Source organism: Psychrobacter aestuarii (assembly GCF_904846035.1).
GTDB lineage: Bacteria > Pseudomonadota > Gammaproteobacteria > Pseudomonadales > Moraxellaceae > Psychrobacter > Psychrobacter aestuarii.
Window position 1 is genome coordinate 1,038,087 of sequence record NZ_CAJGYT010000001.1, and the last position, 461,373, is coordinate 1,499,459.

Genomic DNA, 461,373 nt, shown 5'->3' on the forward strand with positions numbered 1-461,373 from the left:
AGATGGCGACTCAACCCCATGCACAATAGCGTTACGCAGCAATTGGATGCTGATTTCTTTTACCGCTTTGTTCAGGTGCTGCGGAATACGGATATTTTTTAGGCTTTCGCTGCTAAGCTTGATTTGCTTGCCTTGACGCGCCGCAATTTCACGCGCGAAATCTTGATAATAAGCGTATAGGTGGTCTTGACCATCGTCATTCAAATCAATGCTTTCATTGATCGTTTCATGCACAGGCGCCGCACTTGTACTCGCCGCTGTTGCCGCCGCTGCGGTAGTGGCTGTCGCAGCCGCCGCTGGGGCTGAATGGTTGATACGATGACCCAAGCTTTCAATGGTGTTTGATAGGCTGAGCAACTCATCGAGCTGTACGGTCAATGGCAAGAAGTCATTACCCGACAGTTTGCCCTGATTTTGTAGTGCGTACAGTTTGTCTTCTGCTTCTGAGGCAATCTTAGTAAAGCTGTGCAGCTTAAGTGCTGAGGCTTCACCTTTTAGACTGTGCATTTCGCGATAAATCGCTTTGAGTTTGTTCTCAAGCTCATACTGCGAGCTGCCTGGGTTTTTTAGGATGTTGTTGATTTTTTCGATGTTGATCTTGGTGTTGCTGATAAACTCGTTAATCACTTTTGGATTTACGTTCAAGATGGTGGTCAACATCTCAATCTGCATGTCGTTCTGCGCACGTTCTTTTTCTAGGCGCTGCTCAAGCAATACCGCGTCAGAGACGTCACTTACGTTGACCAAGATACGCTCAATGTCTTTGCCTTCATAAACCCGCGAGAACTTAAAGTCCAAGAAGCGGCTGTCTGAGCTTTGCTCACCTGAGGTGTTGTGTAGCATGACCTTGTGTAGCGGGTTTAGTGAGTCAACCAGCTTTTCTTTCACACGTGGGTTGTACAGCTGCTCAATGAACTGACGGGTGGTCGACAGGTCTTTGTCTGAGATGCGTCCACGCAGTACCTGCGCAAAGTTTTCGCCAGCCAATTTTTTGGTACCGATAATACCTTCAAGCGCGCGCGAGTGCTGCTGACCGATGTTCAGGTCTTTGTCCAATAGGAACAGACCCGTGTTTACGGTCTCTAGAATCTCTTCGGTTTCGCGACGGGCTTCGAGTACTTCGGCATCACTTTCACGCAGACGACGTACGAAGAAGAAGATGAAGATTAGGAAGTAGCCCAAGATGGCCGCAACACCCAAAATCTGAATCAAACGAATGGTACGTGCTTGACGCTCGGCATCAAGGAAAACGTCATTCGTCAAACCTTCAAGTGATTCGTTCATCAAAAGACTTGAGGTCTTTGCCTGCTCAACTGCCTGAGTCAGTTCATCCGCAGAGCTGACCATGACGTTATCAGCGTCCTTTAAGTATGCCTGAATACGTGGCTCTAACAGTTTCCACTGCTCATCAGCAGCTTGCAAGTTTTGCTGCGCCTCACCACTAATAGTTGGCAAGGTATAATTACTGCCATCAACCGTAATCGTACCGCCCGTACCGATTTGACCGATAGATTGGTTAATCAAATTGGTATTTTCTTCCAAACGCTCAAGTACGCGTTGAATGTGCGGTGAGTTAGTATCTTCACCATAGCTGCTTTCTAAATCGAACAAATCCTTAATTACCGATTGCGCGCTGTTGGCAACTTGGTTGGTTTGGTCAATCAAAACCGTATTACGCTCAAGCAAGCTTGAAGTATAAAAGGTGAATGCCAAAAGCGCTGCAATTAGCGATAAAAACAGCGCAATCGAGATAATCAGACCACGGTAACGACCGTTATTTACAGTATTTATCGCCATGATTACGCTCCTTCTTTACTGGTTGGCGTAGCATTTTTAGAGGCTGCCGCGTCTTGATCACCAAGCCACCGTTCACCAATTTTTGCAAATGTTCCATCTGCTTTTAGTTTGGTAATACCGTTATTGACTTTATTAATCAGTTCATCATTGCCTTTTGCCATAAGAATGACCTGCTGCGCGGCAGGATTGTCCGCACCTTCATAAGCAACGATGTTTACTTTATGTTCAGGATGGTTTTTGGCAGTGTATTGAAGAATTGGTAAGTCATGTAAGATAGCATCCGTTTTGCCTTGCACTAAATCTTCATACAATAAAAAGGCTGTTGGCTGACTGTTTAGCGTCTTATAACCACCCATTTGTTCTACATGGTTATAAGATTTAGACTGCGCCATTGCTGTGACATTTTTACCCTGTAGATCCGCCAAGCTGTTAATAGCTAAATTGTCTTTAGCGTACATAATAGCAGCAGGGTTAAAGTAATACGGTTCAGACAAGCCGTATTTTGTCGCACGCTCATCGTTGTAAGAAATGCCTGCAATTCCTATATCACGCTCGCCCGACTCTACACTATCAAACATGTCTTGCCATGCTTCTTTGTAGAACTCGACCTTGAAACCTTCTTTTTCGCCAATGGCACGTATTGAATCAATGTCAATACCTTGCATATTGCCGTAATCATCCTGAAACGAAAATGGCGGCGTTGTACCTGTGGTTGCAACTTTCAATACAGGAGCGTCTGCTGGCAAGCTGCTAACAAAGGTATCCTGACCTTTTTCTTGAGTACCTTTATCAGCGGCGGTTTCTGGTTGGTTGGTATTGCTACATCCAACCATACCAACGCTTAGCACAAGTGGGAGTATTCGGTAAAGCTGTTTCATGGCACATCCTTGCTACTTCGTGAAATTCTTTAAATATCATCTACAAATAGCTTTTTACAAAGCTGTAAGATTAAATGACAAATAAAAGGCGTACTTATTACATACAGTTACACCGAATAATACTGAAGCAATCTAAGAAATGCAATTGTTATCTAATGCTTCATTCATGACTGCATAGACATTACAAATGAATAGTATTGATTATCAACAACTTATAGAACTATTGTTTGTTTAAAACAACTTTATCTCTTTTTAGAATCAATTATTTGCATTTTCACAGACTTATGTTTCTTTAATAATCTATAATCCCTTATTTTATTTATGGTTATTTTTATAGACATTATTTGGTATCGTTCGGATTCAAGGTTTTGTCGACACGAACCAAACGGCAATTCACCGATACAAACATCGGGATGCATAGCTTTAATACAAAAGTGATATTAAATAGAGCTAAGGACAAGTCACCGAATATACCGACAGGGCGCATAAGCCAACCTTTTAGCATACTTGCCAATCTATACGGCGCTTTAAAGTACGTCGTATACTGAGTTGACGCTCATTTGATTTGTACATGATAGAGGAGGCGCTAGAAAAGTCAGGCATGCAAGGTAATATCTACAGCTATATACAAATATGGTAAGGATAAAAAATCATGGACTGTGACTTTACTAAGTCACGCAAGAGCTAAAAGCAGTGATGCCATAATGATGTTTACCTACTATATTAGACCTCTTACTCAATCAATAAAAAAGCACTATCAGGTCGGCGATTTTGCAAGAGGTCTGCTATATGGTACGGACGTGTCAGTCGTATTTTAATTTGCTTGTTCAGTGGCTTTAGGCGTACTGTCGAGTGGTTGTGATGCACTACCAATCCAGCGCTCTTCACTTTTCTGAATAGCGTCCGTATTTTTTATGTTGGCAATACCTTGATTGATAGTATTGATCAATTGCTCATTGTCTTTAGCCATCAATATCACTGATTGCGAGGTTGGTTCAGACGCTTTTTCGTATGGCACTACAGTCAATTTATATTCTGGGTGGTTTTTGGCCGTATATTGTAAGATTGGCGCATCGAGCAGCGCGGCATCGATGTTGTCTTGTACTAGGTTCTCATACAGTAAGAACCCTGTTGCATATCCAGTTATACTCTCTTGCCCACCAACAGCTTCCATCTGAGCTGCCTGCTTAGCGCCTTCTAGAACACCGACACGCAATCCCTTTAAATCACTTAATGTATTGAGTTGATGCTCGCCTGATTTGTACATAATAGCGGAAGGGTTAAAATAGTACGGCATAGATAGGCCATACTTTTCATTACGCTCGTCATTGTAAGAAATACCAGAAATAGCCAAATCTCGCTCACCCGAGGCAACACTATCAAACAGCTCCTGCCACGTCTCTTTATAAAACTCGACTTTAAAGCCTTGATCTTCGCCAATAGCGCGAATGATATCAATATCGATACCTTGCATATTGCCGTAATCATCTTGCATTGAGTAAGGTGCTAGGTTACCTGTCGTGGCAACTTTGAGTACAGGGGCATCATCAGGCAGACTGCTGACGAATGTATCTTTGGCTTGTTCTTGAGAACTGTCATTAGCCGTAGTTTCTGGCTGGTTGGCATTGTTACAGCCTACCATACCAACGCCCAATACAAGTGGGAGTATCCGGTAAAGTTGCTTCATAATCCATCCTTGGAAAGTAATGTTAGTATGCAGTGCAAAAATAATGACTTAGTAAGATAAAGCAATATTTTCGCAAGACTTGTTTACATAAAGCTAAAGTAAATAATACGTGTCAAACTTTTGTATTGCAATACCTTTGTTAGCACATCATTGATACGATATTGATGCATGGAGAGCAAAGTTTTCATTTTCTTCTAAAAAATTGAGTCTGACATTAGAGAAACCGAAACGAGAGGAGTTATCTTTGAGTTTCAATCTGCTCCAGCCCTCTTGCAACATGGTAATATGTACAACGAACATGCACTTCTGCTTTGAAAAATCAAGTGATGACTAGACACTAGACATAAAAAAGCCCTTTATGAAATAGGGCTTTTAACAACTGAGTCGGAGCTATTCAGCATCGTCTAAATTTAAATTTTTGTCTATTCTCCACACCAGCAGACAGCCAAGCCCCATCAAGGCAAACATGGTAATGCCCAGCTTTAAGACAGGATTGACGGCAAACAGATTCAACAACAATCCACCAAAAATACCGACAGAAAACATCAGCGAGCCTTGCAGCGCACTGGCCATACCCGCACGGCGCTTTTGAAACGCCAGTGCGATGGCTGACGCGTTCGGCTGCGTCAGTCCCAGTCCTGCAATACAAAAGAAGATACACACCAAGACCAAAGGCAGCCATGCACCGCTACCAAAGACAACGCCCAGTACGAGCAATCCTGCTGAGGCAACCACCTGTACCATAGCGCCAAAACGCAGTAAGCTCAGAATACGAAAACGATTGGTCAACCATTGGTTCAGCTGTGTTAAAGCGATGAATCCAGCGGCATTGACCCCAAACACCCAGCTGAACTGCTGCGCTGAGATGCCATAGCCATCCATCAGCAGCTCTGAGGCGGCGCTGATGTAGACGAACATCGCGCCCATCAACAGACCACCACCGATGGCAGGATAGTTAAAGGTAGGGTCTTTTAACAAGTCCCAATATTGACTCAGCACTTCTTTGGCAGGGCGTACGTTGCGATTCTCAGGCGCCAGGGTTTCTTTAAAGAAAAACTTGGTCAGCAGTAAGTTTAATACCCCAAACCCTGTCAAAAACCAGAAGATAGAATGCCAACTAAAAAATTCCAAAAACTGCGCGCCAAGCAGCGGTGCCAAGATAGGCGCAAGACCCATCACCAAAATCATAATCGAAAAGGCTTTTGCCGTCTGGCGTGCGCTTAAACGGTCACGGATAGCCGCGCGCGTAACCACAGCGCCAACGCAAGCGCCCAAGGCCTGTACCGTACGACCTACGAATAAGATATATTCATTGTTGGTGGTAGCACAGACCAATGAGGCGACCACATACAAGCTCATGCCAATGTATAACGGCTTTACGCGCCCAACACGGTCGCTAAATGGACCATAAAACAGCTGACCGAATACCAAGCCTAAAAAGTACGCGGGTACCGAGTTGGCAATAAATGCGGTGGGTACATCAAAGCTTTCGGCCATCGCGGGCAGCGCGGGCAGATACATATCTATCGATAACGGACCAATAGCAACCATAAGACCAAGCATCATAATCCATGCAACGGGCAGCTCAGAAGAACGCACGCGGTCAGCGGGGTTTGGCGGGGTGGGTTTTGAAGCAGACATAGGTACAACCGTAGATTTTGTGAGTATTAAAATAAAAAACAAGCCGCCCAGCGCGCACCTTTTAGGCACGCGACAAATGGTTATTGTATGGCGGTTATGCGCGTACCCATCCGTCATTAAAAGATGAGCGCGCTTTATGTATAGGGTGCTAAAGGCGAGATTTGGCAATCAATGAGACGTGGTGTCCCTCAAGATAATCTTGTGCTACCACTGGCGCGGCGCAAAGCTCACGCTACTGTCTTTGACTTTTTTCTGCGCGCGCGGGCGATTGCGTCCCAGCAGCAATTTAAGCTGCCACAGCTTTTCGCGATATAGAGTGACCCCTGAAGCAGGATACATTCCATTCATCAGCACCTTGCTCGCCTGCACCGCATCTGGTGAGCGGTTCGCGATAGCAGCGGCCAAGTCATTTGCGGCATCTAAAGGGTCGGCGCTAATGTAAGTTATCAACCCACAATCTAGCGCAGCATGTGCGTCACAGATATCCGCACTCATGGCAAGCGCCTTGAGCGCATCCAAACGCACTGTACCGATGGCGGTTCGGCTCAGTCCCATATCCGCAACCAAGCCCCACTTGCCTTCCATAATGGCAAACTTTGCCTCTGGATGGGCAAAACGCACATCGCACGCAAGCGCCAGCTGTAGTCCTGCACCTAAGCAGTGCCCAGAGAGCGCCGCCAATACTGGCATGGGCAGCTCTCGCCAGACCAAACACACCGCCTGAAACAAGCTGCGTGTCGGTTTTATCAGCTGCCACGCTATCCATGCTTGGCGTTTGGGTTGGTTCAAATCCCCAAGGTCGATGCCTGAGCAAAAGCTGTCTTTTGTCCCCGTTAAGATGACCGCGCGCAGCGTTCTGTCTTTGCGCAGGTGCTCCGCTACTTGGAGCAGCTCGTTCATCATTTCAATGCTCATCGCATTTTTTTTGTCAGGACGATACAAAGTAACGGTGACAATATCTGCGTGGATATGCAGCTGTAGGGTTTTATATCGATAGGTTGCGACTGGATGCAGATGCATATTCTTCCCTTATAATAATGACCCAAACCCCAAGCAAATAAAGCGCTGCCTTTGGCGACACGCTTAGCGTTTGCGATAGGCCAAAAAAGGGAGGATGTATGATGGCGCACTGACACCTATTGTGGCGCGGATGTATAAACGTGTACTAGTAGTGAATGGTAACAAGATATAGAAAGTCATCAAATCATCTTCCACGTCATCTCATGCTCGCTCAAGCGATGCGAAGACAGGCGCTGAATGGCTACCAAATCAACTGCTTTTAGGTTATCGAGCGCTTGCTGCAAGGCGTCATAATAAGGGGCAAGCATGGCAAACTGTACCGCTGTGGTGTGCTGCGTGTTCAGCAAGCACTTATCCTCTAAGTTTTGACTGGCAAAGCGCAGCTCAGGCACGCCAGTGTAACGACTGGCGCCCAAAATGCGGTGCGCGATTTGCCCCAGTTGCGCGCGGTCATGCGTTTGCCACGCACGGGCGAGCGCTTCTTTTTCATCGTCCACACTCTCAATCATCATGGTCAAAAGCTTACTGGCCAAGTCAGGCTTGTTCGCCGAGCGCATCAGCGCGTCTTCCCAGTCCAAGATGGCCAAGCTTTGCTGTTGAGGCGCAGCGCTCGTGTCGGCAGCAGTCTGTTCTGTGTTTGCTTGGTCAGCGGTGTTTTGCGGCGTTTTGCTGCCTTGTACGTAGTCATCACGGATTTTTTTTAGTGATGAGGGGCGCGCAAGTTTGGTTTCAGTGACGTGCTGCGCCATCGGGGCAGCGGCATTGATGGCCGACTCGCTTGAAGCACCGTGTTCAAAGCTGTTCGTGCGTCCCAGCCATTTTTGTAGCACTTGCAGTAGCTGCGGCTGACTGATGGGCTTGCCCACATAATCATCGATACCACTGGTCATCAGCTTGTCGCGCTCATCAGACAGACCGTGCGCGGTCAAGGCAATGATGGGTATGCGCTGCTCGCCGCTTTCGATATTGCGAATTTGCGCCGCCGCCTCACGCCCTGACATGCGCGGCATCTGAATGTCCATAAAGATTAGGTCAATGCCATCACTTGGCACACGTATCGCGTCGATGCTACCCGCTGCACGGTCTTGCTGGCGCAGCTCGGCTTTGGGCAAAGCCGTTTTTTGCTTGCCATTTGCCTGCGGCGTGCCTTGCTGATGCTCGATATAGGCTTTACTAACGATTTCAATCGCCTCAAAGCCACTGTTGGCGGTGATGACTTGAATACCGAGTTCACTTAACAGCGCATCCAGTACCAACAGATTGGGCAGGTGGTCATCGACCGCCAATACCGTCACCCCTTCCCAGCGCGGCGTACTTGGTGCCACACTTTTACTGCGTGCTGTATCTAGCATGGCGTACAGCTGGCGCTTATCGAGTGGCTCATAGAGCATCTTGGCATGATAGCGCCCAAGCAGGCTTTGATTGGCGCTGACTTGATAGCCAAACACGCCGAGCTTTCCTTGATAATGCAGGCGAATTTGCTTAAGCAGCGCCATCATGTCATCTTGGGTATCGGTATCGACAATCACCCAATCCCAGTCGTTGCCCTGCTCTTTGAGCGACTGCAACATCCCTGGCAGGGAATTGGCTTGCGTGATACGGATAGGCAGGCTTTGCAGGCTGGCACCCAGCACTTGGCGCGAGGCATTGTGATTGATCCACACCAACATATTAAAGGTATCACTACTGTGTGCTAGCGGCGCTAAGACAGGCGGCGGAATGCTGGCACCTGTTGCGACATCCAAGACTTCCACATGCGCGGGCATACGAAACCAAAACGTCGCCCCTTGTTTGGCAATGTTTTCTTGCGCATTGTCATAAAAGCCAATGTCCCCGCCCATCAAGCGCACCAGCTGCTTGGAGATGACCAGACCCAATCCCGTGCCGCCATATTGACGCGTGATTGACGGGTCGCCTTGGCTAAAGCTGCGAAACAGGCTGTTTTGGTCGGCAGGTGAGATGCCTTTGCCGCTGTCTTGCACACTGATCATCAGGCAGTTGTCTTGATGGTCATCGAGGCTCACACGCACCACCACCTCGCCTGTGTCCGTAAACTTAATCGCATTACCGACGATGTTGGTGAGGATTTGTTTGAGGCGCAGCGCATCGCCCACGATTTGCATCGGCACATCGTTATAAAACATCACCGCCATGCGCAGCCCTTTTTCTGCCGCCACAGGCGAGAGCATATCGACCACATCATAAATGGTGTCATACAAATCAAACTCATGCTGATCCAGCACCAGCTTGCCTGCCTCAATTTTTGAAAAATCCAGCACATCATTCACGAGTGCCAACAGATGAGCCGAGGATTTGCGAATGGTCTGCACATACAAATCCTGCTCAGGATTCAGCTCGCCATGGCGCGCCAAAAGGTTAATAAAACCATCAATACTGTTTAGTGGCGTGCGCAGCTCATGGCTGATGTTGGTCAAAAATGCCGATTTGGCTTGGCTGGTTGAGATGGCCGCATCGCGCGCGTTACGGATAGAGATGTTTTGCATTTCCATCTCATCGAACGCCAGACGCAAGTCGTCTTCGGTTTGTTCAGCATGGCTTTTGAGCTCTTGAAAGCTACTGTGTAAGCGGCGCAGCGTCTTGACCAAGTCTTGTTGTAATAAGTTCAGCTCGCCATCGGACTCAACAGGAATGGGCTTGTATAGATTGTCCACATTGGTGCGCTGCAACTGCAATCGCAGCTCATAAATAGGCGCAATCCAGCGCTTGGCATAGATATTTAGACTTAATAATAAAATTAAGATAGTAAACAGACCCGTCACCATCAGCGCCATGGCGATGCGGTAACGCGCGATATACAGCGGCTCATTGTCCATATCAATCAGTAGCCATAGCCGCTGACCCTCAAACTCGCCCAAAAAACTGCCATACGCTGTGCCAATGGGCGTGCTTCTTTGCGACAAAAAGTGGGTACTGGTGTCAATCATTGGCCACGTTTCATTGATGCCGTAGCCGACCGTCGCCAGTACTTGATTGTTTTCACGGATGATGGCGATTCGCTGCACATGCTGCTCGGACTGCATGCGGCTCAGTTTGTCACGTATCATCACCAGCTTGCCAATCGCACCTGTCGGCGGGTTGTCCGTATCCGCGCGCCCATCGCTGCTGTCGGCGCTCGCCATATTTTGCGGCACGGGCGCGACGATGTTGCCAAGGTTGGGCGCACTGCTCACCATATAGCCCAAGCTGTTGCTGTAATATTCTGTGGGCTGATTGGAGAGTAGGATTTGGGTGTCTTTTAGGCTGCTGCCTTGAGTGGGCTGCGAGCTGCGCTTGTCAACGATGTCCTCGACCGTGCCTTGGTTGTCTTGACGCTGCTGACGCTCTTGCTCCAATAACGTCGGTATCAGCTCGGTGGCCATTGGCTTGTAGCGAATCAATACCGCCTCAGCAAGCGCTTGCTGCTCGGAGTCACTGGCGCGCATGGTCTCATGAAATACCAACAGCCCGCCCACCATTGCGAGCACACAGATGGGTAAAAACACCAATAAAATCAACTGTCCGTACGCCGTACTGGTATCAAAGCGCTTTTTGTAAGCCATGCATATCACCGATGTGCCGATGGCGACCGTGCGGCTTGCCATCGAAGAGTAAGAATAAAACCTTGAGCCATTTTAACAGTAAAGCGGCATATCGCCCATGTACAGATACGCGCAGCCAGCCACAAAATGCTATAATACCGCCATTTTGTACCCTATTTTCCCATTCACACAAAGACAGCGGGCGCGGCACTCATTTTGGCGCGGCGGCTTGGTTTTTGTCTATGAAAACAATCAAGGATGCGTTATGTCGTCTCATGTCACCACCAGTGCCAACTTTATTACCCAAACCACAGCGCTTGCTGATTGTGTGGGACAAACACCACTGGTCAGACTTCGCCGACTGCCCGAAGAAGAAAACATCAGCCCCAACACACAGCTATTGGCCAAGCTCGAGGGCAACAACCCAGCTGGCTCAGTCAAAGACCGCGCCGCTTTTAATATGATTTATCAAGCCGAAAAACGCGGCGATATTAAGCCAGGCGACACCTTGATTGAGGCCACCAGTGGCAATACAGGCATCGCCCTTGCCATGGTCGCAGCCATGCGCGGCTACCCCATCACCCTATTGATGCCGACCAACTCCACCCAAGAGCGCAAAGACGCTATGAAGGCTTACGGCGCAATCTTGATTGAGGTCGATGAAGGTATGGAAGCGGCGCGCGATCAGGCGCTACAAATGCAAGCGGACGGCTTGGGTATCGTGCTCGATCAGTTTAACAATGATGACAATAAAGAAGCGCATTACCTGACTACAGGTCCTGAGCTGTGGCAACAGACCGAAGGACGCATCACCCATTTTATCAGCTCCATGGGCACCACAGGGACGATTTCAGGGGTCGCGCGCTACTTAAAAGAGCAAAACCCTGATGTGAAAATCATTGGTCTTCAGCCTGATGAAGACGCCTCTATCGCAGGTATCCGCCGCTGGCCTGCCGCGTATATGCCTGGTATTTTTGATGCCGAGCTGGTCGATGAAGTGATGGACGTCAACCAAAGCGTTGCCGAACGCTACATGCGTAAGCTGGCGCGTAGCGAAGGCATCTTTGCTGGCGTCTCCTCGGGTGCTGCGGCGTGGGCGGCGATGCAAATCGGTACTGCCAATCCTGATGCGGTGATTGCCTTTATCGTCTGTGACCGCGGCGATCGCTACTTGTCAACGGGACTGTTTGGCATCGAGGATTGATGGATTTTTTGCTGGTTTTCGTAGATTTTAGGAGGCTTTGATGAGCCACAATTTGCCTTATGATCCCGTGCTGGTCTTTGATATTGAGACCATTGCCGATATTGATGCCGCAAAACGCATTTATCCTGAGCTTGCCGCGTTAAACGACGAGGATGCGCTGAGTGCTTTACAGTCCTTACGCGTACAAGAAGCTGGTCACGACTTTATGCGTACGCCTTTGCAGCGTATCGTCTGCATCTCGGCGCTGTATGTCAAAAATGGCGATATTAAGCTGTTTTCACTCAGCGCCGAGCACCTCTCAGAGCGCGAGATACTGCGTAAGTTTTTCCGCGCTTTTGAATCGTTTGGCGAGCTGCCGCAATTGGTCAGCTGGAATGGCTCAGGCTTTGACATGCCTGTGTTGATGTACCGCGCCATGCTCTACGATTTGAGCGTGCCTTTGTTGTTTGAAGAAGGCGACACCGTGCGCGACATGCGCTTTAACAATTATGTCAATCGTTACCACAGTCGGCACTTGGATTTGATGGATCGTTTTAGCCAATTTGGTGCCAGTCCCCGCCAATCTATGGACGTGGTGGCCAGTCTGTATGGTCTGCCAGGCAAAACAGATGTTGACGGAAGCATGGTGGGCGCGCTGGTCGCCGCTGGTGATTGGCAAACCTTGACCACGTATTGTGAAAGCGATGTGCTAAACACATGGCTGATTTACTTGCGTTGGCAGCGCTTGACCGCGCACATATCGACCGAGGCGCACCAGCAATGGCAGCAGCACACCGAAGATTATCTTAACAGTTTGGTCGATGACGAGGGCAATCACCGCCATCAGTCTTTTATCACGCCATAAGCCGTTTCTAACGCTTTTTATAAAGTCAGGGAGTGTCTACCGCTTATCCTGACTTTTGTTCATTTTGAGCATAAACATATATATATTTATATAAATATCTTACCATCCACTTGTTTTCGTATTGTTTTTATTCCATAATCCGCCAAGAGATGCTGGTTTTTTTGATGCATGGAAGCAAAACGGTCATCTTATTTAATGCTTCTATGAGTATATTTCTTCTGAATATACCAGTCACCTCACTGCATATCTTATTTATAGATAAAGCACACATCGTCTTTTACTATCATTGATGTTTGCTTGCTGTGTTCGTGTTACCAGCGCCCTGATTTACAACACGATATCTCACAGATGCATGCCTTTTGGGCGCTGATGCGACTTAACGAGTAATGTCAGACATTATTTGAAGTTGGCATATCCATTTTCTTATTGTAGCGTGATTAACACACAAGGAGTGTAGTGTGAAAAAACTATCTTATCTGGCGCTCAGCCTATCTGTACTTTCCCTAACTGCGTGTAACAACGCCAGCAACACCAATGAGACCGCTGGAGATGCCAGTGCAAGTGCTGATCAAAGCGCTTTTGAAGGTCCTTCTCGCCCTGAATGTATCGCACCTGCCAAGCCAGGCGGCGGCTTTGATTTGACCTGTAAGCTTGCACAAAGTGGTTTGAAAGACACAGGTATTATCAAAAGTCCAATGCGTGTTACCTATATGCCAGGTGGCGTTGGTGCTGTGGCGTACAACAAAATCGTTGCTAACGACCGCGCGAATGAAGATGCCATTGTCGCCTTCTCTACTGGTTCAATCTTGAACTTGTCTCAAGGCAAATTTGGTCAGTTCACTGAAAAAGACGTACGCTGGCTTGCAGGCGTAGGTACGGATTATGGTGCCGTTGCCGTTAACGTCGATTCACCCATGAAAAACCTCGATGATTTGGTCGCAGCGCTCAAAAAAGATCCAAAATCTATCAGCTTTGGGGCAGGTGGTAGCGTGGGTGGTCAAGATTGGCTACAAACCGCCATTTTAGCAAAAGCCGCTGGCATTGATCCAAAAGACATGACCTATGTCGCGATGGAAGGCGGCGGTGAAGCGATGACTGCGGTTATGGGTAATCACGTCACAGTCGTCAGCTCGGGTATTGCTGAGCTGATGCCACAAGTTAACGCAGGCAAACTGCGCGTACTTGCGGTATTCGCGGATGAGCGTTTAGAAGGCAGTCTTGGCGAATTGCCAACCGCAAAAGAGCAAGGTTATGACGTGGTTTGGCCAGTTATCCGTGGCTACTACATGGGTCCAGACGTCAGCGACAGTGCTTACAACTGGTGGAAGCAAAGCTTTGACACCATGCTTGCTGATCCTAAATTCGCTGAGCTACGTGAGCAACAAGAGCTACTCCCTTTCTCTATGACTGGCGAAGAGCTTGAGCAGTATGTGTACAAGCGTACTGGCGAGCTGCGTGAGTTGTCTGCTGAATACGGTCTGACTGGGGCTGCAACTGAAGCCAAATAACTACTCTATTAAGGTTTAATACCCTTATTTATTAAATCTTAGATGTGTTTGGTATTTCTAAAGGCTGGCAGAATACCTATCTGTCAGCCTTTTTTCCCCATAATTCAAGGAGCGCTCCTTATGACAATGGAACGTGTATTTTCTGGGCTGATGGCGCTAGTAAGTTTATTCCTAGTCTATTTAGCCATTGGGTATGTTGCACCCATTGCTTATGATCCAATTGGTCCTCGTCCTTATCCTATTTTAATCTTTGGCTTGTTGGCGTTTTTGGCTTTAGTCGTCGCTTTTCGTCCAGCACGATTTACTAAGCCGATTGATTTGGGATTAAGCAAACCCATCATCAAAAACTTGCTGCTTTGTACCCTTGCCTTATTGGTTTACAGCCTTATTTTTGAGCCATTAGGTTTTATTGTTGCGACCATTTTGATGTTTTTTGCAGTCGGCTTACTTTTTGCAGGCCCTCCACTTAAAACCCTTATTTTTTCAGTTGTGGTCAGTGTTGCCTTATATGCTCTATTTGACTTAGGTCTAGATGTCATTTTGCCACTCGGAATATTATCAGGGATTATAGGATAGCCAACATGGATACTTTTAATTTTTTAATGCATGGTTTCGCTGTCGCATCCACCCCACAAAACTTACTGATTGCTCTTATCGGCGCTTTTATTGGTACAATCGTGGGTATGTTGCCGGGTCTTGGCCCTATCAACGGTGTGGCAATATTATTACCTTTCGCGTTTGCTCTTGGTTTACCCCCTGAGAGTGCGCTGATTTTGCTGGCTGCGGTTTATTTGGGTTGTGAATACGGTGGACGTATTTCTGCCATTCTTATCAACGTACCTGGCGATGCTGCGGCCATTATGACGACGCTTGATGGCTATCCCTTGGCAAAGCAAGGAAAAGCTGGTATTGCGCTGTCTTTATCTGCGTTTAGTTCTTTTATTGGTGCCACTATCGCGACAGTCGGTGTGGTATTGTTCGCCCCCCTATTGGCAAAATGGGCCATTTCTTTTGGACCTGCAGAATACTTCGTATTGATGGTATTTGCCATCACCTGCTTAGGCGGCTTGGTCGGCGATCAACCTGTTAAAACAGGCATTGCAGCTTTGATTGGTTTGGGTCTTGCGACCGTTGGTGTTGATGCGGTGACGGGTATTTACCGTTTTACTTTCGACTCTGTCAACCTATCAGACGGTATTCAGTTTACCACCATTGTTATTGGTTTCTTTAGTGTCAGTGAGATTCTCATCCTGCTTGAGAGAACAACAACTGGACATAAAGTGATCGAGCAAGGTAAACGTAGCTTAGTAAACTTTAAAGAGTTTATGTTCAGCTTAGGTGCTATGTTACGAAGTGGCGCGATGGGCTTTGTTATTGGTATTTTGCCTGGTGCAGGCGCAACCATTGCCAGTGCAATGACCTATGCCAGTGAGCGTAAAATCGCTGGTGAAACCGGTACCTTCGGTGACGGTGATTTACGCGGTGTTGCCTCACCAGAATCAGCAAACAACGCCTCAGCGTGTGGCTCGTTCGTACCGATGTTGACGCTAGGGGTTCCAGGTTCTGGTACCACAGCAGTTATGATGGGTGCATTGACCTTGTACAACATCACACCAGGTCCGCAGCTATTTACTGAGCAGCCTGATATTGTTTGGGGTTTGATTGCATCACTATTCATCTGTAACGTTATTTTGTTGGTGATGAACATTCCATTGGTCGGCTTATTTGCAAAGCTGCTTGATGTACCAAACTATGTTTTGATACCAGGGATTGCCGCAGTCAGCTTTGTTGGTGTGTATTCAATTCACAGCACAACGTTTGACTTGGTATTCATGGTAGCACTTGGTGTATTCGGTTATCTTTTACGTAAGCTAAACTTCCCACTATCAGCGCTAATCTTAGGCTACGTTTTGGGTGAGCTTATGGAATCGAACCTACGCCGTGCGCTCTCTATCTCGCAAGGTGAGCTGTCTATCCTATGGAGCAGCCCTATCACTGTCGTTTTATGGATGCTTGCAATTTTGATGGTCTTCCTACCAATCATCCGCAGCATTTATCGCAAACGCTTTAAAAAGGCAGCGTAATTGGTTTAAAGCGTTGACGTAAAAAACGAAAATAAATAGCGACCCATTGCGGTCGCTATTTTTATGCGCAAAGATACATCACTCAAGACGATTAGTGCCCAAACCGCGCGGACAAATTAGTTCGTAATCGGGCATACAGCTGCCGCTGTCCTTGGCATTCTATGCTAAAATTGTGCCTATTCATTTTGAACCCATTTGTACTGTCCTTCTTGGGCAGTTGACCATATAGGCAGGTTTATGCAGCCCACCGATTCAAAACGCGCCGCCAAGGCAAACGCCATCATCACACCACCGAGTAAGAAAAAATCTAAGCCTTCATCCAAGGTGCGTCGCCGTTTAAAAGAAGCGCCGCCAGTACCTTTTGTGATTGACAGTCTGTCGCACGACGGACGCGGTGTGGCGGTTTATGGAAATGGCTATAGCGAGCATGAAAGCCACATTACTGACAAGCACGGCAAAAAAGTCTTTGTCAGCTTTGCGTTGCCTGGTGAGCATGTCGATGTGCAGCTGACCAACAGCCGCAACAGCTTTGAAGAAGGCGATGCCGTGCGCGTTTTGGACAACCCAAACCCTGAGCGCACCACCCCACCCTGTCCGCATTTTGGCGTGTGCGGCGGCTGTAACCTGCAGCACTGGCAGCCAGATGGGCAGATTCATTTTAAGCAATCGGTACTCGCCGAGCTGCTCGCGCACCAAGCCGACATCCAGCCTGACAATTGGCTGCCGCCGATCGTGGGTGACCGTTTGGGTTACCGTACCAAAGCGCGTTTGGGCGTGCGCTATGTCGCTAAAAAAGACACCGCCCTTGTGGGCTTTCGTGAGCGCGCCAGCAACTTTTTGGCCGAGCTTAACGAATGTCATATCCTAGATGAGCGCATTGGTTTTGAGATTGAAAATCTAAAGGCGCTGGTCAGCTCATTAGAGGGTCGCAGCACCATTGCTCAATTAGAGCTGGCGATGGGTGAAGCATTGCCCGAGCTGCCCGACGGCAATCAACCTGTCGCGCTTATCGTGCGTCACCTTGAGCCGTTGTCAGAGGGCGATATTGATAAACTAAAAGCCTTTTTTGCTGCGCGTAATTGGCAGCTGTATTTGCAGCCAAAAGGCGTGGACAGCATTACCCGCGTAGCGCTACATGCAGATGATGACACTAGCCGTCAGTTTGGACGCTTGTATTATCAGCTGCCTGAGTATGACTTGACCTACGAGTTTATTCCAACCGACTTTACGCAGGTGAACCTTTCGGTCAACCGTCAGATGACCAAGCTGGCATGCGAGCTTTTAGACTTACAAGCGGGTGAGCGTGTGTTGGACTTGTTCAGCGGACTTGGCAACTTTAGCTTGCCGCTTGCGCGCCTTGTCGGCGAGACGGGCACAGTGATTGGTGTTGAGGGCAGCGATGCGATGACGGAGCGCGCGGCACACAACGCGGCGCGTAATGGCATCCATCATGCTGAATTTTATACCCAAGACTTGACCCAAGACTGCTCCAATGAATCGTGGGCGAATCAAGGCTTTGATGCGCTACTTATCGACCCGCCTCGCTCTGGCGCTTGGGAGATTATGCAATATTTGCCTAACTTTAACGCCAAACGTATTGTGTATGTTTCTTGCAATCCTGCTACCCTTGCCCGCGATACCAAAGCCTTGTTAGACAATGGCTATCGTCTGACGCATGCAGGCGTGATGGATATGTTCTGTCATACAGGGCATGTGGAATCTATCGCGCGCTTTGAGAAAATCACAGACTAATTTTTTTATCCCTTGCCTTACGCCTGTCATGATTGTACGTTAGCCTGTGTGGCTTTATAATCCGATAAAAGTTTATAAAGCTACGCAGTGCTGTGTTACGCTTTATGGCAGGATGATTACAGTTTGCCGCTTGAATTGTAACTTTGAAGTGACATAATAGCGTTTATAGCGACCAAGGACTGGCTGCTTTTATACCATGTGTACTTGATAATTGTGACATGTTTTATCCCCTACATAGGATATATCGTCTGTCGTAATGACGGTCGATTCATGACCGCCATTACTGCGATTGAACATTTTCACCAACCACACTTTTGCTACCAGATACGTTGTTGCCGCCGTGACCAAAAGGCATTTTTGGTCATAAAGACACGTCCTATCTGCGATTTTAATTTGTGTGCGTCACAGTACGTTTCATGGGTTACTTATTGAATACCTGCAACATCATTGATAATAACGAGACAAACTATTGTCCCTAAATAGCTAAGAGGAGTCGGCTATGGTAAAGATTAGAGAAGGGCTACCGTTGGTAGATGGACAAACAACTGAGGCAGACAGCGCCACTTCAGCAGCTCAGCTGGTTGCCAACCAACGCTCTCAACAATCTGCCAATAGCTACGCTCAAGTCCCTTTTGACATCAAAAAACAGCTCAGTACCCACAAGCTGCACACCACCTTTGACCGCTCAGAGCGCTATGGTAATTTAGAAGACATCATATTCGACGAAGACGCGCTGACCTTTGATGATCTTGCTACCATTGCCAATGATGATGTGGACCAAGCCAACATCGACGTGCCTGCGTGGCTGGACAATGTCGCCAAACGCATCGGACAAGAGACCGTCCCTGACTTGGCATTCGCCTGCGAGTTTATTCGTAGCCGCATGAATACCAGCAAGTCCGAGCGCTCAGGCGCTTATGTGACGGGCATCGGCATGACCGATATCTTGACCTACCTCTATCAAGATGAAGATGCGCTTGTCGCTGCGATGCTCTACCGTAGCACACGCAAAAAGCTCATCAGCATGGCCGATATTGAAGAGCGTTTTGGCGCGCAGGTGTGCACCTTGGTCAAAGACACACTTGCCATGGGCAAGCTTTCTGAGATTATCGAGAGCAACAAGCGCCTCGAAGATCATTTTGTGAATAATCAGCGCGACCAGCTGTCCAACATCTATAGCATGCTCATCTCTGTGACCAACGATGTGCGCGTGGTATTGATCAAACTTGCTGAACGCACCTTTGCAATGCGAGAGCTGTCGTTTTCTAACCCCGAGCGTCAGCGCCGTGTGGCACGCGAGGTCATGACCATCTATGCCCCACTCGCTCACCGTCTGGGTATCGCCCAGCTTAAGTGGGAGTTAGAAGACTTGGCATTTCGCTACCTTGCGCCCGAACGCTATAAAGAAATCGCCAAGCTGCTCTCAGAAAAGCGCAGTGAGCGCGAGGCGTATATTCAGCGCGTAGAAGACCAGCTGAGCGACGCACTAAAAGGCGCAGGCATTGCAGGAGAGGTGTCAGGACGGGTCAAGCACATCTACTCCATTTATCGCAAAATGAAGTTAAAGGGACTGTCCTTTGACCAGCTGTATGACATTCGCGCGTTACGGGTGTTGGTGGACAATCCATCAGATTGCTACCACGTTTTGGGTCTGGTGCACGGCTTATGGCGCTATATTCCTGAGCAGTTCGACGACTACATCACCAACCCCAAGCCCAATGGCTACCGCTCGCTACATACGGCGGTGATTGCTGAAAACAAATCTTTAGAGGTACAGATTCGTACCCACGAGATGCACTTTGAAGCCGAGCTTGGCATGTGCGCGCACGTCAATTACAAAGAAGGGCTAAAAAACAAAAAAGACAATTACCTCAATCAAAAAATCAGCTCGTTGCGTCAGCTGCTGTCCATCAATAACGAAACCCGCAATCAGCAAGGCAAATCAGGCAGTACAGACGACCAGCTCGACCTTGAGGATGACGAACAAACCGTTGATTTTGATGAGCTTGAGCGCATCTATATCTTCAGTCGTGACGGTGACATTACCGAGCTGCCTAAAGGCGCGACCGTACTCGACTTTGCCTATTACGTGCATACCCAAGTCGGTAACCGTGCCCAAGCCGCCCGCGTCAACCAGCGCTATGTGCCGCTCACCTACTTGTTAAAAACAGGCGAGCAGGTCGAGATTATCACCAAATCGTCACGCGAGCCCAACCGTGATTGGCTTGTGGCATCGCTAGGCTACATCCACACCAACCGCGCCCGCTCCAAGCTGCGCCAGTGGTTCAACCGCCAAGACCGTGATAAGAATATCGAGATTGGACGGCAGATGCTCAGTAAAGAGCTTGAGCGACTGTCCGTACATCCTAACAGCATCGATTTGAACGATTATTTGCAATATTTTAACGTTAATACCACCGATGACATCATCGTCGGCTTAGTAACGGGCGATATTGGCATGAATCAGCTGACCAGCCACATCTCGCGTCAGCTGCACCTTGAGCCTGAAAAAGAAGACGACGACTATACGCCAAGCGTCGACCCAAAAGCGACTGGCAAATTAGATGCGTACAAAATCTGTATCGATGGTCTCGACAATATTGATATCAGTTTGGCTGGCTGCTGTCACCCTGTACACGGCGAGCCGATTTCAGGCTATATCACCCAGTCACGCGGCGTCAGTATTCATAACCGCGGCTGCCCTGAATATATGCGCTTAGTAGAGCGCGACCCTGAGCGCCAAATCAACGCGGCGTGGAAGTCAAAATCAGGACGCTATCAGCCTGTCGATATTCATATTGAAGCCTATGACCGCCGAGGGCTGCTGCGTGATTTGACGCAAGTGATTGATAAAGAAAACGTCAATATTCGTCAAGTACAGACATTAAGCAACGATGACAATATTGCCTTCCTAAAATTTCATGTTGAAGTCTCAGGATTGGCGCACTTGTCCAAACTGCTTGCCAAGTTAGAGCAGCAGCCTGGTATTTTGCATGCCAGACGGGCAATTGCTTGATTACCCAGCTATACATATTGGTCGCCTGACTCAAACAACATGATGGTTTTGCTGCACAATATGTCGCAGTAAAACCGTACCGCTCGTTTACCTTATACCGTTTTTTGCTTGTACCACTGAGAACCTATGCCTGAACTTCCCGAAGTCGAAACCACAAAGACCAGTTTAAACCCACTGCTCGGACAGATCGTGACAGACGTACAGGTCTTTCAGCCAAAGCTGCGCTGGATGATACCACCTGACTTGGACAAGCTGCTTGGCTACCACTTGCAGAAGGTCGAGCGCCGTGCCAAATATCTGATTTTGACCTTTACTAAAGATGCCGTACCACCGATAAAACTTATCATTCATTTGGGCATGTCAGGCAGTTTGCAACAGCACTCTGCTGGTAGTGATAAGCGCAAACATGACCACCTGATTATAACCTTTAGCAATGCAGATGGCGTGATAAGCCAGCTGCATTACCATGACCCGAGACGGTTTGGCGCGGTGCTTTGGTATGATGAGTATCAGCACAAACTGTTTGCCCACTTGGGTAAAGAGCCGCTCGATGACAGTTTTAATGCAGTGCATCTATACGGCTTGATTCAGCGTACGGAATCGAATAAAAAGCTGCGGCCCATCAACAAGCCTATCAAGGCAGTGATTATGGAGCAGCAAAACGTGGTGGGTGTGGGCAATATTTACGCCACCGAAAGTCTGTTTTTATCAGGCATTCATCCTGCATCTCCTGCATCTGCGCTGAGCTATGCTCATATCGAAACCTTGACCGCGCATATTAAAACCATCTTAGCGCGCGCGATTGAACTTGGCGGCTCGACCTTGCGCGACTTTACCGTTGCGAGTGGGCAGACAGGTTACTTTCAGCAAACCTTGCTCGTCTATGGTCAAGAAGGTGCGCCCTGCCCAACCTGCGCCACGCCTTTGAGTAACCAGAGAATTGCAGGACGCGCGAGCATCTATTGCCCAAAATGTCAGCCACTCATCACGGCAGGATAAAATATCGCAAAACAATGTATTTTTGTTGCTTATTAACAGGCATCTTGCTTTAATAGAAACGTATAGCACGCCCAATATGGCAACGCGCCTGTCTGCTCTTGGGCAGCACTTTTATTTATTTATCAGTTCTAGGACAGTATCATGATAAACAATGCTTCACGTGCGCCAAAACAGCAGCGCAAGACTCGTGCGCTCAGCCTGATGGCAAGCGCCGCACTTTTATGCGCTACCCTACAGCCTGCCAATGCCGCGATTGAAATTGATGAAAGTGACTTTGGTCCCTCGTATGAAACCATGGTGGTCGATACCGTAGTAGGCAAGCCTTTGGGACTGGTGGCTGCGGTCGCAGGCACAGCGGCATATGTCGTGAGTCTGCCTTTTTCACTTATTGGTGGTAATGCCGCACAAGCGCAAGAAAAGCTGGTGGTCGAGCCATGGAATGCCATGAGTCGCTGCCTAGGCTGTACCGTCGCTGAAGACAACTACTACAAGTCACAAACAGCGAATGATAACGTGGTACGTATCGTGGTTGACCGTCCCTCTGAGGTTTTAATCAGCACCAATGACAACGTGGTCATTACCCCGCAGTAATTCAATCATGACTGGATGAGCACAGTTGGTGCTTTTTTGGCACTGCTTACCACGCTGCAATTTATAAAAAGTATAAAACCAGACATAAAAAAAGGCTAACCGAGGTTAGCCTTTTTTGTGCATGCCTATACAGACAATCAATTACTTCTTACGACCGTGACGCTTACGCTCACTTTCAGTCAAGAAGCGCTTACGCATACGGATAGACTGCGGCGTTACTTCTACCAACTCGTCATCTTCGATGTATTCAAGCGCTTGCTCTAGCGTGAATTTTACCGCTGGGGTTAGCGTCAATGCTTCGTCCGTACCACTGGCACGTACGTTGGTCAACTGCTTACCTGTGGTTGGGTTCACCACCATGTCATCACTACGTGAGTTCTGACCAACAATCATACCTTCGTACACTTCAAGCTGTGGCTCAGCGAATAGCTTACCGCGTTTTTGTAGGTTAAATAGAGCAAAACCTAGGCAAGTACCATTGGTCATTGATACCAATACGCCGTTACTACGACCACCAACATCACCGACCTTTTGTGGGCCGTAATGTGAGAAGCTTGAGGTCATGATGCCTGAACCTGAGGTTAGGGTCAAAAACTCAGAACGGAAACCGATCAAACCACGCGCTGGCATGGTCGCTTCGATACGCATACGACCTTTACCGTCCAGCTCCATGTTGGTCATCTCGCCTTTACGCAGACCAACCTGCTCCATGATTGCGCCTTGATGCTCTTCTTCAACATCAAATACAACGTTTTCATACGGTTCTTGTAGTTTGCCGTCAATTTCTTTAACGATAACTTCAGGACGTGACACACCCAGCTCAAAGCCTTCGCGGCGCATGTTCTCAATCAATACTGAAAGATGCAATTCACCACGACCTGATACTTTGAACTTCTCCGCAGATTCGGTGTCTTCAACACGTAGTGCTACGTTGTGGATCAACTCACGCTCTAAACGCTCACGGATGTTACGTGAGGTCACAAACTTACCTTCGCGACCTGCGAATGGTGAGTTGTTGACCTGGAACGTCATTGAAACGGTTGGTTGGTCAACGGTCAATGGTGGCAAAGCTTCAACGTGGTTAGGATCACAGATGGTGTCAGAGATGTTTAGCGCATCAATACCAGTGATACAAACGATGTCGCCTGCTTGTGCATCTTCAACATCCACACGCTCAAGACCATGGTAGCCCATGATTTTTAGAATACGGCCGTTACGGGTGTTGCCCGCTTTGTCGATGACCGTCACTTGCGTGTTGGTGCTGACTTTACCGCGCTGGATACGGCCAATACCGATAACCCCAACAAACGTATTGTAATCAAGGCTTGAGATTTGCATACGGAAAGGCGCATCTGCCTCTACTTGTGGCGGTTCAACCACATCAACGATGGTCTCAAACAATGGCGTCATATCATCCGCCAAGTTGTCTGCTTCAAGACCAGCAATACCGTTTAGTGCTGAGGCGTAAACGACTGGGAAGTCAAGCTGCTCATCGGTTGCACCAAGGTTGTCAAACAAATCAAAAATCTGATCCATCACCCAATCAGGACGTGAGCCTGGACGGTCGATTTTGTTAATAACAACGATAGGTTTTAGACCCTGCTCAAAAGCTTTTTGGGTAACAAAGCGGGTCTGCGGCATAGGACCGTCAACGGCATCAACCACCAACAATACGCAGTCTACCATAGACATAACACGCTCAACCTCACCACCAAAGTCGGCGTGACCTGGGGTGTCAACGATGTTGATGCGGTATTCCGTATCGGTCTTTTTGTTTTGCCATTTGATAGCGGTGTTCTTTGCAAGAATCGTAATACCGCGCTCTTGCTCAATATCCCCTGAATCCATCGCACGCTCAGCAACGTTTGCACGGTCGCCAAAGGTACCTGATTGATGCAGCAATTTGTCAACTAGGGTGGTTTTGCCATGGTCAACGTGGGCAATGATTGCAATGTTACGCAGGTATTTAATGTCGTTCGCCATATAAAATGCTCGTTTCGTCTTAATAAAATGCAGTAGCAGTAAGCGCCGCTGGATAAACTGTTATGATTAATCAGCCAGATAATTTACTGTGCTTATCTCTATACACAAATACAGCACCACAGTAAAAGCAAAACATCCACACCGATACATCCATCGTACCGTCAGCCATGCTTGAGACACTTCGCTTAGCTACAAAGTGTTTGGGCGGCTAGTATAACATCATTGTTCGTTATATTTATGAAATTACGCAATTATCTGTCCACATAACCAAAAAAAAGCCGCCATAATGGCAGCTTTTTTTGTAAACTAAACGGTTTTCCTAATACTCATAAGAGTAGATTATTGGATAACCATGTCTTTAGTTTGGTCAACAGTCATGGTTTTGTCACCAGTGATGATGGCGTATACACGACGGTTCATTGCACGACCTTCTTCAGTATCGTTTGGTGCGATTGGGCGGTCATAGCCGTAACCGATAGTTGATAGACGGTTTGGTGCAACACCAAATTCGTTAGTCAACATTGATTTCACAGCCATTGCACGCGCTTCTGATAGACGCTGGTTGTAACGTGCTGATGGGCCAGTTTTTGAAGCGTGACCTTCGATACGCGCTGTAGAGTTTGGATACTCACGCATCTTCTCTGCTACTTTAGCGATTTCAGGCTGGTACTGGCTCTTGATGACTGATTTGTCATTGTCAAAGAATACGCGCAGTTCCATTTTTAGCTCGTCAGTAACGTCGACAGTGATTGGGCAGCCGCGCTCGTCAACAACCTTGTTCATTGGGGTGTTCGGGCATTGATCCATGCTGTCGTATACGCCGTCGCCGTCAGAATCCATGTCTTCGTCGATTGGGTCAACGTCGATAACTGGCGTTTCAACTACTTCTGGCTCTTCCATTGGTGGTACAGCAACGGTAGGTGCTAAGTGACCACCTAGTACAACTTCTAGACCTGCTAGAGCCATACCTTCCCACCAGTTTTGGTCGAAGTTGTGAATTGCACGCGCTTCACCACGTAGGCTTAGTGCGTCGTTGATGCGGTACATAGCACCTAGACCTAGGTTACCGATAGTGTCGGTAGATTCAGATACTAGAGTACCTGCTGGCACTACTTGACCTTGCTGGTTGGCTTCAGTGGTGTTGGTAATAGGAAGTGCGTCTTGGTTTTCGATTTCAATCTTAGAGCGACCAGCACCAACCAATACATATGGTTTTAGTGCGCTGTCAGTGTAGCCTGTGAACTCTTCAGTACCGATCAAGAAGTTACCAGAGATGGTTTCTTGCTCAACGTCAAATTCCATATCAGTGTTTTCGCTGACGCCGTCAGTATTTGACACGCCGTATTCAACTTGGAACTGAGTTGATGGAGTTAGCTCAACACCTAGCGCTGCGCCAGTGTATAGGCCGTTTTCTTTATAGATACCGTCGTTACGCGCTTCGCCTGGGGCAGAAGTGTCGTAGCCGCTTTTGAACAAGTCATTTTGCTCGTCGTCAGCGCCTTCGCTGTAATGATAGCCAAGTAATAGTGGGCTGATGGTTACGCCAGCATTTGCTGATAGTGGTGCAGCTGCAACAGCCAATAAGGCGATAGCAATTTTGTTAAGTTTCATGAAACTTCCTCCAAAGGATGATTTAAGTAATGCGTCAGAAAAGACTACATTCTAAATGACATAATTAAACATTTTTTATCAATGTGTAATCGTACAACAAAACCAATTAGAAAGTAGCTTATCGACTATCAATTCAGTTTACAACTTTTTTTGTAAGGCAGCTACACAATATTACACGACAGCGTTAGAAGCAGAACGTATTGATATACATTTGTGAATGGTTGTTAACAACCCTTGCACGCTTGTACATTTCTTGCTTTACGCTGCAATAAACCGTAAGCACGACTTACTCTTGTTTTGCTGATTCTAATACAGAAGCATTTTTTTCTCTATCCTTTACAAGCCAAATTCACCAATTAAAACATTTTTTGACATTCGTGCTATATTTCGTTTATATTCACATAGCAAACATTATTTTACTAAAAAAATTTAGTGTATCTACATAACAAATTTTCTTTTTGTAGCCTAATTTCAATATCAGAGCTATAAACCGGTAAAAATGTGTTGTTTATTGACTATTTATCTTTAAATTTTTATATCTGTGATACTTGCCATGTCATCGCTATCAAAATATTTACGCTTGTTTTTCATATCAATAGAATACTTTTGCCGTCTATTTTATGCAGCACGAGCAAAAAAATTGCTTATTCGTAGAAACATTCAGTTGCATCGAATTGCTTCGTTACAATCTGGATTCACACTTATTGAGATGTTAGTGACAGTGAGCGTGTTCACGATACTCGCTGTCATAGCCACTCCTTTTGTAACAGATATGTTCGCGGCGCAAGAGGGTAAGGGCGTACGTAAAACGATTGAAAACAGCATAAAAGAGGCAAAAATTGAGAGCTTGTCTTTACGCCATGACGTTTTGCTGTGTTTGGCTGATGCCTCAGGCAGCTGTCACAAAGATGGCTCAGAGAAGCTTTTACTATTTATTGATAATAACGATGACGAAAACTACAGCGTGGCCAGTGACACACTGGTCAGAGAATACAGCCTGCTGCCAAAATATGGCACCATGCATTTGCGCGCGGCCAATCGACATTACGTTCTGTTTCAAGCGGACAGCGGCACGCCTCGCGGATATATGGGGCACATCAAATACTGCCCGCTTGCCAACTACCGCCAGCAAAAATACAAAGTCTCTTTTAATATGGTAGGTATTGCCACGTATAAACCTGATTCGGTAGCAGAGCCGACAGACTGTACATGACCTATACAACGTGGCTGCCTCATTTGCCGCCAGTCACGTTGTATATATCTGTCAGCCATGCACATCTCAACAAAAAGACCGCTGCTCGTAGGTATACCAGCAGCGGTCTTTGGCATTAAGAATACAGTTACTGCTGCATGGCGGCTTTCATTAAAGCAACTGCACGAGGCAGGCCGACAAACACCGCATCAGCAATCAAGGCGTGACCGATATTTAACTCGTAAATCCCGTCAATGCGTGCAATTGCAGCCACATTGTCTTGGGTCAACCCATGCCCTGCATTAACAATCAGTTCTGGCGCTTGGGCTTTTGCAAAACTCACGGCGTGACGGATACGCTCAAGCTCGGCAGCTTCGGAATCCTTATCTTTTGCGAGGCCAAACTCTGCATACGCACCAGTATGCAGCTCAATCGCGTGCGCGCCGCAATCAATCGCCGCCTGAATTTGTGTCTCATCAGGGTCGATGAATAACGACACTTTGATACCCGATTGCGCCAGCTTGTCGATATAGGGTGTCAGCCATGCCACTTGACCTGCGACATTTAGACCGCCTTCTGTGGTCAGCTCCTCGCGCTTTTCAGGGACGAGGCACACCCAATATGGGCGCACTTCTAAAGCGATGCCCAGCATCTCTTCGGTAGCAGCCATCTCTAGATTCAGGCGTGTGGTGAGCTGCTCAGCAATAGCATACACGTCCGCATCTTGAATATGGCGGCGGTCTTCACGCAAGTGAATGGTGATACCATCCGCGCCCGCTTCTTCACACAGTAAGGCGGCAGCAAGTGGGCTTGGGTAAGCCACCCCGCGCGCTTGGCGCAATGTCGCCACGTGGTCAATATTCACCCCAAGTAAAGGTCTGGATGCCTCTGTACTCATGATATTCTCCTTATTGTTCTTGTCTTATCCATCGCATCAGTCATGCGTCTGCTGATAGCGCTGCTGCTGCTGCCACAGTAGGCGGCTTTGTAGCGGTTGATGCTCAAGCAAATGATCAATCAGCAATCGATACAGCCGCGACCATGCACCAACGGTACTGGCAGCAATACCTGTCGCCGCCATATCTAAAATGGTCTGCCCCAAAAACACGTCCTGACGACTCAAAAACTCAGACTCGCTATCAGCAGGCACAGACTGCCAGCCAATATCTGCGATAAACTGATAGTATTTTTGACCTTCAATCACCGCTTGGGTATGGTCTTGTTGAAGCGAAAGCGCAAAGCCCAAATGCATAAACAGCGCTTGCTCAAAACGGCGTAGGAGACATTTGAGCGAGACCGCATCTACTGGATGGGCAAGCTGCTGTAGGCTGTCTTGATAGGCGTGCCATAACTCAGGCATTGGGTCTTCGACGGGCAGCAAGCGCCACAGTATCTCGTTAAGATACAGCGCGGCGTATTGCTGCTGACCTTGGATACTTTGATATCTGGCGGGCGTTTCTAAGGTAGGGGCAATATTGATTTGAGAGAAGGTTTTAAGCTCACGCTTGCCTGTGGCAAACAGCTGCAATCCTGTAAATAACGGTGCACCTTTTTTACCCACCCCATGCACTACGCCATGTTCTTTAGAAAACAGACAGTATAGGGCGCGCTTTTCTTGATAAGAGCGCTGATGCAATAAGTATCCAGTCAGTGATTCGTTACGCATAGCGACTCTTTTATAATAATGGGCAGTTAAACCATAGCTGCGCCTATGTAAGCGCAGCCCAGTCAGTCTATGCCCTAAGCATTAATAGCCCAAACTGGTCAATGCGCGCTCATCATCTGACCAGCCGCGTTTGACCTTCACCCACAGGGTCAGCATGACTTTTTTGTCAAACAGCTGCTCCATATCTTTACGCGCATCCATGCCCACTTGTTTGATACGCTGTCCTTTTTCGCCGATGACGATGGCTTTTTGCCCACTGCGCTCGACATAGATGGTCGCATCGATAAAGGTACATGCTTTGCGGCGGCGACCAGTTTTTGGGTCGGTGTGCGCCGCTTCGTCTTTAAACTCATCAATCTGTACGGTCAAATCATACGGCACTTCATCGCCTGCACTGCGCATGATTTTTTCACGGATGATTTCACTGGCTAAGAAACGCTCTGAGCGGTCGGTGATTTGCTCAGTATCATAAATCGGCGCGGCCAATGGCAGATGTGAGGCGATGACCTGCTGCAGGCGCTCAAGGTTTTGGTTTTTCAGCGCAGAAACGGGCACGATATCAGCAAAATCAAAGCTGTCATTAAAGGTTTCAATAAGCGGCAAAATGCTGCCTTTGTCTTTGATGGTATCGGCTTTGTTAATCACGAGCACCACGGTCAAATTGGTCTCGCCCAGCTTTTGCAAAGTCAATAAATCATCGTCGCGCCACTGATCAGAATCGACCACGAACAACACCAAATCCACATCAACAAGCGCTGATACCGCAGCCTTGTTCATACGCTCATTAATTGCGCGCACTTCGTTGTGGTGAATCCCTGGGGTGTCGACAAACACCGCCTGCATCTCATCATTAGACAAAATGCCATGAATGCGGTGGCGCGTGGTTTGTGGTTTGCGTGAGGTGATAGACAGTTTTTGCCCAAGCAGGTGGTTCATAAGGGTCGATTTGCCCACATTGGGACGACCAACAATCGCGACATAGCCTGCTTTAAAATCTTCTGCCAAGGCCTTTTTACCACTGGGCGCAAAAAAAGCATCAATGGCGTTGTCTGTATCTGTATCAGTGTCGATGGTAGCGTCAGACACTGGCGCATTATCCGTTGACATCTCTAGCGCGTCGGTCGCGTGGGTATCAGCAGATGGGTCGTTTTGGTTGCTCATGGGTCAATCCTATGGCGGTATGCAAGCAGCGCGATGCTTAATCTAAGGGGGTCAGCGCTGTCTAAAACCTATAAAAATAGCGAAAAATAAAGGGTGGCGATATATAAAGTATAAAGACGGCTTAGGGGCGCTTTTTGTTGGCGCTTGGCAGCTTATGCAATTGATTGATCATCAGTTCAGCGGCTTTTTGCTCAGCAATACGGCGGCTCTCCCCCGACTCAACGATATCAGGACAACCTTTAATGTTCACCTGACAGCGTACCACAAAAATTTGGTGCGGCGCGTTGCCTTGCGTCTCGACCAGCTCATAGTTCGGCAAATCAAACTGCTTGGACTGTAGCCATTCTTGCAAGCGACTTTTGGCGTCTTTGAGCATTTTTTGGTTGTTGACATTGTCGATTAAGTCGCCATACCAAGACAGCACGCAGCTGCGCGTCACTTCAATGTCTTGACTGTCTAAATAAATAGCGCCAAGCAAAGACTCGACCGCATCGGCCAAGATAGAGGCACGATTACGCCCGCCGCCTTTGCGTTCACCCACACCCAAAATCAGATGGTTAGACAATTCAAGCTTTTGTGCGATGGTCACTAGCGACTCTTGGCGTACCAAGGTCGCGCGCATCCGCGTTAGGCGACCTTCATTCTGAGTGGGGTAACGATGGTATAAGGCCTCACCGACAATCATGCCGAGCAGCGCATCACCTAAGAACTCTAAACGCTCGTAGTTTTTTTTGCTGTCAAAGGAGCGGTGGGTCAATGCCAATCGTGGCAAACTTGGGTCTTTAAAGACATAACCCAATTTGCGCGTCAACACCGCCAGACGCTGTAAAAAATCAGCGCTGACAGGCACTACCTCGGTAGCAAGATCATGTTTGTTGGTAGCGGACGTCGCTTTGTATTGGGGTACAGTTGGTTTCATGCGTTGCTTTTTGGCTATCCTATATGGTTCGCAGTAGGTAATGGTCGTCTATGGCCGGCAGTCACTATCTGCATCGCTACAGATAATGGCACAAATGCTTTTGCGATGTATCAATGAATTGTTGCGTCCCTTTTGCAGATTTGCTACGCCATCAAAGGCATAAACAAACAGCATATAGGCGCGGTACGTGTGCTGCGTGTGGTGTGCGATTGCCGTACGGTAGTCAGTTTTGTGTATTATTCTGCAGGTTTGGGGGTGATGTCGCCTTCAAAACGGTTCACAATGTCCACATTACCAAAAAAGTTGTGTGTCACTTCGTATTTTTTATGAATGGCAAGCTGCCCTGCTTTTTTATCCGTAAATGTAAATAATTCTTCAGCCTCAGTGTCATAGTCGGCATTGATGCTCAGCTGTTTGTTGAGCTTGTCCACAAACGCTTTATCACTCAGACGTGCTTGGTTCGCGTCATGCAGCTCCGTCTCTAACAGCTTTGTGGTCTGATAATCGCCGATTTGCGCAGGCAAAATCGCCGCCAGCAACTTACCTGCCACCACCAGTCCAATGACTAAAAATATCACACCCGTAACGCTGGCACCGCGCTGTGCTGATAGGCTGGTGGATAGATGGTTCATGACAGCTCCTCGTCATTCAATCACAAGCGCGTCTTGATAGACGGCGTTTCAGTTATGCTTAATATAACGTCTCTTTTGCGTAAAGTACAAGCAGACCGTATGAAAAACACGGCATCAGTTAATGGTACCATTGCGGCTAAAGGTCGGTAGCGTCAAGCCTGCAGGTTTGTGCATCCAGACATACACCGCTTTACCCGCCAAATTCTCATCGGGTACAAAGCCCCAAAAACGCCCATCAGCACTGCGGTCGCGGTTGTCACCCATCATAAAGTACTCGCCTTCAGGCACCGTGATTTGCCACTGCTTGCCCTGTGAGCTGACCACTTCAGGCGACTGCGACTGCAAGAATGGTCCGTATTGTGAGCTGTTCATGCCCGCGATATAGCGCACCAAATGCTGATGCTCGCCTTGGGTCTCTTGCAGATACTGGGCATCCACTTCTTCTGACTCGCCCATTTCTTTGGCTTGCTGCTCATCAAACACTTGCCCTGGTGCCACTTCGCCTGGCGCGTACAGCTGAGACGTCAGCTCAGGGTCTGGGGTAAAGTTTGCTACTTCTGTAGGTACAGGCGTGCCGTTGATAGACAGTTGACCATTGTCAAAGCTGACCGTATCGCCAGGCAAACCTATCAAACGCTTGATATAATAAATGTTGGGGTTTTCAGGGTAGCGAAACACCACCACATCGCCGCGTTCAGGGCTGCCTGTGTCGATGACTTTATTATACGTCAGCGGCAAGCGCACGCCATAGGCGTATTTGTTCACAGCGATAAAGTCGCCCGTGTACAAGGTCGGTACCATAGACGATGAGGGGATATTAAACGGCTCAATCAAAAAAGAGCGTACGATTAACACCACCGCCAATACGGGAAAAAAGTCATAAGCCCAGCGTATGAAAATGCTCTCTTGACCGCGTCCGCGTGTTTTACGCTGCTTGAGCGCCACTTTATCAATCAGCCAGATAACCCCCAATACCAAGGTCAAGGGCACCAAAATCAAGTTAAAATCGAAATCCATACTCAGCTACCTATCCGCGCACGTCGCATTGCGGCTTGTTTGCAAATGACAATCGATCAATTGTCGACCTGTAATACGGCAAGGAAGGCCTCTTGTGGAATCTCCACGCTACCCACTTGCTTCATGCGCTTTTTGCCTTCTTTTTGCTTAGACAGCAGCTTTTTCTTACGTGAGACGTCACCGCCATAACATTTTGCCAATACGTCTTTACGCATGGCTTTAACGGTGCTGCGACCAATGATTTGGCTACCAATCGCCGCCTGAATCGCCACATCAAACATCTGACGTGGAATCAGCTCTTTCATCTTCGTGACCAGCTGATTGCCGCGATAGCGCGCTTGCTCTTGGTGACAAATCATCGCGAGCGCATCGACTTTTTCGCCATTAATCAACACGTCAACCTTGACCAACTTGTCAGTCTGGTAACGCTCAAAATTATAATCGAGCGACGCAAAACCGCGAGATACCGATTTTAGACGGTCAAAGAAGTCCATGACCACCTCGCCCATCGGAATATCAAAAATCAGCTGCACTTGCTTGCCCATAAAGCGCATGTCCACCTGTACGCCGCGGCGCTCGATGCACAGCGTCATCACGTTGCCCAAATAGTCTTGTGGCACAAGGATATGACAGCGGGCAATCGGCTCGCGGAAGGCTTCGATATTGTTTGGCTCAGGCAGCTTTGAGGGGTTATCGATATACAGCGTCTCGCCGCTTTTCTTTTCAATCTCGTAAATGACGGATGGCGCGGTGGTGATTAGATCCAAGTTGTATTCGCGCTCTAGACGCTCTTGGATAATCTCCATGTGCAGCATTCCAAGGAAGCCGCAGCGGAAACCAAAGCCTAGGGCGTCTGAGGTGTCTGGCTCAAAGAATAGCGCCGCGTCGTTGATTTGCAATTTTTGCAGCGCTTCACGGAACTTTTCAAAGTCGTTTGAATCTACAGGGAACATACCTGCATAGACCTGCGGCGTGATTTGTTTAAATCCTGGAATGCGCTCAACGTCTGGGGTCTTAGCATGGGTGATGGTATCGCCCACAGGTGCGCCAGCAATGTCTTTGATACCTGCGATAATAAAGCCGACTTCGCCCGCTTCTAAAATACCCGTGTCTAGCGGCTTGGGGGTAAACACACCGATGGCGCTGACAGGGTGCGCTTCTTTGGTCGATTTGATATAAATCTTGTCGCCTTGCTTGACGGTTCCTTCACGCACACGTACCAAGGACACCACGCCCAAATAGTTGTCAAACCATGAGTCGATAATCAATGCTTGTAGCGGCGCATCACGGTCGCCTTCTGGGGCTGGGATATACTCCACCAATGCCTCAAGCAGCTTATCCACGCCAAGACCTGACTTTGCCGATACGCGCGGCGCGTCTACCGCTTCAATACCGATGATGTCTTCAATCTCTTGAATCACGCGCTCAGGCTCAACTTGTGGCAAGTCGATTTTGTTCAAAACCGCCATCACCTCAAGACCTTGGTCCACCGCAGTATAGCAGTTGGCAACCGATTGCGCCTCAACGCCTTGCGCGGCGTCAACGACCAACAACGCGCCTTCACACGCTGCCAGTGAGCGCGAGACTTCGTATGAGAAATCCACGTGTCCTGGGGTGTCAATAAAGTTGAGCTGATAGCGCTCGCCGTTTGGGTGGTCGTAATACAGCGTGACCGATTGCGCCTTGATGGTAATACCGCGCTCGCGCTCAATATCCATCGAGTCGAGCACCTGCGCTTGCATCTCGCGGTCTTGCAGCGCACCACACATTTGAATAAAACGGTCAGCCAAGGTCGACTTGCCGTGGTCAATATGGGCAATGATAGAAAAGTTACGAATGTTAGCTAGTGCAGTCACAAAGCGCCTACTAAATCATGGTGATTAAAGAATCATCGTGGAAAATAAAATATCAGTCGTGTTGTATCGCCCAAAACACCGATTTGGCCGCTGTTTGCCTGCCCAAGACGGTGCGTCTGTTGTGGCGGCAGCGATGAGAAACACGTGACCGTATTCTAGCAGCTTTCGGCTATAAAGTAAGGCGAATTTATCAAGGCGCTATATATTGCCTGCAAAAGGGGCGCACGCTGGCTGGTCTGCTGCGCAGGAGACAAACCTGCCCTAAAAGACGCGGCAGCTTTGCTTCTCATAAAGAGAACCCGCCACCTTGATAACGGCTGTGCCTGATTGTTGGACAAAAAAAAACCAATCTCGAAGGATTGGCTCTTTTTAGCACGAAAGTGCGGAATATGGTGGCGATGGAGAGACTTGAACTCTCGACCTCACGATTATGAGTCGTGCGCTCTAACCAGCTGAGCTACATCGCCATTTGAGGCTCAGTATTATGCCCAAGCAGTGACCTATCGTCAACCCCTGAGCCATACTTTTTTTACACCTTTTTTAAAAAAAGGTCATTTTTTTTCATGACCTGCTATATCCATGCCCAAAGGACAAGGCGACAGCAAAAATAATCTTGGTAAACCGATAAGCCGGGTTCTGTCGTGGGCAATCATTCATCTAGGCGTATCGTCGCCAATACGCTCAAGCAACCTACCCGCATCGAACGCGGGCCGCGCCATGCCGATGCCTATTTGGTCTTGCTACGCGTGGAGTTTACCCTGCCGTGAACTGTTACCAGACACGCGGTGCGCTCTTACCGCACCCTTTCACCCTTACCGATGATGCCAAAGGCAATCACAGGCGGTCTGCTCTCTGCTGCACTGGTCGTCAAGTTACCCTGCCCAGCCGTTAGCTGGCACGCTGCCCTATGTAGCCCGGACTTTCCTCCTCCACTTGTCTGTTGCCAGCAAGTAGCGGCGATTGCCTAGTCTACCAAGCGCGCTAGTATAGCAAACCCTAATGGCTGTGGGAACCGCCTTTTTGGCTTATTTTTACGCCTTGTATCAGCGTGATAAAAAGTCTTGCGGCAGTGCTGGCAGCAGGTATTCAGACGCGGCAGAGTCAGGCGATTGTGCCTTATCCGCAGACAGAGCGAGCCAATGCGTGCTAGGGTAATGCGTCTTTAGGTAATGCTGTAGATAGTCGATGCTGCTGGCAGCAATCTGCGCGTCGTCATCGTGGATGTGATTGTAAATCACGCTGTGTACGACAAGACCGCGCTGTTTTATTGCCTCAAGGCTAAGCAGCGTATGGTTGATGCTGCCCAGCCGTCCTGAGGTCACGAGTACCACAGGATAGCCTTGCTCGGCGATATAGTCTAGGCTCAGTAAGTCTTCGGTAATCGGCACCAGCAGCCCGCCTGCGCCCTCTAATAAGATAACCTCGTAGTCCTTCGCCAGCTTATCGGTCGCCTCGCTGACAAGGCGCATGTCTGGCGTCTGCCCTGATAAGGCGGCGGCCAGATGCGGGGAGGCAGGCTTGGTATAACGGTAAGGACAGGTGGTGTGGTCTGTATCGCAAGGCTGCACCTCTATACCCATCAACTGGCGGTGAGTCAGAATATCCTCAGCAATCGCCGCTTGCTCAACGCCCGTTTGTATCAGCTTTTGCGTGATGACCTTGACGCCTTGGTCTTGAAGGGCGCGGGCAAGCATGCCTGTGGCGTAGGTTTTACCGATTTCGGTATCGATGCCTGAGATGAATAAAACGCGCATAAGGCTCCTATGCTCTAATCGGTTGGACAAAGGGGGTTGGCGGGTCATGCACTACCAGCAGCAGTGCATGCTTGTAGTTCCGCGCCCGTCATTATTCAGATGTCAGATAATGTTGCAGCACTGTCAGTAGCGCGCTACACAGTGTCTTTAGCTCATCATCGCTGATGACATAGGGCGGCATGATATACACCAGTCGACCGAATGGACGCACCCAAATGCCCGCTTCAAGCAGCAATGCCTGAAACGTCGGCATATCGACCGCATCTACCAGCTCAATCACTGCCACGGCACCCAAGCAGCGCACTTCTTTTACCCCTACCAAGTCCTTAGCAGGCGCAAGCATATCCGCCATCAGCTGCTGCATGTGGGCAGTGCGGGTCGGGATGTCATACGAGACAATCAAATCCACCGAGGCGCACGCCACCGCGCACGCTAAAGGATTGCCCATAAAGGTCGGACCGTGCATCAAGGCAGGATAGTCGCTCTGTCCAATGGTATCCGCTACGTGACGCGTACAAAGGGTCGCGGCAAAGCTCATATAGCCGCCCGTCAGCGCCTTGCCAATGGTCATAATATCAGGGCAAATATCGGCATGCTCACAGGCAAACAGCTTGCCACTGCGACCAAAGCCTGTGGCAATCTCATCAGCAATCAGTAGCACGCCGTAGTCATCGCACAGCTGGCGCACAAGCTGCAAATACTTAGGGCTATAAAAGCGCATCCCGCCAGCGCCCTGAATAATCGGCTCAATAATAAACGCTGCTAAATCAGCCCCCTGCTCGGCAAAAAACGCCGTGACTTGCTCGCGCTCCGCCGTCTCTAACGGACGCGAAAAGCCGAGCGGCGGCGCATCAATAAAATGCTGCATCGGCAGCTGACGACCGTATAGGCTGTGCATGCCCGTTACAGGGTCGCAGACGCTCATCGCGTGCCACGTATCACCGTAATAGCCTGAGCGCGTGGAGGCAAATTGTTTTTTGTGCCCATAGCCTCTGGCAATTTGGTATTGCAATGCCATCTTCAGCGCCACTTCAACGGCGATGCTGCCACTATCGGCATAAAAAATTGCATCAAGTCCAGCGGGCACAATGTCCAATAATTTTTTGCCCAAATCAATCGCAGGCTGATGCGTCAGACCGCCAAACATCACATGCGCCATCTTATCGAGCTGCGCGCGTATCGCAGCATTAAGCACAGGATGATTGTAGCCATGCACGCTCGCCCACCACGACGACATACCATCAATCAGGCGCGTGCCGTCTTGGGTGATGATATACACCCCTTCGGCGCGGTCAATCACCAAATTAGGATAGGCAGGCGGCAAGCTGGCATACGGATGCCATAGATGCTGTTGGTCAAAGTCGTCGGTATTGTTTAGCAGTGGTTGCTCAGATGGGAATGAGGACATAACAGGTTCCTATCAGGCGCCCTTATTTTTGATGCATACAGATAAGAGACAACGCTGTATAGAGGATAAAAAAGAGGTGCAGGTAGCGGCATCATCAACAACACCGCCCTTTTTGCTTGGTATCAAACAGTTTTAAAAAACGTATTACTGCCCCGTCAAGCGCTTGTATTTTGCCAATAAATCGCCTTCGCTCTCGACGTGATTGGGGTCTTTGGGGATACAATCGACAGGGCAAATCACCACGCACTGCGGCTCATCAAAATGCCCGACGCATTCGGTACACAAATCAGGATTGATGACATAGATGTCTTCGCCCTCTGAGATGGCCTCATTGGGGCAGGCAGGCTCGCAGACATCGCAGTTGATGCACTCATCGGTAATCAATAGTGCCATGACAGCTCCTTAGGATAAAATGCTAGCCCAGCTTGTGGGCAAAGGCGCGCGACACACACGGCGGCACAAACTTGGTGACATCGCCGCCCAATTTGGCAATCTCGCGAATCATGGTCGAGGAGATAAAGGAATAGTTTTGTGAGGGCGTCAAAAACACCGCCTCAAAATGCTCATCCAGCTCGCGATTCATGTTTGCCAATTGAAACTCATATTCAAAATCCGACATCGCCCGCAGTCCACGCAGCACCGCTGTGGCGTTTTTTTCGCGCATAAAGTCCACAAGTAAGCCCTCAAAACCGACGACGGAGACTTGCGGTAAATCAGCAAACACCGTCTCGACCAGCGCCACGCGCTCTTCAAAATTAAACAGCGGCTTTTTGTGGTGCCCAAGCGCCACCGCAATCACCACCTCGTCGAACAGCTTACACGCGCGCGTCACCAAATCCACATGACCATTGGTAATGGGGTCAAAGGTGCCAGGATACAAAACTTTGGTAGGCTGCGGGGTCGTTGGGGTCATAAGCGGCTGTCAGGTCGGTGGATATCAGTGCGTATGCTAGCAAATTTTAGCCACTTTTAATACTCATCCGCTACATTTGTGCCCCCTATCGTCATACACAATGGGCGCAGGCTTTGTTACAATGCGGGTTCGACTTATTCACGTGCGCGCCTTGTGTCATCAAGGCTCAGCACTGACTAAGGATAGGCAACAACGAGGACACCATGTCAAAAAAATCTAAAAAACCAGACAATCAAATCTGCGCCAATAAAAAAGCGCGGCACGAATACTTTATCGAAGAGACCTTTGAAGCGGGCATTTCCTTGCAAGGTTGGGAAGTCAAAGCCATCCGCGCAGGCAAAATGAGCATCACGGAGGCTTATATCATCTTGCGTGATGGCGAGGCGTTTTTGTTCGGCTCGCACATTCAGCCGCTGCTCTCAAGCTCGACGCACATCAGCCCTGACAACATCCGCACACGCAAGCTACTCCTTAACCGCCGCGAGATTGACACTCTATACGGTGCGGTCAATCAAAAAGGCTACGCCTGCGTGCCGCTGTCCTGCTACTGGAAGCGCTCGCTGGTCAAGTGCCAAATCGCGCTTGCCAAAGGTAAAAAACTGCACGACAAACGCAAAACTACCAAAGACCGCGACTGGGAACGTGACAAAGAGCGCGGCTTTAAACAGCATATGGACTAATTGTCCGCTATGGATTGTTGATATACAAAAAAGCGGCGGCGCTACGCTCAGCACCGCCGCTTTTTTATTTGATATTTTTTGCTTAATTTTTTTATTTAAGACTGTTTTACTCAAGACAGCTTAAAACAGCTGCTCAACCACCGCGTTGGGGTGCTCCGCCTTGGCTGCCTCTGCCACTTGATAAAACATATCGTCCGCTGCCACAGGACCTTCGACATCGCACAAACACACATAAGCGAGCTGTACGATGTTGTTTAACAGATGCGCGTCGTTCGGCACGGTCGGGCATCTATTGTCTAAAAACGCCGTTATCTCTATATGATGCCCTCTAAAGGTGCGCTCTTTTGCTACCGTTTGGTGCAGTATGGCAAACAGCTGCTCAGCGCTTGTGTCATCAAGCTGCGCACGCAAACTGAGCATCACACTATAAAACGCCTTGACCAAAGCACTGACGCTCGCCTGCTGATTTGTGAGAGCTGACGCGCTTGACCCTTCCTCATCGTGTGAGGCTTCTGTATGCAAGGTCGCGGTCCAAAATGCCTTACGGATATCGGACTTGTAGCGCTTGAGCTTGGGATACTGCGTGGTGGTGTCCATGACGCATTGCTGAATCATCTTAACAGAGACTGTCGAATGCTGCTGCCATGCGGCGGTAAGCTGCGCAATCTCTTCGCGCTCAAGGTACGGTTTGAGTACCGAAGCCATTGACGATACGGTCTGTTTTACCGATGGTGTAGTGCCACTCATGCCCTCTCTCCTATAGATGACGCTCACTCAAGCCTTTGGCATCGAACAGCTGCTTTTGAAACTCAGGATAGCCAAGCTCGGCATGTTCGGTGTAATCCAGCCCGCGCTGCTCGTGCAGTCGGCTGGCTTTTAGCCCAAAGGTCACGTCAATCAGTTTGTACATCAGCAGACCCAAGCCCAGTCCCCAGACCAGCCCTGCGCCCGCGCCCATTGCCTGCACGCCCAAACGACTTAGGTTAAATAAGTCCCCTGAATAGAACAGCCCTGCCGCAAGCGTACCCCACACCCCGCCAAAACCATGTACGGCAACGGCGGAGACCACATCGTCAATCTGAAGCTTTAAAAGTAATTGCTTGCTGATGATATACACCCCAGACGCGACCATACCAATAATAATGGCAAACAGCGGTGTGGTCGTGGCGCAGCCTGCGGTAATCGCCACCAAGCCAATCAAACTCGCATTGATACTGTCGCTGAGCAAAATCGCTTTTTTCATTGAAAAACAAATCAGCGTATAGCACACCACCGCACTGACCGCCGCCATAAAGGTGTTCAGCGCAATCAGCCCAATATTGCCCGTGATAGACAGCGTCGAGCCTGCGTTAAAACCAAACCAACCGAACCATAAAATAAAGCCGCCGAGCGCGAGTAACGTCATATTGTGCCCCGCAATCAAGCGCGGCGTGCCATCAGGGGCAAACCGTCCCAAGCGTGGACCAATCACGATGATGCCCGCCAGCGCCAGCCAGCCGCCAATCGAATGCACCACCGTAGAGCCAGCAAAATCGACAAAACCGCGCTCAGCAAGCCAGCCTGCGCCGCCAAAATAACCGCCCCACGCCCAGCTGGCAAACACAGGATAAATAAACAAGCAAATCACGCAGGCGGCAATGGCATAGCCGACAAAGGACACCCGCTCCGCCATCGCGCCGCTGGCAATGGTGACCGCCGTCGCCGCAAACATCATCTGAAAGAACAAAATCGCCCACTCAAGATTAGACAGATTGGTCGGCATAAAGTGGTCGCTGCCAAAAAATCCCGTGTCGTTGTTGCCCATGAGTAGCCCAAAGCCCAGCAGATAAAAGCACAAGCCGCCGATACACATGTCGGTGTAGTTTTTCATCATCACATTAACCGCGTTTTTGGCGCGCACCGAGCCACTCTCTAATAAGGCAAAGCCCGCCTGCATAAAAAACACCAGCACCGCCGCCCAAATAATCCACGCAATATTTTGATACTCCAGCAGCTCAGTCACGCTCAGCACCGCTTCTGCCGCCTGCGCCTGCCCTATACCTACCAAGAGCAGCCCGCCCACGAGCATTGCCTTGATACCTGCGCCCATCGCGGTGCTTTGCTGTGTACTTGCTGCGCCGACACGCAATGAGGCTGGCAAAACACGACGGCAGTTACGCCCAAAAAAAGTTTGTTTCATTCCATTTACTCCAAACAATGCTGTTATCCAAAAATCCCCAAAATGGTGCGACGGAGGGTGTGTTGCCACCGCTATTGGTCGCGGGTCTATCAAAGCAAAACGTATGCCAAGCGGTGTTTTTATCCGTGCATGCGGCAGCGCATTGGCTAAAAAACGAATCAGTCACCCGAGCGCTTGGAGACAAAATCAGCGACCATAGGCAATACCCACCACAAAATATAACGAGGCGGACACTAGCAAAACACCCGCAAAACCAGCTAACATACCAACGAAAGTTTATCTTTCATTGTCCCTTGTGCTTATTGATGGAAACCGCCATGTCTCAATTATTAACGCGTCCGACCTACAAAACCCTACTCGCCACAGCCGCACTCGCGACTATGCTTGTCAGCTCAGGCTGTGCCACCAGCAGCGTGCTCAATAAAGGCGCGTCTTATACCGATACGCAAAAAGTAGTGCTGTCTACCGACCAAATCGTCGCCTTTGGTAAACCTGCCGAAATGCTGCCACGCACGCCCAACGCGTCGATGGTCATCATCGGTGAGAAAAAAAGCTATGTGCTGACCGAAGGCGGCACGGAGATGATTAACCTGCTCAGCAACCTTGACCCCAGATACATCACGGTCAAAAACGCCATGGAATTTGAAGTGCCGAACAACGACGGCTACTTTGAAGGTGACATGCGCCTGTCTTATGCCAAGCTCAAAGAAGAGTTTAGCAAGCGCGATTATCAGTACTTTTTACAAAACGATGGCAAGGACTGCACCACCGACAGCGACAATCGTATCAACGCGCAGCGCTTTTGTTTTGACGTGCCTGTACGCGGCGCGATTTATCCTGCGGTCAGTAATCTAAACGTCATCCGTGCCAACTACCGCCCGCTCAGCAAGCCATACACCGTCTCGTTTTATACCAACAAACAAGACGTACGTAACAACTCAAAAACCACCGCAGACAAGCTGATTTTGCTGCCCTTTGCCCTTGCCTTTGACGTGGTGACCCTGCCGCTACAAATCCTTGAAAAAGCCGCAGATTAATAAGCAATAACAAAACGTAAAACACAAAAAAGCCGCCCCCACGTTATTAAGTGAGGACGGCTTTTTTATTTACTTTAAGACAGTTTCAGTTTAAGCAGACAGCGCATTTTTTGCCTGCTGCGGACGGCGCATCTGCCGCGCGCCATGCACGAGCAAACACATAATCCCCAGCCAAATCAAGCCATAGCTATAAAGCATCGCCGTCTCTAGCGGATTGCCCAGCACCGTCACCGCGAGCACAAACAAAATCGCGGGCTCAACGTAGCTCAGCATGCCATAGACATTGAGCGGCAACAGCTGACTGGCATCAATATTGGTCTTCATCGCCAAGACACTAATTACGCCAAGCCCCGCGAGCATTAAAATAATCAATCCCGAGCTGCCGACAATCGCAAGGCTGCTACTGTCAATCCACCACAGATACGCCAAGATAAACGGCAAGGCAACGGTCAAATCAAACAGCAGTCCCGTCACCGCGCTGATGCCCTGCACGCGGCGCACGACAAAATATATCGGATAGGTGCTGCACACCCACAAGGTCGCCCAAGACACGCTGTGCGTGCGCCAAATCTCCGCGCTCACGCCCAAGACGGCTAAGCCAACCGCGAGCCACTGTAACGGGCTTAAACGCTCCTTAAATACCACGCAGCCTGAAAGCACCATCGTCAACGGCAATAAAAAATAGCCCATCGCGGTTTGGATGCTCTGACCGTTGACAGGCGCCCACATAAACAGCCAAAACTGACTCAAAAAAATCGGCGTCGGCAGCAGCAATAACGCCCACGCGCGCCATGTACGCAAACCGCGCACAATCGCCACATGCTCGCCCAAGCGACCACTGACCATAAGCACCGACACCAGCGCCGTCCACATCGCAACGATACGCCATAAAAACACCTGCGTGCCTGATAACGGCGCTAAAAAATTGCTATACAAATACAGCACGCCAAACAGCACGCTAGAAAATAATAGCAGCGCAATGCCTGACATCAACACGCGCTCGCTCGCTGACAGGCTGTGCCAGTAGTTGCCGAAGCCAAAGGCTGGCAATCTTGATTTTAAAGTTACAGTAGATAGCATCGCAGACACCATACGTCATTATTGTGATAAGAGGTGATATAGCGCACAGTGTAAAGGCCGTCAGTGATAACGCTTCTCTAAATTTGCGTATTTATGAATATATTTTTCTAAATAAAGCTATTTTTCTTACTTTTTTATCGTTTTTAATAATTTTATGAAATTTATGTTCATTTACGCGTTATTTTGGGCACAATACAGACATGTCTTTTTTAAAACCAATGCGGCGAGATTCAATGATGTTTTTCGCAGCATCAAAAGACGCAGTCACAGCAAGCAAGAAAAATATCGTTTAATCTCGCGTGTTTATCAGGACATGTTTTTCTATTGGCATTTGACGGCAAGTATTTTTTATAGCGCAAGATAGGAGGAACCATGCAACACGAGCTCGACGCCATTGACAAGGCAATTTTGAACTTATTACAAGACGATGCGACCTTGCCCCTAAAACGCATCGCAGAAGTGGTACACGTGTCTACCGCAACCGCGCAGCGCCGTATCCAAGCGCTAACCGATACAGGCGTGATTACCAAACAAGTCGCCATCGTCAATCCCAACAAGGTTGGCTACGGCTTAACCGCCGTGGTAATGATAGAGATGCAGCGCTCCAACACACTGATGCAAAGCCGATTTGAGCGGTTGATGACGCAGCAGCCTGAGGTGATGAGCTGCTATGAAGTCTCAGGCGATGTGGATTTTTTATTGGTGGTCAATGCCAAAAACATGAGCGACTATCACCGCTTTACCCGCAGTGTGCTGACCGATGAAAACAACGTGCGCCATTTTAAAAGTCAGTTTGTGATGAACTTCACCAAAAGTGGAACCAAGATTGCGCTGGATTAAAATTTGCGCTGGATAAGGCACAAAGCACGCGCTATTTATCGACATTTTTTCTTAAACTATCAATAACTTATCTGTTGATAATTTCGCAGTTATTTGGGCAGTTTTACACAACCTGAGATGGATTCATGATAAGATGAGCCGTTTTTTAAACGGTGCGCCGTCACCGTTTTACGCCACTTATGCCAATCAGCCAAAGGGTCGCCCATGTCTGCCGATACCATCGCCCGCACCGCCTTTAAACAAGGCACCAAGCCACTTTATGACTACGACAAACATTGGGCAAGCTGCTACGAGCCTGCGCCCTATCTGCCGATGAGCCGTGCGGAGATGGACGCGCTCGGCTGGGACGCGTGCGATGTGATTATCGTGACGGGCGATGCCTATGTCGACCACCCGAGCTTTGGCATGGCGATTATCGGACGCTTGCTTGAGGCGCAAGGCTTTCGCGTGGGCATCATCGCCCAGCCTGATTGGACGAGCAAAGACGCGTTTATGGAACTGGGCAAGCCTGTATACGCGTATGGCGTGACGGCGGGCAACATGGACAGCATGATTAACCGCTATACCGCCGACCGCAAAATCCGCAGCGATGACGCCTACTCGCCTGGCAATGTCGCGGACAAGCGCCCCGACCGCGCCGCCATCGTCTATAGCCAGCGCTGCCGCGAAGCCTACCCCGATGTGCCGATTATCCTAGGCGGTATCGAGGGCAGCTTGCGCCGTATCGCGCATTACGACTACTGGTCGGACAAGGTACGCCGCAGTATCTTGCTGGATGCGCGCGCCGATGTCTTATTGTATGGCAATGCCGAACGCGCCATCGTCGATGTGGTGCATGGTCTGTCAAAAGGCTATAGCTTTGAGCAAATGAGCAAACTGCGCGGCGCGGCGTACCTATTGACGCCCTCGCGCCGTCACTGGCAAACGGACATGACCGAAATCGCCAGTAATGATGTCGATACCGTCGGGCGCGTTGACCCAATCATCAATCCTTACGTGATGACCGAAGACGTTGACCAATGCAAGATTGAGCAAGAAAAGCCGAGCGACTCACCTGTCGGACAAGCCATGCCGTCATCGATGGCGTCGCAGTATCAAGGCTTTGTCGCCGAGCCTGTCGCCAATAAAATCATCAACGCCGAGCAAGTCGATACCGACACCCAAGTGGTGCAGCTACGCGGCTTTGATAACGCATTTGACAAGCCAAAAACCGCACGTAAGCACAAACTAAAGCTGCCGCCACGCGAGCAGACGGTAATTCGCCTGCCCGACTATGAGCACGTCAAATCTGACCCAGTACTCTACGCGCATGCCAGCCGTATCCTGCATATGGAAACCAACCCTGGTAACGCCCGCGCCCTTGTGCAGCGTCACAGCATGGGCGGTAACGCGCAGACCGCGATTGATGTCTGGCTGAACCCGCCACCTGTGCCGCTATCGACCGAAGAGATGGATTATATCTTTGACTTGCCATACGCTCGCCTGCCGCACCCAAGCTATGGCAATGCGCGTATCCCTGCCTTTGATATGATTAAATTTTCGGTCAATATCATGCGCGGCTGTTTTGGCGGCTGTACCTTTTGTTCCATCACTGAGCACGAAGGGCGCATTATCCAAAACCGCTCAGAAGAATCTATCTTGCGCGAAGTCGAAGCCATCCGCGATACCGCGCCGAACTTTACGGGCGTCATCTCGGACCTTGGCGGTCCAACAGCGAATATGTATCGCTTAAGCTGTAAAGATGAGACCATCGAGAAAAACTGCCGCAAGCCCTCGTGCGTCTATCCTGACGTGTGCGAAAACCTACTCACCGACCACAGCAACCTAACCCAGCTGTACCGCAAAGCGCGCGACATCAAAGGCGTGAAAAAAATCCTCATCGCCTCAGGTCTGCGCTATGACTTGGCGGTCAAAGACCCTGAGTACGTCAAAGAGCTGGTCACGCACCACGTCGGCGGCTATCTAAAAATCGCCCCTGAACACTCAGAAGACAACGTACTGTCAAAAATGATGAAGCCTGGCATGGGCAGCTATGACGAGTTCAAAGCCATGTTCGAGCGCTTTAGTGCCGAGGCAGGCAAAGAGCAGTACCTCATCCCTTACTTTATCGCCGCGCACCCTGGCACCACCGATGAAGACATGATGAACCTTGCACTGTGGCTCAAACGCAACGGCTTTCGCGCGGATCAAGTACAGGCGTTTTACCCAAGTCCGATGGCGACTGCGACCACCATGTACCACACGCACAAAGACCCGCTGCATAAAATCAACCGCACCAAAGGCGATATGACCATCGTCAAATCGGGCAAACAGCGCAAATTGCACAAGGCATTCCTGCGCTACCATGACCCCAAAAACTGGGCGCTATTGCGTGATGCCCTAAAAGCCATGGGGCGCAGTGACTTGATTGGTAAGAGTCGCGCTTGTCTTATCCCGCCATTTAATGCAAGCCTAGAGGGACGCGACGCGGGGCAAGACAGCTATCAATCGGCACGTAAAAAGAACAGCCGTCTGGGTAACGACTCTGTGAAACGCCGCGGCAAACAAGACGGTAATGGCAGCCAAAGCAGCAAGCAAAACGCCTCAGGCAAGCCGCCTGCGCGCAAACGCGTGCAAAAAGGCAACTTCCAAACCCAGCACACAGGGCTGCCACCACGCAAACAAAAATAAGACCCAAAGTATCCCTTGCGTGCGTACTTTCTATACGCACGCAGGCGGCGCGCTCTGCTACACTAGAGCACCGTCCAGATTACGCATGTTTATTGGAGCGACGTATGACATTATCTAAAACGCTAACCCTCATCCCCGCCATCGCCTTGCTAAGCGCCTGTGCCACCACCATGCCCAAAGCCCCTGTCAGCAAAGGCGCAAGCCAAACCCCAAGCGCCGCCTATGACCGCATGGCATCGCCGCGCTATCAGTGCAACGATGATGCCGTCATCACCGCCAAGCAATCGATCAATAAACAACAAGTCATGATCAACGCCACCGTGCCGACTATCGGCTGGAAAGAGCAACTGATCATCATGAATGGCAGCGTCCAAGGCGACAGCGCAAGCTACATCAATGACGCGCACGACGACATCATCTACGCATGGCACATGAAGCCAGGCGCAGGCTTGCTCGCCATGAAATGGACCAACGGCAAGACCTACCACGTCACCTGCAAACGCGTATAACTACCTGCCTCAACCGTATCGATAAGGAAACCGTGACCCATGCGTCTGACCTCTCTTGCCAGTATCACGGCGCTTAGCGCGCTGCTCCTCATCGCCTGCACGCCCAATAATGAAACGAACAGCAATGAGACAAGTAGCGCGGACAATGCGAGTACAGACACGGCAGCCGCAGCAAGTGGCGCAGAACAGGCAGACAGCAGCGCGACGGACACAGCCGACACGCAAAACGCAGACAGCGCACAAGGCGCTATCGACTGGACTAAGCTGGACACAGGCGTTACCAAAGTCGCGCCCAGTGACTACGACTACTCCTTTGCGCCCGACAGCCAGCCCGTACGCGCCTATGTCGACTACTTTGGGGTAGATACCGCCACCGCGCAATACAACCTAACCGTCAGCATGGCGAGCAATGAAGCACTGTCCAAACTGCTCGACCAGCTGAGCACCGACTATGTGTCGCACGAAATCATTGACGGTAATGACTTAAAACTGCTCGTGCACACCACCGACGCCGTCCCCGCTGCCACGTATGACTATGTGATTGCGGGCGACTTTGGCAAAGGCTTGGTGCTGCCGATTGAGATTGTCCCTGATGGGGTAAAAGACGCGTCCGCCACTGATAAGATGAGTGAAGCGCACGCGGGGTCGTAACTTACCGCGTTGCGCTATATATCAGAGGCAAGACGGTAGAAAGAAGTGCTTGCGCTAAAATAAAACCGTCACATTTTGGGCAACCATCACCACGCCACTGACGACCATCAAAATAATGAGCAGCACTCGAAACTGTTTGATGCTCATACCTGCCAAAAAGCGCTTACCAATAACATTACCCACCACCGCACCCAGCCCAAGCGCCAAGCCATAAATCCAAAGCTGCATGCTAAGCACGCCAAAAAAAGCATAACTGCCAATCTGCGCCAGCCCAACAAAAAAAGAATTGGCGGTTTTGGTAGCGACGAGGTCTTCTTTTTTAAGTCCCGTATTCATATAAAAAGGGTTGAGCACAGGACCCAAACCACCGACCAGCGTACTGATAAATGCGGTGATAAAGCCTAAAGGCACAAAGCCTAATTTTGGCATATCAAACGACTTGTCTACTTTGCCAAAGCGATATTGAAAGACCGTGGATATCAAAAACACACCCACCAACAGCTGAATCCAGCCGCCCTCAAGTCGGCTAAATAACAATGCCGCAAGCCATGCGCCAATAATTGCGCTGGGGACGTAATACTTGATCAGCGACCAGTCGATATCGTGCCAAAACAAATAAAGGCGTGAGGGACGGCTAATAAAAGTCCCCAAGTTAATGACAGGCGGCGCAGCGGACGTGCCAATCAGCGCCGAGGTGACAGGAATCAACAGCAATGCGCCGCCACCCCCTGAAATGGTCGAGACAACAAACGCAATCACCCCTGTCACAAACAGCCCGATAAGATGCCAAACAGGAATGGCTTGTATCATCTCGAACACTGTGACACCCCCGTATTGGCAAAGAAGGGAAAAGTTTTAAGGGTTTATTCTAGCGAAAGTCATGCATAAGATGCCATGTCTACGCCCTAATCAGCGCCTAAAGTTCTTTGTTGCTCATGACTTAAAAACTAAACTTTTTGGATTTATTGAGCGTTGAGTCTGTTTTTTAACTTTAAATTGTTCCCTAATTTTGGCGTGGAGTTTGCCGATTAGGATTAAGCATGGCAAGGCGAAAAACACGTCTTTAAGCTATGAGATAAATGCGGCGGATATAGGTGCTTAGATGTGCGATATTCTCACTAATAATACTTAATACTGGATTATTGTCATTAAGATACAATATACTTAACAGGCAAATGTAAGATAAAATCATAAGAGAGCTTGTAAAGCATGGAGAATCCAGTATGAATGAAGATATAGTTAGACTATTAGAGCAAGAAGAGTCACCCATATTAGAGTTTAAAAGACAGTGGTACTGGGATGATAGTACACCTAGTGAAAATATGTCAGTTAAATGGGGAGAGTTCCTAAAAGATATAATTTCGCTTGCTAACGCTTATCATAGCTATGTAGGTCAGAATAGATATCTAGTATTCGGGTTTTGCGAAAATCAAAAAAAACTATATAACATAGAATTCTCCAATATCAGACAGCTTAAGAATATCAGCAACTTCAAGAAAGATTTAATCCAAAAACTGGAAAGACATACACGGCCAGCACTTATAAATTTTAATATAAGTAGAATAAATTACAGTGGTTTCGATCTATTAATTTTTGAAATACCCTCACCGATTTTTATAACTGAAACAAAAAAGGAATTGCAGACTAAAACTAGATCGCTAGATGAAGGAGTTGTTCTAGTTAGAAAAGGTCAAAAATCAGATGAAGTAAGAACTGCTAGCATGGTGGAAATGGAAGAATTAAAGCAAGAATTTGAAGAATACAGAAAAGAATTTTTAAAGAATAAAAATAGCGAAGATGAAAATACAAAAAAACCTGAAAGATCTATAGAAAAAACAATTCAGCTATACATAGATAAAAACTCGAGTTTTTCTTTAGCAGAAAACTTTCCAGTTAAAGTAAAGAAATGGAAAGATAACATTATATATGAAGTATACAAGTTAATCGATAGATTTTCAGACTCGAAAGAATTTATTTATTTACATGAGAATACAAATCAAGGAAAAACCTTAGGAGAAATAAAAAGAAATAACTTAGTTTCAGATTTTAGCAGAACTATAATATTAATAGATAAACCTAACATTAAGGACGTAGATAGAAGAAAAGAAAACATCAGAAGGCTTTTTGGTACTAATCATGTTTTCTTCATAGACGAGTTTGGATACGAACATTTATACAAGGACTGTATACTTCCATACGAAAAATTTAACCTTCCTGTCTATGTTAACGGGTTGTATGATAATGATAATAATACCAACCTAGACTTATCTGCTATTGAGAGACTTAAAGAATGGTTTAATACTGAGAATGAGCCTTTATTTGTTGTCAGTGGTCATGGTGGTATCGGAAAAACCACGCTTGCGAAACAGTTTCTAGACTATGTCCATGATGAAATTAATAGTTTAGGGATACTATTTATTGATTCTAAAAAAATAATTAGTGAACTTTCAAGAAACTATAGTCAAGATAATAAAATTAGTGATGTTTTTGATTTTTATAATGCATTGATGGAAGTTGAAAGTTTAGAGTGCTCAAAGTTTAGTAAAGACCTTTTAAAGCTATCGATTGATAATGGCAGTTTAGTGATTGTGTTAGATGGAATAGATGAGGTTATAGCTAAGCTTGGCGACAAATTTGATATAGAAACTTTCATAAATTCAATATTTGAAGAGTATTCATCAGGTCTTCACAGAACAAAAATCCTGATTACTTGTAGAGACCACTTTTGGAATGAGGTTGGTAAGAAAATTTTACTTCCTGAAATAACGCTAAAAGCTTTTAATAGTGATTTAGCAACAGAATTCTTTTCAAAAAAATTATTCCAAGAAAAGAAAATAAATAAAGCTATGGCTTTAGCCAATAAATTAGCAATTGAAACAAAAGAAAGTGAGTCTACTCCTTATCAAACAACTTACATCCCTTTTCTTTTAGATATGATTGGTTATCTCATTGAGTCAGATAATGATGATATAGATACAGATAACAAAATAAATAGTCAATATTTAGATAGAAAGAACCATTTAGATGTACTAGTTGCTCAAATATGTGCTAGAGAGATTGTAAAACTAGATAGTTTAAGCATAGACCATCAGATAAAACTATTCATCAGTATGGCTTCCAGTAAAAAAAATAGCGTAAGCATTACAGATATCAAGCAAGTATTAAAAAACAAAAACGTAGACATCGAAATTGATAATTCATATATTGATAAAATCAAAGGTCATCCTTTGATACTTTATAAGGAAGAAAAGTTTTATTTCCGATACGACGTTTTTGATATATATTTCAAATCACTTCTAGTATCAGAATTCTTTAATACTAAAGATCTACCTGAAATAGAAGAGAATATCTTTAGAATTATTAGTGGCTATTTAAAATTTGACACTAGCTTCTCGAAATCTATTTCAGAAAAGGTAATTCTTGATGACGATTTAATAATATTTTGTTTGGATTTAATAGACAATATAAATACCGAAAGCTTAAACGATAAAAACTTATTCATTTCTGCAATAGTAACTCTTCTGCTGACTCTTTTAGAAAAAGGTAATAATCAATCTAATATTAATACTAGAACTGATATTATCGAGAAGATATTTGAAGTTAATGGTTGCATACAAGGCCTATGCTTAATCGATATTTTTGGAAAATCATCTAGCAAGCCAACATTTGACTTTCGAGGTAAAGTACTTAAAGACTGTATTTTTATCAACTATGAATATTTCTGGGAATGTACTTTTGATGACTCAACTAGATTCCACGACTCATACTTTAAAGACATTGATCCACGGGAAGGTATATCGACAAATATTCCCGAAAAACTTTTCAGTCCTAGCTGTGATTTAATAGAAATACAGCACTTAATAAGTCAAACCCGAGAAGATAAAAAAGATCAAAAGCAAGATATCTCAGCAGATTTAATAAAGGTATTTAAGCTTTTTTATGAAAGGGGTAATTTCTATCCTAGAAAGCAAGAACAGGTTAGAAAAAAACTATCTACTGTTAATTTGCTTGGGACTTTGATAGAAAAAGGTGTGGTGAAAAATTATAGAGATCCAAAAAAGCCAACTATGAAGCAATATAGAATAAGTGATGAATATCGAGAAATAATATACTTATTAGATCAAAACACTCCGTCTGTTAAATTTAATAGATTAGTTAAAGACCTGATGTAAAAAAATAATGATCATGTAAATTAACTTTAGAAACCAGAATGAGAGTTTAGCAACAACAATACTAAACTCTCATTTTAATTGCTATATCAATTTTAAAAACTCATCTTCACTCACCACTTTTACGCCCAGCTTTTCGGCTTTGGTCAGTTTTGAGCCTGCTTTTTCGCCTGCCAGCAGGGCGCTGGTTTTGGCGGAGATGCTGCCTGAGACTTTGGCGCCCATCGCTTGCAGCTTGGCTTTGGCTTCGTCACGCGGCATGGCGTGCAGCGTGCCTGTGATGACCCACGTCTGCCCATCCAGCGGCAAGCCATCTGCCGAGACCGCCTCGACCGCGTCCCAATGCACGCCCGCTGCCTGTAGCGCGTCGATCACCTCGATATTGTGCGGGGCGCGGAAAAACTCATGCACCAGCTCGGCGGTAATCGCGCCCACGTCGGGGGTCTGTAGTAGCGCGTCGATGTCCGCCTGCATCAAAGGGGCAAGCTCGCCGAATTGCTGCGCGAGGTTTTGCGCGGTGCTCTCGCCCACGCCGCGAATGCCGAGCGCATAGATAAAGCGCGCAAGGGTGGTGTGTTTGCTCGCTTCAATGGCGGCAAGGATGTTATTGACCGACTTTTCGCCCAGCTTTTCAAAGTTAATCAAATCATCGGTGTGCTCGTGCAGCTGATAGATATCGGCGACGGTCTTGATGAGCCCATGCTCAAAAAAGCTGATCAGCCAGCGCTCGCCCAAGCCATCAATGTCCATGGCGCGGCGCGAGACGAAGTGAATCAGCGCCTCTTGCTGCTGCGCTGGGCAATACAGTCCGCCTGTGCAGCGGGCTAAGGCTTCGCCCTCGGGCAAGATGACGGGCGAATGACAGACAGGGCACGCGCTGGGCAAGGTGACAGGCACGCTGTATGCGGGACGCTGGTCTGCCCAGACGCGGGTGACTTTGGGTATCACATCGCCTGCGCGGTGGACGCTGACCATGTCGCCTGCGCGCACATCAAGGCGCTGAATTTCACCAAAGTTGTGCAAGGTGACATTGCTGACGGTGACGCCGCCGACTTTGACAGGCTCAAGCTTGCCCACAGGGGTAATCTGCCCTGTGCGCCCGACCTGCCATTCAATCGCTTGCAGACGCGTCATAACAGTCTCGGCAGGGAATTTGTAGGCAGTCGCCCAGCGCGGCTCACGCGATAAAAAGCCCAGCTGCTGCTGGAGCGCAAGGCTATTGACCTTGATGACCATGCCGTCAATCTCGTAGGGCAAGTCGGCACGCTCCTCAATCATCGATTCGTAATATGCTTGCGCGCTTTTTAAATCAGGCAGCACGCGCACGGCACTGACGGTAAAGCCCAAGTCCACCAGCCACGCGAGCGCGCCCGATTGGGTGTCGATGCTGTCGGGCAAACCTTGATTGACCGAATAGGCATAAAACGCCAGCGGACGACTGGCGGCAATGCTGGGGTCGAGCTGGCGCAAGCTGCCTGCGGCGGCGTTGCGCGGATTGGCAAAGACTTTATCACCCTTTTCACTGGCGATACGGTTCAGGCGTTCAAAGCCTGCCTTGGGCATTAGCACTTCGCCGCGCACTTCTAATAGGTCAATGTCTGAGGCTTCGGGCAGCCACTGCGGTAGGTTGCGGATGGTTTTGGCGTTTTGAGTGATGTCCTCGCCCGTCTGTCCATCGCCGCGCGTCACCGCTTGCACGAGTTTGCCGTTTTGGTATTTGAGCGATACCGCCAAGCCGTCCAGCTTTAGCTCCATCTCGTATTCAGGATTTTGCTGAGCAGCGCTTAAGCGGTCATTGACGCGGCGCATAAAGTCGCGCAAATCGTCCATCTCAAATACATTACCGAGCGAGAGCATGGGCACATCATGGGTGACTTGGGTAAAGGCGGATAACGGCTGGTCGCCGACACTGTTAATCGGGCTGTCTGGCTGTATCAGGTCAGGATAGGCGTCTTCTAGCTCAATCAGCTGGCGGCGCAGTTGGTCGTATTCGCTGTCTTCGAGCGTTGGGGCATCAAGGACATAATAGGCGTAGTTGTTCTTTTTGAGCGCGTCAATCAGCTGGCGCATGTGCGCTTGGATGTCGGTATTGTCAGTGTTGTCAGTGGCGGTCGTTGTTGGTTTTGTAGTCGTCATAGTCGGCATCTGGCTAATAAAAGATGCCGATATCATAACAAATTTTGCGGACAGTTTTGGGCGGGGCGCACGCTTATCACGACAGGGGTCAAAGTGATAAGCGCGGGGCATAGGTTTGGCTTAGATGCCGTATTCGCGCACTTGGTTGCGCAGTACTTGCTTGTATTCTGAGCTGATGGGGTCGTTGTTTTCATCCAGCACTTCGGCGTTTAAGTCGCTCGCCATCATATAGGCGATGCTCATCATCCCATCAAAGCCCATAAGCGCTTGCGGATGCGGCAAGGATAAGAACAACACCACGCCATTATAGGTGCTGGTGGCGACATTGTGCGGGTCAAATGGTGCAATGCCATTGTCGGTCACGCCCATCATGCTAAACCACAAGATGCCTGTGCCGTCTTTGTTTTCGTAGCGGTGGAACATGTTCATCGCGCCAAAACGCAAGCCGTATTTGTCCACCAATGCCAAGAGGTCACGTCCGCGAATGATGTTCGCTGGGCGGTCGCGGTACTGGTGCGGCATGATGGTGATGTTGAGGTTGTCTTCAGCATAGATTAGCGGTGCGTTTTGCGCGTCATCTGCCGACTCAATCAAATGGCGATCGAGTATCGGGCTGTTTTCGGTAAAGTCAGGCTCGTCCGCCGTTTCAATCGGCGGCATGATGTGGTCGGTCGCGGAGACAAGGCTTGAGAACGCATCGTCTTCATCGTCCTCGACCGTGCGCGGCGCATAATCGTCATCGCTTGACGCATTGTTTGCAAGCATCGCATCCAGCTGCTGGGTATCCGCGCTGTTGTTGCTGTTGCCAAAGTCGTTGTCGTTGTCGTTTGCCACGACGTTTTTTGGCTTGTAGGTTTTTGGCTTATGGCTGGTGTGCTCTTTGACGCGGCTGCTCGCGACTTCGGCAGACGGCGTTTGTGCCGCCTGGCTGTCGTCCGCTTCGTCTTCGTCGTCCATATCCTCATCCACCATGTCTGGCAAATTGCGCTCGTGACGCGGAATGATGGGAATGCCGTTTTTATCGTAGTTGACCACCGCCTGCTCGACATCTTGACGCTGCTTGAGACTTCGCATGACCATAAACAGCCCTGCCAAGACGATTAATGCGGCAATGACAATCAATATAAACTGAATAGCAGTCATGAGAAACACATCCTGATGCAAAAAAATAAAGGAAAGAAAAAGCAAAAATCGCCAACCATAACGGCGCAAGCGCACGACCCGCAAAGACGGTATAAACGGCAACAGTCTAGCACGCTACGCCCTACCCGTCATCACATTGTCGCGTGCGCAGCATCGCAAGCTGTGCCTATATTCTGTATCTCTGGCGCACTTTGTCAAGCGCCGATGTATATCTATAGCATCCACAGGGCGCGGTCTCGCGCCGCCATCAGCTCTCGATATATTGCGCCGCCTCATCGAGCGACACACTGACCAAGGTCGAGATGCCCGCCGTCGGCATGGTGATGCCTTTTAACTCATCGGCAATTTGCATTGCCAACTTATTATGACTGATAAAGACAAACTGCACCTCGTCCGCCAGCTCATGAATCAGGCTGGTAAAGCGCGTCACGTTGGCATCATCGAGCGGCGCATCGACCTCATCGAGCACACAAAATGGCGCGGGATGCTGCTTAAAAATCGCAAAAATCAGACTGAGCGCGGTCAAGGTTTTCTCTCCGCCTGAGAGTACCGCAAGGCGACTGTTGCGCTTGCCTTTGGGCTGCGCCATTAGGGTCAGACCTGCGCGCCAGTGCTCGGCTTTTGGCGTGCCAGCGGGCAGCTCGTCAATGTTGAGGCTCAGGCTTGCTTTGCCGCCACCGAATACTTTGGCAAACAGACGCTCAAGCTCGGCATTAACCGCGCTCAAGGTCTGCATAAACAGACTTTTGGTGGTCTCATCAATCGCGCTGATGGCGCTGCTAAGCGTCTCGATACTTTGGCGAATGTCGGTGGTCTGCGCTGCTAACGGCTCAAGGCGCGCCTCCACATCGGCAAGCTCGGCGGCGGCAGCAAGGTTGACCGCACCGATACGCGACAGCTTGCGCGTCACCGCGTCATAGTGGGCGGTCAGCTCGGCGGTCTTGTCTTCGCTTAGGCGGTGCGGATGGGCAATAAAATCACTGAGCAGTGAGCCAACGTGTTGGGACTGGCTGCTACCGCTATGCTTTTGATAAGCAGCAATGGCGGCTTCGGTATGCGCGCGCGCGTCTTCTAGGCGCTGATTGCTGAGCGCTAATGCGGTGGCGGCTTCGGCGGCGGCGTGCTGTTTTGCTTGTAGCAGCTCGCTTGCCGCATCGAGGGCGGCTTGGCGGGTGCTGTAGTCGGCTTTTAGCGTGCTTAATTCTTGCTCACGCTCGGCGAGCAGCACGCTTTTGGCGTCTTTTGCGCTTTGGGTGCGCTCGCAATTGGCAGTCAGCTCGGGCAGCTGCTGCTGATAGCGTTTTTGCCGCGTAAGTAGCGTTTGCGCTTTGCGCCCTGCTTGGTAGTGGCGCTCTTTGGCTTGCACTAGACTGCTGCTGCTGTGCTCGTGGCGGATTTCTTGCTGCTGGATGTTTAGCTGTAACCCTTGATAGGCGTCGTCATCGGCGCGGCGCGCTTGGCTCATGGCTTGGCGCTCGGCTTGATGACTGTCGCAGGCGGCGCGCGCGGCGTGCAGCTTGGGTGTCAGCGCGTTGATGCTCGCTTGTAATGTGCCGAGGCTATCGGTAATCGCTTGGCGCTCGTCATCCAGCTCTTTTTTTTCATTATCGAGCAGCGCCTTGTCCGCATCCAAGCGCTGGGCGGCGCTTTGGTTGCGCTCAAAGGCAGCACTGCGCGCGCTGTAGGCTTGCTCGGCGCGATGAATGTCTTGGGTCAGGCGCTGGCTTTGGGCTTGCAATTCTTCGAGGTTAATTTTGATGGCGTCATGGTCGCGGGTCTGCGCCTTGATGGTTTTACTGCGCGTGTCCATCGCCGCCTCAAGCGTATCGAGCGCGTCTTCAAGTTCAGTCAAGCGATTACGCTGGGCAAGGCGCTCACTTAAAAAGGCGCTGCTGGTGTCGGTGTTGCCCATTAGCTTGCGCAGATGCCATGTGCCGTGCGTACTGACCAGCCACCCATCGGTAGTGAGCAGTAAGGCGTGCGGCGGCAACTTTGCCAAGATATTGCTTAGCGTACGGCTGTCGCTATCGTCAGCAGGCGCATACAGATAACAATGCTGAAAAATAGACAAGGCAGGCGCTTTGATTAACTCGCGGACGGCGAACACATCAGGCGGCAGGTTTTCGGTAGCGGTGGTTGCCTGTTGTGCGGGCAGCCATAAGCCAATATGGGCGGCGCTTTTCTTATCCTGAGCGCTGTTTTTATTATGCTTACTATTATTGTCGCTGCTGTCTGTCTCAACGCCTTGCTGATACTGCCATAGTAATGCGCTTAATGACGCATCAGCGCTCAAAGCTTTGCTGTCCAAGACATGGGTGTCCAGTAACATCGCAAGCCACGTATCCAAGGTGGCGGCGTGCGCTTGTCCCGCTGCGGTCAGCTCGATGTGCTCGCGTAGGGTCTGAATATACGCCTCGACCGCGTATGGCGTGACGCTATTGGTAGTACTGTTCGCTTGGCTGGGCGCGTTTTTGGTTGGTGCAGGGTGCAGAATTCGGTGCAGCGCGTCATATTCGCCCGCTAAGGTGGCATGGCGCTTTTCGTCATTGCTGTGCGCGCGGGTAAGCTCATCAAGTGCGGCTTGCAATTTGGCAGCTTGCGGCTCGGCGTCTTGGATTTGCTCTTGTAGCGCTTGCTGCTGCGCGTTTAAGGTGTCGATATGCGCGCGGCTGTCTTTTAAGCTTTTAGCGCTGTCTTCAGTATGTTGCCCCTCACTTTGCGCTTGGTGCTGCGCGAAGCGGTTTTGCCAGCTCTCTTGCTGCTGCGTCCATTTGTGCTCGCTGCGCTCAAGGCGCTTTTGTGCTTCGCGCTCGATGGCGCGCTGCTGCTCAAGGGTACGCAGGCGCTCCTCTAGCTGGTGCAGGGTTTGTTTTGCCTCATCCCACGCCGCTTGTAGTGGCGCGCTAGAAGATTCATAGCGGGCGCGCTTTTCGGTAATCTCAGTCAGTTGAGGGCGCAGCTCGCTAAGGCTTTGCGCTTGCGCCCCAGTCTCTGCCTCTAGGCGCTCGATGTCGGCATCGAGACGCTCGCGCTGACGCTCGATTTGGGTAATTTGCTCGTCAATTTGCGATAGCTGCGCGGCAAGCTCATTGCGCTGGTGCTCACTTTGTTGGTGCGCGAGCTTTTCTTCATAAAAGCTCGACTGCGCCTCGTCTTTGAGCCATTGCGCCTCATTAATGCGCGCGCTTATGGTGTCTTGTTTTTGTTTGAGTAAGGTAAAAGCCTGCTGCTGTTCGCTCGCGGCAGCTTCACTTTGGCTCTTTTGCGCCTTTTGCGTCATTTGCGTTTGTTTAGCGCGGTAGAGCGCTTGGATGCTGAGCGCTTGTGCCAATTCGCTTTGTTCTAAGGTTAAGGCGGCGTGCGTTTTGGCGCTTTCGGCTTGTTTGCCGAGGCGTTTTTGTTGCTGAGTCAGCTCGCTTTGGATGTCGTGTAGGCGCGCCAGATTGTCGCGGGTTTGCTCGAGTTTTTTGTAGGTTTCTTCGCGTCTGACCTGATAGCGCGACACACCTGCCGCCTCTTCGATAAACTCGCGCAGCTGCAACGGGCTAGAATCAACAATACGCCCAATCATACCCTGCTCAATCACCGCATAGCTGCGTGCGCCCAAGCCTGTGCCCAAAAAGATGTCCACCACATCGCGGCGGCGACAGCGCGTGCCATTGATAAAATAATCCGAGCGTCCCTCTTTATTGACTTGGCGGCGTACCGACAGCTCGTGATACAGGTTCAGCTCGTGGCGGATGCCCGTGTGCTCGTCTTGGGTGTGCTCAAAGGTCAGCTCGACACTAGCGACGCTTTTGGCGACGCGGGACTCTGTCCCTGCAAAAATCACATCACTCATCGCCCCGCCGCGCAGCTGCTTTGCTGAGGTCTCGCCCAGCACCCAGCGAATGGCGTCAATCACATTGGACTTGCCGCAGCCATTAGGACCGACGATGGCGGTGATGCCTTTGGGAAAATTGAACGTCGTGACATTGGCAAAAGACTTAAAGCCTGCCAATTTTAAGGATTTTAGGCGCATGGCGTGTCAATTCATCTACAAAAAAAACCAAGCGCCATTTTAACGTAAATCGCGCTTGGTTTTTAGGGTTTCTCGACTCAAGATATCGGGAATAGTAAGCGTCTAAAACACCCCAAGCCCACTTAATAACAACTGACCGCCTGCAATCAGCAGCAAAATACCAAAGGCGCGCTTTAAGGTTGCTGCGGGCAGTTGATGCGCCCACTTTGCGCCGAATTTTGCCATGATAAAGCTGGCAATGGAGATAAAGAAAAAGCCCGTCACATGCACAAAGCCGACCGCGCCATCAGGCAGGTTTTGCACGTCTTGACCGAACCACGCAAAGCCGAGCGCGCCCGCCACTGCAATCGGCAACCCGCACGCCGCTGAAGTGCCAACCGATTGCCGCATGGGCAGTCCCGCCCAGTTTAAAAACGGTACGGTCAAGCTGCCGCCGCCAATACCAAAGATTGAGGACGCCAGCCCAATGCCTGTGCCCGCGCCAAATTGGATGCTTTTGGGGGGTAAGGGTTTGCCCAATTGTTCTTTATTGGGGACGAACAGCATTTTAAAGGCGACGAGTAATGCGCCCGCGCCGATGATGGCTTGTAGCGCGTCGCCGTCGATTTTATCGGCAACGCCTGCACCGACGATACTGCCGATGACCAAGCCGCCTGCCATGTAGCGCCAGATGTCCCAGCGCACGCCGCCGCGCTTGTGATGCGCGCTTAGCGAGCTGATGGAAGTGACGACAATCGTTGCCAGTGACGTGCCGACTGCCATATGGGTGATGACATCGGGCGGCATCTGATAGGCGGTAAAAATCCACATCAGCGCAGGCACGATAATCATACCGCCGCCCACGCCAAACAGTCCCGCACAGACGCCCGCAAATGCCCCTGCGATAACAAACCACATATATAACATTATCGCTTCAACCTTTCATCGCACAAAATTTTGTATCATAATAGCCAACTTGCTCGGCAAACGCACGCACCAAGGGTGACTGCTCCGCCTGTCACACCGCGCACCCTCTGCCCCTCTTACCGCCAAAAATAAGCGAGTACGCCATGTCCGCTGCCCACACGCCGCCCCTGTTTCATCGCCATGTGGCACAAAGTGTCTCGACCAACAGCGAGCTGATTGCCGCGCTGCAAGCGGGCGAATTGGACTGCACGCAGCGCCATTTATTGACCGCAGACACGCAGTCAGGCGGGCGCGGACAGCATGGGCGCTCGTGGCAATCGCCCAAGGGTAATGTGTATCTGTCACTGTATCACCCGCTGTCTGTACCGCTCAGCGGTATACTGTCACTGATTATCGGCAGCAAGCTTGCAGCAATGCCGATTATTCAAACGCTAAATGACGCACGGGCTGATAATGCACCCGCAATCGGCGTAAAATGGGCAAACGATTTGGGCTTTTATCAAGACATAGCGGATACGGCAACAGGGCTGCATTATTTTCAAAAATTGGCAGGTATTTTAATTGAGCCTGTGTGGTATGCGCGCAAGCTGGTCGGCATCGTCATCGGCGTCGGCGTCAATGTGCAGACCACGCCGCAGCTGACCACCCGCACCGCTGAGGGTATGAGCTATCACGCGATTAGCGTGCAAGACATCATCAATGACTTGCCAGCGCCCATCGCCGCGCCTGCGCTGCCTGACTTATACACACAACTCAGCAATGCTTTAACCCAAGCAGTCGCGCAATTTATCGCCCTCTCAGGCGATGACACCGATGCAACCGAACACGCCATATTGCGCGAGTTCGCCGCCGCTGATGTGTTGCGCGGCAAGATGCTACGTATCAGCGAATCAGGGCAGCTGGCAGACGGTACGATAACAGGGCGCGCCGACGGCATTGATGCACACGGCTGCTTGCGTCTGATATTGGCGGATGGCGAGGTCATTTCATTATTCACAGGTCGCATTGATGTCATCGACCCTCACGCAAACAAGGATGCGCATGCTCTGGCTTGATTTGGGAAACACGCGGTTAAAATACTGGCTGACCGATGATATCGGGCAGATTGTCGCGCACGATGCCAAGCAGCATTTGCAGTCCCCTGCTGAGCTGTTGATGGGCTTGACCGACCGCTTTGAGCGCTATGCGCCTGATTTTATCGGTATATCGTCAGTGCTGGGTGCGGCGATTAATACCCGCGTGGCAGAGACGTTGAGCCGCTTGGACATTCCCTTTGAGTTTGTGCATGTCGATGCCAATCATGCGCTGCTCTCAAGCCGCTACGACGCCAATCAGTTGGGCGTTGATAGATGGCTACAGATGCTCGGCGCGGTGGACAAAAAAAAGCGCCAGTGCGTGATTGGCTGCGGTACGGCGGTGACCATTGATTTAATTGACCATGCGGAGCATTTGGGCGGCTATATCTTTCCCAATATTTATTTGCAGCGTGAGGCATTATTTTCGGGCACCAAGCAAATCAGCATTTCAAACGGCACTTTTGACAGCATTGACCAAGGCATCCATACCCAAGACGCGGTGCATCGCGGGATTTTGCTGTCCATTGTCGGCGCGGTCAACGAAATCCACCGCCGCCACCCGAACTTTGAGCTGATTATGACAGGCGGTGATGCCAGCATTATTGCTCAGCATATCTCTCGCCCTGTGCATCTGCGCGACAATCTGCTGCTGGGCGGTCTGGCACGCTATTTTGAGCACAGACGTCAGCCTGTGGATGAGTAGGATACTCAGACCCCACGATAGTAATGGGCAAGGTGACTCTGCCTCGTACCGCGACGCCATTTCTCATAAAGGGCTGAAGTCTCGCCCTTTTTAGTTTTGCTGTGATTTGTCTATGATTGCTTGCACCCAATCTGTCTTTACCAATAATTGATATGTCATTTATGCGCCCTGTGGTATCAACTAAAAATGTCACCGAAACTTCAATATCCCCACCTGACTCATTAATAAAAACACCAGAGAGGTTGGGCGGGCTAATCCAGTGCGCATCCGAGGCATGAAGCTGCACCACCGTTTTTGAATCCTCAATCAATTCGGCATGGCTGGGTATTGCCGCCACCATTGCGCCCAATAATAGTGCTGCCGCTACGCTACTTTTTATGACACCAGCTCGCAAATAAACAGACATAAAACCAGTAAATTCCTTATTAGAATAAGTTAAGAAGTATCAAGGCTAATAAACATCAGCACTCTTACGCCGCATACTATAGCATCATTTATTCTAAAATTTACTTTTGTTTATCAATTTGTTAATAAGATAAGAAAAAACCGCGCCAGCTTATGCCAGCGCGGTTTTTTACAAATACGGTCAAATTTTTACAACACTGGCTTGGCAAAGATTAAACGGTATTTTTCGTAGCATCAAAAGACGAAGCTACAGCAAGCAAGAAAAATACCGTTTAATCAAGTGCCTTTGTCTCAGCATATCGCTTTCTTTTGAACCTAACTGTTTTTTGCTAATAAATTAAGCCGTCGGCGATTTAATGGTCACGGTTGCGATGACGTTGCCCGCTTCATCAAGACGCTCCATCACCAGCTCGTCTTCGGTTTCGGTGGTGGTCTGCCAGTTGCCTGAGACGTGCGGCGTGCCTGTCGCCATAACCGAGATGGCTTTGTTTTTTAGGCGAATCATCGGCGGCTTGTGCGCGTAGCCTGCGTGCTCAGCGCCCAAGATATCATCGGCGATGGTCGCTGCCTGCGCCCGTAGCGGCGCGACATAACGGCAGGGCACACCATCAATCGACATACAGTCGCCAATGGCGTAAATATGGTCGGCATCAGTACGCAGGGTGCTGGCGTCTACGGTGATGCCCGTGCGGCGGTCAAAGCCCACGCCCGCCGCCGTTGGCAACGCCTCATCGACCATCAAGCCTGTGCTGGCGATGACGTGGTCGACTTCGATTGAGGTGCTGTTGCCCGTCCCATCATTGTGATGATAGTCTACTTGTAGCGCGCCATTCTCCAGACGGCTGACGTTATTGACTTGGGTATTGCCCAAAAAGCGAATGCCTTGCGAGTCAATCGCCTTGGCAATACGCGCCGTGGCGGTCGCTGGCAGCATCTGTGATAGTGGCGCGTCGTTGAGGTCAATCAAAGTGACCTCATGCCCTGCTTTGAGCAAATCTTCGGCAATCTCGGTGCCTACCATGCCCGCACCGACAATCGCCACACGCTGACTGCCATTTGCCAGCTCGTCTTGCAAGCGCCCAAACTGCTCGATATGATTGACGTGCCACACCACATTGCGCGGCAAGCTCGGTGGAAAAATTGGATGCGCGCCCATCGCGAGCACCAGCTTGTCATAGCCGATGGTCTCGCTGTCATCGCCGTCTGTATCCGCAGGCTTGATGCTGATAGTTTGCTTGTCTGCATGGATGTCGGTCACAACGGTATGGGCAAGCAAATTCACATTGCTCGCGCTCGCCGCGTCTGCCCCACTGGCGCGCACAAGGTCGGCGGCGCGTTTGTTTTGGCTGATTGCCATCGTCAGCATTGGCTTGTGATAGCGGTCGGCATTGTCGGCGGTAATGAGCGTAATCGGCACGTCTTTGTCTTTGCTGCGAATGGCATCAATCACATGCCAGCCCGCCAGACCTGCGCCAATCACCACCACGCCTTGATTATTTGCTTGCTCTGCACTCATAACGACTCCCTTACGGATAGGTTTTTTCATTGCTTTTAGATATGTGGCTGCCAGATGCGCTTGCGGCAGCATGACTGGCGCTATTGTAGCAGCTATCGCCACCCAGCTCACCTCTCACGCACACGGACAATCTATTGATAAATGCGCGCGCGTCCCCATAAAGTTAGCAACTTCTCAACCGTATATGATCCTTATGACTCAAGACACTACCGACCGCCAAATCCCAGCTGCCGACGCCTATCACAACGACATTCGCCAGCGCTTTTTTATCGAAAACTCGCCCGTCCGTGGTGACGTGGTGCGCCTATCGCGCAGCTATGCGAGCATCATTGCGCAAAAAGCCTATCCTGAAGCCATCAAGCGTTTGCTTGGGGAAATGCTGACCGCTGCCAGCCTGTTGATTGGTACGCTCAAGGTCAACGGTCGCCTGTCGATTCAGTTGCAGTCGTCTGATGAAAACAGCCTGCTCAACTGGGCAATGGCAGAGTGTGACCACGACGGCGTGATTCGTGCGCTTGCCAGCTGGAAAGCCGACACCGAAGCGCAAGTGCAAGCATGGGACAACAAAACCCTTGCCAAAGAAGCCTTTGCAGAACTGGGCGCTGTGGGCGAAGGCGTGCTGTTTATTAATATCCACCCTGAGGGCAGCGAAGCCTATCAAGGCATCGTTGAGCGCAGTCACGAGACGCTCGCTGAGTGCCTCGCGCACTATCAAAAGCAATCGGCACAGATTCCGACCTTGATTAGCCTTGCCTCAGACGGCTTGCAAGCGGGCGGTATCCTAGTGCAGTTATTGCCGCGCCGCGATGATGAAGAGCAAGAAAAAGTCGATAGCGACCTATGGCCACGTCTATCGATGCTGACGCGCACCATCAAGCCTGAAGAGCTGACCAGCCTGCCTGCGACTGAGCTTTTGTACCGCTTGTACAATGAAGAAGAAGTGGTGTTGCCTGAAGCGGCAGCGCTGAGCTTTGGTTGCACCTGCTCAAAAGAAAAATGCGCGATGGCGATTGAGCAGATTGGCGAAAGCGAAGCCTTAGACATCGTTGAAGAGCACGGCGGCGCACTTGAGATGGATTGCGGTTTTTGCGGCGCGGTATATCGCTTTGATGCTGCCGATGTGCAAGAGATTTTTGAAGAATAAAGCATAAGCACTTTTACGTAAAAAGTAATAAAAAACACCGCGTCATTCTATGCAATGCGCGGTGTTTTTTTTGCTTTATTGCGATAAGGGATTAAGCCTTTATTGTCGTTATGACAGCTAGCGTTACCACAACAGCTCAAAGCGGTCGGGGTAAGAATGAATGCGGCTGCGCAAGGCAAAGTCATCATCGAGTACGTGTTTGCCATTGTCCGCCAGCCAGCTGAGTACCTGCTGATGCACGCGCTCGTTGTACAGCAAGTTATAATGACTGACGCCATAAAATACCGCCTTGTGCGCCTCGGGCACGAAGAGCACGTGCTCATCGTCCTCCGCCTCGCCCAGCGCTGAGGCAACCGTGACCAGCCCATCGCCCAAAAAACTGCTGGCGCGGGTATCGTAATGCTCTTCCATCAGCGTGCCCGCCACAAAATAACTGTGAATATCGAGCGGCAGCTCAGCGGGGTGCAAAAATTCTTGCGGCAACACGTCACGCCCTTCAAGCGACTGCCAGTCTTCTTCGCGGATACTACCATAACGCAAATCAATAATGCCCGCGCTGCGCAAATCACCGAGCTTGGCAAACGAGCCTGCAAACGGCAGACGCGCCCACAAGTCATGGATATAGTAGCCGATGCGCTCAAGGCTGGCGCCATGATGCGGTGAGCCAAGGGTCATCAGGTTGCCCACGCGCTGCGTCCAGCGGTTGCCTTGCAGCTTGCCATAAAACAAGGCACTGCGTGACACCAGCCCGCCCATGCTGTGACCGATGATGTCCAGCTGGGTGATGTCGGGGTGCTCGTGTATCAGGCGCTCAAGCTCGGCGGCAAGGGCGCAGCCGTTCTCCGAGATGCGCCGTCCTGTATTGTAATCAAGGTACAGCACTTGGGTATTGGGCAGCTCCCGCTGAATAAGCGCGCCCAAATTGTCGCCGTAGCTGTTCTCCCAGCTAAGATGACTCATACACAGCCCATGGCACAGTATCACCACCCGCCCCGATAGCGACGCTTGTGGGCGGTTGCCTTGGGCATCGTATAGGCTCATGCTGACGGCAAGGGGGTTTTTTAGGCGTACCAGATGGTCACCCATCACGCCATTTAACACATTAATCAAGCGCTTAATGCGGGTGGAGACGGGTTTGTTACGCGGCGGGCGCAGCTGATTGTACCAGCGCATGCCCGTGGTCATGTTGTCTCCGACAAACATGGTCACGTTACGCACGCCGCCATAGATGCGCCCGATAACGCCTTTTGGCCACTTGTTGATGTTTTTTTCATTCAAGCGCCCAAGCGGACGCAAAATAATCTCGCGATGCAGCGCTTCGGTAATCTCGGTCGCCCCGACCACGCCCACAGTCACCAGCTGCGTCAGCCCTTCGACCACGTCTGCCAAAGACTGCGGCGTGCCTTTGCGCGCATCATCGGATTGGCGCTCAGACAACAGCGGCGCAATGTCCGTCATGTCTATCGATTCGAGCTGCGCGTACAGCTCGGCATCGAACATGCTGTCGTGGGCGCGCCTCGCTCTGGCAATGCGCTTCGCACGTTGGCGGCGTTTGAAATCCAAAAGGTTATTACTCATACAGGCTCAATACAATTGGGTTGTCACATATTTACTAGGTGCTCATACTAGCGGCTCGGTATCTGCTGCGCCAAGGGCGGATTTGTATCCCATGTATAGGCGTTGTTAGACCGCTAAAGGTGTTGCCGCGATGACCTAGGCATTTTTCGCGGGGTGTTATGGCTATTTATGGGCGCGCACAACAAAAAACCACCCAAGCCTCTGCACTGGGTGGTCATGTTCGCGTGACAGCATCATTTAGGCGCACGGCATCTGAGCAGCGCCGTCAGTATTAAACGTCGTCAGCATCAAGCGCTGGCAGCGGGCGCAGCAAACGACTCTGCCAAAATCACGCCGCCATCTGGACGGGTAATCATCACCGTCGCTGAACGCGGGGTTGCGCCGCCTGCGACCGCGCCCCATGTGTTGCCAGGGTGCTGAATGTTAATAAACAGCGTCTTAAAATCAGGGGTCATGGTGATGCCCGTCACTTCACAGCCTTCTGGACCAACAAAGAAGCGTTTGATGTTGCTCTCGTTCGCCTGCATACCAAGGCGCGTCTCTTGTCCTGCTGCGGTGGTCACCACCATGCCATCATTGACTTGACCGAGCAGCGCCGCGAGCAGCATACAGTTGGTGGTGTCGGTGTACGCGCCGTCATCGGTCTGAATCCACAACACGCCGCGCGGGTCGAAGTACAGACCATCTGGCGAGGATAAGTCGTTGTTGTTGTCTAGCCCCGAGAGGTTCTGTGCCGCAAGGTCACTTGGCGCGGCGAACAGGTAAATGTCCCAGCTAAAGCTCGTTGCTGCATGGTCGCTGCCTGCTTCTGCCCAGCGGATGATGTGCCCGTGGTCGTTGCCTTTGCCGTTATAGCTGCGCGGGTTGGCGCCATCGACAGGCTGGTCAGCGCGCTCGCCGCGGTATTTATTGTTGGTTAAGGTCACATACACGTCACCAGTAATGGGACTGACAGACACCCACTCAGGGCGGTCCATCTTGGTGGCACCTAGCGCGTCGGCGGCGGCGCGTGCAAAGACCAAGACCTCATCTTGCCCTGCAAATGAAAAAGGCGCATAGCTGCTGTCTAAGCCATTTTGACCATAGACCAAAGGCTGCCATACACCGCTGCCATCGTCATTAAACACCGCCACATAGAGCGTGCCGTCGTTCATGTATTTGTCACCCGCCGCCAAGCCTCCGCCGATGTCGCTGTCTGACCACAGCGCGGTGGACACAAACTTATAGATATACTCGCCGCGTGAGTCATCCCCCATATAAAACACCACGGGCTTGCCCGTTTTGACGGGTGCAAACGCGCAGTTTTCGTGGGCGAAGCGACCAAGCGCAGTACGTTTGCGCGGGGCGGCAGTCGGCGCAAAGGGGTCAATCTCGGTGATAAAACCAAAGGTATTAAAGGTATTGCGGTGGTCATCGGTCGCGCTCGCGCCTGAGGCGGTCATGTCCCAGCGTGCAAACTCATCAGTAAAGATGGCATCGCTCGCAGGCGGCGTGTGCCACAGATAGTCCCAACCTGGGAAATTTTCACTCGCACCGTAACGGGTGCGACCGTAGTTTTCTTTACTGCTTAATTGACTGGCGTCCGCACCGCGCGCGAACACCCCCAAAAAGTTCTCTTCCGTGGTCAGATACGTGCCCCACGGCGACATGCCAGCGCCGCAGTTGTTGTTGATGCCGCGCGTCTTATAGCCTGTCGGGTCAAACTTGGTCTGTACCCATGTTGAGCCTGCCACAGGACCTGTCAGCGTGGCTTCGGTGCTGCTGGTGATGCGGCGGTTGTAGTTAGATACGGGCACCATCTCATAGCCGATGCCACTGGCGCGGCGCTGCATCTCGACCACGGAGACGCCGTGACAGTTGACCTCGCGGCGCACGTCCGACGCCAGACGAAACTCTTGATAAATTGGCGCAGCGTTTTTGTCTTCTTGCACATAATACCCAAAGGGGCTCAGCTCAGCGCTGTTAACGTACTCGTGATTCATGACCAAAAGACCACGGTCTGCGGTTTTTGGGTCGTAGTTGTTGCCTTTTTTGCCAAAGAACCACATGCCGTCATGGTTGTCGCCCATGCGCTGCTCAAACGACTCGGCAGACTGCTCGCGGTTGTCTTTCCAATCGGCAAGCCCTGGCATCAATGGCGTGCCAAGCGGCAAAATCATCTCCGCCTGATAGCCCTCTGCCACGCTCATTTCAGCAGCGGTTGAATGCGCCACCGCGCTGAACTGTAGTGAGGTTGGGCGCGCCAAATCACCCGACGCAGGCACAGCGGCATTGTCCCCTGCACCGACCACAGGGCGGCTGCCGTTACTGTCATCGCTACAGCCAACGAGTGGCAACGCACCAAAGAATGCCGCAGCCGTCAGCCCCGTACCGCCTTTTAGCACATTGCGGCGGCTCAAACGGCGACTGATGATGCTACTCATCTCAGGGTTGTTGGTTGGGTTTGAGTCTTCCACCACTTCATGGGCGAGGTTTTGTTTGTTTAGGGCATTGGGCGGGGTTACGCGAGTCATGAGTCAGTCACCTTATTGTATTTTGGGTCGTGTTTATAAGCGCTTATTAGTGGTCAAAAACGGCAAGCAAAGCGATAAATCACGGCTGAGTGTACGTGCGCTAGATGACAGAACGTTGAAGGTTAGATGACGGTTTGATGACAGCGGCGCGTAAACACACCAAAGCCCTATGAAAGTAAAAATAAAACAAAAAAAGTCCCAAACACCGTAGCGTTTGGGACATTGGGGCGTGATACCCAGTCAAATCAGCCGTGTATTAAATGAAGTATGAAAGCTATCAGTGTTTAAGCAGTGCCCTACTTTACCACGGCGTGCCACCCATGCTCGCCCAGCGTCAGGCGCAGATTATCGCCCGCATGCAGCACACCAACGCCGCTTGGTGTACCCGTCATCACCACATCGCCCGCCTTGAGCGAAAACGCGTGGCTGATGTCCGCGAGCAGCTCATAGACCGAAAACAGCATCAGGCTGGTGTCGCCATCTTGCGCCAAAGCGTCATTGATATGCAGCTGATAATGAACCGCGCGCAAATCGCCAAATGCCTCAGGCGCGACCCAATCGGCGAGTACGCACGCGCCATCAAAGCACTTGGCACGCTCCCACGGATAGCCTTTGTCTTTGAGTGCGCTTTGTAGCTCGCGCAAGGTCAAATCCAGCCCCAGAGTCACCGCGCCTACCGCGTGCGCTGCTTCACTGACATCGGCGCGGCACAAGTCTTTTGCCAATCGCACACACAGCTCAGCCTCGTAATGCGTCTCGCCATAGGTCGCCGCATCAGGACGGACAACCACATTGTCATCCGCATCACGGTGGATATAGGCGATGCTGGACGCAGGCTTCATAAACAGCATGGGCGTGCTTGGGACACTGTTGCCCAGCTCTTCGGCGTGCGCGGCGTAGTTGCGCCCGACACAGACCACTTTTCCGACAGCCTGCTTGTGCGCAGCTGTTTCAGACGATTCTGGGTTGCCTGCGGCAATGGCATTTGCTAATGACTGATGTGGCGACTGACTCATGACGATACCTCACAATAATGACAACAAATAAACGGATGACGCAGCAGGCGCGACTTAAGGAATCGTACGCGTCACCACATCAGGTGGCACATAGCTCATATAGCGGTTGAGCTTTTTCTCAAGCAATCTAAAGCTGAACAAAATCACCCACGACAGCAGCAAGTACACGACACCTGCGGCAAAAAACAGCTCCATCAAGGTATAGGTACGCGCGCTGATGGTACGCGCCACGCCCGTGATGTCCATCAATGCGATGGTTGAGGCAAGCGCACTGCCCTTTAGCATAAAGATGACTTCGTTACTGTACGCAGGAATCACAATACCAAAGGCGCGCGGCAAAGTAATGCGCGTCAGTTTTTGCCATTTTGACATACCAATGGCATCCGCCGCCTCAAGCTCGCCTACAGGGATGGTCTGAATCGCCCCGCGAATAATCTCCGCCAAATAGGCGCTGGTATTCATCGTAAAGGCAATGATGGCGCACCAATAGGCTTGGCTCAGCACAGGCTCCCATAGGAACGAATTACGCACTGCCTCAAACTGCCCCAACCCATAATAAATCAAAAAGATTTGTACCAAAAGCGGCGTGCCGCGAAAAAAGAAAATATAGGCAAACGGCAATGCCTGTACCGCCCAGTTTTTGGACAGTCGCAGCTGCGCTAAAATCAAACCAAAAAACAGACCGACAATCCCTGAGATGGCCACCAGCTGCGCCGTTAATACCGCGCCGCCAAGCAAATCGGGAATGTGCTCAAAAATAACCTGCCAATTCCAATCCATGAGTATCTCTCCTCTACCCTGCGCTCGATTGACGGGTCAGTTTTTTAGCGTAGCGTGCCGCTGGGTTGGCGCGCCATTCCAGCCACATCATAAAACCGGTAATCAAAATCGTCAGTCCCAAATAAATAATAGCGGCCGCCATATAAAAGGTAAACGGCTGCTGCGTGGACTGCGCCGCACGTGACGATTGATACATGATGTCTTTGAGCCCCACGACCGACACCAGTGCCGTGTCCTTGAGCAGCACCAAAAACAAATTGCCCAAACCAGGTAGAGCAATCTGCCAGACCTGCGGCAACGTAATGCGCGAAAAAATCTTTAGCGGACGCATGCCAATCGCCTGCGCCGCCTCACGCTGCCCGACAGGAATCTCCTGAATCGCCATCCGAAAAATCTCAGTGGCATACGCGCCAAAAGCGATAGACAAGGCCATGACCCCGCCCCAAAACGCGCTAATCTCGATATAGTCGTTATAGCCGAATTTTTTGAGGATGCTCATCAGCAGCATCGAGCCGCCATAATAAATGAACAATACGAGCAGCAGCTCGGGAATACCGCGCATCGTTGCGGTGTATACCGTCGCAAGTTTACGCAGCAGCCACACATTCGACAGCTTGGCAGTTGCACCCAATAGCCCAAGCACCATACCAATGGCGAGGCTGGTCAAGGCAAGCTTAATCGTGACGGTTGCGCCGCTCAGTAATAGCGCGCCGAATCCTTGTAAGTCAAACACAGTTGTCCACTCACTCTCTTTATCTAAGCGGTTAAAAAAAAGGGTTAAAAATCTGTCTTGCTCGCCTTATCGCGTGCAGCCTCAGCGGGCTTGCCGCCCTGCTACGCTTACCCATCATCTGTCCGATAATTCGCCGATGGAATAAAGCTATCGCAAAATAACGCGTGATTTTAGCATATCCACTGCCCGCGATGTTACCGCACGCAGGCAAAAGCGCCGCGCAAACTTGACCTTATGGTCGTAAAACAACTGGCACGAGCGTAGAACAAAGCCTGCACCGCGCCGTTGTCGCGCTCTTTAAGCCTTTGCATAACAAATATCGACCGCGTATCTGTATAAAAAAAGGACATCACCTAAGCGGTCATGTCCTTTCATATTTAGCATCCGCATCAAGATTACTGCGCGGGGGCGCTGTCTGCGCTGGCGTCAGCCGTTGGCGCGGCGGCGGCATCAGTAGGCGCAGCCGTCTGCTGTGCTGCTGCCGTAGATTTGGTGCCAAAATAGCTGCCTGTGATTTTATCGTACGTACCATTGTCTTTAATGGCCGCAAGCGCGGTATTGAACTTAGCGACTAAAGGGTCACCTTTACGAAAGGCAATGCCCATCGCGTCATCACCGCTACTGATTTCATCACCTTTGATTTCATAGCCCTGACCTGCGTCCGTCGTCAGCCAGTTGAGCGCGGTGACTTCATCCGACATCATGGCGCGGGCGCGACCTGAGGTCAAATCGAGATAGGCGTTGTCTTGGGTGTCATACAGCTTGATGTCGGCTTCTGGATGGTCGTCTTGTAGGTATTGCGACGAGACAGACGCGCGCAGTACAGCCACTGGTTGACCTTTTAGGCTATCGACGGTGATGTCATCGCCTTTTTTACCGATAAGGACGATACCGCTGTAGTAGTACGGGTCACTGAATTCAACCACTTCTTGACGCTCAGGGGTGATGGACATGCCTGCGATGGCGGCATCAAACTTCTGCGCGTTGAGCCCTGGAATCAAGCCGTCCCAATCTTGCGAGATGACTTCGCAGTTGGCTTTCATTTCGGCGCACAGCGCATCAACAAGCTCAATCTCATAGCCGACCAGCTTGCCATTGGCATCGGTATAGCTAAAGGGTTTGTAGCTTGATTCGGTCGCGATTTTCACTGTGGTGGCGGCGCTGTCACTGGCGTCATCAGCAGCACCGCTCTCGGCGGTATCGCCACTGCCGCTACAGGCAGCGAGCAGCAGCATGGCAGCACTTAAAGGCGCAAGCCACAAGGCTTTGGCAGGATATGATATAGACATAACTGTATTTCCTATAATGGGTGGGGCATCACACGATAAAGACCAGCACGCGGTGCGCGTCTATTGACCAAAATTCGCCTGTTCCAGACGCGTCAGCTCGCCGTTACTACGGATTTCGCTCATCGCTTTGTCCAGTTCGCCTTTGAGTGGGTCGCCTTTTCGTACCGCGATGGCAATATTGTCATCATTGTCAATCTCATCGCCAACGATGCCAAAACCTTCAGGATTGTCTTTGAGCCACGCGGTCGCTGAGACTTTTTCAGCAAGTACCGCATCGCTACGCCCTGATTTTAAGTCCAAATAGGCATTGTCATAGTTGTCATACAGACGCACGGTGTTGCCGTTTTTGCCGTCATAGTTGTCCTGCAAATACGCGCCAGGCGTGGTCGAGCGCTGACCACCTAGGGTCAAGTTGCTAATCGCACTCGGGTCAAAGCCGCTTTTGGTATCGGTCAGCCATACCATGGTGTTGGCAAAGTACGGCTCGGTAAAGTCGACCTTTTCTTGACGCTCAGGGGTGATGGACATGCCTGCCACGACCGCATCATACTTTTGCGCGAGCAGTCCTGGAATGATGCCGTCCCAATCTTGGGCAACGACTTCACACTTGGCTTGCATTTGCTCACACAAGGCATTGGCAACATCGACATCAAAGCCAGCAAGCGTGCCGTCCGCCTTGGTGTAGTTGAATGGAGGGTATGCGCCTTCGGTGGCGATACGGATCGTCTTGCCTGCGGCACTGTCGCCAGCATCGGCACTGGTGTTGGCCTCATCATTAGCAGATTGGCTACACGCGCTGAGGCCGAGGGTGACTGCGAGGGTTAGTGACGACCACAATAGACGAGAGTCAGGCATCGTTGGTTCCTTAGTCTTTGAGAGTATCATCAGGTACAGCACTGACTTCCATGCCAGCGCGCGCCTGAATCAAGATTGACGGTATATAAACTTTCGATAATACCTCAGTCACTTATCAAAAACAAACGATTTGCATACGCACTGTCATTGTGGTGTAACGATTTTTGGATATATAACCCACTAAAAATAAAGACATTTTTTAGGGGTGCTAATGGCTCGCTGTCGTTATCGAAAGCGCGCCTGAACACTGATACAACGGGCGCTTACGCTTGACGGTGCGATGCCATAAAGTCTTTGACGCGCTCTGAGGTGGGGTTGTCAAACACCTGCTCAGGCGTGCCCATCTCTTCGATGACGCCTTGGTGCAAAAACACCACTTTGTTGGACACTTCGCGGGCAAAGCGCATTTCGTGAGTGACAATCAGCATGGTACGTCCCTCTTCAGCAAGCTCACGCATCACCGCCAGCACTTCATTGACCAGCTCAGGGTCGAGCGCGGAGGTCGGCTCATCGAACAACAGCACACGCGGCTGCATGGCAAGGGCGCGCGCGATGGCGACACGTTGGCGCTGACCGCCTGACAGATTGTCAGGATAAGCGTCTTTTTTGTCGAGCAGACCGACCTTATCGAGCAGCTTTTCGGCATCACTGATGGCTTGGTCTTTTTTGATGTTTAAGACTTGGGTTGGCCCTTCGATGATGTTTTGCAAAATTGTTTTGTGCGGCCACAGGTTAAAGTTTTGAAAAACAAAACCCACGCGCGCGCGCAAGCTCTCCAGCTGCTGATTACTGACCGCTTGCAGCTCACCTGACTTGTTGGGCTTGAGTTTGAGTATCTCACTGCCAATGATGATGTTGCCTTGGGTTGGCTTTTCTAGCAGATTGATGCAGCGCAGCAAGGTGGACTTTCCTGAGCCTGATGAGCCTAGGATAGAAATCACGTCGCCATCGTATGCGGTGAGCGATACCCCTTTGAGTACCGCCAATGAGCCGTAGCTCTTATGGATATCTTGTAAATCTAAGGCAATCGGGCGGGTCGAGTTTGGGGCAGTCTCAGGCATGGGTGTGCAGATTTCCAATAAATATGAATAAAAAGCGCCGCAGCGATGTGACGTGTGGTCACTTGTGCGCGTGCTGCGCCACATTGTCGCTCAAAACACCGCCACAAGGCAACCACTATGCCTGTCTAATCAGTGACTTGACACAAAAATGGCTCAGACGCATACGCCGAGCCATGGGTTCAATCAAATCATTATCGCCTGTTGGCTTAGTAAGTCGAGACGTGCTCTTCAGACTCTGTACCGTCGAGCACTGCCGTGTCATCGGCGCTTGCGACCGCCACATCATCCGTACCTGTACCGTCCGCCGTGGCGACCGCAGTGTCATCGGTAGCGACTGCCATATTGTTGTCTTGCGCTTCAGCCATCTCTGCCGATTGCTCGGCTGGCGCATCTGCGGTGGCTTCAGTGGCTTCTTCGGCATTGTTACTACACGCGCTCAAAAACAGCGCACTGGCAGCAAAAGTCGTTAGTAAGGTTTTTTTAAAAATCATGGTCGTACCTCATGGTATCTAATAGGGTCAAATGGAGGTTCATACTGTCAGGTTGTCAAAGCGCAAAGCGCGCTGTATTGGTATTTACTATACTGACTATCCACGTAACCTCTGTTGATGCTTCAAGCACTGTCTGTGCAAGATACGTAACGCCAGATACACAGCACGTATAAAGCGGCTATTATCCGATACCGAATGCTTTAAAATTATTCATAAAAATCATTTATAAACGCTTAATCACCAATGACAGACAGCCGACATAGGCGTGAGGACGTAGGCGATTTGTAGGGGTTTTGCTGAGCTATGGTAGGCAAATGGCGCGATTGGCGCAAATCAACTTTACTATTGCCCCGCTATCCTCTATGTTAAAAGGACAGTGCTGCTCAGGCAGACACAATGCTGCAGCGACAACGCTTTTTGTCGTAGGCAGCCTTTGTGCGTGACAGACCGTAAGAATAAATACGGTCAGTTCAGTACACAACGAGGGTGACGGTTCTATTGATGGACTCTCGCCCTTTTGTTTGAGCCGCCAAACCGCATTTTTAACGTTATTTTTCATTAATGAACATAAGGACAGTGTTTTATGAGTCAAGACAACACGACTGACATCACCACCTATATGCACAGCGTAGGCAAACAAGCCCGCGCCGCCTCACGCACCTTAGCTGCTGCCAACACAGGCAAAAAAAACGACGCCCTAATAGCGATTCATGATGCGCTCGTCGCTGCCAAAGACGATATTTTAAGCGCCAATAAAAAAGACATGGACAAGGGTCAAAGTAACGACCTTGACGCCGCCCTCCTCGACCGCCTTGAGCTGACCGATGCCCGCTTTGATGGCATGCTCCAAGGGCTAAAAGACGTCGCCGCCCTACCTGACCCTATCGGTGAAGTGACCGACATGACCTATCGCCCATCGGGTATCCATCTGGGCAAGATGCGCGTGCCGCTTGGCGTGGTCGGTATGATTTATGAGTCGCGTCCGAACGTCACTTTAGAAGCCGCATCTCTCGCGCTAAAATCAGGCAACGCCATTATTTTGCGCGGCGGCTCAGAAGCCTTTGAATCCAATCAAGCGATTGCCAAATGCATCTATCAAGGGCTAAAACAAGTAGAATTGTCTGAGCACAGCGTACAGGTACTACAGACCACCGACCGCGCTGCTGTGGGCGAGCTGATTACCATGACCGACTATGTGGACGTGATTGTCCCGCGCGGTGGCAAAGGTCTCATTGAGCGTATCAGCCGTGATGCGCGCGTGCCTGTGATTAAGCATTTGGACGGCAACTGCCATACCTTTATCGACCGTGATGCCGATGCGGATATCGCAGTCAGCGTCAGCGTCAATGCAAAAACGCACCGCTACGGCACCTGTAATACCATGGAGACCCTGCTGGTCGATGCGCCTGTCGCTAAAGAGCTGCTGCCTAAGATTGCCACCGCGATTGTCGAGGCGGATGATGCGATGCAGCTGCGCGTGGACGACACCGCCCAAGACATCTTGGCCGATGTGGCGGCGCTGGACGGGCATCTGTCTGCCGCGACCGATGAAGACTGGGACACCGAATATTTAGCGCCCATTCTTGCCATCAAAGTGATTGACGGTATTGACGCGGCGATTGCGCACATCAATACCCACGGCAGCCACCATACCGACGTGATTATCACCGACAACTACAGCAAGTCGCAGCGCTTTATCCGCGAGGTGGATTCCGCTAGCGTGATGATTAATGCCTCAAGCCGCTTTGCCGATGGCTTTGAATATGGACTTGGCGCAGAGATTGGTATCTCAACCGACAAAATCCACGCCCGTGGTCCTGTCGGTCTTGAGGGCTTGACCTCGCAAAAATGGATCGTCTACGGTCATGGCGAAACCCGCGCCTAACTGCCCCTTACGACGATAGACCACATACCAGCCTCAGCGCTGGTATTTTTTTATCTTGAGTAAGCATCATGCGCACGTTGTCTTTACGCGCGGTTTAACGCAATCCTTACGCAGTCCATACGCGAATCATGGGCACGCGCCTTTACAATGCCTGTTTGTCGCGTGAATAAACCGTTAGTAACCTGTAGCAAAGGACGCGTTATGCTCGTATTTGCCGTGATTTTGGTGGTCTCAGGGGCGCTGATTATCGGTGCACTGTGGGGCTTGTACGGCTATATGCCCGATTGGCTGCAAGGCAACTTACTGGCGCTGGCTGGTGGGGCGCTGATGATTTCGGTAGTCATTGAGCTGGTGCAGCCTGCCGTTCATGACAGTGGCTTATTAACCACTGCTGCCTTTACTTTGCTCGGCGCGGTGATATTCACCAGTGTGGATTATCTGATTGATGAAAAGATGCACAATAAAGGCGGCGCAGGTCTGCTTGCGGCGATTACCTTGGACGGCGTGCCTGAAAACTTAGCGCTTGGCGTGGCTTTGATTGGCAGTGATGCCATGCAAGTGGCGGCGCTGGCAGGCTCAATTTTATTGTCCAACTTGCCTGAAGCCGCTGGCGGCGCAAAGCAAATGGAGGAGGACGGCAACAGCCACAAGCGTATTTTAATGCTGTGGCTTGGGGCAGCGGTTTTACTGTCGCTCTCCGCCATCGCAGGCAAAACGCTGCTCAAAGACGTGTCGGATGACGTGATTAGTATCATTAATTGTCTTGCTGCAGGTGCGGTGATTGCCTCGCTTGCGACCGAGGTTTTTCCCACCGCCTTTAAGCGCGGCAACCACTGGGCGGGTATCAGTACCGCCATCGGTTTGATGATGGCACTTGGACTGCATCAGCTGGGCTGATAGACTACCGCCTGCGCATTTTTTATACAATTTTTTAGACAGTGCTTGCAACAAACGGATTTTTTATAAGTAATTTCTAAACGCCAGCTTATAGACTGGCGTTTTCTATTGGTGTCTGGTCAACGTGAGGCGTTGGGCGCGGCAGTATGGCAGCGCACACAGCGCGGTGTGACCGACAAGTCTGTTGCCGATAGTCATCCTATTTTAATTGACTATCGCCAGCAGTACGTTGATTCATAAACAAAGGATAGTGATATGGAAGTGACCTTAAACGGTTATTACACCTTGATTTTGGCGACTTTGGTGCTTCTGCTGGGACGCTTTTTGATTAAAAATGTCAAATTTTTAGAAAACTTTAACATTCCAGAGCCTGTGGCGGGCGGCTTGGTGGCGGCGATTGTGGTTTACGCACTGAACTTTTTTTGGGGTTACAGCTTTGATTTTCATCAAGGCTTACAGACCGCCTGTATGCTGATGTTTTTTGCCTCCATCGGTTTGAGCGCCGATTTTAGCCGCTTAAAAGCAGGCGGCTCACCGCTTCTTATTTTTACGGTGGTGGTGTCGGTGTTTATCATTCTTCAAGACACGGTCGGCGTCGTGATGGCAAAGGCCATCGGTCTTGACCCGTTATTGGGCTTAGTGACGGGCTCTATCGCCTTGACGGGCGGACATGGTACGGCAGGCGCTTGGGGCATCACGCTTGAAGAGCAATACGGCGTGGCGGGTGCAACGACGCTCGGCATTGCGGTGGCAACGTATGGCTTGGTCGCAGGTGGCATCATTGGTGGTCCTGTCGCGCGCAAGCTGATTAATGGCATGGGCATCAAGCCAAGCGAAGACAACCCCAACCCCAGCGAAGTCGAAAAACTCGCCAGCGAGCAGTCGCTGTACAGCACCAAGCACAACGAAGACGAGGCGCACGAGTCTCGCGATATGTTCTCAAAGCCTGATAACATCCGCTTGATTACCGCTTCTTCAACCATCGAGTCGTTGGCGCTGTTCGCAGGGGCGCTGGCGTTTGCGGAGCTGATGACGATGGTTGCCGAGGGCACATGGTTTGAGATGCCGACCTTCGTATGGGCGCTGGCAGGCGGCGTGATTTTGCGTAATACCTTGACGATGGTGTTTAACTTTGAGATGTTTGACCGCGCCATTGACGTGATTGGTAATGCATCGCTCAGTCTGTTTTTGGCGATGGCGCTACTGTCCTTGCAGCTGTGGCAGCTCACTGACCTTGCGCTGCCCGTGCTCGGGATTTTGCTGGTGCAGACCTTGGTCATGGTCATCTATGTGTACTTGGTGACTTTTAGAATCATGGGCAAAGACTATGACGCAGCAGTGCTGGCGGCGGGTCATTGCGGCTTTGGTATGGGCGCAACCCCGACCGCGATTGCCAATATGCAGGCGGTGACTGACCGCTATCTGCCATCGCGTAAGGCATTTTTGATTGTGCCGATGGTCGGCGCGTTCTTTGTCGATATCGTCAATGCCACGGTGCTGCAAATCTTTACGCAGTTGCCGTTTATGTAGGATTCGCTTTTATATAATAGTAAGCATAAAAAAACCGCCCTATCACAGGCGGTTTTTTTTGTTGGGCGCGGTGACATAAGCCACCCTCCCTACCGTTATGCGTTAATCAGTGCTTACTGATTTTTGGCATATACTGGCTTTTTCGCGCAGATGGCTTTTACTTTTTCGCGCGTTTCAGCGATGACGGTTTCGTCGCCGCGGCTGTCTAGCACGTCACACATCCAGCCTGCCAATTCTTTTACGTCGTCTTCATTGAAGCCGCGTGTGGTAATCGCTGGTGTACCGATACGGATACCAGAGGTTACGAATGGTGATTTTGGATCGTTTGGTACGGCGTTTTTGTTGACGGTGATGTACGCATCGCCAAGCCACTTGTCCGCTTCTTTACCCGTCATTTCTTGCTTGATTAGGCTGATCAGCATCAGATGGTTTTCAGTACCGCCTGAGACGATGTCATAGCCGCGCGCTTGGATGACTTCTGCCATTGCCTTAGCGTTTTTGACCACTTGCTGCTGGTAGGTTTTGAAGTTGTCTTCTAGCGCTTCTTTAAAGCAAATCGCTTTTGCGGCGATGACGTGCACCAGTGGGCCGCCTTGGTTGCCTGGGAATACCGCTGAGTTTAGCTTTTTGGCAAGCGCTTCATCACGTGAGATGATCAGACCTGAACGTGGACCGCGTAGGGTTTTGTGCGTGGTGGTGGTTGCCACGTCTGCAAATGGTACTGGGCTTGGGTATACGCCGCCTGCAACCAGACCTGCCACGTGTGCCATATCGACCATGAGGTAAGCGCCTACTTCGTCCGCGATGTCGCGGAAACGCTGCCAGTCAACCACTTGTGAGTATGCTGAGAAGCCCGCGATAATCATTTTTGGCTTGTGCTCACGCGCCAGACGTTCTACTTCTTCGTAGTCAATCTCGCCTGTCTCATCACTTAGACCATACTGGACGGCTTTGTAGTTGATGCCTGAAAAGTTCACGTGCGCGCCATGTGTTAGGTGACCACCCGCGTCTAGGCTCATGCCAAGTACGGTGTCGTTTGGCTCAAGTAGCGCTAAAAATACGGCTGAGTTGGCTTGGCTGCCTGAGTGCGGCTGTACGTTGGCGTACGCTGCGCCGAACAACTCTTTTGCACGGTCAATCGCCAACTGCTCAATCACGTCCACATGCTCACAACCACCATAGTAACGCTTGCCCGGATAGCCTTCTGCGTATTTGTTGGTCAAATCGGTACCTTGCGCTTCCATCACTGCTTGTGAGCAGTAGTTTTCTGAAGCAATCAGCTCGATGTGGCTTTCTTGACGCGCGCTTTCGGCTGCCATAGCTTCGGCAAGTGCTGGGTCAAACTCTTGGATAGAAATATCTTTAAACATATCGATGTCCTATGTAGTGACGATTAGCAAAAGGATAGTGTTGCGTGGACGATTCGCTGCCAAAAACGCAATAAAAAAAGCCTGCGCTTTGGCAGAAATTAAGTTAGGCAAGTGTAACATGAAACGCGGGGCTAAAAATGCAAAATACTGCCCGCTTTTTGCAGATACGACAAGAAAGCCATTTATCGGACAGTTTTGCGTAGCATTTGGGCATTTTCGCTGCTTATGTGCCCCTTTTTATGACAAAGGCGCTCAGTAAACGCAGTCAAAAAGGTCTCGCTAATCAGCAGCTTTCGCCCGTACCAATCGTAGCGCGTTTGCCGCTGCCAGCCTAAATCGGTCAGACAAATATTGCGCTGATTGGGCAGCTCGCGCTTGTTTTTGAATAAGACATAACCAATCGGTACGCCTTTTAAATGCTGCAGGCGCTTGGCGTCACCTTGTAAGCTAGGTAATGGAAAAATACTTTTTGCTGCGACCCACGGCGTGTCGGTATCGCCATACAGATAGGTCTCACGTACCCACGCCAGCTGCGGCTTGCCCCACAGCCCTTCTGGACACAGTTGCTGCTTTTCAGCGAGGCTAAGCGAACGATAGCCCTCAAAGCGGCGCTCAACACGTAGCGGCTGCCCTGATAAGGTCTCTATCATCGCAGTCAGCGAGCCATCTGTAGTCAGCCACGGCAACAGATAATCGGGGGGCGCCAACGCAGCGCGCGAAGTAAAAAGTAACGACATGTAAGCAATCCAAAACGGACAAAACCAAAAAAATTAACAACCGTGGTCAATGCCACTTTTTATAAATGGTACAAACGCGCCTAAAGCGTGTTGCTATTTTAAAAACACAGACAGCGACGTGCTACGCCAACTCGTCAAAGGGCGGCGTATGATGGATATTAAACGGCAATGCCGCGTGCGCCTCGCGCCGATAGGACTGCATATGCGCGCGGTCTTTGGCACAAAATTGCGCCAGCGCAGGCACAAAGCGCGCGTCATACATACGGTGCAAGGAATGCGTGCGCGTCGGCACAAAGCCGCGTATCAGCTTGTGCTCGCCTTGCGTGCCTGGGTCAAACGACTGTAGCCCGCGCTCAATGGCGAACTCAATGCCTTGATAATAGCACAGCTCAAAATGCAGGCTGTCATAATGCGCCAGTGACCCCCAATAGCGCCCGTATAGGCTGGACACCTCGCCCGCCATCTCAGGGGTATCATAGAGAAACAGACTGCTCGCCACCACCTGCCCTGCCGCATCAACCGCTTGCGCGAGCATCAGATGCGCGCTCATATCCGCCGCCAGCTGCATAAAAAACGCTTGGCTCAGATACGGACGCTGACCGCGCTCGGCATAGGTCATCACATAGCATTGATAAAAAATCTGCCAGTCATCGTGCGTGATGTCCGCGCCGCATTTACGCACGCAGGTGATGCCTACATTCGCCACTTTTCGGCGTTCCGCGCGGATGGTTTTGCGCTTTTTGGCAGTCAAAGTCTGCAAAAAGTCGTCGAAATCGCTAAAAGGCTGCTCGGTATCCTGCTGATAATTGTGCCACAAAAACTGACAGCCTTGGCGCTCAAGTATCGGCAGATTGGCGTCAATATGCGCAAACTTAATATTGGGCGCAGCGGCGCTGATGTCTGTATAGCTAAATAATTGACCTGCCAGTATGGCAAGCTCTTGACGCACGAACAGACCATGCCAGCCTGATGCGCCCGTTTGCCGTGCGATATCGTCTATCGCTGCCACCGCCGCCATGACCAAATCGGCACCCAGCGTCACGCCCTCACGCAGCCAAAAGCGCATACCCGTAATCGGCGTATAGGGCACGGAGGTCACGAGGCGCGGATAATAGTCCAAGCCATAATGCGCGTAAGCCTCCGCCCACTGATAATCAAACACAAACTCACCGTGATGGTGCCCTTTAATAAACACTGGCAGCACCGCAAGCAGCATCTTGTCCACATCGCTTGCATCATCTGTGACGTCATTTGTCTCATACAGCGCAATATAAATCGGCAACCAGCCTGCCTCTTCGCCGATAGCGCCTGTATCTTCAAGCGCTTGCCAAAAGGCAAACGACATAAACGGCGTGTCGGGCGCTTGCCACTCGGTTTCGGTGTGCCAATCGGTATCGTTTCGTAACGCGTATTGTATGCTCATAATGCTCACAGCTTGCTTGTAGGTATGACGGTTTATCGTTTATCTTAGCCTAACCAAAACACAACGCCCATGCTGTCACAATTTGCAAATACGCGCGCCGCTTATTTTTGTCACAGTGCCTCTATCACCTCTGTACCGCGACCGTGCTTTGCTTTATTATTTTTGTGCCAACTGCGGCTGTAATGGTGAGCTGTATCTGACTTGAGTGTTTGTGCTTTGATGTAGACATATATATGACTATTCAGGTATAGACAGCGCTTATTTCCATTATATGCTTATTGATATAGTGGCTTATATTGGGCGAATTTTTAGCATTATCAGTCGTCTATGGCTACTTTTGCCATGATTTGCCTTGATGCTGGCGGATGATATTTGTGTCAATGGCTGCTAAAATAATCGCGCATTTTGCAAAACAGAATTCCGGCATGCTCAAGGCAGCTGCCGATAGTGAAAGACAACTTACAAACAAGGAAGAGCTTTATATGTCCAAGATTATTTATACAAAAACCGACGAAGCTCCAGCGCTGGCTACTTTATCATTTTTACCGATTGTCAAAGCCTTTACGCATACTGCGGGCATCGACGTCGAGACTTCCGATATTTCAGTGGCCGCACGCGTTTTGGCAGCCTTCCCCGACTATCTAGAAGAAGACCAGCGCGTCCCTGACAATCTGGCAGAACTGGGTCGTCTGACCCAAGACCCCAACGCCAACATCATCAAACTGCCAAACATCAGTGCCTCAGTCCAGCAGTTAAAGGCGTGTATCAAAGAGCTACAAAGCAAAGGCTACGCCATTCCGAACTTCCCAGAAGACCCACAAACCGAAGAAGAAAAAGAGATTCGTCAGCGCTATGGTAAGGCGCTGGGTAGTGCGGTCAACCCTGTACTGCGTGAAGGCAACTCAGACCGCCGTGCACCAAAAGCGGTCAAAAACTTCGCCAAAAAACACCCACACTCTATGGGTGAGTGGAAGCAGTGGTCAAGCACCCACGTCTCACATATGCATGAAGGCGACTTTTACAGCGGCGAGCAGTCAATGACGCTTGATAAAGCGCGTACCGTACGTATGGAGCTGGTCACTGACGCAGGCGAAACCAAGGTCTTAAAGCCTGAGCTAAAACTGCAAGACAAAGAAGTCATCGATTTGATGTTCATGAGCAAAAAATCACTGATTGAGTTTTATGAGCGTGAGATGGAAGACTGCCGCGAAGCAGGTATCTTGTTCTCATTGCACGTCAAAGCGACGATGATGAAAGTCTCGCACCCTATCGTCTTTGGTCACGCAGTCAGAACCTACTACAAAGACGCGTTTGCCAAGCACGGCGCGACCCTGGATGAGCTGGGCGTCAACGTCAATAACGGCATGGCTGACCTATACGACAAAATCAACACGCTACCAACCTCACAGCGCGAAGAGATTATCGAAGACTTGCACGCCTGCCAAGAGCATCGCCCACGTATTGCGATGGTCGATTCAGCCAAAGGCATCACCAACTTCCACTCACCAAGCGACGTTATCGTTGATGCGTCTATGCCAGCGATGATTCGTAACGGCGGCAAAATGTGGGATTCAGACGGCAAATTGGCAGACTGTAAAGCGGTCATGCCTGAGTCTACCTTTGCGCGTATTTACCAAGAGATGATTAACTTTTGCAAATGGCATGGCAACTTTGACCCAACCACTATGGGTACGGTGCCAAACGTCGGTTTGATGGCGCAAAAAGCAGAAGAGTACGGCTCACACGACAAGACTTTTGAATCAAGTGATGCGGGCATGGCGCGTATCGTAGATAACGAGACTGACGAAGTCTTGCTTGAGCAACACGTCGAAAAAGGCGACATCTGGCGCATGTGTCAGACCAAAGACGCGCCGATTCAAGACTGGGTCAAGCTGGCTGTCCGCCGTGCGCGCGAGTCTGAGACCCCTGTTATCTTCTGGCTCGACCCATACCGTCCGCATGAGAACGAGCTGATTAAAAAGGTCAAAATGTACCTAAAAGACCACGACACCGCAGGTCTACACATTGAGATTATGTCGCAAGTACGCGCCATGCGTTACACACTAGAGCGCGTTGCTCGCGGTCTGGACACCATCTCAGCGACGGGTAACATCTTGCGCGATTACTTAACCGACTTGTTCCCTATCCTTGAGCTTGGCACCAGTGCCAAGATGCTGTCGGTTGTACCACTCATGAAAGGCGGCGGCTTGTTCGAGACGGGCGCAGGCGGCTCTGCACCGAAGCACGTACAGCAGTTGGTCGAAGAAAACCACTTGCGCTGGGATTCACTCGGTGAGTTCTTGGCATTGACCGTCTCGCTTGAGCATTTGGCGAACAATGACAACAACCCCAAAGCAAAAGTACTTGCCGATACCCTAGACGATGCCACTGAGCAGCTATTGCTCAACGACAAGTCACCCTCACGCAAAACAGGTGAGATTGACAACCGTGGCAGCCACTTCTACTTGGCACTGTACTGGGCAGAAGCACTTGCGGCGCAGAACGAAGACAGCGAGCTCAAAGAACTGTTCACACCATTTGCTAAGCAGCTGCGTGACAACGAAGAGGCCATCATCAAAGAGATGAACAACGCACAAGGCAACTCGGTTGACATTCAAGGCTACTACTATGCCAATGAAGAAGAAGCGACCAAAGTCATGCGCCCAAGCAGCCTGTTCAATGACGCCATCGCCTCATTAAACGCTGCGTAATTTCAGCCCAAATTCATTATCGTCATAACACAACACCCCAAGCGCTATAGCGGTTGGGGTGTTTTTTATGGCTAATAACCGTCTTTAAAAGCATGCAAACCAAAGCCTTTGGCGGGTCAGCCAAGCCTTACGCATCCATATGCTTAATAATGGCTTTACCAAATTCTGATGTGCTGAGCAATATCGCGTCAGGCATCAAACGCTCAAAATCATAAGTCACTGTCTTATTGGCAATCGCGCCTTGAATACCACTGATAATCAAATCTGCCGCCGCCGTCCAGCCCATATCGCGCAGCATCATCTCCGCTGAAAGAATGAGCGAGCCAGGATTGACCTTGTTTTGCCCTGCATATTTGGGCGCGGTACCGTGCGTGGCTTCATAGACCGCAACCGAGCCGCCTTTATTGGCACCAGGGGCGATACCGATACCGCCGACCTCTGCTGCCAGCGCATCTGAGATATAATCGCCGTTAAGATTCAGCGTGGCAATCACCGAATAATCGGCAGGACGCATCAAAATCTGCTGCAAGAACGCATCGGCAATCACGTCTTTAATGATAATCTCATTGCCCGTCTTTGGGTTGTTTAGCGTCATCCACGGGCCGCCGTCGAGCAGCGTTGCACCAAAGCGCTCAGCCGCCAGCTCGTAGCCCCACTCTTTAAACGCGCCTTCAGTAAACTTCATGATATTGCCTTTGTGTACGAGCGTAACACTTGGCAAGTCATGGTCGATGGCATGTTGGATGGCTTTACGCACGAGGCGCTGCGTGCCTTCTTTGGACACAGGCTTGATACCGATGCCGCACTCTTCAGGAAAGCGAATCTGGGTCACGCCCATCTCATTTTGCAAAAAGTCGATGACTTTTTTTGCCTCCGCGCTGCCCGCTTTCCACTCAATGCCTGAGTAGATGTCCTCCGAGTTTTCGCGAAAGATGACCATATCGGTCAGCTCAGGGTGATTGACGGGGCTGGGCACACCCTCAAACCAGCGTACAGGACGCTGACAGACGTATAGGTCGAGCTGCTGACGCAAGGCGACATTGAGCGAGCGAAAGCCGCCGCCCACAGGCGTGGTCAAAGGTCCTTTGATGCTCACCACGTACTCACGCAGCACCTCGAGCGTCTCATCAGGCAGATACTCACCATCATAGATGGTCGCCGCCTTTTCGCCGCAGTACGCCTCCATCCAGACCACTGATTTTTTGCCGTGATAGGCTTTATCGACCGCCGCATCGACGACGGCCTTCATGACAGGCGTGATGTCCACCCCGATGCCATCGCCTTCAATAAAAGGAATGATGGGATGATTGGGGACGTTTAAAGACAAATCGCCATTGACGGTGATTTTTTGTCCATCGCTGGGGACGCTGACTTTTTGATACGTTGACATAAATACGCTTCCTTGTTGATTTATTTTCTATGTTTGACTGTCTGTTTTGTCGTGCCTGCTCACAGGGTGTCGTTATCGTTATTTATCTGTATGACGACCAAAGCACAAAATTTATTGTAACAAACCCTATGACCGCCCTTGTGTTGTGATATGTGTTCACTGTGTACGCCGCCTTTATGCACTTTTATGTAAAATTTAAGAAAAACAGGGATAAGTCAAGACAGCGCAGGCAAGACTGTTATAATGACGCCGCCAGTACCACTCGGGGATACCTTTGCTATGCCAACCGCCAGCCTGATTTTGTTTAATAAGCCTTACGGGGTACAAAGCCAGTTTCGTAACGATGGCAACAATGACCATGCGACGCTTGCGCCGTACTTTACGGACAAGTCGTTGCGCGTGGTTGGGCGCTTGGATGCCACCACCGAGGGGCTGCTGCTGCTCACCAGTGATGGCAGACTAAACCGCGCCATCACCCAGCCTGCACGCGGCGGACGGCAAAAGGCGCACGGCAAAACCTATCTGGTACAAGTCGAGGGGCTGGTGAGTGACGCGCAGCTGAGCGCCTTGCGCCAAGGCGTGCTGCTCAAAGACGGCATGACCTTGCCCGCACAGGCAGAAGTGGTGACAGAAGACGCACTACCGATGCCGCTATGGCCGCGCAATCCGCCCATCCGCGAGCGCAAAAACGTGCCCACCACGTGGCTGATGCTGACCATTTTTGAGGGCAAAAACCGTCAAGTTAGACGCATGACCGCGCAAGTTGGCTTGCCGTGTTTGCGCCTGATACGCTGGTCGGTGGCAGGTTTTGAGCTGGGGTCATTGGCGGTCGGTCAATTTGTGCGCGTGCATGTGAACAGCACACGTTATGCTGAGCTGACCGCGCCGATATTATAAAGTCTGGCTTAAAGCCATTATCGCTATCATCAATAATCTATCGGCAAAATTGGGTCAAGATAATTACGAATATCTCTATACTGCGTCTCGAATTAGCAAGATTTATCTGATAATATTCAATATCTTACTTATGCCGCTCTTGTTGCGTATGTGGATAAGGATGGCTTCCTTGTTCATTTGCATTTTATGCCCCTCAGTTGAGTGAAGGACACCTAGCATCATGATCACATCTTTTCGTTTTTCTTACCTCGTGCTTTGTTTGGCTGCCGTTGGTACGCTTACGGCGTGTCAGCCTGCCGAGGATGCAAAAACGACCGCACCAGAGACGATCAGCACCGATACCGAAGACACCAGCGCAGCGCCCGACGCTGCCCCTGCTGAGGAGACGCCGCCTGTCGAAGCACCTGCCGATACGGCGCTCGATACCGATGTGTATAAAGACTATGTCCGCTCAATGGACAAGATGCACGAAGAGATGATGATTGCAGCGGACTACAAAGACCCTGATGTTGCCTTTGCCAAAGGTATGCTGGGGCATCATCGCGGTGCGATTGACATGGCAAAATTGCAGCTCAAATACGGCAGCAACAGCGAGCTGACCGCCCTTGCCCAGCAAGTGATTGACACCCAGCAAGGCGAGATTGATATCCTCAAAAAATGGCTCGCCAGCCACTTGGACGCGGTCAATCCTAAGCCTAATACTGAAGCGATGCAGCAAGACTACGCCGAGAGCATGCGCATCATGCACTACAGTATGGAACAAGGCATGAGCGACCCGATTCCTGATTTGGCGTTTGCCCGCAGTATGCTCGCGCACCATATCGGCGCGATTGAAATGGCAAAATCAGAGCTGCAATACGGTACAGACGATGAGATGCGAGCCTTGGCACAAGACATCATCGACGCGCAGTTAAAAGAAGTCGCCGACATGCTGTATCTGGTGGCGAAGATTGAATCCGCCTCGCCTGTGGTTGCCGCCGATAATGTTGACCCCAATACCCAAGTTACCAGCGACGATATGCCTATGGACGAGCACGCCGCACATATGGCAGCAGATGCGGACAGCGACAAGCCCGCAACCGCGCAATAAGTAATGCGTATTGGCAGCCATAAAACAAAGCGTATTGGCAGCCATAAAATCGTAGATGATAGCAACCATAAAAAGGCGCAGTGTCATTCTAAACACGGTGCCTTTTTTTGCGTTCTAAAGACATATTACCGTTATTTTTCTACAGCTTTTGGCGTGTTGTTTAGCGCGCCCAGCCACGTTTTCCACGGCTTTTCTGCCTTGTCGTTGTCATTATTGTTGTCGCTATCGTGGTGCAAGCTGACATGTTGCCAGACGTTGTCTGTATTGGCGTCCTGCTCGTCTTTTGCGCTACTCGGCAACATATCTACGGTTAAGAGCACATCACGGCGGAACAGATGACAGCGAATCGGCGTGTCTCGTTTTGCGGCAGCAAGTTTGCCAAGCGCCTTGCCATCGGCTTTGATGCCATCGACCGCAATCAATACGTCTTTTGCTGAGATGCCCGCTTTTGCGGCGGCGCTGGCGCGTAATACACGATTGATGCTCAAGCCCGCTTGCCCCGCGCTGTAGCGCATGCCAAATGGCGCATCGCTGTGCTGCTTGCTGTTATCAAGGCGCAGCTCAATGCCCTGTTCGCTGAGCAGTTCGGCTAAGGGCAATTCTTCCACGCCATTGACATAACGGCGCTCAAAGTCGTCCCACACACGGCGCGGCATAAACTGCGCCACCACATCGCCCATATCCGCGCTGTGCATGCCGATGCGCTTATTGTCATTGGCTTTGGCACGCGCATAAAACGCCTTGACCACATCAAACAGACGATAGCGCCCGCCACTTTCTTTTAACAAGGTTAAGTCCAAGCACAGCGCCACCAGTGCGCCTTTGTTGTAGTAGCTGATGCCCGCATTGGCGGTGTTTTCGTCGCTGCGATACAGCTTAATCCACGCATCAAAGCTTGACTCCGCGACACTTTGGTACTGACGTCCTGCGGTTTGATAGTAGCGGCTGATTTGCCCCGTTAGCAGTTTTAAATAGCTGTCTTTGTCAATCACGCCCGAGGCTTGCAGCATAAAGTCATCAATATATGAGGTAAAGCCTTCAAACACCCACAACAGCGGGGTAAAAGCCTCTTGGCGCAAATCGACATTCAGCATCACATCAGGGCGCACCGTCTTGACCCACCACGCATGAAAATACTCATGACTGCATAAGCCTAAAAAGCGCTGATAGTCCTCGCTTGGCAGCTCAGGCTCATTGGCACTCGGCAAGTCGGCACGCGGGGTAATGAGGCTCGTCGAGTTGATATGCTCCAGCCCGCCGTAGTCCTGCCCACTGGCGTAGGTCATGAAGGTGTAATCGCTAAATGGTGCATCGCCCAGCCAGTTCACATAGCTTTGGCAAATTTGCATCACGTCTTGTTGCAGGCGTCCCAGATTGGCATGGTGCGTGCCTGAGAGATAAAAATGATGCGCCAGCGTCTGATGGCTATTGTCCTGAACAATAAAGTCAAAGCGGTCTTGGTACGCCAGCTCAAACGGATGGTCAAGCAGCGTGTCATAGTCAGGCGCGTGCAGCTGGTAGGCGTGGCGCGCATCGCTATGGATATGCGTGGCGGGCAATCCACATGCCAAATGCAGTGCTTTATCCGCAACCGCTGCTTGCTGTACAAAGGCGCTGGGCACAAGTAAGGTCACTTGTATCGGCTGCGCCTCTTGCCCTGCGACCGCGAGCGTCAATGACGTAAAATTGCCATACAGGCGCTCTTGGTCAACGTAGGCGGTGCGTACCGACAAGTCATAGCAATACACCTCATAGCACACGCACACGCACTCGCCCGCTTTGATAGTGGGCAGCTGCCATGTGTGCTTGTCGATTTTTTGCGCGCGCTGTAGTTTGTTTTGCTTATCTTCCTTATCTGATTCGCTGTGATACTGCACGCTGGTGATGTTACGCGCAAACTCGCGCATTAGATAGCTGCCCGGTATCCATGCGGGCAGCCACAAGGTCGGCGCGTCTGTCGTCGCCTCAAAGCGGACGGTGATGTCGACGATATGCTCATAAAAGCGCGCAAAGTCGAGGTGATAGCTCACTTTTACGTGGCTGTCGTGTTCGGTGTATTCTGTTTGTTGTGGGTCAATGTGGCTCATAAGTCCCCTTGTTGTGTTTTTTATAAATAAATGCGGTTGCTTTAATCCGTGCTCATGGTCTGTGCCATAAGCGACAGTCAAGTTAATTCAAAAATGGTACAGCGAGATTAAACACTATTTTTTGCAGCCTCTGGAGACGAAGTCACAGCAAGCAAGAAAAATAGTGTTTAATCGACCGTCTGTCTTATGCTATATCAATTTTATTTAGGCGCTACTGTGACACCGCGTTACCTATACCATAAGGCGTCTTGTTATATTTACCAAGTCGTTCGTGCGGTTATTGGCGTTATCTTGAGATTAGCGCAGCAAAAGCACGCCAATAATAAGGCGTTGTTGGTTTTTTATGCGTTATTTAACCGCTATACGTGTTGTCTGTTGGGCGCTTTACAGAAAATTGGGCACAATTGCGTTTTTTTATCCTTTTTTGCCTTGAAAGTTATTCTCGTCATCTCAATTAAATACGCTAACTGCTAAAGTTACTTTAATAAACTGATGATAATTGACTGATGATACCGCTTTTGGCTATTGAATTGGCTTTTTTAGGTTTATTGCATTATTACCCTAGTTTTTCACAAAATATTTAGGATAAATTATGACTACTATCGCAAAAGACACCGCTGTAAAGTTCAACTACACTTTGACTGACGACGAAGGCACCGTGATTGACCAATCGCCAGAAGGTCAGCCACTAGCGTACCTACACGGTCACCAAAACATCATCCCAGGTCTAGAGCAGCAACTAGAAGGCAAATCAGCTGGCGAAAAACTAAAAGCCGTTGTTGAGCCTGCAGATGCGTACGGCGAGCGCCAAGACCAAGCGGTACAGCGCGTACCACGTGAAAACTTCCAAGGCGTTGACGACATCCAGCCTGGCATGCAGTTCCAGTCAGAAGCGGGCGGTCAAGTGATGCTGGTTACCGTTACTGACGTTAACGATCAAGAAGTTACTGTTGATGCGAACCACCCACTTGCTGGCAAGCGTTTAACCTTTGACGTTGAAATCCAAGAAGTTCGCGCAGCGACTGAAGACGAGCTAAACCATGGTCACGTCCATGGCGTAGGCGGCGTTGAGCACTAATTGCGCCGATGCGGCTTTGGCAGCGCTTGTAGACGATTGCCAAAGACCATAAAAAAAGCCAGTGAATCGTCACTGGCTTTTTTTTGTGCGCGGGTTTTGTGTTCTGCTTTATCTAAAGTGAAAGATAAAAAAAGACCGCTCAACGGTTATTATACATAACCATTAAGCGGCGCTTTTCTGACAATTTTTATCTGTATAACGTAGCTATTAAGGGTTCATATCCTTACGCGGGCTGGCACTGAGCATCAGATACGCCGCTTCTTTGACGTACGCCTCATCTTCTGGCAGCTCAGGGCGTTCGTTTTTCTTCATCTGGCTGCGCTCTTCAAACTTGGCATCAATCGCCGCTTGATAGGTGTTCCAATTGGCATACGGGCGCTCGCCTGTCGCGATTTGGCGCTTGTTTTCCGCTTCTAGCGTACGCTGCTCAACCAGCTTCATCTTTTTACGGCGACTGTTGATGTCGAGCAAGATAGGCTTTTTCTCATCTTCCATATCGCGAATGTCATTCAGCGCTGATAGGTAGACGAATTGCGGGTTTTGCTGCTGGCGAATTTTTGACTGCTGGTTTAAGGTCGCCAGCGTGGTTGCGCCAAATTTACCTTCAGGCTTGTAGGCGGCGGTGCGGATGGTATCCCACGGCAAGGCGTGCTTTTGCGCGCGCTCACCAAAGGTCGCGTCATCATAAATGTTGACCATCGACACATCAGGCACGACGCCTTTATTTTGCGTACTGCCGCCTGTGATGCGGTAGAATTTACGCTGCGTCAAGGTCGCTGAGCCAAGCGCTAGGTTATCGAGCTGAATCTGCGCTGAGCCTTTGCCTGTGGTGGTGTTGCCCACGACCAGACCGCGACCGTAATCTTGGATGGCAGCGGCAAAGATTTCACTGGCTGACGCTGAGGCAAGGTTGGTCAAGACCACCATTTTGCCATCATACAGCTGCTTGCCGCCATCGTCATCACGGTAGACTTGTACATTACCGCGGTTGTCACGAATCTGTACCAATGGCCCTTCTTTAACGAACAGTCCCAGCATTTTTGCCACTTCATCGAGTGAGCCGCCTGGGTTGTTGCGCAAGTCCACGACCAGCCCATCAATGTTTTCTTTATTTAACGCTTCAAGGGCGCGCTCGGTATCGACGCTCACGCTGCGATAGTCCTCACCGTTGCGGCGGGCGCGGTAGTTGAGATAAAAACTGGGAATCTCAAGTACACCAATGCGCTGGGTCGACTTGTCACCATCAGGACGCTGTACGTTGATCACGCGGTGGGTGACGCCCGCTTCTTCTTGTTCAATGATGTCGCGGATGACAGTCACAGTACGCGCGCTGGCTTCGGGCGCGTTGGGCTGACGCAGTTTCAAGGTGACGGGCGTGCCGCGCTTACCACGAATCAGACCGACGATTTCACGCGTTGACCAGCCGACCACATCGGTCATGTTTTTACCGTCTTTGGCAATACCGATAATTAAATCATTGGGCTTAATCTGTCCGCTTTTTGCCGCAGGACCACCGTCGACCAAGGTGGCAACACTGGTGTAATCGGGGTTTTTGCGGTCAGGACGGATAGACACGCCAATACCTTCAAGCTGTAGGCTCGATTGAATCTGCAGCTCGGTCGCCTGAATGGGCGCGTAGTAGTTGCTGTGCGGGTCGTAGGTCAGCGTGGCGGTATTTAATACCGTTTCCATGATTTCATCATCAGTGATGCGGTTTAACTGCTCGTGTTGACGGGTCAGACGATTGAGCAAAATCTCACTGGGGCTGCGCTTGTCATTGCGCACCAAGTCTTGACCACGGGCGATGTCAGGATTGTCTAGGAATACCTGCTCTTTCGCTTTTTCGTCTTCTTGACCTAGGGTGATGCTGATGAGCTGAAACTGCACTTGGCGCGTCCAGTAGTCGCGCTGTGATTTTTTGGTTTTAAAATGCGGTAGCTTTTCACGGTCAAGGACAATGCTCTTGTCCGTGGTCAAATCAAGGTCAGTCTTTAACAGCTTGCCCGCCAAATCAAAATATTCGTTAGAGCGGGTGCGATAGCGCTCAAAGATATCCACGCCTGCTGAGAGGTCGCCACGTTTTAGGCGCTCACCAAAGTTGTCGCCGTATTTGCGCTGGAACTCATCGACGTCCGATTGCAAAAATAAGCTGTGATTGGGGTCGAGATTGTCGATATACATCGACAGAATTTCGCGCCCCATTTTGGTATCTAGCGGCTGGTTAAGATAATGACTGCGGTCGAGTAAGGCTGCAACTTGCCGCGCGGTGGCTTTTTGTTCTGGGGTGGCGGCAAAGCCTTCGGTATTGGTGTTGGCAACCGCCGTCCCATAGCTTTGAGTAAGAATCACGCCAGCGATACCTATTGACGCTGCGCTAAGTAACCACTGTGCAGGTTGTTTTTTCATCATATACACCTAATCGTCTGATAAATATCTGTCAACAAAAAACACTCTATACTAGCATGAGTGCTGTTTAAAAACTGTCTCAAACTGTATAAACAACCTTACGCCGCCCTGTGTCTGGCGTTTGTGTATCAGCGCGCGCTTGATATGCCAACCAGTCTTGCGCAAGACACATCGTATGCACCTTGTTAATAAGGCGGTCGGCATCGGTTGTGGTTTTTTGTGGCAATGGTATCATCAAGGTTTTATCTGACTAAGGTGCGCAACATTGCCGCCTTAGAGCCGTCATCACGGCACACCTGATTTTGGAGAGTAGGCATGTACGGCGTTTTAATGATTGATATTGGCAACACCACCTTAAACGCAGAAGACGTGAGCCTAATACAGCAGGCACAAGTCGGCGGGGTGATTTTGTTTGCGCGAAACGTCGAGGATGCTGCGCAAGTCCGCGCCCTATGTGACAGCATCCGCAGGCACAATCCTGATATCTTAATCGGTGTCGATCAAGAAGGCGGCCGCGTGGCGCGCTTGCGTGAGGGCTTTACCAAACTGCCTGCCATGGGACGCTTGGGCGAGCTGTTCGACCGCGAGCCAAGCCGTGCACTGAGCCTTGCTTATGATTGCGGTTATGTCTTGGCAGCTGAAGTATTGGCGGCGGGTATTGATGTCAGCTTTGCCCCTGTGCTCGACCGCGACGGCATCAGCCAAGTGATTGGCGACCGCAGCTTTCATCAAGACCCACAAGCGATTGTCTCATTAGCGACCCAGCTAATGCGCGGTATGAAAGACGCGGGCATGGCGACCACAGGCAAGCACTTTCCTGGACACGGCGGCTGCGCGCCCGACTCGCACGTGGCAGAAGCCATCGATGACCGACCGTTTGATGAGATTATGGCAAAAGAAATGCAGCCCTTTGTGCAAACCATGCCGTGGCTGGATGCGGTGATGCCCGCGCACGTTATTTTCTCAGAGGTCGATGACCAGCCAGCAGGGTTTTCAAAGATTTGGCTAAAAGACATTTTGCGCAAAAAAATGGGCTTTGATGGCGTGATATTCTCAGATGATTTGTCCATGGCGGGCGCACAGGCAGCAGGCGATATCGGGCAACGGGTGAGCGCCGCGATAAAGGCAGGCTGTGATATGGCGCTCGTGTGTAATGACCGCATCGCCGCCCATGATGCTGCCCTCGCAGCACAAGAGCTACCCTACCCCAAACAATCACGCATCAAGCAGATGTGCGGCAAAATTCCCATGTGGCAAGGCAGCTTAGAAGAAACCTGCGCGCAGTTTACGCATTGGCAAGAGGCAAAATCACGTGTTACTGAAGCGTTCTTTGGTGAGGCGAATGGTGCTGCTGTCGGGGTCGATCCGACGCGTTATAAATGAGGTTTGATATAACAAATGAGTTGAGTTTTTATAGGCATCTATTAGATGCCTATAAGAGAGCATCGCAGATTCTGTGTAATTACCCTTTAGATTGAGTGTCTGTTGATACGTTCATCAAACATAATCATAAAGCGATTAAGAGCAGACGTCCAGTTACGGATTGGCGTCGACCATTTTTCAGATACTTGCTGTGTTGCTAAATACACCACTTTAAAAGCAGCTTGATCAGAGGGTGGATAACTTGCGTTTATCCACTGTCGTCCGAATTAAGCTGTTTAAAGATTAGATACCATTGGTGGTATAAATCGCTTTGCTATTTGATTCAATCTACTCGCTCGTAATTTATACCTATATCTGTATTAACCAATTGATACTCAAAACCAAATTCTCCTTTAAAACTATCAATAGCTTCTTGATTAGCTTCACGATTCTGACAAGTATATGAACGAGTCAAGTGCCAGTTAACATCAATGTTAAAATTCATCATGCAGATATCATCTATCTTGATGTTTTCTTGTCCAAGAGTATCAAAATCAATATCTGCAAACTCGTTAGGATCTATGCCTATTTTAACAAGTTCGTTATCTTGGAAGTCGTAATTTATAAGCCCTAAAGGATAAAGACCTAAAGTATAGAGACCGCCTTCTTCATTGTCTTTTCTTACTTTGGTAATATGAAATGACTGATTTGGATACATGTCTTCGGATTGGTCGTTGCTAAAACTAAGTAGAAACGTTTCTTCATCATTGTAGGGTATGAGACCCAGTAATATTTGCTTATAATACATTTGAGCTTTTGGGTATTTCGTGTCACCCTCAATATCAAACATACCATTATCGAACTTCTTTATATTTAGGAAGTCTTTATTAGAAATAGGTAATTCCAAACAAGGAACTTCGGCTAGCTCTTTAACTTGCCAATCTGGTATGGTATTGTGGCACTCTAACGCTTTATTACTTGAAACTTTAACTGAATTGTTATTGATCATGTCAGAACTAATAATATCAGTGGTGTCAGCTTTAACTCTATCATTTTTATCAACTTCACTAGTACCAAATTCAGTATTGGCTTCATCGTTTACATTGCACGATATTAAGGTAAAAGAAAATAACGCTAACGATAAATATTTCATTCTAAATGTCCTTATCAAATATCTTCAAGAATACCACGAGACTTTAAACTAGCTGCTGAACCTTGTTTTCCCAAATGCAAGTGATGGTGATGATCTTTTATAAAAGTAGTATATTTTAACGCAGCAACTCCATTTTTTGCCTTAGTTCCTGTATAAAAAGTTTGAAATCCAAAGGTTTTGAATATGTTTACCCATCTTTGATTCTCAGGTTTATCAAATTTATTAGGTTCCGTAGTATGTACAGAACTAGTTCGATGTACATTATTCTTACCTAAATACCGAAAATCTCCTGCTTCACCATTCCTATGAGTACTACTACCAACAGACTCTCCGGCACGGTTACTCCAGCCAGTACCATGATATTCTTGATATCCCATTTTCATTAATGCACCAAGGGTTCCAGCCATGGTTAGACCATTTAAATAATATCGCCTTCTAATTGTTCCGTCGATTTTTTCTGGTATCTGCCATTTATATCCTAATTTTCTATTAGAGCTAATATAAGAAGAGTGCTGTCTTTGATCAATAAGATAAACATTCCCACCTACTTTTTTGTTTCCACTACCACGTCTCGGAGCAAGAATATAGGCTGACTTCCCTAAATTATGTTTGCCCCCATTTTCATCGTAATAGATAAATTCAGCATAACCAGTAGCATTCGCATTTTGTCGTTTTATTTTACCGTTATGATAAATATGATACCGAGTCGTATCACTAGTAGGTTTAGAAGTTACCACACTAGTAATAGGATTACCTTTTTTTTGGGTATTAGACTCTATTTTTTTTGTTTCTACATTTTTTTGGCTTGCTTTAGACGAATTACTACTGCTAGATACATGTTGGTTTTTAGTATTAAATCCTGGTATTCCACGCATAATATTAATTCTCAGCGAGGTAGATTTTGCTGAGCTATTAATTTCTATAACTTGTTCGCCAATCCCTTCCAAACATCTAATTTTTAAAAGTTCTGTACCATTAGTTTGCCCAAATCCGTAGACAAACCCTACTAACATCTTTAGACTAAAAAACCCTTGAGAGTTAGTTTTTTTGACAATTTTACGACCTCTGTAAAAGATCATAAAATAAGAATTTTTGACAACAGCCTTGTTTGTATCAATAACTTTTAATTTGAAAGATTCTACAGGTAGTGAGACATTTATCGTTTTACCTTCATGATTGCTACTTACTGTAAAATTCCCTACTGTTTGCAAACTGTTTTTACCAGCGACACATACTTCGATATCCTCACCTACAGTTGCTGTAATATTAGACTCTATGCCTTGACTATTAGTGCGATGCTCTTTTAAATTACCTTTGTACACCAAGTAATAGCGCATATTCGTAATTGGCTTCTTGGTATCACCTTCAACGATTGTAATATTGAAGGTAACATCTTTGAGCGATTCGGACGAAGAAAGCTGCTGTGCTTGCTGTTGTAAGTTTTGTTCGTTACGTTGGTCTTGAGGTGATTTGTTTGGAACTGGGCGCGGCTTGGGTGTGTCAGGCTGACTGAGGGTACCAGTTGCTTTGATACTACCTGTTATGTCTATAGTGTAACTTTGTCTTTGATCAGCTTTTTGAGTTATAGTTTGCGATTTACCATTAACAGTAACTTTGACTACCGCACCAGGATGGCGAACGATGACAGGAATCTTACCGTCTTTGTTTGTAGTATAAGTATTTGTAATTTTACCTATTTTTGAATAGTATTTTCCAGCTTTATACTCAGATTCGACTTTTACTGCAATGTCAGACACTGGGCTATTATTATCTTTAACTGTGATATATATTTTGCGGTTGCAACAAGATTCAAGGTCGTAAAGTGCAAGTAAGCCAATATATTCGCCAACACCAACATTATTACCGTCTTTCCCATTAACTTTACCATTTGAGGTAAGAAAGTTTAACACATGACCTGCACCTTTTAAGTGAGCACCTGCAATACAGCCAGACTCTGTAATTTCATCGCCGTTGATAATCTTTCCGTAAAATTCATTAATATTGAGATTACGGATTCTATTACAAAGAATATTTATCCATTCTTGAAATGCTTTGACTTGCACTTCAGGAGATGATTTAAAGCTTTCCAAAGACTGAATATTATTTTTACCTGTCCAGCTTCCCGTCCAGTTATTTTTTCTACTTTTATCTGAGTTTTGTTTTCTTGGATTATAGTAGCCACAGTCAATAAGCGCATCTTCACCAAATTGAAAATAACCAACGTAGCCAATTTGATTAATTACTATTTGAGATTTAATGTTATCTTTATTATTGTGTGGTAGTAATAAGTTTGATGAGGATTCTCTGCGTGATAAAGCACACATAAAACCATTTCTATCGGCATCAAATTGAATGCCTCTCACTGGTTTAGGTCTTATTAATGACATCCTATATCCTTTCAAATATAATGATTGTAGTGGTCAAGTCCATATAAATCCACTACATCGTCATCCTCGCTCACCATACCAATGTATAGCTTGCACTCAACTTTCTTGTATCGAAATTATTTGGACTCAACTATATTTCTGAAAAACGATAATAAAAGTATCGCAAATTTTTATTGATCTTGTTCGTAGATATATTGATTCAGTATAAATTTTCCTTCTGGAAAACTGTCGACATCTCCAAAATATTTATATTTACCTTTAGATGACGATTGTAGCCAGTCATCACGTTCTAGTTTTAATAAAATTCGCTTATTTTGTTTAGTGTGGTGAATATAATATGCACGCAAAAGACTATTTTTGTCCATAAATTCAGTAATAACTACATGATTGAAGTTTGGTGTTATTACTTGCGTACACATAGAAGGAGCAAATAGCCAATCAATTTTATTCATGCCCATATCATATCTAGCTAAATCATCTTTAACTTTTTGCCAAGTAAACCCAAAGTTTTTTTGATCACATTTCTTCTCAGAATCATAAATCGTATAAAACTCTAATTTTACATTTTGACTCGTGTTAGAATTTTTCTGACTCGCTTGTATTGTTTTAGCCATTGTTGAAACTTTCGAAACTTCGGACAAAGGCTTGGCACTTACACAGCTGATAGCGCTGGCAGCTAACATTACAGGCAAGAGTACCGTTTTACATAAAGCATTAATTACCAAATGCATGATAGTCATCCTCTAAATTGTCATTCGTGTCAGTCTCTGAATCAAACTCAACTGTGTTGCTGTCATCAGTCTCCTCAGGAGCACAGCATTCTTCATTTTTGTGATTATGGTTACTGTTGTCAATTTCATTTTCTATCATTAGTAGCTCTTCAGCATCCTCATGACCAATGATAATGACTTCAATCTGGTCTTGTTCAGTTCCATATATTCTAGGTGTTCTACCATCCTCTGGTAATACATCTCTAAACTCAGTCCCCTTAGTATGGTTAATAGTTTTGTACTCTCTACCTACCGTTAAAACATCCTCTTCTAGCAGTTGGCTAAAATCGAAGCGGCGACTAAACAAACCAGATGTTGGTAGCGATACCATTGGTGCATTAACTTTACTCCCCCCCACCAAACTCTTCTTCACCGCCTTAACCTTAATCTCCCCTGGGCAGACCAGCTTCACCCCACTATCATCGATCGTGATGGACGCCCCGCCCTTGGTCTGTAGCTTGATACGCTTTGGACTTGCTAGATTCACCTGTCCTGCCTCACTGCCAATGGTCATCGCCGCTTGACTGTGTAATTGCAGCTCACCGCCTTGTGCTTGTATCGCTAGCGACCCTGTATTGGCACTCATATGCCAGCCTGACTTATCTGCTTGTCCACCTACCCCTGATAGCGAGCTGATGCTGTCGGCAGCCATACGGCTATTACCCGCAATCATGTCCGACTGCGTACTGCCAGACTGACGGATGATGGTGTCAGCGCTCATTAGGGTGTTGCTCGCTGCGCTGTAGATGCTGTCACGACTGACCATCAGTACATCGGCGGCGCCCATGACTTCGGTGTTTAAACGCTCATCCATGATTTGCGCGGCAGTTTTAAAGCGATCGGTTGCACTGGTGGCGACTTGTAGGGCGCTTGGGTCTTGTAGGTGTGCTTGTTCGGCGTCTTGATAGGTGGTAGACAGTTCGGTGCTGATTTTAAGCTGCTGCTGTCCTGCGTCATTGACCCACGCGGACTCGTGCTCGGTCTGACTGTGACGAATGCCAAAGGTGGATAACAGAACGCCTTTTTGTCCTGTTAGTTGTAAGCTGTTGTCGGTGACGACTTTAAAGCCTTGTCCGCTGTCTGCCGATTGGTGGTTGCTAAAGCGATGACGTAAGACACCAAGCTCAATACTGTGCTGCTGCGGACTGTAGCTGGCAATGCTGCTCTTGTTTGGGTCTGTGGCATTAGCGCGCGCTTCGGTGTTGACGCTCCACTGGATACCCAGACGGTTTGGAGTGTCGTCAAAGCCAAGCCACGTTTCTGTAGCCGCACTTAATCCATATTGGGCGATGCCAGACACCCAGCCACTATGGCCGTCATCGTCATTAATCTGTGAATGTCCAAGACCTGCGCCATGCCATCTTGGGGAGACGCCGCCTTGGGTGTTGTGACGATGGGTGCAAATCAGCGGATTAATACTTTCAAAAGATATTTACCATAGAAACTACTGTGATGATTCTGAGACTGGCTTTAGATCATGTTTATCTATCCAACCAAACTTAGTACCATTCTTATAAGAAACTTGTACCCAATCTTCATTTTGGCTAACCGCTTCAATAGAATCACCTTTGATATAGTAATTTGGTGGTGATCTGGATTCGAAATTTTCGTTTAGGATTTCTGCTTTTTCTATTTTGACAATATAATTGATTGGGGGAGGCAAACATTTATTTAGGATATCTTTTTCAGATACTTGGTTTTCTAAGATATCAGGTAAGAGGTTAGATCTAGATACGTTGTAGTTTTTCGAATAACGACAATAAAACTGATTGTCATCCAAGTATCCTTTTACGATTTCCTTTTTTATCATCCATTTATTATTTTCTAACACAAAATAGTAGTCTATAAAAGGATATCCCTTGCTGCTAAAGTGGGTTGACAAAATAAATCCCGCATTACTAGAACGTGGTGAAATATTGTTGAATAAAAAACCGCCATCTTCAGTATAGTTGGTACTATCTAAACTAAGTAAGTACCTATCACTAGAAAGCCCTAGATATACAATTAAATCATCTCCCTGATAAAGGTTATCATCATCATTTATATTAGAAACAATAATGTCACTTATACCATCAGCATTGACATCGAAAGGGAAGATCTTATATTTGTTTTCCTCATACTTTTCTTCTATATCTTTAACAGAAAATGATTTAAGGTCTTTTTTTATGTACTCCCCATCAATTATATACATTCGAGTATCACAACTCTTACCAGTATTATCTATAACTTGAATTTTTTTAGCGTCGGCTTTGTTATTTACAATTATCGATTCAATATCTCCACAATCCCACTCAGCTATTTCAAATGTATAAGCTTTTAAAAACCCACTATCATTAAATAAAAGGGCATTATATGTCATATATTCTTCTGTTGTTGCAGGTAATAGCAAAATTTTACTATTATCATCATTAGAAAAAACATTAATTCTCTTTATTGCACTTTTTAAATCCAATCCGTAAGTATAGTTGAAGTTTCCATTAAAACCTTCGTCGATAACACTACCGTTCACCATTAAGATTAAATCAGACTCATCATCACCAAATAGATTGATAGAGATAGCAGTATTATCGTATCTAATTTCAATTTTTTTCTGACTATCATCATGGATTATTGATGAGTCTATTTTATTAAAAATCAGTGGGTTGCTGATATTTTCTAAGAGAAAGCCATTTTCAATATTTGTTTGCTCTATGCCCTGACTATCCTTTTTAATATCTTTTCTACTGACATCAGAGTCATCATTTATATTGGTATTATCGTAGTTGTTCGTGCATGACACTAATATAAAAATAAAAAAAAGAGTGGTTATTGCTCTCACTATAAATTCCTTACATTTAAGATACATTACGTATGCCTAGTTTTTGCTGTGTTTTTTTGCAAACTTATTTCTTCTTCTGACATATCTCCATAAGTTTTATAATGAACATAGAACCCTGGATTACATCGGTATTTCAAACCCATACCTACTGCATATTTTGTTGTGAATATTTCAAAATGTAGATGAGGTGCACACGTTCCTTTTTTTATTCCTGAAACACCAGATTTCGCGATAACTGTTCCTGCGTTAACTTTCGGACCCCCTTTTTTAACTAGCACTTCATCTAGATGAGCATAAAATAAAAATATATTATCCTTTTTATTAAATAAAGGACCTTGAATTATTTCACCTTGGTCACCATACTTTAGGTTATAGTCTCTTCTATGGTGATAAAAATCATCATTATTTATAACTTTTAGTGTAACTGTATTCCCATAACCTGAATGCCATTTAACCTCATATACTTCGGCATGTACGCAAGCTCTTACTTCAGTACCGATAGGTGCAAACAAATCCACTCCTTGATGAACATGTCCGTCTCTAGTTGTACCAAACAACCCCCAGTGTTTACCAAACATTCCGCCACCACCACTTTGCATATAGAGTGTACATAGTGGGTTTTCGACGGGCTCATACCAAACTCCAGAGGTTTGAACGGTAGGCTTTGCTACGCTAGTACTTATGCATTTAGATGGATATTTAAATAGCTCTGCTATTTGCTTTACATAGGTTTGACGTTCATCAAGATGACTGTAACCTCCGTTTATTAGGAACGTTATAGTCTTTGTATTTTCATCTAAACTATTATTAATATCATCTGCTATTAAATTCATATTTATAGTATGATAATTATTTCCATTGCTTTCTATATGCGTTTTCGGGTAACCTCTCCATTCTTTCCCAGAACTTAATTCTTTACCTTGTTTCCAGAACCATGCCGATACATCACACGAAATAGCTAAAGAAGTATCTACCATTGTATAATTACTTACGATGTCCAAATTGGAGTAATTTTTATAAAGTTTATAGTTATTCTTCCAAGTAAGTTGTATAAGTCCACGACCTTTATATTTTGGTCCATCTCCAATTTCAGTATTACCGTATTTTGGTGCATCAGATCTCACATCAGGATCGTATTTTCTACCATTAGATTTTTCGATAGTAGTTCTAAATCTATGAGATTCATGATACAACTGTGCTAGAAAGTGTATTCTTCGTACACATGTGCTGATATCGTGTTTTTTGAAAATTTTATTCAGCTCATTAAGCAAAGCCGAATACGTTTTCTGCTCTTCTGGAAGTGTACAATAACTAAAATAAAATAAATCATTAGTGCTAATATTTTCTGATTTCCTAAGAGTGTTTATCATCTCTTCTAGTTCACTAAGCGTCAAATCTCTATTACAACTACAATCACCTAACTTCGTCACATCAACTTTAGGTGTCCCCGATTGTCCTCTCTTATCGGCTACTTCTGTTTTAACTGGCTTTGATGTCGGTGTAGCTTTAGTACTACTTGTACCAGAAGTAGGGGTAGCGCCACTTGAGCTCTGACTAGGAATTTTTAACTTCTGTCCTGAAAGAATATACGCTTTAGGATCTAAATTATTTTTTTTGACCAGGTCATTGAATGATACGCCATGCTGTTCTGCGATTTTGCTTAAAGTATCACCTCTTTTAACTATATAAATACTTTGGTTGGTACTAGATTGATTTTCAAAAGGGCGTGGACTGTCCGCGGACTCTCCTTCTTTAGTACCACTAATAGCATTATTAAAGTCTTCGAAGCCTTCTTTTATGCTTTTGACAGCACCCACAACTGTATCTTGTATACCATCAAAGAATCCTGTTTCTTCTCTTGCAGCACCTGAAGTATTATCAGCGCTTGAATTATTTGAGTTTTCTTCTCGTAATTTAATGGACTGCCCGTATTGCAGTTTTTTTGGGTCGCTAATGCCATTAATACGCTGCAACTCACTGACCGAGACACCGCTGCTTTGCGATATGCCAGACAACGTATCGCCTCTTTTTACTTTATATGTATCTTGAGATTGAGGCGTGGTAGTACTTCTAGAGCTGGTTTGGTTAGTATTCTGTTGGCTAGCATTTTTGGGAGGTAACTTTAGTATGTCACCTACTTTTATCTTATAAGGATCTTTTAAGTTGTTGAGCTGTGCTATTTGAGTCCAGTTCAATCCATAATGGCTAGCAATAGAGGACAGAGTCTCACCTTTTTGAACTTTATGTGTCTTTCTCAAATAATCTCCCACTTCACCTTCAAATATATTTAGTTTTATTTTATGTTTGGCAAAAGGTGCTTGTATTTCAAACGTCATTTTTCTAAGAGGGACAATAAAGTCTTTTTTGACAGTAATTATTTTGTCATTGCGTGGGTCTTTAATTGACACGTCTACATGAGTTCCTGCAGGTCTATCAATCCAGACGGTGTAGCCATCTGCTGTAGAAAGACCTGAGCATGCAGTGCGTCCATTTATAGTTACTATATGATACAGCCCATCCATTGGCACTTTATATAAATCTATGAACTTTATTCTAAAACGTGTTTTTTTAGTCTGACTCATAGTCTTAGCCTTTAAACTATATTTTTAATCAAGAGGTTATGAAGATGCAATCTATGTCGAAGATACTGACTCGTCGCTATCATCTTCTGGAATATAAGAGAGTCCCCAATCAGCATCTTTAAAGCCAATCAAGACCTCTACTTCCTCCTCTTTGTCACTGATGACAGGCGCTGTACGTCCGTGTTCATCAAGCACCCCTTCAATCAGCTGACCATCAGGACGGCGTATTTGAAACTCAATATCTTTGAAGTCATATTGATAAAACAAGTCATAGACATCGAACTTATTACTGAAGAGTGGTATGGTTTCAGGCATCATTGGTAATGCGTAGTTGGCTTTCATCCCCGCCACCAAACTCTTCTTCACCGCCTTAACCTTAATCTCCCCTGGGCAGACCAGCTTCACCCCACTGTCATCGATCGTGATAGACGCCCCGCCCTTGGTCTGTAGCTTGATTCGCTTTGGACTTGCCAGATTCACTTGTCCTGCCTCACTGCCAATGGTCATCGCCGCTTGGCTGTGCAGTTGCAGCTCTCCGCCCTGCGCTTGTATCGCAAGCGCGCCTGTATTGGCACTCATATGCCAGCCTGACTTCTCTGCTTGACCCCCCACCCCTGATAGCGAGCTGATACTATCGGCAGCCATACGGCTATTGCCCGCAATCATGTCCGACTGCGTGCTGCCAGACTGACGGATGATGGTGTGGGCACTGGCTAGGGTATTGCTCGCTGCGCTGTAGATGCTGTCACGACTGACCATCAGTACATCGGCGGCGCCCATGACTTCGGTGTTTAGACGCTCATCCATAATTTGCGCGGCAGTCTTAAAGCGATCGGTTACACTGGTGGCAGCTTGTAGGGCGCTTGGGTCTTGCAGGTGTGCTTGTTTGGCGTCTTGATAAGTGGTAGACAGTTCGGTGCTGATTTTAAGCTGCTGCTGTCCTGCGTCATTGACCCACGCGGACTCGTGCTCGGTCTGACTGTGACGAATGCCAAAGGTGGATAAGAGGACGCCTTGCTGTGCTGTTAGTTGTAAGCTGTTGTCCGTGACGACTTTAAAGCCTTGTCCGCTCTCTGCCGCTTGGTGGTTGCTAAAGCGATGCCGCAATACACCAAGCTCAATACTATGCTGCTGCGGGCTGTAGCTGGCAATGCTGCTGTTGTTTGGGTCTGTGGCATTAGCGCGCGCTTCGGTGTTGACGCTCCACTGGATACCCAGACGGTTTGGAGTGTCGTCAAAGCCAAGCCACGTTTCTGTGGCAGCACTTAATCCATATTGGGCGATGCCAGATACCCAGCCACTATGTCCGTCATCGTCATTAACCTGTGAGTGTCCAAGACCTGCGCCATGCCATCTTGGAGAGACGCCGCCTTGGGTATTGTGACGGTGTGCGGGATTCATACTGCTTACAGTGATGTCACGCTCGTCATTGTCCCCCATACCGATACCGTCATAGAGTGCGCGCTGGATAATGGGACTGTCGGTATCACCGTACCAGTGGTTCAGTAGGACGGGCTGTCCATCACGGGCGGCAAACTGCCAGCCATGAGTGCTGCCTGAGGACAGTTGCAGTTGGCGCAGTGGTGGTGTGCGTCCTGCGTCGTGTTCGCTGATGCCTGAATAGGCAGGGGTGGTGATGCTTTGGTGCAGACCGTCTGTGGTGACGGGTGCTTGGTAGCTGGGGTCAGCGCTCTGCCCTGTGCGTGCTTGGATGAGCCCTTGATAATGACGATGGGCAAAGGCTTGAGGGCTGGGATAAGGGGTATAAGGAATAGTATCATTGAGCAGCTTTGCCGATACCCAAATGCCGCTGTGACGCGCACTTTGATAGGCGTGCTTGGGTATGGGCTGCTGTCGCGTGACGCTATCCAGCCAAGTTTCAATCATACTTTGGTGCTGGTAGGAGACGCTGTCGTCATCAGGCTCGATACCAAGGATTTGTGCGCGCAGACAGTAGCCTGAGAGGTTATTGCCCATGTAGGGTATCTGTATGCTGACGTGTTGACCGACGGCCATTTCCCGCAGTCCGCCACTGATATAGTGCGCCTCTCGGTGTGCTTTGTTGGCAGCGACCCACTGTGTAGCAAGGGCGCTTGCCATGTCATCATTCGTTACCCGTGATGGGGTCGCCAGTAAGATAATAGATTCCCCGTCATTCAATTCGCCATCATCACTGGCACTGCCTTCAAAGACCGTATCCGCTGCCAGTCCATCAGCGCGTACCGTGACTTGCTGAGCCCCCAAACGCTTGGCGATGTATTGCATGTCCTCTAGCGTGTCTTGTCCTGATTGTACAGACGCATGACCGTAAGTATAGATTAAACCCTGTTCATTACTGTCCATGGTATGGGTAATACGCCAATAGCCAAGCGTGTCCACATCAGGGGCAGCGACCCAATAGAACATCACCCCCAAATCTGCAAACAAGCCTGTTAAAAACTCCCAATCGCTCATATTGAGCTGGGTGCGTAGCGGATAGGATTGGTGCAATACGTCTACAGCAGCAAGCGCGTCACCCACTTCCCAAGTAAAGTCATAACCGCTTAATACGCTGGTCGCGATGTCTAGACACGACTGGTCATAAAAGCTGCGTGTGTGCACCGATTGGGTCAATAGCCATTCAGGGGAGACGACGGACAGCTGGTAAAAATGCAATGCGCCATCTGAGTATTGATAATGGACGCCACGTACAATGCCCGTACGCGTCACAGGGATGTAAGCCGCTGCTCTCGTGGACAAACACACCTGACTGCCAACAATTGATAGACAATCAATCCTATCCAAAAATTCGTAACTAAACACAAGTATGTCTGTCGATTGGTGCGCATTCACTTCATGCGTGCTGATAAACGCAACGGGGGCAAACACATCGGCGGCAAGCGTATCGTGCTTGATATCAAGGTAATGCAGCTTGGTATCTTTGAGTAACATAAGGGAAGTGTCCTGATGACTTATCATCAAGTCGACCAAATGATAAGCAAGACTAAAAAGAAAGGTTCTCAGAATTATAGAAAATGTTGAAATATTGTCAAGTAATATAAGGAGATTTTTGAATTAATAAAGAATTTTTGTCTATAAAAATTCTTTTTATGAACAATAGCTTCACACTATTCTTGGCTGATAAAAGAAGGCTTAACGGTATCAGTAAGTAGATACCACAATACATGTCATTACCCTACTACACATAAAAAACCGCCAATGACAATTAAGCCATCGGCAGTTTTATACTCGATGATCTGTAGCTTGCTTTATAATATTTCAAACAGTGTCCATGCTATCGAGACATTTTTTTCCATGTGTCCGTGTTGATCCATTTGAATATAGTAAGGGGCAATATCACCTTTTAGTAGCACCACATATTGACGGTAGTCATTGATGGTACTGTACGGGTCTTCGACGTGTACAGGGTTGCCGCGCACATGGTCGTATTCATTTTCGTAGCGATAGCGACCGCTGATTTGACCGACATCGCCTGTCTTTAACGTCACGATATCGATATTTGGTTGGCTGCGCGTTTGGTTGTCGATAGGCTGTGGTAGTTGCCGCCACAGTTTGGGATGATCAAAGCGGCGTATCCATAAATCAGTAAAGTAACTGTTAAAGCTTTGATTACCTACGCCCATGTCATAGCCATTGCCGATTGAGCCGTAATTCCCATTACGCATAGGACGTGTCAGTGTGTTGATGTTGATATAGTCTGTTGGGATTCTACCATCACTGGGCAAGAGCTGGGGCTCGTCGGCTGCGATCAGTAAAATACCTTTGTCGTAGGGTTGATTGACTACTTTTTTAGCCAATACTTGCGCTTTAAAAACCACCATACCGCCGACGCGCTCTGCGAGCTCATCACTAATATATGTCCACCAGTCAATACTTCTGATACCTTGTCTTAACTGTCCTTTGTCCCAAACATCATAGATATTTATACCCAAAAAGCAGTGTGCTTGGTCAAGGATGTCGATACCTACTCGACCCTTGTCATAACCAAACGCCGAACCCCAGCCCATCGTCGCACGGTAAGGGTTTAAACAGTCAATACAGTGATTAAACAGTTGAATAATCGCCTTTCTCATGACGGGGTCATACAGATTTTCTCGCTGGATTCTAAAACGTAATTGGCTTGTGTCTTGAACTTGCCAACCCCGAGCAGTTAAACAAAAAACGCTATAGTCAAAGCTTTCATTGAGCGCATCAGGGCTACCGCTAGCAACAAACCATTCAATACAGTCATCGATATGGGCATGGTTATCTAAGTGCTGCTGAAAGCGTGGCAGTTTGTCTATTGGTTTTGCGCGCCAACTTTTAGGCTCAAAGCCCCAAGTGACGTGGTCACCAAACACCGCCATATAGGCTTTAATACAAGACTTTAGCTGTTGCCTGACTGCCTCGGTATGCCCGTCCCAAAACAAAAAGCACGCTTCGAGCTGCACCGACAATACGGTAAGCTCCTCCTCACCCAGACTGGCATCAAAATACTCAAACTCGTCTTTATAATTTTCTATACCTGTTGGCACGGCTGCTTCCTTTTTTCTGTTTCCATACATGCTTTTTTATTAAAAATAATGAGATAAATATAAAAAAACGCCGATAAGGTTAGCCTTATCGGCGGTTTTTTATATTTATCAATCATGTCGCCAAGCGCGCAAAGATTACTGTGCGCTGGTGCTGTCTGATGTATCAAGGCTGTTATTTTGCATATTCACATCGCCGCTATCCCCAGCAGTGAGGCTCACGCCATTACCTTCGCTCATCGCTGAATCATAAATGGTAAATTCAATACGACGGTTGCGAAAGCGCCCTTGCTCGGTGGCATTGTCCGCCACGGGGTCGGTCTCGCCCATGCCTTTGGTCATGAGACGACTGGCATCGGCACCTTGGGCGACCATATAGTCTTTGACCGCTTGCGCGCGTTTTTCTGACAGCTGCATATTGTAGCTTGCCGAGGCTTGCTTATCGGTATGCCCAATAATCATCAGGCTCATCGTTGGCACTTGCTGCATTAGGGCGACAGCACGGTCAAGTAGCGGCTTGTTGGCATCAGGAATCTTAGCCTCATCCACCGCAAAGTTAATCACCTGCATGCTGAGTGCACGCGCCACATCACGTGGATTGGGTGGCTCGCTAAGGTTATCAAGCGCGGTGCTACTGGCATCGATACTCTCTGCGACTGCCGCATCAACATCAAGCGGCGGCGCGGCGATAACGCGCATCGCTGGAGCGACAGATTGCACATCGGCAATCATCTTATCCAGCGCTGCTTGGTCAGGGGCGTTGATGGTGATGGTATCGCCTTCAATCAACATGGTGGCGTTGGGCACACTTTTGATGATGGGCAAGACAGACATCAACTGCTCAGCGGCAGGCATATCGGTGGCATAGTAATCGTCAACATCGGCTTGGCAGCGACCCACTTCATCGCCAAATACATTGCCCACCTCATCTATAATCGCCGACTGTAGCGCAGCGTCGCCCACATTGATACGGCACGCATATAGGCTACTGCCCGTACCTGTCGCGATGCGCAGCGAAGCAGGCACAGGCATGGCGACCGCGTTTTGTGCGGTACTGTCTGCCGCCGCACCATCGGCAGTATCTGCTGCTGTCTCTGCGCTTTGCTCACTCTGCATCGGCATACCCACTGGCTCAGGGTCGGTTTGGCAGCCTTTTAGTAATGCCCATGCCAAGGCACTTAAAATAATCAGTCCCACAATCGGCAACAGCGCTTTCATAAAGCTGCCTTCGCGCGCGTTCTCATTGCCAATTGGCGCGGCGCTCACAGGCTCAGCATCGTGTACCGCCGCTACGGTCGCTGCGGGCAATAGCGCACTTGCCCATAAAGGAATATGCGGCTCATAGCGGCTGTGATTGTTGTGCAAAAACTCAGGCACAGGGGTCGCGCCTGCAAGGCTGTGCAGTTCGTGATACGCCAATGGCGCCGCCGCCGCCGTCAGCGCACGGGTTTCTTCTTTTTCTAAATGGTGGTGGCTTGCCAGCTCTTCGGTGATTTGTTCTTGCTGCGCTTTGTCCGTCCAAATACGGCTGACCAGCGACTTGTCATCCAGCGCAATGTTGTCATGCGCCAGTTGGTTGTAGGTGCCCTCATCGGCAAGACGTGCGGCGAATATGGCATAAAACGCCTCCAGCATGTTGGCATGCTCGTGGGTATGCGCCTCGTCGCTGATGACGGCAGGGGTGACCGTTCGGGTCAAGTGACTGATAATATCCATCCAAAACTCTCCTTAAAAGGGCAAACGTGCCAGCACCCTCATGGCGGTCAGTATCGTTATGTTTGTCGTTATCGTGACCATGAGGTTTTTTTGACCTGCGCGTGGCAGGTGACTGAAGCGGGCTGGTGGCTTGCTGAAAATTGTTATTATAAGACGCGCGTGTTTTTAGCGTCAGTACTGCGATGTTGTATAAATGCTGATGTTTGGTAATACAGCATCAGCCGCGACTGGCATTTTATGCGAACAAGTAAGCGCGCTGCCTATCTGACATTGTCTGACCAATATCCTAGGCGATACTTACGCACAGAAGATACACCGTGATACGTTGTTGTACTTTATGGTATCACGGTGCGTCGATGTCTGCTTATTGCGCGGTGTTATTCACTGTGGCGGGGTCTACGCGGATGACGCTGTTGGCCATCGCATCGGCTTCTTCAGGCGAGATGCCGCCACTGGTAGAGCCGCCTGTGCTTTGTGGATTGGCAACGGGCTGGCTGCTTTGCTGCGGCATATTCACGCCTGTGGTGTTGCTTTGCTGTGCGCTACTGCCCACCGTTGGTGTCTGCTGCGACTGTGGCGGCACATTGGTAATCACGTTGTTGTTGCTGGTGATGGGCGCGCCGTTATTGGGCATCGTATTTGGCATGGTGTTGTTGGGCATAGCGGTATAGCCGCCATTATTATAAGTCTCATCATAGGTGTTCGGTGGCGGTGCGACCGCAGCCACTGGCGCAACGGGAGTGATGGTGACTGTCGGCCATAGGCTTTGTACATTACCCGTCAACTGTTGCAGCTGGACATTGTCAGGCGCTTCGATAGAGACGCTGCCATTTTGTATCATCAAGCGCGAAAATGGGGTGTTTTTCATGACGTTAAAGACTTCAGGCAAGGTCGCGGCATTGATGTTCTCAAGCTGGGTGGCAAAGCCGTCTTGCACAGTGATATTACACAGGTTGGACTGATTACCAAAGCTGCTGGTCACCGCTTGCATAAGATTCTCTTGCAGGCCGGTGTCGCCCACTGTGGCGGTACAGCTGTATAAGTTGCCTGCGTCATCCACACTGACCATGACTTCAGCAGGGGTCAAGTTGGCTGCCTCAGCAGGTGGCGGCGCAGGCTGCGTGGCAACCACAGGCGTCACCGTGGGCTCAGGCTCTTCGTGATAGACGAACGCCCAAATCAGACCAATCGCGGCAATCGCCGCAGCGAGCAGTCCCAAACGTATCATCAAATCATTACGCTGGTTGCGCGCACGCACTTCGGCTCGCGATTCAGGGCTGCGGTGGTCGAGCGGGCTTGCATGAATGGCGCTGCTGACCACCTCGTCAGCCACAGGCGTATCCTTGTCCACAATGACAGGAATATTGGGATTATCGAGCGCCTGACCTGTCGGCACAGTCGCATTGGGCAAGGCATGATTGTCATACAAGTCGGCGGTCGGCGCATTTAGCGGGTCTTGATTGACCACGGCGACAGTCGGTGCGATGACGGTGGCACTCCATGCAGGCAAATACGCGCGCACATTGGTGGCCTCAGGGGTGAGATAAGTGGGCAAATGGATGTCTTGGGCGCTGCTTTTTAGTTCTTGATAGCCCAAATGTGCGGCACTGATAAGCAGCTGCGCGGTACTCTTGGCATCCACATGATGCGCATCTGCCAGCTCTTGGATAAGTAGCGCGCGCTGGTCGGGCTGCTGCCACAGCTGCTCTAATAGAATCGGTGCACCCGTCGCCGCCGCATTGTCCGCCAGCAGCTGCGCATGAATCTCAGGCTGCGCCAAACGGGTGATTAAAATGGCATAAAACTGCTCTAGCAAGTCGCTTTGTGCGTCGGTCGCTGTCGCACCCAATATCGCAGGTGTGACGGTTTGATTGAGTCGATCTATGAGGCTCATGAGGCATCCTTAACCAATAGTGGTGTAAAAATTGCAGTACGCTGTGATACCCGCTGAGCTGTCCCTGCGGTGCGACATGCTTAATGGTGGTTATTCTAGGTGTATCAGACACAACACACTATTTATGTTTGTTATATTAATATATTTCAGACAGTCTCAATGACGACTAATTTGTATGTGTATGTAAATGATACAGTATGCCAATTGTGGTTTTTACCCAATATAATTAAGATAATTGTTCACTGATACTTAGTAACTGACGGTATTTTATGTTTTATTTGCTGAGCGCTATCCGCTTGAGTTAAGGATGTATCTTTTGTTAAACCACACCACGCTTATCATTATTATTACCGTTATTATCAGTCTGGCAGCATGGCAAAACAAGACGCTGTTCAATCGATTGATTTTTTACCCACCTGCGGTCAGTCGTGGACAATGGGACCGCTTTGTCACGCATGGTTTTATTCACGCCGACAGCATGCATTTGTTGTTCAATATGTTTACGCTGTACTTCTTTGGACGCGTGATTGAGGGCTTGTACCGTCCGTTTGTGTTCGGCTACGGCTTTGTGCTGTTCTATGTGTTTGCCATCGTGGTGGCGATGATTCCGAGCTACATTAAAAATAAGGATAACGCCAGCTATCTGAGCCTTGGCGCATCTGGCGGTGTATCGGCGGTGCTGTTTGCCTTTATTTTGATTGCGCCGTGGGAGAGCATTTATCTGTTCGCGATTGTGCCGATACCCGCGATTGTTTTTGCGATAGCGTACGTGGCGTATAGCATTTATGCCAATAAACGCGGCGGCTCAAACATCAATCATTTGGCGCATTTGTGGGGCGGCGCGTTCGGAGTGGTGGCGACGATTGTTTTGCGTCCGCAGATTTTGCCGCACTTTTTTGGCGCGCTGCTCAATCCTTTTGGCTAGATGCCGCTGAACGTACATACCATTAACGACGGAGGATTGCCGCTTTATGATTGTCGATGTGATTGGGGATATTCATGGCAATGCGCATAAGCTGATAGGTTTGCTTGAGCAGCTCGGCTATGTGCATGATGGTACGCATTTTGCGCCGCCAAGCGGACATCGGGCGCTGTTTATTGGCGATTTGATTGACCGAGGTGCCGCGCAGCTTGAGACGCTTGAAATTGTGTTTGCGATGATAGATGCAGGCGTTGCCGATGCGGTGATGGGCAACCATGAATACAATGCCTTGGCCTTTGCCACGCCGCATCCTGAGGACAGCACGCGCTATCTGCGCTCGCACTCGGATGCGCATGTTCGCCAGCATCAAGCATTTTTGGACGAAGCGCCCATCGGCTCTTGGGAGCATCACTATTGGCTGGCGCGCCTGTATGAGTTGCCGCTGTGGCTTGAGACCGAGTACGGCTGCTTTGTCCATGCTTGCTGGGATGTGCGCAGTATGGCGGTGCTACAGCTGCTACTGACTGAAAAAAACACCCTGACCTATCAAGCATTAGTCGCAACCTCCGAGAATGGTTCGCCCGAATACGATGCGCTTGAAAGGGTGCTGAAAGGCGTAGAAGCGCCGCTGCCTGAGGGCATCACGATGGTGGATAAAGAAGGCACGACGCGAAAGCATGTGCGCGTACGCTGGTGGCTTGATGATTTACAAGCGCGCAGTATCCACGAGATTGCGCGCGCGCCCAAGCGCGAACTGGCGCAAATTCCAGCGGATGCGATGGCGTGTAATATTGATTTTGCGCTGCATACCGACAAGCCTGTATTCGTCGGGCACTATTGGCTAACGGGCGCGCCTGTGCCGCTCAGCAGTCAGGTGATTTGCACCGATTATTCTGCCGCTGCGGACAGTGGTTATTTGACCTGCTATCAGCTCGATACCGACGCGCCGCTGCCGTTACACGCGGACAACTTTATTCAGCACGAGCACGGGCAAACTTGACTTTACGGCATGGGCAAAACTTTTGTATGATGGTCTATTTTTAGGATATCCTGCCATGAGCACAGCCGCCGCACAACCCGCCCCTATCCCTTCTCCAGATGGTCAAGCCAAAGTCGGCATCATCATGGGTTCACAGTCCGATTGGGCGACCATGAGCGCCGCCGCTCAGCTGCTCGCAGATTTTGACATTGCCTTTGAATGCGAAGTCGTCTCTGCCCACCGCACGCCTGACCGTCTGTTTGATTATGCCAAAAGCGCCAAAGGCAACGGCTTACAAATCATCATCGCAGGCGCAGGCGGCGCCGCGCATCTGCCAGGTATGTGTGCAAGCCAAACACCGCTGCCTGTCCTCGGTGTCCCTGTAAAATCATCGATGTTGAGCGGTTGGGACAGCCTATTGTCTATCGTACAAATGCCAAAAGGTGTGGCGGTCGGTACGCTGGCTATTGGTACGGCGGGCGCGTATAACGCAGCGCTGCTTGCCATTCAGATGCTCGCACTTCATGATGAGGACATCGCTACCAAGCTCGACACCATGCGTCAAACGCAAACCGAAACCATTTTAGCCAGCCCAACCCCTGGCATTATTAACACCTAATGGCGTGCGATTGAGTGTACGCACAAACAGCTAGGGCGTGACTTCATTTTAAAAATGGTGATAAAAATGAGATAAATTGCAGGCAAACAAGGAAAACAGCGCAGATAATATCAAGATATTGACCCGCTGTTTGACACCGTTTGCCGATAATTTAGCCATTTTTAGCCCATTTAGCCTTAAGCGTTTACATTGAAGACACGCCCTAATATTCTTGACTTGCTATTTGTTTTTAGATAGGTTTTACTAGGAATAAGGTGCATACGGTGCACCTTTTTCTGTTTTTTGGCAAACGCTGCGGCAACTGCCAGCAATTTTTTGACGTTTATTTTTATCATTGTACGACTGATTTTATTCACCACACGTTATTCATCAAAAGGGCACTCATGACCTCCAACGCTTATCCAACGACCCAAACCATTCATACCATCGGGATTTTAGGCGGTGGTCAGCTCGGTATGATGCTGGCGCAAGCCGCTTTGCCGCTCGGTTATCGCTGTGTGTTTTTAGAAGACAACGCCGACTGCCCCGCCAGCCTTTACGGCACGGTGTATAGCAGCGAGCAGCTCGATGATTTTATCAGTACAGCCGACGTGTTTACCCTTGAGTTTGAAAATACTCCGACCGATACGGTACAAAAGCTCTCAGCCTTATCCAAACAAGGGCAGAAAAAAGGCATGTTCCCGCCGCCCATCGCCCTTGAAGTGGCACAAGACCGCTTAAAAGAAAAGCAGATGTTTAATGATTTAGACATCGCTACCGTACCTTTTGAATCGGTCAGCAGCAAAGCAAAATTAGACGCCGCCTGTCAAAAACTGGGCTTACCGATTGTGCTCAAAACCAGCCGTGGCGGTTATGACGGCAAAGGTCAGTACGTCATCAAAGAGACCAGCGACATTGCTCCCGCATGGCAAGCGCTCAAAGATGCGGTCAGCGGCAAAGGCAGCCTGACACCGACGCCCGCGCCCTTGATTGCCGAAGGCTTTATTAACTTTAGCCGCGAAGTGTCTATGATCGCCGCACGTGCTCAAGACGGACAAATCCGCTGCTACGACTTGGTTGAAAACCACCACCACCAAGGCATCCTTGCTAAAACGCACGCGCCTGCGGTGGGCACGAGCCAACTGTTCGGGCAGGCACAAACCGCCATTACCACCATCATGAACCATCTAGACTATGTCGGTGTGATGGCGCTAGAGCTGTTCGTCAGTAAAGACGCGCGCGGACACGACCGCCTGCTTGCTAACGAAATCGCACCACGCGTGCACAATTCAGGACACTGGAGCATCGAAGGCGCAGTGACCAGCCAATTTGAAAACCATATCCGCGCGGTGGTCGATCTGCCACTCGGCGATACGGACAATGTGCACCCCTCGATTATGGTCAATGTACTGGGCGAATACCCGAGCATCAGCGACGTGCTCAGTATCGATGGCGCGCACTACCACAGCTACCACAAATCTGAGCGCGCTGACCGCAAAATCGCGCACATCACCCTAATGCCCAATGACGTGACCGATTTAGAAAAGGCACTTGGCAAACTGGTTGCCGTATTGCCCAACAAGGTCGGTCTGGATAAAAAACAAAGCGAGAGCAAAAAGTAATGCGCGTCTGGGTCGATGCCGATGCCGTGCCAGCAATTGCTAAGGCGCTGCTGATTAAAACCGCCGAGCGCACGCAGGTTGAAACCATCTTTGTCGCCAATCAAACCATCAAACTGCGCAAATCGCCCGTCATCGCCATGCACGTCGTCCCGCATGGCTTTGACAAGGCGGATGACTACATTGCCGAGCATGTCGAACCCAAAGACTTGGTGATTACCAATGACATTCCGCTTGCCAATGACGTCATTGAAAAAGGTGGACAGGTACTGACCACGCACGGCGTCGTCTATGATGCGCGCAACATCAAGCAAAAGCTAAACATGCGCGACTTTATGGACACCATGCGCGGCACAGGCGTGCTGGAGCTTGGTGAGATGAGCACGCAAAAGCCTTACGGCGAGCGTGACAAAAAAGCCTTTGCCGATGGCTTAAACCGTTTGGTGCGACCTTAACGTAACTTCGCTATTTGATATAAAAAAACCGCTGTCTATTGATGGCGGTTTTTTTGTGTTTGATTGTTGAACAATACTTTTATCAATGCCAAAGTATGTGCCCAAATATTTCTAATCTTGGATTAGCAGCGATACATTTTTGGCTTGAGACATAGCGGGTATTATTAGTGGGGTGATATCTAATAATCAACGCATAGTCTTTGCCGTCTTTAGAAGTGGCAAACTCATCAAAGCCCTTTACCCCCATATCAGACCATTTGGGTTTTCCAAATTTTGACAGCACATCGCTTCTTTTAGTACCGATAATACCATCGTCAATAACTGAACCGTTTAACACACAATATGGACTGTCCTGACAAGCAGATAAGACAGCCACAGCCGATACGAGTAATGCCCTTAATACATACTTTCTATAGACGCTGTTGTTCACTGTTTGTCCTATCTTAACCTATGTCCTATAGCATACGCTCAAAATTTATTTTTGCGCCTCGTATTATAGTCCAACCGACTTTTTGCAAATCCGCTACACAATGTATCGAACTCCTAAAGCTCCCCTACATATCCTCACTGTATGTATAACGTGGGTCTGTTAAGCTATAGGTCGATTTTAAGCACATCAAATAAAACCGATATATAACAAACAGGACACTATTATGAATATTTTAGTCATTGGCGCAAGTGGACGCGTGGGTCAAAAACTGACCGAGCAATTACTAGACTCAGGACACACAGTGACGGGCACCACGCGCGATAAAGACACACTGTTTGATAATGACAATTACACCCAGCTGGATTTGGATTTATCCGCGAGCAATAAAGACATTGCAGCACAGATTACTGAAGATTTTGATGCGGTTTATTTTACCGCAGGCTCGGGCGGCAAGGACGTATTGGCAGTCGATTTGCACGGCGCAGTCAAAACCATGCAAGTGGCAGAAGTCAAAGGCATCTCACGCTATATCATGCTAAGCGCGGTCTACTCGCTCGACACCTCAAAATGGGACGCGCCATCGGTACAAGCGCTATCCGATTATTACATCGCTAAGCATTACGCGGATGACTTTTTGATTCACCGTACCAACTTGGACTACACCATCGTGCAGCCTGGTTCATTAACCGAAGACGCGCCAACGCATCAGATTGACATTAACAGTGATGACGCAGGCAGCAACACCATTAGCGATGTGGCGGAGACCTTGGCAGGCATACTGACGGCTGAAAATACCTATAAGCAAGTATTCGCTATGCAAAATGGTAAAACACCGATTGAGCAAGCGATTGGTATTGTCTAATCAATCGTAAAAGCAAAGTAAGCACTACGCCAGGCCGCTTGGAAAACTGATGACGGCTTGTAAGTCCTTTTCGTTTGCAAGCACCATCAGCAAGCGGTCAATCCCTACCGCAATACCGCTACAAGGCGGCAAATCATTGCACGCGGCGAGTAAGTGCGCGTCTATCGGCATGATGGGCAAGTTGTGCTGCACCCGTAGTGCATTGTCGCGCTCAAAACGCTGACGCAACGCCTTGCCATCTGCCAGCTCATCATAAGCATTGGCAATCTCAATACCGTTAATGTACAGCTCAAAACGCTTGGCAACCGTATTGCCCTCGGCGTCCTTTGCGGTTTTTGCGAGGGCTGCCGTTGCGGGCGGATAGTCGACGATTAACGTCGGTATGTCATGCCCAAGATGCGGCTCAATCGCGTGACTGAATAATAAATCGAGCCAGCTTTGGCGCACGTCCTCACTGTCCATTCCCGATTGATTAAAATCAAACCCCATCAGCCCTAAATTTTTGGCGCAGGCTTCCAGCGCTTGCACGCTCGCGGTCAGTGGATGAATCTGCAATGTATCCATAAAAGCATCAACATAGCGATAACGCTGTACACTGACGGCGTGACCGTATAGCGTACTTAACAGCGCGCTCAGCTCATCCGCCAGCGCGTCCAAATCATACTGCGGGCGATACCACTCAAGCATGGTAAATTCGATATTGTGGCGCGAGCCGATTTCATTATCACGAAACACGGGGCAAATCTGATACATGGGCACGCGCCAGCTGGCGAGCAGCCGCTTCATCGCAAACTCAGGCGAAGTATGCAAATAATAGGTCTGCGGTTTATCTTGATACGTCACCGCCGCGCACACCGACTGCAAAAACGTATCGGTATTGCCCGCATTGGATAGTAGCGGCGTTTGCACCTCCAGCACATCCCGCGCCGCAAAAAATTGGCGTATCTGCGCCATCATCGCGGCACGTTTTTGCGCCATCGCCAGCGATTGCGTGGGCGCATAGCTGGGCATAGTATCGGTATCGGTGTTTTGGGTTTTGCTGTTTTGGATGTTGGTTGCAGTCATTGGCAGTGTCTTTTTATCACAGATAATTACTAAATTGTCTCAAGGGGCTAGGCTTTTATTAACGCATCAAAGTTAAAAAGCTGCAAATGCCCATTCACGGCGTAGTGGATAGTTGCGGCGCAAGCCATCAAAGTCTTTGCCCTGCACCTGCCCTTCTGTCACCACTGCACGCAAGGCGGCATCGTCTTGCATGATGTCATAAAACTCAGGCAGCAACTGTGGCGCATCCTTGAGTGCTGCCCAGTGGTACGGATTGGCGGGTAGTAACGGCTCGATGCGTTGTACAATCGGCAAGCCAAGCGTCTGGCACAGCGCGTCATATATCATCTGCGTGCCGCGTAGTTTGCCCTCCAGCGTATAGCCTGCGATATGCATGGTGGCGATGCTGAGCGCGTCCGATGTCTGGGCGGCAATAGTCGGCTCATGTTCGAACACATCGAGCACCACTTGGCGCTCAGTCTTAGCAATGTCTGCCAGCAAATCCGCCTCAGCAATCACCGCACCACGGGCGCTGTTAATCAATAAGGTGTCTTTGTGCATTTTCGCTAGCGCTTCGGCATCAATCAAATGCTCCGTCGGATAGTCGCTTTGCTGCGCGCTCGTTAACGGCACATGCAAGCTGATAATACTGCTGCTTTGTAGCACCTCATCGAGCGTGCTGTTATTGACATCAGATACTGGCAACAACGGGTCGTAACCCAATACCTGCCAGCCCAAATCTTTGGCATACAAAGCAAGCGTGCTGCCAATATTGCCCAGCCCGATGATGCCGAGTGTCGGTGCATCGTGCCAATATTCAGGACGCAAGGTAAACGCTGCCGTCAGCACATATTGCGCCACCGAATGCTTGCTACAGCCTGCAGCATTGGCAAAAGCGATACCGCGCGCTTTAAGATACGCTTGGTCGATATGGTCGGTGCCGATGGTCGCTGAACCGACAAAGCGTACGCTGTTATTATCCGCCAGTAGCGTTTCATTGACGGGCGTGACCGAGCGCACCAGCAGCACATCAGGCTGGATATTTGCCAAAAAATCTGCGGTAATCTCGCGCCCCGCACAGGTGATAATCTCCACCGTCTCTGCCGCGCCTGCAAGATTATGCGCATTAAAAAAATCGCTGAGACTGGCGATATTGCTGTCCGCGACGATGGTTAGGGTGTGCGCTTTTTTGGTAGGGGTATGATTTAAAAAGGTATCGGGCATTGTTCGCCTCTTTTTTATTAACGATGAATATTAGGGCATATCAGCATAACGAAAAAAAAGGCACTCATATGCGCCTTTTTTGTCTTTTTTGATTGGCAAGATTGTTCGTTTGGCTCAATGATGACGCCATGATAGCGAATTTATTTTTTGCCTGCATCCTCTTCTGCGCTCTCGGTCACAGGCGCATAGGAAGCGGCGGGCAGCAGCGCAGCTTTGTTATCGGCTTCGGTTTGCGCAGCGAACAAGTCGCTTTTGTGCTGCGATATCCACTCACGCCACACCGCAAGCGCAATCGCCAGCACCACAGGACCAATAAACAAGCCCACAAAACCAAACGCCGTCAAGCCGCCAAGCACGCCAATAAAAATAATGATAAAGGGAATCTTGGTCGCGCCACTAATCACAATCGGACGAATCAAATTGTCCACCCAGCTGATGACCAGTATGCCCCACAGCGCAAGCCCAATACCTTCTGTGGTCTGCCCTTGGCTCATCAGCCAAATCGCAACCCCGCCCCACGCAAAAGGCGTACCAAACGGTATCAGCGCCACCACAAACGTGACGATGGTCAATAAAATCGGATTGGACGCACCCGCGAAGTAATAGCCAATACCCGCAAGCAGTGCCTGCGCCAGCGCCGTCAGACCGATACCATAGACCACCGCGCGCGTGGTCGAGCCGACCGAATCAATATAGCCATCAATACGGTTGCCGATGATATTGCGCAGCGCTTGGCGAATCTGACGCATCAGACTGGTGCCATCACGATAAAAGAAAAACAGCGTCATCAGCGCCATACCTGTCTTGGCAAGCCCACTAAAGGCGACATCAAAGGCGACTTTGCCGTAATACAGATGCGACTGTACCCACGCACGAAATGCCTCGAGCGCGCCTTCAGGGTCTTTATTAATCTCCCACAGCACATCTTTGATTTGCTGACCGATGACAGGTAGGGTTTTGAAATATTCAGGCACGTCCAGATAGCCGACTTTGACGCGATAAATCATATTGGTATAGAGGCTAAGCGCTTCTTGCTGCAAAATAAACAGCCCCACCACGGTCGGCACGCCAATCAATAAAGAGATGCTGACCGTCATAATCGCGGCGCTAAAATCGGTGCTTAGGTGTACTTTTTGATGAAAAAAAGTATAAATCGGAAACGTGACGTACGCCAAAATCGCCGCCCACAGCGCAGGAACGATAAAAAATCGCACCACCTGAAAACATAGGATGAAGAGTACCACCAACAGCGTGATGGCCAGCAAACGCTGGATAACGAATTCTTTAGTCCAGTTTTCAATCATAGCGTGTCAACCAAAATTGACAGCAAAAAGCGGCAGCGCTTTTGCCAAATATCAGAAAAGTACCATCCTGCTTTTACAGGTAAGCACACCTTGCTGTGTGCCATATGGTGTCGCCATCCATTATGCTATAAGCGGGGGCAAATACATAATGCTATGTTGTAATTTTTACTTACAATTTTGTTGATGCACTTTTTGTTATACTTTAAGGTTAAAGGCGCACTTTTTGGATTTTATCAATCCCACATACGCCTGTTTTGTCCAGCCAGATATGTGGCAAAAAAGATGCGCGCCGCGCGTGCATACCACAATTGATGTTATACTAGCGGCATTATTTTACATTTTAAATACATATTAGCGCGGCGATGACGCCCGCACAGCCTATTGATTTTTGGTGTGTACTTTCATGACACGATGATTTGTGTCTTATAACGCCGCTTTATGATAGGTTTGAGATAATTTTTAGCGTACCGCGTGATATGGTGATTGCCTGATTGCAAGACAGACCATATATTTACGATATTTTTATAGGAACAATAACAATGGCAAAAGACCCTGAGACTTCCAACAGCACTGTGCCTGATACGGTGACCTTTGCACTTGCCCAAGCTCATTTTTTGGTGGGCGACATCAGCGCCAATACCCAAAAAATGCGCACATTAGCGCTCGAAGCGCGTGAGCAAGGTGCGGATGTGATTGTCTTTCCTGAGCTTGCCCTACTCGGTTACCCGCCCCAAGATTTGCTTTTGCGCCCAAGCCTGTCAGGTCGCGTCAAAAGCGCGCTTGCTTCCTTGAGCGATATTGACGATATCGTCATGATTATCGGCTATCCACACGTTGACCATCATGGCACGTTTAACTCAGCGGCTATCTTGTATAACGGACAGCAAAAAGGCTTTTATCACAAGCAGTCCCTGCCCAACTATGGCGTGTTTGATGAGCGTCGCTACTTTGACAAAGGGCGCAATCAGGTGTTGTTTGACTATAAAGGCATCACTATCGGTCTGCTGATTTGTGAAGACTTGTGGCAAGAAGCGCCTATGAAAGCGCTAAAAGAGCAAGGCGCGGACATGGTGGTCAGCCTAAATGCTTCGCCCTTTGAAACCGACAAGCAAGAAGCGCGTAAAGCCATCCTTGCCAAGCGCAGCCGCGAGCATCAGTTGCCTGTGCTGTATGTCAATGCGGTGGGCGGTCAAGATGACCTTGTGTTCGATGGTGGCTCGCTGGTGGTACAAGCCGATGGCAGCATCGCGCACGAAGCACCGCGCTTTTTAAATCACTTATTGCTCGCCCGCCTTGATGTCAAAGCGCGTCAGTTCGACACGCAAGCCAAAGCGCCACTGTCACTGAGCGCTGAGTCTGAGATGTATCAAGCATTGGTCGTCGGTCTGCGTGACTACGTCAATCATTCAGGCTTTGGCGGGGTGATTGTTGGTCTATCAGGCGGTATTGATTCTGCGCTGACCCTATGCGTGGCGGTCGATGCACTTGGCGCAGACAAGGTCTATGCGGTGATGATGCCGTATGAGTACACCTCGCAAATCAGCTTGGAAGACGCGCAAGCGCAAGCACGTCGCCTGAATGTCTCCTACACTGTGTGCCCGATTTTTGATGCGGTAGAAGGCATTCGCCATACGCTTGCGCCGTTATTTAATGAGTCGCCTGCCGACACCACCGAAGAGAATATCCAAGCGCGTGCGCGCGGGGTGATTTTGATGGCGCTGTCCAACAAGTTTGGTCATTTGGTCATCACCACAGGCAACAAATCTGAGCTGGCGGTTGGCTATGCCACCTTGTACGGCGATATGGCGGGCGGCTTTGACGTCCTAAAAGATGTGTACAAAACCCAAGTCTATGCGCTTGCCAATTACCGCAACCGCTTAGAAGACACGCCTGTGATTCCTGAGCGCGTCATTACCCGTCCGCCATCAGCCGAGCTGCGTCCTGACCAAAAAGACCAAGACAGCTTGCCTGATTATGATGTGCTAGATGGTATTTTAAGACTGTATATCGACGAAGATTTGAGCTATCAAGACATCGTGGACAAAGGCTTTGATGCGGAGATGGTCGCCAAAACCATCAAGATGGTCGATAACAACGAATACAAGCGTCTGCAATCTGCTATCGGTACCAAAATCAGTCATCGCGCCTTTGGTCGTGAGCGCCGTTACCCCTTGGTAAACAAGTGGTCTGTTAAGGCTGACGTTTAAGGGTACCTTAAGGGCTGCGGCTGGATAATCGCCGCTTGATCGACTTGATAAGAAAAGAAGCATAAAAAGCTGAGTGTCTTGCTCAGCTTTTTTGGTGCGTGTGACGCGCCTTTGCGCGACCAATTATTTGCAATAATTCGTTAAAGATATTTTTCAAACGCGGCGCTGGATAAGCCATGCGCCGCCACAACGCAGCCTCTATCCGCCCTTTTTTATGGTGAGACGGTAGCCCTCGTCTACGCGCTCATCCCAGCTCGCCGCTATTTTGCGTATTGCCTTAACCAAACATCCCCTTGCTTTGGGGAGGTATGACTCACGATTGACCTATCACGCCAACGCCGCGCAGCCCACTTAGCCTCACTTTACTGCCGCCTCAATATGTGCGCGCAGTAACCCCGTTAACCAACAACCGACCCCTTTTTTTTCGAGTATCTCATGAGCTTGCTAACTGCTAGTATGTTTATCTTTTTTCTGATTGCCCTAAGTGCTCTAGTCTCCAGCTCCGAGCTGGCGCTTGCCTCCTCCCGTAAGATTAAGCTGCAAGTAATGGCCAAAGAAGGCGATGTCCGCGCCTTAGACGTGCTCAAAATGCAGGAGCACCCTGGCAGCTTTATCACGGTGGTACAGGTCGCGCTCAATGCCGTTGCCATCTTGGCAGGGGCGATTGGTGAGTCGGCCATCAGTCCTTATTTGCAGCAGCTGTTCGGTCACGAAGCCCTCGCCTCTATCGTCTCTTTTGCCATCGTGACCAGTGTCTTTGTGCTGTTTGCCGATTTGATGCCCAAGCGTTTGGCGATGTCCAACTCCGAGCCTATCGCCGTCAAAGTCGTGCGCCCAATGATTTTTTTGATTTTTATTTTAAAGCCGATTATTTGGGTGTTCGATGGCGCGGCGAACTTAATTTTTAAAGGCTTAGGTATTTCGACAGTACGCCAAGACGACATGACTTCAGAGGACATCTATGCGGTCATGGACGCAGGCGCAGAAGCAGGCGTACTCAAGCAGCAAGAGCATCACCTGATTGAAAACATCTTTGAGATGCAAGAGCGTACCGTCACCTCCGTGATGAACCCGCGTGAGCACATTGTCTATTTTGACAGCCATGCGAGCACCACTGAGGTGGTTGAGGTGATGATTCGCCAGCCGCACAATAAGTTTTTGGTGTGTACCGACGATGACCTTGAGCAGATTATTGGCTATGTCGAGTCGCGCAGCTTTTTGGCGTCAGTGCTTGAAAAGCAAGAAGTCTGTATCACGGACAAGTCGCTGCTAAAGCCTGCGCTGTTTATCCCTGATACTTTGTCGTTATTTGAGGTCTTAGAGACGTTTAAATCCACGGGCGCAGATTTTGCGGTGATTGTGAATGAGTATGCACTGGTGGTCGGCGTGATTACGCTCAAAGACGTGATGAGCATCGTCATGGGTGAGCTTGTGACCCTAGAAGACCAGCTTATCGTCCAGCGCACGGACAACTCATGGCTGATTGATGGCATGACGCCGATTGAGGATGTGGTGCGCGCGCTTGGCATCGTCAATCTGCCGCACAGCCAAAACTACGAGACCATCAGCGGCTTTATGATGTTTATGCTGCGCAAAATCCCAAAAAAGACCGACACCATCGAGCATGCCAATTATCGCTTTGAGATTTTGGCAACCAACAACCTAAAAATCAATCAGCTGCTGGTGACCAAATTTGACGACGTGGTCTAACGACAGGGTTTGATGCGCTGACCTACATTGCTAGTCACGCGCCCCAAAAATCGCGCTACCGACCCGCACCATGGTTGAGCCGTGCGCAATCGCCGCCTGCATGTCCCCACTCATACCCATACTGAGCGTGTCCCAATCGGTCAGCTCAGGGTAGCGCGCTTTTATATCATCGAACAGTGCCTGCGTGCGCACAAAGGCATCGGTGCTGTCGGTGGCTGGGATAATCATCAAGCCGCGTAATCTTAAGCGCTCATAGTCCTTAACCGCTGCGACCAGCTCGGGCAGTGCCTCAGGCGTGCAGCCTGATTTGCTGTCCTCATCATCAATATTGACCTGTATCAAGACTTGCAGCGGTGGCAGCGCATCGGGGCGCTGGTCGTTTAAGCGCTTGGCAATAATGTCGCGCTCCAGCGTTTGTACCCAATCAAAATGCTCGGCAATGTCGCGGGTCTTATTGCGCTGGATGTGTCCGATATAGTGCCACGTGATGGCGTCTTTCGCTTTATATTCTGCCAGTGCGTTTATTTTTTCTAGGGCTTCTTGCAGATAGTTTTCGCCAAAGTCGCGCTGCCCCGCGTGTATAAGCTCGCGTATCATCTCGCTGGGCTTGGTCTTTGAGACCGCGAGCAAGGTGACGTCTTGGCGGGCATGGTTTTGGGTTTTGGCGTCGTTGATTTTATCTTTGGTGCGCTGCCAGTGCTGCAGCAAGGGGCTGTCGGTCATGGTTGTCTCGTATGTCATGATTGTCGTTAGAGTCAGTGCGGCAGTATGCGAGAAGCAGCGCCGCCATAGTGAACAAAGTTTTTTTACTTAATCTACATGATTGATGGTGAAAGCCTGAAGGTCTTGTTATTATATTTGTATGGTCACACGCCCCACCGTTTTTAGCGTGCTGCGGTGGTAACCATCAGCCATCATTGTTGATTTATATTCAAAGGAATGTCCCATCATGTCTGAAAAAAGCACATTGAGTATTGAAGATTTACTGCGCTTTACGGTCAAGCACAATGCGTCAGATTTACATATTTCAGCGGGTATGCCTGCGATGATTCGTGTCGATGGTGAGATGACGCGCATCAATATGCCGACCATGAGTCACAAAGTGGTGCATCAGCTGATTTACGATATCATGAATGACAAGCAGCGTGCAGACTTTGAGGAATTTTTTGAGACGGATTTTTCGTTTGAGATTCCCAATCTGGCGCGTTTTCGTGTCAACGCCTTTAACCAAAATCGCGGCGCAGGCGCAGTGTTTCGTACCATTCCCTCCAAAGTCTTGACCATGGAAGACTTGGGCATGGGCGATGTCTTTAAGCGCATCTCTGACTTTAAGCGCGGCGTGGTCTTGGTCACAGGACCGACAGGCTCAGGCAAATCCACCAGCCTTGCGGCAATGATTAATTATATCAACGAGACGCGAAAAGAGCACATCTTAACCATCGAAGACCCCATCGAATTCGTACACGAATCCAAAAAGAGCCTGATTAACCAGCGCGAGGTACACCGCCATACTTTGGGCTTTGAGCCTGCGCTACGCTCAGCGCTGCGTGAAGACCCTGACGTGATTTTGGTCGGCGAGATGCGTGACCTTGAGACCATTCGTCTTGCTTTGACGGCGGCAGAAACGGGACACTTAGTGTTCGGCACGTTGCACACCAGCTCAGCGGCAAAGACCATTGACCGTGTGATTGACGTGTTCCCAGCGGCTGAAAAAGACATGATTCGCGCCATGCTCTCAGAGTCGCTACAAGCGGTCGTCTCGCAAACACTGCTCAAGCGCCAAACGGGCGGACGTGTGGCGGCGCACGAAATCATGCTCGGCACGCCCGCTATTCGTAACTTGATTCGTGAAAACAAAATCGCGCAGATGTATTCTGCGATTCAGACGGGCGCGGGTGATGGCATGATTACCCTTGACCAGACCCTAAAAAATCTGGTCGCTAAAGGCACCATCAGCAAAGACTCGGCGCGTCCTTATGCCAAGCAGCCCGACGCCTTTTTATAACCCCTAAGCGCATGGACAGCGCGCAAGCACAACGACATATCAGTCATACGCGAAGTGATTACTAAGGATAATAGGTAGGTGCGTTATGGATTTTGACAAGTTATTACAACTGATGATTAAAAAGAACGGCTCGGATTTGTTTATCACAGCCGATGTGGCACCTTCTATGAAGGTGCATGGACAGATTTTGCCCGTTGGCAAAGTACCGCTGACCCCAGAGCAAAGCATGGCACTGGTCAAGAGCATCATGACCAAAGAGCAGCGCGAAGAGTTTGAAACCACCAATGAGTGTCAGTTTGCCATCTCAGACCGCGCGCAGACCGCCCGCTTTCGCGTCAGCGCCTTTATGCAGCGCGACATGGCGGGCATGATTTTGCGGAAAATTGAAAATAAAATCCCAACGGTAGAAGAGCTGCGCTTGCCGCCCATCTTAAAAGAGCTGGCGATGAAAAAGCGCGGCATTATTCTGCTGGTCGGCGCGACAGGAACGGGTAAATCCACCACCCTCGCCTCAATGATTGGCTATCGCAACCAGCATTCGCACGGGCACATCATCACCATCGAAGACCCCATCGAGTTTGTGCATAAGCACAAAGGCTGCATCATCACTCAGCGTGAGGTGGGCATTGATACTTTATCGTTTGAAGCAGGGCTAAAAAACACCCTGCGCCAAGCGCCTGACGTGATTTTGATTGGTGAGATTCGTAACCGCGAGGTCATGAACTACGCCATTCAGTATGCCGAGACGGGGCATTTGGTGTTTGCTACCTTGCACGCCAACAACGCCAACCAAGCGATTGACCGTATCATTCACTTCTTTGAAGCCGACCGTCACGGGCAGCTGTTTATGGACTTGTCCTTAAACCTGCAAGCCGTGATTGCCCAGCAGCTGATTCCGACGCCAGATGGCAAAAGCCGCCGCGCTGCCATTGAGATTTTGCTCAACTCACAGCTGATTGGTGACTATATCCGTAAGGGTGAGGTACACGAAATCAAAGCAGTGATGACGCGCTCACGCGACAGCGGCATGCAGACCTTTGATCAGGCGCTGTTTGATTTGTATGAAAACGGCGAGATTACTTATCAAGACGCCATCACTCACGCCGACTCGCCCAACGACTTGCGTCTGCAAATCAAGCTCAAAAGCAAGCACAAAGAGGGCAATCTGGACGAAGGCGCGGACAGCTTGTCTTTGGACATCAGCTAATAGGTTCGTCTTAGCCTTATTTTTCATTAAAAAAAACAGCGCCCAAAGACGCTGTTTTTTTTGTGCTTGTGGTTTCAACAGGCTGTTTAAGCGCGCTTATTAAAACCAGATGCGTGCCTTATTTGGCGCTGTCACGGCAGGCTTGGTTACTACAGATGCCGTACAGTACCAGTGAGTGACCTGAGAGTTTAAAGTCATGCTCGGCGGCGACTTTTAACTGCTCTTCTTCGATGGTGTTGTTGTGAAACTCGATGATTTTGCCGCACACATCACACACCAAGTGGTCATGATGCTCATCTTGAGTGATTTCAAAGACCGACAAGTTGTTTTCAAAGTTGTGGCGCTCCACGATGCCTGCTTGCTCAAATTGCGTCAGCACGCGATACACGGTTGCCAGACCCACATCTTCGCCTTGGTCAATCAGTGCTTTGTACACTTCTTCAGCGCTCATGTGGTGATGCTCAGCTTGCTCAAGCAGTTCTAAAATCTTGATGCGCGGCAAGGTCACCTTTAAACCTGCTTTTCTTAAATCTTGATTGGTAAAAGCCATAATACCCCTTACGACGATGAACGTCTTATAAAATTAAGTGAATAAAAATATGATTTGATTATGATTATTGCCAACGGATGATATCTCAAAGACAACGTAGCCCGCGGATGATGATGCCTAAATCATAACGTATATTAACGGTGCTGTGGTAAAAATGTGGCAAATGGTAGGCAATGGACGGCAAATGACGTATCATCTGTCAGTGATTCTCAGTACGCTGGGCGACATGCCCCCGACTGCACCACTTTCATTTTTTGTGAGTCCTCTTATCATGCACAAGTCACTTACTTTACGCCCAACCCACCGCACTGTACGACATCTTGCGCTCACCGCTGCTTTGAGTGCGACTGTTGCCTTATCTGGCTGCTCTATGCTGAGCGTGTATAAGATTGATTTGCCGCAAGGAACGCCAATCACGCAAACCCAAGCCAGCAAATTGCGCGTGGGCATGAATCAAAATCAGGTACTCTACCTCTTGGGCAGCCCTGCCATCAAAGACACGCTCGCGCCGAACCGTTGGGACTATATCTACGATTATAAAGCAGGCACCGAAGGCAAACGCCTTGGCAAAGCCGATGTCGTCAACGCAAGCCAGCACCTGTCGGTCTACTTTGATGAGCGTGGTATCGTCACACGTATCGATGGCATCGAGACCCTGCCGCAGTAAATCTGTATTGGCACCTGACTGCCGTTATATCTTATCGTAAAATCGCCCTCTAAATAGCACTGCGCCAGTCCTCGATAGACTGGCGCATTTTGTTGATGCTGTATGCTAAAGACACTCTAAAACGGCTACCTTTTTGATTTTTTAATGCGCGGTTTTCTGACATGTGGTTTTTTGGGCGGCGTTTTCGCTTTACGCTGTTTCATCGGGTCGGCTTCTAAAGAGCGATACACCTCGATGCGGTCAAACGGCTGTACGATGTAGCTTAATGGCTGCTTTTGCGCGTAAATCCCAACCCGCCAATGTTTGTTGTCTGGCGTATCAAGCATACGCACCGTCTCACACCATGCGCCCAAATCTGTAAAGCGCGCAAGCCAGCCTGCATCCTTTAGCACCGTATAGATACTGCTGCCCGTCGGTACTTGCAGCACTTCGTAATGCTGCGTCAGCGCATCTTCGGCATACGCCAGATAAATGGTGATTAGCCGATCCACGTCATACCCCAGCCAATCAGCGCCAAGACCAATGCCAAGGGCACAATCAAGCGAATGGCGATGCGCCATAGGTTGTACAGCCCTTCATTGCTAAAGTTTAATGACTTGCGTAAGTGACTGATTTTCATCTGCCACCCTGCAAAGACGGACAAGAGTAGCGCTGCGATACTGCTGACTACCACTAAGATACCCGCGAGCCATGCATCAGGTACGACCGCGACCAGCAACAGCGCGATGATAAGCACCGCCACCATACTGAGCAAAATCCCAAAACGGTGCGCCAACTGCTGCGCAGCGTAATGCAGCAAATACCCTGCTACGAATACCACACCCGCGCCATAGAGCAGCTGAGCAATCGGCGGCATACTTATGCTGCTCATACCGAGCGCCACGCCGCCTGCGACCACCTGTAAGCCCCAAATCGGCAGCACTTGCTTGCTCGCACGTAGGCTACGCGTGCCGTCCTCACCTTGACGCACACCTGTGAACCAATACAGACCGGTACCTGCGCCGACACTCACAAGCGCCAAGGCCACCGCACGCGCCCACTCGCCAAGGCTAACGCCTGTGAAGGCAAAGTTGATTTGTGGCAATCCTTGTACGGCGCCAAAGATAAGACCGAGCAGCATCAGCCCAAGTCCGATAGGCAGCGGCGTCACACCAAGCAGACTGAGCAATACCGCAATGACCACCAGCCCCATCGACAGCGCAAACGGCATGACATCGGGTGCCATCTGCATACTGCTTAGCGCTTGCAGCATATGCATAGACGCGCCTGAGATGACCAAAGCGGCAATCACAATCGCCACGAGCGCGGCAAGCCAACCAAAGCTGCGCCACAGCGGACTGGCATCCGCCTCACGGGTCAATGTCTGCATTCCTGCCACAGGCGCAGCGCTGCTGCGATAAGCCAAGGCAATCTCCGCATAGACCATCGGCAGGGCGACCAGTATCATCGCCCCAAGCCACAACAGCCAAAAGTCAATCTCGCCGATACTGACAGGGGCAAACCAGCGAAACAGCAACAACGGCAAGAGCGCGGCGACAAAATAAGCGGCATAGCGAACCATCATAATCTTCATCCAAACCATCTATAATAAATAATGAATACGTACATAACGATCAGCCTACTGCCTTATTATACAGGCATTTCACCAAGCACCAATTATGAAAAAACCCCGAAATCGGGGTCTTATCATCGCACTAGGCAGTCGTATCAGAATGCTGAATGACAGCTTAGTGTACCGCGCTGATGTATTCTGACAAGATACGAATGTCTCTGTCTGACAGACGTGACGCCACGGTCTGCATCATGCCTTTTTCGCCTTCTTTGGCAGCATCGTTGACACGTTTTTGGTCATCGCTTGAGATATCGTCATCACGACCCGCGGCACGGAACAGTTTAAGCTGGGTTGAGATGTATTCTGAATGCTGACCGCCCAAGCGTGGGAACGCAGCAAAGATATTGCCTTTGGCATCAGGACCGTGACAACCAGCACACGCAATCACGCCGCGCTTTTTATCGCCACCTAAGAACAGCTTGCTCGCCTCTTGGCTGGTGGCTGGGTTGCCGTAGCCTACGCCCCAAGGCTGCTGGCTGGCATAGTAGCCTGCCACGTTAGCAAGGTCTTGCTGTGATAGGTTGGCCACCTGCGATTGCATGATACCGTTTTTACGGTAGCCTGCTTTAAAGTTGACCAACTGCTTATAGAGGTACTTGACGTTTTGTCCGCCTAAGTTTGGCTGAGCAGGTACGATGCTCTCACCCGTCAGACCATGACAGGCAGCACATACTGTCTCGGCAATTTGTTTACCTGCATTGACATCATATTTTGGCACAGTGATAGCAGCTTGTACGCTGAAACTTGCAACACATAAGCTGGCGGCAGCGATTAACTTTTTCATTGATACAGATCCTACTAACTCAGCGTAAGCCTTATTAAGAGTGATTGTGGGTAATGCGGCAACAAGGAGGCATCGGCTTGTCCTAATAACAGACAGGCTATGACGGCTTGGTTTTCACAATCCGCCTGAAAGTACTTACTAACATCAGGGTTTATTTTGCGACATTATAGCAAGACTTTGTGGCATTTGCCTACTTAATCAAAGCATCCGTTGATTTTTCTGTCATATCGCTTACACAGATAGGCTCATTATGCCATCGGTCATTTATCTTCTCTTAACAAAACAAACCACCACTGGCTAGGCATTACTGTACCTATGCCTGCCTATTTGCTCATGTAATCAATCAGTTGACGGTAGTCGTCATTGGTACAGGTTGCGCACAAACCGCCCGCGGGCATCTGAATCATGCCGCCTTTGACCGCTTGCACCAGTGCAGGCATACCTTTTTTGTCTTTGAGTGCTTGCCATCTGGCAGTGTCGCCTTTTTTGGGGGCGTTCAATGCGCCGTTGTCATGGCAGGCAGCGCAGGAGTCTTGATAAATGGCAGGAATGTCTGCGGCATGGGCAGCAGACACGCCTAAAGTCACGGCAAACACAACAGGCGCTGCGATACGGACAAGATAAGCGACCAAACCAATGCGTGGGGCTGATGATGGGGTGACTGTGTTCATAAAACACCTCCTTTGGCGAATCTGCGTGCAGCACAAGGGCACTGGCGCAGCCACAGGCTATACCCTCATGCTAGCAAAAACGCCGATACGCATGTATAACAATTGAGTTGGGTCTGCGTAACCTGCTTACTGGACGTACTGGGTACGATTTTTCGTAATGCGGGGGCACTTTAATGGTATGCTAGCGGGTATAACGCCTGCTACATGGCGGCGTTTTTTCATTTTTCAATGTCGATGAGTCTGTTATGTCTACCCCTTCTACCGATACGCCCGCCCAGCAGCAGGCGGCATTTAACACCAAAGCCCGTCAGCGTATCCAGCAAACCGAGTTTATGCTCTCAGCACCGACCTTTCGTCTTTGCCCTGCCGATGAAGGGCTAGAAGTCGCTTTTGCGGGACGCTCAAACGCGGGCAAATCCTCCGCCATCAATGCCTTGACCAATCAAAGGCAGCTGGCGCGCTCGTCCAAAACGCCAGGACGCACGCAGATGATTAACTTTTTTAGTATCGAGACGCCTGAGACGCGCCTTGTCGATTTGCCAGGCTATGGCTACGCGGCCGTACCGCTTGAGATGAAAAAAGAATGGCAGGTGGAGCTAGAGGAATATTTGGTGTCACGCGGCAGCTTGGCAGGCTTGGTGCTACTGACCGACATCCGCCATCCGCTCAAATTCTTTGATGAGCAGATGTTGCATTGGGCGCAAGATGGCGAGCTGCCTGTACATATCCTATTGACCAAAGCGGACAAGCTCAAATACGGCGCAGCAAAAAATGCCCTATTAAACACCCGTAAGCAGCTCAAAAAATTGGGGCTGTCTTGCAGCATTCAGCTGTTCTCGGCGCTAAGAAAAGAAGGCATCGATGAGTTGGCAGGCGTAATGGGTCGTTGGTACGAGTATGACAAGGCAAAAAGTGACGATGCGGCAAATAGCATCGCTGATGCGCTTATGAGCGAAGAACAAGCAGATGATGTATCGGTGGATAATGCCAAATAAGTTTGGCGTCAATAAAGTCTGCAAAATCTGCTATAAAAATCTTAGATAACCACCGCAAAATCATTTGACCGCTTGTCCTGACACAGCTTTTTTTAACACAGCCTTTTAAAAAAAGAAAAAAATCAGGCAGCGGTCAATGCCTCAATCAAAGCTTGCGGGGTGTCCAGCTGATAGGTCGGCTGCTCGCCCGCCAAGTCCGCCGCACTCGCGGTGCCATAGTTGACCGCGATGCTGCTCATGCCCAAACGGTTCGCCATCTGAATGTCATAGATGCTGTCGCCGATAAATACCGCATCCGCCACCGACGCGCCTGTATGCGCCAGAATATCACTCAGCATCTGCGGGTCGGGCTTGGAGCCTGACTCGTCCGCACAGCGGGTGATGGCAAAGTAATGGTGCGCGTCTGTCGCGTCCAATACGCGCTGTAAACCGCGGCGCTTTTTACCTGTAGCGACTGCCAGCGTTTTGTTTTGTGCGCGCAGGGTTTGTAGCATCGTATCAATGCCGTCAAAAAACGGCGTCTGATGACTATTGGCAATGTAATAGTCCGCGTAGCTGTCGCAAATGGCGTCTTTTTGCGCTTGGCTTGCGTTTGGATAGAGTATATCAATGCCGATTGTCAGACTCAGTCCGATAATGCCTTTGACCGCGTCATCGGTGGTGGTAAAGCCATGCGCCTCGCCCGCCACGTGCATTGACTCTACAATCAGCCCCACCGAATCCATCAGTGTGCCGTCCCAATCAAAAATGATGAGCGACTTGTTGGCGAGTGTGTGTACGTTGCTTTGCGCATTGGCGTTGTGGTTGGCGTCAGACATAAAAGACCTGTCGAATTGCGTGGGTGAATGGTACGGCGGCGGGCTGATACACCCACCCGCCGTATTGATGCGATGTGTTTAAGACAAGCTGTCCAATGCCGCTTGTGGCAACAGCGCTGCGATATCTTCAGGCAGCGGCGCACGGATTTCAGGATAGTTAGGGATGTCCAAGCGCCAAGCGTGCAAGCACAGACGGTGGACGCCTGATTGGTCTTTGACATGATATTTGTCATCGCCGAGCAGTGCATGCCCGACGTGCGCCAGATGCACGCGAATCTGATGCGTGCGCCCTGTCAGTGGCAGGGCTTCAATCAGGCTGACAGGCTGGCTTTTGCCATCCTCTGTCACCAAGTCAAAGCGGCTGCGCACGATGATATCGGTCTCACTGGGCTTCGCTTGCGCATCTTGCGTGTCGACCTTGACGCGGCGCTCGCCATTGGCAAGGGTGTAGCGCAGTAGCGGCGCGTTGATGCGCTGCTCGTTGAGCGCAGGCTGCCCTTTAACGATGCACAAATAATGCTTTTGAATTGTCTTGTCCACCAAATGCTGCTGCAATGCTTTGAGCGTTGAGCGCTTTTTAGAAATCATAAGCAACCCTGAGGTGTCTTTATCAATGCGGTGCACCAGCTCAAGGTATTTTTTGCCCGTCACTTCACGCATCGCCTCAATCACGCCGACGTCGACGCCACTGCCGCCATGTACCGCAATGCCTGAAGGCTTATTGATGACCAGCAGACCCTCGTCTTCGTATACCACACGGTTCATCAGACTTTGGGCAAACTCATTACTGATAATCGGCTTGTCCCGCGTCGCCAGCTGTACAGGCGCGATACGCACAATGTCGCCGCGATAGACGCGGTCATGCGGCTTGCAGCGCTTGTTGTTCACGCGCACTTCATCGGCGCGTACCATCTTATAGATGTGCGACTTGGGCAGCCCTTTTAAGCGATTTAATAAAAAGTTATCCACGCGCTGCTCATGCTGATGGCGGGTCACTTCTAAATAGTTGACGCGATTGAAATTACTGATCTCGTCATCGGCGCTCTGTGGGCGGGTTTTGCTGTTGTATATCTGCGGGGTATCAGTGGGCTGTGTCATTTTTAGTTAGGTATTTGTATAAAGATTTGCTATAGTTTAGCATGTTGCGCACCAATTAAGCATATCCATGACAATAATCATGGTGGCTTGCGACCACATTTTTACTTTCGCATCACCAACCAGTGATACTTAAGCACCATGTCGTCGTCATCTTGTATCAGATACTTTAGTGATCTTTACAGTATGAGGGTGCAATTCATGTTTATTTTTGGGCAGCTCGGTCATTTATGAACCGCATCAGCACCCACAAATGGTAGTGATACCACAATACAGATGCCCTTTTGCGGCAGTAATGCCCAGCAAAATCATCACACGACACAATTTTTTACTTACCCAGCGCACCATGACACATTGATGATGGCATCAATGCTTGAGCGCAGATGGGCTAGGATGAGCGCTTTTTAGTAGCACCCGACCGCTTTGTAATGGCGGACAAACCGACAACGATAAAAAAGTAAAGGCTATACCGCCTGATGTGCGGTCATTGATATCGGTTTGCCAAGTACGCCCCGTCATCACAATCGTTCAACCGCTCTATTGAATATAAGATACTTGAGACAATAAACACGTAACACCAAGACCACTATTACAACCTCATTCATATGCGAGCGCTGCGATTTAGTTTTACTGTCATTGATTAATGATTTTGCAGACCCATAAGCCACGCTGTCACTTGCCATGCTATTTTTTGATGGGTGACTGTGCGGACGACGATGGCGCCCGTAGCGATATGGTGTCACTTCAGCCTGACACGCTGTAGGTGGCGCACTGACCCGCGATAGATGAAGTGACTGTACCCACGCACGGTTGTGCATTTCGGCACAGGCTATCTTGAGTACATCATCATACGATGGTCGTTTGTCTTTTTAATATCTGTGACACGCTGTCACCCTGCCCCACGCTTGCTGCTTAATCGGTCATGTCTGTGTGCCCCTAGAGGACATAGTTATGAAACGTATTTTAATCAACGCCACTCAAAACGAAGAGATTCGCGTCGCCTTGTGTAAAGGCAACCATCTGTACGATTTTGACCTAGAAAACCGTACCCGCGAACAAAAAAAATCCAACATCTATAAAGGTCACGTGACCCGCGTTGAGCCATCGCTTGAAGCGGTGTTTGTCGAATATGGCTCACAGCGCCAAGGTTTTTTGCCGATTCGTGAAATCTCTGCCGAATACCTAAGCGGCAATCCTCGCGATGAAAACATCAAAAAACTCATCAAAGAAGGCGATGAGCTGATTGTTCAGGTCGAAAAAGAAGAGCGCGGCAACAAGGGCGCGGCGCTATCAACCTATGTGTCCCTCGCAGGTCGCTATTTGGTACTGATGCCCAACAACCCACGTGGTGGCGGCATCTCACGTCAAATATCGGGCAAACTGCGTGAAGACATGAAGCGTATGCTCGGCAACCTTGATTTGCCAAAAGGCATGAGCGTCATCATCCGTACTGCTGGCATTGGCAAGACCCAAGACGACTTGCAGCACGATTTGAACCACTTGCTGAACATTTGGCAAGCCATCCAAGAACAAAATAAAAAATACCCCTCGCCGCGCCTTGTGCATCAAGAAGCGGGCGTGGTCACGCGTGCCGTGCGCGACTACTTGCGCGATGACATCACTGAAATTTGGATTGATAACGAAAACGCCTACGTCGAAGCGGCAAACTTTATTGATGCGGTGATGCCAAAACAAGCGGACAAGCTGCGCAAATACACCGACTATGAGCCGATGTTCGCGCGCTTTAATATCGAAAAACAAATCGAAACCGCCTATCAGCGCGAAGTGCGTCTGCCCTCTGGCGGCTCTATCGTCATCGACCAGACCGAAGCGCTGGTGTCTATCGATATCAACTCAGCAAAATCGACCAAAGGCTCAGACGTCGCCGAAACTGCCTACCATACCAACCTAGAAGCGGCAGACGAGATTGCCCGTCAGCTACGCCTGCGTGATATGGGCGGCTTGATTGTCATCGACTTCATTGACATGAATGACAATAAGCATCAAAAGGAAGTCGAAAAGCGTCTGGTCGAAGCCACCAAATACGACCGCGCACGCGTACAGTTCGGCGAGATTTCAAAATTTGGCTTGATGGAAATGAGCCGTCAGCGCCTGCGTCCATCACTTGAAGAATCAACAGGCTATATCTGCCCGCGCTGTCATGGTAATGGCATGATTCGTGACCTGCGCTCATTGTCCTTATCTATCATGCGTCAGATTGAACAAATCGCCCTAAAAGAGCGTCAAGGTGAGGTGCAAGCCGAAGTACCGACCGACATCGCCGCGTTTTTGTTAAACGAAAAGCGCGACAGCCTTGTATATCTTGAGCAGGACAGCGGCACGCGCATCACCATCTTGCCACACGCGCACCTTGAGTCGCCAAACTTCAAATTGCACTTTAACCGTGACGGCTTTGCGCCCTCAAGCTATGAGCGCATCACCGACACGCAGCAGCAAGAGCACAGCGACCTTGGCTATGATGTCGATTGGCAAACCGCCGACAAAGAGCGCCCAGAGCAGCAGCCACAGCGTCAGCCGCGCAAGCCTATAGCAAAAGACAACGGTCAAGCGCAAAACAATGCCAAAGCTGAGCCGCGCCAAGCTACGCACAAAACTGAAGCGACCAAAGCAGACAAACCCACTGTCGCCGCCCCTGTCCCTGCAGCCAAACCGCAGCCTGCCCAGCCGCAAGCGGTTGCTTGGTTATCAAACCTATTTGCCAAAGCGCCAGAAGCCAGCGTCAGCGGACAGGTCAGCAGCAATGACGCCGCCGAAGCCATCGAAGCCTTCGTCAATACAGGCGCGCAAAGCCGCGGTGCATTTGGGCAAGTAGACAACAGCGCACTGGCACAAACGCAAGCGGCCACTGAACGCGCCCAGCCTGCGCGTCAAGCACTCAGCACCGATGAAGACAGCGACAGTAATGATAACGACGGACAAAAAGAGCACAGAAACGATGAGCGCCGCAAGCGTAAATCGCGCAAATCACGCTCAGGCAAATCACGCCAGCGCCGCGGTGAGTCGCGTGATGACGCGCAAGAGCAAAGCGAGCATGAGCACAAGTCTGACAGCCATCAGGATAAGCAAGACAAGCAAGACAGCGCTGCCAACACTGAGTCGCGTGACAGCCGTGAGCAAAAAGCACACAGCAGCGATGAGGGTACGCAGACGCGTAGCAAACGCAAGCCCAACAGCCAGCGCAGCTCACGCGGCAAGCTAGAGCGCGGTGAAGCATTGGTCGCAGGGGCTAAAGCTGCCGACAACGCTACTGAAGAGCGCAGCGCACCCACAAAAGCGCAGTCAAAACGCCGCCATCAAAACCCTGATGAGGTGACGCTACAAGTGAGCGAAGCGCCAACGCAGCTCAAGCAGCAAGAAGTCGTGCACCTGTCACTTGATGACAGCAAGGCCAATGACAAGCGCCGCCAACCTGCAAAAGCCAAAGCTGCGCAAAAAGACGCGCCAACCGAGCAAGCAGCAGCTGAGCGCCCTGCAAAGGACGACGCAGCAAAAGCAGCAGAAAACCAAACCGCGCAAACCAGCAAGCCTGAAAGCAGCGCAAAAGCGGACGCTACAGAGACGCCAAAGCGTGAGTCACAAGGCGACCGTACTGATAACAACAAGGCGGACAAGGCAGCAGAGGCACACGATGCCAAGCCCACCACGCAGGCACAAAAAAGCGATGCCCCTGCAGAAAAACCTGCCAAAGCCCCGCGTCAAGAAAACAGCGATACCGCACCCAGCCGTCAGCAAACGGTCAAGGCAGCGGTAGCAGAGGACAGCGCTGATACCGTCCAAGGCAGCGACAATAAGGCGATAAGTCTCAGTCATGAAGCCTTGTTCAGCACACGTTACGTCACCGCGCACAAATTTGGTCAAGCCAAAAATGACCCGCGTGTGGTACGTGAGCAGCAAGCCCCTGCCAAGGCAGCTGAGCAAAGCGCGCCGAGCATCACAGGCAGCGTGGGCGACTTCATCAGCGCGACCCTACCCGATGCCCAGACGCGTCTGAGCAGCGATGGTGTGATTCGCAGCTTTATTGAGGCCATCACCCTGCATCAGCAGCAAGGTCAGCAAGCGCCGACGCAAGCCTTTGACTTTAGCAACTATGGCTATCAACCATTGGCAGCGGACTATTTGGCACGCTTTGATGCCATGACCCAAGCGGTCAGTCAGTTCGCCGCACGTGCAGGCAAAACGGCCGTTGAGGTGCGCGCGGTCAGCAAACGCGCCAGCAACGACCCACGCGGTCAGCACCCTGATTATCAATCAGACGCTGAGCAAGTAGGCAGTAGCACTGCAGCAGACGAGAATGAGCCGGCCGCGCAAGCTGTCGATACTGCTGAGCAACCGACTGTTTCAGAAGTATCAGAGACGCACGATGCCGCTGCTTTAACCGCAGAAGCACAAGCCGAGCACGTCAGTCAAGACAGCGAAGCGCTACTGGACGCCGAGTCAGCCAAAACGGCTGAAGAAGACGCCAAAGACGACAGCGCCAATAAAGCCAAGACCACCATTGCCAGTTATAAAAATATGATTGAAAATGTGGCCGAGCAGCTGTTACCGCAGACAGGCATGTTTAATCTCACCACACCGAAGGTGCCCAAAGCGCGTAGCCGCAAGCCAAAAACCGAGCATAAAAAGCCCACACAGGCAGAAAAAATGAACGGCAAAACGGGCGATAAAGAATAATCGCCCACCGCGTCACAAAAAAAGCCCCAAAGTCATGCTTTGGGGCTTTTTGCTGTCAGTAGCTTGGTATTCTCATTATCTGCTGTCTGACGCTTAGCGATGCGCTATCAATAGTGGGGCTGTCTTGTGTGTACTCACTTAGACACCCCGCCTGATGGATTAGTGTGCGGCTTGACCGTCGTCTTTGCCGCGCCATTTGCCAATCATGGTCATGATAAACAGCACCACTAAGCCAACGATAAGACCCACAACAGCGTTCAATAGCATGGTGGTCACGCTCTCAAAAATACCTGTTAGATGCGCTAAGTCTTCAACACCGTGATGCAAAAAGTCGATACCGTGTACCAAGATACCACCACCGACCAAGAACATCGCCAGTGTGCCTGCTATAGACAAAAACTTCATCAGTTTCGGCGCTGTACTTAGCAATAAATCACCGACTTTTTGTTTAAACGAACCCGACTGCTGACGCAAATACAGTCCAGCATCATCCATTTTTACAATACCTGCGACCAAACCATAAACGCCAACGGTGATGGCGACAGCGATGATAGAGAGTACCAAAGACTTTTCTAACAGCGTCGCGCCTGCTGCGGCGCTCAATGCGATAACAATAATCTCGGCAGACAAAATAAAATCGGTACGAATCGCGCCTTTGATTTTTTGCTTTTCAAACGCCACCATATCGACACTGTCATCGGCATTGGCTTTTCGGCGCGCCTCTTGCTCTTCATCGTGCGGCAAAATGTGCGGCCAGAATTTATGCACGATTTTTTCTGCGCCTTCATAAGACAAAAATAAGCCACCACACATCAATAAAAACGTTACCAACGGTGGATAGACGGTACTGATCAGCAGCGCGGCTGGTACCAATATCAACTTGTTAATAAACGAGCCTTTAGCCACTGCCCATACCACAGGCAATTCTCGTTCCGCGCGTACCCCCGTGACCTGCTCGGCATTGAGTGCCAAATCATCGCCCAAAACGCCCGCCGTTTTTTTGGCCGCGACTTTGGTCATGACAGAGACATCGTCCAATATCACGCTGATGTCATCAAGTAAGGTCAATAAGCTGGCGCCCGCCATGTGCTCTCCTAATTTTGTGTTTGATAAAAGGAATAAAAAAGGCATCCCGCAGCATGCATTATTGTGCTATAACTGATATGCGATTATAGCGGCTCGTGTGCTGCCAGAATAATAGTTATAGCCTACCCATACCCGTTTGCATATGACATAGTACAAATGTATCTCACCGCGCTTTTATTGGGTAAGATTCGTTACCAAACAGGCGCTTGTGAGTCACAGAATGAGCATCAGTGCTATAGTTGCTCACCACAGCCACGGCTTGTGATACCATTAAGCTCGACTTATTATTGGTCATCGAGTGCTTATCATCGGTTGTGACCGCCCTATTTGGCAATAAACTGCACACGCTTTAAAGATGACAGGTGATGACCTACAGGATATTTTTATGATGTTACCTTCATTCTCTACACTCAGCCGCCCAGTCCTAACGCGCCGCCTGTTGCCCAGCCTATTGAGCGTGGCGCTGTTTGGCACCTTGGCGGGCTGCTCTAACGGTGACACCGCACCAACCAACGAAGCCACCACTCAGACCCAAACGGACAGCGGTACAAAAAACAGCGACGCAAAAAGCAGCGATACCAAAGCGGCTGCTGGCAGCGATGCAGATGTGGTCAAAGCGCTGCAAGCCAACTTGGCCGCTTCAGGACTCAATGAGACCATCGTCTCAGCCACACCCACGTCTATGGATGGCGTGTACTGGGTCAATGCCGAAGGCCTGCCAGGCTTTTTTACGGACAAATCGGGCAAACACATCATTCAAGGGCAGATTGTCAGCGTCGGCGATGGCGACCCTGTCGATATCAGCGCCGAATTTGTGGCCAATGATGCCAAAGCAGCGCTGGCTACTGTTGATGAAAAAGACATGATTATTTATCCCGCCACAGGTGAGACCAAAGCGGCGATTTATGTGTTTACCGATGCTGACTGTGGCTATTGCCGCCAGCTGCATTCTGAGATGGACGATATCAATGCTCGCGGTATCGAGGTGCGCTATTTGGCGTGGCCGCGCAGTGAGCAAAGCATCCCAAAAATGGATGCCATCTGGTGTAGCGAAGACCGCAAAGCCGCGATGAATCAAGCCAAAACAGGCGCAGAAGTGGCAGGCCCTGATTGCCAAACACCAGTTGCCCAGCAGTTGGCACTCGGTAAGTCTCTAGGCGTGCGTGGTACGCCTGCGATATTTACCGAAGCTGGCGCGCAAATCGGTGGTTACTTGCCTGCAGCAGAGCTGGCACAGGCCGCCATTGCTAATTGAGCCAACTGAGCAAATTGAGCAAATTGATACGAGTAGATGCCGCAAACGCGGTTTTAGTATGATACGATGAGTCGAAAGTCTTCGGCTTTTTCATTCACCCATATAACCTTTTGAGGATACCGTGAGTAAATCCATCAAACTAGCGATACTTGGCCTAGGTACTGTCGGTACTGGCGTGGTCAACCTAATCAATGATAATTTAGATGAGCTAAAGCGCCGCAGTGGCTGCAACATTATGATCAGCGCTGTCGGCACCCGCCGTCAGCGTGATGACATCGACCCTGCGATTACCCAAAGCGATGATTTGATGGCGATTGCTGCAAGCGATGATGTCGATATTGTGATTGAAGTCATCGGCGGCACCACGCTTGCCAAAGACATCATCACCCACGCTATCCGCCACGGTAAGCACGTGGTCACCGCGAATAAGGCTTTACTTGCCGAGCATGGCAATGAGATTTTTGCATTGGCAGAAGAAAACAAAGTCCACGTGGCCTATGAAGCGGCCGTCGCTGGCGGTATTCCGATTATTAAAGTCATGCGTGAGGCGCTAGCGGCCAACAAGGTCAACTGGCTCGCGGGTATCATCAATGGTACGGGCAACTTTATCATGACAGAGATGCGTGATAAGGGTCGCACGTTTGATGACGTTTTGGCCGAAGCACAAGCATTGGGCTACGCAGAAGCCGACCCCACCTTTGATGTCGAAGGTATCGATGCAGCGCACAAATTGGCGCTACTGGCCTCAATCGCCTTTGGTATTCCATTGCAGTTTGACAAAGTCTATTGCGAAGGCATCACAGGCATCACCCTACAAGATGTCAACTACGCCGAAGAGCTCGGTTACCGCATCAAGCACGTGGGTTTTGCCGTGCGTCACCAAGACGATAACAACATTGCCAGCGGCATTGAGCTGCGCGTACACCCTACCTTGATTCCTGAAGACAAGCTGCTTGCCAATGTCAATGGCGTCAAAAATGCTGTACTGGTTGACTCGCATCCGCTTGGACAGACCTTATATTACGGTGATGGCGCGGGCGCTGGTGCCACAGCATCTGCGGTCATGGCGGATGTCATGGACTTGGTGCGCGTACTGTGTACCAACGAACAAGGCCATCATGTACCGCATTTGGCATTTATTCCAGAAGAGCTGTCGGACACGCCCATTTTGGACGCCGAGCAGATGACCACAGGCTATTACCTGCGCGTCCATGCTTATGACAGCCCAGGCGTGCTTGCCAACATCACGCGCATTTTGAGTGAAGCGGGCATCAATATCGATGCCATCTTGCAAAAACCTGCGCACAAAGCAGGACAAGTGCCTGTCATTATTTTGACCTTGCCAGTGGTTGAGAGCCAGATGAACTCTGCCATTGCCAAAATTGAAGCCTTAGACACCATCACCGATAAGGTGGTGCGCATTCGTCTGGACGAGCTGTAAGCTCGCCTGCCAAGCGATTGGCAACGCGCACATTGAGGGTGTCTGTCTCTATCAGTGGTGTCTCTCACTGCTGATAGAGACTTATTGTTATAAGGAAGATACCCCATGTCTCATGATGCGGTTGTGATTGTTAGTGGCGCTCGCACCCCAATGGGCGCCTTTCAAGGAGCATTGTCCCCCGTCCCCGCGCCCACGCTCGGTGCAGCTGCCATCAGTGCAGCATTAACACGCGCCAACCTCTCTTTTGATACGCCTGACGAAGTCATTATGGGCTGCATCCTGACCGCAGGGCTGGGACAAGGACCCGCGCGACAAGCCATGCGCGAGGCAGGATTGCCCGACAGTGTCAGCGCCATCACCATCAACAAGCTGTGCGGCTCAGGCCTCAAAGCCGTCATGCAAGCACACGATGGCATCAAGGCTGGCAGCATTGAGGTCGCTGTGGCTGGCGGTATGGAGTCCATGAGTAACGCGCCATACTTGCTCCCACAAGCGCGTAGCGGCTACCGCATGGGGCACAAAGAAGTCAAAGACCACATGTTCATTGATGGGTTAGAAGATGCCGAGACGGGCAAGCTGATGGGACAATTCGCTCAAGAGATGGCCGACAAAAAAGGCTATACCCGCGAGCAAATGGACGACTTTGCTATCTTGTCATTGCAGCGCGCGTTAAATGCCATCGAAGACGGTCATTTTGTTAAAGAAATCACCCCTGTCACCGTCAAAGGACGAAAACAAACCCAAGACATCGATACGGATGAAGAGCCATCACTTGCTGATGCCGAGCGCATCCCCAACTTGCGCCCCGCCTTTGCCAAAGACGGCACAATCACCGCAGCCAACGCCAGCTCTATCTCCGATGGTGCTGCTGCCGTGGTCATGATGCGCCAGTCGCACGCCGAGGCCAAGGGATTGACCTACCAAGCGCGCATCATAAGTACAGCGCAGCATTCGCAGCATCCCAGTGAGTTTACCATTGCGCCTGTTGGCGCTATCGAAAAACTGCTGACCGCCACGGGCTGGCAAGCCTCTGAGGTGGACTTGTGGGAAATCAACGAAGCCTTTGCCGTCGTTACCATGATGGCAATAGATGCTTTTGATTTAGACATTAATAAGGTCAATATCGAAGGCGGTGCCTGCGCCCTTGGTCATCCTGTCGGCTGCTCAGGCGCACGCATCTTGGTGACTCTGATACATGCCTTGCAGCGGACAGGCGGCAAAAAAGGCATTGCAACCTTATGCATCGGTGGTGGTGAAGCCGTTGCCGTTGCCATTGAGCTGCCCTAACTGTTCATCGTCTATCTTTAATGGGTCATTAGTCTTGACCCGACTCTAGCGATTTTTTGACGTCATGATCAGCGCGGCACAGCCTTCTTGTTGCCGCATTTCTTATTGGGTTTTTTTGCATTCTCTACACATCGTGTACAGCTGCGTTAATCTATCTGCTGATACACGCCCACCGTTTACAGCCCATTACACGCCATTACCTTGCACGCACATTTTGCTACCTTGCGCAGGTATTGTAGTGGGTTTTGCCTTGCTATTATCAATACCAGTTCTTAGGAATACTTAAAACAAAATATAAGAACACCGTTAAAAGAATAAAAGACAGATAAAAGGACGATTTAAAATAAAAAAGGTAGAACAATAATAACTGCCAAATAATATAGAAAAGAAATAGCAACCGCCGTTTATCGGCTTTTATTATGAATAAAGCACTACCCTTAAGTACAACGACAATCAACGTAAAAATATCATTATAAACAAGGAAACATATTATGAGTCAGCTTATCCGTTTACAAGACATCCAAGCCACCCATCGTGAGCTTATCGGTGATGACTATTATGACCCAACTGGCAAAACTGCCTATGGCATTAATGAAGAAAAAATCGGTAAAATCGAAGGCGCATTGGTTGAAGACACCACAGGTCGCATCCGCTATCTTATCGTTGATGTGGGCGGCTGGTTCAGTGCCAAAGAAGTCCTTGCCCCTGCAGGTCTAGCACGTATCGTCGGTGATGATGTGTTTTTTGACAGTCTAACCAAATCGCAAGTCGAAGCGATGGAGCTATACGACCACGATTATCAATACAGCTATAAAGAGCAGTACGAGCGCGACCGCCGCACTTTTGGCGCTGAGACACTGCCTGCTGAAGAGCGTATGGACATCGCTGATCACAGCTATAATGCGCCTGAGCGTTTTGCCCCGCTAGAAGAGCGTTTGGTCAATAACCGCGACCACATCGCCGCGAATACCCCGCGCCGCGAGCGCACCATGGACGCTGACCACCGTGCCCTAGATACTGGCGCTGCCGCAACGACAGCCGCGCATCTACGTTCAGACGATATGCTGCATGATGATGACGAAAACACCTTGGCAGGATTGGTACGCCGTGAAGGTCTAAATGTCGATAGTGAAGGCAATATTGTCAATAAGAACGGCGCTATCATTGCAAAGGATCATATTTCTGCGGGAGATATCTTGCGCATTCACAACCGTTGATTTTTGAATGGTTATGACAACCATACAAAGTAACCAATAAAAAAGGCTGACATTTTTTGTCAGCTTTTTTTTATGCTTATTTATTGTGTGCTTAGCTATTTTCAATGGCGATGCCACATAAAAACATTGCGAATAATAAAAAACCTTATCCACCATCAACAATAAAGAGGACAATAGATAAGGTTAGTGTAAAAACAACCATTATCAAATCGAGTAATGGTCATCAAAGTAACAAGCGCTGATATGTAGTAAAAATATGCTTATGCGCCTACTTTGTCACACTCATAAGTCGTAACGTCGCTCTGGTCAGCACCCGCCATGCGCATCACACCTGTAGCGCGGTCTTCATGCGCCACACGCCATTGAGTAAAGCCTTCAGCACCATCAAGGGCAGTCGATGCTTCATAGACCTCAGGGTTGGTATTGTCATTGGTTTGCATCAGGCTAAGCGTGCCTTTATCCGTCTCTAACACCACTTCATTGGCATCGTCTTTGTAGGTCGCGGTGACTTTGAGCGCCGGTGTGCATAGGTACGATGACTGTGCAACACTGCCGTCAACCATAGCGTTGGTATCGTCTTTGACACCGTCAATGCCTTCATTGCTGGCGACTACGGTTTCATTGGGTTCGGCAGGTTCGGCAGACATGGTCGGCTCGCTACTGGTACCGGTATCTACGCTGCTGTCTGGCTCTGCTTTGTCTTGGCACGCGCTGAGTGCCAGCACACTTGCCAAAAGCCCTGTCATTATCATTGTGGGGCGAATTGATAGCATAATTATATTCTCCAAAATAGTCCTAACCGTTACTATACCGCGCGGTCAGCCACTGCGCCTATACGCAATTTGTAAGTATTAAATTGCAATCGGTAAACCCTGACGCACCCTGTATCACAAGCAGCAAGATAAAAAACGAAAAGCAAGCAGGCATAAAAAAACGCTGTCAGCAGATACCGACAGCGTTTTCTTATTATTATTGTGCAACGTTAGGCGATTTTGCCATGACACTGCTTGTATTTTAGCCCCGAACCACAAGGACACGGCGCGTTACGGCTGATGTTCATATTGGCGTAAGGATTGTCCCCGGTATTCGCGCCTGCGGCTGCACCTGCAGCGCCACTTGCGGCAGCGCGGCGTGCTGGCTGCGACTGCGCGTCTGGTTGACGCTCGCCTGTAAGGCTGTCTATGTCGTCATGCTCGAACTGCATTTGCATGTGCGCGGCTTCTTCACGTTGCTGCGCTTCTAGCGCTTCGAGCTCTTCTTTGGTTGGGATGTGTACGCGTGATAAGTCTTGCACGGTTTCTGACTTAATCGCGCCGAGCATCATTTGGAACAGCTCAAACGATTCGCGCTTGTACTCTTGCTCAGGGTTCTTTTGCGCGTAGCCGCGTAAGTGGATGCCTTTACGCAGCTGATCCATTTGCGTCAAGTGCTCTTTCCAATGCTTATCGAGGCTTTGGAGCATAAAGTGGCGCTCAAGTTGGGCGGCGTTTTCTTCGCCCATTTGCTCACGGCGGCTGTGATAACGGGCAATCGCGGTGTCGATGATTTTGGCACGCAAGCCTTCTTCATCAAGGCGGCGGTCTTCATCGAGCCAATCATTGATCGGCATGGTGACTTTGAACTCGTCTTCAAGCTCGTCTTCTAGACCGTCAATATCCCACTGATCATCGACCGAGCCTGGTGGCACAAACTGGCTGATGAGGGCGTTATACACTTCATGATTCATCTGCTCAATGGCTTCTAACAAGTCCATCTCGGCGAGCAAGTCATCACGCTGACCATAGATGACTTTACGCTGATCGTTCGCCACGTCATCGTATTTGAGTAGGTTTTTACGCGCATCAAAGTCGCGGCTTTCTACTTTGCCTTGGGCATTTTCAATCGAGCGCGAGACCATTTTGTGCTCAATCGCTTCGTCTTCTTTAAGACCCATAGCGCGCATCATGTTGACCACGCGGTCCCCTGCAAAGATACGCATGAGGTCGTCTTCGAGCGATAAGAAAAAGCGTGACATGCCTGGGTCACCCTGACGCCCTGCACGACCGCGCAGCTGGTTATCAATACGGCGAGATTCGTGACGCTCTGAACCGATGATGTGCAGACCGCCTGCGTTGACCACTTGGTCATGCTTGACTTGCCATTCAGATTTTAGGCGTGCCAGCTCGTCTTTACTGACCGACTCGATATCTTCGATAAACGACTGCCAGTTACCACCTAAGATGATATCGGTACCACGACCCGCCATGTTGGTGGCGATGGTGACGGCTTTGGGACTGCCTGCCTGTGCGATGATGTCGGCTTCGCGCTCGTGCTGCTTGGCGTTTAGGACGTTGTGCTTGATGCCTTCTTGGTCGAGTAGGTACGACAATTCTTCTGAGGCTTCAATGGTCGCGGTACCGACCAGCACAGGTGCGCCTTTGGCTTGAATGTCTTTAATCTCGCGGATGATGCCTTTATATTTGCCCAATTTGGTCAAAAAGATTTGGTCGTCCATGTCGATACGCGCAATTGGCTTGTGCGTTGGGATGACGATGACATCAAGGTCATAGGTCGATTTAAATTCTGCCGCTTCGGTATCGGCGGTACCTGTCATGCCTGATAGCTTGTCATACAGACGGAAATAGTTCTGGAAGGTGGTGGTCGCAAGCGTCTGGTTTTCAGCTTGGATATCGACGCTTTCTTTTGCCTCAATCGCTTGGTGCAAGCCTTCTGACCAGCGGCGACCTGGCATGGTACGCCCTGTGTTTTCATCGACGATAATGACTTCACCGTCATTGACGATGTAATGGACGTTTTTGACAAAGATATGATGCGCGCGGATGGCGGCCTGTACATGTGCCAATAGCGGCAAACGGCTTGGGCTATATAAGCTTTCTTGCTCGCCCAGCTCACCGACTTCGGTTAAGAAGTGCTCGATTTTTTCGTAGCCTTTTTCGCTAATCTCAATCTGGCGATTTTTTTCATCAATCCAAAAATCTTCGTCTTCGTTGTTCTTGTTGGCTTCTTCGTCTTTTGAGCGAATCAGACGCGGAATGATGGTGTTAATCAAAGCGTACATGCGTGAAGAGTCTTCCGCTTGCCCTGAGATAATCAGCGGCGTACGCGCTTCATCAATCAAGATGGAGTCAATTTCATCGATGATACAGTAGTTTAGCGGGCGCTGTTTTTTCTCTTTTAGGCTAAACACCATGTTGTCACGCAGGTAGTCAAAGCCGTATTCGTTGTTGGTACCGTAGGTGATGTCCGCTTGATAGGCGTTGACCTTATCTTGGGGCGGCTGCTGCGAGTAGATGACGCCGACGCTAAGACCCAAAAAGGTAAACAGCGGGCGGTTCAGCTCGGCATCACGTGACGCCAAGTAATCGTTGACCGTGACCACGTGCACGCCTTTGCCGCTAATGGCGTTTAAATAAATGGCAAGGGTCGCCATCAAGGTTTTACCCTCACCCGTTTTCATCTCGGCGATTTTGCCTTCGTGTAGGGTGATACCACCGATAAGCTGCACGTCGTAGTGGCGCATACCCATCACGCGTAAAGAGGCTTCGCGACAAACGGCAAAGGCTTCGGGCAATAGCGCGTCTAGGCTCTCGCCTTTTTGAAAACGCGCTTTAAATTCTTGTGTTTTTTGTTTCAACTGCTCGTCAGACAGCGCTTGTACGCTTTGTTCTTGTGCATTGACTTTGCTAACGATACGGCGCATCCGCTTGAGTTCGCGCTCATTTTTGGTGCCGACCACACTGCCTACAATCTTTGATAACATAATTTTTTAACCTATGGAAATATTTGACCTTTGCACGTGTCGCCTTTGGCATTATCGCAGCGCGGCGCTCCTTGGCGAAGTGTCACCCAATAAAGTGTGCCTCATTATATATGGTTATGATGGCGATGGATACAAGGGGCGCGCGCCGATATTTGCCGCCGCAAGGCAGACGCGCTCGTGCTAAAATAGCCTGCTGACGATTTTGGCATCATTTTCGCCAGTCGTTTGATATTGCATCATATCACCGCCATTATCCATACACCAATGCTTGTGCTCGGCGCTGTGCGCTTGCTACTTCTTTCTGTTTGACAGGATATCACTGCGATTTGCATGTAAACGCGGCGGCTATTTGCCAACAGACGCCTTGTTTGCGCTATTCTCCGCGCCCCTTTTTTGCTACCAACTGTTTTGCTACCAACTATGAGGACATTCATGAGTCTTACGCCTGCATCGACTGAACTGACCATTGGCGAACGTGTCTACGACCTCACGCATCATACGCCGATGATGGTGCAATATCTGAACCTAAAGGCGCAGTATCCAAACGCGCTCTTGCTGTACCGTATGGGCGATTTTTATGAGCTGTTTTTTAGCGATGCCGAGCGTGCGGCAGAGATTTTGGACATTACCTTAACCCGCCGTGGTACGGATAAAGCGGGCAACACCATCGCTATGGCGGGCGTACCGTTTCACGCCGCTGACAGCTATATGGCGCGGCTGATTGCGGCAGGGCAAACCGTGGTCGTCTGCGAGCAAGTCGAAGACAATAATAAAGATGACGCTGAGAGTGCTAATAAAAACAACGATGCCAAGGCGAAAGACAAGCCAGCCACAGGCGGCATCATGCGCCGCGAGGTGGTCAAAACCTTAACCGCAGGTACCATCACCGATGATGCGCTGATTGCGCCCAATGCCACACCCACGGTCGCCGCGCTCGATGTAAAATTGCCGCGCGCAGGCAGCAGTCAGCCGATTGGCGTTGCGGTCAGTCAGTTGAACCTTGCCGCAGGGACCATCACCACCCAAGAAATGCATGGCACGGATAAGGCGCTGGAAGCGCTGCGTACGGAGGTGCAAACGGTCTTAGCGCGCTTTGCCCCCAGCGAATGTATCGTCAGTGAGCGCATCGATGAGCATTGGCTCGCGTGGCTGCGTAGCGTGATTGACTGTCCCGTTATCGAAGTGGCGGCAGCGGACTTTCACCCTGAGCACGCGCCTGTGACTTTGTGCCAGCAGTTTGCGGTAGAGCGTTTGGATGGTTTGGGCATTCAGGACAAGCTGCTCGCGCAAACCAGCAGCGCAGCACTGATACACTACGCACGCCAAACCCAGCAGCGCCAAGTCCCGCAGGTCAATCAACTGCTGGTTGAGGACAATAATGACTATCTGATTATGGACGCCAGTAGCCAGCAAAATCTGGAACTGTTCGCGCCCGTCACGCCCAACGGCACGGCACTCACTCACGTGGTGAATCACTGCAAAACGCCGATGGGTCGCCGACTGCTGGTACAACAAATGAAGCGTCCGTTACGCAGTCGCACGCTAATCAATCAGCGCCTTGATGCGATTGAGCACTTATTAAACCCAATAGACGATACCACCGCCAGCGCTATTGACCGCTTACAGAGCGTGCTGGCAGAGATTGGCGATGTTGAGCGTATCAGTAGCCGCATTGCTCTGATGAGCGCTAAGCCGCGTGATTTGCGTAAATTGGCAGACGCCATTCATAACAGTGCGCGCCTGCAAGAGACTCTGACGCAACAAGGCATCAATCTTAATGACAGCGGGCTGCTGCCAATATTGTTACAAAGCTTCCCTGCCGAGCTGCCCGCCATCCAAGAGACTGCCGCACTGATTGATCGCGCTATCGTCGATGAGCCGCCCGCGCATATCCGTGACGGCGGCATGCTGGCAACCGGCTATGATGAAGCGTTTGACAAATTAACCCATCTGCACGACAACGTCCAAAGCACCCTCGATGAGATGGCTGAAGAAGCACGGCAAACGTACAAACTGCCGAGTCTGAAAGTCGGCTTTAATAAAGTCAGTGGCTTTTATTTTGAATTGCCCAAAGTACAAGCCCAAAGCGCACCCGCGCACTTTATCCGCAGACAAACGCTCAAGAACAGCGAGCGCTTTATCACTGAGGAACTAAAGACGCTGGAGACCGATTATCTGAGCGCACAAACTCGCGCCCTCGCCCGCGAAAAAATGCTGTATAACGCACTGCTTGAAACGCTTGGCGAACAGCTGTCGGCATTACAACAGTTTAGCGCAGCGGTCGCGCACCTTGATGTACTCATCAATTGGGCGCAGCTCGCGGACAGTTACCAATGGCAGCGCCCCATCATGACCGACACCGCTGATAGCAGTATTGATATTCGCGGCGGACGGCATTTGGTGGTCGAGTCAGCGCTACGCAATCATGCGCGCATGGATGCCAGCACGCCGCCAAACTTTGTCGCCAATGATTGCGCGCTTGGTAGTGATGAGTATCCTGAGCGTCTACTGCTCATCACAGGTCCGAACATGGGTGGCAAATCAACCTTTATGCGCCAGACCGCGCTCATTGTCCTGCTCGCGCATTGCGGCAGCTTTGTCCCCGCAGAATACGCCAGCATCGGCAATATCGACCGCATCTTTACCCGTATTGGCTCGGCGGACGACCTTGCGGGCGGCAAATCAACCTTTATGGTCGAGATGATTGAGACCGCGACCATCCTAAATCTGGCAAGCGCGCAGTCTTTGGTACTCATGGATGAGGTCGGGCGCGGCACTTCGACCACAGACGGGCTGGCTATCGCCCATGCATGCGTTGGGCGCTTGCAAGCGATGGGCTGCTTAACCTTATTCGCGACCCATTATTTTGAATTGACCCAACTTGCTGAGGCGAGTGACGGCGTGCGTAACGTACACGTCGCTGCCAGTGAAGTCGATGGACAGTTACTACTACTGCATAAAATCCGTACCGGCGCGGCAAGCTCCAGCTTTGGTCTGCATGTGGCAAAGATGGCGGGGATTCCAAATGATGTGGTAGAAGATGCCAAAGAGTATTTGCAAAATCTCGTGCAGCAAACGCAAGCCCATCACGCACTCGATATGCCAAGTCATGACAAAAATGACTTAGCTAATTCACATGCGGACAAAAGCGAGTCTGCTGATACTAAAGGTGTCCAGTACACCGATGACTTGTTTGCAGATATTGCAGATAGCACTGATGACAAACCCATGCAAAATCAACAGCTTGCCGCCTGTCAGCTATTAGGCGATAGCGACCCTGACGCCTTAACACCCAAGCAAGCGCACGACCTACTGTATCAGCTCAAACAGTTGCTGGAGTGTTAAAGATGTTTGTTAAATCGCCATAAAAGCGCTAGAATATATTTTATTTTTTATTCGCAACATCAACAATAGGTAGCCAACGCCATGACCTTTGTCGTTACAGAGAACTGCATCCTTTGCAAATACACCGATTGTGTAGAAGTCTGTCCTGTAGACTGTTTTTATGAAGGACCAAACTTTCTGGTCATCGACCCTGATGAGTGCATTGACTGCGCCCTATGCGAGCCTGAATGTCCTGCCAATGCCATCTTCTCAGAAGATGAAGTGCCAAAAGGTCAAGAAGTCTTTATTGAGCTAAACGAAGAGTTGGCGCAAACGTGGCCGAACATCACTGAGATGAAAGACAAAATGCCTGAAGCGGATAAGTGGGATGGTGCAGAAGGTAAATTGCAGTATTTAGAGAAGTAAGTTTCTCGCTGGTATTAAATTAATAAAGCCACCTATTTGGTGGCTTTTTTGTGGGTAAAATCAAATATTCTCATTGCGCTGACAGTATTCAGGCAAATACTTCGCTTCGATATTGCTAATGCATTGCCAAGAGCCATCATTTGCACGAGACCATATTACTTTTGTACCCGACAAGGCTGGCATGGCTTTCGTCGATAAGATACCCGTAATATTGGTAGATATCGTTAATGGGCTCGTGACCTGAGCAACACCCATACCTACAGGCAAAGTTTCTCCTGTTTGAGAGTTGCCTACCAGCAAGTTGGAAGCAGGTGCATGTGGATTGCATTCCGTTGAGCCACTACCAACTGTAGTCATACCCATTTGTAAGCACTCTTCTACGTTCAATCGCAGCTGTCCTAACTCATTAATCACACGTCCCGCTTGAGCTTTTCCCAAATATACCTGATACTGAAGCATGGCAATGACAGCTAGAATGCCAATAATTGCAATTGCGATGGAAAGGTCTATTAGCGTAAAACCTGACTGCTGGGTTGAATCATAGGCATATTTTTTTACCATAACCAAATCCCTACCCAAAGTAATTTACGTATTTTTGATTCTTACGGTAATTTTAGCTACTCTTCATAAATAAGAGCTTTTTACTACCCCATTTTTTCCTATACTATGGGTTCATAAAGCCATATAGCTTTTCTTGCAATTGGTTCCCATCATTCTTAACATCGTTGGGAGTACCGTTACTCAGTAGTGCCACTACACTACCGTTGTCGCTCACCGCTACCCATGAGGATAGACCAAGCAAATTACCACTACGATAATAAGTTTTCGGCATGTTTTTCTGCGACTGATAGGGCTGCATAGCATAGCCATAACATTCTGAGAACTGTTTTAAATTACAGTTTGATGCTGTATCTATCGTCAAAATATTAGGTGCAGGCTTACTTGCCATCATATGCACTTCACGTGCTAAATCTATAGCATTACCTGACAAACCTGCAACTGACACTAAATCATCATAATTGAAAGCCGTATATATGTCAGCATGACCAGTAAGTCCTGTTTCTACATAATTATAATCTACCTCATTAGTCATGCGCTGGTCTGAGACAAATTTTAAAGTAGTATCATTGAAATAATAATTATCTGCAATGATTTGATTATATGGCTTATTACTTACTCGGCTAATAACCGCCCCTAGCAAACAATAGCCCAAGTTTGAGTAGCTGGTCTTGCTGTCAGGCTCAAAGTTTAGCTCAATGGTATTTAGCTCATCTAAATGATTAGGGCAAATGTCTTTACCGATGCCGAACATGTCGTTGCCGGCTATACTATAACGGTCAAATCCTGCACGATGAGTCAATAGCTGGCGTATAGTAATACTACTAATACGTGTATCCTGTGGTTTCTCAATTTCAGTTAGGACATCTGATAACTTAGTATCTAGCGACAATTTGTTTTGCTTTACTAAGTCTAAGATAGCATCCGCCGTCCACAGCTTAGTAATACTGGCATAGCGAAAGCGTGTATTATCATTAACAGCATCAGAAACAACAGGATATTGACCTACATATCCATTCTCACAATGATATAGCTTACCTTTTGTATCTATGAAAGCAATTTGGTTCGCAGGCGCATTGTTATTCTTTGTCTGATCTATCAATACATTTTTCATCCATGATGGACTATCTTTGCTACAGCTTATATTTTTTGCTGATAGCTCAGCACGTATAGGATAAGTCTGTTGCCAAAGTTGGTTTCGTGCCTGAGTATTGACATATAAATAAACGAAAACTAGTGCTAATATTGATAGTATCATCACTTGAATCGTATTGTATAAGTAATTTTTTTTACCTGTAATCATAATAAAGCTCATTACTCAATTACAAAACTAAAGACTGGTACTTTTTTTTCGATAAATATATTTTTTTCTTTTAATATAATAGGTGGTGTATGATCACCTACAATTATGACATTAGTACCTTTAAATGCATCATCTGATATTATTTTAGATAAATTATAAAAAAATTGTTTTTGAAGTTTTATGTTTCTGCAAGATGCGCTTCTTTCATCCAAATTATATTCATTACAATTCATATAGTCGACTTTCAGATCTCTAATATCATAATCTGAATGTGTATTCAGCGTTAGCCAATACATAAAAAATTTCTTATTTTCTCTAGCTTTCTTCAAGACCACACCAGCTATATCGCTATCGCAATTTCCAGGGAATGAATAGCAGAAGGAATCCTTTAGATTCAAACCCTTATCTCTGAAGAGTATTTCTTCAAAACCAACTCTCGGATACCAGTATTTTCTATCATACATTAAACCTAAAGCTCCGTGTATAGCAATAGTCTTGTACCCTTTTTCTTTATAGAAATGAGGTATACAGTCTTCAAATCCTGTCTCTTGGTTTTTAAGGTTAAAATGAAGAGGAGATTTTTGACATAGCTCTCTTAATTCTCCCGCAATAGTAAATCCATCAAAATCTATATTTTTTCTTATAGTTTTTTTAACTGATATATTATCTATTACAGGCGATAAAATATTTTTCTGTATATCGTCATTAATAGGCACACCCCATGATTCATTAACAATGAGCAATACTTTATCATATCTAATATCTTTGTCTTTCCATATACTACTAGAAGCACCTGTGACTTTTAACTCTGAAAAAGGTTTTCCAAATATATGATAATTACCAATAAACCCAGAATTATTGTAATTGTAATAGTCAACAGTTAGAGAACTTACGAGGCTAGATTTTGGCTTCCAAAACTTACCTGAATATTCTTCAAATATATTTATATCTATAGCATATACAAATATGAAAACATTAAAAGACATTAAAATTAATTTTTTATCTATCTTTCTATAGAACTTATATCCAAAATAAATATAGAAAATCAAGAAAGAGAATACGATCAGTCCATAAGTTTTATATACATTAGAAGTAAGCAAAGAGAATTTCATTAAATATAATAAATCATATACTCTTATAATAGGAAATATTTGCCCAAAGATAAGTAAAAAATCTATAAAAAACAAATATATATAGAATAAAAAATGTAAACTTTTTATTCCAATATAAAAAAGCTATAGGTATAAAATAATCTATATTAATAAATACCCTATGCAATCCTAAGTTATGACATAGATACCAAAAAAACAAGTTTGGTAAAATTACTATCAATATAGAAAACAGCACTTCTCTTAAGTTTATTTTACGAGATATCATGATTTCCTCAAAAAAAAGAAGGAGACATAGTCTCCTTCTTTTATATTTCCAGATCTCTAAACGGCTTAGCTACCTGAGCAACCAGTTGGTTTAAACTTAGCAGGTACAGTAGTAGAGCATGACCATGCGCCTGCATCGGTACGTGTCCATGTCAACGTGTTTGCACCGGTTTGCTTGATAGCAGTAGAGGCATTATCACCAAAAGTAGCTACCAAAGTCGCTGCACCAGTATCTTCAAAACTTGCAACAAGGCCAGTTTGTAGGGTTTTTGTCGATGCGCCTAATAGATTGCTATTTGTCCAACCAAATTCACACGCAGTAGCTTCTAGGCCATCATTCAAGCAGGTTTCAGTAGCCGTACGCATCGCACCAACTTCACCCATTACACGGCTTACTTGAGATTTAGCGATGTAGTTTTGATACTGAGGAATAGCGATCGCAGCTAGAATACCGATAATAGCGATAACGATCATGAGTTCGATTAGGGTAAAACCTTTTTGAGCGTTCATAACAACTCCTTATGAGTATATGGCAGTAGCATACATAGTGCTATTAATTGGCTGCCTACAAGAATTATTTAGGATGGCTAATTTATTTAGCTTATCCGTCTTACTTATAATATTGCAGGTAATGTGCCAACTTTGGAAATAACCTTATGCTAATCTCAATATTTTAATACTGTACCTTGTGGATTCATACGTTAACGCCAAATTATCGTTTACAATACATATTTTTACCATTTCCTAAGTATCTATAGTAGAAATGTACTTTTTTGACGAATATTGTCTACTGTTTATTGCTATATAGTGACTATTTTTGTCAAAGTTAACTAATTTTTCCATTCATCACCAGTACCGCATACCGTTCCTCGGCACTTGACGCCTTTACTATCTAAGGTTAACGTACCATCGCCTGCCATTTGTTTACCAACAATCGGCGCTGCAGTAACCGTCCAATCTTTATTTAGCGGATTTGAGAGTGTGACATTATACAAAGCAGTACTTTGTCTTGGATAATTTCCTGTTAATCCAGTAGTCACCACACTACTATATTTGCCTAGTGACAATTTTTGTCGCTCAATTTGTTGGGCAATATTTTGCATCTCACTCATCATATCTGCCCGCTTAGTTTTGATTGCATAATTTTGATAATTGGGATAGGCAATCGCTGCTAGAATACCGATAACGGCAACGACAATCATTAATTCAATAAGTGTAAAACCTGACGATTTTTGATAGTCTATTTTCATTACCATGTCTGTTGTCCCGTTCCACAGTTGGCTGATGTAATAGTAATAGTATTGTCTTTACTTTGGCACCGCATACCCTGACTGGTCATCATAAATCTATTTGCACTACTGGTAATACCATTTGTATTAGGAGTGGCTAACATTTTCCATGAACGTCCTGTTGCGGTATCTGCATTCTTAGCAGTATTTGTAGTAGAAATCAAAGAATTGGCAGGTGACGTACCATCTACTAAAGTGATTTTATAACGATAGTTGCTCGACGTACTGCCACTAGGGACATATATGGTTTTGTTATCAGTATTGTCATAAGTATAACTGACTGTGCTCGTATTACTTACCATCTTTGGTTGAAAGCCACGATAAGTCAATGCTTTGGCTCGCCATTGCTCAAGTTGAACTTGTATATCGAGCATTTTAGCCTGTACTTCTCGTTCAGCATTCTGTATTGCATACTGCTGATAACTAGGTATGGCAATGGCGGCAAGAATAGCCAATATTGCTACTGTGACCATCAGCTCGATTAAAGTAAAACCGAGCTGATGATGCCTTTTGTAAATTGATGGTAAAGTATGCATAGTGACTGTCCCATTGACAATTTTTGTACTTGCTTTATCAGATGACACTGACAGCTATTGCTTCTCATACCACGCTTTAGGCTGCAAGGTATAACGCTCATTAAATAGGTACTCTACGGCTGAGCCATCACCCCCAGTCTGTGTTGCTTGACCACCATCGTACTGAGTATCTTTAATATTGCTACTGTTCTTGTCTGTATCAGTACCGTATTTTGTACGATTCTTTGTATTAACGCGTTCGTCTACAGTAGTTGTCCCTATAAGTACCTTGATGTCTGTATTGTTTTTATTGAAAGCACCAAGTGTCAATTCTTGAATGCCTTGTCCTGCAGGAACATACCCGCCTGTTCCGTTAACAGACGAAGCATCTAAGCAGATACCATAAGGTAAACAATATAGCTGGCGCTCTGATCCACCTTGAATCTTAGGCGTACATGAATCTGCTTTTCCATATAATTTATCGGGGTTGTATACTGTGGTATACAAAAGACTATTGATTACTACGCTATCTCCTACACCCTTGTTATACTTGACATTTTGATAGCCATCAAAACGAGTCAATGGATAATACCATCCTTGCTTCGTACCACGAATAAGTATTTTTCTAGTATCTTCTTTAACCTTATCAGTGGGTGTGGCACCCAGTGACATAGTTAAATTTACTAAATTACTTTCTGTTAAATCAGAAACCGTCGTTTTAAAATCAGTCTCGTAAATACTTTTCTGCGTGATATCCGTATCAATAATGCCGTAAACACGGTTTGCGTAATCGTTGTTCGTGCGTAGTTTAGACAACGGTGCACTACGATTGCCTGAGACAACATTAACCATGGCAAAAATCTTGCCTGCATTGCTCACTGTTTCCCCACTAATGCCTTCATTACGGTAGAAGCTGATAACAGGGCGCTCATAGAAACGATAAGGTGCTGTGTTTGTATTGGTATTGGTGTTTAGAACACGAACAATACGTTTGTTTGAAAAATTGTCTACTGCGGTAAAGCCAAATTCAGCTGGGCGAGCATTTTGAAAGTCTGCGCGGAACACTTGACCGCCTAAATCAGCAGCATATAAATGATCCATTAGTCCATCGTTATCTCGATCGAGAACAGTGATACCACCAGATATACTATTAATCATATCAGTAGTTTTAGTGTTTTTATCGCCACCTGTTTCACCACTGGTAGACCAAATTAGTGCGCCAGTACTGGCATTAATGATATAAATTGCATTGCCCTTAGCAGGTGCCGCAGTTGTGGCTTTGTAACTGTCATTTTCATACTTCATGTCATAGCCACCACCAAAGACAAGTACATCTATAGGCTCGGCATTTTTTGATATACGAATTTTGGCAGCAGTAGGTTTGCTCCAGATCTGACCCATACGGCTAAAATCTGTAGAAGCATTATAATTTAGACCATTTGGTGTAATCGTAAATAGCATTTTAGGTGTGGCTTTACTGCTAATGTCCATACCATAAAACGCCTCTCCTCCCATACGAAGCCCGCCATAAGCAAACATGCCGTTTCCTGAAGAAGTATCTACAGTGACTTTGCTATTTTCCAAATCATAACTATAGTCGGTAGTAATTAGCCATGGTGCATCAACGCCGAAATAAGGTTGTCCTATAGTCTCTTTTATAGAGTCTTTCACCAATGCCTTTGGCTGCTGTTCAAGCATATATTTCGGTATAATGGCTGTCGTCTCGGTACCATCATCAGCATTTACTAAGTGAAGCGAGCCGTCCATAGAGCCGAACCACACATAGTCATCACGCGTATTTGTGATACTACCATTAGCGTCTAGCGTCGCATTATATGAAATAGCTGCTGGCTTAGAATGCACAACGCCGCCCAACACTTTAGTGCTGACTGTAGGTGCGCTTAAGACGAGATCATTGACAGCTACATTAGAAGAAGCTAAGCCATCAGCTGTGAGTACACTACTAAATCCTAAGAAGCTTAACAGGCGGCGTTTGTTAAGCTCAGTATAGGTTGTGGTATCTACTAGTTGATCAAAACCTACAGGCTTTCCTTCGGTCGATACACCCACTTTGCGTAATACAGGTGTTTTATCATTCGCTGTTTTATAATCCTCAACATACACACTACGCACGCTAGCCAGTCCCGAGCTTGGTGTTGCAAGCTGAGCATAGACACCACCTGCCTCGACTTGGTCATTAGCCGTTTTGCCATCTTTAGTAAAATTGGTTGCCTGCCATAGATCTTGTGTTGTGTTGCTTAGGTCACCTGCCACATTGGTATATAACCTATTGTCATTTTTACCATACAGCGTGCCATTGTTAAGGCTATATTTTTTGACATTTCCATCCCAAATGCTTTTGGCAGTATCGATATTTGGTGCAAGCATAGGCAGATATGCAAACGGTAGCTGCTGGGACGCTTGATAAGGGTTATCGGGCACAGTGATGGTGCCCGCTGGAATGGTTCGATTGAATGGCTCTAAACTCTTGGCAAAATCAAGGACACTACTGGCAATCGTTGTTCCTTGATCATTTGCAGTGTCCGAGCTAGAGTTTGCAGCAACATAATAGAAGCCGCCGTCACCATAAGTCTTAGCTTCATTGTCACCACGACGTTCACCAATACGACATAGATTTCGAGTATTGTTATCTACATTTGTGCCACTATCACAGTCGGTTACTTCTTTTGTCTCATTATTAATAGTAATCTTTCGTTTACCCGTTAATCCTGCAAATGAGTTCCCGTATCCTACTGTTGCAGTTCTAATAGGCGATTTGCTTGGGTTGGTAGGATTACGCAATAGTGCTGTATATTCTGCCATACAGCCCCATGCTTGATTGACACTCCCTGATAGTGCATCACAGCTATTCACGGACAAATTTGAACCTTGCAGAGATTCATTCATCACAGTTTTTGCTACTTGATTCGATGATCCGTTTGGCTCACCGTCAGTGAGTAGATATATACCATTGCCACCACATTGGTCTTTCTCAATTGGCGATGTGTATTTTGTTTTACTGCTATTTTTTGCGGTATCTACAGAATCATCAAACCCACTGAAGCTTTGTGTATTAGCATAATAAGTATCATAAGGTCTACCAGTGACTACATAATCTGCTCTAGGAAAAATGGAATTACCGTAATACCAATTATTATCCCAATTGGAACAAGCGGCTACGTTTAGATTTAAAATACTGTTAAACGACAAAGTTGAATTGTTTGCTTTGCAAGCTCGGTAAATATAATAACCATTATATACGTCTCGTTGACCAACAGCTAATATCGAGTCTTTTTTAGTGTTTGTTCCCATCATATATGCCCCTGCCTCTGCAAGAGCTTGTGCGGTTGGTGTGTTGCCTGTCGAGCTCAAAGAAATGACTTCTTGAATTAACTTACTACGTTGAGCCGCTGTCATTTTACCGACAGGTACCACAACCTTACCCTTTGTGCCATTACCATAGCCAAATATACCAACCCCAATTTTATAGTTATTGGTGATTTGACCAATCTCACTATCGTTAATTTGCTTATTACCTTTGGCATAAACTTCAGTGGCAAAAAGTTTAATCAGTGATAGTTGTAACCGTGACAAACGATCCAGTTCTTTTTTATTGCCATTATCACTACCTTGGTTATTACTAGTACCACCTTTTACTTGACATCCTTTTGGTACATAAGAAAAACTGCTTCTTGTGCCATCCTCTCCAACGACTACAGCTACGATTTCTTCTGATTGTAAGTCTCCATAACTGTTGTTATTACTATTGTCACAATTCTGTTTATAGTCATTTAAAATGCTTGACTCACCCATACTACCTGACACATCAAGCATCATAAAAATAGTCGCAGTACCAGGCTCAGCGGACTTATAAATTTCTAAGTCGCCGATAGGTTTTCTATCTGCACTATTAACAGTAGTCGATAAAGTACTCAGACTTACCAGTACAGCAGTCGCGAGTGCTGTTCTTCGCCATAATTGGGCGGTACGCTTATTGGATAGCTTCATGAATCTACTCCTTTAGTATTTATCAGGACGATCCGCCTTTAGGTCATGATGTCTTGAGTCAATATATTTACAATGACAATTTAATTGGATGGCAAAGTACATAAAAGTCCATCACCTTTACCATAATTCACACACTTAACTCTCAGTGATTGATTCTCAACATTCACTTGTTGATATACCGTGGTATTAGGTACACCTGCACTAGACATACAGCCTGATAAAGTATCTGTTGCATTAACAGTTGTAATTGGTCTTGTGGTTTGTGCAAAGCAGTTGGTACTACCGACTTTGGTATCACCATAAGCGGGCAAAACAGCAGTACTATTAACATCAAAGCTATAGGCGATACTCGATACTTTGTTTGTATCCTGCCCCAATGTAAAATTGTTAAAAGCTTCGTCAGACACTCGAGGCGGCGTCATAGAAACATTCACTTGTGTCATGCTGGCATTACGGCTACTCACATAATCTTCAGGTTTGCTCGGATTGCAGTAACCTGTAGTATTTGGTAATACACTACCGCCACTAGGCGTCCGAATGGTGGTTTTATTGATATTAAAAAAGCGATCACGTGGACGAAAACAAAAGACATATTCATTATTTTGACCTTTTTTGTCTAAAATAAAATAACCAAAAGGTCCTGAGCGTGAGAGCATATCTGTATAGATATTACTACGGCTATCACCGTTAACAGATTGTTCTATATTTTGATTGGCATTGTCTGCTGATTGCAGTAGTAAGGTATTAACCTGATCACTTGTAGAAAGTTTTAAATCTGTAGTGCTTTGGCGTACTGCTAATGCGCCAGCAATGACAATCAATATCAGAAATAACAATACCACAATCAACACGGCACCCTGTTGTTGCACAGGTCTTGAGAGCATATGTGTAGAGCGTTTAGTAGACATAATGACCTCTATTAATTATGAACCGTTGATAGCATTTTGTACTATTGACATCACGCGCGCATTACGTAGTAGAATGGTAGTTTCATAAGCACGGCGATAGTATTTTTGACGTGCTGTATCGGTTTTCAAGGTATTGGTCGTGTCCAATAGGATAAAGCTGTCACTATCTGTGTTTTCTAACAAAGGCGTATTACTACGAATAATAACGCCAAGCTTAATTGTGGTAATGGCAGGCTTATCTGTCAGCGTAGAATATATGTTTGCAGGTAAATAAGTTAGGCTATTTAAATCTGTTGCTGTACCGAGCAATACTTTAAATTGATCGATAGCAGGAATGATAATCTCACCTGCATTGCCAAAATTCGATACTACCCCTGCATCAGTCACGCGCCCTGCATCACAGGCTAATCCAAGCGCTTTCACTGTCGATGTCTGATTGGCAGTCGTCTCGCGTACGAAATAACGTTCAATCACCCAGTCACTACTACCAGAAGCTATAGTTTCACCTTCGCAGTCATACATATCACGACCCGTGACGTTTTTGTATTGGATAGTCAATTGGTCACTGGCGATATTGGTATTAGATATGCCTGACCAACTATTAGCACCTTTCGTCACAGTCTGTCCTGCACTGACCGTAAAATCACCTGTATTCGTATAACCCACATTTTTAATGTTATTACCTGTTAAGACGACGCCGCCGTGTGGTGTCAAACTGGTGATGCTGGTAATCTCATTCCCTAAATTAGCAAGTCGAATACTCTCCTCTAATGCCTGCATCGCAAAAATAGTGCTGTCTTGTACTTCAGAGGCACTTTGTTGTACCGTCACCGTGCGCGTACTGATTAAATAAACTTGCATTACTGCAGCTGATATCAAAAGACCCAACACTAAGGCAATCATCAGCTCAATCAAGGTAAAACCCGTCTGAGTATGCGGTACATTTTTTTTAGTGTGACGCATCAGTAGGTCTCCGAAATTAGGCACTGACTGCCTGTTTTGTAGGTACCGTTTGCATTAGCGCAAGCTGCACCGTCACTATCACTCAGTAGAGCCTTGGTATCATTCCATGCAACGATAATACACATCTGCGTTTGAATGGCTTGGGTGGTCGTGCCTGGACAAGTCACAACGTTAACCTTCATACCTTCATCAGTCGCCTGTTTTTTGAATATCAACGTATCGCGTGCTGCCAGTTGGTTCATATTACATTGCTGCTTTGGGACAATTTTTTGGCTTACAGTCTCAGTCCCCGTTGACAGGCAACCATTTGCACTTGTGCTGTTATCAATCGTCTTACTATCTACCGTAGCAGAAGTTATCGCCGTGCTACTCATCACCGCTTGTACGGTTGGCAAAGCACCCGTTGCCGATGGTTTTGCTTTGGTAAACGTCGTACCACTTGTTGTCACGTAGGCTTCAGGATACGCACGCATAATCTCCGATAAGTTACGTACCAAGGTGAGCGATTTGGTACGCATCATACTCTCATCGGTTGCCCCTACGGCGCGTACTTGTAGCGCACTAAAGCCAAGCACAGCAATCGATAGCAGCAGTACAGCCACCATAACCTCAACGAGACCAACCCCTTGCTGATAATGTCTATTCATTAGCATGTCACTCCTGCTTGAGTAGTAATCACCGCAAGTTTATTGACTTTAACTTGTCTGGGCGAGGCACTGGCATTGCTGTCACAGATGGTATAGGTGATACTGTCACTGGCTGTTTTACTGGGACGAAAAGTGATACTTGTCGCAGTGCTATTTTTCTTAATCGTACTTTTTGCATCATAATCATAGGTACGAATACTGCCCACAGTAATCGTACCGCCTGTCGTGCCATTCGTATAAGTCACTGGAATATCTTGACGACGAATCGCACTTTCTGCTTTCGCTTCTTTTAATGCATTTTCAAGCGTTGCCGCTGTCGACTTTACGCGCATATTGGCCAGCTGCAAGCTGATACTGGGCGTGGCAATACTGGCAATAATACCGAGAACCGCAATCGTCACCATCAGCTCTACTAAGGTAAAGCCATGACTGCTGGTTAAGACGTGTCTGGTTTGAGTGCTCACAGTATGTTCCTAAAGGCGAATGTATTTATTAGTATTGCCATCATGTATCACGCGCTAGAATATTGGGGTACTTTTGTTTTGTTACTGAACAACTACTATTACTATGCAATTTTTGTTCCACAATTAATTATTACGAATCAAAAATAGTTAATAAAAATCAAACACTTATATTGTATAAAATTTTATTTGCAGCAAATATGACATGCCCTTTTAAGAATTTATTTCTACAGTGTCAGATTCAGTATATAAAAAAATAGTATTGAAAGCAGTGCTTATTTTTGCTAAGTACAAAAAAGTGTCGGGGATGGTAGGTAGAAGGCGATTAACGGTCTTGGCTGCCATGCGCGAGGGCAAAAGCCGTCAATGAAGCGCGCGGATGGTGGGTAATAAGCGTGCGAGCCAGCGCCTGCAGACTTGCTCCTGTGGTCGCCACATCATCAAATAAGAGTAGATGACGGGCAGGACAGATTGTGTTCACGTCAAAAGCATTGTCTAGATTGCTCAAGCGTTCAGCACGGCTCAGACCACGCTGGCTGACTGTATTGTCCGTGCGCACCGCGCCATGCCATAACGGAATGCGCCAATGGTGGGATAAGTGCTGAGACAAGACAGTCACGGGATCAAAGCCGCGCTTGATAAGACGAGCATCGGTGGTCGGCATGGGCACGATAACGCTGTTGCCTGCATGGCAGCCTTTGGGACGTGGCAGCTGCCTGAGCAAATGCACAAGAATGGGCAGCCGTGTTAAGTCTTCATGTTGTTTAAAGGCAGAAATGGCTTGGCGGATTGGATAGTCATAATACGTCGCTGCTTGAATCACCAGCGGCTGCTCTATAGCAAAGTCGACTTCAAATGGCGCAGGCAGCCATGTGATGTGCTGATGACAAGCGGCACACAATAGCGCCCGCCGCGCAACTGCTGGATATTGACTGGCAGAAGGCAAGCGAGCGCAGGGATGTATGCGGCACAAGGGACAACGCCCATTGACATAGGCAGTTAACCAAAGACCCAGCTGATACGGAGGCAGTCGTCGCATAAGTACCATCTGACCAGCAGGTTTAGAAGCCTTTCCAGTCCTTGAGCACCACACCCATACCTATCGCGGTGTTTTTGTGGTTGTAATCAATGATGGATTCGCCATAACCGTGGAACAGCTGGATATAGCCATTAATGTCATCCGATAGTGGATAGACATAATCCAGCTGCATCGCGCCTTTGTCGGTTTTGGTGTTGTAGCGCAAGGTACCGCTGATGCTTTGCTTTTCGGGTAAATCATAGAGGAAGGTCACATCGCCATAGCCCATGTAATCTTCGATATCTGGGTTGTCATCGGTATCGCCATTGCTTTCTGTTTTTAGGCGTGTCCAAACGCGTGGAATAACCGCAAATTTGCCCCACTCAGCGCCGCCCATCAGATAAATGCGGTTCCATGAACGAGACAAGGGGTCCGACTGACCATTAGAATGATGCGAGGCACCCGCACCAAGCATACGCAAACGACCACCAAATGGCAGATTGGCGGCTACAGGCTGGGTGATAAACACTTCAGGCTCATAGTCGGTGGCACGAAACGGACGTGAGTTCTCCGAGTTATAAACCTGCCAATGTGACTGCTGCGTATAGCCAAACCACATGTCGGCATTGGTACCGAACAAGTCTTCAGCCACTTTTGTCTTTAATGAGACTTGTAACTTAAGCTCTGTATTGTTCACCTCGTCATCGGTGTAGGCAACCTCTTCCCGATTCGGTGTGCTGGGATGACGGTTAGGATTGATGCTATAAAAAACGGGCATCAAATACATGGGGCGATACGGGCGTGCTGACCATGTACCGCGCTCGCTGTTTTTATCCAAATCATAAGCCAGACTAAGCGGGGTATATTTTTCAATTTCGCTTTGGCTCACGCCCACCGATTGCAGGATTTGCTCATCGCTTTTTGTCGCCCCATTATCACCCGCTTGCACAGCAGTTAATGGCGCTACGCTGTCTGTACCAGTCGCGGGCTCGGTAGGCTCTGCCAAGACCACTTGAGGATTGCCTGAAAACGTGGTTTTTAAGGTTTCTGCCAAGTCCAAAGGCTGCTTATTGCTGGTGTAGCTGGGCACTTCGCCTTGCTGAGAGACCTTGTCAAAACAGGCCAAGCGTGCCGCGCTCGTTTGAACTTGCGTACACTCCATAAACAGCTTGTTTTGCTGCGTCAAATAGTCGGCGGATGGCGCGGTGCTGCTCGTATCGATGGTAGTGTCTAAGCGTTTGGTGACATTAATCGCTGACTGCACATTTAAATCGGCTTCACCAAAAGTGGCCGACTCTGTGCTGGTATCGGCATGCGCCTGCCAGCTTAAGCAGCCCAGTGCCGCCAGTAAGGGCAAACGGTAACGCAGCGAGCGATGTGGCGTAAACGTACGTGCGGTCATGAGCGTATTTGGGGCAAACATGGCTGTCCTTTATCATACTGGCATTAGCAGCAGAATTATCGAAAATCGCGTCTCATAAGACGCACAGTAAAGGGAATAGGCTCAACCACTGACACACAGCTGAGCCGATTTAAATACGGAGATGTTACAGCATTGTAATAAAAATACAGCACGCTGACCAGTACTATCCGTCTGACAAATGCATACTTGGCAGTCGGTATTGGTTAGTACGAGGTATTAATTGAGCTGCGTCAATGTCTGCTCAAACGTATCGCGCTTGACCTCGCCTGTCTGCTGCGTGACCAGCTGACCTGCGCTATAATACAAGAGCGCAGGCGGACCAAACAGCTGATAGCGCGCTAAAATCGCTTTGGATTCGGGGGTGGTGTCGGTGATATCGAGGCGCACCAACTGCCAGCCTTGCATTTGCGCAGGTGGATTGTGGAATAAATTTTTGTCCATAATGCGGCACTCCACGCACCAATCGGCCGTCACATCGACCAGTACCCGCTCGTTCGCCTGTACGATGGTGTCCAGCTCAGCCAGCGTGGTGACCGTCACTTCATTGATTGCGCTATCAGTAGTCGCGCTGCCCTGATTGCTGGTCACTGACGCCAGCGGATTGAGCACATCGGTATTGCCAAGTGCCGCCCCGACCACCACACACGCTGACCACAAACCAACCACGAGAGCAAAAGCTTGGGTAAGTAAACGCCCGCGCCCGACCCAGCGCCATGCCCACAAAGCAGTGACCATAAACCACAGCGCCCACACCATCAGCATCATTGACGAGATAAATACGCGCTCAAGCAGCAACAACGCCACCGCGAACAACAACAGGGCAAAGCCTTGCTTGACCCAGTCCATCCACACGCCTGCCTTTGGCATGACCTTGCCTTGCGTCGCGCCGATAACAATGAGCGGCACCGAGAGACCAAAACCCAGCATAAACAGCGCAGCAAAGCCTAAAAGCGGACTGCCGATGGTCGATACGGCAGTCAATGCGCCTGACAATGGCGCAGACACACAAGGCGATACCACAAGCGCCGATAAGAAACCTGCCACCAAACTACCCCCTGTGCTGCCAAGATAGGCATCACCCGCTTGACTCAGCGACTGCATTTTTCGGGTAAGTGTGCTTGGCAAGCGTACATTGAACACGCCGAGCATATACAGTCCTAGCAACACGAATACCGCTGCAAAGCCGACCAAAATCACAGGATTCTGTAGCCAGCCCATGATACCGAGCGCCACCCCAAAGTAGGCAATCAAAGCACCGAGTAAGCCATAAGCAATCGCCACGCCTAGCGCATAGCTGGTGGTCAGTAGCAGGCTCTTTTTTAGGGTCGGGTTGGTTTGGCGCGCCACGATATTGGCGACAATGGGCAACATCGGCAGCACACAAGGGGTCAGCGCCAATCCCAAACCCGCCACAAACAACAGCAGCATGCCCAAAAAGGGATGCGCGGCCAAACCAAAAATGTCTTGTGGGACGGCTGCCGCATCAGTAGGCGTGCTGGTTGTCGCAGTGCTGACTGTCGTCTGCGCAGCGTCTGTACTCGCCGTGTTTGCTGCGTCAGTAGCGATAGGCGCGGCGCTGTCTGCCGTATTGGTGGTATTGAGCGTCTGCGCGCTTGGTGCAGCATTGGTCGCATTATTGTCATTACTACTGGTGTTGGCTGTAACCAGTGGACTTGCCTGCGCGGGTGTGGGCGCAATCGTGACGCGGGTAGTCACAGTCTCAGGGGGGTAGCAGAGCCCTGCCTTGGCGCAGCCTTGCCACTGTATACTGATGGGCACATTGCTCATACCTTGACCATCGTCAGTGCGCAGTATGGCCGTCGCCGTCACTGCCGTTTGGTCAAAGACAGGCACCCGCCCAAACTGCGGGTCGTCGATACTGTTCGCAGTCTGGTTAAACTGCCACGCACCAGCCACGACGCCTTCGGGCAGATTAAGCTGCAACCGATCTTTATACACATAATGCTCAGGCGTGATATCAAAGGACACGCGAATCTCTGTACCCTCATCGGTCAAGGCATCACTGGCAATGACGGAAAATGCCTCATCCACAGGCAAAAACTGCGGCGTGCTGCTTTGCTGCTGTGTCCCGAACAACTCGCCCAAGCTGACGGCATTCGCGCTCGGTACGACACTGCCGATAAGCAGCACAGCGGTCACCGCACTGGCAGCATAACGGCGTAGGCTGAGCTTTACAGGCATTGTGTGATTCGAGGATACGGTAGATTGCTGCGAGCGCATAAGCAAGACCCTTTGATAGTTAGCCAAGACAATAAGGTGCATAGCGACTGTCTGCAGCACCCAAGCCGCGTCAGCGCATCTGCACCTTATCTAAAGACACCCACAGTGACCGTATGCTATATGGTAGCGCGCAGGCAGCTTGACAAGTGGTGGGTTGCCGAGCCAAATCGCTTTACAAAGTGGCGTAGATGTCGGCGTCTTGCCCTTCTCCGCCTTGCTCGCCATCCGCCCCTAAAGAAAATAGGTCATAAGGGCGACCTTCTGTACCTGGGGCGACATATTGCAGCTCATTGTCCCAGCCATCTGTTGGATAGCCGCCTTTGATATAGCCGCCTTCAGGGTAGTTTTTGGCCTCGGCAGGCGGTGTGGTCAGCGCCTCAAGCCCTTGCGTGGTGCTCGGATAGCGCGCATTGTCCACCTTATACATATCAAGGGCATTCGATACGGTCGCAAGTGCGGTCTCTGTGGTTTTGATACGGGCTTTGTCACTTTGTCCCACCACTTTAGGGACGACCAAACCCGCTAAAATCGCCAAGATGACCACCACCACCATAATTTCAATCAAGGTAAATCCTGATTGCGCAGTGCTACGGGCGCGGTGGCTGGGTGTCGGTTGGTGTGTGTGTTTGTTCATCATCATGCTCATCAGTAAACATCCATCGTCATGTTGAGTGCCACTATAGACCATGAATTTGGATTTATCTACCATCGGCAGTGCCAATTTTTTGCTGTTTTTCTATAAAAAAACAGCGCTGACACTTCATAAAGCCAACAACCATCAGCACAGCTTAATGGCAAAAATGGCTCAAAAAACAACACATTACAGACATCACATAGTATTTACGATTTTAGCAGCAATGTACTACGCAATTATTGCTGGGCGGTAGGTGACAGCCGATAAAGCCGATTTTTGGCACGAGCGCTTAGCCTGCCAGATCGTTCATATTGACAATCGGCAGCATCACCGCCATGACAATCACCATAACCACCGCGCCCATCAACACTAGCATAAGCGGCTCTAATAAGGACAATAACGTGCTGATAAAATTGGTCGCCTCAGATTCCTGCATCACCGCCGCGCGGCTCAGCATCTCTTCTAGCTCGCCTGAGTTCTCCCCGCTTTTTATCATCTGCACCATCATCGGCGGAAAATAAGGCGACCTCTCTAACTGACCTGATAAGCTCGCCCCTTCGGTCACGCGGTCAGCGGCATGCAAGATGGCTTGCTGGATATGTAGATTGGTCGTGACCGCCGCGCCGATATGCAGCGCCTCAATCAGCGGCACGCCTGAGCGCACAAGAATCGCCAAGGTACTGGCAAAGCGGGCGGCATTTAAACCTTTTGAGAGCCGCGCAAGAATCGGTAGCTTGAGGGTCGCACTATCGACCATCAGCTTGCCTGCGGGCGTACGCACAAAGCGCAACGTGAGTATCACAAATACTGTCAGCACCGCGAGCATCAGCCACCACCACGTGGTAATCAGCTGCGACAGCCCCATCACCACTTGGGTAATCCACGGCAGCGCTTGCTCAGATTGCTCAAACACTTTGACAATTTTGGGCACCACAAAGCTCATCAAACCCAAAATCACCAGCGCCGCGATGACCATCAGCACGATGGGATAGACCATCGCCCCTTGGATTTTTTTTTGTAAAGCAAAGCGGTTTTCGGTGTAGTCTGCCAGCTGATTTAAAATCAAATCCAGATGTCCTGATTTTTCGCCAGCGGCAATGGTTGCGGTGTACAACGGTGGAAAGCTGGTCGCCTGCTGCAAGGAGCGGGCAAGGCTCATGCCCTCTAGGACGTGACCGCGCACCCCAAGCATCAAGGATTGAATGTGCGGCTTTGGCGACTGCTTGGCGACGGCAGCGAGACTCTCTTCTAGCGGGATGCCTGACGCGAGCAGCACGGAGAGCTGACGGGTCAGTAGTGCCAGCTCGTAGGCGCTGGGCTTTTTATAGCGGCGGTCTTTACTGCCTTTGTCCTCGACCGCTTGTACCTCAATGGGCGACCACGCTTTGTCGCGCAGTTGCTGGCGCACTTGACGCGCAGAGTCGCCCTCGAGCAGCCCTTTTTGTAGAATACCGCGGTCATCAAGGGCTTTGTAATGATAAGCTGGCATAAGGCTACCTATGGTCGGCGGGCAACGGGGCGTCAGGTTTAAAAGGTCAAACGGTTAAAACAGCGGTGTGGAGTCATTGCTGTCAGGCATGATGCCTTGTAACAAGAGCGCGTCTAAATGCTGCTGCTGCAATTTTTTATCAAAATCATTGACCTCAGCGATGAGCATTTTTTCAATGCGCTTGTCGGTGGCGTACACGCTCAGCCGCGCGCAAATCACCGCCAGCTGATAGACTCTTTTTTTACAATAACCGTCCAAGCCTTGCAACAAACGCACCATATGCGGCGTGCTCAGACTGGCATACTCATAGCCGCCAATCATCTGCGCGCCCAATGGGCTGACGCTATAGCCCACCGACAGATGCGCGCAAAAATAGCAGCCGAACAGATAGCCGACCACATGCCCAATATAATAGGCGCGGTCATAGGTAAAGCTGCTGACACCAAAATGCCCAAGCACATAGCTGACCAGACTGGCTTGATCAAGGACAGGTTTTGGCTGCTTGAGCTTGCCTACCGTGGGCAGCTGTAATGGGTTGCTGCCATCTTGAACACTAAACTGCCAGCCTGCAGGCGTTTGCGCGGGCATATGGCGTATGATGTCTGCGATGATGTCATCGACCACGTGCAGCTGTTGCCACAGCCGAGCCAATGGCGCGGTGTCTATCAAACCGCGCTTGTCGAGCTGCTCTGCCAACTGGTACTGCTGGTATTCCACAAACTGTGTCTTTAGCGTCTGTACCAGATAGGTGGGGCGCTCATGTTCAGGCATGGTGTACAGAAGGCGGGTGCGCTCGTGCTGCTGCTGATAAAGCGCCAAGCGCTGCTCCGCGACGCTGCTCTCGGTGGTCGCCTCTGTCGCCAACGCCGCGTCCTTACCCACCAAAAAACGCTCAAGCAGTGCCGCCTTATCCAATGACGCGTCTGCTGACGTAGAATCTTGGATTGATGCAAAAGTCGATTGAGTCGTCATATACCATCACCCACCAAAAATAAATGTCGTACACCCATCACGGCAAGCAGTTGCTGCGCTGTTGCGCCATTTGCTGCCCGCCTGTGCCTACTTTTATTATATCGTATCTGCCAGCAGATAGCTTGACTGCATCGTATCTGCACAGACACCCGCGCGCACAGGACACGCAAAAAAATAGCGCCAAGTCATGAACACTTGGCGCTATCAAACCTCACAAAATATCGTTTTAAACCCTAAAAGCCATTATTAGTGACGACTAAGCAATCAGCCGACCTTGATACTGCTGGCGGTACGCTTTGGGCGAGACGCCATACACACGCTTAAACGCTTGGCTAAAGGTCGAGTCCGACGCATAACCGACCAGCTCACTGATACGACTGATGCTGTTTTGCTGCAAGCGCAAATAACGCGCTGCCAGACGCAAGCGGTAATCAATCAGGTACGTCAAAGGCGGCATCCCCACCGTATCACGAAAACGCTGCGCAAAACTTGAGCGCGACATACCTGCCACTTCAGCGAGTTTATGAATCGTCCAGTTTTGATTTGGCGCGTCGTGCATCACCGCCAAAGCCTTTGCCAGATACGGATCTTTCATTGCCTGCAGCCAGCTGTCTGTCGCCTCAGGCAGGCTTTCGATATACGTGCGCAAGCATTCAATCATCATGATGCTCGCCCAATAGTTAATCACCGCCGTTTTGCCCATGCGCTCGTATTCTGACTCCAAGGTCAGCAGCTTCACCCCCACATCCAGCACCTCAAAACGGCTCTCAGGCTGGTCTTCATGCTCGGGCAAAATGGACGGCAACACCGACAATAGCGGTCGTATCATCTCTTTATCATAATGGCATTCAATCAAAATCAAACGCGAGCTGGACTCGCCATGACGCTTGATAGTGACCACGTGATCGGTTGCATTGCGCAATGTTTCGTCTAATGGCTCAGCACCGTCGCCATGATGATCGAGCGCATAGCAAACGTGCTGATACGCATTGGGTATCATAATCATATCGCCAGTATAAGCTTTGCGTGAGCTGTTACCGACGTTGATACAAAAACTGCCTGACAGAACCAAATAAAACAGAATCGTGTCTTTTCTGGTGACCGAATACGACCAGTCTCCTGACACATTCAGGTTATAATATTTTGTATCACACAAATGCACGTTTTCTAGTAGCATGCTAAGTGCATCCATTAATTACTTCCTCTACAAGGTGACGCAAATAAACCAAGCCTAGAAACATAAACCACCTAGCAGACGCGACACAAGCTAAATTGCGGATTATGGACTGCAATTAAAAACATACATACGCTAGACACATGATAACGGGGTGTCTATCAAACACACAAGTGGTGGTATCGCAGGTAGTAGGGATGATTTTTTGATGGTGATTCAGACACAAAAAAATTGCCCAAAACGGCAATAGGAATGATTCAATAAGAATAACAATGCGATAAAGAAACGATGAATAAATGAATAATATCTTAGAATAAGACATTGGGGCGACTGATGGGACTCGAACCCACGACAACCGAGATCACAACCCGGGGCTCTACCAACTGAGCTACAACCGCCATAGATAATGTCAAGAAACGACATGAGAGCAGGCAAAATGGCACGCCTGGCAGGGTTCGAACCTGCGACCACCTACTTAGAAGGCAGGTGCTCTATCCAACTGAGCTACAGGCGCTCTTAGAGGCTTTTTATATACTACAGATAAAAAGGGATTTTATCCAATAAACGTACATAAAAAAAAGCCTGTACGGCTCTTAGAAGAGATGGTCGGAGTGATAGGATTCGAACCTACGACCCTCTGGTCCCAAACCAGATGCGCTACCAAACTGCGCCACACTCCGATGCTTACTCTATCTTCGATAAGGTGATAATCTGTGGTGACATCGCTATCGCCGCGTTGTTTATCTCCGCTATCGAGGTGCATATATTAAGGGGTGACCGATGTATTGTCAACACCTATTTTCTATTTTTTTATAAAAAATTTACATGCCGCTATTTGTGCGGTTTGAGAGGCGCAAAAACGGCGGCATGATTATGACATTATCAGCCATCGACGGCATCTGTGCCTTCTAGCATTAAGCGACCCTGTAAGACATCAAACGGTATCAGCCACAAGGTCGGCGTATTTGCTTTTGTGGGCGTGCGCGCAAGCGTTAAGGCAGTCGGTGCGGTCGGGCACAATACAGGGTACACCAGCCATGCTGTTGGGGCATCGTAAGCGGCGGCATAGCTCATCAACTGATACGCGTCTTGCACCCCGACCAAAGACGCATGCGGCACGTACTTCCATTTGACATCGATGACGTGACTGTATGTTTGTTGCCCATCACGCCGCGATGACACCACCACGTCTGGCTGCACGGTCAAGTGCGCCTGCCCTGCCGTATCTTGTAGCCAGCGGGCGCGCGGCTGATACTGCACGCGGTACTGCGCCTCTGGTGCATGGGCGCTCAGCTGGTTTTGAACACACCCACTCACCCACTGCTCAAAGGCATGGTTCATATTAAGTAGGATACACAAGCGCAAAGGCATATTGTCCCTGCCCTGCGCAGCAAAGACGCTGCCTGACGGGGTACGCGGCGGCTGATGTGTCAGCAGCCAGTGGCTCAGCGTCAACAGCTGCTGCGCGGCAAGGCGCGCCTGCCCGCTTAATGGCTCAGTGCGAATATGGCGCTGCGCCAGCTGATAACTGACCGCTAACTGCTGACGCTCGCTGACGCTCAAGCAGTCGATACGCTGCCAATAGTGACGCGCGCGCTGCCACTGTAGTGCCACAGACGTTTTGGCAAAACGGGTGGTCATCAAAGCGTCTAACAGCTGCAAAGCGCTATTGATAAAACGGTTGACGAGGGTGTTGTGACTGCGGCGGCTGACTTGGCACGCGAATTTATGCGGCTGGTGGGCGTTTTTTTGTAGGTGCTCGCGCAGCATCAGTTTGCCTTGCAAGCGCGTGTCATTCACCTCTGCTGTCATATAGGCGGCAGCCGGTCGATAGGCAGACAACTGCTGCAAAAACTGATGCGGTAGCCATGTCGATAATGGTGGCTGAGCATCCATCGGTGTTAAGGGACGCGCAAACTGCCGATAGTGACGCTGCTGCACGCGCTGACCGCTCAAATCAGCGAGCATACAACTCACCCATTGCCGACCGCGCTGTACGGCTGTCGCCTTGTCTTCGTGTTGCTGCTGCCCGGCAATGCGTTTGGGCAATATCTCAAGCACCCTGCCACTTGGCAATAAAACCATGCCGATATGATGACCGATTTTAAGCTGCCAGCGCCCGCGCACCCGTGAGATGCTAAAAACAGGCAGCTCTTTGGCTAGTAGCCACGCAAAATCATGAGCATCAGCAAAATCTTGCGCCTCAAGCCGCTGATGCTCAAACACGCTCATCACCTGCGTGTGCTCTACCCTCGCCGTGTCACGATGCATCGGCATACAAGCGCCAGTAAACTTGAGGATGGGCAAACGCGCCAACCCCTGCGACCAAATCAGGATGACAGTCCAGACCAAGCGTCACCGAGGGCGCAAAGCCGCCCAGCCCGCCAGCAAAACTGCCGCCACTCATGCCGTCCTCATCCCAAGCGGCGGCGGGCATAGCATCAGCAGGCATCGGCGGCGCAACGACAAACTGCTCGTCACGCGGCTGCTCGCTGTCTTTAAAAATATACTGAACCACCGCCATCTGCGTGCCAGCCAGCTGCAAGAGCTGCGGAATCACCTGCTGTACCAGCGCTTGCTGTAGCTCAAAGAGCGACGTGACATGCCAAAAAAACGCGTGCCCCAGCTGCGCCTCAGCGCCAAGACTGTGCACAATGCGCTGATTAAGCCCTGCCAGCAGACGACCCAAATCAATCTGTAGCGTGCTGTTTGTATCGGCAGCAGCGACATCAATGCTCGGTAGCAGCTCAGGGCGCGGCGGACAGGTAACAAAGCGAAAACGCCGCCGCAATGCGGTATCTAAAGGCGCAAGCGACTGGTCTTGGGTGTTCATAGTGGCATAAATATCGACATTGTCAGGCACGCCAAAATGGCGACCCGAATACGCCAGCTGCACCTGCATCGCCTGCGCTTGCCCTAAGCGCTTGTCAGGCTCAATCAAGCTTAGCAGCTCCCCAAAGACGCGGCTGACATTGGCACGATTAATCTCATCAATCAGCATGGCGTAGCGGCTGCTTGGGTCATTTGCCGCGCGCTGACACAGCTGCAAAAACGCACCATCTTGTACCTGATAGCTGAGCGCGCCGCCTTGCGCCGCCGTCACAGGGCGAATGCCCTCGACAAATTCTTCATAGCCATAGGCTTGATGAAAGCTCACCATGCTGTAGCGGCATTTTTGTTGCGGGGCACTGTCACAGGTTTGCTGCCACTCTGCCAGCTGCGCGGCAAGCTCGGTCAATAGTGGCAGGCTCTCAGGCAGCAGATACCATGCGCCGCTGACGTCTTTGTCAAAATACGCTTGCGCGGCGCGGTTTTTGTAACCGACGGTGGTGGAGTCTTTACAGCTGTGCCGCTGTAACTCGGCTTGTACTGTATTTGGCAAATGCTTATCGCGCTGGTTGAGTGCGGCTTTGGCTAAAAAAAACGGATGCGCGCACAGCTCAGGGACTTTGAGCAGCTCTTTGTGCTGCTGCTTAAAGTCCAAAAATATCAGACACAACACCTCACGCCAGCTGAGCGCCACCAGCATCTCCCGCAGCAGTGTCTGAGTGTCCATACTCGGCAGCACGTCGGTATATGCACGGGCAATCTGTAGCAGCTGGTGCGTCTTGCCCGTGCCAGCGACGCCCGTATAGATGACGTTATCAATCGAAAAAACAGAATCAGACATAAACACACTCAGTTGAATGACCGATGGCGAAGCGTACTGGCAAGGCGCGGGCTTCGCTGCACGCATCGGACATATTTTTCTTTGGTTTTCTATCGCGCCACTTGGCGCAAAACGTGCTGGTAATGCTAACATAACCCGATACGGGGTAACCGCTCACACAAGGACGTTTGTATGTCAGAATCAAAAGACAAGCTCAGCCAAGACCTCACCAGTAACGATGCTGTGCAAGACACCGTGCCGCCCATCCGCAATCAGTTTACGCGGCTGCTCGCTTTGACCAAGTACTTGCCTGCCAAAGTACGAAGCAGCATCTTGTCCAAAACCTTTGGCAAAATGGTGCCCTACGTGGGCACGACGGGTCTGCATTACGAGACCGTCACTGCCAGCGAAGTCATCGTCAGCCTGAATAATCGCAAAGCGGTACAGAACCATATCGGCTCTATCCATGCCGTTGCCGTCACCTTACTTGCCGAGACCGCCACAGGTTTTGTACTCGGCATCAATCTGCCTGCCGACCGCGTGCTGCTGATTAAATCGTACAGCGTGCATTTTTATCGCCCCTTAAAACAAGGTCAAGTGGCAGCGGTGGCGAGTCTGTCAGAGGCGCAGCGCTTAGAGATTATCAATACCCCAAAAGGTGAGATGGTGATTCCGTGCGTCATTGATGACCGCGAATCGGACAGCGAGCGCGACCCCATCACCGTTGAGATGACGTGGGCGTGGATTCCCAAAGCCGAGCTGGCGGCACGCCGTCAAGGCATCGCGCACCAGCCTGATGCCGCATCGAGCTAGCCGCACGCCTGCCCTGTACTCTAACCGCGTTTATAATGCCGCGTAATCATTTGCAATAGCCGCTGATGCTTACAGCGTACTGACCATGGTTGACACTGTAGCGCTGCTCTCTTTGGTCACGCGCAGCACTTCTTCGAGCGTGGTGTTGCCTGCCAGCACTTTGCGCAGCCCGTCAGCGCGGATAGAGGGCGTTTGCTGGCGCACGTAGTCTTCTATCTCATGCTCCGCGCGGTGGCTGTGAATCATGCGTCTTAACGTATCGTCTACTGGCACAACCTCATAAATCGCCGTCCGTCCCTTAAAGCCTGACTGGCTGCATTTGTCACAGCCGACAGGTTTGGGCAGCTTCGGCAGTTTGTCCAAGCTGATGCCCACTTCAACAAACAACTTTGCCTGTTCGCTGTCCGCCTCACTCCACGTATGGCAATACGCGCACAGCGTGCGCACCAAGCGCTGCGCCACCACGCCGATAAGTGATGAGGACAATAAAAACGGCTCAACGCCCATGTCTTGCAGACGCGTCACCGCGCCAATCGCGGTATTGGTGTGCAAAGTGGACAGCACCAAATGCCCCGTCAACGACGCTTGAATGGCAATCTCCGCCGTCTCAAGGTCACGAATCTCGCCCACCATCACCACGTCAGGGTCTTGGCGCAGCATGGCGCGCAGACTTTTGGCAAAGGTCATGTCCACCTTATTATTGACCTGCGTTTGTCCGATGCCATCAAGCTGAAATTCAATGGGGTCTTCGGCGGTCAAAATATTGCGCGTCTGGTCATTTAAGTCGCTGAGCGCCGCATACAAGGTGGTGGTCTTGCCCGAGCCTGTCGGACCTGTCACCAAAATAATGCCATGCGGGCGATGAATCATCTGCCGCAGCTTGTCATAATCAGAATTGGACAGTCCAAGATAGGTCATGTTCAGCCGCCCTGCCTGCTTATCGAGCAGACGCATCACCACGCGCTCGCCAAAGCTTGAAGGCAAGGTCGAGACACGCACATCCACCTCACGCCCCGCTAGACGCAGACTGATGCGCCCATCTTGCGGAATGCGCTTTTCGGCAATATCGAGCCGCGCCATGACTTTGATACGCGACACCAACAGCGGCGCGAGCTGGCGCTTGGGGCTGATGATTTCTTTTAACTCGCCATCGACGCGAAAACGCACCACCAAACGGCGCTCAAAGGTTTCGATATGCACGTCCGAGGCGTTCAAGCGAATGGCCTCTGACAGTAGCGCATTAATCAGGCGAATAATCGGCGCATCGTCCTGACTGTCCATCAAGTCTTCGGTCTCAGGCACACTGTCGGCGAGCGAGTCTAGGTCGGGATGGTCTTCAAGCCCTGCGGCGATGTGCTGCGACTCACCTGTATTGCTGGCGTAGGCGGCGGCTAGGCGCTTATCAAACACATCGCTGTCAATACGCTCAAACGTGGTCTGCATCACCCCTTGCTGCTGCAAAAAGCGCTTGGCTTCATTGAGCGCATTTAAGGGCGTGCTTGCGGTCAGCATCAGCGTCGGTGGCAAGGTGCTATCGGGCGCAGGCACCAACAAAATCTGATGGCGTTTGGCAAAGCTGTAAGGCAAGGGCATCATGGCAGTCACCGCTTAGCGCACCAGATAAAGTGTGCGCTGAAAGACAAAAATAAAGGCATTGGCCGTGCTATCATCAGGCATAAACACGCATGGCTGTCACGGCGACACCCGTGCTGACGCGCCCCACTTAAATGGTTACGCCGAGTAACGCGTGTCCGTAAGCCGTGCTGAGTTTGTTATAATACCACTTTGTGCGCTGCAATAAATACCGCATTCCTTTGGGTGCAAGGCGCGGGGTAGCACAGGCTTTATGGCACTATTTACCCCAGTTTATTCATCATGATTCTCATGTTTTTATTCCCCTACTTACTTAAATCATCAGGATGTTTGTTATGACGCAGACCGCTTCTTATGGCGCTGACCATGCCCGATTGTTAGATGACAGCTTTACTGTGGGCAGTCGTACCTTTTCTTCACGTCTTTTGGTAGGAACGGGCAAGTATCAAGACTTGACGCAAACGGGCGAGGCGATTGCGGCTTCGGGTGCTGAGATTGTCACGGTGGCGATTCGCCGTACCAACATCGGGCAAAACCCCGACGAGCCAAACTTATTGGACGTGATTTCTCCTGACAAATACACCATCCTGCCGAACACTGCAGGCTGCTTTGACGCCGACTCTGCGATTCGTACCTGTAAGCTTGCGCGCGAGCTGCTAGATGGGCATAATCTGGTAAAGCTTGAAGTATTGGGCGATGAGACGAGCCTGTATCCCAATGTGGTCGAGACCATTAAAGCGGCAAAGGTGCTCATCGATGACGGCTTTGAAGTGATGGTCTACACCTCAGATGACCCAATTGTGGCGCAAGAGCTTGAGAGCATGGGCTGCTCGGCGATCATGCCACTCGGCAGCTTGATTGGCTCAGGCTTGGGTCTGTTAAACCGCCACACATTAAGCCTGATTATCGAAAATGCCAACGTGCCTGTGCTTGTAGACGCGGGCGTGGGCACGGCATCAGATGCCGCGATTGCGATGGAGCTTGGCTGTGATGGCGTGCTGATGAACTCTGCGATTGCCCATGCCAAAGACCCTGTCATGATGGCACATGCGATGCGTCACGCCGTCTGGGCAGGACGTGAGGCGTTTTTGGCAGGACGTATGCCGATGCGCAAAATGGCGCAGGCCAGCTCACCGCAAACGGGCTACTTTTTTCAATAACCTATCATCAGCGCACGTGTGCCACGCCCAACAACAACGACAGTAAAGGCGCGGCACAGGCGGCTGACAGTTGAGGATTTATCATGCGTTTATTAAACGCCGTTGACCAGTTGTTTTTATGGATGGAGTCACGCAGGCAGCCCATGCACGTGGGCGGTTTATTTTTGTTTGAGCTGCCTGACGCGGACGACACCAGCAGTGACTTTGTCGGTCAGCTGGTACGCCAGATGCAGACCTCCAATGTGCCGCCGACTTTTCCGTTTAACCAAGTGCTCGACCGCTTGATGTTTTGGCAACAAGATGATGACTTTGATGTTGAGCATCATTTTCGCCATGTCGCTTTGCCTGAGCCTGCCAATGTGCGCGAGCTGCTGCGCTATGTGTCCAAAGAGCACGGACGGCTGCTCGACCGCGCCATGCCCTTGTGGGAATGTCACGTCATTGAGGGTCTTGAAGCGGAGTCGACAGGTCGCCCCGAGCGCTTTGCTTTATATTTTAAGATTCATCATTCCTTAGTCGATGGCATCGCCGCCATGCGCTTGGTACAAAAGTCCTTGTCACAGTCGGCGACTGAGCCGATGACCTTGCCTGTCTGGTCGCTGATGACCCGCCACCGCAACCAGATAGACAACATCTTGCCCAAAGACAAATCCATTGGGCGCATCGTCAAAGCGCAGCTCGGCAGCATCGTGCCTGTGTGCCGCGAGCTGGTCGATACCATTCGCCATCATGGCGATGACAACTATGTCAGCACCCTCGATGCGCCGCGCAGTATCTTAAACCAGCGTATCTCAGCCTCACGCCGTATTGCCGCGCAGTCTTATGATATGGCGCGCTTTCGCACCGTATCGGACGCGCTCGGCGTCAGTATCAATGACGTGGTGCTGGCGGTGTGTGCAGGCGCGCTGCGTGAATACCTAAAAAGTATGGACGCGCTGCCGACCAAGCCTTTGATTGCTTTTGTGCCCATCTCTTTGCGCCGTGATGACAGCATGGGCGGCAATCAGGTGTCGTTCGTACTTGCCAACTTGGGCACGCATTTGGACAACCCACTGACCCGCGTACAGCTCATCCACCGCAGTATGAACAGCGGTAAGCAAAAATTCAGACGCATGACGCCAACGCAAGTGATTAATTACAGCGCCCTTGCCTACGCATGGGAGGGCATCAATGTATTGACGGGTCTGTTCCCGAAAAAACAAGCCTTTAACCTGATTATCTCAAATGTCCCTGGCGCAAAAAAACCCCTGTACTGGAATGGCGCGCAGATGACCGCGCTCTACCCCGCTTCTGTGGTGCTTAACGGTCAAGGCATGAACATTACCTTTGCCAGTTATTTGGATAAGATTGAATTTGGTATTACCGCCTGTAGCAAGCTACTGCCGCACGTACAAAACATGCTCGCACTATTGGACGATGCCTTAACGGAATTAGAAACACTTAGTAAAGACGCGCTACCCTTAACTGACGTGACCGCCGATACCAAGGAAAACCAGCGCCTGACCCATACGGCAAACACGGGCGACGACGCTGCCGACGCAGCACCACCGCAAAGCGCGACTTAAAAAAAACGATAAAACAAAAAAAGCTGACTCATCATAAGTCAGCTTTTTTATTGCTTAGCAATGATGATTGCTTATAGCACATTGTTCCAAGCAGGGACAACCACTTGCATGAGTGGCTTTAAAAGTTTGACGTTACACGCGAAGATAGAGCCTGTGGTCATAGAATCGTGCGCGCCTTTATGGTCAACCACCACGCCGCGTGCTTCATTGACAATCAGCTCGCCCGCTGCGATGTCCCAAGGCTTGATAGACATCTCAAAATAGCCATCCAAACGACCTGCGGCAACGTAGCACAAGTCCAGCGCGGCTGACCCCAAACGGCGTACCTGACCGCCCGCTTCGTGCACACGGCGCAAGCTCTCAAAATGCTCAGCGGCATAAGACACAGGCGCGCCATCTTTCATACGCTCGTACGGATGACCTGTGGTGAATAGACCGCCGTCTAAGGTTTTGCGTTCGCTCACGCTGATGCGGCGCTGGTTTAGGCGTGCGCCTTTACCACGGCTCGCTGAAAACATCTCGTCACGGACAGGGTCATAGACCACGCCATGCTGGGTCACGCCTTTGTGCTGTACGGCGATGGACACGCAGAACTGTGGCAAGCCGTGTACGAAGTTTTTGGTGCCGTCTAGTGGGTCAATAATCCAGCACCAGTCTGCGTCTTCGCCGCGACCTTCTTGATAGCCGAACTCTTCGCCTAGGAAGGAATGATTGGGATAGCTGCTCTTTAGCGTTTCAATCGTCAGCTCTTCGCTAAAGCGGTCGATGCGCGTGACCAGACCATCAATGCCTTTTGACTCAATATCAAATTCGATTTTGTGGCGGTTTTGGTGCGCGTGTAAAATCTCAGTACCAACTTTTTCTGCAGCGCGGGCTGCGATGACGACCATGGGTTCCATAAATAACCTATCTGTGTGAAAAAAAGTGAAAGAAGAACGGGGTTAAAACAGCCATACCAGCACAGAAATACGCCAAGTCCAACCCTCAGTAATGTACTGAAACGACTTGCCATAGCAAACCATAAGGCACTACTGACTTGCCCCGTGGTCATCATCCATGCTGTAAAACAATAAGCACCTACGGCAAGTAGGTGATGGGTTGCCAAGCGCGCTGCGTCAACACGCCCAGCCAATCAACAGTACATCATACGTAAAATAATATGGTACAGCGAACAAACAGCGCCGCCGTTATTTGTCTAAACAGAAGCTTGGTAAATCATATAAATAAAAACAAACCACCGTCACGACAAAGCGTCACGTCAAAACAGAGACTGAGCCTCTACGCGGCAATGGTACGAATCTGGCGCACGATGCCATCGGCATCTAAGCCACAATCTGCCAGCTGCTCGGCAGGCGAGCCATGCGCGATAAAACGGTCGTCAATGCCAATATTATAAATGACGCACGGACGCGCTGTATAGGCAGCTGAGTCATTGAGCAGGTATTCATTCACGGCACTGCCCGCGCCGCCCATAATCATATGCTCCTCAGCCGTCACAATATGGGTGACGCCATCGGCAATCAGACGCTCTAGCATCTCGGTATCGAGTGGCTTAACCCAGCGCATATTGATAACACTGACCGCGCAATCAGCGATAAAGTCGCTGCTGTCTGGGTCAGTTAAACGCTCGGCGCTGTCTACCGCTGCCGCAACCATCGTCCCAAATGCCAAAATCGCAATGTGCGTGCCCGCTTGCATATCGCCGTACTGAGCTTCTAGGACCGCTTTGCCAATCGGATAGCACTCGGCAGGACGGCTAATCGGCGCACCAACGCCCGCGCCACGTGGATAACGCACGGCGGTACTGCCTTCGTACTCATAGCAGGTATTTAATAAGTGATAGCATTCGTTTTCATCTTTGGGCGCAGCAATCAGCATATTGGGCACGCAGCGCAAAAACGCGTAATCAAACACGCCCGCGTGCGTCGCGCCATCTTCGCCGACCAGACCCGCTCTATCGATAGCAAAGGTTACGTCCAAATTCTGTAGCGCCACGTCATGAATCAGCTGGTCATAACCGCGCTGCAAAAAGGTGGAATAAATCGCCACAATCGGTTTGACGCCTTGGGTCGCCATGCCCGCCGCGACCGTGACCGCGTGCTGCTCAGCAATCGCCACATCAAAAAAGCGCTCAGGATATGCTTTGGCAAATTCGGTCATGCCCGAGCCTTCTTCCATCGCTGGGGTAATGGCGAGCAGCTTATTATCCGCCTCTGCCTTGTCACACAAAAACTGCCCAAACACTTGCGAGTATTTTAAAGCAGGTGCAGGCTGTGGCGCGGCTTCCGCTTTGCTGTTGTCCGCAGGCAGTTTGCCAATCGCGTGATAGCCCACGGGGTCAGCTTCGGCAGGCGCAAAGCCTTTACCTTTGGTGGTATAAATATGGACTAAGACAGGACCTTTGACTTGCTTGGCACGGCTTAAGACGCGCAGCAGCTCAGGCACATCATGGCCATCAAAAGGACCAAAATAGGTAAAGCCAATCGCTTTAAACAGGTTGTCTTCTAGCTTGGGTACCGCGCGCTGCTCGGTGTGGCGCTTGCGGCGGTCAAAGGTCTGCATGTCGGGGCGTTTTTTAATCGCAGGCGTACCGTCTTCGGTAATATCGACCTGATAGCCTGACTCCCACAGCATCGCTAGGTGGCGCGAAAAGCCACCAATCGAGCACGATATCGACATGTCATTGTCATTTAAGACCACCAATAAATCGGCGTCTTGTTGCACCGCGTCATTCATCGCCTCAAACGCCATGCCGCCTGTCATCGCGCCGTCACCGATGACGCACGCCACCGTTTGCGGGCGGTTTTGGTAGCGCAGCGCAAGGCTCATGCCAAGCCCTGCCGAAATCGCGGTCGATGAATGCCCCACGCCAAAGGTGTCGTATACCGACTCAGCGCGTTCAGGAAAGGCGGTCAAGCCGTCTTTAGCACGGATACTTGTCAAGCGTTCACGGCGACCTGTTAGGATTTTGTGCGCGTAGGCTTGATGCCCCACATCCCAGACGATTTGGTCCGCAGGCGTGTCTAATAAATAGTGCAATACTAAGGTCAGCTCGACCACACCAAGGTTGGCACCAAAGTGCCCACCGCTTTGCCCAACGGAGTATAATAAAAACAAGCGCAGCTCGTCTGCAAGCGTGATGAGCGCCTCAGGACTGAGTGCAGAGAGGTCGGCTGGACTGTCGATGGTATCGAGTAGCGGCGTGGTAGGACGAACATGCGGTATCGCTGTATATGTCTGTTGCAGGCCAGTAGCGTCTGTCGCGGGTGCCGATGTGGGTGACCAAGACTGTGAGGGATGAGGTGACTGCTGCATAAATCTTACGATACCTACCAATCTACTGACAATTTATTATGAATCATATCGTCATGCACTTTAGCATAGACGACACAGCTTATCTGTTTGTGACTGTGTAACAGGCGCCTATACCCGACACAAACGCTCAATCAAGACTGCACGCGCATCACGGCTGGTGACGCTACAGTAATGCAAGCACAAAGACTTGTCACTGTATCCGTCAAAATAGTATGGCATAATAGCATTTTTTTTTAACTGTCGCTTCAATCATCGTGCGTCGTCTGTGAACTTTATGTGTTTTTATAACAAACCCATCCGTTCACACCCCGTGCGCCCCATCGAACCTTGTTATCACTTTGATACCTATCGCGATTTGATGGATTCCGCGATTGCACCGTATGTAGGACATAATGTCATATCAATTTATCACCAGTGCCAAATTACCGACTCGTCATGGCGAGTTTGATATTCATATTTTTGAAAATGAAGCAGGTCAAGAGCATGTGATGTTGACCGTTGGGCTGCCCATCGACAGGCAAAGCGCACCTACCGACACCCCTCCCATCCCCTTAGTACGCATTCACTCAGAATGCTTGACAGGCGATGCCTTCAGCTCGCTCAAATGCGACTGCGGACCACAGCTAAACGCCGCCATGCATGCCATTCAAAAAAGCGGCTGCGGGGCGATACTGTACTTGCGCCAAGAGGGTCGCGGTATTGGCTTGACCAATAAAATCCGTGCCTACGCCCTACAAGACCAAGGTCATGATACCCTCGATGCCAATTTAATACTAGGATTGCCCGCAGACGCACGCATCTACGATATGTGCAAACCCATGCTGGATCATGTCGGGGTAGATAAGGTACGCCTCATCACCAACAACCCCAATAAGCTTGCGTATCTGGTTGAGCATGGTATCGAGGTGGTCGAGCGTGTGCCGCTATTGGTCGGCGTCAATGATGAAAATGCCAGCTACCTTGCCACCAAGCGTGATCGTATGGGACACTTGCTGGACAATGAGTTTTAATCTGCTTTTTATAGGGAGCCGCCGAGCGCTATGAGTGACACCACCGCACAGACCCAAGACCAACACGACCCCGCTGGCGTACCTGACAGCGAAGCCATCGCTCGTGTGCGCGCCTTTTTGTTAGATTTGCAAGCACGTATCTGTGCGGCATTAGAGGCGCAAGAAAGCGCTGGCGGCGGTAGTGCACGCTTTGTCCCTGACAATTGGGAGCGTCCTGAAGGCGGCGGCGGTCGCTCCTGCGTTTTGGCAGATGGCGAGGTCATCGAGAAGGCAGGCGTGATGTTCAGCCATATCCACGTCCACAACCTGCCCGCCTCGGCAACCGCGCGCCACCCTGACATTGCAGGTCGCCGCGCCCAAGCGATGGGCGTATCGTTAGTCGTGCATCCCAAAAACCCCAACGTACCGACCAGCCATGCCAATGTGCGTATGTTCATTGCTGAAGCGGCAGGCAAACCGCCGATTTGGTGGTTCGGTGGCGGTTTTGACTTGACCCCTTATTATCCTGTGATGGCAGACTGCGTGCATTGGCATCAGGTCTGCCATGACTTGTGCGCGCCGTTCGGCGAGTCGGTCTATCCTGACTTTAAGCAGTGGTGCGATGAGTACTTTCATCTGCGTCACCGTGATGAGCAGCGCGGTATTGGCGGGCTGTTTTATGATGACGTGAATACCGAAAGTCGCGGCTGGGATTTTGAGACTTGTTTTGGGTTTATGCAAGCGGTTGGGCAAGGGTATTTGGATGGCATCGTGCCCATCTTTGAGCGCCGCCGCGAGACGCCGTATACCGAGGCGCAGCGTGAGTTCCAGCTGTATCGCCGTGGACGCTATGTCGAGTACAATTTGGTCTATGACCGTGGCACACTGTTTGGGCTACAAAGTAACGGGCGCATTGAGTCGGTATTGGTCAGTATGCCGCCGCTTGCCAGCTGGCATTATCGCTTTGAGCCTGAGGCGGGTACGCCTGAATTTGCGCTCACCGACTATTATCTTAAGCCGCGCGAATGGCTGACGAAAGACTGCCCGTTAGCCAGCTAATATCAATCAATGCTATCAGTCAATACTGAAAGCTACCATAAAAAAGGTCAGTGCTGTGAAAGTGCTGACCTTTTTGCGTTGTTTCAGCCTGCATCGCTTTTTGCCCCGCCGCAGGCAAGTAACCATTCATGAACAAAAAGGCACGCAATTACTATAGCTCGCTTGCTTTGGTTAAGGCTACATTGTGTTGTAAAAGGGCTAACCAAGTGTTTGCTATTTTGATTTTTCCTAACCTGTTTGGGTTACGGTTCATTTTTTATTGTCATGCGGCGGCGCGTCTGCACCATGACAATGTATTGTTATAATTAAGGAGTTTGTGATGTCATTATTTAATCGTACCTGCGGGGTAAAATCGGCGGTCACTATGGCGCTGATCAGCGCAGCAGTAGGCTTGAGCGCCTGTAGCCAGTCCGCGAGTCCAGACATCAAGGCTCGTGAAGACATTATGAAAAGCTGGGGCGATGCGATGGGCGTCATGGGCGATATGGTCAAAGCGCCTGATACGTTTGACGCGGCAGTGTTTAAAGAGCAAGCCGCATTCTTGGCAGACAGCGCCGACAGCCCGTGGACGCATTTTCAAGATGAAAGCGCCAAAGGCGGTGCGATGGATAGCGTATGGAGCGACGCGGACGGTTTTAGCAGCGAAGCGGATAAATTTAAGCAAGCCACCGACGCGCTTAATCAAGCAGCACAAGGCGCAAGTAGCGTTGAAGATGTCCAGCCTGCCTTTGCAGAAGTGGGTGCATCGTGCAAATCATGCCACACCGAGTACCGCGCAGAGAGCTGATCTGAGCCAGATCTGCCAATAAAAAACCGCCTAAGCATACTTGAGCGGTTTTTTTATGCGCTAAAGAAGCAATCAATCGCCTTGCTGCGGCAGGTTGTCATCAGGGATGGCGCTTTGGGTATCTTGTGTCTCTTGCGTCGCGGTTGCTTTTTGCTGATGTGCGTCTTGCTCTTTTTTCTCTTGGGCTTTTTGGGCTTGTTGTTTGTCATGCAGTTTTTCGACCACCGCATCGACAGAAGCGTCGCTTAAATCTAGCGTACGAATGGGGAACGGAATGTTCACGCCTGCAGCATCGAGTTTGGATTTAATCTGCACAATCACTTCGTGAATCGAGGCGACTTTGTTGGCTTGCGTGCCATCATCAATAAACCAGCGCACCATCAAATCAATGGACGAATCACCAAACCCTGTGGCAATGACGCTTGGTTTTTGGATGCGCGATACGCTGGTTGAATCTTCAAGCGCTTGGATAATCTGCGCTTTTGCGCCCTCGATATCGTCGTCGTAGCCGATGCCCACACCCACTTGTAGACGGCGCTGCTTATACGCGGTATTGACGGTTAACGCTGAGGTATAGAGGTCAGAGTTGGGAATCACTACTTGGCGACCGTCATAGGTCTTGATGGTGGTGGCGCGGATTTTGATATCCTCGACCGTCCCTTCGTAATCGCCTGAGATGATTTGATCACCGATACGAAACGGCTCAGAGAGCAGCAGCAAAATGCCTGACAATAGATTTTGAAAAATGTCTTTAAATGCAAAACCAATCGCCACCGAACCGATACCCAGTGCGCCAATCAGTTTGGCAGGGGTAAAACCAGGAATAGAGATGACCAGCGCGACCATAACGCCAATAAATAAAATCAGTGCGCCGCCCACCCGCTGGAATACTTTGACCAAGTTTTGGTGACGACTGCGCGCGCCCAAAAGCTTGTGTATCACCTTTTTAAAGACAATGGAGAGCAGCCAAAAAATGGCAAACACAATCAGCGCGGCAACAAAGTACGGGGTACGCTCGATAAAATCCGTGCCCAGCTCATTGGTCGTTTGCACAATTTGCTGATAAATCGTTAATCCATTGTCTAATGTGAGACTGCCATCCGAGGTAGGCATAAACTGACGCTCCTTATCTTATCGTTTTTATGGTCGTTTTGGACTTATTGTTATTATTGTCGCGATACTGCTGGCACACAGGCAAGCAGCATCACTATTATTGGCTTATTTAGCCCATTAGGCCCGCTTGGACAATCTCAATCCAGTAGCCGTCTACGTCTTTGATAAAGGCAATGTTTTTCATGTTGCCGTCTTCAGGACGTTTTTTAAAGGTGACGTTGTTGTCATCGAACCATTTAACTGCCGCGTCCAAATCAGGCACGCTAAAGCAAATATGCCCAAAGCCTTGTGGCTCGGCATTGCCGTCATGGTAGCTAAAGTCGTCTTTGTCTTCGGTGCCGTAGTTGTGCGTCAGCTCAAGAATACCGCGCTGGCGAAAGGCATAAATGGCAAGGTCTTCACCTGCTGGCAAGTTGTCGCGCTCTTCGTCGGTCAGCTTTGCCAAAAAGTACAAATCAAAGCCCATGTCTGGGAATTTTTTGCGCTCAAGCAAGGTCATGCCAAGCACGCCTGTATAAAAGGCTAAAGATTTTTTGGGGTCTTTGACGCGCAGCATGGTGTGGTTAAAGGTAAAGCCATTGGTCTGCGTGCTAATGGGCTGCACGCCGTCGGCTTGGATGCTGTTTTTGGGTTGTTCATTGGTTGAGGACATAAGTCTCCCTTATTTTTGGTGTCGTTGTCTGTTGTTATCGGTGTCATAAAAAATATCGACCGAGACACAGTGACAATCACAATGATAATCACAGTGACAATGGCGCACGGGCGGCGTCTTTATTTATGATAATAAAAAAATGAGCCTTTACGACTGTGGTTTTGTAAAGGCTCATACATAAGGCGCACGCGATAAGCACTTATTAAGCGCTTATAAAGTAAGTGTTAGACGCTTAATCGGTGCGCTATCAGAGGCAGTTTTTAGGTTTCAAAAAACTCAACCTTGCCTGTTTTTAGGTCGTATTCTGCGCCGACAATCAGCAATTTGCCGCTATCGCACAGGTCTTCTAGGATGCGCGAGCCGTGCTTTAACTGGCTGACCGACATGCGTACGTTGGCACGGATAGAGCTATCGACCAATTTATCAGTATCGACGTCTTGACCTGTCGCTGAGGCGAGCTCATACAGGTTGTAGACGCTTGGGCGAATACGGTCCACGATAGACTGCAAGTTCGGTGAGTAGTTTTGCTCAGGGTTTAAGATGGTGTCCACGCACGCGGTGACCGCGCCGCAATGCGAATGCCCAAGCACGACAACCAGCTGAGTGCCGAACTGCTCGGCGGCAAACTCAATCGAGCCAATCTGTGAGGGTGCAACGATGTTGCCCGCCACACGAATCACGAACAAATCGCCCAAACCTTGGTCAAAGACAATCTCTACAGGAACGCGCGCGTCCGAGCAGCCAAGGATGATGGCGAACGGCTCTTGCTTGTCCACCAGCTCAGGGCGTTTTTGGGTCATCGGGTCGGTGCTGGTCAGACTGGTGACATAACGCTCATTACCATTTTTGAGCAGTTCAAGGGCTTCTTGTCCAGAGGTAGGGCGTTTACGGTCTGTCATAAGGTATCCTTCAGGTATTTAAAAGAAAAAATAGCATGCTCCATCAATGAGTGAACAGTCATGCACGCATACAATGTTAACAAAAGATTGTATCGTAATCATTGCCCAAACAGAATGCGCGTTTTGTAGTCGAATTTGCCACGCGCTACGTATGGCAAACCGTGTTGGGCGCAAGCTTTGTTATACTAGCGGCGCGACCATCATTCAGCACCGCCCTTGATATTTTTACCCCACGACCCATCAATCAGCGCTCAACGCCTTGATATGTTTTAGGAGCTTGCCGTCATGCAACAGCCACCGTCCGCCGCTGCCGCAGCCGATACTTTGCTACAGGTCACAGGACTCAAAAAAAGCTTTGGCAGCACCGAGGTGTTGACCGATATTCACCTAGATATTAAGCAAGGTGAGTTTTTGACCTTACTTGGTCCCTCAGGGTGCGGCAAGACCACCTTGCTGCGTTTAATCGCAGGCTTTGAGCAGCCTGACGCGGGCGCGATTGTGCTCGATGGGCAACAGATGGCGGGCTTACCTGCGGACAAGCGCCCGATTAATACCGTGTTTCAGCAGTACGCGCTGTTTCCGCACATGACGGTGGCAGAAAACATCGGCTATGGCCTAAAAATCAAAAAAGTCGCCAAAGCCGAGATTAAGACCCGCGTGCAAGCCATGCTAGAGATGGTGCAGCTGACGCACTTGGCAAACCGCAAGCCGCAAGATTTGTCAGGCGGACAACAGCAGCGGGTGGCGATTGCGCGCGCGGTGATTAATCGCCCCAAGCTGCTGTTGCTCGATGAGCCCCTCTCCGCGCTCGACCACAAATTGCGCCTGCAAATGCAATCGGAGCTCAAACGCTTACAGCGCGAGCTGGGCATTACCTTTGTGTTCGTCACCCACGACCAAGAAGAGGCGCTGTCGATGTCTGATCGCATCGCAGTGATGAAAGGCGGACGCTTTGAACAGATTGGCACGCCGATTGAGATTTATGAAACCCCTGCCAATTTATTTACCGCAAAATTCATCGGCGAGACCAACCTATTTACCGCCACGGTCGATGCGGTGCACCCTGACGCGCCCGACCGCAACGGTGTGGTCAATAACGGACGCATCGAAGTGACACTACAGGGCGATGCCGATAGCGCTGCCCTACGCCGCAATGTGCGCCGCCCCGCGCACGCACTCGATGTGGCGGTGGGCGATGCGGTCAGTCTCTTGCTGCGTCCAGAGGATTTGCGCATTTATGATGCCGCTGATGACACGCATCACGGGCTGTTCGGGCAAGTGATTGACAGTCAATATAAAGGCAGTACGCTTGATTCCATCATTGAGCTGGACGATGGGCGCGTGGTCAAGGCGTCGGAATTTTTTGATGAAGACGACCCGAGCTTTGATTATAAGCTTGGCGAGCGCGTCAAGGTCGCGTGGGTCGATGGCTGGGAGTGGCTGTTGGCGGAGACTGAACCGAGCAGTACAGAAGCCTTGATGGCTAAGGATAGCATCTGATGGCGGGCGCACGTTTGCACAAGTCCAGCCCGTTTCGCACCGCGACCTTATGGCTGATTTGGGGTTGGCTGCTGATATTTGCGCTGATACCCAATATTTTGGTGATTGCGGTCAGTTTTTTTAGTCGTGACCCCAGTCAGTTTGTGGACATGCCGCTCAATATCGGCAGCTACATCCGTCTGATTGACCCGCTGTATTTTGATGTGTTTATGCACTCTTTATGGATGGCGGGGCTGACCACGATTTTATGCTTGCTGTTCGGCTATCCGTTTGCGTGGCTGATTTCACGTGCCAAGCCGCGCGTGCAGCCGATACTCATGCTGCTGCTGATTTTGCCGTTTTGGACGAATTCTTTGGTGCGTACCTACGCGCTCAAATTGCTGTTTGCCAATAACGGGCTGATTAACACGCTATTGCAAAAGCTTGGCATCATTGATGCGCCGTTAGATATTTTATATACCCAAGGCGCGGTGATAGCGGGCTTAACGTATTTATTGTTTCCGTTTATGGTGCTGCCTTTGTATGCGGTGTTCACTGATTTGCGTGAAGACATGCTGCTTGCGTCACAGGATTTGGGCGCAAACAAGCGCCAGACCTTTTGGCACATTGTTTTGCCATTGACCACGCCAGGGATACTCTCAGGCGTGCTGCTGGTCTTATTGCCCGCGATGGGGATGTTTTATGTCGCCGATATTCTGGGCGGCTCGCGCAATTTATTGGTCGGTAATATCATTAAAAATCAATTTTTGGACGCGCGTGATTGGCCGTTTGGCGCGGCAGCCAGCGTGCTGTTGACCGTCGCGATGGCAATCTTATTGCTGGCGTATCGCGCGAGCAGTCGCCGTATTGGCAAAACCGACTTTAACGAGGTGGCATAATGGCGAAGACTTCTGCAAACGCGCGCACCTTTACCCGCTTGTTGGGGCGCGGCTATCTGACGCTGGTGTATGCGCTGTTATACATTCCTATTTTGGTATTGGTGGTCTTATCGTTTAACGAATCCAAAATCGGCTACCACTGGGGCGGCTTTAGCCTCAAATGGTATGAGTCGCTGTTTAACAATCAAGCGATGGTCGATGCCTTTGGGCATTCGATTGTGCTCGGCTTGGTGGCGGCGAGTGTGTCTACTTTGATTGGCACCTTGACGGCGCTCGCGCTGCACCGTTATCGCTTTCGCGGTAAGGGGCTGCTCCAAGGCTTATTGTTTGTTTTGATGATGTCGCCTGAGATTGTGCTTGCCATCTCTTTATTGGTATTGTTTTTGCTGGTCGGCTTGCAGCTCGGCTTTGTGTCGCTGTTGATTGCGCACATTACCTTTTGCTTACCCTTTGTGGTGATTACGGTGTTTGCGCGCTTGAGCAGTTTGGATGAGCGCTTGCTTGAGGCGGCGCGCGACTTGGGCGCGACCGAATCGGTGATGATACGCACGGTATTGATACCTGTGATATTCCCTGCGGTGCTGGCAGGCTGGCTGCTTGCCTTTACCTTGTCGCTCGATGATGTGGTGGTCTCGACGTTTGTCACGGGTCCGAGCTATGAGATTTTGCCGCTGCGGATTTATTCGATGGTACGTGTGGGGCTAAAACCTGAGGTCAATGCGGTGGGCAGCTTGCTGCTGCTCGCGTCTTTGGTATTGGTCGTGGTGTCGCAATGGCTGCTGCGCAAACGCTGACTTTTTGCGTGAAAACCAGTAGTATATTGCTTTATAATGATTTTTTTTCAGCTTAGCGGTTTGTTTATCTATGCTCGAACTTCGACATCTTCATACCTTGACGGCGCTGCGGGCGCATGGGTCGCTTGCCGCGGCTGCTGATGAACTCCACGTGACCGCCTCTGCGGTATCGCATCAGCTAAAAGAGCTGGAAAATTATTACGACATCAGTTTGGTCAATCGGCGTACCCGCCCCTTGACCTTTACCCCCGCAGGCAAGACCGTGCTGGCGCTCGCGGACAGTATCTTGCCGCAAGTCACGCGCACCAAAGCCAATCTAAAACGCCTAGCCTATGGGCAGGCGGGGCGTCTGCGGCTGGCGTCTGAATGTCACAGCTGCTTCGATTGGCTGATGCCGATTTTGAACCAATACCGCCGCGAATGGTCGGATGTCGAGTTGGATTTTGCCACAGGTTTTGAGCCTGAGCCGCATCATTTGCTGTTAGAGGGCGATATCGACCTGCTCATCACCACCAGCAACCTGCCGATTGACGGTCTCAGCTATCAGCCGCTGTTTGAATACGAAAGCCGCTTGGTACTCTCGCCCACGCACCCCTTAGCCGCCAAGCGTGCGGTCGTGCCCGATGACTTGGTGCATGAGACGCTCATCGCCTACCCTGTCGAAGCCAAACGCCTCGACATCATCGCCAAGTTTATGACCCCCGCGCACGCCAGCTTTAAGCGCATGCGCACCACAGAGCTGACGGCGATGCTGATTCAGCTGGTCGCCAGCGAACGCGGTGTCGCCGCTTTGCCCGATTGGGTGGTGCATGAGTATGAGAAAAAAGGCTGGGTTGTCTCGCGTCGTCTTGGGGAAGGTGTGTATTGCCAGCTGTATGCCGCGACGCGCACCGCGAGCAAAGACACCGCCTATATGCAGGGCTTCGCAAGCTTGCTGGACAACATCTCAAAGCCTTTGTGACGGCTTAAAAAGTGCTTATACGCCTTTGGCTTCGCCATAAATCATGGTCAGCCCACCTGCGGTGACGAGCAGCAGACCGATGACTTTGCTCATGCTGATGGGACGCACCTCCAGTCCAAACCAACCTGTCAGCCCGAGCAATATTGCAATATACATCTGCCCCAAAAATACCCACAGCAAGGTATTGCTCGCGCCTATTTTTGGTGCGGCGATAAACATAAACAGAATATAAAAACTGCCCAAAAACCCTGGCAGCCACATCCACCAGCTGGCTTGTCCAACGGCGGGCGGCTTGACCCCGCCATCCATCACATAACACAACAGCAAAGACGCCAGCATCCCGCCCACATACAAGTAGAACGTCGACTGTATTTGCGTCGCTTGTGTCGATTCGCGAAACGCATTCACAATCGCCAGCTGCAACGGCACGATTGCCCCGCCGAGCAGACTAATCACCACATAAAATATCAGCTTGCCATCCATCGCGGTCATCCTGTCCATCAAGCGTCCATTGCCCATCAGGAGACGCTTTGCCTTATAGCATACTTTTACACAGATAAAAGCCAATCGCCGTTGCCATCAAAGTCAAGCCCACATGCAACCCAATGAGCCCAAGCCCTGCCAAGAGTTTGCCTGCATTTAAAAAGGTAAACACCTCAGCGCTAAAGGTACTAAAGGTGGTCAAGCCGCCCAAAAACCCAGTAATCACAAATAGGCGAAGATTGGGCGACCAGCCTGCGCCCAAACGCTCAAAGACAACCAGCGCCGCGCCAATCAGCAAACCACCCAAGATATTCGCGCCCAGCGTGCCAAGCGGTATCCAGTGATGCACAGGATTAAGACGGGCTAAAAGTGCACGCAAACACGCGCCAAGTCCTGCGCCCAAACCGATGGCAAGCCACTGCATTAAATCGTTGTCTCAATATCAATATCAGTATCGGTGTCGCTATCCGCATCAATCGGCGGCAATTCGGTCAAAGGCCAACGCGGCACGCAGCTGACCGCCAAATCATCGCACATGCCCGCTTGCAAACGCTGATACCCTGCGTAGGCAATCATTGCGCCATTATCGGTACATAGTGCAGGCGGCGCGTAATGGACGCTTGCGCCAATCTTGCGAAGGGCGGTCTCTAGCGTCTCACGCAAATGCTGATTGGCACTGACGCCACCTGCAATCACCAAGCGCTGCATACCGCTTTGCTTCAGCGCTTTCACACATTTTTTGACCAGCGTATCCACCACCGCATGCTGAAAACTTGCGGCGATATCAGCGCGCACGTAGGGGTCGCTGTCCGCACCTTTGGTGTCTTTAATCAGGTTGTGTACCGCTGTTTTCATACCACTAAAAGAAAAGTCTAAACCGCGATGCAGCATCGGGCGCGGCAAGTCATAAGCATTTGGGTTGCCCGTCTCTGCAAGTTTGGCGATGTTTGGACCGCCAGGGTACGGCAAGCCGAGCATTTTTGCTGCCTTGTCAAAACATTCACCCGCCGCATCGTCAATCGACTCGCCCAATATCTCATACTGACCGATGCCATGTGCGGCAATCAGCTGCGTGTGCCCGCCTGAGACCAGCAAAGACACAAAAGGAAACGCTGGTGCATTCGCGCCCATCAATGGCGCCAGCAAATGCCCTTCCATGTGATGTACGCCAATGGCGGGAACATCCAGCGCATACGCCAGCGTGCGCCCAAACAATGCGCCCGTCATGAGTGCGCCAATCAGCCCAGGACCTTTGGTATAGGCGATGGCATCAATCTCTGATTTGTCTATCTTGCACTGCGCGAGCAGCTCATCAAAGAGCGGCACGAGCTTGCGAATATGGTCGCGGCTTGCCAGCTCAGGCACCACGCCGCCATAGGTCGCGTGCAGCTCAATTTGTGAATACAATACTTGCCCGAGCAGCCCTTGATTGCTACTGTGCTGCGCTTCACTGTCAAAAATCGCTAAGCCCGTCTCGTCACACGAGGTCTCTAAACCCAATACTTTCATGCCTTTGCCTTTATCTTATCTGTTAGAACAACACCAATACGCGTTATTCTCAATCACCGCCAAGCGGCACAAAAAAACCGCCATTGCACGCTACAATGACGGTCAGTTTAGCAAATTTTGCGTGGCGATATCAGCTTACTGCCGCGACCATATAGTCCACCGCCGCATGTACCTCAGCGGCGCTGACCTCGTCGGTTGCTTGCGCGGGCATTTTATTAAAGCCATTGGCTGAGTGCTGATACAGCGTCTCTTTGCCTTTTGCCAAACGCGGCGCCCATGCAGCGGTATCACTCAGCTTTGGTGCGTTTAGCATGCCGCTTTCGTGGCAGATTTTGCAGCGCGTTTCATACAGCGTTTTGCCTGCCTCGGCAGATAATGGCGCGCTATCGGTCGCAACCGAATTGGCATCATTTGCCGTCGCCGTCGAGTCTGCCCCGTCAGGCGTACCTTCTGCTGCGGTCGTCTCTTCTTCTGCTACTGGCGCTGCCGTATTTTCAGTGCTCATCTCCGCGCTGTCCGCACTTGGCGCGGTCGTAGCATCTGCCGCTTCAGATGTTGCAGGCGCATCGCTCGTCGTCTCGCTCGCAGCTGGGGGCGTCTCACCGCAGGCGCTCAGTAATCCGCCACCGATTGCCAGTGCCAATACCAGACCATAGCGCTGATACTTTATTGCCGTCATATTACCCCCTGCTGCCCATCCATTTGACAGACGATAGATTGAGCCGCTTATTGTGCGGTTGCTGCGTCCGCTGGTGCGTCTTCTGTCGCTGGCGCATCACTATCAGCGCTGGCGTCTGCTTCAGCCTCTGCTGCTGGCGCCGCTGCACTGTCATCCGCGCTGGCTTCTGCCGTATCGCCTGTCATTTCTTGCTCGGCGCTCATCGCTTCGCTTTCTGTTGCGCCTGCTTCGTCGGCAGCGGTTGCATTATCAGCAACTGCCGTGGCTGAGGTTTCTTCAAAGCCCATGTCTTCAGCTTCAGGCGCATTTTTACGCGCAAGCGCCGCCGCTTCATCGACCATATCGACCGCTTTTACTTCTTCATGCTCACTGCCACCACAAGCGCTGATACCCAGCCCAGCGGTGATTGCCAATGCTGCCCATAGTGCCGTTTGCTTTAGTGTGTTGCTCATACTCATGTCCTCAAATTCAGTAACCAAAAAGCATAACCATGCCTGCTGGCATATGGCGGCTATCATAGCACAAAGTCGATAATAGTCGTTATTGCAGTGTGGGTTTTTAGCAAAAATCTACCGACCGCAAAAAACCACTGTTTTTTTGGTAAATCATCGCTAAAAGCCACGCGCTGTCCACCATCTGGCATGTTTGTTATTGCCATCTATGACAACAGATAAACGCTTAAAATACGCAGATATTTTGTTCTTGCGTTCATTGCCGCCACTTTTTAACGCGCATTGCAACGGTTTTGCCTAGAGGCCAGCGCAGGCAGTATCGTCTTGTTTTTAAACATAATTGCCGAGCGTATCGGCACTGCCCTTGTGGCAAAAAGTGTTGACTTTGTGTGGCATTTTGGCTAAAATACGCACCCTTGTGCCCCTTGCGCAAGATTGTTCTGGTTTGAGCTGATGCCTTGATTTGAGACCTCACGGCTAAATACTAATACACAGCCAAGCCAATGCCCTCATCTCTCACTCATAAGGAGTTTACATGCCTGCAGTAAAGGTTAAAGAAAACGAACCAGTTGATATCGCTATCCGTCGTTTCAAGCGTGCTTGTGAAAAAGCTGGCGTTCTATCAGACGTACGTAAGCGTGAGTTTTATGAAAAGCCAACGCAAGAGCGTAAGCGCAAAAAAGCCGCTGCGGTTAAGCGTTATAAGAAAAAATTGCAACGCGACACCATCCGTACTACTCGTAAATACTAATTTACGCCAGTACTGACATTCGTGTCAGCGGGCAGTTTGGTTTGCTTCGTTGCTATGTATATAAACGTACACGGACATGACCCACGCATCAGACATTAAGCGTAACTCTTACAACTGATTTGTTTGCCTGCATCTTATTTTGCGCTGATAAACGCGCTTAACCGATAAGATGTTGCAGAACACAGCGTATATTGCCCCCATATCTGCGCCACTGCTATCTGTTGATATCAGTGGCGTTTTTTGTGCTACACTTTTTGTCACTGAACGACCTTTGGCGGCGTGCGCTGAGGGTTTGCACTTTTTTATTAGCTATAAGGAAAGCCACTGGCATGAGCGATTTAAAACAACAACTGACCGACAGCATCAAAACCGCCATGAAAGGCCGCGAGCTTGAGCGCGTAAAAGTACTCCGTAATGTCCAAGCCGTCATCAAACAGATTGAGATTGACCGTCAGACCACCCTGACAGATGCCGAAGTGCTGGAAGTACTACAAAAGCAGCTCAAACAGCGCCAAGAATCACTGCACATCTTTACCGAAAACGGTCGTGAAGACTTGGCAAGTAAAGAGCAGTTTGAGATTGATATCATCAATGAATTCATGCCGCAGCAAATGAGCCTAGATGAGGTTCAAGCCCTCGTCACTGCCGAAATCGAAGCGCAAGGCGCAACCTCAATGCGCGATATGGGCAAAGTCATGGGCGAGCTAAAAGCGAAAACCGCGGGTCGCGCTGACCCTGCCGTTATCTCTGCCCAAGTCAAACAAGCCTTGCAAGGGTAATGACGACGCCATAAGCGAATAAGCAGTCAATAAAACAAGCCAAAAGGCAGGTCGCGTATTGCGTGTCCCTTTTGGCTTTTTTATGCGCTGTTGAATGCGCAAAATACCATGCTGTACAGCGTCTAAGGCTGATAGTCTTTGGCGGTTTTTACATTTTTGATGTCTTGATTGATGATGGGCAGCAAGCTTTTGGTGTTGCTTGCTGCTGTCGCCAAGCGCTGCGCTTGGGTAAGTGACACCAGCGCTGCGTCGTAGCGTCCACTCCACAGCTGGTCGTGACTGCGATAACGCAGCGCATTGATGGTGGCGATATTGGCAAGGGCGGCATCGCTTGTGGTTTTGGCGATTTTTTCATGAACCCGTTGTAGCGCCTGCCATGCCGCACGGTCGGTGGGCTTTGCTTGGATGAGCGGCTTGAGCAAGGCGCTGGCCTCATTGACACGGCTGGTTTCTATTAGCGCCTCTGCCAGATACAAGCGCAAATCGCGGCGCTCAGGATACGTGCGCTGCTGTACAGATAACAGCTCAGCGGCTTTGTCCCACTGCTGCTGCTCGCTCAATACTTCTGCGTAACTGATGCTCAGTAGCGGCTCCAGCTCAGACTGGGTGGCGGCTTTGGCTTTTAAGGACTGATACAGCTCGTTTGCTGCAGCAAAGTCTTGGTGCTCAGCATGCCACAGCATCAGCGCCATTTTTGCGCCCGTGCTGTTGTTCGCGGCGGTGGTGAGCGCGGTCTTGGAAGCTTCTGAGCCCAATTGCTGCACGCGCCAATAAAGCATGTCGAACAACACCTGATGGCGGGCTTGCTGGCTTAGGGAAGCACTTGGGTACTGCTGGGCGCGGCTTTGCGCGTCGCTTAGGCGCTCAGTGCTTTGCGGATGCGAGCGCACAAAGCTGGGTAAAAACTGGTTTTTGACCTGATTCAGCTCGCTGTTTTGACTCATTTTTGCAAAAAAGCGCGGCATCGCGCGTGGGTCGTAGCCCGCTTGGGTCATGATGTCCATGCCTATACGGTCAGCTTCGCGCTCATTGCTGCGGCTAAAGGCCATGGCATTGTTCATCGCCGCGGTCTGTGAGCCCATCATAACGGCGGCGGCCGCGTCACCATCGACCGCCGAGGCGGCAATCGCAGCGAGCATGCCACCGATTTGCATCAGCATCGCTTGACGACGCGCATCATCGCCGTGCTCGTAATGACGCTGGCTGACGTGCGCCACTTCGTGCGCGATGACACTCGCCAGCTCATCCATACTGTCTGCCGCCAGAATCGTACCCGTATTGATACCAATCACCCCGCCAGGGGCGGCAAAGGCATTGATGTTGGGATTGTCGATAATGACGGTCGCTAATGGCGCTTGCTGGCGCACCTCGCTATTGAGCCGCCATGTCATATTGGTAATGACCTCCTGTACCCACGGGTCATGCAGCATCTTGGTGTGCCCATTGATGGTACGTAGCGCCCACTCACCCATTACCTGATTTTGCCGTCTGTCTGCAAAGCTCAGCCCATCCCCTTGCAAACTGGGCACGCGCAGGCTGTTGTCTTCAGGCATCTGCCATGGTTGCCATGCGCGCGTCTCGGCGCTGACTATCGTGCACGCACTGGCAGCGGTGAGCAGCAGTGCTGCGCGCGCTACAGGGCGCAACACGGTGCGAAACCCTTTGGTATGATAAGCAATCACAGGCGCATCCTTATGAATAAAAACAAACACTTAGCCACGACGCATGGCATATTTTGCCTCTCACCATAGCTAATACCATGCCACTTTACAAGCGTTAAATGGACACCTGCTTGGCACGCGATACATCGCCACAGTCCGCGCACGGCGGGCAAGATTTGTTATAATAACGCTCGAATAACGCTCGAATAACGCTCGAATAACGCGAAGTGCCTACCCAGCAACTGATCAGCAGCGCACAGCAATTTTTATGAATACAGGTATTGGTTTATGTCAGCACGCTCTATATTGCCCGCCGCCACGCTTTCTCTTGAGACTGAGGCGACTGTCCGCGACTGGCTGGCCGTGCTACAAAAAGCGCCCGATGACAACGTGCAAAGCTCAACAGACGCGGCGATTACCATTACCGCCTTGGTCGATGGGCGTACGCTTGCCTGCCCCATGCCGCTACTTAAAACCAAAGTCGCCTTGCGCCAAGTAGCCGTAGGCGATTCGGTATATGTCCTTGCCACCGACCCCAATTCACGCGCGGACATGGTCGCCTTTTGCGCGCAGACCCCTGATGTCCGCTTGCAGGTCAACGCCCAGACCAACACAGCAGATACAGGCAGCAATACGGCGTCGGCGACCGATACAATATTTCACTTCATCATTACTAAAACCGATAGTAAATAAATGCAGCTATCCTTTACAATCAATAGCATGACATTATTTTATTTATCATAGCGTTATGTCCTGATATTCATAACGCTTTTATTGATAAAATGAATAAGCACGCAGCACCCCAACTGTTAAACTTCTTATATAACGACGGTAACACCCTTTTGAATAACAGCAACAACAATGCATAACGATACGTGCGCTCTGTGCGCATCACCAGTACGATAGCGGCTTACCGTATATTTTGATAGACAAGCAAGCCATGTATTGATACGACTTCTGATTTGATTAAGGTCAAAGATATGACTACTCCCTCTGATGCGGTGACCCAAAAAGCCACCAATGACACCACCGAGACGAACAAGGCGAACCCAGCGCTTTATGATGCTGAGACCTTGAGCGATATGCGCACGCGGGACTTGGTGCCCTCGATGCCGACCCACTTATCTGCGCCAGGGGTCAATCTGGGCGCGTATATCAATACCGTACACCAGATTCCGATTTTGACCCCGACCCAAGAGCAAGAGCTTGCGCACCGCTATTATGATGATGGCGATGTCGAAGCGGCGCGCCTGCTCGTCATGTCGCATCTGCGCTTCGTGATTCATATCGCGCGCAGCTATTCAGGCTACGGCTTGCCACAAGCGGACTTGATTCAAGAAGGCAATTTGGGACTGATGAAAGCGGTCAAGCGCTTTGACCCCAATAAAGGCGTGCGCTTGGTATCCTTTGCTGTGCATTGGATTAAGGCGGAGATTCACGAGTTTGTGATTCGCAACTGGCGTATTGTGAAAGTGGCGACCACCAAAGCGCACCGTAAGCTGTTTTTTAACTTGCGCAGCCTAAAAAAAACCAACAACCAACTGACGCTTGAAGAAGCGGACGCGATTGCTAAAGATTTGAACGTCACGCGCAAGCAAGTGCTGGAGATGGAGTCGCGCCTGACCTCGTACGATGCCTCATTTGAGACGCAATCGAGTGATGATGATGACGGTCGTTACGCGCCGCAGCTGTTCTTAGAAGATGACATCGACCCTGCGGAGATGGTCGAAGAGTCGGATTGGGAAGAGAATAACGCCTCGGCACTGAGTGCAGCGATGGATACTTTAGATGACCGCTCACGCGATATCGTCGAGCAGCGCTGGCTGGCTGAGCAAAAGTCTACTTTGCATGAGCTGGCGGCGGTCTACTCCATCTCAGCAGAGCGTGTGCGGCAGATTGAAAAAAATGCCATGGACAAAATCCGTGATGCCATGACCATCGATAGCGTGATACTGCCTGACGATGTACGTTAACGGCACACGCATAAACCATCAAACCACCCGAACGATAAGCCACCACACAACAAGAGAGTCGCTATGCTCAACTGGATAACCATCGCTGCCATCAATCTGTCGCTGGCCGTAGGTTGCGGGGCGTTCGGCGCTCATGGTCTCAAATCCATGGTCAGCGCCGAGCAGCTAGAGTGGTGGCATACCGGCACGCTGTATTGGTTCATTCATGCTTTGGGCTTGTTGTTGCTTGGCTTGCTGCTGCGCCTTGGCTACGCGTCGGCTGCCAGCGCTTGGCTGATACAGATTGGTATGCTGATTTTTACAGGCAGTCTATATGCCATGACACTGGATGCGCCGCGCTGGCTGGGCGCGATTACGCCGATTGGCGGCACACTGATGATTCTCGGATGGTTGTGGCTGGCGGTGAGCAGTTATCGCTTGGCACGTTAAAATTTTTGTTACACTGAGCACAGGACCCACTTTTTATCATAAAGGACAGCGCGTTATGCCCACCATCACCGTCAATGGCAAAACCTTACAGACCACGCACCAGACCGTACAGCTGGTCATCAATGAGCTGGGGCTCAGCACAGGGCGCTACGCCGTTGAAGTCGATGGCGAGCTGACGCCAAAAAGTGAGCTGACGCAGCTGCGCATTGTTGAAGGCATGCACATCGAAGTGGTACAAGCGGTCGGTGGCGGCTAGTATCTGCTGTAAAGCATCGATTGATTAGTAGCGATTCAAACTGTTCGGACTGCCTTATAGCGCTGTTTTACTTGCGACTCTATGTCCGTTACTGTAATTATTAAAAGACGATGCATATTAAAAGACCTCAATCGTTTGGCGATTGAGGTCTTTATTTATGATGAATGGAAAAATATAGTATGACATGAACTTTCTTATGAATGCCATCTGACTGCTATGGCGCTAAAAAAACAAATGCTAAAACTACTTTGCCTCCTCTACGCTCATCATTGATTATACAACTCACTCTGTGTGAGCCGCGTCCGAAAACATGTCCTTATGCAATTGGCGCTGCTTCCACCATGTCCAAATCTTCATAACGTCCGCCGCGTCCTTTTTTGCGCTCTAAGCGGGTTTTGTATTTGCGTACCTGTCTATCGAGCTTGTCCGCCATCTCATTAATGGCTTTATACATATCATCGTCGTAGGCTTGGACAAACATTTCTTGACCCGATGCACGTAAGATGGCTTCAGCTTTGTGGCTCTTTTTCCCGCCATCGCTGGCGCCGCTGTTGTCAAGAGACAAAATCACTTGAATACTTTGAATCTGATCAAAATGGCGCTCTACTTTGCTAAGCTTATCGCGTACTGCACTGTCCATGGCTTCGGTAACACTGATATGGTGACCACTGATAGAAACATTCATATGCTTGTCCTTATATTTATTGCTGTATTTCAAAGATGCATCACATATCTGCTTAACATCTGACCGCATCAATAGCTGTTGTAGTCATCCGCTGTATGGCTATTCGCCTTTGTTGTTATGTCGCGGTATGTCGGTTGTCATTACGCTAAGTACGAACATATCTTGGGATATGGCGTCTTGCTATTGATGTGTCTCTAATTTGTCATGAATCAAGCGCGCTGACAAGAGCCTATATTGTAATCAATTGTAACTGATACTTTTGTTATTTTTCAAAATGTATATAATCAGGAATTTTTGTTTTTTATTCACTCATTTATTAACAGTAAACTTGGCGTCTATCGTCCGTGAGTGCTCCCCTTTTTACCATTTAATAAGCCCGCCAATCACTGCATCAAGCCCATATACTCATAAGTAAGAGGGCGATAGCCAGACAGCACCGCCCTTTTTATATCAATGAATTTTTATAAGGAAAATTACCAGCGATACTCGGTCAGTATTTTTGTTTACGCTGGGTCGAGGAGCCGATGTTCATCGCTTCGCGGTATTTGGCGACCGTGCGCCGTGCGATGTCAATACCATCGGCGAGCAGTGCGGCTTGAATGCGGCTGTCGGACAGCGGTTTTTTGGGGTTTTCTTGTTGAATCATCTGCTTAATCATGGCGCTGATGGCGGTTGAAGAGATGTCGCCATCGCTGCTGCTGACGTGCGAGGAGAAAAAATGCTTGAGCGAAAACAGCCCTTGCGGGGTTAGGATGCTTTTACTGGTGGTCAGGCGTGAGACGGTGGACTCGTGCAATGACAGCTCTTCGGCAATGTCTTTTAAAATCAAAGGCTGCATGGCGGTCGCCCCATGTACCAAAAACGCCTGCTGGCGTCTGACGATACTACTGGCAACGCGCAGCAAGTTTTGGTTGCGCTCTTCGATGCTGCGGATAAACAGCCGTGCATCGCTCAGGTGCGTTTTTAGATACTGATTGGTGGGGCTGTCATCGCCACGCTTGATGAGGTTTGCGTATTCTTGATTGACCTGTAGCTTGGGCAAGGTGTCAGGATTTAGGCGCACGTGCCAGCCTGTGGCGTCACTGTCGCTCGCGCCCTGCCCGCGTACAGGCGTCACCAATACGTCTGGGATGTCGTAGCTGTCGGGCGCTTGCATGTGGTCGGGCTGAGCGTGGTAAAACGCTTGACCAGGGTGCGGGTTTAGGGTGCGCAGCACTTGCAGCGCTGGGGTAATGTGCTCAGGCTGTAACCCTGTGGCTTCGGTCAGTGCCTTGATGTTATTGGTGGTCAAGTGCTCGGTCGCGGTCAAGAGCTTTTTGGCATGCTCAAGATACGGCGTGTCGGTATCCAAGCGCGCAAGCTGTATACTTAAGCACTCGGTCAGTGAGCGCGCGCCCACCCCAAGCGGATCGCAAGATTGAATGATGTGCAGTACGGCGATGATTTCATCGGCATCAATACTCGACTCCCACTGATAAAAGCTCGCCATGGTCTCAAAGCTGCGCAGCAACTCCTCCATATTAATGTCAATAAAACCCATGTCATCCATCGCATCGACCAGATAATCAGCGATGAGCACGTCATTGGCAGATAGGCGCTTAAAATTCAGCTGCCAGCGCACGTGGTCTTGAATACAAGCACTCGTTGCCCCTTGATAGCTGTCCAAGTCGTCATCAAGGGACACTGTGCTGCGCGGCAAACTACCAATATCTAGGGTGCTAAAGCCATCCATATGTTCAAAGCCCTCGCCTGTACCGAACGCCACGTCTGAGGCATCCTCATCGAGCGTGCCTTGTTGCAACTTGTCTAGGCTGTCTGCCACCGCCTCTGCCCCATCATCGAGTGAGACTGACGATGCGCGCTCGGTACTTGCGGTGTTGTTCCACGCCTCAAGGCTGCTTTGGCTGTCTTCATGCAAAGGTGCGCTTGAGTCGTGCTCGTCTTCAATGCGCTCTAATAACGGATTGCTGTCAAGCTTGGCCTGCACTTCTTGCGCCAGCTCCAAGCTTGAGAGTTGCAGCAGTTTGATGGCTTGCTGCATCTGCGGGGTCAGCTTTTGCGAGGTGCTTAATGTGGCTGTCAGTCCAAATGACATACTCATGGCAGGTTTATTACACTCCGTTGTTTGACGATGGGCGCATCTGTGCGGCGATTATTGTTATAAGGCGCAGGTTTTTCTGAGTGGTTTTATGCGCTCATGACGATAGCATTTTTTGCGCCCATGTTGCTACGATAATTTCTATCTTAACAAACTTCGCGCACAATCCACGGGCGCGCGCTTTGCAGCTTGTTTTTTATCAATGATGGCTGCGTTTTCATACTTACGACCGTTATGGTGCGATAAGTCTATTGCCAGCAATTTTATAACATTAATGTTCTGACAGATACGTTAGCCTAGAGGAATATGACGGGTGATACCCAGTATCTTTGTTAAATTTATCTTATTTTTATATTTAATGCGATTACATAAGGAATATTATGCAGCATTTTACCCATGAGCCACTATCCATTGCAGCGGTGCAGCTAAACAGTCAACAAGACCGCCGCGCCAATCTTGAGGTCATCACGCAGGCGGTTGCGGATGCAAGCGCGCAAGGCGCACAGCTGGTGGTACTGCCTGAAAACTGTTGCAGCATGGGCGCGCAATCGGCGACCGCCGCGCAGTTTGACGCGCTCTCAAGCACGCTGGCGCAGCTGGCGGCAAAGCACCAAGTACATCTGCTGGCAGGCACGCTGCCTTGCCCGTACCGTCCTGATGGTACGCCTGTTCCCGATGACCGCTTGCGTCAGGTCAGTCAGCTGTTCGCGCCCGATGGCACGCAGGTGGCGCGCTATGACAAGATTCATCTGTTTCAGGCAACGGTGGCGGACGATACTGGCAGCTATAATGAGGCGGCGACTTTTGAGGCGGGCACGCAGACGGTGGTTGCGCCGATCCGACTGGATGCAGGGACGTATCATGTGGGGATGATGGTGTGCTTTGATTTGCGCTTTCCTGCCTTAGCGCAGCGTTTGCGGCAGGCGGGCAGTGATTTGTTAAGTGCGCCCTCAGCATTTACTTATTTGACAGGGCAAGCGCATTGGTCACTGTTACTACGTGCGCGCGCACTCGACAGTCAGTGTATGGTGATTGGCGCAGCCCAAGGCGGCACGCACCAATACCCAAGCCAAGCGGCGCGGCAGACGTGGGGGCACAGCGCAATTACACGCCATGATGGTACAGTAGCAGCGGATTATGCGCACAGTGCACTGACAGAGGTCAACGCGAAGCAGGGCTATGCGCTTATTATGGCGTCGTGTGATAAAGGCGCGCAAGCCTCAGGACGCGAGACGCTGCCGATTTTTAACTGTCATCGTCTGGCGTAGTCATCGTGCGTGCCGCATGACGCACGGCGCGTGGGTGCGCGGTATCATAGACTTGCGTTAAACGCGTAAAATCAACGTGCGTATATATCTGCGTGGTGCCAATGTCGGCATGCCCAAGCATCTCTTGCACCGCGCGCAAGTCACCACTGTTTGAGAGCATGTGCGAGGCAAAACAGTGCCGCAATAAATGCGGATAGAGGTTTTGGTCGATACCAGCACGTTTTGCCGCGACTTTTAGCCGCTGCTGTACGGCGCGGGTAGTCAATCGCGTGCCGAGCTTTTCACTGATAAACAGCGCCTCGTCCACATGTTCGCTCCAGAGGGCGCGGTGCGGCAAATAGCGCGCAATCGCTTCAAGCGCACGGCTACCGACAGGAACAAGGCGAACCTTGTTGCCCTTACCTGTCACGCGGACTTGCTGACGCGCTTGGTCAAGGTCGTGAATGTCTAAGGCGACCAGCTCACTGACGCGCAGCCCACTGCTATAAAGCAGCTCAAATATCGCTTTATCACGCAGCCAAAGCCGCGTCTGATTGGGCGTGTCGGGTGCTGGCTGGTCAAGCAGCTGGGTGATGACATCCATATCGGCAATGCTGGGTAGCGCGCGTGCGCCGCGTGCCAACTGATAGCCGAGCGCAGGGTTGATACGCGCCTGCCCCTCATCAATTAGCCAACCATAAAAATGACGAATCGCAGAGAGCGCCTGCTGCATGCTGGCAAGGCTCAGATTGTCTTCTTCTAAGCGGTGGGTGACGTGCTGCGCCAACTGACGCTTATCACAGCGCGTCCATGTCAGACGACGCGCACACAGATGCCGTGCCAACTGAGCAACAGCGGCATGATAAGCGGTTTGGGTGTGCGGTGAGTGGTTTTCGCGTGCGAGGGTCGCAAGCCAGCGCTCGACAGGCGACATTAAGGCATCAAAAGCCTCAACATCGGCACTGTCATCGTCTGTCGGCGGGAGACGCGAGGCGGTCATCAGATGCCGTTACGAGGCGCTGGGCGTCGGCTTCATACCTGCCTGCGCCATCAGACCATCGGGACTGAACACCCCTTCGTATACAAAGGCTGTCGGCCCTGTCATCATCACCGAGTAGCCTGGCTGCCAGCGGATAACCAAACTGCCGCCGTACAGCTGAGCGCGCACTTCTGCGCCTTCATCGAGCCAGCCTTCACGCACGCCTGTCGCGACTGCCGCACACGCACCTGTACCACAGGCTTGGGTTTCGCCCACGCCGCGCTCATACACCCGCAGACGGATATGACGCTGGTTCATGACCTGCATAAAGCCGACATTGACCTTGTCAGGGAATGCAGGGTGCGACTCAATCGCGCGCCCCAGTGTCTCGACGTCAGCATCAAGCACATTGTCTACGCGGATGATGGCGTGGGGGTTGCCCATATTGGCGACATACAGCTGCACGGGCTTGCCCGCCACATCCAGATGATAGGCGTTTTGGATTTTGGTGATGGCTTTTGGGGTAAACGGAATCTCAGACGGCTCAAATTTTGGCTTGCCCATATCCACCTCGACCCACCCATAACGGTCGGTGCTCAAGGTAATCACCCCACTTGCGGTCTCTACACGGATACGCTGCTTAAATGACAGTTTGCGCGCTTGCACAAAACGGGCAAAACAGCGTGCGCCATTGCCGCACTGCTCGACTTCGCTGCCATCGGTATTAAAAATGCGGTAGCTAAAATCCACATCAGGGCGCATGGGCGGCTCGACCACCAGCAGTTGGTCAAAACCGATGCCCAAATGACGATCGCCAAGCAGCTGCACCAATTCGGTGGTCAGCTCAAGGCGCTGCGTTACCAGATCAATGACCATAAAGTCATTGCCCAGCCCGTGCATCTTAGTAAACTCTATTAACATATCCGTGCGTCCTATTCTATTTTTATGTCTGTATAATGGTAGCATGCTGTATGTTGCAATGATAATGCACGCCGCAGTACACACCGCCCCAATTCTAACGTCCAGCGATAAAAATCCCATCGTTGCAACAACAATGGGACGGCGTCAAACGACAAGTATCCGCGCTGTTTTGTTATGATGACTTATTATAGCAAGGGCTGCGCGTGCGTGCGGTAAGCGCAGCACCCGCAGGCAATCAGCCTTGCCACAAACGCTCATCGCTGTAGAGTGCCTCGATGGTCTCGCGCGGCTTAATCAGCTGATGCTGCTCGCCTGACACCATGACTTCTGCGGTACGCGGGCGGGTATTGTAGTTGCTGCTCATATTAAAGCCATACGCGCCAGCGCCTGTCACCGCAAGCAGGTCACCCACTTGTAATGACAACACACGATTTTTTGCCAAAAAGTCACCCGTCTCACAAATCGCGCCGACGATGTCCCACGCCTGTGTGCCCTCAGTATCCATGCCGTTGGCAGGCAGGGTGCTTGGAATCACGCCCATTTCGGCTTGATAAAGTGCGGGGCGAATCAAATCGTTCATCGCCGCATCCACAATGGCAAAGTTCTTATGCTCGGTGGGCTTTAAGATATTGACTTCGGTAATCAAGATGCCCGCATTCGCCACCATACTGCGACCCGGCTCAAAAAACACGCTCAAGCCCAATTTTTGTAGTTTTGGCAACAGGGCATCAGCAAAATCTTTGATACTGACAGGCTGCTCATCAATGTAGCGCACGCCCAAGCCGCCACCCAAATCGATATGCTTGAGCATAATGCCCTTGTCACGCAGCTGCTCAATCAGCTCAATCAATTTGTCTAATGCCGCGACAAATGGCTCAACCTGCGTCAGCTGTGAACCGATATGGCAATCAATGCCAAGAATATCAATGTGCGACATTTGCGCGGCGCCTTCGTAGACGGCAATTGCTTTATCATGTGCGATGCCGAATTTGTTGTCTTTTAGCCCTGTTGAGATGTACGGATGGGTGTTGGCATCGACATCAGGATTGACACGCAGTGAAATCGGCGCTTTTTTATCCAGCGTTTGCGCCACTTCATTGATGATAGACAGCTCACTAATCGACTCAACGTTAAAGCAGCCGATGCCTTGACTCAGCGCATATTCGATGTCGGCTGGGGTTTTGCCCACGCCTGAAAACACCACACGTGACGCCTGACCGCCTGCTGCCAAAACGCGCATCAGCTCACCGCGTGAGACAATGTCAAACCCTGCGCCTGCTTTCGCCAATACGCTCAAAACCGCAAGGTTAGAATTGGCTTTTACCGCGTAGCAAATCTGATGCTCAATGGTTGAAAACGCTGTGCTGTACGCGTTGTAGACGTCCAAGATGGCTTGCTTTGAATACACGTAGCATGGCGTGCCATAAGTCTGTGCCAACGCTTTGATACTCACCGACTCCATCTGTAACGCGTCGTCTTGATAGCTGAGTGCTGGCAGCTGCGCGCTCAAGGCGGCGGGGTCGATGTACAGTCCTGCCTCAGTTTGGGTGCTCACGGTGGCAGATTCACAATTACTCATAACAATATCTCTAATTCAAACAAAAATTCAAAATTAAACACTCAAAAGGACGTATAAACAGACGGCGCTTCGCCAGCCATTCAATAAGGCAGCCAACGCATTAATAATCGTTGGGGTCGGCGCTCGCCTCTGGCAAGTCGTCCATCGTATCGTCACCCACGCGATCAAAGGCGTCGTCTTGCGGCGCGCTACCGCTGTCAATCATCTGCTGCCCCTCGTCACTGGCATTGCCCTCTGGCAAATACAAGTCGCCCTTTTGTCCGCAGCCCGCCAGCACAAAGGTGCTGCCCAAAACGACCACAGCGATAAGGCGCGCCAGCAGCGCGGTATAAGGCTTATCCGCCAACAAGAAAGAACCCGACATAACCACACACCCTTACATAAACGATCAAGCGCACTGCCAAGAGCCGTCATATTACGGCCACACTATTTTAGCAGACAATAAGCCAAAAGCTGGACGCTTTGGTACAATAATAGCGCCGTGATAAGGCGCTCAGCATAGGCGTTTTATCATAGCATTAATCGATAATGCTTTGCGCAGATTGCACGGATTAAACAACAATTTTGTTACGCGTCATATGAGGCGCTGATGATGACAGGTGCGGTAGCGTTTTGTTACTTGACGGGTGCGCGAATGCCCCCTTATAGTGATTTACAGCGTTTGCAGCCTGCGTTTATGCCAAGCTGGACACTGCCGCATGCCTGCTGCGTCGCACTTTTACGCAAGCGCCCCTCATTTTATAAGGACCTATTATGACTGACCGCCCTGCTGCAAGCGATTTAATTGACCCAACCTTGGTACTCAACTGCGGATCGTCTTCTATTAAGTATGCGCTGATTAGCGCCGACAACCGCACGCGCATCACAGGACTGGCTGAAAACCTCGGTCTCGACACCGCGCGCATCAAACACAAAAACCTTGAAGGCGAGACGCAAGAGATCAGCATCCCTGGCGGTCAGCATCAGTTGGCATTACAAAAGATTTTGGGCTTATTGGAGCAATACCGTTTTGTCGCGGTCGGGCATCGCGTGGTACATGGTGGGCGTGAGTTCTCAGCCGCCGAGCGCGTGACCCCGCATGTCCTTGCGGAAATCAAACGCTTAAAAATCTTAGCACCGCTGCACAACCCCGCCAATGCCTTGGGGGTGGAAGCGGTCGAGGCGATTTATCCTGACATGCCGCAAGCCGTGGTTTTTGATACCGCCTTTCACCAAAGCATGCCGCCTGTGGCGTACCGCTATCCGATTCCAAAGGCGCTGTACGATGAGCACCGTATCCGCCGTTATGGCTTTCATGGTACCTCGCACGCCTATGTCTCTGACCGCGCAAGCACGCTTACGGATAAGACAGGCAAGCACGGCTGGTTGACCGCGCATTTGGGCAATGGCTGCTCGGCAGCTGCGGTGTATGACGGTGAGAGTCTGGACACCAGCATGGGTCTGACGCCACTTGAAGGCTTGATGATGGGCACGCGCAGCGGCGATGTGGATCCAAGCTTGCACATTCACTTAAAGCGCACGCTAAACATGAGCCTTGAAGAAATCAACGATATGCTGAACAACCAAAGCGGGCTGTTCGGCATCTCAGGGCTGTCCAATGACATGCGTATGATTGAGCAGGCCGCCGCCGATGGTCACTCTGATGCTAAGCTTGCCATTGAAATGTTTTGCTACCATGCGGGTAAATACTTGGCAGCGCTCAGCTGTGCGCTACCGACCTTTACAGGTATTGTATTTACGGGCGGTATCGGAGAAAATGCCGCCGACACACGCGCGCGTATCTTAGCGGTGATGCGCCACTTTGGTATCAAGGTGGATAATGACAAAAACGACACCTTAATACGCGGCGCCGAGGGCAGCTTTCACAACGCCGATAGCGCCATTGAGCTGTGGGTGATACCGACCGATGAAGAGTACCGTATCGCACAAGAGACGCGTGCGGCGCTCGGTATCGATACAACCGACAAAGCCTAGCACTCTTTGGTGAGTGCTGAGCCGTGCTATCTGCTCGGCACTTGCCATCCATGCCCATGATTAACGCCAATAATCAACGCCAGTCACTTACATTTATGCCATCAGGTGCATTTTTGCCACCTGTCTAGGAGCCGTCATGCAGACCATTTTACTTGTTCCCATCAGTCGCGGTATTGGGGTGACCTCAGCAGCGCTCGGGCTGATTCGCGCCTTTGACTACAATGGTATCAAAGCGGGATTTATGAAGCCGTTTTTGCAAGAAGATACGTTAGACCGTCAAAACAGCCTCGACAGCTCCAGCACGCTGATCATGCACGCCTTTGGTCTTAAACCGCCAAAATCCATCAACCGCCACCACGTTGAGCGCATGATTGGTGATGGCAATGTCGATGATTTGATGGAAGAGGTGGTCGTCAACTACCACAGCCTCGGCGACGAGTATGACGTGGTGATTTGTGAAGGCTTGGTGCCGACCACCGAAGCCTCTTACGCCTCGCAGATTAACCGCGCCCTCGCCCATGCGCTCGATGCTAAGGTCATCTTTGTCAGCACGGTCGATATGCAGCACCCTGAGCAGCTGGCGGACAAGCTCGACGTGCATGCGCGCGATTTTGGCAGTATCGCCAGCGACCGCACTTTGGGCTGTATTTTGATGCGCGTGCATGACGTGCCGAACACCTTTGAGACCCAACCTGTTGCCCCTGGTGAGGCGATGGTGAGTTTGGATGACAGCTTTATCCGCGCCGTACAAAAGCAGTCGCCGTATTTTTATACCGAGCAATTTCGTTTAATCGGCGTTGTGCCCTTTAGCAAGTCGCTGTCTGTGCCGCGTACGTGGGATGTGGCGATGGAGCTTGGCGCAACGTGGATCAATGTCGGCGAAGCCAAGTCGCGGCGTGTCAATCATATCAGCCTAACCGCGCGCTCCGTCGCTCGCGTCGATGCGGTGTTTAAACGCAATACCTTAATCGTGGTGCCTGGCGACCGCGATGACTTGTTGCTCGCGGCGGCGCTCGCTTGTATCAACGGCATTCCGCTGGCAGGCTTGGTGCTGACGGGCGGCATCGCGCCCAACTCGACCGTCACTGAGCTGTGGCAATCGGCGCTCAAAACGGGCATTCCCATCATGCAGGTAGAGACCGACAGCTTTGAGACGGTACAAAACCTGCTGAACATCAGCGCTGAGATACCAAGCGATGATATCGAACGCGCGCAAGAAGTGACCCGCTATGTGGCAGCGCACATTGATTTGCAGTGGATTAAAGACTATTTTAGCCACAGCTATCAGCCGCGCCTATCGCCATCAGCCTTCCGCCATCAGCTAGTCAAAAAAGCCCAACACGCCAAAAAACGCATCGTACTGCCCGAAGGCGACGAGCCGCGTACCGTCGAGGCGGCTTGTATTTGCCAAAGTCGCGGCATCGCCAACTGCGTGCTGCTCGCCAAGCGTGCGGACGTTGAGCAAGTGATTAAAAATCGTGATTTGACCTTGCCTGAGGGCTTAGAAATCATCGACCCTGATGATGTGGATATGCCCAAATATATCCAAGCGGTGGTCGAGCGCCGCCGTGGCAAGACCAGCGAGCCTGTGGCGGCTGAGCAGCTGCGCGATACGGTATTTTTGGGCACCATCATGCTTCAGCTTGGCGAAGTCGATGGTCTCGTCTCGGGCGCGGTACATACGACGGCAAACACCGTGCGCCCTGCCTTTCAGCTGATTAAGACCGCGCCGCAATACTCCTTGGTGTCTTCTGTCTTTTTTATGCTGCTGCCTGAACAGGTGGTGGTGTACGGCGACTGCGCGATTAACCCCGACCCAAGCGCTGAGGAGCTGGCCGAGATTGCCATTCAATCGGCACAATCAGCGACCGCCTTTGGTATCGACCCCAAAGTGGCGATGATCAGCTACTCAACGGGCGCGTCAGGTGCGGGCGCGGATGTGGACAAGGTGGCTGAGGCCACGCGCATCGTACGCGAGCGCGCCCCTGAGCTGGTGATTGACGGTCCGCTACAGTATGACGCCGCCTCGGTCATGAGCGTGGGCAAACAAAAAGCCCCCGACTCGCCCGTGGCAGGACAAGCCAACGTGTTTATCTTCCCTGACCTCAACACAGGCAACACCACCTATAAAGCAGTACAGCGCAGCGCCAATGTGGTGAGCGTCGGTCCCATGCTCCAAGGTCTCAACAAGCCTGTCAATGACCTCTCACGCGGCGCGCTGGTGGATGACATCATCTATACCATCGCACTGACCGCCATCCAAGCTGAGAGTGACGCCATCTAAGCGCCTATGAGCGGTCGCGGCGCGCTTGACTCAGCCGTTCGCCATCGCTCAAACCGCTAACGACAAATTTGCTATGATATGGGGCGGCTGACCCATGCGCATCGGTTCGCCAGCTCCCAAATACCAACCCACAAGTGATACGTCTTATGTCCGTCCCCGCTGCTGCACCTCTACTGTGCCCCCCTGCTATCCGCGCTTATCTGGGCGGCTCGTTTGACCCCATTCATCAAGGACACATCCAGATGGCGCAAGCGGTGTATGGCACCTTGCAGCGCTGGCACGCCCCGCAGCAAACGGTCTCCGTCTCTTTGTTGCCCAATGCACGCTCACCGTTTAAAGATGAGAGCACCGCACCGAGCCACCGTCTGGCGATGATACGCCAAGCTATCATGGGCACGACGATTGACGTCAGCGAGCTTGAGCTGTGGCAGACGCCGCCTGTCTATAGCATCGACAGCGTACGCACCCTGCGCGAGCGATTCCCGCACGACTGCCTGATATTTATTATGGGCATGGACAGCGCGCGCACACTCGATAAATGGCGCGAGGGCCTAGGGTTGACCGACCATGTACACTTATGGATATTTAACCGCTACCACAACACAGACAGCAATCGCGGCACCAGCATCGACCCAAAAGTGCTCGCCGAGCAACTGCCATCTGACTTGCAAGCGCGCGTCGTGCCTGAAGTGTCCTCGCTACTGACCCCGTGGCAAGCGGGCAAAGGGGCAATTTATATCGACCCGCGTCCGATACCTGCCATCGCCAGCACCGACATTCGCGATGCCCTAAATGGTGCAGAGCCAGCGCCTGACCGAGTGCCTGATACCCTGCATCGTCGTGTTTATCGATATATTATTGAGCATCAGCTATATTCTGCGGGCAAATTCCGTTAAAATCAAAGCATTGCAGCCTCGCATACCGCTGATGGCGCGCTCACCGTATTCGATTATTGATTATTGATACCAAAAGAGACAGATATTTATGACCAACACCATGACCGAAGCCCGTTTGAATGAATGCTTAGCGTTAGTGACCGAAACTCTAGAAGACATGAAAGCCAAAAACATCACCGTGCTCAATGTCGAAAACCTAACCGACGTGATGGAGCGCATCGTCATCGCTGACGGTACCTCAAAGCGTCACGTCCGCGCCCTTGCCGACAGCCTCGGCGCTGAAGCCAAAAAAGCAGGCTTTATGCCACTAGGTCGCGAAGGCGGCAGCGACTCTGACTGGACGCTGATTGATTTAGGCGCGGTCGTCGTGCACATGATGATGCCGCAAGCACGCGAGTTCTACGACCTAGAAGGTCTGTGGTCATCGCCTGAGAGCCTTGCGGAGCTGGTCGCGACCCCACGTGAGAAAAAAGCAGGTCGCCGCAACTAAGCCATCCGCTGCCAGTGAATGCTGGCTGAAGCATAAAAAGACCCGCTGTTACGGCGGGTTTTTTTTATGCCTCTCATTTGGCAATACCAACACCGCCGCAGATAATATTAGATAAATGTTTAATCACTTGCTATCATCAGGCATGCTGCTTTTTGCGCTTGTCTGAGCGCACAAACGCCGCGCCTATTTGTGTTTTATGCCAAGGATTACCCATGCCAAGCCTGCACCCGACCGCCATCGCCCGCGACTTATCCCAGCCCATCGCTATGCTCACCTGTGTGCGCGCAGGCAAAGCCGTGCCCTTTACCCGTGGCGAGCTGAGCGCCATTAATAAAGCACCCGTCAGCGCACCCGTCGCCGTCAATGCTATGGGACTCATCACTGATGAACAAGCCGACCGCAAACACCACGGCGGCGTGCTACAAGCCGTGCACGAAATGCCCACCGCCACCTATGCGCGCATCAATGCGCAGTTTGATGTAAACGTAGAAATCGGCAGCTTGGGCGAAAACCTGACCACCATGCCGATAGGCGACATGCCCGCGCTTGATGAACGCAACGTCTGTATTGGCGATATCTATCAATACGGTAACGCGCCAGCCGATGCCGTACGCCTGCGTGTGGTGCAGCCGCGCCGACCCTGCTACAAAATCAATGACAAAATCGGCAACGGTGATAGCGTGCCCAACATCGCCGTATGGATAAACAAACAAGGCATCTCAGGCTGGTATTATGAAGTGATTCAAGAAGGCACATTGACCGCTGATGTCCCTGTATATCTGGTCGAGCGTCCCTATCCGTTTGCCACGCTAGCCGCCTTGTGGCAACTGACCAATAGCAAGGAAAAGCACGCGCCTGAGGTCATCGAGCCGTGGCTTGCAATTGAGTGTTTGGAGGAGAGCTGGAAAAAGGTGTTAAGAAAAAAAATTAAGTGAGTTTAGATAGGATTTTACTTGATAGATATACAAGAGTCAGCAATAAGGTCAAATAATGAATGATACAACTATTCCTTGTTACTTTTTAAAGGAAAACAATATTGTATTATCTGCGCATGAAGTCAACTATTCTATCCAGCATAAGCTTATTTATCTAAAAGATTTGGGTGAAATTGTCGATATGTCATTAAACAAATATCCCAATGATGAGAGACTGCTGGAACTAGCGCTTAATCTTCTATCAGACAGTTTTTATGTAGACACTGATATTGGACTTCTAAGTTCAACGCTTTGTGAAACGACCTGTGAGCCTAAATCAGTACGAAATAAATGGAGATATATTATCTTATCTTGGCTCTATGAAAATAGAACAGATAGTAGTGCTGATTACGATAGCATCAATAAAATCTATGCCGATTTCGATTATCCTGAAGATATGGAAAGTTTCATAAGTTATATGCCTGCTCATTATGATACTGAAAAGCTAGGCTATGACAATATCTTGCATAACTGGAAGGAATATCTAGATACGCATAGACATTTAATAGAATAAAATTTTCAATCTAAACTACCCCTTGGCAAGATGCCATTCCTAAAATCCGAGCATGTCATGGTAAAAAATATCTTTTTAGCACTTGGTTTTACGCTGACCCTGATCGGCTGCACCACACCCGCGCCGCGCTATAGCATCGACAGCACCAGCTACCAAGCCACAGGCAAAAACGAGCGCATCCAGTTTATCGTCCTGCACTACACCGCCGAAAACGATGCCGAGTCGCTACGCATCCTGACCGAAGCGCGCGTCAGTGCGCACTATCTGATCCTCAAAAAACCCGATGCGCGCATCTATCAGCTCGTGCCCGACAGCGAGCGCGCTTGGCACGCGGGGGCTGGCAGTTTTGCGGGGCGCAGCGTGCTCAACGATACGTCCATCGGCATCGAAATCGTCAATGACGGCATCGCGCCCGAATATCGCGGACAAAAAGGCTATCACCCGTACGCGCATTTTGTCCCCTTTGATGCGCTACAAATCAGAAAAGTCGCCCAGCTGGTTAACGACCTCGCCACCCGCTACCGCATCGACCCCACGCACATCATTGCCCACTCGGATATGGCACCCTCACGCAAAATCGACCCTGGCGCACAGTTCCCATGGCAGCGTCTGTATCAAGAGTACGGCATCGGCGCGTGGTATGACGAGGCGGACAAGGCAGAGTTTTTAAATCGGCGTACCTTGGTCGCGCCGAGCGTGCAGGAAATCAAACAAGCCTTTCGGGACTATGGCTACCCGATGAACGACACCGACACGTGGGACAAAGCCAGCCGCGATGTCATCTACGCCTTTCAGCTGCACTTTCGCCCAGAGCAGCCTACAGGGGAGATGGATGCGGAGACGTATGCGATATTGCAGGCGTTGAATAGGAAGTATGGGGGTTGAGGTGGTTTTTACTAAGCGTGCAATCAGGAGACATAACTATAGATAATGTTCAAAAATAGGAGCAAGACGAGCTGCAAAAGTATCTGAAAGCAAAGGCTAAGTAAGATCAAGAAAAGGAGCAGAAAGTAAATCGCTTTCTGCTTATAAGGCGGGCGTATTAAAGTAAAGTGCTAAGATTCATGAGTTGATCAGTAAAAACTTCCTTTAAAGGAAATTTTTTGACGAATATACTTATGTTGGACTACGCTTACTAATCCACCGTAGGCAACCTATTTTCGATAAGCTAAGAGAAACTTTAAAAACCTATTCATATTAGATGTTACTTTATTTTCGTACAACTCCTCCTGAATCACAGCATCCATATGCTCTTCAACCGCTTCTTCATCACTCTCGATACTTTCTGGAACTAAACTTAGTCTAATAAATGGTTTGGATTTATCAGCTTCAATATCTAATTTATAATCAAATGACAAACTTCCCTTTGTTCTATCTTGTTCATTCTCACTAAAACTAATATCGACGATATTATTATCTTCAAAATCTTCGATGATTAGGGCTTCAAACCTTTCTTTCGTTGTGAGGATACATGAATCTGAAATATTGAAACTATTATCATAAACCTCACAACCACCAATTTTACAGAAATACTCTTCTGAATATTCTTTAGTAATTTGTAGTTTTTTAAGATTTTCTTCATCTCCATTTAATAAATAAAATATTAAATCAGATATACTTTGGTGACATAGAAGAACAGCATCAGATATTTCAATCTTGTTTAAAATGAAGAATAACATATTATCTAAAGAGTCAAATGACTTATAGCTTGTTGGATTATTAGTAACTATTTTTCTTAATACGATAGTTCTTAGACTACTTGCTACTCCTTGGCCGCAACCTTCAACTAAATTATTAACTAAAGGCCTATCATCACTCATGATATAAAATTTCTCAAAATCTATTGCATATATCTCATTAGTAATAATTAATTCACTTTTATCTCTTTCTATTGTGTTGAACATATTAATTGGAAACTTCGCTTTATCTTCTAAGAAACTATTAGATGCCAATTCAGCTATTTCAAAAATAATTTCTTGATCGATATTAGAATTTACAATATGATAATTATTGATATTCTCAATCTTATTAATCAAATCTTCCATTGATTCTATAAAATTTTCACGATAAATCTCTATTTCCTGAGTTATTTTTTCAGAATATAGCAACTTGTATTCAGATGTTTTTTTAGCAATATCAATCAAAGATCTAAAATCACGAATAATATCTACCCTGTTTGAAAAGCTATAAATATTTGATTCTAAAATATCTAACCAGCGTTTTGATAGCCTCCATTTACTTGATGAGTAAGAAACAATTAGTTGAACAAACTCATTATCTATACTTACATTATACCATCCTGCGTACATCCTACCAGAAACCATTTTCTGACTAAATTTACGGCTATAATTTTCAAGTAGTTTTTTCTGCCAACTAAATTCACCGTCTATACCACTAAAATTAAAGTTTTTGTATCTAATGTAAATACCTAGCAATTGACTAGCCTGATTAATACTTTTAACTTGAGTATCAATAGTACCAGTAGGATAGAGTCTCTTTTCTTCTAGCAATGCATCAATATAAGTTTTGACTCTTGGAATATCATCGCTGTTAGCTAATATAGAACATACTGTTAAAAACCTTACGTCAACATAGGCATTTTTCATAGCTATGCTGATGGTTGAATCTACGTTTTCGTCTCCTCCTTTTCTAATCTTAAACCATAAGTCGAAATCATTTTTGGATAACATTTCAATATCAATAACTTCTGAATGCCATAAGTATTCTTCCTCATAAGTCTGTATATCTAAGGTTGTATCCTTCCAATGAATCAACATATCGGTAGACCAGCTTAATGCATAGTCATTATCGAACTCTAATGATTCAACTACCATTTCAGCTGTATACTTTAAGTGCTCGAATAATATTATATAGGATTGATCGACTTCCTTATATTTAAATCTAATATAAGTATTTTTCCATTCTTCCCAGATTGATACAAAATTATTTATAGAATCTTCAAAACCATCACTAAATGCTACATCAGCTTTATCAGATAATTTTTTCCACTTTAGAAGAGCAACCCAGAGATATAACGTATTTCTGAGGACGGTCTCAGCTTCAGACTGAGTTATATATTTTTGTTCGAAAAATATTTTTCGGTAAAAACTTAAGCTATGATAGAAATATTGTGTATTACTCGGAATTTTATCAACAGTTTACTTTAACACAGTATAATATGCTCTCATAAAATTTGCAAAATACGAAAAACCCCAAGCGCCTTCATTTAGTAACAGCCAATTGTCATACTTCCCGTCAAGGTTTTGAAAAGATAAAACCTCAGATAGCTGTATATGATACCTTGCTAGTCTATCTAATGACTCAACAAACTGATTTTCATCATTATTATTCAATGTAGTGTAAATAGGACTAGTAAACACCTCTAAAGCAGACGACAATCCAATATCTGTTTTATTACTTTTTTTCTGATATCTCACAGAATTTTTTATTAAAAACGATACTAGAATATTTATATTAAATCCTGAATATTTTACCAGAATTACATCTTTATCTCCACTTGTGAACTCAGGTATACAAACATGAAATTTACACTTGCTTGATTTAATATTATTTACATCTATAGATTTCTTTAAGATATTAGATTGCAACCATATCGCTAAATTTATCTTCCATAATGAAACATTAAGCAAATCTTTATATTTACCAGCCACATAATTAATCTCTTTATCATATTTATCAAATATTAAACCACTTGACACTGTCAACACATCATCATTACTGTTACTTAGGAGCTTATATTGAAATAACCCTTTAAGATATACACTGCGTATCCGTTGTTTTAAATCAGTTTTACAAACTTCATTTGTTACAAATCGAAAAATAAACTCATCTTTTTTATTTTCATCTAAAATACTTAATGTTTTAATGAAAAACCAAACTGTTAGAAATAGGTTGAAAATAAACCAAAACGTTAAAGTTATATTTAATATAAAACTTAATTTATTTGTTAAATTTGCATTAAAAATCAAGCTAAATGTGAGGATGATAGCTAATGATAAACCACTTAAACCAGCAAACATAAAACCAGAATATTTTTGGTATAGAGAAAAAATAACTTTTTTACCTGCTTTATCTTGAAATAAGATACTAACAAGTGAGATTACTAAAGGATAAATTAGACCTACAATGGTAATTTGACTAGTTAATAATACGCCTAATAAACTAGAGTCTTTTTTAATCTCAATATTTGCTGGTATATAGCTCACCCAACAATATGTATTTGCACTTATCGTAAGACATAATAAAACTAATAGTAATAGGTATTTTATATAAGAGTTTGACCAAGAAACTATACTTTTTTCAAGAAAACTAGAGCGGTTATCTTTATAAGCCTCATTATTAAATAAGGTTTCTTTAAGTTCATTATTCACATGATGAGATAGAGGACGAAGTCTATTCAAGAAGCTACCAAATTCTTCTGACATATGGCATCCTTTTTAAGAATTTAGAGATTAGAATCAATTTTTTATTAAAATCGAAATCAAAGACATATATTAGCTCTAAACACAAAAAAAGGTGAGCATTACGCCCACCTTTTTTTATTACTCAATCACTGTATACGCTTAGCTTAGCGCAGCCATGCACGCGCATTGCGGAACATACGCATCCACGCGCCGTCGTTGTCCCACTCTTGTGGTTTCCAGCTGTGGTTGTAGGCGCGTAGGTTACGCTCAGGGTGCGGCATCATGATGGTCACGCGACCGTCGGTGCTACACAGACCTGTGACCCCGCCGATAGAGCCGTTCGGGTTCAGCGGGTAGGTCTCGGTTGGGCGACCTTGGCTGTCCACATAGCGCATCGCCAGCTGACCGTGTTTTTCCATACCGTCGATGTCGGTGGCGTTTAGCGTGGCGTAGCCTTCACCATGCGCGACCGCAATCGGTAGGATGCTGTCTTGCATGCCTTTGAGCAAGATAGACTTGGTGCGCTCAATCTTGACGTTGACCGTACGCCCTTCAAAGCGCGCTGACTTATTAGCAATAAAGCGTGGGAAGTTGTCCGCGCCAGGAATGAGGTCTTTTAACTGCGACATCATCTGACAGCCATTACACACGCCAAGGCTAAAGGTTTCAGGACGGGCAAAGAAGCGCACAAATTGCATGCGCAGCTCGTCATGGAACAGGATAGAGTTCGCCCAGCCTGAGCCTGCGCCCAGCACGTCACCGTAACTAAAGCCACCACAGGCGACCAAGCCATCAAAGTCGCGTAGGTTGACGCGTCCTTTGAGTAGGTCGCTCATGTGTACATCGACGGCTTCAAAGCCCGCTTGGGTAAAGCCTGCTGCCATCTCTAGCTGACCGTTGACGCCCTGCTCGCGCAAGATGGCGACCTTTGGACGGCTGGTGCGGCTGTTGAGGTACGGCGCTTCGATGGCTTTATCCAGCTCAAAGTTCGGCGCGGCAATCAGACCTTGATGGCTCATATCACCGATTAGGTCAAACTCTTGCTGCACGCTCTCTGGGTTGTCACGGCGGCGGGCAATCTCGTAGCTGACCTGCGTCCACGCTTGCTGTAGCTCACTGCGCGCAAAGTCTAGCGCGGCGTCGCCTTGATGCGTTGGCGTCTCGATGATCAGGCGGTCACCTTCACAGCTGTGACCGATGAGGCTCAGCATATCGGTGACGTTGTGCTTATCCGCAAGGGCGGTCACAGCGTCAATATTTTCAGGCAAGACCTGAATGACCGCGCCCAGCTCTTCACTGAACAGCTGACCGAGCAAGTTATCATCAGTCAATGACAGTTTGATGCCCTGACGGCTGGTGAATTGCATTTCGGCGACACTTGCCAGCAAGCCACCATCACCGATGTCGTGATAGGCGCTGATAACGCCTTGTGCATTACCCGCTTGGATAAAGTTAAAGAAGTTCACAAGGTCGCTTGCGTCCGCCAAGTCTGGGCAGTCGTTACCAAGCTGGCTCATGGTTTGCGCGAGTATTGAGCCGCCAAGGCGCAGCTGACCTTTTGATAAATCAAGGCGGTATAGCGCGCTGTCACCGTTGACCAGCTCAGGCGTGAGCGTGCGGCTCACGTCACTGACAGGAGCAAAGGCGGTGATAACAAGACTCATCGGTGAGACGACCGATTTGTCACCCGCGTCATCGCTCCAGTTGGCACGCATGGATAGCGAGTCTTTACCGACAGGAATGGCGATGCCAAGTGCTGGGCACAGCTCTTCGCCGATGGCGTGTACCGCGTCAAACAGTGCCGCGTCCTCAGCATCATCGCCACAGGCTGCCATCCAGTTTGCCGACATGGTGATGTCAGACAGCTGGCGGATAGACGCGCCTGCGATGTTGGTGATGGCTTCACCGACCGCGAGGCGTGCCGAGGCTTTTGGGCTGATTAGGGCAACAGGTGTACGCTCGCCCACGCTCATCGCTTCACCTGTCATTGGCTGACCGTCTAGACCAAGCAGCGCTGATGCAGTTACCGCGCAGTCCGCAACAGGCACTTGATAGCGACCGACATACTGATCGCGCACTACCATACCTGTGATTGAGCGGTCGCCAATGCTGATTAAGAAAGACTTGCTGGCGACAGTTGGGTGACGCAATACGTCAGTGACGGCGGTTTTGATATCGACATTTGATAGATCAAGCGCAGGATGGCTGCTCTCTTCGCGGCTAAAGCTGCGCTGCATCTTCGGTGTGCCGCCGAGCAACACTTGCATCGGCATATCGACAGGCTGCTCTGGCAACAATGCGTCATCAACGATCAGCTGACGTACTTCGGTCGCCTCGCCCAAGATGGCGTACGGGCAGCGCTCACGCGCACAGATAGCGTCGAACTGCTCACGGCTTTGAGGGCGAATCGCCAAGACGTAACGCTCTTGCGCTTCGTTTGACCAGATGGCCATTGGTGACATGCCCGCCTCAAGTGACGGCACTTTACGCAAGTTTAGGTGTGCGCCCATTTCGTGGTCGTTGACCAGCTCAGGCATGGCGTTTGACAGACCGCCCGCGCCCACGTCATGGATAGAGACGATGGGGTTATTGTCCGCATTGTCGTTGCCGTCTTTGTCCGCGCCAGCCAGTGCCCAGCAGCGATCGATGACTTCTTGACAGCGACGCTCCATCTCAGCGTTGTCACGCTGTACAGAGGCAAAGTCCAGACCTTCATCCAGCTCACCACTGTCTACCGATGACGCCGCGCCGCCGCCCAAACCGATTTGCATCGCTGGACCGCCAAGTACGATGAGTAGATCACCTTCGGCAATGGCGTTCTTTTCAATCAGGTTGCGCTTGATGTTGCCGTAGCCACCTGCCAGCATAATAGGCTTATGATAGCCGCGCATTTCGCTGCCGTCTTTTGCCGCTGAGGTGTCGAGTTGGAAGCTGCGGAAATAGCCGCATAGGTTCGGACGACCAAATTCATTTGAGAAGTTGGCGCTACCCAGTGGCGCTTCGGTCATAATCTCAAGGCTGCTCGCCATACGCTCAGGCTTGCCGTAGTCTTTGGTATTGACCGCGCCTGATTGCTCCCATTTTTCTGGCAGCTCTGGGATGTGCAGATGCGAGACGTGGAAGCCTGCCATGCCTGCTTTTGGCTTACCGCCGCGACCTGTCGCGCCTTCGTCACGAATCTCACCGCCCGAGCCTGTCGCTGCACCTGCATACGGGGCGATTGCGGTTGGGTGGTTGTGCGTCTCAACCTTCATCAAGATATCGATGTTTTCTTGATGAAAGCCATACTGATGCGTGGCGTTCACGTCAGTAAAGTCAGTCGGTAGTGGATAAAAACGCAAGCCTTCTGCGCCCTCCATCACCGCCGCGTTGTCTTTATAGGCGGACAAGATGCCTTGCGGATTTTTCTGGTGGGTGTTTTTGATCATTTGGAACAATGATTTTGGCTGTACTTCGCCATCGATTGTCCACTGGGCATTAAAGATTTTATGACGGCAATGCTCTGAGTTGGCTTGCGCGAACATCATCAGCTCAACGTCTGTTGGATTGCGCTTCAATTCATTAACATAAGCATTCATCAGATAGTCGATGTCTTCGCCAGACAGTGCAAAGCCAAACTGAGTGTTTGCAGACTCCAATGCGCTACGACCTTCGCCCATCACGTCAACGTGGTTTAGCGGCGCAGGCGCATGGTCGTCGAACAGTTTGCTGGTCGCGTCCAAATCGTACATAAGGCTTTGGGTCATGCGGTCAAAGAGCAGCTGTTCGGCGGCGGCAGGCAGTTGACTTGGCAAGCTGCTGCCCGCTTCGGTGCTCAGTGTATAGACAATCACGCGCTCGATGCGGCTGACGTCAATCTCGCAGTTATTAAAAATATCGGTCGCTTTACTCGCCCACGGAGAAATCGTACCAAAACGCGGGCTGACGATGACTTGACGCTCGTTGTCGGCAGGCGTACTGATACTGCCCTTTTCAGCAAGTCCCAACAGATCCAGCGCTTTTTTTTCATCATCACTGCTGAGGGTGGTTGGCAACACATACACTTGCTGCGTGCTAATCTGCGTGATGTTCAGCTCAGTTTTTTGTTGAAACTGGCTGATGAGCTGCTGCGTCTGAAAATCGGTCAGAAAAGGAAGTCCGGCGATGGTCATCATAAGGCATAATCCGTAAGATCAAGGCATCACTGCCATGCAAAGTAAATGGTCTGCGCATTATAACAAGAAGCCCACCAAGAAACAGGTGCAAAGCGCCACAAATTCGCGCGACTGCATGATTTTAGGCACATTTTGGCGGCGGACTGGTGGTTTTGCTCGCTATTTTTTATTTTTTTCCGTATTTTTTTGGCGCTGGCAGCTGCGCATTTATCGCGCTATTTGTTTGTTTGTTTTGCCTATTTTTGTGGCGCGCCTTTTGCGCGATTCGTTGGATTATTGAACATTTTTTACCAAACTCGCGTAAACCTTACAAACGATAACATCGTCTTACTGCGCGACTATATAAACCTATCGGTAATGCTGGGTATGCTGTATCCAGTTTATTAAGACACCAATAACAACATAACAATGACTGCAAAATAAGGATGATCTTTCATGAATAAACAAGAACATATCGACAAGATTCAGGACATTATCAAAGACATTAAATATGCGATGATGACCACACGTACCTTTGAAGACCATCTACACGCCTGCCCAATGACGACCTCAGAAACCAGTCTTGGCGCAAAAGAAATTTGGTTCATCGGTGACAAAACCACCGAAACGGTTAAAGACATCCAAAAACAAGCGCAGGTCAACCTTGCCTATGTCAGCCAAGATGACAAAGACTATGTGTCTATCACGGGTAAAGCCGAATTGGTCGATGACAAAGCAAAACTAGAAGAGCTATGGTCACCAGTATACAACGCCTTTTTTGAACAAGGTAAAGAAGATGCCAATGTACAGCTGATTAAAGTCGTACCACATGGTGCAGAATATTGGCTCAGCGGTAGCTCAGTGGTCAACATGTTCAAAATGACCGCCGCCGCCGTACAAGATGGCAAAAAAGCAGACAACCTTGGCGAGAACTATTCAATTGAGTTTTAAACCATAACTGAATACGTCAAGCATTAGCTAAGCGTAAAGCACAAGCACAGCTGATAAAAAAGCCCGCGATGATAGCGGGCTTTTTTTGTGGCCATCATTGATTATCAATCAAATCGCACCCGTAAAAAAAAGCCAATCGTTTATCGCGATTGGCTTTTTTATTGTTTGTTTATTAGCGGCATTTATTGACAGGTTTTTATTCACTACCGCTTTGCTTCAGATACGGCCACGCTGCTTTTAGATAAATCATCATCGACCATAGCGTCAGTATCACCGCTGCGACCATCAGCAGATAGCCGACCAGCTCCAGCGACTCCCAATTTAATAAGAGTACCGTAATGGCAATCATCTGAAAGGTGGTTTTGAGCTTGCCGACATACGACACCGCCACACTGGTGCGGTTACCCAGCTCCGCCATCCATTCGCGCAGCGCCGAGACGGCAATCTCACGCGAGATAATCACAATCGCAGCAATCGCCATAATGATGTTCGGGTGCCACTGCACTAAAATAATCAGCGCGGCGGCGACCATCAACTTGTCGGCGACAGGATCAAGAAAACGCCCAAACGCTGAGGTGATGTTCATCTTACGCGCCAAGTAACCGTCCAGCCAATCGGTCACTGCCGCGAGTACAAACACCAAAGTCAGCAGCACATGACGCAACAGACTGTCGCTAAACTCGTTCATACCCACGCGGGCGATGACATTGTCAGGAATCAGCGGCATGCCGATACCGAGTGCGGGCGGCCAGTACGCAATCGCAATGAACAGCGGTATCATCAAGATACGCGCGATGGTCAGATTGTTCGGCAAATTAAAGATGCTTTGCGCGTTTTGGGTACTGGGGCGTGAGCGCTCGGTCATGGTAACTCATTGTATGATGGTCGTAGTAATGGCAAATAGCTTAGCACTTTTCTATCTGAACGTCATGCCATCTGTGGGCATTCGTTGAAACGCTAAAATAAAAATAAAGCGTGCTCGCAAGCGGATACGACAGAAGTTGTAAGTAAAAATGACAAGCGCTTGATTTTACAGCGATTAGCGGCATTATGGTAAGTAAGGCAAAGGGACAACAAAACCAATGTGTCACACTTTCCTCAGCCCGCAGCTCCTCCTCTGCGGGCTTTTTTTTGTCCGCTTATCGCCGATTGCGCATGCCTGCCAGCATAACAGCCATTTATGATGGCTGTATGACGCGGGTGACACTCGCTTGTGCCATCTGATAGCAAGCCTCAATACTGCCCGCCCCGCACCAGTCGCCTGTCACTAGCCAGCGCTTTTGTACGTCCATTAACGGCACGGGCGTCAGTGGGTTGTCGGTGGTTGCCGCATAGCGCCAGCGGTGCATATCAATATGTGTGGGCGCTGTCTCGGCATCCCAGCCAAGTACATCTTGCACCGCTTTAATGAGGCTTGCCCGCACCACATCTTGCGCCTCATCCACATGCGCCTCAGACCATGCATTGTCCGCATGAATGGTGACGCTCGGCAGCAGATGACCATGCTCAGGCTTGTCATGCTCAATAAATATTTTGTCCAAAATACCATCGGCGATGGACAATACCGACCATTGGCGTGTTTTGTCTTGCAGGCGTGCTGGCAGATGCGCTTTGTCTTGCCAGCCGAGCATCAGGGTATAGCATGCCTGCATGGTAGGTGCTGATATCTTATCTTTTGCCGCAAAGCTTGTGTCTGCAAACAATTCTGCCGCCTGCACATTGGGCGCGGTGCAAATGACCCAGTCAAACATGCCCACGCTATTGCCCGCCTCGTCATACAGCTCGGTGCGCGGTGTCTTGCCCTGCTGGTTTACAGCGCTGTCGGTCAACGGCGCAATGCGCGTCTTAAACTGAATCTCGGTATGCGTCAAGCGCTCGGCAATGGCGCGTCCCCAGCTGGTCATTTTTGGGCTGCTAATATAACACGGGTGTTTTGGCGTATCGATGCTGCTATCCGCCAGTATCTCAGCGTGTCCTGATTGGATGTGCGCGATACGACTTTGCCATGGCACCAAAGTATTGGCATCAATAAAGGGCGCAATAAAGTGTTTAAAGTCGTCCGATTTGGCACTAAAACTTTGTACCCCCATCGCCCATTGCCACTCTTCTGCGCTGTCCGTTTGCGGTTTGCGGTAGCGGGTCGCCATGCGCCCAACGCCGCGTGATTTTTCAAAGATGGTGATACCAAGCTTTTGCTTGTTTTCGGTTGCCCAGTCACGCTCCAGCAACGCGGCGGTAATCAGCCCTGTTAAGCCACCACCGATAATGGCGATGCGCGTGGTGTCTGTATCCGTCATGGTCTGTGCCCTTATTCTTTGTTTATGCTGCCATAAAAGTATGATTTAAAAACTCAAAAAACAAAAAGCCATGCTATCTGACGATGCATGGCTTTTTATTGGTTTATGGTGCGTAAATTGTCACCGTTTTGGCGATTTGTTTACGCTTGGGTGGGGACGCGGCGCTATGCCTTTTGCGCACGCTCTTTTTTGACCACATCAATGAGGGTTTCGACCACATCACTGTCTGATAGCGTGGACAAATCACCGAGCTGATCGTCTTGACCTGCGGCAAGCTTGCGCAAGATGCGGCGCATGATTTTGCCTGAGCGCGTCTTGGGCAAAGCATCGACGATATGAATGGCGTCCAGACCCGCAATCGGACCAATCTCAGTACGCACATGACGATTGAGCGCGGCGCGTAGGTTTTCGCTGTCGTTCTCGCCTGATTTTAGGATAATAAAGGCACAGATGCCCTCACCGCGGATGGGGTGCGGCATACCCACGATGGCAGCTTCTGCGGTTGAAGGGTGTGCGACCAAGGCGCTTTCAATCTCGGCGGTGCCAAGGCGGTGACCTGAGACGTTCAACACGTCATCGACGCGTCCTGTAATCCAGTAGTGCCCGTCTTCATCACGCTGCGCGCCATCACCTGTGAAGTAATGCCCTTTATAAGTACTAAAATACGTCTCTAAAAAGCGCTGATGGTTGCCATAAATGGTGCGCATCTGACCAGGCCAGCTGTCACTGATGACCAGATTGCCTTCGGTTGCGCCATCTAAAATCACGCCTTTGTCATCTACCAAGTTGGGCTGGATGCCGTACATGGGGTTCATCGCTGCGCCTGGCTTTAAATCGACGGTATTCGGAATCGGTGCCATCAAGATACCGCCTGTCTCGGTCTGCCACCACGTATCGACGATGGGACAGCGCGAGTTACCGACGACGTGGTAGTACCAATCCCACGCTTCAGGGTTGATCGGCTCGCCCACACTGCCGAGCAGACGCAGGCTGTTACGCGCAGATTCGCGGACAAAGGCATCGCCCTCTTTCATCATCGCGCGAATGGCAGTCGGTGCGGTGTATAAGATGCTGACATCATGCTTGTCAATGATGTTGCCCACACGCGCCCATGTTGGGTACTCAGGCACGCCCTCGAACATCACGGTGGTGGTACCGTTCGCAAGCGGTGCATAGGTGGAGTAAGTATGCCCTGTAATCCAGCCGACATCGGCGGTACACCAGTAGACGTCATTGTCTTTGACATCAAAGACATCGCGGAAGGTCGAGAGCGCATAGGTGATATAGCCGCCCGTGGTGTGCAGCACGCCTTTTGGCTTGCCTGTCGAGCCTGAGGTGTAGAGCAAGAACAAGGGGTCTTCGGCGTTCATTGGCTCAGGCTCGCACACTTCATTTTGCCCATCGACCAGTGAGTGATACCATGCATCACGGCGACCACTCATGGGGATAGAAGTACCCGTGCGGTGGACGACGATGACTTTTTGTACGCAGTCTGTGCCTTCAACATCCAGCGCACGGTCGACGTTCATTTTAAGGGGCGTGCGTTTGCCGCCGCGCAAACCTTCATCAGCGGTGATAATCAGTTTTGATTGGCTGTCCACGATACGGTTGGCAAGGCTGTCAGCTGAAAAACCGCCAAAGACCACCGAATGCACCGCACCGATACGCGCACAAGCGAGCATAGAAATCATCGCTTCTGGTATCATAGGCATATAAAGGGTGACGCGGTCGCCTTTGGTGATGCCAAGTTTACGCATGGCATTGCCCAAACGGCAGACTTCTGCGTGCAGCTCTTTAAAGGAGATAATCTTGTGCTGTGAAGGGTGGTCACCCTCCCAGATGATGGCAGGTTTTAGTGGTTGGGTTTCGACGTGACGGTCAAGACAGTTGACGGAGATGTTTAGCACGCCGTCTTCAAACCACTTGATGCGAAAGTCTTCTAAGTCGTAGCTGACGTTGCTGATGATGGTCGGTTCTTTTATCCAATCAATCAGCTTGGCGCGTTCACCCCAAAAGGCATCTTTATCTTCAGTGCTGCCAACCGATTTGGCGTACTGTTCTTGGTATTTTTCGGGTGTGGTGTTTGCCGCTTGCGCAAACGCTTCGGTAACAGCGAACGTCTTTTGTGTCATGTTCAAATTCCTTTTTGATTATCATTATAAATACCGGATGACGCGCACCTCGGTGAGTCGTACAAAAAAAAGCAGACACATGGCTTGGCGATAAGGACGTTCCTTATGTCCCGCTATCGCTCGGTCAGTAGTGCCTCAACTATAGTTTGACAAATAAGCGTGGGCGATGCAAGGCGCGATACAATTATCCTATCTTATCGCTCGTATTGCTGTAAAACCAGTAAATACAAGGGCTTGCGCGGGTAATGCCTGATATTATTTTTAGCCAACTTTTCCTAAATACTTGCTATATATAGGGAATTGTACAAAATGACGCGCGCGTACACGGCGCGTGATAATCGTTATTTTTTGACAAAATCATCACTGGATAGGTAATTTTATGACGGGTAAGTATTATGATGCCATCATCATCGGTGCAGGCGCATCAGGTCTGTACTGTGCGCTGCATGCAGGGCAACGCGGTCTGCGCGTCTTGGTGCTTGACCATGCCAATAAAGCGGGCAAAAAAATCCTGATGTCGGGCGGCGGGCGCTGCAACTTTACCAATTACTTTGTTGCGCCTGAGCATTTTATCAGCGCCAACAGCCACTTTTGCAAATCGGCACTCAGTCGCTATCCGAGCTGGGAGTTTATCGCCATGGTTGAGCGTCACCAAGTCGCCTATCACGAGCGCGAGCATGGGCAGCTGTTCTGCGATGATTCCGCGCAAGACATCTTGACCATGCTGCTGGACGAATGCCAAGCGGCAGGGGTCGAGATACGGCTAAACACGCAAGTGGATACAGTGAGCGCGCAGGAGCCAGACGCTACGGACGGTACACGGTTTGCCATCAGCACCACGCCCAAAGCAAGCAAAAAAGCGGCGGTCAGCGAGCCTGCGCCGACGGTCTATCACAGCCGCACGCTGGTGGTGGCAACGGGCGGTCTGTCCATCCCCACGATGGGCGCAAGCGGTCTTGGCTATCAGTTAGCCGAGCAGTTCGGGCACAGCATCGAGCCATGTACGGCAAGCCTTGTGCCCTTTACCTTTACCGACCAGATTGGCGAGCTGATACGCAGCCTGTCTGGCGTCAGCATTCCTGTGGTGGCGAGCAATGCGCGTGCCTCGTTTCGCCTGCCGCTGCTCTTCACCCACCGCGGGCTGTCGGGTCCGAGCATGCTACAGCTGTCCAACTATTGGCACACGGGTGAGACCATCGACATCAACCTGTTTCCCAATACCGATATCAGCGCGCTGCTCATTAAACACAAACAAAAGCACCCCAAACAGCTGATACGCACGGTACTGGCAGAACACGCCAGCGACAAACTGCCCAAAAAACTCCTAAGCGCGCTGCAAACGCATCTGTGGCACGAGCAGCGCGATACCGATCTTGCCAATATCAAAGACGAGCAGCTGCATCAATTGGGCGAGATACTAAACGGCTGGACGCTCAAGCCCTCAGGCACTGAAGGCTATCGCACTGCCGAGGTGACACGCGGCGGCGTGACCACAGAGGCGGTGTCCTCAAAAACCATGGAGAGCAAGCAGCAGCAGGGCTTGTACTTTATCGGTGAGGTGCTCGATATGACTGGCTGGCTTGGCGGTTATAACTTTCAGTGGGCATGGGCAAGTGGTTATGCCTGCGCGCAGGCTTTGTAGGCGCGGGCGGCGCTAAAAAAGGGCGCAAATGGTAAAAGTAAAAAACACGGCAAATGACCGATGCTCGCCGTGACCTTACGCATCTATGCCAACTGCGCAACTTTTTTTGAGCATTAATGATACATTGTTACCCGTCATTTGTTTTATGATAGAGCGGCTTTGATAAGCACAGCTTAACACGGCTGCTTAGCCGCTATGTATTGTATTTCCATGCTCAGCGAGATTGTTACCCATGCGCGCAATTCAACACGTCCACAGTGATGTTCCCAATCAATGGATTGGGGATGGTTTTTATGTCAAGACTGTCATCAACCATCTGGCAGGTACGCCTGAATTTAATCACACCCATACCGACCCCTTTTTGCTGCTCGATTATGGCGAGCCGACCTATTTTGCCCCCAATCCTGACTACGAAGCGCGCCCGCACGGCATCGGTCTGCACCCGCACAAGGGGTTTGACATCGTCACCGTCGCCTATCATGGCGAGCTGTGCCACTTTGATACCGCAGGGGGTCAAGGCACGCTAACCAATGGGGATGTGCAATGGATGACGGCAGGACGCGGCATCATGCATGAAGAGTTTCACTCGCCCAAGTTCAGCCGTGAGGGCGGGATATTCAACACCGTGCAGCTGTGGGTCAATCTGCCAAGAGCGCACAAGTATACCGAGCCGCGCTACCAAACGCTAAGACGCGCTGAGATGCCAAACGTGCCGCTGTATGACAGCCAACAGGCAACGCGTACGCTCGGCAGTGCGACCTTAATCGCAGGGGAGCTGCGGCAAACCGAAGGCAGGATTGATACTTTTTCGCCCATCAATTTGTGGGACATTGCCCTTGATAAGGTTGGCACGACGAGCGTACACGTGCCCAAAAGCCATACGCTGATGATATTGGTGCAAGAAGGCGCAGTGCGGGTGCAAGATACCACCGTGATGGCAGGCTCACTAGTGCAGTTCGCCGCGCCCACCTGTAGCACGCTGGTGGATGGCGCTGTCGATGCGGGCGCTTACGATACGGTACGTCTGTCGGTCAGTCGAGAGGCGCTAAAGCAGGACAACAGCGTCAAGCTGCTGCTGCTAAGCGGTCAGCCGCTCGGCGAGCCGATGGCGGGACACGGTCCATTCGTCATGAATACCAAGCAAGAACTGGCGCAGGCCTTTCACGACTATAAAAACGGCGTGTTTGGCAAAGTACCCGCTACCACTTAAAGCCTTTATTCTGCTGCCGTAAGCATAAAAAAACCGCCTAAGCTAGGCGGTTTTTGATATCAATAATACTAACGATTAAGACGCCGATTGCGCAGCATCGTTGGTTTCGCTCAAATACGGATAGTCCGTATAGCCCTCAGTGCTGCCACCGTAAAAGCTCTCTGGGTGCTGCTCGTTTAGTGGGGCACCTGCACGGATACGCTCTGCCAAATCAGGGTTGGCAATATAATCACGACCAAAGGCAACGGCATCGATATAGCCTGCTTTGATGTTCTTTTCTGCCTTATCGGCATCGTAGCCGCCTGCTGCGATAATCAACTGACCGAACGCATCACGCACACGCTGACGGAAGTCGTCGCTGTATGGCGTACCGCCCGCCCAATCTGGCTCTGAGAGATGCAAATACATGAGTTTGCGCTTGTTGATTTGTTCAATCAGCCAGATGTTGTCGTCTTCTTCATAGCCTGCTTCGACATTGTTAAACGTGCCAAGCGGCGAGATACGAATGCCCACGTGCGCCGCGTCCCACGCGTCAACACACGCATCAATCACATCAAGGGTCAGACGGGCGCGGTTCTCTACGCTGCCGCCATAGTTGTCATCGCGCTGGTTGGTTTGCTCAACCCAAAACTGATGCAGCAAGTAGCCATGCGCGCCATGAATCTCAATGCCGTCAAAGCCCGCTTCTTGCGCGCATTTGGTCGCATGCGCAAAATCGGCAATCACTTGCTCAATCTCTTCAAGGCTGGCAGGACGCGGCGGCGTGGCATCCACACGAATCGCTTGGTTGTCGCTATCACGCAATGAAGTACGAATACCCACATCGACGTCCGATGCCGAAATCGGTGCTTTACGCTCAGGCTGCACGCTCTCATGTGACACAAGACCCGTGTGCCACAGCTGCACGACGATTTTGCCGCCCTTGGCATGTACATTATCGACAATCGCTTTCCACGCCGTCACTTGGTCTTTGGTGTGTAGCCCTGGCGCGCCTGCGTAGCCTTTTGCCTGAAACGACACTTGCGTTGCCTCAGTAATCACCAGCCCTGCGCCTGCACGCTGCGCGTAATATTCTGACGCCCACGTGATGGGCACATCGCCTGGCTCAACGGCGCGTAAGCGGGTCAAGGGTGCCATTAAAATGCGATTTTTTAGCGTCTGCTCGCCCATCTGTACAGGCTCAAAGAGAATGTCATGTGCCATAAGGAATCCTTATTATTGTGTGTATATCAATGCTGAACACTGATGATAAAAAATATTAAATTTATGTAGAAAATCTTATAAAACCATTAGTAAAACTAATTTTATACTCACCTTTAATAGGGCGAATCAGGCAGCATTCAAGTCAGCATTACAAACGGAAACAGCCGCTGGCAGTAGGGATTTATTGTGTAATTAAGAGCATTAAAAATATAAAAAAACTTTTGTAGAGTTATTTCAAGATTTAATTTATTATTAAAAACGGATTTAAGTTTATTAAAACTACTCTTACGACGACAAAAAAAAGAAAGCGCATTAATTTACTGTTCTTTTATTTTTTGTCGCATTTTCATTGTTTACTATTTATCGAGGAAAGGTCATGAAAAAAATTGCCCTATTCATAGGCGGCATGTCATTAGCTACGGCGGGTTTTTGCGGAGTGGGTCAGTTTTCAGACGAGACGACGTGCTACGTGTATAAGCAAGACAAACTACAAAAAAAGCTAAACTGTCATTATGAGGGCGCTGAGGGGGCAGCGATGAGTTATGGTTTTAGACAGGTCACCTATAACCTGCCAGGATTTGGCAAAATGGCAACCTCTACCAGTGCAAACTACAATGACCGTAATGAAGTGACTGGATCGACAACCACCGTCAATGACGAGCCAGCCATTATCAGATATCGTCTGCCAACCAATCAGCGTATCGTCAGTGATGCTTATGCGCAGTCTGGTAAAGCGGTTATACAGTGCTATCTTAGTACCAAATCGCGGTGGGAAATCTGTGCTGAATAAACGCCATCATGATTAAAATATTAAAAAGCTGAGCGTATGGCTTGGCTTTTTTAATTGCTACCACAAACCATCAACGCGTCGTCCTGTTTTATTACCAGCCTTTCCTACCTCCCTACCACACCCAACCATACGCCCATTGAATTCGCACTTGGCATGGGTAAGAATGTGGCTACTCGATAATAACCACTCATCATAATCAGCCGACAGCGACATTTAAAAAGGACCACCCATGACCCTACGCATCTTACAATCTGCCATCACCAACCCGTGGTTTAACCTTGCGACCGAAGATTGGCTGTTTCAAAGCCTCGGCAAGGACAGCGACCCGAGCACGCACACACTGTTTTTGTGGCGCAATAGCGAAACGGTAGTTATCGGGCGCGCGCAAAATCCGTGGGTAGAATGCAAGGTCGATAAGATGCAGGCGGACGATGTGTTTTTGGCACGGCGACAAAGCGGCGGCGGCGCGGTGTTTCATGACCTTGGCAATACCAACTTTACTTTTTTATCGCCCAAAGCCGACTACGACCAGACGGCGAACTTTACCATTATCATCAACGCGCTAAAGTCGCTTGGCATCGACGCAACGCTGTCGGGGCGCAATGATATGCAGGTCGGCGAGCGCAAAATATCGGGCAGCGCCTTTAAACACACCGCTGAGCGCAGCTTTCATCACGGCACGCTTCTGGTTAATGCCAATATGCAAAAGCTCGGCGACTACCTCAACCCGCATCCGCTAAAGCTCAAAGCAAAGGGCATCAAATCGGTACGCGCCCGCGTGGCGAACCTGAGCGAGTTTAATGACAGCATCACCCATGAGCTCTTATCCGAGGCGATTATTGACGCGTTCTGCGCCTATTATGGCGAGACGGCACAGGTCGAAGCGCTTGATGAAGCCACCCTCGCCCAGCAGCCCACGCTCAACGCCTATTATCAACAAATGGCGGACTGGGACTGGCGCTTTGGCAAAACGCCTGAATTCACGCACCATGTTGAGACGCGCTTTGATTGGGGCATGATGGATGTGCATCTGGACGTGACGCAGGCGCAGATTAGCGAGGTGGTTATCTTTTCTGACGCCCTAAACGTCGAGCTGATTGATGGGTTAAAAGCGGCTTTGACGGGCGCAAAATACAGCCAAGACGGCATTGCAGCGCGTTTAGACGCATTAGCAAACGCGCATCCTGAATTTGCCGCGCAAGTGGGTGATGTGAAGGGGTGGATGATTGGGGAAGTGGTTGGGTGAGGACACAATTTTTTATATCTAATAAAAGTCTTTTAAGAGTAACGTCTAAAAATGAGAGCAGTATGAAAAAATTATTATTAGTATCTGTTTTTTTCTCAAGTTGTTATCTATTACCTGTATACGCAAATGCAGCAAGCTTCGACTGTAACAAAGCAGCTACTTGGGTTGAAAAGACGATCTGCAAAAATAATGAATTGTCTGAGCTTGATGAAGCTATGGCAAAGAAATACAGTAAAAGTCTTAACGACATAGCAAATGAAGAAGATGCTGATATTTACAGAAAAAATTTAATAATAGACCAGAAACTATGGCTAAGTTTTCAACGTAATACCTGCAAAGATATTGAGTGTCTTGTTCGTGAATATAAGGAATATCTTGATGAAAGAAGCTATTACGATATTACTTGGAGTTATCCAGATGAGCTAAGCACTTCTGATTTACCTAAACAATCTTCTTTTGGCAGCTTTTCTTATACTTTTGACCTACCAATATATAACTCGGATACGGGTAAATTTGATGAACAGATAGCTACAAATACACTTTCTATCAATGAAGTCGATAATAAACCTTATCTCTCAGTCATTGATAGCACCTTATTTTTTACTAATTTACACTCTTGTGTTATTGAAGAGAGTCTTGCAACATGGTCGCAGAATCATTGGACTATTAGCGACAATCGATCAGATAGCACGACTGAACTTCGCCTGTATCCAGGCACCTATAAAGGCAAATTCCAACTGTTATTAAAAGACACTGGAGATCAGTTTAGACAGGAACGATGTGGTGTACGTGGTTACTTTGATGGCATTTTACTAAATCGAGAATGACAAATTAAAGCGTTTTGGCTTCGCGCAAAAAGTGAAACAGCCAAATTGGTATGCTTCAATTAAAAATATAGAAAATGGCGGTAAGATAAATCACCGAACCGCCTCTACATTTAAGTAGATTATTAAATCCCCGCCGCAACCTCCGCCCCATCACGAATGGCGCGTTTGGCGTCCAGCTCTGCCGCGAGCTTTGCCCCGCCGATGACGTGATATTGCGCTTTGGGCGCGTCCCCGACTTTGGGCATCAAGTCCACCACCGATTCTTGACCCGCGCAGACGATGACATTATCCACGCGCAGCAGTTGGCTGTGCCCTTCTGCATTGGTTATCCAGATGCCTTCATTGGTGATTTTTTCATACTGTACACCTGAGATTTCGATGACGCCGTGCGATTTGATGTGCGCGCGGTGTACCCAGCCTGTGGTTTTGTTGAGCCCTTTGCCCAAGCGCCCTTTGCTGCGCTGCATCAGATAGACTTGGCGCTTTGGCGTGATGCCCTCAGGTTTGTGCAGTCCGCCTGCGCTGTCGTAGTCGGCGTCTTGGGTGACGCCCCACTCCTCGCGCCACTCTGCCACCGATTGCGCTTTGGGGCGGTAGCTTGGGTCTGCAAGCATGGCATCAGTCAGCACTTGCGTGTGCTGGGCGGTCAAGTATTCACTGACGTCAAAGCCAATCCCGCCCGCACCAATCACCGCAACTGTCGCGCCAATCTCATGCTCCCCTGATAGCAGCTCTGCATAGCTTAAGACGTGCGGCAACTCTGCGCCTTCTAATTTGCCCTCAAGGCTACGCGGCACGACACCTGTGGCAATAATGACGTGATGATAGTTGCTTGCCTCCAGCATATCGCTATCGACAGCGGTGTTTAATTTGACATGAACGCCAAGATGCTCAAGCTCATTGCGATAGTAGCGAATGGTTTCAAAAAATTCTTCTTTACCAGGGATGACTTTGGCGTAATTAAACTGCCCGCCGAGGCGCGATTTTGCCTCATATAATGTCACTTCGTGCCCGCGCTGGGCGGCAACGCACGCCGCCGACATGCCCGCCACACCGCCACCGACCACAGCGACTTTTTTGGGACGTTTGGCTTTTTTGTAGACCAGCTCGGTTTCATAGCAGGCTTGCGGATTGACCAAACACGTCGAGCGCTTATGCTCAAAGGTATGGTCGAGGCAGGCTTGGTTACAAGCGATGCAGGTATTGATGCGCGCGCTTTGTCCCGCTTTCGCTTTATTCGCCCAGTTGGGGTCAGCAAGTAGCGGGCGCGCCATTTGTATCAAATCCGCCTGCCCCGACTGTACGATATGCTCGGCGGTATGCGGCATGTTGATGCGGTTCGCTGCCATCACAGGGATGCTGACATGGCGGCGCACTTCGGCAGCAAAGTCAGCAAACGCCGCACGCGGGACGCTGGTGACGATGGTCGGCACGCGCGCTTCGTGCCAGCCAATGCCTGTGTTAATAATGGTCACGCCCGCCGCTTCTAATGCCTGCGCCACAGCAATGACTTCCGCCATGGTGTTGCCGTCTTTGACCAAGTCGAGCATGGACAAGCGAAAGACGATAATAAAATCCTCACCGACAGCCGCACGTATCGCCTGCACAATCTCTACAGCAAAGCGCATACGCCCATCAATATCACCGCCGTATTCGTCTTTGCGCTTATTCACATGCCGCGATAAAAACTGATTGATTAAGTAGCCTTCTGAGCCCATGACCTCGACACCGTCATAGCCTGCTTGCTTGGCGAGCGTGGCAGCGCGCGCGTAATCGCTGATGGTTTGCTGGATGTTTTTTGCGCTCATTTTGCGCGGTTTAAAGGGCGAGATAGGCGATTTAATCGGGCTTGGCGCGACCACAAACGGATGGTAGCCATAGCGTCCACTGTGCAAGATTTGCATCAAGATTTTGCTGTCGTGCTTGTGTACCGCGCGGGTTAAACGCTGGTGGTGGATGACGTCCATTTTGGTGTTCATCGTCCCACCTGCAGGCAATAGCCAGCCTTCACGATTGGGCGAGATGCCACCAGTTATCATCATACCCACGCCGCCTTTGGCACGCTCGGCAAAGTAGGCGGCGAGCTTGCCATAGTTATAAAAGCGGTCTTCTAATCCTGTGTGCATCGAGCCCATGACCACGCGATTTTTCAGGGTGGTAAAGCCCAAATCAAGGGGCGTAAACAGATGCGGGTAGTCGCTGTTGTGCGTCGGTATGTGCGAGTCGTTGGCGGCGGTATTTGCCTGAGCAGCTGAGCGTGCATCCATGATGGTGATGTCCTTATCGTCCCGAAGTTGATGGTAATGGCGCGGTTTTGTTTGTAGAAAAACAGTCATAAAAGCACTCATCTTAAATAGCATCGATTGGTTAAATGACATTGTTTTGCTTGCTGTGACTGCGTCTTTTGATGCTACAAAAAATGTCATTTAATCTTGCCGCATCATTTATGCCGTATTAACTGTCTTACGCTGAGTAAAAAGCTATCGTTGTTGGTTGAGCTGATTTTATCCTAGCATAGCGACTGAGAGCCTCACTATGACGTTAAACGACTGGCGAGTGAGTGTTTTTTTGCGTTGTTTGTTTGGCATTCGATATTTTGCATCACGCGTCTAGCTACTATAGCGAGCGCGGCGCGATGTTGTGTAGCCGTTCTGCTGCATTATTTTTATTTATGATAAAAAACATTTTTTATGACACCGTGAGTCGACTATTTTTGGTTGTTTTTATTGAAAAATTTGCGCACAGTAGAGACCAGCCATTAGCTAAAGACATTGACTAAAGACATTGACTAAAGAGAAAATAAGGCACGCTTTGTTTTGTGCTTCTCGTCTTGTCTTGCCCATGGCGACCTATTTTTGAGCAACGGACTGCTGATACTTATTGACAAAGGACTGCATAATGACCGACTTTCACACCGCGCTTGGCAAAAATAACGCCAATTACCAACCCTTAACGCCGATTGATTTTCTTATCCGTAGTGCGCAGGTCTATCCTGAGCAGACGGCGATTATTTATGATGATTTGACCCATCCTGCGCTGACGCAAACTTGGCGCGAGACGTACACGCGCTGTCGCCAGCTGGCGGACGGTCTGCGGCAGCTGGGTATTGATAAAAACGATACGGTGGCGGTGATGCTGCCAAACACGCCTGCGATGGTGGAGTGTGCGTTTGGCGTGCCGATGTCGGGCGCGGTGCTGTGTACGCTGAACACGCGCATGGATATCAACGCGCTCAGTTTTTGCTTACAGCACGCGGAGGCAAAGGTCTTGATACTCGACAGCGAGTTTGCCGATTATGTGGATTTACTGACCGAGACTTTTCCGCAGCTGATGATTATTCAAGCGACCGATGCGGCGATTGAGACGGACGATTTTGGGCAAATGAGCTATGAAGCGCTGGTAGGCAGCGCAACCGACTTGGACAATTGGGAGCTGCCGCAAGATGAGTGGGACGCGATTGCGCTTAATTACACTTCAGGCACGACGGGTAAACCCAAAGGCGTGGTGTATCACCATCGCGGCGCGACGTTGAATGCCTTGTCGAATATTTTAGATTGGGACATGCCCAAGCATCCGATATATCTGTGGACGCTGCCGCTGTTTCATTGCAATGGCTGGTGCTTTCCGTGGAGTATCGCCGAGCGTGCGGGCGTCAATGTCTGCTTGCGTAAGATTGATGCCGATACGATTTTGCGACTGATTGCCAAATATGGCGTGACCCATTATTGCGCTGCGCCTGTGGTACATAGCATCATTGCCAGCGGCGATCAGGCATTAAAAGACGCCATCAGTCACCCTGTCAAAGGCTGGGTCGCAGGTGCGCCGCCGTCTGAGACCATGCTGAGCAATATGGAGGCGATGGGTTTTCACATCACCCATGTTTATGGTTTGACCGAAGTGTACGGTCCTGTGACCGTCTGCGCCGAGCATCCTGACTGGGCAGAGTTAAGCACCGCCGAGCGCGCGCAAAAAAAATCGCGCCAAGGCATGGTGTCGCATCTGATGGCGGGCTTTGAGGTGTTTCAACAAGGCACGAGTAACCCTGTGGCAAGTGACGGCGAAGAAGTCGGCGAGCTGGCACTACGCGGCAATCTGGTGATGAAAGGCTACCTCAAAAACCGCAAAGCGACCGAAGCGGCGTTCGCGGACGGTTGGTTTCGTACAGGGGATTTGGGCGTCAAGCAGCCCGATGGCTATATCAAAATCATGGACAGGCTCAAAGACGTCATCATCTCAGGCGGAGAAAATATCTCCAGCATTGAGGTTGAGAATACCTTGTACGCCCTGCCCGCAGTACAAAGCTGCGCGGTGGTCGCCGCCCCTGATGACAAATGGGGCGAAGTGCCCGTTGCCTTTATCGAGCTGCATCAAGGCGCACAGCTGACCCGTGATGAGGTAAAAGCGCATTGCCGCGCGCACTTGGCAGGCTTTAAAGTGCCCAAGCACATTGTCTTTGCCACCATTCCCAAGACCAGCACGGGCAAAGTACAAAAGTTTGAGCTGAGACAAGCCGCCAAGTCCATTGACTACGCTGCCGAAACAGGTGCATAGCGCAATGTAGACTAGGACACGCCCTAACCGCTGATACGCGGTTCAAAGAGTTGATAGAGCAGCATCCCCGCCAGCATCGCGGGGATAAACACCAGCGCCTGCCACTGCCCTGTGCCGAGCAGTACCCACGCAGGTCCAGGACAGATACCAACCAGCCCCCAGCCGATACCAAACAGCATCGCACCGAGGATTAAAGGTTTGCTTAAGGTGCGCTTGCTCGGCAGCTCAATCGCCTCGCCCGTCCAGCTGACCTTTTGTCGACGCGCCAGCCACACGCCGATAAATGCAGGTATCAGCGCCCCGCCCATCACCAGCGCTAAGGAAATGTCCCACGCACCGAACACGTCCAAAAAGCCCAGTACTTTGGCAGGGTCGGTCATGCCCGATATCAACAATCCATAACCGAACACCAAACCCGCCACCAAACCGATGATATTTTTTAGCATTGTCCGCGCTCCTTACTGTTTAGGCTAACTTTGTGCTGTGCCGTTTGTTTTCGTCTGACCGTCTTCATAGCATCCCCAGCCCGTGACGCATCACGGTCACGGTCAAAATACCGAGCAGCATAAAGGTCAGTGTCGCCACCATCGAGCGCGGCGACAGACGCGCATTGCCGCAGATACCGTGCCCACTGGTACAGCCAGAGCCAAGCCGCGTGCCAAAGCCAACGAGTAGACCCGCGACTATCAGCAGCCATACCGAATCGGTCACCGTCACCTCAGGTAGCGGCATGCTCAACGCATACCACCATGGCGATAAGAACAGACCCAGTACGAACAGCACCTGCCACAGCTCGACCCGCTTGGGTTTGAGCAGACTTGCGGTAATGCCGCTAATACCCGCCACGCGCCCCATGCCAAGCAGCAGCAGCACGGTCGCTATACCAATCACCACCCCGCCCACCAGCGATAAGGGCGTAAAGGCTTGCCAATCTATCTGAATCATCGCGCTACCCTCGCTTGTCTCAATGCCGTTTAGTTAACGTATTATAATAATACATTATATAATAAAGTATAATATAAAGGTAAAAAATTACCAAGCCTGCGTGACTTGGTAGTTTTTATTTTTGAATCATCAGAAAAAATAAAGCGGCGCATTAAGACGCAGAAGCGCACACCGTATCGAGCGCGTCAGCAAAGCGCTGTACCGCGCCGTCCACATCAGTCAATTTGTCTAAACCAAACAACCCAATGCGGAAGGTTTGAAAACTCTCAGGCTCGCCACATTTTAGCGGCACGCCAGCGGCGATTTGTACGCCTGCCTCAGCGAAGGCGCGACCCTTATGAATGTCCTCGCGCTCGGTGTACGACACCACCACCCCAGGCGCGCGGTAGCCGTCGGCGGCGACACTGGCAAAGCCTTGTGCCTCGCAGCGCTCGCGGATACGCTCACCAAGCGCCCACTGCGCATCATATAGCGCATCAAAGCCGATGTTTTTTGCCTCCATCAGCACATCACGGAACTGACGCAAGCCATCGGTCGGCATGGTCGCGTGATAGGCATGACCGCCGTTTTCATAGGCGCGCATGATGTTTAGCCACTGTTTTAAATCAATGCTAAAGCTGTCTGACTCGGTCGTATCCACCGCCTCAATCGCCCGCTCGCTTAGCATCACCAGACCCGCGCACGGCGTGCTACTCCAGCCTTTTTGCGGCGCGCTAATCAGCACATCAATACCCAAGGCGTCCATATCCAACCACACGCAGCCCGAGGCGATGCAATCAATGACCAGCAGCCCGCCCACGCTATGTACTGCTTCTGCCAGCGCCTTGATATAGTCATCAGGCAGGATAATGCCCGCCGAGGTCTCCACATGCGGCGCAAACACCACCGCAGGCTTGTCCGCTTTAATACGCGCGACCACCGTCTCAATCTCGACAGGCGCGAATGGCGCTTGGTCGGTATCGTCCTTGCGCTCGGCGGTCAGTACCGTCGTGTCATCCGTAATCTTGCCGCGCTCAATAATCTGCGTCCAGCGGTAACTAAACCAGCCATTACGCACAATCAGGCACTTCTTATCCGCCGCCAGTTGGCGCGCCACCGCCTCCATCGCATACGTGCCCGAGCCTGGCACAATCGCCACGCCCGCCGCGTGGTACACCGCTTTTAGCTCGCGTGACAGGTCAGTCATCACCGTCTGAAAGACCGCCGACATGTGGTTGAGCGCGCGGTCGGTATAGACCACGGAATATTCTAACAAGCCATCAGGATCAATATCGTGGCGTAACGCAGGCATGGCACACTCCTTGTTTTCATTATTTGTTTATAAAGTTATTGGGGATTGGAAAGTTATTGAGGAACAATTATCGTCATTTATCGCGTCTTTGATGGTAGCACCGATAGGCAGGCGTGACAATTGACAGCCGCGTGACTGGCGGTTACACGCTGGGCGCTGGCAGGTTTGAGATTAAGAAAGGAAGGTATTGATAAGAAGAAAAGCCAGCGGACACAAATAAATAAAAAACGCCGCGATAAAAAAAGCAGCGTATAAGCAAAATTAAAAGAGGAAAAGCTTAGCGGCGATAGGCATCATTCAGCCCTGAGACCACGAAGTCCAAAAGCTCGCTGTCGCCCTCGCGCGCCGCTTTGCGCATCAGTTTCGATGGCGCGTGGGTTAGGGTTTGGGTCAGGCGGCGGGACAGCTCGGTCACGATGTCTTCGGCTTGGCTGTCGCCCTGCTCAAACTGCGCGAGTGCTGCGCTGAGGATGTTTTCGACCTGCTGGTGCGTGCGCTCACGGTACTGCTGGATGTCTTTGCCCACCTGACGCACCTGAAAACGGCGCTCAATCTCTACCACCAGCTGACTGACGAGCAGCTCGGCGTCCACGGCGGCTTGGCGGCGCTGCTCGATATTGCCTGCAATCACGTGCTGCAAATCATCGACTGAGTACAGATACACATCATCGATGCGGCTGATGGTCGGGTCGATGTCGCGCGGCACAGCCAAATCAATCATCAATATCGGCTGATAGCGGCGGCGCTTTAGGGCGCGCAGGGTCATGCCTTTATCAATCAGCATGTCCATACTGCCACTACAGCTGCTGACGATGTCCGCTTCTGCCAGTACCTCAGGTAAGGCGGCGAGCGGCTCTACCCGCACCTTGCGCCCCGCTTGGCGCAGCTCGGCGGCGAGGAGCTCGGCGCGCTCAGGATTGCGGTTACAGATAATCACCTGCCCCACCCCAAGACCTGCAATGTGCGTGGCGACCAGACGGTTCATCTCGCCTGCCGCGACCACCAGCAAGGTGCGCTTTGCCATATCATCAAAGATTTGCGTGACCAGTTTTGCTGCTGCAAAACCGAGCGATACCGCTTGCGCGCCGACGCTGGTGTCATTACGCACTTGTTTTGCTGCGGCAAACACTTGGTCAATCACCCAGCCGAGCTGATTGCTAAGCGCCTGCTCACTTTGCGCAGTCTGTACCGCTTTTTTGATTTGCCCCAAAATTTGCGGCTCACCAAGTATCATGGAGTCCAGACCCGCCGCCACACGCAGCCAATGGGTGAGTGCGTGCGTGTCTTGATAGACATACAGATAGGTATCAATATCGCTTAAAGGCAGGTTTTTAAACTCCGCCAGCCAGCCCTTTAAGGTTTGGATATGCTGCTGCATGATGGCAGGGCTGACACTGCTGCTCGCCTGTGCGTTGCCTGCAATCTCATCGTCTGCATGGTGCGGGACGAGCGCATACAGCTCGGTGCGGTTACAGGTAGAGACCAGCACGCTGCCATCGGTCAGCGGTTTTAAAGTCGTGAGCGCGTCCGTCACCTCGTCGCCCACAAACGCCAAGCGCTCACGCAAAGCAACTGGTGCAGTTTTGTGATTGACGCCAATGACCACTAATCTCATTATTGATAAACCATAACTGTAACGCTGATGATGCTGCAATCCAGTCCGCGCTAACCTGCGTACTGAACCCAACCTGCGTATGCGTGATACATAAACCACCGTCGCTCCTAGCGTCTGCCACACCCGTTATGGGGTGCGCTGCCTTGACTTTTGGGGTAGCGGTGATTAAAGAGAGGATATGATGTGTATAAAGCGCATTATTATAGCATTATTGCTGCCTTTATTTAACACTCCTGCATGCGCACGCTGTTCTGTGCGTGTGCTGCTGTGTAACCCTGATGATACGTGCTGTGTAACACGAGTACCATTGTTTCAGGCTTGCTTGCGATTTTATAATATTGTTATTGCACTATTTTTTGGTAAAGAACGCGCGCTATGATACATTCTGGGTCTTGGTTATATGCCGTCCGTGCGCCAAAAGCACAAGGACAAACGCTGATTAAAAAATGGCTTCACCGCCCAACAGCCCTCGTGCTTGCGCTGGGGTTAGGCTTCGGCGCGCCTGCACACGCGTCTCTTTTAAGCAATTTGCTTGGGTCAAAGACGCAAAGTAGCGCTGCTACCAGCGCCCCAGCCACGCCTGTACCCGCCCAGCCTACCGATGAGATGGCAACCCGTGACCCTGCCAGCGAGCCGAGTCTGTATTCGCTTTTGGAGGCGGAGTTCGCCGCCGATCGTGGTCAGCCTGAGCGCGCATTACAACTGTATAAGCAGCAATCGTTTAAACAAGACGCCACGGCGGTTTTTGAGCGCGCGCTTGGCTTGTCACTGCAATACGATGATGTCGACAGCTCGCTGCGCTTTGCCAAAGCGTGGCAGGACAAAAACCCCGACCACGTGCCCGCATGGTTTTATGTCGCGCATTTGGCATTAAAAGCGCACAACTATGAGCTGGCAGGCAAGACCTTAAACCGCATCTTGCGCTATGACCCGCGCGCCGATTTGAGCGAGATTTTGATTGGTATTTATCCCGCTACTGAAAGCGACCAGCGCGCCTTGCTTGCTGCCCTAGAGCCGATTGACAGCACACAGAACGCCTCGATGTCGGTACTAAAAGCAGGTCTGCTCTTACAAGCCAATGCGCCCAAAGACGCCCTCGTGCATATCGAGCGCGCGTTGGCACGCCAGCCCAATTACACACCATTCATTACCCTAAAGACTGATATTTTGCGCCAGATGGATGCGCCCGACGCCGCACTGTCTTATGTTGACCAAGCGCGCTTGCGTAACCCGAGCAGCAAGAGCTTGTATTTGTATCAGATTCGCTATTTGCTGGATTTAAAGCGCAGCCGCGAGGCATGGGTGCTGCTGCTCGACGCGCAACAGCGCTTTAGTGATGATGCTGAGATTACCTTACTTGCCGCCTTGGTCAGCTTGGATATTGAAGAGTATCGCCGTGCTGACCAGCTGCTCAATGTCTTGGTACAAAACTCCATTTATACCGACCAAGCCTACTACTATTTGGGCATCAGCGCCGAGCGTCAGCAGCACATCGACATGGCAAAACGCTACTTAAATGCGGTGATGCGTGAGGACTTGGTATTGGCTGCCCGCGAAAAAGTGGTCGCGTTTGAGCTGTTAGAAGACAACTATGACGCCGCCATTGCAACCTTGGTCAAGCTGCGCGAACAGTTTGGCGTTTTTGCCCCAGACACCTACGTTATGCAAGCGGATATCTTGCGCCAGCAGCAAAAAACCGATGAGGCGCTGCGCCTATTGACCACTGCCAATCGACAATACCCCAACAGCGAAGGGATTTTATTTGCCCGCGTTCAGCTGCTCGACAACCGCAGCGACTATGTGATTAAACGCGCGCTGCTGCAGCATTTGCAGTCACTCGACCCAAGCAATCTCGCCTATCAGCTCAGCTACGCGCAGCTATTGATGGCGCATCAGGGCAGCGAGGCGCAAGGAGTGGCGCTCGCGCAAAGCATCATTAGCATACGCTACGACGACCCGCGTTATGACAGCGAGCTGCATTTAGAGACGCTCAATTTGCTTGCCGAATACGCCTTGAACAATCAAGAGTACGCGCAGGTTATCGACTACTTGCAGACCCCATATGACGTACTGCCGACGCTGCCCTCAGGCGTATTGTTGCTGCGCGCTTATCAAGGCTTGGGCGAGACGGACAAAGTGCAAAGTCTGCTTGAGGACTTACAGCAGCGCTTTGCCTTTGGTCAGCACAACATCAATGACCGCGTGCAGCTGTACTAAATCTGTGCGCTCACTCAAAGCCGCGCGTCAGGCAAAAAAAATCAACACTCACGCATATCCGCGCAACAATACCCGCGTAGGCTAGACGATTATAGGTTTGTTTTTTACCGTTTTTAAGGATGTATTATGCAACACACGCTCTCTTCCCGCGCTGCGCGGACGCCTGCGCATCTGTGCCGCAACCTATTCATTGGCGCGTTGGCAGTCGCAAGCCTTGCAGGCTGTCAGTCTATGCAAGCAGGACAATCAACGGGTGCGGGCATACCGACCACCAGCATTCCGCAAAAGCTTGAAAGCTTTAATATTAATGGCAAAATCGGGGTGACCGTACCGAGCGAAAGCGGCAATACAGGCGGCAGCGCGTTTTATGCATGGGCGCAAGAAGGCGACCGCTTTGGCATTGAGTTGATTGGCGCGCTCGGTATCGGCAAAACCAACATCGAATACAACGGCAGCACCGCAACCTTGGTCAGCGAAAAAACAGGCACCATGACCGCAGATGATCCTGAAACCTTGCTACAAAAGGCGACGGGCTGGCAAGCGCCCATCTCACAAATGCCGTACTGGATTTCTGGTCGCTCAGCGCCCTCAGACAGCGACAGTAAAACCGACGCGCAAAACCGCCTCATCAGCGCGGTCAATGGCGAATGGCAAGCGAGCTTTAGCTACTCAGGCAATGACACCCAGCCGAGCAAAATCACTGCCCGTCAAGACCAAGGCTATAAAGTAGTGATGACCATCAACCATCAAAACTAAGCCAAGTTTGCATAAACTCGCGCTAAAAATTTTGATGAAAAAGGCAGCTTTTATATAAACGGCTGCCTTTTTTATACCTGACATTTTTGTTATCTACACTTTTTATCCGTTGTATCTTTGCCCCGCCGCCCGAAGCGGTTACAATCTTTACTCACCTTTTTTTTGCCATGTTTATTATTTGGGCTACCGACTGCTATGAACCGCACGCCGAGCATTATCACCCGCTTTTCTCCTGCCAAGATTAACCTGTTTTTGCACATCACAGGCAAGCGCAGCGATGGCTATCACGACTTACAGACCGTGTTTCGGCTGCTGGATTTTGGTGACACCTTGCGCTTTACGGTCGGTGACGCAGTGGCAACCGAGCCTTTGGCAGAGGACAGTGACACATTATGCCGCGCCCTTATCACCATTGACGGCGCAGAAGCGATTACTAAGGATATTGGGGATAATCTGATTTTTAAGGCAGCGCACGCCTTATTACGCACTGCTATCATCGATGAGCACTTGCCCGACGCACTTGCCGCTATTAAGATTGCCATTGATAAACGCCTGCCGATGGGCGCAGGGTTGGGCGGCGGTTCGTCCAATGCCGCGACCACCTTACAGACGCTGAACACGGTATGGGATTTGAATTACGAGACAGAGATGCTGCTCGGCATCGGGCGCAGCTTGGGTGCGGATGTGCCGATATTTATTTTTGGGCAAGACGCGATTGCCACAGGCATTGGCGAGGTATTAACACCGATTGATTTGCCCGCGCAGCGCTATCTATTATTGACGCCCGACGCGCACGCGAGCACCGCTGCCCTATTCGCGCATCCAAAGTTGCGCCGCGACATTGCCCCGATTGACACGCACACCGTGATGAACGAAACGGCGCAGTTTACTGAGACGCTCTCGCCGCACTATCACAACGTCTTTACCCCTGTCGTGACCGAGCTTGCACCTGCGGTACAAGCGGCGCTTGATTATTTGCACTCGCTTGAGGCGACAGTAGGTGGACACGCGCGCATGACAGGCTCAGGCAGCGCGGTGTTTTTGCCGATTGCGGCGCATATTGCTGATGATAAGACGCTGCTGGCAAGATGGGTTAAAGACGCACCTTGTCAGGGTTATGTGGTGGGGAGTTTGTAGAATACGCATTTTTGTCACGTGAGGCGCTAAGTACAGCTTATATTACTGTTGTTAATTATCAATTTATATGAAAATAAACTAACGCCATCATCTGATAACGACAAAGAAATCCCAGAAAAAATCAAAAATGGGTTGCAAAATCTGAAAATTTACTTATAATAGGTCGCCACAATAGGGGTATAGCCAAGTTGGTAAGGCATCAGGTTTTGATCCTGACATCCGTTGGTTCGAGTCCAGCTACCCCTGCCATATTTTGTTTTATTGCTGTTGCCTTGATCGCCGCTTTTTGTAGCAATCTTTGGATAGCAATTGACAACACCTTCCCTACTTCGGTATAGTTCGCAACGAACGCCATACTGTTTGGGAAAGCCGTGAATACGGCAAGACGCTGCACGATGAAGCACTTCATGACTCATCACCAAGCAGTATTACAATACAGGGGTATAGCCAAGTTGGTAAGGCATCAGGTTTTGATCCTGACATCCGTTGGTTCGAGTCCAGCTACCCCTGCCATTTTCTGCGGTAACTCACCATCTTTTCTTTCTTAATTTGAGCAGTTTGTCACTGCTTAGCGGTCGCTGCTTGAGTCAATCAATAGGACTTCAGTCATGCCTTATTTGGCGATTTTTACAGGTAATGCTCACCCTGAATTAGCGAAAACCGTAGCCGACCATCTACACATTCCGCTTGGCAAAGCAGATGTTACCCGCTTTTCTGATGGCGAAATCGCCGTAGAAATCAAAGAGCACGTTCGTGGTAAAGACGTCTTTATCATGCAGCCTACCTGCTCACCGACCAATGACAATTTGATGGAAATCATGATGATGGCCGATGCTTTGCGCCGCTCTAGCGCAGGTCGTATCACCGCTGTGATTCCTTATTTTGGTTATGCGCGTCAAGACCGTCGTCCTCGTTCAGCCCGTGTGCCTATCTCTGCCAAAGTCGTCGCCGATATGCTCAACATCGTCAGCATCGACCGCGTGATGACCGTTGATTTGCACTCAGACCAGATTCAGGGCTTCTTTGATGTGCCTGTAGACAACATCTACGGCACGCCTGTGCTATTGAATGATTTGAAAAAGCAAGAATACGACAACATCATGGTCGTCTCACCTGACGTGGGCGGCGTGGTACGTGCGCGTGCGATGGCAAAACAGCTTGGCGATACTGACATGGCGATTATTGATAAGCGCCGTGCCCGTGCCAACGAATCACAAGTGATGCACATCATCGGTGATGTTCGTGACCGTGATTGCGTCATCGTTGATGACATGGTCGATACCGCAGGTACGCTATGTAAAGCCGCTGCCGCGCTAAAAGACAATGGCGCACGCCGCGTCCTTGCTTACATCACTCACCCTGTGCTATCAGGCAATGCGCTAAAAAACATCAACGAGTCGGCGCTGGATGAAGTGGTTGTAACCGACACCATCCCACTATCAGACGCAGCAAAAGCTTGCGGAAAAATCCGCCAAGTGTCTATCGCCTCAATGCTGGCTGAGAGCTTACGCCGTATCAACAACGAAGAATCTATCAGCGCGATGTTTGAATAAGCCGCACTGATCATTGACTTTGTGTAAAAAGCCCCGATGGCCACACGGCTCTCGGGGCTTTAAACCTTTATTATTGCTAAAAAAACGCGTATAATGCGCGCCTGTACTGACCATTTGGTCAGTTGCAGTACATCTTAGTTCGCGCGCTGCCGAATTGGTCGCAAATTCGCAGCACTTGGCGCAGCTTTTATTTTTTTTATAGGATTATATCCATGAGCACAAATCATTTTGAACTCACTGCAGTTGATCGTTCTGCTGAGCAGCAAGGTAAAGGTGCGAGCCGCCGCCTACGTAAGCAGAACCTTGTTCCTGCTATCATTTACGGTGGTAACGCTGAGCCGACTACTATCGCGCTTAAAACCAATGAGCTTGTAAAAGCGCTAGAATTCGAAGCGTTCTTTTCACACGTTCTAAAAATCGAAGTGAACGGCGAAGTACACGAAGCGGTCATCAAAGACTTGCAGCGTCACCCAGCCAAAGGTTTCCCAATGCACGTTGATTTCCAGCGTATCGTTAAGGGTCAAACCATCCACATGAACGTACCTGTTCATTTCGTTGGTAAAGAAGACGCGCCAGGCACCAAAAACGGCGGCGTTCTATCTACGCTTGTATCTGACGTTGAAGTTATCTGCCTACCATCAAAACTTCCTGAGTACCTAGAAGTTGACGTATCTAAGATGGAAATCGGCGACACTTACCGTCTATCAGACATCGTATTGCCAGAAGGCACTGTGATTCATGAGCTTGAGCTAGAAGATGGCACTGACCGCACTATCGTCAACATGCAGCCACCAACGGTTGAGCCAGTTGAAGACGACGCTGCAGAAGCTGACGACGTTGATGCTGATGAAGTACCTGCTACTGAGCAAAACGACGAAGAATAATCACGTAGCAACACTGGCTTGTGGCGGCGTATTGATTGCCGCAAGTCATGCGTGATACGGCAGGCTTTGGCTTGTCAGGGCAGCAGGGGATGGTATCTCCTGCTGTTTTTTTTAGCGTGTGGGTTTTGATGGTATCAAATCAGACACGCCCCTATTTTGAATTGCCCTTGTTCGCTTATTTTATTCACCCTCCAGCCATAGAGTATTGTCATGTCTTTAAAGCTCATCGTCGGTCTTGGTAACCCTGGTCAGCAGTATATGTATACGCGGCACAACGCTGGGTTTTGGTTTGTACAGCATTTGGCACACCAGTTCAATATTGACCTTGCGCCTGAAAAAAAGTTCCATGGCGTCACAGGACGCGGGCGTATACACGGGCATGATGTGCGTTTGCTGCTGCCACTGACCTTTATGAATAAGTCGGGACAATCGGTGGTGCCGATGGTCAATTTTTATGACATTGATAACAGTCAGCTGCTGATTGCCCATGACGAGCTGGACATTCCAGCGGGCAGCATTAAGCTAAAGACGGGCGGCGGACACGGCGGGCACAACGGTCTGCGTGATATCACCCCGCATATCGGCAGTGACTTTCATCGCTTGCGTATCGGCATCGGTCACCCTGGGCATAAGTCTAAGGTGAGCGGTCATGTGTTGTCCAAAGCACCCGAGGGCGAGCAAGCGGCGATTGACAGTGCGTTGACTGCGGCGTTTGAAGCACTGCCTTTACTGCTCGATGGTGATACTGAACGCGCGCGCTCACAGATTAATGGTTTTAAACTGCCCGACTGACGCGCTATGATGGCGATGGTGACGCGCCTGCTCACGAACAGCACTTCGTAATGCTGGCTTGTCTGGCATAGGCTGCGTACAATATCGGTTTTTTGGGGCTTGTCCCTATTACTTTTGAACTCTGTTTTGAACATTGTGACACAAAGGATGTTAGCTATGCTCTTAAACATGCTGAAATGCAAACTCCACCGCGCACGCGTCACCCACGCCGAGCTGCACTACGAAGGCTCTTGCGGTATCGACAGCGACCTGCTCGACCTTGCGGGTCTGCGTGAGAATGAATCGATTGATATCTATAACGTGACCAACGGCAAGCGCTTTCGCACCTACGTCATCCGCGCTGAGGCAGGCTCAGGCATCATCTCGCTAAATGGCGCTGCCGCACACATGGCAGACCTTGGCGATATCGTGATTATCTGTGCCTACGCACAAATGGATGAAGCCGAAGCCGACCAGCATTTGCCAAAGCTGGTGTATTGCAATGAAGACAACACGGTCAAAGACACCGCGAACATCATTCCTGTGCAAGTGGCATAAGACGGTCTGTTGCTAAAAGTGCTAAAAATCGGATTCAAAAGAAAGGGGCGCATTCTGATGGAGTGCGCCCCTTTTTTATAAATAATAATTATATTAAACGTCTATCGCTACGCCGCAAGCGCTTCCAAATCTATCAGCTGATGGCAATAGTGCCTCAGCACGTCATGGTCGTGGCTGACCAGCACCAGCGTACAGTGCTGCGCTTGGCACTGCGCAATCAGCAAATCGAGCGTCTCTTTTTGGGTAATGGGGTCAAGGCGCGAGGTGACCTCGTCGGCGAACAGTAAGACAGGCTCAAACAACAGCGCGCGCAAAATCGCCACCCGCTGCAATTCACCGCCCGACACGTTCAGCGCGTTACGGCTTAAAATAGCCTTGTCCAGTTTGAGCGCGGCAAGTAAGGACGGCACGCGGCTGGCGTCGAGATTGTGCTTACGGATGACATCATCGAGCAAGGTTTGTAGCGGCACGTGCGGCGCAAAGGCGGCAGGCGGGTCTTGATACAGCTTAAGCACTTGATGCGCTTTGGGTCGCTGTTGCCAGTCGATGCTACCACTTGCTGGGATTAATAGCCCGCACAGCGCATCGCCAAAGGAGCTTTTGCCAATACCGCTCCCGCCAACCACGCCCAGCACTTCTGAGGGGCGTAAAGTAAGGTTTAACTGATTAAACAATACCCGTTTACCGCGTGCCAAGGTCAAATCGCGCACCTCTAATAGCGGCGACGCTTCGGTGCGTGTCTTGTCTTGAGCTTGCCAGCGGTGCGGCGCGGCTGCCATTAATTGCTTGGCATAGTCCGAGGTCGGGCGCTCCAGCACTTGCGCGCCAATGCCCTGCTCCAAGAGTTTGCCCTTTTTCATCACCATGACGCGGTCGCTACTGCCCGCGCTTAGTACTTTTGCCACGTCAATATCATGGGTGATGGTCAGCAGCGTGCCGCCGTCTTTGGCGACTTGTTGCAGCAGCGCTATCACTGCTCGTTTGTTTGCCTCGTCCAGCCCCTTGGTCGGCTCATCGGCAATCACGATATACGCGCCGCCCGCCATGGTCACGGCAAAAGAAGCGCGCTGCGCCATGCCGCCTGAGAGCTGATGCGGGTAATAATGAGCAAAGTTGCCCAGCCCCAACGCCGCGAGCTTGTCTTGTGCCAAGGTGCGACTGTTTGCCGCGCTGTGCTTGGCAACAAAATGACAGCTTTCCCACACCTGATGGGCGATGGTCATGGTCGGGTCTAAGGAGCGGCTCGGCTCTTGCGGCAGCATCACCATACGCCTGCCCCAATAGGCGCGCAGCTGGCGGGCATTAAGCGCCTGATTTTCAATCAAGATGCGCCCCATCGTCATAAGCTCGCTCGGTAATGCCCCGATAATCGCTTGTGCCAGTAAACTCTTACCTGAGCCTGTCTCCCCCAAAATGGTCAGGTTTTGCCCCGCATGCAGCGTCACACTGATTGGCTCAACCAGTACGTGCCCTGCCCTCGTCTGTACCGTCAGCGTGTCCGTACTGACCAATACCGTATCGCTGATTGACGTCATTGTATTTTTCCTGAGAGTAGTTGTAGGCTAAAGACCAAAATAAATACCATAACAATCGGCTGTAAGAACACCCACGGCGCTTGGTAATAATAAGGAAACAGCTCAGTCATCATCAGCCCAAGCTCAGCAGTCGGCGGACGCAAACCCACATTGACAAAGCCCAAGGTCGCTAAGGCCAGCACCGCATTGGCTGCTGCAAAGGCGCTGAGCGTCGCCAAAACAGGTAAAATCTTGGGTAAAAAGTGGCGTTTAAAACAATACAAAAAGTCCATACCCATCAGCCGTGAGCACTCGACCTCGCCGCTGTTGGCAATGGTGCGCGTCATCGCCCGTACCATACGAAAAAACTCCACCCACAGCACGAGCGAGATGCCCAAATACAGCGACCAAAACGAATTGGGCGCGATGGCGGCGAACAGCAATACGAATAAAAGCCCTGGCAGTGCCATAATGATATCGCACACAAAGCTGCACACCGCATCTATCCAGCCGCCAAAATAACCACTGGTCACGCCCGCTAATACGCCAAAAAACAGCGCGACACTGACCGACAGCACAATCAGCGTCAGTGATAGTCGAATCGCTGAGGCAATACGCGCCAGCATATCGCGACCAAAATGGTCGGTGCCCAGCCAGTGATGGGCGCTCGCCGCCTGTAGCGTGCCGTCCAGATTTTGCAGACTGGCATCCATGGGGTAATACAGCGGCTGCAAAAAGGCAAATGCCAGTAGCAATACAAACAGCGCGCCGCCTGCCTTTTGACCAATGGACAAATCTTTGATAGAAATAAAAGCAGTCATCAAAACAGTCATAACCTCAGCGCCCTATATGACGCATACGTTTTAAAGGATAAAAAATCACATCGTGCGCGGCTTATTTAGCCGACATCATCGCTACGACATACGTGGGTCAATCAGCGCGCTAAGTAAATCCACCACGATGTTAAGCAGCACAAACAGCGCGCCCATCACCAGCGCCGTGCCCTGAATCATCGGCACATCACGCGCCACGATGGCATGTACCAGCGCATGCCCACTGCCAGGCCATGCAAACAGACTCTCCACAATCACCACGCCCTCAATCAAAAACACCAGCTGCACCAAATGGTAGGTCAAAATCGGAATCGCCACATTGCGCAGACCGTGGCGACAAAAGGTCGTCCATTCACTCAGCCCTTTTAAGCGCGAAAAGGTGTAATACTCCGAGGTCTGTACCTGCACCATGGCATGCCGACTGACGCGCATCGACACCGCCGACAAGCCAATGGCCAAGGTCAATGCAGGCAAAATATAATGCTGAGGCGTACCATACCCTGCGGCGGGAAGCCATTTGACCTCAACTGCGAGTAGGAGCATCAGCACAATACCGACAATAAAAATCGGCGATGAGCGCACCACGGTACTGACCACCAAGGTCAAACGATCAATGATGCCATTGGGTTTTTGCGCGGCGAGCAGCCCCAGCGGTGGACCAATAAAAAACGACATCACCAAAGCAACCAGCGCCAACGCCAGCGTATGCCCGAACTGATGCGCAATCTCCGCCCATACAGGATCGCCACTGACCAAAGAGTTGCCGAGCTTGAGCTGCAACAAATCCCCAAACCAGCTGGCATAGCTGTGCCACCATGGCTGATCCAGACCCAGCTCCGAGCGCACCAGCGCCGCGGCGGCTGCATCCGTCTGGTCGTAGCCGTAACGACTGGCGGCAATCCGATACGCCATATCCCCAGGCAAGCTGCGCGTCAACACAAAGGTCAGCGTACCCACCGACCACACGACCAGCAGCAGCTGTAATACATAACGCAACATGAGTTTTGGCATAGCACCCCATCATTTATTTTTGGTTAGTTCTTGTCTTCGCTTAACTTCGCTTGGCTTGTCTTCACATCAACTAATATCAGCGCCCGTACTGCATACCCATCCGCATACGTACGCTGTATTTACACAAGGGTTATTCTGCCCAAGACAGTTTGCTTAAATAAAAGTTGCGCTCTAAGGCATCAATCTCTAAGCCTTGCAAAGAAGTATGCGCGGCGGCGTTTTGTTGGTAATACACCACAGGGGTGATGGGACGCGCGTCATGGATAATCTTTGAGATTTGCTGCTTGGTGGCATGCTCAGGCGCGGTGCTGGTCTCTAATACCTGCAAGTCTGTATTCAACGCGGGCGACTGCCAGTTCATGACCCCCCAATCACTGCCCGCGGGCGCAAAGTCTTCAAGCAGCGAGCCGACAGGGTCGGGCGTCAAGCCATAGTTACGCGCATACAGCGCCATCTCTAGGCTGCCGTCTTGATGCCCTGAAGGAATCTCAGAAAAGTTACCTACCGACACATCGACCGCCACACCGATTTTTTTCCACTGCGCTTGCAAGGCGGTGGCAATCAGTGGCAGCTCAGGACGGTCAGAAAAGGTGCGCAAGGTAAATGCAAACGGCTTACCATCTTTGTACAGCATGCCTTGGTCATCAACAGTAAAGCCCAAATCAATCAGGCGCTGCTTAATCGCAGCAGGGTCAGGCTGCTTGGTTGGCGCGGGAATCTGCCAATCGGCAAAAATAGGCGGCAAAATCTGCTCGGCAGCCGCTTTTTTGACATGCATCACTGATTGGGCGATGCCTTGACGGTCGATGGCATCGCTCAGCGCTTGGCGCACATTGACATCACGGAACAGCGGATTGTCCGCATTGACTTTATATTGAATGGTGCGCGCCAGTGACTTAGAGACCACTTGCACATTGGGGTCTTGTTGCAGGCGATTGAGGCTCGCAGGGTCTAGGGTAAACACCAAATAGTTGGGCTTACTTTGCGCGAGCAGCGTGCGCGTTTCGCTGCGGCTGTTCGCCAGATAGCTGACATTTTTAATCTTGGCAGGCTTGCCCCAATAGTTTGCAAAGGCTTGCTGCTCAAGCTTTTGCGGCGGCTCAAAGCGCGTTAATTGGTACGGACCTGTGCCAATCAGCTGCGTTACCTCGCCGTTATCCGCGAACGACGCGCTCGATAAAATCATGCTGGTCGCATGCGCCAGATACGCAGGCAGCGACATCAATGGCTTCTCCAGCGTCAGCTCGACTGTCTTATCATCAATAGCACGAATATCGGCAATCTGCGCCGCCTTGAGCGCGGTCGGTTTTTGTAGCGCAATCGTCAGACTTTTAACCACATCAGCAGCCGTTAGCGGCGCGCCGTTATGAAACTGCACGCCATCACGCAATACAAACGTCCAGACATCGCCTGCATCATTGCTCGACCAACTTTTTGCCAGCATCGGTTGTAGCTGGGCATCTTGACTGGCGTCCACCAGTGTTTCTGCCAGCTGCATCCGCTGAAAAATAAAGCCTGTGGTACTGGTGTCGAGCGAGGTCAGCTCCCACGGCGTGACCACAATCAAGTTCTGCCCCTTGTCCGCATCTCCCGCTGCCGCACTGCTTACCCCATTCGTCCCTGTTTTTGCCGTGCTGTTATTGCTAAACACATACCACGCAAGTCCTGCCAATATCAGCAGCGCGGACACAATAGCCGTCTTTTTCATATATTGAACCGTTATAACATAACATTAAGGAAGTGTTATACTATAACAAAAGAAAGTAAAAGGAAACATTTATCAAGCGCTAAATGCTCATTTAGTAGTAAGTAAAAATGCGCAAGTAAAGAGGTCGTCGTTAGCAAAAAACTTACGCTTATGTAAAAGGCGATACAGATAGCCGTGCTATTATCAATAAAAATCATCCAAAGGTGGTTTTATTATGACGCCAACGCCTATGTTGGCGCTATTTTCTCAATAAGGAGCAAAATCTCATGGGGCTTGCGGTCATTGCCATTGTGGCAGGCTTGGCAGTATTGGTATGGAGTGCGGACAAATTCATTGATGGGGCAACCGTAATTGCCCAAAAATTTAACGTTCCCAGTTTTTTGATTGGGGTTTTGATTCTTGGACTGGGCACCTCTGCCCCTGAGCTGGTGGTTTCGGCATTGGCCGCCTTAGACGGCAGCCCTGAGCTGGCACTGGGTAATGCTTACGGCTCTAATATCATGAACATCGCCTTGGTACTGGGTTTGACAGTCCTGATCAGCCCTGTGCTGATTGAGCGCGGTGTGATTAAGCGCGATTTGCCCTTATTGCTGCTGGTGACGGGCGTTGCCGCATGGCAGCTGTATGACGGTGTGGTGACGTTGGTCGATGGTATGGTGCTGGTTGCGATGTTAATCGGTGTGCTGGGCATGCAAATCGTCTTGGGCAAGCGCGAGCAAGCCGCTGCGCTACATGCGGGCGAAACGGACAGCATGGCGCAAACGGACGAATTGTCTGCAGAACAAATGAAAAGCAGTACCTTTTCGCTGATTATCGGCTTGGTACTTTTGGTCATCAGCTCGCGCGCGGTTGTTTGGGGCGCGATTGAGCTTGCGACCTTGTGGGGTTTGAGTGAGCTGATTATCGGTTTGACGATTGTCGCTATTGGTACGTCCTTGCCTGAGCTGGTCGCCAGCATCACCGCAGCGCGCCGCGGGGAGCACGGCATGGCATTGGGCAACATCGTCGGCTCGAATATTTTTAACACCTTAGGTGTGGTGGGCTTGGCGGCAGTGATAGCGCCGATTTCGGTCAGCAGCGCCATGTTCTCACGCGACGTGTTGGTGATGGCAGGACTAACGCTATTGCTGCTCGCTCTATGTGTAGGCGCGGTGATGAGCAAGCGCCGTTTTGGTCGCCTTTCAGGCTCGACCTTGGTCCTGTGCTTTTTGGGCTACACCACGTGGCTGATAGAAAGCGTAAGCCTATAAGATTGCGCGTTTATCACACAATAAAAAAAGCCGTCCTAGAGTATAGGGCGGCTTTTTTGTGTCTGTGCGGTAGCGCGTGACTACTGATGCAGCGCGTTGGCACAGATAGAAGACGCGACTTATTTTTTATTGGCTTTACGGTTACGGATGGTTTTCCATAAGCCTTCGTGTTCTTGTTTGGGCATCTTTAAGGTCACGGTATTGGACAGCATGTCTTGTACCGCAAGACCTCGGCGGTTAAAGGCGCAAAACACGTAGTTAAACATGAGTCCCAAAAACGCACTGGTGAGTATCGCGGCACGTGAGCCATCAACCAAACCGCCAATAAACGCAAAAATCGCAGGCATCAAACACGCCGCCAAAATACGCTTAAACGCTTCGCCCCACGTCAATAAGCGCCCCTGCTCGTTTAGCGTTTTGAGTCGCCACGTCTGCATGCCAAGCGTCTGCCCGCCGCGTCGCCAAAACAGCCCATAAAAACCAACCAAGGTTAATACAAACGCAGGCGTCATCACCCCATTTTGATACCACGTCGGTAAGGTACGCGCCTCGTCCGAGTTGACCCCCGTCTGCATGGTCAATAGCGTGCCGATAACCGTCAATATCGTGCCCACCAAGAAGAGCAATGCCAAAATCAGCATCCCATCATACACAATCGCCACCAGACGCGTCGTCGGCTTGGCGATACTGGGCGTGTCGACAGGTGGCTCGGCAGCGTGTGGTGGTGCTTTGGCGGCAGATTTACGTTTTGACATGATACAAGCTCATTACCAGCAATAAATAATGGCGGATATTGTAGCGTATTTTACGCATCTATCGGTAACTATAGCGCGGATAAGCGCAGCCAATGCCAATAGCCGTCAATAAACGAAAAGCAGCAAGCGTCAAAAAATAAGGCAGCGTGATGTAAAAGAGAAAACAGACAAAGCAATGCGGAGAAATAAAAACAGCAGACGTAAAAAAATCGCCCGAATGTCATATGACATGGCGATTAATTTAGTGCGTTAAAAACGCGGTCAATGCAATGGTGCGCCTGGAGAGATTCGAACTCCCGACCCCTTAGTTCGTAGCCAAGTGCTCTATCCAACTGAGCTACAGGCGCTTTTTGCATCGTATCTACGGTCTGTGTTAACCACTTCTCGTAAATTTCGTTGGCTATTATATAGTGAATATTTTTATTGTCAATCACTTTTTTTATTAAATTCAAATTTTTTTGATTTTAATAAAAGCAGTGTTTGCCAATCATTTATTCAGTGCCATAACAGCTAAATGATGGCGGTGAAGGAGGGATTCGAACCCTCGATACGCGTTAACGTATGGTTCCTTAGCAGGGAACTGGTTTCAGCCACTCACCCACTTCACCGAAACAATATAAGACTGTTTGTGTACCTTTGCTAAAGATACGTCCTACGTTGTGGGCAATGATTATATCAAAGCAAAAATAAAATGCAAGCGCTGTCGGTATTTTCTTTTGTCCTTATTGATAAAACACCCAGATACCATATGTAGCCGCGTATATACCATCGATTATAGGCAGTTTTTATTGCTGCCGTGCCCGCAGCGCGCGCTGCTGATAGAGGGCGTGTGCTAGACTGAGGCTATTGTTAAATCATATTGGCTGTAGAAAAAGATAAGGAGCGTTTATGCGTCCAGTGGTGCTGTGTTTTTCGGGACTTGACCCCTCAGGCGGTGCAGGCTTGCAGGCGGACATTGAATCTATCGGGCAAGCAGGGGCGCACGCGGCGATTGCCTGTACGGCGCTCACCTTTCAAAGCTCGCAAGCCGTGTTTGGCTTTACGGCAACTTCAGCTGCTGACGTGCGCGCGCAAGCGCTCGCCGTGCTCGAGGACTTACCCGTAGCCGCGATTAAATCAGGGATGCTGGGCACGACCGACAATATCGAGCTGCTGACCGAATTGTTCGCCAAAGGCGCAATTCAAGCAGGCATACCGTTTGTGCTTGATCCTGTTTTGGTCGCCAATAGCGGCGGCAGCTTGGGTGACCCTGCCACCTTGGTGCAAGCGTTCCAGCCATTATTGCCCTACGCGACCTTGATAACGCCAAATACGCACGAGCTGCGCGCGTTATCAGGCAAAGCGGACTTACATGAAGCGGCACAATATCTTTGTGATAAAGGTGTGCATGCGGTGCTGGTCAAGACCTCGCATGACTACGACAGCGGTGATATCCATCAATATTTGTATATCGAAGGCAAGATGGTACACGAGAGCGTTTTGCCGCGCTTGGCAGGAGAGTTTCACGGCTCAGGCTGCTCGCTTGCCAGCTTTATCGCGGGTCGCTTGGCGCTTGGGGATACGCTTGTAGATGCCGTCACCGCAGCGGATACATGGATTATCCCGACCTTGCAAGCTGCGGACGTGCCGCATCCTGATGACGTGGACGCGCAAAAGATTCCTAAGCGCTTTGCTTTTATAGGCGAATAGCATCCTCACTATTGTATAGTCACTTTATAACACCGTTATAGTGAGGTGAAACGGTGTTTTTTGACGCATCAAACTGCAATTACTTGTTAATAGTCGAATTTCTTCCGCTGTTGGGAAGCTTCAATCCGCCTCAAGCCTTGACAGAGCGTAACACAACCTATATAAATGATGTAGGCAGCGACTGTCTGATATAGATATTTATATGTCTATATCAAATAGTTTCTTATATGATCTGAACAAGGAAGTTACATACAATGGCTATTACACTGTCCCCAACAGTTTCACAAATGTGGAGTAAATCTGTCAAAATTATGGCCGTCAGTGCTATATCTATGCTTGCGGTAGCCTGCGGTCAGGAAGACAAGGCAGCGGCAGGCGATGCTGCAGTTGATTTTAAAGGCGAAAACATTGAGTTTATCGTTCCTTACAACGCAGGTGGCGGTACAGATAAATGGGCGCGTTTCTACGCGCCGCTATTGTCAAAAAATCTCCCAGGAGAGCCAAACATCATCATCAAAAACATGCCAGGTGGTGGCTCTACTAAAGGCTCAAACTTCTTTACCCAACGTGCAACCAAAGACGGCATGATGATTTTGGCATCATCGGCTTCGTCACAAATTCCTTTCTTGTTGGGTGACAAACGCGTCGAATACAACTACGAAGACTGGCAAGCTGTTGTGGCATCCCCAACAGACGGCGTGGTGTACGTGTCCGCAGATACGGGCATCAAAAACGTTGCTGACTTGGTCAAAACTGACCCATCTAAACTGGTATTCGGTAGCCAAGGTCCAACCTCTATGGATTTGGTACCGCTACTCGCGCTTGACCTATTAGGCGTTAAACCGCAAACCGTATTTGGTATGAAAGGTAAAAAAGACACGCGCTTGGCGTTAATGCGTGGCGAGACCAACTTGGATTTCCAGAGTTCATCTGCTTATTTAACAGACGTTGTTCCTGACGTAGAGTCTGGCAAGGCAATACCACTGTTCGTATTTGGTACGCTTGATGAGCAAGGTAACCTACAACGTGATCCAACCTTCCCTGATTTGCCACACTTTGGTGAAGTGTATAAGCAAATCAAAGGTGAAGATTTGAGTGGTGAAGCTTACGAAACATGGAAGAAAATTTTCGTAGCCAGTTTCCCAGCGCAAAAAATGATCGTTCTTCCAAAAGGCACGCCTGATAACGTCGTTGCAGCGTATAACGACGCAATGCAAAAAGTCATTTCTGATCCTGGGTTTGAAGCAGCCAGCAAAGAAGAGTTGGGTGATTACAAACAGATCGTTGGTGCAGAAGCTGACGAAATCAAAACTGAAGCAACCAAATTCAGCGACGACAGCCGCAAATGGATTCAAGATTGGTTGCGTACTAACTATCAAGTTACCGAGTTTGACTAATTTTTTATAAATGGATTTGTTACTCAAAAAGACCCGCTCCAGCCATAGCGTTATGGCGGAGCTTTTTTTGAGGGCATGTTAAGGGACTGCGTAGGTTAGATTAAAGCGTTAAAATAAGCTGAATTTTTCTGTTCTCGTTTATGGGCACTGACCTACACTGCAATACAAAATTAGACGAGAAACTTATGTTTGAAATCATACTTAGTGCATTTACAGACTTATTGTCTGTCCAACATATCATGTATATGTTGGTAGGTGTCTTCTTAGGCATCCTAATCGGCATTTTGCCAGGTCTTGGCGGGATTGTCGGCTTTTCTATCTTATTGCCATTCCTATACGGTATGGACACCACATCAGCATTAGCAATGCTTATCGGCATGGTATCGGTGATACCGACTTCTGATACTTTCACCTCCGTACTCATGGGTATTCCAGGGTCATCCGCGTCACAGGCAACCGTTTTGGACGGTTACCCGATGGCGCAAAAAGGTGAAGCGGCGCGCGCGTTAGGTGCAGCATTCTTCGCTTCAATGATTGGCGGTTTGCTTGGTGCGTTGTTCTTATCGGTATTTATCATCTTTGCGCGTGACTTAATCACGCAGCTGGGTTCTGCAGAGCTGTTTATCTTAGGCCTCATTGGCTTGAGTATGGTGGGCGTGCTCAGCGGTAATAGCTTGATTAAGGGCTTACTCGCTGCTGGTGTGGGCTTGCTGCTTGGCTCTATCGGCTCTGCGCCAGCTACGGGTGAATCTCGTATGGCGATGGATATTTTCTATCTCTATGACGGTATTAAGCTGGTTATTTTGGGTCTGGGTATTTACGCTATTCCTGAGATTGTTGACTTGTTGATTCAGAACCAACGAATTGCAAAAGACACCACCGTCGGTAGTGGCTGGACACAAGGCGTTAAAGACGTTATCAAAAACAAATGGATTGTCGCCCGCTGTGCGCCCTTGGGTGCCATGATTGGTGCTATTCCAGGTCTTGGCGGTAGTGTGGTTGACTGGATTGCTTATGGTCACATCGTGCAGTCTTCTAAAGACAAAAGCCAGTTTGGTAAAGGCGATGTCCGTGGGGTAATCGCACCTGAATCCGCCAACAACGCCAAAGAAGGCGGTGGTCTGGTACCAACCTTGCTGTTCGGTATTCCTGGTAGTGGCTCGATGGCGGTATTCCTAGGGGCGTTGACCATTCTAGGGATTGAGCCTGGCCCAAGTATGGTCGGCGAAAACCTAAATATCACCTATACCATCATCTGGTCATTGGCACTTGCTAACGTCATTGGTACGTTAACCTGTTTGCTCATGTCGAACAAAATCTCAAAAATCACCACCATTCCATACGGCTATGTTGCCCCGTTCATGCTGATGATTGTTTTCTTTGCAGCACTACAGGCAACACGCAGTATCGAAGATTTGATTTTGCTTGTGGTCTTGGGCGCAGTCGGCTGTTTGTTTAAGTACTTTGACTGGTCACGTCCTGCTTTGCTTATCGGCTTCGTATTGGCGGCGACAGTAGAGACTTACTACTATCAAGCGGTTCAGTTCTATGGCTGGGGCATGTTAGAGCGTCCAGGCGTGATGTTCTTGATTGGCTTGATGGTCGTTTCATTCTTCGTGAGTGTGATACTAAAACGCCGTGTTGCTAAGCGCGTCAGCTTAGAAGTCGATGAAGTTGAAGAAAATCGTGAGGGTGACGTGGCTGCTGGTGGCGAGATACAACGTCCAAGCACAGAAGCTGAAGAGAACCCACATCGTTATTCATTCATCACTGGCGAGTTGATATTTACGATCGCCGTATTGGCTTTCGCTGCTTTTGCATTGATCAGCTCTAGCTCATTGCGCTTCTTGGGTGGTATTTTCCCAATGGCGATTGCTGGCATTATGCTGGTAAGTGGTATCGTACTGCTGTGGCAATTGACCAATAAGAACAAGCAGCCAGACATTCTGACAGTGGCGGTTACGGATGAAAACGGTAAGTTAAAAGAGGACTGGACCAGTCTTTGGAAAAACTTCCTATTACTGCCGTTATTCATCTTTACCACATGGTTCTTTGGCTTTATTCCATCGCTTGCCGTGCTATTTATCGCAACCATTCATATCAAGGTACATCCACCCATTTGGAAAACCTTGTTAATTACCGTAATTGCTCTATCAAGCTTATGGTATATGAGTGAACTGCTCAGCTTGCACTTGCCAGAAGGCTATATTATGGAAAACTTCCTATAATGATAGCGGATGAAAAGTGCCGTTTAATTAGGTAGTTTTGATACGTTGTTAAATAAATAAAAGCCCTTTGTTTGTGACAAAGGGCTTTTGTTATTTACGAAGCTAGTGGCAAAAAAAGGGGGGCAAATACTCAAAGTATCTGCCCCTCTTACATGCCAACTGCTTTATTAAGCTATTGAATCAAAGCTAGGCATGATTAAAAATACGCGTCACCTTTCATCAGTGGCTGCGCGGTACGTACCAAGGCAGCGCGCTTGATGACATAAGAGTCTGCTTGCGGCTCGCAGATGATATCGACGCTGATAAACCCTGAGGGGTGCTCGATGGTCACCACGTCTTTGCCGTCATCTTTGTATAGTGGATTTGCGATCGTACCTTCGATTTTACTGGCGGCAGATACGCAGATAGAGCCTGTGACCGCATGACTGGCATGGCACTTGTCAGGCACAAAGTAGCGAGAGGTGATGTTTCCTTTGCCTGTGGGTTTTGAGAGGATACCCATTTTAGGGACAACGCTGTCTGATACGTCACCAAGTCCCATCATTTCCCCCGCTTTACAGCGAATAGGTTCGATGATGTCAAAGAGCGCTTTATTGGCGTCTAGCGTGGCTTTGTCTTCGTTGCCCTGCAAACCCAAGTCTTCTGCATTAAACAGTACCATAGGCATGGCCACATCGATGCACGTGACGTTGATACCATTGATGGTGTCTTGCTTGTTGCCTGTCGGGAAGATTTTGCCTGTTTTGGTACCTTCGACTTGACTGAAATTCAAGCTGACTGGTGAGCCCGTACCTGGTACGCCAGACACTTCGGTGTCACCATCAAATTTAAGCTCTTTGTTTGGGGTTTCGGCAGTGACTTCAATCAAACTGTTGGTATTCACATTGAATACGGTGACTGTCGTCGTGCCTTCAGTAAGCTCAAGCATTCCCATTTCACTGGCAAAGCAGATAATGCCCGATAGAATATTGCCGCATGACGGCGTGGTATCAACGATTTTTTTCTCGATACCTACTTGGGCAAACAAATAATCAAAATCTACGCCTTCACGCTTAGATTTTGAAACGATGCCCACTTTGCTGGTCACACTGGTTGCAGCGCCTAGCCCGTTAATTTGAGAGGCATCACCACTACCCATGATGGTCGTTAGGATGTTGTCACGTTCTTGTATGTCGGTCGGGAGGTCACTTTGGCGCAGATATACGCCTTTTGATGTACCACCACGGATAATCATACAGGGGATTGTATTTTTCATAATCGTTCTCTATATACTGTGTTCATTATGCTTATTGCCAGAGTATCAATACATCTTCTAAAGCAATAAACGGATAGTCCCTTATCCTTAGTTTTCAAATCACGTGTCATTAAAGATAAAGCGGTTTAGGTTCAGTGCATGTATAAAAGCTGTCATCACTTTATTCAATTTAAGTAGACAATGGAGCCATCTTGTTTTAACGCATTGTGCACAGCTGCTGCACTTTGTTCTACGAACTCATAATGAGTCTAGCTCAATTCTGGCTTTTTCTAAAGCGCATGCTATGTTTTATTTTTATAGATTGGTTCAGTGCAGAAGGGCAAGAATACAGTCTCTAAGTCTTAGTGCGGCTTATTGTTATCAGCCTATTAAAAGGTTTTCGCCATAAAAAAACGCGCCCAGTTGCTGAGCGCGTTTTTTATGTTTGGCTTTCGAGCAATCGCGGCTTAGCCGAGCATCGGCAGCATATTGCCTGCGATACTGCCGATAATCATCTCAAGCAAATAAAACACAAAAAATGCGACCATCGGTGATAAGTCAATCATACCAAGGTTCGGCGTGATGCGGCGAAACGGCGCTAAAATTGGCTCCGCCACACGGACAATCAGACCCAAAATCGGGTGCATATTGTTGGTCAATACCACAATCCAGCTGACGATGATAGAGCCGATGACCAAGTAACGGCACATCTGCAAAAAGTCGAGTATCAGACTGAGCGAGCCGGTAAAGAACAGCTGTATCGGTCCGATACCGTGATGCGTCAGCGCCGCCTTGCCTGAGATGTCAATCAGGCGAATCAAAAACATCAGCACAATCGCGGCGGTACTGATGCGCCCGTGCCCGACGGTCGGAAAAATCCGCCCAAACACATCGACAATGTGCGTGGCGCGATACGCCGCATGCGCCACAGGGTCACGCGCATCCATACCCGCAAATTGCAGCATAAAACGGATAAACACCAGCATCATCGCCAAGGTGGTTATCATATCAAAAGTCGTTAACAACACGTCATTCATGAATGGCTACTCAATGCGCCGTGAGGTGGACTGTGCCTTTGGTTGGGCAGCGCACACCGCACAGCAGGACTTCTAGATAGTGAGGCTCGCAGCGAGCGCGGCATCACAGTACACGATAGAGCGTTTATTTCATCTCTTCGCTCAGCGCTTGGCTGCGCTGGTAGCACGCGGTCATCGCTTCGGCAATCTGACGACCGATGTCATTGGCCTGCATCGACTCAATCGCCGCTTGCGTGGTGCCGTTTGGTGAGGTCACTTTGCGGCGCAATTCTGCTGGGCTGTCGTCGCTTTGTAGGCTCATGGTCGCCGCGCCCAGCATGGTTTGCATGGCAAGCGCTGAGGCCTGTTGTTTATCCAGTCCTAGTGCCACCGCGCCATCGACCATCGATTCGATAAAGTAGAACATATAGGCAGGTGCTGAGCCAGAGACGGCGGTGACCGCGTGCATGTGTTCTTCATCATTGACCCACATCACCAGACCTGAGGCTGCCATGACCGCTTCGGCAAGGTCTTTTTGTTCACTGCTGATGTCGTCTGTCGCGTACAAGCCTGTTGCACCCATCTGAATCATGGATGGGGTGTTTGGCATGGCGCGTACGATGGTCTGATAGCCGCCCAGCATGTCAGCGATGATATCGGTTGACAGACCTGCAGCAACAGAGACGATAAGCTGCTTGTCCAGCACGTCTTTAAAGCCGCTGACCACTGCTTTCATGACCTGCGGCTTGACCGCCAATACCACCACGTCGGCATCGACCACCGCTTTGGTGGCGTCTGCGGTTGGGTCTACGGTTTGCAGACCTTTTGCCGACAGCTGCTCGCGTACATCGGCATTCGGATCGGCCGCCGTAATGTTACTTGGCTTTACACCACACGCCACAAGACCACTGATAAGTGCTTGTGCCATGTTACCGGCACCGATAAAGCTGATTTTTTTGTCATCTAGTACTGACATAACTGTCCCCTATTGGCAAATGTAAAACGTACGCGATACAGCGCGTTATAAAATGACACCTAGTGTAGCATATCGATATGGGGCTTATCGATGTTTTGGCGCGCGCAGGGTTGCGCCTGTCACCTACTGAGCGCAATACCTTTTTAAGTGAAAAAACGACCTATTCCGCAATAAAAGACAGCAACGTCTCGCAGTGTACTGCGTCAGTTTTGGTCGATAGTGGCCAGAGGTGATAGGGGCTAATAAGGGCAATCGGTGTGGTGTGTCCATCGGTGTCAGTCATGCTTATGATGGCGATACTACCGCGTAACCACATCGGAATGCCGAGACGCTGATAGAGTTTTTTGCCGCGCTGTGGGTGGTTCATGCGGGTGGTTTTTACCGAGACATCACGGGTGAGCGCTTGGATATGCAGGGTGCTGTTTGTTGCTTCTGCGGTCGCCTGCACGCGCACTTGCCAACGGCACAGGCTATCTGCACGCAAGATAATCGATTGTGTTTGCGTGCTGTGATTTAACAGAAGGCGCTGCGATGTGATAGGCAGTGCCAGCCACGAAAGCCACGCGCTGTCCAAGCGATACAGCGTGTCTTGATAACGGCGTACGTGATAGCCGCGCTCAGATGCTTGCCAATAAAGAGCGGTCTGATGATTGGCGTCACGGCGCACTACCAAAGCGCCGACATCATCGATGTATTGCTTAGGCGGCGGCAGCGGCTCATCAAGTGTCAGCCACGTGTGCAAGCACTGACGTAAGCGCGCTCTAGGTAATGCCTGCAAGGTGGAGACAGACAATCCACGCTGGTAAGGCGGATAGGTCTCGGTATCGATGAGGGCCTGCGCAATGTCAGATTTTGCTTGCGTCTGTACGGTGTCTGCGGCATCGCGTAATAGCGCGGCACTGCGCGTGATATTATCAATCGCTTGGGGATTGAGTGCGGTCAGCGCAGGCATAATATCGCGGCGCAGCTGGCTGCGCTGATTGTCACCTGTGTCGTTGGTCGGGTCATTGATATAGGGCAGCTGCTGGCACTCAGCGTAACGACTGAGAGCCGCACGGCGCACACCCAGCCACGGTCGCCACAGCTGATAGCGTCCTGTGTCCGCTTCTTGCACGCGCCATGGCTGCATGCCTGCCAGCCCTTGTACGCCTGCGCCTTGTATCAGGCGCATCAGCAGCGTTTCGGCTTGGTCATCGCTATGGTGCGCGAGCATCAGTACATCGTCTTGACGCAGATGCGCTTGCATGGCGTGATAGCGGGCGGTACGCGCCGCCTGCTCGTTATCACCAAAGACCTGTGCGCGCAGTATGTGGCAAGACAGCCCTTGCGCCTCCGCCCACGCTTGTACGTGCGTTGCCCACGTTTTGCTGACCGCTTGTATACCGTGGTCAACGTGCAACAGCTGCGGCAAAAACGGCAATGCCCCTTGCCGATATAAGGCGGCGCAGACCGCAGCGAGCGCCATAGAATCGCGCCCACCACTACAGGCCAGCCATACGCGGCGACCGCGCAGCTGGGGGTGATAATCATCGATACTGGTTAATAACGCCGCTGCCAGCGGATGAGACAACGGCGTATCAGGACCGCTGACAGTCACAGGATAAGGCATGATGGTGGTATCGGTTTGCATGCACGCACGTCATCCACATAGACTGTCAGCGTTGGCGCGTTACGCGCAAGGCAACATCACTTCTGAATTAAAGGCTTTGAATTTTTGATAGCGCAGCTCACAGCGGGCATCGGCGTCCATATCGACCAGCTCATCGAGCTGCTTAGCCAATAGCGCTTTGAGGTCATCCATCACAGGCTGTGGGTGCACGTGCGCGCCTTCGCCCTCTTCAATGACTTCATCAATCAGACCCAAGTCATGCAGGTTCACGGCGTTCAGTTTCAGCGCTTCACTGGCATCGGGGGCTTTTTCGGCAGTTTTCCATAAGATGGACGCACAGCCTTCTGGCGAGATGACCGAGTAGATGCTGTTTTGCAGCATGTTGATTTTGTCGCCGACCCCGATGGCAAGCGCGCCACCTGAGCCGCCTTCACCGATGACGGTCACAATCACAGGCACTTTTAGGCTTGAGAATACCGCGATGCTCTCGGCAATCGCTTGCGCTTGACCACGCTCTTCTGCGCCCACGCCAGGGTATGCGCCTTGGGTATCGACAAAGGTCATCACAGGAATGTCAAAACGCTCAGCCATCTTCGCCAAACGAATGATTTTGCGGTAGCCTTCAGGGTTTGCCATACCAAAATTGTGCTCGATACGCTCGCGGGTGCTGCGGCCGCGATGCTGTCCGACGACCATGACTGGCTTGCCATTAAAACGCGCAAGACCACCCATGATGGCTTTGTCATCAGCATAGGCGCGATCACCGTGCAACAGGTCAAACTCTGTGAACAACTTGTTGACATAGTCCATAAACAATGGACGTTTGGCATGTCGTGCCAGCTGAACGCTATCCCAGACGGTACTCATAGACGATTCCTTTTTATCGTATCAACGCGAATAAGGGGCGCTGATAGCAAGATGATGTGCAATTAAAAAAGTACAACTGTAAACTCAATATTGGCTATAGTAGCATATCTCATTTGCCAAGGCATTACTCGGCTGCTGGCTTTTGTTGCGACGCCGTTCTGACAGGTGGCATAAAAAAGCGCCCCAATTATTCACCATCGTGCGTGACGCACAGCGTGATGCCCCACTTGGCAAACTGCTCCACCTCGGCGCTCAAGTCCGACAACAAAAACGCATGATGCTCATAGTCGGTATTGACGCAAACCTGCCAGACGTCCTCTGCGGTGATGCTCAGCGTCATAATCGGCGGCTTGTAACGGGTGCGGCTGTGGTGCGCCAATACGGCAAGGCGCAATAGCAAGCACAGATAGACGAGTGATTTGCCGCCAATCGCTTGTGTCTGCTCTAAAATATCGGTTTTAAGCTTGCGGCGGTGGCTAAGCAGCAGCTGCGCCATGCGCTTTTGGTCCACTTGCGAAAACCCTGGAATGTCCGCATGCTCAAGCAAATACGCGCCATGACGGTGATAGTTGCTGTGACTGATGGCAAGACCGATTTCATACAAAAATGCGGCGCGGCGCAGCAAGTCTTCATCTTCTTGACTGAGCTTTAGCGTCTCCTCGACCTGCTCAAACAGGCGCAGACTGGTTTTGACCACTTGCTTGGCTTGTTTTTTGTCCACCGAATAGCGGGTCATCAGCGCCTCAACGCTACGGTCACGCACATCCTCGCTGGCAAAGCGCCCAAGCATGTCATACATCACGCCCTCACGCAGTGCGCCATCTGAGTAGCTGAGCGCTTCAATGCCCAAGACTTCCATCGCGGCGCGCAATACCGCAACCCCAGCAGGAAACACCGCTTTACGATGCTCTTTGACGCCTGTCAGCTCAATGTTGTCGGTGTGCCCGATTTTAATCAGCAATTTTTCGAGCTTTTTGACGCCGCTATAGGTCACGCACTCTTGGTCGTCTGCCCAGCCCTTGTCCACCAGCACATTACGCACCGCTTTAATCGTACCGCTTGAGCCGATAACGCTGCTCCAGCCTGCCTTTTGGTACTGACCATTGATGACCAACACTTCACGGCGGGCAGCAGCAAAGGCTTGTTTAAACGCCGATTCCGTGATGTTGCCATCGGCAAAAAACTGCTTGGTAAAGGCGACACAGCCCATTTGCAAGCTTTCGGTCAAAATCGGCTCAAAGCCTTGCCCGATGATAAATTCTGTCGAGCCGCCACCGATATCAAATACGAGGCGCTTATCACTACTGGCATTGGTGTGCGAGACGCCCAAATAAATCAGACGCGCCTCTTCTCGCCCTGCAATCACTTCGATAGGCTTTGGCAAGATGGTGTTGGCTTGTTTGATAAAGACGTCGGCGTTTTTGGCGCGGCGCAGCGCGTTGGTCGCGACAATTCGAATACGGCTTGCGGGAATGGCCTCCAGCCGCGCGGCAAAGCGCTTGAGACAATCGATACCGCGGGTGATGGCCGCATCGCTAAGATAATTGTTGGCATCCAGACCTGCAGCGAGCTGCACCTTTTCAGACATTGAGACGATTTTGCGTACCTCATCATGGTCAAGACGCGCAATCGCTAGGTGAAAACTGTTGGAGCCAATATCGATGGCGGCCATCAGCGCGTCATCATCCAGCGGGGTCGTAGCAGAGTCGATATTATCCATAGCTAAAAAGGTCACCTAATAAGGGCGCAAAAAAATGCCTCATCTCTGCGCAAATTGGGGGTCAGGGTATCAAGACCGCAGCACAGTGGCAGCAATGCGCTGCCGACTGTCCTACCGATAGACGGTAAGTGTTGTCATTAAAGCATTTATGCCAAATACAGGCAAGCAGGCAATATTACAGGGCAACAGACCACACCCACACGCAAAAAAAAACAGCACCCAATAAGTGCTGTTTTTTGACTACTTAAGACAAATACGTGCGTTACGCCGCGCTCGCCATACGCGCAAACACCGCGTCCGCTGCGTTGATGGTCGCGTCGATATCGGCATCGGTGTGCTTGCTTGAGATAAAGCCCGCTTCATACGCCGATGGTGCAAGATAGATGCCTTGCGCTAACATGCCATGGAAAAAGGTATTAAAAATGGTCATGTCGCACTGCGTGACTTCATCAAAGTTGCTTGGCGTGGTGCTGTTTTCGTCTTGCACGAAGAACATGCCGAACATACCGCCGAGTGTGTTGGTGCGCAGGGCAATGCCATGACGGTCAGCGGCAGCTTGGATGCCGTCCACCAGCTTGGTCACTTTGTCCGCTAAGGTGTCATAAAAACCATCCACGGTTAAATCTTCAAACATGGCGATACCTGCACGCATGGCAAGTGGGTTGCCTGAGAGTGTGCCCGCCTGATACACGCCGCCAAGGGGTGCGATGCACGACATGATTTCTTCTTTACCGCCGAACGCGCCCACGGGCAAGCCTGCGCCGATGATTTTGCCAAAACAAGTCAAATCAGGCTCAATACCAAAGTGCGCTTGTGCGCCGCCCAGACCCACGCGAAAGCCCGTCATCACTTCATCAAAAATCAGTACCGCCCCGTGTGCGGTGCACTGCTCGCGCAAAGTGTCATGAAAGTCTTGCTCAGGGATAATCATGTTCATGTTGCCCGCGATAGGCTCAACGATGACGCCTGCGATGTCCTCGCCCCACTTTTCAAAGCAGTCTTTAATCGCTTGTGGGTCGTTGTACGGTAAGGTGATGGTGTGCTTGGCAAAATCCGCAGGCACGCCTTTTGAGGTTGGCTCACCGATATCGAGCATGCCTGAGCCTGCCTTGACCAGTAAGCTGTCTGAATGCCCGTGATAGCAGCCTTCAAATTTGACAATCTTGTCACGCCCTGTGTAGCCACGCGCCAAACGGATGGCGCTCATGGTCGCCTCAGTGCCTGAGTTGGTCATACGTACCATCTCGACGCTTGGGACGATTTCGCAGATTTTATCGGCGACTGTGGTTTCAAATGGCGTTGGCGTACCAAAGCTCAAGCCATCTTCGGCGGCACGTTTGACCGCGTCAATCACTTTAGGATGCGCGTGACCCAAAATCATCGGTCCCCACGAGCCTACGTAGTCGATATAGGCATTGTCTTCGGTGTCGTAGATTTTGCTGCCTTCAGCGCGGTGGATAAAAATTGGCGTGCCACCGACGCCCGCAAAGGCGCGGACAGGCGAGTTAACGCCGCCTGGAATGTGCTTACGGGCTTGGGCAAAAAGTTGTTCGTTTTTTGTGCTCATAATCATGCTCTGTCTTATTTTTTGTTAAGGTAAGCCAATACGGACGCAAAAGCGGTCAGTAGCATCACGCCTCAATGCATGCGGCTCTTATGCTTTTTTGACTACCGAGGATTTGAGTTTCATAGCACCAAAGCCATCGACCTTACAATCAATATCGTGGTCATCGGGCGCATCGTGTAGTAGGCGAATGCTTTTGACTTTCGTGCCTACCTTAATAGGTGTGGACGATCCCTTAACTTTTAAATCCTTAATGACCGTCACCGCGTCACCATCTTGTAACACGTTGCCGACCGCATCACGAATCACCGCATCCGTCTCGTCATTGCCGCTGTCGGTATCCGCTGCCGTCCACTCATGGGCGCACATCGGGCACACCAGTAGCGTGCCATCTTCATAGGTATAGGTTGCCGCGCAGGCAGGACAGGCTGGTAGACTCATAGTATTCTCGATATCGTAGGGGACAAAAGGGATTGCGGTGCTGTTGTGCGCTTATTGTAGCCTATGTCACATGCTTTCACCAATGCAGGCGTATCTTGTTATCATAGCGGCAGAGACTTGCTGCGCCAAATCAATGCCTGATGACGCACCTATCCGTAAAAAAGCACACATTTTTGCGCGTAGGATATGGATTTTGGGGCATTGATACCCATCATAGTAGGCACATCACGGCAGGCGCGCGCCGACGGCTGCTTATTTTGCCGTCACAGACAGCAGCGCTTGATCACCGCAGCACATAACAAATCAAATAAGGACAATCTTTATGAACGCCGAGAAGCCACAGTTTGTACAGTTCAGCTTGCAAGGCGAAGACGCCGAAAAGTTTTTGCAAGGGCAATTAACCGCTGATGTCAGCAAATTGGGTCTGAGCTATCAGCCAACCGCGATTAGCAATCTCAAAGGGCGCATCAGCTTTGGTATTTGGATAAAAAAACAAGCCGAAAAGCACTTTGATATCGTCATCAGCACCGACTGCGGCGATGCCTTGCAGCAGCATTTGCGTAAATTTGGTGCATTTTCTAAATTTACCACCAGTGCGCCTGAGCCTATTTATCCATGTGTGCTGAGCGATGAGCCGACCTTTAGCCATCTTGAAGACCATAACCGCGACGAGGACACGGCGGCATGGGTGGCGCGTAGCCTTGAGACGGGCAATTATTGGATTACTGCCGCGACCCAAGACATGTTCCAGCCGCAAGAGCTGCGCCTACATCAGCGCGGCGGTGTGGACTATGATAAGGGATGCTATTTGGGGCAAGAAGTGATTGCACGCATTTATTTTAAAGCGGCGCCCAAGGCGTTTTTGCATTATGTTAAGGGTACAGGCGCAGCACCAAACGCGGGTGACAAACTTGAGCACGCCCACGTGGTCAATGTCCGTGCTGTCGATGGTGGCTTTGTCGCTTTGGTCATCGCCCGCCCTGAAAAGCTGGCTGAGAGTGACTTGCAGGTCTTGGACTTGCCTGAGGCATTGCAAGCGGACGTGGCACGCCGTAAGTAACAACAGACGGTATGATAGTGAGCGGCAGATAACGGTAAACATGAGTGAGAAGCTATGACACATATTGCGGTATTGGGTGCAGGCGTGGTGGGGGTCACCACCGCATGGTATCTGCGTCAGGCAGGCTATGATGTGACCGTGATAGAGCGCGAATCTGCTGCCGCAATGCAGACCTCGTTTGCCAATGGCGGGCAGATTTCAGTCTCGCACGCCACCCCATGGGCAACGCCCGCGACACCCAAAAAAGCCCTAAAGTGGCTGTTAAAAGAAGACGCGCCGCTCCTATTTCGTCTGCGCGCAGACAAAGCGCAGATGAAATGGACCATGCAGTTTTTGCAAGAGTGCCGCGCCGCCCGTGCCGATGCCAACTTGGTACAGATGGTACATTTGGGTCTGTACTCGCGCACCGCCCTGCAAACGCTGCGCGCCGAGACTGGTATCGACTACGAGCAGCAGACACGCGGTATCATGCACTTTTATACCAGTCAGGCGGAGTTTGACGCGGCGATTGCGCCCACCATGCGCATGCAAAGCCTTGGCTGCGAGCGACAAATCATTGACATCAATAACGCCGTCAGCCTTGAGCCTGCGCTCTACCCCATCGCGCACAAACTGGTCGGCGCAACCTATACCAGCCATGACGAATCGGGCAATGCGCATCTATTTACCCAGCGCTTGGCGGGGCGCTGCGTGGAGGCGGGCGTGCAGTTTTTGTACGATACCGAGATTATCGCGCTCAATCTGGACAAGGAGCGCAGCAGTAACCAGCCGCGCATCCATAGCGTGACCATCCGCCCAAAGGGTGAAAACACGCAGAGTTTTTGCGCGGACAGCTACGTGCTGGCATTGGGCAGCTACAGTCCTGCGCTCACCGCACCACTCGGCATCCAGCTGCCTATTTTTCCTGCCAAAGGCTACTCCGCCACCTATCAAGTCAATCCGCGCGCTCCGCACCTTGCGCCCTTTGTCAGTATGATTGATGATGAGTATAAGCTCGTCATGTCGCGCCTCGGTGACAAGCTGCGTGTGGCAGGCACGGCGGAGTTTAATGGCTTTAATCTAGAGCTGAACGCCACCCGCTGTGAGGCGATTACGACGCGTGTGCAGCAGCTGTTCCCCAAAGGCATCATCGCTTCCTCAGTGCAATACTGGACAGGACTGCGCCCAATGACGCCCTCAAACGTACCATTGATTGGGCGCGCGCATACGGGCGTGGTGCGCCACGGCAGCTATCAACAGCAACATGCCGCGCCTGCCCTCTTCGACAATCTGTGGCTGAATACAGGACACGGCACGCTCGGCTGGACACACGCCTGCGGCTCAGCCAAAGCCATCAGCCTACTGATTCAAGGACAAGTGCCTGACGTGGATTTTGATTTTGTTGCTCGCTAAAGAGATTTTTTATTAGCCAATGAGTGAAATCGTCTTATAAAACCGTGATAAATCCACTGAAAAACCATGCCAACTTAACCGTCAATTACGTATCTATAGCATAACGCCCGCCCTTCGCTACATAACCGCGCTGATAATAACATTTGTTCGCATTTATCCGTTATTGAGATACACTATCAACATTGTGCATACAGACAGGGTGCACTATTTTTTTTATATTACTTAACAAGCAGTTAGACACGCGTGTCTGTTGCCCAGTTATCCCAATAGCGCACAGACAAGCGCGAGACGTAATGATAACGCCCCTTTTTATACCTTTAAAATAAGGACGATAATAATGAACGAGAATACTCTAAAAGGCGAATGGAACCAAATGAAAGGCTCAGTCAAGCAAAAATGGGGTGAGCTGACCAATGACGACCTAGACTACATCGAAGGTAGCCGTGACAAGCTGGTAGGACGCTTACAAGAGCGTTATGGTCACGCCCAAGACCAAGCGGAACGCGATGTCGATGACTGGCGCAACACCAACGGTTACTAATCGTTTAACAATCTATTATTTGACAGCCAAACGTAAAAAAGACTGCGGTTGCAGTCTTTTTTAAAGGCAAAGCGGTACTACTCGTATTTGCTACCCAAACCAAATTGACGCTTATTGCGCTAATAATCACAACAAATCGCGTAATGGGCGGCAAACAGATACAATAAAACCGCATAGCAAGCGATTGTTATGCGGTTTTATTGTTAACCATCCTTATTACCTATCACGATGAATCATCATACATCCTTGCATGAGATTTAGCTGAGTGTGATAGCTGGGCATCCTGCCCCATTTCATTACAGCAACCATGTCCAATTACTTGTCCTATGGTCAGGGTGTGTCCTTACCCTATATATCAGTATCTTCCTGACGCTGATAAATAAGTCATTATCCTTAATGCGGCTCACTCAATCCTTGAGTCACAGTCCCTTATGCCGTGTGTCTATAATGTCAAAAGCCACGACCCTTGTTAAGTCGTATTAGCGTCATTCGTTGTAAGCATATGCTTACAAGCATGTAGTCATGCGGTAATTTGGGTAACAAAAGCGCATGAAAAACAGGCGAATAGTCACCAAATCCCTGACGCTCGTTACAACTTTTTAACGTTAATAACACGTGTTATCAAGCATTTACCCGTACTATAATAATGAGACACAAAGGCACTCTTAGCGCGTGATAGGCGTAAGATGGCCTATGACAACTTATTGTAAAGATACCTGCATAGGAGTACACCTCATGTCTTTTTTAAATTTTTCTGTATCTAAGGTGCTGGCCGCAGGTTGTATGACGGCTTTATTGGGTATCACCGCAGGCTGTGTGAGCACGCCGTATTATGATGGCTATGGCAAAAATGACGACTATAGAAAATACGACATCTATGGCAACACCATTTATGGCGATCGCGACTATGACCGCAATAAAGACTACAAAGAAAACTTTGGTCACGTCAGCCAAGAGCTGCGCGCCCGCCTAGAGCGTAGCGGCTACAAGGTGATGGACGTGCGCAAGGATAAAGGCAACAGCAACCGTATCTTGGCACACGCCCGCAGAAACAATCAGACGTATGAGATGCTCTACACTTACCCATCACTGCGCCACATCAGCACACGTGCTTATGAACGCTCAAACGCTAAGGGCAATAAACACGGCAACAAGCACAACGGCTATAAGTACAAAAACAAGCACGATTGATATCGTCTTGTCGCGCTCATTTCGCCTACCGTATTCATAAACACGCAAGTGAACGCACATTTTCCTTGGTCAAATAAGCACGTCCTTAGCTTATTTGACCTTTTTTTATGGGCAATTTTTAGCGTGTCGATGGTTTAAATATCAATGACTTGGATAACGTCATAGGCGGGTGTCTCGTACGGATGCGCGTCTTTTAGTGCCTTAATGACGGTATGAATATAAATGTCGGACACCACCATTTCGACCCGCCATTCTTCTACCTGCTCAACCTTGTCCTGCTCACCAATATGCGGCTGACTGCCTGCCAATGGTTTGAATTGTCCCGTGCCTTTGACTTGCCAGCAGCAGTTAGAATAATCCCCTATCTTGCCCGCCCCTGCGGCAAACAGCGCAGACTTGACGGTCTCTAGCGCGTCGTCAGGGATGAATACGGTGAGCTTGTACATGTTTTTTCCTTTTTTATGGGTTGTTTTATATTTATTGGAAAATTTTGCGCGGTCGTTTTTTATCAGCGTTTGGTTGTATTACGGCTTGGATAACGACGGATGCGCCGTCCAAATATAACGCAATAACCAATCCTTTGCCTCCCCTGCGTAATCAATACCGATACGCGGGCGCAGGGACACGGGCGGTTGGCAGCCGTCATCCTCTACCCACAGCCCCGTCTCAGGCGCAATCGGCAAACCCGATAAGTCGCGGCTGACCGATAGGCGCTTGGTCAATTTGCCCGGTCCTGCAAATTGGCTATGGTGGGTCAGTTGTTCACGCGGCGGCTTGTCCATTTCATTAAGTAAGCGGTCGCTGTCCTCGGTCAAAAACCCTGCACGTATCAGCACCGACTCAGGCGATTCCGCCACGCTGGTCACCAAATTTAGCATGTGGTGGATGCCATAAGTCAGATACACATAAAACACCCCGCCCTCAGCATACATGACCTCGGTGCGCGCGGTGCGGCTGCCAGCGTGGGTATGGCAAGCCGTGTCTTGTAGCCCGATATAGCCTTCGGTCTCGGTGATGCGCATACGCAGCACTTTTTCCTGTCCGTCAGTATCAGTCACGCGGCGGCACAATATCTTGCCGATAAGGTCGGCGGCGACCACGCAGGTCGGGCGGATGAACCAGTTGGGGTCTAACACGGTAGATGAATGAGTAGACATGAGCAAAACCTTTTCTTATTTTTATGGTCTGATTGATAGGGATGAGCATTAATAAACTAGCATAAAAGTAAGATAAGGTATCGAAGACAGTGTTGGCGCTATGTGGGATTTTTTATACGTACTGAGCGACAAGCCTGTGCCTAAAGAATGTTACTGGTTGATAGATGGATAGGCGTTGTAGTCTGTTATGAGTGGCTCTATTATAGAGGACTGTTTTAATTGGTCTGTTCATAAATTTGAAAGGTGAGATAGCTGGTTTAATTAAGGTATACCCTAATTAAGTTTCTTAAAATAAAGTCATCAACATCCAAATGTATTTATAATATAACTAGAAACAAACACATACGATGAAAATATGAAAAACAGGAGACTAATAATGACTGTTAGAAAGTATAGTGAATGCAAAGATATTTTTTGGGATGAGAAGTCTTTTCACTACTCTTTAGAGGAACTGTGTATTTGGGATATTGAAAAATATTGGAGTCTAGAATATTTTTTAATAAAATTATGTGCAAGCTTACAAGGTAACGAGATATTGTACAGAAAGTTTGCAGCAGATTTATACTATCTTGGTCATAGTATAAATAACTTGATAATAAACCAAATGCATACTTCAGAATGTTACATATTAGAGAAATTTAATGAAGACGAAGCATGCGAATGTCGTGACCGTTTTAATCATATTATGAGAATACTCTGGGGACGAATTTCCTTTGACTTTCATGACTATATGATAATTAGCAACCCACTTATTCAAGACGAATTGAACTTAAGTAGGTGATATTTATTATTAGACTTTTTGTAAAAGTATCAGTTCTTTTACGAAGTTACGAAACTACCTTAGATATTGAGCTATGTTCATAACATCATGAAAAACAATCTAGGAATTTTAATAAGACAGCCTAATGATAATGATATACCTATCAGCTTAGCATTTGTACGCTCATTAAAGTCGTATCTAATACGGTTAGTTTGATGCCTGTATAGCGCCCCGAACTTATTCCTATGACTGGCTTACGTTAAATGACTTTGCCCACACAAAATCATTGGTATAGATGTCTTCTTTTTATTAAGCAATCGTTTCAGCAAATGGTATGCTTTACCAATAACTTTCAATCAGCGAACGAAATACATGATTTCATCTAAAACCAAATTAGCCGTCACTCTCGTTTGTCTTTCTTTATCATCTATTTTGATAACGAGCTGTCAGAAAACCCAAAATAATGACCACCATGAAGTTTCTCACGTACAACCAATAATGGAAGAGAGTGATGACATTGCAGAGTTACAGAGATTAGCTGAACAAGGCGATACTATAGCGCAATTCGATTTAGGTGTTTCTTACGAAAACGGGCTAGGAGTACCGCAAGATTACGTTAAAGCAGTCGAGCTGTATAAAAAAGCGGCTATCAAAGGTGATGCTGATGCACAAAACAATTTGGGTAGAATGTACGATTATGGTTATGGAGTAGATCAAGACTACTCCAAGGCTATTCAGTGGTATCGAAAGGCGGCTGAACAAGGCAGCTCTGATGCACAGAACAATCTTGGTTTAATTTATTTCAGTGGTCAAGGTGTAAATCAGGATTATGATCAAGCTATTGAATGGTTTGAAAAAGCATCTGAGCAAGGAAATATGGAAAGTCAATATAATCTTGGGGTTCTATATAGAGATAGTGATGAAAGTCATCAAAGCTATAGTAAGGCGATTGAGCTATTCAAACCGTTAGCTGAACAAGGTCGTTCTGAGGCACAGAATAATCTTGGAGAAATATATCATCATGGTTATGGTGTAAATCAAGATCCTGTTAAGGCTATTCGATGGTATCAAAAAGCAGCTGAACAAAATAATGCTGAAGCACAATACAATCTTGGGATTATGTATATCACTGGTCAAGGGGTTGAACTAGATGAAAAAGAAGCCGTGAAATGGTTTGAAAAAGCAGCTGAGCAAGGAAGTAAGGATGGTCAATATAATCTTGGAGTGATATATGAAAAAGGACTTGGTGTTGATAAAGACTACGCTAAGGCTGTTCAGTGGTATCGAAAGGCAGCTGCACAAGGTTTTGTTAATGCCCAAAATAATCTTGGAAAAATGTATGACAATGGGAACGGAGTACGTGAAAATGATTCTGTAGCCATTGAGTGGTATCGCAAAGCAGCTAGTCAAGGACTGCCTGAAGCACAGTATAATCTTGGAAGGATGTACGATTATGGTTATGGGGTAAATCAAGATAAGAGCATAGCCAAAGATTGGTATAACAAAGCCTGTAATAATGGATTACAAGAAGGCTGTAATCAATAAGATATGAACGATAAAGCTAAGCTCATCTCGTACGCTCAGATATATATTGATTTCACATAAATTTTATAACCATTGGATTCACTATAGTCTATAACGCAAAACTCAAATCTTTTACTGTAGAAACATAATAAATAAAATGCCACAAAAAAACTGAGCACAAGGCTCAGTTTTTTTGTTTTTACAAAGCATCAATAGCTTAGTCTAATGGCACACCGATACGGGTCGCCACTTCTTCGTACGCTTCGATAACGTCGCCGAGTGACTGACGGAAACGGTCTTTGTCCAGTTTCTTCTTAGTGGTTTTGTCCCAAATACGGCAGCCGTCTGGTGAGAACTCATCGCCCAAGACCACGCGGTCATGGAACACACCAAATTCAAGTTTAAAATCAACAAGCAGCATATCACCTGCAGCAAACAGCTCGCTCAAGACTTCATTGACTTTAAACGTCAGCGCTTTCATTTGCTCAAGCTGCGCTTCGGTCGCCCAGCCAAGAGACAGTGACAATGATTCGTTAATCAGCGGGTCACCGAGCGCGTCGTCTTTATAAAACAGCTCATAGGTTGGTGGGTTTAGCACTTGACCTTCTTCAAGACCCAAGCGGCGTACGATGCTGCCTGCAGCAAAATTACGCACGACGCACTCTACAGGAATCATATCCAGACGCTTAACCAACACTTCGTCTTCAGACAGTTGTTTTTCAAAATGTGTCTCGATGCCAGCATCTGCCAATTTTTGCATGATAAAGGCGTTAAAGCGGTTATTTACCTGACCCTTACGTGCCAGTTGCTCAACACGCTCGCCGTTAAAGGCAGAGGTGTCATCGCGAAAATGGAGAATCAAAAAGTCTTGGTCATCGGTCTCATAGACAGATTTCGCTTTACCTTTATACAGCAGTTGTTGTTTTTGCATAAGAGGGGTCCTGTTCGTTCAAGCTTAAATGATACAACGCAGAAGTGGTCACCAGCTCGCCATCGACTGGGGCAGACAGCTGCCCTGCCCCGTCTGTTGCGTGCTATAGGTGACCGATAGTGGGGTTATTCGCCAGCGGGCGCGACACTGACTGCACGCTCAGGGCGTGGCAGTTGATACTGTTTGCCAGCGTCGTTGGTCAAATCTAAGGTGTTGTTGCCAACACTTGGCGTCTGATATAGCGGTACAAACGGCGCACTGGCTTGCTGTGCAGGCAGCTCAATGGGTGCCAGTTTTTTGCTGTCTTGGTAGTCAAGACTGCCGTTGTCACGCTGACCGAGCCAGCCTTTTGCCGTTTGGCAACCAGACAGAGCAACAGTGCTGCCAAGCAGTAGGCAAGCAAGCGCAGATAGGCGACGTTTTTGGGTAAATGATGTTTTCATCATGGTATCTCTACAGTCTACATTCGAGGACAAGCCGCACGCGCGCCAAAAAGGGGGCGGCGTATGACCTTATCACGTTATAGCAAATTTGCTTTCACAAGGGCATCATCGATGGTCTGATGGTGTGCGCTGTTTAGCCATACCAACGGCAGGCGGATGCCTTTTTCGATACGTCCCATTCTGTGCAGGGCGTATTTGACAGGGATGGGGCTTGATTCGATAAACAGGTCGCGGTGCAGATGAGCGATGGGCGCGTGCGCAGCTTCAGCGGCATCAAAATCACCACGCAAGGCGGCGGCAAAGGTCTCGCTCATCGCTTGTGGCGCGATGTTGGCGGTGACTGAGATGTTGCCTTTTGCGCCATGACGCATCAGCTCAAGGGCAGTGCCGTCATCACCTGATAGGACGACCACTCGCTCGCCTAAGGCTTTAATCAGTTTTGCGCCGCGCTCAAGTGAGCCTGTCGCGTCTTTAATAGCCACGATGTTGTCGATGTCGGCTAGGCGCTCAACGGTCTCTTGCGCGATGTCAACGACACTGCGTCCAGGCACGTTGTATAGCATCTGCGGCATATCGACCGCTTCGGCAATGGCTTTAAAATGCTGGTATAAGCCTTCTTGGGGCGGCTTGTTATAATAAGGGCCAACGAGCAGCGCGCAATCTGCACCCGCATCCGCCGCCTCTTTGGTCAAGGCAATTGCCTCGGCAGTGCTGTTCGCGCCTGTTCCTGCAATCACAGGGACACGGCCATTCACGTACTTCACAAAATAGCGAATCACATCGCTGTGCTCTTGTACCGATAACGTCGCCGACTCCCCTGTGGTGCCGACCGCAACCAAGCAGTGCGTGCCTGCTTCGATTTGCCAATCGATAAGCTCAGCCAGACGTTTATAATCGACCTCACCGTCAGGATGCATGGGCGTCACCAAGGCTACCATCGAGCCTTGAAGTCGGGTTTTGATATCGTCGTATGCTGTGCTCATAACCGTGCCTTACTGTATTATCCTAGCTATTAGAGATAGGTCGTGGACAAGGACGAACCTTGTATTAGTCGTTGGGGTCGTGTTTGCGGTCGTCATCCTAGCGTAGATACTGCGCTGCCATGCGATAATGACCAAAATCTGCCTGCTAGTGTAGCATATTTTAATATGCCCACCATCTTCAATTACAACTTGTCTGTTGCTGTGCGTGACCCTATGGTTTTCGCCTATTAAAGCCGTCATTGTTAGGCGCGCGCCCTCAGTGGTGCTTGAGGGACTGCCTATTTTATGTGCTGATTATTACTCGATACGCAGACCAATAATTGCAGGAATGCCTTGGCGAATCACCTCTATGGTGACCACGCCTGTCTTTGGTAAAGACGAGATGGCGTCCGAGACATCACTCACGCTATCAATCGGCTGCTGATGCAAGGTGGTGATGATGTCGCCCGCTTGTAGTCCTGAGCGTGCGGCGAGTCCTGTGGGGTCAACGGCGGTAATCAGGACGCCTGTGCTGTCGTCTTTGGTAATCTCCACGCGCTCTTCACGGGTGAGGTTACGCAGGCGTAGCCCCAGACGAATCTCGTTGTCTTGTTGCTTGCCTGTGGCCTGCACGTCATTGGGCGCATCGCTCAGCTTGCCACGTACGGTCATGGATTTGCCATTTCGCTGAATCATGGCACTAAAGCGGTCATTGGGACGCGCGCGATTGATTAGGTTTAATAAATCGGCGGCGCGCATGATGGTCTGGTCGTTGTAGCTTAAAATAATATCGCCTGCCTTGAGTCCCGCCACTTGCGCTGGCGAGTCTGGCGAAACGCGGGTCAATAATGCCCCTTGTGGACGCTCAAGCTTATAGGCTTCTGCCAAATTGCGATCGATGTCTTGCGGATAGACGCCAAGATACGCACGCGCGACTTTGCCATTGTCTTTGAGCTGCTGATAAATATCCATCGCCGCATCAATCGGAATCGAGAACGACAGCCCCATATAGCCGCCAGTACCACTAAAGATGCGCGAGTTGATACCAATCACCTCGCCGCGTTGGTTAAAAAGGGGTCCGCCTGAGTTGCCAGGGTTGAGTGCCACATCGGTTTGGATAAAGGGCACACTGGTCTCGCGTGAAAAGCTGCGCGACTTGGCACTGACAATACCTGACGAAGCAGAATAATCAAAACCAAATGGCGAGCCAATGGCGAGTACAGGCTCACCCACCTTTAAGCGGTTAGAGTCGCCAATCGGCAAAGCAGGAAAGCGCGTACCTTTGATTTTGAGCACCGCCACGTCCGAGCGCTCATCACTGCCAATTAAGGTGGCGTCCAGCTCGGTGCGGTCATTTAAGGTCACGGTGATTTTGTCCGCGCCTTCAATCACATGGTGGTTGGTCAGCATATAGCCGTCGCTGGTGACAAAAAAGCCTGTGCCGTAGGCGTGCTCAATGGCAGGTGCTGGCTGCTCGGGGATACGCACCCTGTCACCAAAAAACTGACGCAACAGCTCAGCGGTTTGCGCTTGCGCCAGCTCGTCAGCGCTGACGGTCTTGGTGACGTTCACACGCGCAACCCCAGGGGTGACCTGCTGCACCAAATCTGAAAAATCAGCGGTCTGTACCGCGGCGTGCGCGGGCGCTGCAATGAGGCTACTGCCCACAAAGAGGCTGCTACCGATGGCCAGTGACAGCGCGCCGCCAACAAGCCAGCGCTGTAGATACATGGTGGGTGCGGTGTTCATGGTGTCCCCTTATATGAAATGACGCTTATAATGTACGGTTGTCATGCGTCTGCGATGTTGGTGAATGATATTGGTTCTTATCATAACGCATTCTCTCGTCATTGCTATAGGCAGATCGCTTATCTTACACATTTTGCTTGGTATCTTTATTGCAGCCGATTGCATTGTCACTCAGTGCTGTCTCAGCACAGCAATGATGGTCGTGCGTCATGTGCGCGGTTCACACCTTGTCGTCCCTGACCGCGCTCAGATGGCCGTGTCATACAAGTAAAAGCAATTCGTGCTATGATGTGCGGCTATCATATTGATATTCCTACTATCAGCATGCGCGCAATGTGCTGTGCTGGCGCTGTGCCTACGGATTGTTACTGATAGGCTTTATGTGTGTGTCGTCATGATGCCTGCTTTTTTTTGGCGGGCAACGCGGCTTTGTGAGCGCGTTTGATAACGAACTGTCTGTCTTATATGTCAAGTGTATAAAAGGATTTCCTCTATGGATACCGCCCTGTTGCTGTCCGGCGTGGTTGGGATTGGCATTGCCGCCCAATGGTTGGCTTGGTATTTAAAGCAACCGTCCATTTTGTTTTTATTGTTGATTGGTATTATTGTTGGCCCAGTGCTTGGGTATTTTGACCCCGATTTGGTACTTGGGGAGCTGATGTTCCCTGTCATTTCTTTGGGCGTTGCCATTATTTTGTTTGAAGGCTCATTGACCTTGGAGTTCGATGAGATTAAGCAGCATGGCACGGTGGTACAGATGCTGGTATCGGTGGGGGTGCTCATCACCATCGCTGTGGTGGCGCTCTCGACCTATCTGCTCTTTGATGTTGACCCGCTGATTGCGCTCTTGTTCGGGGCGTTGGTTTGCGTGACAGGACCGACGGTGATTGTGCCGCTGCTGCGTAGTGTGCGCCCAAACAAAACCATCTCAAACATTCTTAAATGGGAAGGCATCATCATCGACCCCATCGGTGCGATTGCGGTGGTTTTGGTGTACGAGTACATCATCTCAGGCGGTGAGGCGAGCAGTATTCTGTTGTTTGCCAAAATTGTGGTACTGGCGACGGTGCTCGGCATGGTGGGCGCGTACGTGCTGGCGTTTTTGATGCGCCGCCACATGGTGCCTGAGTATTTAAACAACGTCTTTACCCTCGCCTATGTGCTGCTGCTATTCTCCATCTCAAACCATATTGAGCATGAGTCGGGACTGTTGACGGTGACGGTACTGGGCGTGGCGCTCGCCAACTGGCCCAAGTTCCCGCGCGATACCATTCTTGAGTTTAACGAGTCATTGACCGTGCTGCTCATCTCGGTATTGTTTATCATTCTTGCCGCGCGTGTGGAGCTAGAGAGCTTGCTCAGTGTCGGCTTTGCAGGCTTGGTGCTGCTCGCCATTGTGATGTTTGTGGCGCGCCCTTTGGCAGTCTGGGCGTCATCTATTGGCTCCAACCTCAAGACCAGCGAAAAGATGATGATCAGCTGGATTGGTCCGCGTGGTATCGTTGCGGCGGCGATTTCGTCACTGTTTGCCATCCGTCTGCAAGAATATGACTTGCAAGGCGTTGAGCTGCTCGTGCCTTTGGTATTCATGGTCATTATCGGCACCGTGATGATTCAGGGCTTAGGCGCTAAAATGGTCGCCAATTTCTTGGGCGTGCGTGAGCCTGCTACCAATGGTATCTTGGTCGTCGGCTCAAACCCTGTGGCACTTTTGGTGGCGACTTCGCTAAAAGACCAAGGGTTTGATGTCATCGTCGCGCACAACAACTACACCAACATTGCGCGGGCGCGCATGAGTGGTCTGCGCACCTACTTTGGCAATCCAGTCTCTGACCACGCCGACCACAACCTTGACTTGATTGGTATTGGTCACTTATTCGCGATGAGTATGGATAAAGAGCTGAATACCTTGTCCGAGATTCATTATCGTCATGAGTTCGGGGAACAAAAGATTTATCGCCTTAAGTTTAGCGATGAAAAAACCAAAAGCGAGCGCGATGACAAGCAGTCCAACTTTCATTCGCAGTGGCTGTTTGGCAAAGACGTGACCTATACCAAACTTGCCAGCATGATATCGAAAAAGGCGCGCATCAAAATCACCAACATCACCGACAGCTACAGCTACGCGCAGTACAAGGCGGACAACAAGCAGTTCGTGCCGCTGTATACGCTCGATAAAGAAGGCAAGCTGAGCGTGATTACCGATAAATTTGACGGTAATGTGCCACGTGACCGTAAGCTGGTCGCCTTGGTCGTGGACGATGATGTGCAGCCAAAAACCGTGGATGTGACCGCTAAGCAAGAGCAAGCGCGCGCCATCGCAGACGCGCAGTTTGAAGCGGGTAGCAAAGCCCCCGAAAAAATGAAAGCGGCTGACCATCCTGAGCAAGCGTCTGAAAAAGCACCTGAGAAACCCGCAGAAAAAGCCCCTGAAAAGGAAATGAGTGCGCCAAAAACCAAGGACGGCAACCTTGACCCGAGTCGCCTGCCCGATACCGAAGAGACAAACGGCACGGAAAAGGATAAAGACTAAATTTTGCCAAAAGCAAAAAGGTGTTTTCATAAAAAAACCCAGCTTATATGAGCTGGGCTTTTTGTGTTTATCTTAAAATAACCGTGTCAAACCAGAGGCCTCATACAGGTTATTTTTTCTTCCACGTTTGGCTGCGTGAGAATGGTCCTAAGTGACCTTTCACATCCATCGTACTGCCCTTGACTTCAGCACTCATACGATAAGATTTGTTTTTTTCAGGGTCGGTGATTTTACCGCCGCTGTACTTGCCATTACCATCGGCTTTTAGACCCGTAATCACGGTCATGCCGACGTATTTTTTGCCCTTTTCGGTCGCGGTGCTGATGATTTTACCTGTCAGCACACCGCCTGATTCGGTTATTTTAATGACCGCTTTGGGTTGACCTTCATCAAAGGTCTGCCATGTGGTGTTGGCGAGTGGGTCAGCGGCGAACGCTAGGCTTGCAACACTCATGGTGGCGGCGGCCAGTGCGGTTTTGGTAAGCATGTTCATAATACGACTCCTTGTCTGCGATGGTATAACGCTTTTGGCAATGACCCAAGCCGTATGTGTGAGTGGGTACTGCGATGGTGAGGCTTTGCTCAGGGTTGGTGGTGAGCAATAACGTCCAAAAGCGCCTGTCTTAATCCTAGTATAGACAAAATACTGCATTTGCCCAGTAATTTTTTATAACGCATTATTGCTGTAGAAATACCACTATATCAAACAGTTACAAGAAAGGATTGGCGATAGTCGTATCGCTGCGGTCATTATTATCGTTTGACGGCGCATCCAAATTTTGCGTATCCATCGCGTTTAAAATCGCGCTGGTCAATTGATGCAGCTCTTCTATGGCGGCGCGTCCCGTTTTATCGCGGGTGATGTCGATGTCACCATAGATGGTGACTTTGTCTGTCTGGTTTTCAATCACCAAGTTGCCGACCTGCATACTTTGGTGATTGTTGGCAAAAGGGTCAATCATGGGTGGCTCCTTGGCTAAAAAGTGCGGGGAATGGGTACAAAATCTAAGCGCTCAGCTGATTAACGAGCCATTTTAAGAGCGCGGCGACAAAAACCATCCAGCTTGGCGTCTCGCTCACCTGCGTCTCCCCGAGCGGCTCGCCTGCCTTTAGTGGCAATGCCAGTACATCATCGCGGCGAGAGGCGTCCAATATGGGCAGCACATCAATGCCGATGTTCGCCTCCAGCTCATCGAGGCTGATGACCTCAACACGCTCGGACTCATCGTTGGGCGCATAATACACGCCCGCGCTGTCTAGCGCAGGAATATATACCACCTTATAAAAATGGCTGGGCACAAGGACGCGGTTGTCCAGCTGGGTCAGCTCTGACCCCAAAAACGCGACCCCTGTCACGGTATAAACCTCGCCGTATTGCTCGGTCAAATCGCGAGTCGCCTCTTCTAGGTTGCGCCAGATATAGCGGTTGTTGCGCGGAGACTGCGGCGCGATGTTGGCAAGGCTAAAGCTGTCATACTGCTGGCTGCGGGTCGCCATATCGGCATTGGGCGCAAGATGCCCTCGGTCATAGCCTGAGCCTGAATAGTCCTCAAGGCTGGCGCGCGCTGAGCGTGGCAAGCGGCTCTCTTCGTGAAAGCTGTCTTGACGGTCAATGGTTTTCGCCTGCGTCAAGCGCTCGCGGGTCAAATGCTCAGCGGACCACAGCGGCGTGCGGCTGCGCGCCGAATACATGACGGCAAAGCCATCAAAGCATAAAGGCTGGGTGTCTTGCGCCAGTTTGGTATTGGTAAATTCAGGATAAATGCCGCTATAATAGGCATCGCTACACGCGCTAAAACCCTCGGCATGGGCAGGCAGCATACTCGCGCACAATAAGGTAAAGCTGGCGAGCATCAGGCGATAAGGGTGGTCAATCAAAGCATGGGTCATAAGCGGCGCAATCACAATCATAAGGCATAGCGCTATCCTAGCAGTGTCGGTGCGATAAGAAAAGCACGATACGGCGCGAAAACGCGGCACGTGGGTGGTGACTTTGGTACGCGTATCGGCTATACTAGTGCGTCTTAAATCAGCACAGGCGTCCTGCCTACTTCTAGCGGCTGATTTGCGATGTTGGTGAAGTGGCTGAGTGGTCGAAAGCGCACGCCTGGAAAGTGTGTATACGTTAATAGCGTATCGAGGGTTCGAATCCCTCCTTCACCGCCAAACTGATAAAACCTTAGTTTTCTTAATTATTCCTATCCTCTCACATACAGTTCTATAACCCTTTATAAGTAACGCTTCTAGCGTTTTTTTTATGTCTGGTGATTCGCTCGACATTAAAAGTATGAGCGTCATGGCTTAACACCAACTATCCTCATTCAAAAATGAAACGGTATACAGTGGCTATCACGCTTTTGTTAATGACCTGATTAACGAGCCCGCACTCAAAAAAACCACAGACACAAGTAGAGCTATCGTGATGACATGCCTATAGGGAATCTCAAGCGCAAAAAAAGCATGTATGCCCTCTATGCAAAAGTATATACCGACCAATAAGGTAACCATCTCATAGTGACGCTTTCTTACTCTATCAATCATACTGGTTAAGAGTAACACCACACCCACCGCTAGAGAAAAGAACCCATCACGAAACATAGCTGGCTGAAACAAATAGAGCACACCGCAGACCAGTAAAAATGCCATTCCTATTTTAGTATAGATAGGCATTTTGTTTGGTAGCGTGGAATTTTTGATGTCTTTTTTCATTATATTATCTTTTGGTTTTGGGGCATGCAGATAGTCTTTAACCTTCCATACTCAGATGCAATGCCTTTGTTAAACATGGGATATTTACCTCTATAGCATAAAGCATTTTTAGCCTAAAAAATTTGCTTGCTATAGCTACTTATACCACTTGAGATAAATAGAAGATACTAAATGATCATTATCTCATTGCCATAAACAGATAAAAAAAGTTAACATTTATTGATTATTCTTTTAGGTGAGCCGCCCCTATGACTTTTTTTAACCGTACGTGTATGCCTGCCTTTTTCGCTGTTGTTCTGTCGCCTATGCTGCTTATAGGCTGTCAAAATACGCCCAACGCGACACACTCGCAAACCGCTCAGTCACAGCCGCTAAGCGCAGAGCATAACCAAGCAGAGAATAAACAAATCATGCAGCTACAAGTCATGGCAAACCAAGGCAATGCTGAAGCTCAATACCAGCTTGGCTTAATGTATGAGACAGGTGATGTTGTCCCGCAGGACTACAGCAAAGCGTTTGCATGGTATAAAAAGGCGGCGATGCAAGGACACGCAGGCGCACAAAGCAAACTGGGGTCAATGTATCGCTATGGCAAAGGCGTAGAGATCAGTCACAGTAAAGCGGTGCAGTGGTACTGGAAGGCGGCGGAGCAAGGCAATCAAGACGCGCAGTACGAGCTTGGTACGCTCTATATTTCAAAGTAGCACACGAGTAAGGCAAACCATGATGCAAACAGAACAGGCGCAACATAGGCTAATGATGTTTTTGTTACAGACATCAAGAAACACTGCTTGGCTGCGTATCGAAACTTCGAAAAATTTACTCGACCATGAAGAGCCCGATGCACCACTAAATGAGTATTATAGAATCAATAATAAAGGTGAGATTTTCTCAAGTGGTTTCAAAGGATCGTATGTGGATGGTGACAGTCTAATCACAATTGCTTATAAGGGTAGATGTTTACAGCCAGAACAGTGTAAACCGTAGGTGAATAAGTAAAAACGCTCCACGCTTATAAGCCACACCATTCATAACCACGCAGCCCTTAATTCTACCCTCACCGATTACGCTCAATCCATGCGCTCAATCCATCGAGATTTTGGAAATCATCCCAGCTTCTGCAGGGCACATGCGGCAGCACTTTTGCCAGCATATTGGCTAACGCGCTGCCCGGTCCAATCTCTATCACCATACTTGGCTGATATTCCTCAATCGTCTCAAGGCACAAATGCCAATCCAAAGGATGGTCAATCTGCTGCGCTAAAATGCGTAAGCCTTGCTGATTGTCACTGTACTTCGTGCCTTCACTTGCGCTAATGATGGGCGTATCCATTTTGGGTATGCTTAGCGTCTCGGTATAACTGGCAAAAGCTGTGGCTGCCGTCTGCATTATGGGCGTGTGCGAGGGCACAGAGACACTCAGGCGCTGGACGTTTTGTGCGCCCAAATTTTTGGCAATGTCGGCGGCATGCGCCAGCTGCGCGTCTTTTCCTGCAATGATAAACTGATCGCGAGATATCTTGATAGACAGGTGCGTTTGGCTCTTGGTGAGCAGCGTGTCAAGTTGGCTATCAGGCACGCCCTTGACCGCGAGTAAACCTGCTGCTTCTGTCACTGCTGCCTGCATCAGGTTCGCACGCTTGGCGACCAAGCTCAGACCATCGCTATAGGACAACTGCGCGCTACAACAAAACGCGCTGACCTCGCCCAATGAGTAACCCGCAAACGCCATCGGCATACCGACTAGCCTTTGCAAGTGCTGCCAGCGGTAGTATTGCAGCGTATAGATAAACGGCTGCGCTATTTGGTTATCAAACAGCGGCGCGTCTTCAAAAAACAAATCAGGCACGACGGATTTTAGGTGTGCCTGCGCGTCACTTGACATGTATCCCAGCATCTCATCGATGTATGCTTGGCGCTGCAGACCTTGACCACTAAAGAGAATAATTAAATTCATGCTCCACCTTATATAAAAAAATCGTTACCGCGAGCAAATCGGCACTGCCGCCGGGGCTGAGATTGTGCTCGATAAAGTAATGCTCAATATCCTGCACCTGCGCTCGCCAGTAGGCTTGATGCACGCCGCCTGCCTGCAAAAATGTGGTGGCTAATTGCTGCACCCGCTCCAGCTGTACCATGCCGCCGCGCCAAATGATATTGGTGTCCGATAAAACAGATATCAGCAGCATCAGCGCTTGCATGCTCGCCTTTTCAAAGTCTTGAGTGCGCTGCATGGTGTCATAAAAGCATGGCAGCACTTGATGTTCAATGACCTCAAAGCCATTCGCCACCATTTCTATCGCGCCAGTGACGCCATATTTTTGCTGCATTTTCTGCCCATGACTGTCAGGGTCTCGGGTAAGGCGCGTGGTCAAGTCCACCTGCCAGCAGGTAACCAACTGCGCGCAGATATGTCTAGCCGTCAGTGGCAATCCTGCCTGTAGACAGCGACCGATGGCGGCGCAAATAAAGCCGAGGTTAAATATCGCGCCTTTGTGCGTATTGATGCCGCAGGTGGCAGTGCGCATTTTGGTTTCTTGGTAGATGCCTTGGGCTTTGATGGTCTCAAAATCGGCATCACTATAGCCGAACTGACTGAGTGTGGCAAAGTAGCCTTTGAGCGAGGCAATACTGTCGATAAAGGTCTGATGCGTCATGTCGGTGTGGCTGCCATTGCTCGATGGGCAGACCAGACCGGGCTTGTGCTCTAGGCTCAGCTCATCATAGAGGGCTTCGCACGCAAGATCGTCAAGATGTTGCCACAGCGCGTGCGGATAGGCTTGGACAATGTGGGTTTGATTCAATAAAGCACTCATAGTCATAAGTATTCCATCCTAGTAATACGTCTCGCGGTTGCAGCTGGATATCATGTACGGTTTTTACCAATATTGTGGGAATGTCCAGCATAATGGCAGAGGTCAATTCGTGAAAGGAGACATCCATACGGCCGTGTATTCTGACTTCTCCATCGATAGTCAGGTTTGCCGCCGCTTTGGCTTGGCGCTTAAAAGTATCCGCCGCCAGCAGCACTTCGCTTAACTGGTGATACGGCGCAATCAATAATAAGTCCAAGTCCGAGCTTGGGCGGACAAAAGGTAAGCTGGTAAAGTACTGATTGGCAAACGAGCCATAGACATGCACGTGGCATGCAAGCTCGGTACAGCGGGTGATAAATTGCTGTGCCAGCGCGCGTATTGAGCTGGGCAGTTGCGGCAACAGCGCTGCCAATGCCAAGGGCGGCGTGACCACTTGCGGGGCGCTGGGCAAACTGAGCGCTAGGCGGTATTTGCGCGCATCTTCGATGTAGCTGGTCGCTACTTTGATACGCTCGGGCAGGTCTTGGCGACATACGGTTAAGGGGTGCTGCGTCTCAATCAGGCAGTCTATGGCACGCTTGACCGAGTCTGGCAACGCGTCATTCATAAACGCGTAGGCTTCGTGCGGCTGTAGGTACACCAAATCATGACGCTGCATATGATTCCCTTTTATAGTGATAGTTCTGACAGTCCCTGTCATTTAGAAAACGGGCATCTAAACCATTTTTGCTGACCTATCTGACAAGCTTATAAGCACCTTAAGCGCTTAATACCGCCTCGACAATGTTGTTGCACAAGGTGCGCCCTGCTCTGTCTTCACCCACTTTGCGGCGCTCGTCTGTCAAAAAGTCGTCCATGTGGGTCAACTGGTCAGCCAAAGTGTCTTCGACCAGCTGTCCATTTAAGTCGTCCCAAATCCCATTGACCGCGCCCATCGCGTGGTAGTTCTCCACCCCTGGGGCAAAGATGGCGGAGGTTTGCGACAGGCTTTTGAGCTTATCACAAGGTATTTTGGTCACGCGGGACATGGCTTGCAAGTCCATGACTTTGATTTGACTTGTGGCTAAGGCAAAGGCTTGGTTTGCCATCAAACCATAGGACAAAAAGCCGCCGCTGACCGCTTCGCCCAACACAATGGCAAGGTTAGGATGCCCGCGCCGTCTAAGCAAATCAACGCAGCTCGCCAAGTGCGCGAATGTGCCGTTTAGACACAATAGCTCATCCGCGCGGGACGAGTCCTGCCCCAAGGTATCGACGATGAACACCACGGGCGTTTTGTTGTCTTCGGCGATGACGTCCAAAATGTCTGTGGCGAGCGTCAAGGCGATATGTTGATTCATCGCGGCAGAGTCCACCGTACCGATGATTTTTACAGTGCCAAGCTTGGTCTGAGCGCTGCCCCGAATCATAGAATCACGGATGTCGTATTGCAGCTCGTTAGGGAATAAGGCGTCTAACACGGTATTGGTTTGCATTGTCTTGTCCTTTTTATAATTCTTGTTTGATGGCGCGCACATCTTGGGCGCTGAGCATGGCAATGGCGTCGGGATGTTCAATGTTGAGCGCTTGCCAAATCGCAATGCTGTCCTTTTGCCCAAACCACTTGTCATACTGCTGCTGTAAGTCGGCTTGCTGCTGCTGTAGCTGCGCTAGGTCCAGCGTGATGGCAGGCTGCGCCATTGCGTCAATGATGCCTCGCTTAATATCATCGATATCATCTTCGACCAAAAAGTCTGCCTGATTGAGCAAGTAGCGGGTTTTGCCGCCTGTGACGCGCCAAACGAGCGCGCGGTCTTTAGAGTCAAACTCTTCAACGCCTTTGATGGTCTCAATGACTTCAGGACCTGACAGCGCCAAGCGCCCCTCTTCGGTCATGATGATATAGGTACTTAAGCAGGCGCAAATACCCATGCCGCCGAACGCGCCATTCGTGCCGCCAATGACGGTAATGATAGGAATGCCCGCATCGCGTACTTTGAGCATGGCGCGCATAATCTCAGAGATTGTAATCAGTCCTGCATTGGCTTCATGCAGACGTACGCCGCCTGAATCGACCAAAAAGACGACCGCTTTGGGTTTGTCTTCAATGGCTTTTAATAGCGTGCCGACGATTTTTGCGCCGTGTATCTCGCCTACGGCTCCGCCCATAAATTTGCCTTCTTGCGCAATCATGGCAATGGGCGCGCCGTCAATCGTTGCCGAACCAATCACCACGCCATCATCAAAACTGCCGACCATGTCGAGTGCAGCAAGGTTGGGACTGACAGGAATGCTGCCAGGTTTAAGAATTTCTTGAAAGCTGCCCGCGTCCACGATGCTGGCAATGCGGTTGCGCGCCGTTTTTTCATAAAAACTTTTTTGAATATAATTATTATCCATGTGCCTGCTCCGCCAAAATGTGGATGGCTTGGCTCAATCGTAAGCTGACCACCGCTGGGGTTGCGCCCATGTCGTTGAGCTTAAATTCCAAGCCGCCAACGGCATAACGCTCCGAAAAATCTTTCAATACCGCTTGCCAAATATGGTCAAAGCCTGTCACCGAGGTATCGACGACAAAGCGGCTTTGCGCGCTGTTTTCCAGCGGTGAGACCAATACTTCTAAATTTCCTGAGCCGACCACGCCGCAAATCACGTCTTTTTTGGCGTCCGCTATCGGCTGGGAGTCAAAATCAAAATTCAGTACATTCATTATGCTGTTCCTTATAATTTTTTGGACGCGTGTTACCAGTTTCTAAAACGGCTGGGCGGCTGATACGTGCCGTTCGACCAGCGCACCAAATCTTTGATGGATTTTGCGGCGAGTAAGTCTCGAGTCGCTTTTGAGGCGTCAATGCCCAAGTCTTCTGGTCGCTGAATGATGCCGCGTGCGCGCAATGCTTTAACTTGTTCATGGTCACGCTGCATGCCAACGGGCGTGTAGCCTGCCACGCCGCGAATGGCTTGCTCACGCTCCTCAGGCGTACGGCACAAAAGCAAATTGGCAATACCTTCTTCGGTCACGATGTGCGTCACGTCATCGCCATAAATCATGATGGGCGGTAAGTCGCTGCCCATTTTTTCTTGCAGCTGCCACGCGTCAAGCTCTTCGACAAATACCGAATCCATGTGCTCGCGGTAGGTTTCGACCATTTGCACAACCAATTTGCGCCCTTTGACCACTTGTCCGTCAGTCGCTTCTTGCCCTGCTTTAAGATAAGCGTAACTTGAATGCCTGCGTCCGTGCGGGTCTGAGCCCATATTTGGCGCGCCGCCAAAGCCAGAAATGCGGTCAACGGTGGCAGTCGAGCTGTTGCCTTGTAAATCAATTTGCAAGGTTGAGCCAATAAACAAGTCGCACGCGTACAGTCCTGCGGTTTGGCTAAAGGCACGGTTCGAGCGCATGCTGCCGTCTTTGCCTGTAAAGAAAACGTCTGAACGGCTTTCAATATAGTCATCCATGCCGACCTCGGAGCCAAAGCTGTGAATGCTGTCCACAAAGCCGCTTTCGATAGCAGGAATCATAGTCGGGTGCGGGTTCAACGCCCAGTTGGTGCAGACCTTGCCTTTGAGTCCCAGCTCTTCGCCATAAGTGGGCAACAACAGTTCAATGGCGGCGGTATTAAAGCCAATGCCGTGATTGAGGCGCTTGATTTGGTACGGCTCATAGATGCCTTTGAGCACCATCATTGCCATTAAAATTTGTACTTCGGTGATTTGCGCAGGATCGCGGGTAAACAGCGGCTCGATATAGTTGGGACGCGGGGCAACGATAAAAAAATCGACCCAATCGGCGGGAATATCTACACGCGGCACGCTATCGACCAGCTCATTAACCTGCGCGATGACGATACCGCTTTTAAACGCGGTCGCCTCAGCAATCGCAGGCGTGTCCTCAGTGTTTGAGCCTGTATATAAGTTGCCGTCCGCATCGGCAGAATGCGCGGTGATAAGACAGACATTGGGCGTTAAGTCGATAAAATAACGACCGTACAATTCTAAATACGTATGAATCGAGCCAATTTGGATTTTTTGTTGTTGCACAAGCTTAGCTAGGCGCAGTGCTTGCGGTCCTGCAAAAGAAAAATCGACCTTACTGGCAATGCCTTTTTCAAAAATATCAATGTGGCTGGGCAACGCGAGCACCGATTGTAAAATATGCAGGTCGTTTAATACCTCGCTGTCACAGCGCGACAGGCATTCAGACAAAAAGTCCGCCTGCTTTTGGTTGTTACCTTCGATACAGACGCGGTCTTGTGGGCTGATAACTGTCTCTAACAGCTCGGTGGTGCGCTCATTAGTAACGCACTTTTCTAACCCTTTGGCGCGTGCCGCATCGAGCTTTTCTTGGCGGCGTATTTTTTGTTGATGCCATGGGCGTTCTTTATTTTGGGTATGCATAAGACTTCCTTTATCTGATAATTAAAACAGCGCATTAACGGTCAAGAAGAACACCGACGGTCCAAGCAGCGCGCCAAGTCCTGTATAAAAGGTGGCGACCAGCGCCCCATAAGGCACCAAGCGGACATCGGTACCCGCCAGCCCCGCCGCAACGCCACTGGTCGTGCCCACCAAACCACCAAAAATCATGGCAGAGCGCGGGCTTTTTAGGCGCATAAAACCTGCCAACAGCGGTGTGGCAATCATAAAAAACACCGCCTTAATCAGACCGATGGCGATGGATAAGGCGATAACATCGGAGCTGGCGCCGACCGCCGTGCCCGTAATCGGACCAACGATGTAGGTCATCGCGCCTGCACCGATGGTGGTCATTGATACCGCGTCTTTGTAGCCGAGCGTCCATGCCACGCCCGCGCCCACCACAAAGGGAATGACGCAACCGAGTATCAAAGCAATCATGCCAATGGTGCCTGCGCTCTTGATTTCTTTGACGTCCACTTCAAAGGCGGTTGAAGAAATCGCCAAGTCGCGCAGCATCGCACCGCCGAGCAGCGCAAAGCCTGAAAAAATTTCGATATCGGAGATGCCTTTGCTGCCATTGGTGTACAGACCTGCAAAATAGGCGGCGATTAAGCCGAGCGTGATGGCGATGGCGGAGGATTGTAGCTTGCCGCGGGTTAAGTATTTGGAGAGTATTTGAGAAAAGAACATCACCAGACCTGTGACTGCAAGGGCAGTGACCAGTCCGTTTTTGGTGAGCGTTTGTATAATTAAGTCCATTTAATTATTCCTTATCGCACTGAGCGTGGTGGTGTGGGTATATTACGTCGCAGAAAACCTCATAATTTTTAAGACAACTTAAGACAATTTATCGAGTACGGGCGCTTGTTCGTCCCATTCAAACGTGTCGTAGTCATCTGCGCGCGTATTAAACCAGCGTACAGCGACAATAGTCGCCGCAAGCGCGATAACCGACACCACGGCGGCAACCAGACCACCTGATAATGCAGCGACGACGTCTTGTCCCGCTGCCATCGCCACCACGATAGGAATATACATACCTGCCCAATACAGCACGCCAAACTGCGTGGTTTTGGGGAGCAGGTTTCGTTTTGCCAGCCATTCTTTACCAATAATTAACAGCACCATGGCAATCGCCACGCCGCCAATATTGGCATCAACGCCCAATATTTTTCCCAGCAATCCTCCCAAATACACTCCGAGCAGATAGCTGACTGATAGTAAAGCCGTACCATATATGATCATAAAAACCTTCCTTGGATATAATTACAATCGCTTCGATAATACTTGCACGTTACTGTGAGCCGTTACGATAGGGCGTATCATTACCAATAAAGACCTACCTATCTTTGGTCAGATGGACTTATTGACTAAGTAATTGTATACAGCGCGTTATCGCTTATACTGCTTAGGCTTTTGCTATAAATAGCAATAAGCACTTACCAAATATTGCCCACTTCTTTGATATAATCTAATACAGCTGGTATAAAAGTGCAACCGTATTGCATTCAATAAATTCCATATTGTATACAATTGGAGGTTTTATGAGTTTAATTGATGACTTACCCCTATCTGTACAGGTAAGTAAAAAAATAGAAGATGACATCATTTACGGTCGTCTGCCCCCTGGAACCAAACTCGATGAAGCCACACTGTGTGACAAATATGGCGTTTCGCGCACACCGATTCGTGAGGCTTTAAAATTATTGGCGTCTGAGGGACTGGTTGAGATACGCCCGCGTCGTGGTGCGGTCGTGCCAACGCTCAATATCGTCAACTTGTTTGAGATGTTTGAGGTCATGGCATATCTAGAGGGTATGTGCGGCAGGCTAGCGGCAAGGCGCATCAGTGAGGATGAAAAACGTGAGCTGCTACAATTGCATGAGGAGTGTCAGCAATATCTGCTCGAGAACAATCCTGAGAGCTATTATGAAGCTAACAGACAGTTTCATTTTTTTATCTATCAGCTAAGCCACAACAGCTTTTTGACCGAGCAAGCGACCACCTTACACAACCGCTTGCACCCCTACAGACGCCTGCAACTACGGGTCAATAATCGTATGCAGCACTCGTTTGATGAGCATCAAAGCATCGTCGATGCCATCATCAATGCCGATGAAGACGCGGCGGAGAGCTTAATCAAAGCACACGTTTCTATCCAAGGCGAGCGCTTTACCGATTTGGTCGCCACCATGAGTCCTGAAACGGCGCAGTAGTCACTTATAAATACTTAATAGAGTTTATTTTATATACAAAAACGGCATCTATAACAGATGCCGTTTTTGGGAGATTAGAAGGTGTCAGGTATGATACTAGCGGCGGTCGTCTATTTTTTTATGCGGCTGGTTATTGTGTTTTGGCGACGCTTGTTTTTTGTGTAGCTCAGGTTTTGGGGCGGCTTTTTTTGGCGTTACATGATGCTGTGGCGCTTTTTTTACCTCTTTATGCTGGCTGATGTGTTTTTTAGCGGCATCGGCTTTGTGCTGGGTTTGTTTTTTCTTTAGCTCAACCTTTTTGTTGTGCTGCTGCTCTTCTACGTGATGAGGATTGTTTGGCGCGGCATTGGCTTGGGTAGTCATGGTAAAGCAAGTAGTTGCGGCAAAAATTGAAGCTAAAATAATTTTTTTCATAAGTATTTCCTATTAAATTCATATCAAATGGCGATGATAAGGGCTTAAGCGCTGGCCGTATTTAGCAGGCGGTGATGGCAAGTCCCTATCGACAGCACCTATAGTACGGGATGGCAATATTAAGTAGGCTTATGAAAGCTAAAGAAAGGTTGCGATTGTTGCTTGCGTTTATAGCAGCGCGCGTCATTAGTTACGTTTAGGTCGCTGGCGTAGCTTTATAACGACAAATAACGGTTTCTTGATAATAAGAACTCGATAATAAAAAAGAGAAGGTATGGTTACGTTACTGCGTATTTTATTCACCATCATTGGGGCGGTAATCGTGCTTCAGTGCCTGACACTGATGACGGCTGATAAGTTCAATTTTGGGACGCTTGTGCCGCTGATAATAGGCGTGCTCTTGCTCGCGCATGGGCTGTTTTGGACGCGTATTTGTGCGTTTTTGGCGACGCGTCCACGTTTGCGCCGAGGTTGGCAGACATCGTGGGGCATCTTTGGGCTGTGGCTGATTAGCTTTCTGGTATTTGCCGTGATATTGCAGCAGCGGATTGACGCAAGTCGCGGCACGCAGCCACCCATTGCGGCAATGATTGTGCTCGGTACAGGCACGGTCGATGGCAAGCCCAGCGCGGCACTGATTGCGCGCTTGGACGCCGCTGCCGCTTTAGCCAAGCAACAGCCAGCGGCTTGGGTGGTGACCAGTGGCGGGCTGGGTTTTGGGCGCAGCCAAAGCGAAGGGGAGGTCATGGCGCGCTATTTGGTCGACACGCATCATCTCGCCCCTGAGCGACTTTTGATTGAGGGCAAAAGCACCAGCACGGAGACCAATTTTGCCTATAGTGCGCCGCTCCTTGCTGAGCACGGCATTGATAAAGACGCGACGATTGCTATTGTGACCAATGATTTTCATACCGTGCGCGCCGCCGCGATTGCACGGCATCAGGGCTTTAGCAATACCTTGACGGTGGCGAGCGAGACGCCGTTATCTATCCGTTACAATGCATGGTTTCGCGAGTATTTTGCCTTTGTTAGCGGCTGGCTGCTGAACGAATATTAAACGGTTAAGCTGACTTTTTTTGTAGCACGTATAAGACAAACTTTGCCTCAGTGACAAATGGCGTATCCGCCGCGTGCGCTAATAATGCCGCACGCTTTGCCCCATGCGCGCGGTAGGCATACGGCGTCATGGTCATCAAATCCGCCAAATCTGCCGCCGATAGCGACAATGGCGCGCGGATATGCTGGGTGTCGATAAGCTCAAAATACGGCTCAAGGCTGGGTAAAAACTTATCCGAATCATGCTCGCGCACGTCATCGAATAGCACCGCGCGCATCTCGCTTAGATGACCGTGGTCGGGCTTGGCAATCAACAGGTAACCATTGTCAGCCAATACCTTGGCAAACACTTCAGGCAAAATCGGGCTAAAAATACTGCTGATACCCACTACGCTACCCGTCTGTAAAGGCAAATGCGCGGCGCTCGCGACCATCGGATAAATGGGCAGAGTCGCGTCGTTTGTATTCACTTGATACCAAAGGCGTTGGTTTTGCTTGGCGGCTTTGGCAAAGGTGCTGACCGCAGGTTTGCTGATGTCCAGCCCAATGAGGCTGCTTGCTGCGCCCGTCTGCGCCAGCGTTTCGGCAATCGCTTGCGTATAGTACCCTTCCCCGCAGCCGATATCCAGCCAGCTACCGTTAGCGCTTGTCTTACTCCCATCTTTTGCATGTACATTTTTTAGCGAATCACAAATCAGGGCTTGCAAGGGTGCATAATGCCCTGCCGCTAAAAATCGCTGACGCGCAGCAATCGAGGCTTCGCTATCGCCTGGGGCTTTGGACTTTTTTTGTTGCACAGGCAGCAGGTTGACGTAGCCTTGACGCGCCACATCAAACGGATGGCGCGTGCCTTTGGCGTTGCCGCTACCATCGCAGCGCCACGTTTTGGCATCAGTCGTTAAGGGCGATGCGCACAAGGGACAGACAAACATAACTCGCCTCAAAAATGAAAAAGGTAAATATACGGTGAAAAGACAGCAACCACCACAAACCCGCATCTTAGCAAAATCTACTCACTTTAGGCAGCGCTGCTTGTCTTATACTCATAAAACCTCGAAAGCATAGGCTGATAAAAGATATTCGTTGTCTTTATACCGCAAGAGTCAGTATTACTTTTCTTGCTTGCTGTGACTTCGTCTCCAGAGGCTACGAAAAATAATACTGACTCTCGCTATATGGTAGTTACCATAAATGAAAGGCATAAAAAAACCACCCTTATAAGGATGGTTTTTTTATTCACTGATAACTTTTTGCTCATTAGCGCAGCTTTAAGGTCATTAAGCCCAAGACCACAAGCACAATAGCGATAATCCAAAAGCGCGTGACCACTTGGGTTTCTTTCCAGCCAATTTCTTCAAAATGGTGATGTAGGGGTGCCATACGGAACACGCGTTTTTTACGCAGTTTGTACGAGCCGACCTGTAGCATGACCGACAAGGCTTCGGCAACGAACAAGCCGCCCATGATGGCAAAGGCAATCTCTTGACGGGTCATGACCGCAATCGTACCGAGCATCGCACCCAGTGCTAACGCGCCCACATCGCCCATAAAGACCTGCGCAGGGTGTGCGTTAAACCATAAAAAGCCCAAGCCTGCGCCAATCATCGCGCCGCAGACAATGGTCACCTCGGAGTTGTACGCGATATACGGCACGTGCAGATAATCGGCAAAGCGCACATCGCCCGACACATACGACATTACGCCCAGACCTGCCGCCACCAACACGACAGGCAAAATCGCCAAGCCGTCCAAGCCATCGGTGAGGTTCACCGCGTTGGATGCGCCATTAATCACAAAGTAGGTAAAGATAATAAAGCCAATACCAAACGGAATGGCAGAAAACGGAATCATCCAGTTTTTAAAGATGGGGAACAACAAGTCCTGCATCTGCCTGGTGGTCGCCATATCTGCTTGCTGGGTTGCAATATAATACAGCGACGCGCCGACGAACAGTGCGCCAACCGACAGCCAAAAGTACTTTTTACGGGCAATCAGTCCTGTGGGATTTTTATACTTAATCTTTAGCCAGTCATCCGCCCAGCCGACCGCGCCAAAGATGACCATCACCACCAATAGAATCCAGACATAAGGGTTGGTCAAGCGCGCCCACAACAAGGTGGACACGCCAATCGCGCTTAATATGAGCACCCCGCCCATCGTCGGCGTGCCTGTCTTTGACAAGTGCGACTGCGGACCATCATTACGAATGGCCTGTCCGTATTTGAGCTCGCGCAAGTGATTGATCACAGGACGCCCAAAAAACATACTAAAGCCAAGCGCGGTGACGACCGCGAGCAACGCACGCAACGTCAAGGAGGACACCGCAGAAAACGGTGAGTAATACTGACCAAGCCAGCCAAACAACCAAACTAACACCGCTTACTCCTTTATCAGCGCATCAATAAGCGTTTCCATCGCCATGGAACGCGACCCCTTGAACAACACCGTACAAGGCTGGGTTTGCTGCGCTTGTAGATACTGTTGCAAATAAATAAGCAAACTGTCTTTGTCCTCAAACGCATGCGCACTGATTGCGCTGACTTCGTTGGCACCTGCTACACTATATTTGGCATACTGCCCAACGCACAAAAGCACATCGATACCGATGGCCGCGATGGTGCGCCCAAGACTTTGGTGCTCACTGACCGCCGCTTCGCCAAGCTCGGCGATATCGCCTAGGACCATGACCTGCGTGCCCGTCTGCGCTGCCAATACTTTTGCCGCCGCACGTACCGAATGTGGATTGGCGTTATAAGTGTCGTCAATCAGACGATGGTTGCCCAGCAGCTGGGTATTGAGGCGACCTTTGGCAGGACGGGCGTTTTCAAGCCCTGTCACGATGTCTGCCACCTCGATACCAAGCGCATAAGCGCACGCAGCAGCGGCTAAGGCATTACTGACGTTGTGCTCGCCTGCAAGCGGCAGCTGAATGTCTTTGATGTCGCTGCCAATGTGCAGCTTAAATTCACTACGCTCAGGCTCCACGTCTAAATGACTGGCGCTAACGTCGGTGCTGCCAAAGCCAATCACGCGGTCAGTATGCTGCTCAGCAATACGGCGCAGCTGATTGGTAAAGTCGTCCTTATCAGGTACGACGGCCACTTGGCTGTCATTTAAGGTGTGGTAAATCTCCGCCTTGGTCTGGCAAATGCCTTCGCGGCTGCCAAACTCGCCCAAATGCGCCGTACCAATGTTTAAGATACACGCCACATCAGGATGCACCATCTCGGTGGTATAAGCAATCTCGCCGATATGGTTGGCGCCCAGCTCCAGCACCGCATAGCGATGATGGTCAGAGAGCTCAAGTAACATCATGGGCACGCCCAAGTCATTGTTCAGGTTGCCACGGGTGATAAGCGTTGGCGCTAGGCGACCAAAAATACTGCCCAGCATCTCTTTACACGTCGTTTTGCCGCTAGAGCCTGTGATGGCGATAACGGTCAGATTCGGATGCTGGCTGCGGCGATACGCGCCGAGCTGACCGAGCGCCAAACGGGTGTCACTCACAACCAGCTGCGAGATGCTGCTTGAGACAGGGCGCGAGACAATCGCCGCAACCGCGCCTTTGGACACCGCGACATTGATATAGTCATGACCGTCAAAGTTGTCACCGCTTAACGCCAAAAAAATATCGCCCGTTTTGATGGTGCGGGTATCGGTGGCAATGCGATTGCTGGTGAGGTGCGTCAGCGCATCGTCATCACTGCTCTGCCAATGCCCGTCCAAGGACGCTGTCGCAGCAAGCAGATTGTCCGCCTGCCAGACATACAGCCCTTGCGACTGTAAAAGATTGTTGTCCGCTGTCATAGTGGTTACCTTGTGATCTGTCTCTTTATCTTTATGTCTGTTACTGTTGTCTGAGGTCATGGGTGCCGCAACGCATTGCCCGCGCCTATTATGCGCGCCCAAAGCGCTCAAGCAGCTGCGCCACAACCTGATGGTCATCAAAGTCGTGCCGTACGCCGCAGATTTCTTGATACGTCTCGTGCCCCTTGCCCGCGATGACGACAATATCATCAGCGCCAGCATGGCAAATGGCGTACTCGATGGCGCGCGCACGCTCAGGCTCGATGTGGGTGCGCTCGTACTGCGCCGCACTCATGCCGACTTGCATGTCATCCAAAATCGCCTTAGGGTCTTCGCTACGCGGATTGTCCGCGGTCAAGACCACACAGTCTGCGCCTTCTAGTCCCGCTTGCGCCATTAATGGGCGTTTGCCTGCATCACGGTCACCGCCGCAGCCGAACACCGCCCACAGTTTGCCGTCGCAGTGCGTTTTTAGGCTGGACAGCACTTGGGTTAAGGCGTCAGGCGTGTGCGCGTAATCGATGATAAAGCAGCCATCTTGTGAGGCAACGCGCTGCATACGCCCTGTCGCGCCCTTTAATTGCTCAAGATTATCGCTGAGCGCCTCAATATCCGCGCCCAAGGCGGCGACCGCTGCCAACGCTGCAAGCAAGTTCGCCACGTTAAACTTGCCCAATAAGGGACTGTGTACTGTGAGTGCGCCGAACGGGCTGTGAATACGCAACTGCACGCCGTCGAGGCTTGGCGTCATAGAGTCAATATAAAAGCTGGCTTGATTATCATGTAGGCTGTATGTCCATACCGTCACACCGCCTGCCTGCGCTTGCGCCTGCATCACATGGCTGTAGGCATCATCGCTATTGATAATCGCATGGGTCAATTCAGGGAAGTGATGGCGGTCAAACAGTTTTGCTTTGGCACGCGCATAGTCGTCCATATCGCTGTGATAGTCCAAATGGTCGCGGCTTAAGTTGGTATAAATCGCCACTTGGACAGGCACGCCTTGCAAGCGCGCTTGATCAAGTCCGTGCGAGCTGGCCTCTAGCGCCAAGATGTCTGCGCCCTCACTCCCCATATCGTACAAAAACTGCTGTACCGCGCGCGCATCGCCTGTGGTGTGGCTGGCTTGCTTTAGCGCGCCTAAGCGTCCATTGCCCGCCGTGCCCATCACCGCACTGCTGCTACCCGCCAATGCCATCAGCTGCGCGACAATTTGGCTGACCGTGGTTTTACCATTGGTGCCCGTCACCGCCACCACACGTGGCAAAGTGACCGCGTGCTTTGCTTGTAAATGCGCTTGAATTAAGCTGCCCAAGCCCATGCGAATCGTCGGCACATACAACACAGGGCACGGCAGTGCGGTCAACGCCTCCATCATGGCAGCCTCATCGGTGAACGCGCCTGTCGGCAAGGCTTCAGTGATGATAAATGCGGCGGTTTTTGCCGCTTGCGCTAAGTAGCCAAAGCTTTTGTTGTCGTCATGCTGGGTGTGGCTCTTTAAGGCCACAAACACCATACCGTCTGTAATGTGCCGACTGTCCAGACCAAAGCCTTTAAAGCCTTTGTTATTTATCAAAGACCACTGAGTATCGCCTGCCGCTTCTTGCAAGACAGACAGCATCGACTGGACGCGCGCATCATTACTGCTGTCGCGCAGCTGCTGCAAAGAGACGAGGGAGGCGTGGCTATCTGCGGTCATGGGCATATCCTACTTGGGCAATCATAAAAACAGCCGTGCCACAGGGCACGGCTGCTGCGGTATTATTCTTTGGTCTTTAGCGGCTTATCAAGCGGCACATTGTACAGACGCAAGGCCTCTTTCATGACATTATGAAAGACAGGCGCGGCGGTCAGACCTGCGTAATGCAAGCCGCGCGGGTCTTCAACCAGCACCACGCCGACCAGACGCGGATTGGACGCAGGTACCATACCTGCAAAGGTGTTGCGATACTGGTCAGTATAGTAGCCGCCCTCAGGGTTGATGCGGCGCGCGGTACCTGTTTTGCCCGCCACGCGGTAGCCGTCAATGGCAGCCGCCGTCGCGGTACCGCCTGGTTCGGTGACGGTTTCTAACATGTTGACCAGTGACATGGCTTTGTCATGCGCCATGATGCGGCGGCTTTGTGATGATTTGTCATCGTCTTTAACCAAAGTTAAAGGATGCTCCACACCACCCGCTGCCAAGGTCGAGTACGCTTGCGCAATTTGTGCCAAGGTCACCTGTAGACCGTAACCATAACTGATGGTGGCGCGGCGTGAGGTTTCTTTTTCTTTGGGCGTGGCGACGATACCAACGCCTTCCCCTGGGAATTTGAGCGCAGTCTTTTTACCAAAACCAAATTCTTTTTGCATTTTGCTGATGCCATCAGGCGGTAAAGACAGCGCAATCTTGGTCGAGGCTACGTTACTGGACTTTTGGAGCAGCGTGCTAAAGTTAATCACGCCATAGTTGTCATGGTCACGGATGGTATAGCCTTTGACGCGGATATAGCCTGGGTTGGTGTCGATAAGCGAGTTCGGGCTATACAGTCCTGAATCAAGCGCGGCCGCCACGGTAAAGGGCTTCATCACCGAGCCAGGCTCGAACACATCGAGTACCGCGCGGTTACGCTGGTTTTCACCCGTCATCTCATTTAGGTTGTTGGAGTTAAAAGATGGCCACGTTGAGAGCGCCAGCACCTCGCCTGTCTGCACGTCAACGACCATACCTGTCGCCCAGCGCGCTTCGTGTAAGCGCCCTGCTTCTTCAAGTTCTTTATACAAAATGTATTGCAGGCGCGAATCGATGGTCAATGCCAAGTCTTGACCCGCCACTTCAGGCTTGATTTGCTTGATTTCTTTTAGGCTGTTTTGCTTGGCGTCTTTGAGTACCAAGACCTGACCATCTTCGCCCGATAAGGTCGATTCGTACTGGCGCTCAATCCCTGCGCGACCTTCGTAGCCGCCTTCAGGGTCGCTTGAGTTTTGTCCCATAAAGCCAAGCAGCTGCGCGTTTGGCTGCGGCTGCGGGTAGTAGCGCTGAAAAAAGTTCTTTTCATACACGCCTACAAAATCAAGCGAGCTGACGCTTTGGGCAATCTCGGGCGTGACTTTGGTCAGTAGCGGAAAATAATGCGAGCCTGCGCCTGAGGGCAGTGCCGCCTTGACCGCGTCTTCATCGGTGTAGTCGATGTTGTCTTTGAGCGCGACCGCCTTTTGTAGCTCAGCAACGGGCACATTGGCCGCCGCAGCCAGACGGTTTAAATCCATCTCATCCAAGCGTTTTTGCATTCGCGCTTGGGTTTTTGGGCTGTCAGGGTTGGCGGCGATGATGCGCTTTAATTCGTAATACTCACGCGCATAATCGTGCGGGCTAAAGGAGACGGTTGCAAGCGGCGCACTGACGGCGAGCGGCTGCTGGTTGCGGTCGGTAATCATACCGCGATAGGATTTTTGTGTGCGCACACTGGTAATCAGCTCGTCGCCTTTGGCTTGATAAAACTGTGCGTTGGCCACTTGCAGATAATAGGCGCGACCGAGCAGCAGGACGAGCACAAAGATTGCCAGACCCCAGATAGTACGAAAGCGGTTTTTGTCGGTCTCTACGCCGCCACGCGAGGATGCGCCTGAGGCTTTGTTAAAGGCGACTTTTTTGCGGTTTTTGACGCTGGTGTACGCGCCGTCACTGGCGGCTTTGTTTTTACCGAGGCGACCGAGCTTACCCGAGCGGGTTTTATTGCCGGCTTTGTCGTGTTTGCCGTCGCTGGTGGCTTTGCTGCTTGGGCGGCGCAGTGGCTTGGTGACGCGGGCTTTTGGCGATTTGCTGCTGTTTGCTGGCTTGTTGTTTTTCTTATCACTCATTATGCGCCCCCTGTGCTGTCATCTTCAGTCAAATCAGTATTGCCAATGGTCTCAGGTTTTTCGGCTTCTGGATCATCAGATTCTATGGCAGTCTCAGGGACGAGAGGACGCGCGGGCGCACCCGGCTGGATAATCAGCTTGTCTTTTAAGGTGGGGCTGTACATGCCCAGCTCCGCCACCGCACGACCTGCGATTTGCGGGGTGGCGCTAAAGGTCTGCTGCTCAATCAACAAGCGCTGGCGCTCGATTTGTAATTTGCGCTCTTGTTTTTTCATATCTTGCAGGCTTTTATAGTCTTGATGATATTGCTGTACCGAATCGGCGGTTTTGATGCCCGTCCAGATGATGGCCACAGCGAGCATCAACATGATGACCGCATAAATACGCACTACATGAAAGCGCTGAACGAACAACTCGCCGACATCGGTGGACGACGAGGCGGCAGCGTGGTGACGGTTGTTCGGTTTGCCAGATATTGCCATGACGATCTCAAAAATGAACCCAAATACAAATGATAAATCAAGCCCTACCGATGTGTCCCCCGCCATAGCCCTACTACAGCCACAGCACGCAACCAATCGGCGAGCCTACCAGTCAATACTTACCGCTTTTTAACAGCTGCGTTGGTGTTCGTACACCCGCGCTGCATGGTCTGCCTGATATTAGTCCTCAGGCACGTACGCTACCGCGGTACGCATCGCCCCGCGTAGCCACGCGCTTCTGGCACGCGGATTGCCCTTCACCTCACTGCTGCTCGGCGCAACGCGAAACGGCTTATTAAAATAACGCGGGCGTACAGGCGGCATGGGCAGCGCTTGGTCTTCAGGGTATTGCCCCTTGCTGTGGCGCTGCAAAAACTGCTTGATACGGCGGTCTTCTAGTGAGTGAAAACTGATGACCGCAAGGCGTCCGCCCTCAGCCAGCACGCCGATGCTTTGTACCAAAAAGTCGTCCACATCGCCAAGCTCATTATTAATAAAAATGCGCAGCGCTTGAAAGCTTTGCGTCGCAGGGTGTTTGCCCTTTTGCCAGTTCGGGTGCGCCTCTTTAATCACCGCCGCGAGTGCCAATGTCGAGTCATAGCTGTCCATCGCCTTAATCGCACGCGCAATGCGGCGACTGTGCCGCTCTTCGCCAAATTCGTACAAGACATCGGCTAAGGTATCGGCATCGACACGCTCAAGCCAAGCGGAGATAGGCTCGCCGCGACTGGTGTCCATACGCATGTCCACCGCGCCGTCACGCATAAAGCTAAAACCGCGACTGCCATCATCGAGCTGCGGTGACGACACGCCCAAATCCGCCATGATGCCATCGACTTTTTCAATACCTAAGGCTTTCAAGCTATCGTTCATGCTGGCAAAGCTGTCATGCACGATACGCACACGCGCATCTTGCGCCGCCAGCGCCTCAGCGACCGCAATCGCTTCAGGGTCTTTATCAAAGACAATCAAGAGCGCATCGTCTGCCAAATGCTCGAGCAGTAAGCGACTGTGCCCACCACGACCAAAGGTCGCATCAATAAACACCCCGCTACTGCGTACAGCATCAGGCGTTTTTGGCAAGGATTTTTTGCCCAATACGGCAGCCACGGTTTCTTCTAAAAGTACCGTGTCGTGTACAAATGCTGGCGGTGTGGCATGGGCGGCGTCGGTTGGCATTTCGGTTGCGGGCATAGCGGTATTGTCGGCGGTAGGGGCAGAATGGGCGTTAGAATTTGATGAGGACACAAACTACTCAATAAGTGATGACCGAAGCGGTCAATAATCGGATGAAAATAAACAAGTTATCATTTATTCTCGTCTTATTATCGCAAGGATATGCCTGTAGTCAAGCAGCATCTGGTGTTTTCGGCAAAAATATTGCCTATCCCTGCTATACTAGGCAGATTCTTAAGTTTTGAGGCGTATTGGACGCGCAGTTTTGGCACTGACCCTAATAGCGGCGCGCCATGCAATACGCCTTATTTTTTTTCACCAAAAAAACATGACGTGAGACCATGATGACACAGACCACAGACAGCACCACCCAGCGTCCTGTACGCACGCGTATTGCCCCCTCCCCTACAGGCTTTCCGCACGTCGGCACCGCATATATCGCCCTATTCAACTTAGCCTTTGCCAAATCGCACGGCGGCGAGTTTATTTTGCGTATCGAAGACACCGACCAGACGCGCTCAACCGCGCAGTCAGAACAGATGATTTTGGACGCGCTGCGCTGGGTGGGTCTGGACTGGAGCGAAGGTCCTGATATCGGTGGACCACACGCGCCGTATCGCCAAAGCGAGCGCGCGGACATTTATAAACAGTACGCGGAGCAATTATTGGACGCAGGGCACGCGTTCCGCTGCTTTTGCACGCCTGAAGAGTTGGACGCCATGCGCGCCGCCCAAATGGCAAATGGCGAAACCCCGCGCTATGACGGTCGCTACGCCGACTTGTCACGCGAAGAATCAGACAAATTAGTCGCTGAGGGCAAACCTTACGTCATCCGTATGCGCGTCCCTGCTGAAGGCATCTGTAAAGTCCACGACATGCTACGCGGCACGGTCGAGATTCCATGGGCGCAGGTCGATATGCAAGTTCTCTTAAAAACCGACGGCTTGCCCACCTATCACCTTGCCAACGTCGTCGATGACCACTTGATGGAAATCACCCACGTATTGCGCGGTGAAGAATGGCTCAACTCGGCGCCCAAGCATCAGCTGTTATACGACTATTTTGGCTGGGAAATGCCGACCCTGTGCCACATGCCGCTACTGCGTAACCCTGACAAGTCAAAACTGTCTAAGCGCAAAAACCCGACCTCAATCACCTACTATCGTGACGCAGGCGTGTTGCCAGAAGCGCTACTCAACTACCTAGGTCGTATGGGCTACTCACTGCCTGATGACGCCGAAAAGTTCACCTTAGAAGAGATGATTAACAGCTTTGACGTGCAGCGTGTGTCGCTCGGTGGTCCTATCTTTGATACGCAAAAGCTCAGCTGGTTAAACGCTGAATGGCTGCGCGAATTGCCCCCTGAAGTGCTCAAGCAAAAAATCCTCGACTGGGCGAGCGACAGTGACAAGCTGACTGCCATCGCGGCGGCGATTCAGCCACGTATTGAGCTGCTCTCTGACGCGGTCAACTGGGGCGGTTTTTATTTCCAAAATCTGCCTGAGATTACCAGCGAAGACTTTGCGCACAAGTCACTGACCCCTGAGCAAATTACCGAGTTGCTACAACTGGCACTTTGGCAGCTGGAAACCTTGCCTGTCTGGTCAGAGCACAACATCTACACCACCCTAAAAGGGCTTGCCGCGCATCTGGATATCAAAATGCGCGACTTTATGGCGCCGTTCTTTATCGCCATCGCGGGCAGCACCTCATCGACACCTGTCATGAACTCTATGGCAATCATTGGCGCGGACATGACCTTGACCCGCTTGCGTCACGCGGTCGACGTGCTCGGCGGTTTGGGTAAGAAAAAACTGAAAAAGTTAGAGAAACAAGCGGCAGAACTGCCTGATTTTTTGGCGGACGCGTAAGTGCTCGCTCTCTACTATTAGCACACTGCTAGTAAAAGCGATGTAGCAAGATGAAATGGTGTTTTTCGTAGCATCAAAAGACGAAGTCACAGCAAGCAAGAAAAATACCGTTTCATCGAGCGTATTTATTATGCTCAGTCTTTTTATTTAGCTTAACTGTCTAAGTAAGTGTAATAAAAAAGGGATTTTACAGTGTCAAAATCCCTTTTTTCATGTCATCAAAAACGTCTATGACTTAAAAAATCATATGCGCGCACAAGGCAATAATCGGTAATGAAATCAGCGTTCTTAACAAGAAGATGATTAACAGCTGAAAAAAGCTCACTGGGATTTTTGTGCCCAAAATCAGCCCGCCCACTTCCGACATATAAATCAGCTGCGACACTGACAAGCAAGCAATCACGAAGCGCGTCAGCTCCGACTCAATCGACGAGCCAATAATCGCAGGCAAAAACATATCAGCAAAGCCCACCATGATGGTCTTGGACATCTCTTCGGCAAACGGAATGTTCAGCAGCTCCAAAAACGGAATAAACGGCATGCCCAAATAATCAAAGACAGGCGTCTCTTCTGCGACAATCAAACCGAGCGTGCCGATTGCCATCACCACAGGCAAAATACCAATCCACATATCTAAGATATTTTTTAGCCCATCGTTTAAAAACGTGGCAACACTCGGGCTCTTTTCTGCCTTTTCGACTGCCTTGTGTAAGCTATAGCTGAACAGCTTTTGCCCTTCAGGAATCGCTTCGCTGTCGGCCTCATGATTGTCCGTAATATAGGTGTCGGCGATTTTGGACAGTGGTAACAGCTTGGGCACGATAAGCGCGCAAACGATACCGCAAAGTGCCACCACGCCAATCATATTGATAAAGTAGCTCTCTAACTTGACCTGTGAGATGACCACCAAACAAAACGTCACCGACACCGCCGAAAAGCTGGTGGCAATAATCGCCGCTTCGCGCTTGGTATAAAAGCCGCTTTGTAACTGCTTGTCGGTCAGCAGCACGCCAATCGTACCATCACCCAGCCACGACGCGAGACAATCTACCGATGAGCGACCTGGCAAGCCAAACAAAGGACGCATAACTTTACTCAGTAATACGCCAACGAACTCTAACAGCCCAAAATCCAGCAACAACGGCAGCAGCAAACCCGCCAAGAAGAATACGATAAACAAAATCGGCATCAGCTCGTACAGCAATAAGCCGCCAATATTGTCCGAGTAAATCATCTCAGAACCGTATTTAAAATACGTCGCTACCGCAAAAAACGCGCCCAATATGCGCAGCATCAGCCACGAGGTTTTGACGTTGAGCAAGTTGTTTAAAAAGCGATTATTGACAATAAAATCAGGTTTGAAAATCTTGGTGTATAAGCTGCCGACCAAGGTCGTCATGATGGAGATAACCACCAATAGCGGCAAAAAGTTCTCCAAATAGCCTTGGATAATGTCTTTGAGCACAGCGATAGGAATGGTAAAGCCGTCGGCATAGCTGACGAACTTGCCATCGACATACGGAATGGGAAAAACAAAAACAATCAAACCCAGCATAGAGGGGATAAAAAACTTTAAAAACTTACCAATATTGATTGTACTGACGTCTTGATTTGATGCGTGAGCGTTAATGTCCATATTACTCTCGACTCCCTGTCTGTTTTTAAACAGCACAGCGCGTGGTTATCAAACGCGCTGTGCTGAATGCCATCACTCTTTTTTCATCATGCACACTAGTAATGATTTAAAAGAGATTGCGTCACTTTTTCTAAGATTTTAAAGATGCGGTTTGAGTCATCTTGTGAGTTGTTATACAGCGGGTTGATTTCTGCCATCTCCCAGCAGCACACTTTTTCATTTTTAATCAGCTCGATGTTGAGCTGCATCGCTTGCTCGTAGGACAGACCATTGCGCGCAGGCGTTCCTGTACCGGGTACATATAACGGGTCGACACTATCCACATCGAACGACACATAGATATGGTCGCAGTATTCGAGCTTTTTAAAGATTTCCTCGACCGTCGCGCTGATGCCTTTTTTGGTGATTTCCGCGACGCTATACAGCGGAATTTTATGGCGTTTAATCAGCGACATTTCTTCGTCTTGATAATCGCGCACCGCGCAAAACACGATGTTTTCAGGCTTGATGGACGGCTCATCTGACGCCATAAACTTGAGTCGCTCCCAGTACGCTTTTTCTTCACTTGATAGCTCATTGCGCTGGCATTCTAGATTGTCAATCGCACACGCCATGGCGAGCGGCATGCCATGCATGTTGCCTGAGCCGCTGGTATAGGGCGAATGGATATCGGCATGCGCGTCGATATATATCACCCCGATTTCGGCATCGGGATGCGCCATTTTTAGACCGTGCATCGTGCCTGCGCAGCTGGAATGGTCGCCCGCGATGACGATGGGGAATTTATGCTCGTCTCTGATGTCTTTGATTTTGTGCGCAAGCTTAGAGATGACAGGCTCAATCACATCGGCATATTTGGCGTGTTCAAAGCGCGACTCGCCGCCTTCTTCGATATAGTCGTTTTTGATGCGATCAAATTGCAGCGTTTCATAGTATTCGGCATTAATGGCTTTTGATGAATCGCGCAAGGCATCAATCCCGAGCGACGCGCCTTTTTTATGTCCTGCAACATCCGAATACACTTCGACGATGCGCACATTTTTTGCTAAATCGTTCATGGTTTTCTCCTTATCTGACTGTGTGAAGGGCAATAGACTTTAGGCATTCGCTAATACATCAAATGCTTCTACAGCGCTGTCTTGTCGCGCTCCTTTCACCACAGAAAATAAGTTTTTTGGGTCTTTTTGCTGCGTGATGACGTCCAGCACGTCATAGCGCTGCTTTTCTTCGATTAAGTTGCGTAAGTACACAAGCGCGGTAAAATCCTCAGAAGCAAAGCCCACACCATCGAACACGACCACGTTATCAGCGGTGCTGCGAATGGCTTTGTTGCCTTTAACGACGTGATGAAATTCAGTCACAGAAAAATCAGGCTCAAGCTGCTGAATGTCGCCTTCGATGCGCGTTTGCGGCTCAAACTCCACAATCACATGGTCGGCGCGGCGTAAGATATTGGCGTCCAGCTCAGTTTTGCCGGGGCAATCACCACCAATGGCGTTGAGATACATGCCTTTTTTAATCATGTCATCGCGTAAAATCGTGGCGTTTTTCTTATCCGCCGTACAGGTCGTGATGATGTCCGCGCCCTCGACCGCTTCTTCGGCACTGTTGCAAATGGTGATATCCAACCCTGAATCAGCAAGATTCTCGACCACTTTTTTAGATGCAGCGGGGTCAACGTCATACAGACGCACTTTTGAGATACCGACGACGGCTTTCATGCCGAGCGCTTGGAACTCGCTTTGTGCGCCATTGCCAATAAGCGCGAGCGTTTCTGCGTCTTGTCGTGCGCAGTGTTTGGCGACCAGTGCCGAAGTTGCAGCGGTACGCAGCGCGGTCAAAATGCACATCTCGGTGAGTAGAATCGGATAGCCTGTATCGACATCAGACAAGACGCCAAAGGCCGCGACGGTTTGCAAATCGCGCTTGGTATTGATGGGGTGACCGTTGACGTATTTGCACGCGTACATATCGCCATCCGTGATGGGCATCAGCTCGATAGCGCCGTCTTTTGAATGTGAAGCAATGCGGCTGATTTTTTCAAACGCTTCCCAGCGGGCAAAATCTTTTTCTAGCGCTAAGGTCAGCTCGGTGATGGTTTGCTCAACGCCATGCTCATGAATCAAAGCGGCCATGGCCTCGACGCTGACGAAGGGGACACCTTTTTTTGGTGAAACGATGAATTTAGACATATGCCTGACTCCTTTTCATAACAATTATTTATAAACCCTATAACTGATATGCTAGCAATTCTTAATGCCAGTTAAAATGTCAATAAATAGTAAGATAAGTATCATTTTTTGTCATATTGCTAAGCACTACTTATCATTTTGTCGAAATACAGTTATTATCAGTATAAATCCCATGAAAGGACGCACGGTTATGGCGCATTATATTTACGACTCTTTAGACAACGAACTCATCGCCGAGCTGCGCCAAGATGGTCGGGCGACCGTTTCGCATTTAGCAAAAAAGCTCAAAGTCTCACGCGCAACGGTACAAAACCGCTTAGACAAGCTGGTACATGGCGGGGCGATTTTGGGCTTTACCATTCGTGTGCATGAGGCGCTGGATAAAGAAACGGTCAAAGCCATGATGATGATTGCCGTGACGGGCAAATCCACCTCACAAGTCATCAGAAAGCTGCGCGGTATGCCGCAATTGATTAAATTGCACACCACCAATGGCGCGTGGGACTTGGTGGCGGAGATACACACCTCAAGCCTGAGCGAATTTGATGAAGTACTGCGCCAAGTGCGCGAAGTGGACGGGATTTTGAACAGCGAAACCAGCGTTTTGCTGTCCAGTTTATAAAAAATCAAAAAAATCGTGATTTTTTTAAAATAGGGTATTGACAACCCATACGCCTTTCCCTAAAATACGCATCACTGTTAGCGAGGGGCTATAGCTCAGTTGGTAGAGCACTTGCATGGCATGCAAGGGGTCAACGGTTCGACTCCGTTTAGCTCCACCATCTATTTACTTTTATAAATAGCCTTGCTATCATAATGTAAATTATAGTTAACAGTACAGTATCAGCACCTAGGCAACGCTTTTATAGCAGTCTGATATTGTTATTATAGAGTCACTCTATAATCTCTATTGCGTCCCCATCGTCTAGAGGCCTAGGACATCGCCCTTTCACGGCGGTAACCGGGGTTCGAATCCCCGTGGGGACGCCACTATTCGGCGTCAATGGTCAGCACTGTTTCTTACAGATAAGACTATCCACACGCTAATAAAAAAGCCCAATCGTTTGATTGGGCTTTTTTGTGCCTGTGCGTTTTGTACCCAGCTGCTTTTCCCCCTGTTATCTATCGTCTACTAATATCTGATGCGTCGCTGTCTGGTGTATTGCCAGCAGGTCTTGGACAGATTATTATCAAAAGTTGATGTGCTCTCTCCTCTACCCTTGTCCATTTTTTCTTGCCCGATGGACACCTACATAAGGCAGCGCTCATTATGTTTGGTATCGACAACTATCTCGGCTTTGTCATCGCCGCGCTTATTCTTAATATCACGCCTGGTACAGACAGCATCTACATCATTACCCGCAGTGTCTCGCAGGGGCGTAGCGCTGGGCTACAATCGGTCTTTGGCATCACCTCAGGTACTTTGATACACACGCTGCTTGCGGCATTTGGTCTGTCCGTACTGCTTGCCAACTCGCCACTCGCGTTTATGATTGTCAAATATTTGGGCGCAGCGTATTTGTGCTATTTGGGTTTTAAAATGATTTTTAGCACCCCATCTGGCGCGATGGTTACAGATTTGGCAAGTGATACAGGCATGACAGCGGTTAGCAACACAGGCTGGCATATTTATAAGCAAGGTGTGTTGACCAACGTGTTAAACCCGAAGGTGGCGCTATTCTTCCTTGCCTTTTTACCGCAGTTTATTGACCCAAGCTATGCGCACAGCACGCTGTCATTTTTGCTGCTGGGTCTGACCTTTGCCACGACAGGGTTTTTGTGGTGCGCGTGTTTGTCGTTATTGTCCTCAAGCTTTAGCGCCCGTTTGCGTGCCAACCCTGCTATCGAAACCATCATGAATCGAATCAGCGGCGCGGTGTTTTTTGGTTTGGGGGTGAAGTTGCTTACGGAGAAGGGTTAACACCAAATAGGACTCATTTATAGGTCATAATGAAAACGCTTGAACCTATTATCTAAAGCGCTTTTTCACATAGATTTAGCGATCATAACAAGACACAAACTCGCGAATCGCCCATCCCCAGTGTCGATACTCACCCTTATAGTACCCTTCTAGATAGACCCATGGACGGTCTTGATCGTCATACGCAACCTCAGTGGCGTAAACTTCTCTTTCATTACGCAGCTTGTTCACCAACTTACCATTCGGCGTCTCGCGTATATTTAATGGTGTACCTGTCGGATCAGTCACTTTGCAAACGCGCTCGGCATGCGCAGCATTTATACCAACAGTGGCACAGAAAACAGATACCGATACTAAACCTGCTAATCGTCTCATATTGTCTCTAATAAGTTTATATTAATCAGAATAAGCCATACTACCAACCTCACTGTAAAACTCAACAAATTTAAAGTATAATTTAAAATTTTGTCAGTTATGCACTTCAAAACGTATTACTTGAAAAGCCATTATAAGCAGTTGGTCAAAAGAGAAGATTATAATCTCTTACCAAAACGAGTCATACATCTAATAACTTAAGTTGACAGTAATTATTTTATTTTTAAATATAAAACAGTTCGTTTTATTACAATCTGATTTATAGACAATATAAAGGTCAAATATGGCAGCCTATATCACAGTCGGGGCAAAAACATCTCATGGTGGGACAGTCATTACTGGCTCACCGCATACGACACATAACGGCATACCTATCGCCCGTATCGGTGATAAGGTAATATGTAAAAAATGCAAAAAGATAACGACCATTGTTAGCGGCGACCCTGCTTTCGTCGTTGATGGCGCACCCATAGCTCGTGGCGGCGATGCGACCAGTTGCGGCGCAAAGCTGATTGCGACTCAGCAGTCTTTTATGGAATCAGGCTTTGATGTCATGGGTATTGAGCCACCCGAACCGCTTCAGTTTCCGAAGTCTAAACCTGATGATTTGCTTCGCAACGATTTAATAGCAGATGATACTGTTGAAGAAAATATAGATAGATACGCTATAACTAATCTTGGAGAGGATATTGATAAAATTGCTGCTCATTCACCCACACTTCAAGAACATATTAGAGAGCTCCAAGAAGATGGTTGGGACATTCAATACGGTCCAGATGCAGAAGGAACCTATGTCAGTTATGATGAAAAACGAATAATAGTTTCAGAGTACTACAAGAACTCACCTACCAAAGCCATGCATGCTTTTACCCATGAAGTAGGACATGCAACTTACCCAGGAGAGATTGATATTTCCAGTAAAGAAGCTTATGTTAATAGCAAGCTTACAGGCGAGGGCGGAGCAGTAAACTATAGCACTATGATAAGACAAGAAGTACTAGAGAATGGAAATATAGATATTTTAGGTCACGTTGATTCAAAAGATATGGCAGTGTATACATCGATTTATAATGAGTATGGTGATACTGAGGAAGCTTGGGAACAACTTGGGCAATATTGGAGCACTAACATAACATCTACTACAGGAGAGCACTACGATGATTTTTATGCAAGAAGGTATGATGAAGGAAATTACTGAATTAAAAGTAGCTTGAAATTAATTTAATCCTTTCTCACTTTTAACGTAATACATTATTTTGTTAACGATACTATGCTCTTTCCCCAATATAATTTTCAAATATATTTCTTTCTTAATAGATTTATTACTATATGCTTGTTGTCCATACCCATAACATCTTGTTCAACATTAACAGAGAGTAGTACTGACATAAACCCAGACTATGGCGATAGAGAGTTTTTATTCAGTACTATTTCTTATTTTTCAAAAAGCCGACCCTACTCAGAAAACCAGATTAAAAAGTTTTATAAAAATAGAGTAGAGATAATAAGTACAAGCTACAGATCAAACAGACCTATAGTTAGCAATAGCAATAGCAATAGCAATAGCAATAGCAATAGCAATAGCAATAGCAATAGCAATAGCAATAGCAATAGCAATAGCAATAGCAATAATCATAAATTTATTAAGAAGATAGAATTGAGAGAAAGCAAAAAAATTAGCAGTTTAATGATTATAGAATTAAAAAAACCTATTTGCTTTACAGATGAGGAATTTAATAAAATATTTAAAAATTACACGCTAGATCCTAGAATAGATATTATAGATAACTATAATCAACCATTAGATAAAGATAAAAACATAGGAGTAATAGCTCTTAAAACTGCAAAAACTAAAGATTATAGAAGATGTATTTTTAGATTGACATTCAATACGAACACCTTATCTTCCTTAGAGAAAAAAACAATATTCAAAAGAGGAGTTGATAAATAAAAAACACTATCTATACAATAAAAAATATCTTAACTCTGAGTATATAGATACTAGAATGTGATAGTTATCAGCAATCATATTAGACACAATATAGAACTAAGAGAGTTTAATGCATCGAAAACAAATTACTTTTTAATCCAATCTCTGCTATTAACTATTGCTGTATCCAGTGATCTAATAATTACCGCTTGCTCGACAAAACCAGCTGAGCACTCGATATCATCAAATATAAGCTCGCCTGCAGAAATGTACCAGAGTGGTGTCAATTACTATGAAAGAAATACTGTTCCCGAGGATAACAAAAAAGCATTTAAACTGTTCCAACAAGTAGCTAATGAGGAATATGCTCCTGATCAATACTATCTAGGGCTTATGTATTATCAAGGTTATGGCGTACAGCAAGACTATAAAAAGACATTTGAATGGTTTCAAAAATCTGCAAGTAAAGGAGATGCTGATGCTCAATTTAATATTAGTGTTCTATATCATCAAGGAATTGGGGTTGAAAAGAACGATCAAAAGACACTTTACTGGTTAAGCAAGGCTGCTAATCAAGGATATATAGACGCTCAATATCACTTAGGTTTAATGTACGAAGAAGGTATTGAGGTTAATCAAGATTACAACAAGGCTTTTGAATGGTATCAAAAAGCCAGTAATAGTATTAGTAGGCTGGTTATGAGTGGTAAAATTGATGGTGAAAATATTACCATCTATAGCACGGAATCTACTGGTCTGACACTAAGTAATATCGAATAGTTTCTACCTATCAAGAATAGATATTTTGGCTTTTATGTTGTCATTTTCAATGTATCAAATCGTTATTAAAGTCATTACGCCGCTGCCGACGCTTTTTAAATGACAAGTTCAACGACAAGTAAGTACCGATTAAAATAACCACCGAACCCAAAATCGCCATCGCGTTCAGCGCCTCACCAAGCAGCAAGTAGCCCAAAATAATCGCAAAGATAGGCGTGACCAAGGTAATGCTCGTCGCCCGCATCGTACCGATATTTTTAATCAATTGATTCATAAAAATAAGCGCAATCGCCGTGGAGAACACGCCCACACCTACAACGGATACCCACGCGGTGAGGCTGATGTCTTTACCATAAGGGAATAAGTACGCCCCAAAGGGCAGCATCAGCGCGCTGGCGATGGCCAATGAACCCGCGGTGATGGCAAGTGGTGACATCGATTGTAGATAGCCTTTGGTCAGATTCGCGCCGATGGCGTACCCCGCCCCGCCCCGCCCAGTAAAGCATAGCCTAACGGTAAGATACTGGACATAAAGTCCGTGTTATTGCTCGCTCCCGCAAACAGGCGATCACTCATCAAAATCGCCACCCCAGCAATCCCAATCAGCAGACCCATGACCTGCTTTTTGCTCAGCTTTTCATTAAAAAACATACTGGCGATAAAGCCACTCATCACAGGCACTGAGGCATTAAGCACGGCGAGCACCCCTGCATTGATAGACTGCGCTGCAAAAGCAAACAGCATAAAAGGAACGGCAGTACTCAACACGCCAATAATCGTCAACATTTTATAATGGGCGCGAATGCCTTGGCGACTTGCGGGGTTCAGTAATAAAAAAACCACCATCGTTAAACCTGCAAACAGCATCCTTAGGCACGCAAACACGACGGCACCAAACTCAGGCACACCCACTCGATAGAGCACAAAAGACATCGACCACAATAAGGCAAGCATAAAAAAGATAGTAAGGTCGCGTTTACTCATAATGTGCTCTGTCTGGTATAAAAAAGGATTGCGGCTCGTTATTACTAATGCCATTGATATGACGTTTTCGCCGCGAGTGCTGATAAGTCTGCTTTTATCATAGGCTTTTATACAATTGATGCGTAGGTTTTTATTTGAATTCTCAATTATTTTTCGTGTGTGCTTGGATGCGCTAATTGATCGCAATCGCACAACCTATAGATCAAACGACTGATTGAGACAATTTAAATAAAAACAATCAGCCATAAAAAAGCCCAACCCTTTATGCTAACTGGGGTTGGGCTTTTTTGTTATCTGGCTTTATCAGCTATTACGCCGCGTCTTTATCCTTGCTTGCCAGCTGGCGCAAGACATAGTGCAACACGCCGCCATGACGCACGTATTCGCGCTCTTTTGGCGTTTGTAGACCGACATTGACTTCAAAGGTTTCTGTTGAGCCATCAGCACGGGTCGCGGTAACGGTAGCCACTTTGCTCTCGCCATTATTAAGACCTGTGATGCTCAGCACTTCTGAGCCGTCAAGGTTGTAGGTAGATGCGTCTTCATCGCCTTTAAAGGTCAATGGCAATACGCCCATACCGACAAGGTTAGAGCGGTGAATACGCTCGAACGAGTTGGTGAGTACGGCTTTTACGCCGAGCAAAATCGTTCCCTTTGCTGCCCAGTCACGGCTAGAGCCTGAACCATACTGCGCGCCGCCAAGTATCACGAGCGGACGGTTGTCTTCTTTATACTTCATCGCGGCATCATAAATCGCCATCTCTTCGCCGTCTTCTAGCGTCGCGCTGTCGTCTTTGAAGTAATAAGTATAGCCGCCCTCTTTGCCGCCCATCATAGTGTTCTTGATACGAATATTGGCAAAGGTACCACGGGTCATCACCGCGTCATTACCACGACGTGAGCCATAGCTGTTAAAGTCCGCTTCCATCACGCCGCGCTCTTGCAAATACTTGCCCGCTGGTGAGTTTGGCTCAATACTGCCCGCAGGCGAGATATGGTCAGTGGTGATTGAGTCGCCAAACAGACCCAAAACGCGTGCGCCTTCGATATCAGGGATACCTTCTGGATCCATGGTCATACCTTCAAAGAACGGTGGGTTTTTGATATAGGTAGAGGCTTCATCCCATGGGTACAGCTGGCTGTCCGCCGAGCTGATCGCGTTCCATGCTTTGCTACCATCGAATACTTCACCATAGTTTTTGCGGAACATCTCAGCGTCGATGTTATTAGCAATCAGCTCATTAATTTCTTCTGACGTTGGCCAGATATCTTTTAAGAACACATCGTTGCCGTCTTGATCTTGACCAAGGGCATGCGTAGTCAAGTCGATATCAACCGTACCTGCCAGCGCATAAGCCACAACGAGCGGTGGTGATGCCAAGTAGCTTGCCTTCACGTGCGAGTGGATACGTCCCTCAAAGTTACGGTTACCTGATAACACGGCAGCCGCGACCAAATTGTTTTCTTCAATACCTTTTTCAACCGCTTCTGATAAGGGACCTGAGTTACCGATACAGGTGGTACAGCCGTAACCGACGAGGTAAAAGCCTGTTTTTTCCAGCTCATCCATCAGATGGGTTTTTTCTAGATAGTCGGTGACCACTTTCGAGCCAGGTGCCAGTGAAGTTTTAACCCATGGTTTGGCTTTTAGACCTTTTGCCGCTGCTTTTTTAGCGACCAGACCTGCGCCAATCATAACCGCTGGGTTTGAGGTATTGGTACAAGAGGTGATTGCCGCAATAACCACCGAGCCGTCACGCAGTTTGTGCTCTTTGTCATCAATGCTGACATTTGAAAAGACATTGTTAGCAGGCTGGTAGCCTTTGCTGTCATCGGTTTCGGTATCGACGTCGATGTTAGGTTCAGCTGCCAAGTGTTCTGCTTGTTCTTGCTCCCCGCCTTCTTGGTCAAAGCGCACTTTGCCTTCAACTTCTGACTTGCGGTCTTTGGTCATTTTCTCTAACGTTTCGCCAAATTTTTCGTGCATATCCGCAAGATTGATACGCTGCTGCGGTAAGTTTGGTCCTGCAAGAGCTGGTTGCACAGATGACAAATCAAGCTCTAGCTTGCTTGAATAAGTCGCCGCTGGGGTATCAGTATCGTGCCACAAGCCTTGCGCTTTGGCATATTTTTCGACCAATTCAATGTGCGCTTCTTCACGACCTGACAGACGCAAGTAGTCAATTGCCATTTGATCGACGGGGAAGATACCGCAAGTTGCGCCATATTCTGGTGCCATGTTGGCGATGGTCGCACGGTCAGCAAGTGGCATGCTGTGCAAGCCTTCGCCATAAAATTCAACGAATTTACCGACCACGCCATGGGCGCGCAGCATTTCAACCACACGCAACACCAAATCGGTCGCAGTGACGCCTTCAGACAGCTCGCCTGTCAACTCAAAACCGACCACTTGTGGAATCAGCATTGATGAGGGCTGACCGAGCATTGCGGCTTCAGCTTCGATACCGCCTACGCCCCAACCGAGTACACCGATACCATTAATCATGGTGGTGTGGCTGTCCGTACCGAACACGGTATCAGGATAAACCATCAGCTCCTTGCCATTTTCGCCATCAACTTCTGCCGCCATAGCGACACGTGCCAGATACTCAAGGTTGACCTGATGCACAATACCTGTCGCGGGTGGCACGACGACGAAATTTTCAAAGGCTTGCTTACCCCAATGCAAAAACTCGTAGCGCTCATTGTTGCGTTTAAATTCAATTTTTTCGTTCAAATCAAGCGCGTCTTCACGACCGTAAGCATCGACCTGTACTGAGTGATCGACGACCAGCTCACTTGGGATAAAGGGGTTAATCTGCTCCGCTTTACCGCCAAGCTTGACCACCGCATCACGCATCGCCGCCAAATCAACAACTGAGGGCACACCCGTGAAATCTTGCAACACCACGCGCGCGGGCATAAAAGCAATCTCTTTTGACGCTTCAGCACCAGCGTCCCAATTGGCGACCGCTTCGATATGATCTTTACCGACCGACTGCCCACCGTCTTCGTTACGCAGTAAGTTTTCTAGGACGATTTTCATGCAATATGGCAGGGTGTTGATGTGCTCGTATTTTTCGGCGAGCTTTGGCAGGCTGTAGTAGCTGTGGCTTTTGCCATCGACTTCTAGGGTCTCTTTGGTATTAAAAATGTCGCTCATAATCGCTTCCTTGTCTGGCGCATGGTTTGTTGGTGTTGTTGCTTGGCGTGATTTATAGATTTTATTATCAAAACATCGCTTGCCATCACATACCAATATACGCGGTGAGTAAGTGGCTGGTGTCACTGTGCTCATAAGCTGTCCGTGCGCCACACAGGCGCGCACAGCAACTTATCGAACATAAGTACACTCTACCCTAACAAATATGCGCTAAAGATTGGGTAGTGAGTCGTTATGAATCGTGGGAAAAACGTAACAACAGTTAAGGAAAATGGCGAAATGACGGCAAGGAGTACGATAAGGCGCGTTATCTGACCGCTTGTCTTTATAATAAGAAAGTAAAAGCATGATAAGGAAGTAAAAGAGGCGGCGCGCATCATAAAATCCGACGCAGGTAAGCAGCGCTGCTTATTGCTTTTTGCGCCGACCGCTGCGAAACACAAAGGAGTCGTCGTAAAAGGCGGGGTCGCGGTTGTCCGCAGTATAATGCGGCACACCCAAAATCGGTAGCGGTGACAAATCACGCGGTTTCACCGCCGCATCCGACAGCAATTTATCCATATATGCAGCCAATTTGTCATCCAATACCTGCATTCGCGCCGCCAATGACAAGGCAAAAAAATCAGGGGTGACGTTAATAATCACGCTGTGCGCGCACAAGGGTTTACGCGGCGTAATCAGCTGCTCGAGCAGCGCATGACCGAACACATACACCGCCGCGCTGGCGTCATGTCGCGGGGCACTAATATCATCCCATAGCGCACGCGGCGCAACCAAACACGCCTGCCAATTAAAGTCCTTAAGCGCTTGCCCAATCTCAGGGCGGCAGGTCACCAAAATTGCGCCATTTTCATCAAAGACGGTAATCGTATCGCGTACTCGTCCGCGTCCTTTCTCTGCAATGTCGACGCTTGCCGCCATGTGGCGCATGTGGTGATGATTCAGTAGCGCTTTGGTCTTAGGAAAGCTGAGCCAAATGCTGCCGTTAAATAAATCATGCAGATTGTCGCGCGTGGGAATGTTGCCCGTCTTAGCAATAAAGGTCTCGTACGCCATGCCCTCAGGCAAAGCATCTTGCGCCACAAATTCAATCTCATGCGCCGACTCGCCAGCAGTCGGCTGGGTCATGAGCGCGGTTTCGCTCAGCGTGCGCGCTTGATTTAAGATGCTGGCGATAATGGCGAGCGGCGCGTCTGCTACCTCGGTGGCAGCATACGTTTGCACACCGTTTGCCAATATATCGCGGGCGCATAAATGCTGTAGCCACGGCGCTGACCAGTCAATTTGAGTAAATATCGGGTCTAATGGAGCAACTGCGGGTTTGGCAACATCATTCATAATCCGCTTCTCTATGGTGCGTGAATAAATAAATATGGTGGTGGTAGGCTTTGCGGTAACTAACACAACGCCAGCAAAGCCCTTCTAAAGCCTCAGCAAAGCTTTAGGTACGACGGGCGGCAGCATGGTATCATAATGCGCTTTTTTACCGCTAGGTTCTCTCTTGCTATGGCAAACTTTAACACCCATTTAAACGGCGCATTCTTAATCAGCAGTACAGTCGCGCTGACGATATACAAGGCAGGCTTGATTGACGATAGCGAGTTTTTGATTTGTGTCGCGCTCGGCACGGCGGGCGGTTTGCTGCCTGATTTGGACTCCGACCACTCCACGCCGATTAAACTTGGCTTTGATATCGGGGCGCTGGTATTTGCCTTTGGTCTGGTGATGCACTGGCGCAGTACGCTCAGCCTTGTGTCCCTTATCGTGCTGTGGATAGCGGGCTATGTGTTTATCCGCTACACCGTATTTCATGTGTTTACTAAGATGACCGTGCATCGCGGGGTGATACATTCCGTGCCGTATATGGCGATATTGGGTCTCGGTCTGACAGGGCTTTGTTATTATGGCTTTGAGGCGGACTTGAGCGACAGCTGGTTTTATGGACTGTTTGTGTTCGGTGGCGCGCTGGTGCATTTGGCACTTGATGAAATCTACAGCGTCAATCTGACAGGCATGCGCCTAAAACGCTCGGCGGGCACGGCGATGAAGTTTTACCAGCACAAAGACAAATGGTGGTATCTGCTGATTTATGGCGTACTGGCATTACTGATTTATGCTGCGCCGCCTTTTGCGCCTTTTGTGGACAATGTCAGCGACCCCGCTCACTGGCAACAGCTGCGCCAAGGTCTGCTGCCGACCCTGCTTGAGACGTGGTGGACGCACAAAGGTTAGTTTTATTCATCTATCAAGGAGCGCTTATGTCCGTCTGTCCCTGCCGCATCACGCCGTCGTCTGTTGATGTACAAGAGAGCAGCGCGTCTTATCAGGACTGCTGCCAGCCGTATCACGAATCCTTTGCCGCGCCCGATGCCGAGCGCCTGATGCGCAGCCGCTATAGCGCCTTTGTGTTGCAGATGCCTGAATATATCGTAGCTACTACCGTACCTGCACAGCAAGCGCTGCTGGATATGGACGCGATAGCGCAATGGGGCAAAGACACGGACTGGGCGGGACTTGAGATTGTGCAGCACCGACCCAAACTGGGCAAACGCCACGCGCAGGTGGAGTTTAAAGCCTATTTTCATACCGATAGCGGCGTACAGGCGCATCACGAACTGTCAGGCTTTGTGAAGATTATAGATAAAAACAAGCAAGCGCGCTGGTACTTTATTGACCCGACGGTACGCATGAATGTGAGCCAAAAACAACCATGTATTTGTGGCTTAGGGGAGAAGTTTAAGCGGTGTTGTGGGATGTATCTGTAGCATTAAGAAGTAATATATCTTTGATATAATGCTTCCATTTGGTCAATATGCTTATCGTTAGATAACAACTCGATACCATTTATTTTTGCTGTTGCAAAGTGAAAGACATCAAATTTGCGCTTGTCGACGTTCTTATTGATACCTTGGCTGTCCGCTTCATGCTTGTCTAAACGATATAAATCAGTCGCCAAATCTGTCACCTCTTTACTGATATCTAACCAAGTAAACTCTTCAATCGCGGCTTTAAACGTTTCAAAGTCTTCTTTATCTTGCTGCCAGCCAAATTTTCTTAAAAACTCATAGCGTAACAGTGGCGTGATGACCAGCTCGACATTATCGTCTTTAACAAGTTCCATAAGTGCTGTCAAGCGTTCAATCAGTTCCGCATCATTACCATCAATATTTTTACCTTCTAAAAGGTAAGTTAAAAAATTTGAGTCCAATAACTTTGCAACCTCAGTACTCATCGTTATTGCGCTCCTTCTTTTAACTCATCGATTCGCTTTTGTAGCATGTCTGATAACAGTTTTTTAGCCTGTTTTTGCTGTCCTGCATTGTCACGCGCCAGCTTAAGACGGTTCATATCAATATCAAAAGCATCTTTTAATAAATCTACCAGTGCCGCATTATTCGGATGCTCTATCAACGCTGTTTTGACCAAGCCATCTTCTTGATCACGATACAACTCATAAGCCTCGCCATGCTCTAGCTGACTTAAGATAATCGCAGAGTGTGTCGTGATATAAAATGTCGTATTGGGAAACAAACGCTTTAATGTAGGGATAATTGTCGCTTGCCACTTGGTATGCAGATGGCTTTCGATTTCATCGATGAATACCACGCCTCTAACATGAGCAATATTGGTTTCGTTGGTAAAATAGCTGTAGCCTGCAATGATAGACTGCATTATTTTTAAGATTGATGCAAAGCCGCTTGATAATTCTGAAAGTTCAGTTTTTGCATCCTTTACTTTAATAAAAACACGATTGCTACCTGATATTTCTAAGAATTCTGAATTAACACGTTCATCTATTCTATTGAGCAGGTTCAGCAGTTCTGTAATCTCCAGCTCTCTATTGTCTTCTTTCGCTTGATATGGGTTGGCAGATTGGGCACGCTGAATAATCCATTCATGCACATCGATATCCATATTTGTAGATTGAAACGCCTCTTCACTAATAAATATCTTTTCTAAATACTTGTAGTACTTTTCTCTTCTCTGCTCATAACTCCCAATTTCGTTAATACTTTTGTGCTCCATATTCATACCGCCACGCCCTTGAGCACCAACAAATATGGTAGGTATACTATGGTATTGTGTCGCTAGACTAAAATTAAGCTTTGATGCAACAGAGCTTGTATGCATCCAGTCATCTTTTTTGATACTAGATAAGTCTATACTGTACTTATTAGACTTTAGTAAGTTAAATAATTTATTTTTAAAATGAAAATTTGCTATCTTATCTATAAAATACTCATTATGAAGAAACATAGTCGAAAACAAAGCTTCTAAGCACTTAGTCTTACCAATGCCATTTTCGCCAATCAGGCAGTATACGCGCTTTTCAGGTTGAAAATGGAGATGTACATCACCGACACCTACCAACTGCTTTATTTGAATGTCATTGCCTAACATAGCGCCACCTAGTTTTTATTAAGTTATTTATTTTATAAAAGAATAGTTAATGAGCAGGATGATTTTATTCTAGAACTAAACACTCGCCCCAACTTCCCGCGCAATAGCGATACCTTCATCAATCGTCAAAAACTTACGCAGGCTTGGGCTGTCTTTATAAATAACCTCACCGTCTTGAAAAATCAAGCATTCGTTGACTGCCAACTGTTGCCATTTTTCATTTTTGGTCAAAGGAATGGTCACTAGCACGGTCACGCGGTCGTTGTCGGTAGTGACATCGCTAAAGTTAATCGCCAGCTCGTCATCAGAGAGTTTGGCTTCGCCAAAGGGCGCTTTACGCGTGAGATAAAACAGCAAGCTGCCAGCGTACGCCAGCTGCCAGCGCCCATTGGATATCAGGCAATTAAACAGACCATTGGCGGACAAATAACGACACTGAGTGGTCAAAAACTGAAACAACGTCTTGTCATCAGGGCGGGTTTTAAAGCTGCTTTTGAGGCGGTTAATCAGATAACAAAACGCCATTTCTGAATCGGTCGAGCCAACAGGCTGACAGTGCGTGGCATTGCCGTTGTCTTGCAGACGCTGACAGCGCTTGATGAATTCTTTGTTCATCTGCCCATTGTGCGCAAACACCCACTGCTCGCCCCACACTTCGCGGACGAACGGGTGCGTGTTGGCGAGGCAGTTTTGCCCTTGGGTAGCTTTACGGATATGGGCAATCACGTTCATTGCCTTAATCGGATAATGATTGACAAGGTCGGCAACGGGCGACTCATAGCTTGGGCGATTGTCATGAAACATCCGCAGCCCTGTCGAGGCATTGTCGCCGCCGCACCCGCTGCGCTCAAAAAAGGCGATGCCAAAGCCGTCTTCATGGCGGTCGGTCATGCCGCCCCTCTTACGAAAGCCTGCAAAGCTAAAGCCAATGTCGGTTGGGGTATTACAGTTCATTCCTAACAGCTGACACATAACCACTTACCCTTTCCCTTGCGCATCAATACGCGACTCAAAACCGACGTTATTAAAATCAATGTCATCGCTGTCATTATCTTCACTATCAAAATCATCCGAATCGACACCACTATCGGTATTGATGTTTGCCAAAATGGCTTGCGCGCGCGCCAAGTCGGTGTCTTGCACCCACAGCACCGCGCCTGAATTCATACCAGGGATGGCGCTGAGCGCTTGGGTTGAGACGCGGATACCGTTGTTTTGTAGCAAGGTGGCGTGCAGCTCGCCTTGCAGATTGGTATCGTATTGTGCCAGCTTTTGCCAGTTATCAACTTGATCGGTCATAATATTTTCCTTAAGTATAATGAGTGGCAGTTTTATCAAAACATACGAGAACAATACGACTGATAAAAATTAGAATCCTTGCGACCAATTAATCTGACCGATTGGGTATTCATCTATATGAAAACCATTGGGATACTCTTTAAATCCAGACTGATCTTTTAGCTGTTCAATAGCTGCTTGCGCTTTTTGTAGCGTCGCAAAAACCCCAATCAATTTAAAGTCTTCAACATCATTATTACTATCATCATCTTTGTAGCATGCATGTTCAAGCACAAATACGGTATTTTGCGCTTTTTCCACGTTCGCCCAGTGGTAGGCGGCAAGGCGTTTCATCAGGTCAGGGTTTTTGACCATGATGTTGTCGCCCGTGCGCCCTTCGGTACGGTTGTAATGAATGACGTTGAGGCGCAATAACCAAAAAATCACGGCCGCTTTGGCTAAGAAAATCGGCAAGGTACGGCGCTCGGCAGCACTGAGCGGACGCTCGGATTCATAGCCTTCTAAAAAGGCGCGCATCTTGTGGCGGTCAAAATCAACCGATTCGCCCTCGGTGGCATTGCCCCACGTGGTACAAAAATCATTGATGGTAATGGCAATATCCATCACGTAATGCTCGACACTGACTTCGGTAAAATCGAGCAAACCTGTCAAGCGCTCATCGCCTGTTTGCAGGTCCCACAAGGTATTGTCCGCAAACATATCCAAATGGCACAGCCCTTGCGGCAAGGTATCGAGCGGCAAATCACTATAGGCTTGCCAAATGTCGCTCATCAGCATTGCTTCATCGCTTGGCATATATTGCATCTCACGGTCGCGCACCTCCGCCCACGGATACAGCGGCACGCCGTAGTCTTCAGCGGGCGTCAAATCTTGCAAGGTCTTGTGCAAGACCGCGAGCGCTGCGCCCATATCGCGGCACATGACAGCGCTGTTACGTGTCGGGTGCGTCCCTGATAGGCAGGGCACGACGGTGATGGCTTTGTTTTCATAACGCATTACATAACGCTGCGTGTCCTCATTTTTGCTGCTCATCACAGGCAACGGCGCGGCGACAGGCAATTTGCCCGCCAGCTGATTTAAAATCACTGCCATTTTTTCGATATCGCTTGGCGGACGCTCTTCGAACAAGGTAAACACGTATGAGTGGCTGCCGTCTGCATCATCGGTCGTCTGAATAAACCAGTTGGAATTTTTTACGCCTTGGGTAATCGGAATCGCACGGGCAAAAGAGACACCAAAGCTTTGGCAAAAAGCGGCAAACTGATCATCAGTCAACTGGGTATAAACGGACATAACAACTCACTTATGATGGTTAAAAGGTAAACGAAGCGCAAACACGCATTGCAAGCGCTCATAATACATGGCGGCAATGCTGCATACCAGAGCATGCCCCTGATTCAAATGCTTATCGCGAAATGAACGACAATGGCAAAATCGCACACTAGGCATTTTTGGCAATTTCCAGCCCTTCTTCAATCGATAAATACTCAGGTGCGGGCGGCAGGTTTTGATGCACCCTTTGTCCATTGGCAAAGACGATACATTCATTGACCGCCAGCTGTTGCCAGTCTTCGTCATCCGTCAAAGGCGTGGTGGCGAACACCGTGATGATGTCATCGGCATCATTGACCGCCGCAAAGTCGATGGTTTTATTGATATCAATCAGCGTAGCCGTGCCAAAGGGCGCTTGGCGGGTGACATAAAACAATAAGGTGGTGGCATAGCCGAGCAGCCATTCGCCATTAGATAATAGACAATTAAATAGCCCGTAGTCTGCCAAAAAGCGGCATTGAGTGGTTAAAAAGGCATGCAAGGTCTGGTCATCGGGTTTGTATTCAAAACGCTCTTTTAATCGATTGAGCAGATAACAAAAGGCAAATTCGGAGTCGGTATCACCGATAGGTGCGTAATAATGGGCAGATTCTTTTTTGATGGGGTCGCTGTCGGGCGCGTCTTTGATGGTCATTTTGCCATTATGCGTAAACACCCACGCCTCGCCCCAAATCTCGCGGGTAAAGGGGTGGGCGTTGCTCAGCAAGTCATCGTCTGACTTACGAATATGCACCAGCGTCGTGGTCGCTTTGGTGCGCGTTTGGCTAACCAGTTCGGCAAGGGGTGAGTCCATCGCTGCCTTGTCATCGCAATACAGGCGCAGTCCTGTCGGCTCAAAATAAGCAATGCCAAAACCGTCAATATGGTCGTCGGTCAGTCCGCCACGCGCGCGAAACCCTGCAAAAGAAAAGCCAATATCGGCAGGATGTTTGCTGTTCATTGCGAGCAGTTGACACATAAGTGACCTTTACGTTTGTTTTGTAAAATAGTTCCGCGTATCATAGCATTTTATCGGTTTCCCCTTTGTATTCTTACGCGAGTGAATAGGCGGTTTTATGCTAGCAAAACGTATCATCCCATGTCTTGACGTCGATAACGGACGCGTGGTCAAAGGCGTGCAATTCGTTGATATCAAAGACGCAGGCGACCCTGTCGAGGTGGCAAAACGCTACAACGAACAAGGCGCTGATGAGATTACCTTTTTGGACATTACCGCCACCCATCATGGACGCGACACCACCTATCATACGGTCGAGCGCATGGCGGAGACCGTTTTTGTACCGTTAACCGTCGGCGGCGGCGTGCGTAAGATTGCCGATATTCGCAGTCTGTTAAATGCAGGCGCGGACAAGGTGGCGATTAACTCGGCAGCGGTGTTTAATCCTGAATTTGTCGGTGAAGCGGCACAAAAATTTGGCGACCAGTGTATCGTGGCGGCGATTGATGCCAAGCGCGTGGATGACGTATTGGTCGAGGGTGTGTTGCAGCCGCGTTGGGAGATTTTTACTCACGGCGGGCGCAAACCGACAGGCATTGATGCGGTTGAGTGGGCAGCAAAAATGGCGGGGCTGGGCGCAGGCGAGCTGCTCGTCACCTCCATGGATGGCGATGGCACACGTAAAGGCTACGACATTGCCTTGATGCAGCACATCACCAATCGCGTACGCGTGCCTGTGATTGCCTCAGGCGGCGTGGGCAACTTGCAGCATTTGGCAGACGGCGTATTACAAGGCGGCGTCGATGCGGTGCTCGCGGCGAGTATTTTTCACTTTGGTGAGCACACGATTGGTGAAGCCAAAGCGTTTATGGCAGCGCAAGGCATACAGATGCGCCTGTAAAAAAATGCTATGATAGCGACCGTATTTTTCTTAATTCCTTAAAAAACAAAATATAGGACAAGACTATGTCAAATCTACAGCAGCAGCGCAATGACGTGACCCACATTGATGGCAATTTGCACGAAAATACCGATGTACGTATCGGCATCGTGGTCGGTCGTTTTAACGGCTTTGTGGTCGAATCATTGGTCGATGGCGCGATTGATGCGCTACTGCGTCACGGCGTCTCTGGCAGCAACATCAGCGTGATTCGTGTGCCTGGTGCGTTTGAGTTGCCACTCGTTGCCCAGCGCGCGGCGGAGTCTGACCGTTTTGACGCTATCGTGGCGCTTGGCGCGATTATTCGTGGCAGCACCCCACACTTTGACATCGTGGCGAGCGAGTCTGCCAAAGGCTTAAGCGCGGTTGCGATGGATTACAACCTGCCTGTGACCAACGGCATCATCACCACCGACAGCATTGAGCAAGCGATTGAGCGCTCAGGCACCAAAGCGGGTAACAAAGGCGCAGAAGCGGCGATGGTGGCGCTTGAGATGATTGCGGTCTTGTCACAGCTCGACAGCGATGACGATATCGTTAGCGCCTAATTATTATTGAATGAGACGCGGCTTTTTGCTGATGCAAGCGCCGCGCCTCACCCAGCGCTTTTTAGCATAAATTGTCGCCGTTTTATTTTTGATAATCGCGAATAAAAAACCGCAGACCCGTTGTTCTGTGGCTAAGTAACTAAAAAGCGTACGATTTTTGCCATCTTTTGCGTGCCGTTGTTTTATAATAGCGGCATTGTCATTTTGATGCGGCGCTTTTGTCTGACAAACCACAAAAAAGCTGCATTCACCTCTCGCTGTATTTTCATATTTTTAGCTTAACATTTAGGTATTGACCCTTATGACTGACCATCTCAAGCGTACCGACAACGCTGCGACCTCTACAGACACCCAAAATCCTGAGCAGGATCTGCACACGAGTGAGTCTTCTTATAAGACCAGTCATACTGCGGTGCGTAAGGCGCGTCGTTTTGTGCTTCAAGGGCTGTATGAGTGGCTGATGACCGACTACCGTTTTAGTAAAGACGGGCAAGACGAGTGGCGCAACAACGCCCCGCACGACATCGCGGCGCGTACCCGTGCGACCAATGCCATGCATACCGTGCATTTGGGTTACTATCACGAGATGATGCAAGAAATCCCGCAGCAAATCGATGCCTTAGATGCCTTGATTGCCGAACATCTCGACCGCGATATCAGTAAGCTGGACATGGTTGAGCATGCGATTTTGCTGATCGGTGCCTATGAGCTAAAAAACCGCATCGAAGTGCCGTATAAAGTGGTGCTTGATGAAGCCATGAAGCTCAACAGTCACTTTGGCGCAACCGACGCGCACAAACTCATTAATGCGGTGCTTGACCGCTTGGCGTATGACTTGCGCACGATTGAGGTGCAAGCAGATGGCAAAGAGAAGCCAGCGCCTGCCGTACCAAGCGCTCCGAAAGCAACGCCAAAAGCCGTACCGCAAGCCCCGAAAGCAGCGGTATCTGCCACTGATGCTCAGGATGCACCCGCCAGCAACAAGCCGCGTATCAGTGCCAAAAAAGGCGCGATAAAACGCGAGCGCGCAACGCCAAAAACCGACAGCAATGCGCCAACCAACAACGACAGCAATGACTGAATTTGAGCTGATTGAGCGTATCTTTGCCACGCTGCAACCAGATACGCCAAACGCCAATACTATTGAAAAAGGCATCGGCGATGATGCCGCCATCACCCGCGTGCCCGCTGGGGCGCGTCTGGTCAGCTGTATTGATACGCTCGTACAAGGGCGACATTTCGCCGCCGATTGGGACAGTGTCGAGGCGCTGGCGTTTGCCATTGGCTATAAGTCGATTGCGGTCAATGTCTCAGACATTGCGGCGATGGGTGCGACTGCGCACAGTGTCTTGCTCGCGCTTGCCCTGCCCCAGCGCTTGGCAAATACCGCATGGCTCGAGGCCTTTGCTAAAGGTTTATTTCACGCCTGCCAGCAGTTTGGCGTGATTTTAATCGGTGGCGACACCACCCGCCATGACCAACTGGTGATTAGCATCAGCGCGCAAGGCTTTATCAGCGCGCCCGCCACGCCCGTTTATCGCTCTGGCGCAAAAGCAGGCGATACGCTATACGTCTCAGGCACGCTCGGTGACGCCAGTTACGCCTTACAGCATCCTGATACTGAGGTTGGGCAACAGCTCGCGCACCGCTTGCACACCCCAACCCCGCGTGCGGCATTAGGCAATGCTTTAGGGCAACTGCCCACGAGCGCGATGATTGATATCTCAGATGGTCTGTATCAAGACCTCAAGCACATTTGTAGCGCCAGCCAAGTCTATCTGCGTATTGACGTGGAGCATTTACCCGTCAGTAGCGCCTTGTCTGAAATTGCCTTCGCCGAGCGCTTGACGCATCAGCTGACAGGCGGCGATGATTACGAGCTGGCGTTTACCTTAGCGCCGTCACTATCGCCACCGACTACGGTGACGCCTGTGCGTGCTATCGGTCAGGTATTGTCTCCCGAGGCATTGGCTGCACTGCCCTTCGTGCCAGAAACGCCGCAGCCGATACTGTTTTATCAAGGGCAGCCGATTACGGCGCACCACCCTGCCCCCTTTACCACCTTGCCTCCCCTTGACGGCTACCAACACTTTACAGGCTCTTCATGACCGAACCGCACGCCACCAAGCCCGATATCCGTAATGCCAATCAATGCCCACCGCTGCCAGCAGGCGCTTCTATGATGGATGGGTGCATTTATTGGCTGGGCATCGGACTCGGTAGCGGCATGCCGCAGCGCGCCCCTGGCACATGGGGCACGGTGGGCGGTCTGATTGCTGCTTTGCCCTTATTGACCTTAGGCTTTGTTCCCTTTTTATGTTTGACGATAGTCGCCTCGGTCGTGGGCATTTATATTTGCGGCCGCACCTCAGATTTGATGCATGTTCATGATGACCCGCATATCGTGTGGGACGAATGGGCTGGCATGTGGATTACGCTGTTGCCGCTGTCCTATTTATTGTCTTATGTGTTGCCCGAACCTGAATACACCGTATCTATGCTGCTGCAACCGATGTTTTGGGGCTGGCTACCGACCGCTTTTATCTTATTTCGCGTGTTCGATATTTTAAAGCCACCACCGATTGGCTGGGCAGATAGGCAGGTATCGGGTGGTCTTGGCGTGATGCTCGATGATTTGATAGCGGGTGTGATGGCGGCGGTGGTTTGGCTCGCTTTATATTGGGTGGTGAGTCTGATTTTTTAACCGCCGATGTATTTGAAGATTGGCATGCTTGCCGCTACAATATCGTTACGCTATTTTTGTTGACTATTGGTGTGTGTTTTTATTATGACATGAGGGTATCGTCTGCTGTATGTATGCGGTAGCACGAGTTACAAAGCCTGCACGTGTTTGCCCTTTTTCGACGTCCGATTTTGATTATAATTGGGCGTAATATTGTGTTTTATTTGTAGGGTAATTATGAAACCTTTTTTATCTGTGATTATCTTGGCAGCAGGCAAAGGCACGCGTATGCAGTCTGCCAAGCCAAAAGTACTACAAACCTTGGCAGGGAAGCCATTACTCGGTCATGTGCTGACCACCTGTCATCATCTTGCCGTGGATAAAACCATCGTGGTACATGGTTTTGGTGGCGAGCAAGTGCAAGAGCATATCAATGCCAATTACGGACAGCTGCCGATTGACTGGGTCGCACAGACCGAACAACTCGGCACAGGACACGCGGTCAAAGTCACCTTGTCTGAGCTGCCGACCGAGGGTCAAAGTTTGATTCTGTACGGTGATGTGCCGCTCGTTAGCGCGGAGACATTAGACAGCCTACAAGCAGCCAATCGTGAAGGCATGTCGATGCTGACTTTGACCGTGGACAATCCGTTTGGTTTGGGTCGCATCAAGCGTGATAACGAAGGGCGCATCGTCGCCATCGTTGAGCAAAAAGACGCGAGTGAAGAAGAGCGCTCGATTCAAGAGATTAACAGCGGTATCTATTGTGTGGACAATGCCTTGTTGCACAAATACTTGCCGAAGCTGTCGAATGACAATGCACAAGAAGAATACTATCTGACCGATATCGTCAAAATGGCGGTCGCTGATGGCGTGGTCATCGCCGCGATTGAGCCCAAAGACGACTTTGAGATTGAGGGCGTGAACAACCGCCAGCAGCTCGCCAGCCTAGAGCGCACATGGCAAGGCAAAATGATTCATGATTTGCAAGTGGCAGGCGTACAGTTCGCTGACCCTGCGCGCGTGGACATTCGCGGCAGTGTGAGCACAGGTCAAGACGTGTTCGTCGATGCCAATGTGATTTTTGAGGGCGATTGCGTCTTGGGCGACAACGTCTATATCGAAGCAGGCTGCGTGATTAAGCACACCACAATCGGCAATGCGTGCCATCTAAAGCCCTACTGCGTCATCGACCATGCGCACATTGAGGCGGGCGTGACCATTGGACCATTCGTCAATTTGCGTCCTGATACCCATTTGGCAGCACACAGCCGTATTGGCAACTTTGTTGAGATTAAAAAATCAAGTATCGGCGAAGGCAGCAAGGTCAATCACCTAAGCTACATCGGTGATGCAACCGTCGGCGCGGGCGTCAATGTCGGCGCGGGCGTGATTACTTGTAATTATGACGGCGTCAATAAATCAGCCACGCATATTGAAGACAATGCCTTTATCGGCTCAAATGCTAGCTTGGTTGCGCCTGTAACCATCGGTCATACCGCAACCGTCGCGGCAGGCTCGGTAATTACCAAAGACGTTGATGCCAATGCCTTAGCTTTTGGGCGCGCCCGTCAAGTGGACAAAGCCAACTACCAGCGCCCAAGCAAACGCGACAATAAATAAGTTTTACCCCTTTATAGGCGATGCTCTGCCCGCTAAGTACGCTCAGGTTATTTAGCAAATAGCGACATCGCCCCTTTATACCCCGTATCATGCCGCGCTTAGCTGCGCGGCACAAGATACGTAGCATTTATTTGAGGACACACCATGTGCGGAATCGTTGGCGCAGTCGCCGAACGCAATATTGCCAATATCTTGTTAGAAGGTCTAAAACGCCTAGAATACCGCGGCTATGACTCTGCGGGCTTGAGCGTCATTCACAATGGCGAGCTGCATCGTGAGCGCCAAGTCGGTAAAGTAAAAGCGCTGGTCGATGCGGTCGATGCCAGTGACGACTTTTTTGATGGTCACATCGGTATTGCCCATACCCGCTGGGCGACCCATGGCGAGCCTGCGCAGCACAACGCGCACCCCCACGTCTCAGGCAAAATCGCCGTCGTTCATAATGGTATCGTCGAAAACTATGCCGAGCTAAAAAAAGAAATGCAGGATAAAGGCTATGTCTTTAGCTCGCAGACCGATACCGAAGTGGTCGCGCATTTGATTCACGACCTCTATGAGCAGACCAATGATTTGTTAGAAGCGGTACGTGCCGTCATTCCTCGTCTGCATGGCGCGTTTGCCCTAGGCGTTATCCATGTCGACACCCCAGATACACTGATTACTGTGCGTCTTGGCTCGCCTTTGGTGATTGGTGTCGGTATCGGTGAAAACTTTATCGCCTCTGACCAATTGGCACTCTTGCCCGTGACCAACCGCTTTATGTACCTAGAAGAGGGCGATATCGCAAAATTGACACGCGACAACATCGAAGTCTATGCAGACGGACAAGTGGTCAGCCGCGAAGTGCATGAGATTGACGCCAAGCAGCACAATGCCGATAAAGGCGAATTTAAGCACTATATGCTCAAAGAAATCTACGAGCAGCCTGATGCGGTTGCGCGTACCCTAGAGATGGCGATTGACAATCACGCGCCAAACGCCCTGCGCACTGACTTCCTTGAGCGTCATGGCGAGCAGTTGTCAGGCGTGCGTTATGTGCAAGTCATCGCCTGCGGCACCAGCTATCATGCGGGCATGGTCGCCAAATATTGGTTTGAAAGCATCACTCGCCTGCCCTGCAGTGTCGAAGTTGCGAGCGAATTCCGCTACCGCAACCCTGTGGTCGTGGACAACTCACTGGTCATCTGCATCTCGCAATCGGGCGAAACCGCAGACACCCTATCGGCACTACGCGACATCAAAAAACAAAACCCAGCAGGCTTGGTCAGCCTTGCGCTGTGTAACGTGCCGACCTCATCACTGGTACGCGAAACCGATATTTTCTTGCCCACCTTGGCAGGTCCTGAGATTGGTGTTGCCTCGACCAAAGCCTTTACCACCCAACTGGTCGCGCTGATGCTACTGATGCTAAAAACAGGGCACGTACAAGGGCGCATTGATGACGAAGCACTTAGCAACCATATCAGCGAGCTACAAAAGCTGCCTGGTCAACTCTACGCCAGCTTACACCTTGATGCGCCAATTAAAGCCATGGCAGAGCACTTTGAGGATAAGAAAAGCTGTCTGTTCCTCGGTCGCGGACTACAGTTCCCCATCGCCCTAGAAGGCGCGCTGAAACTCAAAGAAATCTCATATATCCATGCCGAAGGCTATGCCGCAGGCGAGCTAAAACACGGTCCACTGGCACTCGTTGATAAAGACATGCCGATTGTGGTCCTTGCACCAAAAGACAGCATGCTCGATAAGCTAAAAGCCAACATGCAAGAAGTACACGCACGTCACGGCGAGCTGTTTGTGTTCGCCAGTGAAACCAGCGGTATTGAAGCGGAAGACCGTTTACACCTTGTAAACGTCAATGACGTGTGCGAAACCCTCTCGCCCATCATCTACAGCGTACCTGTGCAGCTGCTCTCGTATCACGTTGCCGTACTGCGTGGCACGGACGTTGACCAGCCTCGTAACCTTGCCAAGTCGGTGACGGTGGAATAAATTAAATCATTGATTTTATTAAAATATTATTGAATTAAGTTAAATCCTTTGCTATCTTTTGAAGGGTAGCAAAGGATTTTTTTTGCGATTAAAACGGTCGAATTCTGATATATTTTGGTCAATTGTCTTTACAATACGTACCAACATTAGGCAACTTGTAAAAACAATATTGGCGAGAATCAGCAACCGTTTTATACAGTTTTAACCCACAGGCACTTAAGCATGAATAGCGCAAGCGATACCCCGCCGCAGATCGAGATTATTTACGAAGATGAGCATGTGGTGGCGGTTAACAAAGAGGCGAGACTACTGGTGCATCGTAGCTGGCTGGATAAGGGCGAGACACGATTCGCCATGCAGCTCACCCGCGATGCCGTAGGCTGTCACGTCTTTCCCGTACATCGCTTAGATAGACCGACCTCAGGCGTACTGCTGTTTGCCAAAAGCTCAGCCGTGGCACGCATACTGACCGACGCCTTTACCGAACGCCGCGTGACCAAGCAGTATTTAGCGATAGTACGCGGCTTCATGCCGCAATCGGGCACGGTCGATTACGCGCTCAGCTTTCAGCCTGATGCCATCGCGGACAAGTTTGCGCGCATGGACAAACCCGCGCAAACGGCAGTGACCCATTGGCAGTGCTTGGCACAGATTGAGCTGCCCGTTGCGGTCTCTAAAAAGCACCCCACCAGCCGCTACAGCCTTGTGCGTCTCACACCTGAGACGGGGCGCAAGCACCAACTGCGTCGGCACATGAAGCATCTGTTCCACCCCATCCTCGGTGATACCAGCTATGGCGACATACGGCACACGCGATTTTTTCGCACGCAATATGACTGCCAGCGCATGCTGCTACATGCGCAGACGCTCGCGCTCAGCCATCCCGTCACAAATGAGCCGTTAGTCTTAACTGCCGATGTCGATAGCGAATGGCAGCGTGTTTTGGAGGTGTTTGGTTGGGAAGAGGCGTTATAGATTGAATTAAAAACAAAATGCCAAATAGCGTGCTCGTTATTTGGCATTTTTTTTGCTTATTTTTTTAAATATTATTTTATAAAAACGGCTATTGGATATAGGAAACAGGAACGATAAGTGATGCAACCTAAAAAGCTCAGCTCCAGACAGCTTGACGCGCTGCGGTTCGACAGTACACAACAACCCATCGCAGCGCACACGCCTTATCGAAAGATTTTTAATAAGCATTATGACTTTGTCGTCCATTATCGTCTCAATCCTGACGAGGCGCTACAGAGCGTCACACCTCATCAAGGCATGAGATGCGACTTTACATTTGCTAGTGGTGAGCTGCTATATATGATTTACCCTGAGATATTGGATGTTGATGGTAATATTGTTTTAGATAAAAGACAGCCTATTGCTTCAGAAGGCTTAGCCACCATGTGGGTGCTCTTAGATTCAGCACCTTATCTTAAGCGTCTCAAAGAACGGCTCTATGTCGGTCAAAAAGCATTTTGGGTGGTCGGTAGTAGCGTCCTGGCGGAGGTTACTGTCACTGAGATTTGTCTTTAGCTATTGGCGATACAACACCCTTTACCCTACTTATTATTTCAAAAAATCATCCAGTCTTATAAATTTGGCAAAAACGTAAGGGCCACTTATGAAAACATCGGTATATATTGGAAATAAAGACACTTGGAAGAATTTTTTTGAACAAATACAGGCGTTCGCGCAGCAAAGTGAAAGCTATAAAAACTCACTTCCTGAATATAAAGAAAGAGATGCTATAAAAATAACAGAAGTGTGTCATATAAAAATAAATAATGACGTCAATGCAGACCTTCACTAAATATAGATATATTAAAAAATGCCTACATCATTGCTGATGGTGAACTTGATTATAATGGCAGTATTTGTTGGCTTTATAGCGATGTCGTTTTTTCAGACAAAGAGTGCGAAGTGGCTTTCTTTAATTATGACGAAAGCATATACAGATATTCTTCATTTGCCGAGCTTTTTGTATGTCGCTGTCTTTCGTATTTTATACGTATTGAAGATAGCGATGAGAATATCCAAGATTTTTTAGACCGTTCTGGTTTGGGTAGCACGTTGTTTGAAAATTTTGATGGCTAAATACTCAGCCATCCTGTCACAAATGAGCCGTTAGTCTTGAGAGCCGATGTCGATAGCGAGTGGTGGCGCGTTTTGGAGGCGTTTGGTTGGGAAGAGGCGTTATAGATTCAATTAAAAACAAAATGCCAAATAGCGCTCTTGTTATTAGATGTTTTTATTTATTTATCTTTTTCTACATGAAGCTGCTCACCAATAAAAACTAGAAATGCATAGGCATAGTCTGCATAACGTTGTAACTCTAAATTAACTTTATCTAAATCTTCTCCTTGCTTATCTTGAAAGTAAAAAAACTCAGCTAGACGACTATCGACTTCATTCAGATGTTTTATTTTATTGTTTAGCACCCTAAGCTCGTTAGTATTTTTATAAACAGGTAGATTTTGATCTGTATTTACATTTAGAGAACTAAGTAAAGCTATTATTTTATCCCAAGAGTATGGAATACCAAAATTACTGTCAGTCTTCTCTTTATATATATTCAATACTTTCGCTAAATTTTGCTCAACCAAAGCCCGTAGTCCAACAACAAAATGCTGATCAGTAAAAGACTTTATACTATTCAAGAAGTTTTCCTGACCATGAAGTACCTTTAGTTGCTGATGATAAGCATACTCAAAATTCTCTACCGATGCTCCCTCTCCCAACTTTTCCTTTATCTCTCTTGCCTTTCTATGCAATTTTTCAAAATCATTATCAAGACTTTCAAACTCTCTAAGTAACTGCATATATGCAACCTGATGAGTCGCACATAACTCTTCGTTTTTGAATATAAATAATACATCAATTTCAAATACTAAACTCCTACCAAAATAACCTCCTCCTTCCTTAGCAGGTAGATAATCATCAAGAAAATTACTCCTGTTAGATATAGCTGGTAGTATTTTCTCTAGTCCTTTATCCCTCATAATCTTTCCCTAGAATTTATTTTAAGTATAAATTTAACTTTTTATTATTAGTAGTAGTTTACTATCATATAAAAAAGCCCCGTACGATACGAGGCTTTTTTATTTGTTGGTCAGTGAGACGCTATCGAGTATTTTCTTACACCAACCCTTTATACAAGAAAAAGCAGCTGACGGCGATCAGCAGTACGGCAAAGCATTTTTTTAATAAGGCAGGCGAAAGCTGATGCGCGACTTTTGCGCCGAATTTGGCGGTAAAAAAGCTCATCACACCGATGCCCAAAAAGGCATAAATATGCACGTAGCCAATGGCGTTTGGTACGTCGACATGGTCTTGCATACCAAAGAGCATAAAGCCGAGCGCGCCAGCGATGGCGATGGGCAGTCCGCATGCTGCAGACGTACCAACCGCCTTTTGCATGACCACATAGCGGTTCAGATACGGTACGGTGATGCTGCCGCCACCGATACCGAAGATGGCGGAGGCGACGCCAATACCCGCCCCTGCCGCGAGCTGCTTGGGCGTTGAGGGCAATACCTGATAGGAGGCGACCTGCTGTTTTTTGCTGCCTCTGAGCATATTGATGGCGACCCACAACAAAAACGCGCCGACGATGATTTGTAGATGTCCACCTGAGAGCCAGCCTGCAATGCCCGCACCAAAAAAGCAGCCGAGCGCCATGCCAGGGGCAAGATTGGTAAAGACAGGCCAGATGACCGCGCCGTTTTTATTGTGCGCCATCAATGAGCTGATAGAGGTGACGACGATGGTGGCAAGCGAGGTGCCCAGCGCCAGATGCATGACCACATCAGGGCCGTAGTCCATTTGCGTGAACACAATAAACAAAAGCGGCACGATAATCGTGCCACCGCCAACACCAAATAGCCCTGCAGCAAAGCCTGCTAGGGCGCCGATGATTAAAAAAATGATGAGTTCCACAGGTGATTTACTTCTTTGTTTGGGGAGGATTGGGGAAGATATGCGCCTTAAACGATATCAACTTGCGCCAGCTGATGATAAGCACGGTTAAAATACACCAAGCTCTCTTCTTGCTCGCTTTGTTTAATCGCGATAACGCGGCACATAAAGACACTGTGTGTGCCCACTTCTTGAATCTGCTCAATCTCACAATCAAAGCTGACCAGCGCATCGTCTAAGACGGGCGCGCCAGTCACCAAGGTATGCCAAGCGGCTTGCGCAAAGCGTTCCTCTGAGCTGAGCTTTGAGGCAAAGGCATTGGATATCTGCTCATGATGCGCGCCCAAGACATTGACGCATAAGGTCTTGTTGCCCACAAAATGCACATGCGAGCGCGAGGCACGGTTCATGCACACCAGCAAGGTCGGCGGGCTATCGCTCACGCTACATACCGCCGACGCGGTAAAGCCGTGCATACCTGAGTCGCCTTTTGTGGTAATCACGCTTACCGCAGTGGTCAGCAAAGACATGGCGTTTCTAAAGTCGAGGGCTTCAATCATCAGTTATATCCTAAACTTAATTTAAAGTCATACCGCCGAGGCCGTCAGCTCACGACGGACAATCGCCGCGCCTGCGCTTAGGGCTTCAAGCTTGCCGCGCGCCACGTGACGTGCAAGCGGTGTCATACCGCAGTTGGTTGAGGGATATAATTTGTCCGCATCGACAAATTGCAAGGCCTTGCGTAAAGTATCTGCGACCGCTTCAGGCGTTTCAATCTCATTGCTCGCCACATCGATGGCACCAATCATCACTTTTTTACCACGAATCAGCTCAATCAAATCCATCGGCACGTGCGAGTTTTGGCATTCAAGCGAGATGATGTCAATCTTTGACTGCTGCAATTTCGGGAACGCTTCTTCGTATTGACGCCACTCAGAGCCTAGGGTCTTTTTCCAGTCGTTGTTTGCCTTGATGCCATAGCCGTAGCAGATATGTACCGCCGTCTCACACTTGAGACCTTCGATGGCGCGCTCAAGTGTCGCCACGCCCCAGTCATTCACATCATCAAAGAACACATTGAACGCTGGCTCATCAAACTGAATGATGTCTACGCCTGCCGCCTCTAATTCTTTGGCTTCTTGGTTTAAGATTTTGGCAAATTCCCATGCCAGTTTTTCGCGGCTTTTGTAATGAGCATCATACAAGGTATCGATCATGGTCATCGGTCCTGGCAGCGCCCACTTAATCGGCTGGTCGGTCAATGAGCGCAAAAACTTGGCATCTTCTACGAATACAGGCTTTTGGCGGCTCACCTCACCGACCACAGTAGGCACGCTCGCGTCATAGCGGTTGCGGATACGTACGGTTTCGCGGTTTTTAAAATCCACACCGTCCAAATGCTCAATAAAGGTGGTCACAAAATGCTGACGGGTCTGCTCGCCATCGCTGACGATGTCAATCCCTGCCTGTAGCTGCTCATGGAGCGACACACGCAGCGCGTCTTGCTTGGCTTCTGCCAGCGCATCGTCAGCAACTTTCCAAGGTGACCACAGTGTTTCTGGCTCAGCCAGCCATGCAGGTTTTGGCAAGCTGCCAGCGGTAGATGTCGGTAGTAATAAAGTCATATCCATAATCTTCTATAAAAGTAAGCAATAAAATCTGTTAATAAGGGAATTACGCCGCGCTCTCTTCGGGCGTGTAATTGGCCGCCCACGTGTGCAAAATATCTTGATACGGCTTAATAAATTGCTCTTCGGTAAATTTGCCTTGCTTGACCGCCATCTGGCTGCGCTCTTCGCGGTCATACACCACTTGCGTCAAGGAGTAATCTTGGTATTTCAAGCTTGGCTGATATACTTGCGCGGCGGTCGAGTTGGCGTTATAAATCTCAGGGCGATAGATTTTTTGAAACGTCTCCATAGTGCTGATGGTGCTGATCAGCTCAAGGTCGCTATAGTCGCTGGTCAAATCGCCTGCAAAATAAAAAGCTAAAGGTGCAGCGCTGTCTTTTGGCATAAAGTAGCGCACGGTCAAGCCCATCTTATGAAAATACTCATCGGTCAATGAATACTCATCTTGCTTGTATTCCACGCCCAGCACTGGATGCTCGTTGGTGGTGCGATGATAGGTCTTGCTGGTCGATACGCTCAGGCAAATTACTGGCAGCTTGTTAAAGTTATCTTGATACGCGTCAGAGTTGAGCAAGTACTGGAATAATTTGCCGTGCAAATCCCCAAAATCCTCAGGCGCTTTGGTATTTGGATGTTTGTTAAAATGCTCTAGCAACACCACGCTAAAATCATAGTCGCGCACGTATGATGAAAAACTGTTGCCAATCATGCCATCGATACGCTTGTTTTCTTTATGGTCCACGATGGTGGTTTGTAGCATTTCAATCACAGGGAACGCATCGCCATTGCCTTCGATGTCCATATTGGCAGAGATGATGTCCACTTCTACAGAGTAACGGTCAGCGGTAGGGTTGTCGCAATGCGCCAGCGCGTTAAAGCGGTTGTTAATCATACGCAAGGTCTTGCGCAGATTTTCTTCGCGGCGCTCACCACGTGCTAGGTTGGCAAAATTGGTCGTCAGACGCGTGCTGTCAGCAGGACGATAGTTTTCATCAAAACGAATACGCTTGATTGAGCAGGCAAATTGTTGAGTCATGGCGATCTACTACCCTATTTATTTTTAAAATAAAACCAAATTTCTGTATAGGGCTATTTAACCAAAACTCGAACATGAATAAAAACGATATAATTTAAATAAATAGTGAATTTTATTCATGTTTCGATATTTCAGCGTTATGCAAAATAACTATAACATCATGACTCGACAGCTTTGGTATTGCGCTGTACAACAAACACAGAGAGCAATACTAAATGGTCAGCTCAGGTACAATGACCAATCGACTACAGTACATAGAAAAAACCATGCCTCCACCTTGTAGACAGTCGAAATTACAAACGTAGTTCATGGGTACAGTTAACAGAAGCTAGCGTAGCATTGATTGGTAGTACTATGGCATCGCACATCGAGCTAGAAAATTAGCTGCCAAAAGGTATGAAATCAGAAGAGCTGACTATACTCAATTTACTGCTTAAAAAGTTCAGAAAGCAAATTCATCAATATTATTTATCATAAAATATATATTTATATATAAGTATTTTACAGATATATTAACAACTCTTAAAATTAAATTATTTCACTTAAATTTAAAAATAAAACTACTGTATGAATTTAGCAGAATACACTATAAAAAAAATATAATAAACTAATAGTATAACTAATACTCCTGACAAAAATTCTGCTATTAAACTGAAACTAAATATGATATAAAAACTATAATCATTTCATTGGGAGAAATAAAATTGTCTACTTCTTATTTGCTTATCAGGTTCATAATTTTTTACATATTAATATTTCTTATCATTAAGATAGCTTATCCAAAAATAATTAATATGTATTTTAAAAGTAAAAGTTTTTTAATTATAAAACAAAAGGTGAGTAGTCATATAAAACAATGCAACGAGTTAAATACTCATATAGAGAGTCTAAAGAACTCCTATAAAGATGTAGAATACATTGACTATGGAGAAGGTGAGCTTAATGATAATAGCACATACAATATGAAAAGATATAAGTGGGCAGAAAAAGTAAGAAACAGAAGAACTTATCAATGTTCACTTTCAGTAGTCAAAAATGCTGATGACAAACCCTTTAAATATTTCTGTAAATATTTTGATGTAAAACCTAACGAAGAGACTTTAGAAAAATTTGAAAAGGTTTTGAATGATTTTGCTGCTGCAGAACAAGGCAAGGTCTTGCTTGGCAAGGAAAAAGAAGAAATTCTTTCAGAAATTCACAACGATATCCCTAGTTTCATTCACAAACATCACTCTAAAAGAATAGAAGAAGAACTAGGATTTGATAATTTTCGCTTTTCAGATTTATATTTTCCTGAATATACTTTTCAATATGTGTCTGCTGGTGGTAATAGCCGTCTTAACTCAAAGCTTGTTCTAAATATCGATAAATTAGAGCGGTTTGTTAAATACCTTTCTGATTTAATAGAATTTAAAAATAGTGTAGCAGGTCAAAGAGCTTTAATGACTCCCAAACTAAGAGAAAAAATTAAGTCTCGTGATGACTATACTTGCCAAAAATGCGGTTTGTCTACACGTGACGAGAGAAACTTATTATTAGAGATAGACCATATTATTCCTTTATCAAGAGGCGGTATAACATCAGAAGCTAATTTACAAACTCTTTGCTGGCGCTGCAATCGCTCTAAAGGTGCAAAAATAGATGACAGCAGTTTTTCAGAAAAAGAATTGCAATCCTTGAATATCATAGATAGTCATAGATCAATAAAGATAGAGGCAGCCAACTCTACAAAATTCCAACCTATTAATCACATATCGAATAAGACTACTAAAAATTCTGAATATCATGAGAAATCACTAATGACAGAACCTGCTATAGACACAGAACAAATGAATATGGAGCAATTGGTGAATTCGGAATTTATAGCAGAAGTTAATCATATAGATGACGAGTTAGATGTTACGGCTGCTACACCTATTCATCATAAGAAATATGAACTGAGTCCCACACAGAAGAGAGCGGTCAAGTCTGCGAAAGAACATTTAGAATATACCAAATACTCACGCAGCGCGTTGATTGACTGCCTATATACAGAAAATGACTATTCTGAAAAGGATGCGATTGTTGCAGTCGATAGCTTAAACTTAGACTGGGGGAACCAAGCAATTAAATCTGCTAAAGAGGCTTTAAAATACTCAGCATACTCACGTGAGCAATTAATCAATCAGCTTTTTATAGAAGATGGATATTCTCTCGAAGAAGCAACCTTGGCTGTAGATAAAATGAATATAGACTGGAAGAAACAAGCAATCAAGTCCGCGAAACAATGTCTGAAGTATTCTTCATACTCTAGGGAAAAATTAATAAATGAACTTTATTTGGAGGGAGAATACTCATTAAATGAGGCAACTGCTGCTGTGGATCTTTTGAATATTGATTGGAATCAACAGGCAGTTAAATCTGCTAAAAGTCATTTAAAGTATTCTGAGTACTCACACAATGAATTGTTTCAAGAGTTGCACATAGATGATGAATATACGAAAAATCAAGCAAATTATGCAGTCGAACAAATAAAAAAGAATAAGTAGAGTTTTCAGTTGATACTCATTAAGATATCAACTGAACAATTACGCGGAAATAATCACACCCCAAACCCACAAGTGATGCTGTTGTCTTTTTTATCAAAGGTGAGATGCGTAAAGCCCTCACCCGTCACTTGATAGCCGCTGGCATCGTCCTTGGTCACGGTATTGTAGTCGTATTTATCGACAGGTAAGACGAACTTGCTGCGCAGTGCTTGCGGGTCGTTGGTGAAGTACAGCTTGAGGTGCGACCATTCATAGCCACTTAGGTACTCAATTTTAGAGAGCTGCTGACCGAACGCGGTGGCATTGTTGAGTGTATAGGTGGTGGTGGTTTCTGCGGTGTTGTCATCGCCACTGCTGCGCGTGTCGGTATGGATGATAGACTGTTGATAGACCATGGGCAGACTGCTGGTGGTGGGGTTCGGGTAATCACAGCCATCTTGCATCGATTTCAGGTAGGGTGTCCAGTCGGTACTGGCGGCTTGCTGGGTGGCACAGCTGGTCAGTGACAAGGCGGCAACCATACTCAAGGTGATGGTGGTGATTTTCATAAAAGCCTCCTGACGATAAATGGCAATACAATATTATTAAATGGTGCTAAATCATATGCTTACTATAACGCACGCACCTATCAGACAATTAAACGATAAGTAAAAAGGCACATCAGTTCTATGGCAATTTGGTTGTGTCATGTATCAAAAAACCCCATACGTGGTGTTATCGTATGGGGTCTTTGCTTAATCAACCGACGGTTTTATGAAAGCCTTATCTGTCAGTTATTCCCTACTTTTTTGCCATGCGGCACCAGCCACTTGGCAAACCAGCCTGACAAGTCATCAATCAAGGTATAAATCACGGGTATCACGACCAGACTGAGCAAGGTTGAGGTAATCAGTCCGCCCAATACCGCCGCCGCCATCGGACGGCGAAACGTCGGGTCAGCCTCGCCCAAGCCGAGTACCAGTGGCATCATGCCTGCGCCCATAGCGATGGTTGTCATGATGATGGGACGCGCCCGCTTATGGCAGGCATCGATGATGGCCTCAAACCGTGGTAAGCCGCGATGCTGAGCAATCAAAGCATAGTCCACGAGCAGAATGGAGTTTTTGGTCGCAATGCCCATCAGCATGATAAAGCCAATCATCGAGGGCATGGATAAGCTGCTGCCTGTGACCACCAAGCCCACAAACGCCCCGCCAATCGACAGCGGCAACGCCATCAAAATCGTAAACGGCTGAAGCAGGCGACCAAAGAGTAAAATCAGCACGCCCAAGATACAGATAATCCCCACCGACATGGCAATCACAAAGCCTTGGAACAGCTCCGCCATGTTTTCTGCCTGCCCTTGCTCAATGATGGTGATGCTGTCGGGCAGCTGCTTTAGGGTCGGCGTGTTTTGTACCGCGGTCACCAAGTCGCCCAGCTCGCCATTGCTCGGCTGCACGGTGACACTGATGGCACGCTCGCGGTCAAGGCGGCGTATCTGCGCAGGTCCAGTACCAAAATTTAGGTCTGCCACATCGCCGATTTGTACGCCCCCAGTGGTGCTGATGCTGGGCACATACAAGGATTCGAGCTGACTGACGTTTTGCTTGGCGTCATCGGGCAGACGCACCACCACAGGGATTTGCCGACTCTCAAGATTGAGCTTAGAGAGGCGCTGCTCATAGTCGCCGACCGTCGCAATACGCAAGGTCTCAGCGATGCTTTGGGTCGTGACGCCTTTATCCGCCATCGCCAAACGGTCGGGCAGTACTGCAAGCTCTTGCTGCGGTAGGCTGCGGTCACTGGTCACCGCCCCTGCGATGGGCAAGGCGCGAATCTCGCTCATGATGTTCTGAACGGTTTGCTCCAGCACTTGCGGGTTGCTACTGGTCAAGGAAAAGGTATAACCCGTCTCGCCGCCACTTGATAAGCCAACGTTAAAGCGGGCGCTCGGCACTTGGGTCAACAGCGCACTGATTTTGCGCTCAACCTCTGTTTTTGATACGCGCTCATCTCGTGGCGCTAAGACGATATCCAGACTGGCGACGTTTTCGGTGTTGCCGCCACCTGAGCTTGCCCCTTCCATTGACGCCGATTGCGCTTGCCCAATCGCGGTAAACACATGCGTCACCTCAGGCAGCGCCATGATACGCTCACGCGCCATCGCGGCGACCCGCTCGGTATCTTCTAAGCGCGCATCAGGGGTCAGCTCAATCGCCACGCGGGATTGGTTGATGTCATTATCAGGGATGAACGAGGTCGGTAACAGCTTAACCAAGCTCAAAGAGGCGATAAATAATGCCAAAGTCGCTCCCACCGTTAGCCAGCGGTGGCGCAAGGTCCACGTCACTATCTTGAGATAGCCGTCCATGGTTTTGCTTTGTTTTTCGACATGGTGCTTTTCTGGGCGCAAAATATAAGCCGCCATCATCGGCGTAATCAAGCGGGCGACCAACAATGAGGCAAAAATCGCCATCGCTGCCGTCCAGCCGAACTGACGGAAAAACTGTCCGACCACGCCGCCCATAAAGGCGGTCGGTAAAAAGACCGCAATCAAGGTAAAGGTGGTGGCAATCACTGCGAGCCCAATCTCGTCCGCCGCCTCCATCGCCGCCTCATAGGGCGTTTTGCCCATCCTTAAGTGGCGCATGATGTTTTCTACTTCGACAATCGCATCATCGACCAATACCCCAATGACCAAGGACAAAGCAAGCAGTGAGATGATGTTTAAGCTAAAGTCGAACAGATACATGCCCAAAAAGGTAGGAATGACCGACAATGGCAGCGCCACCGCAGCGACAATGGTCGCACGGATATTGCGTAAAAATAAAAACACCACCACCACTGCCAAGATACCGCCTTCAATCAGCATGCGGATAGACGACTGATAATCTTCAGCGACTGGGGTGGCACGGTCATAGACTTTTTCAATCTGAATATTGCTTCTTTCTTTTGCCAATTTTGCCAGCTCAGCATCGACCTTTTCGGTCACCTCCACTTCACTTGCGCCACGTGAGCGCGTGATGTTAAAGGCGACCACCGCTGTGCCATCGAGCTTGGCAATCGAGGTGGCATCGGCGCTGCCATCGGTAATGCTCGCCATGGTGTCCAGCGCACTTACGCCCCCTGTCGGCAGCGCAATCTGCAAGTCATTCAGCTCGCTACTTTTTTGCGCCGCGCCCAGCACGCGGATGGTCTGCACGGTGTTGCCGACTTTGGCTTCACCGCCTGCGCTGTCTTGCTGGATGCTGGCAATTTGCTGCGACAGCTGTGAGATGGGCATCTGTAGCCCGTTTAGGGTGTTGGGGTCGGCGGCGACAGTAATCTCCCGCTGCAAGCCACCGATGCGGCTGACCGAGCTGACCCCTTGAATGTCAGACAAGCGCTTGGTGACCGTATCATCTACGAACCAGGACAAGTCCTGCACATTCATGTTTTGACCGCTAACCGAATAAGTGACGACAGGAAAGCCTGATGTCGATACTTTGGTAATAATCGGGTCATTGGCAGCGGCGGGCAAGTTGCCTTGCACCTCGCTCACCGCAGAGCGCACGTCGTCCACCGCCTCTTGAATGTCCTTATCCAGCACAAACTCGGTCGAAATGGTGGCAGCGCCCGTTTGCAACGTACTGCGGATATGCTTGATGCCCTCAATACTGGTCAAACGGTTTTCAATCTTTTTTGCCACATCATTTTCAAGCTGGGTCGGTGCCGCACCTGGCAAGGTCACGGTCACCACCACAGCGGGCAGGTCGATATCTGGAAACTGCTGGACTTTCATCTGCTCAAAGCCATACCAACCGCCAAGGGTCAGAAGAATAAACAGCAAAATCGCGACCAGCGGATTTTTGATGGAATAGGCGGAGACGTTTACATTCATGGACTTACCTGCGTACTGCTGGCGACAATCTCAACAAGATCACCATCACTGACAAAGCTGCCGCCTTGTTTGACCACTTGCGTGTCCTCAGACAAAGGCTCAGCGAGCACCACATCCGCGCCGCGACGTTCTGTCACTTCGACACGCTGCTGGACGATGCGTCCGACCGTTTTGCCATCAGTGGTTGTGGGGTTTTTGATAATCATCACGTAATCGTAGCCATCATTACTGACGATGGCGCTGTTTGGCAAAATCTGTTTGCGCTCATCGCCCAATATCAGCGCGCCTTTTTGGTACATGCCAGCCCGCGCCGCGCGGCTTGGGGCTAAGGTGGCATAGATGGTGACTTGGCGATTGTCATCGGCGGTCGGGGCGATACGGCGCACTTTACCCATTACCGATTGATTGTTGGGCAAGCTGACCTTGACAGGCGTACCGATATCAATTTGCGGCAAGCGTTTGGGGTCAATATCCGCGCGCCATTCGAGCACCCCGTTTTTGATGATGGTAAACAAGGGGTCAGCACCTGCGACCATACCCACCTCAGCGGTTTTTTCGCTAATCACCCCACTGACAGGGGCGACCACTTGGGCATTGTTGACCATCAGGCGCTGATTGTTAAGACGCGACTCGGCAGCCGCGAGCGCCGCTCTTGCCCGAATGGCAGACGTGCGGTAGCTGTCCGCTTCTTGCTCACTGATGGCATCGATATCGAGCAGTGGCAACACACGGGCGGCATCGGCTTCGGCATTGGCAAGCGTGGCTTGAGCTTCTGCCACATCCGCTTCGGCTTGGTTGACCTGCTGCTGCATGGCATCGGTGTCAAATACCGCCAGCACCTGCCCTGCTTTGACCGTGCTGCCTTCATCGACCAGCACCCGCTCTAGTGCCACGCCGTTGACCTTGGCACTGACAGTCGCCACATCTTTGGCGACGATGGTGCCATCGGTACTCAAGGCATTGTCGATATTGGCTTGGCTTGGTGCGACCGTCTCAACGGACAGCACCGTTTGCTCTGTATCGCTGGTCGGCGTGCTGGCAGCAGGCGTCGTGGTCGTATCAGTAACCACCGCGTCGCTGTCTTGCCCTGACTGCCCCCAATAGCGCCCGAGCACGACACCGATGACCAGCACCGCTACCAGCGCAGGTATCAGCCACGGCGGCATACGGTTACTGGCAGGTGGCGTTTGCCGATACGGCGGCACAGTCTGCGTCTCTGTGTCCGCATCCGTCGCCGCACGCGTCTCCACATAAGATGGCTGCGCGCTGCTCGGTTCAGATGCTGTATCGGGCGCGGATGTCTGCGAGGGCAGCTTGGTATCTGGCGTCTGATGCGTGGGCGCGGCGCGCTTGGGGTCGTTTTCGTTGATATCGCTCATAATCCATCTCTATAGCTGGGCATTAGCCGCGCAAATCGCCGTATAATGCCGTGTCGTTATCTTTGTTTTTAATCATAAACCGTATTATGCATTGGTGTAGCGGCTCGCCTCTGGCATCCAGCGGTGAATGAGCTGACTGACGTCCGCCTTGCGTGTCGGCGCGCGTATCAAGGTTTTGGCAAGGTTTTGGGCAATGGCAAACAGCGCCTCATCACGCACAAGGTCGGCTAGATAATAGCCGATATTGCCCGTTTGCCGCTTACCAAGCAGCTCACCTGGACCTCGCAGCTGCAAGTCTTTTTGCGCAATCACAAAGCCGTCCGTACTGTCACGCAGCACGTTTAAGCGCTCGATACCTGTCTCGGACAAAGGCGATTGGTACAATAAGACGCAGTAGCTTTTTACCGCGCCGCGCCCCACCCGTCCGCGCAGCTGATGCAGCTGCGAGAGCCCCAAGCGCTCAGCGTTTTCAATCACCATCAAGGACGCATTGGGCACATCGACCCCGACTTCAATCACGGTGGTGGCAATCAGCAGTTGAATGTCGCCTGCCTTAAATGCCTGCATCATTGCTTGTTTGTCCGCCGCTTTCATTTTGCCATGCACCAGCCCGATACGCACATCAAGGCGCTCGCTTAAATCGGCGTACGTCTCTTCCGCTGCCTGCGCATCGAGAGCGCTTGACGCATCGACCAGCGAGCACACCCAGTAGGCTTGGCGACCCTCAGCGCAGTTGATGGCGATACGCTCAATCACCGCATCACGGCGCTTACGGTCAATCATTACCGTGGTAATCGGCGTGCGTCCTGGCGGCAGCTCATCGATGACTGAGGTGTCCATATCGCCGTACACACTCATGGCGAGCGTGCGCGGAATCGGCGTGGCGGTCATAATCAGCTGATGCGGTGTGCTGTTCGCCACGCCTTTATTCATGAGCGCCATACGCTGCTCAACGCCAAAGCGGTGCTGCTCATCAATAATCACCAGACCCAGTTTGGCAAACACCACCTGCTCTTGAAACAGTGCATGCGTACCGACGACGATTTGTACCGCATTGTCCGCGACCGCTGCCAGCGCTTCTCGGCGCTCTTTGGCAGTTTGCTTGCCCGCCAGCCAGCCGACCTCAATACCGAGCGGCTCAAACCAGCGGCGAAAGTTTAACAAATGCTGCTCCGCCAGAATCTCTGTCGGTGCCATCACCGCCACTTGCCAGCCGCTATCGAGCGCATAGCCTGCCGCCGCCGCTGCTATCAAGGTTTTGCCCGCCCCCACATCACCTTGTACCAAGCGCAGCATGGGTACTGAGGTCGCCATATCGCGCGTGATGTCTTCTAACACCCGCGTTTGCGCACCCGTCAATGAAAAGGGCAAATCTGCTATCAGCTGCTCGGTCAGCGGGCTGTCTGTGCCACATTTTGGCGCTTTGTGCTGGTGCAGCTGCTCACGGCGGTACAATAGGCTCAGCTGATGCGCGGTCAGCTCTTCGATAATCAGTCGCTGGCACGCCGCATGGGTACGCTCTAGCAGCTGGGTTAACAGGCGCTGCTGCTCAGCGCTGCTGGTATAGGTCGGCGGGGTATGCAATAGCACCAACGCTTCAAAAATACTTAAATTATAGACACTTTCAGGGACGCTTTGGTGACTTGGCGGTACACCCATGGCAAGGGGCAGATGCGCCACTTGGGCAAAGTCTTCTGTGGTGATTAAGGTCATGGGCACGCCCGCTTGTCGCACCAGCTGTAGCGCCAGTTTTATCAAGGTGCGCAGTTTGTTTTGATGCAGTCCTTTGACGGTCGGATAGATGGGCTGTAGACCCGCCTGCGTGGCGATGCTGTCGCTGCTGACGATTTGGTATTCAGGGTGGTGCATTTGCTTGCCGTAGCGGGTAATTTTGACCTCGCCGAACAGTTGCAGCGTGCGTCCTGTTTGCATGGTTTGTACCAGACTTGGATAAACCTTAAAAAAACGCAAAGTCAGACGGTCACTGTCATCATCGATGATGACGCTCATGCCGCCGCGCTTGTTTTCCACATGGATAATCTGTCCCACCACCAGCGCACTTTGTCCCGATTCGATATCGATAATCGGCACGACGCGGCTGCGGTCTTCATAGGCGCGCGGCAGATGCAGCAATAAATCAAAAATCCGCGCAATACCCAACTGCGCAAGCTGCTCGGCGATTTTGCTGCCCACACCAGGCAGCGCCGTGACGGGCATGTCCAAGGCGCTGTCGGTACGCGGGGCGTGGGGCAATGGGGACGATGATGACATCAGCAAATCCTAATCACAAAGGTACGTACTATCATAAGCAGGACACAGGCGCGGCACAATGGGCGCGACAGACAGAACACGCCCGTCGGCAACAAAAACCCCTTGCCAATCTCATGATATATGGCGATGATGCGCAAGCAAAATAAGACCATAGCGGATGCGCGTGCGTCTGTCCGTTCATATGCTGTATCGTCTATTAATCCTAGGATACACCGTAGCCACTTTACTAAGGATACCTTATGCCCTCGCTTTCTTTTGCTGCGCTGACATACCCGCATCGCGCGTCATCAAGGCTCATGCTGCCGCGCGCGCTGCTGCTCGTCTGTATCACGTGGCTGTTCGCTGGTTGTAGTACGCAGGCTCGCGTAGCGACCGCTCCCAAAGACGCTACCCCGCCCCCAAAAGTCGCCTTAGTCTTGGGCGGTGGCGGCGCGCGCGGACTGGCGCACATCGGCGTGATTGCCGCCTTGGAGGAGGCAGGCATCACGCCTGATTTGGTGGTCGGTACCAGTAGCGGCAGCTTGATTGGCAGCTTATACGCGAGCGGCATGAGCACCGAGCGCTTAACCACCCTTGCCCTAAATACGCCCGACAGTGCGCTTCTTGACCCTGTGCTTTCCAATCAAGGCTTTATTGAAGGGATTAAACTCAAAAATTTTATCAATAAAAACGTGGGCGCGCAGCCGATAGAGCGCTTTCCCATTGGCTTTGCGGCGGTAGCAACGGACAAGCACCGCTTGACCAAGCAAGTCTTTAGCTCAGGCGATGCTGGTCTTGCGGTGCAAGCCTCGTGCAGCGTGCCCAATGTGTTTATCGCGCCGCGTATCCCCGAAGCCACAGGGCGTAAATATATCGATGGCGGCGTGGTCAGTCTGGTGCCTGTCGATAGCGCGCGGGAGTTGGGCGCAGATATTGTGATTGCGGTCGATGTCACCGACCGTCAGCCTGAGCGTACCTCAGCATTGCCTACCAGTTTGTGGGGCTGGCTGGATTACACCGTCCCACCAGCATCAAAGCGTACGCTTGCCGAGCGCGGGCGCGCCGATGTGCTGATTGTGCCGAGTATCGCACCGATTAAAGGCTTGGGCACGCGCCAGCGCCAAGCGCTGATAAAAGCAGGCAAAGACAGCACTGAGGCGCTATTGCCTGACATCAAAGCCAGCATGGCCTCCCCTGTGCTGACTGCCAAAGCGCCCTAGTCTTCTTAATGCACAGACTCGCTTACGCGTCGTTTCCGTTATTACCACACACGTTAATCACACATCGTGGTCACGCATAAAAAAAGCATCACAGTCACGCTGTGATGCTTTTTTTTGACTTATGGCTAAGAAATAACGCGGCTTATTTTACTTGCGCGCGGTATTTCACCATAACCGTGTCATTGATGCCCACACCTTCTAAGTCCCAGCGTACAGCACGGTAATACTTTAGCGGGATTTCTTGGGTCTGACCGTCAATCTTGCCACGTAGCGGCATACGACCAAAGCGGTTTCCATCGACACTGGCGAATGGGAAATCAGGCGATACGCCGCCCATCAGCTCAACCTGCTCAGGCACAGAGATGGTGACGGTCATTTTACGCACGCGGTCGCTGTTGTTGTTGGTAAAAAAGCCTTGATACTCTAAGACGTCGCCAGACTGCAAGCGCGTACCAGGCGTGACGGGCACCAGGACTTCTTGACCTGCGGCATCGGTTTTGACCAGCTGTGCGGTCACTCGGCTGCTGATGGCTTGTTCAGCGGCGCGCGGTGCGTTTGCCGTTTGCATGACAGCGCCATTATCCAAGGCAGGCTCAGGCGTAGGCAACATCGCAGAGGCAGACGAGACCGCCATAACGCCGACCAAAGTTCCTGCGATTACATGGAACAGACGATGATTGGTCCATGCTGCAAACGGATTGGCAAAATGATTGCTTTTTTTCATAATAATGACGATTCCTAATTGATGTATCAAAAACACGATGCGCTCTGATTGCACATAGCACGCACAACAGGTGTGGATGCCGCTTATAAAACGAACGCTGTCCCTAGCTCAGCATTGCTTAGCATAACAAAAACCATGCATAGCGATATATATGCCATGTTGCGGTTATGTATAGCATCGTTGTCGATGCCAGACGCAAATATCCGCAAATAAAAGATAGCTCATACAGCGCTTTTTTGCTATGGTAAATCTTTAGCATTTAACCATGCTGTGTCCACTTTTTTGACCATAACTTATCGTTTTTATTATGACTACTAGCGCCATGCCACAAATTAACCCTGAATACGTCCATTGGTTCCGTAACTCTGCGCCTTACATCAATACGCATCGCGGCAAAACCTTCGTAATTATGTTTGGTGGTGAAGCAGTCAATCATCCCAACTTTAGTACCTTAATCCATGATTTTGCGTTGTTGCACAGTTTAGGCATCAAGCTTGTGCTCGTGCATGGTGCGCGCCCGCAGATTAATGACAATCTCAATGACGCTGGCATCGAGTCGCCACTGCATCAAGACATTCGCGTGACCCCGCGCGATGCCATGCCTGCCATTTTGCAGGCGGTCGGTGCGATTCGCCTCCAGATTGAAGCGCAGCTGTCGATGGGACTTGCCAACTCGCCGATGTATGGCTCACGCATTGATGCCATTTCAGGCAACTTTGTGACCGCCCGCCCTTATGGGGTGCGTGATGGCATGGACTACCAAATGACGGGCGAAGTGCGCTCTATTGATGTCGATGCGATTAAAAACAACTTGCAGCACAATCACATGGTGATTCTAGGCTCGATGGGCTATTCTGCGACAGGCGAGGTGTTTAACCTGCTTGCTGAAGATGTGGCGCTGAGCACTGCTGTGGCGCTGGGCGCGGACAAGCTGATTTTCTTAGGTGCCGAGACAGGCATCAGTGACGGCGATCGCTTGCTGCGCGAGATGATTCCTAACGAGGTAGATCGCTTCTTGCGTGGTCGCGACATCAACCGCGAGATTAACTACTTCTTAAACTGTGCCAGCACGGCCTGCCGCGAAGGCGTTCACCGCACGCACATCATCTCCTATGCCAAAGACGGTGCACTATTAGAAGAGCTGTTCACCCGCGATGGTTCAGGCACGCTCATCAGTCATGACCCGTATGAAGAGATTCGCCGCGCCAATATTGATGACGTGGTCGGTCTGGTCGAGCTGCTGACCCCGCTTGAAGAGCAAGGCATTTTGGTGGCGCGCTCGCGTGAGCGTTTAGAGCAAGAGATTGACAACTATAGCGTGATTGAGCGCGATGGAATGATTTTGGGCTGCGCCGCTTTGCATCCTTTAGATGATGATTCTGCTGAGGTCGCCTGTGTCGCGGTGCATCCTGATTACCGCAGTGGCAATCGTGGTGCTGATTTGCTGGCGTTCTTAGAGCAGCAAGCGCGCAGTCACGGCAGACACAAGCTGTTTGTCTTAACCACCCGCACCGCGCATTGGTTTGTGGAGCAAGGCTTTACGGAAGTCAGCGCCGATGCCCTACCAGACGAGCGCCGCGCCAAATACAACAATGGCCGCAACTCTAAAGTGTTCCAAAAGACGCTATAAGCTCGGTTTACCAGCAAACCTCCATAACAAAAAAAGCCCCGATATCGTATCGGGGCTTTTTCTTGGGGCTGGCTTATGACTTAGGATTAACGTCTAGTAGCTCAACGGTAAAGATAAGCGCGCTGTTTGGCTCAATACCTTGGCTGCCTGCTTCGCCGTAGGCAAGCTCTGATGGGATATAGAACTCATATTTGCCGCCGCTCTTCATCAGCTGTAGACCTTCTGTCCAGCCTGGAATCACTTGGTTTAGTGGGAATTCAACAGGATCGCCGCGCTCATATGAGCTGTCAAATACCGTACCATCTAGCAATTTGCCTTCGTAGTTGACTTTAACCACGTCGGTCGCTTTTGGTGAAGCGCCAGTACCTGCTTTGATAACCTTGTACTGTAGACCAGATTTGGTCTGCTTCACGCCTTCTTTTTTGGCGTTCGCCGCTAGAAATTCAGCGCCTTTGGTTTTGTTGGTTTCTGCCTTTTCTTCCATTTCTTTAACGAACTTCTCTTCTTGCTCTTTTTGGTAGTCGGTCAAGACTTTTTGCATCTGCTCTTGCGTTAGAGCCGAGTCTTTACCTTCGTAACCATCACGAAAGCCTTTTTCAAAGGTGTCCAAATCTAAATCAGTAATGGCATCTTTGTTGCCTTCAGCCATCATGTACCCAAGACTGTAGCCAACTTTTTCAACGGCCGTGCTGTTTTCAGTAACCGCAACACTGGTCGCCGCAGTTTCTTGGTTGCCATTGTTGGTACTACAACCTGTGGTTAAAAGCACGGCGCTGGTTAGCGCACTTAGGGTCAAGGTGGTGATTTTTTTCATAAGATACTCTCAAATTGTAAGAACAGTGGCGAGATGTCACAAGCCGGATATCATAACAAATCTAAGTTTTGGGAGCTATCATTGCTGACAAATTATCGAACTTACGTACAATCTTTGTTAATATTTGCCATAAAAATAACAAGTTATCACACAATCATAGCGTGTCGTTAATCTTTCTCTCTTTAATGCCTACAGCTTATAGGCTAAGCTAACCAGACTAAACCTACGACCACACGTTCGACACCTGCTGCGCACGACAATATCAATAATGACTTTTAATATAAAACAAATTATTGGTCATACGCGGCCATCCTACTATGTGGCGACACCTTCAAAACAAAGAACTTTTATTCAAAACAATAATACCCGCAACGACTGATTTATGTGTTTGTTTTTATTGCTCAATGTTACGTAAGCACGAGCGCATAATCGTTGAAGGAGGACAGGATGAACCCAATGTACCCAACGTTTAATGGATTTTTAGGAGGACCGATAGGCTCAGTTATCGGCGCTATCCTTATTTTAATTATCGGTTTCTTTATTGCACTAGGCCTTGCCGCCTTAGTTCGTAAAGCGCTTGCCAAAATCAACTTGAACCACCGTATGCGCTCTTCAACAGGCAAATCATACGATTTAGAACACATTGCCTCTCAGGTGGTGTTTTGGTTTATTCTTATCATTGCCGTTTCAGGCGCGCTTAACCAGTTGAGCCTCAACGCTATCTCTACCCCATTTGCCAATATGGTCAGTCAAGTACTTGCCTTTATTCCTAATCTGCTCGGTGCGATTGCCATCGGTGTGCTGGGTTGGGTCGTTGCCACTGTGGCACGTACCGCTATCAATGCCGCCTTGTCAAAAACCACATTGGATGAGCGTCTTAGCGAACAAGCTGGCGTAAAACCGATGAGTAGCACCATTGCTGACATGGTATATTGGTTTATTTTATTGGTGGTATTAACCATGGCACTCGGTCAACTTGGACTTGATGGTTTGTTTGCGCCGCTAACCAATATGGTTAATGACATTCTAGCTGCGCTACCCAATGTCTTTAAAGCGGTTGTGGTCTTTGCGGTCGGTTACATCATTGCAAAAGTGGTTCGCGGTATCGTAACCAACTTGGTCATGTCTTTTGATTTGCAGCGTTTAGCGTCAAAAGCGGGTATTAATGAGCAAAACAGCCTACCAAACATTGCAGGTTCTGTTGCGTTCTTGGTTGTGATTATCCCAACCATCATCGCTGCTCTAGAAGCACTAAAAATTGAAGTGGTCGCTCGTCCTGCAACCAACATGCTTAACAAAATCATGGAAGCGCTGCCAAACATCTTTATGGCGGCTGCGGTTCTTGTGATTACGTTTTATGTGGTGCGCATGGTGGCAGGTATCGTTAAGAATCTGCTTGATAACACGCAAATCAATCAGCTACCAAGCAAGGTCGGTCTACAAGACACTATGGGCAACCAAAGCGTCTCTGACCTAGTTAGCCATGCTATTGTGTTCTTTGCGATGCTGTTTGCAACTGTTGCCGCTGCAGACTTGCTTGGTTTTGAGCCTATCTCTGGCATCATTACCATGTTCATCGCTTTCGGTGCCAACATTATCCTAGGTGCGATTGTACTGGTTATCGGTTTTTGGCTTGCCAACGTGGTCGCTGGTGTGGTCGAGCGCTCTGAAAAGGGTTCACAGTTCCTAGCCAACATCGTACGCGTATTGATTATGGGCTTGGTACTTGCCATGGGTCTAAAAGCCATGGGTATCGCTGACTCTATCGTCAACCTAGCGTTTGGTCTGACTTTAGGTGCGGTTGCCGTTGCCTTCGCTCTATCATTTGGTCTTGGTGGTCAAGAAGCTGCAGCACGCTTCCTACGCCGTATGCAAGATAAAATGGAGCGTGAGCAAGACAAAACCAATCCAAAAGCCGCCACGCACAGCAGTACGCAAGATGCGGTAAAAGCTTCGGTTCGTGATAACACGCCAAGTGCATCACATTCAAACACGCCAGCCCAGTCAACAACGACGACTGTAAACGAAAGCAACATTACTCGCGTTGCGCCACCTGCAGAAACGCGTGACCGTGCTGAAGACACACACCCAAATATCAATCATATTGATACGACGGACAATAATAGCGATGACAACAACCGCTACTAATCCTGATTTGTTTTGAACACAAAAAAGACAGCTTCGGCTGTCTTTTTTTGTGGCGCTATATTGTGTTTAGAGCTGAGGCGCGCGCTTTTAAGAGCGCGGCGGTACAGAATAATGCAAGCGCACATTGGGCAACTCGCGATTTTCTGAAGCCTGCGCGGCTTGTGCGTTTTGCTGTTGTACTTGCGCGTGCAGACGTTTGATTTTTTGTGCCATACGCCGCTCGTTTTGGCTCAGCGCGGCGACAGGCTGTACCCAAACGTCCATATCAATGAAGGTGTCCTCCCCTTCGCTGATGAACTCTACCCCAAGCACCACCACTTGCGATAAAGCATCTAGCGGCAACCTAGCGGCAACGTCTTCAGCAATTTTTGCCATATTCGGGACGATGGCTTGGCGACTGTGCCGAGCGTTGGCTGTCTGTCCGTAGAATATCAGCATATAGTGCCGCCCCAAACGCGTATAAGAATGCTGGTGTATCACGTAGCCTTTCTGCTGCAATTCAGGAATCTGTTCGGCATGTTTGTACAGCGTGCGTACCAGCTCGTGCCGCGAAAACAAAGATTCATCAAACAATACCTGTTGCCCAAGCTGCGCCTGCGCCAGACTCGTCTCATCCGCATCGTCATCTATCATGGGCTCAGTATGCTGCTTACAGATATCGCCCCACAGCGTTGCTGCTTGCTGCAAAGTATCTTGGGTCGCTTGGGTGTCCAGCTGCTGCTGTAGATGCTGCAAGGCGCGGTTGGGCGCATCCGCAATACCGCATGCCACCAGCGCCTCATCAATCTCTAGCGCCTGCACAAAGCGTTCAGGACGGTACAAAAAGGCAGTGAGCAGCTGCGTCTCATCCAGAAAGTCACTGCCCTCGCCAAGTATAGATGCTCGCAGCGCACGCTCATGGTACAGTAAAAATTGCCAAATATCGGCTGGGCTGGGCAGATGGGTCAAAACAGCCTGCCAATCTTGCTGACCGAATACTTGTAATAAAGGAAAGTCAGATTCACTGTCAATGACCAGCTCTTCAATAAAGTAACGCGCGCCGAAGTGATGCAATAAATGTACGCTGTCTGCGTCTGATGATTCGCTTACCTGTCCTGCCGCGCCCTGTTCGTCCTCTTGAATATCGAGACTCAGCACATAACGCTGGTCAGGTGTCTTTGCGTGTGCGCTTTGCTGCTTATGCCATAAAAGCGCAGCCTTTACCGCCGCTTGGCGCGCACGCATGATGGTTTGGGTCGGCAGGTTCATCGCCACATACAGCGTGACCGACAACACCGATATTCGTCCATCTATCAGCGCATAATGCTTCACCCGTGCCTGATGGGCTTGTGCCACATCGAGTGTGAACGTGCTGGCAGATGACTGCTGATAGTGCTCGAGGGGGTTGGTGGCGGCTGTTTTTTTAGCGGTAAATATCATCAATTCAGACACAGCTTGGTCCTTTTTATTGTTGTTGATGACCATCAATGGTCAAATTTGTCGACCATTGTAGCGGCTTATGCTGGCAGATACGACTGTTTATCATATCAAAAAAAGACCCTCGACCATATATATGGATAACGTTACGGTTACAGGGTTGCCTATCGATTTTCGGGTATCGACTTGCTATGATGGATGCACAAACAATAATCAACAATGGACATAAGGATTGAATGCATGAAGCGCTTTAGAGAAAAAGTGGTTGTCGTCACGGGTGCAGGTTCAGGTATCGGACGGGCGACCGCCATTCGTTTTGCCAATGAAGGTGCCAATGTGGTGCTGGTGGGACGCACTGCCGCCACATTAGAAGCAACCATAGAGCAGCTGCCCCCTGACAAAACATGGATTCACACCGACCATTATATGACCATCACTTGCGACATCGGCAAACAAGAGCAAGTAGAAAAAATGATTACGCATGTGGTTGAGCAGTTTGGCAAGATTGATGTCTTGGTCAACAACGCAGGTACAGCAGTACAGGGTAAAATCACTGAGCTGTCGGATGCCGATTGGGACAAAGCGATTAACACCAATCTGAACGGTACTTTTTATGTTTGCCGCGCTGCCATGCCGCACCTTATCGCGAGTAAAGGCAATATCATCAATGTCTCTTCATTGTCTGGTATGGGTGGCGATTGGAATATGTCCGCCTACAACGCCGCGAAAGCGGGCGTGACCAACCTGACGCGCACGCTAGCACTCGACCACGGCGCAGACGGGGTACGTGTCAACGCCGTCAACCCAAGCGTTACCAAGACTGGCATGACCGACGCCATCCAGACCAATGAGCAAAAGACCGATAAGTTCCTCGCCCGTTGTCCACTGGGACGTTTGGCAGAGCCAGAAGACATTGCGGCAGCCATCGCCTTTTTGGCCAGTGAAGATGCCTGCATGATTACTGGCGTCAACCTGCCTGTTGATGGCGGTGTGAGTGCGTCAAACGGTCAGCCGCAGTTTTAAGGCAGCATTTATCAATATTGCATTGAGGTGGGCAAGGATTACTCATTGTCCGCCTCAAGATTGATGTCCTGTAGCGGCTGCGATAAGCGCTTGGGATGCTTTGGCATGACCCCTTTAAACTGCTTATAAATTTTTGGCAAATCTGCCTCGATATCGCCTGTAGGATATATCGGAGACAAAAACCTTACTTCCTTACTTTTATAATCAAGCGCCACGGGTAGAATCGGTACGCCCGCCTCAAGCGCTAAGTAATAAAATCCCGTCTTCCACGTCGTGGTATATTGCCGCGTCCCTTCTGGCGCCAAACCCAAAAATAAGGGCTCATCGGTTTTAAAACGCGCAATGCTCGCTTGTAGCACGGAGCCTTTTTTATCCCGATTAATGGGTATCACCCCCATCCAGCGCAGTAGCTGCGCAAAAACAGGCACTTTGAACAGGGTGTGCTTGCCCATAATACTGAGCTTCAAATCGAGCGCAAACAGCGCAGGTAACGCATACAGCGCATCAAAGTTCGACGTATGCGGCAGACCAAGCACGACTGCTTGCGAGACATTAGGGACAGCGCCTACCGTACGCCAGCCCAAACGACTGAGCAAATACTCTGCCACCATCGCAGACAGCGCGTTATTGCGCCGAGGCACCAAGTTGCCGATATCTTTTTTGCCGAGCGCAGGTAGCTCGTGTGTATTATTAACTACACAGCTATGGGTATTTAATGCTCGATCAGCGTGGCGTTTTGACTTAAGCGACATAATGGCACCCTAATGCGTAGACTGTATCTGCCATCATAGCAATATCTGAGGCACTGCTCGTGAATTTTATTGCGCTACAGTCTTATTGTTAGTCGCTATGTTATCCACGCTTACAGCGCCACATCCGCCAAGTCGCCTTTATGCTCAAGCCACGTTTTACGGTCACCTGAGCGTTTTTTTGCCAGCAGCATGTCCATCATGCCATTGGTCAATGCCATATCGTCCATATCCAGCTGTACCAGACGACGCGTATCACGGTTCATGGTGGTTTCGCGCAGCTGTTCAGCGCTCATCTCACCTAGGCCTTTAAAACGGGTGATTTGTGCTTTTTTATTACCGGTCACTTTGGCTAAGATATGCTCAAGCTCTGGCTCATCGAGCGCGTAATGCACCTCTTTGCCGATATCAACACGATATAATGGCGGCATGGCAACGAACAGATGCCCTGCATCCACCACCGCAGGGAAATGTTTGACGAACAGCGCACAAATCAGCGTAGCAATGTGCAAGCCGTCTGAGTCCGCGTCGGCGAGGATACAGATTTTGTCATAACGCAGCTCGGACAAGTCATCAGACAACGGGTCAACGCCAATCGCGATGGCAATATCGTGAATCTCTTGACTTGAAAGCACGGTATCCGAGGAGACCTCCCACGTATTGAGGATTTTACCACGTAGCGGCAAAATGGCTTGATAATGGCGGTCGCGCGCCTGTTTGGCGCTGCCTCCCGCAGAATCCCCTTCCACCAAGAACAGCTCTGCACCATCGCGCAAATCACCACGGCAGTCCGCAAGCTTACCCGGTAATGCAGGTCCTTGAGTGATTTTTTTACGCGCCACTTTCTTGGCAGATTTTAGACGGCGACCCGCTCGGCTAATGGCAAGCTCGGCAATCTGTGTCCCGATATCGGCATGCTGATTGAGCCATAGGCTAAACGCATCTTTTGCCAACGCTGCCACAGCGCCCGCCGCTTCACGACTTGATAGGCGTTCTTTGGTCTGACCCGAAAACTGCGGCTCAGAAAAGCTCAAGGACAAAATATAATTGACCCCATCCCACACGTCTTCGGCAGTCAGCTTGACTTGGCGCGGCAACAGATTATGAATGTCACAAAATTCGCGTAGCGCTTCCAAAATTCCCGTACGCAGACCATTGACGTGCGTACCACCTTGCGCGGTTGGGATAAGGTTAACGTAGCTCTCCTGCACCGCTGTGCCGCCCTCGGTCAACCATGAGAGCGCAAAACGAACGCCCGCACGCTCCCCATCTTTGGCTTCGTAATGGTAATAAAACGGCGTTGCAGGTAGCGTCTCAGTCGCATCCAGCTGCTCGGTCAAATACTCGACCACACCATCACTGAACTGCCACACCACCTTTTCATCATGAATATCATCGACAAACTCAATCGTCAGTCCCGCCGCCAGTACCGCTTTGGCTTTTAGGGTGTGTTTGAGCTGCTTGATATTGAATTTTGGCGTATCAAAAAAACGCTCATCTGCCCAAAAGCGTACCTTCGTCCCGCGCTTGCGCTTGTTTGAGCTGACCGCCTCAGTCAAAGGCGTTATCGGCGCACCATTTTCAAAGACGATGTCGTACTGCGTTGCCTCACGCCATACCGTGACTGCCACGCGCGTAGAGAGCGCATTCACCACAGAGATACCGACGCCATGCAGACCGCCTGACACCTTATAATTAGAAGTCGAAAACTTACCACCAGCATGCAAACGGGTCAAAATCAGCTCGACGCCCGATTGCCCAAACTCAGGGTGAATGTCGGTAGGCATACCGCGACCATCATCTTCGACAGACAGCGAGCCATCTTCATACAACTGCACCTTGATGGTCTTGGCGTGCCCAGCTAAAGCTTCATCGACTGCATTATCGATCACCTCTTGCGCCAAATGATTGGGGCGCGTGGTGTCTGTGTACATACCAGGACGACGGCGAACGGGCTCAAGCCCTTCTAAGACCTCTAAAGACTGTGCATTATATTGACTCACAAAAGCACCCTATACAACAATGAATGATAAATAGACCCTCATTATAACCAAAAACAGCGCCTGTGCATCCCAGCATGTCTGGCATACGACAATACGTGACGCATCTTATACGGTCTTACGCCAGCATGATAGGTAATAACGTCGGTAAGTGCTGAGCAAAATCGCTGAATCGATGGTCACCGCCTGTCTGTATAATCACTTGTGCGCCATGCTTTTGATAAAACTTCGCAGACAGCTGAGCATCGAGTAGCTCATCACCAGATTTAATCACCGCACATACACGCTTAGGATAGGTCACCTCTGTCAGCGGGTGCGCGGCAAACCACTCTAAATCTGCCTGCGTCATCTGCCAACCGCCTGATGTGGTATAAATAACGTGGTCTTTTGAGGTGTTTGAATGGTGAGCGCTATCAGAAAAGCGCTGCAAACTGATGTGCGGCTGAATGCTGGGATTGATAAGCAGCGCAGGAGTGTCCAGCTGATTGCTAAGATAGGTCGCAAAATAACCACCCAATGAGCTACCAACCAATAGCGTCTCCTTGGGGGACTCATTGATAAGTGCCGTAACTTTTTTAACCACCTCAGGCGGCGACATATTTAAATCAGGTCGTATCACTGTGATACTAGGATAATGCTGCTGACAGTATTCAGAAAGTAGTTTGCCTTTGGTTGCATTGGCATCGCTGTCTAAGCCGTGAAGATAGATTAGGTTCATAAGGAATAATCTCATTACTGATATGCGTCTCAACATAGCACAATGCCAAGCATATTATGAATAATAAAAAGCGTATTCAATATTCAAAAAAAGATAATAAACCAAACCAAAAAAAAGCCCCCAATCAGCAGATTGGGGGCTTTTTAAGTATAAGGAGCTGACGATGACCTACTCTCACATGGGCGAACCACACTACCATTGGCGCTACGATGTTTCACTTCTGAGTTCGGGAAGGGATCAGGTGGTTCCATCGTGCTATTGTCGTCAGCAAAGGGGGTTAGATATGAGTCTTGTTGAATCAAGCTATATGGTGATATCGATTTTATCTTAACATGCAAGATAGATTCATGATTGACATACAAACCACTTGGGTGTTGTATGGTCAGCCAAACGAGCAATTAGTATCAGTTAGCTACATGCATCGCTGCACTTCCACACCTGACCTATCAACGTCCTAGTCTTGAACGGCTCTTTAGAAATCTAATCTTGAGGTGGGCTTCCCGCTTAGATGCTTTCAGCGGTATCCCATCGAACGTAGCTACCGGGCAATGCTACTGGCGTAACAACCCGAACACCAGAGGTTCGTCCACTCTGGTCCTCTCGTACTAGGAGCAGATCCTCTCAAATTTCCAACGCCCACGGTAGATAGGGACCGAACTGTCTCACGACGTTCTAAACCCAGCTCGCGTACCTCTTTAAATGGCGAACAGCCATACCCTTAGGACTTCTTCAGCCCTAGGATGAGATGAGCCGACATCGAGGTGCCAAACACCGCCGTCGATATAACTCTTGGGCGGTATCAGCCTGTTATCCCCAGAGTACCTTTTATCCGTTGGTGATGGCCCTTCCATACAGAACCACCGGATCCTAAGACCTACTTTCGTACCTGCTCGACTTGTGGGTCTCCGCAGTTAAACGCGCTTTTGCCTTTATACTCTTTGAACGATTTCCGACCGTTCTGAGCGCACCTTCGTACTCCTCCGTTACTCTCTTTAGGAGGAGACCGCCCCAATTAGAAACTACACCATACATTGTCCTCGGTATTGTTATACCTGAGTTAGAACCCCCAACATGACCAGGGTGGTATTTCAAGGATATTAGCTCCACCAAGACTAGCGTCTCGGTTTCAAAGCCTCCCACCTATCCTGCACAAGTCAGGTCAAGTTCAATGTAAAGCTGTAGTAAAGGTTCACGGGGTCTTTCCGTCTGGCGCGGGTACACAGCATCTTCACTGCGTTTCGATTTCACTGAGTCTCTGCTGGAGACAGCGCTGCCATCATTATGCCATTCGTGCAGGTCGGAACTTACCCGACAAGGAATTTCGCTACCTTAGGACCGTTATAGTTACGGCCGCCGTTTACTGGGGCTTCGATCAAGACCTTCGCTTACGCTAAGCCCATCGATTGTTCAGTAGCGCCAGCGTGCCAGCGGGCCATCACACCCTATACGTCCACTTTCGTGTTGGGATGTTCTATTAATTTTACTGGCAATCAGCGATTATTTGACGGCCATGGTATCTGCGACTGCCAATAACTTACGGAGCAAGTCCTCTTCACCATCAGCAGCGTACCTTCTCCAGTTACGGTACCATTGCCCTAGTTCCTTCCAGCAGAGTTCTCTCAAGCGCCTTGGTATTTTCTCCTACCTGACCACCTGTGTCGGTTTTCGGGTACGATTCGTTTTATGACTATCGCTTAGAAGCTTTTCCTGGAAGCATGGTATTTGCCACTTCGCTGTACAAGTACAGCTTGCTATCAGATCTCGGTATATAACGAGTCGGTTGCCTAAACTGTCCACCTACATCCTTCCACCTAGATAAACCATCGCTAGGCTGGCATAACCATTCACTCCATCCTCCATCGCATCATAAACAAGTATCGGAATATTAACCGATTTCCCATCGACTACGCCTTTCGGCCTCGCCTTGAAGGTCGACTCACCCAGCCCCGATTAACGTTGGACTGGAACCCTTGGTCTTCCGGCGTGCGAGCTTCACTCGCATTATCGTTACTCACGTCAGCATTCGCTCATGTGATACCTCCAGCATGCTTTACAACACCTTCACAGGCTTACAACGCTCCCCCTACCACTTGAAACAATTATCAAATCCGCAGCTTCGGCTCCTAAGTTTGAGCCCCGTTACATCTTCCGCGCGGAGCCGACTCGGCTAGTGAGCTATTACGCTTTCTTTAAAGGATGGCTGCTTCTAAGCCAACCTCCTAGCTGTCTATGCCTTCCCACCTCGTTTCCCACTTAACTAGGGGTGGGGCCTTAGCTGGCGGTCTGGGTTGTTTCCCTCTCCACGACGGACGTTAGCACCCGCCGTGTGTCTCCCGGATATCACTCATCGGTATTCGGAGTTTGCATCAGTTTGGTAAGTCGGTATGACCCCCTGAGCCGAAACAGTGCTCTACCCCCAATGGTGTTCGTCCGAGGCGCTACCTAAATAGCTTTCCGGGGGAGAACCAGCTATCACCGGGTTTGATTGGCCTTTCACTTGCCCTATCCACAAGTCATCCCTGGCTTTTTCAACGACAGTGGTTCGGTCCTCGGTGCCTGTTACGGCACTTTCAACCTGCTCATGGATAGATCACTCGGTTTCGGGTTCTTATTTCCTGCAACTATTCGCCCTATTAAGACTCAGTTTCCCTACGGCTCCCTAAACGAAGAAGTTAACCTCGCTACAGAATATAAGTCGCTGACCCATTATACAAAAAGGTACGCGGTCACCCTAATAAATTAAGGCTCCCACTGGCAGCCCCGCGCACACGGTTTCAGGTTCTATTTCACTCCCCTCACGGGGGTTCTTTTCGCCTTTCCCTCACGGTACTGGTTCACTATCGGTCAGTCAGGGTATTTAGCGGAGGAGTGGTCCCCCCATCTTCAAACAGGATTTCTCGTGTCCCGCTCTGCTTAATATGTGCTCTTTAGTGTTTAAAATACCAGGACTATCACCTACTACGGTCAGCTTTCCACGCTGTTCTTCTACACTAAAAAACATCGGCTTCCCCGTTCGCTCGCCGCTACTTGGGAATCTCATTTTGATGTCTTTTCCTAAGGGTACTGAGATGTTTCACTTCCCTCGTTCGCCTCTTATATAAATATAAGATACCTAGCTTATGCTAAGTGGGTTTCCCATTCAAGAATCTCCGGATACAGGATATTGCCGCCTCCCCGAAGCTTATCGCAGGCTGTCACGTCTTTCATCGCCTCTGACTGCCAAGGCATCCACCATGTGCGCTTCATTACTTGACCATACAACCCCAAGCAGTCTCTCAACCACTAAAGCTTGCATCATCATGAATGATAACGATATCACCTATGTTTACGCTTGATTCAGTTCTCTTTACTTTTGGCAATCAGCCCTGGGATAACAACTGATGTCATTAAAGAGTTGATTACCAAGAGTTAATGACGACACGTGAAATGTCATCACTAACCCAGACTCATATCTATGTTTTTAAATAATACCTACGCTCTCATCGAGTCGCAGTATCTGTATAAAACAGAAAGCAAATAATCATTTACCAATCACTTGTTTCTATTTTATATTCGTATTAAGCCATGTGGTGGAGCCAAGGAGGTCAGACTCCTGACCTCCTGCGTGCAAGGCAGGCGCTCTACCAACTGAGCTATGGCCCCATATATGGTGGGTCTGATAAGACTTGAACTTATGACCCCGCGTTATCAACACGGTGCTCTAACCAGCTGGCACAGACCCTGAGCGAGGATACTGTCAAAGCACTGCTTTGACCCGAGCGCAAGAAATTCTTTAAATAGAATTTTCTCAAACTCAAACCTCTTAATAATACTCGCTTTTACTAAAGAACAACTTGCTGTGAATTCTTGCTGACCGAATGTCGTATTTAAGGAGGTGATCCAGCCGCGGGTTCCCTGCAGCTGCAACATTACGACTTCACCCCGATCCATCGACCACACCGTGGTGAACGCCCTCGCACTAAGTTGGGCTATCCACTTCTGGTGCAATCAACTCCCATGGTGTGACGGGCGGTGTGTACAAGGCCCGGGAACGTATTCACCGCGGCATTCTGATCCGCGATTACTAGCGATTCCTACTTCATGGAGTCGAGTTGCAGACTCAATCTGGACTACGATAGGCTTTTTTGAGATTCGCATCACATCGCTGTGTAGCTGCCCTCTGTACCTACCATTGTAGCACGTGTGTAGCCCTGGTCGTAAGGGCCATGATGACTTGACGTCGTCCCCGCCTTCCTCCAGTTTGTCACTGGCAGTATCCTTAGAGTTCCCGGCCAAACCGCTGGTAACTAAGGAAAAGGAGGTTGCGCTCGTTGCGGGACTTAACCCAACATCTCGACACGAGCTGACGACAGCCATGCAGCACCTGTATCACAATTCCCGAAGGCACTCTCGCATCTCTGCAAGATTCTGTGTATGTCAAGACCAGGTAAAGGTTCTTCGCGTTGCGTGAATTAAACCACATGCTCCACCGCTTGTGCGGGCCCCCGTCAATTCATTTTGGTTTAACCTTGCGGCCGTACTCCCAGGCGGTCTACTTATTGCGTTAGCTGCGTCACCCTAAGTCCTCAAGGGACCCAACGACTAGTAGACATCGTTTACGGCGTGGACTACCAGGGTATCTAATCCTGTTTGCTACCCACGCTTTCGAACCTCAGTGTCGAGTATGATGCCAGAAGCTGCCTTCGCCATCAGTATTCCTCCAGATCTCTACGCATTTCACCGCTACGCCTGATTCTACTTCCTCTCACCTACTCTGGCCTAACAGTTTCAGATGCAGTTCCCAGGTTAAGCCCGGGGTTTCATCTGACTTATTAAGCCACCTACGCTCGCTTTACGCCCAGTAATTCCGATTAACGCTCGCACCCTCTGTATTACTTACGCGGCTGCTGGCTGGGGATTAGCCGGTGCTTATTCTGCAGCTAATGTCATCCATTATGGGTATTAACCATAACTTCTTCTTCACTGCTTAAAGTGCTTTACAACCAAAAAGGCCTTCTTCACACACGCGGCATGGCTGGATCAGGGTTCCCATTGTCCAATATTCCCCCTGCTGCCTCCCGTAGGAGTCGGGCCGTGTCTCAGTCCCGGTGTTGGCTGATCATCCTCTCCAGACCAGCTACAGATCGTCGCCTTGGTAGGCCTTTACCCCACCAACTAGCTAATCCGACTTAGGCTCATCTAATAGCGCAAGGTCTAATGATCCCCTGCTCTCCCGTAGGATATGCGGTATTAATACGAGTTTCCCCGTGCTATCCCCCTACTAGGTAGATTCCTAAGCATTACTCACCCGTCCGCCGCTCGTCATCTGGTAGCAGCTACCAATGTTACCGCTCGACTTGCATGTGTTAAACCTGCCGCCAGCGTTCAATCTGAGCGTGATCAAACTCTTCAGTTTAATCTTGTTTGAGACCTTTTAAGATGGTCCTAATCTTGGCTCATTCAATCACTCATATTTAACTTTTCGTATGTTCGTATATGAATTAACTTGAGTTATTTGCTAATCTTGAATGATAATCTTCTTTGCCATTACTGGCTGAATAACTAACATTCTGTGTCAGCAAAAATCCACACAAGTTGTTCTTTGAATAACTTTTAAAAAGTAATATCACTGTCGTCCAGTAAATGTTATTACCCATTCTCACTAAGCTAATACGCTTCGCTACATAGGCGAGCTGACTAGTCTATCATAAAATTATAAACTGTCAAACTCTTTTTACTAACTTCGCAAACCAGCTTTTAGCTACCGCTTTGCCTCGTCAGTGGGGCGTATTATAGAGAGTTTGAGCAGGTGTCATTGATTATTCCTTTTTACCCGTTGTTTTTAACTGCTCTATCCTCGCTTGAAGGAGCATTATACACTTCTCACTGCTTTACAAGGGCCAATGCGGATTTATTTTAATTCATTCAAGCTTGAAAGCTGCTGGTTCAGCCAGTTTGGCTGGATAAAGATTAAAGCTACCAAATTTCGGATAAAAAAAGCCCCCAATCAGCAGATTGGGGGCTTTTTAAGTATAAGGAGCTGACGATGACCTACTCTCACATGGGCGAACCACACTACCATTGGCGCTACGATGTTTCACTTCTGAGTTCGGGAAGGGATCAGGTGGTTCCATCGTGCTATTGTCGTCAGCAAGGGGTTAGATACTTGAGTCTTGTTTGAATGAAGCTATATGGTGATATCGATTTTATCTTAACATGCAAGATAGATTCATGATTGACATACAAACCACTTGGGTGTTGTATGGTCAAGCCAAACGAGCAATTATCAGTTAGCTACATGCATCCTTTGCACTTCCACACCTGACCTATCAACGTCCTAGTCTTGAACGGCTCTTTAGGAAATCAATCTTGAGTGGGCTTCCCGCTTAGATGCTTTCAGCGGTTATCCCATCCGAACGGCTACCGGGCAATGCTACTGGCGTAACAACGAACACCAGAGGTTCGTCCACTCCTGGTCCTCTCGTACTAGGAGCAGATCCTCTCAAATTTCAACGCCCACGGTAGATGAGGACCGAACTGTCTCGACGTTCTAAACCCAGCTCGCGTACCTCTTTAAATGGCGAACAGCCATACCCTTAGGACCTGCTAGCCAGCCCTAGGATGAGATGAGCCGACATCGAGGTGCCAAACACCGCCGTCGATATGAACTCTTGGGCGGTATCAGCCTGTTATCCCCAGAGTACCTTTTATCCGTTGAGCGATGGCCCTTCCATACAAACCACCGGATCACTAAGACCTACTTTCCGTACCTGCTCGACTTGTGGGTCTCGCAGTTAAACGCGCTTTTGCCTTTATACTCTTTGAACGATTTCCGACCGTTCTGAGCGCACCTTCGTACTCCTCCGTTGCCTCTTTAGGGAGGAGACCGCCCCAGTCAAACTACCCACCATACATTGTCCTCGGTATTGTTATACCTGAGTTAGAACCCCAACATGACCAGGGTGGTATTTCAAGGATGGCTCCACCAAGACTAGCGTCTCGGTTTCAAAGCCTCCCACCTATCCTGCAAGTCAGGTCAAGTTCAATGTAAAGCTGTAGTAAAGGTTCGCAGGGTCTTTCCGTCTAGCCGCGGGTACACAGCATCTTCACTGCGATTTCGATTTCACTGAGTCTCTGCTGGAGACAGCGCTGCCATCATTATGCCATTCATTGCAGGTCGGAACTTACCCGACAAAGATTTCGCTACCCTTAGGACCGTTATAACGGCCGCCGTTACTGGGCTTCGATCAAGACCTTCAACACGCTAAGCCCATCAATTAACCTTCCAGCACCGGGCAGGCATCACACCCTATACGTCCACTTTCGTGTTTTGCAGAGTGCTGTGTTTTTAATAAACAGTTGCAGCAGCCTGGTATCTGCGACTGCCAATAGCTTACGGAGCAAGTCCTTCACCATCAGCAGCGTACCTTCTCCCGAGTTACGGTACCATTTACCTAGTTCCTTCAGCAGAGTTCTCTCAAGCGCCTTGGTATTCTCTACCTGACCACCTGTGTCGGTTTCGGGTACGATTCGTTTATGACTATCGCTTAGAAGCTTTTCCTGGAAGCATGGTATTTGCCACTTCGCTGCACGATGCAGCTTGCTATCAGATCTCTGGTATATAACAGTCCGGATTTGCCTAAACTGTCTACTACATCCTTCCACCTAGATAACCATCACTAGGCTGGCATAACCTTCTCCGTCCCTCCTTCGCATCATAAACAAGTATCGGAATATTAACCGATTTCCCATCGACTACGCCTTTCGGCCTCGCCTTAGGGGTCGACTCACCCAGCCCCGTTAACGTTGGACTGGAACCCTTGGTCTTCCGGCGTGCGAGCTTTTCCTCGCATTATCGTTACTCACGTCAGCATTCGCTCTTGTGATACCTCCAGCATGCTTTACAACACACCTTCACAGGCTTACACCCAACCTCCCCTACCACTTGAAACAATTATCAAATCCATAAGCGGCTCCTAGTTTGAGCCCCGTTACATCTTCCGCGCGGAGCCGACTCGACTAGTGAGCTATTACGCTTTCTTTAAAGGATGGCTGCTTCTAAGCCAACCTCCTAGCTGTCTATGCCTTCCCACCTCGTTTCCCTTAACTAGGAATTTGGGGCCTTAGCTGGCGGTCTGGAGTTGTTTCCCTCTCCACGACGGACGTTAGCACCCGCCGTGTGTCTCCCGGATATCACTCATCGGTATTCGGAGTTTGCATCGGTTTGGTAAGTCGGTATGACCCCTAGCCGAAACAGTGCTCTACCCCCAATGGTGTTCGTCCGAGGCGCTACCTAATAGCTTTCGGGAAGACCAGCTATCACCGAGTTTGATTAGCCTTTCACTATCCACAAGTCATCCCTGGCTTTTCAACGACAGTGGGTTCGGTCCTCCGGTGCCTGTTACGGCACTTTCAACCTGCTCATGGATAGATCACTCGGTTTCGGGTCTATACCCTGCAACTATTCGCCCTATTAAGACTCGGTTTCCCTACGGCTCCCTAAACAGTTAACCTCGCTACAGAATATAAGTCGCTGACCCGTATACAAAAGGTGCGGTCACTAATAAATTAAGGCTCCACTGCTTGTACGCACACGGTTTCAGGTTCTATTTCCACTCCCCTCACAGGGTTCTTTTCGCCTTTCCTCACGGTACTGGTTCACTATCGTTCAGTCAGGAGTATTTAGCCTTGGAGGATGGTCCCCCCATCTTCAAACAGGATTTCTCGTGTCCCGCTCTACTTAATATGTGCTCTTTAGTGTTTAAAATACAGGACTACTGCTACAGTCGCTTTCCCACGCTGTTCTTCTACACTAAAAAACATCGGCTTCTCCCCCGTTCGCTCGCCGCTACTTGGGGAATCTCATTTGATGTCTTTTCCTAAGGGTACTGAGATGTTTCACTTCCTCGTTCGCCTCTTATATAAATATAAGATGCACCTAGCTTATGCTAAGTGGGTTTCCCCATTCAGAAATCTCCGGATCACGGGATATTGCCGCCTCCGAAGCTTATCGCAGGCTGTCACGTCTTTCATCGCCTCTGACTGCCAAGGCATCCGCCATGTGCGCTTCATTACTTGACCATACAACCCCAAGCAGTCTCTCAACCACTAGGCATGTCATGAATGATAACGATATCACCTATGTTTACGCTTGATTCAGTTCTCTTGCTTTTGGCAATCAACCCCTGGGATAACAACTGATGTCATTAAAGAGTTGATTACCAAGGTGTTAATGACGACACGTGAAATGTCATCACTAACTTGAGACTCATCTATTTTAAATAATGCCTACGCTCTCATGAAGTGGTATCTGTATAAAATGAAGCAAATAATCATTTACCAATCACTTGTTTCTATTTTATATTCTCGTATTAAGCCATGTGGTGGAGCCAAGGAGAGTCGAACTCCTGACCTCCTGCGTGCAAGGCAGGCGCTCTACCAACTGAGCTATGGCCCCATATATGGTGGGTCTGATAAGACTTGAACTTATGACCCCCGCGTTATCAACACGGTGCTCCTATAACCAGCTGAGCTACAGACCCTGAGCGAGGATACTGTCAAAGCACTGCTTTGGCCGAGCGCAAGGAAAATTCTTTAAATAGAATTTTCTCCAAACTCAAACCTCTTAAACAATACTCGCTTTTACTAAAGAACAACTTGCTGTGAATTCTTGCTGACCGAATGTCGTATTTAAGGAGGTGATCCAGCCGCAGGTTCCCCTACGGCTACCTTATTCCTGACTTCACCGATCATCGACCACACCGTGAGTGAACGCCCTCACTAAGTTAGGCTATCCACTTCTGGTGCAATCAACTCCCATGGTGTGACGGGCGGTGTACAAGGCCCGGGAACGTATTCACCGCGGCATTCTGATCCGCGATTACCGATTCTACTTCATGGAGTCGAGTTGCAGACTCCAATCTGGACTGATAGGCTTTTTGAGATTCGCATCCACATCGCTGTGTAGCTGCCCTCTGCCTACCATTGTAGCACGTGTAGCCCTGGTCATGGGAGCCATGATGACTTGACGTCGTCCCCGCCTTCCTCCAGTTTGTCACTGGCAGTATCCTTAGAGTTCCGGCCCGACCGCTGGTAACTAAGGAAAAGGAGGTTGCGCTCGTTGCGGAACAACAACATCTCACGACACGAGCTGACGACAGCCATGCAGCACCTGTATCACAATTCCCGAAAGGCACTCTCGCATCTCTGCAAGATTCTGTGTATGTCAAGACCAGGTAAGGTTCTTCGCGTTGCATCGAATTAAACCACATGCTCCACCGCTTGTGCGGGCCCCCGTCAATTCATTTGGTTTTAACCTTGCGGCCGTACTCCCCAGGCGGTCTACTTATTGCGTTAGCTGCGTCACTAGATCCTCCAAGGGACCCAACGACTAGTAGACATCGTTTTACGGCGTGGACTACCAGGGTATCTAATCCTGTTTGCTACCCACGCTTTCGAACCTCAGTGTCAGTATGATGCCAGAAGGCTACTTTTTTCGCCATCAGTATTCCTCCAGATCTCTCTACGCATTTCACCGCTACACCTGGAATTCTACTTCCCTCTCACCTACTCTAGCCCTAACAGTTTCAGATGGTTCGAGTTAAGCCCGGGGATTTCATCTGTTATTAAGCCACACACGCTCGCTTTACGCCCAGTAATTCCGATTAACGCTCGCACCCTCTCTTATTACGCGGCTGCTGTACAGAGTTAGCCGGTGCTTATTCTGCAGCTAATGTCATCCATTATGGGTATTAACCATAACTTCTTCTTCACTACTTAAAGTGCTTTACAACCAAAGGCCTTCTTCACACACGCGGCATGGCTGGATCCAGGAGTTCCCCCATTGTCCAATATTCCCCACTTGCCTCCGTAGGAGTCCAGGCCGTGTCTCAGTCAGTGTGGCTGATCATCCTCTCAGACCAGCTACAGATCGTCGCCTTGGTGACCTTTACCCCACCAACTAGCTAATCCGACTTAGGCTCATCTAATAGCGCAAGGTCTAATGATCCCTGCTTTCTCCCGTAGGACGTATGCGGTATTAATACGAGTTTCCCCGTGCTATCCCCACTACTAGGTAGATTCTAAGCATTACTCACCCGTCCGCCGCGCTCGTCATCTGGTAGCAAGCTACCAATGTTACCGCTCGACTTGCATGTTAAGCCTGCCGCCAGCGTTCAATCTGAGCATGATCAAACTCTTCAGTTTAATCTTGTTTGAGACCTTTTAAGATGGTCCCTAATCTTGGCTCATTCAATCACTCGCATTTAACTTTTCGTATGTTCGTATATGAATTAACTTGAGTTATTTGCTAATCTTGAATGATAATCTTCTTTGCCATTACTGGCTGAATAACTAACATTCTGTGTCAGCAAAAATCCACACAAGTTGTTCTTTAGTATGCTTTTAAAAAGTAATATCACTGTCGTCCAGTAAATATTTATTACCCATTCTCACTAAGCTAATACGCTTCGCTACATAGGCGAGCTGACTAGTCTATCATAAAATTATAAACTGTCAAACTCTTTTTTTACTAACTTCGCAAACCAGCTTTTTAACTACCGCTTTGCCTCGTCAGTGGGGCGTATTATAGAGAGTTTTGAGCGAGTGTCAAGTGATTATTTTCACTTTTTTACCCGTTGTTTTTAACTGCTCTATCTCGCTTGAAGGGGCACATTATACGCACTTCTCACTGCTTTACAAGGGCCAATGCGGATTTATTTTAATTCATTCAAGCAGCTGCTGGTTCAGCCAGTTTGGCTGGATAAAGATTAAAGCTACCAAATTTCGGATAAAAAAAGCCCCCAATCAGCAGATTGGGGGCTTTTTAAGTATAAGGAGCTGACGATGACCTACTCTCACATGGGCGAACCACACTACCATTGGCGCTACGATGTTTCACTTCTGAGTTCGGGAAGGGATCAGGTGGTTCCATCGTGCTATTGTCGTCAGCAAAGGGGGTTAGATATGAGTCTTGTTTGAATCAAGCTATATGGTGATATCGATTTTATCTTAACATGCAAGATAGATTCATGATTGACATACAAACCACTTGGGTGTTGTATGGTCAAGCCAAACGAGCAATTAGTATCAGTTAGCTACATGCATCGCTGCACTTCCACACCTGACCTATCAACGTCCTAGTCTTGAACGGCTCTTTAGGAAATCTAATCTTGAGGTGGGCTTCCCGCTTAGATGCTTTCGGCGGATACATCCCATCCGAACGTAGCTACCGGGCAATGCTGGCGTAACAACCCGAACACCAGAGGTTCGTCCACTCTAGTCCTCGTACTAGGAGCAGATCCTCTCAAATTTCAACGCCCACGGTAGATAGGGACCGAACTGTCTCACGACGTTCTAAACCCAGCTCGCGTACCTCTTTAAATGGCGAACAGCCATACCGCTTGAGACCTGCTTCTGGCCCTGGGATGAGATGAGCCGACATCGGGTGCCAAACACCGCCGTCGATATGAACTCTTGGGCAGTATCAGCCTGTTATCCCCAGAGTACCTTTATCCGTTGAGCGATGGCCCTTCCATACAGAACCACCGGATCACTGGGCCTACTTTCGTACCTGCTCGACTTGGGTCTCGCAGTTAAACGCTTTGCCTTTATACTCTTTGAACGATTTCCGACCAAGTTCTGAGCACCTTCGTACTCCTCCGTTACTCTTTAGGAGGAGACCGCCCCAGTCAAACTACCCACCATACATTGTCCTCGGTATTGTTATACCTGAGTTAGAACCCCAACATGACCAGGGTGGTATTTCAAGGATATGCAAGACTAGCGTCTCGGTTTCAAAGCCTCCCACCTATCCTGCACAAGTCAGGTCAAAGTTCAATGTAAAGCTGTAGTAAGGTTCACGGGGTCTTTCCGTCTGGCATGGTACACAGCATCTTCACTGCGATTTCAATTTCACTGAGTCTCTGCTGGAGACAGCGCTGCCATCATTATGCCATTCGTGCAGGTCGGAACTTACCCGACAAAGATTTCGCTACCTTAGGACCGTTATAGTTACGGCCGCCGTTTACTGGGGCTTCGATCAAGACCTTCGCTTACGCTAAGCCCATCAATTAACCTTCCAGCACCGGGCAGGCATCACCCTATACGTCCACTTTCGTGTTTGCAGAGTGCTGTGTTTTTAATAAACAGTTGCAGCAGCCTGGTATCTGCGACTGCCAATAGCTTACGGAGCAAGTCCTTCACCATCAGCAGCGTACCTTCTCCCGAAGTTACGGTACCATTTGCCTAGTTCCTTCAGCAGAGTTCTCTCAAGCGCCTTGGTATTCTCTACCTGACCACCTGTGTCGGTTTCGGGTACGATTCGTTTATGACTATCGCTTAGAAGCTTTTCCTGGAAGCATGGTATTTGCCACTTCGCTGTACAAGTACAGCTTGCTATCAGATCTCGGTATATAACAGTCCGGTTTTGCCTCAACTGCTCTACCTACATCCTTCCACCCTAGATAACCATCACTAGGCTGGCATAACCTTCTCGTCCCTCCATCGCATCATAAACAAGTATCCAGATATTAACCGATTTCCCATCGACTACGCCTTTCGGCCTCGCCTTAGGGGTCGACTCTGCCCAGCCCCGATTAACGTTGGACTGGAACCCTTGGTCTTCCGGCGTGCGAGCTTTTCACTCGCATTATCGTTACTCACGTCAGCATTCGCTCTTGTGATACCTCAGCATGCTTTACAACACACCTTCACGAACACACAACGCTCCTACCACTTGAAACAACAATTGCTTATCAAATCCGCAGCTGTCTAGTTTGAGCCCCGTTACATCTTCCGCGGGCCGACTCGACTAGTGAGCTATTACGCTTTCTTTAAAGGATGGCTGCTTCTAAGCCAACCTCTAGCTGTCTATGCCTTCCCACCTCGTTTCCCACTTAACTAGGAATTTGGGGCCTTAGCTGGCGGTCTGGGTTGTTTCCCTCTCCACGACGGACGTTGGCACCCGCCGTGTGTCTCCCGGATATCACTCATCGGTATTCGGAGTTTGCATCAGTTTGTCGGTGGTTTAGCCGAAACAGTGCTCTACCCCCAATGAATTGTTCGTCCGAGGCGCTACCTAAATAGCTTTCGGGGAGAACCAGCTATCACCGAGTTTGATTAGCCTTTCACCCCTATCCACAAGTCATCCCCTGGCTTTTCAACGACAGGTTCGGTCCTCCGGTGCCTGTTACGGCACTTTCAACCTGCTCATGGATAGATCACTCGGTTTCGGGTCTATACTGCAACTATTCGCCCTATTAAGACTCGGTTTCCCTACGGCTCCCCTAAACGGTTAACCTCGCTACAGAATATAAGTCGCTGACCCATTATACAAAAGGTACGCGGTCACTAATAAATTAAGGCTCCCACTGCTTGTACGCACACGGTTTCAGGTTCTATTTCACTCCCCTCACAGGGGTTCTTTTCGCCTTTCCCTCAGGTACTGGTTCACTATCGGTCAGTCAGGAGTATTTAGCCTTGGAGGATGGTCCCCCCATCTTCAAACAGAGTTTCTCGTGTCCCGCTCTACTTAATATGTGCTCTTTAGTGTTTTAAAATACAGGACTATCACCTACTACGGTCAGCTTTCCCACGCTGTTCTTCTACTAAAAAACATCGGCTTCTCCCCGTTCGCTCGCCGCTGGCAGAATCTCATTTGATGTCTTTTCTAAGGGTACTGAGATGTTTCACTTCCCCTCGTTCGCCTCTTATATAAATATAAGATACCTAGCTTATGCTAAGTGGGTTTCCCCATTCAGAAATCTCCGGATCACGGGATATTGCCGCCTCCCCGGCTATATAGGCTGTCACGTCTTTCATCGCCTCTGACTGCCAAAGGCATCCACCATATTGCGCTTCATTACTTGACCATACAACCCCAAGCAGTCTCTCAACCACTAAAGCATCATGAATGATAACGATATCACCTATGTTTACGCTTGATTCAGTTCTCTTTACTTTTGGCAATCAACCCCTGGGATAACAACTGATGTCATTAAAGTTGATTACCAAAGGTTAATGACGACACGTGAAATGTCATCACTAACCCAGACTCATATCTATGTTTTAAATAATACCTACGCTCTCATCGAGTCGCGGTAACTCTGTATAACCAGAAAGCAAATAATCATTTACCAATCCACTTGTTTCTATTTTATATTCTCGTATTAAGCCATGTGGTGGAGCCAAAAAGGAGAGTCAGACTCCTGACCTCCTGCATTAAAGGCAGCGCTCTACCAGCTGAGCTATGGCCCCATATATATGGTGGGTCTGATAAGACTTGAACTTATGACCCCCGCGTTATCAACACGGTGCTCTAACCAGCTGAGCTACAGACCTGAGCGAGGATGCTGTCAAGCACTGCTTTGACCCGAGCGCAAGGAAAATTCTTTAAATAGAATTTTCTCCAAACTCAAACCTCTTAAGCTTAATACTCCTTTTACTAAAGAACAACTTGCTGTAATTCTTGCTGACCGAATGTCGTATTTAAAGGAGGTGATCCAGCCGCAGGTTTCCCCTACGGCTACGCAGCAGTACGACTTCACCCCAGTCATCGACCACACCGTGGTGAACGCCCTCACTAAGTTAGGCTATCCACTTCTGGTGCAATCAACTCCCATGGTGTGACGGGCGGTGTGTACAAGGCCCGGGAACGTATTCACCGCGGCATTCTGATCCGCGATTACTAGCGATTCCTACTTCATGGAGTCGAGTTGCAGACTCAATCTGGACTACGATAGGCTTTTGAGATTCGCATCATCGCTGTGTAGCTGCCCTCTGTACCTACCATTGTAGCACGTGTGTAGCCCTGGTGTGGGGCCATGATGACTTGACGTCGTCCCGCCTTCCTCAGTTTGTCACTGGCAGTATCATAGAGTTCGGCCAAACCGCTGGTAACTAAGGAAAAGGGTTGCGCTCGTTGCGGGACTTAACCCAACATCTCGACACAGCTGACGACAGCCATGCAGCACCTGTATCACAATTCCCGAAGGCACTCTCGCATCTCTGCAAGATTCTGTGTATGTCAAGACCAGGTAAGGTTCTTCGCCTTGTTGCATCAGATTAAACCACATGCTCCACCGCTTGTGCGGGCCGTCAATTCATTTGAGTTTTAACCTTGCGGCCGTACTCCCCAGGCGGTCTACTTATTGCGTTAGCTGCGTCACTAAGTCCTCAAGGGACCCAACGACTAGTAGACATCGTTTGGCGTGGACTACGGGAGTATCTAATCCTGTTTGCTGCCCACGCTTTCCAGACCTCCGGTGTCAGTATGATGCCAGAGCTGCCTTCGCCATCGGTATTCCTCCAGATCTCTACGCATTTCTGCCGCTACACCTGGAATTCTACTTCCCCTCTCACCTACTCCTAGCCTAACAGTTTCAGATGCAGTTCCCAGGTTAAGCCCGGGGATTTCACATCTGACTTATTAAACCACCTACGCTCGCTTTACGCCAGTAATTCCGATTAACGCTCGCACCCTCTGTATTACGCGGCTGCTGGCTGGAATTAGCCGGTGCTTATTCTGCAACTAATGTCATCCATTATGGGTATTAACCATAACTTCTTCTTCACTGCTTAAAGTGCTTTACAACCAAAAGGCCTTCTTCACACACGCGGCATGGCTGGATCAGGGTTCCCCATTGTCCAATATTCCCCACTGCTGCCTCCCGTAGGAGTCCGGGCCGTGGCCTCAGTCCGGTGTGGCTGATCATCCTCTCCAGACCAGCTACAGATCGTCCTTGTGGTAGGCCTTTGCCCCACCAACTAGCTAATCCGACTTAGGCTCATCTAATAGCGCAAGGTCTAATGATCCCTGCTTTCTCCCGTGGACGTATGCGGTATTAATGCAGGTTTCCCCGTGCTATCCCCCACTGCACTAGGTAGATTCCTAAGCATTACTCACCCGTCCGCCGCTCGTCATCTGGTAGCAGCTACCAATGTTACCCGCTCGACTTGCATGTGTTAAGCTGCCGCCAGCGTTCAATCTGAGCCATGATCAAACTCTTCAGTTTAATCTTGTTTGAGACCTTTTAAGATGGTCCTAATCTTGGCTCATTCAATCACTCGCATTTAACTTTTCGTATGTTCGTATATGGTAACTTGAGTTATTTGCTAATCTTGAATGATAATCTTCTTTGCCATTACTGGCTGAATAACTAACATTCTGTGTCAGCAAAAATCCACACAAGTTGTTCTTTAGTATGCTTTTAAAAAGTAATATCACTGTCGTCCAGTAAATATTTATTACCCATTCTCACTAAGCTAATACGCTTCGCTACATGGGCGAGCTGACTAGTCTATCATAAAATTATAAACTGTCAAACTCTTTTTTACCAACTCCGCAAACCAGCTCTTTAACAAAAGAGCTTTGCCTCGTCAGTGGGGCGTATTATAGAGAGTTTATTTTGTGTGTCAACACTTTGTTGGGATTATTTTTATATTTATTTATTGATGCTGGTTTTTGTTGTTGTTTTGGTAGGTTTTGTTCGCTTGGCAAAGGGTGGTAAGCGTCTTTTATAAATATACTTATATAGCTAGTAATATTACCCATAACAATCACTGCGCTTGCTTTTATTTATTTTGTACTTATATAGGTAGGCTGTTTTATTCATCAACACGGCGTCACCCCTTGTCATCTGGCGTTTATAGCGTGGTTTTGCTATGATGGCTGACTTTGGGGCAGTATGCTTTGGTGCGTCAGTTAACAGTATTTAAAGGGCGCGTCATCTTAGGTCGATACATTGGCATATTGTCATTTATGAGTCACAACATAATCTTAAGGTCATATGGTTGATGGTTGCAATCATCACTGCTGGCGGATTCAGATATAGGTAATCAATTATGGTCGCAATTACTTTACCCGATGGTAGCGTAAGAAACTTCGAAGGCAGCACTACCGTAATGGAGGTGGCGCAAAGTATCGGTACGGGACTGGCAAAAGCTACGGTCGCGGGACGGGTGAATGGACATCTGGTCGATGCGTGCGACCCTATCGTCGCTGATGCCAATGTGGAGATTGTGACGCCAAAAGATGACGATGGTGTGGATATCATCCGCCACTCGTGCGCGCACTTGCTCGGTCATGCGGTCAAGCAGCTGTATCCTGATGTGAAGATGGTCATCGGTCCTGTGATTGAAGATGGCTTTTATTATGACATCTATAGCGATACGCCATTTACCCCTGAGCACATGGAAAACATTGAAAAGCGCATGATGTCGCTCATCAATCAGAACTATGATGTCGTCAAAAAGATGACCCCGCGTGATGAGGCGATTGAAATTTTTAAATCGCGTGGCGAAGACTATAAACTGCAACTGATTAATGATATGCCTGGCGAGGATGCCTTTGGTCTGTATCATCATCAAGAATATGTGGATATGTGCCGTGGTCCACACGTGCCGAACACGCGCTTTTTAAAAGTATTCAAACTGACCAAGATGTCAGGCGCATACTGGCGCGGCGATGCCAAAAACGAACAGCTACAGCGTATCTATGGTACGGCGTGGGCGGATAAAAAGCAGCTAAAAGCCTATATCCAGCGTATTGAAGAAGCCGAAAAGCGTGACCACCGTAAAATTGGTAAAGCGCTAAACCTGTTTCATATGCAAGAGCAAGCACCTGGTATGGTATTTTGGCATCCAAACGGCTGGACGATTTATCAAGTGCTTGAGCAGTACATGCGTAAAGTCCAATACGATAATGGCTATCAAGAGATTAAAACGCCACAAATCGTGGATCGCAGCCTGTGGGAGCGCTCAGGACACTGGGGCAACTATGCGACCAATATGTTCACCACATCGAGTGAAAGCCGTGACTATGCGGTAAAACCAATGAACTGCCCGTGTCACGTGCAGGTATTTAACCAAGGGCTAAAATCGTACCGTGACCTACCACTACGTATGGCAGAATTTGGCTCATGCCACCGTAACGAACCGTCAGGCTCGCTGCATGGCTTGATGCGTGTGCGCGGCTTTACCCAAGATGACGCGCATATCTTTTGTACCCCTGCGCAAATTCAACAAGAAGTGGCAGACTTTATCAAATTAACCCTTGCGGTTTATGATGATTTTGGTTTTACTGATATTGAGATGAAGCTCTCTACCCGCCCAGAAAAACGTGTGGGCAGTGAAGCGGCGTGGGATACTGCCGAAAAAGCCTTGGCAGATGCGCTCGACAGCTCAGGCTTGGATTGGGAATATCTGCCTGGTGAAGGCGCGTTCTACGGTCCTAAGATTGAGTTTAGTCTCAAAGACTGCTTGGGCCGTGTGTGGCAGTGCGGTACGATTCAGGTCGATCCGAACATGCCAGAGCGCTTAGATGCCGAGTTCGTCAACGAACATGGTGAGCGTGAGACACCGGTGATGCTACACCGTGCTATCTTGGGCTCGTTTGAGCGCTTCCTTGGTATGTTGATTGAGCATTATGCAGGCTGGATGCCCGTATGGCTGGCACCGCAGCAGGTTGCGGTCATGAACATCACGGACAAACAAGCGTCAGCTTGTGAAGATGTGGTCGAAACGCTACGCGCTGCTGGACTACGCGCCATTAGTGACTTGCGTAACGAAAAGATTGGATTTAAGATACGAGAGAAAACATTAGAACGTATCCCCTATATGTTAGTATTGGGGGATAAGGAAGTCGAATCGGGCAGCGTCAACGTCCGCACGCGTGAAGGCGAAAACTTAGGGGTTATGAGCGTACCTGCATTTATTGAACTGGTACAAACCGCCATCGCCGAAAAAGGTCGACAGAATCAAAAAACAGATGAGGAGTAATACCTATTAAACAGTCAAACCGTTTGAACATCAACGAAGATATCAACGCCAAACAAGTCCGCCTTGTTAAAGAAGACGGCGAGCAAATGGGCGTGGTTGATATCAATACCGCGATGAAAGCGGCACGTGATGAAAACTTAGACTTGGTCGAGCTGGTCCCTGATGCCAAACCACCGGTTTGCAAGATCATGGACTACAAACGTTTCTTATATGACCAAAAACAAAAGGCCAAAGAAGCGAAGAAGAACCAAAAGCAGACTCAGTTAAAAGAGATGAAACTGCGTCCAAGCACTGAAGAAGCCGACTATCAGGTCAAACTGAGAAAAATCGTTAGCTTCTTAGAAGATCAGGACAAAGTTAAAATCAGCATCCGTTTTCGCGGACGTGAAATGGCGCACCAAGACATCGGTCGTCGCCAGCTTGAGCGTATCATCGAAGATACCGCTGATATCTCAAACGTTGAGCAGCCACCAAAAATGGAAGGCCGCCAGATGGGTATGCTTTTAGGACCAACTAAGAAAAAATAATCGCGCCGTTGTAACGGGCGTTTATTAAGACGTGTGTACTTTTTTAACCACCAATATGCCAAGCGATATTGGTGGTTTTTTATTGCTTTACAAAATCAATCTTCAAAGCCATTCAAGAACGCGGTAGTCTTAATCTACTGTGACGCGCCCTACTCGCGCGACGACACCCAGCGATAGTATCGCTCATACACCTATAATAATAAGACCATCGATAAGCCAAGGCTTATTGCGATAAAGACAACAAGGATATGACATGCAAGCATTGACGCCTCCTGAGAATGCCGCCACACCCAGTATTTCCCTCACTGCTCCTGAACCCGTCAAAGAAATTGAAAAAGACGAAGCCGATCAAATGGTGCCGCTGGACAAAGACCAAATTCCAGAGCTGGACGCTAAGGTTGATGCCTTTGTTGACCATGTCATCACCAACCCCGTACACAGCGACGACTTTCGCGAAAATGTGCAGTCTATTCATAACTTGGGCAACAAGGAAATCCGCGAATCTGCGCAAGTCTCTAATCGCATGCTTGAGCTGCCTGCCAAAAGCCTCAATGACGGTCTGTTCGACAACTCCCCGATTGCAAAATCACTGACCGAGCTGCGCGGCATCGTCGAAGACCTTGATCCAAGCAAAAAAGAACTGACCAGCTCACGCAAGCTGTTCGGTTTGATTCCCTTTGGTAACAAAGTCCAAGACTACTTTCGTCAGTACGAATCGGCGCAGTCGCACATCAATGCAGTCGTAACCAGCCTATACAATGGTAAAGACGAGCTGCTCAAAGACAACGCCACCATTGAGCAAGAAAAAATCAATATGTGGGCGCTGATGCAGTCGATTCGCCAATACATTTATGTTGGTAAAAAGATTGATGAACAGCTTGAACAAAAAGTCTTGTCTCTAGAAGCCACCGACCCTGAAAAAGCGCGCATTATTAAAGAAGAGATGCTGTTTTATGTGCGCCAAAAGAACACCGACTTTTTGACCCAATTGGCAGTCAACATTCAGGGCTATTTGGCATTAGATACTATTCGTAAAAACAACCTTGAGCTGATAAAGGGCGTTGACCGTGCGACGACGACCACCATTTCGGCATTGCGCACAGCAGTTGTGGTCGCGCAAGCAATGACCAACCAAAAACTGGTACTCGACCAAATCACCGCACTCAACAAAACTACCAGCAGCTTGATTGAATCGACTTCAGCAATGCTCAAGCGTCAATCGGGCGAGATTCATGAGCAGGCAACCAGCGCCACCATTGAGCTTGATAAGCTACAAAATGCCTTTACCAATATCTATGAAACCATGGATATGATCAGCGAATACAAAATCCAAGCGCTCGACAGCATGAAGCAGACCGTCAATACCTTGACCGCTGAGGTGGACAAAGCCCAAAAGTATTTGGACAAATCCAACCAAACCACAGTGCTTGAGGTGTCCAAAGACATCAACGCAAAAACCCTCGCCCAGCAGTCAGATACGACCAAGGTCGATATTTAAAGGGGTCAGGCATCTTGGGTGTCCAAGCGAGATAACCGCACATATCATCATTGTTGCAAGATATTGTGCGGTGGTTCGTGTTAAGATACCCGTTACTCATTATATGAAAAAACAGATACGGTAATTTATGACTTGGAACGATCCAAACGCCTCGGCTGAAGCAAAAAAATACGACAACCCGATTCCGAGCCGAGAGTTGATACTACACACGATTGCAGAACAGGGGCAACCTACGCATCCTGAGCTTGCACACGTCTTTGAGATTACAGACCCTGAGCAGTTCGACGCGCTGGGCAATCGTCTAAAAGCCATGGTTCGTGACGGTCAGGTGACCCGCGAAGGTCGTCCTTATCGTTATCGCCCAGTGACCACCCATGATGTGGTGACAGGCACGGTCTCTGCCCATGCCAAGGGTTTTGGTTTTGTGGTACTCGATGACATGCCCGACTTGTTTTTGCATGAAAAACAAATGCGCTGGGTGTTTAATGGCGATACGGTCAATGCCATCGGCACGTCTACGGACAACCGTGGGCGCACCGAAGGGCGCATTGTCGACGTGATTGAGCGTCAGCAAAACCAGTTTATCGGTACGGTTGCACGCGATGATGACGGTTACTGCGTAGAGCTGGCAAGCCCGAACAATCACCAGCCCATTACAGTGACTGATGATGATATTGACGCCCTCGGTGCCAAAGTGGGTGACCCTGTCAAAGTCGATATCATCGATTGGCCCAATCAGCATGAGTTTGCCACAGGCAAAATCAGTACATTGCTGAATGATGACAATGATCGCGAGCTGATTATTGAGACGACGTTATTAAACTACGATATCCCATCGGAGTTCAGTCAAGCCGCCATTAAACAGGCCAATGACTATCAAGAGCCGAGCAAAAAAGACACCAAAGGTCGTGTCGATTTGCGCGATGTGCCACTTATCACTATCGATGGTGAAGACGCACGCGACTTTGATGATGCGGTATTTGCAGAAAAACGTCCTGGCGGCAACTATCGTGTGTTGGTCGCCATCGCTGATGTCAGCCATTACGTGACACCCAACTCACCGCTGGATGTCGATGCTTATGCACGCGGCACATCCGTATACTTCCCGCATCGCGTGATTCCGATGCTGCCTGAAGTCTTGTCTAATGGCTTGTGTTCACTTAATCCATCGGTTGACCGTCTGTGTATGGTCGCAGATATCAAAGTGTCACGCGCAGGCAACGTGACAGGTTATGAGTTTTACCCTGCGGTGATGCACTCACAAGCGCGTTTGACCTACAATCAGGTAAACACCTACCTTGAAAACCCAAAAGACAGCAGCCTGCCTAAGAGCTTAACGGGTAATGAAGCGGTCAAAAAATCGGTCGGTACTCTACACCAGCTGTATGAGCTGCTACTCAAAAAACGTGAAGCACGTCACGCGATGGAGTTTGAAACGGTTGAGACGTACATCACCTTTAATGAGCAAGGCGGTATCGCAGATATCTTGCCACGTACCCGCGGCGATGCGCACAAGCTGATTGAAGAGTGTATGCTGCTCGCCAATACCTGTGCGGCAAACTTTGCTCTCAAGCATGAATTGCCCGTCTTATACCGTAACCATGATAAGCCTGATAGCGAAAAATCGGCACGTATCCATGAGTACGCAAAGAACTTTGGTCTCAGCTTTCCTGAAGAGAGCCCAACGCAGGCAGACTATCAGCGTATCATCGAGGCGACCAAAGACCGTCCTGATGCCGTCAGTATTCACAGCATGCTGCTGCGCTCTATGATGCAGGCCAATTACGCCCCTGACAATATCGGTCACTTTGGTTTGGCTTATGATGAATACAGCCACTTTACCTCGCCGATTCGCCGCTATCCTGACTTGATGCTGCACCGTGCGATTAAGGCGAAAGTCACGGGTGCCAAGCAACCTGTGATGGACTTTTCGTTGGATGCGGCAGGCACGCAAACCTCAGACACCGAGCGCCGCGCTGAAAAAGCATCACGCTTTGTCGAGTCATGGCTCAAGTGCCACTATATGAAAGACCATGTGGGCGAAGAGTTCGATGGTGTGGTGACGACCGTGACCAATTTTGGTCTGTTTATCACCTTAACTGACTTATATATTGATGGTCTGGTACACATCTCAAATGTCGGTGACGATTACTTTGTCTATGATGAAAAGCAGCAACAGCTGATTGGTCAAGACCACGGTAAGCTGTTCGGCTTAGGCGATTCAGTACGCGTTAAAGTCGCTGGCGTGAATATGGACTTGCTACAGATTGATTTTGAGCTCAAAGCCAAACTGCAAGCCAGCCAGATGAACCAGACCAAGAAAAAGCGTCGCCGCAACAGTCGCAAAAAAGGTCAGTAATCCCTGACTGTGTAACCAACGAATAAAAAAAGGCCAAAGTCATCTTTGGTCTTTTTTATGCTTTATCGTTTACAGCTTACAAGTTGCCATCGACCTGCGTCAGTTTGTCCGCCTCTTTGGCTTCGGCAGCATCAAGGCTGCTATGAACATTGTCCAAGATGGCTTTGGGCTGCTCGCCCAGACTGGGCGCTGTGGCGGTTTCTGTGGTGCTGGCAGATGTATTGCTGCTATCAGTAGCAGGTGCGCTACTGATATCTGCCTGAATGAGGGCGACGTCAGGGCGACTGTGGCTGTTCAGCATATTAAAAACGACTAAAGCAACGATACCGATAACGGCGACTATGATGATGTGTTTGGGCTGCATGAGCGTACTCTTATCCAAAAAAAGCGCGGGGTGCGTACCTGACAGCTACTGCATGTTTTGTGCCGATTTTAAGTGCTGGCTTGTCTTTATTCTTGCGGGCTGCTGCTGTCTAACAAATCATTGGTGCCCTCACTTTCTGCGATTTCTTGCTCGACCTTTTCGCGCAGCTTGTCATCAGGGCGCGCGTCCAAGACATCGCTGGTATCACAGCCTTGCAGCACTTGCTTGGCGCGTGCTTTGGCTTCTGCCTTATCCTTACTTTCGGTATCGACAGCTGGCGTGTCGGTAGGCACTGGCGCGGCACTGGGCGCATTTACGGCAGGCAGGTGCATCAAGGCTTGCTCGAGCTTATGACTAAAGCGCAATCTGTAGATTGGCTCAGGCAAGCTAAATCCTGTGTCTTCAAGTGCATGCTTGGTCTCGCGAATGGCGATACTGCGCGCTTTGGAAAAGTCGGTTTGTGATTGATCGACCCACACTTGGAACTCCAGCACGATATTAGAATCGCCCACTTCGTTGATGACCGCGACCGCTTTGGGCGTGGTCAGCACAAAATCGAGCTGAGCAATGGCATCTAAGCCGACCTTGATGGCGGCGATGGGGTCATCATTGGCATCCACACCCAGCAAAAAGGTAAAGCGGCGCTCGGGGTTTTTGGTGTAGTTGAGTATCGTGCCTTTAAATACCTCGGCATTTGGAATACGCAGCTGATTGCCATCCAAGGTCATCAAAATGGTGGCACGTGAGGTCAGACGCACGACGATGCCCTCTTGACCATTAATCACCACTTGGTCACGCGCACGAAACGGCTGACGAATGCTCAGCATGAGAGAAGCGATATAATTTTCGATGGTGTCTTTAACGGCAAAACCGACCGCGATACCGATGACCCCAGCACCGCCCAAGAGCGTACCCAAAATGGTCTCGGCACCGATTAAGCTGAGCGCTAAAATCAGACCCAGAATGATAAAAATGACTTTGATGGTTTGCGCCAGCAGCTCGGCGACAAAAGGATTGGGCGTGACGCGCTGCCACAAGCGCTGCTGTTTGGCCAGCTGATTGCCGATGAGCGCCACGATACCGAACAGCAGCAGACCGATAAACACAAGTGGCAGGGCCTTTAGCAGCTGTTTGCTGCGCGTAAGGAGCGACTCGTATACGGTAGACACATTGTCTTGGACATCGAGCGTGCGCTCAATATTGTCATTGACAGTGACCACATTTGCTATACGGCCACTTAGACTGATGGCTTGCTGCGCTTTTTTGTCATTGGCCGTCTCGCCTGCCAGCGTCACCACCCCTTGATTAACGGTAATGCTGACCGCTTGCAAACCTTCAATCTCTGAAAAAATGCCTTGAATGCGGCTACGAATATCGGCGTCTTGTGCGGCGGTATCGGGCGCGGTGGTGATGCTGGTTTCGGCATCGTTCGTTGTGGCTGCTGCATTATCGCTAGTGACCTCTGACTCACCCTCGATGCTGACGCCTGCCATCTGTGCGCCAAGATCGGCAATCGAGGTTTCAGGGGCTGCCATGGCAGCATAGGGTGCAGTAAAAACGCCCATGCAAAACAGTAAGATACTGCCGATACGTCGAGGATGGGTCATCATAGTCATGCGTTGCCTTATATAAGATATGCTGGTGATTATCAAAGATTCGGCACGCATGCGTGATGAGGAGCGTTTTACGTTTAGCGGTCTGAGTCACGCTTAGCGGTCTGGTAATTAGCGGTCCAAGTAACGCTGCGCGGTGCCCAAGTCTAAGCTGCCTTCATAGATGGCACGTCCTGTGATAATGCCTTCTATACAATCGCCATAGGGTTTGAGCAATTCGATATCGCTCATGTCGGTCACACCGCCCGAGGCAATCACAGGAATGCCGCCTTCACGCGCCAGATTGACGGTTTGCTCGACATTGACGCCTTGCATCATGCCATCACGTGCGATGTCGGTATACACGATAGACGATACGCCTGCATCAGCAAAGCGCTTGGCAAGCTCGGTGGCCTTGGTGTCGGTCACATTCGCCCAGCCATGTGTGGCGACCATGCCGTCTTTGGCATCAATACCAACGATGATGTGTCCTGCAAACTCGCGGCAGGCTTCGGTGACAAAGCTTGGCTCTTCAACCGCTTTGGTACCGATAATGATGTAAGTAAGACCTGCCTCGATATACTGCTCGATGGTCTGCATGGTACGCACACCGCCGCCGAGCTGAATCGGCAAGTTCGGATAAGCGCGAGCAATATCGCTGACCACAGACTTGTGTACAGGCACGCCATCGAACGCCCCGTTTAAATCAACCAAATGCAAACGACGCGCACCCTCATCCACCCAGCGGGCGGCCATCGCCACAGGGTCATCAGAAAATACCGTATCATCCTCCATTCTGCCTTGTTTGAGACGCACGCATTTGCCGTCTTTTAGATCAATAGCAGGGATAATCAGTGGGGCTGCGCTCATGGGCACTCCTTATGATGGGTATAACAACAAAGATAATCAGCGGCGTCTTTGCCAGCTGCTTTTTATTAAAATATGTCCTAAAATAGCGGACGAGCAAACACAATAATGACCTCAATCCCTTACTGTAACATGGGTTTATCTGGGCGTCACTTAGAGATAAATGCAATTACTAACTGGCAATTTTAGGTCAATTTGGCGTATAATCCTAGGTAAATTTGTATTTGTTTCCTTATAGATACCGTGGTCTGATAGCGATACCAGACCTAAGAGCAACAAGCAGCACGCGTTCATTTGCGCCGCTTTATTTGCTCAAAAAACAGACAGCAGGCAGCCAATGTCATGACAACATCGGTCATCTGCACGGTATTTTTTATGGCATTTGTCGTTCAGACAGTACGATGAGATATTTTGTTACAAAGTACTCGTAACACATTCACCACCAGATAGGAAGTCAATTAGCACGCCTGATTTGATTATATCGACCAGTTCATCCGTTTGCCTTGTGCAGCTTTGAGCACTTATCTGGCTAGGTATGTATCTCATAGTACACGGCAAACGATGTGACTGATATTGCAAGTTTTAAGATTTCTATAAACGTATGATATCCGCTACACGTAACCTGCCCTGCTTTATGCTCGGTTGGTTACAGTTAGCAGCGTATTGTACACCTTGGTAGCCGGTCGCCACTTTGGTAATTGAATAAGACGTTAACGTGTTGTTAAGGAGTCTAAGGTCAGCGTTAATACTCTTAATGGCAACAATGCTAGAGCATAGGCAACACGCGCATTTCCTTATTTTTTATAAAATAAGGCTTTGAGTGCTTGTTGCTGTTTGTCGTGCTTGTTGCTGCCATACCAAACAGGACGTCTGGTATCGTTTTAGACTATGGACTAAGTTTTCGCTTATGATTACCATCAAAAAAGGTTTGGATTTGCCCATCACTGGTGAACCCTCCCGCGAGATATCTGAGCACAGACCTACGCATGTGGCACTGATTGGCTATGACTATGTGGGCATGAAGCCGACAATGAATGTCAAAGAAGGCGACATCGTAGCCAAAGGTCAGCCCGTTTATGAAGATAAAAAACGGGCAGGCGTGATTTATACCGCGCCTGCTGCTGGCAAGGTGGTCGCCGTTAACCGTGGCGAACGTCGTGTGTTCGAAAGTCTGGTGATTGAGGTTGACCCAAACGGTGAAGAGGTCGAGTTTGGGCGCTATGATTCAGCCAAGCTGGCACAATTGGATGCCGAAACGGTTGAAGCACAGCTGGTGACTTCTGGGGAATGGACCGCGTTTCGTTCGCGTCCGTTTAGCCGTACACCCGATATCGGTGCCCGTCCGCACGCCATCTTTGTGACCGCAATGGACACCAATCCACTTGCGTTTGATCCGATGCTGCTGATCAATGAAGAGCTGACCGCCTTCAATGACGGTCTGGCGGTACTCTCGACCTTGAGCCCAAAAACCTACGTCTGTCATCACGGCGATGCTAAGCTTACTAAAGTTGCGGCAACGGCTGAAGGCAACACCACTGAATACCACAGCTTTCAAGGCAAGCATCCAGCGGGTCTTGCTGGCACGCACATTCATTTCTTGCATCCTATCGCACGCGGTGTGACCGTATGGACGATTGGCTATCAAGACGTGATTGCGATTGGTAAGCTGTTCACCACAGGTCGTATCTACACGCGTCGCCTTGTGAGTGTGGCAGGTCCTGCCATTACCACACCGAAGCTTATGAGCACCGAGCGCGGCGCTGATGTGACCGCCATGACTCAAGGCTTGCTCGCTGCAGGCGACAACCGTGTGATTTCAGGTTCTGTGCTCTCAGGTCGCAAGCTGTTCCCTAATGTGGCGTACTTGGGTCGTTTTCACAACCAAATCAGCGCCCTACCTGAAGGCTATGAGCGCCCTGCATTCCACTTCTTAAGTGCAGGCGGCAATCGCTTCTCTAAGCTACCGATTTATATTTCACAGTTTTTTGGTGGCAAAAAATACAACTTTACCACCACGACAAACGGCTCACCGCGTGCCATGGTACCAATTGGTGTCTATGAAGAGGTCATGCCGCAAGATTACCTACCCACCCAATTGCTGCGTGCGCTGATTGTTGAAGACATCGTCACTGCCGTCGATTTGGGCGTACTTGAGCTTGATGAAGAAGACTTGGCGCTATGCACCTTTGTCTCTCCAGGCAAATACGAGTTCGGTGACATCTTGCGCGACAACTTGACGCGTATTGAGCTGGAGGGCTAATTGCGATGAAATTTTTACACAATATGTTCGATCGTATGGAGCCGTCTTTTACTAAAGGTGGCAAGCACGAAAAGTACTATGCGGTCTTTGAGATGTTCGATACGTTTTTGCGTCAGCCAAGCTCGACGACGTATGCATCATCACACGTGCGCGACGGTATTGACCTAAAGCGCATCATGATTACCGTATGGCTATGTACCTTCCCAGCGATGTTTTGGGGGATGTACAACGTCGGTCATCAAGCATTGATGGCGATTACCAATCTAGGCTTGCAGCCCGACGGCTGGCGCACCATGATTACCGGTATGGTCGGCTATGACCCTAACAATATCTGGGCGTGCTTTGTCTATGGAGCAATGCAGTTCTTGCCGATTTATATCGTCACCTTCGCCGTTGGTATCTTGTGTGAGATTATCTTTGCGGTCGTACGTGGCCATGAAGTTAACGAAGGTTTCTTTGTGACCTCGGTACTCTTTGCCTTGTGTCTGCCACCTGATATTCCTCTATGGCAAGTGGCGCTTGGTATTACCTTTGGTGTCGTGGTTGCCAAAGAAGTCTTTGGTGGTACAGGTAAAAACTTCCTGAACCCTGCCCTATCGGGTCGTGCGTTCTTGTATTTTGCCTACCCCGCTTATATGTCTGGTGACTCTATCTGGACAGCGGTTGATGGCTTCTCTGGTGCAACGCCGCTTGGTCTTGCTGCGCTTGGCGTCACGCCTGAGCAGTTTACCGATGCCTATGGCACTGCCATCACGTGGAGCGATGCTTTCTTTGGCAACATCCAAGGCAGTATCGGTGAGGTCTCAACCCTTGCCATCTTAATCGGTGCGGTCGGTCTACTATGGACACGTATCGCTTCATGGCGCATCATGGCAGGCTGTGTGGTTGGTCTTATCCTCACCTCACTACTGTTCAATGCGATTGGCTCAGAAGACAACTTGATGATGAGCCTGCCATTCTACTGGCATCTGGTTATCGGTGGCTTTGCCTTTGGTGCGGTATTTATGGCGACTGACCCTGTGTCAGCAGCGCACACCAACAAAGGCCGCTGGGCGTATGGTATTTTGATTGGCTTTATGACGGTACTTATCCGTGTGGTCAACCCAGCGTTCCCAGAAGGCATCATGCTTGCTATTCTTTTTGCCAACTTATTCGCCCCATTGTTTGACTACTTTGTGACCCAAGCAAACATCAAACGCCAAACTGCACGGAGGGTTCGCTATGTCCAAGCCCAAAAGTAACAATTTCAAAACCATCAGTGTGGCACTGACGCTGTGCTTGGTGTGTTCAGTATTGGTTTCGGCGGTGGCGGTCGGTCTAAAGCCCGCGCAGGTCGAAAACGCCCGTCTTGACCGCAACAAAAACATCTTGGTCGCGGCAGATCTGTTTGATCCTGCCTCAGACACCAACAACGATGTGGCTGAGCGCTTTGAAGACTTTGACGTTAAAATCGTTGATTTAGACAGCGGCATGTACGCTGATGATGCCCAGCTACAAGAAGCGGGCATCGACGATGTCAACAACTACGACGCCGATCAAGCCTCAAAAAATCAGGCACTGAGCGAAGATTTGGGCGACAACGACCCTGCCAGTATCGGTCGTAAGCCAAAATTTGCGAAAGTGTATGTGAAAGAAGACGCAAACGGTCAGCCTGACTTGGTGGTATTGCCCATCAAAGGCTATGGTCTGTGGGGTACGATTTATGGGTTCTTAACGCTAGAAAAAGACTTAAATACCATCAAAGGTATCAGTTTTTATGAGCACAAAGAAACCCCAGGTCTGGGCGCACGTATCGAAGAGCCAAAATGGCGCGCACAGTGGAATGGTATCCATGCCTATGATGAGTCAGGCGATGTGGCAACGGGTGTGACCAAAGCAGGTACACCACGTGACAACTACGTTGATGGCATCAGTGGTGCGACGCTAACGAGTCGCGGTGTGAGCAATATGGTTCAGTTTTGGCTCGGTGAGCAAGGCTACAAGCCTTTCTTAGACCAGTTGCGTAAACAGAGTGGTCAGACGCTTGGCAGCGCTGACGCTACCGCTCAAAGTGGCAAGGAGGCATGATATGGCTGACACAAAAAGCATTTTAACCACGCCGATTTTTGACAACAACCCCATCGCGCTACAGATCCTTGGTATCTGTTCGGCGCTGGCGGTCACCACCAGTGTGTCAAACGCATTGGTCATGTGTGTGGCATTGTCACTGGTCACTGCGTTTTCAAGTTTCTTTATTTCAATCATCCGTAACAAAATCCCATCGAGCATCCGTATTATCGTGCAGATGACGATTATTGCATCGCTGGTTATTTTGGTTGATCAGGTACTAAAAGCGGTCGCTTATGACGTCAGTAAAGGTCTGTCGGTATTCGTTGGTTTGATTATCACCAACTGTATCGTGATGGGTCGTGCTGAAGCGTTTGCGATGAGCAACCCACCGATTCCAAGCTTTATGGATGGTATCGGTAACGGTCTTGGCTACTCAGCAGTATTGCTATTCGTTGCCAGTATCCGTGAAATCTTTGGTGCCGGCAGCTGGTTTGGCATCACGCTATTGCAGCCTGTGACTGATGGCGGCTGGTACTTACCAAACGGTCTGCTACTACTGCCACCGTCTGCATTCTTTATCATTGGCTTGTTTATCACCATCGTACGTATCTGGAAACCTGAACAGGTTGAAGACCCTGAGTACGTGATGAAGCCGCAATCAAAAGGCATGGCACACGGAGGCGGTCACTAATGGGACACTATATCAGTCTATTTATTACCTCAGTTTTTATCGAGAACATGGCGCTGGCCTACTTCTTAGGTATGTGTACCTTTTTGGCCGTATCTAAGAAAGTATCGACCGCGATTGGTCTTGGTGTGGCTGTTGTGGTGGTGATGGGTATCACCGTACCCTTAAACAACCTGTTGTTCCAGTTCATCCTAAAAGATGGCGCGCTTGCGTGGGCAGGCTTTCCAAACATCAACCTAAGCTTTCTAGGCTTATTGAGTTATATTGGTTTGATTGCAGCGACCGTACAGATTCTTGAGATGTTCTTGGATAAGTTCGTACCGAGTCTGTACAACGCACTTGGGGTATTCTTACCCTTGATTACCGTAAACTGTGCCATCTTGGGTGGCGTACTGTTCATGGTTGAGCGTGACTACAACTTTGGTGAGTCGGTCGTTTATGGCGTGGGCGCAGGCTTCGGCTGGGCGATTGCCATCACAGCGCTGGCGGGTATTCGTGAGAAGCTTAAATACTCAGACATCCCACCGCCGCTACGTGGTCTAGGCATCACCTTTATCACGGTTGGACTCATGTCACTTGGCTTTATGTCGTTTGGTGGTATGTCAATCTAATCACTAAAGTGGCTATTTGACCTATTTAATTCATTTATTCGGTAGGGGCTCAGGTTTACCCGTCCCCTACCCCATAGATTAAGGATACATATCATGGATTATGCTACGGCGATTGGTGGCGTGGCTATGTTTACCTTGATCATCATGAGTTTGGTTGCCATTATTTTGATGGCACGCTCAAGATTGGTCAGCTCAGGTGACGTTACCATCCATATCAATGATAATCCCGATAATGATGTAGTGACCCCAGCGGGCGGTAAATTGCTGCAGACCCTTGCAAACGAAGGCATCTTCTTGTCTTCAGCATGTGGTGGCGGTGGTACGTGCGCGCAGTGTCGCTGCCGTGTTATTGACGGTGGTGGTTCGATTCTACCTACCGAAGAAGGACATTTCACCCAAGGTGAAATCCGCGACAACATGCGTCTTGCTTGTCAGGTGTCTGTAAAACAAGACATGAAAATCGAGATTGACCCTGAGTTCTTTGATGTTCAAAAATGGGAATGTGAGGTTATCTCAAACGATAACGTTGCGACCTTTATTAAAGAGCTGGTACTCAAGATTCCTGAAGGCGAAGAGGTGAACTTCCGCGCGGGTGGTTATGTGCAGCTAGAAGCGCCACCGCATGAAGTGCATTACAAAGACTTCGAGATTGCTGAAGAGTATCAAGAAGACTGGGAAAAATTCGGCATCTTTAAGTACGTCTCAAAGGTCGATGAACCTGTGATTCGCGCGTACTCAATGGCGAACTACCCAGAAGAAAAAGGCCTCATCAAGTTTAACATCCGTATCGCAAGTCCACCGCCGCGTGGTCCAGACAATATCCCACCAGGCAAAATGTCCTCTTGGGTGTTTAGTCTAAAACCAGGTGATAAAGTGACCGTATCGGGTCCTTATGGTGAGTTCTTCGCTAAGAAGACCGAAGCGGAAATGATCTTTATCGGTGGTGGTGCAGGTATGGCACCGATGCGCTCGCACATCTTTGACCAGCTCAAGCGTCTAAACTCTGATCGCAAAATCAGCTTTTGGTACGGTGCGCGCTCGGTGCGTGAGATGTTCTACGTAGAAGACTATGACCAGCTTGCTGAAGAGTTTGATAACTTTGAATGGCACGTGGCACTGTCTGACCCATTACCAGAAGATAACTGGAATGGCTACACAGGCTTTATTCATAACGTACTCTTAGAAGAGTATCTGAAAAACCATCCGAACCCAGAAGACTGTGAATACTACATGTGTGGGCCACCGGTAATGAACGCCGCTGTGATTGATATGCTCCACAGCCTAGGCGTTGAAGATGAAAACATCATGCTTGATGACTTCGGTGGCTAAACGGTAGCGTCCCTGCTACTGCCTTGACCCGAAAAGCAAAAGTACCCGATAATGTACCTAAGGAGCGTCAGTCATGGCGCTCTTTTTTTTATTCCTTTTTTTAGTTTGGATTCGCTTATGTCTGTAAAAAAATCCACAACCGCCATCGCCATCCGTCACAGTGTATTGGTACTCTCAACGGGTGTGCTGCTGAGCGCCTGTGACCAAAAGGTAGAGTACGACTATCTGCAAGGTGAAACGATGGGCACCAGCTACCACATCAGCTATCAGCTGCCTAAAGGCGCGGATGAGACTGAGGTCAAAGCAGCGATTGACGCGCGCTTACAAGAGATTAATAAGAGCATGTCGACCTATCAAGAAGACTCGACCATCTCAAAATTTAATCGCTTAGCGCCCAATACGCCGATTGCCATCGACGATGATTTTGCGCGCGTGCTCGACATCTCACGCACGGTGTATCAGCAATCGGGCGGCGCATTTGACCCGACCGTGTTGCCACTTATTGAGACGTGGGGCTTTGGCAGCACCATGACCGTCGACCGCCTGCAAAGTCCGCCAAGTGCCGAAGAAATCAATGCAGCCTATCAGCTGATTGACTTTGATGCGGTCATCGAAAAAGACAAGCAACTGTATAAGACCAAAGACGGTGTGGGGCTGGACTTTTCGGCCGTTGCCAAAGGCTATGGCGTGGATGTCATCGCCGATGTGCTCAAAAACCGCTATAACGTCATCAACTATATGGTTGAGATTGGCGGTGAGGTATCGACCTTGGGCGTCAATGCACAAAAACAACCGTGGCAAATCGCCATTGACGCACCCATCCAAGGCAGTACGGTGAGCGAGCGTGTGACCATCGCCGCCATTCGCCAGCCGATACAGTCGGACAATCAGATGCACCTTGCCACCTCAGGCAATTATCGCAACTCTATCGTCTTTAGTGGGGAGCGCTACAGCCACACCATCGACCCATTGACGGGCAAACCTATCGTCGGCGGTGCGCCTTCGGTCACGGTGTCTGCCGATTCTGTCGGGGTGGCGGACGCATGGGCAACCGCGTTGACGGCCATGCCTTATCCAAAAGCGCTAGAGACGGCGAAGAAAAACAATATCGCCGCCTTATTTGTCGTGCCCAAAGACGATGTGCCGTTAAATAAATCTGAGCACAGCGCTGATGATTGGCAAGTGGTACAAACCGATGCCATGCAGCAGTTACGTGCGGACAAAGCACCGTAACCACCCAGTCGCTCTTTGATGAACAAAATTTGTTATACTACAGTCAGTTACCCTGTTTGATATTTACCTGTATTCTTTGGGTGACTGACTCATTTTTTTGGCACTGAGGTTTTATTATGTTAAGTCAATTGCTTCCTATGCTTGCCATTACCTTTAGCGTGTTTGTGCTGTTTTTCCTATTTATGGGTATTGGCTATATGGTCAAAAAACAGCCACTCAAAGGCTCGTGCGGCGGTGTGGCTAAGCTGATGGGCGACGAGCGATGTTCATTCTGTGGTGATGACCCCAACAAGTGCGATTCACTGATGGCGGAGCAACGAGAGACTGCGGCAAAAGCAGCCCAGCTCGGCAAATCGGTATAAGCCCATATTCCCATCACCTGTGACTCTGTCACTGCCCTTTGTGGCGGCGTTCATACTCTTTGCCGCCTAACGCAGCCAAGCGCTGTATGTACCCGTCGATGACACGAGGTCATCATGTCCGTTTCGCCTGCCACTTCTAAGCCGACCAGCCCGCCAGCCACCACTGCTCGCAGCAACACCAGCCGATTGACCTTTTGGTTGTTGATTGCGGCGCTGATATTGCTCGCCATTAACATGCGCGCTCCCATCGTGGCGCTCGGCTCGATTGCCCCTGTTATCTCAGAGGCGCTGTCCTTATCCGCCATGCAAATTGGTTGGCTGGGCGCATTGCCGATGCTGGCATTTGCCTTGGGCTCGTTAATATCGCCTGCGCTGGGTCGCCGCTATGGTCTTGAGAATATCTTGATTGCCATGATTGGGCTGTTGACGCTCGGCATCATCTTGCGCGTGGTGTGGGTCTCTTGGCTGGGGTTTTTAACTGGTACAGCAGTGCTGACGCTCGCCATCGGTTTTGCCAATACCCTTGCGGCTCCGATTATCAAAGCGCATGCCCCGCAGCACATCTCACTGATGACTGGCGTGCTCAGCTTGACCATGACCTTATCGGCAGGGGTGTCGGCAGGTAGCGTGCTGCCGCTCTCCGAGCGTGTCGGTTGGCAGTGGGCGCTGGGCGCGTGGGCAGGCTTCGGTATCGCGGCGCTGGTGGTGTGGTGGGTGCTGAAGCGACATCTCGGCACTGCCGCTAAGCGCCCGACCCGCACGGCTCAAAAAGCGGCGCGCTCTATGTGGCGCATCCCTTTAGCGTGGCAGATTGCCATATTTATGGGTATCCAGTCGCTGCTGTTTTATACCGTGGCCAGTTTTTTGCCATCCATTTGGCTGTCCAAAGGCTTGTCCGCGACCCAAGCCGCCTCTATGGGGTCTTTGTTTCAGTTTATGGGTCCTATCGCGATTGTCAGCTTGACGTGGCTGATGAGCCGCTACTCGATGCTGCGGACGCTGTCCGTTGGCGCAGCCGTATTAAACGTCGTCGGCGTGGCGGGGATGCTGTCGCCCTCGGTGACGCTGGCGTGGTTATGGTCGATGCTTATGGGGCTTGGCTGCTCACTTATTTTTACATTAAGCATGATGCTGTTCTCCATACGCACGCACACGCCTGAGGAGTCGAGTACCTTGTCGGGTATGGTGCAAAGCGTCGGTTATCTGCTGGCATTTTTTGGTCCTTTGGGCAGCGGCTGGCTGCATGAACAGACGGGCAGTTGGCAGCTGGCGTTATGGCTGATGCTGGTATTGATGATTATCAATGTGCTTTTGGCATGGCAAGTCAGTCGACCCATGATGATTGATGGCACTGCCAGTGACGAGTGAATGGCGCGTGACAGCCGTTTCATTAAAAACACACCTTCTATAAAACTTGGACAACGTTTGTCAGTCGGCTTTTTTGATACACTCGATGGATAAAAAAAGAGGACAAGCGCATGACAGGGCACGACCGCACCGACATACCAGCCAGCAAACCAACCGAAACACTGACCATCAAATCTGCAAGCAAACGCCTTTTTTGGTTCATCAGCACTGTGATGCTGACGGGCGCATTGGGGCTGAGCGCCTGCCAAAAGAGCGCTGACGACACCAGCGATACCGTCAATAGCAGCACAGCAGACAATACCAGCACCCAAGCCCCAACGGTAAATAGCATCAATGACAGCACCGCCACGCCCACCGAGATACGCAATGAAAAAGTCACGGTATTGGCGCTTGGCGACTCCTTAACCGAAGGTCTCGGCGTCGATGCAGACAAAAACTACCCCGCGCAACTAGAAGCGCGTCTCAAAGACATGGGCTATCCCAACGTGACGGTGATTAACTCAGGCTTGAGCGGTGAGACCAGCACAGGCATGGTCAATCGCCTCGACTGGGTATCGCAGACCAAGCCTGACATTACCCTGCTCATCATCGGCGCGAACGATGCCATGCGCGGTATCGATGTGCCCATCATCGAAGACAATATCCGCACCGCTATCAAAACCTTGCGCGAGAACAATAGCAAGGTCATCTTGGGCGGGATGCAAATCTATGACAATCTTGGCTCAGGCTATGTGGCGGACTTTGCCGCGATTTATCCGCGTGTGGCAAAAGATATGGACGTGCCGCTAATCCCCTTTTTCTTAAAAGGGGTCGCCGCCAATCCACAACTGAACCAAAGTGACGCCATTCACCCGACCGCTGAAGGCTACCGCATCGTGGTCAATGACAATATCTTGCCCGCCCTACTGCCCATCCTTAATGACACCATGGATGAAAAAGCAAGCGACACACCAAGCGAAGGGAGCAGCCAGTGACCAACGCTACCGACAGCGCGCCGTTATTGACGGGGCGCAACCTGACCAAGACCGTACAAGTGGGCACGCAGTCTCTACCCATCATTAAAGAGGTGGATATCACTGTCAATTCAGGTGAATTTGTGGTCATCATGGGCAAGTCTGGCTCGGGCAAATCGACCTTGCTTGGCTTGCTCGCCGCGCTCGATTATCCTGATGCGGGCGATGTACATTTGGCAGGGCAAGCGCTGCATAAGTTAAGTGAAGACGAGCTTGCCGCGATTCGCCAGCAGCAAATGGGTTTTGTGTTTCAGTCGTTTCATCTGCTACCGACCTTGAGCGTGGCAGAAAACATCGCTTTTCCTTTAGACATTGCCCGCCGTCCCGACCCTTCGCGGGTCGATGCATTGATTGAAGCGGTTGGTCTCTCCCATCGCCGCGACAGCTTGCCCGCCCAGCTCTCAGGCGGCGAGCAGCAACGTACGGCGGTGGCGCGCGCCTTGGTCGCCAATCCACAGATTGTGTTTGCCGATGAGCCGACAGGCAACCTTGATGAGCACAATGCCGAACAGGTCATGCAGCTGCTCTTAGACTTACGCAGTGAAGTGGGCGCGGCACTGGTCATCGTCACCCACGATGCGGCGCTTGCCAAGCTCGCCGACCGTGTCATCGTCATGCACGATGGGCGGATACAAGACTCATGAAGCAAACCAACCCAGCACCCGACGCTGCCCTACCCAAGACAAACGCGCTATCGCAATGGCTACAAGGCACGCTGGGCAGTAAGGCCCTGACGCGCAGCTGGTGGCGGCTGTGGGTCTATCCTGTGTTGTTGGTAGTGACCTTAAGCTTGTCACTCGCCACTTATCTCGCGCTCGACTCTATCCAGCAAACGGTCAACACTTACGTGACGGACAATCAGCGCGCGCTACTGGGGGGTGATATCGTCCTAAGCGGCAATCAAGAATGGCCTACCGAAGTACTAAAAACCGTCAATACGCTCGATAAAGACGATGTGGTCTATGACGAGCAGTTTAGCGCGATGCTGATTACGCCCACGCATACGCTCTTAGCAAGGCTTAAAGGCATCTCGCCCGCCTACCCGCTGTATGGCAATGTGCGCTTGCAATCGGACAAACCCTTTGATGAGGTATTAAAAGAAAACACGGTACTGGTCGCGCCTGAAGTGCTGACGGGACTGAACGCAAAGATTGGCGATACGGTACGCATCGGTGAAGCCGAATTTACCATTGCGGATGTACTCATCACTGAGCCTGACCGTCCGCTCAGCGCCTTTGGTATCGGTGCGCGGGTGATGATGCGCCAAGCCGACCTTGATAAAACTGAACTGCTGGGACAGCGCAGCCGTGTCAGCTACCGCATCGCCATCGCGGCAACGCCTGACAACCAGGCGCAGCTCAAAGACAACCTCACCCAAACCCTCACCCGCTATCCCAATATTGAGCTGTCCGACACCAGTGACGCCGACACCTCGCTGTCGCAAATCTCGGACAATGTGCTGCTGTTCTTAAAACTGCTGGTCATCGCGGTGCTGCTGCTCTCGGCGGTCGCCATGTATGGCATCATCACTGCCTTTGTCACCAAGCAACAAGCCGCCAACGCCATGCGCCTCGCCCTCGGTGAGACGCGCACGCAGATTGAGCGCAGCTATCAGCGCCTGATGGTGATGATGGCGCTGCTCGCCTCAGGGATTGCGCTGCTGCTAAGCAGTGCGCTATTGCCCCTCGCACAGCCGTATATGGCGGCGATTTTGCCTGCCGAGCTCGGCTTGACGGTCGCGCCATTGAGCGTGCTTAAGACCATCGCCATCGCCGTTGCGCTGAGCGTGATTATCACCTATCGCGCGCTTGGCTTATTGCGCCGCGCCCAACCGATTGCGCTATTAAACGGACACAGCAATGTAGAAGAAAGCACACGCTTTTCGCCCAAGTCTATTCTATGGACGCTGATAGTCGGTGCGGGGCTGTATGCGTTTTTATCGTATGAAGTGGCGTCTTTGCGTCTGGGCGCGCAGCTGTTTGCCGCGCTTATTGTCTTGGTCGGGGTGTTTTGGCTGATTGCACGGCTGTGGCTGGGCGCGCTGGCATGGCTTGCTAAGCGCTACCGCACAGGCTGGATGCAGCGCATGGCGGTACACAATCTGGCGCGTAAGGGCAATCAATCGGCGCTGTTCTTTGTCACCCTTGCGCTGTCGGTCGCGGTACTGACCTTGATTGCCGCGCTCAATCACAGCATCAATACGCAGTTTATCACCGCTTATCCTGACGATGCGCCCAATATCTTTTTGCTCGATGTGCAGAGCGAGCAGCATACCGCAATTAATGACTTGCTCGGCGTGCCTGTGCAATATTACCCTGTGATACGCGCACGACTGCTGTCCGCAAACGGTGTGCCTGCCGCTGAGATTGAGACCAAAGAAGGCTTTGATGACCCCACGCGGGTATTTAATCTAAGCTATACCGACACGCTCATGGAGACCGAATTTGTCACCGACAGTGTCAATGGCGATGCGCTGTATCCTGAGAGCAGCGGCGACACCGCGCCGAGCCTACAAGAGGCGCAGCCGCTGTCCATCCTCGATACCGCCGCCGAGATGCTGGGCGTGGGTATGGGCGACACGCTGGTGTTTAATATCCAAGGCATTCAGGTCACAGGCACCATCAGCAGTATCCGTACCCGCTATGAGCGCGGTCCGAGTCCGTTCTTTTATTTCTTATTTGAGCCGACCTTTTTGTCCAAAGCGCCGCAAATCCAGTTTGCCACCGCGCACGTCCCTGATGCGCGCATCGCCGAGATTCAGGGCGTGCTGTCGCGGCAGTTCCCGAGCATCACCGCCATCAATGGCGCGCAGGTCGCCGAGCAGATACAGGGTCTGGTGCAGCAGATGAGCCGCCTCGTGTATGTGTTTACCTTGCTCGCGCTGTTTACGGGATTGATGGTGCTCATCAGCTCTTTACTGTCCACATCACAAGAGCGCATTCAAGACAGCGCGTCGTTCCGCCTGCTCGGGATGCAAAAGCGCGATTTGTACGCGCTCAATATGCTAGAGATTGGTGTCCTTGGGATGAGTGCGGCGGTGTTTGCGACCGCACTTGCGACCGCTGGCGCGTGGCTGCTGATTACCTATTGGTTTGATTTGCGCTTTAGTATGCCGTGGCTGACCCTCGCACTTGGGCTGGCTGCCCTACTCGCGGTGCTGCTGATTATTGCGATTGTCTATGTGCGCTTGGTGATTGGGCGCGGGATTATGGCAAGGGTTCGGGCGATGATTTAGGAGTTATAGTGAACAGTTGCTATTCACTATTATTTGCCAATTAAATTTACACTTCATAGTACTAAAAAAGTACTTATCAAATAAGAAAATTAAACATTGTATTTAATTACAAAAACTGTTAGAAATAGTGATAAGTTTTTAACTAATTTGTGACAATGATGATTATGGAAACTAAATATAACACTTTAGAGCTTAAGACAATTAACGAGCTTCGAGATTACAGTTTTATGATACCAGCCTATCAAAGAGGGTATAGATGGACTGAAACAGAAGTATTAGAACTATTGAATGATATTGATAGCTTCATACCTCGGCCTATTGATTCTGATCCTGATAGTAATACTTGGTATTGTTTACAACCTATAGTAATAAAAAAATCTTGTGATGATTCTTTTGAGGTCATAGATGGACAACAGAGACTAACTACAATTTATTTAATACTTTATTATTTGAACCAAGATTTTAAAGAAAGCAAAAGAGATAAAATCTTCGACTTAAATTATGAAACCAGACCAAACTCTGGTTACTTCTTAAAAAATTTAGAAGACAATCAGAAAGTAAAAGAGGATAATATAGACTTCTATTATATATCTAAAGCCTATATAGCTATTTCGAAGTGGTTTGAAGATAAGTCTGAAACTCATATTTTTGATCAATTTAAATTTCGCTCTAAATTTAAATTTGAGTCTAAAGTTATTTGGTATGAAAGTATAGAGAACGATTCTATCTCGATATTTTCTCGTATTAACATAGGTAAAATACCACTTACTAACTCGGAATTAATAAAAGCATTGTTCTTAAATAGTTCTAATTTTATAGAACAAGACAATAAATTAAAACTCCGCCAATTAGAAATAGCAAATGAATGGGATAGAATTGAAAATTCGCTACAAGATGATAGATTCTGGTATTTCCTGAACAAGGAAGCTAAATTCATTAATCGTATAGAATTTATTTTTGACTTGATGAATGAAAACATTGATCCTAATGATAACCTTGCTACATTTAGGTTTTTTAATGGTAAATTCAAATCATCAGATAATGAGGCTTTATCCAAAAACTGGCATGAAATTAAAGACTATTATAATAGATTCTATGAATGGTTTAATGAAAGAAATCTATACCATAAAATTGGCTATTTGATATCTGTTAATATAGTAAGTATTAAGGAGTTATATAAAGAATCTACAAATATGAAAAAATCAGATTTTGAAAGTTACTTAGACCAAAAGATAAAGCTTAGTTTAAAGAATATAACAATAACAGACTTAGAATATAGTGATATAAAAAATGTTAGAAAAGTCTTACTTTTATATAACATTATAACTATGCTTTCTAGCGATACAGACAATTCATACTTTCCCTTTAATTTATATGAAAATCAGAAATGGGATATTGAACACATAACCTCAATTAAAACTAAAATACCAGACGATAAAAATAAACAACAATGGTTACAAGATGCGAAGATTTTTATAGATGTAGAAATACTAGATCCTGAAAGTGGTTTAATAGATAGAATTGACAGCTGGGATAATAATGATACAGAAGGTTTTAATGTACTATTTGAAGAAATAAATGATCATTTTAACTCTAAGATAAATCTAGACGATGACATAGACAGCTTATTTAACTTAACTCTTTTAGACTCTACTACTAATAGAAGTTATAAAAATGCTGTTTTTCCAATTAAAAGAAAAACCATTATCGATAGAGACAAAAAAGGTATTTTTATACCTATTTGTACAAAAAACTTATTTCTTAAATATTTTAGTTCTTATCCTCCAAAAATATCTTTTTGGACTGATGAAGATAAAGACAACTATGAAAAAGATTTAATTAAAACTTTAGAAGAATTTAACTATATTAAGAGTTGACTATGGAAAATGAAAGCAAATATCAAGGCGAATTATTGACTTTTTATCAATTACTTGAAAAATATCCAATTGAAGTGCCTATTATTCAGAGAGATTATGCTCAAGGTCGAGATAACCAAAAAAAAGTAAGAACTAAGTTCCTTAAAGCTCTCCATGATAGTTTGTCTAAAAACGAAGTTCTTATGTTAGATTTTATATATGGAAGTATAGATGATAATAACTTCCAACCTTTAGATGGACAACAGCGCTTAACCACACTTTTTCTACTTCATTGCTATGTATGCATGGTAGATAAAGTTCCTTATAACGAATATAATTTACTTAAAAATTTCTCTTATGAAACACGTATGACTTCGCGCGATTTTTGTAGAGAACTAGTAGATAACTTGAGTAACTTCTATGACTTAGAATCTAAAATAGGTACTTCACCTGATCCAAAAATTTTTAGTACGATGATCAAAGACTCGTCTTGGTTTTTCTTATCATGGAAAAGTGATCCTACCATTAGTGCCATGCTAAATACGCTTGATGATATTCATCAAAATTTTAATGATATAGAAGATATATGGAATAAGTTAACCAAAGATAACATTATTAAATTTTACTATATTGAACTTGAAAACTTAGGTTTAACAGATGATTTATATATTAAAATGAATGCTAGAGGTAAACTTTTAACTACTTTCGAGAACCTAAAAGCTGGTATAGAAAAAAAAGTTTTTGATAATAAATGGGAAGACAATATACATATTGAAGATACTTTTAAGGTCAAAATCGATACAAAATGGACTGATTTTTTTTGGAGTAACTTTAGAGTAAATACATCAACAGATGAATCCTTTGTACGGTTTATAGCTTTCGTAACTATGGTTGATTCAGCTTTTAGTGAGAAATCTGATAGTAATAGTGATTTAATTAGATTCCTGCAAGACAATTCGCATAATATTACTATTGAACGTTTGGATTTATTAGTCTTTAAAAGATTGATTAATTATTTTGATTTGTTAGCTGATAATTATCCTGAATTTTTAGAAAAAAATATTAATTTGCAACTTTTTGAACATCAACCAGAAGTTAACTTGCTTCATGAAGTTTTAACTAATACATCCGAAGCCTCTTATACTCAGAAAGTACTATTATTTGCTCAAATAAAGTATTTTGAGAACTTAAATGAGAGCAAAAAATTTGATTCTGAATTATATAATAACTGGATGAGAGTAATTAGAAATATTATTGCTTTTGGTAATATTGAAGCAACAGGTAATAGGAATAGTATAATTCGAAGCCCTCAAGCGTTCACAGGGGTTCTGAATTTGATATCCGACTTATCTGAAGGTAGCTCTAATATCTACGTCTTTTTAGCTGATCATTCTAATCATATTGCCTCGAGGTTCTCTGATTCACAGATTAAAGAGGAAAGAGCTAAAGCACATCTCATACTAGAAGACCCTACTAGAAAAAATTTTATTCATAAGCTAGAAGATACTGATACTCTACGTGGTCGTCTAGGTTTTATTTTTGATTGTATAGAATACGAAGCGGACTTTAATAACTTTGATGATGAAAATTTTTCTGATATATCAGCAATTTTTCTTAAATATTTGAGCGAAAGAAGTTGTTTGACTAATGACCTAAGAAGAGCCTTACTAACTATTGAGGTTGACTCAAGCTATAATTTTTATGATTATTGGCAGTCCTATTGGTACCTTGAAGGAATGAATAAGCGCAAATTAATAGATAATTATAGAGAAATTGAGTACTTACTTAATTATGGTTACGCTGAATTTTTCAAAAAGTTGATCTATCAGCTTAAGACCATGGACATGCAAGAGATCGCCATCGAATTCGATAAACCTGAAGGATTTCCTAATTGGAAGTATAGACTAATTAAAGAAAGAAAGTTGCTAGACGATGCTAAATCTAACTATATTGCCATAGCTGAAGATAATAGTTTTTGTTACTTACTCAAAAGCATTCGTCCTCGTAATCTTGAGGGCAGTACAAAGGTTGTTTAGATAATGAATTTATAGCTATTCGCTGAATTTACTTCTTTAAATGCCATTATTACTTAATAGACTTTTGACTAACTAACGATAGTTGACTAGAGAGCGGTTTAACCTTAACAACAGGGAATGTACTTATATAACTATTATCTTGAGTAGCTTATAGTCCAGTCTAAATAAAAGAGATACAGGACAATAAATTCATTTGATTCAACGCTATTTTTTTGCTTGCTGTGGCTACGTCTCTAGAGGCTGCGAAAAATAGCGTTTAATCTCATCGTATCGATTTTATAGTGAACTGACTATATATAAAACGCCCGCTACCCACGCGGGTGTTTTCATTTTCCAACGCCTCCTAAACCACCCCTCCCCTCATCCCCACCTTTTGCTATACTAGCCACACCCTATCAACCGCAAAACTTCTTACACTCACGGTAGTCTTATGAATTTTTCAAAATTTGGTCAACAATTTACAGAGCAAACGGGTATCTCACAGTTGATGGACGACTTGGGCGACGCGCTCAAGAGCGATCAGCCTGTCAATATGCTGGGCGGGGGCAATCCTGCGCGTATTGAGGCGATTAATGAGGTGTTTTTGCGTACCTATCAGGCGCTTGGGGACGATGGCGCGGATGGCAATGGGCTTGCCAGCACGGCGCTTAGCAGCATGAGCAACTACTCAAACCCGCAAGGGGACGCAGGCTTTATTGATGCGCTGGTTGGGTTTTTTAACCGTCATTATGACTGGCAGCTGACCCGCGAGAATATCGCGTTGACCAATGGTTCACAAAACGCGTTTTTTTACTTGTTTAACCTGTTTGGCGGCGAGTTCGTGCAAGATGGTGAGACGGTACACAAATCGATTTTGCTGCCGCTTGCGCCTGAATATATCGGCTATAGCGATGTGCATGTCGATGGTCAGCACTTTTTGTCCGTGCCGCCGCACATTGAAGACGTGACGCACGAGGGTGAGACGGGCTTTTTTAAATACCGTGTGGACTTTGAGGCGCTAGAGAACTTGCCTGCGCTAAAAGAAGGACGCATCGGCGCGATTTGCTGCTCGCGCCCGACCAACCCGACAGGCAATGTGTTGACTGATGACGAGATGGCGCATTTGAGCGAGCTTGCGGCGCGTTATGAAGTGCCGCTGATTATTGATAATGCGTACGGCATGCCGTTCCCGAACATCATCTATTCGGACGTGACGCTGAACTGGAATGACAATACCATCTTGTGCTTTAGCCTCTCAAAAATCGGGCTGCCTGGGGTGCGTACGGGCATCATCGTCGCAGCGCCAAAAGTGATTGAGACCATCAGCGCGATGAATGCGGTGGTCAACCTATCGCCCACGCGCTTTGGCGCGGCAATCGCCACGCCGCTGGTGAAAGACGACACCATCAAAGACTTGTCAGACAATGAGATTAAGCCGTTTTATAAAAATCAGGCACGCCTTGCCGTTGCCAATCTAAAAGCGGAGCTGGGCGACTATCCCTTGGTGATTCATAAGCCTGAAGGCGCGATTTTCTTATGGCTCTGGTTTAAGGACTTGCCGATTACCACCCTTGAGCTGTATCAGCGCCTAAAGGCAAATGGCACGCTGATTGTGCCGAGTGAATACTTTTTCCCGGGTATTGATGTCAGCGACTTCCAGCACGCGCATGAGTGCATCCGTATGAGCATCGCGGCGGACGAGGCGACTTTGATTGCGGGTATTAAAGGCATCGGCGAGGTGGTGCGTGCGGTGTATGATGACGCGGCAAAATAGATAATTCATAGGCAATAAAAAGGGCGCTATCAAGTGCCCTTTTTTTGTGCTGCTCGTTCTCTATGAATGAGACCCGTTAACGGTAGCGGCGCGGCGTTTGTAACAACGTCGTCCATCTGCCAAGCGCATACAGCGCATACGGCCAAAAGCAGGTATTGATAATGTCATGAATGCTGTCGCCAAAACGCATCTCAAGACCAAAATCCACCTGCTGACGTAAGTCCAAATATTCACCGATGAGCGTGACCACGGTGACGCCTGCCAGCGCAAGCAATGCCGCTTTATAGTGCGGTAAAAAACGGCGGAGCAGCCACATCAGCGCCACGTACACCATGATGCCAATATAAATGTGTAAGGCATCACGCTCTAAACCAGTCATATCAACGATATTGGTTTTTAGAATATAAAACTCTAAGGGCACAGTCGAGCAACTCCAAACAAGCATCTATGCGGACGCGTATCCGCTGATGACAATAATGACTGCCTGCACCATACGCGCTTTATCTTACCCAAGCACGGATGCTTGGTACAGCAATGGTAAGTCAGTTGCAGCAGGTGTGTTAAATGTCCCACTCAACAAAGTTTTTGAGCAGTTGCAAGCCTGCGGTATGGCTCTTTTCGGGGTGGAACTGGGTGGCGAACAGATTGTCTTTTAATACACTTGCGCAAAATGGCTGCCCATAGTCGCACACCGCCGCGACAATGCTGCTGTCCTCAGGCGCACAATAATAGCTGTGTACAAAGTAAAAATGACTGTTGTCCTCAATGTTTTGCCATAGCGGGTGCGCGCTGTCCATCTCGCTCACGGTATTCCAGCCGATGTGTGGGACTTTAATCGTATCCCCTGCCGCATCGCGCCATGTCGGGTCAAAGGCTAACACCTCACCGCCCAAGATATCGAGGCACGGTGTGCCGCCATTTTCTGCCGAGCTGGCAAACAGTGCCTGCATACCCACACAGATGGCGAGTACAGGCTTATTAAACACCGCGTCTTTTACCACCGCATCAATGCCCGCCTCGCGCATGCCCGCCATACAGTCACGCATCGCGCCGACCCCTGGAAAGACGATTTTATCCGCGGCGGCGACCACTTTTGGGTCGTTGGTCACAGATACTTCTGCGCCCACGACGCTTAGCGCCTTACCGACTGAGTGCAGGTTGCCCATGCCATAATCGAGTACCGCGACTTTGACCGTTTGAGCCATTAGAGCGCCTCCTTGGTCGATGGCAAGGTGTTCAGCGCACGCTCATCGTATTCGCACGCCATACGCAGGGCGCGGGCAAAGGCTTTAAAGATACTCTCAATCTGGTGATGGCTGTTTTTGCCCTTTAGGTTGTCCAGATGCACGGTCATCCACGCATGATTGACAAAGCCATAAAAGAATTCGCTAAACAAATCGACATCAAAGCTGCCGACGTGCGAGCGGGTAAACGGAATGTCCATGTGTAGTCCTGGACGCCCTGAAATATCGACTACCGCGCGTGACAGTGACTCATCAAGCGGCGCATAATAGTGCCCGTAGCGGCGAATGCCTTTTTTATCGCCGAGCGCTTTGGCAAATGCCTGTCCGATGGTGATGCCCGTGTCTTCCACACTGTGATGGTCGTCAATATGCACATCGCCTGTACATTTGACATCAAGGTCAAACAGACCGTGGCGCTTGATTTGGTCGAGCATATGGTCCAAAAACGGCACGCCCGTATCAATCACCCCTTGACCTGTGCCGTCAAGATTGACCGTACAGCTGATTTGCGTCTCTGCGGTATCGCGGGCAACGGTGGCGACACGCGCCGCACGACCGTGTTGGTGGGCTGGCGTGGTAGCTTGGGGCGTTTGGGTAGAAGAAGCAGGGGTATTGGCTGTCATAGCGACCTTCTATAGCTAAAATGGCGAAAAATAAATGTCATTCATCATAGCAAACCCCAACGCCGACCGCCACGCTACGCGCGTAACTGAGGCGCAAATTTGCGCAATTCTGCTAAAATAGCCCTGCCCTGTTTTTTTGACCTTGTGTTTTCTGTCCTTAGGAGCTGTCATGCCATTAGAAGCGCGCCCCATCACCCGCCTAGATGCGCCCATCATCAAAAAGCCCAGCAGCCCCAATGAGCTGCACACCCGCTTACAAGCGCTCTACCAGCACAGCCACCCTGACGCGCCTGAGGCGTTAGATGTCATTGCTACGAGCTTTCATCGCGGTGGCTGTTTGTATGTCGGGATGTTTAATGACAAGCCCATCGCGGCGCTCGCCTGCTTTAATGACGGGCAGACCGATGCCAAGCGCTTGCAATATTTAAGCGTGCATCCGCAAAATGAAAATCGCGGTATCGAGGGCAAACTCATTAAAATGGTTTATGACGCCGAAGTGCGCCGTGGTACACGCGAGTTCATCCCCGCCGAGCCATTGATTCACCAAATCATGAGTGAATACGATTTGCTGCGCGTAAAGAGCTAAGTCGTCCAAAATGGCGCAAAAACCAACTATTTTGACCTTTTTATAAAAAGTCTGGCAAAAAGGGTTGACACAGGCGCGGATATTTAGTTTAATAGCGACCTCAACGAAGACGGCTCGATAGCTCAGTCGGTAGAGCAACGGATTGAAAATCCGTGTGTCGGCAGTTCGATCCTGCCTCGAGCCACCATTCGTTAACAGATATGAAAAAACCCCAAATGCTTCGGTATTTGGGGTTTTTTTATGCGTGTTGGTTTTGCCTTTGCTACATCGCTTTTCGGCGGTAACGTATTTTGCACACAGTCGGCACAGAGTTGGGGTGTTTTTTATTATCCGCGCCTCGCTATACTGGGCTATCTGTCACAAGGATACACTCATGCGCGAATTTGATTACGATCTGGATTATAAAAACCTCGACCTGCGCGCGCAGCCTGAGCTGTATCGTGTCGGACGCGGTGAGCAGGGCGTGTTGTTGGTCGAGCCGTACAAGTCAGAAATCTTGCCGCATTGGCGCTTTGCCACACCTGATGTCGCACAAGAGAGCAGCGATGTTATTTATCAGATGTTTTTGGATTATTTGGCCGATGATGATTTTGTCGGCGCGGATATGGCGCGTAAGTTTTTGCAGATGGGCTACACCCGCGCCCGCCGCTATGCCAATCATAAAGGCGGCAAAAAGTACAAGGGCGCAGTGCCTGACGATAAAAAAGGACAAAGCGGCGCACATGGACGCGAAGAGCTGCCACGTCAAGAGGAAGACCCCATCAAAGCCGAATCGGCACGCATCTTTAAGGAAAAATGGGACAAGTGCCGCGAAAACCAAACCTATTTAGACATGAAAGATACGCACCGCGAGCGTTATAAAGACGATGGATAAGCGCGGTTTGTTATTTGGCAAAACGCAGCAGCACCACGCCGAGTAAGGTGGTAAAGGTTGAAAAGACTTTCATTAAATTCAGCCGCTCTTTTAGGAAAAACACCCCAAGCAGTAACGCAAAGACGATGCTGGTCTCGCGTAAGGCTGTGACCAATGCAATCGGCGCTTGCGTAAATGCCCAAGTCACGATGCTGTAGGCGATAAAAGACGCGCCGCCACCGAACCAAAAGGTTTTGCGCCCTTTGGTGACGATGGTTTTTAGCGCCGCGCGTGCACCAACGCCCAAATAAGCGCCCATCAGCAAACCGTTACCGATGGTCAACCAGCTATAAAACCCAAGCGACGTGCCAGCAAGACGTGCGCCAAGACCATCAATCAAAGAGTAGCTGGCGATAAACAGACCTGTGGTTAAGGCGAGCCGTGCAGCTTGTGCGTTTTGTTGCCCGTCTGATTTTCTGACCAAGGCAAGGCTGATGATACCGCCGCCAATAATCAAAATGGCGAGCGTCTGTAGCATATCGAGCTGAACGCCCAAAACGACCACAGAAAACAGCGCAACAATCAACGGCGCGGAGCCACGGGCAATCGGATAGACTTGGGTTAAATCGCCTTTTTCATAGGATTTTAGTAAGAACAGCTGATAGCCAAAATGCAGCAAGATACCCGCCGCTAGGTATGGCATACTGGCAAGCGCAGGCATGGGAACGAAGAATAAAACCACCACGGCAATGGGCATGTGTCCCAAAACCACCGCCCCCATGCTGACTTTTTTATCAGCACCGCTTTTGACCAATGCGTTCCACGCAGCGTGCAGAATCGCCGCGCCAATAACGGCAAAAAACACCAAGGTACTCATGAGCAACATCCTTATTTTTATGAGACAGTAGACGTCATGGTCTACGTTTTTCGCTTTTTTAACGCTCATCACGACGAGACAAAATAAGTCATTTGTTTGATGAGTGATAACAGCCACAATCAATAATACGCCAAAACAACGATGGATGACCAATAATGACAATAGATAATAAACAACTGTTAATGTTTGATTTTGATGGCACGCTGATTAATAGTGTGCCTGACCTCGCTGCCGCCACCAACGAGATGCTGCAGCAGTTGGGGCGCGAGCCGTACCCACTGTCGACCATTGAAGGCTGGATTGGCAATGGCTCACGCATGCTGGTCGCGCGCGCGCTAAGTGGTGAGCGTATCGTCAGTGAGACGCTCGCGCCGAGTGAGATTGATGACGCAGAGGCGATATTTTTAGAGGTGTATGCCGCGCATGATGTCAGCCAGACCACGGCTTATCCCGATGTGGATACAGGACTTGCTCAGCTCAAGCAGGCAGGCTATACGTTGGCGCTGGTGACCAACAAGCCGATACGCTTTGTGCCGCACATCTTAGAAGCGCTTGGCTGGCAAGCGCATTTTTCTGTGGTCATGGGCGGCGACAGTTTGCCGCAAAAAAAGCCTGACCCCGCCCCATTACATCATGTGTGCGAGACGCTACAAATCTCGGCGGATAAAGCGCTGATGATTGGTGATTCGGTCAATGACATCTTGGCAGGTCAACGCGCGGGCGTCGATACGGTTGGCGTGACTTATGGCTACAATTACGGGCAGCCGATTAGCGAGAGTCAGCCGACCTATGTGTTTGATAGCTTTGCTAAACTGACCGCGTGGCTATTGTCTGATGACCTAATCCTATAATTTTAAAATAAAACTAGGCACCGCGATAACTGAGCGCCTCCGATAAGTGGGCGCTTTGTACTTGTGCGCTGCCTGCCAAGTCAGCAATGGTGCGTGCCACACGCAGCACGCGATGATAGCCACGCGCCGATAGGTTGAGGCGCTGCTGTGCCATTTGCATGAGTTGTTGCTCTCCGCTACCGAGCACCACATAATTGTCCAGCTCGGTTGGGCTAAGCTCGCTATTGGCTTTGTTTTGTCGCGTGTATTGCTGGATATTGGCTGCTTCGACGCGGGCGCGCACTTGCGCCGATGGTTCGCCGCCTTGCTGGTTTTGTAAGTCGCTGACAGGCAGCGCAGGCACGGTGATGTGCAAATCAATCCTATCCATCAAGGGGCCTGACAGCTTGTCTTGATAGCGCTTAATCTGCTCAGGACGACAGCGGCAACGCCCCGACGGGTCACCATCATAGCCGCAGGGACACGGATTCATAGCGGCAATCAGCTGAAAGTTGGCAGGAAAGGTCAACTGTGCATTGGCACGACTGATGGTGATGTTTTTGGACTCTAGCGGCTGGCGCAAGACCTCCAGCACCGTGCGGTCAAATTCGGGTAACTCGTCCAAAAACAGCACGCCCTTATGCGCCAAAGTAATCTCTCCTGGGCGAGGACGCGAGCCGCCACCGACCAGCGCCACCGCCGATACCGTATGATGCACTTGGCGAAACGGTCGGCTGCCGTAGCAATAGTCACTATCTGCGACCGAATAGGTGCTCGCGACCTCCAGCGCATCTTCAGCGGACAGCTCAGGCAAAATGGTCGGCAGCCGTGACGCCATCAGCGTTTTACCTGAGCCTGGTGGTCCTACGAATAACAAAGAATGCCCGCCAGCCGCCGCAATCTCTAGCGCACGGCGAGCATGGTGCTGTCCTTTGACATCGGCTAAATCGACATTGTAACTGGCGCGCCTTGACACATTGCTCGGCGTGATGGTCGGCAGTACATCCGCCGCATCATCGTTTGCGCGTAAATGCTGACAGACCGCCTGCAAACTCGGTGCGCCAAGTACCGTGATGTCCCCAGCGAGGCTCGCCTCTTCGCCATTATCCGTCGGTACGACCAGCGCCCGCGCGGTGTCCTTTTCTGCGCACAGCGCCCGCGCCACTGCCAGACTGCCTGTTACAGGGCGCACATCGCCGTTTAGTGCCAGCTCCCCCATAAATTCAAACGCACGCAAGCGCTCAAGCTCCAGCTGTCCACTGGCGGCCAAAATCCCAAGGGCAATGGGCAAATCAAAGCGCGCCCCATCTTTGGGCAAATCAGCGGGGGCAAGATTAATCGTCAAGCGTCTGTTTGGAAATTGAAAGCCTGAATTGATAATTGCCGAGCGCACGCGGTCTTTGCTCTCACGCACGGCAGCGGCAGGCAAGCCGACAATGGTCAAGGCAGGCAGCCCTTGAGACAGATGCACTTCAATGATGACTTGCGGCGCGTGCAGCCCAACCACTGAGCGGGTATAAACTTGAGCAAAGGACATAACGACAACGACTCCAAAGGGTAGATGCCTTGATAATAAAAGATATTCTATAAGCGTGCAAATGTTGTGTATTGTGCTAGATTTTTGGTGGACATTATTTGTATTTAGACCGCATTTGTTTTTATATTATCCATAACAGATATACCTACTTTTAATAGGGATTTGGTATAATAAGCGCGCTGTCATGCTCGCCAGTAGCGTAATGGCGGCATGATGGTTCGTATTTGATTAGAGCATGTCTTTATTTTAAAAATGGCGATAAAAATGAGATAAATCGCAGGCAAATAAGGAAAATAGCGCAGGTAATATCAAGATATTGACCCGCTATTTGACACCGTTTGCCGAAGGTTTAGCCATTTTTAGCCTATTTAGTCACGGACGTTTGAATTGAAGACACGCCCTATGGTTCAATAAGGAGTGGCTATGCACCCACAATCCCCGCAAGACTCAAGCGCGAGCGCAATTGACGCGCCCACCACTGTCCGCCCAGTCGCGGAGATGCCCAACCCTTATGCCAAAGCGCGCAGCACCGCTATGCCGCCGCTGCGCTTCGATGCCGAGCTTATCCAGACCTACAATACCGCCGCGCCGCGCTATACCTCTTACCCCACCGCGCTAGAGCTTGCGCCGATTGAGGACACGCTCGAGGCGGACATCTTGCAGCAGCGCGAAGCACACACGCCGCTGTCGCTATATTTTCATATCCCGTTTTGTCGCCACCTGTGCTACTACTGCGCGTGTAATAAAATCATCACTAAGAAGAACAGTGACTCAGGCGACTATCTTAACTACCTGCTCAAAGAAATTGAATACAAACGACGCCTGCTAAAAGCGCCAAACGGTGCGGACAAACCTGTGGTCAAGCAGCTGCATTTGGGCGGCGGCACCCCGACGTTTTTAAGCGATGATGAAATGGTCACGCTGTGGGAGTATTTACAGACGCAGTTTGAATTTGTTGATGACCATGAAGGCGATTATTCTATCGAGATTGACCCGCGTGAGCTGGGCGCGCAGACCTTAGCGACTTTGCGCCGTTTGGGCTTTAACCGCATCAGCCTTGGCGTGCAAGACCTCGCGGATGAGGTACAAATCGCGGTCAATCGCGTGCACGATGCCGAGCAAATCGAAAGTATTATTCAAGAAGCACGCAACTTAGGCTTTCGCTCTATCAATATTGACCTGATTTATGGCTTGCCCAAGCAAACGCCCGCCTCAATGCAGCGGACGATTGCGCGTATTATCGAGATGGCGCCCGACCGCTTATCGGTATTTAACTACGCGCACTTGCCTGAGCGTTTTAAAGCGCAAAAGCAAATCAAGGATGCCGACCTACCGAGCCCCAGCGACAAGCTCACCATCCTTGGCAACACCATTGACCAGCTTGGCGCGGCGGGCTATCAATATATTGGTATCGACCATTTTGCCAAGCCTGATGACAGCTTAGCGGTCGCGCAGCGTGCGGGCAAACTGCACCGCAACTTTCAGGGCTATACCTTGATGGGCGATTGTGATTTGATTGGTTTTGGTGTCTCGGCAATCAGCCAAATCAGCACCGCCCGCAATCGCTATATTTTGCAAAACGCGACCGATTTACAAGACTATCAGCAGCGTATTGATGCGCTATCAGGCGCGCGGATGCCCGCTGTTAAAGCGATTAAGACCTCGATTAAAGACCGTCTGCGCGAATACGTGATTATGAATCTATTGTGTCACGACTATATTGATTTTAAAGACGTGAATCAAAAATTTGGGATTGATGCGGTGACGTTCTTTTTGGATGAAATCCAGCAGCTCGGCGCGATGCAGCGCGACAAGCTCGTGGATATGGACGCGGCGGGTATTCGCATTTTACCCAAAGGTCGCCTGCTGGCGCGCAATATCGCTATGGTGTTTGATACCTATATGCAGCAAAAATACCCTGAGCGTTTTTCTAAAGCCATTTAATAAAAAAGACCCATAGCGGGTCTTTTTTTCTACTTACTATTTAGCCTTTAAACTTATCACCGACCATGCCTTTGACGGTGCTCAAAATATCGGCGGGGATGACCACGGTTTTGGCATTGTCCGATTCTGCCAGCTCGCGGATGGCTTTGATGTACTGCTCACCGAGCAAGTAGATAATCGGCATTTCTTCTTCACCCATGGCGCTACTGATGAGGCGAATCGACTCTTCTGAACCTTTTGCCAACACCACTTGCGCTTCGGCATCACGGCGTGAGGCTTCTAAGCGACCGTCAGCTTCCAAGATTGCCGCTTGTTTTTGACCATCAGCACGCGTGACAATCGCTCGGCGTTGACGCTCTGCTGCCGCCTGCTCTTCCATCGCCATTTGCATGGTGTCAGACGGGTTAATGTCTTGGATTTCGACCGTTTTTAGCGTGATGCCCCAATCGGCAATATCTTCTGAGATGGCATGTTTAAGTAGCGCTTTGATTTGGTCGCGGCTTGAGAGTGCATCGTCCAAATCCATCTCACCGATAATCGAGCGTAAAGAGGTCTGTACCAAGTTGCGAATACCGTGCGCGTAATCCTCGATACCGTATACCGCCTTATCGGGACGCATGATATTAATATAAGCGACGGCATTGGCAATGATGACCACGTTATCACGGGTAATGACTTCTTGCGACGGAATGTCCAGCACGATGTCTTTGGTCGTCACTTTATAGGCAATTCTATCGATAAAAGGAATGATCAGGGTCAAGCCAGGTTCTAAAGTCTGATTGTATTTACCAAGGCGCTGGACAATCCATTTGTACCCTTGCGGTACAATACGCACACTTTTAAATACCGTAAAGGCGACCAAAGCCACTAGCACCAATAGCACGATACTGCCGCCGCTCAGACTCTCTAATATACTACTCATAACGCTCTCCTTATGCCATGACGATTAACATCACGGCAAGGCAGTCGTCTCAAAGGGATACTATCTTGAAAACCGCCATTGGTTGTTAGAATTTGACATTACTTATCCGTAAATTTCTTGTTAAGACGTACACTGTCTAGGCTGGGCTTTTCCAAATGCAGTTTGCTCGTACTGGCTTTGGGTATATTCGGGGTCATATCAGAGGCGCTTGCCATCGCCGAGGCAGTCAGCTGTTTGGTCAATGGCGCTTGTTTGGTTGCTGCTACGCTCAGCTCGTTACCGCTGATACCCGTCACCACGACCCGATCACCCACCTCGACCACGCCCTCGTCAATACGGCAAAGCCATTCATCATCGCCAAAGATAGGCACGCTAAAACGTACACGACCCGAATGCGCTGCTGTCGGCTTGACCACAATCATCCCTGTCTCACCGATGATTTCACTATCGCCTGATATTGTCTTGCGGCGATTTATAGACAAGGGCTTGGCGTACTTTACCCAAGCAAACATAAATACAATCGAAAGCACCAGCCAGAGGATTACTTGAACAAGTAAAGAGATGGGTAGCAGCCATGATAGTGCTGCGACAATGACTGCCGCCGCGCCAAACCAAAGGCTGGCAAACGTCGGTATAAATATCTCAGCAATCATCAGTAAAAAGCCAAGTACCAGCCAATGCCACGGTTCGATCATATAAAGCAAGTCCATAAGTGCCCGCCTTTTGATAAGCTATTGATTTAATATAGCATATTTTATTTATAGCCGTTCAAAGCGCTTCACGAATACCGTGTGTTTATTGTATGTTGGCGGCCAGATTTTATAAGCAAAAAAAACGACCACATGATATGATCGTTTTTTTATCTTCGCTTTAGCTAGATAGCTATAGGCTTAGAATTTTACGTGCGCGCCCAAAGTGATGCCAGTTGCGTCTAATTCATCACCGTCACCAATATCAATAGAAGGATAAATATTGTACATTGCTTCTACAGATGCCATTGGAGTGACGCTATAACCCAAACCCAAACCACCAGCAATACCAGAGTCTGAATAGGTCTGCTTATCACTGATTCCTACAATTTTGTCTGTATATTCTGCTTCTGCCTCGTTTTTCGCTATACCTAGACGGCCTTTAGCATACAAACCAGTGTTTGGAAATACATAATTAAGTGTGCCATATAAGCCATATACATCAGCACTGTATTCTGACTTTTCAAAAGTGTCGTTAAATACTTCTTCTGTAGTCGTAGTGAGGTACTCAGCTTCAACACCTAAAGTAGGCGTGAACTGATAACCTGTATAAAACCCATAAGAAGTAGCATCTTCAATATCATCAGACACATCGCCATCAGGCATATACTGACCAACTTTAGCACCAACATACGCTTGACCATTGGTATAAGAGACCGCAGCTTGTGCGCTCATGGTCATTACTGAACCTAACAGCAGGCTAACTAAAGCTTTATTCAAAAGTTTCATAACTATTCCTTAACACATAAAACACAAGAACCATGCTAGGTCATAAGACCATCAGCATTACCAACCACCAATAAGCGCAGTATTATAACGAGATATACACAAAAGTACACAACTATTTTTCATAAAAAGTAAAAGGCAAAAAAAAACGACCACATAATGTGATCGTTTTTTGATGGACTTATTGCTATATGTTTATAGCATTAGTCTTAGAACTTTAGGTTGGCACCGATAGTCATTAGGTCTTTATCGTTACCCAACATGTCATATTCCGCTTCAACACCGAAGTTAGGATTCACGTTGTAACCAAGGCCCACACCGCCTGCTAGGCTGGTATCGTCTGACTCATAGCGTGAGTTCAATGCAGTGGTACCCTCAACTTCAGTTTTCGCAACACCAAGTTTACCTTTGGCATAGATGCCTGTGTTTGGTAGTGCGTAGCGATAAGTACCGTAAGCACCGTAGGTCTTAGCATCGATATCGCCGCCACGGAAGTCTGCGTCGTCTGAGCCGACGTATTCAGCTTCCATACCAAAGTTTGGATCAAAGTTGTAGCCTGCAACCACACCATATGCGGTTGGGTCATCTGCGCCGTCTACGTCTACATCGAACTGACCTACTTTTGCGCCGACGTATGGCTGACCAGTGTAGCCGTTACCATAAGAGACGGCCGCTTGTGCACCTACAGTCATCAATGAACCAGCAGTTAGGGCAAGTAATGTTTTTTGTAGCGTTTTCATCGTCATCTCCTTAAAATCAATTTGGACAGGCAAGTAGTTTTGTATGAAGTATCTTCCTATCGTCTTGCCTGCTAACGATGAGTACATAGTAACAAATCGTGTCAGAAACACTGTCAGCGTTTGATGGTATGCGAGTTAAGTTTTGCAAGGATTCATCAGTGGCAGCGTTACAAAGGTAGAGATATGAAACCTTTTGTTACAAGTGGCGGTTTCGTGCAATACTTCCTCAATCATTGTAAATATACTCTCCCCTCTGCACGCAATTTTGAGTGAAAGGAATGCCTGTTATGCAAAATAGCAACCAGCAAAAGCTGCACGCGGCGCTAAGTGCGCTACAACAACAAGACCAATACCGCACGTTGCCCATGCTGCATCATCAAGGGCGACACGTCATCGTCGATGGGCGACCCCTGCTCAATATTGCCAGCAATGACTATTTGGGGTTGGGTATGGACAGCGCGCTACAGCGGACGTTCTTTGATCAGTTGCATCAAGCGGACAGTCTGCCTAAAATGAGCGCCACCTCATCACGGCTGTTGACAGGCAATGATAACGAGCTGATGGCGCTAGAGTCGGATCTTGCTGCTTGGTATGAGCGCGCCGCGACCGATACCAAGTCGGCGCTGGTGTTTAATAGCGGCTATCATGCCAATATTGGTATCCTGCCTGCTTTGACCGCGCTGCCTGTCCCAACGCTGATTTTGGCGGACAAATTGGTGCATGCCAGTATCATTGATGGTATTCGTCTGTGCCAAAACCGCGCCTGCCATTACCGCCGCTATCGGCACAATGATGCGGCGCATTTGGCTGAGCTTATCGCGCAAGCAGGGGCAGAGATTGAGCGCATCATCATCGTGACTGAGAGTATTTTTAGTATGGATGGAGACCGCGCTGACCTAGCAGCATTGGTGGCACTGAAGCGCAGCGACAGCCGTATTGAGCTGTACGTGGACGAAGCACATGCTGTTGGTGTGTTGGGTGAAACAGGGCTTGGCTTGGCAGAAGAGACGCAGACTTTAGCCGAGATTGATTATTTGGTAGGCACTTTTGGTAAGGCATTTGCCTCAGTGGGCGCTTATCTGTTTTGTACAAAAGACATCAAAGCATGGCTGATCAATCAGATGCGTCCGCTGATTTTTAGCACCGCACTACCGCCAATTAACCATGCATGGACGCGCTTTATTTTAGCCAAAATGCCGCAGTTGCAGCACAAGCGCGCGCACTTGGCAGACATCAGCCAACGATTGAGCCAAGCTATTCCGCCTGCGCATCAAGTCAGCCAGCCAGCACCGCAGCATTATCAATCGCCGATTATCGCCTACGTGCTTGGCGACAATGCAGCGACGGTCGCCAAAGCCAAAGCGCTGCAAGCAGCAGGCTTTTACGCGCTGCCCATCCGACCACCGACTGTGCCCAAGCACAGCGCACGCATTCGCTTGGTGATGAATGCCTGCGTCAGTATGGACGACTGCCAACACCTTATCAGTCAGTTATAACGCTTTGTAAGGACTCCACCTATGTGCCCAGCCCCTGCTTCAATGAGTGCGCGTAAACAGCGTATTGCGCAGCACTTTGCTCATGCCACAAGCTATGAGCAGCACGCACACATTCAGCAGCATGTCTGCCAGCGGCTACTGGCTCAGATACAGAGCCGTACCCCTGCGCGCCTGCTTGAAGTGGGCGCGGGTAGCGGGCAGCTCACGCGCCTGCTAGCGGCGCATCTGACAGCGACAGCGTGGCATATCAATGAGCTGAATGATGCCTCACGCCCATCATTACAGGCGCTTTTGCCGCACGCAGTCTTGCACATCGGTGATGCGGAGACGATAGATTTGGGTACTGCTTACGACCTTATCATCAGTGCCAATGCCATTCAGTGGTTTGACCAGCCGTTATCATTTGTTACGCAGTCGGCGGCGCGATTGAATATCGGCGGGCAGCTGCTGTTTAGCACCTTTACGCCCAATAATTTTATGCAAATAAAAACCTTGCTTAATCAAGGACTGCATTATCCAAGCCTTTTAGAATGGGAGTCGGTGCTACGTAGCGCAGGATTGACCGATATTAAAATACAAACCGAGCGCTTTGAGGTGCCGTTTGCCAGTCCTTATGCGGTGCTCAAACATATGAAGCTGACAGGTGTGTCGACCAATACCCTTGATACGCCTTTTGTATGGAATAAGGCGCGTCTTGCCACGTTTACCCAAGACTACTGGGCAACGTTTGGGCAAGTCGGCGCGGACAACGCGCCTTACGTGCCACTCACTTATGAGATACTGACTGTGAGCGCGAATAAGGCTTAGTTTTTTTATTGTCTACGCGGTTTTAAATCAGCACTTTTAGATGATTGGTTTGCAAATACTGCGCATAAAAAAACGCACCCCGAAAGGTGCGTTTTTTGTCTGACATAATAAGTGCTAAGACTTATTTTTTGTCGTCATTGACTTCGGTAAATTCAGCATCGACCACGTCGTCATCAGCTTGGGCATTGTTGTTGCCTGCTGCGTCCGCGCCTTGTTGGAACTGGCTTGGATCAACGCCGTCAGCGCCTGCGCCTGAGTCGGCGTAGATTTTTTGGCTGATTGGCAAGAAGGCATTGTCTAGTGCTTCTAGCTTGGCTTTGATGTCGTCAGAATCGTCTTCTTTCGTTGCCGTTTCTAGCTCGCTAATCGCAGTCTCAACGCTTTGCTTTTCGTCGTCAGTGACTTTGTCGCCTGCGTCTTTAAGCGCTTTTTGTACCGCGTGGATACGACCGTCTGCTTCGTTGCGCGCTTGCGCAAGATTTGCAAACTTCTCATCTTCTGCTGCGTTGGCTTCAGCGTCACGTACCATTTGCTCGATTTCGTCATCTGACAAGCCTGAGTCTGCTTTGATCTGGATACTTTGCGCTTTGCCTGTACCTTTGTCTGTCGCTGAGATGTTCATGATGCCATCAGCGTTGATGTCAAAGGTCACTTCGATTTGTGGCATGCCACGTGGTGCTGGTGGAATGTCGGTCAAGTCAAAGTTGCCAAGCAGTTTGTTTTGGCTCGCCATCTTACGCTCGCCTTGGTAGACCTTGATAGTTACCGCAGGCTGGTTGTCTTCAGCGGTTGAGAATACCTGTGATTTCTTGGTAGGAATCATGGTGTTTTTCTCAATGATTGGCGTCAGTACACCGCCCATGGTTTCGATACCTAGGGTCAATGGGGTCACGTCAAGCAGTAGTACGTCAGTTTTGTCGCCAGACAATACTGCGCCTTGAATCGCTGCACCAGCGGCGACCGCTTCGTCAGGGTTCACGTCTTTACGTGGCTCTTTGCCAAAAATGTCTTGTACTTTCTTTTGCACCAGTGGCATACGCGTCTGACCACCGACCAAGATAACGTCATCGATTTCGCTTGGGCTTAGACCTGCGTCTTGCAAGGCAATTTTGCAAGGCTCAACCGTGCGCTGTACCAACTCTTCAGTCAGGCTTTCAAGCTTTGAGCGGCTGATGGTGATGACCAAGTGCTTAGGACCACTGCTGTCTGCAGTGATGTAAGGTAGGTTCACTTCAGTGCTTTGTGCGCTTGATAGTTCGATTTTTGCTTTTTCAGCGGCTTCTTTTAGACGCTGCATGGCAAGCGAGTCACCTTTTAGGTTAACGTCTTGCTCTTTTTTGAACTCGTTGACCAAGTAATCAATCAATGCTGAGTCAAAGTCTTCGCCGCCTAGGAACGTGTCGCCGTTGGTTGCGAGTACTTCGAACTGCTGCTCGCCGTCAACGTCTGCAATCTCAATGATTGATACGTCAAAAGTACCACCACCCAAGTCATATACCGCGATAGTACGGTCGCCTTGCTTTTTGTCCATGCCGTAGGCAAGGGCAGCAGCGGTCGGTTCGTTGATGATACGTTTTACGTCTAGACCGGCGATTTTACCCGCATCTTTGGTCGCTTGACGCTGTGAGTCGTTAAAGTACGCAGGTACGGTAATGACCGCTTCGGTAACGGTTTCGCCAAGGTAGTCTTCAGCGGTCTTTTTCATCTTTTTCAAGATTTCTGCAGAGACCTGTGGTGGCGCAAGTTTTTTACCGTTGACTTCAACCCACGCATCGCCGTTGTCGGCTTTAGCGATTTTGTAGGGCACCATGCCGATGTCTTTTTGTACCACTTTGTCATCAAAACGGCGACCAATCAGACGTTTGATGGCAAATAGGGTATTGTTCGGGTTGGTTACCGCTTGACGCTTTGCTGACTGACCCACTAGGGTTTCGTCGTCTTTGTAGGCCACGATTGATGGTGTGGTACGTGCGCCTTCAGCGTTTTCGATGACTTTGACTTTATCGCCTTCCATCACAGCAACGCATGAGTTGGTAGTACCAAGGTCAATACCAATCACTTTACCCATAATCAATTACTCCTAACAACTATTATCGTTAATGTTTATATATAGTGCCGTTCGCTACCGACTACCATCAACGAATGACGGTGGGGGTGCGATTGTCTTGGCATCTTTGACCGTGTGCGGTCACTTGTTGCTTTATATCGGTTTCATGGGGTGTTTTTTCAAGGCAACACCCCTGCAAAAATTCGCTTTTGTGTGAATATTTGTGAATATCCTTAGTTTTTCTAAGGATTAACGCGTCACCCTTACTGACCGACCTGTACAAGGGCAGGACGCAGCAGGCGACCGTTTAGGCTATATCCCTTTTGTAGGACGGTGCCTACCACATTGGCTTCTGCGTTGGGGTCAATACCGACCGCTTCATGCAAATCTGCGTTGAACGTCTCCCCTTTTGGGTCAACCACGTCGATGCCATTTTTGCTAAGCACGTTGAGCAGGGCTTTGTGCGTCAGGCGCACGCCTTCTGTGACCGCATCTTCGCCGTCTGCGCTGTCGATAGCACGCTCTAGGTTATCGACCACTTCTAGCAGCTCTTTGGCAAATTTTTGCAGCGCAAATTTTTTGCTTTTGTCCGCTTCTTGCTCCATACGCTTTTGTGCGTTGTAGGCTTCGGCGTTGGCGCGGGCGGTGTGCTCTTTGGCTTGTTTGACTTCGCCTTCTAGTTCAGCGATACGCGCTTCAAACGCTTGCAAGTCGACGTCATTTTTGATGGTTTCGTGCTCGCCGTTGTTGGCTTTTGGGTCAAACTCATCAATCGTTTCTTCTAAGACGCTGCTGTCACGCTCGACGTTGCTGTGGGCTGGCTGGTGGTCTTGGGTATCAAACTCGTGGTTCGGGGTTTGTTCACTCATGGTAGCTCCTTAGATTCTTTATAATAACGATGGACACTCAACAAATCAGGTCACATCTGGTGACCTGCGCTATGTAGCATCTTCATCAAATAGCGTGCACCTGTCCGTTGATAATTGGTGAATCAGGCGGGGTAGCTGTTTGATAAAGGTAACGTCGCAAAATTTCAAGCCCCAAGCCCCAGAAAATTTACCGCAAAACCACACATCACTTGCCAATCAAGCATAAACCCTTAGCGGCATTGTGTTTTTGTTGGCAAAAAAATACGGCAGGTTTTATAAAAATACGGTCAATAGTCGTCTTTCGATTGTCGGTGTTGTTTATTATTCTTTTGATTTTAATGTAAAAAACAGGACAAAGTGACTGATTTACAGATAAGCTGTCTATCACTGTCTTTTAGGTTTTGTTAATGTTGGTTGTAGAGTATTGATACTGACCTGACGCATGACACAGTGAACGACAGTATCGATCAATCGTGTGCGCTTATGTCGTTTTGTGGTTGTCGGCACACGAGTCACCGAATGTTTTTGTGGTTATCAAACAGTAAATTATCCAATAATGCAGATAGGAGGCAGTTATGCCACAGACCAGTTATGAACTCACCGTAACAGACAACAAGACCGCAGAAAAAATCACCCAAGAAGGCGGCAATGTCCAAGGGGTAAAGTGGATCAATATCAATGCAGACAAAGGCACGATTGTGGTCACGCATGGCGAAGATTATGACGAAGCGGCGTTTAAGTCCATCGCTGGATTGTGATTGGGCACGCCCCTGCTGACGAAAACCACTCATTTGAGTGGTTTTTTTGTGCCTGAGGAAAGTGATAACAAGGCGGCTGGCACTGGCAATACGGGCTGCGCTAGCCAATCGGGCGCGGTGACCTCTATACGCTTGGCAAGCTGGGGCAAATGCTGGGTCGACACCGCAGGAAAAAGATGGTGCTCCATGTGATACAACAAATTAAAAGTAAAGAGGTTGGCAAGCAGTCGGCGCTCGCTGCGCGCATATACTTCCTCATCGCAATCATGATGCACGCTCCAGACCGCAAAAAATCCCACCAAGGTATTGGCAAGCAGCATCACCAGCACGTGATACACCAAAACCGTCGGTGACCACAGCAGCGCGCTGGCAAAAATACTGATAGTAATCAGCATATCTAGCGCCACTTGCAAGCGCGTGCGTCTGCTGCCATGCGTCAATCCATACCACTGGATACGTAGCGAAAAAATCCCGCCACCGATAATCGCCTGATACCACGGCAAGCGCGCCCAGTTGCCCTCGACATCGCTTGCGCCCAGTGGGTCGCGGTGGTGATTGAGGTGCGTCTTTCGTATCGCGTGCGTGCTGCACAGCATGGTACTGCTCAGCACATACAGCATGAGATTATTAAGCACTCGCCCTACGCCTAAGGTGTTGTGATAGGCATCATGCGCTTGGCGCAAGGCGGCGGTAAAAAACAAAAACGAGCCTACGAGCGCGGGCAGCCACCAGCCTTGATGGGCGCACCACCATGAGAACAAGAAAAACGGAAACGGCAATATCAGATTGTACGCCACCTCAAGTGGGCTTTGCTGACACAAATCTTGCCAAACAATACGGGATAATGAAGGATGACGCATAGTGTTCTCCTTGATTTATTTTTATTCCATAATTTCTGTAAATACAGAAATAACAGATGATAGAAATGCCAAATTATTGTGATAAATCCGTCCTAACATAATGCTTGATACTGAGTCGCTTGGGTTACTGAGGTTTTGGCTGTTGAGACTTTGATTGTTGAGGCTTAAATATACGCGGCGCTACTGGGACGCCGCGCGCTTAAAACTGCTGTCGTATTATAAACCTTACCTTATCCGTGCCCGCTTATTAGTCGCTTTGTTCACGCAGGGCTTCTGCGATGGTTGGCTGCAAAAAGCTGTAGCCACTGTCCTCTAATGCCTTGGGCAACACCTTTTGCCCATCGACCAGCAAGGTTGCCATTTCACCGAACATCAGCTGCAACAGTGAGCGCGGCAAGGTAAAGACAGTCGGACGATGCAGCCAGTGCCCCACTGCTTTGGTAAATACCGCATTGCTGATCGGGTTCGGTGCGGTAAAGTTATAAATCTGCGCGTGCGGCTTAGCATCAGCGGTCTGTGCCAGTTGCTGCTCCAGCACGAATATCAAGGCGGCGACCCAATCCTCACGGCTAATCCAGCTCATGATTTGTGTGCCGTCTCCGAGCTGCCCGCCCAGTCCAAGTTTAAACGGCGGTAGGAGCTTGCCGAGCATACCGCCACTTGGGTGGATGACCACACCAGTACGTATGAGCGCCACGGGGACGCCAAGCTCTGTTGCCTTTGTCGCCAGCTGCTCCCACGCCGCGCACAAACGGTGGGCAAAATCCTCTTCAAAGCTGCTGTCCTCAGTCAAGGGTGTGTCCCCTTGCGTACCATACCAGCCAATGGCTGAGCCGCTAATGAGGCAGGTTGGTTTGTGACTGCTGCGCGCAATAAAGTCCAACAGCGCTTGGGTGGGCTTGATACGGCTGTCCATCAGCTGCTGTTTGCGCTCATCGCTCCAGCGCTTGTCAGCAATGCCTGCGCCCGCAAGATTGATAATCACATCAAACGCGGCATCAGTGTCTTTGAGCGTATCGTAGGACATCAGCTGTACGTCATGTAGATGCGCTTGCTGGGTGTTTCGCGTCAGCCACGTGATGTCTATTGGCTGGTCTTTTGTTTGATAATAGGCGAGCAGCTGTTTGCTGAGTGCTGTCCCTAAAAATCCCGAACCGCCACTGATAAGTACCTTCATTGTCCTGCTCCTTTATCGATTTTAATGCTTATTTTCTTTTATTTTTACAGGGTTTGACGCTAGGTACTGTGTTTGTTTTGTTCTTAGCGCGGCGTTCTGTGTATGTGTTTAGCGCAGCAGTTTGCGGATATTTTTACCCGTTTTTAGTACCTTTTTTAAAATGGCTGTTGGCAATTTGAGCATCTCAGTTGACCATGTGGTAATGGTGTCAATAAATACGAGGGTATCTTTGATGCGCGCGCGCACCTCGGGGCGCTCTTTGGCAAAGTCAGGTGCATCCACGAGCTGCTGTAAAAAGGTCACCGTAGGCGCAAGCTCGCGGCGTTGGCGCTCCATGACGATGGTGCGTGCCAGCGTCCAGACATCAAGCTCGGTGGTAAAGTGGTCGCGGCGGTCGCCTAAAATGGAGACTTTTTGCACCAAGCCCCAGTGCTGCAGCTCTTTGATACTGGTCGATACGTTGGAGCGCGCCACCCCGAGTGTCTCGACAATCTCTTCGGCGTGCAGTGGCTTGCCTGTAATGTATAGCAAGGCATGAATCTGCGACATGGTGCGATTGACGCCCCAGCGCGAGCCCATCTCGCCCCAATGCAAAATAAACTGTTCGGTGATGGGGCTAAGTTTCATGATGTCATCCTGTTGGTGATTAGCAAGTCATTATTAGCTTGCCGTATTCTTTTATTTCTGTCAATACAGAAATTATTAAAATAAAAAGTGCCGTGCGGTGGCTGACGGCTTTGACAATCATAACTTGATGGATGAACAAGACAATGGGCTGCTAACGAATCACCGCGCCTGTGACTGCATCACGGATTTGGCTTGGTAACTCGTAACCTAAGGTGTCGCCTTGTAGGTAGCGTACTTGCGGCGCGTAGTCACTGTGCGCAAAATAGGCGCGCGCCTCAGCTAAGGTCTTGGCAGGTGGCAAGGTCGCGGGATTGCAGCTAGTAGAGACCAAAAAGCCGTAAGGGTTGTGCTCACTGACCAGTGCCGCACACAGCGACTTGACCAGCGGGTGATCAGTCACACGTACTGCCACACTGTCGTGCGCGCCTGTGACCCATGCAGGAATGCCTACAGGCAGCGTATCGGTGATGGGTAGCAGCCAAGTATTGGCTTGGCGCTGGGCTGCGCCTTGTTGTGGTTGCCAGCTGCTGCTGATGCTGGCACGCTGCTCAGGCGTCAAGCCAGCCAGTAGTGGCGCGATACGCTCGATATCATCGGTGACCAGTATCATGCCTTTGGCCTTTGGGCGGGCTTTGATGGCAAGAACGGTCTCAACAGCGTCCTCATTAAAAGGGTCGCAGCCGATGCCCCACACGCTTTCGGTGGGATAGGCGAGCAGATGCCCTGCCCGTAGCCACGTGGCGGCTGTTGATACCTCATGGATGACGGACGCTGCGTCCTCAGATAACTGTGCCTTGTGCATGATACTCATCTCAACCCTGAAAAGACCCACTTGGGTCGTTGAACCATTTGCTACCCGCTAGTGTAGCATTGTTTGAGCACAGGCTTGTAATGACAGCAGACAAGTTGCGACCAGAAGCGCAAGACTATACGCGACTGTAGCGCCCGCCTTGAGTCTGAATCATACCGAGCAGCTCAAGCTCCATCAACAGCCCAATCAATGTCGGCGGCGCAAGCTCGGTCGCGACAACCAGTGCATCCAAATCTTGACCGTGCCAATCAATATGCGCATACAACGCTGTCAGATGCTCAGGCACATGGGTATCTGTGGTAGGCAAAGCAACTGCTGGTGGTGTGGTCGTGGCTACCACAGCGGTGGGTACTGCAGCTTGGCGCGTGACTGCTTGCGGCGGATGATATTGCGTTTGCAGGTCCTCAATGATGTGCTGCGGATGATAAATGAGTGTCGCACCTTCACGTATCAGATGGTGGCAGCCCTCGGCATTGACATTATCAATATGGCTGGGCACGGCAAAGACTTGTTTGCCTTGCTCGTTGCTCAGGCGCGCGGTAATCAGTGAGCCACTTTTGCAAGCGGCTTCGGTAACGATGGTCGCTTGCGCCAGTCCCGCCACCAAACGATTGCGGCGCGGAAAGGTGTGCTTATTGGGCGGCGCGTTGGGCAACAGCTCGCTGATGACCACCCCACCCGACTCGACGATTTGCTTGACCAAACGGTCGTGATGACTGGGATAACACACATTGATGCCCGTCCCCATGACGCCGACGGTACGCCCTTGATACTGCGGCTCATGTTGCGCCAATGCCCCTAGATGCGCGCGAATGTCCACGCCCACCGCAAGACCACTGGTAATCACGTAACCTGCCTGCGCCAAATACTGCGCCATATCAAAAGTGGTCTTTTGCGCGTGCGTGCTTGGTTTACGACTGCCGACAATGGCAAGCTGCGGCTGGTGTAGACGCTCTACATTGCCTTTATAAAACAGCACGGGCGGCGGGTCATATATCTGCTTGAGCTGGCGCGGATAGGCGGCATCGTCGATAAACAGCAGCCGATACTGCTCTTTATTGAGCGCGTCTTGTACCTCGTCAATAAAAGCAGACGTGTGCGCCTCTTGATGGCGCTTTACGTGGCTACTATGAATATGCAGCTGCTGCCATGCGTGGCTGCTTGCGTGTAGCGCCGCATGGGCACTGCCAAAATGCGTCACCAGCTTGTGGTACGCACTGAGTGAGGTGTTCACGCGCTGCCACAGCGCCACAATGGCGCGCTGGGCTTCTGAGAGTTCAAGAGACATGGCGTTTATGAATGAATTATAAATAAGGCGGTGGTAGCAGCTTATCGCCTGCGTTTAAAGGCAGCTCTGAGCTCAGTACATAGGCGTAGCTGATGTTATCAAAGGTATTGAACACCATCACCATACCTGCAGGCTCATCGGGCAAGCGTACAGGGCTGTCATTATCAAACACGTCACGTACCAATGGCCCTTTTTGATAGACCGTCAACACGTCCCCTGGTTTTGCGCCTTGGATTTTGCCCAAGTTAATCGCGACCACACTGCCACGCGCCGCTGAGCTGATAGAGTCCATCACCCGCACAATCAGACCGCCGCGAGTGACATTGGCAGGCGTTGGATAAAATACAGGAGGTATCGAGTCGTCCAGCTCGACGAACACCCGATCGCCTTCGCGCACTTCTTTGTCATAGCTGTCTACCAGCTGAATGCTGCTCACCCCGTTACTGGCGACCGAGGTCACCAAACCTGTTGCCACCTGTGTGGCCTCTAGACCGATGGTCTTTTGGGTGGTTGGGTCAACGTACAGCTCGCCTTTACGGTAGATGCCGTAGCGCTGACCGACCAGTAGTGGGACGCCTTTGGCATAGATTTTATCGCCGCGCGCGGTGATGAGGTTGCGGTTTTTTGACGCCAGCACGTGCGGCGTGGTGTCAAAATCTTTGGGATTGACAATGACTGTCTTATCCAGCCAGTGCTGTATGGCTGACCATGGAATCGGCGGAATGCTGTTGGCTGTCGAGGTGACGGTAACTGCCGCCACCGCTGCGGTGCCCAAGACTTGTTTTTCAATGCCTGCGCAGCCTTCACCCGTATCCACGCCGACCAGCGTCTGACCTTGAATCACGCACAAAATCAGCACGTCACCAGGATAAATCAGATTGGGGTTTTTGATTTGTTTGTTGGTCGCCCAAATCTCTTTCCAGCGCCAAGGACTGTCCAAATAGCGCCCTGAGATGTCCCACAAGGTATCGCCTTTTTTTACAATGTAGCGGTTGGGGGCATCGGCTTTGATGGTGGGTGCAGGGTTATTGGCATGCGCCGCCGAAATCAGCATGGCACTACCAAATATGCCCATCGCAACAGATTTTGCAATACGGCTTAGGCTTGTTTTCATGGTCATATCCATCATCAGTAAAAAGACAGTAGCGATAGCAGGCAGATAAAAGGCACACGCGAACAAGCGGCGCAGGATGGGCGAGTTGCTATCTAAAATAAAGCTACCATAGCACAATATTAAACAACTTTTTACATTAGAGTAACTTAAATTTGCATGAATGGCTGTGATTTTTTACAAAATATAGTCGAGCCACTTAGATGCGTCTAATTCTTTATCCAATAGAATTTATAACGCAGCGTTGAAGCATTATTTGGAGCGGGGTATAAAGAATGGATAGGTATCTTGGACGTATCATTTATCCATAAAAAAGCATCGTTTCACGTGAAACGATGCTTAAATATAAAACAGTAAACGCTACGCTATGACTTAGGCGACTGCCTGTACGTGTGCACGGATTTGCTCAGCGACCAGCTCGGCATCGTTGTCCAGCACCGTGACGTGCTGCGCCAAGTCCTCTAGCCCCTCGGTGTGCGCAGGGCGCGCAATGTCTATCTGTCCGACTGCCTCGGTGATGGTCTCGGCAAACTTGGCAGGCAGTGCAGTCTCAGCGCACACAATGACCTCGCCCACTTGCTGCAAGTCTTTGGCGACTTTGATGCCATCTGCGGTATGCGGGTCAACCAAATCTTGATGCGTCTCATACAAATCTTTGATGGTCGCTAAGCGGTCTGCGTGCGTTGACTTGCCAGCAGCAAAGCCATACTGACCACTGATGGTATCCATCACGTCACTCAAATCAAAGCCTTGACCTTGTTTGACGCCGTCAAACAACTCGTGTACACGCGGCGTGTCTTTTTCGAGCAGCAAGTAGACAAAACGCTCGAAGTTTGAGGCTTTAGAGATGTCCATCGACGGGCTTGAGGTCACATAAGTTTTGTCAGCGGCGCGGGGCTGGTATTTGCCTTGATTAAAAAAGTCGTTCAATACGTCGTTTTCATTGGTAGCGACAATCAAGCGACCAATTGGCAAGCCCATTTCGCGGGCGATGTGTCCTGCGCAGATGTTACCAAAGTTGCCTGACGGCACGCTAAAGCTGACCTTGTCCGCATTGCTGTCAGTGACCGCAAAATACGCCTTAAAGTAATAGACGATTTGCGCCAAGATGCGTCCCCAGTTAATCGAGTTGACGGTACCCAAATCGTACTGCGCTTTAAATTCGGCATCTTGCTGTAAGGCTTTGACGATGTCTTGGCAATCATCAAACATGCCTTTGATGGCGATGTTATGAATGTTGTCATCGGTTAAGCTGTACATTTGTGCGCGCTGAAAGGCGCTCATTTTGCCGTGCGGTGAAAGCATAAACACTTCAATGTTCTCTTTGCCGCGTAGTGCATATTCTGCCGCGCTGCCTGTATCGCCACTGGTCGCACCGATGATGGTAATGCGCTTGTTTTTTTGCTTAAGCACGTATTCAAAGGCATTGCCCAAAAACTGCATCGCCACGTCTTTGAATGCCAAGGTCGGACCGTTTGACAGCTCTAAGACATACAGATTGTCTTCGATTTTGCGTACAGGGGTAATGTCTGCGCTGCCAAAGGTGTCGGCATTATAAGTGCGAGTGATGATGTCTTCTAAGTCAGCGGCAGGGATGTCGGTCGCAAATTTCGACATAATGGCGAGTGCCAGCTCAGGATAGCTGAGGTTGCGCCACTCGCTCAGGGTCGCATCGTCAATCTGCGGATAGGTGTCTGGCAGCATTAAGCCGCCATCAGGCGCAAGCCCCATCAACAAAACATCGCTAAAATCCATGGGCTCGGTTTGACCACGGGTACTGATATATTTCATGGTGTGTCCTATTGGGTGATTAACTTCATTGTCTTGATATCGCTGAGTGCGGACAAGAAGGCATAAGCGTGCTCATAAGATAGCAATCTATACACCCAATGCCAACACACACTTGCTGATATATCCACTTTATCAATAGTGCGGAGCGCAGGCTTTGATTATGCCTCAGCCTTTTGTAACAGCGCATAATAAAAGCCATCGCCGCCGTCATTATCTAGCGGCAGGCACTGACGACCGATGGTCTGCTCAATACCCCAGTTGCAATCCTCATTAAAGTCGATGGCGCGCGCATCACTGTGGGTGCTGATAAAATGCTGCATTTGCTCGACGTTTTCTTGTTTTAAAATCGAGCAGGTCACATACAACAAGTAGCCACCTGCGTTCAGCTGTGACCATAAATTGTCCAAAATTTTTGCCTGTAGCGCGACGGTTTGCGCGACATCGCTTTCTTGTCTGAGCAGGCCAATATCAGGATGACGACGGATAACGCCCGTCGCGGTACAGGGCGCGTCTAATAAGATTGCATCAAAATTTGGCTTGGCTGCCTGCCATGTGGTCGCATCGGCGCAAACGATATCTATCTTTGGCGTGCGCTTATCTTCATTTTGATATACCAGACGCTCCAGATTGTCCTTGATACGACCAATACGTGAGGCTTCGTTATCAATCGCAGTCAGCTGAATCTCATCCGCAGCGATTACCGCATCGTCATGTTTCACGTGAAACTCATTGACGTCACTTTGCAAAAGGTTTGCCCAATGTGCCAGCTTGCCACCAGGGGCGGCGCAAGCATCGAGCAGGCGTACAGGCTTGGTTGCTGGTGTGGTAGCCAAAGCACGCTGCAAAATCGGGGCGGCAAGCTGGGCGTGCGCATCTTGCACACTAACTGCGCCAGTCTCAAAGTCAGGCAATGCCTGAATCGCAACCGACTGCTGTAGACGTAAGGCGGTCACTTCGAGTGCGGTTTCTGTAGCGGCGGTAGCGGTACGCAAAGTGACAGGCGCGCTGTCAATCTCAGCATCTGTAAGCGCGGCATGATAGTGCTCTACATCCGTCACTGCGGTATTGACGCGCAAAAATATCGGCGCACTCTGGCGCAGCGCTTGGGTCAGCGCGTCATACTCTGGCAGCCAATCTTGCTTGAGCTGCTGCGCGAGCCAATTGGGCAAGCTGTGGTTTTTGTTGCATTTTTTGCGGAATTTATTGGGGTTTTTGGCGACTTTACGCAAGATGGCATTGGTCAAGGCAGACGCACGCGCATAGTCGATTTCTTTGACCGCCTCGACTGTCTCGTTAATCGCGGCATGGTCAGCGACTTCTAAATACAGTAGCTGCGTGATGCCCAGCTGAATGCTGGCACGGACAGGCATCTCATCAATAGGCTTGTCCGATAGGCTGTCCACGAGGCGCGCGGTGGCGTGCCAGTGGCGCAGTGTGGTCAATAAAAGTGCGTGCGCAAAGCTTCTGTCCACATCAGGCAGGCGCGATAGCAGCGGCTCAAGCACACCTGCCAAAGAGTGCCCAGATTGAATCAAAAGCAAAGTACGTAACACACGCGCGCGCACGCTGCCTTTTTGGATATCGTGAACAGATAACGCGGGCGGGGTCGAAACAGAAGAGGATTTCATGAAGCTTGGTTTCCTTAACACCCGTATCAGGCATCGGTTATAAAAAAATTAAAGTGCCTGACCACCGAACACATCACCGTCATCGAGCTTGTTGCCATGACACAGCTGCTCTGCGCTCATGGGCTTGCTGCCAGCAAATTGCAGTTCGGTGAGGGCGAGGGTGCTGTTTTTCTTGTCATCACTGCTATCGCTGCCTTGATGCGCCTCATTTGCGCCGCATGCGACCAAGATGGCCTTGCGTCCGATACTAATCACCGTACCTGCAGGCAAGTCGGTCATTTGGCTGTCGTTTAGCGCTAGGCTTGCCAATATTTTGACGCGGTGACCATTTAAAAAGGTATAAGTGCCCGGCCATGGGTTCAGACCGCGAATCTGGCGCTCAATGACTGCCGCAGGCTGCGACCAATCAATCTCGCCTTCGGTTTTTACCAGCTTGTCGGCATAGTTGGCGTGTGTATCGTCTTGCACTGTCGCTTGGTTTTGATACGTCTGCAAATCAGCAAGCACAGTGGCAATCGCTTCAGCCCCTTGCTCGGCGAGCTTATCATGTAGCCGCTGCGCGGTGTCGTCATTCTCAATCGGGCAATGGGTTTTATAGAGCATGTCGCCAGTGTCCAGTCCCTTGTCCATTTGCATGATGGTGATGCCCGTTTCGCTATCGCCAGCCAGTAGTGCACGATGAATGGGCGCCGCACCGCGCCAGCGCGGTAATAATGAGGCGTGGATATTCAGGCAGCCATAGCGTGGGGTGTTTAACACCTCAAGGGGCAAAATCAGTCCATACGCCGCCACCACCATGACATCGGGGGCATACTCACGCAAGGTTGCGCGCGCTTGCTGCCCCTCTTCCACCGATTTTTTAAAGGTGAGTGGCTGCTCAACGGTAATGCCATGCTCGAGTGCCGCAGCCTTGACGGCGGACGGGGTCAGTTTTTGTCCGCGTCCTGCCTTTCTATCAGGTTGGGTATAAACCGCCACAATATCGATATTGAGCGCATCTTGCTTGGCAATCAACGCCTGCAAGCTGCTGGCAGCAAAGTCGGGCGTACCTGCAAAAACAACCCGCAAACGGGCATTACCTGTGGTAGAAGAAGGCTGGATGGTCGCGTCTGTCATAAGCTTGGGCACACTGTATCAATGACGAAAATATGAGGCTATTATAAGGAAGTTTGGGGGGATGCGCCATGTTGCTCTTGGCGATATCGCGCCCGCCTGCTGCACGAGCGCGCCAATTTCATATAAGATAGGCGCTATGACCCGCGCAGTATCGCCATAGCACATCCACAATCTTGTAGTTATTTTATATCGCCACAAAGTTTTGTATCACATTGCACGGCAGCTGTGCTACTTTTAATCTTTGATAAGGCACTTTAAGGTCAGATGCGCAGTGATGACGCACCAGCCTGAATATCTGCGTGTCCGATGCGTAAAGATAGGATTGTTATCCATGAGACAGTATCAGTCATTAAAACGTCTGCTCCTTTTTTATACAGTGACGCTGCTCATTATGCTGGTGTTGTACTACGCCATGATGTTGCTGACCATGCAAAACGCCAGCAAAAAACATAGCGAAGTGATTTTTTCTACCCTTGTGCATGAACTCAGCATTTTGGGTGTGCCTAACGACCAAAGTATCAAAAGCATCCTAACGCGCCCTATATTTAAAGACATCAGTTATCAGCTGATATTTATGCAGCCCTCAGGGCAGACCTCGGTATATCGCCACATCAATCCTGACGAAAAAGACGTCAGTACCATCAGTTTTCCCACCGTAGGCAACCAAGCCACCGCGAACACCAGCGCCTTTCGCGTCAATCATCACTACTTGACTGGTCATCTAAATTTGCAAGACGGTCAGCAGCTGTATGCGGTGATTTACAATGAGCATCCGACCATTCCTTGGCTCAGCTATCAGACTTGGCTGCCGCTGATTACCGCGCTTATTTTATTTCTGATGACCCTGCTTTATTTGCTGCATCGCCGCGACAGTTGGGGTCGCTTGTTGACGTACGCGGAGAGCATCACCACCAATACCAAAAACAGCTACACGCCATCACCGCTCGATGACGCAGAGTCGACCTCCGAATTTTTGCGTTTGGGCTACACCTTAAGCCGCATCAGTTATCAGTTAAACAGCAAGCATCGACGCATACAGAACTTAAATCACCGCCTTGAGCGTTTGGTCGAGCGCGCGCCTTTACCGATGTTGATGGTCTCTCGGCACGGACAGGTCAGTTTTTTTAACCAGCGCTTTGAGCAGGTCTTTACCACGTCTTTTGGTCGTGATGCTAAGTATGTCCTGACCGATTTTGTGATTGGCAGTGATAAGGCGACCCAGCAGTATCTTGCGCGTCCTGAGTCGCTGCGCGTGAGCCGCACCCTACTGGTCTATGGCGCACTGGACAAACAAGCCTATCAATTGCACATCACGCCCGCATTCACCGAGCATGGGCAAATCAATGGCTTTACAGTGGTGCTCGATAACGTCCAGCATTTTTTAAATGAAAAAAAGCAGCTGCAACAACAAAACAAACAACTGCTCGAGCAGCTCTCGGATATGAGCCGCCTAAAATCCGTGCTGGGGCATGAGCTGCGCACGCCACTGAACGCCATCATCAGTACCTTGCAAACTGTCAATATCTCTCGTCTGTCCGATCATGAACAAGAGATGTTTAACACACTCAGTGACTCAAGTCAGTTTATGCTGACCATGCTCAACGACATGCTCGACATGGCAAAGCTAGAGGCAGGCAAGCTCGATACCAGCTATGACAATGTCGATTTGCTGATGCTCAGTCAGCAGTTGTGCGACCTGATGGCCGCCAACGCACGGCGACACAATATTGAGCTGCTGCATTTCTTTATGCCCGATGCGCCGCGCCAGCTGTACACCGACGGCAGCCGCTTGCGACAAATCATGCTCAATTTGCTCGATAATGCCATTAAGTTTACCTCGACAGGCTATGTGGCATTGATTGTTGAGCGCGTCAGCACAGAGCACGTCAAACACCTCGTCACGCATACGGTGCAAGATAAGGACAGTGATGCCAAAGATACAGACAGCGCGTCCGAACACACCCTAGCATTACAAGCGGCAAGGGTGTGGCAAAAACACCACAGCCATGCGCCCAATCACTGGCTGCACATACGCGTAGAGGATACAGGTATCGGCATTCGCTCAGACGAAAAGGCGCGTCTGTTTTCTTATTTTAGTCAAGCCAACATCCATATCGGTCAGCAGTTTGGCGGCTCTGGATTGGGGCTTGCCATCTCCAGTAACTTTGCTCAATTGCTTGGCGGTTTTATCCGTATGGAGAGCAAAACGGGCGTCGGCAGTACGTTTCATCTGTACTTGCCTTATTATGAAGAGCAGGCGCAGCTGGTATACCCCACCTCATCTGCCATGCAATCGATACATCTGGTGGCGATTGTTAATCAAGCGGTCAATAGCGCGCACCTCACGCGTTTGTGCCAGCAGCTGTCTGTCAGCGCGCAGATTTTTGAAGGGTTTGATGAAGCGGCAAACGCGTATATCGAGCACTTGCTGGCAGCGCCCTCAGAGACCCATGCGCCCGTTTTGCTGTTAGATTATGAATACTACATGCGCTATCAAGACAGGATTGAGGACACAGAGGACACCGACACCCTCACCCCGCTGTGCCAAAACAAAGCACTGCCAACGTTGCTGCTCAGCATGAAGCCTGAGCGCGGCATCCCATCGACACTCCTTGAGCGTTTTGACGGCTTTTTGAACAAGCCCTTGGACGTGACCTTGCTGCTCTCTGAGCTGACCCGTGTCACCAAAGACAAACGCAAAACCCTAACCCCGCCACCAGAAGCCCCAGTAACGACTGCGCCTGCCGCTATTGAGGCTGCCACCGAGTCGCCCAAAAAACAGCGCCCCGATACCGTACCTTTGATTTTGGTGGTCGAGGACAACCTGACCAATCAAAAAATCACGGTAAAAATGCTCGAAAAGCTCGGCTATCGCAGTGTCGTTGCCGCTGACGGTCAGCAAGCATTGACCACGCTTGCCGAGCAGCGCGATGAGATTGATCTGATTTTGATGGATTGCCGCATGCCAGTGATGGATGGTCTGGAGGCAACCCAAGCCATCCGAGCGCAAGGCGATACCATCGCCATCATTGCCTTGACCGCCAACAGCAGCGATGAGGACAGCAAAGCCTGTTTTGCAGCAGGGATGGATGGCTTTTTGACCAAACCTGTCAATAAAAACAAACTGCAAGAGACCCTGCAACAGTTTTTGGCCATCAAAGGCGCATAAAAAAAGCGCAAACAGTAACGCTTGCGCTTTTTTCATAACCAAGTATCGACAGTGCTGTATCTACTATTTTAAAAAGCCTGTCTTTGCCAAAAAGGCTTCGTCAATACCGCCTTGGGTGCTTGCTACATCGCTACTGGTCTGCGGCTTTAGCAACAAACGCTCCAAGTAACGCGCGACAATGTCCACTTCCAAATTGACCTTGCTGCCCACAAACCAATGCTTGGCAATATTGGTCATCTGCGCGGTATGCGGAATGATGTTCAAGCAGACAATATTATCACGCACCAAATTAGTAGTGAGACTGATACCATCTAGCGTGATAGAGCCTTTGGTCGCCGTATAATGCGCCAAGTCCTGTGGTATCTCAATCTCAATATAGATAGAGCGTGCGTCTTTTTTTAGCAGCTTTACTGTGCCCACGCCATCCACGTGACCTGCGACGATATGCCCACCAAAACGGGTGGTTGGCAGCATGGCTTTTTCTAAATTGACGCTGTCGCCCACTTGCAATGTCGCTAACGCAGTTCGCTTTATCGTTTCACGTGAAACATCAACGGCGTAGTAGTCGTTGCCAAACTCAACCACCGTCAGACAGATGCCATTGGCCGCGATAGAATCGCCCAAAGACACATCACTAAAGTCCAAACTGGCCGACTCAATCACCAAACGGATGTCCCCGCCTGTGGGCTGCATGGCTTTGACCGTGCCCATACTCTCAATAATACCTGTGAACATAACACCCTCATGACTCATTGTTGGAAAACCCTGTGGATAACTTTTTTATGGCAAGCAAAACTGCATAGATTTCACAGTAATTCAAGAAGTTATCCACAAGACTCTTTTGGTTTCACAGTCTTAATCTAAAGCAATCGTTTTATATATAAGCTACTGATAAATAAGGTTTTTATCTATATATTTTTAAAATAACAGAGCAGGCAATGTTCCATGTGAAACCTATTTTATAAAGTTATACACAGCTTAGCACCCGTTCCATGTGAAACCTTTTTTATAAAACAATTTATAAACGCTATCCACGCTGGCATAAAATCAAGCCCATAACACATCTAAAAAAGCAGGTCGCGACGCTTATACAGGCTTGAATACCAGCTTCATATCACTGCCGATGCGCTCATGACTGACGCAATCAAAGCGCAGCTGCTCAGCAAGCGACAGCGGATGGTAGGTGACCATCGGGCGTGCTGCACTGCCCAGCAAGCACGGCGCTTGATAAACGATAAGCTCATCGACCAGCCCTTGCGCCAAAAAGCTGCCCGCGACCTGTGCGCCCGCTTCGACCAGCACGTCATGACACTGATGGCTCTGCACCAAGTCGCGTAGCAACGCGGTCAAGTCGTCTGTACGCCAAAATACGGTCGCATCACGGCGGCACAGCTGATACGGCGCATCGGCAGAGGGGGTTAAACGCGCGCGCCTGTCGAGCACCACCACCTTAGGCGCAGGAATCTCGCTCAAATCTACACCCAGTCGGTGTGAGCGTACCGTCAATGCAGGGTCATCAGCAATCACGGTCTGGCTGCCTGTGATAATCGCCCCGCTACGTGCGCGCAGATGCTGGACATCTTGGCGCGCGTCCTCTGAGGTAATCCACTTTGAACTGCCATCCGCCATCGCGGTGCGTCCATCGAGACTGGTGGCGATTTTGAGGCGCACATAGGGCATTTGCGTGCGCATCGCCTTTAAAAAGCCTGTATTGAGCGCTTCTGCTTGTTCGGTCATCACGCCGACCGTCACTTTAATGCCTGCGGCTTCGAGCATGGCGACGCCGCGCCCCGACACTTGCGGATTGGGGTCGAGCCCTGCAACCACCACGCGGGCGACCCTTGCGGCAATCAGTGCTTTGGCACATGGTGGCGTGCGTCCTGTATGGCTGCATGGCTCTAGGGTGACATACGCGGTTGCACCAATCGCGGCGTCTCCAGCCTCAGCGAGTGCGTACACTTCTGCGTGACCCTGCCCTGCTTTTGGGTGAAAGCCTTGTCCAACGATATGACCGTCTTTTACCAAAACGCAGCCCACCGCAGGATTGGGGCGGGTGGTATACAGACCGCGCTTTGCCTGCTCGATGGCGAGCATCATAAAATAACGATCAGCGGCCTGTGTTTGTTGTTCAGTACGCATCTCATTGCCCATCGCTTATCCGCCCCATGTCCATCTAAAAAAATAGCCGCATTATGCAAACGGCCTACATTAAACGCGCGCGTTATTCGCCTTTTTTGTCAGTGGGTCTGATATTGGCCAGCTCTTGCTGAAAGGCATCAATGTCTTGAAAGTCGCGGTACACACTGGCAAAGCGCACATAGGCGACATCGTCCAAGGTTTTGAGCTCACTCATGATAATCTCGCCAAGCACATTGCTGCTGATTTCGCGCTCACCCATTTGGCGCACGCGTTTTTCGATACGGCTGATCATCGCTTCTTGCTCATCGATGGTGATGGGGCGTTTTTGCAGGGGCAACATGACCGAGCGGCGCAGTTTTTCATTGTCATACGGCTCAATTTTGCCGCTAGATTTGATGATTCTTGGCATCACCACCTCAACCATCTCAAAGGTGGTAAAACGCTCTTGACAGTTGCTACAGGCGCGACGACGGCGTACCTGTGCGCCATCAGCGGCAAGGCGTGAATCGATGACTTTGGTCTCGGATGCATTGCAATACGGACAGTGCATATGTTACCTCTTATTATCCGCAAAAGCGGTTGGTGGCATTATTTGCCAATACAAAAACTGCCAAAGATTTTGCCCAATAAATCATCAGCACTGAACGCGCCTGTAATCTCACCGAGGCTTTGTTGGGCTTGACGTAGGCTTTCGGCGACCAGCTCACCTGCAGCAAAGATGACCAACTGCTCATGCGCGGCAGCCAAATGCGCGCTGGTACGTCTGAGCGCATCCAAGTGCCGTGTACGCGCAATCAAGCTGTTCTCGGCAGGATGAAAACCCACCCGCTCACACAGCGCATCAATCAGCACATCAATGCCTTGATTGGTTTCACATGAAACATTAACATGCGTATAACCTGATTTATTGACAAGAACAGCGTCATCACCGTCATCTAACAAGTCGCTTTTATTGGCAATCATGAGCAGGCGCTTGGCATCAGGCAGCTCGCCAAACAGCTGCTCAGCCAATGCCAATACGCCGTCTGTACCTGCGATATCACGCGTGCGGTCATAGACCATCAGCAGCAAGTCGGCTTGGGCAATGGCGGCATGCGCGCGCTCAATACCGATGCGCTCGACGGTATCATCTGTTTCTCGCAGCCCTGCCGTATCGGTCAAATGCAGGGTCAGCCCTTTTAATACCACGGTTTCTTGTAATGTGTCGCGGGTTGTCCCTGCCACATCGGTGACAATCGCGCGCTCTTGTCCTGCCAAAGTGTTCAGTAAGCTTGATTTGCCTGCATTAGGACGACCTGCTAACACCACGTGAATGCCGTCACGCAACAGCTGACCTTGCTTTGCAGTATCCAACACTTGAGCAATCTGTGCTTGCGTTTGCTCCAGCTTGTCTTGAATCACGCCATCTGATAAAAAATCCACGTCCTCTTCATCAGGAAAATCAATCGCCGCCTCCACGTGCAAGCGCAAATGAATCAACTGCTCAAGCAGTGCATTAATCTTGGTCGAAAACTCACCACTTAATGAGCGAATGGCGCTACTGGCAGCGGCGGCGCTGGTCGCATCAATGGCATCAGCGATGGCTTCTGCCTGCACCAAATCGAGCTTGTCATTATCAAACGCACGATAAGAAAACTCGCCTGCATTGGCTTGACGCGCGCCCAATTCAAACACGCGAGTGAGTAGCAGACTTTGCAATATCGTTCCGCCATGCCCCTGTAGCTCAATCACATCTTCGCCCGTAAACGAATGCGGCGCTTTAAAATACAGTACCAGCCCTTCATCAATCACGCTGTCGTCCGCTTGATAAAAACGACAAAAACTGGCGAGCCTCGGCGTAAATGTCTTTTTGCCTGTGAGCTGACACGCGATGTCATAAGCGCGTGCGCCTGAGAGTCTGATAATACCGACCCCGCCGCGCCCAAGTGGCGTGGCAATCGCAGCAATGGTCGCCTGCGGCGCGTAAGAAGATGTGCTAGCAGATACAGTCACAATAAGCCTATGATGGTATTTTTAAATACCCCATTATAGACGCCAACGCCAGTGCTGACAAAACAAACTTCGTCGCCCCTGTGCAACACACCGCCATAAAAAAACCACCGCAAGGGCGGTGGCTCTTTTATGACGCAATAGGATTTGGTTTAATCAACCACTTTTACCGTGCGGCGCTTTTGCTCTTCTTGCACCTTTTTATTGACGATATATTGCTGCGTCATACTAAACAAGTTGTTCACGGTCCAGTACAGTACCAGACCTGCTGGGAAAAACAACATGAAAGCGGTAAAGATAATCGGCAAGAACTTCATCAATTTGGCTTGCATCGGATCGGTCGGCTGCGGGTTAAGCTGCTGCTGCACGAACATCGACACACCCATCAATAGCGGCAAGATGAACCATGGATCCATCGCAGACAAGTCACGAATCCATAAAATCCA

General features: G+C 49.4%; 366 protein-coding genes, 16 tRNA genes, 9 rRNA genes, 1 other RNA gene and 1 pseudogene (2 of these 393 running past the window's edge). 158 read left to right on the plus strand and 235 right to left on the minus strand.

The annotated features are described in order from the left end of the window. The 6 genes from JMW05_RS04310 to JMW05_RS04335 all read right to left on the minus strand — a co-directional run. Nucleotides 1-1,797, minus strand: partial view of an ATP-binding protein gene (locus JMW05_RS04310; protein ID WP_201504150.1) — the 5' portion only. 366 nt of this gene lie to the left of the window's left edge; only the first 1,797 of its 2,163 coding nucleotides appear in the window; the start codon lies at nucleotides 1,795-1,797; the stop codon falls past the left edge of the window. A gap of 2 nt (nucleotides 1,798-1,799) precedes the next feature. Then, nucleotides 1,800-2,675: a substrate-binding periplasmic protein gene (locus tag JMW05_RS04315; protein WP_201504151.1), complete on the minus strand. Its 876-nt coding sequence runs from the start codon at nucleotides 2,673-2,675 to the stop codon at nucleotides 1,800-1,802. A gap of 814 nt (nucleotides 2,676-3,489) precedes the next feature. Continuing rightward, a complete protein-coding gene (locus JMW05_RS04320) occupies nucleotides 3,490-4,362 on the minus strand; it encodes a substrate-binding periplasmic protein (protein WP_201504152.1) in 873 nt (290 codons plus the stop codon). Nucleotides 4,363-4,752: 390 nt separating this feature from the next. Beyond that, nucleotides 4,753-6,003 (minus strand): multidrug effflux MFS transporter, encoded by a 1,251-nt coding sequence (locus JMW05_RS04325; protein ID WP_227691436.1) that lies wholly within the window; start codon nucleotides 6,001-6,003, stop codon nucleotides 4,753-4,755. A 204-nt stretch (nucleotides 6,004-6,207) separates the two neighbouring features. After that, nucleotides 6,208-7,023, minus strand: a complete 816-nt coding sequence (locus JMW05_RS04330; RefSeq protein ID WP_201504153.1) for a crotonase/enoyl-CoA hydratase family protein — start codon at nucleotides 7,021-7,023, stop codon at nucleotides 6,208-6,210. Nucleotides 7,024-7,202: 179 nt separating this feature from the next. After that, the gene (locus JMW05_RS04335) at nucleotides 7,203-10,583 is read right to left on the minus strand and encodes an ATP-binding protein (RefSeq protein ID WP_227691437.1); all 3,381 of its coding nucleotides are present in this window, start codon (nucleotides 10,581-10,583) and stop codon (nucleotides 7,203-7,205) included. Nucleotides 10,584-10,827: 244 nt separating this feature from the next. Between JMW05_RS04335 and cysM the strand changes: the two genes are divergently transcribed. From cysM to JMW05_RS04380, 9 genes are all read left to right on the plus strand, one after another. Then, nucleotides 10,828-11,766, plus strand: coding sequence for a cysteine synthase CysM (gene cysM, locus JMW05_RS04340; protein WP_201504154.1), 939 nt, complete (start codon nucleotides 10,828-10,830; stop codon nucleotides 11,764-11,766). Between the two features lie 40 nt (nucleotides 11,767-11,806). Then, nucleotides 11,807-12,610 (plus strand): 3'-5' exonuclease, encoded by an 804-nt coding sequence (locus JMW05_RS04345; RefSeq protein ID WP_201504155.1) that lies wholly within the window; start codon nucleotides 11,807-11,809, stop codon nucleotides 12,608-12,610. A 458-nt stretch (nucleotides 12,611-13,068) separates the two neighbouring features. Beyond that, a complete protein-coding gene (locus tag JMW05_RS04350; protein WP_201504156.1) occupies nucleotides 13,069-14,118 on the plus strand; it encodes a Bug family tripartite tricarboxylate transporter substrate binding protein in 1,050 nt (349 codons plus the stop codon). A gap of 120 nt (nucleotides 14,119-14,238) precedes the next feature. Continuing rightward, a complete protein-coding gene (locus tag JMW05_RS04355; RefSeq protein WP_201504157.1) occupies nucleotides 14,239-14,694 on the plus strand; it encodes a tripartite tricarboxylate transporter TctB family protein in 456 nt (151 codons plus the stop codon). Between the two features lie 5 nt (nucleotides 14,695-14,699). Then, entirely contained in the window at nucleotides 14,700-16,202 is a 1,503-nt protein-coding gene (locus JMW05_RS04360; RefSeq protein WP_201504158.1) for a tripartite tricarboxylate transporter permease, read from the plus strand. Between the two features lie 237 nt (nucleotides 16,203-16,439). Beyond that, entirely contained in the window at nucleotides 16,440-17,954 is a 1,515-nt protein-coding gene (rlmD, locus tag JMW05_RS04365) for a 23S rRNA (uracil(1939)-C(5))-methyltransferase RlmD (protein ID WP_201504159.1), read from the plus strand. Nucleotides 17,955-18,453: 499 nt separating this feature from the next. Then, a complete protein-coding gene (locus JMW05_RS04370) occupies nucleotides 18,454-20,970 on the plus strand; it encodes a RelA/SpoT family protein (RefSeq protein ID WP_201504160.1) in 2,517 nt (838 codons plus the stop codon). 126 nt (nucleotides 20,971-21,096) lie between these two features. After that, nucleotides 21,097-21,969 (plus strand): bifunctional DNA-formamidopyrimidine glycosylase/DNA-(apurinic or apyrimidinic site) lyase, encoded by an 873-nt coding sequence (gene mutM / locus JMW05_RS04375; RefSeq protein ID WP_201504161.1) that lies wholly within the window; start codon nucleotides 21,097-21,099, stop codon nucleotides 21,967-21,969. Between the two features lie 141 nt (nucleotides 21,970-22,110). Continuing rightward, a complete protein-coding gene (locus JMW05_RS04380; protein ID WP_201504162.1) occupies nucleotides 22,111-22,560 on the plus strand; it encodes a hypothetical protein in 450 nt (149 codons plus the stop codon). Between the two features lie 141 nt (nucleotides 22,561-22,701). On the opposite strand, the gene typA is transcribed toward JMW05_RS04380, so the two are convergent. Continuing rightward, on the minus strand, nucleotides 22,702-24,543 hold the full coding sequence (gene typA, locus JMW05_RS04385) for a translational GTPase TypA (RefSeq protein WP_201504163.1): 1,842 nt from the start codon (nucleotides 24,541-24,543) through the stop codon (nucleotides 22,702-22,704). Nucleotides 24,544-24,882: 339 nt separating this feature from the next. After that, nucleotides 24,883-26,154 carry an OmpA family protein gene (locus JMW05_RS04390; protein ID WP_201504164.1) on the minus strand — a complete coding sequence of 424 codons (1,272 nt, stop codon included), beginning with the start codon at nucleotides 26,152-26,154 and terminating at the stop codon, nucleotides 24,883-24,885. Nucleotides 26,155-26,707: 553 nt separating this feature from the next. On the opposite strand from JMW05_RS04390, the gene JMW05_RS04395 reads away from it, so the two are divergent. Continuing rightward, nucleotides 26,708-27,367 carry a prepilin-type N-terminal cleavage/methylation domain-containing protein gene (locus JMW05_RS04395; protein WP_201504165.1) on the plus strand — a complete coding sequence of 220 codons (660 nt, stop codon included), beginning with the start codon at nucleotides 26,708-26,710 and terminating at the stop codon, nucleotides 27,365-27,367. A 127-nt stretch (nucleotides 27,368-27,494) separates the two neighbouring features. Here JMW05_RS04395 and pdxJ read toward each other — a convergent pair whose 3' ends face one another. The 13 genes from pdxJ to coaD form a co-directional block, all read right to left on the minus strand. After that, nucleotides 27,495-28,244 (minus strand): pyridoxine 5'-phosphate synthase, encoded by a 750-nt coding sequence (pdxJ, locus tag JMW05_RS04400; protein WP_201504166.1) that lies wholly within the window; start codon nucleotides 28,242-28,244, stop codon nucleotides 27,495-27,497. Nucleotides 28,245-28,280: 36 nt separating this feature from the next. Then, nucleotides 28,281-29,012, minus strand: coding sequence for a DNA repair protein RecO (gene recO, locus JMW05_RS04405; RefSeq protein WP_201504167.1), 732 nt, complete (start codon nucleotides 29,010-29,012; stop codon nucleotides 28,281-28,283). Nucleotides 29,013-29,093: 81 nt separating this feature from the next. Continuing rightward, nucleotides 29,094-30,119, minus strand: a complete 1,026-nt coding sequence (gene era, locus JMW05_RS04410; protein WP_406947471.1) for a GTPase Era — start codon at nucleotides 30,117-30,119, stop codon at nucleotides 29,094-29,096. A gap of 175 nt (nucleotides 30,120-30,294) precedes the next feature. Next, nucleotides 30,295-31,092 (minus strand): ribonuclease III, encoded by a 798-nt coding sequence (gene rnc, locus JMW05_RS04415; protein ID WP_201504168.1) that lies wholly within the window; start codon nucleotides 31,090-31,092, stop codon nucleotides 30,295-30,297. Nucleotides 31,093-31,328: 236 nt separating this feature from the next. Beyond that, a complete protein-coding gene (locus JMW05_RS04420) occupies nucleotides 31,329-31,724 on the minus strand; it encodes a DUF4845 domain-containing protein (RefSeq protein WP_201504169.1) in 396 nt (131 codons plus the stop codon). 114 nt (nucleotides 31,725-31,838) lie between these two features. Further along, on the minus strand, nucleotides 31,839-32,741 hold the full coding sequence (gene lepB, locus JMW05_RS04425; protein WP_201504170.1) for a signal peptidase I: 903 nt from the start codon (nucleotides 32,739-32,741) through the stop codon (nucleotides 31,839-31,841). 56 nt (nucleotides 32,742-32,797) lie between these two features. After that, nucleotides 32,798-34,597, minus strand: coding sequence for a translation elongation factor 4 (gene lepA, locus JMW05_RS04430; RefSeq protein ID WP_201504171.1), 1,800 nt, complete (start codon nucleotides 34,595-34,597; stop codon nucleotides 32,798-32,800). 390 nt (nucleotides 34,598-34,987) lie between these two features. Continuing rightward, nucleotides 34,988-35,064 (minus strand) — tRNA-Met (locus JMW05_RS04435). Between the two features lie 142 nt (nucleotides 35,065-35,206). Then, nucleotides 35,207-35,573: RNase P RNA component class A (gene rnpB / locus JMW05_RS04440), an RNA gene on the minus strand. 67 nt (nucleotides 35,574-35,640) lie between these two features. Then, nucleotides 35,641-36,351, minus strand: a complete 711-nt coding sequence (bioD, locus tag JMW05_RS04445) for a dethiobiotin synthase (protein WP_201504172.1) — start codon at nucleotides 36,349-36,351, stop codon at nucleotides 35,641-35,643. A 91-nt stretch (nucleotides 36,352-36,442) separates the two neighbouring features. Next, entirely contained in the window at nucleotides 36,443-37,759 is a 1,317-nt protein-coding gene (bioA, locus tag JMW05_RS04450) for an adenosylmethionine--8-amino-7-oxononanoate transaminase (RefSeq protein ID WP_201504173.1), read from the minus strand. Nucleotides 37,760-37,903: 144 nt separating this feature from the next. Beyond that, nucleotides 37,904-38,152: a YfhL family 4Fe-4S dicluster ferredoxin gene (locus JMW05_RS04455; protein WP_201504174.1), complete on the minus strand. Its 249-nt coding sequence runs from the start codon at nucleotides 38,150-38,152 to the stop codon at nucleotides 37,904-37,906. Nucleotides 38,153-38,174: 22 nt separating this feature from the next. Further along, complete coding sequence (coaD, locus tag JMW05_RS04460) at nucleotides 38,175-38,672, minus strand: pantetheine-phosphate adenylyltransferase (protein ID WP_201504175.1); 498 nt, start codon at nucleotides 38,670-38,672, stop codon at nucleotides 38,175-38,177. A gap of 203 nt (nucleotides 38,673-38,875) precedes the next feature. Between coaD and smpB the strand changes: the two genes are divergently transcribed. After that, nucleotides 38,876-39,352, plus strand: coding sequence for an SsrA-binding protein SmpB (smpB, locus tag JMW05_RS04465; protein ID WP_201504176.1), 477 nt, complete (start codon nucleotides 38,876-38,878; stop codon nucleotides 39,350-39,352). Nucleotides 39,353-39,472: 120 nt separating this feature from the next. Here smpB and JMW05_RS04470 read toward each other — a convergent pair whose 3' ends face one another. After that, nucleotides 39,473-40,099, minus strand: a complete 627-nt coding sequence (locus JMW05_RS04470; RefSeq protein WP_201504177.1) for a hypothetical protein — start codon at nucleotides 40,097-40,099, stop codon at nucleotides 39,473-39,475. A gap of 10 nt (nucleotides 40,100-40,109) precedes the next feature. Next, nucleotides 40,110-41,429 carry an ammonium transporter gene (locus JMW05_RS04475; protein WP_227691541.1) on the minus strand — a complete coding sequence of 440 codons (1,320 nt, stop codon included), beginning with the start codon at nucleotides 41,427-41,429 and terminating at the stop codon, nucleotides 40,110-40,112. A gap of 419 nt (nucleotides 41,430-41,848) precedes the next feature. Between JMW05_RS04475 and JMW05_RS04480 the strand changes: the two genes are divergently transcribed. After that, nucleotides 41,849-42,568, plus strand: coding sequence for a YidX family protein (locus tag JMW05_RS04480; RefSeq protein WP_201504178.1), 720 nt, complete (start codon nucleotides 41,849-41,851; stop codon nucleotides 42,566-42,568). Nucleotides 42,569-42,658: 90 nt separating this feature from the next. On the opposite strand, the gene rarD is transcribed toward JMW05_RS04480, so the two are convergent. Beyond that, nucleotides 42,659-43,648 carry an EamA family transporter RarD gene (gene rarD / locus JMW05_RS04485; RefSeq protein ID WP_265090593.1) on the minus strand — a complete coding sequence of 330 codons (990 nt, stop codon included), beginning with the start codon at nucleotides 43,646-43,648 and terminating at the stop codon, nucleotides 42,659-42,661. A gap of 372 nt (nucleotides 43,649-44,020) precedes the next feature. Between rarD and JMW05_RS04490 the strand changes: the two genes are divergently transcribed. The 4 genes from JMW05_RS04490 (at nucleotide 44,021) to JMW05_RS04505 (ending at nucleotide 48,318) form a co-directional block, all read left to right on the plus strand. Continuing rightward, entirely contained in the window at nucleotides 44,021-44,488 is a 468-nt protein-coding gene (locus JMW05_RS04490; protein ID WP_201504180.1) for an Lrp/AsnC family transcriptional regulator, read from the plus strand. 204 nt (nucleotides 44,489-44,692) lie between these two features. Next, nucleotides 44,693-47,158 (plus strand): YgiQ family radical SAM protein, encoded by a 2,466-nt coding sequence (locus JMW05_RS04495; RefSeq protein WP_201504181.1) that lies wholly within the window; start codon nucleotides 44,693-44,695, stop codon nucleotides 47,156-47,158. A gap of 104 nt (nucleotides 47,159-47,262) precedes the next feature. Beyond that, nucleotides 47,263-47,667: a hypothetical protein gene (locus tag JMW05_RS04500; RefSeq protein WP_201504182.1), complete on the plus strand. Its 405-nt coding sequence runs from the start codon at nucleotides 47,263-47,265 to the stop codon at nucleotides 47,665-47,667. A 39-nt stretch (nucleotides 47,668-47,706) separates the two neighbouring features. Next, on the plus strand, nucleotides 47,707-48,318 hold the full coding sequence (locus tag JMW05_RS04505) for a hypothetical protein (RefSeq protein ID WP_201504183.1): 612 nt from the start codon (nucleotides 47,707-47,709) through the stop codon (nucleotides 48,316-48,318). Nucleotides 48,319-48,372: 54 nt separating this feature from the next. Here the strand turns inward: JMW05_RS04505 and JMW05_RS04510 are convergent, their stop codons facing one another. After that, complete coding sequence (locus JMW05_RS04510; protein ID WP_201505524.1) at nucleotides 48,373-49,128, minus strand: sulfite exporter TauE/SafE family protein; 756 nt, start codon at nucleotides 49,126-49,128, stop codon at nucleotides 48,373-48,375. A 413-nt stretch (nucleotides 49,129-49,541) separates the two neighbouring features. Between JMW05_RS04510 and JMW05_RS04515 the strand changes: the two genes are divergently transcribed. Further along, nucleotides 49,542-52,490 (plus strand): NACHT domain-containing protein, encoded by a 2,949-nt coding sequence (locus tag JMW05_RS04515; protein ID WP_201504184.1) that lies wholly within the window; start codon nucleotides 49,542-49,544, stop codon nucleotides 52,488-52,490. Between the two features lie 81 nt (nucleotides 52,491-52,571). Here JMW05_RS04515 and ligA read toward each other — a convergent pair whose 3' ends face one another. The 4 genes from ligA to JMW05_RS04535 form a co-directional block, all read right to left on the minus strand. Continuing rightward, nucleotides 52,572-54,623, minus strand: a complete 2,052-nt coding sequence (gene ligA / locus JMW05_RS04520; RefSeq protein WP_406947453.1) for an NAD-dependent DNA ligase LigA — start codon at nucleotides 54,621-54,623, stop codon at nucleotides 52,572-52,574. A 120-nt stretch (nucleotides 54,624-54,743) separates the two neighbouring features. Next, a complete protein-coding gene (locus JMW05_RS04525; protein WP_201504186.1) occupies nucleotides 54,744-55,766 on the minus strand; it encodes a cell division protein ZipA in 1,023 nt (340 codons plus the stop codon). 247 nt (nucleotides 55,767-56,013) lie between these two features. Next, a complete protein-coding gene (gene smc, locus JMW05_RS04530; RefSeq protein ID WP_201504187.1) occupies nucleotides 56,014-59,787 on the minus strand; it encodes a chromosome segregation protein SMC in 3,774 nt (1,257 codons plus the stop codon). Between the two features lie 102 nt (nucleotides 59,788-59,889). Further along, complete coding sequence (locus tag JMW05_RS04535; RefSeq protein ID WP_201504188.1) at nucleotides 59,890-60,693, minus strand: sulfite exporter TauE/SafE family protein; 804 nt, start codon at nucleotides 60,691-60,693, stop codon at nucleotides 59,890-59,892. A gap of 143 nt (nucleotides 60,694-60,836) precedes the next feature. On the opposite strand from JMW05_RS04535, the gene JMW05_RS04540 reads away from it, so the two are divergent. Together JMW05_RS04540 and JMW05_RS04545 are read left to right on the plus strand one after the other, a co-directional pair. Then, nucleotides 60,837-61,748, plus strand: coding sequence for a biotin--[acetyl-CoA-carboxylase] ligase (locus JMW05_RS04540; protein ID WP_201504189.1), 912 nt, complete (start codon nucleotides 60,837-60,839; stop codon nucleotides 61,746-61,748). After that, nucleotides 61,735-62,472 (plus strand): pantothenate kinase, encoded by a 738-nt coding sequence (locus tag JMW05_RS04545; protein WP_201504190.1) that lies wholly within the window; start codon nucleotides 61,735-61,737, stop codon nucleotides 62,470-62,472. The genes JMW05_RS04540 and JMW05_RS04545 overlap by 14 nt, the downstream gene beginning before the upstream one ends. Nucleotides 62,473-63,214: 742 nt before the next feature. On the opposite strand, the gene JMW05_RS04550 is transcribed toward JMW05_RS04545, so the two are convergent. Further along, nucleotides 63,215-64,393, minus strand: a complete 1,179-nt coding sequence (locus JMW05_RS04550) for an FAD-dependent oxidoreductase (protein ID WP_201504191.1) — start codon at nucleotides 64,391-64,393, stop codon at nucleotides 63,215-63,217. A gap of 193 nt (nucleotides 64,394-64,586) precedes the next feature. Here JMW05_RS04550 and hslO point away from each other — a divergent pair, with 193 nt between their 5' ends. After that, the gene (gene hslO / locus JMW05_RS04555; protein WP_201504192.1) at nucleotides 64,587-65,537 is read left to right on the plus strand and encodes an Hsp33 family molecular chaperone HslO; all 951 of its coding nucleotides are present in this window, start codon (nucleotides 64,587-64,589) and stop codon (nucleotides 65,535-65,537) included. 123 nt (nucleotides 65,538-65,660) lie between these two features. On the opposite strand, the gene JMW05_RS04560 is transcribed toward hslO, so the two are convergent. From JMW05_RS04560 to JMW05_RS04600, 9 genes are all read right to left on the minus strand, one after another. After that, nucleotides 65,661-67,115, minus strand: a complete 1,455-nt coding sequence (locus tag JMW05_RS04560) for an alpha/beta fold hydrolase (protein WP_201504193.1) — start codon at nucleotides 67,113-67,115, stop codon at nucleotides 65,661-65,663. Between the two features lie 287 nt (nucleotides 67,116-67,402). Next, on the minus strand, nucleotides 67,403-69,628 hold the full coding sequence (locus tag JMW05_RS04565) for a PhoX family protein (RefSeq protein ID WP_201504194.1): 2,226 nt from the start codon (nucleotides 69,626-69,628) through the stop codon (nucleotides 67,403-67,405). A 296-nt stretch (nucleotides 69,629-69,924) separates the two neighbouring features. Then, nucleotides 69,925-70,644 carry a fumarylacetoacetate hydrolase family protein gene (locus JMW05_RS04570; protein ID WP_201504195.1) on the minus strand — a complete coding sequence of 240 codons (720 nt, stop codon included), beginning with the start codon at nucleotides 70,642-70,644 and terminating at the stop codon, nucleotides 69,925-69,927. A 54-nt stretch (nucleotides 70,645-70,698) separates the two neighbouring features. Continuing rightward, nucleotides 70,699-71,424, minus strand: a complete 726-nt coding sequence (locus tag JMW05_RS04575; protein WP_201504196.1) for an ABC transporter permease — start codon at nucleotides 71,422-71,424, stop codon at nucleotides 70,699-70,701. A 13-nt stretch (nucleotides 71,425-71,437) separates the two neighbouring features. Beyond that, complete coding sequence (locus tag JMW05_RS04580) at nucleotides 71,438-72,157, minus strand: ABC transporter permease (RefSeq protein ID WP_201504197.1); 720 nt, start codon at nucleotides 72,155-72,157, stop codon at nucleotides 71,438-71,440. A gap of 395 nt (nucleotides 72,158-72,552) precedes the next feature. After that, nucleotides 72,553-73,446 carry a transporter substrate-binding domain-containing protein gene (locus JMW05_RS04585; RefSeq protein WP_201504198.1) on the minus strand — a complete coding sequence of 298 codons (894 nt, stop codon included), beginning with the start codon at nucleotides 73,444-73,446 and terminating at the stop codon, nucleotides 72,553-72,555. A gap of 60 nt (nucleotides 73,447-73,506) precedes the next feature. After that, on the minus strand, nucleotides 73,507-74,301 hold the full coding sequence (locus JMW05_RS04590; protein WP_201504199.1) for a transporter substrate-binding domain-containing protein: 795 nt from the start codon (nucleotides 74,299-74,301) through the stop codon (nucleotides 73,507-73,509). A gap of 263 nt (nucleotides 74,302-74,564) precedes the next feature. Continuing rightward, on the minus strand, nucleotides 74,565-75,362 hold the full coding sequence (locus JMW05_RS04595) for an ABC transporter ATP-binding protein (protein WP_201504200.1): 798 nt from the start codon (nucleotides 75,360-75,362) through the stop codon (nucleotides 74,565-74,567). Between the two features lie 206 nt (nucleotides 75,363-75,568). Further along, entirely contained in the window at nucleotides 75,569-75,853 is a 285-nt protein-coding gene (locus JMW05_RS04600; RefSeq protein ID WP_201504201.1) for a hypothetical protein, read from the minus strand. Nucleotides 75,854-76,436: 583 nt separating this feature from the next. Between JMW05_RS04600 and JMW05_RS04605 the strand changes: the two genes are divergently transcribed. The 4 genes from JMW05_RS04605 to gltS all read left to right on the plus strand — a co-directional run bounded on the left by JMW05_RS04605 (nucleotide 76,437) and on the right by gltS (nucleotide 80,165). Then, on the plus strand, nucleotides 76,437-77,738 hold the full coding sequence (locus JMW05_RS04605) for a glutamate-5-semialdehyde dehydrogenase (RefSeq protein WP_201504202.1): 1,302 nt from the start codon (nucleotides 76,437-76,439) through the stop codon (nucleotides 77,736-77,738). A gap of 201 nt (nucleotides 77,739-77,939) precedes the next feature. Further along, nucleotides 77,940-78,635, plus strand: coding sequence for a ZIP family metal transporter (locus JMW05_RS04610; RefSeq protein WP_201504203.1), 696 nt, complete (start codon nucleotides 77,940-77,942; stop codon nucleotides 78,633-78,635). Nucleotides 78,636-78,746: 111 nt separating this feature from the next. Next, on the plus strand, nucleotides 78,747-78,875 hold the full coding sequence (locus JMW05_RS12100; protein WP_265090594.1) for a hypothetical protein: 129 nt from the start codon (nucleotides 78,747-78,749) through the stop codon (nucleotides 78,873-78,875). A gap of 15 nt (nucleotides 78,876-78,890) precedes the next feature. Then, nucleotides 78,891-80,165, plus strand: a complete 1,275-nt coding sequence (gltS, locus tag JMW05_RS04615; RefSeq protein ID WP_201504204.1) for a sodium/glutamate symporter — start codon at nucleotides 78,891-78,893, stop codon at nucleotides 80,163-80,165. Nucleotides 80,166-80,278: 113 nt separating this feature from the next. Here gltS and glyA read toward each other — a convergent pair whose 3' ends face one another. The 3 genes from glyA to JMW05_RS04630 form a co-directional block, all read right to left on the minus strand. Next, entirely contained in the window at nucleotides 80,279-81,535 is a 1,257-nt protein-coding gene (gene glyA, locus JMW05_RS04620; protein WP_201504205.1) for a serine hydroxymethyltransferase, read from the minus strand. Nucleotides 81,536-81,717: 182 nt separating this feature from the next. After that, nucleotides 81,718-82,272, minus strand: a complete 555-nt coding sequence (locus JMW05_RS04625; protein ID WP_201504206.1) for a chorismate--pyruvate lyase family protein — start codon at nucleotides 82,270-82,272, stop codon at nucleotides 81,718-81,720. A 121-nt stretch (nucleotides 82,273-82,393) separates the two neighbouring features. Continuing rightward, a complete protein-coding gene (locus tag JMW05_RS04630) occupies nucleotides 82,394-83,695 on the minus strand; it encodes a GNAT family N-acetyltransferase (protein ID WP_201504207.1) in 1,302 nt (433 codons plus the stop codon). A gap of 482 nt (nucleotides 83,696-84,177) precedes the next feature. On the opposite strand from JMW05_RS04630, the gene JMW05_RS04635 reads away from it, so the two are divergent. Next, nucleotides 84,178-86,406, plus strand: a complete 2,229-nt coding sequence (locus JMW05_RS04635) for an NADP-dependent isocitrate dehydrogenase (RefSeq protein WP_201504208.1) — start codon at nucleotides 84,178-84,180, stop codon at nucleotides 86,404-86,406. Between the two features lie 127 nt (nucleotides 86,407-86,533). Here JMW05_RS04635 and icd read toward each other — a convergent pair whose 3' ends face one another. Further along, nucleotides 86,534-87,796 carry an NADP-dependent isocitrate dehydrogenase gene (icd, locus tag JMW05_RS04640; protein WP_201504209.1) on the minus strand — a complete coding sequence of 421 codons (1,263 nt, stop codon included), beginning with the start codon at nucleotides 87,794-87,796 and terminating at the stop codon, nucleotides 86,534-86,536. Between the two features lie 279 nt (nucleotides 87,797-88,075). Between icd and JMW05_RS04645 the strand changes: the two genes are divergently transcribed. Further along, complete coding sequence (locus tag JMW05_RS04645; RefSeq protein ID WP_201504210.1) at nucleotides 88,076-88,693, plus strand: pseudouridine synthase; 618 nt, start codon at nucleotides 88,076-88,078, stop codon at nucleotides 88,691-88,693. 220 nt (nucleotides 88,694-88,913) lie between these two features. Further along, entirely contained in the window at nucleotides 88,914-89,783 is an 870-nt protein-coding gene (gene copM, locus JMW05_RS04650) for a CopM family metallochaperone (RefSeq protein ID WP_201504211.1), read from the plus strand. A 131-nt stretch (nucleotides 89,784-89,914) separates the two neighbouring features. Here the strand turns inward: copM and JMW05_RS04655 are convergent, their stop codons facing one another. Further along, nucleotides 89,915-91,870, minus strand: coding sequence for a M61 family metallopeptidase (locus tag JMW05_RS04655; protein ID WP_201504212.1), 1,956 nt, complete (start codon nucleotides 91,868-91,870; stop codon nucleotides 89,915-89,917). Between the two features lie 592 nt (nucleotides 91,871-92,462). Between JMW05_RS04655 and JMW05_RS04660 the strand changes: the two genes are divergently transcribed. Further along, on the plus strand, nucleotides 92,463-92,948 hold the full coding sequence (locus JMW05_RS04660; RefSeq protein ID WP_201504213.1) for an FKBP-type peptidyl-prolyl cis-trans isomerase: 486 nt from the start codon (nucleotides 92,463-92,465) through the stop codon (nucleotides 92,946-92,948). A 207-nt stretch (nucleotides 92,949-93,155) separates the two neighbouring features. On the opposite strand, the gene JMW05_RS04665 is transcribed toward JMW05_RS04660, so the two are convergent. Further along, nucleotides 93,156-95,354 (minus strand): carboxy terminal-processing peptidase, encoded by a 2,199-nt coding sequence (locus JMW05_RS04665; RefSeq protein ID WP_201505525.1) that lies wholly within the window; start codon nucleotides 95,352-95,354, stop codon nucleotides 93,156-93,158. 315 nt (nucleotides 95,355-95,669) lie between these two features. On the opposite strand from JMW05_RS04665, the gene nagZ reads away from it, so the two are divergent. Then, nucleotides 95,670-96,737, plus strand: coding sequence for a beta-N-acetylhexosaminidase (gene nagZ, locus JMW05_RS04670; RefSeq protein ID WP_201504214.1), 1,068 nt, complete (start codon nucleotides 95,670-95,672; stop codon nucleotides 96,735-96,737). A gap of 86 nt (nucleotides 96,738-96,823) precedes the next feature. Here nagZ and JMW05_RS12145 read toward each other — a convergent pair. The 11 genes and pseudogenes from JMW05_RS12145 to JMW05_RS04720 form a co-directional block, all read right to left on the minus strand. Continuing rightward, nucleotides 96,824-97,049 (minus strand): annotated as a pseudogene (locus JMW05_RS12145) (transposase); the annotation flags it as partial. Between the two features lie 10 nt (nucleotides 97,050-97,059). Next, nucleotides 97,060-97,869 carry a hypothetical protein gene (locus tag JMW05_RS04675; RefSeq protein WP_201504215.1) on the minus strand — a complete coding sequence of 270 codons (810 nt, stop codon included), beginning with the start codon at nucleotides 97,867-97,869 and terminating at the stop codon, nucleotides 97,060-97,062. 14 nt (nucleotides 97,870-97,883) lie between these two features. Then, a complete protein-coding gene (locus JMW05_RS04680; protein WP_201504216.1) occupies nucleotides 97,884-100,256 on the minus strand; it encodes a hypothetical protein in 2,373 nt (790 codons plus the stop codon). A 170-nt stretch (nucleotides 100,257-100,426) separates the two neighbouring features. Further along, entirely contained in the window at nucleotides 100,427-100,987 is a 561-nt protein-coding gene (locus tag JMW05_RS04685) for a hypothetical protein (RefSeq protein ID WP_201504217.1), read from the minus strand. Then, nucleotides 100,971-102,326, minus strand: coding sequence for a DUF2345 domain-containing protein (locus JMW05_RS04690; RefSeq protein ID WP_201504218.1), 1,356 nt, complete (start codon nucleotides 102,324-102,326; stop codon nucleotides 100,971-100,973). Before JMW05_RS04690 ends, JMW05_RS04685 begins: the two co-directional genes overlap by 17 nt. 144 nt (nucleotides 102,327-102,470) lie before the next feature. Next, entirely contained in the window at nucleotides 102,471-103,844 is a 1,374-nt protein-coding gene (locus JMW05_RS04695) for a GW dipeptide domain-containing protein (protein WP_201504219.1), read from the minus strand. Between the two features lie 26 nt (nucleotides 103,845-103,870). Next, nucleotides 103,871-106,426 carry a LysM peptidoglycan-binding domain-containing protein gene (locus JMW05_RS04700; protein ID WP_201504220.1) on the minus strand — a complete coding sequence of 852 codons (2,556 nt, stop codon included), beginning with the start codon at nucleotides 106,424-106,426 and terminating at the stop codon, nucleotides 103,871-103,873. 51 nt (nucleotides 106,427-106,477) lie between these two features. Then, on the minus strand, nucleotides 106,478-109,357 hold the full coding sequence (locus JMW05_RS04705; RefSeq protein ID WP_201504221.1) for a contractile injection system protein, VgrG/Pvc8 family: 2,880 nt from the start codon (nucleotides 109,355-109,357) through the stop codon (nucleotides 106,478-106,480). 317 nt (nucleotides 109,358-109,674) lie between these two features. Continuing rightward, nucleotides 109,675-110,940 (minus strand): type VI immunity family protein, encoded by a 1,266-nt coding sequence (locus JMW05_RS04710; protein ID WP_201504222.1) that lies wholly within the window; start codon nucleotides 110,938-110,940, stop codon nucleotides 109,675-109,677. 135 nt (nucleotides 110,941-111,075) lie between these two features. Next, nucleotides 111,076-112,653 (minus strand): OmpA family protein, encoded by a 1,578-nt coding sequence (locus JMW05_RS04715; RefSeq protein WP_201504223.1) that lies wholly within the window; start codon nucleotides 112,651-112,653, stop codon nucleotides 111,076-111,078. Between the two features lie 364 nt (nucleotides 112,654-113,017). Next, nucleotides 113,018-114,547, minus strand: a complete 1,530-nt coding sequence (locus tag JMW05_RS04720) for a hypothetical protein (protein WP_201504224.1) — start codon at nucleotides 114,545-114,547, stop codon at nucleotides 113,018-113,020. Nucleotides 114,548-114,854: 307 nt separating this feature from the next. Here JMW05_RS04720 and JMW05_RS04725 point away from each other — a divergent pair, with 307 nt between their 5' ends. The 5 genes from JMW05_RS04725 (at nucleotide 114,855) to JMW05_RS04745 (ending at nucleotide 119,120) form a co-directional block, all read left to right on the plus strand. After that, nucleotides 114,855-115,472 (plus strand): rhomboid family intramembrane serine protease, encoded by a 618-nt coding sequence (locus JMW05_RS04725; RefSeq protein WP_201504225.1) that lies wholly within the window; start codon nucleotides 114,855-114,857, stop codon nucleotides 115,470-115,472. A 46-nt stretch (nucleotides 115,473-115,518) separates the two neighbouring features. Continuing rightward, nucleotides 115,519-116,469, plus strand: a complete 951-nt coding sequence (locus JMW05_RS04730; RefSeq protein ID WP_201504226.1) for a metallophosphoesterase — start codon at nucleotides 115,519-115,521, stop codon at nucleotides 116,467-116,469. Between the two features lie 55 nt (nucleotides 116,470-116,524). Further along, the gene (purE, locus tag JMW05_RS04735) at nucleotides 116,525-117,067 is read left to right on the plus strand and encodes a 5-(carboxyamino)imidazole ribonucleotide mutase (RefSeq protein ID WP_201504227.1); all 543 of its coding nucleotides are present in this window, start codon (nucleotides 116,525-116,527) and stop codon (nucleotides 117,065-117,067) included. A 383-nt stretch (nucleotides 117,068-117,450) separates the two neighbouring features. Next, nucleotides 117,451-118,668 carry a 5-(carboxyamino)imidazole ribonucleotide synthase gene (locus JMW05_RS04740; RefSeq protein ID WP_201504228.1) on the plus strand — a complete coding sequence of 406 codons (1,218 nt, stop codon included), beginning with the start codon at nucleotides 117,451-117,453 and terminating at the stop codon, nucleotides 118,666-118,668. After that, on the plus strand, nucleotides 118,668-119,120 hold the full coding sequence (locus JMW05_RS04745) for a YaiI/YqxD family protein (protein WP_201504229.1): 453 nt from the start codon (nucleotides 118,668-118,670) through the stop codon (nucleotides 119,118-119,120). The genes JMW05_RS04740 and JMW05_RS04745 overlap by 1 nt, the downstream gene beginning before the upstream one ends. Before the next feature lie 82 nt (nucleotides 119,121-119,202). Here the strand turns inward: JMW05_RS04745 and JMW05_RS04750 are convergent, their stop codons facing one another. After that, a complete protein-coding gene (locus tag JMW05_RS04750; RefSeq protein WP_201504230.1) occupies nucleotides 119,203-119,550 on the minus strand; it encodes a hypothetical protein in 348 nt (115 codons plus the stop codon). A gap of 223 nt (nucleotides 119,551-119,773) precedes the next feature. Between JMW05_RS04750 and JMW05_RS04755 the strand changes: the two genes are divergently transcribed. Next, nucleotides 119,774-120,412 carry an NAD(P)H-binding protein gene (locus tag JMW05_RS04755; protein ID WP_201504231.1) on the plus strand — a complete coding sequence of 213 codons (639 nt, stop codon included), beginning with the start codon at nucleotides 119,774-119,776 and terminating at the stop codon, nucleotides 120,410-120,412. A 24-nt stretch (nucleotides 120,413-120,436) separates the two neighbouring features. On the opposite strand, the gene epmA is transcribed toward JMW05_RS04755, so the two are convergent. The 3 genes from epmA to JMW05_RS04770 form a co-directional block, all read right to left on the minus strand. Beyond that, nucleotides 120,437-121,477 carry an EF-P lysine aminoacylase EpmA gene (epmA, locus tag JMW05_RS04760; RefSeq protein WP_406947454.1) on the minus strand — a complete coding sequence of 347 codons (1,041 nt, stop codon included), beginning with the start codon at nucleotides 121,475-121,477 and terminating at the stop codon, nucleotides 120,437-120,439. A 72-nt stretch (nucleotides 121,478-121,549) separates the two neighbouring features. Further along, nucleotides 121,550-122,680: a 4-phosphoerythronate dehydrogenase gene (locus JMW05_RS04765; protein WP_201504232.1), complete on the minus strand. Its 1,131-nt coding sequence runs from the start codon at nucleotides 122,678-122,680 to the stop codon at nucleotides 121,550-121,552. A 140-nt stretch (nucleotides 122,681-122,820) separates the two neighbouring features. Beyond that, the gene (locus JMW05_RS04770) at nucleotides 122,821-123,984 is read right to left on the minus strand and encodes an AI-2E family transporter (RefSeq protein WP_201504233.1); all 1,164 of its coding nucleotides are present in this window, start codon (nucleotides 123,982-123,984) and stop codon (nucleotides 122,821-122,823) included. 539 nt (nucleotides 123,985-124,523) lie between these two features. Between JMW05_RS04770 and JMW05_RS04775 the strand changes: the two genes are divergently transcribed. Next, nucleotides 124,524-126,191 carry an NAD+ synthase gene (locus tag JMW05_RS04775; RefSeq protein WP_201504234.1) on the plus strand — a complete coding sequence of 556 codons (1,668 nt, stop codon included), beginning with the start codon at nucleotides 124,524-124,526 and terminating at the stop codon, nucleotides 126,189-126,191. 435 nt (nucleotides 126,192-126,626) lie between these two features. Continuing rightward, nucleotides 126,627-127,901 (plus strand): hemolysin family protein, encoded by a 1,275-nt coding sequence (locus tag JMW05_RS04780; RefSeq protein WP_201504235.1) that lies wholly within the window; start codon nucleotides 126,627-126,629, stop codon nucleotides 127,899-127,901. 30 nt (nucleotides 127,902-127,931) lie between these two features. Here JMW05_RS04780 and JMW05_RS04785 read toward each other — a convergent pair whose 3' ends face one another. After that, on the minus strand, nucleotides 127,932-128,642 hold the full coding sequence (locus JMW05_RS04785) for a YggS family pyridoxal phosphate-dependent enzyme (protein ID WP_227691439.1): 711 nt from the start codon (nucleotides 128,640-128,642) through the stop codon (nucleotides 127,932-127,934). 226 nt (nucleotides 128,643-128,868) lie between these two features. Here JMW05_RS04785 and JMW05_RS04790 point away from each other — a divergent pair, with 226 nt between their 5' ends. Next, nucleotides 128,869-129,906: a type IV pilus twitching motility protein PilT gene (locus JMW05_RS04790; RefSeq protein WP_201505528.1), complete on the plus strand. Its 1,038-nt coding sequence runs from the start codon at nucleotides 128,869-128,871 to the stop codon at nucleotides 129,904-129,906. Nucleotides 129,907-129,991: 85 nt separating this feature from the next. Further along, the gene (locus tag JMW05_RS04795) at nucleotides 129,992-131,113 is read left to right on the plus strand and encodes a PilT/PilU family type 4a pilus ATPase (protein WP_201504236.1); all 1,122 of its coding nucleotides are present in this window, start codon (nucleotides 129,992-129,994) and stop codon (nucleotides 131,111-131,113) included. 118 nt (nucleotides 131,114-131,231) lie between these two features. Here JMW05_RS04795 and fur read toward each other — a convergent pair whose 3' ends face one another. Beyond that, nucleotides 131,232-131,663 carry a ferric iron uptake transcriptional regulator gene (gene fur, locus JMW05_RS04800; protein ID WP_201504237.1) on the minus strand — a complete coding sequence of 144 codons (432 nt, stop codon included), beginning with the start codon at nucleotides 131,661-131,663 and terminating at the stop codon, nucleotides 131,232-131,234. Nucleotides 131,664-131,919: 256 nt separating this feature from the next. Between fur and JMW05_RS04805 the strand changes: the two genes are divergently transcribed. Continuing rightward, nucleotides 131,920-132,330 (plus strand): outer membrane protein assembly factor BamE, encoded by a 411-nt coding sequence (locus tag JMW05_RS04805; protein ID WP_201505529.1) that lies wholly within the window; start codon nucleotides 131,920-131,922, stop codon nucleotides 132,328-132,330. A gap of 125 nt (nucleotides 132,331-132,455) precedes the next feature. Here the strand turns inward: JMW05_RS04805 and JMW05_RS04810 are convergent, their stop codons facing one another. The 4 genes from JMW05_RS04810 to JMW05_RS04825 all read right to left on the minus strand — a co-directional run bounded on the left by JMW05_RS04810 (nucleotide 132,456) and on the right by JMW05_RS04825 (nucleotide 135,397). Further along, entirely contained in the window at nucleotides 132,456-132,821 is a 366-nt protein-coding gene (locus JMW05_RS04810; RefSeq protein ID WP_227691440.1) for an RnfH family protein, read from the minus strand. Next, nucleotides 132,809-133,894: a hypothetical protein gene (locus JMW05_RS04815; protein WP_201504239.1), complete on the minus strand. Its 1,086-nt coding sequence runs from the start codon at nucleotides 133,892-133,894 to the stop codon at nucleotides 132,809-132,811. Before JMW05_RS04815 ends, JMW05_RS04810 begins: the two co-directional genes overlap by 13 nt. A 163-nt stretch (nucleotides 133,895-134,057) precedes the next feature. Further along, on the minus strand, nucleotides 134,058-134,726 hold the full coding sequence (locus JMW05_RS04820) for a c-type cytochrome (protein WP_201504240.1): 669 nt from the start codon (nucleotides 134,724-134,726) through the stop codon (nucleotides 134,058-134,060). A gap of 323 nt (nucleotides 134,727-135,049) precedes the next feature. Beyond that, nucleotides 135,050-135,397 carry a c-type cytochrome gene (locus JMW05_RS04825; RefSeq protein ID WP_201504241.1) on the minus strand — a complete coding sequence of 116 codons (348 nt, stop codon included), beginning with the start codon at nucleotides 135,395-135,397 and terminating at the stop codon, nucleotides 135,050-135,052. Between the two features lie 245 nt (nucleotides 135,398-135,642). Here JMW05_RS04825 and yihA point away from each other — a divergent pair, with 245 nt between their 5' ends. Beyond that, nucleotides 135,643-136,392 (plus strand): ribosome biogenesis GTP-binding protein YihA/YsxC, encoded by a 750-nt coding sequence (yihA, locus tag JMW05_RS04830; protein ID WP_227691441.1) that lies wholly within the window; start codon nucleotides 135,643-135,645, stop codon nucleotides 136,390-136,392. A 122-nt stretch (nucleotides 136,393-136,514) separates the two neighbouring features. Here the strand turns inward: yihA and JMW05_RS04835 are convergent, their stop codons facing one another. Beyond that, the gene (locus JMW05_RS04835) at nucleotides 136,515-137,210 is read right to left on the minus strand and encodes an HAD-IA family hydrolase (protein WP_201504242.1); all 696 of its coding nucleotides are present in this window, start codon (nucleotides 137,208-137,210) and stop codon (nucleotides 136,515-136,517) included. 78 nt (nucleotides 137,211-137,288) lie between these two features. Continuing rightward, nucleotides 137,289-138,308 carry an RluA family pseudouridine synthase gene (locus tag JMW05_RS04840; RefSeq protein ID WP_201504243.1) on the minus strand — a complete coding sequence of 340 codons (1,020 nt, stop codon included), beginning with the start codon at nucleotides 138,306-138,308 and terminating at the stop codon, nucleotides 137,289-137,291. 948 nt (nucleotides 138,309-139,256) lie between these two features. Between JMW05_RS04840 and JMW05_RS04845 the strand changes: the two genes are divergently transcribed. Then, nucleotides 139,257-142,997 (plus strand): Rne/Rng family ribonuclease, encoded by a 3,741-nt coding sequence (locus tag JMW05_RS04845; RefSeq protein ID WP_201504244.1) that lies wholly within the window; start codon nucleotides 139,257-139,259, stop codon nucleotides 142,995-142,997. 159 nt (nucleotides 142,998-143,156) lie between these two features. Here the strand turns inward: JMW05_RS04845 and JMW05_RS04850 are convergent, their stop codons facing one another. After that, the gene (locus JMW05_RS04850) at nucleotides 143,157-144,083 is read right to left on the minus strand and encodes a DUF808 domain-containing protein (protein WP_201504245.1); all 927 of its coding nucleotides are present in this window, start codon (nucleotides 144,081-144,083) and stop codon (nucleotides 143,157-143,159) included. A 388-nt stretch (nucleotides 144,084-144,471) separates the two neighbouring features. Between JMW05_RS04850 and JMW05_RS04855 the strand changes: the two genes are divergently transcribed. The 4 genes from JMW05_RS04855 to JMW05_RS04870 all read left to right on the plus strand — a co-directional run bounded on the left by JMW05_RS04855 (nucleotide 144,472) and on the right by JMW05_RS04870 (nucleotide 149,283). Next, nucleotides 144,472-145,338 (plus strand): DsbC family protein, encoded by an 867-nt coding sequence (locus JMW05_RS04855; protein ID WP_201505530.1) that lies wholly within the window; start codon nucleotides 144,472-144,474, stop codon nucleotides 145,336-145,338. A 121-nt stretch (nucleotides 145,339-145,459) separates the two neighbouring features. Next, nucleotides 145,460-146,779 (plus strand): homoserine dehydrogenase, encoded by a 1,320-nt coding sequence (locus JMW05_RS04860; protein ID WP_201504246.1) that lies wholly within the window; start codon nucleotides 145,460-145,462, stop codon nucleotides 146,777-146,779. 105 nt (nucleotides 146,780-146,884) lie between these two features. Continuing rightward, complete coding sequence (locus JMW05_RS04865; protein WP_201504247.1) at nucleotides 146,885-148,066, plus strand: thiolase family protein; 1,182 nt, start codon at nucleotides 146,885-146,887, stop codon at nucleotides 148,064-148,066. 491 nt (nucleotides 148,067-148,557) lie between these two features. Continuing rightward, the gene (locus tag JMW05_RS04870) at nucleotides 148,558-149,283 is read left to right on the plus strand and encodes a PRC-barrel domain-containing protein (protein ID WP_201504248.1); all 726 of its coding nucleotides are present in this window, start codon (nucleotides 148,558-148,560) and stop codon (nucleotides 149,281-149,283) included. Nucleotides 149,284-149,543: 260 nt separating this feature from the next. On the opposite strand, the gene JMW05_RS04875 is transcribed toward JMW05_RS04870, so the two are convergent. Together JMW05_RS04875 and secA are read right to left on the minus strand one after the other, a co-directional pair. Continuing rightward, nucleotides 149,544-150,056: a hypothetical protein gene (locus JMW05_RS04875; protein WP_201504249.1), complete on the minus strand. Its 513-nt coding sequence runs from the start codon at nucleotides 150,054-150,056 to the stop codon at nucleotides 149,544-149,546. 209 nt (nucleotides 150,057-150,265) lie between these two features. Next, entirely contained in the window at nucleotides 150,266-153,043 is a 2,778-nt protein-coding gene (gene secA / locus JMW05_RS04880; protein ID WP_201504250.1) for a preprotein translocase subunit SecA, read from the minus strand. 432 nt (nucleotides 153,044-153,475) lie between these two features. On the opposite strand from secA, the gene mutS reads away from it, so the two are divergent. After that, a complete protein-coding gene (gene mutS / locus JMW05_RS04885; protein ID WP_227691442.1) occupies nucleotides 153,476-156,388 on the plus strand; it encodes a DNA mismatch repair protein MutS in 2,913 nt (970 codons plus the stop codon). Nucleotides 156,389-156,469: 81 nt separating this feature from the next. Continuing rightward, nucleotides 156,470-156,793, plus strand: coding sequence for a ferredoxin FdxA (gene fdxA / locus JMW05_RS04890; RefSeq protein WP_199508894.1), 324 nt, complete (start codon nucleotides 156,470-156,472; stop codon nucleotides 156,791-156,793). Nucleotides 156,794-156,853: 60 nt separating this feature from the next. On the opposite strand, the gene JMW05_RS04895 is transcribed toward fdxA, so the two are convergent. From JMW05_RS04895 to gspG, 15 genes are all read right to left on the minus strand, one after another. Then, nucleotides 156,854-157,354, minus strand: a complete 501-nt coding sequence (locus JMW05_RS04895) for a pilin (protein WP_201504251.1) — start codon at nucleotides 157,352-157,354, stop codon at nucleotides 156,854-156,856. Nucleotides 157,355-157,457: 103 nt separating this feature from the next. After that, nucleotides 157,458-158,654 (minus strand): serine hydrolase domain-containing protein, encoded by a 1,197-nt coding sequence (locus tag JMW05_RS04900; protein ID WP_201504252.1) that lies wholly within the window; start codon nucleotides 158,652-158,654, stop codon nucleotides 157,458-157,460. A gap of 11 nt (nucleotides 158,655-158,665) precedes the next feature. Then, entirely contained in the window at nucleotides 158,666-159,754 is a 1,089-nt protein-coding gene (locus tag JMW05_RS04905; protein ID WP_201504253.1) for a sulfatase-like hydrolase/transferase, read from the minus strand. 342 nt (nucleotides 159,755-160,096) lie between these two features. Beyond that, the gene (locus tag JMW05_RS04910) at nucleotides 160,097-160,540 is read right to left on the minus strand and encodes a pilin (protein ID WP_201504254.1); all 444 of its coding nucleotides are present in this window, start codon (nucleotides 160,538-160,540) and stop codon (nucleotides 160,097-160,099) included. A 320-nt stretch (nucleotides 160,541-160,860) separates the two neighbouring features. Next, a complete protein-coding gene (locus tag JMW05_RS04915) occupies nucleotides 160,861-161,280 on the minus strand; it encodes a type IV pilin protein (RefSeq protein ID WP_227691443.1) in 420 nt (139 codons plus the stop codon). After that, entirely contained in the window at nucleotides 161,280-161,855 is a 576-nt protein-coding gene (locus JMW05_RS04920; protein WP_201504256.1) for a type IV pilin protein, read from the minus strand. Before JMW05_RS04920 ends, JMW05_RS04915 begins: the two co-directional genes overlap by 1 nt. A 54-nt stretch (nucleotides 161,856-161,909) precedes the next feature. Further along, a complete protein-coding gene (locus JMW05_RS04925) occupies nucleotides 161,910-165,842 on the minus strand; it encodes a pilus assembly protein (RefSeq protein ID WP_201504257.1) in 3,933 nt (1,310 codons plus the stop codon). 80 nt (nucleotides 165,843-165,922) lie between these two features. Next, nucleotides 165,923-166,750, minus strand: coding sequence for a pilus assembly protein PilX (locus tag JMW05_RS04930; protein WP_201504258.1), 828 nt, complete (start codon nucleotides 166,748-166,750; stop codon nucleotides 165,923-165,925). Between the two features lie 15 nt (nucleotides 166,751-166,765). Next, complete coding sequence (locus JMW05_RS04935) at nucleotides 166,766-167,713, minus strand: PilW family protein (protein WP_201504259.1); 948 nt, start codon at nucleotides 167,711-167,713, stop codon at nucleotides 166,766-166,768. Next, nucleotides 167,713-168,366: a type IV pilus modification protein PilV gene (gene pilV, locus JMW05_RS04940; RefSeq protein ID WP_201504260.1), complete on the minus strand. Its 654-nt coding sequence runs from the start codon at nucleotides 168,364-168,366 to the stop codon at nucleotides 167,713-167,715. The genes JMW05_RS04935 and pilV overlap by 1 nt, the downstream gene beginning before the upstream one ends. Then, nucleotides 168,360-168,824: a pilus assembly FimT family protein gene (locus tag JMW05_RS04945; RefSeq protein ID WP_227691444.1), complete on the minus strand. Its 465-nt coding sequence runs from the start codon at nucleotides 168,822-168,824 to the stop codon at nucleotides 168,360-168,362. The genes pilV and JMW05_RS04945 overlap by 7 nt, the downstream gene beginning before the upstream one ends. Before the next feature lie 322 nt (nucleotides 168,825-169,146). Then, on the minus strand, nucleotides 169,147-169,860 hold the full coding sequence (locus JMW05_RS04950) for a ComF family protein (protein ID WP_227691445.1): 714 nt from the start codon (nucleotides 169,858-169,860) through the stop codon (nucleotides 169,147-169,149). A 22-nt stretch (nucleotides 169,861-169,882) separates the two neighbouring features. Beyond that, entirely contained in the window at nucleotides 169,883-171,262 is a 1,380-nt protein-coding gene (locus tag JMW05_RS04955; protein WP_227691446.1) for a phospholipase A, read from the minus strand. 216 nt (nucleotides 171,263-171,478) lie between these two features. Beyond that, the gene (dsbD, locus tag JMW05_RS04960) at nucleotides 171,479-173,503 is read right to left on the minus strand and encodes a protein-disulfide reductase DsbD (RefSeq protein WP_201504261.1); all 2,025 of its coding nucleotides are present in this window, start codon (nucleotides 173,501-173,503) and stop codon (nucleotides 171,479-171,481) included. Nucleotides 173,504-173,675: 172 nt separating this feature from the next. After that, nucleotides 173,676-174,143: a type II secretion system major pseudopilin GspG gene (gene gspG / locus JMW05_RS04965; RefSeq protein WP_406947472.1), complete on the minus strand. Its 468-nt coding sequence runs from the start codon at nucleotides 174,141-174,143 to the stop codon at nucleotides 173,676-173,678. 52 nt (nucleotides 174,144-174,195) lie between these two features. Between gspG and JMW05_RS04970 the strand changes: the two genes are divergently transcribed. After that, the gene (locus tag JMW05_RS04970; protein WP_201504262.1) at nucleotides 174,196-174,390 is read left to right on the plus strand and encodes a hypothetical protein; all 195 of its coding nucleotides are present in this window, start codon (nucleotides 174,196-174,198) and stop codon (nucleotides 174,388-174,390) included. A 36-nt stretch (nucleotides 174,391-174,426) separates the two neighbouring features. On the opposite strand, the gene gspF is transcribed toward JMW05_RS04970, so the two are convergent. The 8 genes from gspF to JMW05_RS05010 all read right to left on the minus strand — a co-directional run bounded on the left by gspF (nucleotide 174,427) and on the right by JMW05_RS05010 (nucleotide 181,442). Next, on the minus strand, nucleotides 174,427-175,626 hold the full coding sequence (gene gspF, locus JMW05_RS04975) for a type II secretion system inner membrane protein GspF (protein WP_201504263.1): 1,200 nt from the start codon (nucleotides 175,624-175,626) through the stop codon (nucleotides 174,427-174,429). A 54-nt stretch (nucleotides 175,627-175,680) separates the two neighbouring features. Then, nucleotides 175,681-176,598 carry a hypothetical protein gene (locus JMW05_RS04980; protein WP_227691447.1) on the minus strand — a complete coding sequence of 306 codons (918 nt, stop codon included), beginning with the start codon at nucleotides 176,596-176,598 and terminating at the stop codon, nucleotides 175,681-175,683. Between the two features lie 256 nt (nucleotides 176,599-176,854). Then, nucleotides 176,855-177,790 (minus strand): helix-turn-helix domain-containing protein, encoded by a 936-nt coding sequence (locus JMW05_RS04985; protein ID WP_201504264.1) that lies wholly within the window; start codon nucleotides 177,788-177,790, stop codon nucleotides 176,855-176,857. A gap of 304 nt (nucleotides 177,791-178,094) precedes the next feature. Beyond that, nucleotides 178,095-178,170 (minus strand) — tRNA-His (locus JMW05_RS04990). Nucleotides 178,171-178,209: 39 nt separating this feature from the next. Continuing rightward, nucleotides 178,210-178,286, minus strand: a tRNA-Arg gene (locus JMW05_RS04995). Nucleotides 178,287-178,375: 89 nt separating this feature from the next. Then, nucleotides 178,376-178,452: transfer RNA gene (locus JMW05_RS05000), tRNA-Pro, on the minus strand. Nucleotides 178,453-178,654: 202 nt separating this feature from the next. Continuing rightward, a complete protein-coding gene (locus JMW05_RS05005) occupies nucleotides 178,655-180,049 on the minus strand; it encodes a 5-methylcytosine restriction system specificity protein McrC (protein WP_201504265.1) in 1,395 nt (464 codons plus the stop codon). Continuing rightward, nucleotides 180,033-181,442 (minus strand): McrB family protein, encoded by a 1,410-nt coding sequence (locus JMW05_RS05010; protein WP_201504266.1) that lies wholly within the window; start codon nucleotides 181,440-181,442, stop codon nucleotides 180,033-180,035. Before JMW05_RS05010 ends, JMW05_RS05005 begins: the two co-directional genes overlap by 17 nt. Before the next feature lie 171 nt (nucleotides 181,443-181,613). On the opposite strand from JMW05_RS05010, the gene JMW05_RS05015 reads away from it, so the two are divergent. Beyond that, complete coding sequence (locus tag JMW05_RS05015; RefSeq protein ID WP_201504267.1) at nucleotides 181,614-182,234, plus strand: DUF4442 domain-containing protein; 621 nt, start codon at nucleotides 181,614-181,616, stop codon at nucleotides 182,232-182,234. Between the two features lie 69 nt (nucleotides 182,235-182,303). Here JMW05_RS05015 and gspE read toward each other — a convergent pair whose 3' ends face one another. After that, nucleotides 182,304-183,830: a type II secretion system ATPase GspE gene (gene gspE / locus JMW05_RS05020; protein ID WP_201504268.1), complete on the minus strand. Its 1,527-nt coding sequence runs from the start codon at nucleotides 183,828-183,830 to the stop codon at nucleotides 182,304-182,306. 332 nt (nucleotides 183,831-184,162) lie between these two features. Here gspE and JMW05_RS05025 point away from each other — a divergent pair, with 332 nt between their 5' ends. Both JMW05_RS05025 and JMW05_RS05030 read left to right on the plus strand, forming a co-directional pair. Next, the gene (locus JMW05_RS05025) at nucleotides 184,163-184,987 is read left to right on the plus strand and encodes a thiazole synthase (RefSeq protein ID WP_201504269.1); all 825 of its coding nucleotides are present in this window, start codon (nucleotides 184,163-184,165) and stop codon (nucleotides 184,985-184,987) included. An 83-nt stretch (nucleotides 184,988-185,070) separates the two neighbouring features. Beyond that, complete coding sequence (locus JMW05_RS05030) at nucleotides 185,071-186,552, plus strand: WS/DGAT/MGAT family O-acyltransferase (protein WP_201504270.1); 1,482 nt, start codon at nucleotides 185,071-185,073, stop codon at nucleotides 186,550-186,552. Between the two features lie 71 nt (nucleotides 186,553-186,623). Here the strand turns inward: JMW05_RS05030 and JMW05_RS05035 are convergent, their stop codons facing one another. Both JMW05_RS05035 and dxs read right to left on the minus strand, forming a co-directional pair. Then, complete coding sequence (locus JMW05_RS05035) at nucleotides 186,624-187,451, minus strand: inositol monophosphatase family protein (RefSeq protein ID WP_201504271.1); 828 nt, start codon at nucleotides 187,449-187,451, stop codon at nucleotides 186,624-186,626. 379 nt (nucleotides 187,452-187,830) lie between these two features. Continuing rightward, nucleotides 187,831-189,867, minus strand: a complete 2,037-nt coding sequence (gene dxs, locus JMW05_RS05040) for a 1-deoxy-D-xylulose-5-phosphate synthase (RefSeq protein ID WP_201504272.1) — start codon at nucleotides 189,865-189,867, stop codon at nucleotides 187,831-187,833. A gap of 392 nt (nucleotides 189,868-190,259) precedes the next feature. Here dxs and ribA point away from each other — a divergent pair, with 392 nt between their 5' ends. The 3 genes from ribA to JMW05_RS05055 all read left to right on the plus strand — a co-directional run bounded on the left by ribA (nucleotide 190,260) and on the right by JMW05_RS05055 (nucleotide 192,702). After that, nucleotides 190,260-190,877 (plus strand): GTP cyclohydrolase II, encoded by a 618-nt coding sequence (gene ribA, locus JMW05_RS05045; RefSeq protein WP_201504273.1) that lies wholly within the window; start codon nucleotides 190,260-190,262, stop codon nucleotides 190,875-190,877. A 30-nt stretch (nucleotides 190,878-190,907) separates the two neighbouring features. Next, nucleotides 190,908-191,915 carry an oxygen-dependent coproporphyrinogen oxidase gene (hemF, locus tag JMW05_RS05050; protein WP_201504274.1) on the plus strand — a complete coding sequence of 336 codons (1,008 nt, stop codon included), beginning with the start codon at nucleotides 190,908-190,910 and terminating at the stop codon, nucleotides 191,913-191,915. Between the two features lie 319 nt (nucleotides 191,916-192,234). Continuing rightward, a complete protein-coding gene (locus tag JMW05_RS05055; protein WP_201504275.1) occupies nucleotides 192,235-192,702 on the plus strand; it encodes a c-type cytochrome in 468 nt (155 codons plus the stop codon). A gap of 72 nt (nucleotides 192,703-192,774) precedes the next feature. Here JMW05_RS05055 and JMW05_RS05060 read toward each other — a convergent pair whose 3' ends face one another. The 3 genes from JMW05_RS05060 to JMW05_RS05070 all read right to left on the minus strand — a co-directional run bounded on the left by JMW05_RS05060 (nucleotide 192,775) and on the right by JMW05_RS05070 (nucleotide 195,366). Then, on the minus strand, nucleotides 192,775-193,815 hold the full coding sequence (locus JMW05_RS05060; RefSeq protein WP_201504276.1) for a mechanosensitive ion channel family protein: 1,041 nt from the start codon (nucleotides 193,813-193,815) through the stop codon (nucleotides 192,775-192,777). Nucleotides 193,816-193,924: 109 nt separating this feature from the next. Then, a complete protein-coding gene (gloA, locus tag JMW05_RS05065; protein WP_201504277.1) occupies nucleotides 193,925-194,467 on the minus strand; it encodes a lactoylglutathione lyase in 543 nt (180 codons plus the stop codon). A 260-nt stretch (nucleotides 194,468-194,727) separates the two neighbouring features. Then, on the minus strand, nucleotides 194,728-195,366 hold the full coding sequence (locus JMW05_RS05070) for a carbonic anhydrase (RefSeq protein WP_201504278.1): 639 nt from the start codon (nucleotides 195,364-195,366) through the stop codon (nucleotides 194,728-194,730). Between the two features lie 285 nt (nucleotides 195,367-195,651). On the opposite strand from JMW05_RS05070, the gene potA reads away from it, so the two are divergent. From potA to JMW05_RS05090, 4 genes are all read left to right on the plus strand, one after another. Next, nucleotides 195,652-196,866 carry a spermidine/putrescine ABC transporter ATP-binding protein PotA gene (potA, locus tag JMW05_RS05075; protein ID WP_201504279.1) on the plus strand — a complete coding sequence of 405 codons (1,215 nt, stop codon included), beginning with the start codon at nucleotides 195,652-195,654 and terminating at the stop codon, nucleotides 196,864-196,866. Continuing rightward, nucleotides 196,866-197,744: a spermidine/putrescine ABC transporter permease PotB gene (potB, locus tag JMW05_RS05080; protein WP_201504280.1), complete on the plus strand. Its 879-nt coding sequence runs from the start codon at nucleotides 196,866-196,868 to the stop codon at nucleotides 197,742-197,744. Before potA ends, potB begins: the two co-directional genes overlap by 1 nt. Further along, nucleotides 197,744-198,538, plus strand: a complete 795-nt coding sequence (potC, locus tag JMW05_RS05085) for a spermidine/putrescine ABC transporter permease PotC (protein WP_201504281.1) — start codon at nucleotides 197,744-197,746, stop codon at nucleotides 198,536-198,538. Before potB ends, potC begins: the two co-directional genes overlap by 1 nt. Nucleotides 198,539-198,608: 70 nt before the next feature. Next, nucleotides 198,609-199,499 (plus strand): LysR family transcriptional regulator, encoded by an 891-nt coding sequence (locus JMW05_RS05090; RefSeq protein ID WP_201504282.1) that lies wholly within the window; start codon nucleotides 198,609-198,611, stop codon nucleotides 199,497-199,499. Nucleotides 199,500-199,514: 15 nt separating this feature from the next. On the opposite strand, the gene JMW05_RS05095 is transcribed toward JMW05_RS05090, so the two are convergent. The 5 genes from JMW05_RS05095 to JMW05_RS05115 form a co-directional block, all read right to left on the minus strand. Then, nucleotides 199,515-200,000, minus strand: a complete 486-nt coding sequence (locus tag JMW05_RS05095) for a DMT family transporter (RefSeq protein WP_227691448.1) — start codon at nucleotides 199,998-200,000, stop codon at nucleotides 199,515-199,517. 34 nt (nucleotides 200,001-200,034) lie between these two features. Then, nucleotides 200,035-200,406, minus strand: coding sequence for a CrcB family protein (locus tag JMW05_RS05100; RefSeq protein ID WP_201504283.1), 372 nt, complete (start codon nucleotides 200,404-200,406; stop codon nucleotides 200,035-200,037). After that, nucleotides 200,406-201,491: a tRNA (adenosine(37)-N6)-threonylcarbamoyltransferase complex transferase subunit TsaD gene (gene tsaD / locus JMW05_RS05105; RefSeq protein WP_201504284.1), complete on the minus strand. Its 1,086-nt coding sequence runs from the start codon at nucleotides 201,489-201,491 to the stop codon at nucleotides 200,406-200,408. Before tsaD ends, JMW05_RS05100 begins: the two co-directional genes overlap by 1 nt. A gap of 130 nt (nucleotides 201,492-201,621) precedes the next feature. Continuing rightward, nucleotides 201,622-202,170, minus strand: coding sequence for a c-type cytochrome (locus JMW05_RS05110; protein WP_201504285.1), 549 nt, complete (start codon nucleotides 202,168-202,170; stop codon nucleotides 201,622-201,624). 47 nt (nucleotides 202,171-202,217) lie between these two features. Further along, the gene (locus tag JMW05_RS05115) at nucleotides 202,218-202,622 is read right to left on the minus strand and encodes a hypothetical protein (protein WP_201504286.1); all 405 of its coding nucleotides are present in this window, start codon (nucleotides 202,620-202,622) and stop codon (nucleotides 202,218-202,220) included. 535 nt (nucleotides 202,623-203,157) lie between these two features. On the opposite strand from JMW05_RS05115, the gene rpsU reads away from it, so the two are divergent. Both rpsU and JMW05_RS05125 read left to right on the plus strand, forming a co-directional pair. Then, nucleotides 203,158-203,373 (plus strand): 30S ribosomal protein S21, encoded by a 216-nt coding sequence (rpsU, locus tag JMW05_RS05120; RefSeq protein WP_199508379.1) that lies wholly within the window; start codon nucleotides 203,158-203,160, stop codon nucleotides 203,371-203,373. Nucleotides 203,374-203,702: 329 nt separating this feature from the next. After that, complete coding sequence (locus JMW05_RS05125) at nucleotides 203,703-204,152, plus strand: GatB/YqeY domain-containing protein (protein ID WP_201504287.1); 450 nt, start codon at nucleotides 203,703-203,705, stop codon at nucleotides 204,150-204,152. 122 nt (nucleotides 204,153-204,274) lie between these two features. Here JMW05_RS05125 and JMW05_RS05130 read toward each other — a convergent pair whose 3' ends face one another. Continuing rightward, nucleotides 204,275-205,834, minus strand: coding sequence for a M48 family metalloprotease (locus tag JMW05_RS05130; RefSeq protein ID WP_227691449.1), 1,560 nt, complete (start codon nucleotides 205,832-205,834; stop codon nucleotides 204,275-204,277). A gap of 267 nt (nucleotides 205,835-206,101) precedes the next feature. Between JMW05_RS05130 and JMW05_RS05135 the strand changes: the two genes are divergently transcribed. The 4 genes from JMW05_RS05135 to thiS all read left to right on the plus strand — a co-directional run bounded on the left by JMW05_RS05135 (nucleotide 206,102) and on the right by thiS (nucleotide 208,471). After that, a complete protein-coding gene (locus tag JMW05_RS05135) occupies nucleotides 206,102-206,506 on the plus strand; it encodes a sulfurtransferase TusA family protein (protein WP_201504288.1) in 405 nt (134 codons plus the stop codon). A gap of 389 nt (nucleotides 206,507-206,895) precedes the next feature. Next, nucleotides 206,896-207,786, plus strand: coding sequence for an RNA polymerase sigma factor RpoH (gene rpoH, locus JMW05_RS05140; protein WP_406947473.1), 891 nt, complete (start codon nucleotides 206,896-206,898; stop codon nucleotides 207,784-207,786). Nucleotides 207,787-207,849: 63 nt separating this feature from the next. Next, entirely contained in the window at nucleotides 207,850-208,215 is a 366-nt protein-coding gene (locus JMW05_RS05145; RefSeq protein ID WP_201504289.1) for a DUF423 domain-containing protein, read from the plus strand. Between the two features lie 55 nt (nucleotides 208,216-208,270). Further along, on the plus strand, nucleotides 208,271-208,471 hold the full coding sequence (gene thiS / locus JMW05_RS05150) for a sulfur carrier protein ThiS (RefSeq protein WP_201504290.1): 201 nt from the start codon (nucleotides 208,271-208,273) through the stop codon (nucleotides 208,469-208,471). Nucleotides 208,472-208,787: 316 nt separating this feature from the next. Here thiS and hpf read toward each other — a convergent pair whose 3' ends face one another. Both hpf and rpoN read right to left on the minus strand, forming a co-directional pair. Next, entirely contained in the window at nucleotides 208,788-209,156 is a 369-nt protein-coding gene (hpf, locus tag JMW05_RS05155) for a ribosome hibernation-promoting factor, HPF/YfiA family (protein ID WP_201504291.1), read from the minus strand. Nucleotides 209,157-209,646: 490 nt separating this feature from the next. Then, complete coding sequence (gene rpoN, locus JMW05_RS05160; RefSeq protein ID WP_201504292.1) at nucleotides 209,647-211,257, minus strand: RNA polymerase factor sigma-54; 1,611 nt, start codon at nucleotides 211,255-211,257, stop codon at nucleotides 209,647-209,649. A 377-nt stretch (nucleotides 211,258-211,634) separates the two neighbouring features. Between rpoN and JMW05_RS05165 the strand changes: the two genes are divergently transcribed. Then, nucleotides 211,635-212,522 carry a nitrilase-related carbon-nitrogen hydrolase gene (locus tag JMW05_RS05165; RefSeq protein ID WP_201504293.1) on the plus strand — a complete coding sequence of 296 codons (888 nt, stop codon included), beginning with the start codon at nucleotides 211,635-211,637 and terminating at the stop codon, nucleotides 212,520-212,522. Here the strand turns inward: JMW05_RS05165 and JMW05_RS05170 are convergent. The 4 genes from JMW05_RS05170 to lptM all read right to left on the minus strand — a co-directional run bounded on the left by JMW05_RS05170 (nucleotide 212,500) and on the right by lptM (nucleotide 216,344). Continuing rightward, entirely contained in the window at nucleotides 212,500-213,501 is a 1,002-nt protein-coding gene (locus JMW05_RS05170; RefSeq protein ID WP_201504294.1) for a tyrosine recombinase XerC, read from the minus strand. The genes JMW05_RS05165 and JMW05_RS05170 overlap by 23 nt on opposite strands. A gap of 9 nt (nucleotides 213,502-213,510) precedes the next feature. After that, nucleotides 213,511-214,401, minus strand: a complete 891-nt coding sequence (gene dapF / locus JMW05_RS05175; protein WP_201504295.1) for a diaminopimelate epimerase — start codon at nucleotides 214,399-214,401, stop codon at nucleotides 213,511-213,513. A gap of 235 nt (nucleotides 214,402-214,636) precedes the next feature. Further along, on the minus strand, nucleotides 214,637-215,980 hold the full coding sequence (gene lysA, locus JMW05_RS05180; RefSeq protein ID WP_201504296.1) for a diaminopimelate decarboxylase: 1,344 nt from the start codon (nucleotides 215,978-215,980) through the stop codon (nucleotides 214,637-214,639). 100 nt (nucleotides 215,981-216,080) lie between these two features. Continuing rightward, nucleotides 216,081-216,344 carry an LPS translocon maturation chaperone LptM gene (gene lptM / locus JMW05_RS12105; protein ID WP_201504297.1) on the minus strand — a complete coding sequence of 88 codons (264 nt, stop codon included), beginning with the start codon at nucleotides 216,342-216,344 and terminating at the stop codon, nucleotides 216,081-216,083. A gap of 389 nt (nucleotides 216,345-216,733) precedes the next feature. Here lptM and JMW05_RS05190 point away from each other — a divergent pair, with 389 nt between their 5' ends. The 7 genes from JMW05_RS05190 to JMW05_RS05220 all read left to right on the plus strand — a co-directional run bounded on the left by JMW05_RS05190 (nucleotide 216,734) and on the right by JMW05_RS05220 (nucleotide 223,997). Beyond that, nucleotides 216,734-217,954 carry an acetate/propionate family kinase gene (locus tag JMW05_RS05190; protein WP_201504298.1) on the plus strand — a complete coding sequence of 407 codons (1,221 nt, stop codon included), beginning with the start codon at nucleotides 216,734-216,736 and terminating at the stop codon, nucleotides 217,952-217,954. A 136-nt stretch (nucleotides 217,955-218,090) separates the two neighbouring features. Beyond that, nucleotides 218,091-220,238 carry a phosphate acetyltransferase gene (gene pta / locus JMW05_RS05195; protein ID WP_201504299.1) on the plus strand — a complete coding sequence of 716 codons (2,148 nt, stop codon included), beginning with the start codon at nucleotides 218,091-218,093 and terminating at the stop codon, nucleotides 220,236-220,238. Between the two features lie 146 nt (nucleotides 220,239-220,384). Beyond that, nucleotides 220,385-221,134, plus strand: coding sequence for a nicotinate-nicotinamide nucleotide adenylyltransferase (locus JMW05_RS05200; protein ID WP_201504300.1), 750 nt, complete (start codon nucleotides 220,385-220,387; stop codon nucleotides 221,132-221,134). Nucleotides 221,135-221,222: 88 nt separating this feature from the next. Beyond that, nucleotides 221,223-221,624: a ribosome silencing factor gene (rsfS, locus tag JMW05_RS05205; protein WP_201504301.1), complete on the plus strand. Its 402-nt coding sequence runs from the start codon at nucleotides 221,223-221,225 to the stop codon at nucleotides 221,622-221,624. A 212-nt stretch (nucleotides 221,625-221,836) separates the two neighbouring features. Beyond that, entirely contained in the window at nucleotides 221,837-222,559 is a 723-nt protein-coding gene (locus JMW05_RS05210; RefSeq protein ID WP_201504302.1) for an MOSC domain-containing protein, read from the plus strand. A gap of 55 nt (nucleotides 222,560-222,614) precedes the next feature. Then, nucleotides 222,615-223,112 (plus strand): DUF2247 family protein, encoded by a 498-nt coding sequence (locus JMW05_RS05215; RefSeq protein ID WP_201504303.1) that lies wholly within the window; start codon nucleotides 222,615-222,617, stop codon nucleotides 223,110-223,112. Nucleotides 223,113-223,169: 57 nt separating this feature from the next. Continuing rightward, nucleotides 223,170-223,997, plus strand: a complete 828-nt coding sequence (locus tag JMW05_RS05220; protein ID WP_201504304.1) for an N-acetylmuramoyl-L-alanine amidase — start codon at nucleotides 223,170-223,172, stop codon at nucleotides 223,995-223,997. 269 nt (nucleotides 223,998-224,266) lie between these two features. Here JMW05_RS05220 and JMW05_RS05225 read toward each other — a convergent pair whose 3' ends face one another. The 3 genes from JMW05_RS05225 to purL form a co-directional block, all read right to left on the minus strand. Continuing rightward, a complete protein-coding gene (locus JMW05_RS05225) occupies nucleotides 224,267-225,946 on the minus strand; it encodes a hypothetical protein (RefSeq protein ID WP_201504305.1) in 1,680 nt (559 codons plus the stop codon). Between the two features lie 324 nt (nucleotides 225,947-226,270). Further along, entirely contained in the window at nucleotides 226,271-227,557 is a 1,287-nt protein-coding gene (locus JMW05_RS05230; RefSeq protein WP_201504306.1) for a hypothetical protein, read from the minus strand. Between the two features lie 143 nt (nucleotides 227,558-227,700). Then, complete coding sequence (gene purL, locus JMW05_RS05235) at nucleotides 227,701-231,690, minus strand: phosphoribosylformylglycinamidine synthase (RefSeq protein ID WP_201504307.1); 3,990 nt, start codon at nucleotides 231,688-231,690, stop codon at nucleotides 227,701-227,703. Between the two features lie 34 nt (nucleotides 231,691-231,724). Between purL and JMW05_RS05240 the strand changes: the two genes are divergently transcribed. Beyond that, a complete protein-coding gene (locus JMW05_RS05240) occupies nucleotides 231,725-231,970 on the plus strand; it encodes a hypothetical protein (RefSeq protein WP_201504308.1) in 246 nt (81 codons plus the stop codon). Between the two features lie 155 nt (nucleotides 231,971-232,125). Beyond that, nucleotides 232,126-232,620 (plus strand): pyridoxamine 5'-phosphate oxidase family protein, encoded by a 495-nt coding sequence (locus JMW05_RS05245; RefSeq protein WP_201504309.1) that lies wholly within the window; start codon nucleotides 232,126-232,128, stop codon nucleotides 232,618-232,620. A 196-nt stretch (nucleotides 232,621-232,816) separates the two neighbouring features. Here the strand turns inward: JMW05_RS05245 and pgsA are convergent, their stop codons facing one another. The 3 genes from pgsA to acs all read right to left on the minus strand — a co-directional run bounded on the left by pgsA (nucleotide 232,817) and on the right by acs (nucleotide 237,049). After that, complete coding sequence (gene pgsA, locus JMW05_RS05250) at nucleotides 232,817-233,485, minus strand: CDP-diacylglycerol--glycerol-3-phosphate 3-phosphatidyltransferase (RefSeq protein ID WP_201504310.1); 669 nt, start codon at nucleotides 233,483-233,485, stop codon at nucleotides 232,817-232,819. Nucleotides 233,486-233,798: 313 nt separating this feature from the next. After that, nucleotides 233,799-234,917 carry an NAD(P)/FAD-dependent oxidoreductase gene (locus JMW05_RS05255; protein WP_201504311.1) on the minus strand — a complete coding sequence of 373 codons (1,119 nt, stop codon included), beginning with the start codon at nucleotides 234,915-234,917 and terminating at the stop codon, nucleotides 233,799-233,801. Between the two features lie 164 nt (nucleotides 234,918-235,081). Continuing rightward, entirely contained in the window at nucleotides 235,082-237,049 is a 1,968-nt protein-coding gene (acs, locus tag JMW05_RS05260; RefSeq protein ID WP_201504312.1) for an acetate--CoA ligase, read from the minus strand. A 379-nt stretch (nucleotides 237,050-237,428) separates the two neighbouring features. Here acs and JMW05_RS05265 point away from each other — a divergent pair, with 379 nt between their 5' ends. Together JMW05_RS05265 and JMW05_RS05270 are read left to right on the plus strand one after the other, a co-directional pair. Continuing rightward, complete coding sequence (locus JMW05_RS05265) at nucleotides 237,429-238,691, plus strand: BaiN/RdsA family NAD(P)/FAD-dependent oxidoreductase (protein ID WP_201504313.1); 1,263 nt, start codon at nucleotides 237,429-237,431, stop codon at nucleotides 238,689-238,691. A 232-nt stretch (nucleotides 238,692-238,923) separates the two neighbouring features. Continuing rightward, complete coding sequence (locus JMW05_RS05270) at nucleotides 238,924-239,901, plus strand: pirin family protein (RefSeq protein ID WP_201504314.1); 978 nt, start codon at nucleotides 238,924-238,926, stop codon at nucleotides 239,899-239,901. 75 nt (nucleotides 239,902-239,976) lie between these two features. Here the strand turns inward: JMW05_RS05270 and nemA are convergent, their stop codons facing one another. Further along, entirely contained in the window at nucleotides 239,977-241,104 is a 1,128-nt protein-coding gene (gene nemA, locus JMW05_RS05275; protein ID WP_201504315.1) for an alkene reductase, read from the minus strand. Between the two features lie 376 nt (nucleotides 241,105-241,480). Here nemA and JMW05_RS05280 point away from each other — a divergent pair, with 376 nt between their 5' ends. The 3 genes from JMW05_RS05280 to JMW05_RS05290 all read left to right on the plus strand — a co-directional run bounded on the left by JMW05_RS05280 (nucleotide 241,481) and on the right by JMW05_RS05290 (nucleotide 243,967). Next, entirely contained in the window at nucleotides 241,481-241,894 is a 414-nt protein-coding gene (locus JMW05_RS05280; RefSeq protein WP_201504316.1) for a hypothetical protein, read from the plus strand. A gap of 229 nt (nucleotides 241,895-242,123) precedes the next feature. Next, nucleotides 242,124-243,140 (plus strand): lipoate--protein ligase, encoded by a 1,017-nt coding sequence (locus JMW05_RS05285; RefSeq protein WP_201504317.1) that lies wholly within the window; start codon nucleotides 242,124-242,126, stop codon nucleotides 243,138-243,140. 62 nt (nucleotides 243,141-243,202) lie between these two features. Further along, entirely contained in the window at nucleotides 243,203-243,967 is a 765-nt protein-coding gene (locus JMW05_RS05290) for a lysozyme inhibitor LprI family protein (protein ID WP_201504318.1), read from the plus strand. A 122-nt stretch (nucleotides 243,968-244,089) separates the two neighbouring features. Here JMW05_RS05290 and JMW05_RS05295 read toward each other — a convergent pair whose 3' ends face one another. Then, complete coding sequence (locus tag JMW05_RS05295; RefSeq protein WP_201504319.1) at nucleotides 244,090-246,234, minus strand: NADPH-dependent 2,4-dienoyl-CoA reductase; 2,145 nt, start codon at nucleotides 246,232-246,234, stop codon at nucleotides 244,090-244,092. Nucleotides 246,235-246,865: 631 nt separating this feature from the next. On the opposite strand from JMW05_RS05295, the gene JMW05_RS05300 reads away from it, so the two are divergent. Continuing rightward, entirely contained in the window at nucleotides 246,866-248,518 is a 1,653-nt protein-coding gene (locus tag JMW05_RS05300; RefSeq protein WP_201504320.1) for an AMP-binding protein, read from the plus strand. A gap of 23 nt (nucleotides 248,519-248,541) precedes the next feature. Here the strand turns inward: JMW05_RS05300 and JMW05_RS05305 are convergent, their stop codons facing one another. The 4 genes from JMW05_RS05305 to hemA form a co-directional block, all read right to left on the minus strand. Further along, on the minus strand, nucleotides 248,542-248,964 hold the full coding sequence (locus JMW05_RS05305; protein WP_201504321.1) for a DUF6691 family protein: 423 nt from the start codon (nucleotides 248,962-248,964) through the stop codon (nucleotides 248,542-248,544). A gap of 64 nt (nucleotides 248,965-249,028) precedes the next feature. Next, a complete protein-coding gene (locus tag JMW05_RS05310; RefSeq protein WP_201504322.1) occupies nucleotides 249,029-249,463 on the minus strand; it encodes a YeeE/YedE family protein in 435 nt (144 codons plus the stop codon). A gap of 151 nt (nucleotides 249,464-249,614) precedes the next feature. Further along, nucleotides 249,615-250,754, minus strand: coding sequence for an aminotransferase class V-fold PLP-dependent enzyme (locus JMW05_RS05315; protein WP_201504323.1), 1,140 nt, complete (start codon nucleotides 250,752-250,754; stop codon nucleotides 249,615-249,617). A 277-nt stretch (nucleotides 250,755-251,031) separates the two neighbouring features. Continuing rightward, nucleotides 251,032-252,369: a glutamyl-tRNA reductase gene (hemA, locus tag JMW05_RS05320; protein ID WP_201504324.1), complete on the minus strand. Its 1,338-nt coding sequence runs from the start codon at nucleotides 252,367-252,369 to the stop codon at nucleotides 251,032-251,034. Between the two features lie 375 nt (nucleotides 252,370-252,744). Between hemA and JMW05_RS05325 the strand changes: the two genes are divergently transcribed. The 9 genes from JMW05_RS05325 to panD all read left to right on the plus strand — a co-directional run bounded on the left by JMW05_RS05325 (nucleotide 252,745) and on the right by panD (nucleotide 260,245). Further along, entirely contained in the window at nucleotides 252,745-254,586 is a 1,842-nt protein-coding gene (locus JMW05_RS05325; RefSeq protein WP_227691451.1) for a tetratricopeptide repeat protein, read from the plus strand. A 126-nt stretch (nucleotides 254,587-254,712) separates the two neighbouring features. After that, nucleotides 254,713-255,342, plus strand: coding sequence for a lipoprotein insertase outer membrane protein LolB (gene lolB, locus JMW05_RS05330; RefSeq protein WP_201504325.1), 630 nt, complete (start codon nucleotides 254,713-254,715; stop codon nucleotides 255,340-255,342). Between the two features lie 195 nt (nucleotides 255,343-255,537). Then, nucleotides 255,538-256,479, plus strand: a complete 942-nt coding sequence (ispE, locus tag JMW05_RS05335) for a 4-(cytidine 5'-diphospho)-2-C-methyl-D-erythritol kinase (protein ID WP_201504326.1) — start codon at nucleotides 255,538-255,540, stop codon at nucleotides 256,477-256,479. Nucleotides 256,480-256,652: 173 nt separating this feature from the next. After that, nucleotides 256,653-256,728, plus strand: a tRNA-Gln gene (locus tag JMW05_RS05340). A 188-nt stretch (nucleotides 256,729-256,916) separates the two neighbouring features. Continuing rightward, a tRNA-Gln gene (locus JMW05_RS05345) sits at nucleotides 256,917-256,992 on the plus strand. Between the two features lie 95 nt (nucleotides 256,993-257,087). Then, a complete protein-coding gene (locus JMW05_RS05350; protein WP_201504327.1) occupies nucleotides 257,088-258,032 on the plus strand; it encodes a ribose-phosphate pyrophosphokinase in 945 nt (314 codons plus the stop codon). A gap of 212 nt (nucleotides 258,033-258,244) precedes the next feature. Then, nucleotides 258,245-258,916 (plus strand): 50S ribosomal protein L25/general stress protein Ctc, encoded by a 672-nt coding sequence (locus JMW05_RS05355; protein ID WP_201504328.1) that lies wholly within the window; start codon nucleotides 258,245-258,247, stop codon nucleotides 258,914-258,916. Nucleotides 258,917-259,126: 210 nt separating this feature from the next. Further along, nucleotides 259,127-259,708 carry an aminoacyl-tRNA hydrolase gene (gene pth / locus JMW05_RS05360; RefSeq protein WP_201504329.1) on the plus strand — a complete coding sequence of 194 codons (582 nt, stop codon included), beginning with the start codon at nucleotides 259,127-259,129 and terminating at the stop codon, nucleotides 259,706-259,708. A 156-nt stretch (nucleotides 259,709-259,864) separates the two neighbouring features. Then, the gene (panD, locus tag JMW05_RS05365) at nucleotides 259,865-260,245 is read left to right on the plus strand and encodes an aspartate 1-decarboxylase (protein ID WP_199506934.1); all 381 of its coding nucleotides are present in this window, start codon (nucleotides 259,865-259,867) and stop codon (nucleotides 260,243-260,245) included. A gap of 107 nt (nucleotides 260,246-260,352) precedes the next feature. On the opposite strand, the gene JMW05_RS05370 is transcribed toward panD, so the two are convergent. The 4 genes from JMW05_RS05370 to JMW05_RS05385 all read right to left on the minus strand — a co-directional run bounded on the left by JMW05_RS05370 (nucleotide 260,353) and on the right by JMW05_RS05385 (nucleotide 265,311). Then, the gene (locus tag JMW05_RS05370) at nucleotides 260,353-261,780 is read right to left on the minus strand and encodes an ABC transporter ATP-binding protein (RefSeq protein ID WP_201504330.1); all 1,428 of its coding nucleotides are present in this window, start codon (nucleotides 261,778-261,780) and stop codon (nucleotides 260,353-260,355) included. Then, a complete protein-coding gene (locus JMW05_RS05375) occupies nucleotides 261,777-262,592 on the minus strand; it encodes an ABC transporter permease (RefSeq protein WP_265090595.1) in 816 nt (271 codons plus the stop codon). The genes JMW05_RS05370 and JMW05_RS05375 overlap by 4 nt, the downstream gene beginning before the upstream one ends. An 81-nt stretch (nucleotides 262,593-262,673) precedes the next feature. Further along, nucleotides 262,674-263,603 (minus strand): ABC transporter permease, encoded by a 930-nt coding sequence (locus tag JMW05_RS05380; RefSeq protein ID WP_201504331.1) that lies wholly within the window; start codon nucleotides 263,601-263,603, stop codon nucleotides 262,674-262,676. Nucleotides 263,604-263,733: 130 nt separating this feature from the next. Continuing rightward, the gene (locus JMW05_RS05385) at nucleotides 263,734-265,311 is read right to left on the minus strand and encodes an ABC transporter substrate-binding protein (RefSeq protein WP_201504332.1); all 1,578 of its coding nucleotides are present in this window, start codon (nucleotides 265,309-265,311) and stop codon (nucleotides 263,734-263,736) included. A 266-nt stretch (nucleotides 265,312-265,577) separates the two neighbouring features. Between JMW05_RS05385 and JMW05_RS05390 the strand changes: the two genes are divergently transcribed. Continuing rightward, complete coding sequence (locus JMW05_RS05390) at nucleotides 265,578-266,561, plus strand: calcium/sodium antiporter (RefSeq protein ID WP_201504333.1); 984 nt, start codon at nucleotides 265,578-265,580, stop codon at nucleotides 266,559-266,561. A gap of 119 nt (nucleotides 266,562-266,680) precedes the next feature. On the opposite strand, the gene JMW05_RS05395 is transcribed toward JMW05_RS05390, so the two are convergent. The 3 genes from JMW05_RS05395 to JMW05_RS05405 all read right to left on the minus strand — a co-directional run bounded on the left by JMW05_RS05395 (nucleotide 266,681) and on the right by JMW05_RS05405 (nucleotide 267,924). After that, nucleotides 266,681-267,316, minus strand: a complete 636-nt coding sequence (locus tag JMW05_RS05395) for an RDD family protein (RefSeq protein ID WP_201504334.1) — start codon at nucleotides 267,314-267,316, stop codon at nucleotides 266,681-266,683. A gap of 270 nt (nucleotides 267,317-267,586) precedes the next feature. After that, nucleotides 267,587-267,663: transfer RNA gene (locus tag JMW05_RS05400), tRNA-Arg, on the minus strand. 171 nt (nucleotides 267,664-267,834) lie between these two features. Further along, nucleotides 267,835-267,924: transfer RNA gene (locus tag JMW05_RS05405), tRNA-Ser, on the minus strand. 280 nt (nucleotides 267,925-268,204) lie between these two features. Here JMW05_RS05405 and JMW05_RS05410 point away from each other — a divergent pair. The 3 genes from JMW05_RS05410 (at nucleotide 268,205) to JMW05_RS05420 (ending at nucleotide 272,630) form a co-directional block, all read left to right on the plus strand. Next, nucleotides 268,205-269,005, plus strand: coding sequence for a hydroxymethylpyrimidine/phosphomethylpyrimidine kinase (locus JMW05_RS05410; RefSeq protein WP_201504335.1), 801 nt, complete (start codon nucleotides 268,205-268,207; stop codon nucleotides 269,003-269,005). Between the two features lie 254 nt (nucleotides 269,006-269,259). Further along, entirely contained in the window at nucleotides 269,260-270,402 is a 1,143-nt protein-coding gene (locus JMW05_RS05415; protein ID WP_201504336.1) for a Bug family tripartite tricarboxylate transporter substrate binding protein, read from the plus strand. 185 nt (nucleotides 270,403-270,587) lie between these two features. Next, nucleotides 270,588-272,630: a tripartite tricarboxylate transporter permease gene (locus tag JMW05_RS05420; protein WP_201504337.1), complete on the plus strand. Its 2,043-nt coding sequence runs from the start codon at nucleotides 270,588-270,590 to the stop codon at nucleotides 272,628-272,630. A 196-nt stretch (nucleotides 272,631-272,826) separates the two neighbouring features. Here the strand turns inward: JMW05_RS05420 and JMW05_RS05425 are convergent, their stop codons facing one another. The 8 genes from JMW05_RS05425 to JMW05_RS05460 all read right to left on the minus strand — a co-directional run bounded on the left by JMW05_RS05425 (nucleotide 272,827) and on the right by JMW05_RS05460 (nucleotide 282,057). Beyond that, nucleotides 272,827-273,885 (minus strand): 4-oxalomesaconate tautomerase, encoded by a 1,059-nt coding sequence (locus tag JMW05_RS05425; protein WP_201504338.1) that lies wholly within the window; start codon nucleotides 273,883-273,885, stop codon nucleotides 272,827-272,829. A gap of 446 nt (nucleotides 273,886-274,331) precedes the next feature. Beyond that, entirely contained in the window at nucleotides 274,332-274,871 is a 540-nt protein-coding gene (locus JMW05_RS05430) for a YggT family protein (protein ID WP_227691452.1), read from the minus strand. A 154-nt stretch (nucleotides 274,872-275,025) separates the two neighbouring features. Next, nucleotides 275,026-275,856: a pyrroline-5-carboxylate reductase gene (gene proC / locus JMW05_RS05435; protein WP_201504340.1), complete on the minus strand. Its 831-nt coding sequence runs from the start codon at nucleotides 275,854-275,856 to the stop codon at nucleotides 275,026-275,028. A gap of 160 nt (nucleotides 275,857-276,016) precedes the next feature. Then, complete coding sequence (gene tilS, locus JMW05_RS05440; RefSeq protein WP_201504341.1) at nucleotides 276,017-277,486, minus strand: tRNA lysidine(34) synthetase TilS; 1,470 nt, start codon at nucleotides 277,484-277,486, stop codon at nucleotides 276,017-276,019. Nucleotides 277,487-277,525: 39 nt separating this feature from the next. After that, nucleotides 277,526-278,332 carry an acetyl-CoA carboxylase carboxyltransferase subunit alpha gene (locus JMW05_RS05445; protein ID WP_201504342.1) on the minus strand — a complete coding sequence of 269 codons (807 nt, stop codon included), beginning with the start codon at nucleotides 278,330-278,332 and terminating at the stop codon, nucleotides 277,526-277,528. Between the two features lie 187 nt (nucleotides 278,333-278,519). Continuing rightward, nucleotides 278,520-280,052, minus strand: a complete 1,533-nt coding sequence (gene ppx, locus JMW05_RS05450) for an exopolyphosphatase (protein ID WP_201504343.1) — start codon at nucleotides 280,050-280,052, stop codon at nucleotides 278,520-278,522. Between the two features lie 262 nt (nucleotides 280,053-280,314). Next, on the minus strand, nucleotides 280,315-281,619 hold the full coding sequence (gene hemL / locus JMW05_RS05455) for a glutamate-1-semialdehyde 2,1-aminomutase (protein WP_201504344.1): 1,305 nt from the start codon (nucleotides 281,617-281,619) through the stop codon (nucleotides 280,315-280,317). A gap of 87 nt (nucleotides 281,620-281,706) precedes the next feature. Next, nucleotides 281,707-282,057: a zinc ribbon domain-containing protein YjdM gene (locus tag JMW05_RS05460; protein WP_201504345.1), complete on the minus strand. Its 351-nt coding sequence runs from the start codon at nucleotides 282,055-282,057 to the stop codon at nucleotides 281,707-281,709. Between the two features lie 322 nt (nucleotides 282,058-282,379). Here JMW05_RS05460 and ygfZ point away from each other — a divergent pair, with 322 nt between their 5' ends. The 4 genes from ygfZ to JMW05_RS05480 all read left to right on the plus strand — a co-directional run bounded on the left by ygfZ (nucleotide 282,380) and on the right by JMW05_RS05480 (nucleotide 286,241). Next, entirely contained in the window at nucleotides 282,380-283,117 is a 738-nt protein-coding gene (gene ygfZ, locus JMW05_RS05465; RefSeq protein WP_201504346.1) for a CAF17-like 4Fe-4S cluster assembly/insertion protein YgfZ, read from the plus strand. 54 nt (nucleotides 283,118-283,171) lie between these two features. Beyond that, nucleotides 283,172-284,509, plus strand: a complete 1,338-nt coding sequence (locus tag JMW05_RS05470; protein WP_201504347.1) for a D-amino acid dehydrogenase — start codon at nucleotides 283,172-283,174, stop codon at nucleotides 284,507-284,509. Between the two features lie 337 nt (nucleotides 284,510-284,846). Beyond that, nucleotides 284,847-285,050 (plus strand): CsbD family protein, encoded by a 204-nt coding sequence (locus JMW05_RS05475; RefSeq protein WP_201504348.1) that lies wholly within the window; start codon nucleotides 284,847-284,849, stop codon nucleotides 285,048-285,050. A 735-nt stretch (nucleotides 285,051-285,785) separates the two neighbouring features. Then, nucleotides 285,786-286,241, plus strand: coding sequence for a hypothetical protein (locus JMW05_RS05480; protein WP_201504349.1), 456 nt, complete (start codon nucleotides 285,786-285,788; stop codon nucleotides 286,239-286,241). A 134-nt stretch (nucleotides 286,242-286,375) separates the two neighbouring features. On the opposite strand, the gene JMW05_RS05485 is transcribed toward JMW05_RS05480, so the two are convergent. Next, nucleotides 286,376-286,687, minus strand: coding sequence for a Nif3-like dinuclear metal center hexameric protein (locus JMW05_RS05485; RefSeq protein ID WP_201504350.1), 312 nt, complete (start codon nucleotides 286,685-286,687; stop codon nucleotides 286,376-286,378). A gap of 78 nt (nucleotides 286,688-286,765) precedes the next feature. Beyond that, the gene (locus tag JMW05_RS05490; protein WP_201504351.1) at nucleotides 286,766-287,398 is read right to left on the minus strand and encodes a DNA-3-methyladenine glycosylase; all 633 of its coding nucleotides are present in this window, start codon (nucleotides 287,396-287,398) and stop codon (nucleotides 286,766-286,768) included. A gap of 376 nt (nucleotides 287,399-287,774) precedes the next feature. Between JMW05_RS05490 and JMW05_RS05495 the strand changes: the two genes are divergently transcribed. Both JMW05_RS05495 and JMW05_RS05500 read left to right on the plus strand, forming a co-directional pair. Beyond that, nucleotides 287,775-288,179, plus strand: coding sequence for a hypothetical protein (locus JMW05_RS05495; RefSeq protein ID WP_201504352.1), 405 nt, complete (start codon nucleotides 287,775-287,777; stop codon nucleotides 288,177-288,179). A gap of 351 nt (nucleotides 288,180-288,530) precedes the next feature. Next, a complete protein-coding gene (locus JMW05_RS05500) occupies nucleotides 288,531-289,703 on the plus strand; it encodes an SEL1-like repeat protein (protein ID WP_201504353.1) in 1,173 nt (390 codons plus the stop codon). 196 nt (nucleotides 289,704-289,899) lie between these two features. Here JMW05_RS05500 and purC read toward each other — a convergent pair whose 3' ends face one another. The 4 genes from purC to JMW05_RS05520 form a co-directional block, all read right to left on the minus strand. Further along, on the minus strand, nucleotides 289,900-290,613 hold the full coding sequence (gene purC / locus JMW05_RS05505) for a phosphoribosylaminoimidazolesuccinocarboxamide synthase (protein ID WP_201504354.1): 714 nt from the start codon (nucleotides 290,611-290,613) through the stop codon (nucleotides 289,900-289,902). 125 nt (nucleotides 290,614-290,738) lie between these two features. Further along, nucleotides 290,739-291,059: a hypothetical protein gene (locus JMW05_RS05510; protein ID WP_227691453.1), complete on the minus strand. Its 321-nt coding sequence runs from the start codon at nucleotides 291,057-291,059 to the stop codon at nucleotides 290,739-290,741. A 74-nt stretch (nucleotides 291,060-291,133) separates the two neighbouring features. Then, nucleotides 291,134-292,039, minus strand: coding sequence for a 4-hydroxy-tetrahydrodipicolinate synthase (dapA, locus tag JMW05_RS05515; protein WP_201504355.1), 906 nt, complete (start codon nucleotides 292,037-292,039; stop codon nucleotides 291,134-291,136). Nucleotides 292,040-292,336: 297 nt separating this feature from the next. Then, nucleotides 292,337-293,767 (minus strand): Do family serine endopeptidase, encoded by a 1,431-nt coding sequence (locus JMW05_RS05520; RefSeq protein WP_201504356.1) that lies wholly within the window; start codon nucleotides 293,765-293,767, stop codon nucleotides 292,337-292,339. Between the two features lie 493 nt (nucleotides 293,768-294,260). Here JMW05_RS05520 and JMW05_RS05525 point away from each other — a divergent pair, with 493 nt between their 5' ends. Beyond that, nucleotides 294,261-296,300, plus strand: a complete 2,040-nt coding sequence (locus JMW05_RS05525) for a cation:proton antiporter (RefSeq protein WP_201504357.1) — start codon at nucleotides 294,261-294,263, stop codon at nucleotides 296,298-296,300. A gap of 109 nt (nucleotides 296,301-296,409) precedes the next feature. On the opposite strand, the gene JMW05_RS05530 is transcribed toward JMW05_RS05525, so the two are convergent. The 3 genes from JMW05_RS05530 to JMW05_RS05540 all read right to left on the minus strand — a co-directional run bounded on the left by JMW05_RS05530 (nucleotide 296,410) and on the right by JMW05_RS05540 (nucleotide 298,190). Further along, nucleotides 296,410-296,793, minus strand: coding sequence for a DUF2147 domain-containing protein (locus tag JMW05_RS05530; protein WP_201504358.1), 384 nt, complete (start codon nucleotides 296,791-296,793; stop codon nucleotides 296,410-296,412). 217 nt (nucleotides 296,794-297,010) lie between these two features. Further along, the gene (locus JMW05_RS05535; RefSeq protein WP_201504359.1) at nucleotides 297,011-297,262 is read right to left on the minus strand and encodes a hypothetical protein; all 252 of its coding nucleotides are present in this window, start codon (nucleotides 297,260-297,262) and stop codon (nucleotides 297,011-297,013) included. Between the two features lie 43 nt (nucleotides 297,263-297,305). Continuing rightward, nucleotides 297,306-298,190 carry a DNA/RNA non-specific endonuclease gene (locus tag JMW05_RS05540; RefSeq protein ID WP_201504360.1) on the minus strand — a complete coding sequence of 295 codons (885 nt, stop codon included), beginning with the start codon at nucleotides 298,188-298,190 and terminating at the stop codon, nucleotides 297,306-297,308. 185 nt (nucleotides 298,191-298,375) lie between these two features. Between JMW05_RS05540 and JMW05_RS05545 the strand changes: the two genes are divergently transcribed. Beyond that, nucleotides 298,376-298,466, plus strand: a tRNA-Ser gene (locus JMW05_RS05545). Nucleotides 298,467-298,649: 183 nt separating this feature from the next. On the opposite strand, the gene JMW05_RS05550 is transcribed toward JMW05_RS05545, so the two are convergent. Continuing rightward, nucleotides 298,650-299,009, minus strand: coding sequence for a hypothetical protein (locus JMW05_RS05550; protein WP_201504361.1), 360 nt, complete (start codon nucleotides 299,007-299,009; stop codon nucleotides 298,650-298,652). A gap of 248 nt (nucleotides 299,010-299,257) precedes the next feature. Here JMW05_RS05550 and JMW05_RS12020 point away from each other — a divergent pair, with 248 nt between their 5' ends. Further along, nucleotides 299,258-299,713, plus strand: a complete 456-nt coding sequence (locus JMW05_RS12020; RefSeq protein ID WP_227691454.1) for a tetratricopeptide repeat protein — start codon at nucleotides 299,258-299,260, stop codon at nucleotides 299,711-299,713. Between the two features lie 353 nt (nucleotides 299,714-300,066). Here JMW05_RS12020 and mdcH read toward each other — a convergent pair whose 3' ends face one another. The 9 genes from mdcH to madL form a co-directional block, all read right to left on the minus strand. Then, a complete protein-coding gene (gene mdcH / locus JMW05_RS05560) occupies nucleotides 300,067-300,966 on the minus strand; it encodes a malonate decarboxylase subunit epsilon (RefSeq protein ID WP_201504362.1) in 900 nt (299 codons plus the stop codon). Further along, nucleotides 300,944-301,831, minus strand: a complete 888-nt coding sequence (gene mdcB / locus JMW05_RS05565; protein ID WP_201504363.1) for a triphosphoribosyl-dephospho-CoA synthase MdcB — start codon at nucleotides 301,829-301,831, stop codon at nucleotides 300,944-300,946. Before mdcB ends, mdcH begins: the two co-directional genes overlap by 23 nt. Continuing rightward, nucleotides 301,758-302,483: a malonate decarboxylase holo-[acyl-carrier-protein] synthase gene (mdcG, locus tag JMW05_RS05570; RefSeq protein WP_201504364.1), complete on the minus strand. Its 726-nt coding sequence runs from the start codon at nucleotides 302,481-302,483 to the stop codon at nucleotides 301,758-301,760. Before mdcG ends, mdcB begins: the two co-directional genes overlap by 74 nt. Before the next feature lie 100 nt (nucleotides 302,484-302,583). Next, a complete protein-coding gene (mdcE, locus tag JMW05_RS05575; RefSeq protein WP_201504365.1) occupies nucleotides 302,584-303,300 on the minus strand; it encodes a biotin-independent malonate decarboxylase subunit gamma in 717 nt (238 codons plus the stop codon). Nucleotides 303,301-303,313: 13 nt separating this feature from the next. Then, on the minus strand, nucleotides 303,314-304,204 hold the full coding sequence (locus JMW05_RS05580) for a biotin-independent malonate decarboxylase subunit beta (RefSeq protein WP_201504366.1): 891 nt from the start codon (nucleotides 304,202-304,204) through the stop codon (nucleotides 303,314-303,316). Further along, nucleotides 304,197-304,514, minus strand: a complete 318-nt coding sequence (gene mdcC / locus JMW05_RS05585) for a malonate decarboxylase acyl carrier protein (RefSeq protein ID WP_201504367.1) — start codon at nucleotides 304,512-304,514, stop codon at nucleotides 304,197-304,199. Before mdcC ends, JMW05_RS05580 begins: the two co-directional genes overlap by 8 nt. Before the next feature lie 32 nt (nucleotides 304,515-304,546). Beyond that, nucleotides 304,547-306,202, minus strand: coding sequence for a malonate decarboxylase subunit alpha (gene mdcA / locus JMW05_RS05590; protein WP_201504368.1), 1,656 nt, complete (start codon nucleotides 306,200-306,202; stop codon nucleotides 304,547-304,549). Between the two features lie 21 nt (nucleotides 306,203-306,223). Next, nucleotides 306,224-306,982 carry a malonate transporter subunit MadM gene (gene madM / locus JMW05_RS05595; protein ID WP_201504369.1) on the minus strand — a complete coding sequence of 253 codons (759 nt, stop codon included), beginning with the start codon at nucleotides 306,980-306,982 and terminating at the stop codon, nucleotides 306,224-306,226. Nucleotides 306,983-307,060: 78 nt separating this feature from the next. After that, nucleotides 307,061-307,468 carry a malonate transporter subunit MadL gene (gene madL, locus JMW05_RS05600; RefSeq protein ID WP_201504370.1) on the minus strand — a complete coding sequence of 136 codons (408 nt, stop codon included), beginning with the start codon at nucleotides 307,466-307,468 and terminating at the stop codon, nucleotides 307,061-307,063. A gap of 299 nt (nucleotides 307,469-307,767) precedes the next feature. On the opposite strand from madL, the gene JMW05_RS05605 reads away from it, so the two are divergent. Further along, on the plus strand, nucleotides 307,768-308,439 hold the full coding sequence (locus JMW05_RS05605) for a GntR family transcriptional regulator (RefSeq protein WP_201504371.1): 672 nt from the start codon (nucleotides 307,768-307,770) through the stop codon (nucleotides 308,437-308,439). Nucleotides 308,440-308,535: 96 nt separating this feature from the next. Here JMW05_RS05605 and JMW05_RS05610 read toward each other — a convergent pair whose 3' ends face one another. After that, complete coding sequence (locus JMW05_RS05610; protein ID WP_201504372.1) at nucleotides 308,536-308,853, minus strand: hypothetical protein; 318 nt, start codon at nucleotides 308,851-308,853, stop codon at nucleotides 308,536-308,538. A 274-nt stretch (nucleotides 308,854-309,127) separates the two neighbouring features. Between JMW05_RS05610 and JMW05_RS05615 the strand changes: the two genes are divergently transcribed. Beyond that, nucleotides 309,128-309,910, plus strand: a complete 783-nt coding sequence (locus JMW05_RS05615) for a YdcF family protein (RefSeq protein ID WP_201504373.1) — start codon at nucleotides 309,128-309,130, stop codon at nucleotides 309,908-309,910. Between the two features lie 4 nt (nucleotides 309,911-309,914). Here the strand turns inward: JMW05_RS05615 and JMW05_RS05620 are convergent, their stop codons facing one another. The 7 genes from JMW05_RS05620 to rsmH all read right to left on the minus strand — a co-directional run bounded on the left by JMW05_RS05620 (nucleotide 309,915) and on the right by rsmH (nucleotide 319,232). Further along, nucleotides 309,915-310,841: a putative RNA methyltransferase gene (locus JMW05_RS05620; protein ID WP_201504374.1), complete on the minus strand. Its 927-nt coding sequence runs from the start codon at nucleotides 310,839-310,841 to the stop codon at nucleotides 309,915-309,917. A gap of 325 nt (nucleotides 310,842-311,166) precedes the next feature. Then, nucleotides 311,167-312,285 (minus strand): phospho-N-acetylmuramoyl-pentapeptide-transferase, encoded by a 1,119-nt coding sequence (gene mraY / locus JMW05_RS05625; RefSeq protein WP_201504375.1) that lies wholly within the window; start codon nucleotides 312,283-312,285, stop codon nucleotides 311,167-311,169. A 3-nt stretch (nucleotides 312,286-312,288) separates the two neighbouring features. After that, the gene (locus tag JMW05_RS05630) at nucleotides 312,289-313,716 is read right to left on the minus strand and encodes a UDP-N-acetylmuramoyl-tripeptide--D-alanyl-D-alanine ligase (RefSeq protein WP_201504376.1); all 1,428 of its coding nucleotides are present in this window, start codon (nucleotides 313,714-313,716) and stop codon (nucleotides 312,289-312,291) included. Nucleotides 313,717-313,804: 88 nt separating this feature from the next. Further along, complete coding sequence (locus JMW05_RS05635; protein WP_320158755.1) at nucleotides 313,805-315,415, minus strand: UDP-N-acetylmuramoyl-L-alanyl-D-glutamate--2,6-diaminopimelate ligase; 1,611 nt, start codon at nucleotides 315,413-315,415, stop codon at nucleotides 313,805-313,807. Between the two features lie 62 nt (nucleotides 315,416-315,477). Next, on the minus strand, nucleotides 315,478-317,556 hold the full coding sequence (locus JMW05_RS05640; RefSeq protein WP_201504378.1) for a peptidoglycan D,D-transpeptidase FtsI family protein: 2,079 nt from the start codon (nucleotides 317,554-317,556) through the stop codon (nucleotides 315,478-315,480). Beyond that, entirely contained in the window at nucleotides 317,556-318,038 is a 483-nt protein-coding gene (gene ftsL / locus JMW05_RS05645; RefSeq protein ID WP_201504379.1) for a cell division protein FtsL, read from the minus strand. Before ftsL ends, JMW05_RS05640 begins: the two co-directional genes overlap by 1 nt. Before the next feature lie 180 nt (nucleotides 318,039-318,218). Further along, a complete protein-coding gene (gene rsmH, locus JMW05_RS05650; RefSeq protein ID WP_406947474.1) occupies nucleotides 318,219-319,232 on the minus strand; it encodes a 16S rRNA (cytosine(1402)-N(4))-methyltransferase RsmH in 1,014 nt (337 codons plus the stop codon). Between the two features lie 323 nt (nucleotides 319,233-319,555). Here rsmH and gltX point away from each other — a divergent pair, with 323 nt between their 5' ends. Further along, nucleotides 319,556-321,085, plus strand: a complete 1,530-nt coding sequence (gltX, locus tag JMW05_RS05655) for a glutamate--tRNA ligase (RefSeq protein ID WP_201504380.1) — start codon at nucleotides 319,556-319,558, stop codon at nucleotides 321,083-321,085. Nucleotides 321,086-321,320: 235 nt separating this feature from the next. On the opposite strand, the gene JMW05_RS05660 is transcribed toward gltX, so the two are convergent. From JMW05_RS05660 to JMW05_RS05670, 3 genes are all read right to left on the minus strand, one after another. Then, nucleotides 321,321-322,721 carry a YjiH family protein gene (locus JMW05_RS05660; RefSeq protein ID WP_201504381.1) on the minus strand — a complete coding sequence of 467 codons (1,401 nt, stop codon included), beginning with the start codon at nucleotides 322,719-322,721 and terminating at the stop codon, nucleotides 321,321-321,323. Between the two features lie 95 nt (nucleotides 322,722-322,816). Continuing rightward, on the minus strand, nucleotides 322,817-323,779 hold the full coding sequence (locus tag JMW05_RS05665) for an arginase (RefSeq protein ID WP_201504382.1): 963 nt from the start codon (nucleotides 323,777-323,779) through the stop codon (nucleotides 322,817-322,819). Nucleotides 323,780-323,818: 39 nt separating this feature from the next. Continuing rightward, the gene (locus JMW05_RS05670; RefSeq protein ID WP_201504383.1) at nucleotides 323,819-324,913 is read right to left on the minus strand and encodes an ornithine cyclodeaminase; all 1,095 of its coding nucleotides are present in this window, start codon (nucleotides 324,911-324,913) and stop codon (nucleotides 323,819-323,821) included. A gap of 190 nt (nucleotides 324,914-325,103) precedes the next feature. On the opposite strand from JMW05_RS05670, the gene JMW05_RS05675 reads away from it, so the two are divergent. The 7 genes from JMW05_RS05675 (at nucleotide 325,104) to JMW05_RS05705 (ending at nucleotide 329,919) form a co-directional block, all read left to right on the plus strand. Continuing rightward, entirely contained in the window at nucleotides 325,104-325,535 is a 432-nt protein-coding gene (locus JMW05_RS05675) for an Lrp/AsnC family transcriptional regulator (RefSeq protein ID WP_201504384.1), read from the plus strand. Between the two features lie 84 nt (nucleotides 325,536-325,619). Then, a tRNA-Ala gene (locus JMW05_RS05680) sits at nucleotides 325,620-325,695 on the plus strand. A 132-nt stretch (nucleotides 325,696-325,827) separates the two neighbouring features. Next, nucleotides 325,828-325,903 (plus strand) — tRNA-Glu (locus tag JMW05_RS05685). 280 nt (nucleotides 325,904-326,183) lie between these two features. Beyond that, nucleotides 326,184-326,834 carry a LysE family translocator gene (locus JMW05_RS05690; RefSeq protein WP_201504385.1) on the plus strand — a complete coding sequence of 217 codons (651 nt, stop codon included), beginning with the start codon at nucleotides 326,184-326,186 and terminating at the stop codon, nucleotides 326,832-326,834. Between the two features lie 658 nt (nucleotides 326,835-327,492). Further along, nucleotides 327,493-328,407 carry a PAAR domain-containing protein gene (locus JMW05_RS05695; protein ID WP_201504386.1) on the plus strand — a complete coding sequence of 305 codons (915 nt, stop codon included), beginning with the start codon at nucleotides 327,493-327,495 and terminating at the stop codon, nucleotides 328,405-328,407. Between the two features lie 459 nt (nucleotides 328,408-328,866). After that, complete coding sequence (locus tag JMW05_RS12025) at nucleotides 328,867-329,160, plus strand: hypothetical protein (RefSeq protein ID WP_227691455.1); 294 nt, start codon at nucleotides 328,867-328,869, stop codon at nucleotides 329,158-329,160. A gap of 57 nt (nucleotides 329,161-329,217) precedes the next feature. Next, complete coding sequence (locus JMW05_RS05705) at nucleotides 329,218-329,919, plus strand: tetratricopeptide repeat protein (RefSeq protein ID WP_201504388.1); 702 nt, start codon at nucleotides 329,218-329,220, stop codon at nucleotides 329,917-329,919. Nucleotides 329,920-329,965: 46 nt separating this feature from the next. Here JMW05_RS05705 and JMW05_RS12030 read toward each other — a convergent pair whose 3' ends face one another. From JMW05_RS12030 to JMW05_RS05720, 4 genes are all read right to left on the minus strand, one after another. Continuing rightward, a complete protein-coding gene (locus JMW05_RS12030; RefSeq protein ID WP_265090596.1) occupies nucleotides 329,966-330,355 on the minus strand; it encodes a DMT family transporter in 390 nt (129 codons plus the stop codon). Between the two features lie 20 nt (nucleotides 330,356-330,375). Continuing rightward, nucleotides 330,376-330,903: a DMT family transporter gene (locus JMW05_RS12035; RefSeq protein ID WP_227691456.1), complete on the minus strand. Its 528-nt coding sequence runs from the start codon at nucleotides 330,901-330,903 to the stop codon at nucleotides 330,376-330,378. Between the two features lie 310 nt (nucleotides 330,904-331,213). Next, the gene (acnA, locus tag JMW05_RS05715) at nucleotides 331,214-334,066 is read right to left on the minus strand and encodes an aconitate hydratase AcnA (RefSeq protein WP_201504389.1); all 2,853 of its coding nucleotides are present in this window, start codon (nucleotides 334,064-334,066) and stop codon (nucleotides 331,214-331,216) included. Between the two features lie 408 nt (nucleotides 334,067-334,474). After that, a complete protein-coding gene (locus JMW05_RS05720) occupies nucleotides 334,475-335,404 on the minus strand; it encodes a DUF3025 domain-containing protein (protein WP_201504390.1) in 930 nt (309 codons plus the stop codon). 168 nt (nucleotides 335,405-335,572) lie between these two features. Between JMW05_RS05720 and JMW05_RS05725 the strand changes: the two genes are divergently transcribed. Together JMW05_RS05725 and JMW05_RS05730 are read left to right on the plus strand one after the other, a co-directional pair. Continuing rightward, on the plus strand, nucleotides 335,573-336,298 hold the full coding sequence (locus JMW05_RS05725; protein ID WP_201504391.1) for a metal-dependent hydrolase: 726 nt from the start codon (nucleotides 335,573-335,575) through the stop codon (nucleotides 336,296-336,298). 26 nt (nucleotides 336,299-336,324) lie between these two features. Next, the gene (locus JMW05_RS05730; protein WP_201504392.1) at nucleotides 336,325-336,831 is read left to right on the plus strand and encodes a YchJ family protein; all 507 of its coding nucleotides are present in this window, start codon (nucleotides 336,325-336,327) and stop codon (nucleotides 336,829-336,831) included. 2 nt (nucleotides 336,832-336,833) lie between these two features. Here the strand turns inward: JMW05_RS05730 and JMW05_RS05735 are convergent, their stop codons facing one another. From JMW05_RS05735 to JMW05_RS05760, 6 genes are all read right to left on the minus strand, one after another. Next, a complete protein-coding gene (locus JMW05_RS05735) occupies nucleotides 336,834-337,298 on the minus strand; it encodes a type II toxin-antitoxin system VapC family toxin (RefSeq protein WP_201504393.1) in 465 nt (154 codons plus the stop codon). Nucleotides 337,299-337,300: 2 nt separating this feature from the next. After that, entirely contained in the window at nucleotides 337,301-338,467 is a 1,167-nt protein-coding gene (locus tag JMW05_RS05740; RefSeq protein WP_201504394.1) for an AAA family ATPase, read from the minus strand. A gap of 75 nt (nucleotides 338,468-338,542) precedes the next feature. Then, nucleotides 338,543-339,439, minus strand: coding sequence for a class II glutamine amidotransferase (locus JMW05_RS05745; protein WP_201504395.1), 897 nt, complete (start codon nucleotides 339,437-339,439; stop codon nucleotides 338,543-338,545). 6 nt (nucleotides 339,440-339,445) lie between these two features. Then, nucleotides 339,446-339,766, minus strand: a complete 321-nt coding sequence (locus tag JMW05_RS05750) for a putative signal transducing protein (protein WP_201504396.1) — start codon at nucleotides 339,764-339,766, stop codon at nucleotides 339,446-339,448. A gap of 69 nt (nucleotides 339,767-339,835) precedes the next feature. Beyond that, nucleotides 339,836-341,059 carry a homoserine kinase gene (locus JMW05_RS05755; RefSeq protein ID WP_201504397.1) on the minus strand — a complete coding sequence of 408 codons (1,224 nt, stop codon included), beginning with the start codon at nucleotides 341,057-341,059 and terminating at the stop codon, nucleotides 339,836-339,838. Nucleotides 341,060-341,207: 148 nt separating this feature from the next. Next, nucleotides 341,208-342,056 (minus strand): class II glutamine amidotransferase, encoded by an 849-nt coding sequence (locus JMW05_RS05760; RefSeq protein ID WP_201504398.1) that lies wholly within the window; start codon nucleotides 342,054-342,056, stop codon nucleotides 341,208-341,210. Between the two features lie 97 nt (nucleotides 342,057-342,153). Between JMW05_RS05760 and hisF the strand changes: the two genes are divergently transcribed. The 10 genes from hisF (at nucleotide 342,154) to JMW05_RS05810 (ending at nucleotide 351,625) form a co-directional block, all read left to right on the plus strand. Next, complete coding sequence (hisF, locus tag JMW05_RS05765; protein WP_201504399.1) at nucleotides 342,154-342,936, plus strand: imidazole glycerol phosphate synthase subunit HisF; 783 nt, start codon at nucleotides 342,154-342,156, stop codon at nucleotides 342,934-342,936. A 65-nt stretch (nucleotides 342,937-343,001) separates the two neighbouring features. Next, a complete protein-coding gene (gene ribH, locus JMW05_RS05770; RefSeq protein ID WP_201504400.1) occupies nucleotides 343,002-343,523 on the plus strand; it encodes a 6,7-dimethyl-8-ribityllumazine synthase in 522 nt (173 codons plus the stop codon). Nucleotides 343,524-343,824: 301 nt separating this feature from the next. Continuing rightward, a complete protein-coding gene (gene nusB, locus JMW05_RS05775) occupies nucleotides 343,825-344,604 on the plus strand; it encodes a transcription antitermination factor NusB (RefSeq protein WP_201504401.1) in 780 nt (259 codons plus the stop codon). Further along, nucleotides 344,597-345,631, plus strand: coding sequence for a thiamine-phosphate kinase (gene thiL, locus JMW05_RS05780; RefSeq protein WP_201504402.1), 1,035 nt, complete (start codon nucleotides 344,597-344,599; stop codon nucleotides 345,629-345,631). The genes nusB and thiL overlap by 8 nt, the downstream gene beginning before the upstream one ends. After that, a complete protein-coding gene (locus JMW05_RS05785; RefSeq protein WP_201504403.1) occupies nucleotides 345,628-346,227 on the plus strand; it encodes a phosphatidylglycerophosphatase A family protein in 600 nt (199 codons plus the stop codon). Before thiL ends, JMW05_RS05785 begins: the two co-directional genes overlap by 4 nt. Nucleotides 346,228-346,443: 216 nt before the next feature. Continuing rightward, the gene (gene glmU / locus JMW05_RS05790; RefSeq protein ID WP_201504404.1) at nucleotides 346,444-347,829 is read left to right on the plus strand and encodes a bifunctional UDP-N-acetylglucosamine diphosphorylase/glucosamine-1-phosphate N-acetyltransferase GlmU; all 1,386 of its coding nucleotides are present in this window, start codon (nucleotides 346,444-346,446) and stop codon (nucleotides 347,827-347,829) included. A 144-nt stretch (nucleotides 347,830-347,973) separates the two neighbouring features. Then, nucleotides 347,974-349,818: a glutamine--fructose-6-phosphate transaminase (isomerizing) gene (gene glmS / locus JMW05_RS05795; protein WP_201504405.1), complete on the plus strand. Its 1,845-nt coding sequence runs from the start codon at nucleotides 347,974-347,976 to the stop codon at nucleotides 349,816-349,818. A gap of 222 nt (nucleotides 349,819-350,040) precedes the next feature. Further along, the gene (gene truC, locus JMW05_RS05800; RefSeq protein ID WP_201504406.1) at nucleotides 350,041-350,793 is read left to right on the plus strand and encodes a tRNA pseudouridine(65) synthase TruC; all 753 of its coding nucleotides are present in this window, start codon (nucleotides 350,041-350,043) and stop codon (nucleotides 350,791-350,793) included. A 117-nt stretch (nucleotides 350,794-350,910) separates the two neighbouring features. Continuing rightward, nucleotides 350,911-351,348, plus strand: a complete 438-nt coding sequence (locus JMW05_RS05805) for a hypothetical protein (protein WP_201504407.1) — start codon at nucleotides 350,911-350,913, stop codon at nucleotides 351,346-351,348. An 88-nt stretch (nucleotides 351,349-351,436) separates the two neighbouring features. Beyond that, a complete protein-coding gene (locus tag JMW05_RS05810; RefSeq protein ID WP_201504408.1) occupies nucleotides 351,437-351,625 on the plus strand; it encodes a hypothetical protein in 189 nt (62 codons plus the stop codon). A gap of 442 nt (nucleotides 351,626-352,067) precedes the next feature. Here the strand turns inward: JMW05_RS05810 and JMW05_RS05815 are convergent, their stop codons facing one another. The 5 genes from JMW05_RS05815 to JMW05_RS05835 all read right to left on the minus strand — a co-directional run bounded on the left by JMW05_RS05815 (nucleotide 352,068) and on the right by JMW05_RS05835 (nucleotide 356,397). Next, nucleotides 352,068-352,814 carry a hypothetical protein gene (locus JMW05_RS05815; protein ID WP_201504409.1) on the minus strand — a complete coding sequence of 249 codons (747 nt, stop codon included), beginning with the start codon at nucleotides 352,812-352,814 and terminating at the stop codon, nucleotides 352,068-352,070. A gap of 136 nt (nucleotides 352,815-352,950) precedes the next feature. Further along, on the minus strand, nucleotides 352,951-353,751 hold the full coding sequence (locus tag JMW05_RS05820; RefSeq protein ID WP_201504410.1) for a sulfite exporter TauE/SafE family protein: 801 nt from the start codon (nucleotides 353,749-353,751) through the stop codon (nucleotides 352,951-352,953). 47 nt (nucleotides 353,752-353,798) lie between these two features. After that, the gene (locus JMW05_RS05825; RefSeq protein WP_201504411.1) at nucleotides 353,799-354,290 is read right to left on the minus strand and encodes a flavin reductase; all 492 of its coding nucleotides are present in this window, start codon (nucleotides 354,288-354,290) and stop codon (nucleotides 353,799-353,801) included. Between the two features lie 27 nt (nucleotides 354,291-354,317). Then, nucleotides 354,318-355,355: a methionine synthase gene (locus tag JMW05_RS05830; RefSeq protein ID WP_201504412.1), complete on the minus strand. Its 1,038-nt coding sequence runs from the start codon at nucleotides 355,353-355,355 to the stop codon at nucleotides 354,318-354,320. Between the two features lie 49 nt (nucleotides 355,356-355,404). Then, nucleotides 355,405-356,397: a DUF1852 domain-containing protein gene (locus JMW05_RS05835; protein ID WP_201504413.1), complete on the minus strand. Its 993-nt coding sequence runs from the start codon at nucleotides 356,395-356,397 to the stop codon at nucleotides 355,405-355,407. A gap of 794 nt (nucleotides 356,398-357,191) precedes the next feature. Between JMW05_RS05835 and JMW05_RS05840 the strand changes: the two genes are divergently transcribed. Beyond that, a complete protein-coding gene (locus JMW05_RS05840) occupies nucleotides 357,192-358,925 on the plus strand; it encodes an Ltp family lipoprotein (RefSeq protein WP_201504414.1) in 1,734 nt (577 codons plus the stop codon). A 53-nt stretch (nucleotides 358,926-358,978) separates the two neighbouring features. Here JMW05_RS05840 and JMW05_RS05845 read toward each other — a convergent pair whose 3' ends face one another. The 4 genes from JMW05_RS05845 to recG form a co-directional block, all read right to left on the minus strand. Then, nucleotides 358,979-359,473 (minus strand): hypothetical protein, encoded by a 495-nt coding sequence (locus JMW05_RS05845; protein ID WP_201504415.1) that lies wholly within the window; start codon nucleotides 359,471-359,473, stop codon nucleotides 358,979-358,981. Nucleotides 359,474-359,694: 221 nt separating this feature from the next. Next, a complete protein-coding gene (locus JMW05_RS05850) occupies nucleotides 359,695-362,787 on the minus strand; it encodes an efflux RND transporter permease subunit (RefSeq protein ID WP_201504416.1) in 3,093 nt (1,030 codons plus the stop codon). Then, nucleotides 362,784-364,166 carry an efflux RND transporter periplasmic adaptor subunit gene (locus JMW05_RS05855; RefSeq protein ID WP_201504417.1) on the minus strand — a complete coding sequence of 461 codons (1,383 nt, stop codon included), beginning with the start codon at nucleotides 364,164-364,166 and terminating at the stop codon, nucleotides 362,784-362,786. Before JMW05_RS05855 ends, JMW05_RS05850 begins: the two co-directional genes overlap by 4 nt. Before the next feature lie 84 nt (nucleotides 364,167-364,250). Continuing rightward, nucleotides 364,251-366,437, minus strand: coding sequence for an ATP-dependent DNA helicase RecG (gene recG, locus JMW05_RS05860; RefSeq protein ID WP_201504418.1), 2,187 nt, complete (start codon nucleotides 366,435-366,437; stop codon nucleotides 364,251-364,253). A gap of 239 nt (nucleotides 366,438-366,676) precedes the next feature. Here recG and JMW05_RS05865 point away from each other — a divergent pair, with 239 nt between their 5' ends. Then, complete coding sequence (locus JMW05_RS05865; protein ID WP_227691457.1) at nucleotides 366,677-367,636, plus strand: patatin-like phospholipase family protein; 960 nt, start codon at nucleotides 366,677-366,679, stop codon at nucleotides 367,634-367,636. A gap of 142 nt (nucleotides 367,637-367,778) precedes the next feature. Here JMW05_RS05865 and JMW05_RS05870 read toward each other — a convergent pair whose 3' ends face one another. After that, nucleotides 367,779-368,360 carry a hypothetical protein gene (locus JMW05_RS05870; RefSeq protein ID WP_201504419.1) on the minus strand — a complete coding sequence of 194 codons (582 nt, stop codon included), beginning with the start codon at nucleotides 368,358-368,360 and terminating at the stop codon, nucleotides 367,779-367,781. Between the two features lie 307 nt (nucleotides 368,361-368,667). On the opposite strand from JMW05_RS05870, the gene argA reads away from it, so the two are divergent. Continuing rightward, complete coding sequence (gene argA, locus JMW05_RS05875; RefSeq protein ID WP_201504420.1) at nucleotides 368,668-369,990, plus strand: amino-acid N-acetyltransferase; 1,323 nt, start codon at nucleotides 368,668-368,670, stop codon at nucleotides 369,988-369,990. A 73-nt stretch (nucleotides 369,991-370,063) separates the two neighbouring features. On the opposite strand, the gene JMW05_RS05880 is transcribed toward argA, so the two are convergent. After that, the gene (locus JMW05_RS05880) at nucleotides 370,064-370,804 is read right to left on the minus strand and encodes an FKBP-type peptidyl-prolyl cis-trans isomerase (RefSeq protein WP_201504421.1); all 741 of its coding nucleotides are present in this window, start codon (nucleotides 370,802-370,804) and stop codon (nucleotides 370,064-370,066) included. A gap of 447 nt (nucleotides 370,805-371,251) precedes the next feature. On the opposite strand from JMW05_RS05880, the gene JMW05_RS05885 reads away from it, so the two are divergent. After that, nucleotides 371,252-372,952 carry a mechanosensitive ion channel gene (locus JMW05_RS05885; RefSeq protein WP_201504422.1) on the plus strand — a complete coding sequence of 567 codons (1,701 nt, stop codon included), beginning with the start codon at nucleotides 371,252-371,254 and terminating at the stop codon, nucleotides 372,950-372,952. Nucleotides 372,953-373,039: 87 nt separating this feature from the next. On the opposite strand, the gene JMW05_RS05890 is transcribed toward JMW05_RS05885, so the two are convergent. After that, complete coding sequence (locus JMW05_RS05890; protein WP_201504423.1) at nucleotides 373,040-374,383, minus strand: hypothetical protein; 1,344 nt, start codon at nucleotides 374,381-374,383, stop codon at nucleotides 373,040-373,042. Between the two features lie 225 nt (nucleotides 374,384-374,608). Between JMW05_RS05890 and JMW05_RS05895 the strand changes: the two genes are divergently transcribed. Beyond that, the gene (locus JMW05_RS05895) at nucleotides 374,609-375,391 is read left to right on the plus strand and encodes an SDR family NAD(P)-dependent oxidoreductase (protein ID WP_201504424.1); all 783 of its coding nucleotides are present in this window, start codon (nucleotides 374,609-374,611) and stop codon (nucleotides 375,389-375,391) included. Nucleotides 375,392-375,429: 38 nt separating this feature from the next. Here JMW05_RS05895 and JMW05_RS05900 read toward each other — a convergent pair whose 3' ends face one another. From JMW05_RS05900 to JMW05_RS05975, 16 genes are all read right to left on the minus strand, one after another. Continuing rightward, nucleotides 375,430-376,143, minus strand: a complete 714-nt coding sequence (locus JMW05_RS05900) for a lysophospholipid acyltransferase family protein (protein ID WP_201504425.1) — start codon at nucleotides 376,141-376,143, stop codon at nucleotides 375,430-375,432. Between the two features lie 110 nt (nucleotides 376,144-376,253). Beyond that, a complete protein-coding gene (gene parE / locus JMW05_RS05905; protein ID WP_201504426.1) occupies nucleotides 376,254-378,143 on the minus strand; it encodes a DNA topoisomerase IV subunit B in 1,890 nt (629 codons plus the stop codon). 115 nt (nucleotides 378,144-378,258) lie between these two features. Next, nucleotides 378,259-378,858 carry a YqiA/YcfP family alpha/beta fold hydrolase gene (locus JMW05_RS05910; RefSeq protein WP_201504427.1) on the minus strand — a complete coding sequence of 200 codons (600 nt, stop codon included), beginning with the start codon at nucleotides 378,856-378,858 and terminating at the stop codon, nucleotides 378,259-378,261. A 155-nt stretch (nucleotides 378,859-379,013) separates the two neighbouring features. After that, nucleotides 379,014-379,127 (minus strand): 5S ribosomal RNA (gene rrf / locus JMW05_RS05915). A 109-nt stretch (nucleotides 379,128-379,236) separates the two neighbouring features. Next, nucleotides 379,237-382,113, minus strand: a 23S ribosomal RNA gene (locus JMW05_RS05920). A 312-nt stretch (nucleotides 382,114-382,425) separates the two neighbouring features. Next, nucleotides 382,426-382,500, minus strand: a tRNA-Ala gene (locus tag JMW05_RS05925). A gap of 5 nt (nucleotides 382,501-382,505) precedes the next feature. Beyond that, nucleotides 382,506-382,579 (minus strand) — tRNA-Ile (locus JMW05_RS05930). Nucleotides 382,580-382,725: 146 nt separating this feature from the next. Beyond that, nucleotides 382,726-384,253, minus strand: a 16S ribosomal RNA gene (locus JMW05_RS05935). Between the two features lie 622 nt (nucleotides 384,254-384,875). Next, nucleotides 384,876-384,989 (minus strand): 5S ribosomal RNA (rrf, locus tag JMW05_RS05940). A 110-nt stretch (nucleotides 384,990-385,099) separates the two neighbouring features. Then, nucleotides 385,100-387,918: ribosomal RNA gene (locus JMW05_RS05945) — 23S ribosomal RNA — on the minus strand. Nucleotides 387,919-388,218: 300 nt separating this feature from the next. Next, nucleotides 388,219-388,294 (minus strand) — tRNA-Ala (locus tag JMW05_RS05950). Between the two features lie 5 nt (nucleotides 388,295-388,299). Beyond that, nucleotides 388,300-388,379 (minus strand) — tRNA-Ile (locus JMW05_RS05955). A 149-nt stretch (nucleotides 388,380-388,528) separates the two neighbouring features. Further along, nucleotides 388,529-390,042: ribosomal RNA gene (locus JMW05_RS05960) — 16S ribosomal RNA — on the minus strand. A gap of 631 nt (nucleotides 390,043-390,673) precedes the next feature. Further along, a 5S ribosomal RNA gene (rrf, locus tag JMW05_RS05965) occupies nucleotides 390,674-390,787 on the minus strand. Between the two features lie 110 nt (nucleotides 390,788-390,897). After that, nucleotides 390,898-393,707 (minus strand): 23S ribosomal RNA (locus JMW05_RS05970). A 618-nt stretch (nucleotides 393,708-394,325) separates the two neighbouring features. Then, a 16S ribosomal RNA gene (locus JMW05_RS05975) occupies nucleotides 394,326-395,849 on the minus strand. Together the 16S, 23S and 5S rRNA genes with 4 tRNA genes alongside form the textbook arrangement of a ribosomal RNA operon. An 829-nt stretch (nucleotides 395,850-396,678) precedes the next feature. Between JMW05_RS05975 and thrS the strand changes: the two genes are divergently transcribed. The 4 genes from thrS to rnr all read left to right on the plus strand — a co-directional run bounded on the left by thrS (nucleotide 396,679) and on the right by rnr (nucleotide 402,997). Beyond that, nucleotides 396,679-398,613, plus strand: coding sequence for a threonine--tRNA ligase (thrS, locus tag JMW05_RS05980; protein ID WP_201504428.1), 1,935 nt, complete (start codon nucleotides 396,679-396,681; stop codon nucleotides 398,611-398,613). A gap of 23 nt (nucleotides 398,614-398,636) precedes the next feature. Next, a complete protein-coding gene (gene infC, locus JMW05_RS05985) occupies nucleotides 398,637-399,140 on the plus strand; it encodes a translation initiation factor IF-3 (protein WP_201504429.1) in 504 nt (167 codons plus the stop codon). Between the two features lie 253 nt (nucleotides 399,141-399,393). After that, nucleotides 399,394-400,638, plus strand: a complete 1,245-nt coding sequence (locus JMW05_RS05990; protein WP_201504430.1) for a toxic anion resistance protein — start codon at nucleotides 399,394-399,396, stop codon at nucleotides 400,636-400,638. A 127-nt stretch (nucleotides 400,639-400,765) separates the two neighbouring features. After that, nucleotides 400,766-402,997, plus strand: a complete 2,232-nt coding sequence (rnr, locus tag JMW05_RS05995) for a ribonuclease R (protein ID WP_201504431.1) — start codon at nucleotides 400,766-400,768, stop codon at nucleotides 402,995-402,997. 76 nt (nucleotides 402,998-403,073) lie between these two features. Here the strand turns inward: rnr and JMW05_RS06000 are convergent, their stop codons facing one another. From JMW05_RS06000 to hisA, 3 genes are all read right to left on the minus strand, one after another. Next, nucleotides 403,074-403,361 (minus strand): hypothetical protein, encoded by a 288-nt coding sequence (locus JMW05_RS06000; RefSeq protein WP_201504432.1) that lies wholly within the window; start codon nucleotides 403,359-403,361, stop codon nucleotides 403,074-403,076. A gap of 86 nt (nucleotides 403,362-403,447) precedes the next feature. Further along, entirely contained in the window at nucleotides 403,448-404,977 is a 1,530-nt protein-coding gene (locus JMW05_RS06005; protein WP_227691458.1) for a mechanosensitive ion channel domain-containing protein, read from the minus strand. 108 nt (nucleotides 404,978-405,085) lie between these two features. After that, nucleotides 405,086-405,823, minus strand: a complete 738-nt coding sequence (hisA, locus tag JMW05_RS06010; RefSeq protein ID WP_201504433.1) for a 1-(5-phosphoribosyl)-5-[(5-phosphoribosylamino)methylideneamino]imidazole-4-carboxamide isomerase — start codon at nucleotides 405,821-405,823, stop codon at nucleotides 405,086-405,088. A gap of 904 nt (nucleotides 405,824-406,727) precedes the next feature. On the opposite strand from hisA, the gene JMW05_RS06015 reads away from it, so the two are divergent. The 15 genes from JMW05_RS06015 (at nucleotide 406,728) to JMW05_RS06085 (ending at nucleotide 425,613) form a co-directional block, all read left to right on the plus strand. Next, nucleotides 406,728-408,080, plus strand: coding sequence for a Na(+)-translocating NADH-quinone reductase subunit A (locus JMW05_RS06015; RefSeq protein WP_201504434.1), 1,353 nt, complete (start codon nucleotides 406,728-406,730; stop codon nucleotides 408,078-408,080). 5 nt (nucleotides 408,081-408,085) lie between these two features. Then, nucleotides 408,086-409,321, plus strand: a complete 1,236-nt coding sequence (locus JMW05_RS06020; RefSeq protein WP_201504435.1) for an NADH:ubiquinone reductase (Na(+)-transporting) subunit B — start codon at nucleotides 408,086-408,088, stop codon at nucleotides 409,319-409,321. Next, nucleotides 409,302-410,147, plus strand: coding sequence for a Na(+)-translocating NADH-quinone reductase subunit C (locus JMW05_RS06025; RefSeq protein ID WP_201504436.1), 846 nt, complete (start codon nucleotides 409,302-409,304; stop codon nucleotides 410,145-410,147). The genes JMW05_RS06020 and JMW05_RS06025 overlap by 20 nt, the downstream gene beginning before the upstream one ends. A 1-nt stretch (nucleotide 410,148) precedes the next feature. Further along, on the plus strand, nucleotides 410,149-410,820 hold the full coding sequence (locus JMW05_RS06030) for an NADH:ubiquinone reductase (Na(+)-transporting) subunit D (RefSeq protein ID WP_201504437.1): 672 nt from the start codon (nucleotides 410,149-410,151) through the stop codon (nucleotides 410,818-410,820). Further along, the gene (gene nqrE / locus JMW05_RS06035; protein ID WP_201504438.1) at nucleotides 410,820-411,428 is read left to right on the plus strand and encodes an NADH:ubiquinone reductase (Na(+)-transporting) subunit E; all 609 of its coding nucleotides are present in this window, start codon (nucleotides 410,820-410,822) and stop codon (nucleotides 411,426-411,428) included. The genes JMW05_RS06030 and nqrE overlap by 1 nt, the downstream gene beginning before the upstream one ends. 93 nt (nucleotides 411,429-411,521) lie before the next feature. Continuing rightward, on the plus strand, nucleotides 411,522-412,757 hold the full coding sequence (nqrF, locus tag JMW05_RS06040) for an NADH:ubiquinone reductase (Na(+)-transporting) subunit F (RefSeq protein ID WP_201504439.1): 1,236 nt from the start codon (nucleotides 411,522-411,524) through the stop codon (nucleotides 412,755-412,757). A gap of 117 nt (nucleotides 412,758-412,874) precedes the next feature. Then, entirely contained in the window at nucleotides 412,875-413,990 is a 1,116-nt protein-coding gene (locus tag JMW05_RS06045; RefSeq protein ID WP_201504440.1) for an FAD:protein FMN transferase, read from the plus strand. A gap of 116 nt (nucleotides 413,991-414,106) precedes the next feature. Beyond that, nucleotides 414,107-414,352 (plus strand): (Na+)-NQR maturation NqrM, encoded by a 246-nt coding sequence (gene nqrM / locus JMW05_RS06050; RefSeq protein WP_201504441.1) that lies wholly within the window; start codon nucleotides 414,107-414,109, stop codon nucleotides 414,350-414,352. Nucleotides 414,353-414,466: 114 nt separating this feature from the next. Then, complete coding sequence (locus tag JMW05_RS06055) at nucleotides 414,467-415,720, plus strand: MFS transporter (protein WP_201504442.1); 1,254 nt, start codon at nucleotides 414,467-414,469, stop codon at nucleotides 415,718-415,720. Between the two features lie 110 nt (nucleotides 415,721-415,830). Continuing rightward, complete coding sequence (locus JMW05_RS06060) at nucleotides 415,831-416,694, plus strand: arylesterase (RefSeq protein ID WP_201504443.1); 864 nt, start codon at nucleotides 415,831-415,833, stop codon at nucleotides 416,692-416,694. Next, nucleotides 416,691-417,377: an ABC transporter ATP-binding protein gene (locus tag JMW05_RS06065; RefSeq protein ID WP_201504444.1), complete on the plus strand. Its 687-nt coding sequence runs from the start codon at nucleotides 416,691-416,693 to the stop codon at nucleotides 417,375-417,377. The genes JMW05_RS06060 and JMW05_RS06065 overlap by 4 nt, the downstream gene beginning before the upstream one ends. Next, nucleotides 417,374-419,968, plus strand: coding sequence for an ABC transporter permease (locus JMW05_RS06070; protein ID WP_227691459.1), 2,595 nt, complete (start codon nucleotides 417,374-417,376; stop codon nucleotides 419,966-419,968). Before JMW05_RS06065 ends, JMW05_RS06070 begins: the two co-directional genes overlap by 4 nt. A gap of 164 nt (nucleotides 419,969-420,132) precedes the next feature. Further along, on the plus strand, nucleotides 420,133-421,845 hold the full coding sequence (locus JMW05_RS06075) for a DUF262 domain-containing protein (protein WP_201504445.1): 1,713 nt from the start codon (nucleotides 420,133-420,135) through the stop codon (nucleotides 421,843-421,845). A 2-nt stretch (nucleotides 421,846-421,847) separates the two neighbouring features. After that, nucleotides 421,848-423,860: a DUF262 domain-containing protein gene (locus tag JMW05_RS06080; RefSeq protein ID WP_201504446.1), complete on the plus strand. Its 2,013-nt coding sequence runs from the start codon at nucleotides 421,848-421,850 to the stop codon at nucleotides 423,858-423,860. Nucleotides 423,861-424,290: 430 nt separating this feature from the next. Continuing rightward, nucleotides 424,291-425,613, plus strand: coding sequence for a valine--pyruvate transaminase (locus tag JMW05_RS06085; RefSeq protein ID WP_201504447.1), 1,323 nt, complete (start codon nucleotides 424,291-424,293; stop codon nucleotides 425,611-425,613). Between the two features lie 76 nt (nucleotides 425,614-425,689). Here the strand turns inward: JMW05_RS06085 and JMW05_RS06090 are convergent, their stop codons facing one another. From JMW05_RS06090 to hisB, 3 genes are all read right to left on the minus strand, one after another. Further along, complete coding sequence (locus JMW05_RS06090) at nucleotides 425,690-426,034, minus strand: hypothetical protein (protein WP_227691460.1); 345 nt, start codon at nucleotides 426,032-426,034, stop codon at nucleotides 425,690-425,692. Between the two features lie 139 nt (nucleotides 426,035-426,173). Beyond that, a complete protein-coding gene (gene hisH, locus JMW05_RS06095; RefSeq protein ID WP_201504449.1) occupies nucleotides 426,174-426,818 on the minus strand; it encodes an imidazole glycerol phosphate synthase subunit HisH in 645 nt (214 codons plus the stop codon). Continuing rightward, on the minus strand, nucleotides 426,818-427,480 hold the full coding sequence (gene hisB, locus JMW05_RS06100; RefSeq protein WP_201504450.1) for an imidazoleglycerol-phosphate dehydratase HisB: 663 nt from the start codon (nucleotides 427,478-427,480) through the stop codon (nucleotides 426,818-426,820). Before hisB ends, hisH begins: the two co-directional genes overlap by 1 nt. A 169-nt stretch (nucleotides 427,481-427,649) precedes the next feature. Between hisB and JMW05_RS06105 the strand changes: the two genes are divergently transcribed. From JMW05_RS06105 to JMW05_RS06115, 3 genes are all read left to right on the plus strand, one after another. Continuing rightward, nucleotides 427,650-428,066: a hypothetical protein gene (locus tag JMW05_RS06105; protein WP_201504451.1), complete on the plus strand. Its 417-nt coding sequence runs from the start codon at nucleotides 427,650-427,652 to the stop codon at nucleotides 428,064-428,066. 111 nt (nucleotides 428,067-428,177) lie between these two features. Further along, nucleotides 428,178-428,253 (plus strand) — tRNA-Phe (locus JMW05_RS06110). Nucleotides 428,254-428,439: 186 nt separating this feature from the next. Next, entirely contained in the window at nucleotides 428,440-428,940 is a 501-nt protein-coding gene (locus tag JMW05_RS06115) for a DUF4385 domain-containing protein (RefSeq protein WP_201504452.1), read from the plus strand. Between the two features lie 10 nt (nucleotides 428,941-428,950). On the opposite strand, the gene JMW05_RS06120 is transcribed toward JMW05_RS06115, so the two are convergent. Then, nucleotides 428,951-429,796, minus strand: a complete 846-nt coding sequence (locus tag JMW05_RS06120) for a DMT family transporter (RefSeq protein WP_201504453.1) — start codon at nucleotides 429,794-429,796, stop codon at nucleotides 428,951-428,953. Between the two features lie 155 nt (nucleotides 429,797-429,951). Between JMW05_RS06120 and JMW05_RS06125 the strand changes: the two genes are divergently transcribed. Then, nucleotides 429,952-430,647 carry a phosphoglycolate phosphatase gene (locus tag JMW05_RS06125; RefSeq protein WP_201504454.1) on the plus strand — a complete coding sequence of 232 codons (696 nt, stop codon included), beginning with the start codon at nucleotides 429,952-429,954 and terminating at the stop codon, nucleotides 430,645-430,647. 13 nt (nucleotides 430,648-430,660) lie between these two features. Here the strand turns inward: JMW05_RS06125 and JMW05_RS06130 are convergent, their stop codons facing one another. Next, on the minus strand, nucleotides 430,661-432,163 hold the full coding sequence (locus JMW05_RS06130; RefSeq protein ID WP_201504455.1) for a YifB family Mg chelatase-like AAA ATPase: 1,503 nt from the start codon (nucleotides 432,161-432,163) through the stop codon (nucleotides 430,661-430,663). Between the two features lie 498 nt (nucleotides 432,164-432,661). Between JMW05_RS06130 and hemN the strand changes: the two genes are divergently transcribed. Beyond that, complete coding sequence (gene hemN, locus JMW05_RS06135) at nucleotides 432,662-434,107, plus strand: oxygen-independent coproporphyrinogen III oxidase (protein ID WP_227691548.1); 1,446 nt, start codon at nucleotides 432,662-432,664, stop codon at nucleotides 434,105-434,107. 40 nt (nucleotides 434,108-434,147) lie between these two features. Here hemN and JMW05_RS06140 read toward each other — a convergent pair whose 3' ends face one another. From JMW05_RS06140 to JMW05_RS06155, 4 genes are all read right to left on the minus strand, one after another. Continuing rightward, complete coding sequence (locus tag JMW05_RS06140) at nucleotides 434,148-435,029, minus strand: SPFH domain-containing protein (RefSeq protein WP_406947456.1); 882 nt, start codon at nucleotides 435,027-435,029, stop codon at nucleotides 434,148-434,150. 98 nt (nucleotides 435,030-435,127) lie between these two features. Next, nucleotides 435,128-435,739, minus strand: a complete 612-nt coding sequence (locus JMW05_RS06145; protein WP_320158756.1) for an NfeD family protein — start codon at nucleotides 435,737-435,739, stop codon at nucleotides 435,128-435,130. Nucleotides 435,740-435,919: 180 nt separating this feature from the next. Then, entirely contained in the window at nucleotides 435,920-436,507 is a 588-nt protein-coding gene (locus tag JMW05_RS06150) for a porin family protein (RefSeq protein WP_201504456.1), read from the minus strand. 206 nt (nucleotides 436,508-436,713) lie between these two features. After that, nucleotides 436,714-437,244 (minus strand): porin family protein, encoded by a 531-nt coding sequence (locus tag JMW05_RS06155; protein ID WP_201504457.1) that lies wholly within the window; start codon nucleotides 437,242-437,244, stop codon nucleotides 436,714-436,716. A 287-nt stretch (nucleotides 437,245-437,531) separates the two neighbouring features. Between JMW05_RS06155 and JMW05_RS06160 the strand changes: the two genes are divergently transcribed. Further along, a complete protein-coding gene (locus JMW05_RS06160; RefSeq protein ID WP_201504458.1) occupies nucleotides 437,532-438,740 on the plus strand; it encodes an 8-amino-7-oxononanoate synthase in 1,209 nt (402 codons plus the stop codon). A gap of 21 nt (nucleotides 438,741-438,761) precedes the next feature. Continuing rightward, nucleotides 438,762-439,547: a methyltransferase domain-containing protein gene (locus tag JMW05_RS06165; protein WP_201504459.1), complete on the plus strand. Its 786-nt coding sequence runs from the start codon at nucleotides 438,762-438,764 to the stop codon at nucleotides 439,545-439,547. 121 nt (nucleotides 439,548-439,668) lie between these two features. Here the strand turns inward: JMW05_RS06165 and dnaK are convergent, their stop codons facing one another. Next, nucleotides 439,669-441,615 (minus strand): molecular chaperone DnaK, encoded by a 1,947-nt coding sequence (dnaK, locus tag JMW05_RS06170; protein WP_201504460.1) that lies wholly within the window; start codon nucleotides 441,613-441,615, stop codon nucleotides 439,669-439,671. 242 nt (nucleotides 441,616-441,857) lie between these two features. Continuing rightward, on the minus strand, nucleotides 441,858-442,463 hold the full coding sequence (gene grpE / locus JMW05_RS06175) for a nucleotide exchange factor GrpE (protein WP_201504461.1): 606 nt from the start codon (nucleotides 442,461-442,463) through the stop codon (nucleotides 441,858-441,860). A gap of 575 nt (nucleotides 442,464-443,038) precedes the next feature. Between grpE and JMW05_RS06180 the strand changes: the two genes are divergently transcribed. After that, the gene (locus JMW05_RS06180) at nucleotides 443,039-443,221 is read left to right on the plus strand and encodes a hypothetical protein (RefSeq protein ID WP_201504462.1); all 183 of its coding nucleotides are present in this window, start codon (nucleotides 443,039-443,041) and stop codon (nucleotides 443,219-443,221) included. A 29-nt stretch (nucleotides 443,222-443,250) separates the two neighbouring features. On the opposite strand, the gene JMW05_RS06185 is transcribed toward JMW05_RS06180, so the two are convergent. The 9 genes from JMW05_RS06185 to fmt all read right to left on the minus strand — a co-directional run bounded on the left by JMW05_RS06185 (nucleotide 443,251) and on the right by fmt (nucleotide 453,630). Further along, the gene (locus tag JMW05_RS06185; protein WP_201504463.1) at nucleotides 443,251-444,081 is read right to left on the minus strand and encodes a fatty acid desaturase family protein; all 831 of its coding nucleotides are present in this window, start codon (nucleotides 444,079-444,081) and stop codon (nucleotides 443,251-443,253) included. Between the two features lie 247 nt (nucleotides 444,082-444,328). Further along, complete coding sequence (locus tag JMW05_RS06190) at nucleotides 444,329-445,258, minus strand: TIGR01777 family oxidoreductase (RefSeq protein WP_201504464.1); 930 nt, start codon at nucleotides 445,256-445,258, stop codon at nucleotides 444,329-444,331. A 108-nt stretch (nucleotides 445,259-445,366) separates the two neighbouring features. Next, nucleotides 445,367-445,885, minus strand: a complete 519-nt coding sequence (locus JMW05_RS06195; RefSeq protein WP_201504465.1) for a GbsR/MarR family transcriptional regulator — start codon at nucleotides 445,883-445,885, stop codon at nucleotides 445,367-445,369. Nucleotides 445,886-446,036: 151 nt separating this feature from the next. Next, nucleotides 446,037-446,687 (minus strand): L-threonylcarbamoyladenylate synthase, encoded by a 651-nt coding sequence (locus JMW05_RS06200; protein WP_201504466.1) that lies wholly within the window; start codon nucleotides 446,685-446,687, stop codon nucleotides 446,037-446,039. Nucleotides 446,688-446,811: 124 nt separating this feature from the next. Next, a complete protein-coding gene (gene dprA / locus JMW05_RS06205) occupies nucleotides 446,812-447,984 on the minus strand; it encodes a DNA-processing protein DprA (RefSeq protein WP_201504467.1) in 1,173 nt (390 codons plus the stop codon). A gap of 16 nt (nucleotides 447,985-448,000) precedes the next feature. Further along, on the minus strand, nucleotides 448,001-449,098 hold the full coding sequence (locus tag JMW05_RS06210) for a LysM peptidoglycan-binding domain-containing protein (RefSeq protein WP_201505549.1): 1,098 nt from the start codon (nucleotides 449,096-449,098) through the stop codon (nucleotides 448,001-448,003). Nucleotides 449,099-449,467: 369 nt separating this feature from the next. Further along, the gene (thrC, locus tag JMW05_RS06215; RefSeq protein WP_201504468.1) at nucleotides 449,468-450,886 is read right to left on the minus strand and encodes a threonine synthase; all 1,419 of its coding nucleotides are present in this window, start codon (nucleotides 450,884-450,886) and stop codon (nucleotides 449,468-449,470) included. A gap of 158 nt (nucleotides 450,887-451,044) precedes the next feature. After that, nucleotides 451,045-452,514: a transcription antitermination factor NusB gene (locus JMW05_RS06220; protein ID WP_201504469.1), complete on the minus strand. Its 1,470-nt coding sequence runs from the start codon at nucleotides 452,512-452,514 to the stop codon at nucleotides 451,045-451,047. Nucleotides 452,515-452,562: 48 nt separating this feature from the next. Then, the gene (fmt, locus tag JMW05_RS06225; protein ID WP_201504470.1) at nucleotides 452,563-453,630 is read right to left on the minus strand and encodes a methionyl-tRNA formyltransferase; all 1,068 of its coding nucleotides are present in this window, start codon (nucleotides 453,628-453,630) and stop codon (nucleotides 452,563-452,565) included. A 331-nt stretch (nucleotides 453,631-453,961) separates the two neighbouring features. On the opposite strand from fmt, the gene JMW05_RS06230 reads away from it, so the two are divergent. Further along, the gene (locus JMW05_RS06230; RefSeq protein WP_201504471.1) at nucleotides 453,962-456,799 is read left to right on the plus strand and encodes a response regulator; all 2,838 of its coding nucleotides are present in this window, start codon (nucleotides 453,962-453,964) and stop codon (nucleotides 456,797-456,799) included. A gap of 63 nt (nucleotides 456,800-456,862) precedes the next feature. On the opposite strand, the gene JMW05_RS06235 is transcribed toward JMW05_RS06230, so the two are convergent. The 5 genes from JMW05_RS06235 to yidC form a co-directional block, all read right to left on the minus strand. Next, nucleotides 456,863-457,534 (minus strand): riboflavin synthase, encoded by a 672-nt coding sequence (locus tag JMW05_RS06235; protein ID WP_201504472.1) that lies wholly within the window; start codon nucleotides 457,532-457,534, stop codon nucleotides 456,863-456,865. 351 nt (nucleotides 457,535-457,885) lie between these two features. Beyond that, complete coding sequence (gene ribD, locus JMW05_RS06240; protein ID WP_227691462.1) at nucleotides 457,886-458,950, minus strand: bifunctional diaminohydroxyphosphoribosylaminopyrimidine deaminase/5-amino-6-(5-phosphoribosylamino)uracil reductase RibD; 1,065 nt, start codon at nucleotides 458,948-458,950, stop codon at nucleotides 457,886-457,888. A 70-nt stretch (nucleotides 458,951-459,020) separates the two neighbouring features. Continuing rightward, a complete protein-coding gene (nrdR, locus tag JMW05_RS06245) occupies nucleotides 459,021-459,488 on the minus strand; it encodes a transcriptional regulator NrdR (RefSeq protein WP_201504473.1) in 468 nt (155 codons plus the stop codon). Nucleotides 459,489-459,526: 38 nt separating this feature from the next. Then, nucleotides 459,527-460,930, minus strand: a complete 1,404-nt coding sequence (mnmE, locus tag JMW05_RS06250) for a tRNA uridine-5-carboxymethylaminomethyl(34) synthesis GTPase MnmE (RefSeq protein WP_201504474.1) — start codon at nucleotides 460,928-460,930, stop codon at nucleotides 459,527-459,529. 149 nt (nucleotides 460,931-461,079) lie between these two features. Then, a protein-coding gene (gene yidC / locus JMW05_RS06255) for a membrane protein insertase YidC (RefSeq protein WP_201504475.1) crosses the window boundary here: on the minus strand, nucleotides 461,080-461,373 show its final stretch. 1,386 nt of this gene lie beyond the right edge of the window; the window shows 294 of its 1,680 coding nt (coding positions 1,387-1,680); the start codon falls outside the window, past its right edge; its stop codon occupies nucleotides 461,080-461,082.

Bases quoted from the DNA above. Each gene is read 5' to 3' on its own strand.
- JMW05_RS05735 (WP_201504393.1), bottom strand. From the start codon at position 337,298: ATGAGTACTGAGGTTGCAAAGTTATTGGACTCAAATTTTTTAACTTAC.
- hemA (WP_201504324.1), bottom strand. From the start codon at position 252,369: ATGAGATTAGTGGTCATTGGCGTCAATCACAAAACTGCACCAGTTGCT.
- JMW05_RS05530 (WP_201504358.1), bottom strand. From the start codon at position 296,793: ATGAACATGCTTACCAAAACCGCACTGGCCGCCGCCACCATGAGTGTT.
- JMW05_RS05695 (WP_201504386.1), top strand. From the start codon at position 327,493: ATGGCAGCCTATATCACAGTCGGGGCAAAAACATCTCATGGTGGGACA.
- JMW05_RS06025 (WP_201504436.1), top strand. From the start codon at position 409,302: ATGTCCAAGCCCAAAAGTAACAATTTCAAAACCATCAGTGTGGCACTG.
- JMW05_RS06180 (WP_201504462.1), top strand. From the start codon at position 443,039: ATGCCACAGACCAGTTATGAACTCACCGTAACAGACAACAAGACCGCA.
- JMW05_RS05810 (WP_201504408.1), top strand. From the start codon at position 351,437: ATGAAAACATCGGTATATATTGGAAATAAAGACACTTGGAAGAATTTT.
- pta (WP_201504299.1), top strand. From the start codon at position 218,091: ATGCAGACCATTTTACTTGTTCCCATCAGTCGCGGTATTGGGGTGACC.
- JMW05_RS05615 (WP_201504373.1), top strand. From the start codon at position 309,128: ATGGTTACGTTACTGCGTATTTTATTCACCATCATTGGGGCGGTAATC.
- JMW05_RS05410 (WP_201504335.1), top strand. From the start codon at position 268,205: ATGCGTCCAGTGGTGCTGTGTTTTTCGGGACTTGACCCCTCAGGCGGT.
- JMW05_RS06060 (WP_201504443.1), top strand. From the start codon at position 415,831: ATGACAGGGCACGACCGCACCGACATACCAGCCAGCAAACCAACCGAA.
- JMW05_RS04815 (WP_201504239.1), bottom strand. From the start codon at position 133,894: ATGATGGTTCGCTATGCCGCTTATTTTGTCGCCGCGCTCTTGCCGTTG.
- bioD (WP_201504172.1), bottom strand. From the start codon at position 36,351: ATGCGCGTTTTATTCATCTCAGGCATCGATACCGAAATCGGTAAAACC.
- JMW05_RS04505 (WP_201504183.1), top strand. From the start codon at position 47,707: ATGCGTCTGACCTCTCTTGCCAGTATCACGGCGCTTAGCGCGCTGCTC.
- potB (WP_201504280.1), top strand. From the start codon at position 196,866: ATGGCGGGCGCACGTTTGCACAAGTCCAGCCCGTTTCGCACCGCGACC.
- nemA (WP_201504315.1), bottom strand. From the start codon at position 241,104: ATGGCACATGACATTCTCTTTGAGCCTGTACAGATGGGCGAGCAGACG.
- JMW05_RS04585 (WP_201504198.1), bottom strand. From the start codon at position 73,446: ATGTCTATATCATATCCTGCCAAAGCCTTGTGGCTTGCGCCTTTAAGT.
- JMW05_RS04785 (WP_227691439.1), bottom strand. From the start codon at position 128,642: ATGACATACGAGACAACCATGACCGACAGCCCCTTGCTGCAGCACTGG.
- rarD (WP_265090593.1), bottom strand. From the start codon at position 43,648: ATGCTATCTACTGTAACTTTAAAATCAAGATTGCCAGCCTTTGGCTTC.
- rnr (WP_201504431.1), top strand. From the start codon at position 400,766: ATGACTTGGAACGATCCAAACGCCTCGGCTGAAGCAAAAAAATACGAC.
- JMW05_RS04980 (WP_227691447.1), bottom strand. From the start codon at position 176,598: ATGACGACTCAATCGACTTTTGCATCAATCCAAGATTCTACGTCAGCA.
- JMW05_RS05030 (WP_201504270.1), top strand. From the start codon at position 185,071: ATGCGTTTATTAAACGCCGTTGACCAGTTGTTTTTATGGATGGAGTCA.
- JMW05_RS06085 (WP_201504447.1), top strand. From the start codon at position 424,291: ATGAATTTTTCAAAATTTGGTCAACAATTTACAGAGCAAACGGGTATC.
- JMW05_RS04390 (WP_201504164.1), bottom strand. From the start codon at position 26,154: ATGAAACTTAACAAAATTGCTATCGCCTTATTGGCTGTTGCAGCTGCA.
- JMW05_RS05730 (WP_201504392.1), top strand. From the start codon at position 336,325: ATGTCCGTCTGTCCCTGCCGCATCACGCCGTCGTCTGTTGATGTACAA.
- JMW05_RS05865 (WP_227691457.1), top strand. From the start codon at position 366,677: ATGCCCTCGCTTTCTTTTGCTGCGCTGACATACCCGCATCGCGCGTCA.
- gltX (WP_201504380.1), top strand. From the start codon at position 319,556: ATGATGACACAGACCACAGACAGCACCACCCAGCGTCCTGTACGCACG.
- JMW05_RS04335 (WP_227691437.1), bottom strand. From the start codon at position 10,583: ATGGCTTACAAAAAGCGCTTTGATACCAGTACGGCGTACGGACAGTTG.
- thiS (WP_201504290.1), top strand. From the start codon at position 208,271: ATGCCCACCATCACCGTCAATGGCAAAACCTTACAGACCACGCACCAG.
- JMW05_RS05815 (WP_201504409.1), bottom strand. From the start codon at position 352,814: ATGAGGGATAAAGGACTAGAGAAAATACTACCAGCTATATCTAACAGG.
- nqrM (WP_201504441.1), top strand. From the start codon at position 414,107: ATGTTAAGTCAATTGCTTCCTATGCTTGCCATTACCTTTAGCGTGTTT.
- JMW05_RS04660 (WP_201504213.1), top strand. From the start codon at position 92,463: ATGACTACTATCGCAAAAGACACCGCTGTAAAGTTCAACTACACTTTG.
- JMW05_RS04380 (WP_201504162.1), top strand. From the start codon at position 22,111: ATGATAAACAATGCTTCACGTGCGCCAAAACAGCAGCGCAAGACTCGT.
- hisH (WP_201504449.1), bottom strand. From the start codon at position 426,818: ATGGCTCAAACGGTCAAAGTCGCGGTACTCGATTATGGCATGGGCAAC.
- mutM (WP_201504161.1), top strand. From the start codon at position 21,097: ATGCCTGAACTTCCCGAAGTCGAAACCACAAAGACCAGTTTAAACCCA.
- JMW05_RS05325 (WP_227691451.1), top strand. From the start codon at position 252,745: ATGATACATTCTGGGTCTTGGTTATATGCCGTCCGTGCGCCAAAAGCA.
- hemL (WP_201504344.1), bottom strand. From the start codon at position 281,619: ATGAGCACAAAAAACGAACAACTTTTTGCCCAAGCCCGTAAGCACATT.
- rsfS (WP_201504301.1), top strand. From the start codon at position 221,223: ATGACCAACACCATGACCGAAGCCCGTTTGAATGAATGCTTAGCGTTA.
- JMW05_RS05015 (WP_201504267.1), top strand. From the start codon at position 181,614: ATGTCAGAATCAAAAGACAAGCTCAGCCAAGACCTCACCAGTAACGAT.
- JMW05_RS06080 (WP_201504446.1), top strand. From the start codon at position 421,848: ATGGAAAATGAAAGCAAATATCAAGGCGAATTATTGACTTTTTATCAA.
- JMW05_RS06160 (WP_201504458.1), top strand. From the start codon at position 437,532: ATGCAAAATAGCAACCAGCAAAAGCTGCACGCGGCGCTAAGTGCGCTA.
- JMW05_RS04420 (WP_201504169.1), bottom strand. From the start codon at position 31,724: ATGAACCATCTATCCACCAGCCTATCAGCACAGCGCGGTGCCAGCGTT.
- hpf (WP_201504291.1), bottom strand. From the start codon at position 209,156: ATGAATGTTTCTATCAGTGGTCACCATATCAGTGTTACCGAAGCCATG.
- JMW05_RS05385 (WP_201504332.1), bottom strand. From the start codon at position 265,311: ATGAAAAAGACGGCTATTGTGTCCGCGCTGCTGATATTGGCAGGACTT.
- JMW05_RS05395 (WP_201504334.1), bottom strand. From the start codon at position 267,316: ATGTCAAAACGTAAATCTGCCGCCAAAGCACCACCACACGCTGCCGAG.
- JMW05_RS05115 (WP_201504286.1), bottom strand. From the start codon at position 202,622: ATGAGCAACACACTAAAGCAAACGGCACTATGGGCAGCATTGGCAATC.
- JMW05_RS06210 (WP_201505549.1), bottom strand. From the start codon at position 449,098: ATGAAAACAAGCCTAAGCCGTATTGCAAAATCTGTTGCGATGGGCATA.
- JMW05_RS05745 (WP_201504395.1), bottom strand. From the start codon at position 339,439: ATGTGTCAGCTGTTAGGAATGAACTGTAATACCCCAACCGACATTGGC.
- JMW05_RS04910 (WP_201504254.1), bottom strand. From the start codon at position 160,540: ATGAACGCTCAAAAAGGTTTTACCCTAATCGAACTCATGATCGTTATC.
- JMW05_RS04540 (WP_201504189.1), top strand. From the start codon at position 60,837: ATGTCCGCTGCCCACACGCCGCCCCTGTTTCATCGCCATGTGGCACAA.
- JMW05_RS05460 (WP_201504345.1), bottom strand. From the start codon at position 282,057: ATGAGTCTACCAGCCTGTCCTGCCTGCGCGGCAACCTATACCTATGAA.
- gspF (WP_201504263.1), bottom strand. From the start codon at position 175,626: ATGCCAGCTTATCATTACAAAGCCCTTGATGACCGCGGTATTCTACAA.
- JMW05_RS05145 (WP_201504289.1), top strand. From the start codon at position 207,850: ATGCTCAACTGGATAACCATCGCTGCCATCAATCTGTCGCTGGCCGTA.
- JMW05_RS06055 (WP_201504442.1), top strand. From the start codon at position 414,467: ATGTCCGTTTCGCCTGCCACTTCTAAGCCGACCAGCCCGCCAGCCACC.
- mdcB (WP_201504363.1), bottom strand. From the start codon at position 301,831: ATGACTATGAGTGCTTTATTGAATCAAACCCACATTGTCCAAGCCTAT.
- mdcC (WP_201504367.1), bottom strand. From the start codon at position 304,514: ATGAATGTACTGAATTTTGATTTTGACTCCCAGCCGATAGCGGACGCC.
- JMW05_RS04635 (WP_201504208.1), top strand. From the start codon at position 84,178: ATGTCCAAGATTATTTATACAAAAACCGACGAAGCTCCAGCGCTGGCT.
- rnc (WP_201504168.1), bottom strand. From the start codon at position 31,092: ATGAAACCAACTGTACCCCAATACAAAGCGACGTCCGCTACCAACAAA.
- nqrF (WP_201504439.1), top strand. From the start codon at position 411,522: ATGGATTATGCTACGGCGATTGGTGGCGTGGCTATGTTTACCTTGATC.
- JMW05_RS05380 (WP_201504331.1), bottom strand. From the start codon at position 263,603: ATGCCAAAACTCATGTTGCGTTATGTATTACAGCTGCTGCTGGTCGTG.
- JMW05_RS04600 (WP_201504201.1), bottom strand. From the start codon at position 75,853: ATGATTTTTAAAAAAACCTTACTAACGACTTTTGCTGCCAGTGCGCTG.
- JMW05_RS06235 (WP_201504472.1), bottom strand. From the start codon at position 457,534: ATGTTCACAGGTATTATTGAGAGTATGGGCACGGTCAAAGCCATGCAG.
- JMW05_RS06120 (WP_201504453.1), bottom strand. From the start codon at position 429,796: ATGAGTACCTTGGTGTTTTTTGCCGTTATTGGCGCGGCGATTCTGCAC.
- JMW05_RS05310 (WP_201504322.1), bottom strand. From the start codon at position 249,463: ATGATTCAGATAGATTGGCAAGCCTTTACGCCCTTATCGCTGGTGGGC.
- epmA (WP_406947454.1), bottom strand. From the start codon at position 121,477: ATGACTGCAACCAACATCCAAAACAGCAAAACCCAAAACACCGATACC.
- JMW05_RS06020 (WP_201504435.1), top strand. From the start codon at position 408,086: ATGAAATTTTTACACAATATGTTCGATCGTATGGAGCCGTCTTTTACT.
- lepB (WP_201504170.1), bottom strand. From the start codon at position 32,741: ATGGATTTCGATTTTAACTTGATTTTGGTGCCCTTGACCTTGGTATTG.
- JMW05_RS04745 (WP_201504229.1), top strand. From the start codon at position 118,668: ATGCGCGTCTGGGTCGATGCCGATGCCGTGCCAGCAATTGCTAAGGCG.
- JMW05_RS06140 (WP_406947456.1), bottom strand. From the start codon at position 435,029: ATGAGTAGTATATTAGAGAGTCTGAGCGGCGGCAGTATCGTGCTATTG.
- JMW05_RS04560 (WP_201504193.1), bottom strand. From the start codon at position 67,115: ATGAGTAATAACCTTTTGGATTTCAAACGCCGCCAACGTGCGAAGCGC.
- JMW05_RS04525 (WP_201504186.1), bottom strand. From the start codon at position 55,766: ATGACTGCTATTCAGTTTATATTGATTGTCATTGCCGCATTAATCGTC.
- JMW05_RS05830 (WP_201504412.1), bottom strand. From the start codon at position 355,355: ATGACTTTATTACTACCGACATCTACCGCTGGCAGCTTGCCAAAACCT.
- JMW05_RS05215 (WP_201504303.1), top strand. From the start codon at position 222,615: ATGAATGATACAACTATTCCTTGTTACTTTTTAAAGGAAAACAATATT.
- JMW05_RS04715 (WP_201504223.1), bottom strand. From the start codon at position 112,653: ATGGATATTATCAGTCACTTGACCCGAACGGTCACCCCTGCCGTCATC.
- JMW05_RS05280 (WP_201504316.1), top strand. From the start codon at position 241,481: ATGAAAAAAATTGCCCTATTCATAGGCGGCATGTCATTAGCTACGGCG.
- JMW05_RS05285 (WP_201504317.1), top strand. From the start codon at position 242,124: ATGACCCTACGCATCTTACAATCTGCCATCACCAACCCGTGGTTTAAC.
- recG (WP_201504418.1), bottom strand. From the start codon at position 366,437: ATGTCATCATCGTCCCCATTGCCCCACGCCCCGCGTACCGACAGCGCC.
- JMW05_RS04510 (WP_201505524.1), bottom strand. From the start codon at position 49,128: ATGATACAAGCCATTCCTGTTTGGCATCTTATCGGGCTGTTTGTGACA.
- JMW05_RS05845 (WP_201504415.1), bottom strand. From the start codon at position 359,473: ATGAAAATCACCACCATCACCTTGAGTATGGTTGCCGCCTTGTCACTG.
- mdcH (WP_201504362.1), bottom strand. From the start codon at position 300,966: ATGAATTTAATTATTCTCTTTAGTGGTCAAGGTCTGCAGCGCCAAGCA.
- rlmD (WP_201504159.1), top strand. From the start codon at position 16,440: ATGCAGCCCACCGATTCAAAACGCGCCGCCAAGGCAAACGCCATCATC.
- JMW05_RS04920 (WP_201504256.1), bottom strand. From the start codon at position 161,855: ATGCATACTTTACCATCAATTTACAAAAGGCATCATCAGCTCGGTTTT.
- nrdR (WP_201504473.1), bottom strand. From the start codon at position 459,488: ATGCACTGTCCGTATTGCAATGCATCCGAGACCAAAGTCATCGATTCA.
- thrC (WP_201504468.1), bottom strand. From the start codon at position 450,886: ATGAAATATATCAGTACCCGTGGTCAAACCGAGCCCATGGATTTTAGC.
- JMW05_RS05665 (WP_201504382.1), bottom strand. From the start codon at position 323,779: ATGAACGATTTAGCAAAAAATGTGCGCATCGTCGAAGTGTATTCGGAT.
- JMW05_RS04795 (WP_201504236.1), top strand. From the start codon at position 129,992: ATGGATTTTGACAAGTTATTACAACTGATGATTAAAAAGAACGGCTCG.
- JMW05_RS04875 (WP_201504249.1), bottom strand. From the start codon at position 150,056: ATGCTATCAATTCGCCCCACAATGATAATGACAGGGCTTTTGGCAAGT.
- JMW05_RS04740 (WP_201504228.1), top strand. From the start codon at position 117,451: ATGACCTCCAACGCTTATCCAACGACCCAAACCATTCATACCATCGGG.
- JMW05_RS05210 (WP_201504302.1), top strand. From the start codon at position 221,837: ATGCCAAGCCTGCACCCGACCGCCATCGCCCGCGACTTATCCCAGCCC.
- JMW05_RS05135 (WP_201504288.1), top strand. From the start codon at position 206,102: ATGTCAGCACGCTCTATATTGCCCGCCGCCACGCTTTCTCTTGAGACT.
- pdxJ (WP_201504166.1), bottom strand. From the start codon at position 28,244: ATGAGTACAGAGGCATCCAGACCTTTACTTGGGGTGAATATTGACCAC.
- glmU (WP_201504404.1), top strand. From the start codon at position 346,444: ATGAAACCTTTTTTATCTGTGATTATCTTGGCAGCAGGCAAAGGCACG.
- hisF (WP_201504399.1), top strand. From the start codon at position 342,154: ATGCTAGCAAAACGTATCATCCCATGTCTTGACGTCGATAACGGACGC.
- JMW05_RS04900 (WP_201504252.1), bottom strand. From the start codon at position 158,654: ATGATTACAGGTAAAAAAAATTACTTATACAATACGATTCAAGTGATG.
- nqrE (WP_201504438.1), top strand. From the start codon at position 410,820: ATGGGACACTATATCAGTCTATTTATTACCTCAGTTTTTATCGAGAAC.
- grpE (WP_201504461.1), bottom strand. From the start codon at position 442,463: ATGAGTGAACAAACCCCGAACCACGAGTTTGATACCCAAGACCACCAG.
- JMW05_RS04570 (WP_201504195.1), bottom strand. From the start codon at position 70,644: ATGAGTCAGTCGCCACATCAGTCATTAGCAAATGCCATTGCCGCAGGC.
- JMW05_RS05290 (WP_201504318.1), top strand. From the start codon at position 243,203: ATGAAAAAATTATTATTAGTATCTGTTTTTTTCTCAAGTTGTTATCTA.
- JMW05_RS04835 (WP_201504242.1), bottom strand. From the start codon at position 137,210: ATGTCTGACGCCAACCACAACGCCAATGCGCAAAGCAACGTACACACA.
- JMW05_RS05740 (WP_201504394.1), bottom strand. From the start codon at position 338,467: ATGTTAGGCAATGACATTCAAATAAAGCAGTTGGTAGGTGTCGGTGAT.
- JMW05_RS04685 (WP_201504217.1), bottom strand. From the start codon at position 100,987: ATGCATTTGGTAATTAATGCTTTATGTAAAACGGTACTCTTGCCTGTA.
- JMW05_RS04355 (WP_201504157.1), top strand. From the start codon at position 14,239: ATGACAATGGAACGTGTATTTTCTGGGCTGATGGCGCTAGTAAGTTTA.
- JMW05_RS06165 (WP_201504459.1), top strand. From the start codon at position 438,762: ATGTGCCCAGCCCCTGCTTCAATGAGTGCGCGTAAACAGCGTATTGCG.
- JMW05_RS05760 (WP_201504398.1), bottom strand. From the start codon at position 342,056: ATGTGTCAACTGCTCGCAATGAACAGCAAACATCCTGCCGATATTGGC.
- bioA (WP_201504173.1), bottom strand. From the start codon at position 37,759: ATGTCCTCATTCCCATCTGAGCAACCACTGCTAAACAATACCGACGAC.
- JMW05_RS05230 (WP_201504306.1), bottom strand. From the start codon at position 227,557: ATGTCAGAAGAATTTGGTAGCTTCTTGAATAGACTTCGTCCTCTATCT.
- JMW05_RS05670 (WP_201504383.1), bottom strand. From the start codon at position 324,913: ATGTCTAAATTCATCGTTTCACCAAAAAAAGGTGTCCCCTTCGTCAGC.
- JMW05_RS04725 (WP_201504225.1), top strand. From the start codon at position 114,855: ATGTATCTTTTGTTAAACCACACCACGCTTATCATTATTATTACCGTT.
- JMW05_RS04775 (WP_201504234.1), top strand. From the start codon at position 124,524: ATGGCAAAAGACCCTGAGACTTCCAACAGCACTGTGCCTGATACGGTG.
- typA (WP_201504163.1), bottom strand. From the start codon at position 24,543: ATGGCGAACGACATTAAATACCTGCGTAACATTGCAATCATTGCCCAC.
- era (WP_406947471.1), bottom strand. From the start codon at position 30,119: ATGTCAACGGATAATGCGCCAGTGTCTGACGCTACCATCGACACTGAT.
- JMW05_RS04845 (WP_201504244.1), top strand. From the start codon at position 139,257: ATGAAACGTATTTTAATCAACGCCACTCAAAACGAAGAGATTCGCGTC.
- JMW05_RS05885 (WP_201504422.1), top strand. From the start codon at position 371,252: ATGAACCCAATGTACCCAACGTTTAATGGATTTTTAGGAGGACCGATA.
- JMW05_RS05500 (WP_201504353.1), top strand. From the start codon at position 288,531: ATGATTTCATCTAAAACCAAATTAGCCGTCACTCTCGTTTGTCTTTCT.
- madL (WP_201504370.1), bottom strand. From the start codon at position 307,468: ATGATCATATATGGTACGGCTTTACTATCAGTCAGCTATCTGCTCGGA.
- JMW05_RS06145 (WP_320158756.1), bottom strand. From the start codon at position 435,739: ATGGACTTGCTTTATATGATCGAACCGTGGCATTGGCTGGTACTTGGC.
- JMW05_RS04985 (WP_201504264.1), bottom strand. From the start codon at position 177,790: ATGGATGCACTTAGCATGCTACTAGAAAACGTGCATTTGTGTGATACA.
- JMW05_RS05720 (WP_201504390.1), bottom strand. From the start codon at position 335,404: ATGAATGATGTTGCCAAACCCGCAGTTGCTCCATTAGACCCGATATTT.
- JMW05_RS05540 (WP_201504360.1), bottom strand. From the start codon at position 298,190: ATGACCCATGCTTTGATTGACCACCCTTATCGCCTGATGCTCGCCAGC.
- panD (WP_199506934.1), top strand. From the start codon at position 259,865: ATGCTCTTAAACATGCTGAAATGCAAACTCCACCGCGCACGCGTCACC.
- JMW05_RS04770 (WP_201504233.1), bottom strand. From the start codon at position 123,984: ATGATTGAAAACTGGACTAAAGAATTCGTTATCCAGCGTTTGCTGGCC.
- JMW05_RS06115 (WP_201504452.1), top strand. From the start codon at position 428,440: ATGCGCGAATTTGATTACGATCTGGATTATAAAAACCTCGACCTGCGC.
- JMW05_RS05355 (WP_201504328.1), top strand. From the start codon at position 258,245: ATGAGCACAAATCATTTTGAACTCACTGCAGTTGATCGTTCTGCTGAG.
- JMW05_RS06000 (WP_201504432.1), bottom strand. From the start codon at position 403,361: ATGCAGCCCAAACACATCATCATAGTCGCCGTTATCGGTATCGTTGCT.
- dprA (WP_201504467.1), bottom strand. From the start codon at position 447,984: ATGTCTCTTGAACTCTCAGAAGCCCAGCGCGCCATTGTGGCGCTGTGG.
- JMW05_RS05475 (WP_201504348.1), top strand. From the start codon at position 284,847: ATGAACGAGAATACTCTAAAAGGCGAATGGAACCAAATGAAAGGCTCA.
- JMW05_RS05480 (WP_201504349.1), top strand. From the start codon at position 285,786: ATGTCTTTTTTAAATTTTTCTGTATCTAAGGTGCTGGCCGCAGGTTGT.
- JMW05_RS05190 (WP_201504298.1), top strand. From the start codon at position 216,734: ATGACTGACCGCCCTGCTGCAAGCGATTTAATTGACCCAACCTTGGTA.
- purL (WP_201504307.1), bottom strand. From the start codon at position 231,690: ATGATGACCATCGCCGGACTTCCTTTTCTGACCGATTTTCAGACGCAG.
- JMW05_RS06155 (WP_201504457.1), bottom strand. From the start codon at position 437,244: ATGAAAACGCTACAAAAAACATTACTTGCCCTAACTGCTGGTTCATTG.
- JMW05_RS04590 (WP_201504199.1), bottom strand. From the start codon at position 74,301: ATGCCTGACTCTCGTCTATTGTGGTCGTCACTAACCCTCGCAGTCACC.
- mdcA (WP_201504368.1), bottom strand. From the start codon at position 306,202: ATGCATACCCAAAATAAAGAACGCCCATGGCATCAACAAAAAATACGC.
- JMW05_RS05025 (WP_201504269.1), top strand. From the start codon at position 184,163: ATGACGCAGACCGCTTCTTATGGCGCTGACCATGCCCGATTGTTAGAT.
- rpoN (WP_201504292.1), bottom strand. From the start codon at position 211,257: ATGAGTATGTCATTTGGACTGACAGCCACATTAAGCACCTCGCAAAAG.
- hemF (WP_201504274.1), top strand. From the start codon at position 190,908: ATGAGTGACACCACCGCACAGACCCAAGACCAACACGACCCCGCTGGC.
- JMW05_RS05640 (WP_201504378.1), bottom strand. From the start codon at position 317,556: ATGAGTGATAAGAAAAACAACAAGCCAGCAAACAGCAGCAAATCGCCA.
- acs (WP_201504312.1), bottom strand. From the start codon at position 237,049: ATGACACAAAAGACGTTCGCTGTTACCGAAGCGTTTGCGCAAGCGGCA.
- JMW05_RS04870 (WP_201504248.1), top strand. From the start codon at position 148,558: ATGAGTCAGCTTATCCGTTTACAAGACATCCAAGCCACCCATCGTGAG.
- lolB (WP_201504325.1), top strand. From the start codon at position 254,713: ATGCAACACACGCTCTCTTCCCGCGCTGCGCGGACGCCTGCGCATCTG.
- JMW05_RS05490 (WP_201504351.1), bottom strand. From the start codon at position 287,398: ATGTCTACTCATTCATCTACCGTGTTAGACCCCAACTGGTTCATCCGC.
- JMW05_RS05425 (WP_201504338.1), bottom strand. From the start codon at position 273,885: ATGAAAAATACAATCCCCTGTATGATTATCCGTGGTGGTACATCAAAA.
- JMW05_RS05840 (WP_201504414.1), top strand. From the start codon at position 357,192: ATGTATTTTAAAAGTAAAAGTTTTTTAATTATAAAACAAAAGGTGAGT.
- JMW05_RS04360 (WP_201504158.1), top strand. From the start codon at position 14,700: ATGGATACTTTTAATTTTTTAATGCATGGTTTCGCTGTCGCATCCACC.
- JMW05_RS04755 (WP_201504231.1), top strand. From the start codon at position 119,774: ATGAATATTTTAGTCATTGGCGCAAGTGGACGCGTGGGTCAAAAACTG.
- JMW05_RS04825 (WP_201504241.1), bottom strand. From the start codon at position 135,397: ATGAACACAGTCACCCCATCATCAGCCCCACGCATTGGTTTGGTCGCT.
- JMW05_RS06230 (WP_201504471.1), top strand. From the start codon at position 453,962: ATGAGACAGTATCAGTCATTAAAACGTCTGCTCCTTTTTTATACAGTG.
- JMW05_RS04655 (WP_201504212.1), bottom strand. From the start codon at position 91,870: ATGAGCCACATTGACCCACAACAAACAGAATACACCGAACACGACAGC.
- lptM (WP_201504297.1), bottom strand. From the start codon at position 216,344: ATGTCGGGTTCTTTCTTGTTGGCGGATAAGCCTTATACCGCGCTGCTG.
- nusB (WP_201504401.1), top strand. From the start codon at position 343,825: ATGACTGACCATCTCAAGCGTACCGACAACGCTGCGACCTCTACAGAC.
- JMW05_RS04955 (WP_227691446.1), bottom strand. From the start codon at position 171,262: ATGTTTGCCCCAAATACGCTCATGACCGCACGTACGTTTACGCCACAT.
- JMW05_RS04595 (WP_201504200.1), bottom strand. From the start codon at position 75,362: ATGCCTGAGACTGCCCCAAACTCGACCCGCCCGATTGCCTTAGATTTA.
- ftsL (WP_201504379.1), bottom strand. From the start codon at position 318,038: ATGGCAATATCTGGCAAACCGAACAACCGTCACCACGCTGCCGCCTCG.
- fdxA (WP_199508894.1), top strand. From the start codon at position 156,470: ATGACCTTTGTCGTTACAGAGAACTGCATCCTTTGCAAATACACCGAT.
- copM (WP_201504211.1), top strand. From the start codon at position 88,914: ATGATCACATCTTTTCGTTTTTCTTACCTCGTGCTTTGTTTGGCTGCC.
- JMW05_RS04500 (WP_201504182.1), top strand. From the start codon at position 47,263: ATGACATTATCTAAAACGCTAACCCTCATCCCCGCCATCGCCTTGCTA.
- tsaD (WP_201504284.1), bottom strand. From the start codon at position 201,491: ATGAAAGTATTGGGTTTAGAGACCTCGTGTGACGAGACGGGCTTAGCG.
- JMW05_RS04605 (WP_201504202.1), top strand. From the start codon at position 76,437: ATGAGTCAAGACAACACGACTGACATCACCACCTATATGCACAGCGTA.
- JMW05_RS06190 (WP_201504464.1), bottom strand. From the start codon at position 445,258: ATGAAGGTACTTATCAGTGGCGGTTCGGGATTTTTAGGGACAGCACTC.
- JMW05_RS05010 (WP_201504266.1), bottom strand. From the start codon at position 181,442: ATGTCTGATTCTGTTTTTTCGATTGATAACGTCATCTATACGGGCGTC.
- JMW05_RS04820 (WP_201504240.1), bottom strand. From the start codon at position 134,726: ATGAAAAAGTTAATCGCTGCCGCCAGCTTATGTGTTGCAAGTTTCAGC.
- JMW05_RS05690 (WP_201504385.1), top strand. From the start codon at position 326,184: ATGTTTGGTATCGACAACTATCTCGGCTTTGTCATCGCCGCGCTTATT.
- JMW05_RS06070 (WP_227691459.1), top strand. From the start codon at position 417,374: ATGAAGCAAACCAACCCAGCACCCGACGCTGCCCTACCCAAGACAAAC.
- JMW05_RS05825 (WP_201504411.1), bottom strand. From the start codon at position 354,290: ATGATTGAAGCCCTCGACTTTAGAAACGCCATGTCTTTGCTGACCACT.
- smc (WP_201504187.1), bottom strand. From the start codon at position 59,787: ATGCGCCTAAAATCCTTAAAATTGGCAGGCTTTAAGTCTTTTGCCAAT.
- JMW05_RS06075 (WP_201504445.1), top strand. From the start codon at position 420,133: ATGGAAACTAAATATAACACTTTAGAGCTTAAGACAATTAACGAGCTT.
- JMW05_RS05675 (WP_201504384.1), top strand. From the start codon at position 325,104: ATGGCGCATTATATTTACGACTCTTTAGACAACGAACTCATCGCCGAG.
- JMW05_RS04850 (WP_201504245.1), bottom strand. From the start codon at position 144,083: ATGGCGGGCGCCAGCTTATTGACCTTACTTGATGACATCAGCGTGATA.
- thrS (WP_201504428.1), top strand. From the start codon at position 396,679: ATGGTCGCAATTACTTTACCCGATGGTAGCGTAAGAAACTTCGAAGGC.
- JMW05_RS04680 (WP_201504216.1), bottom strand. From the start codon at position 100,256: ATGTCATTAATAAGACCTAAACCAGTGAGAGGCATTCAATTTGATGCC.
- JMW05_RS05070 (WP_201504278.1), bottom strand. From the start codon at position 195,366: ATGACAGACCGTAAACGCCCTACCTCTGGACAAGAAGCCCTTGAACTG.
- JMW05_RS05370 (WP_201504330.1), bottom strand. From the start codon at position 261,780: ATGACGTCAATCAGCGATACGGTATTGGTCAGTACGGACACGCTGACG.
- JMW05_RS06015 (WP_201504434.1), top strand. From the start codon at position 406,728: ATGATTACCATCAAAAAAGGTTTGGATTTGCCCATCACTGGTGAACCC.
- JMW05_RS05165 (WP_201504293.1), top strand. From the start codon at position 211,635: ATGCAGCATTTTACCCATGAGCCACTATCCATTGCAGCGGTGCAGCTA.
- JMW05_RS04700 (WP_201504220.1), bottom strand. From the start codon at position 106,426: ATGAGTCAGACTAAAAAAACACGTTTTAGAATAAAGTTCATAGATTTA.
- cysM (WP_201504154.1), top strand. From the start codon at position 10,828: ATGTCGTCTCATGTCACCACCAGTGCCAACTTTATTACCCAAACCACA.
- dnaK (WP_201504460.1), bottom strand. From the start codon at position 441,615: ATGGGTAAAGTGATTGGTATTGACCTTGGTACTACCAACTCATGCGTT.
- JMW05_RS05200 (WP_201504300.1), top strand. From the start codon at position 220,385: ATGTCCGTCCCCGCTGCTGCACCTCTACTGTGCCCCCCTGCTATCCGC.
- JMW05_RS05990 (WP_201504430.1), top strand. From the start codon at position 399,394: ATGCAAGCATTGACGCCTCCTGAGAATGCCGCCACACCCAGTATTTCC.
- gltS (WP_201504204.1), top strand. From the start codon at position 78,891: ATGGAAGTGACCTTAAACGGTTATTACACCTTGATTTTGGCGACTTTG.
- JMW05_RS06150 (WP_201504456.1), bottom strand. From the start codon at position 436,507: ATGAAACTTTTGAATAAAGCTTTAGTTAGCCTGCTGTTAGGTTCAGTA.
- potC (WP_201504281.1), top strand. From the start codon at position 197,744: ATGGCGAAGACTTCTGCAAACGCGCGCACCTTTACCCGCTTGTTGGGG.
- thiL (WP_201504402.1), top strand. From the start codon at position 344,597: ATGACTGAATTTGAGCTGATTGAGCGTATCTTTGCCACGCTGCAACCA.
- JMW05_RS04915 (WP_227691443.1), bottom strand. From the start codon at position 161,280: ATGAAAATAGACTATCAAAAATCGTCAGGTTTTACACTTATTGAATTA.
- proC (WP_201504340.1), bottom strand. From the start codon at position 275,856: ATGTCAGTACTAGATGACAAAAAAATCAGCTTTATCGGTGCCGGTAAC.
- JMW05_RS05470 (WP_201504347.1), top strand. From the start codon at position 283,172: ATGACACATATTGCGGTATTGGGTGCAGGCGTGGTGGGGGTCACCACC.
- JMW05_RS05090 (WP_201504282.1), top strand. From the start codon at position 198,609: ATGCTCGAACTTCGACATCTTCATACCTTGACGGCGCTGCGGGCGCAT.
- ligA (WP_406947453.1), bottom strand. From the start codon at position 54,623: ATGACGACTACAAAACCAACAACGACCGCCACTGACAACACTGACAAT.
- JMW05_RS04935 (WP_201504259.1), bottom strand. From the start codon at position 167,713: ATGCGTCACACTAAAAAAAATGTACCGCATACTCAGACGGGTTTTACC.
- madM (WP_201504369.1), bottom strand. From the start codon at position 306,982: ATGGACTTAATTATACAAACGCTCACCAAAAACGGACTGGTCACTGCC.
- acnA (WP_201504389.1), bottom strand. From the start codon at position 334,066: ATGAGCGACATTTTTAATACCAAAGAGACCCTAGAAGTCGATGGCAAA.
- JMW05_RS05495 (WP_201504352.1), top strand. From the start codon at position 287,775: ATGACTGTTAGAAAGTATAGTGAATGCAAAGATATTTTTTGGGATGAG.
- JMW05_RS06045 (WP_201504440.1), top strand. From the start codon at position 412,875: ATGTCTGTAAAAAAATCCACAACCGCCATCGCCATCCGTCACAGTGTA.
- JMW05_RS05305 (WP_201504321.1), bottom strand. From the start codon at position 248,964: ATGCTAAAAAATATCATCGGTTTGGTGGCGGGTTTGGTGTTCGGTTAT.
- ribH (WP_201504400.1), top strand. From the start codon at position 343,002: ATGTCAAATCTACAGCAGCAGCGCAATGACGTGACCCACATTGATGGC.
- truC (WP_201504406.1), top strand. From the start codon at position 350,041: ATGAATAGCGCAAGCGATACCCCGCCGCAGATCGAGATTATTTACGAA.
- ygfZ (WP_201504346.1), top strand. From the start codon at position 282,380: ATGAACGCCGAGAAGCCACAGTTTGTACAGTTCAGCTTGCAAGGCGAA.
- fur (WP_201504237.1), bottom strand. From the start codon at position 131,663: ATGGCTTTTACCAATCAAGATTTAAGAAAAGCAGGTTTAAAGGTGACC.
- JMW05_RS04705 (WP_201504221.1), bottom strand. From the start codon at position 109,357: ATGTTACTCAAAGATACCAAGCTGCATTACCTTGATATCAAGCACGAT.
- JMW05_RS04345 (WP_201504155.1), top strand. From the start codon at position 11,807: ATGAGCCACAATTTGCCTTATGATCCCGTGCTGGTCTTTGATATTGAG.
- JMW05_RS05315 (WP_201504323.1), bottom strand. From the start codon at position 250,754: ATGCCTGCGTTACGCCACGATATTGATCCTGATGGCTTGTTAGAATAT.
- JMW05_RS05755 (WP_201504397.1), bottom strand. From the start codon at position 341,059: ATGTCCGTTTATACCCAGTTGACTGATGATCAGTTTGCCGCTTTTTGC.
- JMW05_RS06185 (WP_201504463.1), bottom strand. From the start codon at position 444,081: ATGCGTCATCCTTCATTATCCCGTATTGTTTGGCAAGATTTGTGTCAG.
- JMW05_RS04320 (WP_201504152.1), bottom strand. From the start codon at position 4,362: ATGAAGCAACTTTACCGGATACTCCCACTTGTATTGGGCGTTGGTATG.
- ribA (WP_201504273.1), top strand. From the start codon at position 190,260: ATGTCATATCAATTTATCACCAGTGCCAAATTACCGACTCGTCATGGC.
- JMW05_RS05620 (WP_201504374.1), bottom strand. From the start codon at position 310,841: ATGTTTGTCTGTCCCTTGTGCGCATCGCCCTTAACGACTGATGCCAAA.
- JMW05_RS05100 (WP_201504283.1), bottom strand. From the start codon at position 200,406: ATGCAGTGGCTTGCCATCGGTTTGGGCGCAGGACTTGGCGCGTGTTTG.
- JMW05_RS05255 (WP_201504311.1), bottom strand. From the start codon at position 234,917: ATGACGGATACAGACACCACGCGCATCGCCATTATCGGTGGTGGCTTA.
- JMW05_RS05055 (WP_201504275.1), top strand. From the start codon at position 192,235: ATGTCATTATTTAATCGTACCTGCGGGGTAAAATCGGCGGTCACTATG.
- glmS (WP_201504405.1), top strand. From the start codon at position 347,974: ATGTGCGGAATCGTTGGCGCAGTCGCCGAACGCAATATTGCCAATATC.
- JMW05_RS04625 (WP_201504206.1), bottom strand. From the start codon at position 82,272: ATGTCGTTACTTTTTACTTCGCGCGCTGCGTTGGCGCCCCCCGATTAT.
- JMW05_RS04550 (WP_201504191.1), bottom strand. From the start codon at position 64,393: ATGAGTGCAGAGCAAGCAAATAATCAAGGCGTGGTGGTGATTGGCGCA.
- JMW05_RS04470 (WP_201504177.1), bottom strand. From the start codon at position 40,099: ATGAGTGGCACTACACCATCGGTAAAACAGACCGTATCGTCAATGGCT.
- JMW05_RS05835 (WP_201504413.1), bottom strand. From the start codon at position 356,397: ATGACTCAACAATTTGCCTGCTCAATCAAGCGTATTCGTTTTGATGAA.
- JMW05_RS04720 (WP_201504224.1), bottom strand. From the start codon at position 114,547: ATGAGCCTCATAGATCGACTCAATCAAACCGTCACACCTGCGATATTG.
- JMW05_RS06005 (WP_227691458.1), bottom strand. From the start codon at position 404,977: ATGACTATGATGACCCATCCTCGACGTATCGGCAGTATCTTACTGTTT.
- JMW05_RS05220 (WP_201504304.1), top strand. From the start codon at position 223,170: ATGGTAAAAAATATCTTTTTAGCACTTGGTTTTACGCTGACCCTGATC.
- JMW05_RS05610 (WP_201504372.1), bottom strand. From the start codon at position 308,853: ATGAAAAAAATTATTTTAGCTTCAATTTTTGCCGCAACTACTTGCTTT.
- JMW05_RS04575 (WP_201504196.1), bottom strand. From the start codon at position 71,424: ATGGATTGGAATTGGCAGGTTATTTTTGAGCACATTCCCGATTTGCTT.
- coaD (WP_201504175.1), bottom strand. From the start codon at position 38,672: ATGACCCCAACGACCCCGCAGCCTACCAAAGTTTTGTATCCTGGCACC.
- recO (WP_201504167.1), bottom strand. From the start codon at position 29,012: ATGCGTAACGAATCACTGACTGGATACTTATTGCATCAGCGCTCTTAT.
- JMW05_RS05005 (WP_201504265.1), bottom strand. From the start codon at position 180,049: ATGCCGATGCATCGTGACACGGCGAGGGTAGAGCACACGCAGGTGATG.
- JMW05_RS04865 (WP_201504247.1), top strand. From the start codon at position 146,885: ATGTCTCATGATGCGGTTGTGATTGTTAGTGGCGCTCGCACCCCAATG.
- lysA (WP_201504296.1), bottom strand. From the start codon at position 215,980: ATGAGTAATTGTGAATCTGCCACCGTGAGCACCCAAACTGAGGCAGGA.
- JMW05_RS05300 (WP_201504320.1), top strand. From the start codon at position 246,866: ATGACCGACTTTCACACCGCGCTTGGCAAAAATAACGCCAATTACCAA.
- JMW05_RS12035 (WP_227691456.1), bottom strand. From the start codon at position 330,903: ATGAGTAAACGCGACCTTACTATCTTTTTTATGCTTGCCTTATTGTGG.
- JMW05_RS05725 (WP_201504391.1), top strand. From the start codon at position 335,573: ATGGCAAACTTTAACACCCATTTAAACGGCGCATTCTTAATCAGCAGT.
- JMW05_RS05870 (WP_201504419.1), bottom strand. From the start codon at position 368,360: ATGAAAAAAAGCAATCATTTTGCCAATCCGTTTGCAGCATGGACCAAT.
- JMW05_RS04895 (WP_201504251.1), bottom strand. From the start codon at position 157,354: ATGGTAAAAAAATATGCCTATGATTCAACCCAGCAGTCAGGTTTTACG.
- JMW05_RS05605 (WP_201504371.1), top strand. From the start codon at position 307,768: ATGAGTTTAATTGATGACTTACCCCTATCTGTACAGGTAAGTAAAAAA.
- JMW05_RS05580 (WP_201504366.1), bottom strand. From the start codon at position 304,204: ATGGATAATAATTATATTCAAAAAAGTTTTTATGAAAAAACGGCGCGC.
- gspE (WP_201504268.1), bottom strand. From the start codon at position 183,830: ATGATGCCCTTGCCTTACAGCTTTGCCAAACGCCATCAGATTTTGTTG.
- tilS (WP_201504341.1), bottom strand. From the start codon at position 277,486: ATGCAAACCGATACCACCATCATGCCTTATCCTGTGACTGTCAGCGGT.
- ribD (WP_227691462.1), bottom strand. From the start codon at position 458,950: ATGGGCAATGAGATGCGTACTGAACAACAAACACAGGCCGCTGATCGT.
- dapA (WP_201504355.1), bottom strand. From the start codon at position 292,039: ATGAGCACAGCATACGACGATATCAAAACCCGACTTCAAGGCTCGATG.
- JMW05_RS04675 (WP_201504215.1), bottom strand. From the start codon at position 97,869: ATGAAATATTTATCGTTAGCGTTATTTTCTTTTACCTTAATATCGTGC.
- JMW05_RS04545 (WP_201504190.1), top strand. From the start codon at position 61,735: ATGCTCTGGCTTGATTTGGGAAACACGCGGTTAAAATACTGGCTGACC.
- gloA (WP_201504277.1), bottom strand. From the start codon at position 194,467: ATGTCCTCAACCAATGAACAACCCAAAAACAGCATCCAAGCCGACGGC.
- glyA (WP_201504205.1), bottom strand. From the start codon at position 81,535: ATGTTTAAAGATATTTCTATCCAAGAGTTTGACCCAGCACTTGCCGAA.
- potA (WP_201504279.1), top strand. From the start codon at position 195,652: ATGCAACAGCCACCGTCCGCCGCTGCCGCAGCCGATACTTTGCTACAG.
- hemN (WP_227691548.1), top strand. From the start codon at position 432,662: ATGCCCAACCCTTATGCCAAAGCGCGCAGCACCGCTATGCCGCCGCTG.
- JMW05_RS05510 (WP_227691453.1), bottom strand. From the start codon at position 291,059: ATGATGAAAACATCATTTACCCAAAAACGTCGCCTATCTGCGCTTGCT.
- fmt (WP_201504470.1), bottom strand. From the start codon at position 453,630: ATGACAGACGCGACCATCCAGCCTTCTTCTACCACAGGTAATGCCCGT.
- argA (WP_201504420.1), top strand. From the start codon at position 368,668: ATGACTACTAGCGCCATGCCACAAATTAACCCTGAATACGTCCATTGG.
- icd (WP_201504209.1), bottom strand. From the start codon at position 87,796: ATGTCAACGTATCAAAAAGTCAGCGTCCCCAGCGATGGACAAAAAATC.
- JMW05_RS05265 (WP_201504313.1), top strand. From the start codon at position 237,429: ATGACGGGTAAGTATTATGATGCCATCATCATCGGTGCAGGCGCATCA.
- JMW05_RS04370 (WP_201504160.1), top strand. From the start codon at position 18,454: ATGGTAAAGATTAGAGAAGGGCTACCGTTGGTAGATGGACAAACAACT.
- pgsA (WP_201504310.1), bottom strand. From the start codon at position 233,485: ATGACCGAGCGCTCACGCCCCAGTACCCAAAACGCGCAAAGCATCTTT.
- JMW05_RS04455 (WP_201504174.1), bottom strand. From the start codon at position 38,152: ATGGCACTATTGATTACCGATGAGTGCATCAACTGCGATGTCTGCGAG.
- JMW05_RS05535 (WP_201504359.1), bottom strand. From the start codon at position 297,262: ATGATTGACCCTTTTGCCAACAATCACCAAAGTATGCAGGTCGGCAAC.
- JMW05_RS05240 (WP_201504308.1), top strand. From the start codon at position 231,725: ATGCAAAGTAAATGGTCTGCGCATTATAACAAGAAGCCCACCAAGAAA.
- JMW05_RS05520 (WP_201504356.1), bottom strand. From the start codon at position 293,767: ATGAACACCGCACCCACCATGTATCTACAGCGCTGGCTTGTTGGCGGC.
- JMW05_RS05880 (WP_201504421.1), bottom strand. From the start codon at position 370,804: ATGAAAAAAATCACCACCTTGACCCTAAGTGCGCTAACCAGCGCCGTG.
- JMW05_RS05900 (WP_201504425.1), bottom strand. From the start codon at position 376,143: ATGTCGCTTAAGTCAAAACGCCACGCTGATCGAGCATTAAATACCCAT.
- JMW05_RS04610 (WP_201504203.1), top strand. From the start codon at position 77,940: ATGCTCGTATTTGCCGTGATTTTGGTGGTCTCAGGGGCGCTGATTATC.
- JMW05_RS05170 (WP_201504294.1), bottom strand. From the start codon at position 213,501: ATGACCGCCTCGCGTCTCCCGCCGACAGACGATGACAGTGCCGATGTT.
- JMW05_RS12030 (WP_265090596.1), bottom strand. From the start codon at position 330,355: ATGTCACCACTTGCCATCACCGCGGGTTCATTGGCCATCGCCAGCGCG.
- JMW05_RS04490 (WP_201504180.1), top strand. From the start codon at position 44,021: ATGCAACACGAGCTCGACGCCATTGACAAGGCAATTTTGAACTTATTA.
- JMW05_RS04515 (WP_201504184.1), top strand. From the start codon at position 49,542: ATGAATGAAGATATAGTTAGACTATTAGAGCAAGAAGAGTCACCCATA.
- hisA (WP_201504433.1), bottom strand. From the start codon at position 405,823: ATGAGCGCAGCCCCACTGATTATCCCTGCTATTGATCTAAAAGACGGC.
- JMW05_RS05390 (WP_201504333.1), top strand. From the start codon at position 265,578: ATGGGGCTTGCGGTCATTGCCATTGTGGCAGGCTTGGCAGTATTGGTA.
- JMW05_RS05630 (WP_201504376.1), bottom strand. From the start codon at position 313,716: ATGACAGCGGACAACAATCTTTTACAGTCGCAAGGGCTGTATGTCTGG.
- hisB (WP_201504450.1), bottom strand. From the start codon at position 427,480: ATGACAGCCAATACCCCTGCTTCTTCTACCCAAACGCCCCAAGCTACC.
- JMW05_RS06105 (WP_201504451.1), top strand. From the start codon at position 427,650: ATGCCATTAGAAGCGCGCCCCATCACCCGCCTAGATGCGCCCATCATC.
- JMW05_RS05550 (WP_201504361.1), bottom strand. From the start codon at position 299,009: ATGAAAAAAGACATCAAAAATTCCACGCTACCAAACAAAATGCCTATC.
- JMW05_RS05750 (WP_201504396.1), bottom strand. From the start codon at position 339,766: ATGACCGATCAAGTTGATAACTGGCAAAAGCTGGCACAATACGATACC.
- JMW05_RS05420 (WP_201504337.1), top strand. From the start codon at position 270,588: ATGTTTGAAATCATACTTAGTGCATTTACAGACTTATTGTCTGTCCAA.
- JMW05_RS04645 (WP_201504210.1), top strand. From the start codon at position 88,076: ATGCCAACCGCCAGCCTGATTTTGTTTAATAAGCCTTACGGGGTACAA.
- JMW05_RS05060 (WP_201504276.1), bottom strand. From the start codon at position 193,815: ATGCCTACCTCGGATGGCAGTCTCACATTAGACAATGGATTAACGATT.
- pth (WP_201504329.1), top strand. From the start codon at position 259,127: ATGTCTTTAAAGCTCATCGTCGGTCTTGGTAACCCTGGTCAGCAGTAT.
- nagZ (WP_201504214.1), top strand. From the start codon at position 95,670: ATGTACGGCGTTTTAATGATTGATATTGGCAACACCACCTTAAACGCA.
- JMW05_RS05635 (WP_320158755.1), bottom strand. From the start codon at position 315,415: ATGACCGCAGATAGCCACGCCTCCCTCGTCTCTTTGCAGCAGCTGCGC.
- mutS (WP_227691442.1), top strand. From the start codon at position 153,476: ATGAGTCTTACGCCTGCATCGACTGAACTGACCATTGGCGAACGTGTC.
- JMW05_RS05270 (WP_201504314.1), top strand. From the start codon at position 238,924: ATGCGCGCAATTCAACACGTCCACAGTGATGTTCCCAATCAATGGATT.
- dapF (WP_201504295.1), bottom strand. From the start codon at position 214,401: ATGTTAATAGAGTTTACTAAGATGCACGGGCTGGGCAATGACTTTATG.
- JMW05_RS04765 (WP_201504232.1), bottom strand. From the start codon at position 122,680: ATGCCCGATACCTTTTTAAATCATACCCCTACCAAAAAAGCGCACACC.
- JMW05_RS05910 (WP_201504427.1), bottom strand. From the start codon at position 378,858: ATGAACCTAATCTATCTTCACGGCTTAGACAGCGATGCCAATGCAACC.
- JMW05_RS04930 (WP_201504258.1), bottom strand. From the start codon at position 166,750: ATGTCTACTAAACGCTCTACACATATGCTCTCAAGACCTGTGCAACAA.
- dsbD (WP_201504261.1), bottom strand. From the start codon at position 173,503: ATGCGCTCGCAGCAATCTACCGTATCCTCGAATCACACAATGCCTGTA.
- JMW05_RS05785 (WP_201504403.1), top strand. From the start codon at position 345,628: ATGACCGAACCGCACGCCACCAAGCCCGATATCCGTAATGCCAATCAA.
- JMW05_RS05485 (WP_201504350.1), bottom strand. From the start codon at position 286,687: ATGTACAAGCTCACCGTATTCATCCCTGACGACGCGCTAGAGACCGTC.
- JMW05_RS05225 (WP_201504305.1), bottom strand. From the start codon at position 225,946: ATGGTAGTTGAATCATTAGAGTTCGATAATGACTATGCATTAAGCTGG.
- mdcG (WP_201504364.1), bottom strand. From the start codon at position 302,483: ATGCAGCGTCATGATTTGGTGTACCTACAGCCGCACGAAGCCTACGCG.
- JMW05_RS04495 (WP_201504181.1), top strand. From the start codon at position 44,693: ATGTCTGCCGATACCATCGCCCGCACCGCCTTTAAACAAGGCACCAAG.
- rpoH (WP_406947473.1), top strand. From the start codon at position 206,896: ATGCGCACGCGGGACTTGGTGCCCTCGATGCCGACCCACTTATCTGCG.
- JMW05_RS05245 (WP_201504309.1), top strand. From the start codon at position 232,126: ATGAATAAACAAGAACATATCGACAAGATTCAGGACATTATCAAAGAC.
- JMW05_RS05110 (WP_201504285.1), bottom strand. From the start codon at position 202,170: ATGACGGCAATAAAGTATCAGCGCTATGGTCTGGTATTGGCACTGGCA.
- JMW05_RS04780 (WP_201504235.1), top strand. From the start codon at position 126,627: ATGAGCTTGCTAACTGCTAGTATGTTTATCTTTTTTCTGATTGCCCTA.
- pilV (WP_201504260.1), bottom strand. From the start codon at position 168,366: ATGCTAATGAATAGACATTATCAGCAAGGGGTTGGTCTCGTTGAGGTT.
- yihA (WP_227691441.1), top strand. From the start codon at position 135,643: ATGTCTACCCCTTCTACCGATACGCCCGCCCAGCAGCAGGCGGCATTT.
- JMW05_RS05855 (WP_201504417.1), bottom strand. From the start codon at position 364,166: ATGAGCGATATCAACGAAAACGACCCCAAGCGCGCCGCGCCCACGCAT.
- JMW05_RS04535 (WP_201504188.1), bottom strand. From the start codon at position 60,693: ATGTTATATATGTGGTTTGTTATCGCAGGGGCATTTGCGGGCGTCTGT.
- purE (WP_201504227.1), top strand. From the start codon at position 116,525: ATGAGCACAGCCGCCGCACAACCCGCCCCTATCCCTTCTCCAGATGGT.
- rpsU (WP_199508379.1), top strand. From the start codon at position 203,158: ATGCCTGCAGTAAAGGTTAAAGAAAACGAACCAGTTGATATCGCTATC.
- JMW05_RS05295 (WP_201504319.1), bottom strand. From the start codon at position 246,234: ATGGATGCACGCTCAGCTGCTCAGGCAAATACCGCCGCCAACGACTCG.
- JMW05_RS04330 (WP_201504153.1), bottom strand. From the start codon at position 7,023: ATGCATCTGCATCCAGTCGCAACCTATCGATATAAAACCCTACAGCTG.
- JMW05_RS04395 (WP_201504165.1), top strand. From the start codon at position 26,708: ATGTCATCGCTATCAAAATATTTACGCTTGTTTTTCATATCAATAGAA.
- JMW05_RS05445 (WP_201504342.1), bottom strand. From the start codon at position 278,332: ATGAGTACCGTCTGGGATAGCGTTCAGCTGGCACGACATGCCAAACGT.
- JMW05_RS12020 (WP_227691454.1), top strand. From the start codon at position 299,258: ATGACTTTTTTTAACCGTACGTGTATGCCTGCCTTTTTCGCTGTTGTT.
- JMW05_RS05895 (WP_201504424.1), top strand. From the start codon at position 374,609: ATGAAGCGCTTTAGAGAAAAAGTGGTTGTCGTCACGGGTGCAGGTTCA.
- JMW05_RS06195 (WP_201504465.1), bottom strand. From the start codon at position 445,885: ATGAAACTTAGCCCCATCACCGAACAGTTTATTTTGCATTGGGGCGAG.
- JMW05_RS04950 (WP_227691445.1), bottom strand. From the start codon at position 169,860: ATGCGACGACTGCCTCCGTATCAGCTGGGTCTTTGGTTAACTGCCTAT.
- purC (WP_201504354.1), bottom strand. From the start codon at position 290,613: ATGCAAAAACAACAACTGCTGTATAAAGGTAAAGCGAAATCTGTCTAT.
- JMW05_RS05350 (WP_201504327.1), top strand. From the start codon at position 257,088: ATGCCTTATTTGGCGATTTTTACAGGTAATGCTCACCCTGAATTAGCG.
- JMW05_RS05525 (WP_201504357.1), top strand. From the start codon at position 294,261: ATGGATACCGCCCTGTTGCTGTCCGGCGTGGTTGGGATTGGCATTGCC.
- JMW05_RS04925 (WP_201504257.1), bottom strand. From the start codon at position 165,842: ATGAAGCTATCCAATAAGCGTACCGCCCAATTATGGCGAAGAACAGCA.
- JMW05_RS05850 (WP_201504416.1), bottom strand. From the start codon at position 362,787: ATGAATGTAAACGTCTCCGCCTATTCCATCAAAAATCCGCTGGTCGCG.
- gspG (WP_406947472.1), bottom strand. From the start codon at position 174,143: ATGATGATGAACAAACACACACACCAACCGACACCCAGCCACCGCGCC.
- ispE (WP_201504326.1), top strand. From the start codon at position 255,538: ATGAACCGCACGCCGAGCATTATCACCCGCTTTTCTCCTGCCAAGATT.
- JMW05_RS06130 (WP_201504455.1), bottom strand. From the start codon at position 432,163: ATGTCCTTTGCTCAAGTTTATACCCGCTCAGTGGTTGGGCTGCACGCG.
- JMW05_RS06030 (WP_201504437.1), top strand. From the start codon at position 410,149: ATGGCTGACACAAAAAGCATTTTAACCACGCCGATTTTTGACAACAAC.
- rsmH (WP_406947474.1), bottom strand. From the start codon at position 319,232: ATGCCCGCAACCGAAATGCCAACCGACGCCGCCCATGCCACACCGCCA.
- JMW05_RS04325 (WP_227691436.1), bottom strand. From the start codon at position 6,003: ATGTCTGCTTCAAAACCCACCCCGCCAAACCCCGCTGACCGCGTGCGT.
- secA (WP_201504250.1), bottom strand. From the start codon at position 153,043: ATGTTATCAAAGATTGTAGGCAGTGTGGTCGGCACCAAAAATGAGCGC.
- JMW05_RS04630 (WP_201504207.1), bottom strand. From the start codon at position 83,695: ATGAGCATACAATACGCGTTACGAAACGATACCGATTGGCACACCGAA.
- JMW05_RS05125 (WP_201504287.1), top strand. From the start codon at position 203,703: ATGAGCGATTTAAAACAACAACTGACCGACAGCATCAAAACCGCCATG.
- ppx (WP_201504343.1), bottom strand. From the start codon at position 280,052: ATGGATAATATCGACTCTGCTACGACCCCGCTGGATGATGACGCGCTG.
- JMW05_RS04480 (WP_201504178.1), top strand. From the start codon at position 41,849: ATGTCTCAATTATTAACGCGTCCGACCTACAAAACCCTACTCGCCACA.
- JMW05_RS06200 (WP_201504466.1), bottom strand. From the start codon at position 446,687: ATGCACAAGGCACAGTTATCTGAGGACGCAGCGTCCGTCATCCATGAG.
- smpB (WP_201504176.1), top strand. From the start codon at position 38,876: ATGTCAAAAAAATCTAAAAAACCAGACAATCAAATCTGCGCCAATAAA.
- dxs (WP_201504272.1), bottom strand. From the start codon at position 189,867: ATGCAGCAGTCACCTCATCCCTCACAGTCTTGGTCACCCACATCGGCA.
- mdcE (WP_201504365.1), bottom strand. From the start codon at position 303,300: ATGCAAACCAATACCGTGTTAGACGCCTTATTCCCTAACGAGCTGCAA.
- JMW05_RS04855 (WP_201505530.1), top strand. From the start codon at position 144,472: ATGTTACCTTCATTCTCTACACTCAGCCGCCCAGTCCTAACGCGCCGC.
- JMW05_RS06125 (WP_201504454.1), top strand. From the start codon at position 429,952: ATGACAATAGATAATAAACAACTGTTAATGTTTGATTTTGATGGCACG.
- JMW05_RS05095 (WP_227691448.1), bottom strand. From the start codon at position 200,000: ATGGACAGGATGACCGCGATGGATGGCAAGCTGATATTTTATGTGGTG.
- JMW05_RS04840 (WP_201504243.1), bottom strand. From the start codon at position 138,308: ATGACACAGCCCACTGATACCCCGCAGATATACAACAGCAAAACCCGC.
- JMW05_RS04730 (WP_201504226.1), top strand. From the start codon at position 115,519: ATGATTGTCGATGTGATTGGGGATATTCATGGCAATGCGCATAAGCTG.
- JMW05_RS05375 (WP_265090595.1), bottom strand. From the start codon at position 262,592: ATGACTGTTTTGATGACTGCTTTTATTTCTATCAAAGATTTGTCCATT.
- JMW05_RS04315 (WP_201504151.1), bottom strand. From the start codon at position 2,675: ATGAAACAGCTTTACCGAATACTCCCACTTGTGCTAAGCGTTGGTATG.
- JMW05_RS04665 (WP_201505525.1), bottom strand. From the start codon at position 95,354: ATGAAAAAACAACCTGCACAGTGGTTACTTAGCGCAGCGTCAATAGGT.
- JMW05_RS04565 (WP_201504194.1), bottom strand. From the start codon at position 69,628: ATGACTCGCGTAACCCCGCCCAATGCCCTAAACAAACAAAACCTCGCC.
- hslO (WP_201504192.1), top strand. From the start codon at position 64,587: ATGACTCAAGACACTACCGACCGCCAAATCCCAGCTGCCGACGCCTAT.
- JMW05_RS05035 (WP_201504271.1), bottom strand. From the start codon at position 187,451: ATGGAACCCATGGTCGTCATCGCAGCCCGCGCTGCAGAAAAAGTTGGT.
- JMW05_RS05660 (WP_201504381.1), bottom strand. From the start codon at position 322,721: ATGGACATTAACGCTCACGCATCAAATCAAGACGTCAGTACAATCAAT.
- JMW05_RS05415 (WP_201504336.1), top strand. From the start codon at position 269,260: ATGGCTATTACACTGTCCCCAACAGTTTCACAAATGTGGAGTAAATCT.
- JMW05_RS05430 (WP_227691452.1), bottom strand. From the start codon at position 274,871: ATGATAACCACCTTGGCGATGATGCTGGTGTTTATCCGTTTTATGCTG.
- JMW05_RS06220 (WP_201504469.1), bottom strand. From the start codon at position 452,514: ATGAAATCCTCTTCTGTTTCGACCCCGCCCGCGTTATCTGTTCACGAT.